Source organism: Mariniflexile jejuense, assembly GCF_042675665.1.
In the GTDB taxonomy this organism is placed as follows: Bacteria; Bacteroidota; Bacteroidia; order Flavobacteriales; family Flavobacteriaceae; genus Mariniflexile; species Mariniflexile jejuense.
In genome coordinates this window covers 530,399-991,771 of sequence record NZ_JBHTJI010000001.1, presented here as the reverse complement: position 1 = coordinate 991,771, position 461,373 = coordinate 530,399, and the positions used below count along the sequence as shown (strand labels likewise).

The window sequence follows — 461,373 nt, the reverse complement described above, 5'->3', positions numbered from 1 at the left end:
GAATTTCAAAAAAACAACTTTTGCAAAATCCTTGTCGGTAAATAGGCTTATCCAAACGGCAATTTAAACATTGGTATTTAACAAATTGAATTGTAATTGTTTTACCTAGTAACTGGTTCATATTTAAAAAATCGTTTTCAAACACCAAATAGTATTCAATAGGACTTGAAAATTCTGTTTCCATTTTTGTTAAAACACCTTGGTAGGTCATAAAAAAAAGTATTATTTTTAGAAAATTTAAATATAAAACAAATATGCCAATCCCTATAGTAAATTCCATTGCTTCTTGGTTTTTAAAAAAACGCTTTCACCAAATTGAATTGTTTTTAAAATACCCTAATGAAGTACAAAACGAATTACTATTAGAACTTTTAGACATTGCTAAAGACACACAAATTGGTAAAGAATACGATTTTGCTTCTATAAAAAACTACCGAACATTTGCAGAACGCATTCCCATAAAAAACTATGATGGTTGGCAAGATGTAATTGAACGCTCTATGAAAGGTGAAACCAATTTATTTTGGCCAACACCTATAAAATGGTTTGCAAAATCCAGTGGTACAACGCGTGCTAAAAGTAAATTTATTCCTGTAAGCATGGAATCGCTTGAAGATTGCCATTATGCTGCTGGCAAAGATTTACTTTGTATGTATTTTAACAACAATGAAAACTCCCAATTATTAGCTGGAAAAAGTTTACGCTTAGGCGGAAGTAAAGAGTTGTACCGAGAAAACGGAACTGTTTTTGGCGATTTGTCGGCTATTTTAATTGATAATATGCCTTTTTGGGCCGAATTTAGCAGTACGCCAAGTAACAAAGTATCGCTAATGAGCGATTGGGAACATAAAATGCAAGCCATAGTAAATGAAACTATGAATGAGAACGTTACAAGTCTTGCTGGCGTACCGTCGTGGATGCTTGTTTTACTAAATAATGTTTTAGAAACTACAGGAAAACAGAATTTACATGAAGTTTGGCCAAATCTGGAAGTTTATTTTCATGGCGGTGTAAGTTTCACACCTTACAAAGACCAATACAAAAAAATACTACCAAAAAAGGATTTCAAGTATTATGAAATTTACAATGCTTCGGAAGGTTTTTTTGCCATTCAAGACCAAAACAATTCCAACGAATTATTATTAATGCTCGATTATGGCATTTTTTATGAGTTTATCCCTATGGATATTTATGCCACAGAAGCTGAAAAAGCCATTCCGCTTAGCGAGGTAAAACTAAATCAAAACTACGCCGTTATTATTACAACCAATGCGGGTTTATGGCGTTATAAAATAGGTGATACTATTAAGTTTACATCGTTAAGTCCTTACAGAATTAAAGTTTCTGGAAGAACAAAGCATTTTATAAATGTGTTTGGTGAAGAGTTAATTATTGAAAACGCAGAAGAAGCACTAAAAAAAGTATGTAAAAAAACAAAAGCTGAAATTGTAGATTATACTGCAGCACCCATTTTTATGGAAGGTAAAGAAAAAGGTGCACACGAATGGCTAATTGAATTTAAAACACCACCTAAAGACATTAATTATTTTAATGAATTATTTGACAATGCCTTAAAAGCATTAAACTCTGATTATGAAGCAAAACGCTACAATAACATTACGCTAAACAAACCTAAAATACACATTGCCCGAAAAAATTTGTTTTACGATTGGCTAAAACAAAATAATAAATTAGGAGGGCAACACAAAGTACCACGACTTTCAAACACCCGTTTGTATTTAGACGATTTAATAAAGCTAAATACTTAAAACACTTCAAATTAGCACTTAACGATTAAAAATGTTTTTGGTCTAAGAAATTTTTTATTAGCATGAGTTCGGTAATATATTTAGAGTCTAATTAACCATTAATCCCTCTAAAATGAAACCAACCTTCTCAATTTTCATTTGCCTTATTTCGCATGCGTTATTTTGCCAAGGACCTTCAAACTTTATTGCATCTAATAATACTTCTTATAAAACCATCCTTTCTAAAGCAGAAGCAATTGGAGCAAACGGCTTTAACTTCGAACTGTTAGATGCCGGTGTAAATAGTCAATATTCCGAGTTTGGTTCTGGGTTTTTTAGAAACAAACTAATTATGGTATCTTCAAAAAAACTTGGTGCGTTTGCAAAAATAGACCCAAATACAACTGAAGCCTATAAAGATTTATTTTGTTTGGATATTTCTTCAAACGGTCAATTAAGCTTACCTCTATTATTTTCAAGAATTTTAAACACAAGTGATAGCGAAGATTTATTAGCTTTTACACCAGACCAAAAAACCGTTTATTATACAAGAAGCAGCAGTGATAATTCACTTGAATACAAGTTATACAAAGCGCATTTAGAGTCGGATTCTCACGGTAATTGGGTAAATGAAACATTGTTAGATATTAACAAAAATGGTGTATCAATTGAAACCCCATTTATTAATTCTAGTGGAGATAAATTATATTTTTCTTCAAACATGGAAGATTCAATTGGAGGCTTTGACCTTTATGTATCTGATATAAATGCTGATGGAAGTTTAAGCACACCTAAAAACTTAGGCAATACAATTAATACACCTTTAAATGAAAAATACCCATCGCTATCAAAAGATGGAAAATACCTGTATTTTTCTTCGCAAGGACATGAAAACATAGGTGGATACGATTTGTTTGTTAGCAAAATTCTATCTTCAAGTTATAAATTACCTAGAAATATGGGTAACACCATTAATTCATCATATGATGAAGTTGCTTACTTTTTAGCCAATAAAAAAGATGGTTATGTATCATCAAACAGACCAAATGGCAAAGGCGGTTTCGATATTTATACTGCAACTAACGAAGAAATTATTCAAACCATAAAAGGTAAAGTTTTAGATTTAGAAACTAAAATTAAACTACCAAATACCGTTGTTATTTTAAAAGACGAAGAAGGCAATGAAATTGCCAGAACACTTACCAAAGAAGATGCTACTTACCAATTTGACGTAACACCTTTTGAATCGTATAACATTACAACATTAAAAGACGGGTTTAAAGAAGGTGATTTTGAGTTTTTAGCTGATAGAAATTATAACACAGCTTACACGAAAGACCTAAACCTATTAACAACTGAACCTGTAATTGCAAAAGTTGACGAAGAGTTAAGAATTGTGATTGAAAACATTTATTTTGATTTTGCTAAATATAGTGTAAAAGAAGAATCTCATATTTCATTAAACAAAATTATTAAAGTACTTAAAGAAAACCCAGATATGAAGCTTGCTATAAATGCACATACTGATAATGTTGGTAAAGATTCATACAACTTAAATTTATCAAACAAACGTGCTGCATCGGCAGTTAAATATTTAATAAATAACGGCATAAGCAAAGACCGTTTAACATCTAAAGGCTTTGGAGAATCAAAACCACTGGTAGATTGTAAAAATAATTGTAGTGATGAAGATTTACAAGCAAACCGACGTGTAGAATTTGTAATTTTAGATTAAAGCTTTTTACTATTATCGACTAAAAACACATAGAAAAAGTAATTAAACGAGTATTTCGTCTTATCATCTAAAAGGCAACTAAAAAGCATTGTAAGGAATAAAAATAAATATACTTTTAACGAAGTTTTAAAAACAGAATGACAAAATCCTCGTAATGTCTTTTATTAATTAACATCCATAAAAAATAAAAAACCACGCTAATTAGCGTGGTTTTTTTATATCTATATAATTATGTTAACTATGAAACTGCTTTTAACTTTTTTAAAGTGGTTTTAATCAACTTATCTTCAACATAATTCTTAGTTACATTTAAATGCTTATCATTACTACTAGGTAATTCAAACATAGCATCTGTTAATATTTCCTCACAAAGTGAACGCAAGCCTCTTGCTCCTAATTTGTATTCAATAGCTTTATCTACTATATGATCTAGAGCACCATCAGTAATTGTAAACTCAATTTCATCCATTGAGAATAGTTTTTGGTATTGCTTTATTATAGCATTTTTAGGCTCAGTAAGTATAGCTCTTAATGTTTTCGCATCTAACGGATCCATATAAGTTAGTACTGGTAAACGCCCAATAATTTCTGGTATTAAGCCAAAATCTTTTAAATCTTTAGGTATGATGTATTGTAGCAAGTTGTCTTGGTCTACAACTTCATCAGATTTTGATGCGCTGTAACCAACTGCTTGCATATTTAAACGTTTTGAGATGTGACGCTCAATACCATCAAAAGCACCACCTGCAATAAATAAAATATTTTCGGTATTTACTTCTATGAATTTTTGGTCAGGATGCTTACGTCCACCTTTTGGTGGCACATTAACAATAGTGCCTTCTAAAAGCTTTAAAAGTGCCTGCTGAACACCTTCACCAGAAACATCTCTTGTTATAGATGGATTATCACTTTTACGTGCAATTTTATCAATTTCATCAATAAAAACGATGCCTTTTTCTGCCTTTTCTAAATTATAATCTGCAGCTTGTAATAAGCGTGTTAAAATACTTTCTACATCTTCACCTACATAACCAGCTTCTGTTAAAACAGTTGCATCAACAATAGCTAATGGTACATTTAACATTTTTGCAATGGTTTTTGCTACTAAGGTTTTACCTGTACCTGTTTGCCCAACCATGATGATATTACTTTTTTGAATTTCAATATCGTCTTTGGTTACGGGTTGTAATAAACGTTTATAATGATTATATACTGCAACAGACATCACTTTTTTGGTCATGCTTTGCCCTATAATATACTCATCAAGAAAATCCTTAATTTGTTGTGGTTTGCGCAGTTTTAATTCGGCAGATAAATCGCTACTATCGTTTTGTTTTGATTCTTCTAATACAATACCGTGTGCTTGCTCTATACATCTATCGCATATATGAGCATCTAATCCTGCTATTAATAAATTCGTTTCTGGCTTTTTACGACCGCAAAACGAACATTCCAGTTCTTCTTTTGCCATTAATCTTTATCTCTTTAGGGAATAAATTATTATAAATCACTCTATAACAATTCTTTAAAATTACGAATTTTTATTTAATTACGTGCTAAAATCTCATCAATCATACCGTATTCCTTAGCTTTATCAGCTTTCATCCAGTAATCTCTATCACTATCAGCATACACTTTATCGTAATCTTGTCCAGAATGCTTACTAATAATTTTATAAAGTTCTTCTTTTAAAATAAGAATTTCTCTTGCTGTAATTTCAATATCACTTGCTTGTCCTTGTGCGCCACCTAATGGTTGATGAATCATAACACGTGAATGCGTTAAACCACTACGCTTGCCTTTAGCGCCTGCGCATAATAATACTGCACCCATTGATGCCGCCATACCTGTACAAATGGTTGCTACATCTGGTTTTATAAATTGCATGGTATCATAAATACCCAACCCTGCATACACACTTCCACCCGGTGAATTGATATATATTTGAATATCTTTTGAAGCATCGGTACTTTCTAAAAACAATAGTTGTGCTTGAATAATATTAGCTACTTGGTCGTTTATGGCTGTTCCCATAAAAATGATGCGGTCCATCATTAAACGAGAAAACACATCAAAAATAGCAATATTCATTTGGCGTTCTTCAATAATATTTGGTGTTAAGCTAGTTGGATACATACTACTTATGATTTTGTTATAGTATGTACTGCTTATGCCTTGATCTTTTATAGCGAATTTTTCAAATTCTTTTGCGTAATCCATAATTGTTACTTGTTGTTGTTTTAAGTTAAATCCTTAATATTCAGTTGAGTGATTTCAAAAAATTATTTAAAAATTATTTTCTAATTTTTTGAAGCTAAATGTACTCAACAAATTAGGCGCTACAATTGTTAAATTATAGCGCCTAAATATAATGAATTATTCTTTAAAGGCACAGTATTATTTGTGTCCGTAAACTTCTTTAACAAAGTTTTCGTAGCTTAATTCTTTTACTTTGAAGTTTGCTTTTTCTTTGTAAAGTGATAATAATTTTTGACTTACTAATTGCTCTGAAATACGACGTGCTTCATCTTGATTTGATAAAATACGTGCAGCAATGTTATCCAATTCTTCGTCAGAAGGATTCATTTGCCCAAATTGTGCCATTTGCGCTTTTATCATCTCTCTTGAATGATTTTTAATATCATCCATCGTTATTTGAATATTATTATCTGTAATTAACTTACCTTCAATCAATTGGTAGCGTAAGCTTTTTTCAGATTTCTCATATTCTTCTTTTGCTTGTTCACTGTCTAGAGGTTGTTCGCCTGCTGTTTGCATCCATTTTTGTAAAAATGACGCTGGCAAATCAAACTTGGTGTTTTCAACTAAATATTCAGTAACATCATTTAAAAATTTCTGATCTGCTTGTTGAGCAAATTGCTTTTCAGCATCTTCTTTTATTTTATCTTTTAATTCTGTAACCGATGTAACAACATCTTTGCCAAATAATTTATCAAACAAATCTTGGTCTAAATCTGCTAACTCACGTGTATTGATTTCAGAAATTGTAAATGTTACTTCAATATCTAAACCATGAATATCATCATGACCTAATTTTAATGCGTGCATTAATTCATGCTCATCATCATACAATCCTTTTGTTTGTAATGTAATTACATCGCCCGTTTTTGCGCCAATAAATAATTTTTCAGTAGCTTTTCCTTTAAATTTATCTAAAGTTAAGGTTACTTTATTTTCAATTTCGCGTTCTTCATTTTTAAAAACACCAGTAATTTCACTTTCTTTTTCAACTACAGATTGCGAAATTAATTTACCATATTGTTTTTGAATACGCTCAACTTGTTCGTTAATCATTTTATCATCAGCAACAATATTGTATTGCGTAATGGCTTCTTTACCTTTCAAAGTCACTTCAAATTCTGGTGCTAAACCTAATTCAAATTCAAATGAAAGTGTATCAGCATCCCAATTTATTGTATCTTGTGGTTTTGGTAATGGTTGCCCTAAAACATCTAATTTTTCTTCTGTAAGATATTTATTTAATGCGTCTTGTAATAGTTTGTTAACTTCATCAACTAATACTGCCTTTCCGTATTGTTTTTTCACCATTCCCATTGGCACTTGCCCTTTTCTAAAACCAGGAATGTTTGCTGTTTTTCTGTAATCTGTTAAGATTTTCTCCACTTTAGCGCTATAATCTTCTTTAGCGATATCTACTTTTACTACAGCATTTAATGCATCAACGTTTTCTCTTGTAATATTCATTTTTAAATGATATGAGCCTTTTTACAGGCATTTAACGATATAAGTTTGTTTTAAAACTACGATTATTTGTAATTAAAATCGGGTTGCAAAAATATAACATTTTTGCAACCCGACAAAGTTTTTAACAGCTTGATTGTAAGCTATTTTTTGTCTTCTTTTAAAAGCGAATGTAGTAATGATTGAAGTATAGAAAGCAAAATGCTAAATAATACAGCTGTCCAAATACTATTTACAGTAAAGCCATCTATCAATTTATCGGCTAGCAAAATAATTAATGCGTTTATTATCAGTAAAAATAAGCCTAATGTAACTATGGTAATTGGTAGAGTTAAAATTATCAAAATAGGTTTTACCAACACATTTAGAACCGCCAAAACTACGGCTACAATAATAGCATTTACATATACATCGCCAGATAACGTTACTCCAGGTAAAAAATGTGCTAAAACAAATACCGCCAAAGCAGTTAAAAGCAGTTTAAGAATTGTAGTCATGATGATTTGTTTTTAATAAAAATACAAAATATTTAATTAAACAAACTGCATCACAGCATCAAAAAAGTCTTTTGGGTTTTCAGCATGCAGCCAATGACCAGCGTTTGCTATTGTAGCAATTTTTGCATTGGGAAAGTGATTTATTATAATACGTTCATCATCAATTCCTATGTATTCTGAACGATCGCCACGTAAAAACAAGGTGTCTTTTTTAAAAGTAGCTTGAGATGGTAGCGGTTCGCCAACTTCGGCAACTTCTTCTTTTAAAACTTCTAAATTCATACGTAAGCCCAATTTGCCTTTTTCAACCCAATACAGGTTTTTAAGTAAAAATTGACGCGTGCCATAATCGGAAATATAACTACTTAACACACTTTCTGCTTCGCCTCTACTTTTAATAACATCAAAATTTAAAGCACTCAATCCGTTTAAAATACCGTCGTGATGTACAGGGTAAAAACGTGGTGATATATCGGCAATTATTAATTTAGAAACTAATTCTGGGTATTTTGTAGCGAACAACATAGCTGTTTTTCCGCCCATGGAATGCCCAAGTAATATGATATTTTGAAGTTTATGTGAATCGCAATACACTTTTAAATCTTCAACCAGAACTTCATAACTAAACGCATCGCTATGAAAGCTTTGACCATGATTACGCTGATCTACCAAATGAACTTCATAATCTTGTTCACTAAATTGAACACCCAGTGTTTTCCAATTATCACTCATGCCTAAAAACCCATGAAGAATAACAAATGGCTTGCCTTTTCCTAATATATTTGAATGTAAAAGCATTTTTTGATTAATGAATTTTGATTATCGATTTATGATTTTTTTGAACTATTTAAGTTTATGAAGATACATTTGAATAACGTTTTCTATACCCAAATATAAACTTTCGGCTATTAAAGCATGCCCAATAGAAACTTCTAGTAAATTAGGAATGTTTTCTTTAAAAAATTGAATATTATCGAGTGATAAATCGTGTCCTGCATTAATGCCTAAACCCAATTTGTTAGCCAATTCAGCGCAAGCGGTATATGGTTTTATAGCACTTTTATTTCCTAAACTGTATTGGTGTGCAAAAGCTTCGGTGTATAATTCAATTCTATCGGTTCCAGTTGCTTTTGCGCCTTCAATTTGACTTAAAACTGGATCAACAAAAATAGAGGTTCTAATGCCGTTTTGTTGAAATTCTTTAATCACATCAACTAAAAAATCTTTGTGTTTAAGTGTATCCCAACCCGCATTACTTGTTATGGCATCTTCGGCATCGGGCACTAAGGTTACTTGTGTAGGTTTTACTTTTAAAACCAAGTTTAAAAACGAATCTACCGGATTTCCTTCAATATTATACTCTGTATAAACTACTGGTTTTAAATCGTGTGCATCTTGGTAGCGAATATGGCGTTCATCGGGTCTTGGGTGTATGGTTACGCCTTCAGCACCAAAGCGTTGCACATCTTTTGCAAACTGAACCACATTAGGCACATCGCCACCTCTTGAGTTTCTTAAAGTTGCTATTTTGTTAATATTTACACTTAACTTTGTCATGTATTACTGTTTTGAAAGGCAAAAATACAAAGTAGAACAGGCTTATATGCTTTTTTTTTGATTAATTTGCAATGATTTAAATAGGACAATGAAACTATCAGAATTTATTATAAACGATATAAAGCCATTAAATAGCACAAGCAAAATAAGCGATTTGCAACAACTATTTAATCAGTTAACCTATTCGCACATTCCTATTCAAGACAATAATAAAGTGTATTTAGGATGTTTTTCTGAAACGGATGCGCATTGTTTTGAAAGTGACAAAGCCGTTGAAGATTATAAATATGCTATTGAAGATTTTTTTGTGCGCGATACCACCATTTGGCTTGATGTTTTAGAGGCATTTGCAAAAAATTCAACCAATATCATGCCTGTTTTAAATAGCCAAAACACGTATTTGGGTTACTATGAATTAAAAGAAGTTATTAATTTATTTAGCGATTCGCCGTTTTTCTCTGAACAAGGTGGCATTTTAGTGGTTGAGAAAGGCATTAACGATTATTCTTTTAGTGAAATATGCCAAATTGTAGAATCCAACAATGGCAGATTGCTAGGTGCTTTTATATCTAAAATGAAACCAGACTTGGTTCAAATTACATTAAAAATAGGTAATACAGGGCTAAATGATATTATCCAAACGTTTAGACGCTACAGCTATAGTATAGTTTCTGGACATGAAGAAGATAGCTATATAGAAAGCTTGAAAGACCGTTCAGACTATTTAAATAAATATTTAAGCATATAAACACATGAAGGTTGCCGTATTTGGACGATTTTACAATGAAACTACAACAACATCGGTTGAACGGTTATTCGATTATTTATTAAAAAAACATGCCGATGCTTACATTGAAACCGAGTTTTTTAATTTAATAAAAAAAGAAGCACCAAATTTTGATGATTATAAATCGTTTAAAACCTTTGACACTTTAGATAAATCGTTCGATTTTCTAGTAAGTGTTGGAGGCGATGGTACTATTTTACGCGCCATTATTTTTGTAAAAGATATGGATATTCCTATCATTGGCATAAATACTGGCAGATTAGGTTTTTTAGCAACCATACAAGTAAATCAAATAGAAAAAGCCATTCAAAACATTATTGACGGCAAATATAAAATATCCGAACGCAGTTTACTTTCTGTTGAAACAACACCAAGTAACAATGAAATTTCATCGCTTAACTTCGCATTAAATGAAGTAGCTGTAAGCAGAAAAAACACCACATCCATGATTACCGTTGAAACCTATTTAAATGGCGAATACCTAACATCGTATTGGAGTGATGGTTTAATTGTTTCAACACCAACAGGCTCCACAGGCTATTCACTAAGTTGTGGCGGTCCAGTAATTACACCAGATACCAACAGTTTTGTTTTAGCACCTATTGCACCACATAATTTAAGCGCTAGACCTTTAATAATTCCCGATTCTACAGAAATTCAATTAAAAGTTGAAGGACGTGAAGAAAGCCATTTAATATCCCTAGACTCAAGAATTGCGACTCTAGAAAATGGTACCATAATCAAAATTAAAAAAGCCGATTTTAAAATTAAAATGATAGACCTTTTAGACGAAAGCTTTTTAGATACACTTCGAAAAAAACTACTTTGGGGTGAAGACAAGCGCAATTAAACAATAATTTAGCATAAATGCTGTTTTACACTAATACAATTTAGTTCAAATAGCTTTAGGCTAATCTTATTTATTATATTTGCAAACTTTTGAATATTTATGAGGCATTTAACCATATTGATATTAAGCATTTTAACCATACAACTAAGCCATGCTCAAATTAATGAATTAGGCATATTTGTAGGAGGTAGTAATTTTATTGGCGATGTTGGTGCTACCAATTACATTTCACCCAATCAACTAGCAATTGGTGGTATTTACAAATGGAATAGAAGTAAGCGCCATTCTTACAGAGCGTCTTTAATTTTTAGTGATTTGGAAGGTGTAGATACCAATTCAGACGATCCACGACGCATACAAAGAGGTTACCAATTTAATACCAAAATCACAGAAATTGCTTTAGGCATGGAATTTACTTTTATAGATTTCGATTTACATGCAGGCAGAAAAATAGGCACGCCATACTTATACTCAGGCATTAGTGCTGCACACCATGATAATTCTTATTTCTTAAATGGTTTACAAACCGATGAAAATAATTCTAGTTGGGCATTTGGAATTCCTATGGCAATAGGTTTTAAATCAAATTTTTTAGGAAATTTCATTTTAGGTGTTGAAGTTGGTGCACGATATACATTTTCAGACGCACTTGATGGTAGTTTACCAAAAAACACCAACCTGCAACAATATAGATTTGGAAATATAAATAACAACGATTGGTATGTGTTTTCGGGCATAACCCTAACCTATACATTTGGTGAAAACCCATGCTATTGTGTAAATTAAAATGAATTTAAAAGAAACAGTTTTAAGCAAAAACCTTCCAAAACACATTGCAATTATAATGGATGGCAATGGGCGTTGGGCAAAACAACAAGGCATGATGCGTGCTTTTGGGCACGAAAATGGCACAAAATCGGTTAGACAAACCGTTGAAGCTTGTGCAGAACTTGGTGTTGAAAACTTAACACTTTATGCTTTTTCAACCGAAAACTGGAATCGTCCTAAACTAGAAGTACAAACGCTTATGAAACTTTTGGTTTCATCATTAAAAAAAGAAATAAGCACACTTCAAAACAACAATATCAAATTAGCTGCCATAGGTAATTTAAACACCTTACCTAAAAAAGTTCATAAAGAACTACTAGAAGTTATTGAACAAACAAAAGGCAACACCAGAATGACTTTAACGTTAGCACTAAGCTACGGTTCTAGAGAAGAATTGCTAAATACTGTTAAAGAGATTAGTATTAAAGTTAAAAATAATATAATTTCGCTCGAAAAAATTGATGAATCAATTATTAATGAGCATCTTTACACGCATAATTTACCAGATGTAGATTTGCTTATTAGAACCAGTGGAGAGCAACGTATAAGCAACTTTTTACTTTGGCAAATTGCATATGCTGAACTGTATTTTACAAGCGTATTGTGGCCAGATTTTACAAAGCAGCATTTGTATGAAGCTATTATTGAATATCAAAAAAGAGAAAGACGATTTGGGAAAACAAGTGAACAACTTAGCTAATATTTTACCTTTGACAACATTTTTAAAAAACTGCACAGTACTATTCCTTTTTGCAATTAGTATTACCATTCAAGCACAAAACATACCAAGTAGCGGTAAAAAATACATATTAGGAGACGTAACAGTACAAGGTAATACATCTTTTAGTGAACAAACCATTATCACCTATTCTGGATTAAGCAAAGGAAAAGAAATAACCATTCCTGGTGAAGATATTGGTGATGCCATTAAAAAGCTTTGGAATTCAAAATTATTTAGCGACATAGAAGTTTATGTAACAAAAATTGAAGACAACGTTGCATACCTAGAAATTAGACTATCAGACCTTCCGCAGCTTAACGAATTAAAAATAAACGGTGTAAAAAAAGGTAAAACCGAAGGCATTATAAAAGACACTAAGTTAACTAAAGGTGTAAAAGTTACCGAAAACCTTATTACCACTACAAAAAACTTCCTAACCAAAAAATACAAAAAAGAAGGTTATTTAAACAGTAAAATACACATCAACACTATTGAAGTTAAAGATTCTACGCCAACTGCCCGCGTTAATATGGTACTTAATATTGATAAAGGTGAAAAAGTAAAAATAAAAGATATTGTATTTACAGGAAACGACGTTTTAAGTAACAAAATGCTTCGTAAAAGCATGAAGAGCACTAAAAAAATTAACCGTCTTAGAATTTTAAAACGTTCAAAATTTATTGACTCTGCTTATCAAGCCGATTTAGGTAAACTAATTGAAAAGTATAAAGAAAATGGCTATAGAGATGCTCGTATTGTATCAGACAGTATTATTAAAAATGATGACAATACCATTTCACTAAAAATTGGTGTTCTTGAAGGTGAACAATACACTTTTGGTAATATTACGTTTATTGGAAACACTGTATATTCAAACGAATATTTAAATAGAATTTTACGTATTAGAAAAGGCGACACTTACAATGGCGTTTTATTACAAAAACGTATTCAAGATGGTAGTAAACCCGATGCTTTTGATATAGCTAATGAATATCAAAACAATGGCTACTTATTCTCAAGTGTTAATCCTGTAGAAGTTGGTGCAGCCAACAACGTTATTGACATGGAAATTAGAATATCAGAAGGAAAACCTGCCTATTTTAATAATGTAACAGTAGTTGGAAATGATAAAACGAATGACCACGTTATCTATCGTGAAATAAGAACACGTCCAGGGCAACTTTACAGTAAAGCGAATGTGGTACGTACAGTAAGAGAGCTTGGTCAATTAGGATTTTTTGATGCACAAGAAATATCGCCAAACTTCAACAATCCAAATCCTAACGAAGGTACTATAGACATGGAATACTCGGTTAAAGAAACTGGGTCAAGTCAAATAGAACTTCAAGGTGGCTACGGTGGTGGTGGTTTTATTGGTACTTTAGGACTATCATTCAATAATTTTTCAATTAAAGATATTTTCAAAAAAGATGCTTATAAACCAATCCCTATGGGCGATGGTCAAAAACTAGCATTACGTTTACAAGCTAGCCGTTTTTATCAAACTTATAGTTTTTCATTTTCCGAGCCTTGGTTAGGGGGTAAACGCCCTGTACAATTTTCAACATCAATTTCACATACAAAGCAATTTCAATATAATTATCTAACAGGTAATGCTGATAAAAGTCAAAGTTTTAACATTACAGGAATTACCTTTGGCTTAGCTAAACGCTTACAAGTACCAGATGATTTCTTTGTGCTATCACAAGCTATTGGTTATCAGCGCTATGATTTAAATAATTATAATACAAACCTATTTACTTTTGGTAATGGTTTTTCTAACAACCTATCGTATACTGTTGGTTTAAGCAGAAACAACACCAGCGTAGATCCAATTTACCCAACTGGAGGTTCTAATTTTAATATAACTGCAAAAGTAACTTTACCTTATTCACTTTTTAATGGTGTTGATTACAAAGCTTTAAAAACAGAATATGATGCTTTAGACCTAACTAACACTACCGATTACGCCAGAGCTTCTGAAATTGACCAAGAGCGTTACAAATGGTTAGAATTCTACAAAGTAAAGTTTAAAGGCGATTGGTATACACAAATTACAAAAGACTTAGTATTACGCCCAAGTGTTGAATTCGGTTTTTTAGGAGCATATAATAACAATAGAGGTGCAATTCCTTTTGAACGTTTCTTCTTAGGTGGTGATGGTTTAGGAACCTATAGTTTAGATGGTAGAGAAGCTATCGCATTACGTGGTTATCCAAACCAATCGTTATCAGATAACGATGGTGGTACTATATATAATAAGTTTTCCTTAGAGCTTCGTTATCCAGTTACTTTAAAAGCATCAGCTAAAATTTACGCATTAAGCTTCTTAGAAGGTGGTGCATCATTTAATAGTTTTAGAGATTACAATCCATTCGATATTAAACGTTCTGCAGGTTTAGGTATTCGTATTTTCATGCCTGCGTTTGGCTTACTAGGTATCGATTTTGGTCATGGTTTCGATACCATACCAAGCGATACAGGTACTAGCCATGGATGGGAAACTCACTTCATAATTGGACAACAATTTTAATTTGGCACGATTTTTTCTAATAACAATTTGATGATTTAAACAAGAATTAAAATTTTTAAGATTATATTTCGTTAATTTTGAAGAGATAATTCCAAAAGTGGCAGAATTAACCATAAATCATCTGTCGGTTTTAAGAATTTATAAATAAATGAAAAAATTAAAAAAACAGACACACATGAAAAATAACGTTCTTTTTTTACTGACATTAGTTTTTATGATATCCTTTTCAGTTAATGCGCAACGTGGTGTAAGAATTGGTTATATAGACACAGAGTTTATTTTAGAAAATATTCCAGAATACCAAGAAGCCACATCACAATTAAATGATAAAGCTAATAAGTGGAAAATTGAAATTGACGAGAAATTAAGCACCATAGCACAAAAACGAAAAGATTTAAGCAACGAAAAAGCACTTTTAACAAAGGAATTAGTTGACGAACGCGAAGAAGATATTGCCTTTGAAGAAAAAGAAATATTAGACTATCAGCAAAAACGTTTTGGACCAAATGGCGATTTGTTTATTCAAAAAAAACAATTGATGCAGCCAATACAAGATCAAATTTTTGCAGCAGTTCAAGATATGGCAGCAACAAAACAGTATGATTTTATTTTTGATAAATCGTCGGATGCTGTTATGCTTTTTTCAGCAAAACAATTCGATTTAAGCGATCAAATAATACGAAGTATTACAAGAAGTGCAAAACGAACACAAGCCGAATCTAGAGCCGAGTTAAAAGCCGCCAAAGACGAAGAATTAGTTCCTGAAATTAATTATGAATTAGAAGCACGTCAAAAAGCATTAGAAGAGAAAAAAGCCGAACGCGAAAGCGCTATAGAAAAAGCTCGTCAAGAAAAATTAGACGCCCGTGCTGCAAAAGTTAAAGAAGCAGAAGATAGACGTCAAAAAATATTAGATGATCGCGAAAAAGCAAAACAAGAAAGATTAGATACAACAACTACACAACCCGAGGTTAAAGTAGAAGAAACAAATAAAGCTGTTGAAACAAAAGCGAAAGCCGAAACAAAAGCAGACCAAACAGCAAAACCTGTTGAAACAAAAATCGAACCTAAAGTTGAGGCCGAAACAAAAACACAGGCACAACTAATTGAAGAAAACAGACAGAAAAAATTAGCCGAACGTGAGGCAAGAAAAAAAGAATTAGAAGATAGAAAAAAGAAGATTTTAGAAGAGCGCCAAAAGGCAAAAGACAGTGTAAACAACAAATAACAATTTATAACACATTAATACTATTAAAAATGAAACAATTAAAAACCCTATTATTAGCAACTGCATTATGTATTGGAACTGTAAGTTTCTCTAACGCTCAAGGCAAAATTGCTCATATAAACACTCAAGATTTAATTACTGCGATGCCAGAAATGAAAACGGCACAAAAAGAATTAGAAACATTAAGTAAAAAATTCCAAACAGATATACAAGCTGCAGTAACAGAGTTTCAAACAACTTTAAAACAATACGAAGCAGAAGCAGCTACAAAAACTGAGGAAGAAAACGCAAAAAGAGGTCAAGAAATACAAGAAAAACAACAACGTATTCAACAATTTCAAGCAGACGCTCAAAAAGAATTACAAAAGAAAGAAGTTGATTTGCTACAACCAATTACCGAGAAAGCAAAAGCAGCTATTTTAAAAGTAGGTAGAGCACAAGGTTATGAATATGTTTTAGATGCATCACAAGGTGTTACTATTTTAGCCGATGGAAAAAACTTGCTAGACGACGTTAAAAAAGAATTAGGTATCTAGTTCAGATATAAATAAAATTTATAAAAAGCTGTCTTTTACAAGGCAGCTTTTTTATTTTTGTTATACTATGAACAAACAACCTATTGGCATTTTCGATTCTGGTGTTGGTGGCACATCTATTTGGAAAGAGATAAACCTACTTTTACCAAATGAAAACACCATCTATTTAGCAGATAGTGCCAATGCACCATATGGTTTAAAAAGCAAAGAAGCTATTATTAATTTAAGTATTAAAAATACCGAATACTTAATTAAAAAAGGCTGCAAAATTATAGTAGTAGCTTGTAACACAGCAACCACAAATGCTATTAATGAACTACGAGAAACTTACAAGATACCATTTATTGGTATTGAACCCGCTATAAAACCAGCAGCATTAAATACCCAAACGAAGGCTGTGGGTATTTTGGCAACCAAAGGAACACTTTCAAGCGAGTTGTTCCATAAAACTACCGATTTGTTTGCCAGCAATATAACTGTTATTGAACGCATAGGCGAAGGCATTGTAGAACTTATTGAAAGCGGACAATTATACTCGGAAGATATGAAAGTGTTGCTTAAATTATATTTACAACCTATGCTTAATGCCAATATTGATTATTTGGTGTTGGGCTGTACACATTACCCGTATTTAATGCCTTTATTGATAGAATTGCTTCCAAACCATGTTAAAATTATAGATTCTGGTGAAGCCGTTGCTAGACAAACCAAAGCCGTTTTAGATAAACACAATTTGCTAAACACACAAAGAAAAAAAGGTAACTATCAATTTTACACCAACAGAAATACAGATGTTATGGCTTCGCTTTTAGATAATGCGTTTGGTATTGATTATCTGGATTTTTGATTGAAGTTCTGCATTTGCGTTAGGGATAGAAGCGGAAATCCTTTTTGTGAGGCACGAACAAAAAGATTGTAGCGTATAGCCCGACCTGATTCCTGAACTTGTTTCAGGATAAAGGTAACGCCCAAATATTTAATAAGATTCCTTTTTTTCAAAGGAATTTACTCCTTAAACCAACTTGAATATTTTATATAGTTGTTTGCTATTCTATCTATTTGCCCAGAAATTAACTCTTGGCTTATATCCTTTATTTTTACAGCTGGCACACCGGCATAAATACTTCCTGATTCTATTCGTGTATTTTGGGTTACTACGGCACCTGCGGCTATAATGCTGTTACTTTCTACCACGCAATTATCCATAATAATGCTGCCCATACCTACCAAAACATTGTCGTGAATGGTGCAACCGTGTACTATAGCGTTGTGACCAATAGATACGTTGTTACCTATATTGGTTGGTGCTGTTAGGTATGTAGCATGTATAACGGCACCATCTTGCACATTTACTTTGTTGCCCATTTTTATGTAGTTTACATCACCACGAACTACGGCGTTAAACCAAATACTGCATTGAGTTCCTGCTACAACATCGCCTACAATGGTGGCATTTTCGGCTATGTAACAATCGTTTGGTAATTGTGGTGATTTTCCGTTTACTGATTTTATTATTGGCATTTTAATATTGATTATTGTCTATTTATTATTTGCTATTGAAAATACGATAAAAAATCTGCTTTTTTTGAAGCCGAAACCATAATTTCTTTTCCGTTACTTAACACTACGCTTCCGCCTTTACCTTTTACGTATTTCACAACTTCGGTAACGTTTACTAAATACGATTTGTGTACTCTTGCAAAGTTAGCACCGACCAATACATCTTCAAAATATTTTAATGTTTTACTTACTAGTTTTTTCTTGTTGTTGGTTAAATAAATTTCGGTGTAATTATCATCGGCTTTACAATATAGAATATCTGCTGTATTAATAACCTCAAAACCGTCCAATTGCGGAATGGTAATTTTACCGTTTGCATTATTGGTTTTTGGTACTAATACTTGGTTTTGCAAGGCGGTTTCTTTGGTTTTAATTTCGGTGATATAATCGACCGCTTTAATAAGCTCGTCTATAGAAATGGGTTTCATTAAATAATATGATGCATGGGCGTTTAAAGCATCAATAGCATAATGGTTGTAAGCTGTTACAAACACGGTTTCAAAATTAATGTTTCCAACTTTATCAAGTAGGTCGAATGCATTACCATAAGGCATTTCTACGTCAAGAAACACCACATCTAAATCGTTATTACGAATTAATAGCAAAGCTTCTTCTACGTTTGAAGCTTCGCCTAAAACACTTACGTTTGGGCAGTATTTTTTGAGATAATTTTTTAAAATGTCTCTGCTTGTTTCTTCGTCTTCTACTATGATGGCGTTTAGTTTCATGTTGTATTTTATTTTACCACTAATTCTTTTTTAAACAATTATTTATTGAAATTATAACAGCATATAATTAATCCTTTTTCAATGTTACAATCACTTTTGTTCCTGTATCTTCTGCATCTTGAAAATCATCAACATAAACATCTACTTTATCCTTATACATGGCATTTAAAATAGCAACACGTTTTTTAATGTTGCCCATACCTTTTGAAGTTTGCTTTTGCTGATTTTCAGTTTTTAATGCCTTCGATTTTTCTCTGCCTATACCATTATCTGTTATGGTTATTTTAATTTCTTCAGCATTTGTTTGCGCCATTGAAATTTCTAAAAATCCCTTCGTTTTTTTATACCTCAAACCATGCCAAACAGCATTTTCTATATAAGGTTGTAATAACATGGGTGGAATTACAAACTCACTAACATTGATGGTTTCGTCTATTAATATGTTGTAATCAAATTTATCTTGAAACCTAAAATGCTCTAGTTTTGTATACAGTTTTAGTAGTTCAATTTCTTTTTCAAGCTGAATAAAATCTTCTTCGCTATTTTCTAAAACTGCCCGCATTAATAGTGAAAAATCGGTTAAATATTTGTTTGCTGTACGTTCATCATTTGAAGCTATAAAACTGTTTACCGAATTGAGTGCATTAAAAATAAAATGCGGATTCATTTGACTTCTTAAACTTTTTAATGCCAACAAATTGTTTGCCAATCGCTGTTGTTTTATATACTTAAACATTAAAAATGCGGCTACCAAAAGCAAAAATAAACCACCTATTAGCGAGTAAATAATAAGCTTTTGGCGTTTAGCTTGCTCTATATTAAGCTCATATTTACTTTCAGATAATGCTCTATCACTTTCTAAACTTAAAATGCGGTTTTGTTTTGCAACAATATCTTTACTAAACCTTGCTGCTTGCGATATTTCTTGTTCTTTTATTGTATATAGTTTATCAACTAAATCTACATAACTTTGGTAAGCTACAAGTGCTTTATCAAACTCGCCAGCATCTCTGTAAACTTCCGATAATTTTCTGGTGGCATCTTTTTGAACTATAATATCTTCTCTATCATCAGCTTCTTCAATACTTTTTTTAAGGTACGGAATGGCATTAACATAATCCTTTTTTAAAGCAAAAGCACTACCTATTTTATAGTTTTGTTTTTGTAATGTTAGGTCGCTTTTGTTATCAATAATTGAATCGCGCTGAATGTCTTTAATGTATTTAATAGCTTCTTTTCTAAGTTCAATTTCACTAGAATAATTATTGATATTATTTTGAAAATCGGCTACTTTAATTTTTTCTTCAACGGCGCGTTTTTTGTTCTGATTGTTAGCTAGTTTTAAAGATTCATTAAAAAAACCTTCAGCTTTTTTATTTTCACCACTGGCATTATAAACCTGTGCTATTTTAGAATTTAAATCGGTTATTTTAGATGAAATTGCATGCTTTTGAGCAACTTTTAAACCTTCTTTAAAAGCATTTATAGAAGCTTCATAAGACATTGTTAAAAGATGTACATCACCAAGACCTTCGTACAACTGTACTAATTGCCAATTAGATAATTCCTTTTTATTGATGCGATTATAGGTTTGAAGACTTTCTTGATAGTTTTTATTGAATTTATATGCAGAAGCTAATTTTAGTTTTACCACATTAGCATCTTTATTCTGAAGGCTTATGCGATAGTTTGAAACTGCCAAATCGTACTGTTTCCAAAACACATAAATATCACCTAAAACTTCATAGGCTTCGCTATTTTCTTGTGCTGAATTGCTAGTTCCTAATGCTTTTTCAATAAATTGAATGCTTTTTTTTGCGTCTTTTTTTAAGTTAGTTTCAGCCGAATCTATTAGCGATTTAAATAAAATTGGGTTTGTTCTGGAATACTTGTTTTTTGAATATTGCAACTCGTCTGCACTCGGCTTCACTTCAATAGTAATACGCTCATTACTTTCAATAATGTAATAAACGGTTTCAAAATCTTTATGCTTAACGGTTAGCTCATCTCCTTTTTTTACTTCAATTCTAAAATTGCCGCTAAAATCGGTTGTGGTATATGAACCGCCATTTACTTCAATATTTACATTAGTAATTGGTTTTTTAGTATCGCTTTCAATTACTGAACCTCGAACCGTAAATGTTGTATTACTATTTTGCGTTTTGGAACTTACTTGCGCCAACACTTCTGTAGAAATAAACAATACAAAACAAAAAAAACATATATGTTTTAACAATAACCTCATCTACCTTTTTATAATAGATAAACTTACGCACTTTACTTGATAAAATAAAATGATGATTTTACAAAAAGGAGGTGATTTTGCACAAAAAAGAGGTGTTTACACAATTAAATAGCTAGTACACGTATTCAATTGGTTGGTTTACTCATTCTGGGTTTGAGAATAAAAAAGACGTCTTTAATTAACCGCAGGACAGTTACAAGAATACTTTTCACGTTTACAATTGAAATTATAGCCTAAAGTTAATTGATGAAAACCACCATTGGCAAACACCACAGAATTACTTTGGTACGTATAATTATATGCAAACATAAACTCGTTATAATTAACACCTAAAATTGGTGTAATTTGTTGCAAACGTTGGCTATTTATTGCGCCAGATTGTGTGTATTCGGCACCATCAAAACTATTTCTGTATGACAAACCACCCCAAACTTTACCAAATTCTACCTGTTTGTACACTTTCGCATTTACATCAATAGATGCTTCCTTGGTTTCATCTCTATATTGAAATAATACAGAAGGTTCATAACTCCATTCACTTCCGTATTTACTAAAAACATAACCTGTTGAAACCAAATAACGTCTTAAATTACTAGTTATATTCACATCTTTATTAACGCCAGAATTATTTAACACATTCTTTACAGTTGCATGAGCGTAAAAATCTAAAAAGTGATATGAAAAACCTAAATCGATATTGAAATTAGTTTCGTTTTGTACTACACCATCAATAATTGGGTCTGGACCATCAAACAAAAAAGAGGTTTCGTCTAATTTATATTGAATAAATCCTGCACTTAAACCAAAAGATAGCATGTTTAAATCGGCTTCACTTCTAGAAAACATAATATGATGCGCGTATGTTGCATAAGCACCCGTTTGCGAATGATACCCGTTTTTATCGGTATACAAAATACCACCAATGGCAGATTGCGATTCGCCTATTCTACCATTCATACTTAAGGTTAAAAGTTTAGGCGCATCATCATGTCCAAACCATTGTTGGCGTGCCGTAAGTCTTACTTTAGAACAATTAGCAGCACCAGCCATAGATGGATGAATTAAATAATAATTATCTGTAAGGTAATCAGTATATATAGGTAAGCCTTCTTGCGAATTAGCAATATAAGTGAATAAAACACCTATTACTACCATGAAAATATTTTTTAACTTCATAAAGTGTATTCCAACTGGTTCGATATTAATCAAACGTACTGATTATTAAAATATTACACAAAAAAAGCACTACTTTACCAATGCCTTTCTTACTCAAATGAATGAGACAACAAAACTCAAATATATGGATAACTAAAGTTTTCTTTTAGTATTTTTGTAAAAAATTAGCTAAAATGAATACTTTCAAGGTTTCCGTGCAAGAAACATCAAATAACGCCATCATTAAATTTGAAATTAACGCGTTTATAACCAAACATCAAAGTTTTGAATTTAATAATATAGACGATGCTAAACAATCACCTTTAGCACAACAACTATTCTATTTACCGTTTGTAAAAAAGGTATACATCTCTGGAAATTTTATTGCTGTAGAACGCTACAATATTGTAGAATGGCATGAAGTACAAGATGAAGTTGCCGAACAAATTGAAGCCTACCTAAACGATGGTGGCATAGTAATAGAAGAAACTGCGCAAGCAAAAAAAGTACCTGTAACGGTTTATGCTGAAAGTACGCCAAACCCGTCGGTAATGAAATTTGTTGCCAACAAAAAAATAGTAACTGCTCTATTTGAGTTCACATCAATTGATGATGCTAAATTATCGCCTTTAGCAACCGAGTTATTTCACTTTCCGTTTGTAAAAAGTGTTTTTATTGATGAAAATTACGTGTCAATTACAAAATACAACATGGCCGAATGGCAAGATATTACTATTGAATTGCGCGAGTTTATAAGAAGTTATATTGAAAATGGTAAAGATGTTGTATTACCTCATGCTGCTGAAACTTTAAAAAAATCGACTAAGCAATTAGATTCGCAATATGAATCTTTGGATGATACTTCAAAAGAAATTATTAATATTTTAGAAGAATATGTAAAACCCGCTGTAGCTAGTGATGGTGGAAATATTCAGTTTATATCTTATGATGCTGAAAGCAAAAATGTAAGCGTATTACTTCAAGGCGCATGCAGTGGCTGTCCGTCTTCAACATACACATTAAAAAGCGGTATAGAAAATATGTTGAAAGAAATGATGAAGGGTAAAGTTGAAACTGTTGAAGCAATAAACGGCTAATTGCATTAATTTTCTTAACTTTAGGTTTTAACTTAAAGTTTAAAAATTATGGCAGTATTAAAAGTAATTGAAATTTTATCTAATTCTGAAAAAAGTTGGGAAGAAGCAACTAGAAAAGCAGTTAAGCATGCTTCAAAAAGCGTTAAAAATATTCGCTCTGTGTATGTACAAGAACAAAGTGCAAGTGTTTTAGATGGTGAAGTAACCGAATTTAGAGTAAATCTTAAAATCACTTTTGAAGTGAATTAATTTTATAACAAAAAAAGCGTTCTTAAATTCTGAACGCTTTTTTTTGTAACCAAATTTCTTTAATTGCCCATAAAAATGACTCTATTAACAATCATCCTAGTAAGTTTTGTAGCCTTAGAACATGTTTACTTTTTAGTATTAGAAATGTTTTTATGGACAACGCCCAAGGGTATAAAAACCTTCGGTTTAAAATCTAAAACATTTGCTAACGATACCAAAGTACTAGCAGCAAACCAAGGCTTATATAATGGATTTTTAGCAGCAGGATTAGTGTTTTCACTAATTCAAAAAAACCCAATATTTACCGTTTTTTTTCTAATATGTGTGACAATTGCAGGTATTTATGGGTCTTACTCTACAAAGCAAATAAAACTATTTTACGTTCAAGCAGTTCCTGCTATTATAGCTTTAATTAGTTATTTTATGTAAACCTTAACTATTATTTTTCGTCTGTTTGCTTGTGAAATTTTTAATTTTAAACATTAAAACAAATTACAAATACAATTATGAATTTAGAAAACATTGACACCCAAAAGTGGATTGATTTAGCAACAGAATATGGCTTAAAAGTAATAGCCGCTATTATTTTATGGATTGTTGGTTCTTGGGTTATTAAAAAAATACTTAAAACTAGCCGCAAAATAATGACAAAAAGCAGCTATGATGAAAGTCTTCAAAAATTCCTATTAAATCTTTTAAATTGGGCTTTAAAAATACTTTTAATTATTACACTTTTAGGCACTTTAGGCGTTCCTACAACTTCTTTTGCTGCTATAATTGCCGCAGCTGGTTTAGCTGTTGGTTTAGCGTTACAAGGCTCGTTAGGAAACTTTGCTGGTGGCGTTTTAATTATGATTTTTAAACCTTTTAAAATTGGCGATTTAATTGAAGCGCAAGGAGAAGTGGGCGTAGTTAAACAAATAGAAATTTTCACAACCAAACTAACTGGACTTTCTAACAGAGAAATTATTATACCAAATGGTGCTTTATCTAATGGTAATATTATCAATTTTACTACAGAAGGAACACGTAGAGTAGATTTAGTTTTTGGTGTAAGTTATGATGCTGATATTAAAAAAACAAAAGAGGTATTAATGAATGTACTAACATCGCACCCAAAAGTGATTGACACGCCTGCGCCAACAGTAAATGTTTTAGAATTGGCCGATAGTTCTGTAAACTTTGCTGTAAGACCTTGGTGTAATGCTGAAGATTATTGGGCAGTTTACTTTGAAGTTACCGAAAACACTAAAATAGCTCTTGATGCTGCTGGTATTGAAATTCCATACCCACATCAAGTTGAAATTCAAAGAAAAGGATAATTTAATAAATTCTTCTAAATCTTTTATAAATCAAAAACACCTATCAGATTTTAAAATTTGATAGGTGTTTTTATTTTATTTTGAACTTTGCAAAGCCACAAAATCTTTTAAATAATAGGGTTCAAAATAAGCGACATCTTCAAAATCGCCTTTTTTGTATTTATTAAATGCCAATAAACTCATTTGGGTTGCTGAAGGCAATTTATTTTCAACAAAAATAGCGTTTGGGTGATTTATTAATGCTTTTGTTTTTTCAACACCATTACCTATAAAATAGACGTTGCCTTGGTTTAATTGTTCCGCGAAAGCGTTAGTATCTAAAACTTTAGCCTCGGTTTCTTTTATTTCATTATAATTTACATCTAAAATTGCAGTGTAAACTTCTAATCGGCGTGCATCTAACATAGGTACAATAACACCATCATTACACGCTATTTGATGCGCCAACGACTCTAGAGTAGAAACGGAAATTAACGGTTTACCTAATGCAAAACAAAGTCCTTTTGCTGCCGAAACACCTATACGCAACCCTGTATAAGAACCAGGACCTTTACTTATAGCTATGGCATCTAACTTATTGGGAGCAATGTTTGCTTCTTTTAAAACGGCATCAATAAACACATGTAAACTTTCGGCATGTGAATAGTTTTTGCTGTTATCTTCTTTTAAAACAATTGTTTTTCCTTCTTTTGAAAGTGATACTGAACAATTGGTTGTTGCGGTTTCTATACTTAGTATTAATGACACGTTAATTTGTTAAAGATTTACCCATGTAAAAGTCTAAAACTTTTGTCTTAAAAACAAAATCGTACTTAGCATTTATTAAAGAAGCTTCTGCATTTATTAATTGCACTCTGGCTTGCTCTAGTTCAAAAGTGTTCATTGCGCCAATATTATAGCGTTCTTGCGTATTACTAAATGCTAGTTCTTGAGCTGCTAACGATCTTTTTGCAGCTTCAAAAGCTTTTAGTGCAGCTTTAGCATCGGTAAAAGCACGTTGAATATTAGACTCCAAAGTTAGTTTTGCTTGGTCTAAGTTAAGTTTGCTATTTTCTTCTTGAATTTTAGATTTTGCTACGGCTGTTTTATTTTGAAATCTTGAAAAGATTGGAATAGAAACACTTAAATTAAAATTATGCCCTTTTAATAAATCTAATTCTCTAAAAAAAGCTTGTTTAGTGAAATCGTTTTTAGATTCACTCCAAACAGAACCAAAACCATAACCAAAATTTACTGATGGCAAATAGCCTGATTTTGATATTTCAGTATTTAATTCGGCATTTTCAATATTTTTTTCAGCCAATTTAATTTCACTTCTGTTTTGTAATGCGTAATTTAAAACTGGTTTAATGTTGTTATAAAGCAATTCTGAAGAAGGATTATCAATATCAATAGTTGCTACATCAAAACCATCATAACTAACTTGAAGTAATTGCGACAGATTAAGCAATGCCAAATCTACATTGTTTTGCGCTACAGTAACCTGTTGTTCATCTCTACTTAAAGTTGCTTCAGCATCAAAAATATTAGCTCTAGGTTGCACGCCAGCATCAACCAAACTTTTAACTTGTTTTAATTGTTTTTCAGTAAAACTGTATTGCGCCAAAGCTGTTTGCAAATTTTCTTTATTGAACAACACATTTAAATATGCATTTACAACATTTAGGGAAATATCGTCTTTAATACGTGCTAACTCTAAATTATTTATTTCTTGATTTAAGAACGATTGTTTATATAAATTCAAGGTTCTAAATCCGTTAAAAATATTTTGATTAACACTTAAATTGTAATTGAAGGAATGGGTTGTTTGATTATTTATACGTTGATTTGTAACTGGATCAAATCCTGAACCGATACTCATACGTTGTCCCATACTACCACTTACTGATGGAAGAAATTGTCCTCTAGCAGCAATAATATCCTGATCGTTAATCAATAAGGTATTTTGAGCTTGCTGAACAGTAATATTATTTTCAAGCGCATGGTTTACACAGGCTTCAAGCGTCCATTGTTTGTTTTGTGAAAATGAAGATATTCCTACTAAGAGCACTATTGTAGTAAGAACATACTTCATTTTAAGTGTATTATTTTTTCTCATCTTCATTGTCTTTTGATGCTTTGTTCCACACTTTTATTTTGTCACCTTTTTTAACGCCTTCGGTAATTTCTACGTTTATACCATCAGATAAACCTAATGTAACATCTTGTTTTTTGTATTTACCGTCGCTTTGTAATATTTCAACAAATGGTTTTTCGGTTATTCTGTTATATTGAAGTAATGCTTCTCTAATAGCCAAAATACTATCTTTAGCTTCAATATCAATTTCAGCATTAGCACTATAACCTGCTCTTATATTGGTTGTATTATCTAGTGTAACATTGGCTTTAACTGTAAATTGAACAGCGCCATTTTCCTCAACACCTCTAGGTGCTACAAAGGTTAGTTTTGCAGGAAACTGCTTTTCGTTAATAGCTCCTAAAATTATTTTTATTTCTTTGCCTTCTTTTAGTTTGCCTACTTCAGCTTCATCAACTTTACCTTCAAAAATCATGAAACTCATGTCGGCTATAATAGCGATAGTAGTACCTGCATTAAAGTTGTTACTTTGAATAACTTGGTCGCCTTCACGAACAGGAATTTCTAAAATTGTACCCGCTATTTGAGCTATGATATTTGTATTTGCCGAACTTCCACTTGCTATAGAACCACGTTTTATAATTTGATAATCGTTTTGAGCTTGTGATAAAGTTTCTTTTGCTTGTTTATATGACAACTCGCTGTTTTCAAAATCTTGTTTTGAAATAACGCCTTTATCAAAAAGTGTTTTGTTTCTATCGTATAGTATTTTTGCGTTATCAAATGCTAACTTACTTGAAGAAATTCTGCTACTAGCACTTACCAAACTTTGTTCGTTAGGCACAACTCTAATTTTTGCAATTAAGTCGCCTTTTTTAACAATATCACCTTCTTCAACAAGAATTTCATCAACAATACCAGAAATTTGAGGTTTTAATTCAATTTCTTCTTCTGGGTTTAATTTACCTGTTGCTACCGCTTTGGTGTTTATTGATGTGTAAAAAGGTTCTTCAACTTTAAAATCTTCTATGGCTTTTGAGTTGGAATCTTTAAAATATTTTAACACGAATACTAGTAGTATGATGACAACTAATATTAAACTAATTTTTACTGTTTTATTCATTTTATTTTGATTGTTTATTCTTCTCTTAATGCTTGAATTGGTTTTATACTTGTGGCTTTAAATGCTGGAATTAATCCTATTAAAGTTCCTAATACAACTAGTATGATAAGTGCAATAAAAACAACTGCAATTGATACAGATGCATTTACCATAGCGGCATCTGGACCTTGCCCAAAAGCGGCATCTAAGGCAATTAAAATCCAGCCACCAGTTATGATTCCAAAAATACCAGCTACAAGTGTTAAAAACACAGCTTCAAGTACTATTTGGCGTTTAATTTCAAAAGGTGTTGCACCTAATGCGCGACGAATACCTATTTCTTTTGTACGTTCTCTAACGGTAATGAGTAAAATATTGCCAATTGCAAAAACACCTGCAATAAGTGTTGCTATACCTACAAACCATGTTAAAAATTGCATACCTGTTAAAAAACCTGTGATTTTTGCAAACTCTTTACCTAAATTGAAACTTCCAAAAGCCTGAGAATCATCCGGATGAATATTATTCAAGTTTTTTAATAATAATTTTACGTCTTCTTCAATTTGTTTGATATCGTATTCTGGCTTTCCTGTAATCATCATCCAACCTATTCTATCACCACGATTATAAATTTGCTGAAAGGTTGTGAATGGAATATGAATGTCTGTTGATGGTCCCATATTCATGTTTCCTACTTCAAAAACACCTACAACAGTAAAATTAATGCCATTAACATCTATATACTTACCAATGGCATCTTCGCCTTTTTCAAAAAGTTGTTTGTATGCATCTTCTGAAATGACTGCTATTTTTTTCTTATCATCAATATCATTTTGATTGATGAATCGACCATGAATAAGTTTTTTCTTTTGTAATTTATCTAGTAATGGATAATCGCCAGCCATTTGAAAACTACCCGAAAGGAAATTTCTAGTTGCTGTAGTACCTTGTTGGCTTCTTGGAAGCACAAACTCAATACCTTCTACGTTTTCTTCAACTTTTTTAGCATCGGTTAACGATAATCTTACTTGTTTTCCTTCTTGAAAACCTTTAAATGGTTTGCTTGTACTTTGTCCCCAAACAAATACACTGTTAGTTGCAAAATCACCAAACAGTCTGTTAAATGAGTTTTCTAAGCCTCTTGCAGAACCTAATAAGCCAATTAATAATAAAATTCCCCACCAAACACCTACCATAGTAAGAATAGACCTTAGTTTGTTTTTACTGAAGCTATCAAAAACTTCTTGCCACGTATCTCTTTCAAATAAAAATTTAAACATGTTAGTCGTTTCTTAGTGCTACAATTGGTTTAATTCTTGATGCTTTTTTGGCTGGTAAATAGCCTGCTATAGCGCCTGCAGCTATTAAGGTTAAGGTTGCGCCAATAACCAAACTATTACTTACACCTGGATCTTTTATAAAATAATCTTTTAATACAGGAGCTGAAAGCTCAATAACACCAAAACCTATTAACAAGCCTACATAGCCTGCTATAGCGGTTATTATTATAGATTCGATTAGGATAATTGACACTATGGATTTTGGTGAAGCACCTAAGGCCTTTCTAATACCTATTTCTTTGGTACGTTCTTTTACAATAAAAATCATAATGTTACTAATACCTACAACGCCAGCTATTAAGGTTCCAAAACCAATAACTAAAATAATAACTGTTAAACCAAAAGTCATTTGACCTACTGCTTTAGTACCTTCGGCCATATTACGAACTCTAACTGCACGTTGGTCGCTACTGGCTACCGAGAAACGTTCTTTAAGTTTTGCTGTTAATAACGAGCTAAAAGCTAAAGCTTCATCATAATCCATTTTAGGATTATAGGTTAGATTTATTTGGTCAATATAATCGTTGTTACCATAAACTTGTTGCGACGTAGTTACTGGCATGTATATGGTACGCTCTTCATAATCATTACCATCATCTGTAAAAATACCAACTACTTTATACGGAATACCGCTTAGGTTTATGTATTTACCTAAAGCGGTTGTTTTTAAAAATAAATCTTCTTCAATTTTTCTACCTATAACCACGACTTTGGTTCGGTTATCTAAATCGTTTTTGTTTATATAACGTCCTTCTACTATATTCGTTTTTTCAATAAATTGATGGTCTGGATGTACACCACGCAAACCGTAACTACTCTTTTCACCTCTAAAAGACGCTTGCACATCTTTATAAATACGGGCTGTAATAAATTCTACTTTGTCGCCAAACTCATCTTTAACATAATCCAAATCATTATTTTTAAATTGAATTTGTCTTCCAGCCTGCATGCCTTTATTGGCTTTTGTAGTTCTACCAGAATTAATAAAGATTGAATTTGTAGCATCATCACCAAAAGCTTCGGTAAAGGTGTTCTGTAAACCGTTGGCTATACCAAAAAGTATGGTAAACAATAAAATGGCAAATGCTACTGTAAAACCAGAAAGCAAACTCCTGGTTCTGTTTTTATTGATACTTTGATATATTTCGCGCCACAAGTCTAAATCAAACATACTGTTCTGCTCTTACTTGGTTTACTTGTACATCTTCTAGTATTATGCCATCTCGTAAGCGTACAATACGCTTGCACATATTTGCAATGTCTTCTTCGTGGGTTACCATTAAAATGGTTTTACCTTCATCATTTAATTGCTGAATAAACGCCATAATTTCATGCGACGTCGAGGTATCTAAAGCACCGGTTGGTTCATCAGCCAATAATAATTTGGGATTTGCAGCTAATGCTCTAGCAATAGCAACACGTTGGTTTTGACCACCTGATAATTCTTTAGGTAAATGATGTGCCCAATTAGCCAACCCTACTTTTTCTAAATGAAACATCGCCAATTCTTGACGTTCTTTTCGCTTCATACCTTGATAGTATAATGGCAATGCAACGTTTTCAAGGGCATTTTTATAATTTATAAGATTGAATGATTGGAAAATAAACCCTAAAAACTTGTTTCTGTAAACAGCCGCTTTTTTTTCGGTAAGGTTTTTTATGGGTAAGCCATCTAGAATATAATCGCCCGAATCGGCTTCATCTAGCATCCCAATAATATTAAGTAATGTTGATTTTCCAGAACCCGAAGAACCCATAATGGCTACCATTTCGCCTTCTTTAACCGATAAATCGATACCTTTTAAAACGTGTAAACTGGAATCTCCTATGGGATAGGATTTGTGTAATTGGCGTATTTCTAACATGCTTTGATTGATTAAGCTTGAAGCTTTGTTATTAGACTAACAACGCAAAGAAATGTTACATAAATTGATTAAAAAAGTTTTTATTACTTTTTTAACGTCTTGTATTTCTTATAGATAAAGAAGCCAATGCCACCAATTAATATATATGGAATTGCCATTAAGTACACAATACCATCGTTAATACCCTCTGCGACTGTTTGTGTCTCTTCACTTTCTAAAACAGCTCTACACATAGCGCATTGAGCGTTTGTTTCTATGAAAAAGAAATATGATAAGAGAAAAAAGATGATTTTGTTTTTCATTTTAACATTATAAAGTTCTCGACTGCGCTCGAACAGACATTTTATACATAATATGGCGAAATCATGATATAAACTATAACACCAGTAACCGCAACATATAACCATAACGGAAAGGTTATTTTTGCTATTTTTTTATGCTTTTCTATATTATTTGTTATTGCACGTACATACGTTATTAGCACAAACGGAATGATAATGATGGATAGCAAAATATGCGTTAAAAGAATAAAATAGTAAACATATTTGATAAAGCCTTCACCACCAAACTTTGTAGAATCGCTTGTCATGTGGTATGCTACATACATTACTAAAAACACTACTGAGCAGAGAATAGCTGTGGTCATTAAATTTTCGTGTAGTACAATATTTTTGTTTTTAATAGCAATAACAGCAAGTATTAAAATAATTGCTGTTAAGCCATTTATGGTGGCGTAAATTGGTGGCAAAAACGATAAAGGTTCTACATTTGGTATTCTTACACCAAATAGTATTGCTACCACTACTGGAATTACTATAGATAATATTACAATAAGTTTATTGTATTTTTTGTCGTCTAAAATTTCTTTTCCGTTATTCATTTAATAGTTTTTTAATATCTTCTTTTAATGCACTAATTTCTTGTTTAATACCTTCTTCATCTGTTTTTTCAGATTCCGAAATCATTCCATTGTAAAATATAATTGGGTTTCCATTTACAATTCTAGAACGTAAAAACCCATTTTTATCTATTAAAGCAAAATTTCCAGAATGTTCAAAACCGCCTGCGGCACCTTCTTCTTCAGCAGTGTAAAGATTAAACCCTTCGTTTGCTAATTTATAAATAGCTTCTTTATTGCCCGTCATTAAATGCCAATTTGGGTTTGTTACACCATATTGATTGGCATAGTTTTTTAAAACCTCTTGTGTATCGTAATCTGGGTTTATAGTGAATGATGCTACACCAAAATTTTCAAAACCTTTAAAAGCGTTTTGAATTTGAATAAGATTTGCATTCATACGTGGGCAAATGGTTGGGCATGTTGTAAAGAAAAATTCAATAACATATACCTTACCTATATAATCTTTATTACTTATAGTTTTTCCATTTTGATCTATAAATGAAAAAGCAGGTACTTTTTTAGGTTCGTTATTAATTTCTATAAATGCTAAATTGGAAAGTTTTGTTTTTTTACCATTTGCAAAATTACTTCTACTTTCATCTCTAGAAACATCGCCATTAGAAATGCGTTCAATTATTTTTGGAATAAAAATAATACCAAAAACTAAGATTATAAATGCTATTCCTATGTATGAATAATTTGTTTTTTTGCTCATTGTTTCTTAAGATAAAAAAGGTTTTAGAATAGTTAACCGAAAAATCTCTATTTAATTTGATGTTTCTTTTAAATCGTTTGCTCTTCGAGTTGAAGAATCGAATTCTCCTTTTCGTATTTGCCTGTATTCTGTAAATAAGATACGCAAATCATCACTCATTTTATTTTTAATTTCGGCAACTTCAATACAATTGTATGCATATAATTTATATGCTGCTTTTTTGCTTGCTATTTCATTATCCGTTCTATCATCTAATCGCCCGCGTTGGTTCAAATTTTTATCTACTATAAACACTTGATTTGTTGCTAATTCGTTATTTAAATCTATATTACTTCCTAAGCTATTGTACACGGTTTTAATGGCTTCAGGTTCTCCAAAAACAAAATGCCAAAACCTTAAATCTTCATAGCTACTTATTTCTGCTTTAAGTTTCTCAACAGCGTCTTCTGTTCCGTTAGGCACTAAAATTACAACTTGAAACTTTTTAAACCCCTTAAATTTATCATAAACCAACTCTTTTAAATTGGATGCCGTTATGCTATTATCAATTGGATTTTCACCCAAAAAACCAAGTACTGTAATATGGTCTTTTAATATAATTTTTTCTTCAGAATTAGATTTAAATTGACTAATATCTAAAACTGATTGATTTACAATATCAAGCGGCGTATAGTTATGCGTAGCAGGATATAAAAACAGTAAAAAAGTAACTGGAAGAAAAAATAAGATTCCTAAAATTAAGTAACGACCTGCTTTTTTATAGTTCATTAAAACCTTTTTTAATTAATGTGCAAAAATAAAAAAAGGCGGTTTAAAAACCGCCTTAATATATCTATTTAACTAATAATTAGTTAAAAATCTCTTTTTATAAATCCATTATCATATACTCTAAAAACGTATCCACCTTCTTGTAATAAGATGAATATTAAATAAAGTATTAAAAAGATAGCTGTCCAAACTACCATACGTCTTAAACCTTTAGTTTCATCGCGCATGTGCATGAAATCCCAAGTAATATAGTAAGCTTTTACTAATGTTAAGATAATAAATATCCAGTTTAAGGCTTTCATGCCTAAAAAATGAGCCTTTAAAGCCTCTGGTTTGTATATACCCAATACAACTTCAACAGCTGTAACAAGTGTTAAGAATATTAAAACACCCCAAATTTTTTGAGTATTCGATTTAAACTTAACTAAACCTCTAAATATTTCTAATTTATGTGCGTGTGCCATTTTAAAATATATTTTTATTTATTAAACTAGGTAGAAGAATGTAAATACAAATACCCAAACTAAATCTACAAAGTGCCAGTATAATCCAACTTTTTCAACCATTTCGTAGCTTTTACGTCTTTCATAGGTTCCTAATACCACATTAAAGAAAATGATGATATTAATTACAACACCTGAAAATACGTGAAACCCGTGAAATCCTGTAATGAAGAAAAAGAAGTCGGCAAATAACGGCGAACCATATTCATTTACATGTAAATTAGCACCTTCAACAACACGTTTACCATTTGCTTTCAACTGTTTTAAAGATTCAGCTCTTGTAAGTACTGTTTTATGTCCGTGTTCATCAAGTATTTGATTTCTTACTAAAATATTTTCATGTTTTTCTAATCCAGCAATTACTTCTTCTACTGTGTATGTTGGCAATGTTCCTTCACTTACAAACCAAATACCATTTTTACGTTCATGTTGTACGCGTTCGCCTTCGCCAGCTACAACAAAATCGCGTAAGGCTACACGATGACCATTTGTATCAACAAATTGAAGAATATTTCCTCCTTTTGTTTGTACTGCACCAAAATCGCCTTTTATAAATGTTGCCCATTCCCATGCTTGAGAGCCAACGAATATTAAACCACCAATAATGGTTAAAAACATGTAAAGTGTCACTTTAGCTTTGTTTAAATGATGACCTGCATCAACCGCCAATACCATAGTTACAGACGACATGATAAGTACAAACGTCATAAACGCTACGTAAATCATTGGCAATTCTTGCCCGTGTAAAAACGGTACGTGTGTAAACACCTCATCGGCAATTGGCCATGCGTCAATAAATTTAAATCTAGAAAATCCGTAAGCAGCTAAAAATCCGGAAAAAGTTAAAGCATCAGAAACGATGAAAAACCACATCATCATTTTACCGTAACTCGCTTTTAACGGCTCGTTACCACCTCCCCAAGTTTTTTCGTGTGTATCAGCGTTTGCAACTGTAGTACTCATATGTGTTGGTTATTTTTTAAAAGTTGGACAAAAATAGTCAATTTATCTATTTAATGAAATATACACGACTAAATTTAATAGACAATAAAAACAAAAATAGTTTAAAATATGATATATATCATTTCAAACATAATATCTCTACCTTACAAAATATAGGAATAAAAATAGATACACCCATAGAATATCAATAAAATGCCAAAAGGTTGAAGCCAGTTCAAAACCAAGCATTTTAGTTGGATTATATTTCTGTTTAAAATGATTATAAATTACTACTAGCAGGCAAATTAACCCAACCACTACGTGCAATATGTGTACAACTGCTATTAAATAGATGTACGACATGGTAACATTACTAGTTGGACCTGTAAAATTATAACCTAAATCTATAATTTGTTGAAAGCCCGAAAACTGATAGAAAATAAAAACTACACCTAAAATAAGTGTTACTAAAAGCCAAAGCATTGTGGCATTATTATTTGCTACTTTCAGTGCTTTTTTTGCTAATAAAAATGATACACTACTTAATATAATGACAATAGTGCTTATTATAAAAGCATTTGGTAACTGAAAATCTTTTAACCAATCTGGTCTTGAGCTGCTTACTACAAAAGCACTCGTCCATCCTGCAAACGACATAATAAGTGAAATAATACCAAACCAAAGCATCATTTTTTTTGCTCTACTATTTTTTTCTTCTAAAGTACCTTGTGTTAAATCCATAATTATCTAATAAATTTATCTATAACATACACTATTTGTACTAACGATATATAAGATACGCTAACCAACATAAGTTGTTTCGCAGCCTTTTCAGTCATTAATTTAAATAAGCGAATGGCGTAATACAACATCCACAACCCTAATACAAAAACAATTATTGCCGAAACTATTGATAATTGCAAGCGTCCTGTAAACCCAAAAACCGGAATAATAGAAACTAACAAGGTCCAGATTGTATACATAATGGTTTGTACCGCAGTACCTTTATCTTGTTTACCTGTTGGCAACATAAAAAACCCGCCTTTTTTATAATCTTCAAACAAAAACCAACCAATAGCCCAAAAATGTGGAAACTGCCAAAAAAACTGTAAAGCAAATAAGGTTCCTGGTTCAATACCAAAATCATCAGTCGCCGCTACCCAACCCAACATAAACGGAATAGCACCTGGTATAGCACCAACAAAAACCGCTAAAGGTGTTTTGGTTTTTAAAGGCGTATAAACACAGGTATATAAAAATATGGATATAGCACCAAACATAGCCGTTTGCTTATTTATGGTGTACAAAATAATTATGCCTAAAAGTGTGAATATACAAGCAATTATAAAGGCAGTGGTAACAGACATTCTACCAGCAGGAATAGGTCTATTTTTTGTTCTATCCATTAAGGTGTCCAAATCTTTTTCAATAATTTGATTGAATGCGTTTGATGCGCCTACCATAAAATAGCCGCCAAATGCCAGTAAAATCAAAGTTTTAAAATCAACCGTTTCCACACCTAGCAAATAACCTGCAAGCGATGAAAACACCACGCTTAATGCCAATCGCATTTTAGTGATTTCTTTAAAATCTGAAATTGCCGAAGGTGTTGCTAATGACGTTTTTGGATTACTCAATGTTTTGTTACCTAATGCGTTTTGTAATGCGAGTGCAAAGATACTTTATAAAATAATTTGAACAATGTTTTTTATTGGTAATTTATTTGGGGAAATCTGTCGTTCATTTTTAATTATTGGCAACGTTTATCTTTACGAATATCATAACTTATAGTGTTTATGAAATTTTTCAAACAAAAATTACCGTTTGTCGGTAAATGGTTAAAATTTAAAAAGGGTTTTGTTCGAGTCATGTTTTACATTCCTTCGAGGATTCTTCGGTAAAATCCTTATGTTCAAGGATTCCTGAATAAACCTCGAACAAATATGGAATAAAACTGTAAAAAGAGGTGTTTTGTATGTGTTTTGTCGCTGTTTTGGGGTAAAAAATACTTGTTTACAAACAAGCAAGTTATTAGGCTTACTCTTCGCCGCTTTTTTTCTATTTTTAATTGTTATCGCTAAAATAAATACCTTTAGTTTCAATAGCTTCATTAGGTATTGATAATGCGCTTTTTTTAGTGCTTAAAACAAGGTTTTTAAAATGGATGTTTTTACCACCAAGTACGTCAATAATACTATCGGGTGTTTTAATAGTTGTGTTTTTTATGCTTAGGTTTTTGGCATCATTAATAAAAATAAGATTACTACAATTGGCATCTACATTGTCAATGGTTAAATTAGTGAGTGGCGACTCTGGTATGCCAATTACTTTTAAAAAGTGCGTGCCGTTTTCAATAATAATGTTTGAAATTTGTACGTTTCTGTAGTAAGGCGTTAAGCTGTTTATGGCTCTTGCAGGAAGCCTTTCGGCTAAATCGCCAACATAGGCAGGTGTACCTAACATATCCCATTTTATACAAGTAGCTTCAAGATTCATTCTTATGCGGTCGTAAAATAAATTTTCACCACCACCTCCTCGTGGGCGTCGGGTTTTAAAGCGTATGCCAACACCAGTGCCATCAAACACACAATCGTGTACATATAGGTTTTTTATACCGCCAGCAGTTTCGCTTCCGCAGGTAATGCCACCATGCCCTTTAAGTGCCAAACAATAGCGAACTACCACGTTTTCGGTTGCTTTGTTTACGTTTAGGCCATCTTCACCACGACCCGATTTCATCGTAAAGGCATCATCGCCAGTACTTAAGGTACAATATTCAATTAGGACGTTTTTTGACGATTCTATATCGATGCCATCACCACGAGGGATACCAACCGAATTTACTGAAACACCTCGAATAATCACATTATCACAGTACACAGGTACAATGTTCCAAAAAGCGGTGTTTTCTAATGAAACGCCTTCTATATATACCTTTTTGCAGTTAATAGGTGATATAAATTTAGGAGGAAAAATCCAATCTTCAACCGAGCCATCGTGTATTCTAGCTTCGGCAGGGTTGGTTAAATCTACCAAACTTTCAATAGGCGTCATGTACGAGCGTTCTTTAATTTCGCCAGCATAAGGGCCAATTAATTTACCGTTTCCTGTGATGGCTATATTTTCTTGATTGTTGGCGTATATACAGGCAGCAAGCGACATCAGTTCCATGCTTTCAACCCTTGTAAACACCGCAGGTTGGTAATCTTTTATATTGGTACTAAAGCGTATAATAGCACCATCTTCAAAATGCAAATTCACATTACTTTTTAAAGTAATGCGACCTGTTAGCCATTCGCCTTTGGGGATGATGACTTTACCACCGCCAAGGCTACTTAACTCATCAATAGCGTTTTGTATAATGGTGGTTACTAGCTCGCCTTCAGTAGCATTTTTATCAATAATGTTAATACTTCTGTTTGTGAATACGGGTTTTGTAAAATTAGGCATGCTAAACGGTGCAACAACAGGAGCAATGGTGTCGGGTAATACCAAATGCCCAACTTGTGCTTTGGTAGGTATGGTAGCTAGCTGGCTATAATCGACACCCGTTTTGGCTTGTTTGCAGTTATATACAATGATAAAAGAGATGAAGGCAAGAAACGTTCGCATGTGGTGGATGTTAATGTAGTTGTTAAGCCTACAAAAGTAACACATGCCTTATTAAAGGGCATGTTTTTTTGTTCGATGGTGTATTTGATAAAAACGGTTAGCGTTTTAATTTTGAAAATTAATCCCAAACCACTACACAACACCTTTTACTTTTACGAAAAAAATAAAAGGTGTTGTAAGGGTGTTTAATTTAGAAGTATTTGTTTTGTAATGTATTGATATTTAAATTACTTATTGAAAAATTTTATGGTTTTTATGCTACCAGATTCATGTTCGGTTAAAAAAATGTAAAAACTAGATTTAAGTTGTAAGTTTAGTTTAGAAATATCAAAGGTTTGGTTATTAACATCAATCAATGTTTTTTTTGCGTATATCCTGTTTCCTAAAGCATCTAATATTTTAATGTTATTGATGCCAAATAAGGTATTAGGGAATTTCACCATTGCTTTTTTATTAATTGGGTTGAAGTAAAGTTGAATGTTTTGTGACTCGAACGTGTTTTTTTCGGGCGATGATTTTACTTTTTTTGTTGTTTGTATTTGCGAACTAGAACTAATTACCAACGGGTATTCGTAAATGGCTATCTCATTAACAGCAGCAAATACATTATCATACATAGAAAATCTTAAGTACCTTGTTGTAATATCTATAGGGTGTTTTTTCCACGTATTGTAACTATTACACGGTTCTACAAACAACGTGTTCCAGTTAGAAGAATTGCCGTATTCAACGGTAAAATTACTCATATCGTTCATATCGTGTAGGTGTATTTCGGCTAGATGTCGTTCTTCTTTTAAATCGATAATAACATGATAAGGTGCTTTATTCATGTTCCAAAATGGTTTCCAAGAGTTGCTAGTTGGGTGTAAACCAGAAATGGGTGAAATGTTTTGTTCATCAAATAATAAAGAAGGTGATTGTAAGCTTCCGCCAGAAACCGAATCGATAACCATATCCGAAGTTATTGAAACTCTTATAGGGTCTGGAATTACATTAAAGTATTCTGGTCCTCCTGGAGCACCAAGGTTTAAATACTCGGTTGGGTTACTTTGAGATAATGAATAGTCGTTTTCATTTGGGTTATTAAAACTTATTGATGGTAATGAAGTGAGCGTATTATTGTTTACATAGTAATTATTAGAATTTCCTGATTGGTTAAGATAAAAAGGAATGTTTGTGTTGTAGGTGTTATGTTGAACGGACAGGTAATTAATCTCATTCATGTTTTTAATAACCTCACTTGATTGTGATGCTAAAAAATAATTGTTGTTTATGCTAATACTATCGTTTGCAACACTAAACAGTCGGTTATCGCTAAAAATACCAAGGGTAGCTTCAATATAGTTGTTGTAAAAATGGCAATTGCCTTTACCAAAATTAATGATACCATGACCAGGAGCACCAGAAAGAATGTTGTTATACACATTGGCTTCACTATTATCACCAATTTGAAGAATATTGGTTTGGTAAATCTCGCCATCTAATCCAGAATTTAAAAGGGTATTATTATAAACCTGTATATCTTCAACCATATTGGCTATTTGAATGGCTTCACGACCTGTATTTTTAACAATGTTGTTATATACTTTAACATGTTTAAATTCCATACCAGGGCTTTTGGTTTCGCCTAAATACATGCCTTCGGTGGCGTTTTCAATAAAACAGTCGTGTATAATTAAATTGTTAAATATAGGAATAGGGTTTGGAGGATTACCACCATAATCTTTTTTAGCATAAATACCAAAAAAACCATAATGACTTACTTTAATAAATTCGGCTTCGCAATCGGAGCTTAATTCGGCAAACGCTAATCCACACATATTGGCAGAAAGCAAAAAGCCATATTTAAAGTTAGGATGTCCAGCACCACTTATTTTGATGTATTTTGAGTTTTCAAATACAATGGCACCCCAGCTTTGAGAGTCGTCTATTTTTACTTGCCCATTTTTATTAATAATAACAATGGGATTTGTTACATTTCCTACTATCGATTGAAATCGTAACGGTTTTGTTCTATCCGAATTCACATAAATAGTGTCTCCGCCAATAGGGGTTTTGCCTAGTGTTTGGGCATTAACATAGTAAGGAAATGAATTATCTATAGTAAACTTTGTGTTTTGAGAGCTTACTATCGATACGATAAAAAAAGAGAGAGGGAAAAAAAAATGTTTAAATGAATAGCAAATACAATCTTCTACGGTTGTATTGTAATTTTTCATTGTTTAAATTGTTAATTATTTCACATAAAGGTTTAAAAATAAAGGTATTATTAGTAAAGTTAACTTATTTATTGTTGTGATAGGTTAAGAAAATGTAGTTTTTTTAAATGAAAAAGTAAATGTTTTAAAATACCCGCTTGGTTAAGGTTGATTAACTTATTTTTAAAAATTAAGCTTACTGAACAAATCCCATATAACAACACCTGTAGTAACCGAGATATTTAATGAATGTTTGGTTCCAAATTGAGGAATCTCTATCACATAATCGCTGTTAGATACTACGTTTTGTGCAACACCTTTAACTTCATTACCAAAAACTAAAGCGTATTTAGTGTTTGGTTCGGGTTTAAAATGGTTTAACATGATAGCGTTTTCGGCTTGCTCTAAAGATATAACTTTGATGCTTTCAGCTTTTAGTTTTTCAATTAAAGACAGCGTGTTTTCAATATATTCCCAAGCTACGGTTTCGGTGCTTCCTAAAGCGGTTTTATGTATGTCTTTATGAGGTGGTATTGCTGTAATGCCACATAAATAAATTTTTTCTATTAAAAAGGCATCACAGGTTCTAAAAACAGATCCAATATTGTTTAAACTCCTTATGTTATCTAGAATAACTATAAGAGGTGTTTTTTTAGCAAGCTTAAAATCGGTTACACTTAAGCGATCTAATTCATTATTTTTTAGTTTTCTCATAAAAGGTGTATTTAAAACCAGTAAAAAATCAGGTATCTAAGAATGTTTTACCGTTCGTCGGCACAAATCTACTAATTCATCGACACTTTTTAGGGGTTTTAAATAAAAATGTAAAAACTTACGCTCTAAAAAACGTATCTTTACTACGCTTTAATTGGCTTCAATAGCAATTGAAAATATAAGTTAAAGTTTTTTGTTAACATTAAAACCAACATGAAAACCCTACAATCTAAACTAATCCTTTCGATAATCCTTTTAAGCCTATTTACTTCATGCGAAATTAAGGATGATATAACTAATGAAGAAAAATTAAATTCGGGTGATGTATCGTTAAATGATATAAAGATACCTTCTGGGTTTAATTTTGTTACCGACCAGCAAGTGCAAGTGGTTATAAATGACAATACACCATACGTAAAGTACGATGTGTATGCGTACTCAAGCGAGCGTTATTTTGTTGGTATGGAAACTTATGAAAATGAAGAAGGAGTTGCCGTTACCGATTCGGTATTTAAATCGGATGTATTAAACCAATTTATATTTTCAGGAGTTCCGTTTAATGGTGTGCTTAGTCAAACTATTAAGTTGCCAAAATATTACACGCAGTTATACATAAGAAGAAAAGAAAACCTTCAATATTCGTCTTCAATTCAAAATATTAGTAACGGTAAGATTAACTACACAGGAAAGTCTAATACAAAAAAGTCTGTTGTTGGTAAAAAACTGGCTTCGGGTGTTACCGATATTTTATATTGTGTAAATGGAAGTGCAGAGTTGTTTCAGGTTGATCCGCTTACAGGTGTTTACACACCTATATCTAATATGCCAATGGGAAGTTATACATGTGCAATAGACCAATCGGCAAAAGCCTTATATTCCATAGGTAAAAGTAGCCCTTATCCATTAATGAAATATTCCATTGAAACTAACACATGGCAAACCATTAAAAATTTGGGTAAAGGTGGTCCTAGGCTGGATTATAATGCTAATGATGGATTACTTTATTTTTCTAATGGCGATATTTTGTATACCATCGATCCTGTTAATGGTAATTTTTTAAATACTTGGAAGATTACAGGATTGCACAACACCAATGGTGGAGATCTTGCATTTGCTGCCGATGACACCTTGTATTTGTGCACCTTTTCAGGGCTTTACAGGTTACAATTAACTCAAAACAATACGTATCAAAGCACTAGAATTAGTGCAGATAATTTGCCTTTTTCACCAACCTCTATGACTTTTGATTCAAATAATGAACTATGGCTATCTGAAAGTAGTAACAGTTCAGATTTGATTATTATGGATACACAAACAGGCGGATGGCGTTATAAGTATGGTAAAAATGCAGGTAATGGTACAGATTATGGTCGAACCATTAACGATTTAACAACCTTTAGAATTTATCCAACAACCCAAGTAAATACAGATACTGATGGCGATGGTATTATAGATTTAGATGATGTGTTTCCGCAAGACGCCAACAAAGCTTTTGAAGTTTTTACACCAAGTAAATATGGTTTAGGTACTTTAGCTTTTGAAGACTTATGGCCGTCAACAGGTGATTATGATTTTAATGATTTGGCTTTAAATTACAATGCAGTTGCTATATTAAACTCGCAAAACTTGGTAGTACAACTAGACTTTACATACAAAGTGAAATCTAATGGTGCTGGTTATACCAACGGATTTGGTATAGAACTTGAAAATATCTTACCTTCGCAAATACAAAGTGTAACAGGCATAAGTTTAAACCACAATTATATTACATTAAACGCCAATGGTACCGAAGCAGGCCAAAATAATGCGGTTGTTATTTTGTTTGATGATGCCGCTAAAATGTTAATGAATGAGTTAACATTATCCATTAAATTTACACAACCTTTAAGTACAAATGTTTTAGGAGTTGCGCCTTTTAATCCATTTTTAATTGTAAATAAAACTAGAAATAAAGAAGTGCATTTGCCTAATGGTCACACAACCAGCTTAGGTCAAAAAAACTATCAAATAGCAGGAGTAAATAAAGATCCAGATGGAAATTATCTTTCAAGTAACGGGCTTCCATGGGGTATAAGTATAATACACGATTTTAAAGTGCCTAAAGAGAAAGTGGCAATAAATCAAGCTTACAACTTCTTTACACAATGGGCAACCTCAGGAGGAACAAACTACCAAGATTGGTATAAAGATAATCCAGGAAATAGAAACGACGACTTGATTAATAGTAACCAATAAATTTAAATTGATTTAATAAAAAGCCTAGTTTTTTTAAAAAGCTAGGCTTTTTTAATTATGTAATGAATTGTATATAATATTATTTATTTTAGCAGTTCTATTAAAAAGTAAACAAATATTACATTGGCAAAAAAAGAAACCCCGTTAATGAAACAATATAATGCTATAAAAGCAAAATATCCTGATGCGTTATTGTTGTTTCGAGTGGGCGATTTTTATGAAACTTTTGGTGAAGATGCTGTTAAAGCAGCGGGTATTTTAGGTATTACCTTAACAAAACGCGGAGCAGGTAGCGATAGTGAAACACATTTAGCAGGTTTTCCACACCATTCTATAAATACCTATTTACCAAAATTAGTAAAGGCAGGGCATCGTGTTGCTATTTGTGATCAGCTTGAAGATCCAAAACAAACAAAAACTATTGTAAAACGTGGTGTTACCGAATTGGTAACGCCTGGGGTTGCGCTTAATGATGAGGTATTGGTATCTAAATCCAATAACTTTTTGTGTTCGGTATATTTTGATAAAAAATATATTGGTATTTCGTTTTTGGATATTTCTACAGGTGAGTTTTTAACTTCGCAAGGGAATGCGGAATACATTGATAAATTACTTCAAAATTTCAACCCGAGTGAGGTGTTGGTTTCTAAACAGAAACGTTCTCTTTTTAATGAAACCTTCGGAAAAGATTTCCATACCTTTTATATGGAAGATTGGGTATATCAAACCGATTATGCCTATGAAACCCTTATCAAACATTTCAACACCAAAACACTTAAGGGCTTTGGTATTGAAGATTTGTATGAAGGCATTATTGCATCAGGCTCCATTCTTCATTATTTAGGTGAAACACAGCATAATAAACTGCAACATATCACTTCCATTTCTAGAATTGCTGAAGATGCGTATGTGTGGATGGATAAATTCACCATTAGGAATTTAGAACTTTACAATTCTACCAACAACAATGCGGTAACGCTTTTAAATATTATTGACAGAACCATTTCGCCTATGGGTGGGCGTTTATTAAAACGTTGGTTGGCATTGCCTTTAAAGAAGCTAGATAAAATTAAACAACGCCATGAGGTGGTGAATTATTTGTCAAATGAAAACGGCACGCTTCAAAAAATACAAAATCACATTAAGCATATTGGCGATTTAGAACGCTTAATTTCGAAGGTGGCAACGGCAAAGGTGAATCCGCGCGAGGTTATTCAGCTTAAAAATTCATTGGAAGCTATTGTGCCCATAAAAGCATTGGCAACAAATTGTGATAATGAATCGTTGAAAATTATTGGCGATACGCTTCAAGGTTGCGATGTATTAAGGGCAAAAATAAAAGAAATGCTTAATGAAGATGCACCCGTTAATGTGTTAAAAGGGCATACCATTGCGCCAGGGTTTTCTTCAGAATTGGATGAATTGCGTGGCTTGTCTAAATCAGGCAAAGATTACCTCGATAAGATGCTACAACGCGAAACCGAGCGAACAGGCATCACATCCTTAAAAATAGATTCCAATAATGTGTTTGGGTATTATATAGAAGTACGCAACACGCATAAAGATAAAGTGCCAGAAAGCTGGATACGTAAACAAACCTTGGTAAGTGCCGAACGTTACATTACCGAAGAACTTAAAGAATACGAAGCAAAAATTTTAGGTGCTGAAGATAAAATAATGGCCATTGAACAGCAATTGTTTGCAGAGATGGTAGGTTGGATGAACCAATACATAAAACCTGTACAACAAAATGCCTTTTTAATTGGGCAATTAGATTGTTTGTGTGGGTTTGCGCAATTGGCAACCGATAATAACTATATATATCCTGCTATTGATGAATCGCACGATTTAGAAATAAAAGATGGCCGCCACCCCGTTATAGAAAAACAATTGCCTATTGGTGAAGCCTATATAGCGAATGATGTGTTTTTGGATAGAACAAATCAACAAATTATTATGATTACCGGACCTAATATGTCTGGTAAATCTGCCATTTTGCGTCAAACGGCTTTAATTGTGTTGTTGGCCCAAATAGGAAGTTTTGTGCCAGCAAAAGAAGCTAGAATTGGTTTGGTCGATAAGATTTTTACTAGGGTAGGTGCGAGCGATAATATTTCAATGGGCGAATCAACGTTTATGGTAGAGATGAATGAAACCGCTTCTATTTTGAACAATATTTCCGATAGAAGTTTGGTGCTGTTGGATGAAATTGGGCGTGGTACCAGTACCTATGATGGTATTTCGATAGCTTGGGCTATTAGTGAATATTTACACGAGCATCCAGCAAAACCAAAAACATTGTTTGCAACCCATTACCACGAACTGAATGAAATGACCGAAACTTTTGGGCGTATTAAAAACTACAATGTTTCGGTAAAGGAGTTAAAAGATAATGTGCTTTTTATAAGAAAACTGGTTGAAGGTGGAAGTGCGCATAGCTTTGGTATTCATGTGGCGAAAATGGCAGGTATGCCGCAACAGGTTTTGCATCGCGCTAACGCTATTTTGAAGAAATTGGAGGCTTCACATTCCAGTGAAGCGCTTACCGATAAGGTAAAAACATTGGCAGACGATATGCAATTAAGTTTTTTTAATTTAGACGACCCATTATTGGAAAACATAAAAGATGAAATATTACATATTGATATTGATACACTTACGCCAGTAGAAGCACTTATGAAATTAAATGAAATTAAGCGTATGTTGGTAAAGAAAAAGCGTGCGTAAAAATAATTTCATTTATTTTGTAAAAAGGCTTTGCAGTTCTTAGAAAAGTTTTAAATTTGCATCCGCAATAGCAATGTTGCACGTTCATTTAAAAACTGCGAAAGTAGCTCAGGGGTAGAGCATCACCTTGCCAAGGTGAGGGTCGCGGGTTCAAATCCCGTCTTTCGCTCTGAAACTTTCTTAAAAATATACCAAGACGCTGAGGTGGTGGAATTGGTAGACACGTTGGACTTAAAATCCAATGGCCATTAGGCTGTACGGGTTCAAGTCCCGTCCTCAGTACTAAAGCCTTATCATTTATTTGATAAGGCTTTTTTTATTTGTAACAAATCTCAACATTTTTATTTCTACCATTCATCTTCTTGTTCATTGCTGGTTATAAAATTAAATAAGCTTTTGTTTATGTTGTTTAATAAAGCTTCAATTTGAAACGGTACTTTTTCATAACCACTATCAACTTCACCATTTTTATCATGAAAACTACTTTTCTTAAATGTTATATCGCGTGCTTTTTCTTTTTTATTTTTTGATACAGTATAAGAAATTTCTATAGGTTCAAATCTGTATTCGCCATTTTTAAAGGTTATTTCAAATATGTAATTTAATGTTTCACACGTGTAATCTTTATCTAAACCAAAACAAATAGCACTGTTTGAAGTTGCTTCAATTCGTAATAGTTTATTCGCTTCTTTCTTTTTTATAACATTATTAGAACTATATTTTTCTTGAATCCATTCTAAGGATTTTTGATATAGAGTACTTTCATTAGTGTTTTTCACTTCAACAGATACAATGTTTGGGTTTAGACCAGCTGAGTTGTAAGTAAATGTTTTTTCGTTTGAATTTGTAGTTGGATCTTTTTTTGCATTAGCATTTGTTCCTGTTTGTGAAAAAGATAAAACAGAAGCTAGTAGAAGGATAAGTAGTATGCTTTTTTTCATAATATGGGGTTTAGTTTTCATAAATATAATCAATTATTAGAATATGATGCAAAAGTAGTGTTCAATGAAAAAATATGATTGAAATTCTTGTTGACTTAAAAAAAATAAGTATTTTTGTCAAACCAGAACAGAACAGAACGGTTTATGATTTTTGATATCAATTTTAATAGTGATATTCCTAAATACCAGCAATTAGTAAACGCTATTAACGATGCGCTTTCTAATAGTACATTGTCTAGTGGTGATGCGCTACCGTCTGTAAATTCTATTTGTAAAGATTATAGTTTGTCTAGAGATACGGTTTTTAAGGCTTATTCAATTTTAAAAGAAAACGGCGTTATAGAATCTGTTCCAAACAAAGGGTATTATGTAGCAAACGATACGCGAAAAGTGCTTTTGGTGCTAGATACGTTTAAAGCTTACAAAGAAGTTTTATACCATTCATTTGTAAATAATTTACCTAAAAATGTAATTGTAGATGTGCAATTTCATCATTACAACATTAATAATTTCAAAACTATTTTAAATAATAGTAAAGGTAAATATTATAAGTATGTGGTAATGACTTTTAATAATAAAGAAGTACTGGATGTGTTGTCAGATTTTGATAATGATAAATTATTACTAATCGATTGGAATGTCTATTCAACTGCATCAAACAACTATGTGTTTCAAGATTTTGGTAAGTCATTTTATGAAGCCTTAGAAACAGTCATTTCAGCATTTAAAAAATATAAAAAACTGGTATTTGTGTATCCAACATTCACTAAGCATCCAGTTGAATCTGTTACTTATTTTAAAAATTTCTGTGATACTTATAATTTTAAATATAAAATTGTAACCGAACCTGCCGAGTTTAAAATTGTAAAACACGAAGCATACATTAGCGTAAGCGATAGAATTTTAGGTATGTTTTTAGAACAATGCCGAACTAAAAATTTTGAACCAGGAACCGATGTAGGTTTTTTGTCATATAATGAAACACCTATGAAGCAATTCATTTACAAAGGTATTTCGGTAATATCAACCGACTTTCAAATGTTAGGTGCGCAAGCAGCAGCATTCATTACGCACGATAAACCATTACAAAGTTATATTCCAACTAAATTATTATTAAGAGAATCATTATAAATTATGTACTATTTAGGATTAGATATAGGTAGTTCTTCCATTAAAGCCGCATTGGTTGAAATAGCAACAGGAAAAAGTTTAGGCGTTGTGCAAGAGCCAGAGCAGGAAATGGGCATGCATGCTCAAAAAAACGGATGGGCAGAACAAAAACCTGAAGATTGGTGGCATCATGTATGCAATACCATACAGAAGTTAAAAAAACAGCACAATATTACAAGAACAGAAATAAAAGGCATCGGTATTTCATACCAAATGCACGGGTTGGTAATTGTTGATAAAGATGGTGTGCCATTAAGAAAAAGCATTATTTGGTGCGATAGTAGAGCAGTTGAAATAGGTAATAAAGCATTTGAAACCATAGGTGAAGATGTCTGTTCAGCAAATCTTTTAAACTCGCCAGCAAACTTTACAGCGTCAAAGTTAAAGTGGGTAAAAGACCACGAACCAGAAATTTATAAAAACATTTATAAGTTCATGCTTCCAGGAGATTATATTGCTTATAAGTTTTCAAACACAATAAATACAACTATTTCAGGGCTTTCAGAAGGTATTTTTTGGAATTTCAAAAAAGATGAAGTTGCCAATTTTCTTTTAGAACAGTATGGTATAGACAAAAATTTAGTACCAGATATTGTTGATACCTTCGGTTTACAATCTGTTGTAGATAAAAAAGGTGAAGCAGAAAGTGGTATCGCTACAGGAACACCTATATTTTATAGAGCAGGCGATCAGCCAAATAACGCGTTATCATTAAACGTATTCAATCCAGGTGAAGTCGCTGCAACTGGCGGAACATCGGGTGTTTTTTATGCTGTAACAAATAGTTTATCGGCAAAAGAAAGCGCACGTGTTAACAATTTTGCACACGTAAACTACAAAAAAGGTGCAGAAGCCAGAATAGGCAAGTTACTTTGTATAAATGGTGCAGGCATTCAATACCGTTGGTTGCTAAACAATTTAGCAGTAAGCTCGTATGAAGAAATGAATACGTTAGCATCAAGCATACCAGTAGGTTCCGATGGTGTATGTTTAATCCCGTTTGGCAATGGTGCAGAACGCATGCTAAATAACAAAGAAATAGGCACACGCATTGTAAACCTAAACCTAAACAATCACCATAAAGGGCATATATGTCGCGCCGCTTTAGAAGGTATTGCATTTTCATTCGTTTACGGTATGGAAATCTTAAAGTCCGATGGTATAAAACCAACGGTTATACGTGCAGGAAACGACAATTTATTCCGTTCCGAAATTTTTGCAAACACTGTAGCAACCTTGATAGAACAAGAAATTGAAATTTACAATACCACAGGCGCCATTGGAGCCGCAAGAGCAGCAGATTTACATAAAGGTAATTTTGAAAGCTTTGGAAAAGCTATTATCGATAACGACCATGTTATGACCTTCATGCCTTTTAAAGATAAAACAGCATACCAAGAAGCCTATAACAACTGGAAAACAGAATTAGAAATAATAATCAATAAAAAATAATAAAAAGAAAATAAACATTTGGGCGTTACCACAAGGGTCGGGCTTTTCGTTGCAATCTTTTGCTAAAAAAAGCAAAAGGATTTTCACTACAATCCCTAACGCAACTAGTAACTCCAAACAAACAGTTCAACAAATAAACATAAAATTATGGCATTAATAGGAAACAAAGAATACTACAAAGGTATTGGAGACATTAAGTTTGAAGGAAAAGAATCAGACAACCCATTAGCATTTAAATACTACAACCCAGACCAAGTGGTTGCTGGTAAAACCATGCGCGAACATTTTAAATTTTCAGTAGCTTACTGGCATACCTTCTGTGGGCAAGGTTCAGATCCCTTCGGTCCTGGAACACAAAGTTTTGAGTGGGATAAACCATCAGATGCTATTCAAGCAGCTAAAGATAAAGCAGATGCAGCATTCGAGTTCATCACAAAAATGGGATTCGGTTACTACTGTTTTCACGATTACGATTTAGTTCGTGAAGGTGCAACATTCGCAGAATCTGAAAGCAGATTAGCAACTATTACCGAGTATTTAAAACAAAAACAAGCAGCTTCGGGCGTAAAATTACTTTGGGGTACAGCAAACTGTTTCTCAAACCCACGTTACATGAATGGTGCTTCAACTAACCCAGATTTTAAGGTTGTTGCTAGAGCAGGCGGACAAGTAAAATTAGCTTTAGATGCAACCATCGCTTTAAACGGAGAAAACTATGTGTTTTGGGGAGGAAGAGAAGGTTATATGACTTTGCTAAATACCGATATGGGTCGTGAGTTAGACCACATGGCACAATTTTTAACCATGGCAAGAGACTATGCTCGAGCTCAAGGTTTTAAAGGTAATTTCTTTATAGAGCCAAAACCAATGGAACCATCTAAACACCAATACGATTTCGATTCGGCTACGGCTATCGGTTTCTTAAAAGAATATGGTTTAGATAAAGATTTCAAAATTAATATTGAAGTAAATCACGCAACCTTGGCACAACACACCTTCCAACACGAAATTGAAGTTGCTGCAAAAGCTGGTATGTTAGGAAGTTTAGATGCAAACCGTGGTGATTATCAAAATGGTTGGGATACAGACCAATTTCCAAATAACATTCAAGAAACTACCGAAGCGATGTTGGTATTCTTAAAAGCTGGTGGCTTACAAGGTGGCGGTGTTAATTTTGATGCAAAAATAAGAAGAAACTCAACCGATTTGGAAGATGTATTTTTAGCACACATTGGTGGTGCAGATACCTTTGCAAGAGCCTTATTGATTGCAGATAAAATCATTACATCATCTCCTTACGAAAAATTAAGAAAAGATCGTTACGCATCATTCGATTCTGGAAAAGGAAAAGATTTTGAAGCAGGTAAATTAAATCTACAAGATTTATATAAAATAGCTCAAGAAAACGGTGAATTGCCATTAATAAGTGGCAAGCAAGAGTTGTTTGAGAATATAATTAATCAATATATCTAATTAAATAAAAGGATATAAAAAGTAAAGGCAGCTAGTTTTAGCTGCCTTTTTATATTTAAAAATGGTTTGAAGATGTGTACATGGCTAAATAAGTACCTACAAAGCCTTTTGCAGTTTTTGTGCTTAAAATAGAGCCATCAATTTGGTTTGCTAACAATATCCAAGATGCTTTTTCAGAAGTTTTATAATATGCGCTATAAAAGCGTTTGTCACCTTTAATTTTTATAAACAAATCAGATGTTTCTATTTCTTTGTTTGCTATTATAGAAGGTTTACTATCGTTTGTGGTTGAATTGGTTAGCTCCACAAAAACTTCAATTTTTCCATGTTTGTTTAAGCGTTTCCCAATGAATATATAGTGACTTTCATTTTGAAAAGCTACTAATCCTGCAGCTTGAAAAGTATCGGTTGGGTTAAAAGTTAACTTAGTTGAAGCTTCAAATTGTAAATGTTGTTGGCGTCTTCCTATAAATGAATAATTGGTTTTTGTGTGAATAGATTCTTTTCTGGGTTGAATATGTAATTTTCCACCGTGCAATTCGTGCCACTTTTCTAAAGGTGTTCTAATAAAATTCCATTTTAAATCAAGTGTATTGCCATTAAAATCATCATGTGTAGTAAAATTACCAGTTGTATATTCATTTAATACTTTTGAAATAGGAAGTTGAGGTTTTTTATGTTCTAATGGTATTGGGTTATTACCACCAACAATAGTTGGCCAGCCATTTTCCCAAGCTACAGGCATTAAAAATGTTTCTCGTCCCGTATTGTATAAATCGTCCCCATAAGGTCTGCAACCTAAAAACACACTCCACCAATCGCCATTTGGTAGTTTTACAAAATCGGCATGACCAGTAGTTGTAACTTCGTTAGTTCTGTTTGATTGTAAATGACGCTGTGTTAAAATAGGGTTGTTTTTATAACTTTCATAAGGACCAAATACGTTTTTACTTCTAAAAACAACTTCAGAATGATTGTAGCCAGTACCACCTTCGGCACAAATTAAATAGTAAAAACCATCTTTTTTAATAATGTGAGGTGCTTCAATCCATACTGGTTTTTTAGCCATATCGGTGCCGCCATTAATTAATAGTTTAGAATCGCCAACTATGGTTTTATTTTCAATATCATATTCAAACATGTAAATAGCTCTATGACCATCATGTACTGTGATATTATTTGGTGGCGGACCATTGTGCGTTATATAAACTTTTCCATCATCATCAAAAAAGATATCTGGATCAATACCGTTTATGTTTGGAATCCAAGTTGGGTCAGACCACGGACCTGAGGGATTTGTAGCGGTTACAATAAAATTTCCACCAGCACTAATATTAGTACAAATTACATAAAATGTACCCTTATGGAATCGAATAGTTGGTGCAAACATGCCTTCAGAAACATTTAAACCACTAAAGTCGGCTTGTTCTTTTCTGTTAATAACATGTCCTAATTGTTTCCAATTCACCAAATCGGTACTTTCAAAAATTGGAATGCCAGGGAAATAGGAAAATGTAGAGGTTATTAAATAAAACTTGCCATTTGCAGCACAAATACTTGGGTCGGGGTAAAAACCAGAAAGGATAGGATTTATAAACGTACTATCTGTTTGAGAAACGGCGTTGAATTGTACATCCATACCTTTGTAGTTAAACCAGTCAAAAGTAGCGTTATTACTTAACGCAATCGGTTGCTTTGTGTTTGAAATTTTTTTACATGAAAATGACAGTAAAACAATTGAAAAACAAATTGAAATTTTAATAATATTGTAATTGAAAGAGAACATCTTAATTTTGGTTTAAATTGGTTTTTAAATATAAAAAATATTATTTGTTTAAAAACTGTATATTTGGTTTTAATTTTTTTATATAGAAGATGAAAGAGCACGTAGAAGTTACTATATATGATATAGCAGAAAAGTTAAATCTAGCAACTTCAACTATTTCTAGAGCTTTAAAAGATCATCATAGTATTAGCAAAAAAACCATTGAAAAAGTAAAAAAAACGGCTAAAGAAATGGGCTATCGTCCAAACAATTTAGCGGCAAGTTTACGAAGTAAAAAAACAAAGACAATAGGTGTTTTGTTACCTACAATTACGCAGCCATTCTTGTCTTCTTTAATTAGTGGTATTGAAATTGCTTCGCAAAAAGCGGGTTATAATGTTATTATTATGCAGTCGCATGACTCTTATGAAGAGGAAGTTAATTTAACACAATCTTTGTACAATAATAGAGTAAGTGGTGTAATATGTTCTTTAGCCATGCAAACTCAAAATACCGATCATTTTCAGGTGTTTATGGATAACAATACACCTTTAGTTTTTGTTGATAGGGTGCCAAAACATTTTAGCACATTTAGAGTGGTTATAGATAATTTTGCAGCAGGGTATAAAGCAACAAACCACTTAATTTCGCAAGGCTGTAAACGAATTGCTCACTTAACTGTTGGCTCTGAGTTTAGTATTTATCATGAGCGAAAAATGGGTTACTTAGCGGCGTTAAAAGATGCTGGACTTACTTTTGAAGATGAATTATTAGTACGACTAAAAGAAGTAACCTATGAAGAGGCTGAAAAAGCGGCAAACAAACTTTTAGATTTAAAAAACCCACCAGATGGCGTATTTACACCAGGTGATATTTTGGGTGTAAGTGTTATACAGTGTGCAAAAAAACGAGGTGTTAAAGTGCCAAATGCATTGGCTGTTATTGGTTTTAATAACGACCCTATTTCAAATATTATTGACCCAAATTTATCTACCATTACGCATCCTGCGGAAAAAATGGGAAAAGCATCAGCTGAAATTATTTTGAAAAGTTTAAAGTCTTCTAAAAAAGATGAGGTTAAAGAAATTACTTTTTTAAATACCGAAGTATTGGTTCGAGAATCTTCCTTGAGATAAATTATTTAACCTTGATAGTAAAATAAATTATTGTTTTTTATTCAATACTAAAGGGTGAAGCTGGCAAACCTTCTTTATTATATAAATTTGGATTATCAGGATTATCTGCCCAAGCATAACGCACATATTTTGGGTTCTCAATGGCTTCTCTCCAAACAATCACCTTGTCGCCTTCAATTTTTGCTTTTGCCCAAACAAAGTTTTTGTCTTCACCAGCAATAGCAAATTCACTTAAAAATTCGCCATCTATAGCAATTAAACCGCTACCAATATGTGAGAATGAAATTATTATTTTATTACCTTCAATTTTATGGTCTTTATATATTGGACCAGAGTAAACAATATCTTCATTATAAGCTAATTTAAGTGCGCCAAGTGCCATACGTTCGCCTACATCTTTTTTGTTTTCTGGATGAATATCATTCCATTCACCTAAATCAATAGTAACTGCCATGGCGGTATTTGGAATAGAAAGAGATTTTAATTGAGATTCTCTTAACTCTGCCCAATTACTTTCTGAAGGTACATAGGATACGTCCATAAAATTTGGAAGTTGTGCATATATAAATGGAGTTTCAGGGTTTTTAAAAACATCTCTCCAGCCTGTAATTAAAGCGTTCATATAATCTTTATACTTTTTTGGTTGCCAAGAATTACTTTCGCCTTGATACCAAATAATTCCTTTTTTAGGATATTGATTGTATGGTGCAACCATAGCATTATGCAAAGCACTTGGTTCGTTTTGTGCATTTATTCGTCGTGGTTTTTCATCTCCACTATTTTTTGTTGATGATGAAAATGGTATAAAAACCGTTCCTACTTTATAGTGCCAATAGCCTTTTAAATCTACAGTGTCTTTTTCGGTTGCTATGTAATATGGTTTATCTGAAACAAAACCGCCTTTTCCAGAGTTATTGGTTACTCTTATAACAAAAACATTTTTGCCTGCTTTTAATAGATTTTTAGGTAAAGGATATCTTCTTTGTGGGTATTGGTAAGTTGTGTTGCCTACTTTAACACCATTAATATAAAGCTCGTCTGCATCAACAATTCTTCCTAAAAAAACTTTGGCTTCTTTGTCAATCATAGATTGCGGAATATCAATTTCTTTTCGAAACCATACAACGCCATCTAAATTTTTAATTCCTTGGTCTTCCCAATACCCAGGAATATTAATTGTTCTCCAGTTTTTTGGGGTAAAATTTGGACTATACCAAGGTGTTTGACCTGATAATCCTTTATCTGAATCTTCATTTTGTGGGTTTAAGTTAACCTTAGCATAATAGTTTTCAGATTTTTTTACAAAAGCTGTGTCTTTGTTTTCTTCAATAGTTTTTAATATGTCTGGAAATTGTTTAAAACCTTCGTAAGGAATCCACGCTTCAATAGGTGTGCCACCAACACTGGCGTTAATTAACCCAATTGGAATATGCTGTTTTTCATATATTTTTTTTGCAAAGAAATATGAAACTACCGAAAAAGGAAGTACGTCATTGCCCACTGCTTTTAGCCATTCGCCACCTGCGATATCCATTTCTGGTCCTGAAAGACTAGTGGCTTTTTCAACTTTAAAATGGCGTATTTCTGGGTAATTGGCTTTTGCAATGTCTTCAGCATACATAATATCATGTCTATACATTTGATGCTCCATATTTGATTGTCCAGAGCAAAGCCAAACATCGCCAATTAAAACATCTTTTATTTCGATATTATTTTTTCCTGCAATTTTAATGCTGTAAGGTCCACCAGCTTTTGTTTTAGGAAGTTCAATGTTCCAATTACCTTCAGTAGAAGCAGTGGTTTTATATGTTTTTCCTTTGAAAGTTAGAGTGATTTTTTCATTAGCACTTGCCCAACCCCAAATAGGAAGCTTAACATCGCGTTGCAATACCATACCATCACTTATTAATTTAGGTAGTTTTATTTGTGCTATTAAGGAATGATACGATAGAAAACTTATGGCAAGAATAACAATTTTGAGTTTATTCATGTCAATAAAATTAATTTACTGTAATTATTAGTTCAGAAGGTTTTGAAGCACCAAGGTCTAAACTTCGTTGCATTGGTGTTGAACCGCCAATATAAATTTTAAATGTGCCCGATTCAATAGTTTTTGAACCGTTATTTAAAACTATTTCAAAGTCTTTTGGACTTAACTCAAATTCCACATTTTTAGATTCACCTGGTTTTAAATGTATTCTTTTGGTGTTTATAAGTTGATAAATAGGGACAATTACAGAAGCAACTTGGTCTGAAATATACATTTGTACAATTTCATCGGATGCTACTTTACCAGTATTCGTTACGGTAACGTTTAATTTTAATTTATCTTTTTTTGTTATGGTTGAAACTGGTGCTTGAATAACGCCATATTTGAAGCTTGTATAACTTAACCCGAAACCAAAAGGGTATAACGGTTCTTTGGTCATGTATTTATAGGTTCTTCCTATCATAGAATAGTTATCAAAAGCTGGTAATTGGTCTAAAGATTTTGGAAAAGTAATAGGTAATCTTCCTGAAGGAGACACATTTCCAAAAAGTATATCGGCAACCGCTGTTCCTCCTTCTTCACCTGGATACCACGCTAATAAAACCGCATCGGCTAGTTCATGAACTTCGGTTAAATTTACAGGACTGCCGCTTGTAATTACTGCTACTATTGGTTTTCTATCGTTAGGATTTTTATCGGCTCGTTCTCTTAAATCTCTTAAGTAATCAATTTGATTTTTCGGTAAATTATAATCAAGTCTATCGCCTGCTGTATCAGAATCTATGGAATCGCCTTCTTCACCTTCCAACTGACTTGAAATTCCTAGAACTACAATGGTAACATCGCTATTGCTAGCATTACCAGTAGCATAATTTATGGGGTTTATAGAAGGTTTATTTAGCATAGCGCCTAATCTGTACTGCAATTGGCTCGTGGGTTTAATAGCCTTACTAATACCTTCTAAAATGCTTACCATATTGGAGTTTACACCATAATAATTACCTAAAAGTATTTCTATGCTAGCAGCATTTGGACCCGTAACAAAGTATTTTGATAAATCGTTTTTTAAAGGTAAAACACCATTATTTTTTAACAATACCATGCTTTTTTGTGCCACTTCTTTTGAAAGTGCTCTGTGTGCTTCACTATTTATTACTTCTGGCGAAATAGTATCATACGGGTTACTTCCTTTTGGGTCAAACAATCCTAATTTAAATCGTGTTTTTAATAAGGTTGCCAATTGTTTATCAATTTCTTTTTCGGTTATCAATCCATTTTTAACAGCATCTATTAAGGCGTTAAATGTGCCACCACAGTTTAAACTTATACCACTTTTCACAGCTAAAGCAGCAGCTTCTTCGTCAGATTTTACTACGCCATGACCACCTTCATTTTGTTGTTTATAAAAATCAACTAAAGCACTACAATCGGTTAATACATGGCCTTTAAATTTCCATTGATTAATTAGAACATCCGAAATTAAATAATTACTTGCGCAACAAGCTTCGCCATTTGTTCTGTTGTAAGCACACATTACGGACTCAACATTAGCATCTACCAACGCTTTAAATGCTGGTAAGTAGGTTTCCCATAAATCTTTTTGGTTTACTTCAGCATTAAATTCATGCCTCACTTTTTCAGGACCGCTGTGTACTGCAAAATGTTTTGCACAAGCAGCTGTTTTTAAATAATTAGGATTGTCACCTTGTAATCCTTTTACAAAAGATACGCCTAAAATAGAAGTTAAATACGGGTCTTCACCGTAAGTTTCTTGTCCGCGTCCCCATCTAGGGTCTCTAAAAATATTAATATTTGGCGTCCAAAAAGTTAAACCATTGTACTGTATTTGATAACCTTTTTTTGCCGTTGCGTTATAAATTGCTCTAGCTTCATCTGAAATTGCTGAAGAAACCTTAAAAGCTAAATCGGCATCAAACGTAGCGCCTAAACCAATAGCTTGCGGAAAAATGGTGGCAGCACAAGAGCGTCCAACACCATGTAAAGCTTCATTCCAATAATCATAAGGAGGAATTTTTAATCGCTTAATACCTGAGGTAGAGTTCATCATTTGGTTCACTTTCTCTTCTAGTGTTAATCTAGAAATCAAATCTTCCACACGGTCATCAATTGAAAGTGATGTATTGTAAAAAGGAAAAGTATCAATTGGTTTGGTTGCTTCGGCTATTGTATTATCTATGTGTTCAGTTTTTTTAGTGTCACAATTAAATATTATTGAGGTTAAAAAAATGATTAACAATGTTTTTAATACTGTGTTTTTCATAATAATTGGTCTGTTGGTTAAGTCGGCTTTTTATGCGCTTATCGTAAAAGTACATAAAAGTTTTTATTTTCAAATGGATTGTATTAATTTTACGCAACCGATTGCAATTTAAAATATTTTTTTTATCTTCACAATAAATTAGGGTGTAGATTATGAAATATCTATTTATTTGATTGAAATTATTAATATATCTAAATTTAGATGAATTTATTAAAAGAATTATGTTGAAAAGAAAGAGTTTGTTGTTATTGTTAATAATTTTTGTTTGCATAAAAGGATTTGCAAATGATGGTTATAAATTATGGCTTCAATATAATTATATAAAGAATGAAACTTTAAGAAACACCTATAAATTACAAATTAAAAATTTAAACCCACTCGGAGATTCTGAAACCATTAAAGTTGCATTAAATGAACTTCAATTGGGTTTGAATGGTATGTTGGGTGAAGCATATGCAACTAATTCCATTACGACAAAAGAATATAATTTAATTTTTGGTTCAAAAACACATCTAGCACAAGATATTTCTATTCAATTAGCTAATGAATTCAATCAAATAAACGATGAAGGCTTTATTATAAAGTCAATATTCTTAAAAGGAAAAAAGCAAATAGTGATTACTGCTAAAACAGATATTGGTGTCTTATACGGGGTATATCATTTTTTAAAATTGCTTCAAACCAATACATCTATTGAAAAATTAACTATTGTTGAATCGCCAAAAATTAAAGTTAGAACCTTAAACCATTGGGATAATTTAGATAGAACCGTAGAAAGAGGTTATTCTGGAGCTTCTATTTGGGATTGGCATCGTTTGCCCGATTATATAGACCAACGTTATATTGATTATGCTAGAGCCAATGCTTCCATAGGAATTAATGGAACGGTTTTGAATAATGTGAATGCAAACGCACTTATTTTAACACCGCCGTACTTAGAAAAAGTAAAAGCTTTATCTGAGGTTTTTAGGCCTTACGGAATAAAAGTATATCTCACGGCTCGATTTTCTGCCCCTATTGAAATTGGTGGTTTAAAAACCGCCGACCCTTATGATGCTGATGTTATAAAATGGTGGCAAGATAAAGCAGCTGAAATTTACAACTTAATTCCAGATTTTGGTGGATTATTAGTTAAAGCCAACTCAGAAGGGCAACCTGGTCCTCAAAATTATGATAGAAACCATGTAGATGGTGCTAATATGTTGGCAAGTGCTTTAGAGTCTTTTGGTGGTATTGTTATGTGGCGTGCTTTTGTATATTCTGAACATGATACAACAGACAGAGCAAAACAAGCTTATTCTGAGTTTGTACCTTACGATGGTCAATTTAAAGACAATGTGCTTGTTCAAGTAAAAAATGGTGCTATCGATTTTCAACCTCGCGAACCTTTTCATCCTATGTTTGGCGCTATGCCTAAAACACCGTTGATGATGGAGTTTCAAATTACACAAGAATATTTGGGGTTTAGCACGCATTCCATATTTCTTCCAAAACTATACGAAGAAACACTAAAAACGGATACGTACAGAAAAGGAAAAGGTTCTATTGTAGCTAAAGATATTGATGGTTCGCTTAATGATAAAACCTTAACAGGAATGGCAGGTGTAAGTAATATTGGTAGCGATATAAACTGGACAGGTAATGTGATGTTGCAAGCCAATTGGTATGGCTTTGGTAGACTTGCTTGGAACCCTTATTTAAGTTCTGAAGACATTGCAGATGAATGGCTTAGAATGACTTTTTCTAATGAAGAAAATTTTGTAAAACCCATAAAGCAAATCATGCTAGCTTCTCGTGAAGCAGTTGTAAATTACATGACACCTTTTGGTTTGCATCATATCATGGATACAGGACATCATTACGGTCCTGGTCCATGGGTTTCAAACTTGTCTCGCCCCGAATGGAATCCTGTGTACTACCACAAAGCAGATAAACAAGGTATTGGTTTTAACAGAACAGCAACTGGAAGTCATGCTACCGAACAGTATGCGCCAGAGGTTGCTAACATGTTCAACAATATTGAAACTTGCCCAGAAAAAGATTTATTATGGTTTCACCATGTACCATGGGATTATAAATTAAAAGACGGAAATACCCTTTGGGATGGTATGGCATTAAAATATCAAGAAGGTGTTAACCAAGTTGAAACTATGGTAAAAACTTGGAATACTATGAAACCTTATGTTGATGCGCAACGATTTAGAGAGATACAAACGTTGTTAAATATTCAATATAAAGAAGCCACATGGTGGCGAGATGCTTGTTTACTATATTTTCAACAATTTTCAGAAAAACCACTACCAAAAGGGGTAGAAAAACCAACTAAAACATTAGAATATTTTCAATCATTAAAGTTTCCTTTTGCACCAGGAAATTAAAAAGCGATGTATTCAAATAATAAAACTAAATGACCGCATTGACTAAAAATAGATTAACTATTAGTATCGCTCTATTCTTATTTATAGGAGTACAAACTGTATATGGAACCATCCAAAAAAAGTACATTACCAATGAAGCATCAAATGAAAATTTTCCAATAGCATCAAAAGGACATGTAGCATCTATTTATGTGAGTGATTCAGATTTTAAAGGCGTGTTACACGTTGTAAATCATCTTCAAAACGACATTTTTAATGTCACATCATTAAAACCAAATGTTATTAATAATAATCCTAGTAGTGATGATTTTGTAATTATAATTGGCACTTTAGGTAAAAGTTCAATAATTAATAAGCTTGTTTTAGAAGGAAAAATTGACGCACTACAACTTCAAGGTAAATGGGAAAAGTTCATGACTCAAGTTATAGATAATCCCTTTGGTGGCACAAAAAAAGCGTTGGTTATTGCTGGTTCAGACAAGCGAGGAACCATTTATGGTATTTACGATTTATCAAAGCAAATGGGCGTATCTCCTTTGTATTTCTGGGCAGATGTTCCTATAAAAAAACAATCGGAATTACACGTATTACCTGGCATTCACACCTTAGGAGAACCAAAAGTAAAATACAGAGGTATTTTTATTAACGATGAAGCACCTGCACTTACCGGTTGGGTGTATGAAAAGTATGGCGATTTTAATGCCGATTTTTACGATAAAGTTTTTGAATTGATACTCAGACTTAAAGGCAATTATTTATGGCCAGCTATGTGGTCTCCAAGAAAATTTAATGTTGACGATCCTCAAAACGCCATTTTAGCAGACGAATACGGTATTATTATGGGTACATCGCACCATGAACCTTTGTCCCGTGCTCATGCCGAATGGAATTCCAAAGTCAATGGAAAATGGGATTTTAATAGCAATGCCGAAGGATTGAAAGAGTTTTGGAAAGGCGGTATAGAACGGATGGGAACTAAAGAAACTCTTGTAACTATTGGAATGCGTGGTGATGGTGATGAAGCCATGAGTGAAGAAACCGCTACAGATTTACTTGAAACAATAGTAAAAGAGCAACGTAAAATTATAGCAGAAGTAACAGGAAAACCTGCCGACCAAACACCCCAAATGTGGGCACTTTATAAAGAAGTACAAGATTATTATGATAAAGGCATGCAAGTACCTGATGATGTTACCTTGCTATTATGCGATGACAACTGGGGAAATATTAGAAAACTACCAAGTTTAGAAGCTAAACCGCGCAAAGGCGGCTATGGCATTTATTATCATTTTGATTATGTTGGTGGTCCAAGAAATTACAAATGGATTAACACCAATCAAATAGAACGCACTTGGGAGCAAATGCATTTAGCATACAAACATGGTGTAGATAGAATTTGGATTGTAAATGTAGGCGATATAAAACCTATGGAATTTCCTCTATCTTTCTTTTTAGACTATGCTTGGAATCCTGAACGATGGGATGCCGATAATTTGCAAAACTATTACACAGAATTTGCAGACTATACTTTTGATGGGCAATTTACCAATGAGATTGCTAACCTACTAAAGGGGTATACCAAATACAATGCAAATCGCACACCAGAGCTTTTAGATGAACACACCTATAATTTAATAAATTATAATGAGGCTGAAACTCATGCTCAAAAATATAATGAGTTAGCAAAACAAGCGGAAGATATTAGTAAAAAATTAAAATCAGAATACCGTGATGCTTTTTATCATTTGGTGATGCATCCTGTTACTGCAAGCGCAAACCTTAACGCGTTATACTTGAATGTCGCAAAGAACAAATTATATGCAGAACAAGGTAGAGCTTTAGCAAATAGTTATGCTGAAAAAGCAAAACAAAACTTTGAAAAGGATACTGAAATAACGAAATATTTTCATACAACCTTAGCTGGTGGCAAATGGAATCACATCATGTCTCAAGTTCATATTGGTTATAAAATTTGGCAAGAACCTAAACAGAATACCATGCCAGAAACCAAAACTATTTCATTAGCAAAAAATGCTGAAGTAGGTATTGCTGTTGAAGGTTCTAAAAATTGGTGGCCAAATGCTTCAGAAGAAGCGGTATTGCCAACCTTCACGTCGTATAATGATAATCAATCTTTTTTCGATATTTTCAATAGAGGTTCAGAACCATTCACTTTCAAAATAAAATCCAAAGCTAAGTGGATAATGTTCTCTAGAACCGAAGGAAGCATTAACCAAGAAGAGCGTATTTCTATAAAAATAGATTGGAAAAAAGCTTTTAAAGGATTTAACAAAACTATGTTTACGGTTGTTGCGAACAAGAAAAAAATTCCTGTTTATATTCAAATAAATAATTTTGATTTGAAAGATGAGAAAGGATTTATAGAAACGGATGGGTTTATTGCTATTGATGCTGTTAATTTTTCAAGCAAAACTGAACCTGAAAACTTCATATGGAGCGTAGTTGAAAATTTAGGTAAAACGGGCGATGCAGTTATTTCGCTTCCTATTGAAAAAGGTAGAATTGCTTTAACCAAAAATTCACCAAAACTATCTTATAACGTCAATTTCCAAACTAAAGGTAAAGTAAAAGTGCATCTTTATTTTGCGCCAACTATAAACTACGCTACCAGAGAAGGCATGTATTTTGGACTATCATTCAACAATGAAAACCCTGTACAAATTAATTATGATGCAGATCCCAATATTTTTAATTACAACGGAAAAGTACCAAGCAAGTGGCATGATAATGTATCAAACCATATAAAAATAATTACTACAGAATTGGATGTGAAAGAAACAGGTAACCACACCTTAAATTATTACAGAGTTGATGAAGGTTTAGTGCTTCAAAAAATAGTAATAGAAACAGAGAATAGTAATTTAAAGCAAGCTTATTTAGAACCAATACAAAGCTATAAAACTAATTAAAAACATGAAAAAAGTTATTGAATTTTTTAGCTTAGTATTACTTGTGTTTACTGTAGGTTGTAGTACATCAAGCGATGATGCCGTAAAAGAAGTGCCCAAACCAGAACCTACTCAAGCTTTAAAAGCAGCCGCTAGTTTTCCTATAGGAAACACGGTTTCTGTAAGCAGTTTAACCTCTAGTAGTTACAACTATTTTAGAACCTTACTAAACAAGGAGTTTAACAGTATTACGGCTGGTAATGACATGAAAATGTATAATTTTTTTGTTGCACCAGATACTTATGATTGGAGTAAGGGCGATGTAATTGTAGCTTATGCTAAAGAAAATAATTTGCGTGTACTTGGACATACACTAATTTGGCATCCTTCTTATGCGATTCCTGACTGGTTAGAAAATTTTGGAGGTACAGATATTGAGTTTGAAGCACAGGTAAAAGGATATATAAAAGCTACGGTTGCTCATTTTGCCAAAGCAACCTTTAGCGATGGAACACCTGTTGTGGCTAGTTGGGATGTGGTTAATGAAGCATTTACCACTGAAGCAGAAGCTGGTCTTTTTCGTACTAGAATGGGCGCAGATTATGTAGCCAAATGTTTTAAATGGGCTAGAGAAGCAGATGCTAAAGTTAAGCTATTTTATAACGATTATAATTTAGGCAGTCAAAATTCAAAAGCAACTCAAGTAGTTAACATGGTAAATGATTTTAAACTAAACTCAATACCAATTGATGGTATAGGTATGCAAATGCATATTGATTATCAATACCCAGATATGTCAACCTTAACATCAAATTTAAACTTAATTAAAAGTACAGGGTTGTTAATACATTTTTCTGAGGTAGATATGACGGTTAATAAAGATAAGTTACTAGCTTCTTTAACGGCAGAGCGTTCTAATGCTCAAAAAGTTAGGTATAAACAAATAGCTGCTTTGTATAAAACATTGCCAAGCAATCAACAATTTGGAATTACGTTTTGGGGCATGAGAGATAGTGATAGTTGGTTGTTAAGTTTTTACAATAACCCAAATGAGTGGCCATTACTTTTCGATTCAAATTACAACCATAAACAAGCTTTTATCGGATTTTTAGAAGGACTAACTAATTAAAATTAAATAATGAATAAAATAAAACAAATTATAACAATTACATGTCTAACAGTTTTTATAGTTAGTTGTAAAAACATTAAGGAAACAAAAGCTCAAGAAATTGTATCACTTAAAAACGCATTTAAAGAAAACTTTTATATAGGAACAGCTATTAATGAAGGTCAAATTAATGAAGCTGATACTATTGTTACAAATTTAATTTCGAAAGAGTTCAATAGCATTACGGCTGAAAACATTATGAAATCAATGTTTATTCATCCTTATAAAGATACTTTCGATTTTAAATTGACCGATAAATATATTGCCTTTGGTGAAAAATATAATATGTTCATTCATGGTCACACATTGGTATGGCATAGTCAATTAGCGCCTTGGTTTTCTGAAATTAAGGATAGTACTGAAATGGTTGTAGCACTGGAAAATCATATTAAAACTATTGTAGGTCGCTATAAAGGACGCATTGGCTCTTGGGATGTAGTTAACGAAGCTTTAAATGAAGATGGAACACTAAGAAAATCGGTGTTTCTTGATGCTATGGATGATCATTATTTGGCACTAGCATTTAAATTGGCTGCTGAAGCAGACCCAAATGTAGATTTATATTACAATGATTATAACATGACAAATCCCGATAAGCGTAACGGTGCCATCAAAATGATTAAGAAAATACAAGAACAAGGTATAAAGGTAGACGGTGTTGGTATGCAAGGGCATTGGGGTTTAGAAAAACCATCACTTGAAGATATTGAAAAAAGCATTTTAGATTATGCATCTTTAGGTGTAAAAGTAGCTATTACAGAACTAGATATTAACGTGTTACCAAACCCATTTGAATTGGTTGGTGCTGAGGTTAGTCAACGTTTTAAAAATAGCGAAAAAATGAATCCGTATCCAACAAGTTTGCCAGATTCTGTTCAAACAAAATTGGCTAAACGCTATGAATCTATTTTTGAATTATTTTTAAAACACCAAGATAAAATTAGTAGAGTAACATTTTGGGGTGTTTATGATGGTCAATCATGGTTAAACGATTGGCCAATTGCAGGACGTACTAATTACCCATTACTTTTTGATAAAAATTTACAACCTAAACCAGCCTACAAAAGTGTTTTAAGCTTAAAAACCAACCAACCAACTAAATAATTATATATGAATCCAACTTCACAAAAGCTATCCATAAAAGAAAAAATTGGATACAGTTTAGGAGATCTTGCAGCAAATTTAGTATTTCAAACATTACTTACATACCTAGCTTATTTTTATACCGATATTTACGGGTTGTCTCCTACACATTCATCTATAATTATGTTGGTAGTAGGATTAGTAGCTGCATTTATTTTTAATCCAATTATTGGTGCTTTGGCAGATAGAACCAATACCAAATGGGGTAAATTTAGACCTTGGATACTTTTTTCAGCTATTCCACTAGGCATTGTTGCTCTTTTGGCTTTTACCACACCAGATTTTGATTATAAGGGTAAAGTAATTTATGCCGTTATTACCTATACTTTGCTTTTGTTATTGTATGCTGGAAATAATTTGCCTTATTCCGCACTTAGTGGTGTTATAACAGGTGATATGGCAGAACGCAACAGTTTGTCTTCCTATCGGTTTGTAGCAGTTATGTTTGCACAGTTTTTTGTGCAGGTATTTATGTTGGGCATAATTAAAAGTGCTGGTGGTGGTGATAAAGCTGTTGGTATTGAAATAGTAATGACATGGTTAGCAGTTATAGGTACCATCATGCTATTAATCACTTTTTTTACAACGAAGGAGCGTATTATACCAAAGCCAGAACAAAAATCGAGTATAAAAGAAGATTTAGGTGATTTGTTTAAAAACAAACCATGGTTAATCATGTTGCTTCTTACTACGTTGGTTTTTATTACGTTGGCAATGAAAGGTAGTGCTTATGTATATTATTTTGAAAATTATGTAGATAAAAATCAGTTGGCAATAGTTATAAAGCCAATTTTAGATTTTTTAACCTCAATAGGTTTAAATCATTTTGGTGACGATCCAATTTCGGCAGGATTTGGATTATTTAATGCAGGCGGAATTATATTGATGATTGTTGGTATAACACTTTCAAAGAAATTTGCTGATAAATATGGAAAACGCGATGTGTTTGCTTTTTTCTTGTTTATTTCAACATTATTTATTTTAGCCTTTTATTTCTTTTCACCTTCATCGGTATCATTAATCTTTATTTCTCAAATATTCCATGGTTTTTTCTACGGAATAACCATTCCAATCCTTTGGGCTATGATAGCCGATGTAGCTGATTATTCTGAATGGAAAAATAACCGTAGGGCAACGGCCATTATATTTTCTGCAATGATGGTTGGTTTAAAAGCAGGATTGAGTATAGGAGGTTCGTTAACATCTATGTTTTTAGGTATTTTTAATTACATACCAAACTCTTTAATTCAACCAGATTCTGCTATAAATGGCATTAAATTATTAGTAAGTGTATTTCCATCAATACCGTTTTTAATAGGTGCTGGTATGTTATTCTTTTATGAAATAAACAAGAAAATGGAAGTTCAAATTGAAACTGAACTTAAAGAAAGACGATTAAATTTAGAAAAATAATACGTAACACAAATAAATTAAAATGGCTGATAACCAGATAACACAAAATAAACTTGACGATTTAATTGAAAAAGCCATTTCAAAACCGTTAGTTTCGCACATATATACTGCTGATCCATCTGCGCATGTTTTTAATGGGAAAATATATATTTACCCATCTCATGATATCGACGCTGGTATACCGTTTAATGATAATGGCGACCATTTTGGAATGGAAGATTACCATGTAATTTCAATGGAAACAATTACTAGTGAAGCTGTTGATAATGGTGTTGCATTACATGTGAAGGATGTTCCTTGGGCTGAAAAACAAATGTGGGCGCCAGATGCAACTTTTAAAAACGGAAAATACTATTTGGTTTTTCCAGCAAGAAATAAAGAAGGCATTTTTCAAATTGGTATAGCAATAAGTGATTCTCCAATTGGGCCATTTAAAGCCGAACCATTACCTATAAACGGAAGCTATAGTATAGATCCTGCCATTTTTGAAGATGAAGATGGTAGTTACTATACTTATTTTGGAGGAATTTGGGGCGGACAATTACAAAAATTTCGTAACAATAAGTATAATGAAATTAATGAATTGCCAAAACCAAATGAACCTGCTTTAGGACCTATTGTAGCCAAAATGACAGACGATTTGTTGCAATTTGCTGAAGAACCAAAAGAAATTAAAATAATAGACGAAAATGGCGAACTTCTTTTAGAAGGTGATAATGAACGACGCTTTTTCGAAGCTTCTTGGATGCATAAATATAACGGAAACTACTACTTTTCATATTCTACTGGCGATACTCATTTTATATGTTATGCTATTGGCGATAATCCTTATGGGCCATTTACTTATACAGGTAGAATTTTAAACCCTGTAATTGGTTGGACATCGCACCATTCCATTTGCGAAGTAGAAGGGAAGTGGTATTTGTTTTATCACGATTCAAGTTTGTCAAATGGCGTAACCCATTTAAGGTCTATTAAAGTAGCTGAAATTACTTATAATACAGATGGAACTATAAATACGATTAATCCATATACTTAATAATTTTCTATAAGATTAAATTTTAAAGTTTTAAAAAGCAGTCTAATATTATTTAAATAATATTAGACTGCTTTTTTATAAAAATAATACTGCCTATATTGTTTTAATTAAAACAATATAGGCAGTAAACAACTAAACAAACTAACTCAAAAATATTATTGGTAACCTGGGTTTTGGTAATTAGCAATATCTCCTTCCATTGCATCAAATTGACTTTGCGGAATTGGACGTAGATAAGCTGTTAAAGGAATAGTACGGTTAACAGTAACTGGGGTATGGTCACCTTTTGCTGTTCCACAAATAGTGTAAGAAGCAGCTCTTGTATGCCACGTTTGTGTACGCACTAAATCGTACCATCGTAAACCTTCACCATAATATTCTCTAGTACGTTCATCTAAAATATAATCTATAGTAATCACTCCAGGGGTTGCAGTCATCATTGCAGCACTATTATCTTGTACTTTTGCAGTTTTGCCATTATTGTCATAACGCCATTTTCCTGCACGTGCACGAATAACATTGATTAATGCTCTGGCACTTCCATCAGTACTACCAATAGAACTAATTGTAGCTCCTTTAACAGCTGCTTCAGCAGCAATAAAATAAAGTTCAGAGAATTTAGCAATTGGGAATGGTCGTGTATAAGTAACATTTGCTTGTCCCATTGTATTTCCATTATCTGTACGATATGGACCAAGTTTCCATAAACCTGGATACATTAGTCTACTAATACCAGTTGGATTTACAATCCAGTCAGCTCTTCCTGGTAAAACACCTGCTCCAACGCCACTACTGCCAGCACCATTTGGGTAAACTACAGAAGGATTATCAGTATCTAAAAATGATAATATAGGTTCTCCCATTTGAACAGGTAAGTTATTAGCGTTGTACAATGTGTTAGCTGTAATGTTATTTCTTTGCCAATTGCCTCTGTAAACAGTTGTAAATGTGCCATCGTAACGAGAGTCATTTGTTTTATCAGCAAACGTATTTTTAATTGTTGCATGTGTTGGTGCTATCCCTGTCCAAGGGCGTCCATGTGGTTGTACAGCCTCACGTCCAACAGAAGATGTGCTATATGAACCTCCAGAAGTTGCTGCACTTCTAATTTCAGTATAATTCCAGGTATGAAACCATCCTGCAAAGTTACCAGGAGAACTACCGGAACCCCATCCTGTTACAGGCGCACCATTATACAAGTCGCTGCCTTCAGTATGATCTGCATAAAGTAACATTTCTTTATTACGATCATTAGAACCTAAATTAACATCATAAAAATAATCAAGTAATCCAATTGAATTTGGTTTTAAATTTATACCATCAGCAGCTATTGTATATGCTTGTTGAAAATACCAACTTGCATTTTTTCCGTCTGGATCAATTCTATCACTAGCAGGATAAGTAGGTATGTTATTTGGGTTTTGTAACCACCATGCATAAGTTAAATAAGCTTTCGCTAAGTATAGTCGTGCTAATGTTTTATTAGCTGTTCCTTTTAAACGAGATTCATTAGGTAAATCGGCAACAGCTTTTATAAGGTCTGGAAAAATTGCTCTTGTATACACTTCAGGAACAGTATTTCTTACAGACGTTCTTGAAGTAGATGTATTAAATTTTAACTCACCAGCACCTAAATCTAAAGGAACACCACCAAAGTTTTGTACTAATAAAAAATAGTCGAATGCTCTAAAAAATCTAGCTTCAGCCACTAATGCATTAGAAATTGTACCAACAGCTGCAGCATTTTCAATGATACCACTAGCAGTATTGATGTTTGGAAATACTCCCCAGATACCGCCATATGGATTTTGTGTTGAAGAAAGATTTCCTACTCCAGAAAAATCGGCATTTTTTGCATCATTATTTACGTTTTGCCCCCAAGTGCTTTCATCTGTACCAGATTGTACACCAGCATAGTAATAGCCACTGCCATAAAAGTTACGAGTATGTGCATATAATGATGTTAAACCTCCTAAAACTCCTTTTTCTGTTTTAAAATATTCGGGAGTATATATACCACGTGGTTGTTCTTCAAGTATATCAGAGCAACCTAGCAAAATCAACACCATTAAGGTTGTTGATGCTAATAAAGCTTTAATTTGTATTTTTTTCATAATCATATTTTTTAGAATGAAATATTAAGACCAATAACATAGTTGGTAGTTGTTGGTGTATTAGTTCCTATAGTTAATAAGCGTCTTAAGTTGTAGTTGTATGTAACAGCAGAGTTTTCATTAGCAGCAGAGTTTGTTTCTGGATCCATTCCAGACGCCTTTTTGTATGGAGAAAAGAATACTAATGGGTTTTGTGCGGTAACATAGAGTCTTAATCTATCAATGCCACTATCCTTAATAAATTTACTTTTTTCAAAATTATAGCCTAGGGTAATAGTTCTTATTTTTAAATAGGAAGCATCAAAATATGAAAGGGAATTAAGGTATTTTGGTTGATCTCCACCTATACCACCTGGTTTTGGGTATTTTGCATCGGTATTATCTGCTGTCCAATAATCAACATCTATATTTCCTCTACGTCCTGTCAAAATGTTTAAGTAACCATTTGCACCATATGGAGTAGCAATAAGTAATCCACCGCTTTTAAATGTTCCAACAATACTGAAGTCTATACCTTTATAAGCTAAACGTGTGTTAAAACCACCTTGAAAATCTGGTTGCATGCTCATTATTTGTCTATCAGCTGGACCAATAGCTCTTACAGGAGAACCATCTGGATTATAATCGCCGGTATACTTGACTTTAATCATACCTACATTTCCACCTGGTTCTAAAATATTTAAATAAGGATCTCCTTGTTGCCAAATACCTTCAGCTTTATAATCATAAATAACATCTATTGGTTGTCCAACAAACCACCAGTTGCTTTCATCTCTTTCTGTTCCTGATGCTAGTTTAGTTAGTTTATTGTCATTCGTATAAACATTTATTCCTGCTTCCCAAGTAAAGCCGTTTGGATTATCTATTAATACGCCATTTAGAGCTACTTCAAATCCTTTGTTTTCAGATTCTCCAATATTTGCCATATAACTGCTAACTCCAGATGTTTGTGGTAAACCCACTCTAAATAAAAGATCTGTTGTTTTAGTTGCATAATAATCAACAGTACCAGATAAACGATTGTTTAGCAAGCCAAAGTCTAACCCGTAATTCATTGTCGTAGATTTTTCCCATCCTAAATTAGGGTTTGGTAATTCTGAAACATTTAAACCAGTAGTATAAGTATTTCCAAAATTATATTGTGTAGCACCTAAGCGACCTAGAGTAGAGTAAGGATCTATAGATTGGTTTGATGTTGTTCCATAACCAGCACGAACTTTTAATGAATTTATTAATTCAACATTATCCATAAATGATTCATTTTTAATATTCCAACCTACAGAAATAGCAGGGTAAGAAACCCATTTGTGACTATCTGCTAACCTTGAAGATCCATCGTAACGATAACTAGCAGAAAGCATATAACGGTCATCATACGAGTACATTATACGTCCCATCATGGACTGTAAACCTGATACTGAGTACAATTGATCATCTGGATTTATTATAGGTTGTTCATTAGCTCTACCTAAATTGTAAAACTGAAATGCATCAGCAGGAATATCTTTTGCAGTAATTCTAGATCTGTTAAATGAATTTTCTTCAGAAGAGTATAGCACTAAAGCATTAAAATTGTGCTTGTCTGCAAATGTACGATCGTAAGAAAGTATATTTTCAATAGTCCAACTAGTTGTATGAGAATTACTTATTGCTGCAGTTGAAACAGTAGTAGCATTTACATTAAATACACCTTCACCTACATAATTCCCTCCATTTGATTGACGATAATTTAAACCAAGATTTAAGCGATAACTTAAACCTTTAATACCTGGTATTTGAAGTACTCCATAAATTGAGTTATAAGAACCAAAACTTTTTGTTTGGTCTATGTAGCTATCACCTAAAGCTTCAATGCTACTTCTTGTGTAAACCCATTGATCATCTAATGGCATACTAATAACTCTTTTAAGCGACCCGTCTGCGTTATAAGGGTTTGCTATAGGAGTTGAATTAAGTGCTCCATAAATTCCTAAACTATTACCGTTACTAACAGAATAGCTATTATTTGTAGTAAAGCCAACTTTGATGTTTTCTCCTATTTCTTGATCAATAGATGCACGTAAAGAAATACGTTCATAGTCTTGACCTGGTAATACAGATTCATCTTTGTAATAGCCTAAACCAAAATTATAGTTACTTTTATCACCACCACCAGAAATACCAATATCATGGCTTGTTACAATAGCTGTGCCGTAAAGTAAATCTTGCCAGTCGGTATTAACATCATTTGATTCGTCTAAACCATTAGAAAAAATACCAGCATCGGACCGAAGTTTTATAAAATCTTCACTATTCATCATGGGGTATTTAGCAAAAACATTTTTTACACCAAAATAGCTAGTATAATTTATTTTTGCTTCTTGCCCTTTAGAACCTTTGTTTGTAGTAACTAAAATAACTCCATTTGCACCACGAGAACCATATATAGCCGTTGCCGATGCATCTTTTAAAATATCAACACTCTTAATATCGGTTGGATTAATATCTCCAATTGAACCCGCAAAAGGAATACCATCTAGTACTATTAAAGGATCATTACTAGCATTTAAAGATCGAGTACCACGAACACGTATTTGCATTGATGCACCTGGTTTTGATGAATTTTGAGCAAATTCAACACCAGACACTCTACCTTGTAATGACTGAGTAATGTTGGCAGATGGAACATCACGCATTTCCTCTCCTTTTATAGAGGCTACTGAACCTGTAACAGATTCTTTACGTTGTGTGCCATACCCAATAACTACCACTTCATCTAAGGCAGCTGTATCAAGGTCTAGAATTACATTTATTACTTTTTGGTTATTTATTGTTACTTCTTTGGTTTTGTAACCCAAAAAACTAACAACTAGTACACCATTGGCTGGCACGTTTTTAATAGTATACTCACCATCAAAATTAGTAGCAGCACCATTGCTAGTGCCTTTTAAAATTACATTGGCTCCAGGTATAGGTCCATCAGAGCCAGATACAGTTCCAGAAACTGTATTTTGAGCGTTCATTCCAGAACAAAACATAAATAGTAGGATAAAAAAACCTAACTGCTTTATGTATTGGCTTTTAAAAAATAAAAAGTTTGTCATAAAATTTGTCTTTAGTTTGTGATTAATTAGTATTCATAGTTTAGTGGTATTTAAAAAATATGCTATTTTATCTTAAATGTGTTATAGTTTAACCAAATGTATAAAATTATTTATCAAAACACAACCGATTGCGTAAAAATAAATTAACAACTATTTAAGAGATGAAGTTTTATGTCATAAAAATCTACTTTTAGTTAGTATTATGAATTTAGTTAGAATATGATAAAATAATATTCGATTTGTATTGAATATCGTAAAATGAGCTATTAATTTTTATTAATGTCTCACAAACATAAAAATTAATTTTTAATTACGCAACCGATTGTGTTTTAATTTTTTGTATTTTTCAGCTCAAATTTAATTTCAAAACTATTTAGTTGCTTGTAATAGCAAGTAATATTATAGTTTTTTATTTTGAGGCTTATTTGAGCTATAAATTAATAATTTAAATGAAGATACTTGGCATTTCTGCATACTATCATGATTCGGCAGTTGCAATTATAAATAACGGTGTTGTGTTATGTGCTGCGCAAGAAGAACGTTTTTCTAGAATAAAAAATGACGCTTCTTTTCCTGAACTTGCTATAAAGTATTGTTTGCATGAAACTGGATTTGAAATAGAGGATATTGATATCATAGCTTTTTATGATAAACCTTTTTTAAAGTTTGAAAGACTTTTAGAAACGTATTATGCTTTTGCGCCAAAAGGTTTGAAATCGTTTACTAAGGCGATGCCTTTATGGTTAAAAGAAAAACTTTTTATAAAGCAGTTTATTAATAAAAAGATAAAGAAATTAAGTGCTTCAAAATCACGAAACATACCAGTAACGTTTCCTGAACACCATTTGTCTCATGCTGCTAGCGCTTTTTATACTTCACCGTTTAAAAAATGCGCTTACATAACGGTTGATGGTGTTGGGGAATGGGCAACAACATCTTATGGTATAGCTTGTGGTGAAAAAGGAATTCAAGTTTTAGGTGAACTACATTTTCCTAATTCATTAGGTTTGCTATATTCTTCATTTACTTATTTTTTGGGGTTTAAAGTAAATTCAGGCGAATATAAAATGATGGGACTTGCACCTTATGGAAACCCAGATTCAAAAAACGTAAACCAATTTATTAGTATTATAAAACAACATTTGGTTGATATAAAACAAGATGGTTCTATTAAATTGAACATGAGTTATTTTGAATATCCTGTAGGTTTGCGTATGGTTAATCCTAAAACATGGGAAAAATTATTCGGTTTAAAAAAGAGGTTGCCAGAAGAAAAATTAGAACAAATACATGCCGATTTAGCATACGCCGCTCAAAAGGTTACAGAAGAAATACTTGTTAAGTTAATTCAGTTTGTAAAAATTGAAACTAATCAAGCCAATTTATGTTTTTCAGGAGGTGTTGCTCTTAATTGTGTTGCAAATTCTGTACTGTATAATCAAAAAATTTTTAACGATATTTATATTCAACCAGCAGCAGGAGATTCTGGTGGTGCTTTAGGAGCTGCATTAGCAACAGCTTATATTGGAAGTAGGCATTTATTTGAAGGTTTAAAAGAACCTTTTAATCCGTATTTAGGACCGAGTTATTCGAATATGGAAATTGAAAAGGTTTTACATAAACATAACTGTAAATATCAATATTTTGAATCTATTGATGAAGTAACTAAAACCACCGCTAAATATATTGCAGATAAAAAAGTTGTAGGTTGGTTTAGAGGAAAAACTGAATTTGGTCCAAGAGCTTTGGGTAATAGAAGTATATTGGCCGACCCAACAGATGCAGATATGCAATACACTCTAAATATGAAAATTAAATTTAGAGAAGGGTTTAGACCGTTTGCTCCTGTTGTTTGTGAGGAAGATTATAAAGATTATTTTGAAGAAAGTAAAAAATCTTTATACATGTTATTTACAAGCAAAGTAAAAAAATCGCTCCAAAAAGAATTACCTGAAAATTTTGAAGCCATGAGTTTAGAAGATAAACGTAAGGTAGTGAAGTCTGATTTACCTGCTATTACTCATATCGATTTTTCGGCAAGAGTGCAAGTGGTAACAAAAACAATGAATCCAGTACTTTGGCAATTAATACAGTGTTACAAAAAACATACGGGAATAGGTGTACTAATAAATACCAGTTTTAATGTAAAGGACGAACCTATAGTCAATTCACCAGAGGATGCTTATCGTTGTTTCATGAAATCTGGTATGGATATTTTAGTAATGGAAAATTATATAATTGAAAAATAGATGGAGTTTTTAAAAGATTTTTTCTTCTTTTTAAGAGAACGTAAAAAATGGTGGCTTATGCCTTTAATAATCATATTTGTGGTTTTTGGAGTCTTGATATTTTTAACTAGTGGTTCTGCTTTAGCACCTTTCATATATTCTTTATTTTGATGAACTGGGAAAAAGCACTTGAAACCATTATCGTTTTAGCTTTGGCAGCATTAGTAACTTCTTTGTTACTTAATGTAAATTGGCTAATATATGTGTCTATTACACTGCTAGTATTATCCATTATTTCTAAAAAAGTAACCATGATTATAAGTAATGTTTGGCTTTCTTTTTCGCATTATTTTGGAGTGTTTATGAATAGTGTTGTGATGTTCATTATTTTTTTTATGTTTTTAGTACCTATATCTTTTTTTCAACGGTTGTTTGGGAAAAATCAATTGTTAAAAAAGGGAACGACCAATTCTCATTTTATTATCAGAAATCATTGGTATACAAAAAAAGATGTTGAAAAACCTTGGTAGTGTTGCAGAATATTATTCTTTGTTTAGGTTCTCTAATGTTATTAATTCATCAAAACTCATAACATTTATACCATTGCTTTTAGATTCCAAAAGTGTTTTTTTTGCTAAATCCAGTTTGTTTAATTTAATATAAACGGAAGCAAGTTGTTGTGCAGATGTGCTACTTTTTTCAAGTTCATTATATTTAAAAAAGTAATAAGCTGCTTTATTAAAATCCATTAGTTTTAAGCACATATTTCCTGCTAAATTGTAAGGGTTTGCTTCTTCAGGATATTCAAAAATTAACGATTGGGCAACATGAAGTCCTTTTTTAAATGCACTATCATTTTTATATTTTATGTAGGATTGATGCATTACATCTCGCCATGGAACTTGATTTTTGTAAATTTCGATAGCTCTTCGTTCTTCATAATTTGGATTTTGAATAGCATAATATGAAGATATTGGAGTTGTTCTAGACATATTAAGGATATAAGGCCATGAATTTTTTAAGTCATCAATAATAAAATTCCCTTTAATAGAGTCGATGGCAGTAATAGGAATGTCTTTGGAAGCTTCATCAAATGAGATATTATGATTCCAATCTTTCAATAATTGCAGAGCCTTTATTTTATTGTAAAACGCATCTGCCATAATAAAATAACCATTAGAATTTGGATGAACGTGTTCTAATAGTAATGTATTGCCTAAAATAATTTCATTTGAATGTGATAAAAATGCAGCTTCCATATCTACTAATCCACAATTGTATTCTTTAGCCAATTTCAAAATAATATGATTTATTTCTTCCGGAGCTCGAAACCTAAGATAGTCTAATTCTTTAGCGAGATGCAAGTATTTTTTAGCACTATCTTGGTTTTTTTCTATATAAAACAGCCCTAAGTTATAGGCAGCATAAGCATTTGTTTTTGATATTTTTTTTGCATAATTACTTTTTTGTTCAATACTTTTTTTAAATTGAACTTCATTATTAATAGTATCACTAATAAAAGGTTTTATATCTTTTTCATTACTAACCAAAGTTGATATAATTACCGGAATGTTGTGCTTTTTATATTTGCGAAGAATTAATTGTAAGTTGCTTTCAAACTGCTTTAAACCAGCATGGTAAACTTTAGAATTTAAAGGAATACGAGGCTCTTTAACCATAACTTCCATTAAAGTGGTTTCACCTACTTTTGGTGATGTGCTTTTTTGTGAAATTAGTTTGGTGTAACTATTATCTAATAATTGAAAGAAGCGAAAATTTTTAAGAAAAAGATACGATCTAACTAGTGTTGGTCTACTCCCATAAGAGCTAGTCGAACCAACCCCTAATGCTCCATAATATTCGTTATGACCAGCATAAATTATAACTAAATCAGGGTTTTGGTCAATAATTTTGCCAGTTAAATCCCATAGTGTATACGAGTTTACTGCTGTAATTCCTGTGTTTATAATTTCAATATTTTTTTCTGGAAATGTTTGCGATAACCTATGCTTTAACATTCTAGGGAAAGAACCACCTTGATAGTATGGAAACCCAACAACTGTTGAAGCACCTTGAACAAAAATTCTGAAGGTATTACTTGTTTTTGTTTTAAGAAATAAATCCGATTGATTATCAGAATTAAAGCCGTTGTTTTTAAAATACTTTTTTGAAATATTTGAATTCATAATTAGGTATTCTGGCCTATTTTCAACTTTCACTTTATTAAAAAGTTGGTAGTTTTCGCCATAGCCACTTATTCGCAATACTATTTCTATTATAAAAATTAATAGAAAAGGCAGTAAAGCAGCAATAATTTTAAAAACAGTTTTTTTCTTCAAAAGGGAATTCTATTAAAAATCATTTAAAAGGTATAATAATTTTATCTAAAATTAAAAACAAACCTAATATTTAAGGTTGTTTTTTTAAATCTTTTACTTTGTTAATTATAAAATGTTGAATGGCATTTACTTCATCTATAGTTAATCTGTTCTCAAATTTAGGCATACCATTTGGTAGTAAAATACCATCTAAAACAACTATTTTAAAGGCATCTGTGCCAACCATTGGGCTATATCCCAAATCGGGTGCTACACCGCCACCTTCTCCTATCACATGGCAAGTACCACAAAATTTCCAAAACAATGTTTCACCTTCAGTTATTTTATTAGTTTCAACTTTCCAATCAGGATTTATAAGTTCACGGTTAAATGCAGGTAATGCTTCTGGTAATTCTGATTTTCCACCAATTTTAAAGGAATAAATTGTACCAGGTAGCACATAATTTGTATGCTTATTTTTCATGCCGTAACCACCGCCCCAACCAGTAATTACCGTTACATATTGTACGCCATCAACTAAATATGTGATTGGTGGTGCTAGAATGCCTGTTTGTAAATTGGCTTCCCAAATTAATTTACCATTTGTGCCGTTATAAGCTGTTAATTTACCATCTGCAGTGCCTTGAAAAACTAAGTTTGAATTGGTAGTTAGTAAACCACCATTCCAAATATTATTTTGTTTTACACTCCAAACTTCTTTTTGTTTTATTGGATCCCAAGCTATAAGTTTACCCTTATTAGTAGCTTTCTCATCTTTAATAGTTGGTGAAGACTCAACACTTCCAGTTGCTAAATTCCAGCCATTACCAGTACCAAATCCTGTTTTGTTATATTCCCAATCATTATCTTGTCCATAGTTAGAAAATGTTTCTCTTGCTGGAATATAAACTAAGTTTAAGTTGGAGTTATAAGCCATAGGTTGCCAATTATGCGCACCGTTATAATTTGGTGCAACATCTATATTTGCTTTGTCATATCTTGCCCATTTGCTTTCAATTGGCCTGCCTGTTTTTATGTTAATTCCTTCTGCCCAATTAACATAAGTAAATTTTTCTGCTGAAATAAGTTTGCCATTAGTTCTATCAAGTAAATAAAAGAATCCGTTTTTAGGAGCTTGCATAAGTACTTTACGTATTTTACCATTTATTTTTAAATCTGATAAAATGATATGTTGTGTTGCTGTAAAATCCCAAGAATCGCCAGGTGTGGTTTGATAATGCCAAATTAATTCGCCAGAATCTGGATTAATAGCTAAAATTGAAGATAAAAACAAGTTATCACCACCAAGTGGACTTCGTTTGTTTCTGTCCCAAGGAGAACCATTTCCTGTGCCAACGTAAAGTAAATTTAAATCTGGGTCAAATGCCATGGCATCCCAAACAGTGCCGCCGCCACCGTATTTCCACCATTCACCCGTCCAAGTTTTTGCTGCATCTTCCATAGCTTTATTTTCAAAAGGTACTGAAGGATTTCCCGGTACTGTGTAAAATCGCCATTTTTGTTTTCCTGTTTGAGCATCATAAGCGGTGAAATAACCTCTAACACCAAATTCAGCACCGCCATTTCCAATTATAACGTTACCTTTAATAACTCTAGGTGCTCCAGTAATTGTATAAGGTTTCGATTGATCGACTGTTAAAACTTCCCATATTTTTTTTCCATTTTTGCTATCTAAAGCAATTAATCGTCCATCAAAAGAACCTACATAAATTTTATTATCGTAAAGTGCTACACCTCTATTTACAACATCGCAACATCCTTTTTCACCTACACTTTTAGGAACTTCGGGGTCGTATTTCCAAATAATATCATGAGTTCTTAGATCTATCGCAAAAACAATACTCCATGGTCCTGTTATGTACATAATACCATCTTTTACAATAGGCGTTGCTTCTATGCCTCTCTTTAGACCTAAATTTAAACTCCAATCTAAACCTAACTCATTAATATTAGATGCCGTAATTTGATTTAGTGGACTAAATCTGGATTCTGAATAATTTAATCCATGAAGTAACCAATTACCATCTGAGCTATTGGTAATTTCAATATATGAATCTTTGGCTTTTTTACAGTATAAAAAAGTTGAGATGATTACTATAAATAATCCTGAAATTACAAGATATTTTTTCATTTAATAGTTGTTTTATGCTTGTTAATTAGTTGTAATTACACAAGAAGCTGATTTCAATTTATTAGATTTTACAGTTACTTTAATATCTCCTGTAGCACTTTTTTTTGAGCGAACAATTACTAAAGCGAATCCATTAAAAGCTTTGCGTTTGGTAGCGCTAAATGCAACTAAATCGGTTGGATCGCCATTATCAGTAGCAATGATGTCTCCCGGACCTTCAATAGTAAATTCAATTAAGTTATTGGCATCAGGAACTGTTAAGTGATTGTTGTCTTTTACTTGTATGGTTATAAAAGATAAATCTATGCCGTTCGCATTAATTGAGTTTCTATCAGCCGAAGCACTTAGTGATGTTGCTTCATTAGTAGTTTTTACTATATCTTGTGCCCAAAATTTTCCATTTTTGTAAGTAATAACTTTTAATTCACCAGGTTGATAGATAACATCATCCCAACGTAAGCGGTATTCAAAAGCTTCTTTTTTCTTTTTGCCTAACGATTTTCCGTTTAAGAATAGTTCGGCTTCATCACCAGATGTAAATACATGCACGGGTGTAATTTTTCCAATTCTATCAGGCCAATTCCAGTGTGGTAAAATATGAGCTATGGGAAGTTCTGGTCTCCAACGTGATTGGTATAAGTAATAGCGATCTTTTTTAAAACCAGCCAAATCTATAATTCCGAAGTAAGAGCTTCTAGCTGAATAATAGGGTGTTGGTTCGCCTAAATAATCCCAACCAGACCAAACAAATTCGCCTGCTACAAAAGGATGTGCATCTTGTGTTGCAAATACTTTATCTGCGGAAGAGCCAAAGTTTGCCGTATATAACTCATAGGCACTTACATATCCTTCTTTTTCAATGCCGCCAAAACCTTCTGAAATTGGAGAACTATTTCCTTGAGTTACTGGGAACAAATAAGTGCCTCTAGAACTTAATGCTGCTGCTGTTTCACTACTAATAATGACTTTTTTGGGAAATGCCGCTTTAAAGCTAGGGTATAAAGGAGGTGTATTTATACCTTTTAAATGAGCGTATTCTGGTGCGTTTCTGATGCCTTCACCTTGGTAATTTAAACTAATTACATCCATGCTTGCAGGGAAAGGCATGTTTGGTTTTGCGTAATTCATTGAAGCAGTTGTTAATCTTGTTGGGTCTTCATCTTTAATTATACCACTTAATGTTTTAGCTATCTTAGCACCTTCTTCATCTGTATATTGTTCACCTACTTCATTTCCAAAACTCCATAAAATAACAGATGGATGATTTTTATCTCTCCTAACAAACGAGCGTGCATCTGCTTCATGCCATTCTGGAAAAATTAAGTGAAAATCATGCGGAGTTTTTTTACGTTCCCAACTATCAAAAGCTTCATTAATTACTAAAATACCCATGCGGTCTGTAAGTTCTAACAATTCTGGTGCAGGGGGATTATGTGCTAAACGAATAGCGTTACATCCTAAGTTTTTCAGCATGTCTAGTTGGCGTTTTGCAGCTTGTGTATTAAACGCAGCACCTAAAGCACCCAAATCGTGATGATGATTTACGCCTTGAATTTTTATGTGTTCACCATTCACAACTAAACCTTTTTCGGGGTTAAATTCTATAGAGCGAATACCAAAAGTAGTTTCATAAGCGTCAACTATTTTACCATTAACAATAACATTTGTAATTGCTTTATATAGGTTAGGTGTTTGTGTTGGTGGTGGTCCCCAAAGTTTTGGATTGTTTATGAACGTTTGGCTTGTTACTGAGTTATTTTTACATGCTTTTATTTTAACAGATGTTTCAGGAATTGATGCTACACTGTTTTTTGATGTTTTTCCTAGTTCATTTATTGAAAATATATTGGTAACTACACGAGCTTCTATATCAGTATTAGAATCATTATCAATATTTGATGTAAAGTTTATAGTTGCTCGTTCATTTGTGATTTCAGGTGTTTTAATGAAAGTTCCCCATTGAGCTACATGAATTTTATTTGTTTTTGTTAACCATATATTTCTATAAATACCACCACCAGGATACCATCTAGAAGAATGGTTTGGGTTGTCAACTCTTATAGCTATTTGGTTTTCCCCATCAAAATTTAAGTAGGGTGTTAAGTTTAAACGCCAAGAATTATAACCGTAAGGCCAACCGCCAACTAATGTTCCGTTAAGCCATACCATAGCATAAGACATGGCTCCATCTACATCAAGAAAAATAGATTTGTTTTTATCAGTGTCTTTTATGCTTAGTTTTTTACGATACCACGCGACACCATGACTAGGTAAACGCCCCATGCCGCCGCCAACTTCCGCATCCCATCCTTCTAAAAAGGGTTCTTTTATAGCCCAGTCATGAGGTAAATTAATAGTTTCCCAATTAGTATCATCAAAGTTTTTTTGTACAAAAGGGAAATCGTTACCTGGATTTCCTTCAGGTCTTTTATGGTGTTTGGTTGCGTCTTTTATAAAAGCATTTGCCGTTGGTAAAATGTATGGTTTTAATATGTTTTGGGTTGAAGTTACATTTATAGCTTCAGTTGGTTTGCTGTCTGCTTCTTTTGTATCGTCTGTATTTTCTATTACAGGACGTACATCGTATATTAAATTATCGGCATCTTCAAAAGATTTGTATTTCATGAATTTCCATCCTTCATTAATAGAAATTTTTTCTCTAGTAATGGTATCTTCTTTTACTTGTGTTTTACAAGCTACCTGTGTAAATATTATTAAATAGCTAAAAAATTTAAAAGCAATTGTTTTATTCATAAGTTTTATTGATTAATAGCTGTTTTTACTTGTTTCATTTTAGGTTTTTTGAACAAGCACTAAATTAACCTTTGTTAAAGTACATAATTCTAAAAATAAAGCCTTGAAAAATAGCAATATGTTACAAACATATAAATAATCTTTTAAATACGCAATCGGTTGTGTAATCTGTTTTATTAAAATAATAGAGGAAATAAGTATTGAATAATTTCACAAACCTAAATAGGTTATAATTGTATTAACAGCGCCTTTGTTTTTTGAAATGTAGTCGGAATTATTTTTTCCTGAAAGTTGACGTTTTTCAGAATTTTCAATTAATTCATTTAGAATGGTATTAAATTCTGTTTGATTTGAAATAGAAAACATACCTTTATTATCAATCATTTGTTGTGCTTCAGGAAATTTTTCATGATGATTTCCAATAATAATTGGAACGCCAAAAACAGCAGGTTCTAAGGTGTTATGTAATCCAGTTGTGCCTAATGCGCCACCTACATAAGCAATATTAGCATAGCTATATATTTTTGAAAGTATGCCAATAGTGTCAACAATAAATACCTGTACTGCTTCAAGTTGTTTATGTTCTTTTTTTGAAAACAAAACACTTTCAACGTTTAACTTTTCTTGAATGTTTTTTATTTGTGAAGGTTTGATGTTATGCGGTGCAATAATAAATTTCACTTCTTTAGAAGCTTCATTATTAATAAAATTGATTAATAAATTTTCATCTTCTGGCCATGTACTTCCTGCAACAATACAAAGTTTTTGTTGTTTAAAAGTCTCAATAAAATTTAAAGTATTATCTATGTCTAGTTGGCTCGAAACCCTATCAAAACGTGTGTCGCCAGAAACAGTTACATTGTTATAATTTATAGATTCGAGCAGTTTTTTTGAGGTTTCGTTTTGGGTGAAAATATGTTCAAAAGCAAATAAAGCATCACGAACTTCGCTTCCGTAAAATTTAAAAAACGATTGATTTTTTCGAAATGATGCTGAAATTAAAATTGCTTTTAATTTTCTGCTTTTCAATTCATTTAAAAAATTTGGCCAAATTTCATATTTAACAAAAACGGTAAGTTCTGGGTTAACCAAATTTAAAAATTGTTGCGCATTGTTTTTTGTGTCTAAAGGAAGATAAACCACTACATCTGCAATAGGTGAATTTTTTCGAATTTCATAACCCGAAGGTGAAAAAAAACTCAAAACAATTTTATGGTTTTTGTAATGGTTTCGCAAAACTTTAAAAACCGGAAGTCCTTGTTCGTATTCGCCCAATGAAGCACAATGAAACCACAATGTTTTATTGGTAGGGTTTAGGTTTTTTTGTAAAATAGAAAATGTGTTTTTGCGCCCAACTACTCCTTTTTTTATTTTTTCATTAAAAAACGAAGTGGTTTTTAAACCAAAACCAGCAACTGCAATCCCTATGTTGTAAATAAAACCCAAGTCTTTTTGTATTTGATGCTAAAATACATTTCTTTAAAATAAATTCATTGGTTACCGTGTACTAATTTTGTAATTTCGTAACTTATTAAACCGTAATACAAACTTCGTATTAGTTATAATTTTAGATGAAGAAAATTCAAATGGTCGACCTTAAAGGTCAATACGACAACATTAAAGAGGTGGTAAACACATCTATTCAAGAAGTTTTAGAAACAACATCTTATATAAACGGACCTAAAGTTCATCAGTTTCAAAAGAATTTAGAACAGTATTTGGGCGTAAAACACGTTATTCCATGCGCTAATGGTACAGATGCTTTACAAATTGCCATGATGGGTTTGGGCTTAAAACCTGGTGATGAAGTTATTACTGCCGATTTTACTTTTGCAGCTACCGTAGAAGTTATTGCTTTATTACAATTAACACCTGTTTTGGTTGATGTAAATGAAGATGATTTTAATATAAATATTGAAGCCATAAAAAAAGCAATTACTCCAAAAACAAAAGCAATTGTGCCAGTACATTTGTTTGGGCAATGTGCTAATATGGAGGCTATTATGGAAATAGCTAAAGAATATGGTTTATATGTAATTGAAGATAACGCACAAGCAATTGGCGCAACTTATACATTTAAAAATGGCTCAAAAGCACAAGCAGGCACTATTGGGCATGTTGCTTCAACATCTTTTTTTCCATCAAAAAATTTAGGATGTTATGGTGATGGTGGTGCAATTTTCACGAATGATGATGCTTTGGCACATACCATAAGAGGTATTGTAAACCACGGTATGTACGAGCGTTACCACCATGATGTAGTTGGTGTAAATTCACGATTAGATAGTATTCAAGCAGCGGTTTTAGATGCTAAACTACCAAACTTAAATGACTACAATAAAGCAAGGCAAATCGCAGCTCAAAAGTATAACAAGGCTTTTGAAGGTGTAACTAAAATTGTAACGCCCAAAGTGTCAAATGGGTGTGAAACTATTTGTGATACTTGTGATTGTCACGTATTTCATCAATATACTTTACGCGTTTTAGGGGTTGATAGAGATGCACTTGTAAAACATTTAAATGAAAATGGCATTCCTTGTGGTGTGTATTATCCAATTCCACTTCACAAACAAAAAGCATATGCAGATTCTAGGTACAAAGAAGCAGATTTTGCAGTTACAAACCAATTGGTGAAAGATGTTATATCATTACCAATGCATACGGAATTGGATGATGAACAAATAGAATTTATTACTTCAACAATAAAAAACTTTATAAATGGATAAAATATTAGTTACTGGCGGATTAGGCTTTATTGGTTCGCACACTGTTGTAGAATTGCAAAATGAAGGCTATCAAGTTGTTATTATTGATGATTTGTCAAATTCCTCATTAGCTGTTTTAGATGGTATTACCTCCATTACTGGAATAAAACCTGTTTTTGAAAAGCTAGATTTGAAAGAAAAAACAAGTGTTGAAACTTTTTTTGCAAAACATAGTAATATAAAAGGTGTTATTCATTTTGCAGCTAGCAAGGCGGTAGGGGAAAGTGTGCAAAATCCGTTGTTATATTATGAAAATAATATAAATACGTTGGTTTATATTTTAAAGGAATTAAAAAAATTACCAGAGTCAAGCTTTATTTTCAGCTCGTCATGTACAGTTTATGGACAAGCAGATGAAATGCCAATTACCGAAAATGCTCCTGTAAAATTAGCCGAATCACCTTACGGTAATACCAAGCAAATAGGAGAAGAGATTATTAAAGACACTTGTAAAATATCACCAAAACTAAAAGCGATTGCATTGCGCTACTTTAACCCTGTTGGCTCTCATGAATCTGCTAAAATAGGAGAATTGCCAATTGGCGTGCCGCAAAATTTAGTACCATTTATTACGCAAACAGCTATTGGTATTCGTGAACAACTTTCTGTTTTTGGTGATGATTATCCAACGCCAGATGGAACGTGTATTCGCGATTATATCCATGTGGTCGATTTGGCTAAAGCACACGTAATTGCACTAAAGCGTCTTTTAAGTAGCAAAAATAAAACAAATTATGAAACATTTAATTTAGGTACAGGTACAGGAAGTTCAGTATTAGAGGTTATAAAATCTTTTGAAAAAGTTTCTGGTACAAAGCTTAATTATAAAATAGTGGGAAGAAGAGAAGGCGACGTTATTTCAGCATATGCTAATACATCTAAAGCAAATAATGAGTTAGGTTGGAAGTCTCAATTAACATTGGATGATGCTATGAGTTCTGCTTGGAAATGGGAGCAAAAAGTGAGAGCAAAATAATAATCTAAATATAGATATTTATAAAAAAAGGCAGCTAATTTATCTAGCTGCCTTTTTTTATTCTGGAATTTCTATAGTTTTCTTCTTTTTAAGACTCACAAACAACAAGATAATCATGCCTGTTGTAACCGATACATCTGCAATGTTAAAAATACCTGTTCTAAAAACACCTCCTAAATCGATAAAGAAAAAATCGGTAACAGAACCATATACAATACGGTCAAAAACATTGGCTAAACCACCACCAACAATACTTGCAAAGGCAAAAAGCGACCAGCTATCAATGGTTTTGTCTTTAAATATATGTCGTAAAACAAAACCTAATACTAGTATTGGAAGTATAAGTAATAAAATGATTCTTAATGTAGGATTCAAATCGCTGCCCATACCTAAAAAAGCACCCGAGTTTTCAATATTCATCATGATGAATTTGTCACCAATAAGCGAAATGCGTTCTCCAATAGTTGTTTCAGTGCGTGGTTGAATGTTTACTCTAACTAGAACTTTAGAAATTTGATCGACAGCAATTGTAATCACAATAACTAAAATAATGTATAAAGAGCGTTTTGTTAACTTCATTTGAAAGTTTAATTAAAGTGTTGCAGAAGCTGTTTGCGCTTCTCTATCAATTTTTTTAACCAAACCTTGTAATACGTTTCCAGGACCAACTTCGGTAAATAATGTAGCACCATCAGCAATCATTTGTTGTACCGATTGCGTCCAACGCACAGGCGCAGTAAGTTGAGATATTAAATTTGCTTTTATTACATTTTCATCAATTACAGCATTGGCAGTTACATTTTGATAAATTGGGCAATTTGGTTTGCTAAAAGTGGTGTTTTGAATAGCTGCCGCCAATTCTTCACGGGCAGGTTCCATTAAAGGTGAGTGGAATGCACCACCAACCGGTAATACCAAAGCACGTTTAGCACCTGCTACTTTCATAGCTTCGCAAGCTCTATTAATAGCGTCAACTTCACCAGAAATTACTAATTGACCAGGGCAGTTATAATTTGCAGCTACTACAATACCTTCGGTAGCAGCACATACTTTTTCTACAATGGCATCATCTAAACCTAAAACGGCAGCCATGGTGCTTGGTTGTAATTCGCAAGCTTTTTGCATAGCCAAAGCACGTTGCGATACCAATTTTAAACCAGCTTCAAAGTTTAATGCGCCATTGGCAACTAATGCTGAAAATTCTCCAAGTGAATGTCCTGCAACCATATCTGGTTTAAAGCTTTCGCCTAAAGTTTTTGCTAAAATTACGGAGTGTAAAAATATGGCGGGTTGTGTTACTTTTGTTTCCTTTAAGGCCTCAGGAGTGCCTTCAAACATAATATCTGTGATATTGAAACCAAGAATTTTGTTTGCTTGTTCAAATAATTCTTGAGCTAGTGGCGAGTTTTCATATAGGTCTAAACCCATTCCTGTAAATTGTGCTCCTTGTCCAGGGAAAATATATGCGTTCATATTTGTTAGTTTAATAAAGTGCTGCAAAAATAGGAATAATATTAATATTTATAAGCCTTTTATGGCTGCTTCGGCACAACGCTCGCCATCCATAGCAGCGGACACGATGCCACCTGCATAACCACCGCCTTCACCACATGGAAACAAACCTTCAATTTGTGGATGCTCTAAATGTTCATTTCTAGGAATGCAAACAGGTGATGAGGTTCTAGATTCTACACCAACAATATTAGCTTCGGAAGTATAGTAACCACGCATTTTTTGTCCGAATGCTTCGAAACCCTTTCGCAATCTGCTACCTATTAATTTGGGTAAAAGCGAATGTAAAGGTGCCGAATTTAATCCAGGTTGGTAGGAGGTTGGGTTTAAATCTGCCGATAAGCGTCCTTCAACAAAATCGGTTAAGCGTTGTGCTGGTGCTGTTTGACTACGTCCACCTGCTGTAAATGCCATTCGCTCTAAGTTTTTTTGGTATTCTAAGCCTTTAAGTGCGCCAAATTGCTCGTATTTTGGTAAATCTTTGTGTACATCAATTTCAACCACAATACCTGAATTGGCAAATAAGTTATTGCGTTTTGAAGGTGACATACCGTTTACCACCACTTCGCCATTGGCTGTTGCGGCAGGCACAATAAATCCACCAGGACACATACAAAATGAATACACACCACGTTCGTTTACTTGTTGCACCAAACTGTATGAAGCTGCAGGTAGTAATTCATGACGCTTTCCACTGCAATGGTATTGAATAGCATCTATAATATGTTGCGGATGCTCAACACGAACGCCCATGGCAAACGATTTGGCTTCTAAAGCAATTTGTTTGTTATGGAGTAAATAGAAAATATCTCTTGCCGAATGTCCTGTTGCTAAAATAACACGGTTGGCAGGCATTTCTTCACTATTGTTTAGTTGAATAGCTTGTATTTTGTTGTTTTTTATAATGAAATCGGTAACGCGCGTTTCAAAGTGAATTTCACCACCATATTTTAAAATGGTTTCCCGAATATTTTGCACCACTTTAGGGAGTTTATTGGTGCCTATATGTGGATGCGCATCTACCAAAATTTGGTCGGTAGCGCCATGAAATACGAGGTTTTCAAAAATACGTCTTACATCGCCACGTTTTAAACTTCGTGTATAAAGTTTACCATCAGAATAGGTTCCTGCACCACCTTCACCAAAACAATAATTAGAATCTTCATTTACAATATGGTCTTGGTTTATGGCTTTTAAATCTCTGCGACGATCTCTTACATTTTTACCACGTTCTAAAACAATGGGTTTAAAACCAAGCTCAATACAACGCAACGCAGCATACATGCCTGCAGGACCAAACCCTACAATATGTATGGCTTTTGCTTTTGAAACATCTTTATAATCAAATTGGTAGTCGGACGTTTTTGGTAACACCTCACGAATATAAACCGCAATTTTATAATTGAAAATTATTTTCGGTTTGCGTGCATCAATAGATTTACGAAGTACTTTTATACCCGTAATGTCTTCTTTATCAATATCTAAAATTTGCGATGCTTTTTGTACTAAAAAATCACTGCGTTCTTCTTCATTAAGTGAAATACGAAGCTGAAGTTCTTTTATCATGTTGCAAAATTAAACAAATAGGAGCGTAAGTTTAAAAGATTTATAGCAGAACGCTATTTTTTAATTACGAATAGTCAATTTTATATTATATTCTTGAATAACTAGAGTGTCCTTTTCACCTAAATTTGAAAATGATTTAGAAATAAATACGTTGTTAATTCTTCGTCTTGCATTATTGTATTGAGTATAGTTTTTATAGCCTATATGGTAAAAATCTAAAAAAGGCATGATAAGCGTGTTTTTATTTTTTTTGACATAATAACATTCTTGCAATTCAAATGCATTGCTATTTAGTGGGTAATTAAACCCTAAATCTTTATAATATAGTGGTTTGTATTTAAAATGATTTGAGTAATAATCATAAATACCAACAACACCCTTTCTAATGTTTTTATCTTCCCAATAGGTTATATTTGGGGTTTCATGTAAATTAAATAATGTTGGTAATGTATAATCTTCATTATAGATTTCTAAAGTTGTAGGTGATAAATATGTTGCAGAAAATTTATCTACTATATCATAATTTTCTAAGTCAGTTATGTAATTTTTAATTCGTTCAATTAATTTTAAGGTGATTTTTGAATCTTTTACTTCACCTTTTTTAGTGAAAACTCTAATTTTTTGTCCATAAACTTCAGAGGGATTGAATGTAGTTGGGTATTCTATGACATATTCTTCTTCCTTAGAACAAGAACTAAATATTAAAACACCAATTAAAAAACTTAAAAACTTTTTCATATAATATAATTAGTTACTGCAATTACCATCAATAAAATCTTGTTTGGTTGGATTATAAGCATTCTCCTCTATTAACATATCAAGATCAGGAAGGTTTTCAATTAGTGGTTTAACTCCACATAGGTTTGTTAAATTGAAATTCTTACTAACATAAAGAAGTTTAACTGAGGATAAGTTTTTTAGACCATTTAGATTAGTTATGCTGTAATTACCATAAATTTCTAAATATCCACCAACAGAATTTAAATTCGATAAGCCATCCAAATTCTTTAATTTTGGATTAAACCTAACAGTCAAACGAGCAGCAAATGGAGAATCATTATTTATATCACTAATGATTGAAATGTTTTTCAACCCCTCAATGCTTTCTAAAGATTCATTTTCCTCTATTTTTAAAAATTTTAGGTTACCATTTACATTTACTAAACCATCAATATTGGTTAATAACGTATTATCATAAATCCATAATGAGCCAATATGTGCAATTTTATTTAATGGGTTTATATTAGATATTGCGGTATTACCTATAATAGCTAATCCTTCATCAATATATTTTAGATTACTAAGTGGTGACAAATCAGATAATACTGTATTTCCTGAAATAGTTAATCCACCAACAGATGTTAGCGTATTTAAACCTTCTATGCTTTCTATTAAAGATGTTGGGTTTCCATTTTCATCACCAATTACGACATATCCAGTGACCTTAGTATAACCTTCCTTACCAAAATCATCAATTTGTTGTTGGGTGTTAAAAATAATATTACCTTCATAAATAACACTTGGTTCTTCAGTTTTTGAGCAGTTAAAAAAGAAAATAGAAAGCAAAAAAAATAATATACTTTTTTTCATTTTACAATTAGTTGTTTAATAACCAATATACGACAATTTCGTATGGAATGTATGCTTGTTAAATAATTAAAACATATTTTTTTAAGTGAATTTTAAAATATTAAAAAACTACAAGTATTTGTAAAACAACACAATACGTATTTATTTAAAATTAATCTAAATAAATATTGTGTAAACTATTTTTGTTGTTTAGATTTGCGTGTAATTTATAATCAATCTAAATAACAATGAAAAAATATATTCAAATTTTATTATTAACCATTTTTTTTGGCAATCAAGTAGTTGCCCAAAGTACACAAAGCATTAAAGGAACTGTTTTGTCTTCTTCAAAAAAACCAATTGAAGGAGTTACAGTAGTAATAGACAAATCGAATAACTACGATATAACCGATGAAAACGGAAACTTTTCAATTTTAAATATAGCTAATGGCGATTATAAACTAATTGTTTCGCACATAGGGTTTAACTCTAAAACCATTAAAATAACTGTTAATAATTCAGTATTAATCATTCCAACAATTTATTTGGATGAAGCTGAAAATGAATTAAACGAGGTTGTTGTTTCTGGAAGTATTTTAACCAAAACACCTAATGCAGCAAAATCGGGAATTAAACCTTTAGATTTACCTCAAAGTGCTGCTATTATTTCAAATCAAACACTTGAAGCGCAACAAGTAAATTCGTTAACCGATATTTTAAAAAATGCTAACGGTGTTTATATAAAAGGAACAACTGGTGGTTATCAAGAAGAAATAGCCTCTAGAGGTTATGATTTAGGAAGTAATAATACCTTTAAAAACGGTGTTCGTTATTTTAACGGCATGACAGTTGAAACAAGCGGTCTTGAAAGTGTTGAAATACTAAAAGGAAGTGCTGCCATTTTATTTGGAAATGTTGAAGCAGGTGGTATTTTAAACCTAATTACCAAAAAACCACGTTTTGATTTTGGTGGAAAAGTTGATGTTACTTTTGGAAGTTTCAATTTAATAAAACCAGCTTTTGATGTTTATGGCGCGGTAAACGACTCAAAAACAGTAGCCTTTCGATTAAATGGTTCTTATACAAGTGCCGATAGTTATAGAAAATACGTGTCTTCAGAAACATATTATTTCAACCCGTCGTTATTTTTTAAAATAAGTGATAAAACTAATTTATTGTTTGAAGTAGATTATACTAATGATAATAGAACGCCAGATTTTGGTGCAGGAATTATTAATTACCAAATTGTAGATTTACCAAGAGAGCAATTTGTAGGTGTAAAATGGGGTTATTATGATGCAGAACAGGTATCGGCAACAGCAACATTAAATCATCAAATTTCTAATAAGTGGAGCTTAACTTTTATTAACTCCTTCCGTAACTATAATACCGATTTATTTACAAATGGTAGACCAAATAGTGGTGGTGCTACCGTTCAACAAGATGGTACTTGGAGAAGAAATCTTCAAAGAAGAGCATATACAGATAACTATATTCTTAATCAATTAGATTTAAAAGGCTTGTTTAAAACAGGTGCTTTAAAACATCAGTTTTTAGTTGGTGCCGATGTAGAAAATTACAAAACAAAAGATACTAGATATGTAGCTTTAACGGCAGCAAATAATAATGGTCAAGCCTATTACGATGAAATTAATATTTTCAATCCAGATTACGATAATTTTAGAAACGATATTCCTAATCTAAATAAAGACAGATTAACAACAACACCAGTTTCTAGATTTGGAATTTATGTGCAAGATTTAATTGAAGTTAATAAGTATTTAAAGTTTTTAGCTGGTGTTCGCTATACTTATCAAGATACTAATAGCGATATTTTTACATATGCAAACCAAACAACTTCGGTTTCTAATTTATATGATGATGCCTTTACACCACGTTTTGGTATCATTATTCAACCAACCGAGCACAGTTCTATTTTTGGTAGCTATGCAAATTCGTTCGAAACTAATACAGGTTTAGATATAGATGGAAATGCCCTTGAACCTTCAATAATTGACCAGTTTGAAGTTGGTGTAAAAAATGAATTATTCAATAAAAAACTATTTATAAACATTACTGGTTATATAATTAGCAATAGTAATTTGGCACAAACTTCATTTACAAATGGAAATACCGATAGCAATATTAAAGAACTAGCAGGTTCTACAGAAAGCAAAGGAGTAGAAGTGGATTTTACTGCATACCCAACAGCAGGCTTGCGTTTAATGGCAGGATATAGTTTTAATGAAATGAAATATGTAAAATCTAACACCTATGTTGAAGGAAGCTTGTTGCGTTACAACCCAAAAAATACAGCTAACATTAGTGCAAATTATAGCTTTGAATCTGGTATGTTAAACGGATTAAACCTAGGTTTTATTAGCACGTATTTTGGTGAGCGTTTTGCAGGTCGTTCATTTGTGATTACATCTCCAAATAGTGGCAGACAGTTAATACCACTATCAGATTACTTTCAGTTAGATGCCACTTTAGGTTATAAAATCACTGAAAACTTAGGGGTAAGAGCTAAATTAGCTAACATTACAAATGTGTTAAATTATAATGTGCATGACGATAATAGTTTAAACCCAATTGCACCAAGAAATTATTCGGTAGCGGTAAGTTATAAATTCTAACTAAAAATTAAATTAAAATTGATTTTAAAACTCAGACTAATTTTGGTCTGAGTTTTTTTTATCTAAATTTTTGTAAATATCATACAATGTTGAAACATCAAAATCATTAGCATTGCCATTATGGATAATTAAGCGGTAACGCAATGTGGTTGGTTGTGTTTTAGATAAAAAAACTGCCTTTGCTCCAGGATACGGATACACTGCATTTTGCATACTGCGTTTAGAACGTAAAATCCATTGGTTAGATGGTTGTGGGTTGTTTGGATGGCATAATATGGTAATTCCGGATTGTTTATATTCTTTAGTAAACGAACCAGAAATATCTAGCCAACCATCTGCTTTTACGGGTAAGTTATTAGGTATTACAATTCCATCTGAACCTGTAAAAACAATATCGTTTGGTAATTTAATTCTAGGTGAAAATCCACCATAGCCTTTTTCGTCTTCAGATCCGCCTATACGCATATTATCTTCCAAAGCAAGTAGTGATATTTCAATGTCAATTAGTCTGTAATTTGTTTCTTTTGGGTAAACACGAATAGTTGTAGTTTCTTTAACTACAGGTTTTTCATTGCTATTAGCATCTAACCATTGGTTCGATTTCCAAAAAACGTTTGCTTGTATCGCTTTGGAATTATCAAGTTGTTTAAGTTCCTTAACTGAAGTTACATCCCAACTGAAATTTTCAATTTCCCAGCCATCACCTATACGTTTATCGCCAATATAAAGTTGATGCCATGCCCAGAAAATGCCTCTATGGTGTAAGTGGTCTTCAGGGAAATCTTCGGTTAAAACAGCACCATCTAATGTGTAAAGTGGGTGAATGTAATTTGCTCTTTTATAAGTGCCATTTAAAGATTTTTCAGCAATTTGATAATTTAAAATGGAGTCGTTGTTTTCAGTGAAATAAGCAACATTTTTTTTAATACTAACAGTAACTGTTGAAGGGTTTAAGTGTTTTTTAAAAAAAGAATAAAGTGTATTTAAAGCTTCAGAAGTTTGCGGTACAGCATGACCAGTTCCGTAGTTAATCAAAGTAGAATTAGTAACTTTTAGTCTATCTAATTTTGTTTTGAAATGTGTAATTTGGTCATGATAATACGGCGCATCATCTGTATTATAAAAAAATAAAACAGGTGCAGTTTTTGAAGATTCTACTAAATAGCTAGCACCCATAGTTTCCCATAAATTGTGATTATCTTCTAAACGTCCCCAAGCCCATGGACATCTGGTTTCTAGATTTTCATCACCATCATTTAATGAATTATAAATTTGAGTATAATCGAAAACTCCTGGGCCAAGAGCTGCTGCTTGCACATCATCAGAAACACCAGTATTAAAACCTGCATTTTCAAATTCAGGTACATTTTTGTCACCAATAGCCATAGAGCCAGCTGTAGAGCCACGTGAAAAACCGTAAATGCCAATGTTTCCTGAAAGTCTTAAATCGTTACTCATGCTTCGCAAGGTTCTAATAGCCGATTTTACTTTTTGCACAGCATCAGGATTTACCTGGTATGATTTATAAGTATCGTTTTTGCCATTAATGGGTTTTCCGCTACCCCAAGGGCAATACTTTGGGTGGTCGGCAATTGCCCAAGCCATATTGTGTGCTGGTAAACCTTCTAAAAAGGAATCGTTAAAACCAGCAAAAGTGTAAGGTAGAAATGTTCGTAAATCTTTATTTGCATTGGTTAATTTGCCAGTTTTACTATCAAAAGTTGCATAGCTGTTGCTGTAGGAAAACGATAAAACTATGGGAACAGTTTTAGTTGTATTGGCTGGATAAATGATATCCATGTATAGCATGTCGCCTTCGGTATATGCTTCAGGTGTGTTGTAAACATCAGGATTATCTTTAAAATAAGGAATGTTTTTAGCAATTCTATAACCTTCAAATAAAATATATGAATTGTTGGTGGAGCAGTTGTTTAATCCGCAGAAATTACTAGATGCTAATTGATTGTTAATAGCTATAATATCTTTGTTTATTGTTGTAGCTGAAGCGTTTTTGTTTTTTTTATAATCAAATTCAATTACACGATAACCTTGAGATAGTAACCAATTTACATCTTCTTTATTACTGTTTTGTCCAAGTTTATCAAAACCTAAATTTTCAAGGTATACTATAGTTGCGTAATTGCCTTTGTAGTCTTTAACAGGTTTTTTTGCTTCAGTTGTTTTGTAAGTGATGTTGTTGCCTGTAACTGTACTAGACCATTTATCTGTTGATGCACAAGAATTAGTAACTGCAAATGTCAATAACAAATAAACTAATTGTAAATGCCAAATTTTCATCATGCTACAAAGCTAATTAAAATTGTAGTTAAAAAGTTATTGATTAATCAACAAAGCGAATCCTATTTTTTCCAGAGAGAAGCATCAAATCTTTTAAATCATAATACTTAACAACCCCATACAATACATTGGTATAGATATCTTTTTGTATTGGGTTTTCTAGATAATTGTAAAAAGACTTTATGGACTTAGATACTTCGGTTTGGGTAATTCGATTATCTAAATACGTAGCATGAATGGCAGTTGGGCCATACAAACCATTTGCTATTAATTTGATTTCTTTACCATTTAAAGTTGGTATTTTATTAATAAAATCGAGAATTGTTATCACATCAATTACTCGTTGCCCCATAATAGGTTTGCCAATATGCATGCTTGCCATGGCATTTCGGTATTCCCAGTTCCAATATTTGGAGTCGTTAAGATTTGATGGGTCGGCAGTTTCACCAAACCCTCGTAAATCGGTTAGAATTAAAATTGAGCCTTGGTTTATATAATCATCAATAAGATTTTCATTAGAAAACACATCGTCTTTTCCACTTTCATTTAGGTATAAAACGATATTGCTTTTAGCACTTACATTTTCTGGTATTAAAACCAAGCAAGGTAAAGGCATTTGTCCGTTTCTATTTATTTGATATTTGTATAAATCAAATTTTCTTAAACTACTTGAACCTGTTTGTTGAATATCTATATCGCCTTTTGGAATTTCAATTCCTAGCAATTCTAAAACCTTACTTTTAATAACTGTTTCTTCATTTTTTAAAAATATGATTCTTTCTTTATTATAATTATTATACAACTGTTTTTGATATTCTGGGATAGACACATTATCATAAATAGCAGTTATAACCTGCCCTGTTGAGGTGCATTGTAAAGCATCTAAAGGTATTTGGATATGTTCGCTTTCAGTTACATGAGTATCATCATTGTAAAACCATTTTTTAAACCAAGTAGCCATTGCTTCTCGTTTAGGTTTTGGCATCCCATGACCACTTTCTGCAGAAAACATACTTATTTTTTCAGGACTTTCTAAAGTGGTATAAGCATTTTTAAGACCTTTAAATGCTTGTGTAGCACCCCAATAATCGACAAAATCATATTTGCCAGACATTATTAACAAAGGTTTTGGTGCCATCATAAGTGCAAAATCAGCGATTTCAAGTTGTTCTCTGCCTTCGTATGGTATATGCTGACAACCATCAGAAGCGCCATAAATTTCTAGAACTTTTTCACGTTGTGTAAAATAACTGCAAATGGTAGCTACTTTAATACGTTGGTCAAGACCAAGCATATAAGTTGCCTGCGTACCGCCACCTGAACTACCATAGACACCAATGCGATTTTTATCTATATCCGAACGGGTTTCTAGATAATCAATAGCACGGTGGTTATCCCAATATTCATAAGCAACTAAGCTTGTTCCAATTAAATTAGCACCCGTATTTAGTAAGGTATGTTCAGTTGTAGCGCCACGAGTTTGTGATTTACTTCCATTATCTACAAATTGAATTCGTTCGCCTTGACCAATAGGATCAACTACCAAAACAGCAATTTTGTTTAATGCTAGAAGTCTAGCAGCATTTGAAGATGGTATTTTTCCACCAAGTCCATGACCACACAATTCTAAAGTAACAGGAAAAGGACCATTGCCATTAGGTATATATAGATTTGCAGTTACATAGCGTTTGGGAATACTTTCAAAAATAACCTTTTCAATTCTAAAACCTTCAAATTGAGTAACACCTAAAACTTGGGCATTTAGTTTGCTTTTTTCGGGTAAGTCTCCAATAATACTTTTATAATTTTTAATGCTTTTATCTCTATATTTTAAGATGCCTTTTTTTGTTTTAAGAGCTTCATTAAAGCTTATTTCACGATTAGCATATTGTTCATGAACATCGCGTAACAAATAATTGTTGTAAGCTACATTCATTTGCCATGATAATGCATTTGAATTTCTTTGAGCTTGCGTTTCATTAATTAAAAAGTATAAAAATATTAGCAAAGAAGTTTTTAATAATTTCATATTTAAACGAATAAAAGTTTTTTAAAATTAATTAAAATATGAATAGCAATAAGTTTATATTCTGTTATTGCCTATGTTATAAACCAAAAAGGCTTCCAACATAGGAAGCCTTTTTGTGCTATTAATCAAAAAATTATTTTTTAATAATTATTTGTTTGTGTACAACTTCGTTAGTGTATACGTTTAGTAAGTAGCTACCAGTACTTAGGCTACTAATATCAACAGATTTTGAATCACTTTTAATGCTTTTTACTAAAGCGCCTACCATGCTGTAGATTTTTATTTCTTCAATTTTGGCTCGAGTTTCAATTTGAAACGTGCTTGCAACTGGGTTAGGATACAGTTTTAGTTTTAAAACTTCAGCATTTTTATCTAAGCCTAGTGTTGTGTAAACCGTTTTTATGTAAAAAAGATTCGCAGTATTATTTTTAGTAATTGAATGTACTCCTGCAGGAATATTTGGAATTGTAACAATACCAGCTGATGCCGTAAAATCAACATTATCAAGCTTTATTTTTCCTGTAAAATCTGCATCAAAAACTAGCGTTAAACTAGAAACAGCTGTAGTTGTATAAGTGATAGATGTAGCAGATTCAATTTTTAAACGTCTGGTTAAAGTTAATCCATCGTAATTTTGCGTTCCGTTAGTTGAGTTCATGTTTCCAGAAATAGTATAAAAAGTACTTGTTTTTTCTGAAATAGTAAAGTTGTGAATTAAATCTCCAGTTGAAGTAGTACCAACAGTTATGTTACCTGATTGTGATACTGGTGTTCCAGAACTCCCTGAAGTTGCTATGGTATAGCTAACATCGGCAGTAGGCGTTCCAGAAATGGTAACAGTTTTTGAAGGCATGTCTTTAATAAAGCTAATTCCAGAAGCGGGTATGCCTGTTACTGCAACATCGGTAGCGTCTCCGCCCCAAGTATATACAATGTTTGTTATGGCATTTCCTTCAGTTACGGTTTGCTCATTACTTCCAGAAGTAAGTACTAAGGTTTGACTGCTTGGTGGTTCGTTTATCCCTTGTACACATACTAGATTAGTACTGTAAGAAGTAAGTGCCGATTTTAGTGCTGCATTTACATCTGAAGCAGCATCATCAACAGCATTGTTGAATGTCCAGGAGAAATCGCCACCATTTTGTCTTCCGGAATATTGCATTACGTTTGTTTTAGCGTCTTCTGGAGTATCAACGGTGTAAGAGTACCAAAGTACACCATTGGTGTCAAAATTATTATAAGTGTTTCCTCCTGATTTAGACGTAATAATGTTTGGAACTGTTTCATTTTTAGTAGCAGTAACAACAGCGTCAAATTCTACTGTAGAGGTTGTAGGACCATCTGTTCCATAAGGATCGAAACGTGTAGCTCCAATAATGGTATTTCCAAAAGCTTTAATAGTGCCACCAGCTTCACCCGAAAAGGTTGGAAATCCATAGAAAATATCAGTACCTTGTAATGAGGTCAGCATCGGATATTTACAGTTTCTAAAATAGTTGTTTTCTACGAATACTGAAGATCCTAATGTTGAGCCAACACCATATTTTGAATTTCCATCGTAATAATTGTTGTATACGTGGGCAGTATAATAGCGCACACGCGGATGACGAGAATCGGAATGGTCATACCAGTTATGGTGGTAAGTAATTAACAAATCAGGATCACCTTGTGTTTCACTAAGTCCAAGAAGATTAGATTTTCCAGAATCCCAAAAGTGATTATATGAAAATGTTACATGAGTAGAACGTTTACAATCTAAAGCACCATCGCCTTTAGCTTGGTCTGAATCACTTCCTGCATCACCATAAAAGAAATCAACGTTGTGTACCCATATGTGATCGTTATCTTGTTGTAAACCAATATTATCGCCTTCACCACTATTACAGTTCATGGTGCCAATATTTCTTATTTCAATATTAGATGCATTTTTAATTCTTATACCCCAACCATCGGCTACAGCATCATCACCAACACCTTCAAATGTAATGTGGCTGTTTGCATTTTGTTTATTTTCAATTACAACATCACCATTAAGTAAATAAGAAGGGTCTGTAATTTGACCAATTAAACGAATTATTAAAGGGCGTGAGTCGTTACCTTTTTTGAAACCATCTAAAATAGTTTGAAGCCCAATACAAGGATTTGCATTAGCACCTGTAACATTTAGTTCTATTGTGTTTTTTGTGTCTTCAGTAATGTATAAAATAACGGCACCAGTCATTACTGTACCATCAAGGTTATACGCGCCAACTATTCTGTTATTTGAAAAAGCAAAACCAGCTCTATCATGTGGAATTACTGTGATAGAAGATGTTGTACTTGCATTTCCTTCAATACCACTAATTACAGGTACAACAGATAGGGTGTAAGCACCTGCTTTTAAACCTAATACGTCTGCTCTATAGATGTTGTTATTGTAGCATCTTATTAATTGTGTGTCAATTTTTTTATTAGTAATACCTTCACCTGTATAGTACACATTGTAGCTTTCGGCTTCTGCAATTGGTTGCCATTTTACGTAAGCAGATTCAAACCAACCGCCAGATTCATTAATTGTTACTGTTTGCGACCATACTTGAACTGAGGCAAGCAAGATAGTCATGTAAAGTAATAGTTTTTTCATTTTTTAATTTAAGTTTTAGTTTGTTGAGTAGGATTAATGTACTTTTTTACTAAAGTAATTTTACATTGTAATCGATTGCACTAAAGTAGATTTTTTTTTAATTCAAACTATTTTTTTAAAATAAAATCGTTAAAATGCAATCAGAAAAACGATAATAAGTGTTTCTTGAAATCTTTTACGTACAAATAAAAATCCCTAAAAATTATAGAAGCGAAAGGAAATAACATATAAAATACGTTATATTAAACTATAAAACCTTTTTTTATAATGGTTTTTAGTCATAGAATTATAATGTATTATATTGATTGTTAATTAGTTAAAATTGTTCTTTGCTAAAGCGAATTTTTATTTTCTTATGTAGGTTAAAAATGTAAAATCAAATTCGTTTTTCTCATCCTTTTTATGAAAAACAGTATTTGATTCTTTCCAAATAGAAGTGTCAATTTTTGGAAAAAAAGTATCGGCAGGAAATGATTCGTGTATGCGAGTTAACTCAATTTTATTTGCAACCAAAATGGCTTGTTTGTATATCTCACCACCACCAATAATATATGGTTGGTTATCACTTTTAGAAGCTTCAATAGCGGCATCTAAAGAATTTACTAAAATAACACCTTGAGGTACTTTGTAATCAGTTTGCCTGGTAATAACTACGTGTGTTCTGTTTGGTAATGGTTTTGGAAAACTTTCAAAAGTTTTGCGTCCCATAATAATATGATGACCACTAGTTAGGTTTTTAAAGCGTTTCAAATCATCACTTATGTGCCAAATTAATTTGTTGTGTTTACCAATAGCATCGTTTTCAGCTGCAGCAACAATTATAGTAAGGTTTGATGTATTAGGAATCGCTTTTTTTTTTAATAAGGTATCATCAGAAGGTAATGTTTGCTTTAGTTTTTCAATACGTTCGTTTTGTTTAGCAACCAATTTGTTTAATTGGTGTTGTTCCCAATCTTTCCCCATAAATTTATGTGTAATAAATACATTAAACGTATGGTATAAAAATAGAAATAGCCAAAATAAAATGGCAAATACAAACCAGTTTGTATCTAAAGGTTTAAAGCTTTCACCAAAACCTAAACCCAAATTAAAAAGTATTAAAAATACAGAACCAATTAAAAAAATAACAAAGTGAACGTACAAACGTTTTTTTTGCTTGATACGTTTTTGAGCATTTTTAATAAGCTCTAATTGGTCTTTATCTATTTGCGGGATATCTTTCTTTTTTCCGAACATATTACTTAAAAATAATGGTAAAGTTACTATTTTTTGATGATACTTAATAGATATTTAGAAACTTAGTAGTATATATATTTTACAATTAAAGTGCTTGAAAATCAATTAAAAGCATGAATTTTATATTAACAATATTATAATTAAAGCGCAACAACTATTATCAACTTTAAAGTTTTATGAATTGATATTATTAAATTGATAATTCTTTGTTGATTAATACATTAAAAGATTATGTCTGAGAAATTGTTTTATAAATTTGCTTGGTAAACAACACAAAAAATTAAAATTATGGCTATTACAAAACAATACTTAAAAAGCAAACCTGTTTGTAAAGTGACTTTTTCAATTGAAGCAGAAGATGCAAAAAAAGTTTCCGTTGTAGGAAGTTTTAATAAATGGAATGCAAAAGCAACACCGCTTAAAAAATTAAAGAGTGGTACTTTTAAAGGTACTGTAGATTTAGATAAAGACAACTCATACGAGTTTAAATATATAGTTGATGGTGAATTTATTAATGATAGTGCAGCCGATGCTTATGTATGGAATGATTTTGCTTCTGCTGATAATAGCGTGGTAAATGTTTAGTTAAATCCTAAAAATTAAACAAAAAAGTGCTTTCATATGAAGGCACTTTTTTTGCTTTTATTTTCGTGGTTTTGCTACTTTTTTAGGGTTTACAACATTAAATACAATGGGCAACGCATAAGGAACTGTAACTGGTTCGCCTCTTTGGTAACCAGGTTTATCCATTTTAGGCATTAATTTAATAACCCTAATAGCTTCTTCTTCCAATGCAGGATGAGGTGCTTTAGCTACTATGTCAATAATATTACCATCTCTATTTATTTTGAAAATCACATTAATTTTAACTCTACCGTCTGGAATGCCTAAGCCATTAGAGACATTTGTGTTAAAATTTTTAGCAATATGCTTAGAAATGGATATTGACATACAGTCCTTTAGTTCTTTATTACTCAAAGTATGATCGCAACCTTTGTAAACAGGAACATTTTCAATAACTTCAAAAGATGTAACTTTAGAGTTGTTATCATTATTTAAATCGTCAATTTCTTTTTCTTGCGAGAATGATATAGCACTCAGCATTAATGCCAATAGAACACTTGTTTTTTTCATAATTATTAAATAGCAACAACGCCTTTTATATGTGGATGCGGGTTGTAATCTATCAAGGTGAAATCTTCAAAAGTAAAATCGAAAATATCTTTTACCTCAGGGTTTAATATCATTTTTGGTAGTGGTCTAATATCTCTAGAAAGTTGTAATTCCAATTGTTCATAATGGTTGCTGTAAATATGCGCATCACCAAAAGTATGTATAAATTCTCCAGCTTGATAGCCACAAACTTGTGCAACCATCATAGTAAATAGGGCGTAAGATGCAATGTTGAAAGGTACACCTAGAAAGATATCGGCACTACGTTGGTATAGTTGGCACGATAGTTTTCCTTCGGCAACATAAAATTGAAAAAAAGCGTGACATGGTGGTAAAGCAGCTTTTCCATTAGCAACATTTACAGAAAATGATTTTGAAGTATCTGGTAAAACTGAAGGATTCCAAGCCGAAACCAGCATACGCCTGCTATTTGGGTTGTTTTTCAACGTGTCTATAACTTCTTTAATTTGGTCAATTTCGTCGCTATTCCAGTTTCGCCACTGGTGACCGTACACAGGTCCTAAATCGCCATGTTCATCAGCCCACTCATTCCAAATACGAACACCATTTTCCGTTAAATATTTAATATTGGTGTCGCCTTTTAAAAACCAAAGCAATTCATAAACTATCGATTTTAAATGTAGTTTTTTGGTGGTAACCATAGGAAACCCTTTACTTAAATCAAATCGCATTTGGTAACCAAAAACACTTTTTGTTCCTGTTCCTGTTCTATCTCCTTTTTCGTTTCCGTTCTCTAAAACGTGTTTTACTAGGTCGTGATATTGCTTCATAAATAATGCGCTACAATTGTGAGGAATATATATAAAAAAACAGATTTAATTCTGAATTTAAAAATAAAAAAAAGCGTTGACTTTGAAAGTAATGGACAATAAATTATATTAAAAGTTATTAACTAACTTCTTTTAATGAGTTATGGTTTCCTTTATTTCCTCAGGATTGTGTTTGTGTTTAAATAATATAGCAAATGCTATGGCTATTACCAAAGAGTAAATGGCAAACGTAAGCCAAATGTTATGCCAGTCTTTCCCTGTGGCTGTTGTAAAATAATGGTCAATCAAATAGCCGCTTACAACACTTCCGAAAATTGCTCCAAAACCATTGGTCATCATCATAAATAAGCCTTGCGCTGAAGAACGAATTTTAGAATCTGTTGATGTTTCAATAAATAGTGAGCCAGATATATTGAAAAAATCGAATGCCATGCCATATACAATACAAGATAAAATAATCATCCATAATCCTTCACTGGGATTACCATAGGCAAAAAAGCCAAACCGTAAAACCCAAGCTATCATACTAATAAGCATAACCTTTTTAATACCGAAGTGTTTTAAGAAAAATGGAATTGCTAAAATAAATACAGTCTCAGATATTTGAGAAATAGACATGATGATAGTTGAGTATTTAACTACAAAAGAATCTGAATATATGGGGTTTAGTTTAAAATCATCTAAAAATACATCACCATATGCATTTGTTAATTGCAATGCAGCACCTAAAAACATACTAAAAACAAAAAACAAAGCTAGTTTGTAATTGGCAAATAATTTAAAAGAACTTAAGCCCAATAATTTTATAAAAGATTTGTTCTCTGAAGTTTCACGCTGAGGCTCGCATTTTGGTAATGTAAAGGAATATATACCTAAAAACACTGCGGCAATGGCTGCAATATAAAATTGATTTTCAGACGCCTTACTTCCAGATAAATTGGTAATCCACATGGCGGCAATAAAGCCGATAGTTCCCCAAACACGAATTGGCGGAAAATCTTTTACAACATCGAGGTCGCTTTTTTTTAATGCATTATAGGCTACAGAATTTGATAGAGCAATAGTAGGCATGTAAAAAACCATTGCCACTAAAATTACCCAAAAAAAAGAAATAGGATTATTAACCATAGGCACAACTATTAAAGTAAGCCCTCCTAATATGTGAAGAATCCCATATAGTTTTTCTGCATTTAGCCATCTATCTGCAATAATACCGCATAGGGTTGGCATAAAAATAGAAGCAATCCCCATGGTTGAAAAAATGGCTCCAAATTGAGCACCATCCCATCCTTTTGTTCCAAACCAATAATTAGCAACGGTAATTAACCAAGCTCCCCAGACGAAAAACTGAAAAAAGTTCATTATTATTAATCGTACTTTTATGCTCATTTATGGAAAGATGTTAAATTGGATTATTCGTGTTTTGAAATTTCATCACGAATATGCGCTGCTTTTTCATAATCTTCATTTGCAACTGCTTCGTCTAATAGGTGTTGTAATTCCTCAAGTGTTTTTCCTTTGTAGTTTTCTCGAGGTGTTGTATTTGGTTCAAGTTCATTAGCAATTAAGTCGTCCATCAAAATACTATCTTGGGTATCGTCTTCCTCGTCTTCCTTTTTAGGATTCACTTTTAAGTAAATTCCAGCTTTATCAAGAATGTTTTTATAGGTGAAAATAGGTGCATCAAACCGAAGTGCTAAAGCAATAGCATCACTAGTTCTGGCATCAATAATTTCTTCAATTTTATCGCGTTCGCAAATTAAACTGGAATAAAAAACGCCATCAACTAATTTGTGTATGATTACTTGTTTTACAACAATGTCAAATCTATCGGCAAAATTTTTAAATAAATCGTGGGTTAATGGTCTTGGTGGACGAATTTCCTTCTCTAAAGCAATGGCAATAGACTGTGCTTCAAAAGCACCAATTACAATGGGTAATTTTCGGTCGCCATCTACTTCGTTTAAAATCAATGCGTAAGCGCCGTTTTGGGTTTGGCTATAGGATATTCCTTTTATATTTAATCTTACTAAACTCATAAATTTATTAAAACGCAAAGAACTGTTTAAATTAGGACTTTACCAACTGCTAGATGCAGATTTAAGAATATAATGCTAATTTAAGCAGTTCTAATAACGATACAATTTATAAAAAATAATTTATTGTTGCGCTTTAAAGGCTTTTAATTTTTCTATTAGTTCTGGAACTACGGTAAATGCATCTCCAACAACACCATAATCGGCAGCTTTAAAAAATGGCGCTTCAGGATCGGTGTTTATAACGACTTTAACTTTTGAGGCATTAATACCTGCTAAATGCTGAATAGCACCTGAAATACCAATAGCTATATATAAATTTGAAGCAACAGGTTTTCCTGTTTGCCCAACATGTTCACCGTGTGGTCTCCAACCTAAATCGGAAACTGGTTTGGAACAGGCTGTTGCAGCACCTAAAACAGATGCTAATTCTTCAATCATACCCCAATTTTCTGGTCCTTTTAAACCACGACCGCCAGATACTACAATGTCTGCATCAGCAATACTTACTGTATTTGAAGCTTTGTCAACCGATTCTACTTTTATACTTAATTCTGAAATTGAAGGCGAAAAATCTTCCGCTACAGCGTTACCATTTTTTTCAACCAAACCAAATGCATTGTTTGATACACCAACAATTTTAACATCGGTATTTATGGTTAACGTTTCAAACGCTTTATTTGTGAAAGCAGGACGTTTTACTGTAAAAGACGATGTGATTGAAGGTGCTTCAATAACGTTTGAAGCATAACCTGCATCTAAACCAACTGCTAAAAGTGGTGCTAAATATTTGCTATTTACGCTTGAACTTAATACAATTACTTTTGTACCTTCTTTTTCAGCAGCTTGTTTTATAGCTTCTGTGTAGGCTTTGGCATTAAAGTTTTCTAAAGATGCGTTTGTAACTTTTAAAACCTTGTCTACACCATAAGTTCCTAATTCTGAAACATCATTCGCATTTATTGTAATTGCTGTAACAGAAGTTCCTAATTTGTCGGCTACTGCTTTGGCATATGAAGCAACTTCTAAAGCGGCTTTTTTAAATTTTCCTTGGTCTGATTCTGTATATACTAAAACTGACATAATTTTTTATTTGTCATCCTGAACTTGTTTCAGGATTTTATTAATATTTTTTAAACTTTGATTAGATTCCGAATTAAGTTCGGAATTATTTAGTCTTCGCCTAAATAACTTTAGCTTCGTTATGAAGTAAACTTACTAATTCGTCTAAATTATCTGGCGACACTAATTTTATGGCGCCTTTTGGAGCTGGTTTTTCAAATTTAACTGAAGCTGTTTCGTTGGTAGCTTCAATAGGTTCTGCAACTGTTAAAGGTTTTTGGCGCGCCATCATAATACCACGCATGTTAGGTATGCGTAAATCACTTTCTTCAACCAAACCTTTTTGACCACCAATTACTAAAGGTAGTGATGTTGAAACGGTTTCTTTTCCACCATCAATTTCTCTTACAGCTTTTGCAGTTGTTCCATCAATTTCTAAACCAATGCAGTTGTTTACAAAGTTTACGTTTATTAAACCTGCAATCATACCAGGTACCATGCCACCATTGTAATCTATAGATTCACGACCAGCAATAACCAAATCATAACCACCATCTTTTACAACATTGGCTAATTGTTTTGCCACCGAAAAACCATCGGTAGCAACTGTATTTACTCTAATAGCAGCATCGGCACCAATAGCTAATGCTTTTCTTAAAGTTGGTTCGGTTTCTGCGCCGCCAACATTAACAACAGTTACATTTGCACCTTGTTTTTCTTTAAACCACATAGCACGTGTTAAACCAAATTCGTCATTAGGGTTAATTACAAATTGAACACCGTTGGCATCAAATTTTGTATCACCATCGGTAAAATTAATTTTAGATGTGGTGTCTGGAACATGACTAATGCACACTAATATTTTCATAATTATGTTGTATTAAATATGTATAAATTTATTGAGGTTACGAAGTTAATTATTTTATTCTGAATATTTACTATGCATGCATAGTAAATTTTAAATAATTCTTTTTAAATGGTATTTCATTTATTGTTATTTTTGCAACTCGAATTAAAATATATTTAATGAAGACAATTCAATTTAGAGAAGCTATTTGCGAAGCTATGAGTGAAGAAATGCGCAGAGATGAAAGCATTTACTTAATGGGCGAAGAAGTAGCAGAGTATAATGGTGCTTACAAAGCATCAAAAGGAATGTTAGACGAATTTGGTCCTAAACGTGTTATTGATACGCCAATTGCAGAACTTGGTTTTGCAGGTATAGCGGTAGGTTCAACCATGACAGGAAATAGACCGATAGTTGAGTATATGACTTTTAACTTTTCTCTGGTTGGAATTGACCAAATTATAAATAATGCTGCAAAAATTAGACAAATGTCTGGTGGGCAGTTTAAATGCCCAATTGTTTTCCGTGGCCCAACAGCTTCAGCAGGACAATTAGGAGCAACACACTCACAAGCATTTGAAAGCTGGTTTGCAAATACACCAGGCTTAAAAGTAGTAGTACCTTCAAACCCTTACGATGCAAAAGGATTACTAAAAGCTGCAATTCGTGATGACGATCCAGTTATTTTTATGGAAAGTGAACAAATGTATGGCGATAAAGGCGAAGTGCCAGAAGGCGAATATATTATTCCTTTAGGAATTGCAGATGTAAAGCGTGAAGGAACAGATGTTACTATTGTATCTTTCGGAAAAATCATCAAAGAAGCTTATATTGCTGCAGATGAACTTGCTAAAGAAGGTATTTCATGTGAAATTATCGATTTACGCACTGTTCGTCCTTTAGATAAAGAAACAGTTTTAAAATCTGTAAAGAAAACAAACAGATTAGTTGTTTTAGAAGAAGCTTGGCCATTTGGAAATGTTTCAACTGAAATTACATATATAGTTCAAGCTGAAGCGTTTGATTATTTAGATGCGCCAATAGTAAGAATAAATACAGCAGATACACCTGCGGCTTATTCACCAGTTTTAATGGAAGAATGGTTGCCTAATAGTGACGAGGTTGTTAAAGCTGTTAAAAAAGTATTGTATAAATAAATTAAACTTTTTTACGTTATATAAACTTCATTAGCATAATTGTTGATGAAGTTTTTTTGTATTATGAGCCCAAAACTACTAGTTACATTTTTCTTCTTCGGAATTATTTCGGTATTCGCACAAACCAAAGTTAGTGGTTATGTGTTTGATGAAAATAATCAGCCCATTTCATTTGCTAACATTATCTTTAAAGGGTCAACACAAGGCACAATTACCGATGAAAACGGGAAATTTTATTTAGAATCTATCGATACTTGGAGTGCTTTAACCGTATCATTTTTAGGTTATGAAACCTTAAATGTTCCTTTAACAAAAAAAGTTAATTACGATTTAAAATTTATTCTTAAAGAAGAAGCAGCACAATTAAATCAGGTATTTATTGTAGCAGGAAAACAATCTAAAAAAAATAATCCAGCTATAGATTTACTTAGAAAAATTTGGGAACACAGGCGTAAAAATGGTTTAAAACATTACAAGCAATACGAATATAGTAAATACGAAAAAGTAGAATTCGACATAAATACCATAGATAGTACGCTTATAAATAGCAAACTGTTTAAAGGTATGGAATTTGTTTTTAATCAGGTAGATACATCAAACGTTACCGGAAAAACCTATTTGCCAATATTTATTAACGAAGCAGTTTCCACGGTTTATGGCGATAATGTTGTCAATAAGAAAAAAGAAGTTTTAAACGGAAATAAAAATTCTGGTTTTAGTGATAATCAAATCATTATAGATTTTGTAGACGACTTGTATTCTGACTATGATATTTATGATAACTACCTAAAATTTTTCGATAAGAGTTTTGTAAGTCCGTTATCAAGAACCGGAATTGGCACTTATAATTATGTATTGAAAGACAGTGCATTTATTGATAAAAAATGGTGTTATAACATTATTTACTACCCACGCAGAAAAAATGAATTGACATTTAAAGGCGATTTTTGGGTAGCCGATTCAACCTATGCTATTAAAGAAATAAATCTTCAAGCATCAAAAAGTGCTAACATCAATTGGGTAAAAGATATTTATATTGAACAAGAATTTGAAGTAGTAAACGATTCAATTTTTCTTGTAAAACGCGATTATATGATGAGTGATTTTGCGTTCAACAAAAAAGAAAAGTCGAGAGGTGTTTATGGAAAACGAACAACATTATATGACAATTATAAGTTTGATATAGAAAAAAACAAGAAGTTTTACGAAGAAGAAGTTTATAACTATAATCAAGATGTATACGACAGAGACGATGATTTTTGGTCTCAAAATAGGCTTGAAGCATTAAATAAAGACGAAAAAGGTGTTTACAAAATGTTAGACACTTTAAAAACGGTTAAAAAATTTAAAAGACTTTACAACTTAGGAAGTATTTTGGCTTCAGGCTATATAGAATTTAATGAATTGCCACTTGATTATGGTCCTATTTTTTCAACGTTTGGTTTTAATGAAGTTGAAGGGTTGCGTTTGCGTGCTGGCGGACGTACTTATTTTGGTAAAAACGACCTTTGGCGTTTAGAAGGCTTTACAGCTTACGGTTTTAAAGATGATAAATTTAAATACGGCATCTCAGGAAAATGGTTGTTAGATAAAAAAAGCCGATTAATTATTTCTGGAGGAAACAGGCGTGATGTAGAACAAATAGGAGCAAGTTTAACAACAAGTACCGATGTTTTAGGCCGAAGTTTAGCATCATCAGCTGTAATAGGTACAGGAACAAATGATAAATTAACATCTATAAATTTAACCAGTGTAGCTATTGAAATGGAACCTTGGCGAAATTTTATTCTACGATTAGGTGGTAATTACAGAACATTATCATCAGCATCACCAACGTTTAGTTTAGATTATTATACAGATTCTGGTATTGAATCTGAAATTAAACAATATGAAACTGCACTATCTATTTCGTATTTTCCAAAACGAAAAATGACAGGCTTTGGCGTAGAGCGTTTAAATGCAAATGATGATTATGCTAGTGTTTTTGCACAAGTAAGTCGTGGTGATAAATCTGTGTTTAATAGCGACTTTAATTATACAAAAGTGCAATTTTCATATATACAGCCATGGCATGTAGGCGGTTTTGGTAGACTAACAACAACCGTTGAAGCTGGTAAAACTTTTGGTGAAGTGCCACTTGGGTTGCTTAGCGTTATTCCTGGAAATCAATCCTATTTCTCAATTTATAATACATTTTCACAGTTAGATTTTTATGAGTTTGTTTCCGATACATATACATCGTTGCAATTGGAACATAATTTTAACGGACGTTTCTTTTCTAGAATTCCATTTTTAAGAAAATTAAACCTGCGAGAAATTGTAGGTATACGTGGTGTTTGGGGCGAAGTATCGCAAGCTAATAAAGATTTAAATGCTTCAGGTTTAATTTATCAATCTCCAAACGATAAAATGTATTACGAATACAGTTTTGGAGTAGGAAATATTTTTAAAGTATTTAGAATAGACTTCAACTTTAGAGGTAATTATTTAGATGAGGTTCAAAACCCAAATGCAAGAAAATTTGGTATTACAGGTTCGTTTGGATTTCATTTTTAATTATTTTATTCAAAATGAATATTTTTTTTATTTTTCATTACTAAGTTTTAATAAACCATATCAAGATTGTTGTTTTGCAAAATTTAGATTTAAATTACAAATAGCAATTAATATGAAAACACAGGTTTCTTGTTTCAAAGAGTAAATCATATAAATATTTTATTGATACCCTAAGTTACCTTAAATTTACCATTTTAAGATACAATATAGTCAAGTAATGGTTAATTTAAAGTGCTTTGAATTATTATAAATTCAAACGTTGTAGTTTATATTTGTTACATAAAAAAGAATGATTTGTTGTTAAATCTTTAGGCGTTAAGTACATTTGTAACTAAAATAGACAGATAATATGAGTAAAGAAAATATAGTAACATTCGATGTTTTAATAGAGATACCAAAAGGAAGTAGAAATAAATACGAATACGATTTTACATTACACAAAATTCGTTTCGATCGTATGTTATTTTCTTCTATGATGTATCCAGGCGATTATGGTTTTATTCCTGAAACTTTAGCTTTAGATCAAGATCCACTTGATGTTTTAGTTTTAGGTCATCAACCAACATACCCTATGGTTGTTATGGAAGTAAGACCTATTGGTGTATTCCATATGACTGATGAAAAAGGACCAGATGAGAAAATTATTTGTGTGCCAGTTTCAGACCCAATTTGGAGCAAGAATAATGATATTAGTGATTTAAATCCACATAGATTAAAAGAAATAGAACACTTCTTTCAAGTTTATAAAGATTTAGAGAAGAAAAAAGTTGATACAGGTGGTTGGGGAGATGCTGAAGAAGCAATAAAAATTTACCATGAATGTGTTAAACGATATGATGAAAGTGAACACAAGAAAAAAAGAACATTTACTATCTAATTTATAGTATTCTCATTTTTTTTTAAAATAATTGAACCATCTTTAGTATAAGGTGGTTTTTTTTATCACTTATATTTTCCTATTTTTAGCGTCATTAATAATAATAATTTTAACCAACTAAATAATATGGAATTAATAGTGAATTTTTTGCCCCTTTTTGGTGTGCTAGCATTGGCATTTGTATTTATTAAAAGTGCTTGGGTATCAAAGCAAGATCAGGGTAATGAGCGAATGATAAAAATAGCCAAAAACATTGCCGATGGCGCCATGTCTTTCTTAAAAGCAGAATATAAAATTTTATCAATTTTTGTAATAGCTGTTGCTGTTTTATTGTATTTCAAAGGCAGTGCAGAAGCAGGTTCCAATGGTATGGTTGCTGTATCTTTTATAGTAGGTGCTATATGTTCTGCTTTAGCTGGCTTTATAGGTATGAAAGTAGCAACTAAAGCCAATGTAAGAACCACAAGTGCAGCTAGAACTTCTCTAGGAAAAGCTCTAGAAGTAGCATTTGCAGGTGGTGCAGTTATGGGATTAGGTGTTGTAGGATTAGGTGTTTTAGGTTTAAGCGGCTTATTTATGTTTTATAGTGCCCAAGGATGGGGAATTAATGAAGTGCTTAATGTACTTTCTGGGTTTTCATTAGGCGCATCATCTATAGCTTTATTTGCTCGTGTTGGTGGTGGTATTTATACAAAGGCAGCCGATGTTGGAGCCGATTTGGTAGGTAAAGTTGAAGCTGGTATTCCAGAAGATCATCCATTAAATCCTGCTACAATTGCAGATAATGTGGGTGATAACGTAGGTGATGTTGCAGGTATGGGTGCCGATTTATTTGAGTCGTACGTAGGTTCTATTATTGGTACAATGGTTTTAGGTGCAATTTTCACAACACTACCAGAATTTCAAACAGCTTTTGATGGACTTGGAGCTGTGTATCTACCTTTAGTATTAGCTGCTATTGGTATTGTTATGTCTATAATAGGAACATTTTTTGTGAAAGTGAAAGATGGTGGTAATCCGCAAACGGCATTAAATATTGGTGAATTTGGTTCAGCAGGTTTAATGGTTATTGCGTCATATTTTATAATAACCCATATGCTTCCTGCTTCTTGGAGTTTTGAAGGTATAGAATATTCTTCAATGGGTGTATTTTGGGCTACAATTGCAGGTTTAGTTGCAGGTTTAGCTGTAGGGAAAGTGACCGAATATTATACAGGAACAGGTAAAGCACCTGTTAATTCTATTGTTAGACAATCGGAAACAGGTGCTGCAACAAACATTATTGCAGGTCTAGGTATTGGTATGATGTCTACCATGATTCCAATTTTATTAATTGCAGCAGCTATTTTAGTATCGCATCATTTTGCTGGTTTATATGGTATAGCCATTGCAGCAGTTGGTATGTTGGCAAATACAGGTATTCAATTAGCAGTTGATGCTTATGGACCAATTTCTGATAATGCAGGTGGTATTGCTGAAATGGCAGAATTACCTAAAGAAGTTCGCGAGCGCACAGACAAATTAGATGCCGTTGGAAATACAACTGCCGCTATTGGTAAAGGATTTGCAATTGCTTCTGCAGCATTAACCGCTTTAGCATTATTTGCAGCATTTATGCATACAGCAAATGTAAAAGCTATTGATGTATCGCAGCCAGATATTATGGCAGGTTTACTAGTTGGTGGTATGTTGCCATTTGTTTTCTCAGCATTGTCAATGAATGCCGTAGGTCGTGCTGCTATGGCTATGATTGAAGAAGTACGTCGCCAATTTAGAGATATTCCACAGTTAAAAGCAGCTTTGGAAGTGATGCGTAAGTACGATTCTGATATGAGTAAAGCATCAAAAGAAGATCGCGCTATTTTTGATGCTGCCGATGGTTTTGCAGAATACGATAAATGTGTTGCTATTTCAACAAAGGCATCTATCAAAGAAATGGTTTTACCAGGTTTATTAGCCATTGCAGTACCAGTTGCTGTTGGTTTTATTGGTGGTGCAGAAATGTTAGGCGGTTTATTAGCTGGTGTAACTACATGTGGTGTGCTTATGGCAATTTTTCAATCGAACGCGGGTGGTGCTTGGGATAATGCCAAAAAAACTATTGAAGAACAAGGGAAAAAAGGAACCGATGCTCACAAAGCAGCAGTTGTTGGTGATACCGTTGGTGATCCATTTAAAGATACTTCTGGACCTTCATTAAATATTTTATTAAAATTAATGAGTGTTGTGGCGTTAGTTATTGCGCCTAGTATTGCTTTAAATTCTGAAGTGGTTACAGCGTATGTTTCTGATAATGCACAAGAACATGTTGAAATGATTACTAAAGAAGTAAAAGTTGATATGCATAAAAATGATGATGGTATCGTAAAAGCAGTTGTTACAACGGTGACAAATGAAAATGGAGATATAAAAACAAGTTATGAAACATTTGTTGGTTCTGAAGTTGAAGTTAAAGCTAATCTTGAAGTTTTAAAAACTTCTAAAAATAAAACAGTATTAAACCAAACCGAAACGATACAATAGTAATTAATAATAGTATTTTACTTTCATTTAAAAATAAACCACGCTACTGCGTGGTTTATTTTTTTAGTTACTTAACTTTTTTTGTGCATTACAAATAAAAGTTACTATATTTGAATTGGTTAACCAAATTGGTTTTCCAATTAAAATTAAGCTAAAAATGAGAAAAATTACTTTTATTCTATTAGTATTTGTTTGCAATGTTAATGCGCAATACGTTACAACAAATACTGAACTTTCAAATGCTATAAGTGCAGCTTCTGCTGGTACTACTATTATTTTGAAAAATCAAACATGGACTAATGTTCAAATAAGTATTAATAAAATAGGTACTTCAGCAAACCCAATTACTATCAAAGCAGAAACCCCTGGAAGTGTGTTTTTTGAAGGTGCTACCAATGTAAAATTAGGTGGAAGCTATATTTATTTTGAAGGTGTTGTGTTTCAAAATCCACCAGCTTCGGTAAGTACAGGAACTCCAATAATTGACTTTAGAACATCTAGTAGCTCTGAGTGTAATAATTGTAAGGTTACAAACATCAAGATAGATGCTTTTAATCAAGGTACTTCTCAACAAACAAGTGTTTTTAAATGGATTTTGTTACGTGGTTCTAATAATGAAATAAGCTACTCTTCATTTCTTGGAAAACATGGTGTAGGTAGTATTATTAATGATAATAGAGATTCATCTAATCCTAATTATCATAAAATACATCATAATTATTTTGCAAATAGAACACCTCAAGGTACTTCTGTAGTTAACGATGATAATGACCAAGATGCTATAAGAATTGGTAACAGTTCAACGTCCTTATCAAACTCCTTTACTGAAGTTTATGACAATTATTTTTACAATTTTGTTGGTGAGATTGAAGTGATTTCAAATAAAAGCGGTAGTAATAAATACTACAATAATACATTTGAAGATTATTCTGGCGCATTAACTTTAAGGCATGGTGATAATTGTGAAGTTTTCAACAATTTTTTCTTAGCAAATGGTAAATCATTTAGTGGTGGTATTAGAATAATGGGTGAAAATCATAAAATTTATAACAATTATATACAAGGTACTAGAGCTAAATACCCAAATAATTCTTCAACAAATGGTTTGGCGGGTATAAATATTCATAATGGAATATTGAATAGCCCTTTAAATGGATACTATCAAGTAAAAAATACGTTAATTGTAAATAACACCTTTATAGATTGCGATTTGGGAATTAGAGTTGGAGCTACATTTAGTTCTAGTACTCAAAATCAAGCGCCTCAAGATGTTGTTATTGGAAATAATTTAATGTTTGAAAACTACACAAGAGCTATACAGGTTACAACTCAATTGACAGGTACATCTTCTAAGTATGAAAATAATATAAAACAAAATGGTGTATTTGATTCGTTTGGATCTGTAACAGCAGCAGGAAATTTAAGTGTTAGTTCTGGTTTATTACAAGCGGTAGGAGTTTTGTATAAATTACCAGTTAATAGTCCGGCAATTGATTATGGATCGGGAATTTATACTTTTTTAACTAACGATGTTTTTGGTGGAATAAGAGAAGTGACTTTTGATGCTGGTGCTGAAGAATATGGAGCAACAGGAACAATTATGCCTTATACCCAAACAGATGTTGGCATTAAAGTTGGTTTTGGTGCATCTAATACATTATCAAATAATAAAGAAGTTATTAAAAAAGTAGGTTTTAAAGTATATCCAGTTCCAACTACCGATACATTAGTGGTGTTTTCTGAAACTACTACTATTAAATTTGTTAAAATATTTGATATTTCTGGAAAGTTATTATTTGAAACACAAGCAAACTTAAAAAAGATAGATATCGATATAAAACATTTTTCAAAAGGTGTTTATATTGTTGATGCCGATGGTTATAAAAGTAAATTTGTAGTAAAATGAAAAACAAAAATATATAAAAAACCACGTAACTAGCGTAGTTTTTTATATTTAATATTGTATTTAAAACAACCCATTTATTTCTGCATCAATGGTATTTATTACATAACCTAAATCTTCTGGCTTGTCAACAAAATCTAATTTATCAACATCAATAATTAAAAGTTTGCCTTTGTTGTAACCGTGTATCCAAGCTTCGTAACGTTCATTCAATCGACTTAAATAATCTATACTTATAGAATTTTCATAATCACGACCGCGTTTGTGAATTTGAGCTACTAAATTAGGGATGGTGCTTCGTAAATAAATTAACACGTCTGGTCCTTGCACTAGCGATTCCATTAAGTCGAAAAGCGATTTGTAGTTTTCATAATCTCTATTCGTCATTAAACCCATAGCATGCAAGTTTGGTGCAAAAATATGAGCATCTTCATAAATAGTTCTATCTTGAATAATGTCTTTTCCGCTTTCGCGAATTTGCAAAACTTGACGAAACCTACTATTTAAAAAATATACTTGTAAATTGAAACTCCAACGTTCCATTTGGTTGTAAAAATCGTCTAAATAAGGGTTGTCTACAACATCTTCAAGTTGTGGTTCCCATTTATAGTGTTTTGCTAGTAATTTTGTGAGTGTTGTTTTTCCAGCGCCAATATTTCCAGCTATTGCAATATGCATAATTTAATCGATTTTTAATTGGTATTTGTGTAGGGTTTCTGCGTTGTAAATATACAAGGTTTGGTTGGTTACAAAAAACTGATTTATTAACAAATTTGGTAGTGAAATAGGTATTGCCGCTTCAGAATCTTTCTTTAAGTAACTCAATGTATTGCCTTTTTTTAGCACAATATTTTCATTATCAATAGCCATAGTCTCAAAAGCATCTAAGGCTGTTTTCTGTGCTAAATTCCCAAAATAATCATACTTATATAAATGTGTTTTGGTTAGTACCCAACAAAAGTTGTAGTTACTCTTAATATCTAAAACAGGGTTTTTTATTGGTAATGTTTTTGCACGCGTTGTATTGGTTTTATAGTCAAAAAGCTCTAATTGAAGTGTATTTTCATTAAAAACCCAAAGTGTATTGTCTGCTCCAGTTGATATATGAGATATATTTTTATAATCAGAAAGCGTATTAAAATCAATTTTAAACATTTCGGCTAACCTATTATCTAAAACCAAAGCCGTATTAAAATCTTTATAAAACACATTAATTTTTAAAGGGTTGAAGGTGTTTACAGAAGTTATGTTACCCAACTGGAAATTATTGTAGCCAATATCAATTCCTTTAGTGTCTATACTGTTTTTAAATAACACGTTTTCTAAAACATAAAATGTAGTTTCAAAATTGTTCGAACTTATAAACGCATCAGCAACTAGTTCTTTTTTTTCTATTAAAGTAGCTTCAATAGATTTTTGAGTGCTATTTGGTAAGGTTAAAGCAAAAATTAAATATAAATAGTATTTCATAGTGAAGCGAAAAATACAAAATTTAATAAAATAAATTAGTCTTACTTTAAATTATAGCTTTCCGAATTTAATTTATGAATATTTTAACCTTTCTTCATTAAACTAATTGCAATTTTATCAGTCTAAATTATTTAAAATTATAATTTTAAATTCAAACTTAAAAAGCTGTTAGTTTATGAAACGCCATTCTTTTAAAATAAGTATTACCTGTTTTGTGTTTTTTATTTCTGTTTTTGCATTTGCACAAAAAGAATTTCAAGGAAAAGCCTACTACGAATCTAAAACCACTGTTGATATGAGCAATTTTGGAGGTGGCGAAATGAGTGAAGAACGCAAAAAACAAATTGCAGACCGAATGAAAAGCATGTTAGAGAAAACCTATGTTTTAACATTTAATCAATCGGAATCCATGTATAAAGAGGAAGAAAAGCTTGAAGCACCAGGTGGTGATGGTAACCGTTGGGGTGCAATGATGAGCAGTTTTACAGGTGGACCACAATATAAAAATGTAAAAAATAAAGAGTTATTACAAGAACAAGAATTTTTTGGAAAACAATTTTTAATTAAAGATTCATTACTAATGTTAAATTGGAAAATGGAAGGTGAAACCAAACAAATTGGGCAATATATGTGTTTTAAGGCAACAGCTACAAAAATAGTTGATGCTGTAGATTTTGCGAGTTTTAGAAGACCGCCTCAAAATCAAGATGAAACTGAAAAACCAACAACAAGAGAAATTCAAATAGTAGCTTGGTACACTATGCAAATTCCTGTAAACCAAGGGCCAGACGAATATTGGGGTTTGCCAGGTTTGATTTTAGAAGTTAATGCCGATAGAACTACCATTTTGTGTTCTAAAATAATAATAAACCCAGAAGTAAAAGATGTTATTAAAGTGCCTTCTAAAGGAAAGGAAGTTACAAAAGCAGATTATACAGATATTGTAAAAAAGAAAACCGAAGAAATGCGCCAAAACTTTAGAAATGGCGGCGGTAACCGTAGATAATATTTATAATTAATTGTCTTCATAAATTAATGAGAAAAACAATAATTGTGTTGCTATTTTTAGTAACAAGTTCGGTAACTTTTGCCCAAATAAAATTAGAAGGTGTTGTAAAAGATAGTATTGGAAACCCTTTAGAATTGGCTAATGTGGTTGCAATAAATCAAGAAACAAAAGTCTTAGATGCTTATGGCATAACAAACGATCAAGGTCGCTATAAACTAACTTTGAAAAAGAATACTACTTACAAACTTCAAACAAGTTATATAGGTATGAAAACTGGTGAATTGCTTATTGAAGTAAAAGAAGCAGATATTACCAAAAATATCACTTTGCAAAATGATAATACTTTAGATGAAGTAAACATTGTTTATGAAATGCCTGTTGTTATTAAAGGTGACACGCTAATTTATAATGCCGATTCTTTTAATAAAGGTACAGAGCGTAAGTTGGGCGATGTGCTTAAAAATTTACCAGGTGTTGAGATTAATGATGACGGGCAAATACAAGTTGAGGGTAAAACCGTATCTAAAATTATGGTTGATGGCAAAGAGTTTTTTGATGGCGATACCAAATTAGCAACCCAAAACATTCCTTCAAATGCGGTTGATAAAGTGCAAGTTCTAAAAAATTATGCCGAAGTTGGACAGTTAAGCGGCGTTACCAACAATCAAGATAACATTGCAATCAATATAAAACTTAAAGAAGGTAAAACTAATTTTTGGTTTGGAAATGTAACCGTTGGCGGCGGTACTTCAAACCAAAATGGACTGTATTTGTTTCAGCCTAAATTGTTTTATTATAGTCCAAAATACAGCATCAACACCATAACCGATTTAAATAATTTAGGTGAAATAGCTTTTTCACGTCGCGATTATTTCAACTTTACAGGTGGCTTTAGAAACCCAAGCAGAAGCAGCGGTACAAACATAAACTTAGGTAGCAATAACTTAGGGTTTTTAACAGCACAAAATAACCGCGCTAAAGATATTAATACCAAGTTTGGTGCAGCAAATTTTAGCTGGTCGCCAAATAAAGCGTTGGATTTAAGCGGATTCGCTATTTTTTCAAACAGTAAAACAGAGCTGCAAGAAAATAGAGATGTGCAATATACCAACCCCGATTTAGGCATTCCGGACGAAACTACAAATAGTAATACCACACAACGAAGCGATCTAGGAATGGTAAAACTATCGGCTAAATACAAACCTAATAGTAACAACCAATTAGATTATGATATTTTGGGTCGTGTATCAAAAGAATCGCAAAATCAAGATTTTTTCTCAAGTATTAATTTGAATATTGATGAAGTAGAAAGCTCAAGTCCATATAGTATTAACCAAAATTTAAACTATTATTACACGCTTGATGCCACAAATATTTTTGCTTTAGAAGTTCAGCATTTATTACAAGATGAAGATCCATTTTATAATGCTATTTTAGAAGATAAAGCAAACTATGATGGCACAGCCAATAATTTAGGGTTAGATGGTGCGCAAGTAGGCTATAATATTGCGCAAGATAAACGCGTAAAATCCAATCAAATGGATGCAAAATTAGATTATTGGAACATCCTTAATAATAAAAGTGATATCAATTTTACCTTCGGAACAATACTAAGTACACAACAATTTAACTCTGAAATTTTTCAGTTTTTAGACAATGGAGCTATCTTCAACCCAACACCAACTATAAATAGTGGTTTAGATGTAAATGATATTAAATACAATTTTAGTGATGTTTATTTAGCAGCGCATTACAGATTAAAATCGGGTAAATTTACATTTACACCAGGTGTTTCAGTGCACGCCTACGCTACAAACAATACGCAGTTTAACACAAAAACTACTGATAATTTTTTCAGACTTTTGCCAGATTTCACCACCTTAATTCAATTAAAAAAGAGTGAGCAAGTAACCTTTAATTATAAAATGCAAACACAGTTTACAGATGTATCTAAGTTTGCAAGTGGGTTAGTTTTAAATAGCTATAGCTCGCTGTATGCTGGTAGTCCAGATTTAGAAAATGCCCTATCGCACAATATAAACCTGTCGTATTTTAGTTTTAACATGTTTAACTATACCAATGTGTTTGCTAGTTTAAATTACAACAAAAGCATTGATAACATTAGAACGACGTCAATATTTGAACCAGGAAGTGTGGTGCGCGTTAGTTTGCCATTCAATTCTGGTTTAGCCGATGAAAGTGCTAGTGCAAATGGGCGTTTTCAGCGTACTTTCGGAAAACTTAGAGCTTCGGTAAATGGTAATTTTAATTATTCAAAATTCAATCAGTTTATTCAAAATGTACAATCGGTTAGCGAAAGTTTTTCACAAACCTATAGAACGGAATTAAGAACCAATTTTAAAACAGCACCAAATGTTGAGGTTGCCTACCGTTATACCATACAAGATAATAACCAAGGAAACAGTAACACTAAGTTTTATACAAAATCGCCATCTATCAATTTTGATGCTTTAATTTTTAAAACAATAACGTTTAATGCCGATTATTCATATAATAATTTTAGCGATGCTACAAAAACTTTAAATAGTTACGAGTTTTTAAACGCATCAATAAATTATCGAAAAAATAAAGATGCCAAGTTAGAATACGAAATAAAAGCGACTAACTTATTCAATACCAAGGCGCAGAATAATACAAGTACTAGTAATGTATCGGTTAGTGCAACCGAGTATTTCATACAACCTTTATTTGTATCGTTTAGATTGCGATACCAATTGTAAAATAGCGCACTTTTATTTTGCATAGTTGATAAACTATAATATATTTGCGCACGGTTTTGGGGAGATACTCAAGCGGCCAACGAGGGCAGACTGTAAATCTGCTGACTAAGTCTTCGCAGGTTCGAATCCTGCTCTCCCCACGGAATTTAAAAAGCAAGCTGAAAGGCTTGCTTTTTTGTTTTATTTTGTTTTTTGAGAAGGGTCGTTTAACGGTCTCGGCTATGAGTAGTTGCGTGAGTTAGCACTTAACTTTGCAAGTACACACCAAACTGAAAATCCGAGAGGATTTTCAGAAGTAGACGAGAACAAGCAATTACTTATAGCCATTGTTACCTGCCGTTTTTATATTTATTATATTACAAGAATTATCTCCATTATAAATTGGAAATCCAAATTCTGTTTGTATAGGTTTTTTGTCTCTTAATATAAAAGTTTTATAAAATTCAGTCTCCATTTTCTTGTTTCTTGAAGGTAGAAAACCGTAGAATTTACCGTGTATCTTTCTCATAAGTTTGTCAGAAACATTTAAAACAATTTCAGTATCTGGTTTATACTTATTCCTTATGGACTTTTTTATTATGAAAGAGTATTTATTCTTTTCCAACCGTTTTATTCTTGCCGAAACAATGTCGTCATCAGATTGTATTCGGTCATCTGATGTTTTGTCAATGAGGTTTCCATTTAAATCAAAACGATAATTAAAATATTCATATGTTTCAATTTTAAATGATTTTTCAGTTAAGAAGTCAAAGTCAAAACACCAAGTCATATGACTAACAGAATAAGAAACACTACACATATTGTCCAATAAATTCCCTAGAGTGAGTGTGTTTAATAATTTTTCTTTATTGTAAAAATGGACAACTTCAAAATTTGGAATCCCAAAGCCTCCACTATAATCATCAACAATTATTACATTTTCTCCGTTCTCTGATACTCGTGCAGTCTTTGTTTCAATTAATAGACTATCGTTTTTGATAGTATAGAGTTTTCTATTTGTCCTCAAATCATACAATCCCCAATAATATCTATCTGTATAAACTTTATTATCCGAAAAAATTGTGTCAGATGGTCTCAATTCGAAATAGCCATTTTTGCTTTTAAAAGAATATCTCAGTCTTGGTTCGTCAGCAAATACACTTTGAACCAATAATAAAGCTAAAAATGTTAAAAGTATTCTCATTGTTTTTCTCAAATGGCAGGTAACTTTTAAGATATGGATAGTTTTAATTATCTATATCAATAGATAAACGAAGGTAGTAGAAATTTTTTACAAAGTCAAGTTTGCAATAAACAAAAAAGACCGTCTAAAAAGACAGTCTTTTAAAAAAAAGTATTTCAAACTTACAAACCAAAAGCTGCTTTTACTTTATCAACGTAATCTAATTTTTCCCAAGTAAATAATTCAACATCTAAAGTTGTTGTTTCACCATTTGGTTGACTAAATGTTTTGGTAACGGTTTCGTTTTTGCGTCCCATGTGGCCGTAAGCAGCAGTTTCGCTGTAAATTGGCGCACGTAGTTTTAAACGTTCTTCAATGGCAAAAGGGCGCATATCAAATACGTTCGATACTATTTCGGCAATTTCGCCATCAGTCATATTAAAAGGGCAAGTACCATAGGTGTTAATAAAAATACCCATAGGTTCTACAACCCCAATCGCGTAACTTACTTGCACTAAAACTTCATCGGCAACACCTGCAGCTACTAAGTTTTTAGCAATGTGTCTGGTAGCGTAAGCAGCACTTCTATCTACTTTACTTGGGTCTTTTCCAGAAAATGCACCACCTCCATGAGCACCTTTTCCACCGTAAGTATCCACAATAATTTTACGTCCAGTTAACCCCGTATCGCCATGTGGACCACCAATTACAAACTTGCCCGTTGGGTTTATGTGGTATTTAATATCGCTATTGAACAAGTTTTGCAAGTTCTCTGGTAATTTAGCAACCACGCGCGGTATTAAAATGTCAACAATATCTTTTCTAATTTTTGCAAGCATGGTGTCGTCATCGGCAAAATCGTCGTGTTGCGTAGAAACTACTATGGCATCAATGCGTTGCGGAATGTTATCATCACTATATTCAATGGTTACCTGACTTTTAGAATCGGGTCTTAAATAGGTGATTTCTTTGTTTTCTCTGCGTAATTCAGCAAGCTCAATCAATATTCTATGCGATAAATCTAAAGCCAATGGCATAAAATTTTCGGTTTCGTTGGTTGCGTAACCAAACATCATACCTTGGTCGCCAGCACCTTGTTGCTCTTTGGTAGCACGGTCTACACCACGGTTTATGTCATCCGACTGTTCGTGTATGGCAGAAAGTACTCCACAAGAATTACCATCAAACATGTATTCGCCTTTGGTGTATCCAATTTTGTTAATGGTATCGCGTGCAATTTTTTGAACATCTAAATAGGTGTGTGATTTTACCTCGCCAGCAAGAATTACTTGTCCTGTGGTTACAAGGGTTTCGCATGCTACTTTCGAATCTTTATCAAAAGCTAAAAAATTGTCAATTAAAGCATCACTAATTTGATCTGCTACTTTGTCTGGGTGTCCTTCAGAAACACTTTCAGAAGTAAATAAATAGGCCATTTTCAATATATATTATACGGGAGATTTGACGATAACGTCGAAGGGAGTTTGCACTGCCTTTAGCATTTTTGCTTATACCAGAAATTTGGTGGTATAAAGAGGTTGCAATCAGTCAAATCTTTCCTCTATTATTTATAGCGCAAAAGTAAAAAAATAAAAGGAAAAGCAAATTGTTTTTTACTTTTTTAACTAATAAATTGGATGTTACATTTTTAATTTAAATATTTGTCTTTCATAAAATGAATAAACAAATATTAAATAGCGTTTCTGTAAATGTCGTTGTGATAATTTCACACCGATAGGAAGGCTTATTTATAAATTATAGTAAATATTAAAAGCCTTCCGTAATTGGAAGGTTTTTTTATTGAATATTTTGAGTGTTTTGAACATCATAAAAATATTTATTTAATTATCTGAAAAACAAATTGTTATATTATTTTTAAATACAATGAATTTAACCTTAAATAAGAAAAAACAGCCTCTGCAAAACCATAATAAATTAATTTCGAGCATTAATTCTATCGAAATTAAAGAGTTTTTAATGTAAATCATAAATTTATTTAAATATCAAATAGAATTAACAAAAAGCATAAATTATCAATACAAACAATGAATAAACTTAATAAACACAGTAGTAGATTAACACAAGATGTATCTCAACCAGCTTCACAAGCTATGTTATATGCCGTAGGTTTAACCGATGATGACATGCAAAAAGCCCAAGTTGGTATTGCAAGTACAGGTTATGATGGTAACCCGTGTAACATGCACTTAAACGGTTTAGCTGCCGAGGTTAAAATTGAATGTAAAATTGCTGGTTTAGTAGGTTTAGGGTTTAATACCATAGGTGTTAGTGATGGTATTTCTATGGGAACTTCAGGGATGAATTATTCTTTGGCTTCAAGAGATATTATTGCAGATTCTATAGAAACGGTTATGCAAGCCCAAAGTTATGATGCGCTTATCTCTGTTGTAGGCTGCGATAAAAATATGCCAGGTGCCGTCATTGCTATGTTGCGTTTAAACCGTCCGTCCATCATGATGTATGGTGGTACTATTGCATCAGGAAAATATAAAGGAAGAAAATTGAATATTGTATCAGCTTTTGAAGCTTTAGGGCAAAAAGTAGCTGGTGAAATTGGTGAAGAAGAGTATAGAGAAATTATAAAAAGTGCTATTCCAGGAGCAGGTGCTTGTGGTGGTATGTACACAGCAAATACCATGGCTTCGGCTATAGAATGTATGGGCTTTGCGTTACCTTATAACTCTTCCATTCCTGCAGAAAATCCAAATAAATTATCAGAAGCCGAAAGAACTGCGATTGCCATCAAAAATCTTTTGGAATTAGATTTAAAACCTTTGGATATTATTTCAAAAAAATCGATTGAAAACGCCATTGCATTGGTAAATGCTTTAGGTGGTTCAACTAACGCTGTATTGCACTTTTTGGCAATTGCACATGCTGCTGATATAGAATTTACATTAGAAGATTTTCAACGTGTAAGTGATAGAACGCCATTGATAGCCGACTTAAAACCAAGTGGAAAATATTTAATGGAAGATGTTCACGGTATTGGAGGAACACCTGCCGTAATGAAGTATTTACTGGATAATGGTTATTTACATGGCGATTGTATGACTGTTACCGGAAAAACATTAGCGGAAAACTTAAAAGATGTAGAACCACTTGTTTTTGAAAATGACCAAGACGTTATTTATCCAAAAGATAAAGCATTAAAATCTTCAGGAAACCTTCAAATTCTTTATGGTAACCTTGCAGAAGAAGGTGCTGTGGCAAAAATTTCAGGAAATGAAGGATTGCTTTTTGAAGGAAAAGCGGTGGTGTATGATGGGGAACAAGCAGCAAATACAGGTATTTCTAATGGTGAAGTCGCAAAAGGAGATGTTGTCGTCATCCGTTATGTGGGTCCTAAAGGCGGTCCGGGTATGCCAGAAATGTTAAAACCAACCTCTTTGATTATGGGCGCAGGTTTAGGAAAATCGGTTGCTTTAATTACAGACGGACGTTTTTCTGGAGGAACACACGGGTTCGTGGTAGGCCACATTACACCAGAAGCACAAGAAGGCGGTACTATTGGGTTGTTAAAAACAGGCGATATTATCCGAATTAGTGCTGAAGACAATACCATTAATGTATTGCTTTCTGATGAAGAATTAGCAGAAAGAAAATCTAAATGGGTACAACCAGAATTAAAACATAAAAAAGGAATTTTATATAAATATGCACGATCGGTAGCTTCAGCATCAAAAGGATGTGTTACCGATGCATTTTAAATAGTAATGTTTTGTCATTCCTGCGTATGCAGGAATCTCATCAATTAAAGTTGAGACTATGAATACACAAACAGCAAATAAAAAACAAGAAGTGGCAGAAGAAACCATGCGTATTACAGGAAGTGAAGCCATTATAAGATGCCTATTAGCCGAAGGAGTTGATATCCTTTATGGATATCCAGGAGGTGCTATTATGCCAGTTTATGATGAATTATATAAATTTAGAGACCAAATTCATCACGTATTAACACGTCATGAGCAAGGTGCTGCACATGCGGCGCAAGGTTATGCGCGTATTTCTGGTCGTGTTGGTGTTGCTATGGCAACATCGGGTCCAGGAGCAACAAATCTTATTACAGGAATTGCAGATGCACAAATAGATTCTACACCAATTGTGTGTATTACGGGTCAAGTGTTTTCACATCTTTTAGGAACTGATGCTTTTCAAGAAACCGATATTATAGGTATCTCTACACCTGTAACTAAGTGGAATCATCAAATTACAAAAGCATCTCAAATTCCAGAAGTATTAGCAAAGGCTTTTTATATTGCTAAAAGTGGTCGTCCAGGACCTGTATTGATAGATATCACTAAAGATGCGCAAGTAAGTGAATTGGATTTTAAATATGAAAAATGTACAGGCGTTAGAAGTTATACACCAGTGCCAAAAACCAGTTCTGAAGCGGTACAAGCTGCTGCTCAATTAATAAATGCAGCAAAAAAACCAATGATAGTTTGGGGGCAAGGCGTTATTTTAGGGCAAGCAGAAACAGAATTAAAAGCGGTTATTGAAAAGGCAGGAATTCCTGCTGCTTGGACTATTTTAGGTGCTTCAGCTATACCAACATCACATCCATTAAATGTAGGAATGGTAGGGATGCATGGTAATTATGCGCCAAATAAATTAACGAATGAATGCGATGTACTTATAGCAATAGGTATGCGTTTTGACGACCGTGTAACAGGCAGTTTAAATACCTATGCAAAACAAGCTAAAATTATTCATTTTGATATTGACCCAGCTGAAATTGATAAAAACGTAAAAACAGATGTGGCTGTTATTGGCGATTCAAAAGATAGTTTAGCAAAATTATTACCGTTATTAAACGAAAACAAACACGATTCATGGTTACAAGAGTTCAAAGATTTGTATGCTATCGAATTTGAAAAAGTAATAAAAGGTGATATTCACCCTACTAAGGAAGGATTAACCATGGGTGAAGTTTTAAAGCAAATAAACATTGAAACAAAAGGAAATGCTGCAATTGTTTCAGATGTTGGTCAACATCAAATGATAGCTTGTAGGTATTCTGAATTTAATGTAACTAAAAGTAACATTACTTCAGGTGGTTTAGGTACTATGGGTTTTGCGCTACCAGCAGCTATCGGTGCAAAAATGGCAGCACCAGATAGAGATGTAGTTGCTATTATTGGTGATGGTGGTTTTCAAATGAATATTCAAGAATTAGGCACCATTTTTCAACAAAAAACCCCAGTAAAAATTGTGGTTTTAAATAATGAATTCTTAGGAATGGTTCGCCAATGGCAACAGTTGTTTTTTGATAAGCGTTACGCTTCTACTGAAATGACAAATCCAGATTTCGTAACCATAGCAAAAGGTTATTATATTCAAGGAAAACGTATTTCTAAACGCGAAGAATTAGAAGATGCTGTTAAAGAAATGATAGCGTCTAAAGAATCGTATTTTCTTGAAGTATGTGTGGAAAAAGAAGATAATGTATTTCCAATGATTCCTTCAGGAGCATCGGTTTCAGATGTGCGTTTAAGTTAAATAGTTAGGAAAAATGAACGAAGATATAAAAACATTTACCATTTCAATATATACCGAAAATAACATCGGTTTATTAAATCGTATATCTGCTATTTTTCAGCGCAGACATATTAATATTGAAAGCTTAACAACCTCGCAATCAGAAATTGAAGGTGTAAACAGATTTGTAATTGTGGTAAATATTACAGAGTCTCAAGCGAAAAAAATAATAGGGCAATTTGAAAGACAAGTTGAAGTTATAAGAGCATATTACCATAAAGACGAAGAAACAATTTATACTGAGTCTTGTATGTTTAAAATAAAATCGGGGTTATTATTTGAAGAACCTCAAATTCAAAATATTATAAAAGAAAGTAATGCTAGAATTGTAACTGTAAACAAAGAATTTTTTGTTTTAGAAAAGTCTGGTAGAAGAAATGAAATTGAATCTTTACGTCGAGATTTAAACGTGTTTGGTATCATGCAATTTGTACGTGCCGGACGCATTGCAGTAACAAAAGACGAAATGAAAGTAACCGAAGCGCTTTTGGCCTTCAATAATCATAATAACTAAAATTAAAAATGGGAAATTATTTTAACACACTATCGTTAAGAGATAAATTAACACAACTATCTAAGTGTCGTTTTATGGATGCTTCAGAGTTTGAAGATGGTGTAAATGCTTTAAAAGGTAAAAAAATTGTTATCGTTGGGTGCGGTGCTCAAGGGTTAAACCAAGGGTTAAACATGAGAGATTCTGGTTTAGATATTTCTTATGCTTTGCGTGCAGAAGCTATTGCTGAAAAACGTAAATCGTTTGTAAACGCATCAGAAAACGGATTTAACGTTGGTACTTACGAAGAATTAATTCCAACAGCAGATTTAGTGTTAAACTTAACACCAGACAAGCAACATACAAGCGTTGTAAAAGCGGTAATGCCTTTAATGAAAAAAGGAGCAACATTATCATATTCTCATGGTTTCAATATTGTAGAAGAAGGAACTCAAATCCGCGAAGATTTAACAGTTATTATGGTGGCGCCAAAATGCCCAGGAACCGAGGTAAGAGAAGAATATAAAAGAGGTTTTGGTGTGCCAACATTAATTGCGGTACACGAAGAAAACGATCCAGAAGGAAAAGGATGGGCACAAGCAAAAGCCTATGCTGCTGCAACTGGTGGCGATAGAGCAGGTGTTTTAGCATCATCTTTTATTGCTGAGGTGAAGTCTGATTTAATGGGTGAGCAAACCATTCTTTGTGGTTTATTACAAACAGGTTCAATCCTTTGTTTCGATAAAATGATTGAAAAAGGTATTGATGCTGGATATGCTTCAAAATTAATTCAATACGGTTGGGAAACTATAACTGAAGGTCTTAAATATGGTGGAATTACCAACATGATGGATCGTTTGTCTAACCCAGCAAAAATTAAAGCTTTTGAACTTTCTGAAGAATTAAAAGATATCATGCGTCCATTATTCCAAAAACATATGGATGATATTATGGAAGGTCGTTTTTCTAGCGGTATGATGGAAGATTGGGCTAATGATGATAAAGATTTATTAGGATGGAGAGCAGCAACTGCTGAAACTGCTTTTGAAAAAACACCAGCTGGAAACGTTGAAATTTCAGAACAAGAATATTACGATAACGGGGTATTAATGGTAGCTATGGTAAGAGCAGGCGTGGAATTAGCGTTTGAAGCTATGACCGATTCTGGAATCATTGATGCATCTGCTTACTACGAATCGTTACACGAAACACCACTTATTGCAAACACTATTGCAAGACGTAAATTATACGAAATGAACTCGGTTATTTCTGATACAGCAGAGTACGGTTGTTATTTATTCGATCATGCTTGTAAACCTTTATTAGCAGATTTTATGAAGAAAATTGATACCGACGTAATTGGAAAAGCGTATGCTAAAGACAACGGTAAAGCGGTTGATAATGCTAAGTTAATTGCGGTAAACAAAGCCTTAAGAGAACATCCAGTTGAAAAAGTTGGGTCTTTTTTAAGAGCGTCTATGACAGCTATGAAGCCAATAGTTTAGTAATTAAAAATTTATTTAATGACCAAGGAAAATCAAACATATTTCCCTAGTCTTAAAGATATAAAAGTAGCTGCCGATACCATTAAAAAGGTATCGGCAGTTACGCCTTTAAGCCCTAGCCTCAGATATTCTAATCAGTTCAATGCCAATATTCTTCTAAAGCGTGAAGACCTTCAGCAAGTACGTTCGTATAAAATTAGAGGTGCTTATAATAAAATAAGTTCACTTTCTGTAGAAGAATCTAAAAATGGCGTTGTTTGTGCTAGTGCAGGTAACCATGCTCAAGGTGTGGCATTGTCATGTAAACTTTTAAAAATTAAAGGCACAATTTATATGCCATCACCAACACCAAATCAAAAGGTAGAACAGGTAAAAATGTTTGGTGAAGATTATATTGATATTAAATTAGTTGGCGATACTTATGATGATGCATATCACGCATCTATGCTAGAATGTGAGGCATTTCAAAAAACGTTCATTCATCCGTTTGATGATAAAAAGGTTATTGAAGGTCAAGCAACTATTGGTTTAGAAATTTTAGAGCAAGCTACACAACCCATCGATTACGTGTTTATTGCTGTTGGTGGTGGTGGTTTAGCGGCGGGTTTGTCAACCGTTTTTAAAGAATTATCACCCAATACAAAAATTATAGGCATTGAGCCAGAAGGCGCACCATCAATGTCAGTTTCAATAGAAAATAACCAAAATACGGAGTTAGAAACCATCGAAAAATTTGTTGATGGTGCTGCTGTAAAACGTGTGGGCGATTTAACATTCAATATTTGTAAAACGAATTTACATGCCATGGTTAGTGTTCCTGAAGGTAAGGTGTGTGAAACTATTTTAGAACTTTATAACAAAGATGCTATTGTGGTAGAACCTGCAGGAGCGTTAAGTATTGCAGCATTAGATTTTTATGCTGAAGAAATAAAAGGGAAAAACGTAGTATGTGTTGTAAGTGGTAGCAATAATGATATTACACGTACTGCCGAAATTAAGGAACGTGCTTTATTATACGCCAACTTAAAACACTATTTTATAGTGTTGTTTCCACAACGCGCAGGAGCATTAAAAGAATTTGTTGTTGATATTTTAGGTCCAAATGATGATATTACCCATTTTCAATATACCAAGAAAACCAATCGTGAAAATGGTTCGGCAGTAGTTGGTATTCAATTAAAATCTGCAACCGATTTAGAGCCTTTAATTGCTAAAATGAAGCAACGTAATTTTTATGGCGATTACCTAAACAACAAACCAGAGTTGTTTCAGTTTTTGGTTTAAAATTTAATTTTTTAGTTTTTTTGTTCTCGAAAACGTTTGAGTTTTATGCATTTTGTTAATATGTATTTAATACGTTAAGAATACGATATTTATTGACATCTGATTGTTTTTAAAGTCTTTATCTATTGAAAATATAGGTATCTTAGCTATAGTTTTTAACTAATATGTATTAAAAATGAACACAACATTTTCAGAAATTCCAAACGAATATAAAATCACAAGTCTTCTACATCAAAAAACCTATTTGGTTGATGGCGAATTAAAAACTTGGAACGGAAAAACTACTGAAGTTTATTCAACAATATCTTCAACAGAAAACTATAAACCAACAGTTTTAGGAACCATTCCAGAGTTGGGTGAGCAGGAAGCAATAGAAGCTTTAAATTCCGCTTTAAACGCTTATGATAATGGTCAAGGGTTATGGCCTACAATGAAAGTAGCTGACAGAATTGCTTGCATGGAAACCTTTGTAAAGCAAATGAAAACCAAGCGCGAAGATGTTGTAAAACTACTTATGTGGGAAATAGGTAAAAATCTGCCAGATTCACAAAAAGAATTTGATAGAACTGTTGATTATATTTACGACACTATTGAAGCTTACAAACAAATTGATCGCGATTCAGCAAAATTTGAAAAAAATGAAGGCGTTTATGCACACATTCGTCGTGGTCCTATAGGTACGGTATTGTGTTTAGGGCCATATAATTATCCGCTTAATGAAACATTTACATTACTAATTCCAGCTTTAATAATGGGTAATACTGTTATTTTCAAGCCAGCAAAAATTGGCGTTTTATTAATTTCACCGTTATTAGAAGCTTTTCAAAATAGTTTTCCAAAAGGCGCGGTTAATATTATTTATGGTCGTGGTCGTGTATTGGCATCACCCATTATGGGTTCGGGGAAAATAGACGTATTGGCTTTAATAGGTAATAGTAAATCTGCAAATGCTTTACAATCAGAACATCCAAAAGGAAATAGGTTGCGTATGGTATTAGGTTTAGAAGCTAAAAACCCAGCAATTGTTTTACCAGATGCCGATTTAGATTTGACAGTTGATGAATGTATTGCAGGTACTTTGTCTTTTAACGGACAACGTTGTACGGCTTTAAAACTGGTTTATGTTCATGAGTCCATTGTAGATGAATTTAACAAACGTTTTACTGCAAAAGTTGATGCTCTTAAATTTGGAAATCCATGGGAAGCAGGTGTTAAATTAACACCATTACCAGAAATTGAAAAGCCTGCTTATATTCAAGAATTAATTGATGATGCAAAAGCTAAAGGAGCAAGTATATTAAATGCCAAAGGAGGTGATACTACTAAGAATTTTATTTTTCCAGCAGTTTTGTATCCTGTAAATAAAACCATGCGTGTTTTTGAAGAAGAACAATTTGGTCCTGTAGTTCCAGTTATTCCATTTTCAAATATTGAAGAACCACTTGATGATATGGCACAATCTAATTACGGGCAACAAGTAAGTTTGTTTGGTGGCGATATAAAAACCTTAGCACCGTTAATAGATACATTGGTGAATTTAGTTTGCAGAGTTAATTTAAACAGTTCTTGCCAACGTGGTCCAGATGTATATCCATTTACTGGTAGAAAAGATTCAGCTTTTAGCACTTTAAGTGTGCATGATGCATTGCGCTCATTTTCAATAAGAACCTTCGTAGCCTCTAAAGATAATGCGTATAATAATGCTATATTAAAGGAATTATTAGATAAAAAATCATCTAATTTTATAAGTACAGATTATATCTTGTAAAAAGTGTAAAAAAACAACAAATTTCATTGTGTATTTAGGTTTAAAATATGCAATGAAATTTGTTTAATATGAGATATTTATAAATAAATGAACATAAATAAGTAGATATTGATAATTTTTGTAAAAAAGTAATTGCTTTTATTACTTTGTATTAAATAAAATTATAGTTTTACACTATGAATACATTAAAAAATAAAATACGTCCTTCATCACCCGGTTTCCGCGCGAGCATTACTCGTCGCAGCTTCTAGTCTTTCTGTGAGCAATAACCAAAACGTAATTTAATTTTTTTTATAGTGTATAATATGTCATCCATAAAGTTTCAAAGTTTTTTCAGTTTAGTAATCAACACATATTTCATGTGTCGCATTTACCCGCGTCGCCCTTAGGGGTGTGTCTTTATTTTTCGAGCTAGGTGTATCCAGTTCAACATAAAAAAATTAACTTTAACTTTTAATACATTTTTAAAATTATAATGGAAATTGTAATTGCCGATAAATCACATTCAAAATACGCAGAAATTATTTGCGATACTATTGCAGAATCAGCAGCTGTTAGAGGAACTGGTATTGCAAGACGAACCCCAGAATATATTACCAAAAAGCTAGAAAACGGTAACGCAGTTATTGCTTTAGATGGCGATAAATTTGCAGGGTTTTGTTATATAGAACTTTGGGGGCATGGTAAATATGTTGCCAATTCAGGTTTAATTGTGCATCCAGATTACCGTGGTGTTGGATTAGCAAAAAAAATAAAGCATAAAGTATTTAAACATTCTAGAACTAAGTTTCCAGACGCAAAAGTATTTAGTATCACAACAGGATTAGCGGTTATGAAAATGAATACAGATTTGGGTTATAAACCTGTGCCGTTTTCAGAATTGACAGACGATCCAACATTTTGGGATGGCTGTCAAACTTGTAAAAACTATGATGTTTTAACACGTACTAACCGTAAAATGTGCTTATGTACAGGCATGTTATACGACCCTAAGGCTAAAAAATCTGAACCAATAAAAATTAAAGAAAAGGTTTTTGATAGATTAAAACACATCAAAGAAACCATGTTTTTAAAAAAAGATAAAAATTAAAAAATGAAAAAATTAGTAATAGCATATAGTGGCGGATTAGATACATCATATTGCGCAGTTAGTTTATCAAAAAAGTTTGAAGTTCATGCCGTAAGTGTAAACACAGGTGGATTTACAAAAACAGAAATAGAACACATTGAATCAAACGCCTATAAAATGGGTGTTACAACTTATAAAAACATTGATGCTGTTGCCACTTTTTACCAAAAAGTAGTGAAGTATTTAATTTTTGGTAATGTATTGAAAAACAACACCTATCCATTGTCAGTAAGTGCAGAGCGTATCATTCAAGCTATTGAAATTGTGGAATACGCAAAAAGTATTGGTGCAGAATATATTGCACATGGTAGTACAGGAGCAGGAAACGACCAAGTGCGTTTCGATATGATTTTTCAAACATTGGCACCAGAAATTCAAATCATTACCCCAATTAGAGATGAAAAATTAACCAGACAACAAGAAATCGACTATTTAAAAGAAAATGGTATCGATATGTCTTGGGAAAAAGCAAAATACTCGGTTAACAAAGGACTTTGGGGAACCAGCGTTGGTGGTTCAGAAACCTTAACGTCTGATAAACCATTGCCAGACAACGCTTATCCATCGCAGTTAAAACATGCTGAAGATGAAAAAGTAAAATTAACTTTTGAAAAGGGCGAATTAGTTGCTGTAAACGGTATTGAAAACGATCCTGAAATTAATATAGAAACTTTAAACAATCTTGCAAAAACCTATGCTATTGGTCGCGATATTCACGTGGGAGATACCATAGTAGGTATAAAAGGACGTGTTGGTTTTGAAGCGCCAGCAGCTTTAATTACCATAAAAGCGCATCATTTATTAGAAAAACACACGCTTACCAAATGGCAATTGCAGCATAAAGAATATTTAGCGAGTTTCTATGGCATGCATTTACATGAAGGTCAGTATTTAGATCCAGTAATGCGAAACATTGAAGCCTTTTTACAAAGCAGTCAAGAGGTTGTAAGTGGTGACGTTACAGTAACTTTAAGACCATACCATTTCACTTTAGATGGTATTACTTCTGAACACGATTTAATGAGTGCGAAATTTGGAAGTTACGGTGAAGAAAACAAAGGTTGGACAGCCGATGAAGCCAAAGGATTTATTAAAATCTTCGGAAATCAAAATAAAATTTATCATCAAGTTAATTCTTAATTTGATTTGAAATCTTCAAGGTTTCAAAGTAAAAAGATTAAAATGAAAAATATCAAAGTAGGTATTATTGGAGGCGCAGGTTATACAGCGGGCGAGTTAATTAGATTGTTAATTAACCACCCTAACGCTGAGCTTGATTTTGTATACAGCACTTCCAATGCAGGCAATAAGATTAGCAACATCCACCAAGATTTAATGGGGGATTTAGATATGAAATTCACAGATACTGTCAACCCAAATGTTGATGTGTTATTTTTATGTTTAGGTCATGGAAATTCAGTGAAGTTTTTATCGGCTAATACGTTTTCAGCTACCACTAAAATTATCGATTTAGGAAACGATTTCCGACTTGAAAAAGACAAAGTTTTTAATGGGAAAACCTTTGTATATGGCTTGCCTGAATTACAAAGAGATGCTATTAAAAAAGCAGATTATATAGCAAATCCAGGTTGTTTTGCTACTGCTATTCAATTGGCTTTGTTGCCATTGGCGGAAAAAGGATTGCTTACAAACGATGTGCATATTAATGCGGTTACGGGCGCTACTGGTGCTGGAACCTCATTGTCTGAAACCTCACATTTTCCTTGGAGAGATAATAACTTTTCATATTACAAGCCGTTTACGCATCAGCATTTAGGTGAAATTAATCAGTCGGTTAAACAATTACAGAATGGTTTTACTTCTGAAATTTTGTTTATGCCAAACCGAGGTAATTTTTCCAGAGGTATTTTTGCAACAGTATATACCAATTTTGAAGGTACTTTAGAAGAAGCAAAAGCCATGTTTGAAGCGTTTTATAAAGATGCCAAATTCACATTTGTTTCTGATGAGGTGTTACATTTAAAACAAGTAGTAAACACCAATAAGTGTTTAATTCATTTACATAAACACAACAACAAATTATTAGTAACAAGTATTATTGATAATTTATTAAAAGGAGCTTCAGGTCAAGCCATACAGAATATGAATTTGATGTTTGGTTTGGAAGAAACAACAGGTTTGCAATTAAAAGCGACTTATTTTTAATCCAAGAACAAGCAACCAATAACAAATAACCAAAAATGAAAATAGCCATTATAGGAACTGGAAATTTAGGAAGTTCTATTGCGAAAGGACTTATCAATAATAAGTCGTTTACATCGTTGTATTTAGCTGATAAAAACACCGCGAATGTTGAAGTTTATAAAACCGAAGATTACGTGACCGTGACAAACGATAACGTATTGGCGGTAGAAAATAGCGACATGGTTATTTTTGCATTGCAACCAAAACATATTAATGCTGTTTTGGAAAGTGTAGTTTCCAAAATTACGGAAAAACATATTATTATTTCGGTGGCTGCTGGTGTTGAAATTCCTAGAATTGAAGGTATTATTGGGAAGGATAAAAATATTATTCGTGTAATGCCAAACACTGCGATTTCTATTGGGAAATCCATGACCTGTATTGCTGCTAATGAAAAAGCGCAAGATAAGGTTGGTTTAGCTCAAGAGGTGTTTAACCAATTAGGAACTACATTGGTTATTCCTGAAGATTTAATTCAAGCAGCAACAGTAATTTGTGCCAGTGGTATAGCGTTTTGGATGCGCCTTGTGCGTGCTACAACACAAGGAGCTATTCAGTTAGGTTTTGAAGCCCACGAAGCACATCAATTGGCTACACAAACGTGTTATGGTGCTGCGAGTTTATTGTTGGAATCTGGTAGACATCCAGAACAGGAAATAGACCGCGTAACAACACCAAGTGGTTGTACTATTGAAGGGTTAAATGCTATGGAACATCAAGGTTTAAGCTCTGCTTTGATACAAGGTATTGTGGCTTCTTTCGAGAAAATTAATCAAATTAAAAAGAATTAAAATGCCATTATTTGACGTTTATCCATTATATAATGTAACACCAGTTTCGGGTAAAGACATGCATGTCTACGACCAAAATTGTGTTGAATATTTAGACCTTTACGGAGGTCATGCCGTAATATCAATTGGGCATTCACACCCAAAATATGTTGAGGCTGTTAGTAAGCAAGTTTCAACTTTAGGGTTCTATTCGAACGCGATTCAAAATCCGTTGCAAGTTGAACTTGCCAATAAAATTGAAGTCCTTTCTAGTTGTAAAGGGTATGAATTATTTTTGTGTAATTCTGGAGCAGAAGCTAATGAGAATGCTTTAAAATTAGCGTCGTTTAAAACAGGAAAATCGCGTGTTATTGCGTTTAACAATGGGTTTCACGGGCGTACATCGGCGGCGGTAGCAGCAACCGATAATAAAAACATTGTCGCACCTATTAATGCACAGCAGCAGGTTACTTTTTTGGCTCTGAATGATATTGAAGGTGTTAAAAGAGAATTGGAAAAAGGCGATGTTTGTGCGGTGATTGTAGAATTTATTCAAGGCGTTGGTGGTTTGGATCAGGGAACAGCCGAATTTTTCGAGCAAGTTGATAAACTTTGTAAAGCAAACAATACCTATTTTATTGCTGACGAGGTACAATCGGGTTACGGACGTTCGGGTAAATTCTTTGCGTTTCAGTATTACAACGTAACACCTGAAGTTATTTCAATAGCCAAAGGTATGGGGAATGGTTTCCCAATTGGAGGGATTTTAATTCATCCGGATATTGAAGCAAAACATGGTATGCTAGGTACCACGTTTGGTGGTAATCATTTGGCTTGTGCTGCAGGTTTAGCGGTTTTAAATACGATTGAAGATGAAAACCTAATTGCCAATGTTAACGATATTTCAGGCTATTTTATTTCTGTAGCTAAAACCATTCCGCAGATTAAAAATATCAAAGGAAAAGGCTTGATGATTGGTTTAGAATTCGACTTTGAAGTTGGAGAACTAAGAAAAAAGCTTATTTACGAACATCGTATATTTACAGGTGGTGCTTCAAACAAAAAATTAATTAGAATTTTACCACCATTAACTATTAAAAAAGAACATGTGGATCAATTTTTTGAAGCTTTAAAAAAAGCTTTAAAATAAGCTTTAAAATAAGCATGTAGAGTAAAAACTCTGAAACTTAAAGGTCAGAAACTCTGAAAAAACTTTAAAGTTCAGAAACAAAAAACAAAAAATGAATACTTTATTAAACATAGAAACAAGAAACGCTGTATTACTTAAAATGGCTGAACTTTTGGAACAAGAAAGAGCTGCTATTATTAAGATTAATAAAGCCGATTTAGATGCTTATGATGGCGATGATATTTCTATGTACGATCGTTTAAAAGTAGACGATTCCAAAGTAGATGAAATGATTAAAGCAGCAAAACATTTGGCGTCGCAAGACGATCCTGTTGGTGTAGAACGTTTCAGCTTTAAACACGATAACGGGATGCAGGTTTATAATAAAACAGCATCATTTGGAACGATTTTGATTATTTATGAATCACGTCCAGATGTTACTGTGGAGGCTGCAGGAATTGCTTTTAAATCAGGAAATAAAATTTTATTAAAAGGCGGAAAAGAATCTTTAAAATCGAATTTAAAGATTGTTGAATTGTGGCATCAAGCTTTAAAAAGTCAAGGAGCTTCAACCGATTGGGTTGAATATTTACAATTCAACAGAACCGAAACCCAAGCGTTTTTAGAAAAACCAACACAAAAACTCGATTTAATTGTGCCTCGTGGTGGCGAACGTTTAATAGCCTTTGTAAAAGAACATGCATCTTGTCCAGTAATCATTAGTGGACGTGGTAATAATTTCGTGTATGTTCATAAGGAAGCCGATTTAGACCTTGCTTTAAAAGTCATCATCAATGCGAAAACAGCTAAAATTTCAGCATGTAACGCATTGGATAAAGTACTGATTGATAAAAACCTTCCTAATAAAGAAGCATTTATAAAAAACTTGATTTCAAAATTAAAGGAATTCAAAGTGCAGATTTTAGGAGATGAAGCCATTTCAAAATTTGAAGGTGTTGAAGCTATTCAGTCAGAGGATATTTGGTATCAGGAGTTTCTAGATTATAAAATTGCGATTGCTGAGATAGATTCAAATGAAGACACTATCGCTATGATCAATAAGTATTCTGGAGGTCATTCGTCATCTATCATTACAACAAATAATGAGATTGCTAAAGTGTTTATGGAAAACGTAGATACAGCAGCAGTTTATCACAACGCTTCTACGCGTTTTACCGATGGTAGTCAAATGGGATTAGGAGGCGAATTAGCTATAAGTACCGATAAATTACATCAACGCGGGCCAATTGGTTTGCAACATTTAGTGACTAATAAATGGTATGTTCATGGCAATGGACAAATAAGATAAGCCATAATGGGCATTTAAAAATAAGAGAACGCCTGTAGTAGCAATAAAGTACAATTAAGGAGCGAAGGTTTAAATAGATGAAGAAAAAACGCATATTACTAAAAGTTGGTTCTAACACACTTACCAAAGAAACCGATAATATTTCTTGGGGTAAAATTGAAGATTTGGCAAATCAAATGGCAAAACTTCAAGATACTTGCGAGTTTATTATTGTAAGTTCTGGTGCTATTGCGGCAGCAAAACAGTTTGTAAAACTAGAAAGTAAAGGCAAAGAAATTAGGGTAAAACAAGCTTTAGCTTCTATTGGTCAGCCACATCTAATTCGTGTTTATCAAGATATTTTTAGAGAATGTGGTTTGTTTACATCACAATGTTTGCTGTCTTATTCCGATTTTGAAAAAGAGCAAAGCAGAACAAATATTGTAAATACTATAAACGTTTTGGTTGAAAACAATTTCATTCCAATTATTAATGAAAATGACACCGTTGCAACAGATGAAATAAAGTTTGGTGATAATGATAAATTAGGAGCATTAACAGCGTCTCTTTTGAAAGCCGATTTATTCATTATTGCAACAAACACAAATGGTATTTACACCAAAGAATCAATGGAAAATGGCACGCCAAAAACCATTGATTTAGTAGAAGATTTTGAAGAATTAGCAAAACAGGTGGTTAATTCAAAATCATCACACGGTAGTGGCGGTATGCAATCTAAAATTGAAGCGGCTTCAGTAACTAAAAAAGCAAATATAGAAACATGGATTGTAAACGGATTGGAAGACAATTTCATATTGAACGCCTTTGAAAACAAAATTCCGTTTACCAAAATAAAATAAGTTTACCTGCAAGGTTTTAAAATTAAACAGAATGAAACATTACACTTCCATAAATGATATAGAAAATATCCAGTCTTGGATTCAGGAAGCCAAAGCATTAAAAAGAAATCCACTTAATTATAAAGACTTAGGGAAAAACAAAACCTTGGGTTTGTTGTTCTTTAACTCAAGTTTACGTACACGTTTAAGCACGCAAAAAGCTGCTTTAAATTTAGGAATGGATCCTATTGTAATGAATGTTTCTGGTGATGCTTGGGGTATTGAATTTGGCGATGGCACCATTATGAACGGTAATACGGCAGAACACATTAAAGAAGCTGCAGCTGTTGTGTCGCAGTATTGCGATATTATTGCAGTAAGAGCATTTCCAACTTTAACAGATAAAGAAAAAGACGAAAGCGAGCATGTGTTAAAGTCGTTTGTAAAATACGCATCAGTACCTATTGTAAACATGGAAAGTGCTACTGGACATCCGCTTCAAGCCTTAACCGATGCGATTACCATTTCAGAAAACGCTAAGAAAGAAAGACCCAAAGTAGTTTTAAGTTGGGCACCACATATTAAAGCATTGCCACATGCTGTTGCGAACAGTTTTGTACAGGCTATGCAAAAAATGGATGTAGATTTTGTAGTAACACATCCTGAAGGGTATAATTTAAACCCAGATATTATTGGTAATTCAACCGTTAATTACAATCAAGAAGAGGCGTTTAAAGATGCCGATTTTGTATATGTAAAGAACTGGAGCAATTATAACGATTATGGTAAAGTATTAAACACAGATCCCAATTGGATGATTACCAAAGAAAAATTAGGCAATGCCAAATTCATGCATTGTTTACCAGTAAGGCGTAATTTAATTGTTGAAGATGCCGTTTTGGATGGTGAAAATTCTTTGGTAATTGAACAAGCCAATAACAGAACTTACGCAGCACAATTGGTATTGAAAAAAATATTGGAAGATTTAAAATAATTAAGAGGTCATTGCGAGGAACGAAGCAATCTGTTTGTTTTTAGTTCGTTGTTTGATATTTAATAAAATATAAATGGAAAAACTATCCATAGTAAAAATAGGAGGAAATATCATTGAAGACGATGCGTCTTTAAGTGCATTTTTAAAGTTGTTTGCTAATTTAGAAGGAAAGAAAATTTTAGTTCACGGCGGCGGAAAACGTGCTACGGCAATTGCGGCAAAATTGGGCATTGAATCTAAAATGGTAAATGGCAGACGTATTACCGATGCAGAAACTTTAGAAGTGATTACTATGGTTTATGGTGGTTTAGTAAACAAAAACATCGTAGCGCAATTACAGTCACTAAACATAGATGCCATTGGTTTAACAGGCACCGATATCAATAGCATTTCATCAGAAAAAAGACCTGTAAAAGAGGTTGATTTTGGTTTTGTTGGCGATGTAAAAAAAGTGGCTCACAAGTCTATCGATAAATTAATTCAAGCCGATTTTACCCCAGTGTTTTGTGCTATTACCCACGATGGTAACGGACAATTATTAAACACCAATGCCGATACCATCACGTCTCAATTAGCAGTTGGTATGAGTAATTTATATGAAACATCTATTTATTATTGTTTTGAATTAGATGGTGTTTTAAAAGATATTAGAGATAAAAATTCGGTAATAAAACACATCGATTCTGGCTTGTATAAAGAATTACTGGCACAAGGCATCATTGCAGATGGCATGCTTCCTAAGTTGGAAAATTGTTTCGATGCTTTAAATAATGGTGTAAAAACCATTAATATGGGAAACACCAATATGTTAACCCAAGAAAATGATAATTTTACAAAAATAACGTTATAATATGGCAATACAAGAATTAACAAACGATGCAATTGCACTATTAAAACAATTAATAGAAACGCCATCTTTTTCATCGGAAGAAGACAAAACCGCATCGCATATTGAAGCTTGGTTTAAGCGATATGATATAGATTATAAACGAAACCAAAATAATGTTTGGGCGGTTAATAAATATTTCGATGCCAGCAAACCTAATATGTTATTAAATTCGCACCACGATACCGTAAAACCAAATTCAGCATATACCAAAGACCCATTTAAAGCCATATTAGAAGATGGAAAGCTTTATGGTTTGGGCAGTAACGATGCAGGAGGTTGTTTGGTGTCGCTAATAGCAACATTTACCCATTTTTACAATCATAAAGATTTAAAATATAATTTGATTTTAGTCGCTTCCGCGGAAGAAGAAAGCAGCGGTCCAAACGGGTTAAATAGCATGCTGAAAATCATTCCTAAGATAGATGTGGCTATAGTAGGCGAACCAACCCAAATGAATTTAGCCGTTGCCGAAAAAGGCTTGGTTGTTTTTGATGCGAAAGTAAAAGGAACGGCAAGTCATGCAGCACATCCAAACGATGACAATCCCATTTATAAATTAATTGAAACCTTACAATGGTTTAAAGATGTTAAGTTTGAAAAAACATCGGAAGCTTTGGGCGATGTGAAATTAACGGTCACACAAATAAATGCCGGTAAACAACATAACGTAGTGCCAGCAGATGTAGAATTGGTGATAGATGTGCGGGTAAACGATAAATATACAAACGCTGAAATAGCAGATTTTTTACAAAAAAACGCACCATGCGATAGTATTGTGCCTCGTAGTTTGCATTTAAATTCATCATCTATCCCATTAGAACACGATTTAATTAAAGCAGGAATTGCTATGGGAAGAACAACGTATGGTTCACCAACATTATCAGATCAAGCTTGGTTATCATGTAAATCCTTAAAATTAGGACCTGGTGATAGTCCGCGTTCACATTCAGCCGATGAATTTATTTATTTGCATGAAATTGAAGAAGGCATACAAATTTATGTTGAATTATTGAATCGGGTAATTGTATAAATGTTTGTTGTTGAGTTGTTTGTCGTTGAGTCGACGTAATAACTCAACAATTTAGGATAAAAGAAATAAAATTTTTGAATAATCTAATTATATAAACGTTTGTTGTTGAGTTGTTTGTCGGTCGTATGGTCGACTCAACAACTCAACAACAAACGACTAAACATCAAGAAATGAAACTCTGGGACAAAGGTATATCAATCGATAAAAAAATAGAACAATTTACTGTTGGAAACGACCGCGAAATTGATGTTCATATAGCAAAGTACGATGTTATTGCATCACGCGCACATGCTAAAATGCTTCAAAAAATAGGTATTCTTAACACCAATGAGTTAATTGAACTTTTAGGTGGTTTAAAAAAAATAGAGACTCAAATAGAAAACGGCACCTTTGTTATTGATGAACAATTTGAAGATGTACATTCTAAAATTGAGTTCGAATTAACAAAATCGTTGGGCGAAGTTGGTAAAAAAATCCATACGGCACGTTCTAGAAACGACCAAGTTTTAGTGGCATTACAATTATATTACAAAGAAAATCTAGGCATTGTAAAAGAAAAAACCAAAATACTATTTGAAACTCTTTTAGGCTTAGCAGAAATGCATAAAGATAAAGTATTACCGGGTTACACGCACTTGCAAGTGGCCATGCCATCATCATTCGGGTTATGGTTTTCGGCATATGCAGAGGTTTTGGTTGATGATGTATATTTACTAGATGCCGCTTTAAGAACCGTAGACCAAAATCCGTTAGGTTCTGCTGCAGGTTATGGCAGTTCGTTTCCTATTGACAGAGAAATGACTTCTAAAGAAATGAATTTTTCAACACTAAAATACAACGTGGTGGCGGCTCAAATGAGCAGAGGAAAAAGTGAACGCACCATTGCCGCTAGTTTAGGGAGTTTATGTAACACCATGAGTCGTTTTGCTATGGATGTGTGCTTGTATATGAGTCAGAATTTTGGTTTTATTTCCTTTCCAGATGAATTAACCACGGGAAGTAGCATCATGCCACATAAAAAAAATCCAGATGTTTTTGAGTTGATTCGTGGTAAATGTAATAAGATACAAGCACTTCAAACAGAAATGCTTTTAATCACCAATAACTTACCTAGTGGTTACCATCGTGATTTTCAGTTATTAAAAGAAAATATGATTGCTGCTTTTGAAGATGTAAAAGATATTTTAGATATTTTCAATTTCTCTATAAAACAAGCCATTGTTAAAGATGTTGATATACATAACGATTTGTATAAATACCTTTTTACAGTAGATAATATCAACACGCTTGTTGTTGAGGGACAAAGTTTTAGAGAAGCCTATCAAAAAATTGGTGGTCAAGTTCAAGACGGTACTTACAAACCTGATACTTCTAAAAAACACACGCACGTTGGCAGTATTCATAATTTGTGTTTGGATAAGATTCGTAACAAGTTTTATATGAAATAATTTGCTTAGATTTGTAAAATAAATCAACTTAAATAGTTTAATTGGAATAAAATAATAGCAAGAAAAATTGCACTTTTTACCCAAAAAACAGTTGGGTTATTTAATATTGCTCTTTTATAAATTTAATTTAAACAAATGAAAAAAATTTTATTCTTATGTTCTACTATGATAATGTTGAACAGTTGTGCATCAATTCTTAATGGGAAATTTCAAAAAAAAGTTAGTATACAAACTAAAAATGCTAATTCTGTAGTTTATGTAAATGATGTAAGACAAGGTGTTGGGAAAAATGTAAAATCTAAGTTAGCAAGAGATCGTAATGTAAAACAAATAAGGATAGAAACAGAAGGTTATAAAGATTTGTACCTAATACATTATCAAAATCAAAAGTCACCATTATACATATTATCATGGGTGCCTTTTGGGGTTTTATTTTATCCCCCATTTTTAGATTCTGGAGCTAAAAGTTTTGATTACAAAAAAGATGTCTCAGTTGACGAAAAACTAATCCCTATCTCAGTTAAAACTGAAGATCAAAAATATCTTTTTGTAAAAAATACTGAGTTTAATTTAGATGAAAATGCATTAAAAATTAGAAGGATTAGACATCGTTCTCTTAAAAAAGAAAACACAAAAAAATTTAAGGATATTGACTCCAATGTAGAAAAAATTGAATTTAACAACTCTATATTTACGTCGTCTTTGAATGATATTTTAGTAAAGTATAAATATACCGATTCTACTAAGACTATTTTTAAGAGCAAAACAAATTCAGCATATATAAGTGCTAAAATAAATGAATTGGATATTCAATTTGTTTATCAAAAAGCTTCAAAACGATACATGAGATTTTTACAAGCTGAAGTAAACGTTATATGGGATTTGCAAGATATATACGGACAGAGTATTTTTAATGAAGCTTCACGAAATACCTCTGGACAGTTTTCTATAGATTATAATAAAGAATCAACCTCACTTTTGGCGGTAGAAGACGCGATTACTTCCTCTTTTCTAAATTTTATCAACAATGAAAAAGTAAAAGAATATTTAGAAAAAGGGAATATGGATGAGCAAGAAAAATTACCTTACATTACACTTTCCAAAGGAAAATCAATTAATGATATTGACTCAGCATTAGATGGTACCGTTACAATAAAAGTAAGCAACGGTCATGGAAGCGGATTCAAGATAAGTGGAGATGGCTATATTGTAACTAATTTTCATGTTGTAGCTAATTCCAAAGAAGATATTTCTGTTATTACAAAAGATAATAAAGAATACAAGGCTAAATTAATAAGACAGAGTGAAAATTTAGATTTAGCATTGTTAAAAATAGATGCAACTTTTGAAAGTCATTTTACTTTGCCTACAACAAAAAAATATAAAACAGGAGAAGATATTTTTATTATAGGAACTCCGACAACAATTGAATTAGGGCAGACTTTAAGTAAGGGTATTATTTCTGGTGATAGAGAAAAAGATGGTGTTAAGTTAATTCAAACTGATGCAGGAATTAATGGAGGAAATAGTGGAGGACCGATGATTAGTAAACAAGGAGAACTATTAGGAGTTATAAACGCTAAATTATCCGGTATTGGTATAGAAGGATTAGGATTTGCTATTCCAGCTGAATTAATAAGCAGTGGTTTATTTGTTAATTAAAATTAATACATAAAATTTAAAAGATAAAATAATCTTAAACTTAAAGTTAAGGTTAATTTAAAAAAAAGAGCTCGATTAGTTTATCGAGTTTTTTTTTTAAGTTTAATTTTTTTGTCATGATATTAAATTATATATTATTTGTTAATATAGCTTGCAAGAAACTAAACCTAGTTTTTTTATAGGTTGGTAACGCCCAAATAAACTGCATTAAAAAAGCGCACTATAAATAATGCGCTTTTAAGGACGGTTCCAAAAATTTTAATTTTCGGTGACTAACTCAAATAATCAAATGATTGTGGATTGCCCTAGATGTATATTGGTAAAGTTTAAGTTGGTTTCATCTGGATTGTTTATAAAATCTTCAATGAAATCGCCAACTTTCGTGGTGGTAATGTTATCGTACTTAGTGTTTAAGTCGGGTGTTGTTATGTGTAACTTTAACGATTTATCTACACCTTCGCGTACTAATGCTGCTTCATCATCTAGCCCAAAATGTTCTAATAACATAGCGGCTGCTAAAATGGAAGCTATGGGGTTTGCAATGCCTTTGTTTGCTGCTTTTGAATAAGCACCGTGTATTGGCTCGAACATGCAATGATTATCGCCAATGGATGATGATGCTAGCAAACCTATAGAACCAACAATAACGCTGGCTTCTTCTGATAGGATATCACCAAACATGTTTTCTGTTAAAATTACATCAAACTGTCTTGGGTTTACTATCAATTCCATGGCAGCATTATCCATATACATGAAATTTAAATTCACGTTTGGATATTGTGGTGCCAATTCTTGAACTACTCTGCGCCATAACCTTGAACTTTCTAAAGCGTTGGCTTTATCAACCAACGTTAATTTACGTTTTCTTGATTGTGCTGCTTTAAACGCTAAATGCGCTATGCGTTCTATTTCAAAGCGTGTATATTCGCAAATATCTGATGCTGTGTTACCATCATCACTTAATTTTTTTTCACCAAAATAAATACCTCCAGTAAGTTCGCGGTAAATAAGAATATTAGTGTTTGCAATTTGTTTTTTCTTTAATGATGATTTGTTTAATAAATCATCATAAGCAATTACGGGTCTTATGTTTGTATATAAACCTAACGATTTACGTAAACGTAAAAGCCCTTGCTCTGGTCTTATTTTAGCATATGGGTCTAAATCGAAAGCAGCATTTCCAATGGCGCCAAAAAGAATAGCGTCTGCATTTTCGCAAATGTTTACAGTTTCTTCTGGTAGAGGATTGCCAGTTTTTTCAATAGCACTTGCGCCAACTAAGGCATTTTGAAATGTAAATACATGGTTAAACTCCATAGCTATAGCTTTCAATACCTTAACGGCTTGTGCTATAACTTCAGGACCTATGCCATCGCCTGGTAAAACGGCTATATTTAGCTTCATGTTATGCTGAAATAATTTCTTTGTATAATCTACTATTTTCTATGATGGTGTGAATGTCATCATCATTAACTTCTTTCTTTTTATCGGCAAAATCTAAGAAATTCACATAGATTTCATCTAATTGAAGCTTTGTTAGTGCATATCCTACATTTTTAGCTCTATAAGCTAAGGCTGCACGCCCGCTTCTTGCTGTTAAAACAATGGCAGATTCGGTTACACCAACATCTTTAGGGTCTATAATTTCGTATGTTTCACGATTTTTAATGACACCATCTTGATGAATACCCGAGCTATGCGCAAATGCATTCGCACCTACAATGGCTTTGTTTGGTTGTGTATAAATACCCATACTGTCTGATACTAATTGGCTTAAACCATAAAGCATTTCAGTTTTAATATTGGTATCTAAATTTAAATATGGGTGTTGTTTTAAAATCATTACCACTTCTTCCAAAGCGGTATTTCCAGCGCGTTCGCCTATACCGTTAATAGTACATTCAATTTGGCGTGCGCCATTAATAACACCTTCAATAGAATTTGCTGTTGCTAAACCTAAATCGTTGTGGCAGTGGCATGATAAAATTGCTTTTTCAATACCTTTTACGTTTTCTTTTAGGTATTTAATTTTTGCACCATATTCGTGTGGTAAGCAGTAGCCTGTAGTATCTGGAATGTTTAAAACAGTTGCTCCAGCTTTAATTACAGCTTCGCAAACGCGTGCTAAATATTCATTATCAGTTCTACCTGCATCTTCGGCGTAAAATTCTACATCTTCAACAAAAGATTTTGCGTAACTTACAGCGTGAAAAGCACGGTCAATAATGGCATCTCTATTGGAGTTGAATTTGAATTTTATATGAGAATCGGAAGTTCCAATTCCAGTATGAATTCGTGGTGTTTTTGCGTATTTTAATGCTTCGGCAGCTACTTTTATATCATTTTCAACAGAGCGTGTTAAACCACAAACTGTTGCATTTTTTACAATTTTAGAAATAGCTTCAACCGATTTGAAATCGCCAGGACTAGATACAGGAAAACCAGCTTCAATAATATCAACACCTAAAAAATCTAGCTGTTCAGCTATGATAATTTTTTGTTCGGTATTTAATTTGCAACCAGGTACCTGTTCGCCATCGCGAAGCGTTGTGTCAAAAATTTGTACGTTCGTATTAGACATTTAATAAAATAAATTTTTCTTTTGTATTACGAATTTATATTTTGGTTTGCTTAAATGATAATGCAACTCACTTTTTTTACGATGTTTAACTCGTATATAATTTAATTAAATAACTGAAAACTAGTAGATTAATACTGTTTTTGTAACTATGACAAAAGAGCAAAAAGATAATTTGTTTGTACTGGTGAAATCCCTTTCTAAGTCTGAAAAGCGCCAATTTAAACTTTATGTAGGTAGATTAGGGGTTAATGAAGATTCCAAATTTTTAACCTTATTTAATATTCTTGAAAAGCTATCGGTTTACGATGAAACCACTATTCTTAAAAAAGGTATTGTAAAAAAAGAGCAGCTATCAAATTTAAAGGCACATTTATACAAACAGATATTAATTAGTTTACGTTTAAACCCATCACATCAAAATATTAGAATTCAAATTCGAGAACAACTCGATTTTGCAACTATTTTATATCACAAGGGTTTGTATAAACAGAGTTTAAAAATTTTAGACAAAGCAAAAAATTTAGCTATTGCCAATGAAGAAAAAAATGTGGCTTATGAAATTGTTGAACTTGAAAAAATAATTGAATCGCAATATATAACTAGAAGTTTGGGCGATAGAGCCGATGAACTTTCCATTCAAGCAAAAGAGTTAAGTCAACAAAACGTATTGGCAAGTAAACTTTCTAATTTATCGCTTCAATTGTACGGGTTATTTTTAAAAACGGGTTACGTTAAAAACAGTAAAGAAAGTATTCGCGTTATAAAATATTTCAATGCCCGACTTCCAAAATATGATATTAACACCTTAGGTTTTCGTGAAAAATTATGGCTTTACAAAGCTTATTTATGGTATAGTTTTTTAACAGTAGATTTTTTATCGTGCTACAAATATGCCACTAAATGGGTTGATTTATTTTATGAAAACAAAGATCAAATTATTTTAAACCCTGTTTTCTTTTTAAGAGGAAATCATTATTTATTAGAAGCACTTTTCTATTTAAGACATTATGAAAAGTTTAAAGAATCGTTAGTGAGATTGGAAAAAGTAACCAAAGAAAAATGGTTTCCAATTGATGATAATATTGATGGATTAACATTTTTATACATCTACAATAATAAATTCAATTTACACTTTATAGAAGGAAGTTTTAAAGAAGGTTTACCTTTGATTGATGAAGTTTTAGAGCGATTAAAAGATTATAACGACCGAATAGATGAGCACCACATTATGGTATTTTATTATAAAATAGCCAGTATGTATTTTGGTGCAGGCGAAAATAAAAAGTGTATTCAATACCTAGAAAAAATTATAAATAACAAATCGTTACAAATGCGTGAAGATTTGTTGTGTTTTGCCAGAATTTTAAATTTGGTAGCACATTACGAAGCAGGAATGGATTACAATTTAGATATTTTAATTAGAAGCACTTATAAGTTTTTAATCAAAATGGAAGATCTATACGATGTACAAAAAGAGTTTATCAAATTTTTAAGAGGTTTGGGTGATATTTACCCTAATGAAGTAAGAAATGAATTCATCAAATTGCATAAAAAATTGAAGGAGTTTGAGCATGACCCTTACCAAAGTCGTGCCTTTTTATATTTGGATATTATTTCGTGGTTAGAATCTAAAATTCAAAACAGACCAATCGCTTTGGTTATTCAAAACAAGTTTTATGATATGCGATTTAATAAGTAGAAATACCTAAAAGATTTACAGTAAGCCAAATTTTTTATAAAATTCTTTATGAAAAATTTGGTTTTTAACTTTTTCTAACTGAATATTTGCACTCACAAAGTTCAAACACTTACTGAAATGTTATCAAGAAAGGTGGAGGGATTAGACCCATTGAAGCCTTAGCAACCTCCCGAACTTATCGGGGAAGGTGCTAAATTCTACTTAGTTTTCAATTCATTTATTGAAAATTGGATAGATAACCAAAACGAAATTACATAAGTAATTTTAACTATTCTTTTTAACATTTTTCTATTAAGTACATCAATTTTGATGCATTTGGCTTTTGTTTTAATCATTTATTAACTCAAAAAAAATTAGAAAAATGAGCACACTAAAATTAGCAACAAGCGCATTACACGCAGGGCACGACACCACTGCAACTGGAGGAACACGAGCAGTTCCAATTTACCAAACATCGTCGTATGTTTTTAATAATTCAGATCATGCAGCAAACCTGTTTTCATTAAAAGAACTGGGTTTTATTTACACCAGACTTAACAATCCAACCAACCAAATTTTACAAGAGCGTTTAGCAGCTGTAGAAGGTGGTATTGGCGCAGTGGTTTTTGCTTCGGGAACATCGGCAATTTCAACAGGATTATTAACTTTATTAAAAGCAGGCGACCATATTGTAGCATCAGCCAGTTTATACGGTGGTACTTATAATTTATTGAAAGTAACATTGCCTCGTTTGGGCATCACAACCACATTTGTAGATGCCGATAATCCAGATAATTTCGCTTCAGCCGTTAAAGAAAACACTCGTGCTTTCTTTGTGGAATCTTTAGGAAACCCTAAATTGGATGTTCTAGATTTAAAATCAATTTCTGTGCATGCTAAAGCAGCAGGCGTACCATTCATTGTAGATAATACTGTAGCAACACCAGCTTTATTAAACCCTATTGAGCATGGCGCAAACATCGTTATACATTCCTTAACAAAATATATAGGCGGACAAGGAACATCGTTAGGTGGAGCCATCATTGATGCTGGTACGTTCGATTGGGCTAACGGGAAATTCCCAGAATTCACCCAGCCTTCAGCAGGATACCACGGTTTGGTTTATCACGAAGCTTTAGGTGCAGCAGCTTATACATTTAAATTAATTTTAGAAGGATTAAGAGATTTTGGAGGTGCTTTAAGTCCGTTTAACGCCTTCCAAATCATTCAAGGTTTAGAAACTTTACCAGTAAGAATTAAGCAACACAGCCAAAATGCTTTAGAACTTGCAAACTGGTTAGAAGAGCAAGATGAAGTGGCTTGGGTAAACTATCCTGGTTTGGCCTCTAGTAAATATAAAGATTTAGCAGATACATATTTACCAAAAGGACAAAGCGGCATCATTACCTTTGGGGCAAAAGGTGGATTTGATGCAGCTAAAACCATAGCAGATAATTCTAAATTATTTTCATTGTTGGCAAATATTGGAGATACCAAATCGCTTATCATTCACCCAGCAAGTACCACGCACCAGCAATTAACAGATGCTGAACAAGACGCAGCAGGTGCGCCAAAAGATTTAATTCGTTTATCTGTTGGTTTGGAAGATATTGAAGATTTAAAAGCCGATTTAAAAGAAGCTTTTTCAAAAATTTAATAAATAAATAGCGACCTGCAAGGTTTCAAAACCTTGTAGGTCTTAAAAATAAAAAAATCGTTGAAAGTAAATTTACAACATATCATTATTAAAAACTTTACCACCGAAAGTAAAGTGCTTAACCCCGAAATAAAGTTAAGTTACCAACTATTTGGTAAGCCTTTAGGTACGGCACCTGTGGTATTGGTAAACCATGCCTTAACAGGGAACAGCAATGTAGCTGGTGAAGATGGTTGGTGGAGCGACTTGGTGGGCGATGATAAGGTAATCGATACAAAACTTTACACCATATTATCTTTCAATATTCCAGGAAACGGGTTTGATGGTTTTGTAATAGAAAACTATAAAGATTTCGTAGCACGCGATATTGCAAATATCTTTTTAATTGGGTTGAAGGAACTTAAAATTGAAAAACTGTTTGCACTCATTGGTGGGTCGTTAGGTGGTGGTATCGCTTGGGAAATGGCGGTGTTGAACCCAGATATTACAGATAATTTAATACCTGTGGCAACCGATTGGAAATCCACCGACTGGTTGATAGCCAATTGCCAAATTCAAGAGCAATTTTTATTGAATTCTAGAAATCCGGTGCACGATGCCAGAATGCACGCTATGTTGTGTTACCGCACACCAGAATCTTTCAACGAGCGTTTTCAGCGTTCTAAAAACGAGGAATTAGAGATTTTTAATGTAGAAAGTTGGTTGTTGCATCACGGTAATAAACTGCAAGAACGTTTTCAACTGTCCGCTTATAAATTAATGAATCAGTTGCTAAAAACCATTGATGTTACCAAAAACAGACCAACCGATTTCAATGTGTTGGAAAACATACATGGCAACATTCATATAATAGGAGTTGATTCCGATTTATTTTTTACCGCTGAAGAAAACAGGCAAACACACAAGCAATTGGCGGTGTCAAACCCGAATGTTACGTATAATGAAATACATTCGGTGCACGGGCACGATGCTTTTTTGATGGAATACGAGCAATTAGAAAAAATAGTAGAAGGCATTTTTGTGCCAAGTTCTAAAAAGAGAAGAATGAAAGTATTAAAGTTTGGAGGGAAATCGTTAGCAAATGGCGATGGTTTGAATACCGTTATTTCCATCATAGAAAATAAGGTGAAGGAAGGTGAAAAAATTACGGTAGTAGTTTCAGCGAGAAGTTCCGCTACCGATGATTTAGAAGACATTCTGAACAAAGCAGCTAAAGGGCATCCGTATAAAGAAATATTGCAAGTATTTAAAAATTATCAAACGGAACCATTAAAGGATGTTGATTTTTCAGCTGAATTTTCAGTTTTAGAAAAATTGTTCGAAGGGGTTAGTTTATTAGGCGATTACAGCAAAAAAACCAAGGATGAAATTTTAGCTCAAGGTGAATTGCTATCGGTGAAATTGATTGCTAGTTTGTTGAATAAGAAAAACATAGAAGCAACAGCAGTTGATTCCAGAACCTTAATAAAAACGAACGATGCTTTTGGGAATGCACAACCTATTTCGCAACTTTCAAAAGACAACGTTAAAAAATATTATAAAGAAGCAAGTAACGGTGTTGTAAATGTTGTTACAGGTTTTATTGGGTCTAATTCAAAAAATGAAACCACTACCTTAGGTAGAAATGGTAGCAATTATACAGCAGCACTTTTGGCAAATTATTTAGATGCTGAAGAGTTGCAAAATTACACCCATGTTAATGGTATATATACAGCAAACCCCGATTTGGTGGAAGATGCTAAAAAAATACGCGAATTATCGTTTAGTGAAGCCAATGAGTTGGCTAATTTCGGTACCACCGTTTTACATGCCAAAACCATCATTCCGTTAGTTGAAAAAAATATCAATCTTCGCATTTTAAATACGTTTAATCCTGAGGATGAAGGTACTTTAATTACGGCAAAACCAAATTCAAAAGAAGTAACCTCGTTATCGGTTTTAGATAATGTGGCACTTTTAAATTTAGAAGGTCGTGGTTTGTTAGGAAAAAGTGGTGTAGATGCTAGAATATTTGGTGCTTTAGCAAGTAAGGATATTAGTGTGAGCATCATTTCTCAAGGTTCTTCAGAACGGGGTATTGGTTTAATTATTAATGCAGACCAAGCAACCCAAGCGGTCATAGCTTTGGAACGTGAGTTTGAAAACGATTTCTATTCACAAGACGTTAATAAAATTGCGGTGGTTGATGATGTTTCGGTTATTTCCATTATTGGTATCGAATTGAGTTCATTCCACAAACCATTTAACGCGCTTATAAAAAACCAAATTACACCGTTGTTGTTCAACAATACGGTTACTGGTAAAAACGTGAGTTTGGTGGTTAAAAAAGACCAACTTCATAAAGCTATGAATGTAATTCATGGTGAAATTTTCGGAATTTCAAAGAAAATAAACATAGCCATTTTTGGTCATGGTGGTGTTGGTAGTGCTTTGATTAATCAGATTTTGAAATCGAAAGATGATATTGAAAAACGAAAAGGCATCAACCTAAATGTTTTTGCGATTGCCAATTCTAAAAAACTACTTCTGAATAAAAGAGGCGCAGATAAAAATTGGAAAGAAGCCATAAAAACATCAGAATTGGAGAGTTCTATTGAAGATGTGATTGCTTTTGCTAAAACGCATCATTTGGAAAATTTAATTGCGGTTGATAATACGGCGAGTCCTAAATTCCATAACAATTATGTGCCATTGGTTGAGGCTGGTTTCGATTTGGTGTCTTCTAACAAAATAGCCAATACCATTTCGCATCAGTTTTATACCGATTTACGGGCACAATTAAAAGAACACAACAAGCAATATTTATATGAAACCACGGTTGGCGCAGGTTTACCGTTGATAGATACTATTAAATTATTACACGAATCTGGTGAAAATATTACCAGAATCCGAGGTGTTTTCTCTGGAACGTTGAGCTATTTGTTCAATAACTTTTCGGTACAAGACAAACCATTTAGTACCATTGTTCAAGAAACGATTGATAAAGGTTTTACTGAACCAGACCCAAGAGAAGATTTTTCAGGAAACGATGTGGCTAGAAAATTATTAATTTTGGCACGTGAACTGGATTTACAAAATGAATTTGAAGATGTGTCGGTTCAAAATTTAATTCCAGAAGCTTATAGAGATATTTCCGTGGCTGAATTTTTAAGTCAGTTGAACGTATTGGATGCTGAGTTTCAAAAGATAAAAGAAGCACAAAAACCAGGATTTGTTTTAAGATATATTGGCGACTTATCGGGCGATTTATCTCAGGACAAAGGAAATTTAGAAGTAAAATTAGTATCCATTCCAGGAGACAGTACCTTAGGGCAAATTAAAGGAAGTGATGCTATTTTTGAAATATTTACCGAGAGTTATGGTGAGCAACCTATTGTGATTCAGGGTGCAGGCGCAGGATCGGAAGTAACAGCAAGAGGTGTTTTTGGTGATATTTTAAGGTTGTCTAAACATATAAATTAATACAATAAGGGTAGTTGAGACCTAAAAGAAGATAAAAATGAGTGAGGAAAGAAAAAAATTCGAAACTTTAGCCGTAAGAACGCAATCGGAAACAACCCAGTTTTCTGAGCATTCGGTACCGTTATATTTAACATCAGGATTTGTTTTTGACGATGCAGAAGAAATGAGAGCTTCCTTTGCAGAAGAAAAGCAGCGCGACTTGTACAGTCGTTATAGCAATCCTAACGTTAACGAGTTTGTTGATAAAGTATGCTTAATGGAAGGCGCAGAGGCTGGTTTTGCTTTTGCTAGTGGTATGGCGGCGGTTTTTTCAACGTTTGCAACATTACTGGATGCTGGCGATCATGTCGTGTCTTGCAGTTCGGTGTTTGGGGCTACCCATGGTTTGTTTACAAAATACTTTCCGAAATGGAATATAGCGTGTTCTTATTTTAATGTAAATGAAGTTGAAACCATTGAAAGTTTAATTAAACCGAATACTAAGTTTTTGTATGCAGAAACACCAACGAATCCTGGTGTTGATGTGTTGGATTTAGAATACCTAAGTGCCATTTGTAAAAAGCACAACATTCTGTTGGTGGTCGATAATTGTTTTGCAACACCTTATTTGCAACAACCTATAAAATTTGGTGCCGATTTGGTTATCCATTCCGCTACAAAATTAATTGACGGGCAAGGGCGTGTACTTGGTGGCGTTACAGTTGGAAAAAAAGAATTGATAAGAGAAATCTATCTATTTTCAAGACTTACAGGACCTTCAATGAGTCCTTTTAACGCGTGGGTATTGTCAAAATCATTAGAAACATTAGCAGTTAGAACCGAAAAACATTGTGAAAACGCGCTGAAATTGGCAACATTTTTAGAAGCCCACCCTAAAGTAACATGGGTGAAATATCCTTTTTTAAAATCGCATCCTAAACACGACATTGCTAAAAAGCAAATGTTGTTAGGCGGTAATATTATAGCGTTTGAGGTAAAAGGTGGTTTAGAAGGCGGAAGATCTTTTTTTGATGCTATAAAAATGTGTTCACTATCTGCCAATTTAGGTGATACGCGAACCATTGTAACCCATCCAGCAAGCACTACACATGCTAAGGTAGAACCTGAAGTAAAAGCCGCAGCAGGTATTACCGATGGTATGGTACGTGTTTCGGTAGGTTTAGAGCATATAGATGATATTATTTCCGACTTGAAACAGGCTTTAAATTAAAAACCGACTTGGTAAATGACTAAAATCTTGATTTTTATATTGTCTTTATCTTTTATGCAGTGTAAAAGTCAAGTGAATTTGAATACTGTAACTTCTGAAAGCATAAGAAAAAAACAAGATTCAATAATTAAAAAATATGTAACCAATTGCGCCGAACAATATAATTATAGAGTTTAAATGGCGGAATGGCGAAATTGTTTAGATGAAGGCTTAAAAGCAGATAGTACAATTGCATATTTATGGCAACAAAAAGCTATGCCATATTTTAAAGCCAGTAAGTATGAAATTGGAATGAACTATTTGGATAAGGCTGTTTTTTATGATTCAAGAAGATGGTTAAGTTATAGGGCATTCATTAAATGTATTTTTGCTAAAACCTACCACGATGCCATCATAGATTTTGAAAAATGCATTAAAAACGAAGGGAATTCATATGTTATGGATCATACCTATCAATTTCATATTGCACTTTGTAATTTACAGCTTAATCAATTTATGAAAGCTGAATCCATTTTTTTAAAAGATATAGAAGAACAAGAAAAAGAATTGTGAGAAGCACATTATTTAGACCTTTTTTACTACGGAATAAGTAAATATGAACAAGGAAAATGGCAAGAAGCTATTGTTCAATTTGATAAATCGTTAAAACAATATCCTAAATTCTCTGAAGTAAAATATTATAAATCCATTTGCTTGTTGAGGTTGAATGATTTAGAAAATTCAAAAATTCTTTATGAACAATCCAAAGAAGATGCTATCAATGGTTATTCAATAAATGAAGATAATAGCATCTATGAAACTTATCCTTATCAAGTAAGATGGTAAAATAATTATCTTATTTTTTTCTAAATTAATTACCTTAGCACCATGCTATCTAAAAAAACAAAATACGGATTAAAAGCACTCACTTTTATAGCTAGAAGTGGAAGCGAAGTGCCAGTACAAGTTGGAGAAATTGCCAGAGGCGAACAAATTCCGCAAAAATTTTTAGAAAGTATTTTACTTACTTTAAGAAAATCAGGCATTTTGGGTTCCAAAAAAGGAAAACATGGTGGTTATTATTTAAGAAAAGACCCTTCAGAAGTTTTAATGACCGAAGTTATGCGTGTTCTTGAAGGTCCAATAGCTATGGTGCCTTGTGTAAGCCTCAATTTTTATGAAAAGTGTGATGATTGTCCAGATGAACAAGCTTGTAGCGTTAATAAATTGATGATTCAAGTACGAGATAGTACATTGGAAGTTTTCAAGAATACCACTTTAAAAGACTTATCTGAAAGATAAATTAAAAAAAATAAAAATTTAGTTTGATAAGTAAAAAAAAGTTTTAAATTTGCAATTCCTATTAAATTGATAGGATTAATGTAATACTAAGTAAAATGATTGATCACGTGTTAATAAATTCAAATCAAGAAGAGAAAACTACTTTTAAGACAGATAGTGCTAAAGAAAAGCCACTTAGAAGTATTGTTAAGTCTATTAGCTGGAGAATTATAGGGACTTTAGATACCATTTTAATTTCATGGATAATTACAGGTCACTTAACTTTAGCATTCAAAATAGGTTCGGTAGAGTTGGTTACTAAAATGGTGTTATACTTTTTCCATGAACGTGTTTGGAATACTATTAAATGGGGAAAATAAGTTGATATAGATGATAACGCAAGAAAACATAAACGAATTAAATATACTTTTGAAAGACGCGAAGCCATCTGAAATTATTCAGAAGGCTTTTGAGCTTAATAAAGAAGCGGTAGTTACAACCAATTTTAGGCCATACGAAGCTGCTATTTTGCACGCTGTCGTTTCAGTAGAAACTGCTATTCCAGTAGTTTGGTGCGATACAGGTTACAACACGCCACAAACCTACAGACACGCTGAAAAAGTAATAAAAGATTTAAACTTAAACGTGTTTTTGTATGTGCCAAAACAAACATCGGCACATCGCGATGTTGTTATGGGAATTCCAAGTGTAGATGCTCCAGAGCACGCATTGTTTACTGAGCAAGTGAAATTGGAACCTTTTAGACGTGCTATGGAAGAACATAAACCAAAAGTTTGGTTTACAAATTTACGACAAGGACAAACAGCGTTTAGAGATAGCATTGGTATTTTTAGCCTTAGTAAAGATGGTGTTTTAAAAGTGAGTCCGTTTTATTATTGGTCTGACGCCGATTTAGATAAATACCTAGAAGAAAATAACTTACCAAACGAATTTAAATATTTCGATCCAACAAAAGCTTTAGAAAACAGAGAGTGTGGGTTGCATGCGTAAACAAGTTAAAAGTTAAAAAGTACAAAGTTAAAAGTTGTTATTGATTAGTTTCCGAAGCCAACAACCAATAACTATCAACTATAAAAGATTATGAAGAAAGATACATCAAAAATAAATTCACTAGAAAACGAAGCAATATACATTATTAGAGAAGTTGCTGCACAGTTTGAAAAACCTGTATTGTTATTTTCTGGAGGAAAAGATTCTATCACATTAGTAAGATTAGCAGTAAAAGCATTTTATCCTGCTAAAATTCCGTTTCCATTAATGCATATTGATACAGGACATAATTTTCCTGAAACTATTGAATTTAGAGATCGTTTAGTTAAAGAATTAGGTTTAGAATTAATTGTTAGAAATGTGCAAGATTCTATTGATGCTGGTAAAGTAAAAGAAGAATCTGGTAGATATGCAAGTAGAAACCAATTGCAAACTACAACACTTTTAGATGCTATTGAAGAATTTAAGTTTGATGCTTGTATTGGAGGTGCGCGTCGTGATGAAGAAAAAGCAAGAGCAAAAGAACGTATTTTTTCGGTACGTGATGATTTTGGTCAATGGGATGAAAAAAACCAACGTCCAGAGTTGTTTGATATGTTGAATGGTCAAATTAATTTAGGACAAAATGTGCGTGTATTTCCAATTTCAAACTGGACAGAATTAGACGTTTGGTCTTATATAGAACAAGAAAACATCGAAATTCCTTCAATCTATTTTGCTCACAAACGTAAAATATTCTTAAGAGACGGTATGATTTGGTCTGCAGAAGACGATGTTGTTTACAGAGATGAAAGTGAAGAAGTATTAGAAAAGATGGTGCGTTTTAGAACCGTAGGCGATATGAGTTGTACAGCAGCAGTATTATCAGAAGCATCAACAATTTCAAAAGTAGTTGAAGAAATTAGAGATAGTACAATTTCTGAACGTGGTGCGCGTATAGACGATAAACGCTCTGAAGCAGCCATGGAAAAACGTAAACAACAAGGGTACTTTTAGCCGTAAGCTATAGGCATAAGCCATAAGCAAATAAAAATTAAGATAAAGTCAGATTGCTTAAAGCGTAAAGCTTAAAGCATAAAGCAAAAAATAAAATGGAAGTATTAAAAATTGCAACAGCAGGAAGTGTAGATGATGGAAAAAGTACCTTAATTGGGCGTATACTTTACGATACAAAATCATTAACTACCGATAAGTTAGAGGCTATTGAAAAAACAAGTAAACAAAAAGGATATGATTACTTAGATTTTTCATTAGCAACAGATGGATTGGTTGCTGAAAGAGAACAAGGTATCACTATCGATGTGGCTCATATTTATTTTTCAACAGCGAAAAAAAGTTACATAATTGCAGATACACCCGGCCATGTAGAATATACACGTAACATGGTTACAGGTGCGTCAACATCGCAAGCATCCATCATTTTAATTGATGCTAGAAAAGGTGTTATAGAGCAAACCAATCGTCACTTCTTCATCAATAATTTATTAAGAATTAAAGATGTAGTTGTAGCTATTAATAAAATGGATTTAGTTGATTATTCTGAAGAGGTTTACAACAAAATTAAAGCAGATTTCTCTGAATTAATGAATAAGAGAGATTACCAAGATCAAAAAATAACCTTCATTCCTGTAAGTGCTTTAAAAGGTGATAATGTTGTAAACAAATCTGATAAAATGCCTTGGTATAAAGGCGAAGCTTTATTGGAGCATTTAGAACAATTAGATAAAAAAGATATTTATAATGTTGGTACGCCACGTTTTCCTGTGCAATATGTTATTCGTCCTAAAACTGAAGATTTTCACGATTTTAGAGGTTATGCAGGTAAAGTTTATGGTGGCGAATTAAGTGTTGGCGATACTATTTTAGTATTACCATCAAAAACAAGATCTAAGATTAAAGATATTTATTTCTATGATGAAAAGTATCAAACAGCTTCAAGACGTTCATCTGTAACTATCACTTTAGAAAACGATATTAATGTAAGTAGAGGTGATATGATTGTTAAAGAAGGTGATTTGCCAACCATCGATAAACAATTTACAGCTAATATTTGTTGGATGGATTCAACACCTTTAGAGGTTGGTTCAAAGTATGTATTACAACATGGCGTTAATAAAGTATTGGCAAGGGTAGAGTCTATCAACCACAAAATACATCCAGATTATTCTGGAATAGAAAAGAATGTTAAAGGATTGGGAGTGAATGATATTGCATCGGTTACTTTTAAATTTAATAAACCATTGTTTTTTGATCAGTTTAAAAATCACAGAACAAACGGGTCGTTTATATTAATCGATACACAAAATAATCATACCGTAGGAGCTGGATTTATTCAGTAGGAAGTAAAAAGTTAAAAAGGTTGAAACTTATAAAGTACGCTACTTTAAACGTTCAATTTTAAAACATTCAAACTAAAAAAGAAATGCAAACTTTTAGAACAGAATTAGAAAATAATATTGTTGAAAACGACATTATAGAATTGGCTAAAAAAATTGAGCTTTTTCAGAATGGCAAAATAGATGAAGAAAAATTTAGAAGTCTTCGTTTAGCACGCGGTATATACGGTCAGCGTCAAGAAGGCGTACAAATGATTCGTATCAAATTACCTTTCGGAAAAGTAAAAAGCAATCAGTTACGCCGAATTTCAGATGTGTCTGATGAATATTCACGTGGTCGTTTACACATTACTACGCGTCAAGATATTCAAATTCACTACGTTGATATCAATAGAACACCAGAACTTTGGTCTGAATTAGATAAAGATGATGTTACTATTAGAGAAGCTTGTGGTAACACAGTGCGTAACGTAACCGCTTCAGAATTGGCAGGAATTGATCCAAACGAACCGTTTGATGTATCGCCTTATGCTGATGGGTTGTTCCGTTTTTTCTTAAGAAACCCGATTAGTCAAGAAATGGGACGTAAGTTCAAAGTATCATTTTCGTCTTCTGATGAAGACACAGGACTTTCATACATGCACGATTTAGGCTTTATTGCTAAAATTGAAAATGGTGTTCGTGGTTTTAAAGTGATGATTGGTGGTGGTTTAGGCTCGCAACCACGTCATGCCGACGAGTTATATAGCTTCTTGCCTTCAGATAAAATCATTCCATTAATGGAAGGTGTGGTACGTATTTTTGATCGCCATGGCGAACGTAAAAGTCGTGCAAAAGCAAGAATGAAATTCTTAATAAAAGATATTGGTTTAGATGCTTTTAAAGAGCTAGTAGAAGCAGAACAAAATGCGATTGAGTTTAAAACGGTAGCTATTGATGCTGATGCTTTTCAGTATTCAAAACCAGTTTCTGTTGAAGCACCTCAAGTAGAAATTAAAGATCAAGCTGCATTTGATTTGTGGAAAACTACCAACCTTATTTCTCAAAAGCAAGCAGGTTATGTGGCTATTGGTATTAAAGTCCTTTTAGGTGATTTTTATACGGATAAAGCACGTTTATTAGCCGATTTAGTTGAAAAATATGCAGCAGGCGAAATTCGTTTGTCGTTGCGTCAAAATATAGTAATTCCTTTTGTAAAGGAAGATTTAGTGCCGTTTTTCTATACTGAATTAGAAAAATTAGGTTTTGTTGAAGCTGGTTATAACAAAGCGGTTGATATTACTGCATGTCCTGGAACGGATACTTGTAATTTAGGTATTGCAAGTAGTACGGGTATTGCAGATGAGTTGGAGCGCGTTATAAAAGCAGAATACCCACAGTATTTAAAAAATGACGATGTTGTTATTAAAATTAGTGGTTGTATGAATGCCTGTGGACAACACAATATGGCAAATATTGGTTTCCAAGGCATGTCGGTTCGTACTCCAGATAAATTGGTAGCACCTGCATTACAGGTATTATTAGGTGGTGGCAACTTAGGTAATGGAAACGGTTTGTTTGCCGATAAAGTAGTAAAAGTACCAAGTAGAAGAGGACCAGAAGCGCTACGTAGAATTTTAAATGATTATGAAGCGAATGCCGATGGAAAATCGTTTATAGAATATTATAAAGTAACTGGTGACAGATATTTTTATGACCTATTGAACGATCTTCAAGATGTTTCAAACTTAACCCAAGAAGATTTTATTGATTGGGGAACAGACGAAAAATACGAGAAAGAAATTGGTATTGGTGAATGTGCTGGTGTGGTTATCGATTTAATTTCAACATTATTTTTAGAAAGTGAAGAAAAAATTGAAAATGCACAAAAATCATTTAATAATAAAGTGTATTCAAGCGCTATTTATTTCGCGTACACATCTATGGTTAATTCTGCGAAAGCATTATTATTAGCAGAAAACAAAAGTACAAATACACATGCTGGTATTATCAGTCAGTTTGATGAGTTATTTGTTGAAGGCGGTCAAATTAATTTAGGAACTTCGTTTTCTGAATTAATTTATCAAATTAACAAGTTTGCTCCAACTGAAGATTTTGCTTCAAAATATATAAATGATGCTAATTTGTTTTTAGAAAAAGTAAGAGCATTTAGAGCGGAAGATACAAAGCTTGAAAAGAAAGCGGTTTAAAAATGAGTTTAAAAACACCTAAATTAACAGTTGTTGGCGCAGGACCAGGCGATGTAGAATTAATAACGCTTAAAGGAATTAAAGCTATTGAATCTGCTGATGTTGTTTTGTACGATGCGCTTATAAACGAAGATCTTCTTAAATATGCTTCCGCAAATGCTGAACTTATTTTTGTGGGTAAACGCAAAGGGTGTTATGCATTCCAGCAAGAACAAATTAATGAGCTTATCGTTTCAAAAGCTAAAGAAAAAGGACATGTTGTACGTTTAAAAGGTGGAGATCCATTTGTTTTTGGTCGTGGTGCTGAAGAGATTGATTATGTTAGGCAGTTTGGTTTAGAAACCTATGTAGTGCCGGGTATTTCATCATCTATTGCTGTACCAGCATATCAAGGAATTCCGTTAACAAAACGAGGTGCTTCAGAGAGTTTTTGGGTAATAACAGGAACTACAAAAGCGCACCAACTGTCTGATGATGTTGCTATTGCTGCAAAATCTACAGCTACGATTGTTATTTTAATGGGCATGAGTAAACTGGATGAAATTGTTCAAATTTTTTCAGCAGAAAATAAGCAAGATACACCAATTGCAATCATTCAAGAAGGAACAACAGAGAATGAAAAAGTAGGCTTTGGAACCATTGAAACCATTGTTAAAGTTGTTGAAGAAAAGCAATTAACAAATCCAGCAATTATTGTAATTGGCGATGTGGTTAAAAAACGCGTTCAACTAGCTTCAATTTATAAAGAAGTAAATAAATTATAACTGGCTAATAATGGAACGAAATAATTTATACCCAATATTTTTAAAACTAAATAGCCTTCATGTGCTAATTGTTGGTGGCGGAAATGTAGCTGAGGAAAAATTAACGTTCATTTTAAAGTCAAGTCCAGATGCTAAAGTGACTATGGTGTCGCCTATGTTTAGAGAAGGTACTATTGCATTAGCCAAAACAGGCGATGTTAAGTTGATTAGGCGTCGCTATAACAAACGTTATTTAAAAGGAAAGCATATTGTGGTAGCAACTACAGATGTGCCAAGCGTTAATATAAAAGTACACAAGCATTGTAGAAAGCGTAGCATTTTGGTAAATGTTGCCGATAACCCACCGTATTGCGATTTTTATATGGGTGGTATCGTAACAAAAGGTAATGTGAAAGTGGCAATTTCAACCAATGGAAAATCGCCAACTACTGCCAAACGTTTACGTCAGTTTTTTGAGGATGTTATTCCCGAAAATGTAGACGATTTGGTTAAAAATTTAAACGAATACAGAAAAACAATAAAAGGTGATTTTGAACAAAAAGTGGAAGCGCTTAACGAATTTACCAAAGGATTAATAGAGAAAAAAGAGTAAAAAGAGTCGTAAAATGATTAAAACAGATATACTTATAATAGGTGCTGGACCAACAGGATTATTCACAGTTTTTGAAGCAGGATTATTAAAATTAAAATGCCATTTAATTGATGCATTACCACAACCAGGAGGACAATGTTCAGAAATTTATCCTAAAAAGCCTATTTATGATATACCAGGATTTCCAGAAATTTTGGCAGGCGATTTAACTAAAAATTTGCTTGAACAAGGTAAACAATTCGAACCAGGTTTTACATTAGGTGAACGTGCTGAAACAATTGATAAATTAGAAGATGGCACTTTTATTGTAACAACCAATAAAGGCACCAAACACCATGCGCCAGTTGTGGCTATTGCTGGTGGTTTAGGTTCTTTTGAACCAAGAAAACCAGGTTTAGATAACTTAGAGATTTATGAAGATAATGGTTTGGAATACTTTATTAAAGATCCAGAAGTTTACAGAAACAAACGTGTAGTTATTTCTGGTGGAGGTGATTCTGCTTTAGATTGGAGTATCTTTTTAGCTGATGTGGCTTCAGAAGTAACATTAATACACAGAAGAAACGAATTTAGAGGTGCTTTAGATTCTGTTGAAAAAGTAGGTGAATTAAAAGAAGCAGGAAAAATTAATCTTATCACACCTGCTGAGGTTACAGAACTTCATGGTGATGGTAAAATTGAAGCCTTAACTGTAAATGTAGATGGTGAAGAAAGACGTATTGAAACCGATCACTTTATCCCATTATTTGGTTTATCTCCTAAATTAGGACCTATTGGAAATTGGGGCTTAGAAATAGAAAAAAACGCCATTAAAGTAGATAATTCATTAAACTATCAAACAAATATTCCAGGTGTTTTTGCTATTGGTGATGTTAATACCTATCCTGAAAAATTAAAACTAATTCTTTGTGGTTTCCACGAAGCTACTTTAATGTGTCAAGCAGCTTATAGAATTATCAATCCAGGTAAAAAGTATGTATTAAAATATACAACCGTTAGTGGTATTGATGGTTTTGATGGTACTCGTAAAGAAGCTCCTAAAGCAGTAGTACAATCCATTCAATAAAAAAGTTTTTTTTAAAAGTTGTTTATTGTTGTAAATTTCAATGTTGAAAAGCGACAACCATTAGACAATTAAAAGTATTAGATATGGATCCATGCCAAGAGTTAAATGATAAATTAATTCAAAAGAAATATAACGTTCGTTTAAAAGATGTTGTAAAAACATTTACAAAGCGTTTGTTTTATTATGTTTTTGATGAACATGAAAACGAGCTTCAATCTTTAAAAAAAACGTTTTTAGACATTGCCAATAATCTAGATATTAATGATGGTGAAACAATTTGGAATGAGTTTCAAGGCAAGTTTCAAACTATCAGGACTAAGTTGGATTTAGATGCTGTAGCAGTTGTAAATTTCGATCCCGCAACCAAAAGTTTGGAAGAAGTTTATTTAGCATGCCCAGGGTTTTATGCCATTTCAATTTACCGTTTAAGTCATGAGTTGTATGTGCAAAATGTACCCATTATTCCTAGAATGATGAGTGAGTATGTGCATGGTATTACAGGTATCGATATCCATCCGGGAGCAACCATTGGCGATTCGTTTTTCGTAGATCACGGAACAGGAATTGTTATTGGTGAAACATCTATCATAAAAAACAACGTAAAAATTTTCCAAGGTGTTACATTAGGTGGTATTCAAGTGAAGAAAAGCTTGGAATCTACAAAACGTCATCCAACTATTGAGGATAATGTAACCATTTACGCCAACGCAACTATTTTAGGTGGCGATATTGTAATTGGAGCAAACAGTACCATTGGTGCTAACGTTTGGATTACCGAATCGGTTCCAGAAAATTCATTAGTGACTTATCAAACAGAAATTAAAATCAGACCCAAAAAGAATGGCATCCGTTAAAGGTATTTTAGATAGAATAGGTAATACACCACTTGTTGAGGCAAGTCATTTAATTTCAAAAAAAGGCGTTAAACTATATTTGAAATTAGAAGGCGATAACCCAGGCGGAAGTGTAAAAGATCGTGCCGCTTTTAATATGATTAATGAAGCCTTAAAGCGAGGCGATATAAAAAAAGGAGACTATTTGGTGGAAGCAACCAGTGGTAACACTGGAATTGCTTTGGCATTCATTGCAAATTTATTGGGAGTACATATGGTATTAATTATGCCCGAAAACTCTACGGAAGAACGTGTTAAAACCATGCGTGCTTATGGTGCTGAGGTTATCTTAACACCTGCCGATACAGGAATTGAAGGCTCTAGAGATGTGGCATTTCAATTAAGGGATGAAAAAGGATACACGCTTTTAAATCAGTTTGAAAATGACGATAACTGGAAAGCGCATTATAAAACCACAGGACCTGAAATTTGGAGAGATACCGATGGAGAAATTACCCATTTCGTGTCGGCTATGGGAACCACAGGTACTATTATGGGAACATCAAGGTTTCTGAAAGAAAAAAACAATAACATTACAATTGTTGGTGCACAGCCAGAAGATGGTGCCAAAATACCTGGCATAAGAAAATGGTCGCCCGATTATGTTCCTAAGTTTTTCGACCGTTCTAGAGTTGACGTAGTTGTAGATGTTAGTGAACTAGATGCTAAAATAACAACACAACGTTTGGCTAAAGAAGAAGGTGTGTTTGCAGGAATGAGTAGTGGTGGCTCTGTGTTTTGTGCTTTAAAAATTGCAGAATCTATTAATGAAGGCGTTATTGTAGCCATTATTTGTGATAGAGGCGATCGTTATTTGTCTTCAACATTATTTGAATAAAATCAGCCGATTTTTGTCAATTTAGTGTGAATTTAAAAAAATGTGAGGTATTTTTGCCCACGAGTTCATAAACGTATTAATTGTGTTATCAAGAAAGGTAGAGGGAATAGACCCGTTGAAGCCTTGGCAACCTCCCGAATTTTCGGGAAAGGTGCTACGTTCTACTAGTATCTTTTAATACTAGAAAGATAACGAAAAGTGTATATTTTTACTTTTCTTGATGACATAACAGATATAAAAATATCAAAATGTCAAACATACAACAAGCTTTACAAGACCGTATTTTAGTGCTAGACGGTGCTATGGGAACCATGCTTCAACAGTATAAATTTACTGAAGAAGATTTTAGAGGCGAGCGTTTTAAAGATTACCCCACGCCATTGCAGGGTAATAACGATTTACTTTCTATTACCCAACCAGAAGCAATTAAAACCATTCATGGAAAATATTTTGAAGCTGGAGCCGATATTGTGGAAACCAATACGTTTTCGGGTACAACCATTGCTATGGCCGATTACCAAATGGAAGATTTGGTGTATGAACTAAACTTTCAATCTGCTAAAATAGCCAAAGAAGTAGCTGATGAATTTACAAAGCGCGAACCAAACAAACCACGTTTTGTAGCAGGTTCTATTGGGCCAACAAACCGTACCGCAAGTATGTCGCCCGATGTAAACGATCCTGGTTATAGAGCCGTAACGTTTGATGAATTATGTATCGCATACAAACAACAAGTTGAAGCGTTGATAGATGGTGGTGTTGATTTATTGTTGGTTGAAACCGTTTTTGATACCTTAAACGCTAAAGCTGCTTTATTCGCTATTGAAGAAGTTAAAGAAGAACGAAGCATTGATATTCCCATCATGTTAAGCGGAACCATCACTGATGCTTCAGGAAGAACATTGTCAGGGCAAACCGCTGAAGCATTTTTAATTTCAGTATCGCATATTCCGTTATTATCTATAGGTTTCAATTGTGCTTTAGGTGCTAATTTACTACAGCCCCATTTAGAAGCCATTGCCAATAAAACCGATTTTGCTATTTCCGCACACCCCAATGCAGGCTTGCCAAATGCTTTTGGTGAATATGATGAATCTCCAGAGGAAATGGGTGAACAAATTGAGGAATATTTAAAGAAAAATTTAATAAACATTATAGGCGGTTGTTGTGGTACCACACCAGAGCATATTAAAACCATTGCAGCCATAGCAGCAAAATATAAACCACGTCATGCTGTCATTCCTGCGTAGACAGGAATCTCATAAATTAAAAACATGAAAATTAAACAAACAAAATACATGCGTTTATCTGGGTTAGAACCTCTAATCTTAAACGAAAACAGCAATTTCATAAACGTTGGAGAACGTACAAATGTTGCTGGATCTCGCATGTTTTTACGATTGATAAAAGAAGAAAAATTTGATGAAGCACTAGCAGTTGCGCGTCATCAAGTAGATGGTGGTGCACAAATTATCGACATTAATATGGACGACGGACTTATTGATGGTAAAGAATCTATGGTGCGTTTTTTAAACTTAATTGCTGCCGAACCTGATATTTCTAGAGTACCAATCATGATTGATAGCTCTAAATGGGAAATCATTGAAGCGGGTTTAAAAGTCGTTCAAGGTAAATGTGTGGTTAACTCCATTTCACTTAAAGAAGGTGAAGAAAAATTTATTTGGGAAGCAAAACAAATAAAACGTTACGGTGCTGCAGTTGTTATCATGGCTTTTGATGAAGTTGGACAAGCCGATAATTATGAAAGACGTATTGAAATATGTAAACGTTCCTATGATATTTTAGTGAATAAAGTAGGCTTTCCTTCAGAAGATATTATTTTCGATTTAAACATATTTCCTGTGGCAACAGGTATGGAAGAACACCGCAGAAATGCTATCGATTTTATTGAAGCTACCCGTTGGGTGCGTCAAAATTTACCAAACGTAAGCGTAAGTGGTGGTGTAAGTAACGTATCGTTTTCGTTTAGAGGAAATGATGGCGTTCGCGAAGCAATGCACTCGGTGTTTTTATACTACGCCATTCAAGCAGGTATGAATATGGGAATTGTAAATCCGTCGCTTTTAGAAGTGTATGACGATATTCCAAAAGATTTATTAGAGCATGTTGAAGATGTTATTTTAGATAAACGCGACGATGCCACAGAACGTTTACTGGATTTTGCCGAAACCGTAAAAGGTTCAAAAGTTGAAAAAGGCGTTGATTTAAGTTGGCGAGAAAACCCCGTTCAAGAGCGCATTACCCATGCATTGGTAAAAGGTATCGATGCTTTTATTATTGAAGACGTTGAAGAAGCAAGATTGCAAGCCGAAAAACCTATTGATGTTATTGAAGGTCATTTAATGATTGGAATGAACGTGGTAGGCGATTTGTTTGGAGCAGGAAAAATGTTCTTACCGCAAGTAGTGAAGTCTGCACGCGTTATGAAGAAGGCAGTAGCCTATTTAAATCCGTTTATTGAAGCTGAAAAAGGTGATTTACAAGAACCTGTAGGTAAAGTATTGATGGCAACCGTAAAAGGTGATGTGCACGATATTGGTAAAAATATAGTGAGTGTGGTTTTGGCTTGTAATAATTATGCCATAGTAGATTTGGGTGTAATGGTTCCACCAGAAAAAATTATAGAAACTGCTAAGAATGAAAATGTTGACGCCATTGGTTTGTCTGGTTTAATTACACCATCACTTGATGAAATGGTGTATTTGGCTAAGGAAATGGAGCGTCAAAATTTTACAGTTCCGTTATTAATTGGTGGTGCAACAACTTCAAAAGCGCATACGGCTGTTAAAATTGATCCGCAATATAAAAACGCCGTGGTTCATGTAAATGATGCCTCAAGAGCAGTAACGGTTGTTGGTGATTTATTAAATAAGAAAACATCAAACGAATATGTTGCTAATTTAAAAAAAGAATATGATGAATTCAGAACCAAGTTTTTAAAACGAGGAAAAGAAAAATCATATATTTCACTTAAAGAAGCACGAGAAAGAAAGTTTAAAATTGATTGGAATACGTCTGAAATTGTAAAACCTAAAGAATTAGGTGTTCAGATGTTAAAACAATTAAGTTTAAAAGAATTAGTGCCTTATATTGATTGGAGTCCGTTTTTTAGAAGTTGGGATTTACACGGTAAATTTCCAGACATCTTAACGGATGAATTGGTTGGTGAACAAGCAACCATTATGTACAACGAAGCGCAAGTAATGATTGAAGAAATTATTGCTAACCAATCATTAAAACCAAGAGCTGTTTTTGGTTTGTTTGAAGCGAATTCAATTAATGATGATGATATTTTAATTCAAAAAAACGGAAAAGAAATCACTGTTTTTAGAACCTTGCGACAGCAATTAAGTAAGCGAGAAGGTATTCCAAATATTGCTTTAGCCGATTTTATTGCACCAAAAGACACAGGAAAAACCGATTATATGGGTGCATTTTGTGTCGCTATTTTTGGAGCGCAAGAATTAGCCGATAGCTACAGAGCAAAAGAAGATGATTACAATGGTATTATGGTGCAAGCCATTGCCGATCGTTTTGCAGAAGCGTTTGCAGAGTATTTACACAAACAAATACGAACCAAACATTGGGGTTATGATGCAGGTGAAACACTTGCCAATGACGATTTAATAAAAGAAAGTTATAAAGGTATTCGACCAGCACCGGGTTATCCTGCATGTCCAGACCATTTGGAAAAAGAAACGATTTGGGAGTTGTTGGAAGTTGAAAAAATAATAGGTGTGAAGTTAACCGAAAGTTTAGCTATGTGGCCAGCAGCGGCAGTATCGGGGTATTATTTTGCAAATCCTGAAGCGAAATACTTTGGTTTAGGAAAAATTACAGATGACCAAGTGACCGATTATGCAACTAGAAAAGGCATTACAAAAGAAAAAGCTAGAAAGTGGTTGCATCCAACAATTGCTGATGAATAACGTTTTTACGATGAGGTAAAACGAAATAAACTTTTAAAAAAAAGCAAACACATTGCTTTGGTGTACGTAGTCACGATTAAAAAATGAATTAAATGAAACCAGAATTTATAGAGTTAACATTGGGTAGTTATATTATATCACACGGTTATAATAGCAAAAACAAGGAAATGATGGAACCTATTCCTTCGGAAAATTTTTCGAAAAAAATCATTCCAGTTTCAAGAATTAAATCGATTAGTGAAAAATATATTTTAACCGATTATGTTGATGGACGCTGGATTTATTGGGAATATGAAGAAGACTATAATGCTGTTAAAAAGTTATTGCTTTAATTTGCATTTGCGTTAGCGATTGCAGTGGAAAGCCCACAGCGAGGTACGAGCGAGGACTTGAAACGTAAAGCGCGACCCTTGTGGTAACGCCCAAAAATATTAGAATTAAATTAAAATAAGATTCCTGCTTTCGCAGGAAATTTGGCATGAAAGTAACAGACCATATTAAAAAAGCAAACGGAAAAACATTGTTTTCTTTTGAGGTGATTCCACCACAAAAAGGGAAAAATATTCAGGATTTATATAATAATATTGATCCATTAATAGAATTTAACCCGCCGTTTATTGATGTAACAACTTCTAGAGAAGAGTATGTGTATCTTGATAAAGGTAACGGGCTTTTAGATAAACGTATTACCCGTATGCGTCCTGGTACGGTTGGTATTTGTGCGTCTATAATGCATAAATATAAAGTTGATGCCATTCCGCATTTGTTATGTGGTGGTTTTACTAAAGAGGAAACGGAGTATGTTTTGGTAGATTGCCATTATTTAGGTTTAGATAATGTGATGGCATTACGTGGCGATTCAATGAAAGATGAACCGTATTTTAAACCTGTAGAAGGTGGAAATGCATTTGCTAGTGAACTGGTAAAACAAATAGCTGAACTTAATAGAGGAAAGTATTTGCATGATGATGTGGTGGTAGAACATAATTCCAATTTTTGTATAGGTGTTGCAGGTTACCCAGAAAAGCACATGGAAGCACCATCGTTAGTAACCGATTTAAAACGTTTAAAAGAAAAGGTTGATGCTGGAGCAGATTATGTGGTAACACAAATGTTTTTTGATAATAATAAATATTTTGAATTTGTTGAAAAAGCTAAAGCAGTAGGAATTAATGTGCCAATTATTCCGGGTATAAAACCTATTGCAGTGAAACGCCATTTACAAATTTTACCACAGGTTTTTAAAATAGATTTACCACAAGATTTAATTGATGCTGTAGAAAGTTGTAAAGATAATAACGCAGTTAGGCAAGTAGGTATTGAGTTTGCTATTCAACAATCAAAAGAACTAAAAGCTGCTGGTGTTCCAGTATTGCATTATTATTCTATGGGTAAAAGTGATAATATTAAAGCAATAGCTTCGGCTTTATTTTAATAAATCAGTTACTTTTATGCAGTAGTAACTAGCTAATGAAGCCATATATAACCTACGTGTTTTTAATGTGTGTAGTGTTTGTTTTTTCACAAGAAAAACAGCATACATCGTACTTTGATGCTAATTACTTTAAAGGTAATATTGCGCTGCATAATAACGATATTCTCCATTTAATTCAAGGACATCCAGAAGGCGTTATTTTAAGTTGGAACAAAAAAACCTACGGATTTAATGACTGGGAACAACGTTATAATTATCCCGATTATGGTGTGTCATTCATTTATCAAAACTTAAAAAATGATGTTTTAGGTAATAATGCATCGGTTTACGCACATTATAATTTTTATTTTTTCAATAGAAATTTAATGTTTAGAATAGCTCAAGGTATTGCCTACACATCCAACCCTTATGATAAAGTAGAGAATTATAGAAATATAGCTTTTGGTACGCATATTTTAAGTAGTACTATGATGATGCTTAATTACAAAAAGGAACGTGTTTTAGATAAGTTTGGGTTGCAAGCAGGGGTTTCATTAATACATTATTCCAATGCCAATATAAAAGCACCAAATGCGAGTGTAAATTCTATTACATTAAATTTAGGTGTTACTTATAATTTAGAGGATAATGAACCAGAATATATTACAACATTAGCCGATGCTGAAAACAAAAAAATTACACAACCAATAAAATACAATCTTGTTTTTAGAAGTGGTTTTACTGAAAGTGATGTGGTAGGAAGTGGTACATATCCATTTTATATTGCATCTGCTTATGTAGATAAGCGTATTAACGCAAAAAGTGCCATTCAATTAGGAACCGATGTGTTTTTTTCGAACTTTTTAAAGGATTATATTCATTATAAAAGTGTATCATTTCCTGAAGAAAATATTTCTGGAGATGAAGATTATAAACGTGTTGGTGTTTTTGTGGGTCATGAGTTGTTTATTAACAAAACATCTTTGGAAACACAATTAGGCTATTATGTATATTATCCTTTTGATTTTGAAGGTAGAAGCTATATTAGAATTGGTTTAAAACGCTATATAAATGATAAATGGTTTGGTGCATTAACCTTGAAATCGCATCAAGCTAAAGCTGAAGCAGTTGAATTTGGTGTAGGGGTAAGGTTGTAAAAAATGAAAAAACTAATTTACATACTAGCGATAATAATCTTTTTTTCATGCAACAATGAAAATTCAAGTGATTGTTTTCAAACAACAGGATTAATTATTCAACAAGAAGTTACTGTTTCCAGTTTTAATAAAATTTTAGTTAATAGAGATATTGAACTTATAATAAAACAAGGAACAAATCAAAAGGTAACCATTGAAACAGGAAAGAACTTAATTAATGATGTAGAAGCAGTTGTTTTAGATGGAAAATTAATTTTAACCGATAATAATAGTTGTAACTATGTTAGGAGTTATGGTATTACAAAAGTGTATGTAACAGCTTCAAACATAACTGAAATACAAAGTTCTACACAATATGAAATACGTTCTGATGGTGTTTTAACTTATCCAGATTTAACTATTTTATCCGAGGATTTTAATGCTCCAAATTCTTTTACCAATGGCAATTTCAAATTGCAAATTGATAATAATAGCTTCAATTTGGTGTTCAACAATTTATCGAACTGCTATGTCTCTGGTGAAACCAATAACTTAAACATTTTATTTGCAGCAGGAACATCGCGTTTTGAAGGCGAAAATTTAGTAGCGCAACATGTTGTTATTTTGAACAGAAGTTCTAATGATATGATTGTAAACCCACAACTGTCTATAACTGGCAAAATATCAGGCACGGGCAATGTTATTGCTGTAACACATCCGCCGGTTGTTGATGTTCAAGAAGTTTATAAAGGCCGATTAATTTTTAATTAAGTTTACAGACTGTTTAGCAATTTCCAATTCTTCATTAGTAGGTATTACTAAAATTTTAGTTTTAGCGTTGTCTTTATTAATGGCTCGAACGGTTCTTAAATCAGCATTATTTTTGTCAATATCTAAATCAATTCCAAAAAAATCTAAGTCTTCACAAATAAGTTCACGCATGTATTTAGAGTTTTCGCCAATACCTGCAGTAAATACAATAGCATCCAAACCGTTTAACACGGCAGCATAAGCACCTATATACTTTTTAATGCGATATGCATTCATTTGTAAGGCTAAAATACAATCTTCATTACCTTTTGCAGCCATGGTTTGAATATCTCTTAAATCGTTATAACCAGTTAATCCTAACATGCCACTTTGTTTATTTAAAAGCGTGTTTATATCTTTTAAGTTATAACCCAACTTGTCTTTTAGGTGAAAAATGATGGATGGATCTATATCGCCAGAACGTGTTCCCATTATTAAGCCACCAACAGGCGAAAACCCTAAGGAATGATCAATACTTTTTCCGTTTTTTACAGCCGTCATACTGCAACCGTTACCTAAATGAATGGTTATTATTTTTGATTCTTTTTTTCCTAAAAATTCAATAGCTTTTTCGGAAACGTATTTATGACTTGTACCATGAAACCCATATAAACGAATATGATGTTTGGTTAAAAACTCATTAGGAATGGCATATTTGTAGGCTACTTCGGGTATAGATTGGTGAAAAGCTGTGTCGAATACTGCAACTTGTTTAGCTTTAGGAAAAATGGCTTCGGCTACCAAAATACCTTCTAAATTTGCAGGGTTGTGTAATGGTGCTAATGATGATAACTCTTTAATTTTTTCTTTAACATCTTTAGTAATTTCGGTAGTATCACTAAAATGAATGCCACCATGAACCACTCTATGACCAACAATAGCAATATCTTCAGGCAATTTTATTACACCAACTATTTCATCTAAAAGGTGTTGTGCTACCAGTTTTAAACCTGCTTTATGGTTTAAAATTTGAGATTCAGATTCAATAGTTGTTTTATCTGTTTTGTATTTAAAAATAGCATCGTTTGCACCAATGCGTTCTATTATGCCAGAACACAAAATGGTTTCTTCTGGCATTGAAAATAATTGAAATTTTAAGGAAGAACTTCCAGAGTTTAATATTAATACTTGCATGGTTTAAATTTCTTGTGCTTGAATAGCGGTTATAATTACGGTGCTATAAATATCATCTACAGTGCAACCTCTACTTAAATCATTAACAGGTTTATTTAATCCTTGTAAAACTGGTCCAATTGCCAACGCACCTGTTTCACGTTGTACAGCTTTATAAGTGTTATTTCCTGTGTTTAAATCTGGAAAAATAAGTACACTAGCGCGACCTGCTACTTCAGAATCGGGTAGTTTGCTTTTTCCTATACGCATATCAACAGCAGCATCATATTGTATTGGACCTTCAATTTTTATATCTGCGGCTTCGGTTTTTACAATTTCGGTTGCTTCTCTAACTTTATCAACTTCAGCACCTTTTCCAGATGAACCTGATGAGTATGATAACATTGCAACTTTAGGTTCAATACCAAATTCTTTAGCTGTTCTAGCTGATGAAATTGCAATTTCTGCCAATTCTTTAGCATTAGGGTTTGGGTTTATAGCACAATCGCCAAAAACAGATATTCTATCTTCTAAACACATGAAGAAAATGGAAGATACAATATTTACACCTGGTTTTGTTTTTATAAACTGCAATGCCGGAAGTAGTGTGTGTTGTGTAGTATTTACAGCACCAGATACCATACCATCGGCATGACCTTTGTAAATCATCATAGTACCAAAATACGATACATCAGACATTGCATCGCGCGCCATTTCTAAGTTTACATTTTTATGCTTTCTTAGTTCGTAGTAGGTGTTTACATAATCTTCAAAAAATGGCGATTTTGTTGGAGACACAACGTTTACACTATTTAAATCTAAAGAAATATCAAGTTTTTCAATTCGCTCTTTAATTTTGTCTATTTCACCAATAAGTGTTAAATCTACTACTTGGGCATTTATTAATCTGGCAGCAGCTTCTAAAACACGTTCGTCATAACCTTCTGGAAGTACAATGTGTTTTTTGTTTTTTAATGCACGTTGTAATAAGTTATATTGAAACATTCTTGGTGTAAATGTGTCTGATTTGAATGTTATTAAACGTTCTGCAAGTTTATCTGTATCAGCATGTTTTTCAAAAGTTGAAATAGATGTTGTTATTTTTTCTATGTTTTCGGCGTATATTCTAGATTTTATACTACCAATTTTATTGGTTACAGAATACGTGCCGTCATTCACACTAATAATTGGTACAATACCAGAAAGTCCTTCAATAAGTTTTAAAATAGGTTCTTCGGGTATTAAACTTCCTGATAAAATAATTCCTGAAATTTTAGGGTAGTTTTTTGATACGTTGGCTTGAAGTGCACCCAAGATAATATCGGCTCTATCACCTGGTGTAATTACTAAAGCATTATCTTTTAAGTGTGTAATGTAGTTTCGTAATTGCATGGCACCAACGCTAAAACTATCTATAGGGTTGTTTAGCATATCTTTGCCAAAAAGCACTTTACCATCTAATAATTTAACAACTTCTTTTACTGTAGGACTTGATAAACTATGAATTTTTGGAATAACGGTAATATCGGTATTGTTTACGCGCTCTTTTAGTGATTTTTTTAATGCTGAAATATCATTAGTATCTACTTTGTTTGTCATTATAGATAGCACATTCACATCGTTTCTAAAGGTATCATAAGCTAGCTGAACGCTGTCTGCAATTTCTTTTAGCTCTTTTTTATCGCCCTGCATAACAATGATTACAGGAAGTCCTAAATTTTTTGAAATTAAGATGTTTAAATCTAATTCAATACTTGAGTTTTCATGTGAAAAATCGGTGCCTTCAACTAGAACAAAATCAAATTGTTCTTCTAGGTATTTGTATTTTTTGATAATTTCATCTAAAACTTCGCCAGATTTTCCTTGGTTATATAGGTCAAGAACTTGGTTTCGTGTAAATGCGTATGTTTTTTTGTAGTTAATATCAATTTCGAAATGTGATAAAACGGTGCTAATATGGTTGTCCATTACACCAGTTTCTAAATCGTCAATAATAGGTCTAAAGTATCCTACTTTAGCAATTTTACCTAAAAGCATTTGCATTAAACCTAAAACGACAATCGATTTTCCGCTGTTTGGTTCAATTGTAGCTACATAAATTCCTTTACTCATAATTATAGTGTTGTTATTTTCAGTTACAAAATTAACGCCTACATGTTTTAGTAAAGATGATAATAGTCATACTTTCTACTTTAAATAGAAATTAATGGCTTTTGTAACTTGTATTATTTAGAAGTTAAATCTCGAAACAAACTTTCTAAACTCGCATTTTTTTGATTAAGCTGAAGTATTTTTAACTTATTATCATGCGCAAAATCAAATACATACGAACGCATATCTTCAAAGGTTGAAAATGTTATTTCATATACAAAACCGTGGGTATTAGCAACATTTTTTACTTTTGGTAATTTTAGTAAAAAAGCATCTTCAACGCGGTAATCAAACTCAACAATAACGGTTTGTTCTTTACTTTCTCGTAAATCATTCAGTTTTTTATCGGCAACAATTTCACCTTTATTAATAATAATAACACGGTCGCACATGGCCTCAACTTCTTGCATAATGTGTGTTGAAAGAAATACGGTTTTTGTTTTTCCAATAGACTTTATAAGGTTTCGTATTTCTACTAATTGGTTTGGGTCTAAACCTGTAGTAGGTTCATCAAGTATTAAAACATCGGGGTTGTGTAATAGTGCATTAGCTAGTCCAACACGCTGGCGATATCCTTTTGATAGTTGTCCAATTTTTTTATGAGCTTCAACAGTTAAACCTGTAAGTTCTATAACCTCGCTAATACGTTGTTTATCTACATTATAAATATTTGCATTAAAAGCTAAATATTCTTTTACATACATATCTAAGTATAACGGGTTGTGCTCTGGTAAATACCCAACACTTTGTTGTACATGTTGTTTGTTGTTAGTCACATCAAAGCCATTAACCTGTGCTACACCTTCATTCGCAACTAAATAGGTGGTTAAAATTTTCATCATAGTCGATTTTCCAGCGCCATTTGGTCCTAAAAACCCAACTATTTCTGGCTTATCAACCTTAAAAGAGATGTTGTTTAATGCTTTTTGGTTTCCGTATAGTTTTGAAACACCTTCAACTAGTATTGACATATTTAAAATTATTTGTTCAAAAATAATGATTATCTAACGTAATGTATGTTTTGCTGTAAAATATTTAAAACTTTTAGTAAATATGAAAAAAAGGTTTTATCCTATTTTTATTTCTTAAAATATTAATTACTTTAGCCACATAATTATGAAGACAACAGTAGGTTATACATATTTTAGCGGTTTTTATTTTTTCTTTAGCAGAAAAAACGAGACGTTGTATGTGTAATTTATAAACATAAATTTTAATACTAAGTCTCGATGAAAATCGGGACTTTTTTTTGTATATGATTAAAACAGTAGCCATACAAGGTGTAAAAGGGTCGTTTCATCATATTGTGTCGCAACAATATTTTGATAAACCTGTTGATGCTATTGAATGTTCCACATTCGATCAGGTAGTCGATTCTTTAATTACAAAAAAATGTGATGCCGCCATAATGGCTTTAGAAAACTCAATTGCGGGTTCAATCATTCCAAATTACGCATTAATAAACAAGTTTGGGTTGCATATTGTTGGCGAACATTATTTAGATATTCAACATAATTTAATGGTGTTGCCAAATCAGAATATCAAAGAAATTAAAGAAGTGTACTCGCACCCAATGGCGTTGTTGCAATGTATGGAGTTTTTTAAATTACATCCACATATTAAGTTGATTGAAGATAAAGATACGGCAGAAGTAGCGCAACGAATTCAAGAAAAACAACTAAAAGGTGTTGGTGCCATTGCAAGTGTATTGGCTGCCGATATTTTTGAATTAGATATAATAGCACATAGCATTCAAACGATAAAACATAACGAAACGCGATTTGTAATTGTAAAACGAGTAAACTCTGAAGTAGCTGAAAACGAAATTAACAAAGCATCAGTGCGTTTTGAAGCAGACCACAAACGTGGTAGTTTAGCGGCAATTTTAAATGTGATGAGCGATTGTAAATTGAATTTAACAAAAATACAATCGTTACCAATTGTTGAAACACCTTGGAAATATGCCTTTTTTGTTGATGTTACTTTTGAAACGTATGAAGAATTTAAAAAAGCAAAGTCCATTATAGATATTATGGCGCAAGGATTTAAAGTATTAGGCGAATATAAAAACGCAAAAAAATGATTGAGGCAGCAAACAGATTAAACACCGTTGAAGAATACTACTTCTCAAAAAAGTTGAGAGAAGTAAATCTGCTTTTAGCTAGTGGTAAGCCTATCATCAATTTAGGTATTGGTAGCCCAGATATGCAACCACCACAAAAAGTAATTGATGCTTTAAATGAAGGGTTTTCAAACCCAAATGCGCATAAATACCAAAGCTACCAAGGCTTGCCAGAATTAAGAGAAGCTATTGCAGGGTTTTATAAAGAACATTTCGCGGTAAGTTTAAGTCCAGCAACCGAGATTTTACCATTAATGGGAAGTAAGGAAGGAATTATGCACATTTCAATGGCATACCTTAATGAAGGCGATGAGGTGTTAATACCAAACCCGGGTTATCCAACCTATGAGTCGGTTACCAAATTAGTAGGAGCAAAAACGGTTTTTTACGAACTAGATGAAGCTAACGATTGGCAACCAGATTTTAAAGCTTTAGAAAAGTTAGATTTATCTAAAGTGAAAATCATGTGGGTAAACTATCCGCACATGCCAACAGGCGCACAACCAAGTAAATTTTTATTTGAAGCGTTGGTTGCTTTTGGAAAAAAACACAATATTTTAATAGTAAATGATAACCCGTATAGTTTCGTGTTAAACGAAAATCAACAAAGTATTTTAAGTGTAAAAGGCGCAAAAGATGTTTGTTTAGAGCTTAATTCACTTAGCAAAACCTTCAATATGGCAGGTTGGCGCGTTGGGATGGTTGTTGGTGATAGTACGCACATAAACAACGTTTTAAAAGTGAAAAGCAATATGGATTCTGGTATGTTTTACGGTATTCAAAAAGGTGCTATTGAAGCCTTAAAATGCTCAAAAATGTGGTTTGTAACATTGAATAATGTTTATAAACAGCGTAGAGATTTAGTATGGAAATTAGCTGAAGCCTTAAATTGTACTTACGATAAAAATGCTACAGGTTTATTTGTTTGGGCAAAATTGCCTCCATTTGTAAAATCAGAAGAATTTATAGATTTAGCATTAAAAAACAATCACTTATTCATTACACCAGGAACTATTTTTGGCAGTAAAGGAGAAGGATACATCAGGTTTTCATTATGTGCTTCAACAGAAGTATTAGAAGAAGCCATTGCAAGAGTAAAATGAAGAATATATACATCATAGGCGTTGGGTTAATTGGCGGAAGCTTAGCTATTGATATTAAAAAGAAATATCCAGATGTGGTAATTCATGGTATTAGTAGAAAAGAAGCAACACTTAACGAGGCTTTAGAACTTAATTTAATTGATAAAAAGGCAACATTAGATGATATTGTTAATGCCGATTTAGTCATTATTTCTATTCCTGTTGATGCTACGGTAAAATTATTACCATCTATTTTAGACAAAATACCAGATACAGGATTGGTGGTTGATGCAGGCTCGACAAAAGAAGCAATTTGTAAAGTGGTTGAAAACCACCCAAAACGCAGAAATTTTTTAGCAATGCATCCAATTGCAGGAACCGAACATTCAGGGCCAAGTGCTGCGATTCCTAACTTGTTTGTTGGCAAAACAAATATTATTTGCGAAGTTGAAAAAACAACATTCAAACTTCAAGAAAAAGCGTTGGAGTTGTTTAAATCAATCGGGATGCGTATACGATATATGAACCCAGAAGCGCATGACAAACATATTGCTTACGTATCGCATTTATCACATATTAGTTCGTTTATGCTAGGTAAAACGGTAATGGAGAAAGAAAAAAACGAACGCGATATATTTGATATGGCAGGAAGTGGATTTGCATCTACTGTACGATTGGCAAAAAGTTCACCTGAAATGTGGACACCTATTTTTAAGCAGAATAAAGAAAACGTAATTGAAACTTTAGAAGAATACATTAACAATTTAACGCAATTTAAAGAGCTAATGAAAGGTGATGATTTTGATGCGATTTTTAATGAAATGAAAGAAACAAACCATATAAAAGATATATTGAAAGGTCTTATTTGATGTAGTTTAAAACGAACATCAGTATATGGAAGTTGCTTTTTAGCGTACGTTTAGGAATTGAAATCTAAGAAAAAATAAAAGAGTAAATAAATTATAAAAAATTATTTCGAAACAATGTAAAGTTTCACTTGTAGTAGATTTAAAGTAAATTAAATAAAATGGAAAACAAAAAAGAAATGAGAACGTGGTTGGATGAATTAAATTTAAGTCATCCACTGGTAATTGCAGGACCTTGTAGTGCTGAAACAGAAGAGCAAGTATTAAAAATAGCACACGAGCTGAAAAATACTGATGTAAGTTATTTTAGAGCAGGTATTTGGAAACCAAGAACACGTCCAGGAATGTTTGAAGGTGTAGGTGCATTAGGCTTAAAATGGTTACAAAAAGTAAAAGCGGAAACTGGTATGAAAATTTGTACCGAAGTAGCAAACGCAGCCCATGTAAAATTAGCTTTAGAGCATGATGTAGATTTATTATGGATTGGTGCTCGTTCTACAGTTAGCCCATTTATTATGCAAGAAATTGCAGATGCTTTAGAAGGAACAGATAAACCAGTACTTATTAAAAATCCAGTAAACCCAGATTTAGCATTATGGTTAGGTGGTATTGAGCGTATTTACAAAGCAGGCGTTAAAAACATTGGTGCTATTCATAGAGGGTTTTCAACGTATGAAAAAACGAAATACAGAAATAATCCAGAATGGCAAATGGCTATTGAGTTTCAAAACAAATATCCAGATATTCCTTTAATTAACGATCCGTCGCATATTACTGGAAAGCGTGATATGATTTTTGATGTATCGCAAACGGCTTTAGATTTGAATTTTGATGGATTGATGATTGAAACACATTACGACCCGGATAATGCTTGGAGTGATGCATCGCAACAAGTTACACCAGCTACCTTGGTTCAAATTATGAAAGATTTGAAAATTAGAAAAGAAACAGATGCTGAAGCAGATTACAACAAAAAACTTGATAATTTAAGAGCGCAAATTGATGTAGTTGATAATCAAATTATTGATTTATTAGGAAAGCGTATGAAAGCTGCCGATGGCATTGGAGCACTTAAAAAATCTAAAAACGTAGCTGTTTTACAAAGCAAACGTTGGAACGAAATTTTAGGTAAAATGGTTATTGAAGGTGAAGCGCAAGGGTTGAGTGAAGAGTTTATTTTAAAAATGTTTAAAGCTATTCACCAAGAATCAATTAATCACCAAGAGAAAGTGATTAACGGTTAATATTGAAGTTATTATAAATAAAAAAGCCTCACAATTGTGAGGCTTTTTTATTTATAATATTATTTTTTGATACGTTTAAAAATATAACGAGTTATGAAGATGCCTTGTCCGTCGTCTTTACCACTATCACTTTCAACAGCACTGGTTACAAAGGCTAAATCCCAACCTTCTTCAACCATCGTATTTATTTTTGAAGTAATAACGGCATCGTTAGCAGCAATGTTTTGAAAGCGAATTCCAGCTATGTTGTAAAAATTTAATAGTTTGGTTTCATCAAAATCTTTAACACGTATATCGCTTCGGTCTGCTTTATTTCGACTGTTATCTTCTTCTGTTTGGGTTGATGTATATTCTTTATAGTTTTTATCTTCATTGGCACTAATAATTCTAGAACGCCCTAAACCGTTAGGAACTATAGATTCTACACTTGTAATAACTTTGTATTCAACTTGAGCATTTGTTTCAAAAAAAGAAAACAAAGAAATACTTAAAATGATTAATAATTTTTTCATGTTGTTAAGGTTTTAAAAATTTAGACAGCAATATAATCTTTTTCTTTAATTGAAAAGTTGTTAATTTGTGGTGTAATAGTTAATTAATGACAGGACTCGTTTATAAATCTACAGGAAGTTGGTACACCGTTAAAACCGAATTGGGTGAAACGTACGAATGCCGTATTAAAGGTAAATTCCGTTTAAAAGGCATCAAAAGTACCAATCCAATTGCCGTTGGCGATTATGTTGATTTTGAGTTAGAAACCGACAATAATCAAGTGTCTGGCGTTATTCATAATATACACGATAGAACTAATTATATTGTTCGAAAGTCGGTAAACCTATCAAAGCAAACACATATTATTGCATCTAATATCGATCAGGTTTTTTTAATGATTACCATTAATAATCCGCCAACCCTTACTAGTTTTATCGATCGGTTTTTAGTTACTTCCAATGCCTATTCTATTAAAACCATTTTACTTTTCAATAAAATTGATTCGTATGATGAAGAAACACTAAATGAAGTTAAATATTTAGCACATATTTATAGAACAATAGGGTATGAATGTATAGGGGTTTCGGCAAAAACAGGTAAAAATGTAGATAAAGTAAAAGCCTTAATGCACAATAAAGTTAGCATGTTTTCAGGACACTCGGGCGTTGGAAAATCTACACTTGTAAATACAATTGAAGAAGATTTAAATCTTAAAACAAAAGCAATATCTACGCTTCATAGCCAAGGGCAACATACTACAACCTTTGCAGAAATGTTCGATTTAAGTTTTGGCGGCAAAATTATAGACACGCCAGGTATTAAAGGTTTTGGCGTTGTTGATATGGATAAGGAAGAAGTAGGCGATTATTTTCCAGAAATATTTAAGCTAAAACAAGATTGCAAGTTTAATAATTGTTTACATATACAAGAACCAAATTGCGCCGTAAAAAATGCTTTAGATGCAGATGAAATTGCATTTTCGCGCTACCGTAGTTATTTGCAAATTGTTGAAGGTGAAGATGAGCATTATAGAACCGATAGTTGGGAAAAAGAATAAATAGTTTGTAATGAAAGTAGTTATTCAAAGAGTTTCAAAAGCAAGTGTTGTTATTGAAAATATAAAAGTTGCCGAAATTTCAAACGGACTTTTAGTGCTTTTAGGTATTGTTGATGATGATACGCAGAGTGATATTAATTGGTTGTCAAACAAAATAGTAAACCTCCGTATTTTTGGTGATGATGAAGGTGTAATGAATAAATCGCTTTTAGATAGCAATGGCAATGTAATAGTTGTAAGTCAATTTACACTGCATGCTGCAACTAAAAAAGGAAACAGACCAAGCTACATTAAAGCAGCTAAACCAGACGTTGCCATACCACTTTACAAAGCTTTTGTAAAACAGTTAGAGCTAGATTTAGGAAAACCTGTTCAAACTGGTCAATTTGGTGCAGATATGAAAGTAGAGCTTCTTAACGACGGACCAGTAACCATCATCATCGATTCCAAAAATAAAGAATAAATTAAATTGTAAGATTTTATCGTTTAAACTAAAAGATAGGTATTACGACGAAATATGATTTTTCTCATGTAAATTATTGCTTTAATATTTTATATTTAGGGTTTTAATAAACTTAAATGTGTTTTATGAATCTAAAAATTAAGGTGTTATATATTCTTCTTTTTATAACAATACAAGTTTCTTCACAAGAAAAATTTCATACAAGCTTTACACTTCCTAGCAATTTAAAGGAAAACGCCAATGCCGTTATTCGTTCTAATGAATTGATTATCACAATTAATAGCGTTAATGATATGACGGTTTATCAAAAGCGCATTATAACCGTGCTAAATAAAGAAGGCAATAAAAATATTGATGCTTATGTACATTATGATAATAATGTGAAAATAAAAACTTTAGAAGTTTTAATATTTAATCAACTAGGTGCAAATATTAAAAAAATCAAAAAAAATGATTTTAAAGATGTTAGCGCTGTTGATGGCGGTACTTTGTATTCAGATTCTAGAGTTATGTATTTAGAATATACGCCAATTACCTACCCATACACCATAGAATTTGTTTGTGAAATTAACACAAAAAATACAGCTTTTATAGAGCCGTTTATGCCTGTAAGTGATTATTTTGTGAGTGTTGAAAATAGTTCGTACACAATTAATTTCCCAACCGATTTAACAATTAGAACCAAAGAAAAGAATTTGGAAGGTTTAAAAATTACCAAAGAAACCTTACAAACAAAAATAAGTTATAACGTTAAAAATATGGAGGCAAAAAAACCAGAAGCATATAGTCCTTCACTGGTTGATATTGCTCCTAAAGTTTTAGTAACATCAAACAAATTTGCTTTGGAAGGTGTGCAAACTGAAGTAGAAGACTGGAGTGGTTTTGGGAAATGGATGTATCGAGATTTAATAAAAGAAACCCACGATTTGCCAGCAAGTACAGTAGCTATGATTCAAAATCTTGTAAAAGATGAAACAAACGATATTGATAAAGCTAAAAAAATATATCAATACGTTCAAGATAAAACACGCTATATAAGTGTACAAGTTGGTATAGGAGGATGGAAACCGTTTAATGCTTCCGCAGTTGATAAATTAGGTTATGGCGATTGTAAAGCACTAACAAACTATACCATGTCGCTTTTAAATGCTGCTGGAATTCAGTCAAATTATACGGTTGTATATGCTGGCGATTCACAAAGAAGCTTAGAACACGATTTTGCCGCCATGCAAGGCAATCACGTTATACTTAATATTCCACAAGATAATGGTGATGATATTTGGTTAGAATGTACAAGCCAGAAGTTGCCTTTTGGATTTATTGGCGATTTTACCGATGATAGAGATGTGCTAGTAATAACACCCGAAGGTGGAAAAATTAAACACACAAAAAAGTACCAAGCCCAAGAAAGCTCGCAACTAATAAAAGGAACTTATACCATAACAGAAAACGGACTTATTGAAGTTAGCGCAATCGTAAATTCCAAAGGTATTCAATATGATAATAAATATTGGTTGGAAACCGAAACCGAAAGAGATTTAGATACATACTATAAAAAACGCTGGAATTATATTAATGGTATAACTATAAATAGCATGCGCATAAATAACAATAAACTAGCTAATGAATTTGTTGAAGACGTTAGTTTTGTTGCGCCAAATTACGCAAAAACAGTTGGTGATAGAATGTTATTAACTCTTAATGCTTTAAACAGAAATACCGATATACCAGACCGCTACAGAGACAGAAAATTACCTTTAAAAATAAAAAGAGGTTTTGTTGATATAGATGAAGTTGAAATTAAATTACCTACTGGTTTTACCATAGAATCTTCGCCTGAAAAAGTAGCTTTAGATAATAAATTTGGTAGTTACAAAGCTGAAATTATTGTTAAAGATGAAAACACCATAGTTTATAAACGTGAATTTATAGTTAACGATGGCGAATTTCCAAAAGAAGATTACGAAGCTTACAGAGAGTTTTATAAAGAAGTAAACAAACAAGACAACGCCAAAATAGCTTTAATTAAAAACCAACCTTAAACCTAAATTAACAATGAGAACAACGGTTATTTTATTTTTTACTTTATTTAGTTTAGTAACATTTGCACAAAATTATGATTTTGGTAAAATTTCAAAAGAAGAACTAGAAGAAAAGTATAACCCGCAAGATTCTTCAGCTAATGCAACTTATTTATACAAAAACAGAAAGACTTTTTTCGAATATCAACAAGAAAAAGGTTTTGAGCTAATTACAGAAATTCATGAGCGTATAAAAATATATAAACAAGAAGGATTTAATTATGCTACTAAGGAAGTAAATCTTTATAAAAGTGGTAATGATGATGAGGAGTTTTCAAATTTAAAAGCATATACATATAATTTGGTCGAAGGGAAAATTGTTGATGAAAAACTTACAAAAGATGGGATTTTTGAATCTGAATTAAATAAATATTTAAACCAGATGAAATTTACAATGCCTAATATTAAACCGGGTTCTGTTGTTGAATTTAAGTATAGAATTAAATCACCTTTTATTTCTAATATTGATGAATTTGTTTTTCAACATGATATTCCAGTTGTGAAGTTAGAAGCTACATTTGAAGCGCCAGAGTATTTTAAATTTAAATTGAATACAAAGGGATTTTTATTTGTGTCTCCTAATGTTGAAGAAAAGCGAGATAGATTGACTTTTGTTTCAAAAACTATGGACAGAGGCTTTGGTCAAGTAGGTACTAAAACACATTCAGAAGAAATAGAATTTAAAAAAAAAATATCAAAATATAATTTAACAAATATTCCTGCTCTTAAAGAAGAGTCTTTTGTTAATAATATTAATAATTATCGTTCTTCAGTCAAGTACGAGTTGTCTTATACAGATTTTCCAAATTCACCTTTAAAATATTATTCTACTTCTTGGGAAGATGTAGTGAAAACTATATACCAAAATCCAAATTTTGGATCAGAATTGGATAAATCTGGATATTATGAAAAAGAAATTGACGCTATTGTAAGTACTGTTTCAGATCCAACCCAAAGAGTAGCTCTAATATTAGATTTTGTAAAATCTAAAGTCAATTGGAATGGTTATTACGGTTATTATACAAATGTGGGTGTTAGAAAGGCTTATAAAGACCAAGTAGGTAATGCAGCTGAAATAAATTTGATGTTAACGTCTATGTTGAGATATGCAGGATTAAGTGCATTTCCTGTTTTAGTAAGTACAAGGCAAAATGGTATTCCTTTATTTCCAACCAGGGAAGGTTATAATTATATAATAACTTATGTTAGGTTAGCAGAAACTATTATTTTATTAGATGCTACAAATAAATATAGTGCACCAAATGTATTGCCTTTTAGAACTTTGAATTGGCAAGGTAGGGTTATGGCAGAACACGGTGGTTCGCAATTAATAGATTTATATCCTAATGAAATATCAAAAAACAGTTTGTCTTTTATGGCTAATTTGGATGAAAACGGAAATCTGAATGGTAAATACAGAGCTGTAAAAACCAATCATGAAGCATTATTGTATCGAGAAGAAAATAATAATAAAAATAAAAAAGATTTTTTAGATCAGTTAGAGAATAAATTAGGTGGTATTGAAATTTCGGATTTCAAGGTTGAAAATGAGACCGATTTATATAAGCCAATCATAGAGTCATATAACTTTGTAAAAGAAAATCAAGTAGATGTTATTGGTGGAAAACTATATTTCTCACCTATGTTTTTTTTAAAAATTAATGAAAACCCATTTAAGTTAGAAAAAAGAGAATTTCCAGTAGATTTTGGATACCCAACAAACACATCCTATAAGATAGTTATTAAAATACCAGAAGGATATAAGGTTGAAAGTTTTCCTGAACCTCTAATGTTTATGATGCCAGATAATTTAGGCTCTTTTAAATACAATATTAGCCATCAAGAAAACTTAATTCAATTATCAGTTGAATCTCAAATCAACCAACCAATTATCTTATCTGTTTATTATGATGCATTAAAAGAGTATTTTAGCAAAATAGTAGAAAAAGAAGCAGAACAAATAGTTTTAACTAAAATATAATGAACATTAAAAACGCACAGCAAGACGTAGATAATTGGATTAAAAACCACGGCGTTCGTTATTTTAACGAACTTACCAATATGGCACAACTAACCGAAGAAGTAGGCGAAGTAGCCCGAATAATTGCACGCAGATATGGCGAACAAAGCGAAAAAGAAAGCGATAAAAATAAAGATTTAGGCGAAGAACTTGCCGATGTAGTTTTTGTAGTACTATGTTTGGCAAACCAAACAGGTATCGACCTTCAAGCAGCTTTTGATAAAAAAATGGATTTAAAAACCAATCGCGACCACGATAGGCATCATAATAACGAAAAACTAAAATAAATTATAAGTATATTTGAACGCTTCTTTTAAGAAGCGTTTTTTATGTTAGTTCAAGAGCAATCAAGAACTTTTTGTTAGTTTTTTAAATTATAAAATGAATATCACACTTCAAAAATCGCAAATAGCAAACCGTCAATCTAAAATTACAATTACAGGTTCAAAAAGCGAATCAAACAGATTGTTACTTTTAAAAGCATTATATCCAGAATTTTCACTTGAAAATGTATCAAATTCTGATGATAGTTGTTTAATGACCGATGCTTTAAAATCAGTTTCTAATATTGTAGATATTCATCATGCAGGCACTGCTATGCGTTTTTTAACAGCTTATTTTTCTATTCAAGAAGGGCGTGAAGTAACACTTACAGGTTCTAAACGCATGAAAGAACGTCCTATTCAAATTTTAGTTGAAGCTTTAAAAGAATTGGGCGCAGATATTAGCTATGTAGAAAATGAAGGTTTCCCACCAATAAAAATTACAGGAAAAAAATTAACAAAAAACAAAGTGTCATTAAAAGCAAATGTAAGCAGTCAGTACATTTCAGCTTTATTGTTAATTGCTTCAAAGTTAGAAAACGGTATAGAGTTAACTTTGGAAGGCGAAATTACTTCAGTCCCTTATATAAAAATGACGTTAAGTTTACTAGATGAAATAGGTGTAGAGTCATCATTTATTGGAAATGCCATTACCGTAAAACCCAACAACCAACAACCAGCAACCAACAACCAACAACCAACAATACTAACTGTAGAATCCGATTGGTCTTCAGCTTCCTATTATTTTAGTATTGTAGCCTTATGTGAGGTAGGAACAGAAATTACATTATCATCTTACAAAGAAAATTCATTACAAGGTGATTCCGTTTTAGTAGAAATATATAAGCATTTTGGTGTTCAAACTAGTTTTAAAAATAACACAGTAGTTTTAGAAAAAACGACTCAAAACCTAAAAGCGTTTAGTTACGATTTGGCAAACGCGCCAGACATAGCTCAAACCATTGCCGTAACCTGTTTTGCATTAGGAATACCATGCGATTTAACAGGACTTCATACCTTAAAAATTAAAGAAACCGATAGGTTAGTAGCTTTAAAAACCGAAATTGAAAAATTAGGAGGAAACGTAGAAATTACAGATAAATCGTTACACCTTAAAGCTTCAAATACCATAAACCAATTTGTGCCAATTGCTACCTACAACGACCATAGAATGGCTATGGCCTTTGCACCATTAGCACTTAAAACACCGTTAATAATTGAAGATGCAGAAGTGGTTTCAAAATCATATCCAACCTTTTGGAACGATTTAGAATCTATAGGTTTTAAAATAACTAAATAATAATCATCAATTTACTTGACAACCCCTATCTGCAGATTGTATATTTGCAACCTAATTTTTAAAAGCTAAAGCAAAAACTTTAAACTTTTAAAACTTTTAAACTTTTAAACTTATTTAAATGAAGTTATCAAACTTTGGTTTTAATCTACCAGAAGAATTATTAGCCGAATACCCAGCAGAAAACAGAGATGAATCTCGTTTAATGGTTTTAGACAGAAAAAAACAAACCATCGAGCATAAAATGTTCAAAGATATTATTGATTATTTTGATGAAGACGATGTTTTAATACTTAATAATACCAAAGTATTTCCTGCACGTTTGTATGGTAATAAAGAAAAAACAGGCGCAAGAATAGAAGTGTTTTTATTGCGCGAATTAAATGAAGAACAACGCCTTTGGGACGTTTTAGTTGATCCAGCTCGTAAAATACGTATAGGTAACAAACTATATTTTGGTGATGATGATACCTTGGTCGCCGAGGTTATTGATAATACAACATCTCGTGGGCGTACACTACGTTTTTTATACGATGGTTCTTATAAAGAATTCCGTAGAAAATTAAACGAACTTGGTGAAACACCTCTTCCAAAATACATAAAAAGAGAAGTGCAGCCAGAAGATGAAGAACGTTACCAAACCATTTACGCTAAAAATGAAGGCGCAGTAGCTGCACCAACAGCAGGACTTCACTTTTCAAGACATTTGTTAAAACGCTTAGAAATTAAAGGTGTAAATTTTGCAGAAGTTACCCTACACGTTGGTTTAGGAACCTTTAATCCAGTTGAAGTTGAAGATTTATCCAAACACAAAATGGATAGTGAAGAACTTAAAATTGACGAAAAAGCAGTGGCAATTGTTAATAAAGGTATTCAAAACAAAAAGCGTGTTTGCGCTGTAGGTACAACTGCAATGCGTGCTATTGAAAGTTCGGTATCATCAAACGGGCAGTTAAATGAGGTAGAAGGATGGACAAACAAATTCATTTTCCCTCCATACGATTTTAGTATTGCCAATTGCATGATTACCAATTTTCACACACCAAAATCTACCTTGTTAATGATGGTTTCAGCATTTGCAGGTCACGATTTTATTAAAAAAGCATACGAAGAAGCTGTAAAAGAAAAATACAAATTCTACAGTTATGGCGATGCCATGTTAATCATATAAATTCAAAAAAGCCTTGTTAATTCAAGGCTTTTTTATTCCTGCGAAAGCAGAAACCTTTTTAAAATAATTTTAAGTAAATTTATTTGGGCATTTCCCTATCGGGTCGCGTTTTCCATTGCAAGTCCTCGCTCGTACCTCGCTGTGGGCTTTTCATTGCAACCGCTAATGCAAATTACAACTTCCATTCATAAATTGTAAACCTTAATCAAATTCATCAATCCTTAATCGTTAATCATCAATCGTTTCCCTATTTTTGCAAAACTTATGGCAACAACAAAAAAAGACATACGCGCATTAACCAAAGAGCAGCTTCGAGAATTCTTCGAAAAACAAGGCGACAAAGCCTTTCGAGGTAATCAAGTTTACGAATGGTTATGGCAAAAATCGGCACATTCGTTTGATGATATGACCAACGTTTCGCTTGAAACACGTCAAATGCTAGAAGAAAACTTTGTTATCAACCACATAAAGGTCGATACCATGCAACGTAGTAACGATGGTACTGTTAAAAATGCCGTTCGGTTACATGATGGATTGATAGTAGAATCGGTATTAATACCAACCGCTACCAGAACAACTGCTTGTGTATCAAGTCAGGTTGGTTGCAGTTTAGATTGTAAATTTTGTGCCACAGCGCGTTTAAAACGCATGCGTAATTTAAACCCAGATGAGATTTATGATCAAGTAGTAGCCATTGATAATGAAAGTAAACTATATTTCAATCGTCCGTTAAGTAATATCGTTTTTATGGGCATGGGCGAACCACTTATGAATTATAACAACGTTATAAAAGCCATTGATAAAATTACCTCAGAAGAAGGTTTGGGTATGTCGCCAAAACGTATTACGGTTTCAACATCGGGCGTACCAAAAATGATTAAAAAAATGGCTGATGATGAAGTGAAGTTTAATTTAGCAGTGTCATTACACTCGGCTATAGATGAAGTTCGAACATCCATAATGCCGTTTAATGAAACCTTTCCTTTGGAAGATTTACGTGAAGCTTTAGAGTATTGGTATGCTAAAACCAAACGCAAAATTAGCTACGAATATGTGGTTTGGAATGGTATAAACGACTCTCAAAAAGATATTGACGCCTTTGTTAAGTTTTGTAAATATGTACCATGTAAGGTAAACATCATAGAATACAACCCAATTGATGATGGCGAGTTTCAACAAGCATCTAGTGAAGCCTTAGAAAATTACATTGCATCCTTAGAAAAAAACAGAATTGTAGTTAATGTACGCCGAAGTAGAGGTAAGGATATTGATGCCGCTTGCGGACAATTGGCAAATAAAAGTTAAAAAATAAACTTCTAAAACTTATATTTGAATTCTCTTAAAAAATAATATTGAAAATAGTAGAGCAAATAAAACAACCCATAGCCTTTGAAATGGACCTTTTCGAGCAAAAGTTCCTGCTTTCAATGTCTAGTAAAGTGGCTTTACTAAACCGTATTACCACCTATATTGTAAACCGAAAAGGGAAGCAAATGCGACCTATGTTTGTGTTTTTGGTTGCTAAAATGGTATCGAATGGCGAAGTGAGTGAACGTACCTATCGTGGTGCTTCCGTTATCGAATTAATCCATACTGCTACTTTAGTACATGATGATGTGGTTGATGATAGTAACCGCCGTCGCGGATTTTTCTCCATTAATGCACTTTGGAAAAATAAAATTGCGGTATTAATTGGCGATTATTTACTGTCAAAAGGTTTGCTTTTAAGTATTGATAATAACGATTTCGATTTGCTTAAAATCATTTCAATAGCAGTGCGTGAAATGAGTGAAGGCGAATTACTTCAAATTGAAAAAGCTAGAAAACTAGATATTACAGAAGCCGTTTATTATGAAATTATACGTCAAAAAACAGCAACACTTATAGCTGCTTGTTGTAGCTTGGGTGCAGCATCGGTAAAACCAGAATCGCAGCATGTAGAAGTAATGCGCAAATTTGGTGAACTTATAGGTATGGCATTTCAAATTAAAGATGATTTATTTGATTATACCGATGACCAAATTGGCAAACCTACAGGCATTGATATTAAAGAACAAAAAATGACCTTGCCTTTAATTTATGTGCTAAACAATGCTGAGAAGAAGGATAAAAACTGGTTAATTAATTCTATTAAAAACCATAATAAAGATGCCAAACGTGTTAAAGAAGTAGTCGCTTTTGTGAAAACTAATGGCGGTTTAGATTATGCTACAACCAAAATGAAACAATTTCAAGAAGAAGCATTGCAATTACTAAAAACCTATCCGGAATCAGAGTACAGAAATTCTCTAGAGTTGATGGTGAATTATGTGATTGATAGGAAGAAGTAGGTTTTGGTTTTTTGAAAGTTTCGTTTAACTGTCTCGGTTATGTGTAGTTGCGTGGTTTAGCGTTAAACTTAGAAAGCACACACAGAGTTGGAAATTCCGCAGGGATTTCCAAAGTAAGCGTGAACGAGCAATTACTTATCGCCATTGTTGGCTTTAGGCTATTCTTGTAAATAGTAAGTGAATGTCTTAGCAAAATCAATTGGTTGCTATCTTAATTTCTATAAGGGTCAAATTCCCAAACATTGTTCAATTTAGTGTTAAATTTTGTATAGATTGGAAGCACATATCCTTTATTATTAACACTAAAGCTTGTATAAACAGACATATTAATTGGTGAATTTTGAAGTTTAATCCATTCATCAGTAACATGTTTATATTTCCACAATGTATTAGAAACATAACCATCTCCCCATTCGAAATTTTGCCCTAATCCAACATAGGCTTCATCATTAATAATAAAACTTGCATATAGATTATATGCATTTGAAGGTATTGGTGTTCTTGATATCCATGTATCTTGTGTAGAATTATATTCCCATAACGTATTTATTCCGAATGCCGTTTGACTAATTCCTAAAAAACATTTTTGCCCTAGGGCAAACGTGTAGTTTCCCCAAACAGGATTGTTATTATCAAAATTTCCAATAAAATCAGCCTTTCTTTTCCATAAATCAGTAACGATGTCATATTCCCATAATTCATATGTTTTATAACAATTGCCTATATACAATTTACCATTTAAGCTAAAATTGAAATTATACCTTCTGTCAGTTTGTAATGAGCCTGTAAAGTTTTTCCGTTTTGTCCAAATATTTGTTAGAGTATTATATTCCCAAAAGCTTGTTTCTAAGAGTGCAAAAACCTTAGATCCTGAATTAAAAGCAAAAGGTTTTTTTCCTGAGTTTTCAGGTAGACTTAAATTATTCTCCCACGAATCGTAAATAGGATTATATTTTAGCATGTATAAACTATTTGATCCTATTACAAAACCGAATCCATCCATAACAAAAGATGCAGCATCAAATGTTTTAGAGCTTTGATTACTTTTTTGCAACCAAGGAAACCATATATCAAAAAAGTCGTTTGTAGCGTCTGTTGAATCCTCAATTGTAACAGTAATATTTAATTTTTGTGCCATATAAACGTATGGAACTTTAACAACTAATACGTTTTCTGTGGCTGATTCAATTTCAGCGGTAAAATCACCGAATTTTACGGTATTTTCTGAAATTGTTGTTGAAAAATGGTTTCCAGTAATTTCCACTCTTGTTCCTATTGGGCCAAATTTGGGATTAAAATTGATTATTTTTGGTGGATAAGCTTTTGTGTTAAATTCAAATTCATTACCATAAAATACAACTGTACCTATTTTTATGTAGGCACGAACATAATATTGGGTATTGCCCTCTAGTCCAGCAATACTACTTTGATATTCACCTATTGAATTTGGTGTCCCTAATTCTGTTTTAGAATTATTAATGGTTGGCATAGCCGTTGTAGACCAACAGTGACCGTATTCAACTATTCCTGGATACCCCGAGCCTAAAGAAGTAATATTACCTTTTACATTAACAGAAGTTTGTGTTACATTTAATATAGATCCGGTATACACTACAGGGGCAGCTATTTTAATAATTTCGAAATCCTTAACTAGATTATCTTCTCCCCGAATAGTAATATTCTTAAGTATTGGAACATAACCAGCTTTTGATATTTTAATTTGATAAGTCTTTGCTTTAATATTGTTAAAACTATAATACCCTTGAGAATCACTTGTGGTCTGGTCTGTAGCACCTAGTATTATTGAAACACCATATACTTTTATACCATTTGATAAAATGACACCATGGACACTTCCCACAGATTCAGATTCATCCTTTTCACAAGTGAAGATTGTAATTCCTAATAAGATAATTATTAAGATTTGGAGTTTTTTTTTGACATAGTTAATTTGCATAATCAATACTTATTGAAAATAATTTTCATGGTTTATACTCATAAAAATCATAGCCATTTGAACCACCAGAATCGTAAATACCACCACCACCAACATAGGCTTTACCGTTTAGTGAAAACGAAAAATGTCCTCCTCTTTCAATATGACCAATATCATCAATTTTAGTCCAAATATTAGACAAAGGATTATATTTCCAACAATCTTTAGTATTACTGCCACCTGTTGGATTGCCTCCAGTAACATATCCAAAACCGTTAAGTTCAAACGATGCCGTATTTTTTCTAGAATCTTTAAAATTTACTATTCTAATCCACTCATTTGTATTAGGATGATAAGACCAATAATCTACCATTCCAGTATTTGTTGCCCCATTACCTACATAGGCAATATTATTGATTGTAAAAGTTGACGTTTCTGTACGTAAAAAATAATTTTGATATGTAAAATCAGCAATTTGTGTCCAAGTATTTGTATCGGGCGAATATTTGTAAAAATCGCCATATGTGATTCTTGTATAAGGTTCAAAGTCAGCGCCCATTCCTAGGTATATTTCTTTGTTTATTGAAAAATGCGTAGCGTAATCTCTTCTAGCCCCAGGATATTTTGGAAGCTGTTTCCATTGTTGGGTTACTGGGTTATATTCCCAAAAACTATTATTGCTATCAGCGGTATAAACAAATAATTTATCCATGTTTGCCTCTGCTACACCGCTCCACTTTATTGAAAAAGGAATTGTAGATTTTTCCCAACTAAAATTATTAGGGTTAAATTTCCATAAATAATAGTTGTCATCAAATAAATCTTTTGAAGGAGCTATAACATAAGCGGTGTTATTTGCAACTACCGCATTATTAATACCTCTATAAAAACGAAAAGGGAGGTTGTTAGATATCATTATCCATTTGTCTTGAATATTCAATTCAACCTCGTATTCAACTATTAAGTCTAACAACTGAATTTTTACAATGGCTTTTCTTCTAGGGAAGGCACCAAAAGGAACTTTTGTATTAAGGTTTTGTGTATCGCCAAATGAGATGTTTGCCTTAGCTTCTTCAAAGTAGATAAAATTTTTGTCTTTTAAGGGGTGGAAATTAGCTCCTTGAATTACGACGCTCTGATTTGCAAATACATTTTTTTCAACAAAGTTTATTTTTGGGGCTATAAGCTTAAAATTATTGCTAAATGAATTTTCTTGTAATTGAGCTGAAACTTTAATTTGTTCAGAACTACTTTCCAAATCATCAGGAACTAAAACTTTTAAGGTATTTCTATCGGCATAAGTAATTGTAGCTTCTGCATTTCCAAAATAAACTTTGTTTCTTGATTTTTCAAAATCAAAATGGCCCCCATTAATAATCAATTCATCCCTAAACGTGCCACTTAAAGATGAAATTGAAGATATTTCTGGATTGAATAAAGAAAAACCATTAAAGGTTACCTTCTTCTCATATATTTTAACTTCTATTGTTGGGTTAAAGCTTTTTAAAGTTACAGGAACAATACATTTTATAATACTATCGTTTGAATAAATTATTCTACTTGATTCTCCTCCTAATGATACTTTAATATAATTCGTTTTTGTTGTGAAATAATTACCAGAAATTGAAATCGTATCTAATATATGTGCTTGCTGTGGTACTTCTTTGATTATTGGGATGATAGATCCTAAAGATATAAATGATTGCTCATCACTATAATAAATTTCGGTATCTGCAACTTTTATATATGCTCTCACAAAATATTCTCCATTATAGACTAAATCTGTGTTAATTGTATTTTCTAATTGATTGCCTGTTATTTTACTTTGTATAATGATTGAGTTATTTAAAGTTGGCACGGGCTGGTTTGATAATAAAAAGCCCGATTCTAAAATATTATTTAAATCCAAACCAGTATAAGTAGCTTTTAAATTAACTCCACCTGTTTGAGGAACATAAACAGATAAGGTTAAATTAATTGCTTCAGGTGTTGGAGTTGGGTCATCTTTTTGACAGCTTAGGGTTAAGAATAACAATATGAAAGTATAATAAAAGTTTTTTAACATAATGCTAGAAATTATAAAGTTCAGTTCTTAAAATGATATGATCGTGATTAGAAAAAAGTGTATTTGATGGGGGATATCCATTTTGATAACCAATTAAATAAACGTAGTTATTATGGATAAACATGTACTCAGGTCCAAAATTATAACCTTCTGCCTTTAAGTCATTTCTTTCAAACCATTGATTGCTTCCAATATCATATTCCCAAAAGTTTTTAAGATAATTATTATAATAAAACCCGCGGTCATCAACTTGAACATTGATAGCACGTTGAACAGGTTTTGTTATGTCACTTTTTCTAACCCAAGTATTATCAGGTGTGAATTCCCAAAAATTAGTTGTGCGTTCTTCTCCGTTTCCAATATAAAACTTGCCATTGCTTTTAAAAACGCTAGGAGCATTTCTTAAATCATAATTATTTACCAATGGAATTTCAGTTATCTGTTCCCAAGAATTACTGTTTTCTCGGTATTTCCATATTTTTCTATTTTGATATAACGATGTTGAACCTGTATAGCCCAAGCCAAAATATAACTCGCCATTATGTACAAATCCTGTAGGCTGTTGAATAAGTTCATTATTTATAAAGTCTTGGAGTTGAGTTACCGTATTTGTTTGGAAATTGTATTTGTAAAAGTTATTAGTTTTTCGTTTTATATACAAGTAGGTGTGTACTCCATTATTTAATGGAAAAAAATAAAAAAGATGTCCAAATATGCCTTCTGTGGATATAGGAATTATAGATTCTTCCCATTTATTATTTTCTGGCGTGTATTTGAATATAGCATTGTTTTCTGTTCCACTGCTATTTTTAAAAACATTAATATATGCCATATTATTATCATAAAAACTCGATAATGTTAGATTACCTACACTAGCTAGTCCACCAGTAAGCTCATAGTCTCTTTTATATGACCATAAGTACCATTTAGAGATAAGGTTTAAATCTATCTTATTTTCAATATCAGTATTAAGCAATTTAATTTTTAGGCTTCCAATATCTCTACTTTTATATGGGCCTAAAGGAATCTTAACCAGCAGAGAATCCCTATATCTTTCAGTGATTTCTACTTTATTATCTGCTAAATAAAAGTCATTCAGACCTGTAATATCTGGAAAGAAATTAGATAAATAAATCATAATGTCATCTCCAACTTTTACTTTGTTTTTTGATAAACCAGTAATAGTTGGTTTAGGAATTTTTACTCCTTTTAAAATTTTAAGTTCTTGAAGTTGAGCCTTTATTAATATGTCGTGATCAAAACTTTGTAGATTATAAGGAAGTTTAAAAGAAATTGAATCTTTACTATGGCTAGTGACAGTAATTTTCTCGTTGTTTAAGGATATGATATCTGTTTTCTTTGATGGTGAATTTGTTAAATGTTTACCATAAACAACAACTTCTTTCCCATACTTAAAATTAACTGGAATTGAATCAACAATAGGTGTAAATAATTGAAAAGGAGATACTAAAACTTCCATTTTGTCAACGCCTTCACCATTGTCAATTTTGATTTTGAAATCAAATGGATTGAATCCGTCATATGGAACTTTAAATTTAACCAAAGAATCATTATTAAAAACAATATCCAATTTTGTCTCATCAAGATATAAAATCACACTTCTTTTAAAATTCCTTCCAACTATGGAAAGTGTATCTCCTAAATCAGCTTTATTAGGTAATACATTATCAATTTTCAATACAGGATCGTTTATTGCTTCTTCTTCATTAATAGAATCACTGCTTTTGTCACAAGAATATATAAATACTAAATATGTAACTGAAATTAATTTTAGGCTAAAAAAAACAAAGTTTAAAAAAAATGATTTTTCCTTTAAGTATTTCAAGTAAAACATTAGTTTTTGGTAAAAAGATTGATTTGTTTTTGTCATTATTTCAAGTACTATTATTTAAATATTATGATATTGCTGAAAGTTAGATAATATAATATTTGAACCTGCTTAAAGCCAATGCAAAGATAAAGTTCCGTTTAAATGAACTTTATCGGTTGTTAAACGAAGTTAGTTAAAATTTCGCACAAAGTCAACTCTAAAAAAAGTGTTTTTAGTATTTAAAATAAACAGATAAAAAAACTACTGCTGTTGCTGTTGCTGTTGTTGAATGCGTTCTAAATTGCGTTGGTAGCTATTATTGGTTTTAGAAGCTGCAAAAGTGTTTTCGGGTATTACGGTTTCTTCTTGGTTTTTTGTAGTGCTAATTTCAACTTTCACAAACAAATCAGATTCCACTTTGCGTTTAAAAACACCTTTTACTGGCGAGCAATCGGCGTAACTTCTACCAACAGCTAAACGCACATGGTTTTCATTGGCTATTGTATTGTTTGTGGGGTCAATACCAAACCAGCCATAAAATGGTATGTAAGCCTCTATCCAAGCATGTGTAGCACCTTCTCCGCGTTTGGCATCATCTGTAGGGCAAATATAACCGCTTACGTAGCGTGCAGGTATACCACAAAGCCTAACCATTTGAAGCATGATGTTTGTGAAATCTTGACAAACGCCTGCTTTTAAACTCCAAACATCATCTAAAGTAGAGTCTACATTGGTTATGCCTTTTATGTATTTAAAGTTATTATAAACGTAATCGCAAAGTTCTAAAACAGTTTTATAAGGTGTTTTTTCGGTTAGTTTTCTTTCTTCTATTAAACTTAAAACGTCATTAGTGCCGCTAAAGGCAGTTGGTTTTAAAAAATCTATTACGTCTGAATCGTATTTGTGTTGTTTTAATTCATTCCATTGTGTTTTCACATCAGCTGTGTCTTCAGGAAATAGTTTGTTGGATGTTATTACTTCAACTTCCGAAGTTATTGATAATTCATCATGCGGTTCGGTAATTAAAAAAGTACCAATGCGGTTGTTGTAAAAATCGTTATAAGTTTCTATAAACGGATTATTTGTAACCGATATAAAATGCGATACCACTTTTTGATATTGGTCATTAATAGGATGTAAGCGAATTAAATTTGCGCCATCAATTACTGGGTTGTTGTAGCTGTACTTTGTAATATGTTTGATGAAAAATGTTGGCATAATATTTAAAAATTAATTTGCATTAGATAAGTATACCGAATTTATATTTGAAGAGATGTTTCTAATATCATCTTTAATAGCTTCAATGTAATTATGTAAGCCTTGGGCGTTTATACTTTCAATGGTTGTGTATTTTATGGTGCTTTCTAACTTTCCTAATAAAAATTCTAAATTATTGCGCTCAAGTTCATTGGCTTCAATAAGTTGGTTTATGTGTCTGTTTAATTTGTTTACACAGTAATATACCGACCTTGGAAATAATTTATCTTGAAAAACCATTCGTATAATGTGTTCTTCATTAAAAGTAGATTTATGTGTTTTTAAGTATAACTGATAACCACCTATAGAAAGCAATAAGTTTTTCCAGTAAAAGCTTTTTTCTAAGCTATCGGAAGTGTTGCCTATTTCCATAAGTTTGAAAGCTGTAAAATCTGATATTTGAATAACCCGTTCTAAAAATTTTCCAACATTCATAAAATAATAAGAAGAACCGCGTTCTTGTGTGATATCAGACGTTCCGTAGTATATTAAATGGTGTTTACGTAAATCTTCTAAAAACTGAATTGGATCTTCTTCACGAAGTCTTCTAGGTAAATCTTTATTTGTAAGATACAAATAATAGTTGTTTATACATAACCAAAGTTCTCTAGAAATATGTTCTTGTACACTTCTGGCATTTTCTCTAGCTTTTGTAACTATATTTAGAATGGAGTTTGAGTTACTTATGTTAAATACCATAAAATTGATACATTCTATAGCGTCTTCAGTATAAAATTCATTCTCTGAGGTTGTGAAATTTTTAATAATTGGTGTCCACGAAAATAGTTCGGGAGAGTCTTGATTGGCATAAAAATTTACTTTTAGTAAACTTAAAATACCGTTTCCTCGTTCCATATATCTATCTAACCAAATTAGGTTATTTGCTACTCTACTTAACATATTAAAATGTGTTTTTAATTATTGTAATACCCATGTGTCTTTACTACCACCACCTTGCGAACTGTTTACCACCAGCGAGCCTTTTTTAAGTGCTACCCGGGTTAAACCTCCTGGGCAAATATCAATACCATCTTTACCAGAAAGAGCAAACGGACGTAAATCGATACAACGTGGTGATAGCTGCCCATTAATATAACAAGGCGCAGTTGATAGTCTTAAAATAGGTTGTGCAATAAAATTTTCGGGTTTCTTTTTTACGTTATCTAGGTAGTCTTTTATTTCATCGTCTGTAGCTTCATGACCCATAAGCATACCATAACCACCACTACCGTCGGTTTTTTTAATAACCATTTCCTTTATGTGTTTGGTAACGTATTCCAATTCGTCTGGTCTGCCTAATTGGTAGGTTTCAATATTTTTTAAAATGGGTTCTTCATCTAAATAATATTTAATCATATCGGGTACGTAAATATATATGGCTTTATCATCGGCAATTCCAGTTCCAGGTGCATTTACAATGTTAACATTGCCTTTTCGGTAAGCAGCCATAATGCCAGCAACACCTAAAACGCTATTGGCATTAAATTCTAATGGATCTAAAAAATCATCATCAACACGTCTGTAAATTACATCAACTTGTTTTAAACCATTGGTGGTTTTCATGTAAACAAAATGATTTTTTACTACCAAATCTGTGCCTTCAACCAGTTCAATACCCATTAATCTGGCTAGTGTTGTGTGTTCGTAATATGCCGAATTATAAATGCCTGGTGTTAAAAGTACAATGTTAGGGTTGGCTATGTTTGAAAGTTCTTTTAGCTTTTTATATAGCATGTTTGGGTAGTTTGAAACCGAACGTACTTGGCTTTTTGGCAAAATACCAGGGAATAAACGTTTTGATATTTCTCGGTTTTCAAGCATGTAGCTAACACCAGATGGTGTTCTTAAGTTATCTTCAAGAACATAAAATTCACCATCGTTATTGCGAATTAAATCTACACCCGAAATATGAACATATACATCATACGGTACTTTTACACCTTTCATTTCGCGTAGAAAGTTTGGGCATGAATAAATTAAATCTGCAGGAATTAAACCGTCTTTAATAATAAACTGTTCATTATAAATATCTTTAATAAACAAGTTTAAAGCTTTAAGGCGTTGTTTAATGCCTTTTTCAATTTTATCCCATTCTTTAGCTGTTATAATTCTGGGAACAATATCAAACGGAAATATTTTTTCTATACCTTCATTATCATTATAAACCGTAAACGTAACGCCTTGGCTCATAAATAACTGTTTAGAAAGGTCTTCTTTCTTAGTCAGTTTTTCAGGTGATGTTTTTTTTAAATACTCGATAAATCCTGCATATTGAGCTCTAAATTCTTCATTTTCAGAGTACATTTCATCCCAAGTGCTTGGAAGTTTTTCGTAAGACGAGAAAAGATTGTTATTATTCATATATATAAGCTATTAAACCAAATATAATAAATTATTGAAAGAAATTTAATAATTCGGCTTTTTAAGTAAATATAAATCAAGCTTTATTTTAATTTGTTAAAAATAATTCGAAATTTTAATAAGTAATGTGTTTTTTGAAGTTTAAATTGTGTTCTGAATAATTTATATAATGAAAGCATGTGTTTAATTTACTAAATTTTATTTACGAAAACCTTAACTTAAAATTATATTTTAAAAAAAAATATTTTACTCAGGCAACCATTACTATAAAAATGGCGTCTTTAATAATAGAAGGCTAAATGAAATCATTTTTGAAAGTTATACAACTCCATAAAAACGAATCGGCACTTATAAAAAGTGCTATAAAAAACAATCGTGAAGCGCAACACGTTTTGTATGAGTTGCATGCCCCAAAAATGTTAAGCGTTTGCAGGTATTATATTAAAGATTTGCAACATGCAGAAGAAGCAATGCTTAACGGATTTTTTAAAGTGTTTTCTAATTTAAGCAATTTTAGAAATGAAGGTAGCTTTGAAGGTTGGATTCGACGTATTATGGTTAGAGAATCGATTTCATTTTTACGGCAGCAAAAAAATATTGAGTTTTCGGTTGAAGATGTAGATTTTAAAAACGATTTTACCAATAATATAGAAACAACTATTGAAGTTGAGCAATTACAATACATAATTGATGCGCTTCCTGAAGGTTATAAAATGGTGTTTATAATGTATGCTATAGAAGGTTACAAACACCACGAAATTGCGAACCTATTACAAATTACCGAAGGTACTTCAAAATCGCAATTATTTAAAGCACGAAAAATGCTTCAAGAAAAATTACAAGAATTAAACGCAACAAGTTATGGAACAAAATAAATTTGATCAACAAATAAAAGAAACCTTAGAAGGTAGAAGCTTGCAACCATCAAACAATGCTTGGGAAAAACTATCTAACCGTTTAGATGAAACTAGCCAAAATAAAACTAAAACCTATTGGTATATAGGTGTAGCAGCTAGTGTTGTTGGTATTTTATTTATTGCAGTTCAGTTTTACAACACAAAACCTATAGAACCTGTAATTGTAAATACACCAACTGTAAAACAAGCTGAAAATACACAAGTTGCGATTGAAAAACCAGAAACTACAAACACCGTTTTAGAAACCATACAACCTGTTGAAAATGTTGAAAGTTTCAAAGAAAATTCAATTGTAAAAGTTACAGAAACCAATGTTGTTTTAGATAAAAAACAAAGTATTTTAAAAGAAACCAATGCTATTGTAAACACTAAAGCAAATCAAGAAGCTTTAACATTTGAAGAACAAAAAATTAAAGACCTAGTAGCTAAAGTTGAAGAATTAAAAGCTCAAAATAAAGAAGTAACAAATGCAGATATTGACGCCTTGTTGCTTGAAGCTCAAAAAGAAATTAGATTTAAAAAAGCAACAAATAAAAATACAGGTTTAGTTGATGCCAATCTTCTATTGGAAGAAGTAGAAACCGATTTAGACCAATCATTTAGAAGTAAAGTGTTTGATGCTATAAAGGCAAGTTTTGGTACCGTAAAAACAGTAGTAGCTCAGCGAAATAATTAAACGTCATTACGAGGAGGAACGACGAAGTAATCTGTTAATTTTGAACTACAATTATAAGATGGCTTCGTACCTCGCCATGACGAAAACAGAAATTTTCATCAATAAAAAATTTAATCATTAATCAAAAAACGAACAGTTATGCAAACAATTACAAAGTATTTAGCGGTAATCGCGCTAATTTTAAGTGTGCAGTTAATCAATGCACAAGACACAATTCAAAAAGTAAATAACAAAGACAAAATTGAAAACTTAAAAAAGATTAAGGAACTTATTCAAAATGAGGAACGCGATTTCTTAAAAGCAGAAGTAGAAGCTATTAACATAAGGTTAGATAAAGGCGATATTTCAAATGTTGAGGCTGAAATTTTGAAAAAAGAAGCTGCTAAAAAACGAGCACTTAATATTGAAAATCGATTAGCAATTGTTGATAATAAAATAGTATTACTAGAACGAAACGAAGAAGGCTATCGTATTAATAATGAAGAAGATTTATCAAGAATAGGTATTAGTATAGGTGGTAATGATGAGAGTTTTGCAGGTGTGAAAATTAATTATAAAAATAAGCCTAAAAAATACGATTTGCGTACATCAAGCGATTTTGTATTTGCCTTTGGTTTAAACAATGCCATTGTTGAAGGCGAAAAACTAGATAACTCGCCATATAAATTTGGCGGTTCTAGGTTTGCAGAGTTAGGTTGGGCATGGAAAACACGTGTATTTAAAGAATCTAATTTTATGCGTTTTAAATACGGATATTCCTTTCAGTTTAATGGGTTAAAACCAACTGATAATAATTATTTTGTACAACAAGGCAACCAAACAGTTTTGGAAGAATTTCCTGAAGAACTTAAAAAATCAAAATTAACTATTACCAATTTAGTATTTCCAGTGCATTTTGAATTTGGACCTTCTAAAAAAACTGAAAAAGACACCTATTTTAGATATTCAACCGCAAATCAATTCAAAATAGGTATTGGTGGTTATGGTGGTTTTAATATTGGTGCGCGACAAAAATTAAAATATGAAATTGATGGCGATCGAAAAAAGGACAAACAAAAACAAAGTTTTAATACCAGTAGTTTGGTGTATGGTTTAAGCGGTTATGTAGCTTTTGATGATGTTGCATTATACGTTAAATACGATTTGTCACCCATTTTTAAAGACCAAGCCATTAAGCAAAATAATATATCTATAGGGTTACGATTTGATATGGATTAGTAACTATGTAAGTAAATAAAAAGCTTCTGATTTTCAGAAGCTTTTTTGTTTATACACCTTGTTGTTTTTCTGCTTTTTTGAATAATATGATATTTATAATTGCAAGACCAAAAAACATACCTGGAATGAAAGGTGGCTTTATTTTAAGTGGTAAAACTTCATTTGGAACGTTTGGTTGAATGTGAACATAAGTGGCAATTATCATGATAAATATCACTATAAAATTACTGAATAAGAATAACTTTTTTTGGACTTTCACTTCACCTTTATTGTTCTTTTTTAAAAGATATAAGATTATAATGCCAACTATAATTTCACTTAATTGTCCACTCCAATACAAAAATTCCTGAAATGGTAATTGGCTGGTTTTAATTTGCGTAGCGTACCATGATTTAAATGGATTTAAAAATTTTAAAACTCCAAATGTAAACATAGAAAGTCCTAACAAACTGCTAATGATTTTATTGTTTTTTGTCATGTTTTTTTATGCAAAGATTATTCTTAAATGTATGTATCTAAAGGATAAATAGTTTAAATCCTTGTACTTTTGGGTCAAAGCACAGATAAACGGTATTGACTTGGAGTAAGGTTGGTTTTGTTTTTAAATAAGCGTGAAAAATAAGCAGGATCATTAAAACCTAAATCAAATGCAATTTCAGAAATATTAAGTGTTGGGTTTTGCAAAAGTTTTGTAGCTTTCTGTATCTTTTGGTTTAAGATATAATTGTTAGGGGTGTCATTATAAATGTTTTTAAAGGCTCTTTTAAACGATGACAAACTTAATCCAGAAAGTTTTGCAAGTTCAGTTATGGAGATGTTTGAGTATAAATGAGTTTCAACAATTTTTTTTATTGAAATGGTATTGACTGTAAATAATTCTGAAAATAAAAGTTGAATTGTATCGGTGTTTTTAGATTGTGTTAATAAAATAATTAACTCTTTTATTTTTAGTTCTAATAAGTCATCATTAACTAAAAACGAATTATTAAAGTAAAAATTGAGGTTTTCTATAAAATTTTCAATAGCGGTATTAAGTGAAATTTTTTTTATTTGTTGGTTGTTTTTCGGATTATTGATTGAAGTAGGAACTTCTTTTTGGTATAAATGATGTAAAATATTTGGGTATAGGTGAAACGCGTAAACCTCTATTTTTTTATTTTCAAATTGCTTTATCCAATCCACAAAATAAGTTCCACATTTTAATAAAACAGCTTCCTTGGGTGTTGTTGTAATTGTTTCATTAGCAGAAATAATTTTTGTGTTGCTCTTAATGTAAAGAAAGCAGCCTTCATCTTGAAAAATAGCTTCGTACCTAAAAGGAGGTTCTATAATCACTTTTTCAATTAGTGGCTTATTAAAAAATTCAAATATTTGTCTGGAGATTATCATGTGTAAAATCAAGCTTGATTGTTATGCTTTTTTAATTACTAAAATAACTATTTGTTGTTCTAAATTTCGCGACAGCATTAATTTTAAAAATAAATAGTTTATATTACTTTTACGTTTCATTTTTAACAATAAAAAATAACAGTTGATATCGCCAGCATCCATAGATTTAGTTTTTGAAACCGCCCGAGTAGAGGAGGTTATTGGCGATTTTGTGCAACTTAAAAAATCGGGTAGCAACTTTAAAGGTTTAAGCCCTTTTAGTGAAGAGCGTTCACCAAGTTTTATGGTATCGCCAGTTAAGCAAATTTGGAAAGATTTTTCAACAGGCAAAGGCGGTACTGCGGTATCATTTTTGATGGAGCATGAGCACTTTACATATCCAGAAGCGATAAGGTATCTTGCCAAAAAATACAATATTGAAATAGAAGAAACCGAGCAAAGCAACGAGCAAAAAGACCAGGCCAACGAACGTGAAAGTTTGTATTTGGTAAGTGAATTTGCAAACACCTACTTTCAAAAAATATTGCACAAAACCGACCAAGGAAAATCTATAGGCTTAAGCTATTTTAAAGAACGTGGTTTTACCGAAGAATCCATAAGGAAATTTGATTTAGGTTATTCGCTAGATGAGTGGCAAGCCTTTACTGATGAGGCACTAAAACAAGGTTACAAACTAGAATTTTTAGAAAAAACAGGACTAACCATTGTAAAAGACGATAAACGTTTTGATAGGTTTAAAGGGCGCGTTATGTTCCCTATAAAAAGCATGAGTGGTCGTGTATTAGGTTTTGGTGGGCGTATTTTAACTAGCGATAAAAAAGCAGCAAAATATGTAAATTCTCCCGAAAGTGATATTTACCATAAAAGCAATGTGCTTTACGGTATTTTTCATGCAAAACAAACTATAGCAAAAGAAGATAATTGTTATATAGTTGAAGGTTATACCGATGTTATTCAGTTTCATCAAACAGGTATTACAAATGTAGTGTCTTCTTCAGGAACCGCATTAACTTCAGAACAAATACGATTAATAAATAGGCTTACTAAAAATATTACGGTACTTTTTGATGGCGATGCAGCTGGTATGCGAGCATCATTAAGAGGTATCGATTTAATTTTAGAACAAGGTATGAACGTTAAGGTTTGCACTTTTCCTGAAGGTGAAGATCCAGATAGCTTTGCGAAACAAAATACACTTGAAGAGCTTGCTTCTTATTTACAACAAAATGCCAAAGATTTTATTCAGTTTAAAGCATCAATTTTATTTGAAGAATCTAAAAACGACCCTATAAAAAAGGCAGATACCGTTCGCGATATTGTAAACAGTATTTCTAAAATTCCAGACCGCATTAAAAAGGAAATTTATATTCAAGAATGTGCTAGAATTATGGATATTAGTGAAGACGTACTGTTTAGCACCTTGGCTCAAATTAATAAAAAAGAATTTCAAGAAGAAAACAAACAATTTAAAAGTGAACAAAAAGCGTTTGAAGTAATTAGGCATCAACAACCTGTTGAAAAGGTAGATGTTCAATATATTTTAGAACGAAAAATTATAGAAGTATTGTTGCTTTATGGAAACCGAACTGAAGATTTTGAAGATTTGGTTTTAAAAGAAAATGAAAAAGGCGAGTTGGTTTTAGAACCCGTAATACATCAGGCAAAAGTATTTGAAAAAGTATTTTTAGACCTTCAAGATGATGAAATGCAATTTACCAACCCACAATTTAAGGCGTTATATTATACCATTATAGATACCTTAAATCAAAACCCTAATTTTGAATTAAATAACTTTATAAATTCTGTAGATGCTGAATTGGGTAACGAAATTACCCATATTTTAATGGAAGATGAACGCTACACTTTAGATAATTGGCAACGTATGAATATCTTCCCAAAGGAAAAAACTCATAGCGTTGCGCAATTAGTAAGTGAAACCATATTAAGCTTACGTTGCTTTTTAATTGACCAAAAAGTTAAAGACTTTCAACAAGAAGCATTGGCAAATCTTGCCGATGTAAATAAAGATATTCTTGAAGAAGTTAAAGACTATTCTGGTTTAAAAATGCTACTCTCTCGAAAATTGAATAGGGTTTTATAAGTTTTCGTTCAGTTTAGCTTGACTAACTAAATCAACTAAATTAGTAACTTTCAATTTACGCATTAAACGTGCTTTGTAAGTACTAACGGTTTTTTCGTTAATTGCTAATTCTTTAGAAATTTCTTTGTTTTTCTTTCCAATAGTAAGCAGTTTTAAAACTTCAGCTTCTCTAGTAGAAAGTTTTTTGTAATAATTTCCGCCTTTATTAACTCTGTTGCCAAACGCTAATTGTTGCGTTAATTCATTACTTAAATAAATACCACCATCACTAACTTTTAAAATGGCTTCATTAATAGTAATCACGTTAACAGATTTGTGAATATACCCGTAAGCACCAGCTTTAATGGCGTTTACAGCATACACTTCCTCTGGTTGTGCACTAAAAATGATGGTTTTAATGTTAGGATAGTCATTTTTTAAATAACGTAAAACTGTTAAGCCGTTTAACTTAGGGAGGTCGGCTTCAGTTAAAATAATGTCTACAGGATTATTTTTAATGTACTCCATAATGGCATCGCCATTATCAACACTTGCAACAATTTTAATGTTAGAAGATGCTGAGAAAAGTACTTCAAGCCCTTTCCTTGTAATAGGGTGGTTGTCTGCTATTAATAATTTTATCATAATTGTAAAAGCTTTTTTTTATTATAATTAAGTTAGAGAGGTATTATAATTGAGAGAATAAGCTTGCTGCAAATGTAGAAAATATTTAAATAATTTGCAACATTTATAACAAATTATTAGGAATTTCGCAAATGGGTATAGAAATCATCTTATGTTTGTTGGATGTGTTAAAGCGTTTGTATATATTAAACACTGTTTTTTCTCTACCAGTAAAGTCTTCAGCGGTTTTGCCAGCATCATCCATTTTCATGGCCCATTCTAGTTCTGGGTACGATGCGCCAATTTGGTCTTCATCACTTCTTGCATCACCAAATAAGCCGTCGCTTGGTTGTGCTTTCATAATAGATTCTGGCACGTTTAAGTAGCTACCTAATTCATAAACTTCAGATTTTACTAAATCGGCAATAGGACTTAAATCTACGCCGCCATCGCCATATTTTGTATAAAAGCCTACGCCAAAATCTTCTACTTTGTTGCCAGTGCCAGCTACTAATAATTTGTATAGTCCTGCATAATAGTATAAGGTAGTCATTCTTAAACGAGCTCTTGTATTTGCTAAAGCCATGTCAACAGTTGCTTGGTCACCATCAAAAAAAACTTCATTTTTAAAACTTTCAAAAACAGGTGTTAAATCGGTTCTTGTATCGCTTACATTGTTAAATAGTGCTTTTAAATGGCTAATATGTTCTTGCGCACGGGTTACATGGCTAGCAGCTTGGTGTATTGGCATTTCTATACATAACACATTTAAGCCTGTTTTTGCACATAGTGTAGAAGTTACAGCCGAATCTATACCGCCAGAAATTCCAATAACAAAACCATTTACACCTGCTTTGGTTGCGTAATCTTTTAACCAATTAACTATATAATTTACAACTTTTTCTGTATGCATTTTAAATGAATTTAAATCCAAGAATTGTACCTTTGCAAACAAAAATAAAGGAAACACTTAATTAATAAAAATTTATAGCCACTAAGTTTTGTATGAAGTACAGATTAATTTTTTTGATTATTGCGGTTGTGATGGTTTCTTGTAAAAAAGAAAGCAATTTAGAAACTGAAATTTCTAAAATAAATTTAGATGCTCATGTTGAAAGATTTGACTTGTTATTTGCAAAAGTAACTGCCCAAAGCTTACCAAATTTAAAGCAAGCTTACCCTTTTATGTTTTCGGAAAAGTATTTAGATTCTTTTTGGATTGAAAAAGCCTCCGATTCGCTTCAAAAAGTATTATACAAAGAAGTTGAAAATACATTTTCAGATATTGAAACTACCGAGCTTGAAATAGAATCATTATTCAATCATTTAAAATACTATTTTCCAGAGTTTCATACACCACGAATTATTACTACAACCAACGATGTAGATTATAGAAATCGTGTAATTGTAACCGATACCATTGTTGTTGTAGCTTTAGATAGCTATTTAGGTAGTAACCATGAGTTTTACCAAAACATACCAAAATATTTAAGAGAAGATTTAAAAAAGGAACAAATTGTTGTTGATTTAGCTGGTGAATATGCTAAAAAATATAGTTTCCAACCATCAAATAAAACATTTTTAGATCAAATGATTTATTTTGGAAAACAACTTTATTTTAAAGATGTTGTTATTCCATTTAAAACTGAAGCAGAAAGAATAGGATACACAAAAGAACAGCTAGATTGGGCTATAGCTAATGAAAGTTATATTTGGCGCTATTTTGTAGAGCGTGAATTGCTGTTTAGTACAGATGCAAAACTTGCAGGAAGGTTTTTAACACCTGCGCCATTTTCAAAGTTTTATTTAGAAGATATTGATGCAGAATCGCCCGGTAGGTTAGGGCAGTATATAGGTTGGCAAATTGTTAAAGCTTATATGCAGCAAAATGATGTAACTTTAAAGGAAATGCTTATTGCAAGCTCAGAAGAAATTTTTAATAACTCTAAGTTTAAACCACGTAAATAATGTCGGAATCAATTACCTCAAAAATAGAATTACAAGTGGAATTAGATGCTAATCGTGTGCCTGAAAAACTTTATTGGACAGCGGCAGATGGTGGTATAACTAATGAAGAAGCCAAAGCCATGATGCTAGCGGTTTGGGATTCTAAAACCCAAGAAACCTTGCGTATAGATTTGTGGACTAAAGATATGCCTGTTGATGAAATGAAAGTGTTTTTTCATCAAACACTTGTAGCTATGAGCGATACCTTTAACAGAGCAACGCAAGATGAAAAAATGACCGCAACTATGAAAGATTTTTGTGATTATTTTGCTGAAAAATTGGAGATTAAGAAGTAATTAGTTTTTCTTTTTAGCATCTACAACCTCTTTCTTCAAGTGGTCTAAATATAAAATACCGTTTAAATGGTCTATTTCATGCTGAAAAATAATTGAAGTAAACCCTTCAACAGTTTCGGTTTTATGCTCAGCTTTCATAGTATCGTATTCAATAGTTATAGAAAACGCTCTGGTATTTAAGGTTTCGCTTCTATTCGGAATGGATAAACAGCCTTCTTTTCGGGTTTGTTTTTCTTCTGAATATTTGGTGATAATTGGGTTTAAATACACATCAAACGGAAAATTTTCTTTATCAAAACGTTGAACCCAAATTATGTTTTTTAAAATGCCTACTTGTGGTGCTGCAATGCCAACACCTAAAGACATACTATCTGTAACCGTTGCATATAATCGGTTTACAAATTGTTTTAAAACAGGATCGTTTGGGTTGGCTTTAATGTATTCGCTTTTAGTACGAAGCAACAACGAATCTTGCTTATTGGTTATTTTAAAAACACGCATGGGTGTTAATGAATCTGCATTTACAATCATTTCTAATTGTTCTTTTGAAAATGATTGTTGTAAAACACTTTTTGAACTATGGCAAGAAGCTAGTATTATAGCAATAGCTGCTAGTAGAAAATAGCTTTTCTTCATAAGTAATAGGGTAAATGGTTTGTTTTTAAATTACCATTGGTTAATTCTATCTGAATCTAACTTAATAAAGATAAACAATAAAATGGTAAAACCCCAAAGTCCTGAACCACCATAGCTAAACATAGGTAAAGGAATACCAATGGTTGGAATAATACCCATAACCATGCCTATATTTATAAAAAAGTGCATAAAAAATATGGAAGCTACACCATAGCCATACATGCGGCTAAACTGCGAACGTTGCAATTCTGCAAGGTGAAGAATACGTAGCAAAAGCAAAACAAAAACAATAATAACTGCTGCACTGCCTGTAAAACCCCATTCTTCGCCTACGGTACTAAAAATATAATCGGTATGTTGTTCGGGTACAAACTTACCTGTTGTGCGCGTGCCTTGTAAAAAGCCTTTGCCTGTTAAACCGCCAGAACTAATTGCTTTTTCAGATTCGTTTAAATTATAAGCTATGGTTTTTTTCATGCGCTCTAATTTTACAGGATCTTTTTCCAAACTAAGCCATATAGTAATTCTATCTTTTTGGTGAAAAGGTAATAGTTCATCATAAAAATATCTTACGCCAAATGCCATGGCAGCACTTATTACAATTATTGAAATAGGTTGAATAAGTAGCGGTTTGCGTTTTCTGAAGAAATGGTGTGCTAAAATAACAACAGCTATTACAATTGAAGTTATTAAACCACCAAATTTTAAAGCCGATAAAGAAATTACAACTAGCATAGCTGCTAATACTAAAAAGATGGGTGATAACCCTTCTCTGTAAAGCACAAATATAAAACTACCATATACCAATGTGCTTCCTGCATCTTTTTGAAGCAATACTAATATTGCAGGAATAGCTATAATACCAAAAACATAAATTTGATCTTTAACTCTTTTTAGGTCGGTGTTTAAATCGCTTACATATTTTGCAACCGCCAATGCTGTAGCGGCTTTTGCAAACTCGCTTGGTTGTAGTGTCATGCCGCCAATGCCATACCACGATGTTGCGCCATTTACGTTTTTACCAAACACAAAAAGTCCTGCTAGAGACAGCATGGATATAATGAAAATAACACTTGAAAAACGTTCGTAAAATTTAGATTCTACAGCTAAAATAAGTATGATTAAACCAACGGTTAAGAAAATAAACATGAGTTGTTTTCCGTAGGGCTGCGAAAAATCAAGATAATTTATAGTGTCTCCAGAATGTGATGCAGATACAATATTTAGCCATCCAAAACCAACAAGCAATAGGAATAGGATAATAGTTATCCAATCAAATTTATAATATCTACTTGCTTCTACCATTGTTTTTATTCAACTGGTTTTAAAATTGGTTAATTTTAGTTATAAATTGGCGCCTTGGTTTTTCTTAATAACCTCTGGATCTCTAGATTTACTATTTAATTGATTTAGTAATTCTTTAAGTTCTAAATATTCGGGTTCTGAAACAACTTCAAGAGTTGTGTTTTTATTTATACCAAAAGGCTGTCCTGAATATGGTTTTGCATACTCGTGCTCTAAGGTATGTTTTAAAAGCCAATCTTCCATATCTGTTCTGGTAATGGTGTCGTTAATGTATTTTTCAATCATTAAACTTGCAATTTTACCAGCAAATCTTGCACCCCAATATCCGTTTTCTACAAATACTGCCAGTGCTATTTTAGGGTTATCTTTAGGTGCGAACGCTATAAATATGGAATGGTCTGTTAATTGCATGCGTTGGCCATTCACTTTTACAAAGTTTTCTGCTGTTCCTGTTTTTCCACAAATTTCAATACCTTTTACTTGTACACCTGCAGCTGTACCATGGTTGTAAACATCAAACATACCTTGTATGATAGGTTCAAAATGCTCTTTGTTTATAGTAGTGTGATTTGGTGTTGTGTATTTTTTGTCAATTTCATGACCTTCAATATGTTTTATAATGTGAGGTGTGTAGTAATAGCCTCTGTTAGCAATAGCTGCTGTCATGTTTGCTAATTGAATTGGTGTTGTTAAAACTTCACCTTGTCCTATAGCGTTTGATAAATTAAAAGTACTTCCCCATCTGTTTTTACCATATAGTTGATCGTAAGTTTTGCTACTTGGTATTTTTCCGGGTTGACCAACTGATAAATCATTATTTAAATAATTACCTAAACCAAAACTTTTTACATGATCACTCCAGATATCCATACCAACAGCTGGCGATTTTGTTTTGTCTATAATGCGTCTGTAAACATTTGCAAAATAAGCATTACATGAGTTGTATATACCACCATTCATGGCTAATGGACTTGCATGCCCGTGGCAACCCATTTTTCTCCCACCATAACTATAACCATGGTTGCAGTAAAAACGGTCTTCGGTAGTAACAACACCTTCCTGTAAGCCAATAAGTGCGTTTAAAATTTTAAAAGGTGAACCAGGTGGATACATAGCTTGTAAACCACGATCATATAAAGGCTTATTGATGCTGTCGTTATATAATTTTGAAAAATTAGCGGAACGTTGACGTCCAACTAATAAGTTAGGGTTGTAGGTAGGTGTAGAAACCATTGCTAAAATTTCGCCACTACTTGGTTGAATAGCTATAATACCACCATGTTTATTTTGCATAAGTAATTCGCCATAGGCTTGTAATTTTGCATCAATGGTAATGGTAATGTCACTTCCTGGTTTTGGTAATGTATCATAAATACCGTCTTTGTAAGGGCCTAAATCTCTATTAAAACGGTCTTTTTGAATAAATTTAATTCCCTTTACACCACGTAATGTTTTTTCATAAGATGTTTCAATACCTTGTTTTCCAATAAGATCGCCCATTTTGTAATAAGGATCTCTAGCTATAATAGCATCATTAACTTCTCCAATATCACCTAAAACGTTGGCGCCAATTGAAGTTTCGTAATGCCGTAAGGAACGTTTTTGGATATAGAAACCCTCAAACTTTCGCATTTTCTCTTGTAAACTGGCGTAATCTTCTTTTGATAAATGCGGAATAAATACAGAAGGTAACCATGGGGAATAATGGTATGCTTTTTCAAAAATAGTTTCAAAGGTTGCTTTGTCAATTTTTAATAGCTTGCAAAACTCTAAGGTGTCTAAGGGTTTTACTTCACGCGGAATAAACATAACATCGTATGATGGCTGATTGGAAACTAAAAGTTCACCGTTCCTATCAAAAACAAAACCGCGTTTTGGGTAGTCGTAAACTTTTCTAATAGCATTGTCTTCGTACAAATTTTGTACACCACCTTCATAAATTTGCAAATAAAAAAGTCTAGAAAGAAATATAATACCAGCAGACGCTATTGCGATAACAAGTAAGAATCGTCTCATTTGGTTCTTTTACTAAAAATAACGGTTATTATTAATATCAATAAAATAGTAAAAATACTTGAGAATACTGTTTTTTGAAGGACTAAAATTATTTTGGAAGCACTAAAAAGTTCTAAATAAAATAATACAAAGTGATGGATAAAAGTTAGTAAGGTTAAATAAGTGAGTTTTTCACCAAATTCTACGGTGTTAAATTTTATGGTTTGGTGTTCATATATTACCCCAAAAGAAAATTTAAGTAATACTGGTCTTATATATGCTATAAATACACAAGCTGCGGCGTGAATACCGCCAGTATCTGAGAATAAATCAATAGATAATCCTAAAAAAAAGCTTAAAAAAATTATAAATAGGCGGTTATTTTTTACAGGAAATAATGCAATAAACATTATGTAAATGTACGGATTGATGTAGCCTAAAAAGTTAATATTGTTAAACACCAATGTTTGTATAAAAACAAGTGAAATAAAACGAACAGCATGTAGTACAGAATTATTCATTCACTTTTGGGTTTAGTAAATTATTAATTTCTTCGGCATCAATGTTTTCAATGGTATACACATGCTCAAGGTTAGTCATGTCATTAAAAAGCTTGATGTTTACTTCGTAATAGTTTTCGGCTGCATCTAGTTTAAAATCGTGAATAGTACCTATTGGTATTCCTTTTGGAAATATTGATGAACGCCCAGAAGTAATGATAGTGTCACCTTTTTTAACTGGTGCAATTTTAGGTATATCAGTTAGTTGAATAAAATAGGGCGATTTCGCATTCCAATACAGGGTACCAAAATGATTTGTTTTTTTAAGTTGTGCGCTAATTTTATTTACAGTATTTAAAACTGAAATTACCGTAGCATAACGCTTGCTTGTACCATCAACAATACCAACAATTCCTTTTGAGCTTATTACACCTAAATCTTGTTTCAAGCCATCGGTTTTTCCTTTATTTAAAAGAAGTACGTTGTTGGCACCAGAATAGGTGTTGCGTATTACGTTTGCTATGGTGAATTTATATGTGCCACCATAGGAAACGGTATCTATGTACGTTGAGTCTTTTTTGTTTTCAGAATTAAACAAAAGCATTTTTAAGCGACTGTTTTCTTCTGCTAACACCTGATTTTGAGATTTTAAACTTAAATAGCCTGTAAAGTTATTTATAGAATTATAAATACCACCTGTTAAAAAATTTGCTGAATTAAAAAACCTGCTTTTATGATAAGAGTGTGTTTGTATAGTGAGAACTAAGGATATAGAAAACAGCAACAAGGATAACAAAAAGTTTTTGTTTCTTATTACAAAGTTAATAATCTGTTGCATGTTTTATAAGCCTATTTAATCAAAACACTTTTGTATTTAGCTAAATTTTTAAGTGTGATACCTGTACCTCTAACAACGGCTCTTAAAGGATCTTCGGCAATATACACAGGAAGGTCGGTTTTTTGCGATAAACGTTTGTCTAAACCACGTAACATCGAACCACCACCAGCTAAATAGATACCAGTATTGTAAATATCGGCAGCTAGTTCAGGTGGTGTTTGCGATAATGTTTCCATTACAGCATCCTCTATACGTAAAATAGATTTATCTAACGCTTTTGCAATTTCTCTAAACGATATAGAAACTTGTTTTGGTTTACCTGTAAGCAAATCGCGCCCTTGAACGCTCATGTCTTCTGGAGGTAAATCTAAATCTTCGGTAGCTGCACCAATTTGAATTTTTATTTTTTCAGCAGTACGCTCACCAACATATAAGTTGTGTTGTGTACGCATGTAGTAAACAATATCATTAGTAAAAACGTCACCAGCAATTTTAACCGATTTATCACACACAATACCACCTAACGCAATTACAGCAATTTCAGTAGTACCACCACCTATATCTACAACCATATTTCCTTTTGGTTGCATAATATCAACACCAATACCAATAGCAGCAGCCATAGGTTCGTGTATTAAATATACTTCTTTACCATTTACACGTTCGGCACTTTCTTTAACTGCACGCATTTCTACCTCTGTAATGCCCGAAGGAATACAAACCACCATACGAAGTGCAGGTGTGAAAAACTTCTTTTTTAATGCCGGTATGTTTTTAATAAACATACTTATCATTTGTTCTGACGCATCAAAATCGGCAATTACACCATCTTTTAATGGACGAATGGTTTTAATGTTTTCATGGGTTTTCCCTTGCATTAAACTGGCTTCTTGACCGACGGCAATAATTTTACCAGAAATTCTATCGCGAGCGACTATAGAAGGCGCATCAACAACAACTTTGTCATTATGTATTATAAGAGTATTTGCAGTACCTAAATCTATTGCAATTTCTTCGGTTAAGAAGTCAAAAAAGCCCATGTGCTATTAGTGATTTTAGAGGTTTAATATACGAATTCCGTAAATGTAATAAAAGTTAATAATATTTGCTGTTTAATTAGTGTTTAAAATGACGTGTACCTGTCATTACCATAGCTAGATTATTTTCATTGCAATAATCAATGCTTAGTTGGTCTTTTATGGAACCACCTGGTTGAATAACTGCACTTACACCTGCGTTTTTAGCAATCTCCACACAATCTGGAAACGGAAAAAAAGCATCACTAGCCATAACTGCACCATTTAAATCGAAATTAAAAGTTTTTGCCTTATGAATGGCTTGCTCAAGCGCATCAACACGACTGGTTTGCCCTGTTCCGCTAGCTAATAATTTTTTGTTTTTAACTAAAACAATGGTGTTTGATTTGGTGTGCTTGCAAATTTTTGAAGCAAATATTAAATCTTCTAACTCGTTTTTTGTTGGTTTATTGTTTGTAACATATGTTAAACCTTCAATTGAGTCGGTTATATTGTTTCTATCTTGAACTAAAATACCGTTTAAACAACTTCTTACGTTTGTTTGTGGTAATTCAACATCATTTAAAATTAAAATGATTCTGTTTTTCTTTCCTTTTAAAATTTCTAAAGCTTCTGCATTGTAAGAAGGCGCAATAATAACTTCACAAAATAAACTACTAATTTCATCAGCAGTAGCTTTGTCAATTTCTTGGTTACTTATTAAAACACCACCAAAAGCAGAAACTGGATCGCCAGCCAACGCATCTAAGTAAGCTTGATGAATGGTGTTGCTTTGTGCAAAACCACAAGCATTATTGTGTTTTAAAATAGCAAATGTTGGTGCTTCGTTTTTAAACTCATTTATTAAGTTTACAGCTGCATCAACATCTAAAAGGTTATTGTAGCTTAATTCTTTACCGTTTAGTTTTGTAAACATGGCATCAAAATCGCCAAAGAAAAAACCTTTTTGGTGCGGGTTTTCGCCGTAACGCAACACGTTTCCTTTGGTTTCGCTAATTTTTAAAACAGTTTCTTCTTGGTTTTTGTTGAAATAGTTAAAAATAGCCGTGTCGTAATGCGATGAAACATTAAATGCTTTTGCAGCAAAACGTTTTCTGTTTTCTTCTGAAATGTTTCCGTTGTTTTCAGAAATTAAACTTAAAAATTCAGCATAATCATCAACAGATGCAACACAAATAACATCGGCAAAGTTTTTTGCAGCAGCACGAATTAATGAAATACCACCTATGTCAATTTTCTCAATAATATCTTGTGCGCTTGCGCCAGAAGCTACTGTTTTTTCGAACGGATATAAATCTACAATAACCACATCTATTTGAGGAATTTCAAATTCTTCAAGTTCTTTGATGTCGCCTTCGTGGTTTTGACGGTTTAAAATGCCACCAAATACTTTTGGGTGTAATGTTTTTACACGACCACCAAGAATAGATGGATACGACGTAACTTCTTCTACAGGAACTACATCAATGCCTAAATCGTTAATAAATGTTTGTGTGCCACCAGTTGAATATATGGTTACACCTTGCTCGTTTAGTTTTTTAACGATTGGTTCTAATCCGTCTTTGCTAAACACGGAAATTAATGCAGATTTTACTGTTTTGTTGTTGCTCATTTTTTAAATCTAATTTGAAGTTGCAAAAGTAGTTATTTCAACTAAAAAACAAGTGTTTATAAACTAAAAAACAAGCCGATTTTTTAACTAAATAGCATATTTATTAACATGAAATGAAATTTCAAAAAAAGCAAACAAAAAATTCTAATAGAAAATCCAATTTTTGTTGGAATTTGATGCTTAATAAAATGAGTTTTTAAGAAAGTATTTCAGAAACTTTCTCGCATACAAATTCTAAAAAACGTTCGTCGGCTTCGGTAAATGGGTCTGGTGTGTTGGAATCGATGTCTATTTGTCCAATGTTTTCGCCATTTACAAAAATGGGTATTACAATTTCAGCTTTTACCGTTATGCTGCAGGCAATATAATTATCTTGAGCTGTTACATCGGGCACCACAAAATTTTGGTTGCTAACAGCCACTTGACCGCAAATGCCTTTTCCAAAAGGGATGATGGTATGATCAGTTGGTGCACCAACATATGGACCTAGTTTTAACTCTTCTTTATCGCCATTTCTAAAATAAAAACCAACCCAATTGTAATGAGATATATGTTTTTCAAGTAGTTCGCAAATGCTTAAAAGGCGTTCGTTAACTGTTTTTTTAGTGTTAAAAACAATGGTTTCTACTTGCGGTTTTAGTTGTTCAAAAGTCATAAAATTCAAATATTTCTGTAAAAGTATTTAAAAAGGCATGAATTATAAGGTTGCTTTGCATAATTTTAACCTTGTAAAAACCGATAGATTTTTTTGAAAGCACTTTTAGTAAAATATAAATTAGTTATTAAGTTTATTGCCACATTTTTGTTGGTGTACATTACCCTTTCGGTAGCGTATAAATTTTATTTGCAATTTTCAGATGGCAGTAAGTTTTATCCTGATTTTATGACGCATTTAGTAGGCATACAAAGTAAAACCTTGTTAGATGCTTTTGGGTACAATGCGCAAATGGTACCACATCCTAACGAGCCTTCATTAAAGGTTATTATAAATGGTAATTATGTAGCGCGTGTTATTGAAGGTTGTAATTCTGTTAGTGTAATTATATTGTTTGTGTCGTTTATTATGGCATTTGCTGCGCAAACTAAAACTACTTTTTTTTATATGTTATCTGGCAGTGTTTTAATTTATACTGTAAACTTATTGCGTATCGTGTTGTTAAGCATGTTGTTATACCATTACCCAAAACAGAAAGCTATTTTGCACAGTGTTGTGTTTCCTGCAATTATTTATGGTATGGTGTTTTTGTTATGGATTTTTTGGGTAAATCGATTTTCTAAAATAAAAAAAACCGATGCACAAACTAACTAAATACATATTGCTCAGTGTTTTAGTTGGATTATTAATTTTAATCCGATTGTTTGAAAGTAACTTGTTTTACGACCCTTATTTAACATTTTTTCAAAACGACTATTTGTATATTGATAGCCCCAGACGCGAAATTTTTAAAGTAACATTGTTTACTACGTTACGCTATATTTTAAATTCTGTTATTTCTTTAGGAATACTATTTGTGGTTTTTAAAGATAGAAGCATCATTAAATTTTCAGCAGTTATATACGTATTGGCGTTTGTTATTTTAATAAGTGTTTATCTGTATTTCGTTATAAACCCAAGGCAAGAAGATTATTATTTGTTTTTTAATTTACGCCGATTTTTAATTCAACCTGTTATTTTAATTCTTTTATTACCAGCATTTTACTACCATAAGCTTAAAAACTAAAATGTTAATCATTTTGTAAATCAAGACTACTGTTTTTGTTTTTTTTGTACTTTTGTATTGTGATAAAACAGTTTTTACATAAAAGTTTTTCAGTGCTATTAGCATTGCTTGTTTTGTTTTCAACGGTATCTTTTACTATTGAAAAGCATTATTGTGGTGATGTTTTAGTAGATATTTCGGTGTTTACTGAAGCTAAAAAATGTGATATGGGCATTTCTGAAATGACAAAAGAAACCATCACAAATAAAACATGTTGTAAAGATGAGGTTAAACTTGTTAAAGGTCAAGATGAATTAAAAGTATCCACTTTTGATGATTTAAATTTCCAACAACAACTTTTTATTGCAACATTTACATATTCGTTTATCAATCTTTTTGAAGGCTTAGAAACCCAAATTATACCTCATAAAGATTATTCTCCACCCAATTTGGTTGCCGATATTCAGGTACTAGACCAAGTATTTATAATTTGATTTTAATTCCCTTGCAGAAGGGAATTTCATGTTATTTTCCGTTGATTTGGAAATGATAAAGAATCTTTAAATCAAATTAAAATTAAAATGAAACATACATATACAGTTACAGGCATGACCTGTAATGGTTGCAAAACACAAGTTGAAGAAAAACTCAACAAACTTGAAGGTGTTATAAACGCAACCGTAAATTTAGAGAAAAGTGAAGCTGTTGTAGAGATGGTAAAACACCTTTCAATAGACACTTTACAAAATGCTATTTCTGGTAAATATACTATTTCAGAAAAAAATATTTTTCAAACAACACCTCATTTAGTTGAAGCAGAAAAAAGCGAGTTGCAACAACTTTTTCCGTTGTTTTTAATATTTGGTTACATAACTATAGCCGCAATTTTACTAAACTATAACCCTTGGAATGGAAGCAGTTTTATGCTCGATTTTATGGGTTTGTTTTATGTGGTTTTTAGCTTTTTTAAACTATTAGATTTAAAAGGCTTTCCAGAATCTTTTAGAATGTACGACCCATTGGCAAAAGTTGTGCCTGTTTATGGTTGGGTATATCCATTTATTGAAGCAGCATTGGGCGTTATGTTTTTAATGCGTATTGAAATTCCAGTAGCTCTAATTTTAACCTTAGTTATTTTAGGAATAACTACTATTGGGGTTACAAAAACATTGCTTGATAAAAAATTAATTCAATGTGCGTGTTTAGGAACTGCTTTAAAATTACCAATGACGAAAGCTACGTTTATTGAAAATAGCGTTATGATTGTTATGGCAATAATCATGTTACTTAACTTCTAAAAAATAGCCACTAATACAAGAATATTATCTGAAAATCAATTAGTGAATTCGTGGCGAATTTTGAAAAAAATGAAAAACATACTATATATAATACTCATGCTTCCGTTCTTTATGTCTTCCCAAGAAAAAATAAATGGAATGATAATGGAAGCGAATGACAGAAATGAGCATATAGGTTTGCTAGGTGCTAACGTATATTGGCTTAATACAACTATCGGAACGGTGACTGATATTGATGGAAAGTTTACAATTCCGTACAAAAAGGAAAATACCAAATTGGTAATAAGTTACGTGGGTTTTAAAACCGATACCTTAACCATTACTCAGCCCAAAATGGTGCATCATTGGTTACAACCAACCGATAATTTGAATGCGGTAACGGTAACAACTAGAAAACAGGCAACGGCAAAATTGTATTTACAAGCAGCAAATACATTTACGGTAAATAGCAATGAATTACTAAAAGCTGCGTGTTGTAATTTGTCTGAAAGTTTTGAAACCAATCCATCCATCGATGTTAATTTTGCCGATGCTATAACGGGTACAAAACAAATAAAAATGTTGGGTTTAACGAGTCCATATATTTTAATAGCTACAGAAAATATCCCTTCTATTCGTGGTGCATCGCAAGCTTTTGGGTTGAGTTTTATACCTGGAACTTGGGTAGAAAGTATTCAAATAACAAAAGGCGCAGGCAGTGTGGTGAATGGTTATGAAAGTATTGCAGGTCAAATAAATGCGGAGTTGGTTAAACCATCAACCGATGACAAATTGTTTGTAAATCTGTATGCAGGTAGTAATGAACGCCTAGAATTAAATACCCATTTTAACACCAAAGTAACCGATAAATGGCATACAGGCGTTTATTTACACGGAAGTACTTTAAATGAAGCGCATGATGTTAACAACGATGGGTTTTTAGATATGCCAAAATACAAGCAAATAAATGTGATGAACCGTTGGCAATACACAAACCCCGAAAAAGGTTTTGTAAGTTTTATTAATTTGAAGTTTTTAAATGATGAAAAGCAAACAGGGCAATTAGATTTTAATCCTAAAACCGATAAACTTACAACAAACGCTTGGGGAAGTGAAATTGATACCAAACGTTACGAGGTTTCGGCTAAACTAGGGTATGTTAATCCTGAAATTCCTTGGCAAAGTGTTGGTGTTCAAACGGCATTTAGTAGCCATAAACAAGCATCGTATTTTGGGCTAAAACAGTACGATATTTTACATAATAGTTTGTATTCTAACGTTATTTATAATTCAATTATAAGCGATTCGCGTCATAAAATAAAAACAGGTGTTAGTTACACTTACGACCATTATGATGAAATGCTTGATACGCCAAATCTTGCTCCAGATTATGAACGAACCGAACGTTCTGTTGGTGCTTTTTTTGAATACAATTACGATAATTTAGATAAATTGAATGTAACCGTAGGTATTCGGGTTGATAACCATAATTTATTGGGCACTTTTGTAACGCCGCGTATTCATGCGCGTTATACACCTTGGGAAAAATCGGCAATAAGAGCATCCATTGGGCGTGGTAAACGTAGTGCTAATATTTTTGCAGAAAACCAAAGTATGTTTGCTACTTCAAGAGCTATAAATATTTTGAATACAACGGGTAAGGTTTATGGTTTAAACCCCGAAATTGCTTGGAATTATGGCATTTCATACTTGCAAGGTTTTAATCTTTTTGGAAGAAAAGCCGATGTAACGTTTGACTATTATAAAACCGATTTTACAAACCAAGTAGTGGTAGATTATGAAAATCCGCAAGAAGTAAATTTTTATAACCTTGATGGGAAAAGTTATGCCAATAGCTTTCAAACTGAAGTAAATTATAATGTATTTGAACATTTCGATTTGCGATTAGCTTATAAATTATACGATGTAAAAACCCAATATCAATCAGGGAAACTAGAAAAACCCTTAACACCAAAACATCGTTTTTTTGCCAATGCATCTTATGAAACACCTGTACATGAAAATAAAACAGGACATTGGAGGTTTGATGCTACTTTTAATTGGTTGGGTGCACAGCGTTTTTCTTCAACCGAAAGTAATCCTGTACAATATCAACTTTCAGAATACACACCAACTGTAGGAACGTTAAATGCACAAATAACCAAAGTGTTTTCTCCAAAATTTGAAGTATATTTAGGTGGTGAAAACATAACCAATGTGCGTCAAGATAATCCTGTTTTAGGTGCTAACGATCCTTTTGGTACTAATTTTGATACCACTTTTGTATATGGGCCAATTTTTGGAAGTATGTATTATGCAGGGTTGCGATTCAAAATAAAATAATGGTTAGCCACAAATACACGAATAGTTTGCTTTTAAATATTCGTGTATTCGTGGCTAAATAAAAGTAAATGTTTAATTTAAAAAAAGGTTTCAACTTAACAAAAACGAATAAAATGAAAAAAGTAATAATTGTATTAACAGTATTAATATCAACAATCACATTTGCTCAAGATAAAAATGCAAAAGCATCTTTAGAAGTTGATGGCGTTTGTTTAATGTGTAAATCTAGAATTGAAAAAGCGTGCTTTAATACCAAAGGTGTTAAAAGTGCTGTTTGGGATGTAAAAACCCATGAGTTGAAACTAATTTATGATGCAAGAAAAACCAATGTAAAAACCATTCAAAAAAATGTAGCGGCTGTTGGGCACGATACCAAAGGCTTAAAAGCAACTAATGAAGCGTATAATTCGGTGCATCCATGTTGCAAGTATCGTGATAAAGACGTTAAAGACGACCATAAAAGTTAATAAAATTTAGTAAAATATAAAAGTCCAAAACCATTGTTTTGGGCTTTTTTGTTTTTAAAATAGTTTGGTGTCTTAATATTCTGTTAAACGCTAAAAGAATCGCAATAAAATTGAATCAAAATAAGTAATATTGAAAAATATTCAATAAAACACAATTTCATGTACATTATTAATTTTAATAGTAGACTAAAATTATTAGTCATTTTAGCTTTAATTGTTCTAGTTTCGTTTCAAGGGTTTTCTCAAAGAGGCGGTATAAAATGGTCTAACGATGGAAATTCATATTACCGTATAGAAAGCAATAGTATTGTTCAATATACGTTGCCCAATAATACGTCTAAAACCTTAATTTCAAAGGAACAATTAACACCATCAAATAGTGACAAACCACTTTCGGTAAGTTATTTTACAATTTCAGAAGATGAAAAAAACGTGTTGCTATTTACCAATACCAAACGTGTATGGCGATTAAACACCAAAGGCGATTATTGGGTTTTAAATTTTGCAACAGGTACTTTGCAACAACTTGGTAAAAGCTTACCAGCATCATCGCTTATGTTTGCAAAAATTTCTCCTGATGGAACACAAGCAGCTTACGTAAGTGAAAATAATATATATGTTGAAGATTTAAAAACTTCAAAAATTAAAGCTTTAACCACTAATGGAACAGAAACCTTAATTAACGGTACGTTTGATTGGGTTTATGAAGAAGAATTTGCGTGTCGCGATGGGTTTCGTTGGAGTCCAGATAGTAAATCGATAGCTTATTGGCAAATTGATGCTAGCGATACAAAGAAGTTTTACATGATAAATAACACCGATGCAATTTATTCTGAAATTGTGCCTTTAGAATATCCAAAAGTGGGCGAAACACCTTCAGCTTGTAAAGTTGGCGTGGTAACAATTGATGATGCTAAAACCACATGGATAGATATAGCAGGCAATCCGCGTCAAAATTATTTAGTACGCATGGAGTTTATTCCTTCTACCGAAAAACTGTTGATTCAGCAATTAAATAGAAAGCAAAATCAAAGTAAATTGTTTATAGCCGAACCAAAATTAGGAACTTCAAAAGTAATATATGAAGAAACCGATGCCGCTTGGGTTGATATTTACCAAGCAGGAAACCGCTATAATATCGATTTTACAAACGATTTTATTTGGTATAACAACGGAAAAAACATTCTGTGGGCTTCAGAAAAAGATGGTTGGAGACATTTATTTAACGTATCGTTAGAAGGTAAAAAGGAAACGCTAATTACAAAAGGCAACTACGATTTTATAGATTTATCAAATATTGATGCAAAAAACGGTTATGTGTATTTTATGGCATCACCAAATAATGCAACACAAAGTTATTTATATAAAACCAAGTTAAATGGAAAAGGCGCTTTGGAATTGGTTAGCCCAAAGACGTTACAAGGCACACACGATTATAATGTTTCGCCAACTGGCGCGTATGCCATTCATTCGTTTTCAAATCATTTTACAAAACCAGCATCGGAATTTATTTCATATAAAAATCACAAACCGTTAGATGTTGCATCAAGTATTGAAGCCAATTTATCAAAACTACAAGAAACACCAAAAGCAGAATTTTTTAAAGTTACAACCGCCGATGGTGTTACTATGGATGGTTGGATGGTAAAACCAACAAATTTTGATCCTACCAAAAAGTATCCTGTAGTGTTTTATGTTTATACAGAACCAGCAAGCACAACAGTGAATGATAGTTATGGTGCAGGACAAAACAGAAATTATTTAGGCAGTATGGCAGATGATGGTTATATATACATATCGTTAGATAACCGCGGTACGCCAGCACCAAAAGGACGTGAATGGCGTAAAAGTATTTACAGAAATATTGGTCAAATTAATATAAAAGACCAAGCTATGGCAGCCAAAGAAATACTAAAATGGAATTTTGTAGACCCAGAACGAATAGCTGTTTGGGGACATAGTGGCGGTGGAGCAGCAACCTTAAATTTAATGTTTCAATACCCAGAAATTTATAAAACAGGTATTGCGTTGGCGGCTATTACAAACCAATTAACTTATGATAATATTTACCAAGAACGTTATATGGGTTTGCCACAAGAAAATTTAGAAGATTTTGTAAAAGGTTCGCCAGTTACTTATGCTAAAAACCTAAAAGGAAACTTGCTATACATTCATGGTACAGGCGATGATAATGTGCATTACCAAAACGCTGAAATTTTAGTAAATGAATTGGTAAAGTATAACAAACAATTTCAGTTTATGCCTTACCCAAACCGTACACATGGTATTCGTGAAGGTGAAGGTACTACAACGCATTTAAGAACCTTATTTACTAATTATTTAAAAGCATATTGCCCACCAGGAGGTAGGTAAAATTTTATATTAAATCTTAGCAAAAATAAATTCTAATTTATTTTTGCTAAGATGTTTTTTGTATTGTAAAAATAAATATTTTTGTGGCAAAATTTTTAGAGCATTTGTGAAGAATTTTAAGGTTACATTCAAAACTTTCTTTTTTACTTTTCTTTTTGTTAGTAACGTTTTGTTTCTTTTTTGTTCAAAAAAAGCAACAAATGATTTTAAACAAAAAGAAAGTATTGTTTTTGTAACTTATATTTCTTCAGATGACTTTAAGAATTACGTTTTATTAGAAGAGTCTTCAGGAGAAATAATTTCTTCAAGAAATAAAGAATTAGAGTCTGAATTTGAAATAGAGCCATTTACTATTAATAAAAGTAAATGGGTTTCTTCTTCAAAATTAAATGATAATCAATTATCTGCTTATATTACGAACAAGCTAAGTGCAAAGCAATCAAGACCTTTGTATGATTTGTTCTGCAATTGGAAATTTCATCTTTCCTAATACATAGTATTTTTATTTATTTATGATGCGCTCATAAATACTATTTATGTATTAATCTTATTTCATTACAAAATGAATACAAATCAAATTGGTTTTGAAGAACACCATGTTCTTCATGACCTAAAACACTATTTGCCTGCGCAAAATCCACTAAAAGATTTCGTGCACCATAACACTTTACATGCTTTTCAACAAAAACACTTTTTTGAAGCATTACACGAAGCTTCAGAAATATTTGGATATAAAACCTATTTGTCATTAAGCGATTTTAGAAATCGGTTTTTAAAAAATGAAATCTCAGAATCTGTTTTAGATTATGTAATCAATAAAAGAAAAAAAGGAAATGAATTTCAACTATGGAAAACAAATTTGCTCAAAAAAGAATATGATGAACAATTAACATGTAGAATAGGTTATTTGCGTTCTTTTTGGAAAAATGAATATGCTATAAATTTAGATAAGTCTACTCACGGAATTTTATTTAGAGTATTGTGTAGTTATTTAGATCAAGGTATATCTATTTGGTCATTTCCAGTTCATGATGAAGGTTTTTTAAACTCATTAAAAAAATTAAACACAACAAGTTTTAATGGGATTTTTTCTACTAAAAGAGCTAAAGAATTATTAGATAAAGGAACTACAATTACTGAGCTTTTGTCTATTATAGTGGGAAATGAAGCTTATTTTGAAACATATTTATTTGATCAGCAATTTTCACATCCTGGTTGGAGTGGTATGGTTGTTACAATAGAGAATAATCCAAATTCTTTACTAGATAAAAGAAAAATTACTTTTGAAGAGTTAATTATATTTGAATTATTACTTGAGTTAGATGCTTTAGATAAGAAATTTGGTGAAAATTGGGCGCCAATTACACATCGATTTAAAATTGACTCAGTAAATCTATTTAAACCTGTTTTTTATAGCGAGTATTATGAGGTATTATCGTTATGGCAAGAAGCTTTTGAATGGAGTTTTTACGATCAAGTACTATCTGGAATTAAAAATGTTGAACCTCTTAACTCCGTTTATCAAACAAGTTTTCAAGCTATGTTTTGTATGGATGATAGAGAATGTTCATTTAGAAGATATGTTGAGAGTTTAGACAAGAATTCAAAAACTTTTGGAACAGCAGCATTTTTTAACTTTGAATTTTTTTATAAACCAGTTAACGGAAAATTTTACACCAAACTTTGTCCTGCTCCTTTAACCCCAAAATACTTGATTAAAGAAGTTGATAGAAAGAAAAAACAAGCTAAAGATTTTCATTATAATAAGAAATCACATTCTTTGTTTTTTGGTTGGATAATAAGTCAAACTTTAGGTTTTTCAGCAGCATTTAAATTATTTGTAAATATTTTTAAACCAACGATGACACCGGCTACAAGTGCTTCTTTCAAGCATTTGAACAAAAAATCGAAGTTAGTAATAGAGAATAGTAATAGCAACGAAAAAGAAAACGATTTACAAGTTGGTTTTACTATTGAAGAAATGGCTAATAGAGCAGAAGGTCTACTTAAAAGCATAGGTCTAGTTAAAGATTTTGCACCTATAGTTTATATTATAGGTCATGGAGCTACAAGTGTAAATAATACACATTATGCAGGTTATGACTGCGGAGCTTGTTCAGGAAGACCAAGTTCTGTAAATGCTAAAGTGGCTTGTTTTGCTATAAACCATCCAAAAGTAAGAGTTGTTTTAAAAGAAAGAGGTATTATAATACCAGAAAGCACTCAGTTTTCACCTGCCTTGCATGATACTACTCGAGATGAAATAGCTTTTTATGATGAAGACATGCTGTCTCAAGAAAACAAAACCTTACACCAGCAAAACGCAATAACTTTCACGAAAGCTTTAGATTTAAATGCCAAAGAAAGATCTCGTCGTTTTGATACTGTAAAAACCAATCAAACTTTAGAAAAAGTTCATGAAAAAATAAAAAGACGTTCAGTTTCTCTATTTGAACCAAGACCTGAACTTAACCATGCTACAAATGCAATGTGCATTGTGGGTCGTAGAAGTTTGTCCAAACAATTGTTTTTAGATAGACGTTCTTTTATGAACTCTTATGATTACACTGTTGATCCTACTGGAGATTATTTGGTGGGTATTTTAGGGGCTGTAGCACCTGTGGGTGGTGGAATTAATTTAGAATATTATTTTTCAAGAGTTGATAATCATAAATTAGGAGCAGGAAGTAAATTACCACATAACGTAATGGGGCTTATAGGTGTTGCCAATGGAATAGATGGCGATTTAAGACCAGGATTACCAAGTCAAATGATTGAAGTTCACGATCCAATTAGGTTATTAGTAATAGTTGAACATTATCCGGAAATTGTGAAATATGCCATTACCAAAAACCCAGCAACTTACGAATGGTTTATAAATGAATGGGTAAAACTTGTTGTAGTAAACCCAGAAACAGGAGATTTATTTCATTTTGAAAAAGGAGATTTTAAATCCTATATACCAATTCAAAAAGATGCTAATTATGTTAAAGATGTACAAAAATTAGCAGAAGAATCTCAAGAAAATTTACAAGTAGGAATTTTAAATTAAGGAATGATGAATGAAATTTTGCAATTTTTTATAGCACTTCCTTTTTTAGGATTTGTTTTCAGTTTATTTATACCAGAAAAGAAAGAAGCCGTTATTTCTTGGGTGGCTTTTGGAACCGTTTTTACTCAATTAATAAGCATCATCATTTTTATTGCTTTTTGGATAGTAGACGGAGCTTCAGATTTGAATCTAAAAGAATTTACATTAATAAAAACGTCACATTATGAGTTTTTTATTGATTTTTATTTTGATAAAATTACAGCCGTTTATCTTTTTGTAGGTGCACTATTAACGTCAATGATAACAACCTATAGTCGTTATTATTTGCATAGAGAAAAAGGATATAAACGTTTTTTTAATACAGTTTTATTTTTCTTTTTTGGATATAACTTAGCTATTTTGTCAGGTAATTTTGAAACTTTATTTATAGGTTGGGAAATCATAGGAATATCATCATTCTTATTAATTGCTTTTTATAGAGAAAGATATTTGCCAGTAAAAAATGCTTTTAAAGTTTTCTCAATTTATAGAATTGGAGACGTAGGTTTTATTTTAGCCATGTGGTCTAGCCACCATTTATTCCATGATAATATCACATTTATGGAGTTAAATAACCATAATTTGGTTAATGAACATTTGCAAAACCATACTGTTATGGGTGTTTTTGTAGCATTATGTTTGGCATGTGCCGCAGCAGTAAAATCAGGTCAAATTCCATTTTCATCATGGTTGCCTAGAGCTATGGAAGGTCCAACACCTTCAAGTGCCATTTTTTACGGTTCTTTATCAGTTCATTTGGGTGTTTTTCTAATGCTAAGAACATTTCCATTTTGGGAACATCAAACATCCATTAGAATTGCTATAGGGCTTATGGGGTTAACTACAAGTATAGTTGCTTCATTAATGGCAAGAGTACAATCTTCAGTTAAAAGCCAGATTGCTTATAGTTCAATATCTCAAATAGGGCTGATTTTTATTGAAATAGCATTAGGCTTAGAAAGTTTAGCCTTATTTCATTTTGTTGGTAATGCATTTCTAAGAACTTATCAGTTACTAGTTTCACCTTCGGTTGTTAGCTATTTAATAAGAGAACAATTTTATAACTATCAATCAAAAGAAAATTCTATAGAGGATTCGTTGCCAAAGCGCATTGAGTATTCATTATATATTTTAAGTTTAAAAGAATTTAAATTAGAAGATTTTATTAGTACAATGCTTTGGAGACCTTTAAAAGTAATAGGTAAATCTATTGATTTTTTTAATTTAAAATCATTGCTTATATTCTTTATACCGCTTTATATTCTAGGGGTTGGGTGCTACGAATATAAAAATATACTTCCGATTGAGATTATAACCAATCTGCCTGAAATTTGTGCTTTTATAGGATTGGTTTTTGTGTTTAAATCTTTCTCAGAAAGAAAAAATCCTTTCATGGCATGGGTACTAATAGTTATGAATCATTTCTGGATATCGCTTGCTATTCTTTTTAATGATAAGGTTGATTATTACGAAGTATCAATATACTTGTCTGGTGTTATAGTAGCTGGTGTTGTAGGATATATAGCTTTGCTTAAATTGAAAAAAATGGAATATAATATTTCAATGAATCAGTATTTAGGGCATGTGTATGAACATCCAAAATTTGCTTTTTTCTTCTTAATTGCTGTTTTAGGTGTAACAGGTTTTCCAATAACAACCACATTTATAGGCGAGGATTTATTATTTACACATATAGAAAGTAACCAAATTGTATTAGCCTTTTTTGTGTCATCAAGTTTTATTGTATCAGGAATTGCAGGTATACGAATTTATGCAAGGTTATTTCTAGGACCACACATTAAAACGTATCATGAATTACCTTATAAATCATCATAGATACTTTAAAAAATAAAGAACATTATAATTAAAATTAATTAAAAAAATGAATATAAAAGATAAAAAATATATACCTGCTGATGGTTTAGCAGGATTAAAAGAAAATTTCAAAACAGATGCAATTTCTGGATTTATTGTTTTTTTGTTGGCTTTGCCATTAAGTTTAGGTATTGCTAAAGCGTCAGATTTTCCGCCAATTATGGGGTTAATAACTGCAATAATAGGTGGAATTGTAGTTAGTTTGTTTATGGGATCTCGATTAACTATAAAAGGTCCAGCTGCTGGTTTGATAGTTATAGTTGCTGGTGCAGTTAGTGAATTTGGTGCTGGAAATCCAGAATTAGGATGGCATTTAGCTTTAGGTGCCATGGTTGTAGCTGGTATTGTTCAAATCCTTTTTGGAGTATTTAAATTAGGTAAATTAGCAGATTTTTTTCCTCTTTCTGCGATTCATGGTATGTTAGCGGCTATTGGAATAATCATTATTGCAAAGCAGATACCAATTTTACTTAATGATAATCCTACTCTAGCAAAAGGTAAAGGACCTTTACAATTACTTGCAAATATTCCAAATTTTATAATGAATTTAGATCCTAAAGCTACTTTTATTGGTATAGTAAGTTTGGCAATAATGCTTGGATGGCCAAAAATTAAGAATACAACAATCAAAATGATTCCTGCGCCATTAGTAGTCTTATTATTTGCTATACCATGTGAGTTGTTCATGCATTTTAAAGAAACTGAACCAGCTTATGCCTTAGTTAAAATAGGTAGTTTAACAGATAATTTAAATATAAATGCAAGTTTTGATGGTTTAGCAAATACAGGGTTATTTATTAAATATGTAATTATGTTTGCATTAGTAGGATCATTAGAATCTTTGTTAACTGTTAAAGCAATTGATTTAATGGATCCTTTTAAAAGAAAATCTAATATGAATAAAGATTTAATTGCTGTAGGAGTAGGTAATACCTTAGCAGCTTTTTTAGGAGGTTTGCCTATGATTTCTGAAGTAGCGCGTTCTTCTTCAAATGTAAATAATGGAGCAAAAACACGTTGGGCAAATTTCTTCCATGGGTTATTTATATTTTTATTTGTTTTACTTGCAGCTCCTATTTTAGAGTTAATTCCAAATGCAGCTTTAGCAGCAATGTTAATTACTGTAGGTATTAAATTAGCTCATCCAAAAGAATTTATACATACATTTAAAATTGGTAAAGAACAATTAGCTATATTTTTAGTTACAATTTTCTTTACATTATTTGAAGATTTGTTAGTTGGAATTGCTGCAGGTATGATTTTAAAAATTATTATTCATGCAATTAATGGTACACCTTTATCATCATTTTTTAAAGCACCTACATTGGTTTCTTTTGAAGGGAATAATTATTTAATTGAAATTGATAAAGCAGCAGTTTTTACAAATTATTTAGGAGTAAAGCGTAAACTAGAGTCAATTCCGCCAGGGTTTAATGTTACAATTGACTTAAAAAAAACAAAATTAGTAGACCATTCTGTAATGGAAAATTTAGAGCATTTTAAACATGATTATGAGTCTAATGATAATAGTAGAGTAACGATTATAGGTTTAGAAAATCATAAACCATTATCTGATCATCCACTTTCAGGAAGAAAAAATAAGCAAGTCGTTTTAAGTTAATATTATAGATGCTATGAAAAATAGTTTAATGAGAGTTGTAATAAAAATAGGATTTTTTCTGTGTACGTCCTTTTTTTACGGACAAGTAGAAACGCAAAATAATAACATTTGGCTGCATTATGTAGGCAAAAATAAAATTGCAAACAAAACCTTTTTCACTTTAGAAGCTACCATGCGTTATACTGATTGGTTAGGAGAAAAACAACAATGGTTTATAAGACCGTCTTTTGATTATCAAATAACTCCTAAGTTATTAGGGAGTGTTGGTTATACACATTATAATACTTATAGTTATGGTGATATTCCTATAAACAAAAGGTCTATTCCTGAAGATCATATTTGGATTCAAGGAACATTTACTCATCATGCAAAAGATTTTAAATTTATTCATCGACTTAGAGATGAAAATAGATTTGTAAGTGTAGCGGTTAAAAATGCAATTACAAATGAATATGATATTGATAGTTATGCATACAGAAATAGGGTGCGTTACATGTTCTTAATGAATTATACTTTGACCCAAAAAGACGATAAGGCGAAACTATTTGCTGTTTTAGGAGATGAAGTTTTTGTGAATTTAGGTACAAACGCAGGAAAAACATTTTTTAATCAAAATAGAATTATAGCAGGTTTTGGATATAATATTAATTCTCAAAATCAAATACAATTGAATTATATTCAACAGCATATTTGGAATTTTCCTAACACCATTCAAGAAGATAACTCTACTATTAGATTGTCATACATTACTAATTTAGACTTTACAAAGCATAAATAGTAGTATAAAAATAATTTACATAAAAACCGACAAGAATTTCTTGACGGTTTTTTTTGTTTACATTTAATTTTGTAAATATTTTCGATCAAATTTATTTGTAAAACATTAAAACAATTTCATATTCGCTAGATAAATACAAACTGAACGAAATATTGTACAAGCTACTATGCTTGTTTATATAATATGATAATCGTGAAAATTGATTTTTAGAACCTTTGAATTTTACAGTTTGTTTAAAACTATTAAGTCCATACTTATCCAAAAACTGACTAATAGAAGTGTTCAAAAAAGATGATGACATTGACAAATCTGAGTCAACATATAAAATCAAAGAATCTTTATTTGAATAACCCAGCTCTGCAAAGTCTCCTGACTTAGCGGAATACTGATTAGTAAAGTAAGATTAAACTGTTAAACTAAAAAAGAAAACAAATTACAACAATAAACAATTAATATAGAAACTCAAAGTCGGGTGACTTTGTGGAGCAGCAGTAATTTTGAGCTATTTACAAAAAAAAACGCTCCAATTTTTACATTAGAGCGTTTTTTTTAAGTCCCCTTTGGGGATTTAGGGGCTGAACTACATCATTCCTGGCATACCGCCACCCATACCACCTGGCATAGCTGGAGCATCTTCTTTAATATCAATTAAAGCACACTCGGTAGTTAAAATCATGCCTGCTACTGAAGCTGCATTTTCTAAAGCAATACGCGTTACTTTTTTAGGATCGATAATACCAGCTTTCAACATATCTACATAAGTTTCAGTTTTGGCATCATATCCAAAAGCACCTTTGCCTTCCATCACTTTGCTTACTACTACGCTACCTTCACCACCTGCATTTTCAACAATGGTACGTAATGGTGCTTCAATAGCACGTGCTACAATTTGAATACCTGTTGTTTCATCAAGGTTTTCAGTAGTAATTTTATCTAAAACCGATTTTGCTCTAACTAAAGCAACACCACCACCAGCAACAATACCTTCTTCAACGGCAGCTCTTGTGGCGTGTAATGCATCATCAACACGGTCTTTTTTCTCTTTCATTTCAACTTCAGAAGCTGCACCAACGTAAAGAACAGCAACACCGCCAGCTAATTTAGCTAAACGCTCTTGTAGTTTTTCTTTATCGTAATCGCTTGTGGTTGTTTCAATTTGTGCTTTAATTTGGTTTACACGAGCTTTAATGTCTTTAGCATCACCAGAACCGTTTACAATGGTTGTATTGTCTTTATCAACGGTTACAGTTTCAGCAGTACCTAACATGCTTAAATCGGCATTCTCTAAAGTGAAGCCTCTTTCTTCAGAAATAACGGTTCCGCCAGTTAAAATAGCGATGTCTTCAAGCATAGCTTTACGTCTATCTCCAAAACCTGGAGCTTTCACAGCAGCAATTTTTAATCCGCCACGTAATTTGTTTACAACTAAAGTCGCTAAGGCTTGACCATCAACATCTTCAGCAACAATTAATAATGGACGACCAGATTGTGCTACTGGTTCTAGTATTGGAAGGATTTCTTGTAAGTTTGAAATCTTTTTGTCGAATAATAAAATGTAAGGATTGTCTAAATCTACAATCATTTTATCGGTATCCGTTACGAAGTAAGGCGATAAATAACCTCTATCGAATTGCATACCTTCAACAACATCTACATAGGTATCCATACCTTTAGCTTCTTCAACGGTAATAACACCTTCTTTTCCAACTTTACTGAACGCTTTAGCAATTAAATCGCCAATAGTTTCGTCGTTATTAGCCGAAATAGAAGCAACTTGTTTTATCATTTCAGAAGAACTACCTACTTTTTTTGATTGTTTTTCAAGGTCTTTGGTAATGGCTTCAACAGCTTTATCAATACCACGTTTTAAATCCATTGGGTTTGCACCTGCAGCTACGTTTTTTAAACCTTCTTTTACAATTGCTTGTGCTAAAACGGTAGCAGTAGTAGTACCATCACCCGCTAAATCGTTGGTTTTTGAAGCAACTTCTTTTACCATTTGTGCGCCCATATTTTCTAGAGCGTCTTTTAATTCAATTTCTTTCGCTACTGAAACACCATCTTTAGTTACTTGTGGTGCGCCGAAAGATTTACCAATAATAACATTACGCCCTTTAGGACCTAAAGTTACTTTTACTGCATTTGCTAATGCATCAACACCACGTTTTAAACCGTCGCGTGCTTCAATATCAAATTTTATATCTTTTGCCATTTTTAATTTGCTTTATGCCATAAGCTAAATGCTTTAGGCGTTATTTAATTTTTGTTTTAATTGATGTGTTTTACTTTTAATGATGTTTACTTTTTCAATAAGAGCATTAGCTTGGTTATCTTCTATATAACCTAAATCTTTTGCTAACATGATTAAGTATTCAGTTTCACTAGCCGACCCTAATGCTATAGTTAGAAATCTATTGAATTCTAAATCTGAATCTCTGCCACAGCCTTCTGAAATATTTGTAGGTATTGAGACTGAAGATCTTCTTATTTGAGACGTTAAACCGTAAATTTCGTCTTTCGGAAATGAATTAGTCATAGCGTAAATTTCTAAGGTTAATTCATGACTCAAATGCCAAATATGATACTTTTTAAAGTCTCTCATGTTTATAGCTTAAAGCCTATTGCGTATAGCTTTTAGATAATTGCTAATATGTCGCTTTCGCGCATTATTAAATAATCTTTACCTTCTAATTTAAGTTCGGTGCCAGCATATTTACCATATAAAACAGTGTCGCCAATTTTAACGGTAATAGGCTCGTCTTTGGTGCCTTTACCAGCAGCAACAACAGTTCCTTTTTGCGGTTTTTCTTTAGCGTTATCTGGAATAATGATTCCGGATGCTGTTTTAGTTTCAGCGGGAGCAGGTTCAATAAGAACGCGGTCTGCTAATGGTTTAATGTTTAATGACATATGAAATATTTTTAAGTTAAAAATTTATGTTTACGGGATTATAACAGTCTAAAAGTGTGCCAATGGTTATTAACTGACAAACTTACAGCAACAAAAAATGCCAACTTGAAAAGTTGGCATTTTTATATGATTATTCTATAAATTATTTTGCTGGCGTTGGTAACGGAGCATCATTTGTTGTTTTTGCTGGTGTAGGTAATGGTTGGCTTGTAGTAGCATCCAAATCTAAAGCTTTAGATTCTGAACTTCCACCACCTCTGTTTATTGCTACGTTAGATAATAAAATTAGGGCTAAAAGTAATGTTGCTAAAGTCCAAGTGCTTTTGTCTAAAAAGTCGGTAGTCTTTTTTACACCGCCTAATTGTTGTGTGCCACCACCACCAAAGGATGATGATAACCCGCCGCCTTTAGGGTTTTGAACCATAATTACTACTATTAGTAAAAAGGCTACTATAACTATTAAGGCTAAAAATATTGTAAACGTACTCATTATTTCTTATTATTTTGTTCTTGTAATTGTTCTAATGCTCTTATTTGGTTTGCAAATAAACTACTTTTTTCTGGATATTTCAAACTTAAAATTTTATAAGATTGAATTGCCTTTTTGTAGTTTTTTTGTTCCATGTAAATTCTTGCCAACGTCTCGGTCATTAACGCTTCTGGTTGTATCATTTGCGCTTCGGCTAAATTTATTTTTGAAGCAGCTAATGAAGATGGGTTAATTTTAGGACTTTCAGAAATGAATTTTTCTATAAGTTCAAACTTTTTTCGTTTTTCTATGTTTGTAGACGTTTCTGTAAAAGTTGTTTCAGTTGAAGGTGTTTCTGCTGTGATAATTGGTTTTTCGCTAGTAGGTTCTGTGCGTTCAATAGGTGTAAAGCTTGCTAATTTTAACCATTCGTTAAATGAGTGGGTTTCTCGTTTATTAAACTCTAGTGGTTTTCCTAGTTCTAAAATAGCTGGTGTTGAAGATTCTTCGGTATGTAATGCTTCAGTTTCAGGTTGTATGCTTTCCGAAGTATCTAAAACAGATGAGGTTTCTTCTTTGGGTTTGAATAATGAAGGGTCTAAAACACCCGAAGTTTCGGTTATTTGTTGTTTTAAATATTCATCAATTAATACGCGTTTATTTACTGAAATGTCTTCAAATTCTATTTCAATATCTTTTAAATGTGCTGTATTTTGTTTGATGAATTCTGAAATTTCATTTTGAATAAATACGTCTGACGTTATAAAATCGAATAAAATACTTCTATCAGTTGTGTAAGCTGCGGTGGTTTTTAATTCTTGATTATATTTAAAGCTGTTATTGTTTTTTAAGCCTTTAAGGTAGATGGCGCGTGCCGATTGAAAATACGGAAACTCATCAACAATAGATTTTACTGCATCTGTATGGCGATGTGTAATATGTTGTGGGTTTTGAAGTATGTATGTAAAATCTGTTTGATTCATTGTTGGCTTTTAATCAATTAACAATTAACAATTAATAATTAACAATTACAAGTTGTCAATTTTCAACTGTAAATTGAAAATTACCATTTTGCTAATGTGGCATTAAAAATATCTTGTGTTAAGCGTTCAAAAATTTCTTCATGCGCTGTTGTTTTTGTACTTCCTATTAATTGTGCACTTCCTGCATAGTCGTAAAAAAATGAGAAGGTTTGTTCTAAGTCGTCATCTTCTTTTTTTCTATTAAAAAACCTAACTTTCACACTTATAGTTAGCCTGTTTTGAGCAGCAGTATTTTCAGAAGTTGCTGTTGTTGGCGATACACGGTAATCGGTAATTTCGCCTTCATACACTAAATCGCCGTTTGAAGTAACCAGATTTAAGTTGGTTTGATTTTGTATCAAATCTTCCAAAGCTATTTTAAAATCGCGTTCTAAACCGGGTTCAACTAAAAGCGCGTTGTTTTCAAAACGATTTACTTGGTAGGTTTTTACATTTGCAGGAACAGAAGCTCCTGTAAAAGAGTAATGCCCACAACCTATTAGTAAAAAGTTGAAAGTAAAAAGTAAAAAGTAAATTAAAGTTTTTTTCATATTATTAAAACACTTTGATAAGCTTTGTGTGATAGTCGTTTTTAAATTTATAAAACGTTTGTTTTCTTGATTTGTTGCAGTTTTTTAACTGTTTACTGTAACTACTACAGCTAACTTTTTATAAATCGTATTGTTTTATTTTTCTATACAAGGTGCGTTCACTAATACCCAATTCTGAAGCTGCTAATTTACGTTTTCCTTGGTGGCGTTCAAGCGATTTTTTAATTAATTCTAATTCTTTGTCTTGTAATGATAGCGTTTCTTCTTCCTCAATTTCTTCAGCAAAATGATACTTATCTAAAACGGTATCATTTTTTTCATGGTTTGAAATGTGTTCTGGTATTGAAATAACATCGTTATTTTCTATTGGATCTTCTTCATAGTCTGCATCATCTTCATCAGCATTACCATAAATTTTCTGAATTAAACTTTCGTTGTTTTTTTCAACATCTTTAGTGTTGCCGTTTTTCATTAACTCTAAAGTGAGTTTTTTCAAATCATTCAAATCACTTTTCATGTCGAAAAGTACTTTGTATAAAATTTCACGTTCGCTACTAAAATCGCTTTCAGACTTTGCTGTTTTTATTACAGCAGGTAAATTTGTGCCTGATGTTGGTAAGTAGCTTTTTAAAGTTTCGGCAGAAATGGTTCTATTTTGTTCTAAAACCGATAACTGTTCGGCAATGTTTCGTAATTGACGAATGTTTCCGCTCCAACGGTGTTTTTCAAGTAATTGTACTGCAACATCAGTTAATTTGATGGTTGGCATTTTGTATTTTAAAGCAAAATCGCTAGCAAACTTTCTGAATAATAAATGGATATCTTCTTGACGGTCGCGTAGTGGTGGCAAATGAATATCAACAGTACTTAACCTATAATATAAATCTTCACGAAATTTTTCTTTTTCAATGGCTTCAAACATGTTTACGTTTGTAGCTGCTACAATACGCACATTGGTTTTTTGCACTTTACTTGAGCCTACTTTTAAAAATTCGCCATTTTCTAAAACACGAAGCAAACGTACTTGGGTTGTAAGCGGTAATTCGCCAACTTCATCTAAAAAAATTGTGCCGCCATCAGCCACTTCAAAATAACCTTCACGGGTTTGGGTTGCGCCTGTAAACGAACCTTTTTCGTGCCCAAAAAGTTCACTATCAATTGTGCCTTCGGGTATGGCACCACAGTTTACAGCAATGTATTTATTGTGTTTTCTGTGCGAAAGTTGATGTATTATTTTTGGAATACTTTCTTTACCAACACCACTTTCACCAGTTACCAACACCGAAATATCGGTAGGTGCTACTTGAATGGCTTTTTCTATGGCACGATTTAGCGATGGCGTATTGCCTATAATACCAAAACGTTGTTTTATAGCTTGAACTGATTCCATGTTAAGTAAAAAGTTGAAAGTTAAAAGGTTGAAAAGTGTTGCACTTATTCATTTTTAATTTTTCATTATTAATTGTTAATTGAATACCCAATAGCTTCACCAATTAGCGTTGCGCTGGTACAATCGTTAACTTGTACGTTTACAAAATCGCCTATTTTATAATTGCCTTTTGGGAACACTGTTACTAAATTTTGAGGCGTTCTTCCAGACCAATGTTCGCTAGATTTTTTTGATTCTTTTTCAACAAGCACTTCCACAACGGTATTTAAATTTTGACGGGTTCTAAAACCACTGTGTTCTTGTTGTAGGTCTACCATTTCTGCTAGTCTACGTTTTTTTGTTTCTTCAGGAACATCATCATCCATTTTACGTTCTGCCAAAGTGCCTGGGCGTTCTGAGTAGGTGAACATATAGCCAAAATCGTATTTAACGTATTCCATTAATGATATGGTATCTTGAAAATCTTCTTCAGTTTCTGTTGGAAAACCTACAATCATATCTTGACTAATGGCACAATTTGGGATAATTTGCTTGATATTATCAATCAAAGTCATGTATTCTTCACGTGTATGTAACCTGTTCATTTCTTTTAAAATACGGTTGCTGCCACTTTGTACAGGTAAATGTATGTGGTTACAAATATTTTGGTGTTTAGCCATAGTTTCAACCACATCCATTGTTAAATCTTGAGGGTTTGACGTTGAAAAACGAATGCGCATTTTTGGTTGTGCTTTAGCGCAAAGGTCTAGTAAATTTGAAAAGTTTACAGATGTTGCTTTTTGTATATCAGTAGCTTTGTCAAAATCTTTTTTCAAACCGCCACCATACCAAAGGTAGCTATCAACATTTTGACCCAAAAGTGTTACTTCCTTAAAGCCTCTGTTCCATAAGTCGTTAATTTCTTCAAGAATACTTTGTGGTTCTCTACTGCGTTCTCTACCACGAGTAAAAGGTACAACGCAAAATGTACACATATTATCGCAACCACGAGTTATAGATACAAAAGCTGTTACGCCGTTTGTGTTTAAACGTACTGGTGAAATATCGCCGTAAGTTTCATCTTTTGAAAGGATTACGTTTATAGCGTCTCTACCTTCATCAACTTCAGCTAGTAAATTTGGTAAATCTTTATAGGCATCTGGACCAACCACTAAATCTACAATTTTTTCTTCTTCAAGAAATTTTGTTTTTAATCGTTCAGCCATACAACCTAAAACACCAACTTTCATTTTTGGGTTATGGTCGCGTTTTACAGCGTTATATTTTTCTAATCGTTTGCGTACGGTTTGTTCGGCTTTATCGCGTATAGAGCAGGTGTTTACCAAAACCAAATCGGCATCTTCAAGGTTTTGGGTTGTGTTAAAGCCTTGGTTTGCTAAAATTGAAGCTACAATTTCACTGTCGCTAAAATTCATAGCACAACCGTAACTTTCTATAAAAAGTTTACGTTTGTTACCTTCTTTTTGTTCTAAAACTAAGCTTTCGCCTTGTTTGTTTTCGTCAATTATTTTTTCCATAGTCTGATAGAAACTCACATCTTTCAATAAGCATGCAAAGATATAACTAATTTATGGTTTATGACAAAGTGTCATATTTAAAAATTTATTAAATTTTGAAAATAAATAGGAAAGTATTTACTTTGGAGTCAAACAAACCTAATACCTAAAATATGAATACAATAACTAGTTTATTAAATAAAATAGACAATGCCAAAGCTTTAGATTTTGGAACTATTTTTAGTCAATCAGTAGAATTATTTAAAAAAGTGTGGGTGCAAGGTTTGGTGATGTTGCTGTTAACCATGCTTTTGATGGTGCCATTTTATGTAATTATGTATTTGTCAATGTTAGGAATGGGGTTAATTGATTTTGAGTCATTACAAAGCATGGAAAACATGCAGGATTTTACGCCGTTACTAATGGTTCCTTTTTTTATTTTTATATTTTTAGTTTCATTTATAGCTATGGTTGTTGGGTTTGGTATGAAAGCCTCTTTTTATAGAATTTGTAAGTTGAAAGATTTAGAAGAAATGGGTGCTGATGATTATTTCTACTATTTAAAGAAACCATATTTAGGTAAAGTTATCAAATTATCTTTAGCCACTTTTGGAATTACAATAGCTGCTACCTTATTATGTGTGCTTCCTGTTTTTTACGTTATGGTTCCTGTTGCATTAATGAATGTAATATTTGCGTTTAATCCAGATTTATCAACGTCTGAAATTATAAAAGCAGGGTTTAGATTAGGAAATAAAAAATGGTTATTAACCTTTGGATTAATAATTGTTTCTGGCTTTTTGGCTGGTATAGTTGGTTTACTAATGTGTTGTGTTGGTATTTATGTTACATCTTCATTTTCGTATTTACCAGCATACTTTATATATAAAGATTCGGTTGGTTTTAATAAAGAATCAGACAACAATGAAAGTAAAGAAAGCTATGGCATGTCTTACGAGTAAAATATGAAATTCTTTAAAAAGCCTGTTTTTCAGAATTGAAAAACAGGCTTTTTTATTTAAATAGAATACAGATAATCCCTAAAATTAGGCAGATAAACTTTTTTTCATATACATTTGTACCTTCAAAAATCCAAATATGGCGAAGAATTTAGTAATTGTAGAGTCACCTGCTAAGGCAAAAACTATCGAAAAATTTTTAGGGAAAGATTTTAAAGTAGAATCTAGCTTTGGGCATATTGCCGATCTTCCTTCAAAGGAATTAGGAGTAAATGTTGAAGGTGATTTTAAACCAAAATATGAAGTTTCAAAAGATAAAAAGGCGGTTGTAAAAAAACTAAAAGACTTAGCTAAAGGTGCCGATATGGTTTGGTTAGCAAGTGATGAGGATCGTGAAGGTGAAGCCATAGCATGGCATTTAGCTGAAACTTTAAAATTGGATAAAAACAAAACGAAACGTATTGTTTTTCATGAAATTACAAAAACGGCCATTCAAAAAGCCATTGAAAACCCACGAGGTATTGATTATGATTTGGTAGATGCACAACAAGCACGTCGTGTATTAGATAGAATTGTAGGTTATGAATTATCGCCGGTTTTATGGCGAAAAGTAAAAGGTGGTTTATCGGCAGGTCGTGTACAATCGGTTTCTGTGCGTTTAATTGTTGAGCGCGAACGCGAAATACAAGAGTTTACTGCAGAAGCTTCTTATAGAATAGATGCAGAATTTTCAAATGAAGACGGGCAAACCTTCAAAGCAAAGTTGCCAAAAACCTTTTCAACTAAAGAAGAAGCGCAAAAATTCTTAGAAAAAAATGCGTCGGCTACTTTTAAAGTTTCAGATTTAGAGAAAAAACCAGCTAAAAAATCGCCTGCTGCACCATTTACTACATCTACATTACAACAAGAAGCATCACGCAAACTATATTTTTCAGTAAGTAAAACCATGACAATGGCACAACGCCTTTATGAAGCAGGTTTGATTACATATATGAGAACAGATAGTGTGAATTTATCTGACGAAGCTAGAAAAGGTGCACAAGCAGAAATTGAAAGTGCTTATGGTTCTAAATATAGCAAACCAAGAAATTACACAAGTAAAGCCAAAGGCGCACAAGAAGCGCATGAGGCAATACGTCCTACAGATTTTGCTACACATTCTGTAGATATTGATAGAGATCAAGCGCGTTTATACGATTTAATTTGGAAACGTGCCATAGCATCGCAAATGAGCGAAGCAGAATTAGAGCGTACAAACGTTAAAATTAGTGCTTCAACACACAATGAAACTTTTACAGCAAACGGTGAAGTTATTACGTTTGATGGTTTTTTAAAAGTGTATTTAGAAAGTACAGATGATGAAGATGTTGAGCAAGAAGGCATGCTACCTGCTATGAAAACCAACGAAGTATTACTTAATAATTACATTACAGCTACCGAGCGTTATACCAGAGCACCATACAGATATACCGAAGCATCATTGGTGAAGCAATTAGAGGAGTTAGGTATTGGTCGTCCGTCAACTTATGCGCCAACTATTTCAACCATTCAACAAAGAAATTATGTTGAAAAAGGTGCTGTTGAAGGTGTAGAACGTAATTACACACAACTTACCTTAAAAAAAGGTGTAGTAAAAGATAAGTTACTTACAGAAAAAGTAGGTTCAGACAAAGGAAAGTTAGTGCCTACTGATATAGGTATGATTGTTACAGACTTTTTGGTGAATCATTTTGAACATATTTTAGATTATAACTTCACAGCTAAAGTTGAAGAAGACTTCGATAATATAGCTGAAGGAAAAGAAGATTGGACTAAAGTGATGAAAGCGTTTTATAAAGATTTTCATCCACAAGTAGAAGATGTTCAAGAGAATGCCGATAGAGAATCTGGCGAACGTATTTTAGGAACCGATCCAGTAACAGGTAAACAAGTACTTGTGCGTTTGGGTAAATTTGGACCAATAGTACAAATTGGCTCGCCTGATGATGATGAGAAACCACAATTTGCAAGTTTAAGTCCAGACCAACAACTAACCACTATTACCTATGAAGAGGCAATGGATTTATTTCAGCTTCCTAAAAATTTAGGCACTTATAAAGGTGAAGAAGTTGAAGTGAATAATGGGCGTTTTGGACCTTACGTTAAGTTTGGAGATGCATTTGTGTCACTTCCCAAAGGTGTAGATCCATTAAGTGTAGAACTTGATGATGCTATTGTTTTAATAAAAGAAAAACAAGAAGCAGATGCGCCAATATATACCTATAAAAAATTACCAGTACAAAAAGGAAAAGGGCGTTTTGGGCCATTTATAAAGTGGAACAACATGTTTATAAACGTGAATAGTAAGTATGATTGGGATAATTTATCAGACAATGATATTGTTGAATTAATAGAAACAAAAATTCAAAAAGACATTGATAAAGTTATCCATAATTGGGAAACAGAAGGCATTCGTGTTGAAAAGGCTCGTTGGGGAAGACACAATGTCCTTAAAGGAAAAATAAAAGTAGAGTTGGATAAATCGGTTGATGTTTCAAAAATGACACTTGATGAAGCAAAAGCTTTAATAGAAGCTAAAGCTCCAAAAAAGAAAGCAACCAAGAAAAAAACAACCACCAAGAAAAAATAATTTTTAAGTTCGCTTATATAAAAGCCAAATATCTGCACATGAAATTAAGTAATTATTAATTTTTGCAGATTATTTTTATGTTAACCGCAGGTAAAAAGTCATTTATTCTTTTGATATTTGTGAATACCCTCAATAAAAATTAATAAAAAAGAAAAACCAGATTTCAATACATGAATTTTAATTTTCTCTCTCCTGTTTCAGATGCAGTTTTGGCTCATAACGAGCTACTTTCTATGCAAGCATTAGGGCGAAAAATAAAAATTCACTCTTCAAAAAAAGGCGTTCCAGATTTAGAAGGTGTTCAAATAGCAATTATAGGCGTTCTAGAAAATAGAAACGACATCAATTATATAGGTGAAGAATTTCAATTAAACGAAATAAGAAAAACGTTTTATAGCCTTTTTCCTGGAAGCTGGAATACTAATATCGCAGATATAGGAGACATTAATAAAGGCGAAAGTGTTGAAGATACCTATTTTGCCCTAAAAACAACAATTGCTATTTTAATTAAAAAAAGCATTATACCTATTATAATAGGAGGTACACAAGATTTAACCTATCCAAATTACAGGGCTTATGATACCATTATGCCTATGGTTAATATTGTAAATGTAGATTGTAAGTTCGATTTAGGCGATTCAACAAAACCAATAAAAAACGATAGTTTTGTAGGTAAAATAATTTTAGACCAGCCTTATAATCTATTTAATTACGCAACCGTTGGGTATCAAACCTATTTTAATTCGCAAGAAGAAAAAGATTTGATGGATAGTTTGTACTTCGAGTCATATCGTTTAGGTGAAATTTCAAAAGACATTACAATTGTAGAACCTGTAATGCGTGATGCCAATATTGTAAGTATCGATTTAAGTTCTTTAAAAGGATCTGAAGTAAGTTTAAATCAAAAATTGTCGCCTAACGGATTAAATGGAAAAGAAATTTGCGCAATAGCACGTTATGCCGGTATTAGTAATAAAGTAAGTTCTTTTGGTATTTATGAATATAAACCATCAAAAGATGATGATATGACGTCTATGTTAATCTCTCAAATGCTATGGTATTTTATTGAAGGCGTAAATTATAGAGTAAAAGATGATAATTTTACAAACGATGCTAACTATCAAAAGTTTATAACACTAGTTGAAGATCAAGAATTAGTCTTTTATAAAAGTAATAAAACAGGAAGATGGTGGATAGAAATACCTTTTTTAACAGAAATTAATAATAAATTAAAGAGGCATACGTTATTACCTTGCATGCACCAAGATTATCTAGATGCATGTAATAATATAGTACCAGAACGTTGGTATAAAGCATTTCAAAAGAACTGTATTTAACATTACAAACTGCCTAAATGCTCTTTTCATCGGTAAAACGTTATTTTTTTACGATGAAATGTAATTTTTTTAATTAAAAAGTTGTTTTTTAAAAAATATATAAATATGTTTACGCTCTCAAAAATGAAGCTTATAAAATTAACCTCGAGTTTTCTATGGATATGAAGAAGTTTATAATATTAACCGCAGTATTAACATTACTTATTAGTTGTGGCTCAAATGATAAGGGTGAACTAGTTGGTGTAAAAGGGAAAAAATGGCACCCAGAAAAACCTTATGGAATGGAACTTATTCCAGGTGGTGCATTTATAATGGGTAAAGCAGACGACGATTTAGCAGGCATTCAAGATGCACCAGCTAAAACCGCAACTGTTAGAGCTTTTTACATGGATGCAACAGAAATTACAAATAGCGAGTACCGTGAATTTGTTAATTGGGTTAGAGATTCTATCGTAAGATACAAATTAGCTGTTTTAGCTGATGAAGTTGGAAAAGTACCAGGTGATGGAGGTATTGGTGAATATGCATTTAAAGATGCAGATACAGCTAATATGTCTGTTTACGAAAAGTATATGTTTGAAAACTATACAGGTTTAGGTCCAACAGGTTATGAAGGAAGAAAAATTAATCGAAAAATTGAATTAATTTTTGATACGTCTAAATATCCAGATGAATACTACACCGAAGTAATGGATACTATGTATTTGCCATTAGAAGATTCTTATAATGGGCAACGTACTTGGGATGTTAAAAAATTCAAGTTTCAGTATAGTCATATGGACATACAAGAAGCAGCAAGAAACAGAGGTGTAAAACGTAGTGACGTAATATTAAAAGAAGAAGTTGAAGTGTATCCAGACACAGCAGTATGGATTAGAGATTTTGCTTATTCTTATAATGAGCCAATGCACAACGATTATTTTTGGCACGATGCATATAGCGAGTATCCTGTAGTAGGTGTAACTTGGAAACAAGCAAAAGCATTTTGCGAGTGGAGAACCATTAAGAAAAACACTTACCAAAAATCAAGAAAAGGTGCGGCAATGGTAAATACATTTAGATTACCATCGGAAGCAGAATGGGAGTATGCAGCCAGAGGCGGTTTGCAAGCAGCAACATATCCTTGGGGTGGACCATATACTAAAAGTGACAGAGGTTGCTTTATGGCTAACTTTAAACCCGTAAGAGGTGATTATGCTGCAGACCAAGCACTGTATACAGTTGAAGCAAAATCTTATGAGCCAAATGATTATAACTTATATAATATGGCTGGTAACGTTGCAGAATGGGTAAATGCATCATACGATCCATCGTCTTATGAATTTACATCAACCATAAATCCAAGCGTAAATGATGAGAATAATCAACGTAAAATTGTACGTGGTGGTTCTTGGAAAGATGTAGCATATTTTTTACAAGTAAGTTCAAGAGATTACGAATATGCAGATTCTGCAAGAAGCTATATTGGTTTTAGAACAGTTCAAGATTACATGGGGACACAAGTAACTGGAAAGAAAAAATAAAACGAATACATATTAATCAAATCAAATCAATAATAAATTTAACCTATTAATTAACCTACTTAAGTATTTACTTAAATTAAAAATCGAAAATTATGGCACAGTCAAAAGCACAAAAAAAGTTCATGAATATGGCTTACGGATTAGGAGCGGCAATTGTAATTATTGGAGCGCTTTTCAAAATTACTCATATGGAATTTGGACCAATAACAGGTAATGCCATGTTAACCTTAGGTCTTGTAACCGAAGCAATTATTTTTGCACTATCAGCATTCGAACCAGTAGACAATGAATTAGATTGGTCTTTGGTTTACCCAGAATTAGCAGGAGGAGAAGCTAATAAAAAAGAAAAAAATGAAAACCCTCAAGGTTTATTATCTAAAAAACTAGACGATTTATTAAAAGACGCTAAAATTGATGGCGAACTTATGGCTAGTTTAGGTGAAAGTATTAAAAACTTTGAAGGAGCAGCAAAAAATATGTCATCTAGTGCAAATTCTATAGAAGCTTCTAAAAAATACAGTGAAGAATTATCTTTAGCAGCAGCTCAAATGGAATCTTTAAATAGCTTATACAAAGTACAATTAGAAAGCGCTAGCAAACAAGCATCAATTAATGAAGAGTCTGTAGAAAATGCAGCAAAATTAAAAGAGCAAATGAAATCATTAGCTTCAAATTTATCTTCATTAAATGGCGTATATGGTGGTATGTTATCTGCAATGAACAAAAACTAATTAGGAGGTAATCCCAAATTTTAATAATTAACCAAAAACCCTAATTAGACATGGCAGGAGGAAATTTATCACCCAGACAGAAAATGATTAATCTGATGTATTTAATATTTATAGCAATGCTTGCATTAAATATGTCTAAAGAAGTGCTTTCAGCATTCGGATTAATGAACGAAAAGCTTACCGAGTCTAATCAAGCTACAGGCGAAAGAAATACAGCTTTCATGGCAAGTTTAGAACAAAAAGCTGCAGATCAACCAGAGAAGTATGTGTCTTTAAAAGCTAAAGCAGATCAAATTGGTGCACTAGCAGCAAAATTTGATAGCTATTTAGAAACTTTGAAAGGTAATATGGTTGCAAAACTAGACGACCCAACAGATTATGAAGTTATGGATAAAGGTGATTACCTTGACGAAAACTTCTTCAAAGGCGCTAAATTAAAACCAGAAGGTGAAGAGTTTTTAGCACAAATGGCCGCTTACAGAGATGGTGTTGCTAAAATTTTAGCAGGCGAAAAAGGTATGCAAAACGTTATTAATGATGTTAAAGAGAAATTTAATACAGATGATGTTACCAATAGAGATGGTATCAAACAAAGCTGGTTAGATTACCACTATAAAGGATTTCCTTTAGTAGCATCATTAACAAAAATGACACAATTACAAGCAGATATTAAAACTACGCAAGCAGAAGTACTATCAACTATGTTAGCTGGTACACAGGCAATACAATTGTCTATGACCAATTATACAACCTTGATGGAAACATCTAAATCGGCTTATTTTAATGGTGAAGAATTTGATGGTCAAATAGTATTAGGCCGTAAAGATGCTTCAACAAAACCAAGCAGAGTTGAATTAACTTTAGATGGAAGAGCTTTAGCTGCTAGTCAATATTCAATTGAAGATGGTAAAGTGAAGTTGAAAATTGGTACAGGTGGTGTTGGCGAACACAAAATTGAAGGTAGCCTAATCTTCTTAGAAGATGGTAAAGAAACGAAAGTTCCTGTAAAATCTTCATTCGCAACCGTAGCTAAACCAAACTCAGCAACTATTTCAGCTGATAAAATGAACGTAGTATATCGTGGTGTTCAAAACCCAATGACTATTTCATTTGCTGGTATTCCAGATAACAATGTTACAGCTTCTGCACAAGGTTTAACCAGAATAAATGGCAGTAAATATGTTATGGACGCAACAAGAGTACAAGGTAGAGAAGTAACTATTAACGTTACAGGAAAATTACCTGATGGAAAACCTGTTAGCGATAGAGCAACATTCAGAATTAAAGATTTACCTAAACCAACAGGTACTTTAAGAGGTGAAGATGGTTCTTTAAGTATGCAAAGAAATGCACTTGAAATTTCAACCGTAGGTGCTAAATTTGAAGATTTCGATTTCGAATTACCATTACGTGTTACAGGTTTCAAATTTAAAGTTCCAGGACAACCTACTATTGAGGTTAATGGTAACAAGTTAGATAGTAGAGCAAAAGCATCATTGCTTAAAGCTAAGCGTGGTGAAGGCGTTCAAATATTTGATATTGAAGCTAAAGCTGAAGGTGTGAGTGTAATACTTAAAAAAGTATCTCCAGTATTTATTGAGCTTACAAACTAAAATATTAGGATAACAATTAGTTAAATTCCTAGTGATTAATATAATAATAAGATGAAAATAAAAAGTTTTTTATTAACCGTTACAACTGTTTTAACAGTATCAAGTGTGTTTGCGCAAGCTAATATACTAAATGCTAAAAGCCCAGAAGAAATTGGGGTAAGAACAGCTGCGCAAAAGGCAATCGACAATGATAAACCATTAGAATATGGCTATGTTGATGATAGAGATATTCTGTTTTCTAAAATGACTTGGGAAAAAGTTATTTTAGATGAGCGTGCCAATTTTCCGTTGTACTATCCTATTGATACCAATAACATTGGTAGTGATAGACGCTGTTTGTACGATGTGCTTATGAAAAGCATTAAAGACGGAAAAATAAAAAACATTTATGATGATTCTTATTTTAAATCAAAACGTACTTTAAAAGATATTGAAGCATCGTTAGTTAAAATTGACACAACCGAGTTAGGTATTGAACAATTAAACGCTAATGAAGAGCTTTCAGCAGAATATATTAACAGACGTGATATTACGGCCGCTGATATAACTGAATATCACATTAAAGGACTATGGTATTTCGATAAGCGTCAAGCTGAAATGAAATACAGATTGTTAGGAATAGCACCAGTTGCACCAGATGTTAACTTTATAGATACTGATAACCCAGATTTAGTAGAATTATTTTGGGTATTTTACCCAGATGCTAGAGGTGTATTGCACGAAGCAAAATCATTTAATAACAAAAACAGTTCTATGCCGTTTTCTTTTGACCATGTGTTGAATTCAAGACGTTTTCAAGGATATATTTATAAAGAAGAAAATGTACAAGGCGATAGAGCAGTAACTGAATATATATCTGAAAATGCATTGATGCAGTTATTAGAATCTGAAAGAATTAAAGAAAAAATTAGAGATTTTGAATTAGATATGTGGACATATTAATTTTGCACTTTAAAATAAAAAAAACGCCCGCAATTATTGTGGGCGTTTTTTTTTGCTATTCCTTCGCAGTCAGGAATCAACATTCTAATTATCTTCGCAGCATGAAGCAAGTAGATTACATTGTAGTAGGCATTGGGTTGGCAGGTACTAGTTTTTGTGAACAACTAAAAGCAAATAATAAAACCTTTGTGGTGTTTGATAATGCATCTCAGCAATCATCAACAGTTGCCGGTGGTTTGTATAATCCTGTAGTTTTAAAGCGCTTTACACCTGTTTGGATGTGTAAAGAACAACTAGACTTGGCATTACATATGTACGCCAATTTAGAGGCTTTGTTAAACGTAAAATTAGATTATAAAATTCCTGTTTACAGAAAATTTGCATCACTTGAAGAACAAAATGATTGGTTTACAGCTTCCGATAAGCCAATACTTTCAGAATATTTATCTCCTAAAATAGTAAAAAACAATAACAATGCTATTGATGCACCTTTTGGTTTTGGTGAAGTTTTAAAAACAGGTAGAATAGATGTAAAAGCCTTAATAGATGCTTATAAAGCCTACTTGTTGAATAAAGAATTGCTTTATGAAACCGTTTTTAATTATGGTGATTTAAAACTTGAAGCCGACTTGGTTCAATATAAAGACATAAAAGCAAAATATATTGTATTTGCAGAAGGTTTTGGTATTAGTAAAAACCCGTATTTTAAAAACTTGCCATTAGTGCCAGCAAAAGGCGAATTGCTTACCATACATGCGCCAAATTTAAAAATAGACTATGTTTTAAAAGCAGGTGTTTTTTTAATTCCATTGGGTAACGATTTATATATAGTTGGCGCAACATACGAATGGAAAGATTTAAGTGCAGAAGTTACAGATGCAGCAAAAGAAGAACTTTTAGGAAAGCTTATAAAACTTATTAACTGCGAGTTTAAAGTAGTAAATCAAGTAGCAGGTATTCGGCCTACGGTTAAAGATAGACGTCCGTTAGTTGGCGTGCATTCAACTTATAAAAATATGTTTGTATTAAATGGACTTGGTACGCGTGGTGTTATGATTGGGCCTTATGTAGCACAACAATTATATCATTTTATTGAAAATGAGCAGCCTTTAGATAAAGAAATTGATATTGCTCGTTTTGTTAATTAGATTTTTTCTTAGCTAATACTTTATCATAATGCATAAAAAAGTTAATCCAGATATTTCTTGAAAGACGCATAATTATTGGCATAAAAACTATTAGCGTACCAATAATAGCTATAAAAATCATATTAATACCAGCATTAAAAACCACATACGAAATTACAAAAGCTGCAACTGCAAATGCAATGCCTACCGCATAACTAACATACATAGCGCCATAAAAAAACGACGGCTCTATTTTATATTTTGTACCACAATTACTGCAAGTTTCATTCATACTTAACGCTTCAGAAAGAATGTATGGATTTTTGTTTTTAAACATCGATTCTTCGTGGCATTTCGGGCAAGAACCAGTAAAAATACTATATAATTTTGAGCCTTTTTTAAACATATTATTTAATGTACTTTTGCGTTTTCAATTACAGAACAAAAATAGTGTTTAATTAAGTAAGGTTCTGTAGCAAAAGTTACATTTCTATGATGAATATTCATAATTTATCGATTTCATTTCAAGGCGAATATCTGTTTGAGGATATTACGTTCAAACTTAGTAATGGCGATCGTGTTGGGTTAATTGGTAAAAACGGTGCTGGTAAATCGACCATGCTTAAAATTTTATCAAAAGAAATGGAACCAGATACGGGGCAAATAGCTGCCGATAAAGAACTTAAAATTGGTTTTTTAAAGCAAGATATAGATTTTGTTTTAGGTAGAACGGTACTTGAAGAGGCTTATGAAGCCTTTACAGAAATTAAACAATTAGAAGCTAAAATGGATGCCATAAACACACAAATGGCAGAACGTACCGATTATGAAAGTGATGGTTACCACCAATTAATGGTTGATATTAACGATTTACAACACCAATACGAAATTTTAGGTGGTTACAATTACCAGGGTGATACCGAAAAAATTCTTCAAGGTTTAGGTTTTAAACGACAAGATTTTAATAAACTAACCGATACTTTTTCAGGCGGTTGGCGTATGCGTATTGAGTTGGCTAAACTATTGCTGCAAAATAATGATATTTTATTACTGGATGAGCCAACAAACCACCTAGATATTGAATCTATCATTTGGTTAGAAGGCTTTTTAAAAAACTATGCAGGTGCTGTAGCTATTGTATCGCATGATAAAATGTTTTTAGATAACGTTACGAATAGAACTATTGAAATTTCATTGGGTAGAATTTACGATTATCCAAAACCATATTCAAAGTATTTGGTGCTTCGTGAAGAGTTGCGAACACAGCAATTAGCGTCACAAAAAAACCAACAAAAGCAAATAGAACAAACGGAAAAACTTATTGAGAAGTTTCGTGCCAAAGCGTCAAAAGCTACCATGGCACAATCGCTTATTAAAAAACTTGATAAAATTGATAGGATTGAAGTTGATGAAGATGATAATAGTGTGATGACGCTTAATTTTCCTGTATCAATTACACCAGGAAAAGTAGTGGTTGAAATTGAAAAAGTATCGAAACATTACGGACATAATCAGGTTTTAAAAAACGTTAGCTTACTGGTTGAACGCGATAGTAAAACGGCATTTGTTGGTCAAAACGGACAAGGAAAATCAACACTAGCTAAAATTATTGTTGGCGATATTAAATATGAAGGACATTTAAAATTAGGGCATAATGTGCAGATTGGTTATTTTGCCCAAAATCAAGCCGAATATTTAGATGGAAATAAAACCGTTTTAGATACCATGATTGATGCAGCGAATGAAACTAATAGAAGTAAAGTGCGCGATATTTTAGGTTCATTTTTATTTAGAGGTGATGAAGCCGAAAAGTATGTTCGAGTACTTTCAGGAGGTGAACGAAACCGTTTGGCATTGGCAAAATTAATGTTGCAACCATTTAATGTTTTGGTAATGGATGAGCCAACAAACCATTTGGATATCAAATCTAAAAATGTGCTTAAAGATGCATTAAAACGGTTTGAAGGCACGTTAATTTTGGTATCACATGATCGTGATTTTCTTCAAGGGTTAACCAATAACGTGTATGAGTTTAAAGACCATAAACTAAAAGAGTATTTAGGTGATATTGATTATTATTTAGAACAACGTAATGTTGAAAGTTTACGTGAAGTTGAAAAACGAACCGTAGTTAAAGAAACACCTAAAGAAAAAAAACAACAATCTTATGATGACCAAAAAAAGCTAAAGTCTTTAAACAATAGGTTAAGTAATGTTGAAGCTGAAATAAATGGTTTAGAACGCGATATAAAAAAGATTGATGCTGAGCTAGAAGCAAACTACGAAGCAGTATCATCCAAACCCAATTTTTTTGATAAATACCAAAAGTTAAAATTCGATTTGCAAGAAGCAATGGATAAATGGGAAGAGATTCAGCTAGAGATTGAGCAGTTCGTCGATTAGTGTTTGTTAAAATTTAATGTATTTCATCGAATAAAATAGCTTTTAGTCTACTTCTTGGTTACTTTCGTAGTAGAATTAATCCCAAATTTATTCGAACATGAAAACCTTAAAAATTTCAATACTTACTTTACTGGTATCAGCATTCTCATTTGCTAGTGTTTCCTCAAACGAAAAAGATGCATTAATTGCACTTTACAATGCAACAAATGGTAGTCAATGGAATTCAACTTGGAACTTGGATGCGCCAATTAGTTCTTGGTATGGTATTAAAGTTGAAAACGATAAAATTGTTGAAATTAATTTACAGTTTAACAACCTGCAAGGTGTTTTACCTCAAGAAATAGGGAACTTAATTTATTTAAAGAAAATTAACTTAGGTTTTAATAAATTATCAGGTACAGTTCCATCATCAATACAAAATTTACAAGATTTAACATCGTTAGATTTGTTTATGAATAGCTTAGAAGGTTCAATTCCTACTGAAATTGGAAGCTTAAAAAAGCTAGAATCTTTAAAACTTTATAGTAATAAATTTGAAGGTAATATTCCACAAGAATTAATGGGATTAACGAACTTAAAAGAACTTTTATTAGGTAGTAATTTTTTAACAGGTACAATTCCAGTAGAAATACAAGCTTTGAATAAATTAGAAAAATTAAGCTTGATGGATAACAAACTAGAAGGAGAAATCCCTGTAGAATTAGCACAATTAACAAACTTAGAAGAGTTAATATTATCTACAAACAAGCTAACTGGCGATTTGCCTTTAGCCCTAATAAACTTAAAAAACTTAAATACAATTATGGTTAGTGATAATCAATTGAATGAAGAATACATAAGTATTTCAGGGAAAAATCCGCCAAGTATTTTACAAATGCAAATGGATAATTCAACTGCTATTTTAGATATTGAAAAAGATTAATTATACTAAAATCAAATAAACATTAAAGCCAGCAATTTGTTGGCTTTAATGTTTTAATATTAATGCATGTTAGAGCATTACTTTGTTTGTCTGTATTATTGGTAGATAATATCAGTACTTCTGGACACGTCAGCATCTAATCTGGTTTATGTTGAAGATTGTGAAGTATGTTGTAACCCAATTACAGTTTTTGGTTAAGTTTAATGATTCAGAATTGATACAGTTTCAGGCAGATAGCTTAGAGTAATAATATTTTCTAATTTTATACTTGCAGAAACCAAAAAGCATTGTATATTTGCAATCCAAAACAGTACAGTCGGCATTATGAACCGAAAGTTAAAAGCTAAGTGTGTTGTTAAGGAATCATATCGCGGGATAGAGCAGTAGGTAGCTCGTCGGGCTCATAACCCGAAGGTCACTGGTTCGAGTCCAGTTCCCGCTACTAGAAAAGACAAGGCTTCACAGAAATGTGAAGCCTTTTGTTATAATGGGCAAAATAAGCCTAAGCTTAATTTATTCTAAAATTCATTGATTCTATGGTAGCATCTTTACTTGCCGTATTATTAGCAATCCATAACTCTACATAATCATTGGTATTTAATTGGACGGTACACGTTACAGCAATTGCTCCAATATCAGCTCCATTGCTAATTTTTCTTTGAATTCTTGATGAATTTATAATTGTACCATTTTTAGCAATATACATAGATAATACTTGACCGCTATTTGGAGATGTTATCGAAGCAGATATAACTACAGAAAAAATTCTGGTTTTTATACCTGTATATCTTAATCTATTATTTATTCCACCGTTGGTGTCAAAGCGAAATAAATTTTCTGTTGCAGTAATGCCCATTGCTTTTACAGCAATATCGGCATTTGGAATGGAAGTTAGTACAGGGGTACTAATATAAATAGTGCCAGTAGCTACATCATCTTTTTCAGTTTTTAATCCTGGTGTATCAACTTCCCATTTGTTTGAAAATGAACCAACTAACCTAGTGGCAGTTCCTGTGAATGAAACTCCATTGATGTGTGCACTTTGTATAATACTGGTAATTCCAGTTATATTCATAATAGCTGTTCCAGTATTGTTGTGATAAACACCTCCTGAAATCCCAACAATATCAAAAGTGCCCGTCATAGTGCAAAAAGTTCCACTATTTGTGCTAAACCAAACATTGTTTAATAAAAATAAATTTTTATTGTTAGTATAAGTAACCCCGTTGCTATTACTTGCTAAACTTATTAAATCCAACAACACTAAATTATAGCCAGTAATTGTTCCTACGGAAGAAAAACCTACTACATTAGAACCTCTTAAAAATAAGTTTAATGTTTGTGTAGCGTCATTCATACTAAACAATGAATTAGTGCCGTTTCCAATTAAAGTTAGATTTTTAATAATTCCACCTTTAGTACCAGTAAATAAGGCACCTGTTCCTGTAAAAATTAGTTTATCATTATTTGAATCTGCACCTGCAACTTCGCAACCATTTAACTGAATTTTATTGCTTAATGTTATAGATCCATTAATTTCGTACATCGTGCCTGGTATTAATGTTATAACACCAGCACTGGGCGCAGGCAAATCTGCTGCAGATTTAACTAATACGTAATTATCTCTTTCAATATTTGCAGCTATAGTTATCCAAGTCGATCCATTGTAATAGCTAAATTTCCCTAAATTGGTGTCATACACTATAAGCCCATTAGAAGGAGAAGTAATAGCGTTTTTTTGTACCGTTGTCATACGAGGAGCTAACAGACCTTTTGTAGTAGTATTAATATCCAACATTGCTGAGGCATCAGGAGTTATAGTCCCAATGCCAACTTGAGCAATGCCAGCGCTATTAATCACTATAAATAAGATCGTTACAAGAATTTGAATATTCAAATAAGATGTTTTCATGTTTTTTAGTTTTTTATTTTATATGTTTTTTTACCTTGGGTTGAATCTATATTTACTAAATACATGCCTTTTTGATAAGAAAATGGAAGTATTATTTGCTCTTTGTTTAATTCGTTTTTTTCTACATTAACGATTTTTTGTCCTAGAGTGTTAAAAATTACTATGCTATTTAATTCGATTAGTTTTTTATTACTAATAATTAGGTTGTTATTAGAGGTATAAACTGTAATTGTATTAAGAAAGGATTCATTGATGCTTAGTGCTCCAGCTGGCTTAAAAACCATTTTAAATCTATCCAAATATTCACCAGGAGGTAAGTTTAAATTTATACTCGTTTCACTTAAATTATAGGTTATGTTTAGAGTAGTATCCTTAATAAATATTGTGTCTGTGAAATTCTCAACATCATCAAGCATGATTGTGTGATTTCCAGGTTGTTTAATGATTAAGCCTAAAGGAAACTCATTTAAATTGCTGTATAAATCAGTTCCTTGTATCACATATTTTTTTGTTATGTCATTTTCAATTATATAAAACAGCTCATCTTCTCTTGGTTCTGGCATAAAGGCATCGTAGCCTAGATTAAAGTTCTTGTTGACATATAGGTCCGATAAAAACCCAAGTAATAATTGTCTGTGAAACATTTCGGGATTCTCATATCCTATCCTTATATACCTGTTTGTTACATCATTATTAAGAGAATTATTATCATTTTTATTGTCAAGTTTATAGAAGTTTGAATCAATGCCATTTTTAGTTTTAAAGGATCGTTGAGTATTATTAAAAGTAATGTTTCCAGTGCTAATTGCATCTACAAAGAAACCTTGTCCAACGGCCATGTACCTTTTGGGAATAACACCTGCTGAAGTACCAACACCCATAATAGATGAAATAATCGATGGCGCAACGCCTCCTGTTAAATTATATACAGAATAGCCTCCTAAATAATCAGATAAATAATGAGATGACGAGCCGCCGTCTACCCAAAATTGTACTTTATCTAAAACAGATATGTTATCACTAATAAATTTGTCAATATCAATAGAGCTAGCGTAGGGGTTTCCTAGTAAAACACTTTGCCCAATGTTAATAGAGAAAATATAATCACCATCGTTTGGAATGCCTTTAAACACATAATTTTGAGAAGCGATACCTGTGTTTTTCATAGAAAAGCCTAACCCAGGATTTATCAAAGTGTTTTGATCTATTTTAGTCCAACCAGAATAGCCAGTTGTGCTTTGTGGATAGGTATATAACCAACGGTCATTGATTTTTAAGGATGTAATTACATTACCACTGCCATCTAATATGGCTGGTGCACCATTGTATGGAGATCCAGTGTTAAATAAAATTTGTTGAGGTGTAAAAGAATTTAATGCGGAATCTGAACCATCAAACATACCACCATTTAACGAAAACTTATTGGTATTGTTAGTAACAGGTGAAGAATAATAATTATAAGCAAAAACAGATGAAGCTCCTTGTTGGTCTTTTAATAATTTACCTGTACTAGCTATATTAATATTTGCACCAGTATGGGTCTGTATTAATTGTGCTTCACCCACTAATCGTAAATCACCACTATTTAAGTTAACTGAATTTTTAACTATTAAGCCAAAGTTATTAGCAACAGAAACACCTTTTAATATATTATTTATTTCTAAATTATAGAAATTTGCAATATTGCTTGTTCCTGAAATTGTTTGAATAGTGTTAACTGTACTATTAAAATAGGTTGTTCCACTAGTAGTAACAGAAGTAATTCCATTATTAATAAAGTTACTATTTAAGTATAATTGCCCTTCATTATTATGTGTTCCAGTAGATTTATTAGAATATTCATTTTGAAACGAAACAATTGTTGAAGGTGAAATTTTTAAAATACCGACATTACTTATTTGTGACACAACTTTTGTAGTACTAATCAATAATAATATTAAAGTAAACCATTTCATAATTATATTGTTTTTAGAATATTTATTGTATGTTATTTGCTATTTTAAATCTGGTTGGTTTGTTTTTGCAGAATTATTATTAAGTGAACAATACTTGTTTTGAATATTTGTATTTATTGCGTTAATTAGTTTATCCTTAGTTAAAGGCTTTACAATATATCCAGAACACGATTTAATGTTTAAGGCGTCATTAATATCTTTTTTTATGTTCGATGAGGATAGAAAATATACTTGAATTGCTTTTTTTATAAAGAGCGGTGTTTTTTCAAGTTTTTTTAATAATTCAAAGCCGTTCATTTCAGGCATATTAATATCTATTAGCAATAAATCAATATTACTAGTAGATATCATTTCATGTTTATCTAAAGAGTTTTTAAAATAATCTAAAGCCATTACACTACTACTAAATGTTTTTATGGTTGCTTTTTCAAAAAGAAGCGAACTTATTTTTTGATTAATAAAACAATCCATTTTATTATCATCAATAATAATTATTTGGCTAATACTTTTCATTGTTTTTAAGAATTGGGTATGTTAATATCAAATTGCGTCATTTCATTCAAAATACTTTTTACCCGTATGGTGCCATTTAATTTTTGAACAATATTTTTAGTTATGTATAGACCCAAACCTGTGCCTTCTATAGTATTATGGCTTCTATAATAGAGATTGAAGATTTTGTCTAGTTCTTTTGCATTAATGCCTAAACCATTATCCTTAAAGTTAATTTCAAAACCAGAAGCTGTTTTAAAAGCGTTAATTATTATAAAAGGAGTATGAATTGTACTAATAGGTCTTTGGTACTTTATTGCGTTTTGTATTATGTTTTGTAATAATGAACTAATCATTTGTAAATTAGAGTTGATTATTAAATTTTCGGGGATGTTAATATTGAAACTGATGGTATTAAAGCCTTCAATTTGTGAAAGGTTTTTAATAACTTTATTTACTAATTTGTTTAGGTTAATTTCGTCATTTGTTATAGAGGAATTTATCATTAGTGAAGCTGTTGATAAATTATCAATTAGTATTTTGCCATCATTTAAAACAGTTTCTATCATTTCTAAAATTTCAAAAGAACTTTCATTAAGTTTTTCTATTTTTAATAAGTTAACAAGTCCTTCCAATGTTGTAAAAGGAGTTCTTAAATCATGGCCAGAACGGTATAATAATAATTCAAGATCATTTTTCTTTTCCTGTAATTCTTTAAGTATTTTTTTGCGAATTGATATGTTTTGAATAATAATTAAAACAATTGTTTCTCCTTCAAAATTAATATGATGAGGTAAAATTTCAACATCAATATTATCTCCCTTTTTTGTTTTAATTAGGAATTCGATTTTATGAGATTTTGCAGATTGAATTTTTAGTACTTTAGATAAATAGCTATAATCTGTTTTACTTAAAAGATTTAAATTACTTATTTTTTTATTGATAAGTTCATTTCTGGAATAACCAGATAAAGTTTCGGTTGTGGCGTTGCAATCTAGAATTTTACCGTTTGAATTTGTTACCAAAAACGAATAGGGTGCTCTATCAAAAAAAAGTTTAAATTTATTTTGTACCCGTATTACTTGGTCTTTACTTTCTTTTAACTTACTTATATCGAAAAGGATGGCTACATATTTTTCAATATCACCAAAACTGTTTAAAAAAGGAACTATTGTGGCTTTTACCCAATAAAAAGTGCCGTCTTTTTTCTTATTGCATATTTCACCTTGCCATATATTTTTGTTAATTATTGTATTCCATAATTCTATAAATATACTGTCTGATTGTATTCCTGATTTTAAAATATTATGGCTTTTTCCTAGTAATTCTAGTTCTGTGTAACCTGAAATTTGGCAAAAAGCTTCATTTGCAGATATAATTAAACCTTTAGGGTCTGTAATGGATACCAAAGCGGAATTATTTATTGCATCAACTAATTGTTCTTCTTGATTATTATTCCATACTCTTTTTGTAATACATTTCATTTAATTATATTTTTAGCATTTGTTATAATGTTAAATGATAATACAACATGTAATGTTTGTATTATTATTTGTTTTGTATGTAATTTTTTTGAAAATTGGCTTTAAACTAAAGGTGTTTAGTATTAAGCATGTTTTTAAAACAGTTGCAATAATTAAAATATTAATCAAACTTAATACGATTGATATATAGTTATAGATAGTAAATTTAGATTTTGGATACAGAAACTTATTTAAAGTATAAACAGATAATATGTTATAAATGTGAATGTGTTTTAAATAAAATTTTTTCGTCTCGTTTGTCTTGTAGTTACTAGGCATTTTACTGTTTTATAAAATGTAGAGCAAAACAGATGCCTTTTAGTGAGAAATAAAAATATATATATATAAAATTCTGTAATTTAGATAATTACGTTTTTTGGTTTTTTTAAAGCAATAAAATTATTTAACGGTATTTCGTTAATAAATTTTGTTATTTTGTTTTTTCGCGAAATACCGTTATTTTTTAGTTTGCTTGTTAAGTAAATAGCAGGATGTTATTTTTGTGATTTAATTCCTAATTTTGTCATTCTGTCTCTTAAAGTACTTACTTTTAAACCTAATAATGCGGCGGCACCATCTTTACCACTAATTTTCCAATTTGTTATATTTAGAATTTTAATAATGTGATTGCTTTGTACCTCATCAAGTGATATGTTATAATTATTTGATTTATCTGGGTTAGATTGTATATAGTAATCAAAATCAGGCAATACGGTTTTGCTAGTGTCAACTGTAATTACTGCTCTTTCTATAACATTTTCAAGTTCTCTTACGTTACCTGGCCAATGGTAAGATTTCATGTGTTGTAAAGCTAATTTTGAAATAGAATTAATGTTTTTTTGATATTTAGTACAAAATTTATTTAAAAAATAATCAACTAAAACAGGTATGTCTTCAATTCTATCACGAAGAGGAGGTATTGTTATAGGAAAAACATTTAACCTAAAAAACAAATCTTGTCTAAAACGGTTTGCCTTAACTTCTTTATCCAATTCTCTGTTGGTTGCAGCAATTATTCTTAAGTTGAGTTTAATAAGTTTTGAGCTGCCTATAGGTTCAATTTCTCCTTCTTGAATAGCTCTTAGCAATTTGGGTTGCAATTCTAAAGGCATTTCACCAATTTCATCTAAAAAAAGCGTGCCACCATCAGCTAATTGAAATTTACCAATTCTATCTTTTACAGCTCCTGTAAATGAGCCTTTTACATGTCCAAATAATTCACTTTCTAAAAGCTCTGTAGGAATAGATGCGCAGTTTACTCTAATTAAAGGTCCGTTTTTTCGTTTACTTATATTGTGTATGGCTTTAGCTATAAGTTCTTTACCTGTTCCTGTTTCACCTAGTATTAATACGGTTGCATTTGTAATTGCTACTTGTTCGACCTGTGTTAAAACATCGCTAATTTCTGTACTTGCATAAACTAAATTTTCATAATTGAATGATAAAGAGATTTCTTCTTTTAAGAAAACATTTTCAGTTTCTAATTGTTTTTTTAGGTGTTCAATTTCATTATAAGAATTCTTTAATTCTAGTTCGGCATTTTTTTCTTTTGTAATATCTTGAAATGTGCCTACAAAAAAAGCAGGTTCACCTTTTCCGTAAATGACTTCGCCACATCCATGAATCCATTTTAATTGTTTAGTACGATTTGTTATTATTCTGAAGATTAAATCATACTTTTTTCCTAAGTTAATGCAATCTTTTAGAATTTTAATATTGTTTTGTTTGTCATCGGGATGAACTGCTGTATTGCAGTTTTCAATGGTTAATTCTTCGTCAAAATTAACTTCAATTATTTCGTAAAAATTAGGGGAAACACTATTGGCTAGTGTTTTCAAATCTACTTTAAAACTAGCTATTTTTGCAATTCTTTGAGCTTCTATTAAATTTTTCTGACTTTCTTTTAAAATTAATGCTTTTTTTTTCAGATCTGTAATGTCTTCTTTTACGGCTAAAAAATTTATAATAGTTCCATCTGTATCTTTAATAGGTGTTATTGTTGCCTGTTCCCAGTATAAATCACCATTTTTTGATTTATTTCTAAATTCACCACTCCATGTTTTTCCACAGGTAATGGTGTTCCATAAGGTTGTATAAAATTCTTCTGAATGGAAATCAGATTTTAATATTTTAGCAGGTTTGCCTATCACTTCGGTTGCAGTATAGCCTGAGACTGAAGTAAATTTTGTGTTAGTAAATTCTATACAACCATAAATATCTGTAATTACTATGCTATTTGAACTTTGCTCTACAGCGGTAAGAAGTTTTAAAAGTTTGTTTTTTTGTATTTCGTTTGTGTCTTTTTCTTTTTTTAATTTAAGAGCGTTTTCAATGGCTGGTCCAAGTCTTAATAGGTTGGTTTTTAGAACGTAATCCCAAGCACCTCTTTTAATTGAGTCTGCTGCTAATTCTTCTGAAAGATGTCCGGTTACAAGTATGAAAGGAATGTTTAAGGCAATTTTTTTTGCAATTTCTAAGGCTTCAATACCTGTGAATTGAGGTAAATTATAATCTGTAAGAATAACATCAGGTTTAAAGTCTTTTAAGGCTGAAGTGAAATCGGATTTTGTGAATACATTTTTTGCAAAAAAATCAAATCCATTGGAGCTTAGTTCTAGCTTAATGAGTTCTAAATCTAAATCATTATCTTCTAATATTAGTATTTTAAGTGCAGCCATTTATTCTTGTTTTTCTGGGGTTTCGTTTAAAATCGCCCAAAAAGCACCTACTTCTTTAATGGTTTTTATAAATTCTTCAAAATGTACTGGTTTTATTATAAATGCGTTTGCGCCAAGGTTGTAACTTGTTAAAAGGTCTTTTTCCATTTTTGAAGATGTTAATATTACTACTGGTATTGTTTTAAGGTTTTTGTTTTCTTTTATTTGTTCAAGTACTTCCATTCCATCAACTTTTGGCATTTTTAAATCTAGCATTACCACTAGTGGATTTCCTGTGGTTCTATTTTTATAAGATTTGCGTGTAAAAAGATAATCAAGTGCTTCTTCTCCATTATTTACAACATCAACTTTATTCATTAAATTTATTTCTTCAAGAGCTGCAAGTGTTAAGTCAATATCTCTTTGGTCATCTTCAGCTAAAAGTATTCTACCTAGTTCTTTCATTTTATTGACTTTTTTTATTTAAATTTAAATTTACTATTTTTTTTTTTAAAAACAAAGCTATTTATTTGATTATGATAAGCTTATAAATATTGTGGCGCCTTTGTTTTCTATACCTTCAGCCCAAATTTTACCATTGTGTTTTTTTATAATAAGTTTGGTGGTTGCTAGTCCTATGCCTGTGCCAGGAAATTCATTAATACTGTGTAAGCGTTGAAATATTCCAAAAGCTTTTTCTACATATTTTTGATTGAAACCTACTCCATTATCTTTTATGAAGAAAATTGTTTTTCCTGTAGCATCTTGTTTGAAACCAATATGTATTTTTGGTTTTTTATTTTTACTACTAAATTTAATGGCGTTTGAAATAAGATTTTCCCATGCTTGTGTTATTAAAAATTCATCTATAAAAGCATTTGGTAAATTATCTACTAAAACAGAGATGTTTTTGTTTTTGATTTCGAAAACAAAATTTTCTAGCACATTTTTCACTAAATTTTTCATACTGCAGTTTGTTTTTTTTAGTGCTGCTCGACCCATTCTAGAATAGGTTAGTAAACCATCTATTAAATCGTTCATTTGAGATGAGGATCTAATTATATTATTAAAATAGTTTGCTTCCTTTTCGTTAATTTTACCTTTTAAGCTTTTGTTTAATAGTGATGTAAACCCATCTATATGCCTTAATGGAGAACGAAGGTCATGAGATACGGAATAGCTAAATGCTTCAAGATCTTTGTTTGCTATTTCTAATTGAATTGTGCGTTCTTTTACTTTTTGTTCTAAAGTTTCGTTTAATTTTTTAATTTCTGTTTCAATTTGTTTTTTTTCTGTAATATCAATCATGGTTGTGATATGGCAAGCTTCTCCCATAACTGTAATAGGTTTTGAAGAAAAAAGAAAGTTAACAGTTTTGCCTAATTTGGATTGCGAAGTAAATTCATGGTTGCTTAATCCGCCAGTTTCTATCTGCATTTTAATTATTTTTTCACGGTTTTCAGGGCTTATTATATTTAGTTCAATTGATGTTCGTCCAATTACTTCTTCTCGGTTAAATTCAAACATTTTGAGAAAGGAATCATTAACATCTATAAATTTTCCGTCAGATATTCTTGTAATTGATAAACCAGTTGGCCCTTCATGAAATGAGGAAGAAAATTTTTCTTCTGATAAAACTAATTTTTCTATAGCTTGTTTGTGTTCTGTAATGTTTTCGATGTGTGTAAAGAAATAAATGGGTTTTTCGTATTCATCTTTTAATACAGACGACTCAACTTTTGCATGGAAAATAGTGCCGCTTTTGTTAAGATATCTTTTTTCAAAAGCAACACGCTGTTTTTCGCCACTAACCAAGGTCTTTACTGCTTTTATACCTATATCTAGATCATCAGGATGTGTAACATCTAAATATGTTTTTGTTTTTAGTTCTTCCTCTGTGTAACCAAACATTTCACAAAGACTTTTATTAACCATACTGAAGTATCCGTCTGCTTTTACCAAACACATGCCTGTTGGTCCATTATCAATGGCGTTACTTAATAGTTCTTTGGCTTTTCTTAAATTTTCTTCAGCTTGTACGCGTTCGGTTATATCTAAAACAGTGCCTGTTATTACATCTTTTCCATCCAAAAATATATGAGTGCCATGTATTTCAATCCAAATAAGGCTTTTGTTTTTTCGAATACCTCGGGCAGTATATCTAACATCGTCAACTTCTCCTTCTAGTCGTTTTCTTATATTTTCATTGGCTCTAGGTTTGTCTTCCACAATTACAACGTCAGTGGGCTTTAAGTTATTTAATATTTCTTCTTCGCTATATCCAAAAATTTCAGCAAACCGTTTGTTTACGTAAAGAAATTTGTTTGCATCAAAAATATAAATACCTGTAAGGGATTGTTCAACTAGTGCGCGGAATTTATTTTCAGAACTTATAAGGGCTTTTTCTGCTTGTTTGCGGTCTGTAATGTCAACTATTATCCCCACAAAGTATAGGAACTCATTATTTGAGTCATAAATTGGAGATACTGTAATTTGCGCCCAAAACATTTCTCCATTCTTTTTTAAATATCTTTTTTCAGTTCTATAAACATTAACTTCGCCAACCATCATTTTTTTTACTTGTTCCATATCTTTTGCTTTGTCATCGATATGGGTAATATCTTCAAATGTGAGTTGTTGAAGTTCTTGTTCTTGATAACCTGTCATTTCACAAAATGTTTGGTTTGCGATAATAAATTTAAAATCTTTACCAGCCATTACCATTCCATTAGCTCCGTCTTCGTATAATTTCCGGAAACGATTTTCACTTTCTCTTAGGTTTTCTTCTATTTGTTTACGGTCGGTAATATCTATCAAAGTGGTTATATGGCAGGCTTCATCTTTGATTGTAATTTGTTTAGAGGAGAAAAGTAAATTTACTGTTTTCCCTGATTTTGATTTTGATACAAGTTCGCAGTTATGCAAGCCTCCCGTTTCTAACTGCATTTTAATTATTTTTGCTCTTGATTCTTTGTCAAGCATGTTTATCTCTATAGATGTATGGCCAATAACCTCTTCACGTTTAAACTCGAACATTTTTAGGAAGGAATTATTAACATCTATAAACTTTCCGTCGGATATTCTGGTAATGGTTAAACCTGCAGGTCCTGAATGGAAGGCATTTGAGAACGTTTCTTTACTTTGTTTCAATAAAATTTCCGTTTGTTTTCTGTCTGTTATGTCAATTAAAAATCCTCTAACCAATTGTCCTACTCCATCTTTGTTTCGTTTTATAACTTCACCAATTACATTTAACCAATGTATTGAGCCATTGGGGTAAATTACTCTAAAATCAAATTTATAATGATCTGGTCCGCCAATTGCAACCGACTTTTGTATGATGGTATTGCTTGCTTCTCTGTCTTCTGGATGTGTGGCATTGGTAAAGGTTTCAAATTCCCATTTTTCTTGGGGTTCAAGACCATATAATTTGTCATGATTTAGAGATCTTGACATTAAATTGGTTTCTAAATTAAATTCCCATGCTGCTACATTTGCTAATTCAGATGAAAGACGTAGGAGTTGTTCGCTTTCTTTCAAAGCTTTTTCTGTTTGCTTTCGTTTAGTAATTTCTTTAATAATACTTAGAAGTACTTTTTCGTCTGTTAATTCAATAATCGTAGCCGATAATAAAAAGTCGCCAATTTCACCTGATTTTTTACGATACTTAACTTCCATATCGCGCAAAATACCATCCTTTTTTAACTTATCAATAGAGGCCAGCCGCTCTTCTGGATTTACCCAAATTGGCAAATTTGTTGTATTATTGCCTAAAAATTCTTCCTTTGTATATCCAAAGGTTTCGAATATCATATCGTTAACCTCAAGCACCAATCCATCCATAGATGTTAGTGATACCAAATAAGGACTTAAGCGAAACGATTCTTTAAATTTTTCTTCTGATAGTTTGAGTGCTTTTTCATAATCTTTTTGTTTCGAAACGTCAAAAATTGTTCCTACAAGAAATGTATTTCCAAATGCATCTACATAGCGTTTTTTTTCTGTTATTATGGTATGTTTAGAGCCTTTTATGGTTAAATTTTCTTCTCTAATATCTGTAATACCAGTGTCGAGTACATTTCTATCAACTTTTAAAAAATGTTCTCTTTCATTTTGAGGAACGTTTTCAGCAAGGGTTTTTCCTATTACATTCTTTTTTTTAAGACCAAACATGTCAAAAAAAGATTGATTAGCAGAAACAATTCTATGGTCATTATCTTTTAAAAATATTGGGTATCCAACTAAGTTAAGAATTATATTGGTTCGTTCCTTCTCGTATTGTATGAGTGCTTCGGTTTTTTTTCGCTCGGTTATATCTTCAAAAATCACAGCACATCGTTTGGATGTTGATTTGTATGCGGTTACAGAGTAATGGTGACCAAGAAGTTCTGATATTTGCTCAAATTGACAACTTTTGCCTACTAAAGCAACTTTGCTAAAAACTCCAATCCAATCTGCTTTATCGTTCTCTATACCAGGTAAAACATGTGTTAAGTGTTTGCCAACAACATCTTTAAGTTTTAATCCAGTAGTAATTGAGAATTGTTCATTTGCATCAATAATAATTAAGTCTATTGGAACACCTTTGTTATTTTGAACTATTTCAAAAAGCACAAAACCAGAAGGCATATTATTGAATAAATCTTGATACCTAGTTTCAGATTCCTTAATTTTATTTAAAACCTGTTTAGGAAGTTTTGTGGTATTTTTATCTGGGTTTTTTACTTTATTTTCAGAACTAAGTTTATTGTTTGTATAAATTATTTTTTCATTATCATTAGTTTTTGACATTTTTAAAGATTTATACTTCTCTTGCAGATTCTCTAGTTCATTTAAAAGTTCTTTTCTGCTTTTGGCTTGATTTTTCATTATTCTATTGGTTGTAAAATATCAAAGTAGCATTACCTAGTTTATCAAAAATAAGTTAAAAATTTAATAATTTCATCAAATAATAAACTATATATGAAATGATTACGGGTGTTTATTGCGGTTGGTGTTTTCTGTGGTGCAAAATTTCTGGATATTTGTTTAAAAATCTTTAATTAGTGGAATTTTCCAATGCTCTGCGTGGTGTGTAGCATAAAGATGGTTATTTTTGAAAATATGACTGAGCGTATTTTTAAAAGCCATAATAAAATTTGTTGTTGTATCTTTTGGTTTTTCAATTAGATATTCAAGAGTGGTTCTGATGGGCTATTTTTTAATATGGAAGCAAACCATGAAAGTATTAAATTCATTCAAAAATATTTAATAGATTCAAAAACAATTGCAAAAAATATATTTGGGCCGCTTGGTACGTTCAATAATTTTGAATTTCAAAAACCAGTAACCCGTCGCATTGATTTTATATTTATAAGTGATGATATAACCATAAACAAATATGCCGTTTTAAGCGATTCAATAGATTGTCGTTATCCGTCCAATCATTTTCCTGTATATTTGAAATTAACTTTTAATAACTAAACCAAACGCATTATGCAAATTTTATCATTTTTAGGCTTTACTATATTGGTAGCTGTAATTTCATATTTAAAAACTAGGAAAACAGATGAAACGTCTTCCGATGGTTATTTTCTAGGTGGAAGAAGCTTAACAGGTGTTGTTATAGCAGGTTCATTATTACTTACAAATTTATCTACCGAGCAAATTGTGGGCTTAAACGGTTCAGCATTTAAAGAAGGTATTTTAGTAATGGCATGGGAAACTTTGGCAGCAATTGCTATGGTTGTAACGGCTGTTTTTTTATTGCCAAGATATTTAAAAGGTGGTATAACTACAGTGCCTCAATTTTTAGAAAAGCGTTACGATAAAATGACCAAAACCATTACATCTGCATTGTTTTTAAGTGGTTATGTTATTGTTTTATTGCCAATTGTTCTTTATTCGGGTGCTTTGGCAATTAACTCTATGTTTAATGTGCCAGAATTATTAGGTGTTTCAAAAACTGCAGCTTTATGGATAACGGTTTGGGGTATTGGTATTATTGGTTCTATTTATGCTATTTTTGGTGGGTTAAAAGCTGTAGCAGTTTCAGATACTATTAATGCTATTGGTTTATTAATTGGTGGATTAATGATTCCTGTTTTTGGACTATTATTAGTTGGCGATGGTAGTATATTTCATGGTGTTTCTACTTTAATTGAAAGTAATCCAGATAAATTTAAAGCCTTAGGTGGTTCACAATCATCTATACCTTTCGGAACTATTTTTACAGGAATGATGTTAGTACAACTTTTTTATTGGGGTACTAATCAAGCTATCATTCAACGTGCTTTAGGTGCTAAAGATTTAAAAGAAGGTCAAAAAGGCTTGTTATTAGCTTCATTTATAAAAATATTAGGACCACTAATTGTAGTACTTCCTGGTATTATTGCTTTTCACTTATTTGGAAACACACTAGATAATCCAGATGAAGCTTACCCTATGTTAGTAACTAAAGTACTACCTGCTACGTTAGTTGGTTTTTTTGCTGCGGTATTGTTTGGTGCTATTTTAAGTTCTTTTAACTCGGCTTTAAATAGTTCGGTAACGTTATTCGGAATTGATATTTATAAATCTCATTTTAAAAAGGAAGCTACAGAACAAGAAACTGTAAAAGCTGGAAAAATTTTCGGAACGTTTTTAGCCATATTATCCATGTGCATTGCGCCACTTATAGCTAATGCACCAGATGGTTTGTTTGGATATTTACAAGAGGTAAATGGCTGTTATAGTATTCCAATTTTAACTATTATAGTTGTTGGGTATTTAACTAAATATGTGCCAGCAATAGCCGCTAAAATTGCAATTATTAGTGGTGTTGTTTTGTATAGTATAAGTCAGTTTATATTAAAGCCTTTTGTTGTAGGTAGCGACAATTATCCGCACTTTTTACATGTTATGGCCATTTTATTTGTGCTTAATATTTTAATTATGCTTTTAATAGGCAAATTTAAACCACGTAAAGATGCTTTTGAGCTAGAATACACTAATCAAGTAAACATCACACCGTGGAAACATTTAAACGCTGTGGGTATTGGTATTTGTGTTACAGTAATAGCCATTTACATATATTTTGCATAAAATTCATCGAAGATTATTTTTATTAGTTAAAAATCATGTAATACTACTTTATTCTGAATTTTAATTTGTTATTTTTGGCGTCTAATAAAAATTAAACATAAAATAAGAAAATGAAAATAATTAAATTTTTAGGAGTTGTTTTAGCAGCTTCAGTATTATCTTCTTGCGGAGGAAAAGTTTCTAAAAGAGAATTAAAAACAGAATTAGATTCAGTTAGTTACGCCATTGGTATGGATGTAGCTAGAAATGTGAAAACAAATGTTTCAGAAATTGATAGTGAATTATTCATTCAAGGTTATATGAATGTTTTAGATTCTACAAATATCTTAATAAAAGAAGAAAACTGTCAGCAAATATTAAGCGCATATTTTCAAAAGAAACAACAAGAAAATATGAAAAAACAGCAAGAAGAAGCTGAAAAAGGTAAAGTTTTAGGTGAAAAATTCTTAGAAGAAAACAAATCTAAAGAAGGTGTAAAAGTAACTGCAAGCGGTTTACAATATAAAGTTTTAAAAGAAGGTACAGGTGCTAAACCAACACCAGAATCAACTGTAAAAGTTCATTATCACGGTACTTTAATTGATGGAACTGTATTTGATAGTTCTGTTGAAAGAGGCGAACCAACAACATTTGGTGTAGGTCAAGTTATTCCAGGTTGGACAGAAGGTTTACAATTAATGTCTGTAGGCTCAAAATACAAATTCTTCATACCACAAGAATTAGGTTACGGTGCTAGACAAGCAGGTGAAAAAATTAAACCATTCTCAGCTTTAATTTTTGAAGTTGAATTATTAGAAATAGTAGAGAACAAATAATAAATTAAGTTTTTTTACAAAAAAAGCAGAAAGGAAACTTTCTGCTTTTTTGTTTATATACAATTATAGTTGAATAAATAAAACAAGGTTGTAAATTTGCAACATCTTAAAAAGTAAACGTTATGAACCACAAAGCAGGTTTTGTAAATATTATTGGAAACCCAAATGTGGGTAAATCAACCTTAATGAATGCCTTTGTAGGTGAAAAATTGTCAATCATCACATCAAAAGCACAAACAACGCGTCATCGCATTTTGGGTATCGTTAATGGTGATGATTTTCAGGTAGTTTTATCAGATACACCAGGTATTATAAAACCAGCATACGAACTGCAAGAAAGTATGATGGGGTTTGTAAAGTCTGCTTTTGAAGATGCCGATGTGTTAATATACATGGTTGAAATTGGCGAACAAGAATTAAAAGACGAAACGTTTTTCAATAAAATAACAAGTTCTCAAATTCCTGTATTGTTGCTTTTAAATAAAATTGATAAATCAAATCAAGAGCAATTAGAAACGCAAGTACAAGTTTGGGCAGAAAAAGTGCCGAATGCCGAAATTTTTCCAATTTCAGCTCTAGAAGGGTTTAACGTAAAGGAAGTATTTAATAGAATTATCGATTTACTTCCAGAATCACCAGCATTTTATCCAAAAGACCAATTAACCGATAAACCAGAACGTTTCTTTATAAATGAAACCATTCGCGAAAAAATCCTTCTTCATTATAAAAAAGAAATTCCCTATGCTGTTGAAATTGAGACCGAAGAGTTTTTTGAAGAGGAAGAAATTATTAGAATCCGCGCAGTAATTATGGTAGAGCGCGAAACCCAAAAAGGGATTATTATTGGTCATAAAGGAAGTGCTTTAAAACGCGTTGGTGTTGAAGCTCGAAAAGATTTAGAAGCCTTTTTTGGTAAACAAATTCATTTAGAAACCTATGTAAAAGTGAATAAAAACTGGCGAAGCAATCAAAATCAATTAAAGCGTTTTGGGTATAATAATTAATCAAGAATTTTATTCATAAACGCTCTAAGTTCTAACATTTCGTTTTTGCTTGATGCCTTACCAATGCTTCCAGCAAAATAAAGTGCAAACCAAATAACTACCATAAGTAGCATAAGGCTTATTTGAATAGCAAAATCAGATTTTAAAGTCCAATTTGTATAAGCCCAAACGCCAAAAGCAATAAATAATCCTGCTACCAAAAAATGCAAAAACATAAAAAAAGTCCAAACAGTTGGGTTTGGTCCAAAAAGGCCATGTAAAACGCAAGTTTCTTCATCAACCGCATTAATTTCTAAGTGTAACTGTGGCGACCAAAAATGTTGTTTATGCTTTGGAAATTTTATAAACACATGGTCGTCAATGGAACTAACAATAAAATCAAATTGTGTTTTTTTACAATTCCGAAATTTTTGTAAAACAGATTCATTAGGTTTTGGTAGTTCAATCTTAAATCTGGGTCGTAAGATAACGGCGTTGGTAGTTGGCATTTGGTTGGTGTTTTAAATCATTAAAATACTATTTTTTTAGCTTAAAAATCTAAAAATTTAATAGTTAGCAAAAAAAGGTGGTGTAAAGCGTATATTTCCTATTTTTGCAAAATATTTCAACAAACATAAATTAAATCAGTTAAGGCTGTTTTCAAAATAAATCATGAGTAATATTGTAGCAATAGTAGGTCGTCCAAACGTAGGTAAATCAACGTTTTTTAATCGTTTAATTCAGCGTAGAGAAGCTATTGTTGATGCTGTAAGTGGCGTTACTAGAGATCGTCATTATGGTAAAGCAGACTGGAATGGTAAGGAGTTTTCGTTAATAGATACAGGTGGTTATGTGTTAGGAAGTGACGATATTTTTGAAGCTGAAATTGATAAACAAGTAGAATTAGCTATTGATGAAGCCGATGCTATTATTTTTATGGTTGATGTTGAAAGTGGCGTAACAGGTATGGATGAGGATGTTGCAAAACTACTTCGTAAAATAACAAAACCTGTGTTTTTAGTGGTTAATAAAGTTGATAATGCAAAGCGTGCTGAAGATGCTGTAGAGTTTTATTCTTTAGGTTTAGGTGAATATTACACCGTTGCAAGTATCAATGGAAGTGGAACGGGCGATTTATTGGATGCTTTAGTTGAAGCCTTACCAGAAAAAGAAACTGTAATTGATGAGGAGTTACCTCGTTTTGCAGTAGTTGGTCGTCCAAACGCAGGAAAATCATCATTCATCAATGCATTGATTGGTGAAGATAGATACATAGTTACCGATATTGCTGGAACTACCAGAGATTCTATAGACACTAAATACAACCGTTTTGGTTTTGAGTTTAATTTGGTTGATACAGCAGGTATTCGTAGAAAATCAAAAGTTAAAGAAGATTTAGAGTTTTACTCCGTTATGCGAAGCGTGCGTGCTATAGAACATAGTGATGTGTGTTTGTTGGTTTTAGATGCAACGCGTGGTTTTGATGGACAAGACCAAAATATATTCTGGTTAGCAGAACGCAACCGTAAAGGCGTGGTTATTTTAGTTAATAAATGGGATTTAGTAGAAAAAGACCATAAGACTACTCTCGAATATGAAAAAGCCATCAGAAAAGAGATGGAGCCATTTACAGATGTGCCAATTATTTTTATTTCAACATTAACCAAACAGCGTATATATAAAGCTATAGAAACTGCTGTTGAGGTTTATAACAACCGTACAAAAAAGATTAAAACAAGTGTACTTAATGAGGTAATGTTGCCAATTATAGAAAATTATCCACCGCCTGCAAATAAAGCAAAATTTGTGAAAATTAAATACGTAATGCAGCTGCCTACACCACAACCACAGTTTGCTTTTTTCTGTAATTTACCACAATACGTTAAAGAACCATACAAACGCTTTTTAGAAAATAAACTTCGCGAAAAATTCAATTTTAATGGCGTTCCCGTAAGTGTTTATATGCGTAAAAAGTAAATTTTATAAAAACTTTAGGTTTATTTTAAGAAAATTAATACTATAATTAGTCTATTTTCGTTTGCTGTTTTGGGAGTTAATTCTCTCGTTTACAATCAATCAATCAAAAAACAGTTAATGCGCAAATTCACATTAGTTATAGGTTTATTGTGTTGCTTCTTATCGTTTACGCAATCTAAAAATTTTAAAATTTCAGGAAAAATAATTTCAGAAGAAGAAGAAAACCCTCTCGAAGCAGCAACAGTTTACCTCGAAAAAATTAAAGATAGCACATTAGTAACCTATACAATTACTAATAAAGATGGCGGATTTCTGTTAGAAGATAGCACACCTGAAATCAATTTAAACCTATTAGTTTCTTACGTAGGGTATCAAACTTACAAACAGAAAATAACTTTAAATACACCCAATTTAAGTTTAGGAAATATAAAATTAAAAGTTAGTAATGCTTTAGATGAAGTTTTAATTAAAGCTTCGGCACCAATAACCATAAAAAAAGACACTTTAGAATTTAATGTAGCTTCTTTTAAAACTAAAAAAGATGCTACCGTAGAAGATCTTTTAAAGGAATTACCTGGTGTAGAAATTGATGATGAAGGCAAGATTAAAGTTAACGGCAAAGAGGTTAATAAAATATTAGTTAATGGAAAACCGTTTTTTGGAAACGATCCGTCAATCACAATAAAAAACCTTACTAAAGATATTATTGAGAAAATTCAAGTTGTAGATACTAAAACAAAAAGTGAAGCCTTTACAGGTGAAGAAGGCGATAAAGAAAATAAAACCATAAATCTTACCATAAAAGAAGAAAATAATAAAGGTGTTTTTGGTAGGGTAGCAGCAGGTGTTGGTACCAATAAACGCCATGAGTTTGCAGGAATGTTTAACCGTTTTGATAACGACCAACGTATTAGTGTTTTAGTTGGTGGAAACAATATAAATTCGCCTGGATTTAGTTTTGGTGAAATTGAAAAAATGTTTGGCGGCGGAAATGCTTGGTTTAGTGATAATGGTTCTTTTAGTGTCAATGGAAGGCAATTTGGTGGTGGGCAAGGTATTACAACATCCAATTTGGTTGGTGCTAATTTTGCAAATAGTTATGGTAAAAAAGTAGAGGCTTCTGCCGATTATTTTTATTCAAACAGTAATTCGGAAAATCAAACAACATCCAAAAGAGAAACCATTTTGTCCGATTCTAGGTATTTTTCAAATTCACGTTCAAACTCAAATAATGATACAAAAAGCCATAGTGTAAATTCAGAATTTGAGATTAAAATCGATTCAACATTTATGGTAAACGTAAAACCTTCGTTTTCATTTTCAAAAACAACAACAAATTATGTAAGTGATGATGAAACCTTAAATGAAGATTTGGTGTTAACAAATCAATCATCATTAAATTCAATTGTTGAAAATGATGCTAAGAATTTTTCAAATGAAATAAGCGCAACAAAAAAGTTTGGTGCAAAAGGTGCTTTTTTAAAATTTGGTTTGAATAATAGTTTTAAAAATGGCAATAGTGATGATTATATAAATTCTAACACCGAAGTATTTGGTACTAACCCAGAAACTATTGTTAGAAATCAATTTACCGATGGAGAAACTAATGGTACCAATTTACGCGCAGATGTAACGTATAGATTGCCAATTAAAGCCAAAGAATTCTTTATGAATTTTGGTTATAAATTTGAACGAAATAAAGATGAAAACATTAAAAACACCTTCGATTTTAATGATGTTTCAAATGATTTTGATACGTTCAATACAGCGTTAAGTACAGATTTTGAATATAAAGACATTAAAAGTACACCAGGTATTTCGTTGTCTTATAGAAAAGAAAAATGGTCGGCAGGTTTTGGTGCAGATTATGTGTTTCGTACTCTAAAAAACAATGATGGTTTAAGACCGCAGTTTAATGTTGAAAGAGGTTTTGAAGCTATACAATTGAATTCAAATTTTTATTATAAATTAAGTAAAATTGCAACAGTATATGCAAATTATAGTTTATCCAACATACCACCTTCAGTAAGGCAATTGCAAGCTTTTGAAGATGTTTCAAACCCTCTAAATACGGTAATTGGTAACCCTAATTTAGAGCCAACAAATGAACATAGGTTGTACTTTGGTTTCAATACCTTTAATTGGCAAGAAAGAACGGGTTTTTATATGTATGCAAGCATTGCGAGTAGAAATAATGCTGTAGTTTCAAGAACAACTATTGATGCTGAAACACTAAAGCGTGTTACAACTTATGATAATGTAAACGGAAATAACAATGGTTATTTTGGAATGGAATACAGTAAAAAGTTTAAAATAGATTCGTTGCAATCTGTAAAATTTAGAATAGCAAATTGGTCAAATTTCTCAAAAAATATTAATTACAACAATAATGTACAATATGCTAGCAATGTTATGGTGTTTAACCCGAATATAGGCGTAGATTATATTTATACAGATGTTTTTGAGTTTAAACCACGCTACCGTATTTCGTTCACCAATAACAAATACGATATAAGTGCTTTTGAAGATAGAAACTTTACATCGCATAATTTAGACTTAAATGCAGCATTTTTCTTGCCAAAAGGTTTTGAATTTAGAAACGATATAACATACAATTATAACCCCAACATTGCCGATGGTTTTCAAAAAGATGCATGGTTTTGGAATGCAAGTGTAGCCTATTCAATACTAAAAGATAAAGGACTAATTACTTTAAAAGTATACGATTTATTAAAGCAAAATACCAATGCAAGACGTACAGCTACGCAAGATTATATTCAAGACACACAAAGTACCGTATTGCGCCAATACTTTATGCTTAATTTTAGTTGGAAATTTAATAGTTTAGGTGCAAAAGGCGAAATAAGAGGTAATCATTTTTATGAAGATTAAATTGGAAAAGTTTAAAGGTTTAAAAGTTTTAAGTTTTCTTTGCCTAAAGCCTAAAGCCTAAAGCCTAAAGCCTAAAGCCTAAAGCCTAAAGCCAAACTTACCACCCTCCAGAAGCGCCGCCGCCACCAAAACCGCCGCCGCCAAAGCCACCACCAAAGCCGCCACCGCCTCCAAAGCCGCCGCCAGAGCTACCGCCAAAACCACCACCAGATGAACCACGATAGTTTCCACGTCCCATGTTGCTTAAAATAATGGCTTCAAAAATATCCATTGCGTCCGATTTGTTACCTCGGTTTCCACCTGAACCACCACGATTATTTTTTGAAATGGAAATGATGATGATTATAAATATGAAAATCAGTATAACAATAACGCCAACAGGAAACCCGTTATTAGATTCTTTTCTTGTGCCTTGATATTCGCCTGTTAAAACTTCCAAAATAGCATCAGCACCTCTATTTAAGCCGCCATAATAATCTTCTTGTTTAAAATAAGGAATAATATCTTGATTAATAATGCGTTTGGACATGGCATCGGTAAGCAAATGCTCTACGCCATAACCGGTTTTTATAGATATTTTTCTATCGCCTTTGGCTAGTAAAATAAAAACACCGTTATCTTCTTTTGCTTGTCCAATACCCCAAGCATGTGCCCATTTTGTGCCTAAATAATCTATGTTTTCTCCTTCGGTGGAATTGATGGTTGCAATTACTATTTGTGTTGAAGTAGTGTCAGAATACTTTATTAATTTTTCTTCTAAAGCTGTTTTTTCAGAAGCGGACAATAAACCAATATAGTCATAAACACTCGTTTGGAAGTCTGGTTTTTCAGGAATTTTAAATTGAGCATAGCTAAAACTAATAGAAAAAAGAGCAATTAATAAGATGAAAATTAATTTGCTATTTCTCTGAGATTGCGCCTGAAAACTGAATACTAAATTTTTCACCCTTTAGAAATTTCGTTAGGTAATTCGTTAGTATCTGAATCTAAATATGGGAAAAAGGTTTTAAGCTGTTCGCCAGATTTTAAAATGCCATCAACCAAGCCTTGTTTAAAATTGCCAGCTTTAAAGTGCGATTGCATTACATTTTTTGTGCTATCCCAAAAGTTTTTAACAACCACTTCATTTATGCCTTTATCACCATAAATAACAAATGTTTTTTCGTCAACTGCAACGTAAATTAATACGGCGTTTTGCAATTTGGTGTTATCCATTTTTAACATATAAAAAACCTCTAAAGCACGATTTGTAGCATCACCATTAGAGGTTTTTTCTATGTGCACTCGTATTTCGCCAGATGTATTTAATTCTGCTAATCGTATAGCTTCAATAACCTCTTGTTCTTCACTTTGGGTTAAAAAATCTTCTACATGGTTTGGCATCATAATAAGTGTTGGGTAGTTTTATTTGAAATTAAAATCTACATCAGGTGCTTTTTCACTTCCAGCATCAGCTTTGTAGTAATTCATTTGGTCAAAATTAAACAAACCAGCTAATAATGAATTTGGGAATATTTTAATGTGTTTATTATATGGTTCTACAGCTTCGTTAAAACGATCTCTAGCAACATTAATTCGGTTTTCTGTACCTTCTAATTGCGATTGTAATTCTAAAAAGTTCTGATTTGCTTTCAAATCAGGATAACGTTCAACAACTAATAATAGTTTTGATAAAGCGCCAGTTAAACCTTGTTGTGCTTGTTGAAATTGAGCCATATTCTCAGGCGTTAAATTATTAGCATCAATGGTTGTTTTTGTAGCTTCACTTCTAGCTTTTATAACAGCTTCTAAAGTGCTTTTTTCAAAATCGGCAGCACCTTGAACCGTTTTTACTAAGTTTCCTATTAGGTCGTTTCTGCGTTGGTAACTACTTTCAACATCGCCCCAAGTTTTGGTTGCTGTTTCTTTTAAGTTTACTGCTGTATTATTGAAATTTTTTCCCCAAGAATAAAGTCCGAATACAATAACAGCAATTATTATAACAGGAATAAGCCATTTTTTCATTCTATTTAATTTTATTGATTAGTTAATTGTTTACTATTAGTAGCAAGTTTTATAAAAGTGTTACAAAGCTTCTTTAACTTTTATAAGTTCGGCTTTAATAGCTTCTAGTTTATTTATAATATCAAAATTGGTTAAAGTTTTCTTTTTCTCTTCTTTTAAATGAATTTTAGCACCTTCAAGTGTAAACCCACGTTCTTTAACTAAATGATAAATTAGTTTTAGGTTTTTAATATCTTCAGGTGTGAATTTTCGGTTGCCTTTAGCATTTTTTTTAGGTTTTAAGGCATCAAATTCTTTTTCCCAAAACCGAATTAGCGACGTGTTTACATCAAAAGCTTTAGCAACTTCGCCAATAGCATAATATCTTTTTTCGGGTAGTTCTATATACATTAATCGAACGATTGGTTTTCTAATGAAGCGTGCTCCAATAATTTGTTAAATTCTTCAGTAGATAAACTTCCGTAATAGAAGTTTATTGGGTTAATTTTTTCACCATCTTTAATAATTTCATAGTGTAAATGTGGTGCTTCCGAGCGTCCGGTACTTCCAACAAAACCAATTAAATCACCACGTTTTACTTTTTGGTTTTTTCTAACATTATATTTAAATAAATGGGCGTACAAACTTACGTAGCCATAACCATGATTTATTCTTATATGGTTTCCGTACCCAGAAGCTAAATTGTCTGCGCGCTCTACAATACCATCGCCCGAAGCATAAATTGGAGTGCCTCGTGGTGATGTAAAATCCATGCCCCAATGCATTTTTCTAACTTTAGTAAATGGGTCTGAACGAAAACCAAAACCAGATGCCATACGTGTTAAGTCTTTATTGCTAACAGGTTGAATTGCAGGAATTGCAGCTAGTAGTTTTTCTTTATCTTCGGCAAGTTTTGCAATTTCATCTAAAGATTTTGATTGTACTACAAGTTGTTTTTGAAGTATGTCTAAACGCTTATTACTTTCCTTTATTAGTTTGGAATTATCAAAACCTTCAAACTCTTTATAGCGGTTTATACCACCAAAACCTGCTTTTCGTTGTTCTTCGGGTATGGGGTTTGCTTCAAAATAAACACGATAAATATTGTTGTCTCGTTCTGCTATGTTAGCTAAAACAGTTTCGGCTTCTTTCATTTTTTTATTCAACAATTCAAACTGCAATTGCGCGTTTTGTAACTCACGTTTTAAAGCACGTTCTTTAGGCGATTCTATGTATTGACTTGCAATAAAAACAAATAGAAAACCAAACAACGCAGAGCCTAAAAGAAACACAGATGCGTACTTTACAGTATTGCGTTTTTTGCGCCGTATTTTTTTATATGATAACGATTCTGCATCGTAATAATATTTTACCTTACTCATTTCCTAATTTATTCTATTTTTGCACTTTATTAAATGCAAAGCATATTGAATTTTAATAAACGATACAACCAACAAAAAAGTATTATAAGCCTTTAAGTTGAAAAAAAGTTGTTCTTAAATTAAGTTCAAAAATATTTTGAAAAAAGTAAAGATAAAAATTGTTTTGCAATTAATACCAATTTTAAAAACAGAGTAACCATATTATAAATGAAGTCACAAGATATTCGTTCTAAATTTTTAAGTTTTTTTGAAGATAAAAAACACAGCATAGTTCCATCTGCACCTATGGTTTTAAAAGATGACCCAACCCTAATGTTTGTAAATTCGGGTATGGCACCTTTTAAAGAATACTTTTTAGGTAATGCTGTGCCAAAAAACAATCGTATTACAGATACACAAAAGTGTTTACGTGTTTCAGGTAAACATAATGATTTAGAGGAGGTTGGTTATGATACGTATCATCACACATTGTTTGAAATGTTAGGCAATTGGAGTTTTGGTGATTATTTTAAGAAAGAAGCCATTGCTTGGGCATGGGAATTATTGGTTGATGTATATGGTATTGATAAAGATATTTTATACGTTACCGTTTTTGAAGGCAGTGAAGATGATAACCTTCCTATGGATACCGAAGCTTTTGATTTGTGGAAACAATTCATTTCTGAAGACCGTATTTTAAAAGGAAATAAAAAGGATAATTTCTGGGAAATGGGCGATCAAGGTCCTTGTGGACCATGTAGCGAAATACATGTTGACATACGTTCTGCTGAAGAAAAAGCTAAAATTTCAGGTAAAGATTTGGTAAATAAAGACCATCCGCAAGTGGTTGAAATATGGAATTTAGTATTCATGCAATACAACCGAAAAGCCAATGGCAGCTTAGAAAGTTTACCAGATAAACATATTGATACTGGTATGGGCTTCGAGCGTTTGTGTATGGTGTTGCAAGGTGTTCAGTCGAATTACGATACCGATGTGTTTACCCCAATTATTAGAGAAATTGAAACGGTTACTGATAAAAAATATGGTAAAGATGAAAAGGTAGATGTCGCTATTCGAGTAATATCAGACCATGTGCGTGCAGTAGCATTTTCCATAGCCGATGGGCAATTGCCAAGTAATACAGGTGCTGGTTATGTAATTAGAAGAATTTTACGTCGTGCAGTACGTTATGGCTTCACATTTTTAGATAAAAAAGAACCTTTTATATACAGGTTGGTTGATGTATTGAGTGAAAAAATGGGAACAGCGTTTCCAGAAATGAAAGCTCAAAAACAACTTGTAGAAAATGTTATTAAAGAAGAAGAACAATCGTTTTTAAGAACTTTAGATCAAGGTTTGGTTTTACTAAATCGTATTGTGGAAGAAACAAAAGGCGATACTGTTTCAGGTGAAAAAGCTTTTGAATTATACGATACTTACGGTTTTCCAATAGATTTAACAGCCTTAATTCTTTCAGAAAAAGGCTTAAAATTAGATGAAAAAGGCTTTAACGAACAACTTCAAAAACAAAAAAATCGTTCGCGTGCAGCAAGCGAAATGAGTACAGACGATTGGACAATTTTAGTTGATGATGCTGAAGAAGAATTTGTTGGATACGATACCTTAGAGGCTAGTGTAAAACTAACCAGATACCGAAAAGTAGTTTCTAAAAAAGATGGTGAAATGTATCAGTTAGTATTTAATATTACGCCATTTTATGCTGAAGGTGGCGGACAAGTAGGCGATAAAGGTTATTTGGAAGATACACACGGTGATGTGGTTTATATTTTAGATACTAAAAAGGAAAACAACGTTATTATTCATTTTGCTAAAAACCTACCTACACATATTAACGAAACATTTAAAGCCGTTGTAGATGAAAAACAACGCTACAGAACCGAATGTAACCATACAGCAACCCATTTATTACACCAAGCATTGCGCGAAATTCTAGGTACGCATGTTGAACAAAAGGGAAGTGCAGTACATTCAAAAAGTTTGCGTTTCGATTTTTCGCATTTTTCTAAATTAACTACGGAAGAATTACAAGACGTTGAAAATTTTGTAAATGCACGAATTGCAGGTAAATTACCTTTAGTTGAAAAACGTAATGTGCCAAAAGAAGAAGCAATTGCAGATGGTGCTATGAGTTTGTTTGGTGAAAAGTATGGCGATACCGTTCGTGCTATTCGTTTTGGAAAATCTATAGAGCTTTGTGGTGGTACACATGTTAAAAATACGGGTGATATTTGGTATTTTAAAATAATATCTGAAGGTGCTGTTGCAGCAGGAATTCGTCGTATAGAAGCTATTACCAACGATGCTGTTAAAAACTTTTATTCTGAAAATAACAAGGTTTATTTTGAAATGAAAGAATTGCTAAACAATGCGCAAGAGCCAGTGAAAGCATTACAGAATTTACAAGATGAAAATGCGAACTTAAAAAAACAGGTTGAGGCCTTGTTAAAAGAAAAAGCTAAAAACATAAAAGGCGATCTTAAAAACGAATTACAAACTATTAATGGGGTTCAATTTTTGGCTAAGAAATTAGATTTAGATGCTTCAGGTATTAAAGATGTGTCTTTTGAACTAGGACAAAACAGCGATAATTTATTTTTATTATTTGCTACTGAAAGTGAAGGGAAAGCGTTGTTATCCTGCTACATTTCAAAAGAATTGGTGGCAAGTAAAGGCTTAAATGCCGGACAAGTAGTTCGTGAACTTGGTAAATACATCCAAGGCGGTGGTGGTGGACAACCATTTTTTGCAACAGCAGGTGGTAAAATGCCTAGTGGTATTCCTGATGCTTTAGAAGCTGCAAAAAAATACGTAGAATAGTAGTAGCAAAGTTGCAAAATGCAAAGAAGCTAAGTTTTTTAAGAATTGCTTTGCAACTTTGAAACAAAAAACACATGAACCTTCAAACGAAAATACCATTAGAAAAGCAGTCTAACAACCTAATAGACTACAATTCTAATGTTTTATTATTGGGGTCTTGTTTTGTTGAAAATATAGGCGCAAAGCTTTCATATTTTAAGTTTAAAAGCCTTCAAAATCCGTTTGGTATTTTGTTTCAACCAAAAGCTATTGAAACGTTAATTTCAAAAGCAATAAATCAAAAAGAATATACTGAAGAAGATATCTTTTTTTATAATGAACAGTGGCATTGTTATGAAGCACATTCTAAAATAAGTAATACTTCAAAAGTGGAATTACTTAAAGAACTTAACCACCAGCTTAACTTAACAGCGTTACAACTTAATAATTCTACGCATATAATAATTACGTTAGGAACCGCTTGGGTGTATCGGTTTTTAGAATCCAATAAACTTGTAGCTAATTGCCATAAAGTGCCGCAGAAACAATTTAAAAAGGAATTATTGTCGGTTGATGCCATTTTAGAATCTTTACAAAATAGTATTGCTTTAATACGAAGTGTAAATTCAAAAGCTTCAATAATTTTCACAGTTTCACCAGTACGTCATGTAAAAGATGGTTTTATTGAAAACACACAAAGCAAAGCGCATTTAATATCAGCTATTCATAAAATTAGCAATCATCAATTAATTTATTTCCCTTCGTACGAAATTATGATGGATGAACTTCGCGATTATCGTTTTTATGCTGAAGATATGCTACATCCAAACCAAACAGCTATTAATTATATTTGGGAGAAGTTTCAAGATGTATGGATTTCTAATGAAACTTTTAAAATAATGGATGCTGTTGATACTGTTCAAAAAGGACTTCAACACAAAGCTTTCAATCCAAATTCTGAAGCTCACAAAAAATTTCTTCAAAATGTAGAAGAAAAGAAAAAGCAATTACAAGCGCAATTTCAACACATAGCTTTTTAAATATACGATACCTTTCGTATGTTTTTAATTGTAATAATTATGTTTATTTACAGCGTTAAAATGATAATATGTTAGCTTCAGTTTTTATTCCAAACCGTTATAATTCCTATGTATGGGTTAATGTTTTAGGGTTAATTTTACTGCTTTATTTTGGTAAAGTTGAACCGTATACAGTGCTATTTGGCTATTTTTTAGAAACCATTATTATTGGTATGTTTAATATTGTGAAAATGCTAATGGCATCAAAGCACGATGGTAGTGGTAAATCTATATGGTTTTTAGTGCCATTTTTTATATTTCATTATGGTATGTTTGTGGCGGTTCAATCTATTTTTGCATTTGTAATTATTGGTATTTCAAGAACTAGTTTTATAAGTGAACCATTTAATCTTATTGAAAATTATACCACTATTCTAGCCTTAGAAGGTATGGAGTATGTATTACCACTTTTAATTGGTACGCAGGTTTTAAAACTAATTTTTGATTATATACTTCCTGAAAAGTATTTAGAATTTACAGCTTCTGAAATTATGACGATGCCTTATGTGCGTATTTTTATTCAGCAGTTTACAGTTATATTGGCTATGTTTTTTATAATATTTTCAAATGCTAGTGTAATTGCAGCTATATTACTAATATTTTTTAGAGCTGTTGTCGATTTTTTCATGGTAGCCATTAGAGATAATGAACAACTTTTAAGCAAAATAGTAGATAAACTTTACGACGGAAAAACCACAAAGGAAAAACTAAGAAAACAATTGCTACTCTTTTCGGAGTAATTTTAATTTGAAAAATTAAGATTTTTGGTTTTTAAATAATCTTGCGGAGAATAACCAGTTACTTTTTTAAAAGCACTAAAAAACGGATTGTAGGAAGCAAAACCTGTTTTAAACGCTAAAGATTCTAAGGTATTGGTTTTTAAATAACCAGCTTCAATTAAATTAATGCTATCTTGAATTCTACAATTCATTCTATATTCAGAAAACGGAATTGTAGAATGGTACTTAAACAAATACACAATATGGCTTGTTGGTACACCTAATGCATTTGCTAGATCATTTGCTGATGCTTTTGGGTTTCTAAAAATAAAATGTTCATTACTTATTTTGTCAATTTCTTCGGTATAACTAATAATGTTAGCTGTAATTTTTTCTTGTAGTTTAGTGTCTTGTTCGTTTTTGGCGCTAATTGTTTCTAAAATCCAATTATTACTTTTAGATGCTAAATTGGTTTCAGGTTCTTTAGTAGGTAAACCAAACTTTAATATTTTCATATTAAGAATAGGAAGTCCATATAAAATTTCGGGCGTAGCTAAAATTTTGAAATAAATAAATAACCAAAAGAGTAATGAAAAGGTAGCTAACGATTTTCCTGAAAGATATACATCTTTATTTATTTCAGTGTAAACCGAAACAATTATAATTATAACAGCAAGTACATTAATTGAAAACAAATAAATGGTCCAGTTTTTAACTAATTTAAAATGTTTATTATTTATAAGAAGGTCTTTTTTAAACCAAATATTTCTTCTTAATAAATTGAAAATTAGTGTTATGTAAAAAAATAAAAAGGTAATTATTAGAATGAAGTTTGTTATTTTTCCATAGTTAATCATGTAGTTTTGTTTTATAAAACTATTCACGTTAATTATGAAAAGACAAATAATGAATATAAGATGCTTTAAATCTTTAGGATTATAAGCTTTGCATTGAAGTGAAAGATTTTTGTGATACAAATAAAAACAGGGAGCTATAACTAGATAAAAAACAGAATGAGGTCCTTTGTCTGCCTTAAAAATAGTTTGCATGCCTAATTCATAACTACCATGAGTTAAAAATCGAAATGAAATAATAGAAATGATTAATAATAGATAAATATTATAAAAGGGGTTAGTTCTATAGGATGTAATCATCAATGCTATAGTAACTGCGCCAATTATGCCAGTGAATAAAAATAAAAATGATTCTATCAATTAAAACTAGGGGTTTATCTTTTCAAAAATAATAAAATTGCAACTTGTTTTCTTCATTAAAAGTATTTAAATAACGAATTGTTTTTAGTTTAAGTAAAGTGCCTTTTGTTTTAGTTTTTTGGAATTAACTTTAATAAAATCAAATATATTTTGTAACTTAATGATGGAATTTAAAATATTGAGGGTTTTAGTTTTAAGAAGAAATTCTAAAATATTGTTGAAAGGGTTGTTTTAATTTTAAAATAACCCTTTCTTTTTTTTGAATTTTAAATGTTAAATGGAATAGATAAGTATAGCTTTATCTCAATTTAAAAACTTACTAATATGCTTAAATACTTATTGATTTGTTAAAAAAACTACGGGTTAAATAAGTCATAGTGTAATACTTGAACTTTTATCAATATGTTTACATAGCTATAATTGTAAAAGTTATGATTGGCTTAATCTATTTTTAATAGAAACCATCTACATTGTATTAGAATTTAAAATATTGAGGGCTATAATTTTTTAAAAAAGAAGTGATTCTAATGCGTCATTAAAAGGTTGTTTTAAGTTAGAAACAACCTTTTGTTTTTTATACACATTTCAAAATATACGTAATTCATCGTATTGATTTCATTTTGTTAAAGTTGCAGATTTGTGATGTTATTAATCATAAACAAAATCAACAATGAGAAAATTAAACCAATTTGTATTACTGTTAGTAGGGATTCTAATGGTAAACGTAACGTTAGCTCAAAAAGCAGAAGCACCAGAACATACGTATGATTTAGGCGCAAATATTAACGAAATGACACTTACCGTAGGCGGTATTTTAATAGCGGCCACAAACGACGGTTTGGTAGGTATAGATCCAAAGCAAAGTGCGCCAATTTTTACATTTAATAACTTCGGAAAACTTAGTCCAGAGGAAACAGATTTTATTCCAGCTTCACCTTATATTGTAGTATCTCAAGGAGCAAATTCTAAATTTGCAGGAATAGCAAAAACTAAAAGAGCGGTTATTAATTACATAACTGGAAAAGTTATTTTTAATTCTGAAACTGATAACTGGAACCAAATTTACACATGCAATGTTGTATTACCACAAAATAAACTAATTGTAAGTGGCATTCAAAAAGAAGGTGACAAGTTTGAGAAAATGACACCAAAAGTAGCAGTGTATGATTTAGGTTCACAAAAACTAGATTACAGTTTCTTTTTAGATAAACCAGGTAGAGTAGGTATTGCTAAAGATTTTAGTGTAACAGGTGTGCCATTATTGTTAAAAAGCATGTTAATTATACCAACCGCTCAAGGTTTATTAGCCAAATCTCATAAGGGAGATGATTTATGGGAATGTAAAATTAAAGGCATTAATTGGATGGTTTCAGATGTCACTGAGAAAGAAATTTACGGTTTTGAAACTACTACCAACGGAAAAAATACACGTATCCATAAAATAGGAAGTAACGGTGCAGAACTTTGGAAAGATGACAGAAAAGTGCAAGGAAACGTATCGAATTTTCAAATATTACCACAAGGTTTAGCTGTAGTAAGCGATAAAAGCTCTGGTGGCAGTAATAGTGTTTTTGCTCCAAGTGATGAATCGGAAATTGCTTTTTTAAGCGCATCATCTGGTGAAGATTTGTGGGAAAAAGCACCAAAAACCAAAGGTTGGGTACAACATTTTTATGTAATGGATGATGGTATTTTATTTGGTATTCAACAAGGTGGTATTAATAAAATTTCATTTGACGGAAAAACATTATTTAAAAAGCCTTTAAAAACAGGCGAAAATATAATGGTTATGGCGCAATCGCCAAATGGTTTAATCTACATAACTAGTGAAGATGCTAATATAGTTGATCTAAAAACTGGCGATCAAGTTTGGAGCAAACCTTTGAAATATAAAAATTCTGCCGCTGTAGCTTCAACTTACGATAGCGCAAAAAACAGATACTTAATTGCTGCTGATGGCGATATTTTTGCTATCGACGCCAATTCAGGTGATGTAAAAGAATTAGCAAAAGTAAAGTTTGATGAAAAAGAAGTTGCCAATACTATGCAAATGCGTAAAGGCAATATATTTTTAAGTTCTTCTCAAAATTTAGCTTTATTGGGTAGCGATGGCAGTAGTATTTACCAAGAGTATTATAAGTCGCCATCACAAAGTGGTTTTGTAAAAGTACTTTCGGGTGTTGTAGCTGTTGCAGCAACAGGTTTAGCTATGGCACACGCAGCTAAAGCTGGAGCAAATAGAACTAATAGCTACGGCAGTGCAAACGATTTAAGTAATTATAACGACTACGGAAAAGAAAATAAAATGGCTGCAGATATGTTTGCATCTATTGGTGATGCCGCTTTTGATGTTATGTCTAAACGTTTTAAAGCAACCGCAGCAACCGAAAACGCTCAGTTTATATTAACTAAACTTGATGATGGTGTTGGTTTAGTAAAAGTTAACAAAGACACTGGTAAAGTTGATAAAGAAATTTTATTAAAAGATAAAAAACCAGAATACCAAGTTGATGAAATTGCAGGTGTTTTATATTACAAGGCAAACGACAAAACTATATATTCTTATAACCTTCAAAAATAAATCTTGTTGTTGAGATTTGTTCGATTAGGCGTAATAAATAATATTATTGCGCTTAATCTTTTTTAATCACAGTTTATCGAAAAATTAGTTAAGGTTCAGCTATTTAAGTTAAATTTATTATGCTATTAATCAGTTCATATCAAAAACATCAACACGTAAAATCATTAAAAGGGGTTTGCGGTTGGTGTTTTTTTATGCACTTAATTTTAAATTAATATTAGTTTATTTTTTACAAATATGATGTTTGATAAGTTATTTATATGGATAATTTTTACTTTGATTTTTATATTAACATTTTTAGTTGTTAAAACAGTATTACAAACCATAAATTTAAAAAAAACAGCAAATAGTAATTGTTTAATAATTCAAGAAAATCTAACTAAAGAAAGTATTAAACATAATAACATCAAAGAAAAATTATTAATGCTTGAAGATTTCAATAAAATACTTTTTAGCCGTTTTTTTGAAATAACAAGAGAAATAGTTTTGTTACAAAAGTTTATATTTGATAATTACATTGGTTAAATTTTGTATTAATTCTATTAATTAATTTTTTTATGAAAAAAGAACTTGTTGTTTTTATTTTTTTTTGTTTGTGTTTACTTGTTAATTCGCAAACTACAACAAATAAAGAAATTGATAGTTTAAAAATTATAATTGCAAATCAAACTAAAAAACAACAATTCAGTACTCTTATAGCTATATCTAACGTATACGCCAGAATCAATTTAGATAGTTCTAAACACTACGCGCAAAAAGCTTTTTTACTTTCAGAAAAAATTGGTATTGACTCATTAAAAATTAAAGCTCAAATGTTTTTGGGTCATACAAGTTGGGAGCGAGGAAATTACGATGAAGCCATACAGCATTTTAAAAAATCTTTAGCCATAGGTACTCGTATTAAAAACAAAGAAGCTATTGCAGATGCTTATAATGGATTAGGAATTGTATATAGTAAATTAGGAAAATTAAATACATCCATAGACTATTATTTTAAAACCTTAAGCATGTATGAAAAGCTTAAAGATAGCTTAGGTATGGGTGCTGCATACTTAAATATAGCTTGGGATTACAGAAAATTAACTGAATATCAAAAATCTATTGATTATAACAATAAATCATTACAAATTTATTCAAAATTAAAAGACTCTTTGCATGTAGCTATGGTAAACAATAATATAGCAGGTAGTTTGAATGAATTGGGTAAATATAAAGAAGCTTTAAGATTCTCAAAAAAATCTAGATTTTATTTTTTGAAACTTAATTATGAACGTTATACGGCTTATCCAATAACAAATATTGCCATTTCTAACGATAGTTTGCATAACTATGATGAAGCAAAAATCAATTACTTAAAAGCCATCGAGCTACATACTTTAAATAAAGAATCTTATGAATTGGCATTTTTAAACAATGCATTGGCCAATTTAAATTACAACCTTAAAGATTATAAAAATGCATCACAAAAAGGAAAAGAAGCTATTCGTTATGCAGAAGAAGTTGGTGCTATTGAGTTTATGGCATCCTCTTCAAAAACATTAGCAAAAACCTTTGAAAAACTTAATCAATTAAGTGAATCAAATAAATATCTAAAGCTTTATATTAAATATAATGATAGTATTATAAGTACAGAAAAACTAAAGTCTATTGCCGAAATTGAAACCAAATATCAAACCGAAAAAAAAGAAAAAGAAATACTTTCACAGCGTGCTAATATTGCCGAAAAAGAACTTCGTTTAAATCAAAAAAATACACAAATTATTGGTTTGGGTATTTTAGCAATTGTGTTGGCAGTACTAGGGTATTTGTTATTCAACCAACAAAAACTAAAAAACAAACAACTTCAAAAGGAAAGTGAACTTAAAGAAGCATTAATTAAAATTGAAAATCAAAATAAATTACAAGAACAACGCCTAACAATTTCAAGAGATTTACACGATAATATTGGCGCACAATTAACCTTTATTATTTCGTCTATTGATAATTTACAGTATGGATTTAATATAACAAATGATAAGCTAACTAGTAAGTTATCAGGTATTAGCGAGTTTACCAGAGAAACTATTTACGAACTGCGCGATACCATTTGGGCTATGAATAAAAGTGAAATTTCTATGGAAGATTTACAAGTGCGTATTTCAAATTTTATTGATAAAGGCAAAGTAGCTTCTACAGGAATTAATTTTAATTTTAATGTAGATGAAACCCTTTCTGAAGCACTTAAATTTACGTCGGTAAACGGCATGAACATTTACAGAATTGTGCAAGAAGCTATTAATAATGCTATTAAATATGCCGAAGCTAAAACAATAACCGTAAACTTTTATAAGCTTGAAAACGATTTGAAAATTAATATTATTGATGACGGAAAAGGGTTTGATATTAATACAGTAGCTTTAGGAAACGGACTTAACAACATGAAAAAACGCGCTCACGAAATTGGTTCTTCATTAAAAATAGAATCAAAAGTAAATGAAGGAACGTGTATTGAATTTATAATTTAAAACAACATGATAAAAATAGCCATAGCAGACGATAACACATTTTTAATAAATGCGGTAAAAGAAAAATTGTCTTTTTTTGATGATTTAAGCGTGAAATTTTGGGCTATTAATGGTGCCGATTTGTTAGAACAATTAGAAATCAATCGAAACATAGATATTATATTGATGGATATTGAAATGCCAGTTTTAGATGGTATAGAAACTACCCAAATTGTAAAACAAAAATATCCGCATATTAAAATAATTATGCTAACGGTTTTTGATAATGATGAAAATATTTTCAATGCTATTAAAGCTGGTGCCGATGGTTATTTACTAAAAGAAATTAACGCGAAAGATTTGCACGAAGGCATTATAGAAACCCTAAATGGTGGTGCAGCAATGAACCCGTCAATAGCCTTAAAAACATTAAAACTTTTGCGAAATCCAATCGATTTTAGCTGTAAAGAAAGTGAAGAAGATATAAAATTAACCGAAAGAGAAATTCAAGTATTAGAGCAATTAAGTAAAGGTTTAAGTTATAATGTTATTGCAGAAAACTTAATTTTATCAACTGGCACAATTAGAAAACATATAGAAAATATCTATAAAAAACTTCAAGTACATAATAAATTGGAAGCGGTTGAAAAAGCTAAAAAAAATAATTTGATTTAAAAGTTTAAAAGATGAATGTTATTAAAATACGCAACTTTGCGTATTTTTTTTTGAAGTATAGGTAATACTTTTAAGTAAAATAATAATTATGAATTGGCTTCTTTATACAATACTAATTATGTTTATACTTGTATTAATAATTGTAGTTATTTCTCAAATAATTCAACAAGTTAATCATAAAAAAAAGATTAATGAATTGCAAAATAGTTTTCTAAATTTACAGAAAAAGCAAAAGTTACTAAGCAAGAAAGTAGTTTTAATTAGCAATTTTAAAAAGTATTATAATAATAGCGTAGAAGAATTATTTGATGAAATTATCAATCTTCAAAAAATATTTTTAAAAATTATTACTTCAAAAAAAACTGATTAGTTGTGTTTTAAAAATCTATATGAAAAAAACATACATTTTAACATTATTATTTTTAACGGTATTTTTAAATTTTTTTGGTCAAAACCTTAAAAAAGATAACAATTATAACCAAACTAAAGCATTACATAATGTTTTAGTTTCAATTAAAGAAAAAGTTTATGAAAATGAGTTGCAAGCATCTAAAACCTTAGATTCATTAAAACCAATATTAGAAGAAAAAGCAAACGATTCATTACTGGGTTTGTTTTACAGATTAAAATACAATTTATCTTCAAATCAATTAAAAAAAGAATTAGCCCTACAGTCTATTAACAAATCTATTTTTCATTACAATAAGGCCAATAATTATAAAGGTATTGTATTATCTACAATGAATAAAGGTAATATTTATCTGTTTAAAGGGGATAATATAAAAGCCATTGAAAATTATCTTACAGCACTTAAAATAGCTGAAAATAATGATTTAAAAAACGAAATAGGTTTATTAAATAAAAACATTGGCGTTGTTTTTTCAAATCAAGAAAAGCACGATGAAGCATTAAAATATGCCAATAAAGCCTTGAATATTTTTAAAAGTTTAAATAATGAAAAGGAAATATCGAGTAGTTATATAAACATAGGTAATTGTTATTTCAATACATACGATGCTAATAATGCACTTTTTAATTACGAAAAGGCTGTATCTATTTCAGAAAAACTGAAAGACAGTTTAAATTTAAGTTTGTTGTATAATAATATAGGAACAGTTTATTTAGAAGATAAGAAAGATACATTAAATGGAATTAAATATTTACAGCGTTCTTTAGCTGTAAAAGAAAATTTAAATGATAAAAACAATTTACTATTTCAGTACACAAATATATCTAGTTTATTGGCAAATCTTAAAAGGTTTCAAGAAGCTAATATGTATTTAGATAAAGCGTTTAAAATGGCTAAACAAAGTGAAAATAAACTTGAGTTAGCCGAAATATATGAAGTTTATTCAAAAATTTATGAAGGTAAAAAAGATTATGCTGAGTCATTAAAATATTACAAACTGCATAAAAAAATTAATGACACACTTTTAGGTATAGGAAATAAAAAAGCTGTAGAAGAAATTAAAACAAAATATGAAACAGCTAAAAAAGAAAAACAAATTATAGAGAAAGAATTAAAATTAAAAAAGCAAGAAAATTTAATTATTAGTCTTTCGGTTTTCGGAGTATTAATTAGTCTTATTGGATTTTTAATTTATCGTCAACAAAAACTTAAAAACAAGCAACAGGAAAAAGAATTTCAGTTGCAATCTGCTATCGAAAAAATTGAAACACAAAACCAATTGTTCGATCAGCGATTAGCAATTTCGCGCGATTTACATGATAATATTGGAGCGCAATTAACCTTCATAATATCATCTGTAGATAATTTAAAATTTGGTTTTAAAATTACTGACCAAAAAATAAGTAATCAGCTTAATAAAATAAATTCTTTCGCAAAAACCACTATTACAGAACTTCGTGATACTATTTGGGCAATGAATGCTGAGTCTTTTACTTTTGAAGATTTACAAGTTAGGATGCTTAATTTTAAAGAACAAGCAGAACAATCCAATCAAAATTTAAAAATTGATTTTACGGTACAACCTATTTTAAAAACTGTAAAAATATCATCGTTAGAAGGTGTAAATATATACAGAGTTATGCAAGAGGCTTTAAATAATGCTGTTAAATATGCAGCTGCAACACATATAAATATTCATGCTAAAGAAGAAAAAAAATGTATTAAAATCTTAATAAGCGATAACGGAAAAGGGTTTAATATTGATGAAGTTGATTTAGGAAACGGTATTCAAAATATGCAAAAAAGAATAGGCGATATTAATGGTGAATTTGAGCTAACTTCATCAAAAAATGGCACAAAAATATTATTAAGCATACCTTTTAAACCATAGTTTATGATAAAATTAGCAATTGCCGAAGACAATTCGTTTCTATTAAAAACGGTTATAGATAAATTGGCTTTTTTTGATGATTTAGTGGTGAAATTTAAAGCAAATAATGGTTTAGATTTACTCGAAAAAATTTCAAAAAATCATAATATTGATATTGTTTTAATGGATATTGAAATGCCTAAAATGGATGGGATTGAGACTACATTATTAATTAAAAACAAATACCCACATATAAAAGTAATTATGCTTACTGTTTTTGATAATGATGAAAATATTTTTAACGCCATAAAAAACGGTGCAGATGGTTATTTATTAAAAGAAGTGACTCAGCAAGATTTATACACTGCTATTACAGAAACTTTAAATGGTGGTGCTATAATGACACCTTCAATAGCATTAAAAACCCTTAGATTGTTTAGAAATCCTATCGATTTTAATAAGTATAAAAACAAAGAACAAATTAAATTAACCCAGCAGGAAATTAAAGTATTAGAGCAATTAAGTAGTGGTTTAAAATACGATGCTATTGCTCACAATCTTATCGTTTCTAATGGTACTATTAGAAAACATGTTGAACATATTTACAGAAAATTACAAGTTAATAGCAGACTTGAAGCTATTGAAAAAGCTAGGTTTAATAACCTGATTTAGACGTGTTATAGTCAACTTATTCAAGATTTTTCAATAAAATCTATATGTCATAAATACGCAACTATGCGTATTTTTTTATGACTGTGCTTGAGCAAACTTTGTGTGAATCTTTAACAACAATATTATGAAAAAAATTATCACTTCAATTTTATTTTTATTTTTTCTAACCACAAATGCACAAATTGGTAATGGTTGGGATTGGGCTTTTAACACAGGAACATTGGGTGGAGCAAACATGAAACACATGAAATATACCGCTGATGGTTCTGAAATATTATTTGGAGGAACAGGTTTGGCAGCTGCTTATTTTGGTTCAACAACATTAACAGCACCACCACAATCAAGTTATCCGGGAAATATAAAGTTTTTTGGAAAAATAAATGCTAGTACAGGAGTGCCAACGGTAATTCGTTCTTTTAGCAATTTACCCATCAATTTTGATTGTATCACCACAGACGCTGCTGGTAATTTTTATATTGGCGGAGCCATAAGTGATGTAAATCCAGTAGATTTGGGAAATGGAGTTTCAGTTTCGGGTGTTAATAAATCTGTTATAGCCAAGTTTGATGCTTCGGGCAATACGTTATGGGCTAATACCTTCGCTATGGGAACTACTGGATATTCGCAGACCAATATTCTAAAATTAGCTGTTGCTCCAAGTGGTAATGTTTTCTTTTGGGGGTTTAATCCCAATTCTGATGCAAACAGTAAGCGAAATTCACCCTTGTATAAATTAGATTCCAACGGAAACACGATTTGGTATAGAGACGCATTAAATAGTGGTTATACCCTCAGTAATGTAAATTCTGAGTTTTATTTGGCTGATAAATTTATTGATAACAACGAGAATGTGTATTTATTCGTGTACACGACTGGTACAGCAGGTTATTCTTTTGATGGTGTAGCGCACCCGGGAGGAAGTAGTACTTATGGAGGGTCAACTTTTATTACTTTGAATGCAGCAGGAACGGTGACTAAAACGGAAACTTTTGATGGTTCTGTCAAAAATTTTCAAGTAAATCCTAGCACGGGTAATCTTGTTTTTAGATGGAATCAAGGTAATGTCAATGGAGCACCTTTTGCCAATTTACCAAATCCAAAAGCAATTATAAACGCTTATTATGCAAACACCTTTAGCGGAATGGTAGCAACCGACAAGGATTTAAACTTCATTAAAGCCAAAGATTATTCCACCATATCCGATAATCCTTTTCAAATCAATGAAAACGAACAAACCGTTTTGGCATTACCAAACGGGAAACTCATTTTTGCAAATCAGTTTTATAAAAATGCACTTCCATACAGTGCAGGTGTAGATTATTTGTATCCTACGGATGCTACCAAAAGTGCTAGCGGAATTGTAGAAACCGATACCAATTGGAATATTGCTAAATTTATTTCTGGTGGTAAAGCACCATCTATTAGTCAAAATTTTTTGGCAGCCTACAATGATACTTATCTCTTGGCAGCCACTTTTTATGCAGAAGATGTTGCTAACCCAACATCAAATCCACCATTACCAACTACGTCTTACGGAACAGTTAATTTAACTGGCTTTAATGCTTCGCCAGATATAACAACTGCCTATGGAACCTATTCTACATCTTCAGGACTTAGAAAAGATGTTGCCTTTGTTCAAACAAAATCATCAAATTTCCCAATGATAGCTTCAACAACTTGGTTGGGCAATTCAACAAATTGGAACGATGTTTCTAACTGGTCTAATGGTATTCCAACAAATAACATGAAGGCAGTTTTTAATCAACCTACTTCAAATTACCCAACAGTTTCAACATTGCCAACAGCAGCTTCAATTCAGGTTAATTCTGGGATTTCATTAAGTTTACCTTCAACCTTAGCTTTAACTGGTAGCATCAAAAATGAAGGGGCAATTACAGTGAATAACGCAGGCTTTTTTCAAGGATTTGGTGCTAAAGAATGGAAAGGGTCTGGTAGTGTTAATTTTACAGGAACACAAGCATCATTATTTTTTCCTGGATTATTTGAAAATTCACTAGTATTAAACACCAACTTAACAACTTTTTACGATTTAAAAGTGCCAACAATCACATTTAATTCTGGTAAAATAAATTTGAACAATAAAAAAACAACTATTACAAATCCAAATACAAACGCTATCACAGGAGCTAATTCAACAAATTATTTTTACGGTGGTAAGTTAGAACGTTATATAAACCCAACAGGTGTTTATGAATTTCCTTTGGGAGATAATTCAAAAACGCAGTCTGTTGTTATTTCTGCAAATAATATGTTGGGTGTAAACAGTCTTACAGCTACTTATACTAACGGCAGTATTACAGGTACAACCCCAAATACAGTGTATAATGGCACGCCAATAACTAGTGCTTTAAATGGAGGATGGTTTTCGGTAACTCCTAACCAACAACCTACAGGTGGAAGTTATGATGTTACGCTAAATATTCAAAATTCAAGCAATATAAGTACATCGCTTGCCGAATATATTGTTATTAAAAGAACTGATAATACTGCTGTTTGGGAAGTACAAGGAGGTTATAATTTAGCTACGTTAAATGCGAGTATAGTGTCTATTAAAAATACTAATTTAACATCATTCTCAGATTTTGCAATAGGAAAAGGAATTTCTGATATTACATTGAAAACGGAAGATTTTATTTCCAGATCTATAGTTTTATTTCCAAATCCGACTTCTAATAGTGTAACTGTAACTTCAAATGAAAAAATCAAATCTATTGATGTTTATAATTTTTTAGGGAAACAAATTTTTAAACAAAGTGTAGGTTCAACAAACCTAATTATTAATTTATCTAATTATCCTAGCGGTATTTATTTTTTCAAAATACAGTCTGAAAATGGCAAAATAGTCACCAATAAAGTAATTAAAAACTAAATAAAGTATTACCATAAAGCTGTTTATTTATAAATGGCTTTATGGTTTTTTAAAAAGCTAACATATTTATAACATTAAAATAATATACGATTAAGTAGTATTTGTTATTTTTGAACCTGTTTAGAATTAGTTAAATTTACATTAGTTAGGGCTTTTTTGTCGAAGCAAACTAATGTTTTTTTATTTACATTAGCACCATGCGAAAAATTATAATAGGTGTTATTGCAGCAGTGGTATTGCTGTTCACATTTAAGTACTGCGATTCTAAAAAAGATGATAAAATTGTGCTTCAAGAAAGCTCAGACCTTATCCAAGAACAAATAAAAAATGTTGGTAAATTAGTTGTTACCGAAGGACATTTTAGTGAAGTTTTCAATTATAAAAACTCCAAAGAAATTTTAGGTAGTTTTTTTACTTCCGATAAAAAAGCGTTGGTTGTGGTAAATGCCGATGTTACAGTGGCGTACGATTTAAGTAAAATTGAATTTGAAATAGACCAAACCAACAAAACACTTACCATTGTTAGTATTCCTAAGGAAGAAATAAAAATAAGCCCAGATTTAAAATATTATGATATTCAAGCAGATTATTTTAATCCATTTGAGGCAGACGATTATAATAATATTAAAGAAACTATCAAAAAATCGTTAACCAAAAAGCTAGAAAAATCGGATATAAAAGCTAATGCCAAAAACCGATTGATAAGCGAACTTTCTAAGTTTTATATTTTAACTAATTCACTTGGTTGGACACTTAAATATAATGATAACACCATAAAAAGTACCAACCAATTAGAAACACTTAAATTATAATTTAGTTTGTAAACTCATCCAGCCGCCGCCATTAACAGCTTCTATACCATTACTTTTTAAAATACTGGCAGCACTACCAGAACGCATACCGCTAGCACAACAGGTTATAACGGGTTTGTTAAGTTTTTTAATATCATTAATTTTTGAAGAAATAGTTTGCAAAGGCATATTTTTAGAACCTTTAATAGCACCTTGTTGGTATTCGCTAGCAGTTCTTACATCTATTATTATAGCACCTCTTTTTTGAAACTCTTTAATAGTGTTTTGCTTATTCCCAAATAATAAATCTAATAATCCCATAATTTTAATTTTTTTACAAATTACTTCAAATTAATTTATAATAATGGTAACATAAGTTACTTAAGTAGTCATCAAAAATTTATGTATATTCAGCCTTTAAAAAAACACGTCAAATTTTTATAAAATGACCGAGCCTTACGTAACATTACGCATAAAAAATAACGTTGGATATATTGAATTTTTTCATCCGAACAGAAATTCAATGCCAAGTGATATTTTAACAAAGTTAAAAGCAACTATTGAAGAAGCAGGAAGCAACAATGCAATAAACGTGATTGTTTTGCAAAGTGGTGGTGATAGAACATTTTGTGCCGGTGCAAGTTTTAATGAAGTTATGGCTGTTAATAATGCCGAAGAAGGCAAAGTGTTTTTTGCAGGTTTTGCAAATGTAATAAACGCTATGCGAACATGCCCAAAACTTATAATTGGTCGTGTGCAAGGAAAAACTGTTGGAGGTGGTGTAGGTTTAGCTGCAGCCACCGATTATTGTTTAGCAAACAAATATGCATCCATTAGGCTAAGTGAATTAAGCATTGGCATTGGTCCATTTGTAATTGAACCTGCTGTAACTAGAAAAATAGGATTATCTGCTATGTCTCAAATGACAATTGATGCTGAAACATTTTTTTCTGCAGAATGGGCAAAAACCAAAGGTTTGTATTCAGAGTTGTTTGAAACTACTGAAGAATTAGATGAAGCAATAATAGCTTTAGCTGAAAAATTAAGCAGCTATAACCCTGAAGCTTTAACACAAATGAAATCTGTTTTTTGGAAAGGTACAGACCATTGGAACACACTTTTATCTGAACGTGCCGAAATTAGTGGTGCATTAGTGTTAAGTGAATTTACCAAAAATACCTTGAAACGATTTAGGTAAGGTTGTTATAAAGTTATACAACATTTGAGAACATCCGAATGGAATTAGGAGAAATAGTATTTTACATATGCATAGCTTTAATTGTGCTTTATCAGATTAATAAATTATTTTCTTGTGAAACTGATGAACAAAAAGAATATAATCGGAAACTAAAAGAAAGTTTGTCGGATGAATATATTATTGACCCCGAAACAGGAACTAAACTGACCTTGGAACAAGCAGAATCTGGACATTGGGTTGCAAATGATAATGAATTTATGACAATTTCTGAATCTGAACTTGAGAAACTACCGAGTGCTGATGAAAAACAAGCTGAAATTGCATTAAATTATTTGAGAGAAAGTCAAGAATACCAAAGAACAAAACTAACAGATGAACAGCTAAAAATGTTTGAAAAAACTAAAATTTTGAATAGTTATGACGATTGGAATTATTCAAATCCTTTTAAGTTTGAAAATGGAATTGTGTTTTTACCAGCACCAGAATTACACGGAATGACATATTACCAAGATGACTATTGTGAATCGCATCTAATGTTTTGGATCAAAATAAAAAACACAAATGGTCATTATTTTTTAAGAGAAAAGTCTTCTTCGGAAAAACTTCTTGACTTATTAAGAAATGATGATGAATTGAAAATTAGTGATTACGAGTGTTTTACTTTCAAAAAAAGCCGAAATGTTATTCTAATAAAAGATATCTTAAACAGTTTTGAAAACGAAAAAAAATTAGAAATTGAAATTTACAATGACAATCTATTTATAAAAACAACAAAGCTTGTGAATTTAGATGACATTATTAGAATAGAAAAAATTATAAAAAACGTTTGCTAAGCCGTATAAAAAAATGCTAGTTTTAGCTAAGCCAAAGTTAGTAGCCTGTTTGCTAGCTTCCGATTTTATTTTGGAAAATCCTCGTGCACAAACACGAAATTTCCCTGATAAATAAACGTTGTTCAATTAGTTTCATAATTCAAACCAATGTTGTTTTTCTTTCCAATAATAGCCAACCCATCATCAATCAAACGTCCAACTTCTGGTTTGTTTCGTTTTATAGTTTCTAGGTGGTTTAAAATTGTTTCACATAGTTTTACTTCATTACTGTTATAAGCTAATTCATAAAGTTCAATGGGTAGCAACCAATCGTTAGGAAATTCATCCATCAACTGTTCTAAAACTTTTGTTCTTGATATGGTTTTATTTTTACCATCTCTATAATCTCTAACTTGTTGGTAAAGCGTTTCGAGTTTTAATAGTTTACTGTTTTTTTTAATATGAATGGTTTTTGATGATATAGTATGTGTTATTAAATCGAAACTTTCAAAATCTGCAGGACCTGAAAATGCTGACACAATTGCTTTTCCAACAGCCATATCATAAACACCCCATTCTGGTTTAAACAAAATAGTGTCATGATGCTTAACTGTACAATGTTTAAAACTGATAAGGATTATTTTTCCTTGAAGATTTCGTTTACCTGTTATAATTTCACCCGAAACACTAATGCCGCCATCAAACTCTAATGTAACCGTTTTTTCTTCGTAAATATTATATGCGCTTAAATCGCGCGGACTCATATCTTCAATTGCTAAATTGATGCCTTTTAGTTTCCCGATAGGCGAACCAAAACCTTTGGAGTGTGTTTTTGTGCCATGACCAACTAATTCTTTTTCTCTATAAGATAATGCGGTTTTACCAGTAGTTTGAATGTAAATTGGGTTGCCGTTATCTTCAATAACTTCAGAAAATAGTCCAGAAATTTGAAGTCCCGTACTTAACTCAATGGTGCCTAAAGCTTTTGATGCGATTAATTTTTCAATACCAGAAAGTCCACCTTTTCGAAGTGCCATGGTGTTTGCAAATTCTTCTAAAATTAAGCTTAAATGAGCGAAATTGGGTGTTACAAATAGTTGCGGTTGTGGTTTTGTTATATCGAAATTTTTAAAAGCAGCTTCAATAGTGTAGGGTAGTTTTTTAACGGCATTCGTCATGCACCAAGCACTTTCTCCAATAGATGAAAGTAAACCAGCACCGTAAATTTTTGGGTTTTCCAAAGCGCCAATTAACCCATATTCAACGGTCCACCAATGTAGGTTTCTAATGAGAGCCATTTCACTTGGTTTACCCATGTTATTTTGTAAGTCTTCAACTTTATTTTCTGCAGAAGTGATAGCTGCTTCACTAGAATTTGGAGCTTCTTTAATAATTGATAAATGTCTAACAGCTTCATACAATTCGTAATCTTTAGCAGATGAAATGGCTTTACAACCAATTTCTCCAAACCTGCGCAAATATTCGGCATATTCTGGGTTTGCAATTATAGGAGCATGTCCTGCGCCTTCGTGTATAATATCGGGCGCTGGTGTGTATTCAATATGTTCTAATTGTCTAATATCGCTAGCTATTACCAAAACGTTGTAGGCTTGAAACTCCATAAACGCATTAGGTGGAATAAATCCATCAACTGCCACAGCTGCCCAACCAATATCTTTTAAAATACGGTTCATACCGTACATATTCGGGATGCTATCTACAGAAATACCCGTTTGTTTTAACCCGTCTACATACGATTTATGGGCAACAGTTTTTAAAAAATCAACATTTTTACGCATCACATAACGCCAAACAGCTTGGTCTATAGCCGAATAAGTATCATAATTTTGAGGCTTTATAAACTGAAGCAAATGCTTAGGTAAGCGATTTAAAATAGGATTAGTTTCTATAGAATTAAGCATAAAATGATACGTAATATGTGTTTTAGTAAAAATACAAATTCTATAAGTAAGCTTTTATAAAGTGATGTTAAATAAAAAAGCAACTCTTTCAAGTTGCTTTTTTAAAACTATTTTATTTTGTCATTCCGGGAGGATATTTTTCCATTATTTTAGAAACAAATTCTTGTATACGAGCATCTTTTTTATCCATATTTTGGGTTAAGTAACCAGTGCCCATACCTTGCCAGATTAAATCTTTTTTACTGGCATCAATTAAGTCTATGAATAAAACACCTTCGGTTCTGGTTGAAACATTTGGTTGGTTCCAACCCCAACCCCAACCAGGACCAAAGCCACCACCCCACGGGCCAAAACCACCCCAGCCCCAAGCACCCATGCCCCAAGAGTTGTTATAAACATCTACGCGTTGGTTCGATTTGGTAAAAAGACTTATAAGTATATCAGGATTTTCAGATTTTGTAAAGCCTTTTGCAAGCATTTCAGCTTCAATGGCTCTTAAAATTCGGCGTTTATCTAAATCGCTAATTTCAGCTTTATCAATGCCAGTTTTAAAAAACGCAAAGGTTTTGTAGGTGCTAAAACTGGCATTCTTATCATAATCGGCAGCAACTCTAACAGAGCTGCAAGATGTTACCACAATTAGTAAAGCTAAAAATGGTATGGTTTTTAGTAATGTTTTCATAGCAGAAAAAATTTTAGTTTATATTATCTTTTTTTGTTTATTAGCATCAATAATCATACCAAGCAACTTTTAAGTTAGTTGTAATTAATTAGTGTTTTTTACGCTATTCGTTTTATTATCAAATCCATACGGACAATGCCTACAACCACTTTCACAGCAATAACCTCTTTTTAGGTGGTATTGTTCGGTAAAACAGCGGTAACCTTCTGGGGTTAAGTAGTAATCGCCTTCTTCAACAGGAATTATTTTTTTCATGTATAACAAAGATAATGTATTTTGGATTGAATTTTGAGTTGTATAAAACATGATTTTTGTTTCAAAATATTTAGTACCTAAAGGGTATTTGGGTTTAGCCTTTTATCCGTTTGTGTTTTTAAAATCAAAAGTTTTAAAAGAAGATACGGTTTTAATAAATCATGAAAGCATTCATTTAAAGCAACAGGTAGAGTTACTTATTGTGCCGTTTTATTTGTGGTATTGTATCGAGTTTTTTATTCGGTTACTTCAATTTAAAAAATGGCAATTAGCTTATAGAAATATTTCGTTTGAACGTGAAGCCTATGCTAACGAAAGGAATTTAGATTATTTAAAACACCGCAAACTTTGGAGTTTTTTAAAGTATCTTCGCAACAATGAATTTTAACCTTGAAAACAGCATAAATCAGCAAATTATATTACCTGAAAGTACAGGTGTACAGTTATTTGTAAAACGGGAAGATGCAATTCATCAATTTGTTTCTGGCAATAAATACAGAAAGCTAAAGTATAATTTAATTGAAGCTAAAACCTTAGGATTTAAAACATTGCTTACTTTTGGCGGTGCATTTTCCAATCACATTGCAGCGGTGGCTTCTGCGGGTCAATTATTCGATTTTAAAACAATTGGTATTATTAGAGGTGATGAGTTGAATAGTGTTAAAAATAATAATGAAACACTTCAATTTGCCAAAAAATGCGGTATGCAATTTAAATTTATTTCTAGAGAAGCTTATAGAGAAAAAACAACTCCAGATTTTATTGAAAAGTTAAATATTGAGTTTGGCGACTTTTACCTAATTCCTGAAGGCGGAACAAATACACTAGCTATAAAAGGTTGTGAAGAAATTTTAAATGAAACTGATGGAGATTTTGATTATATATGTTGTGCTGTTGGTACAGGCGGAACAATTTCCGGATTGATAAATTGTTCAAAACCTAGTCAACAAGTTTTAGGATTTCCTGCCTTAAAAGGTGACTTTTTACAACAAGATATTAGTAAATTTGCAATGAAAACCAATTGGGAATTAAAAACCGACTATCATTTTGGTGGTTATGCAAAAATAAACGCTGAATTAGTAACGTTTATCAATCAGTTTAAAAAAGAACATAATTTGCCTTTAGATCCTGTTTATACAGGAAAAATGATGTTTGGCATTATGGATTTAATTAAAAAAGGCTATTTCCCAAAAGGTTCAAAAATACTAGTAATTCATACAGGTGGTTTACAAGGAATTACAGGAATGAATGCTTTTTTGAAAAAGAAAAATTTACCAATTATAGCGTAATTTAAATGATAAGAATACTATTTTTTTGCTTACTAGCAGGTATGATGCTAAGTTGTGGTTCTAAAAAAGCTGTAACTAAAAAGAAAACGTCTAGCAATACAAAAACAGAACGGGTTGTAATAAAAAAAGACCATAGAACAACACCAACCAGTGATGAAAATGCTAAAGAGGTTGTAAATGGCGTTGAGGTTAAAATTGGTACTACAGAAGAATACATCATGCTTTTCAAAACCATTGCTCAAGAAGAAATGCAACTATACGGTATTCCGGCAAGTATTACATTGGCGCAAGGTATTTTAGAATCTAGTTCAGGAAAAGCAAGATTAGCAGTAGAAGCCAATAACCATTTTGGTATAAAATGCCATGAATGGACTGGAGAAAAAATTTATCATGATGACGATGCTGCACAAGAATGCTTCAGAAAATATAGCGATTCAAAATATTCGTTCAGAGATCATTCGCTGTTTTTATCACAACGTTCGCGTTATGAGGCACTTTTTAAACTTAAAAAAGAAGATTACAAAGGTTGGGCAAAAGAACTTAGAAAAGCAGGTTACGCCACAGATCCTAAGTACCCAGATAAGTTAATAGGTTTAATTGAGCGCTACAATTTAAATAAATACGACGAAGAAGTTTTAGGTGATAAATACGTAAAGTATGAAGAAGAAATAGGTGATTTTTCAATGTATTATGTTGAAAAAGGCGAAACAATGTATTCCATTTCTAAAAAGTTTAATATTTCAGTTAAAGAACTTCAAGACATTAATGGCTTGTCTGGAACACAACTAAGTGTTGGTCAAAAATTAAAAATAAAAAAAGGTTCAAATTCTTCTGTTGTAAATTCAGTTCAAGAATCGCCAGTTAAAGTGGTAACCAAAAAAGCATCTCATATAGTTGAAAAAGGTGAAACACTTTATTCTATTTCTAAAAAATATAATATGACGGTTGTAGAACTTCAACAATTAAACGGCTTAACAGATAATGCGTTGAATATTGGACAAACACTTCGAGTAAACCTGAATTAAAGCATAAAAAATGAATTATAAAAGAAGTAGTGCCTTATTTGCACAAGCCGAAAAGGTGATTCCTGGTGGTGTTAATTCACCCGTTAGAGCATTTAAAGGCGTGGGTGGAACACCTATTTTTGTAAAAGAAGCTAAAGGCGCATATTTATATGATGAAGATGGTAACCGTTTGATAGATTATATAAATTCTTGGGGACCAATGATTTTGGGTCATGCGTACAAACCCGTAGTTGATGCCGTAGTAGAAAAAGCCAAAAAAGGAACTTCCTTTGGAGTGCCAACCCAGATAGAAACTCAAATTGCAGAATTAGCAGTTTCAATGGTGCCAAATATTGATAAAATTAGGTTTGTAAACTCTGGTACAGAAGCTTGTATGAGTGCGGTTCGTTTGGCAAGAGGCTTCACTAAAAAAGATAAAATTATCAAATTTGCTGGTTGTTATCATGGGCATAGCGATTCGTTTTTAATCCAAGCGGGTAGTGGTGCAAGTACATTTGGCACGCCTAACAGTCCTGGTGTAACACAAGGAACAGCAAAAGATACCTTGTTAGCACGTTATAATGATATTGAAAATGTTAAGCAATTAATTGAAGCTAATAAAAATGAGATTGCTTGTGTTATTATAGAACCAGTAGCAGGTAATATGGGTTGTGTGCCACCACAAGATAATTTTTTAGATAAATTAAGAACACTTTGTACTGAAAATAATATTTTGTTGATTTTTGATGAAGTGATGACGGGTTTCCGATTAGCTAAAGGTGGCGCGCAAGAACTTTACAATATTAAAGCAGATATTGTTTGTTTTGGTAAAGTAATTGGTGGTGGTTTACCCGTTGGCGCATTTGCAGCTCGTAATGAAATTATGAACCAGTTAGCACCTTTAGGACCAGTATATCAAGCTGGAACGTTAAGTGGTAATCCGCTAGCAATGGCTGCTGGTTTAGCTATGTTAACTGAATTGAATACAGATGCTGAAGTTTTTAATAGGCTAGCTGAAAAAACGGCTTATTTACACAACGGCATAGCGAAAGTTTTAAGTGAAAATAATATTACTCATACCATAAATAGAGTAGGTTCTATGATTTCTGTTCATTTTGATGAAGCACCAGTTATTGATTTTGAAACAGCAGCCAAAGGAAATAACGAAACCTTTAAAAAATTCTTCCATGGCTTGCTAAATGAAGGCGTTTATATTGCACCAAGTGCTTTTGAAACATGGTTTATTACTGATGCATTATCTTATGAAGATTTAGATTTTACTATCGAAGCTATTAAAAAAGTATCAAAAACATTATAAAAAAAAGAAAGCGCATGTAAGCCAAAACATGCGCTTCAAAAAACAAATAAACTAACTAAACTAAATTTAATTATTTCTTTTGGTTATCACCTTTTCTTTTTCCTTCTTGTTTTTTCATACCAACTGCACGTTGATGCATTTTTTCTTGTGCTTTTTCCCATTTTTCAAATTGTTCTTTGCTTAAAATGGTTTTCATTTTTGTTTTTGTAGCAATTTGGTGGTCTAACTTAGCATTCATCATTTTTAAACGTTCTTCTTTTGAAGGTTTTTCCATAGAACCACTTTCTTTTTTAGCTTTCATAGCCGCCATCATATCGTTTCTAGTAATAGCATTTTCAAGATTTAACTTATAAATTTGTTTTTGTTGTGACTCATTCAAATCTAAATGTAAAACCATTTTTTTTGTTTGAAGAGTTGCAGCTTCTTCAGGTGTTAGGTCGCTCATTCTGTGCGTTCTTTGTTCGCGGTTTGGACCTTCTTTTCGTTCTTGAGCAATGCCTTGAATAGAGATTAAAGCTATTGCAATTATTAATAATCTTTTCATAATGTTATTTTTATGTTTAACACTATTAGGACTTTAGCAAATTGAAAAGGTTTAAAAGTTATAGTTTTTTTAACTAAAACTTAACAGCTGCTTACTTCAAATATGATGTTTTTTAAGCTGAATTTTATTTGAAAACGGGAAGTTTTAAACTAACACCTGTTTGGAAATCTGGTGCGTTATTTACCTTGAAATCTTCTTTGAAATATACAGACAAGGTTAAATTTGGACGTCCGTAAGTATACATAAACGTCCAAAAGGATAATGATTTGTAAAGTGTTTCAAAACCATGTTGCCAACCGCCGTTTATTTCTTGCCATTTACCAATCATGCGGTAATAGTTGGCTTCTTTTTGTTTGTTGTAACTGGTTTGTATTTGGTAGTTTACACTAAAGGCATTGTAGTTTTTTTTCTTAGTGTATTTTGTAATTTGGGCATCGGTTTCAGCAGTTGCTAAATATGGGTTGTTTCCTAAATCAATAACGTCTTTAAAATTAATAAGGTTTTTACGCAATACATTCATACCCAAACCAACATTAAGTTCGTAATTATTTTTTAAAGCTACTTTTTTAACGGCATTTGCAGAAACACCAAAATCTAACGATGCATTGTATTTTGAAGTGTTTATTCCTAAATGACTTCCAAAATTTACATATATATTTTTGGTTTCATTTATTAAAAATGATGGATAGTAGTAATGATTAAGTTCAATACCTCCTATGAAAAAGTCGTTATTATTTAACTCAAGTGTGTTTCCGTTTCTATCTTGATACTTGAAATTTACCTGATTTAAACCATAATAGCGTCTTCCATAAGGATCTTCACCACCTGCAATATTGCTATGAAACCATTCAATACTTTCATCGCTTGTGAATAAGGAAAATGGATATTTTCCTTTTGTTATTAGATTGGAACGAAGCGTAACATCTAACTCATGTTTTTTTGATAGTGGTATATTAATGTCTAATCTGAATTCTTTAATTACGGCATCAATAACAATATTCATATAATCGGCAGGTGTGGTTTCTTGATTTACAAAATGAAAATTTCTATGATACCATATTAATTTACTTTGTTCTTTTTGTACTTCAGGATCTTTTGGAATATAGATTTCTACAAATGGATGAAAGTTATTGCCACTTGTAGATGTAAATGCTATTGTAGTTTTTTTTGGAACAGAAAACTTAAAGTTTGTGTTTATTCTAGAACTAAAAATACCAAAATGATGTGTTGTTAGTATGCTTGGTTTTTCAATACCATTTTTAAAAGAAATACTATCTTGCTCTTGAGCTATTAAAGTGAAAGTAAAACATAAAGAAATTAGAAATAAAATATTTTTTAGCATGCTGTAAAAATATAGAAAGTTTTAAAACTTGTGAAGTTATTTTTTTTTGAACTGTATTGGGTTTAAATTTAGGTTATCTAATGCGCATTTTTCTTAAAAATTTAACTTTTAAAGCATTTTCTCTTAAATTAAATTTAAAATTTTAATGTTGTGTGTTAAACATTTCTAAATAGTTTTAGTAGGTGCTGTTAATTGCGTCTATTTGTATGGTTATTTATTTGAGACATATAATAATTACATAGTAATTTATTAGTTTAATAATAAATTAAGTTTAATTGGTTAGTTTGTAAAAGCCCAGTAATTAAAATTACTGGGCTTTTTATTTTAATTATTAAAATGAAATTGTAAAAGCTTGTGTAAATGTTCTTTTTTAAAAGGTTTTGTTAGATAATTATTCATGCCATTTTCAATGGCTTTGTTTATCGCTTCGGTTGTTACGTTTGCTGATAGTCCAAAAATAATTACATTTTTATCAGTTTGCCTTATAATTCTTGTTGCTTCCCAACCGTCAATTTCGGGCATATGAATATCCATGAAAATAAGTTGATAATTTTTTTTTCTAACTTTTTCTAAAGCTATTTTTCCGTTTTCTGCCGTATCTGATTTTATGCCTATGTCTAAAAGAAATTTTCTTAATACAATAATATTGAGGTTGTTATCGTCAACAATTAAAACATTTATATCATCAATGTTAAGGTTTTTCTTGTTTTCATTGGTTTTGTTTTTTTCTTTAGTAATTTCAAATAAAAATGACACCGTGAATTTGGATCCTTTTTGATATTCACTTTCAACAGATATTTTGCCACCCATTATAGATACTAAGTTTTCGCAAATAGCTAAACCTAGACCGCTGCCTTCATGTTCTTTTTTTATGCTGTTTTCAATCTGGGTAAATCTATTAAAAATTGAATCTAGTTTGTCTTTAGGAATACCAATTCCGGTATCTTCAATATTTACAATTAGCTTTAATTGATTATCTATTATGGTTTCTGAGCAGGTAATTGTAACGCCACCTTTTTTTGTGAATTTTAGTGCATTTTTTATAATATTGCCTATAACCTGAAGTAGCTTGTTTACATCGCCAATAACTGTAAATCCAAGTACATTTTCGAAATTAGTTTTTAAGTAAAGGTTCTTTTTTGCAAACAAGAATTGATTAACTTCGGTAAGTTCTTTAATTTTTTTAATTGGGCTAAAAATATGTTTATCTAATTCTGTTTTTCCAGATTCTATTTTATCAATCTCTAAAATATCGTTAACAAGGTTTAATAAATTGCTTGAAGATTTATCCATTAAATCTACATATTCCTTTTGTGTCGCGTTTAATTTTTCATCTTTTAAAAGTTCAATAAAACCAATTACAGCATGCAAAGGCGTTCTAATTTCATGACTCATGTTCGATAAAAAATCTGTTTTAGCTTGCGATGCTTTGTTGGCTCTGTCTTTTTCTATATTTAATTGCTCGTTTAATTTTGTTAACGACGCATTGGCTTCTATAGCTTGTTTAGTTCCTTTTTTTGCTCTTAAATAAAAGTATATAAGCAATGATACGATGAAGGCTAAAAAAATACCAACTATAAATGCAATATTGATAATGATTTTATTTTCTGCTATTAATAATTTTTTTGAAGGATAAATTTTTAATTGCCAAGTTTGTTTTTCAGAATCATCAATACTTATAGTGTGTGTGTAGTTTATATTTCTGCTGGTTTTAAGTTTAATGTCATTGTTTACTTGGTAAAATAGTGTGCCTTTGTCGTCTTTAATCTCAATTGTATATTGATCTTCAAAATAGTTAATAAGTCGGTTAAAATTGCTGTTAAAGTTCATGCCAGCAGTTATTGTTCCTTGAAATTTATTGTTGAAATATACAGGAACATCAACAAGAAAGGCATTGCCAGATTGTGTTAATTTTAACCATGATGTAATGTTAGTTTTTCCGTTTTTAGAATGATTTATCCATTCACTTTTTCGGTACTTAAGTTTAGAAATATCTAAATTTAAAGCTTGTTCATTGCCTTTTAATGGATTAATTTTTCTGATAACCATAGTGCTATCAATCCATTCTATAAAATTAAAAGAGGTGTTTTGTTTTAAGATAAGGTTGGCATCATGCTCCCAATTTTTAAAGTAATTGCCATTGGTAAATTCTAATCTGCTTTTTAAATTTTCGAGTTTAGAAATATCGGTGTTAAGGATGTTATTAAATTCTTTAGAAATTAATATTCCTGTATGCGATAAGTCTTCTTCTATAACGTCGTAGAGTTTGTTAAGAGACGTTAAGTAGATGAATATGATGAGAGATGTTAGGGCAAAAAAAGTGGTAATAGCAATTATTAAGTCTAATTGTATTTTTTTAACCATATACCATTACCATTTTCTATTTGTTTTTGCATAAAAGTTAAAGTTTTTGAGTATTTTAATTTAAAGTTACGAAATTATTTCAACAAACAAATCGTTATCTGTTTTTAAAACTTTTGCTAATTTATGTTTTGTTAAACCTTTAATACCTTTATCCCAAGCTTTATTGCTTAAGCCAGATTGCGATTTTAAATTATTTAAAGAAATGCTTTTTTGAACTTTTAAAATTTCAAAAATAGCTTTTTCAGCATCACTTAATTCTACTGCTTTTTTCTCTGGTCGCATTTGCGGAAAGAACAATACTTCTTGAATACTTTGATTATTTGTTAAGAACATAATCAATCTATCCATACCAATACCCATGCCTGATGTTGGTGGCATACCGTATTCTAAAGCACGTAAAAAATCGTAGTCGATAGTTCCAGTAGCTTCATCATCACCTTTTTTTGCTAATTCCATTTGGTGTTCAAAACGTTCGCGTTGGTCAATTGGGTCGTTTAGCTCTGAATAGGCGTTTGCAATTTCTTTACCACAAACCATTAATTCAAAACGTTCGGTTAATTCTGGATTTTCTCTATGTTCTTTGCATAACGGACTCATTTCTTTCGGGTAGTCGGTAATGTAAGTTGGTTGTATGTAGTTGCCTTCACACTTTTCACCAAAAATTTCATCAATCAATTTACCTTTCCCCATGGTATCATCAACTTCAATACCCATGCCTTTTGCCGCAGCTCTAATTTCATCTTCAGTTTTTCCAGTAATGTCAAAACCTGTAAACTGCTTAATAGAATTTGCCATGGTTACTCTAGCATAAGGTGCTTTAAAGTCTATTTCGTGTTTGCCAAAAGTTGCTTTTGTAGTACCATTTACGGCAATAGCACAATGCTCTAGCAAACGCTCGCAAAAATCCATCATCCAGTTGTAGTCTTTGTAAGCTACGTAAATTTCCATGGCAGTAAACTCTGGGTTATGGGTTCGGTCCATACCTTCGTTTCTAAAGTTTTTAGAAAACTCATAAACACCATCAAAACCACCAACAATTAAGCGTTTTAAATAAAGCTCGTTAGCAATTCGCATGTACAAAGGAATGTCTAAAGCATTGTGGTGTGTTATAAATGGTCGTGCTGCTGCACCACCAGGAATGGGTTGTAAAACAGGTGTTTCTACTTCAAAATATCCAGCATCATTAAAAAACTGACGCATGGCATTAAATAATTTTGTGCGCTTTACAAATACGTTTTTTACCTGTGGGTTTACAACTAAATCGGCGTAACGTTGTCTGTAACGTTGTTCAGGATCGGTAAACGCATCAAACACAACGCCGTCTTTTTCTTTTGGTAAAGGAAGCGGTTTTAAGGCCTTACTTAATAAGGTGAAATCTTTTACACGCACACTCTTTTCACCAACTTGAGTGGTAAAAAGTTCGCCTTCAATACCTACAAAATCACCAAAATCCAACAATTTTTTAAAAACTTCGTTGTATTTTTCTTTATCGTCGCCTGGGCAAATTTCATCACGGTTAAAATATACTTGTATTTTTCCATCGGCATCTTGCAAATCGGCAAAACTTGCTTTTCCTTGTACCTTAATCATCATTAATCTACCTGCAATAACAACTTTTTTGCCAACTTCAAATTGGTCTTTAATTTGTTTAGATGTTTGGTTTACAGGGTATAAATCTGCTGGATACGGGTTAATACCTAATTCGCGTAATTTTGCTAATTTTTCTCTACGTACAAGCTCTTGCTCTGATAATTGCGACATATTCTAAATTTCTGAGTATTTTTTTAAAGGCACAAAGATAAACATTTGATTTACGATTTACGATTTTGATTTACTAATTTTAAAGCTCAAGACGTTTCACTTCAATGTAACAAAATGCCCATTTGGACGTCAAACACATATCATCAATTAAAATTAAAAAATCAACATGAGTATTTGGAGAGTTATATTATCAATTATTTGTCCGCCACTAGCCGTTATAGATAAGGGTTGTGGGTCTATTATTATTGTCTTTATTTTATCAGTTTGCGGTTGGGTTCCAGGTGTTATTGCGGCACTGGTTATTATTAATAATCCCAAAAATTAAGTATATATTTGTAGTATAATTTTTAAAATTTAAAATATGAATAAGCTTTTTGCTATAGTAGTTTTGGTTATGTCTATTGTATTAACCAGTTGCCAGTTTTCTGAAAACATTTATATAAATGAAGATGGTTCTGGTAAAATGGAGTTTACGTTTGATGGTACACAACTTATGCAAATGGCAGGTGATAAAATGAGTAAAACTCAAGAAAAAGCCATCGATTCTACGTTTAGTTTTAAAGAATTATTTAGTGCCATGGGCGATAGTATTGCTCAACTATCTGAAGAAGAACAGCAGAAAATAAAAAGTTTAGAACCTTTTAGTATGCACATGGTCATGAATCCTGAAACATCTCAAATGAAGTTTGATATGTTTACAAACTTCAAATCAGTAAACGAACTTCAAGATATGTTTAAAGCCATGAAAAGTTTTGGCGATTTACAAGGAAAGGAAAAAGCTAAAGATTTAAACAACCCATTTTCTTCTTTTGGAGCTAATGAAAGTACCGATTTAGATTATAAATACGACGGAAAAACATTTAAACGTACAGCTAAAATAGTTGATAAAGAAGCTTATAAACAAGTAACAGATAGTTTGGGGCAAATGGCTATTATGTTTGGCTCATCAACCTATAAATTAAACTATCATTTTCCAAAACGTATAAAATCGGTTTCTAATGAAAAAGCGTTGTTTAGTGCCGATAGAAAAAGTGTAACTATTGAATATGGTTTTATGGATTATTTATCGAACCCAGAAGCCTTAAATTTAGAAGTAGTTTTAGAAGATTAGTACATTGAACAAAACCATACATATACAAGATTTAGGCTTAAAAGATTATAAAGAAACTTGGGAATACCAAGAACAACTTTTTAAAAGTATAGTTGATGCCAAAATTAATAACAGGCGCAATAATACGAACTTTGAAACCCAAAATCACTTTTTATTTGTTGAGCATCCACACGTTTATACCTTAGGTAAAAGTGGCGATATGGCTAATTTATTGGTTGATGAAGCACAACTAAAAGCTAAAAATGCCTCGTTTTATAAAGTTAATAGAGGTGGCGATATTACCTACCATGGTCCTGGACAAATTGTGGGTTATCCTATTTTAGATTTAGATAATTTTTTTACCGACATTCATAAATACCTACGCTTTTTAGAAGAAGTAATTATTCTTACCCTTGCAGAATACGGTTTGAAAGCCGAACGAAGCCAAGGCGAAACAGGCGTTTGGTTAGATGTAGGAACGCCGTTTGCTAGAAAAATTTGTGCTATGGGTGTGCGAGCAAGTCGTTGGGTTACCATGCACGGTTTTGCATTGAATGTTAACGCCAATTTAGGTTATTTCGATTTAATGATTCCTTGCGGAATTAGAGGAAAAGCCGTAACATCTTTAAACGTAGAATTGGCAAAAAAAACAGTAGATGAAAACGAGGTTAAAGAAAAGCTGTTGAAACATTTTGCAACTCTTTTTGAAGCGGAGTTTGTTTAACGGTTTTGTATAAGGTGTTTGTGAGCGAGGATTTTTCGAAGGAAAATCAAAAGCAAGCAAACGAGCAACTAACTGTGTTTTAGCTAAAACTAGCAATTTTTTTATTCTGTGTTTTGTGCGGTTTTTATAATCCGTTCAGAATCATCCATTCAGATAATTCTTTCGGGTGCTCGTTGTCATTTGGATAGTGTTCTTTAACAAAGTCGAACTGTTTTTTTGTCAGAAGAACTATCATTCCATCATTTGCACAATTAATTGGATAAAAGCTGTTATCTGTATTTTGGTGCTTAAGTTGGTCGTTAACCATAATTAAGAAATTCGAATATGAAATTCCACAATCATTATCTGAAAAACTACCATCAAAGGCATTGTAAATAACTCCATTGATGTTTATAGTGTGTTTCCAATAATTTTCGGTTTGATAACTTTCCTCATTTCTATAAACGAAATTTAATTCCAATTTATCAAAAACACTTTTAACCTTTTTTAAATAAACTTCCAAACCACCAGCTTCAAATAATTCTTCACAATCTATTGTCATAAACCTATTGTCAGTAAAATCTGTGGTTTCTCCACGCATTTTTCCAGAAAAAAAGTTCCATTTGTCTTTAGATTCAGCAAATTCTTGCTTAACAGTTTCTAATTCTGATTTGTCAGTTAGGTTAAAAAAATCAAGTTTATCCAATTCAGTTACGATTTCTTTCCCCGATAATTTTGCTACAATTTCGGATTCAGTATTTTTAGGAAGAACATTGTCTTTTAGTTCCTTCTTTTGAGAATTACAACTCAATAATCCGATAAAAAGTAGAAATATTAATTTTTGCATAATGTTTTTCCCAAATTGGATACAACTAAATGATATGAAATCGTTTTAATGTTTTTATATCAGAAGTTAAACGAATTTAGTCTTTTTCTTTCAAAAAATCAAGTGGCTAATATTTATGTTTTTACTTAATACTATAGCTTAAAAACATCATTCAAAATTAAAAAAACACCGTACGAATAATCAAACTGATTCTTTTTGTTGCTTAATAAGTAGTTAATTGTTCCGCTGTTGTTTAGTTGGTAATAACCTTCAATTTGTAACCCTAGTTTTATATTGTTTGCAATTTCATTTTGATAAAACACTTTTGTAAACAGTAAGCTTCTATTAGGTTCTTCCAAACCTACATACCTGTTATCTAACTCACCATTCCAATAGTTAATATTGCTTTTAAGCGAATACGATTGAAACATTTCGTTGCCTTTTGCAGTTGTAAATTTATCTGCATTATAGTATGCTAGCAAAAATTGTAAATGGTTTATTTTGTAAGTTAAGGTTACATAATGCGCTCTACCTGTTTTAAAAGGGTATTCAATTTCGGTATTTGTAATATGGTATAAATAGTTATAGCCAAAAGTAAAACCTTTGTTTAAGTTAGGATGTGTAGCGTACTCTAAACCCATAGCTAGGTTATGAAAGTTCATAGTATTATCTAGGTTGTTTTCGCTACGGTATTTTTTGTTTATTTGTCCACCTCTATGGTAATAAACGTATTGAATTGGTATAGAAAGATGTTTTAAAACAGATAGTTTTGATGTCATACCCATTGTAAAAACTTCTCGTACTTCACTGTATTTTCGTATGTAATTTTCCCAATTTAACCATGCATCAAAATTTATTTTGTTGGAATCATATTTGTATTCAATACCTGTTTCAATTACGTCATTGCTCAAAATTTTTTCACTAGCCATTAAAGGTTCAATGAGGTTGTGGTTGTTTTTTGTAAATAAATTACCTATTGTTAATTGGCTGTTGTTTTTTATGTAGTTAAAACTAAAGGTTGGTATGGCAAAATCAATGTTGTTTTCGCCAAAGTTTTTTATTAAAAAAATACCTGCTTTAAATTGGGTTTTGTTATTGCTATTATAAATAAACTCTGGGTGTAAGTGTGTGCCTAGTAAGGTTAAACCATCGGCAATGTTGTTAAAATACTCATCGTTTTTTATAAAATTTGCATTGTAAACCGAAACACCAAATTTATCTACCTCAAAGGTTTTGTTGTTTTCATTTGAAAAAAAAACAGATTCTTGTGCTGATGCGTTAAACTGATAAAATAAGGTAATTATGCAAAGTAATTTTTTCATAATAAATGGGATTTTTTTACAACTTAATAATTAAATTTTAGAGAATCAAGTTGAAATTTTAAGATTCTACATTAAAAAACACTTTATAATAATGCATTTTCTTTTCATCATCATAACCGCGTTCTAAATATTCGGCAGAAGCATCGGGCGCATCAATATCTAGTTTAATTTGTATGTTGGTATCTAGTTTAATATCGGTTTTAATTTTCTTTTTTTCTTTATTTACAACACTTTCGGCAACATCAAATTGGTTTCTAATTACTATGTTGTTTTCGTCTTCAAATGTTTTTTTGTAATCGTCAAATAGGTTTTTATGTTTGTCTTCTTCAAAAAGTTCGTCTTTAAAACGCTCAATATTTACTACTTCATTCTCTTTAAAAAAGTCGATTGTTTTAGCTAAAAAGGTGTTTTGTTCTTGCGCACCATAGGTTGTTTTTAAAATTTCGGTCGAGAAATCTTTACAAAGTTCAATGTATTGTTGTGTGTGGTTGTTGGCATCATCAGCATATTTAATGTTTAAAAACTGGTTTAACCAATATTGTGCATCGTAACTGTTATTATCTACACTTAAAATAATGTTGCCTTCGGTATCGGTTTGGTTTAAAATGATGCAGCCTTTATCTACTTTTTTAGATGAGATTCCTTTTTGAACCAATACATCATAACTATTGTTTTCTAAATAGGTTTGAAAAAAGTTGACTTTGTTTTCAATTTTAAAAATCCCTAAAGCGTTTGTAGTAATTTCATTAAACTCAATACCTTCAAACATAACCACTAAAACATCGCCCGTTTTTATTTGTGCTGAAGTTGATTGTTCGAACAAATGTGTAACAATGTGTTTTGACACATCTATAAAAGCTTCTTCATCATTAAAAATTTGAGTGCTATAGCTATTTATTTCGTTTAAAGAAATGTTTGCATGATGGTTGAAACGATAGCTTTGAACAACGCTTCCGAAAGGTCTTAATAGAAACGGTAGCATGAGGTCGTAACTTGGTTCATCAAAATCGACTAACTTTTCTGAAAATGCATTTTTAGTATCGTTAAATTTATTACCAACTTTATGAATTATAAATTTTGAAATTGAGGCGTTTTTTCTTGAAATCATGGGTTTTTTATTAAGAGTACAATAGTAATAATTTCAAAAGAGAAACCCATAAAAAAAGAACGCCAAAGATAAACTTTGACGCTCTCAGATTTGGGGGCTTTATTTTTTTACTATAAATGCATTCTTAAATGAAGTATTGAACTTAAATAAAAACAGGTTTTGCTAGTTTTTATAATTTTTAGAGAAAGGATGAAATTAATAGCTGGCCTAAAGATAAAAATTACTTTATCAACTGCAAATAATTATACGAAAATACTTTATTATATAAACTTGTAAATGAAATAGTTAATTAGTTTATACGGTAAATAAGTAATGAATTACTATCGCCTTTGGTAATAAACTCCAAACTTTGGTCTTTATCAATATTATCTAATGATATTTCTGAGGTTCCATACAAAGGAAAATTAGGAATTAAATTGCCTAAGCTATCATACAGATATACTTTTTGAGTTTGCAAATCGGTAATAGCAACATAAATTTTGTCTTTAATATAAAACAGTTCAGGCTTTGTGTAGGTGCCAAATTCCATCTCTACAACATTCGTTTTGATGGTTAATTTGTTATCACTAAGCGTTACTAAAGTTTTACTCGATGCTTCTAAATTGTGTTTTTCTGAAAGATTTAAATTTTGAGTTGAAACACCACCTTTTGTATCAATAGAAATTAATTGTCCGTTTGAAGTTGTTGTAATAAACTTATTATTATATAAATAGATAGGTTGGTTAGAGTAAGTACCAGATGTTTTTGGTGTCATTCTGTTGTTGCCTGTTCTATCAATAACATGCATAGTGTTTTCAGTTTTAAACAGAATATAGTCTTTACCGCTTATTCTAAAATGTTTTGGTTGGCTAATGATAGCCTCTTTAGCCGATTTAAAATTAAACCCACTTACCAGTTTTAAATTTACATCGTACACCAAAATGTTTTTGCCTTGGGTTACAAACAGGCGATAATCTTTATTTTTGTCATAATCAAAAACCGAAAGCGGTTGTGTAATATCGTCGTTAAATTTACCAGGAAAAGGTGTAACATCTTTACCATCTCTATCAATAACGTAAACACGGTTTGGTGTTGCAAAAGCCAATTGTAAGCGTCCATTTTTAAAAATATCTATTTGTTCAATAGTTCCTAAAACGGCACCTTCAAGTTGTTTTTTCCAAAGAATTTTACCTTTATTTGAAATTAAATACAGATTGTTTTTAACGTCTTGTACAACAATTTCCTTTTCTTTTGTTAAATGGTTGGTTACAAATTGTGGCTTTGTTAGTATATCTGAAGCTAGTTTTATGTTTAATTCTTCAGAAACTGAACTTTGTACAACTACATTTTTACTCTTTTTTATTATAGCATTAAAGTGAGCAAAATTTGTGTCGTATATAAATTGTAAAGCTGAAGTATTGTAACTGCTAAAACTATCGTCTAAATTTTCTTCAAAATGACGGTTTAAAATGTTTTTTAGCGATTCATTATTTACTACCAATAATAAAGAAGATGCATTACTAAGTTGTTCTTTAATTTTTATAAATGTACTTAATTCGCTGTATGTGGTTTTGTTTTGATAATTAGAAATTATGTTTTGAAGCATTGCCACATTATCTGAAAACACAAAAAAGGTATCTAAAATACAATATTTACTAATGTTGTTTTGTTTGATTAATGGCGAAAACGTATTGGAGAATAAACTAGGTTTGCTAAAGTTGTAAATTTCTACACCTCTGTAAGCATCAACAATGGTTTGCTCGCTAATAAGTGCATCTTCAGTAGCAATAACATCAATAGAATTTAAAGCAATCGCTCTATTTTTGCCTTCATAAATAACACCAACTTCAGTAATGTTTTCAAAAATTGGAGAACTTTCAGAAAGTGAATCTTTTTTGTGAAATGCGTTTAAATTACTATTAATGGTTTTGAAGTTTTTAAAGGTGAAACTCATAAAACCATCACTAGTATTAGGTGTTACGTTTTGCGTTTGGTTTTCCTGCGGAATTGTGTTTTTAAAGATGTTGTTTAAAATTTTTGTGGTATCGGTAGCTTTAGTGATACCGTTTATGTAAATAGCATTTTGGTTTACATCAACATCAATAGCCATATAGCTTGTTAAGGCTTTTAAGCTTAAAGCTTCATCAATAAAAAACGATTTTATAAAAGGTGAATTGGCATTTATAATGATTGAAAATGTTTTATCATCACTGGTAGAATTGTAAATTTTAATCAATTCTTCATTCATGTGCGGGTTTGCAAAAACACCATCAATTATGCTTTTTGATGATGAAGCAAAAAATGTACTGTCAATTACAGTGCTGTAAAACGTGTTATTATTAAAGGTAGATTTTGTAAGCGTTTCGTTCTCGTATTTTAAAGTTTCTTCAATATAATTTTTTATAGAATCTCTTTTGAATAATTGAGGTGTGTATTTCGTTATTATGGAATATTGTAAACTATCATTAGCATCATTTGAAAAACAAATAAGCATTTCGCCATTTGGTTTAAAAAGTTTTAAGTTTTCAAGTTTTGACTCTAAATTTTGGTAAGCAGTTGTTTTTGAAAACTTACTTAAAAAATCACTATTCTTAATACTACTTTTTAACTCTTCAAGATTAGATGTTTTTATAATAATAGTTGCATTTTCTGGAACAAAATCAATAAGATTGGTGCGTTTTGCAACCGTGGTAGAACAACTAAAAATAATAAAAGCTAAAAGAGTTAAATATAGAAATTTCATCTGTTTAAATTAATTTATACAAACCTACATATTTTTCAAATTATAGATTGAAAAAACAATGTAATCTATTTTACTTTTTTTAATATTTCACCTAACACATATTAAATATCTAGCTTCAATTGTTCTGGCAGTAACCTGAATGATTTTCTGTGATATTTAGTAACGCCATATTTCCTTATAGCTTCGCGATGTTCTTTGGTTGGATAGCCTTTATTTTGTTTCCAATTGTACATAGGGAATTCTTCATGAATGGTTTCCATATAAGCATCTCTATAGGTTTTAGCAAGTATTGAAGCTGCTGCAATACTTAAATATTTGCCATCACCTTTTACAATAGTTTCAAAAGGAATGTTTTTATAAGGTTTAAACTTATTGCCATCAATAATAATGAACTCTGGCGTTGGTGTTAATTGATTGATGGATTGATGCATGGCTAAAATAGATGCATTCAATATATTAATTTGGTCTATTTCTTCTTGAAACACATGAGAAACACCAAATGTTAAGGCTTCCAATTCTATTATTGGTTTTAAGTGAATTCTTTTAGTTTCACTTAATTGCTTAGAATCGTTTAAAAGTGAATTTTTAAATTTATCTGAAAGTATAACTGCAGCTGCAGTAACAGGACCAGCCAAACAACCACGTCCTGCCTCGTCTGTGCCACATTCTAAGGTGTAATTTGAATAATTTTTTAATAACATAATACTAATAATATTGTCAAATCTATAATTTTAAACCCATATAAATAAGTGTCTTCTAAAATTTAGAAAGGTTTTTTACGAATTTGGTTTTGAATGTTAATAAAAATGCAAATTTGATTGCGATAATTTGTTATTGTGATAATTTTTGTACGATTATTTTCATAATAATGAAACCAAAAACAGTTTTATAGATGCTTTTTTGAATTTTTTTAATTCATTTTTTTGCGTATTAAATATAATATTTAGATGTTTGCAATCGACTAACTCAAAATAAATATTCTCGTTCATCCTTAAAACAGATGATTAATATTTAAAACAAAGCCAACAAATTTTTGTTGGCTTTGTTTATTTAAAATAATTACGCTCACTTAACGTTCAAATAATTACTTTTGCTTCGAAAATTTATATTTTATTACGAGTATAACCTTAAAAGCGTTATTTACTTAAATTTAAGTATGCTAATGATATCTAATACAAAAACAATAAATAAAAAGAACAACTTTATAAAATTGCTATCTGCATTTCTTTTAATATTTATATGTAATCCGCTTTTTGCTCAAGATAAACCAGCTAGATCAAACCGATTAGGTAGAGAGTTGGGTATAGTGCAAGCAAAAGATTCTTCAGCAAAACCACTTCCAAAAGTTTCTGAATATTTAATTATTTCTTCAGAAAACGATACAACATACGTAGATACCACGCTTTCAATAAAAAAAGATTATAAGTTCAACTATTTAAGAAAGGACGATTTTGGGTTAATGCCATTTTCCAATATGGGGCAAACGTATAATAGTTTAACCCATAATTTTCAAAACACGAGTTTAATGCCAAGTTTTGGTGCACAGGCAAAACATTTTTTCTATCAAGATGCCAAAGATATTAGTTATTATCGCGTACCAACACCGTTTACAGAGTTGTTTTTTAAAACAGCATTTGAGCAAGGACAAGCAACCGATGCTTTTTTTACAGTAAATACATCACCTCAATTTAACTTTTCAATAGCCTATAAAGGGTTGCGTTCGTTAGGTAAATACCAACATATATTAGCAAGTAGTGGTAATTTTAGGTTTACAGGCAATTACCAATCAAAAAACAAACGCTATTTTGCTAAAGGTCATATAGTGACGCAAGACTTATTAAATCAAGAAAACGGTGGTATACGTGATGATAATGTTCAGTATTTTGAAACTGGAGATCCTGAGTTTTTAGATCGTTCCATTTTTGATGTTAATTTTGAAAACGCTGAAAACTTATTAAAAGGAAAGCGTTTCTATCTGGATCATACATATTATTTAATAAGAAAACGAGATTCACTTTCAAAAAACAAATTAAGTATTGGTCATATCATTTCTTTTGAAGATAAGTTTTATCAGTTCGATCAAACAACGGCAAATAGTTATTTTGGTGATGCGTTTAAAACATCAACATTAAAAGATAAAGCTACTTTAGAATATTTCTACAATCAATTTCAATTAAACTATAGCAATAATATTATTGGCGATTTACAATTTAATGTAGGCAACACAACCTATAATTATGGTTACGATAAGTTGGTAGTATTAAATGGAAACACTATTACTAACAGATTAAAAGGCGATGTGTTTTCAGCAGGTGGAAAATACCGTAAACAATATAAAGGTTTTATGTTAGATGGTGAATTAGGTATTAATGTAACAGGAAATCTAAACGGAAATTACCTAAAAGCCACAGCAAGTTTCAAATTAAATGATGACATAGCAGCATCAGCAACTTTAAATCATAGTTCAAAATCACCAAATTTTAATACTTTACTTTATCAAAGTGATTATGTAAACTACAATTGGCAAAACAATTTCAATAATATAGAAACTCAGCAATTAGCATTTCAATTAAAATATAAAAGTTTAGCAAACATAACTGCCGATTTAAATACCATAACTAATTACGTTTATTTCAGAAAAGACGAAACCACACTGCAAGTAAAACCGTTTCAAACCAATAACACTATTACTTATTTAAGAGTAAAACTAGAAAACGAATTAAAACTAGGTAAGTTTGCGCTAAACAACACCATCTTGTACCAAAACATGCAAGACAATAATAATGTGTTAAATGCGCCAGAACTAACAACACGCAACACACTATATTATTCAAGTCATGTATTTAAAAAAGCCATGTATTTACAAACAGGTGTAACCTTAAACTATTTTACAGCATATTACATGGATGCTTACAACCCATTATTGGCAGAATTTTATGTGCAAACTAAAAAAGAATACGGCGCATTTCCAAGATTAGACTTATTTGTAAATGCCAAAATACGTCAAACCAGAATTTATTTTAAGGCAGAACATTTAAATTCGGCATTCTCAGGTTATAATTATTACTCAGCACCAAACAATCCATATCGCGATTTTATTATCCGTTTCGGTCTCGTTTGGAATTTCTTTTTATAAAATAGTTTAACCTTTTTCTTGAAAGAAAGGTGTTTTTGTTTTGATGTAAATCTCTGTTTGTACTTTTCTAAGTGTTTTTTTATTGAGATTTCTAATTTGTTTTTTATATATCCACTCAATCTTTAAAGAGCGATTATATTTAATTTAAACTAAAATAAAGTTTTTTAACTACTTTTTATATCATAAAAAGGATGAAATCAATTTGTTTTTGAGTTGTCAAATCATTCAAAATTCATTTCAAACACTATTATTGGGGCATAAGTTGCTGTTACTCCAAAAAAAATTTGTTTGTAACACCTTGAAAACCATTTAATAAAAAAAAAGATAAAAAAAAGGCAAAAAAAGTCATTGTTAGAAAGGAAAAGGGTAGTATGTTTGCACCCGCTAAAAACAGCATAGTATGTTTTAGGCTAACGTTCATAAACAGGTATAGATATTTATATTATTAGGAGTATAAAAGCTTCAAAAAAATAAATCAAAAAAATATCAAAAAACTATTGTGAGATAAAAAAAAGCATCGTAGGTTTGCAGCCGCTAAAAAGGGCAGTAGTCAACGAAGCGAAGTTCATAAATAGGTTGTAGGTATTAAGATTTAGGTTTTGAAAAAAACTTTTAAAAAAAAATATTTAAAACTATTGTGAGATAAAAAAAAGGGTTTTATATTTGCACCCGCTTAGCAAGGAAACGAGTTAAGATAAGAAGAAACAAGTTCATAAACATATTGAATTGACAGCGTAAGATTTAGTTGGAAACGACAATAATCGACAAAGAGAATAAACCATTTTGAGTACTAGAAATTCCGATTAGTTGTTAAAAAAAAGCATATTGCAAAAAGCGTAAAGCATAAAGCATGAAGCTTAGAAAAATTAACGATGAAGAGTTTGATCCTGGCTCAGGATGAACGCTAGCGGCAGGCCTAACACATGCAAGTCGAGGGGTAGAGATTGCTTGCAATCTTGAGACCGGCGCACGGGTGCGTAACGCGTATACAATCTGCCTCTTACTGCGGGATAGCCCAGAGAAATTTGGATTAATACCGCATAGTATAATTATTTGGCATCAAATTATTATTAAAGGTTACGGTAAGAGATGAGTATGCGTTCTATTAGCTAGATGGAGTGGTAACGGCACACCATGGCAACGATAGATAGGGGCCCTGAGAGGGGGATCCCCCACACTGGTACTGAGACACGGACCAGACTCCTACGGGAGGCAGCAGTGAGGAATATTGGACAATGGAGGCAACTCTGATCCAGCCATGCCGCGTGCAGGAAGACGGCCCTATGGGTTGTAAACTGCTTTTGTACAGGAAGAAACACCCCGACGTGTCGGGACTTGACGGTACTGTAAGAATAAGGATCGGCTAACTCCGTGCCAGCAGCCGCGGTAATACGGAGGATCCAAGCGTTATCCGGAATCATTGGGTTTAAAGGGTCCGTAGGTGGATAATTAAGTCAGAGGTGAAATCCTGCAGCTCAACTGTAGAATTGCCTTTGATACTGGTTATCTTGAATCATTATGAAGTAGTTAGAATATGTAGTGTAGCGGTGAAATGCATAGATATTACATAGAATACCAATTGCGAAGGCAGATTACTAATAATGTATTGACACTGATGGACGAAAGCGTGGGGAGCGAACAGGATTAGATACCCTGGTAGTCCACGCCGTAAACGATGGATACTAGCTGTTCGGATTTATCTGAGTGGCTAAGCGAAAGTGATAAGTATCCCACCTGGGGAGTACGTTCGCAAGAATGAAACTCAAAGGAATTGACGGGGGCCCGCACAAGCGGTGGAGCATGTGGTTTAATTCGATGATACGCGAGGAACCTTACCAGGGCTTAAATGTAGATTGCATTAGGTGGAGACACTTATTTCTTCGGACTATCTACAAGGTGCTGCATGGTTGTCGTCAGCTCGTGCCGTGAGGTGTCAGGTTAAGTCCTATAACGAGCGCAACCCCTGTTGTTAGTTGCCAGCGAGTCATGTCGGGAACTCTAGCAAGACTGCCAGTGCAAACTGTGAGGAAGGTGGGGATGACGTCAAATCATCACGGCCCTTACGTCCTGGGCTACACACGTGCTACAATGGTAGGGACAGAGAGCAGCCACTTCGCGAGAAGGAGCGAATCTATAAACCCTATCACAGTTCGGATCGGAGTCTGCAACTCGACTCCGTGAAGCTGGAATCGCTAGTAATCGCATATCAGCCATGATGCGGTGAATACGTTCCCGGGCCTTGTACACACCGCCCGTCAAGCCATGGAAGCTGGGAGTGCCTGAAGTCCGTCACCGCAAGGAGCGGCCTAGGGTAAAATCGGTAACTAGGGCTAAGTCGTAACAAGGTAGCCGTACCGGAAGGTGCGGCTGGAACACCTCCTTTCTAGAGAAAGACGATTAAAAGGAAAATAAGAACTAAGAAAAAAGTAGTTTATTCTCATTGCTGTTAATTTAACATATAAAGTCACCAGTCAACGGTGGATCAGTAATAATAAAATATTATTGAAAACTGAAAACTAACGACTATAAACAGTCTCATAGCTCAGCTGGTTAGAGCGCTACACTGATAATGTAGAGGTCGGCAGTTCGAGTCTGCCTGAGACTACAACCTAGAGGTTGATTTTATTATTAAATAATTTAATGTTTAATATATTATTGACTTCAAACGTTCATAGAAATAAAAAAAGGAAATTTTAGAAGTTGAGAATTCAAAGTTCGTAATTCTGAATTCATAATTCTGAATTCTGATACGGGGGATTAGCTCAGCTGGCTAGAGCGCCTGCCTTGCACGCAGGAGGTCATCGGTTCGACTCCGATATTCTCCACAACGGCTTAATGTTGTCTACTGATATTTTATCAGTGGCAATTCGCCACACGTTCATTGACATATTGAAAAAAGATACATGAAAATATAAATAGATTTTTCTATTATATAATAATTTAGATTAATTAGAATCACCACGAGCGATATCTGATTAATCCATTGTTAATTGACAATTTATAATTGTTAATTGATAGTAACTCATTAAAAAAGCAAAAAGTACAATAAGCTAAATAAGGGCGTATGGGGAATGCCTAGGCTCTCAGAGGCGAAGAAGGACGTGATAAGCTGCGAAAAGCTGCGGGGATCAGCACACATGATTTGATCCGCAGATATCCGAATGGGGCAACCCACTATATTGAAGATATAGTATCCGCAAGGAGGCAAACCCGGGGAACTGAAACATCTAAGTACCCGGAGGAGAAGAAAACAAAAGTGATTCCGTTAGTAGTGGCGAGCGAACGCGGATTAGCCCAAACCAGGTTTGTTACGGCAAGTCTGGGGTTGTAGGACCACAATATTTGAAACACAATGAATTAGAATCCTTTGGAAAAAGGGGCCATAGACGGTGATAGCCCGGTATAGGTAAAGCGTGCGTAGATAGTGGTATCCTGAGTAGTGCGGGGCACGTGAAACCCTGTATGAAACAGTCGGGACCATCCGATAAGGCTAAATACTCCTGAGAGACCGATAGTGAACTAGTACCGTGAGGGAAAGGTGAAAAGAACCCTGAATAAGGGAGTGAAATAGAACCTGAAACCATACGCTTACAAGCGGTCGGAGCCCTTTGGGGTGACGGCGTGCCTTTTGCATAATGAGCCTACGAGTTACCGTTGCTAGCAAGGTTAAGTGATTAAGTCACGGATCCGTAGCGAAAGCGAGTCTGAATAGGGCGCTTTAGTTAGTAGTGGTAGACGCGAAACCGTGTGATCTACCCATGGGCAGGTTGAAGCTGTAGTAACATACAGTGGAGGACCGAACCGGTTGACGTTGAAAAGTCTTCGGATGACCTGTGGGTAGGGGTGAAAGGCCAATCAAACTCGGAAATAGCTCGTACTCCCCGAAATGCATTTAGGTGCAGCGTTGATTTATAGTTCTGTAGAGGTAGAGCTACTGATTGGATGCGGGGGCTTCACCGCCTACCAATTCCTGACAAACTCCGAATGCTACAGAATGTTTATCAGCAGTGAGGGCATGGGTGCTAAGGTCCATGTCCGAGAGGGAAAGAACCCAGACCATCAGCTAAGGTCCCCAAATGTATGTTAAGTTGAAATAACGAGGTTGAACTGCTTAGACAGCTAGGATGTTGGCTTGGAAGCAGCCATTCATTTAAAGAGTGCGTAACAGCTCACTAGTCGAGCGGTTCGGCATGGATAATAATCGGGCATAAACATACTACCGAAGCTATGGACTTCGTAAGAAGTGGTAGGGGAGCATTGTAGTGTCGTCGAAGGTGTGATGTGAGTCATGCTGGAGAAGCTACAAAAGAAAATGTAGGCATAAGTAACGATAATGCGGGCGAGAAACCCGCACACCGAAAGACTAAGGTTTCCTCAGCTATGCTAATCAGCTGAGGGTTAGTCGGGACCTAACGCGAACCCGAAAGGGGTAGTGGATGGACAACAGGTTAATATTCCTGTACCTGCTCACGATAAAAGTGACGGAGGCGTAAATTTGGTGCGAACTGACGGAATAGTTCGTTGAAGCCAGTGGTAACACGGCGATAGTACACTGAGACTTCGGTCAAGGTGATAATCCAGAGTAGCGACTTCCAAGAAAAGCGAGTGAAGCAGCCCGTACCCTAAACCGACACAGGTAGTTGGGATGAGAATTCTAAGGTGCTCGAGAGATTCATGGCTAAGGAATTAGGCAAAATAGACTCGTAACTTCGGGAGAAGAGTCGCCACCCTTCGGGGTGGCCGCAGTGAAAAGGTCCAGGCGACTGTTTATCAAAAACACAGGGCTATGCTAAATCGAAAGATGATGTATATGGCCTGACACCTGCCCGGTGCTGGAAGGTTAAGTGGAGGGCTTAGCGTAAGCGAAGGTCTTAAATGAAGCCCCAGTAAACGGCGGCCGTAACTATAACGGTCCTAAGGTAGCGAAATTCCTTGTCGGGTAAGTTCCGACCTGCACGAATGGTGCAACGATCTGGACACTGTCTCAGCCATGAGCTCGGTGAAATTGTAGTATCGGTGAAGATGCCGATTACCCGCTGTGGGACGAAAAGACCCCGTGCACCTTTACTATAGCTTAGTATTGGTTTTGGATAAGTAATGTGTAGGATAGGTGGGAGACTTTGAAGCGGCGTCGCTAGGCGTTGTGGAGTCATTGTTGAAATACCACCCTTTGCTTATCTAGAGTCTAACCCTTGAACAAAGGGGACAGTGCTTGGTGGGTAGTTTGACTGGGGTGGTCGCCTCCAAAAGAGTAACGGAGGCTTCTAAAGGTACCCTCAGCACGCTTGGTAACCGTGCGTAGAGTGCAATGGCATAAGGGTGCTTGACTGAGAGACCTACAAGTCGATCAGGTTGGAAACAAGAGCATAGTGATCCGGTGGTTCCGCATGGAAGGGCCATCGCTCAAAGGATAAAAGGTACGCCGGGGATAACAGGCTGATCTCCCCCAAGAGCTCATATCGACGGGGGGGTTTGGCACCTCGATGTCGGCTCGTCACATCCTGGGGCTGGAGAAGGTCCCAAGGGTTGGGCTGTTCGCCCATTAAAGTGGCACGCGAGCTGGGTTCAGAACGTCGTGAGACAGTTCGGTCTCTATCTACAGTGGGCGTTAGAAATTTGAGTGGATCTGACTCTAGTACGAGAGGACCGAGTTGGACGAACCTCTGGTGTATCAGTTGTTCCGCCAGGAGCATTGCTGAGTAGCTACGTTCGGAAGGGATAAGCGCTGAAAGCATATAAGCGCGAAACCCACCACAAGATGAGATTTCTTTAAAGGGTCGTGGAAGATGACCACGTTGATAGGCTATAGGTGTAAGGGCAGTAATGTCGTAGCCGAGTAGTACTAATAACCCATAGGCTTATTGTACGCCTGTTTTTTTATAAGAGTGCAACAAAATTATACAACATCATGTTTCTATTTTCAATATGTTAAGATATTTGGCAGTCCACACTGCCAGTTTGAAAGTAGCAAGATAAAGTTTAAAATTATATTTTAAACTTTATGAACTTGAAACTTTTAAACTTAAAATTTAAGGTGGTTATAGCGACGGGGCTCACCTCTTACCATTCCGAACAGAGAAGTTAAGCCCGTTAGCGCCGATGGTACTGCATTGTGGGAGAGTAGGTCGTTGCCTTTTTTGGAAACCCCTTCATTGAAAAATGAAGGGGTTTTTTGTTTTTGTATATTTTGTACTGACATCTTTAATAAATCTCGTTTTGCTTTTTTTTGTGAAAGTTTGTTACCCAAATAGGGCTAAATTTGTATATTAAAGATCTATTTATATTTACTTAATGGACATTAATAAAGAACTGAAATTAGCTTGGGATTTTGTAAATAATACAAATCGGTCTATTTTTTTAACGGGAAAAGCGGGTACTGGTAAAACGACTTTTTTACATCGATTGAAAAAGGATAGTTTAAAACGCTTGGTTGTTGTTGCACCAACAGGAGTTGCGGCCATAAATGCGAAAGGCGTTACTATTCATTCTTTTTTTCAAATGCCTTTTGGACCTATTTTGCCCGATACCGATTTAAATAATACTACAAGTTTCAATAGAAAATTCAGCAAAACAAAAATCAATATTATTAAATCTATGGATTTATTAGTGATTGATGAAATTAGTATGGTGCGTGCCGATTTACTTGACGGTATTGATAGAACATTACGGCGTTTTAGAAATAGAAATAAGGTTTTTGGTGGCGTACAAGTGCTTATGATTGGTGATTTACAACAATTGTCACCTGTTATTAGAGATAACGAGTGGGATTTGTTAAAACATGTATATAGTAATGGATTCTTTTTTAGTAGTCAAGCGTTTCAAGAGTGTCATGCCATAACAATTGAATTAAAGCATATTTATAGACAAGAAAACCCGAAGTTTATCGAAATTTTGAATGAAATTAGAAATAATGTACTTAGTGTGGCTGCAGCTGAAGAACTTAATAAACGCTTCATTCCAAATTTTACACCAGTACCTGATGCGGGTTATATTTCATTAACTACGCATAATAATAAAGCTGAAGCCACAAATAAAGCTGAATTGGATAAACTTACAACAAAAGAATTTACATATACTGCAAAAGTAGAAGGTAAATTTCCTGAGTTTTCGTATCCTAATAGTGAATCTTTAAAGCTAAAAGTGGGTGCACAGGTTATGTTTATTAAAAATGATACTAGTGCTGATAAACGTTATTTTAATGGTAAAATTGGTAAGGTTATTCATTTAGAAAAGGATGAAGTGGTTGTTCATTGTCCTGATGATGATTTTAACATTAATACAACACCTGAAGTTTGGGAAAATATCAATTATACTGTTGATGCCGAAACAAATGCCATAACAGAAGATAAAATAGGAGCTTTTACACAAATACCCTTACGATTGGCTTGGTCTATCACTATTCATAAAAGTCAAGGTTTAACATTTGAACGAGCTATTATTGATGCCGAAGGTGCTTTTGCTCATGGACAAACGTATGTGGCATTGAGTAGATGTAAATCTTTAGAAGGCTTAGTTTTGAAAAGTAAAATTGATTCCAGCCAAATTATTAGTGATAGAAACGTAACGTTGTTTAATAAAAATGCTGAAGAAAATGAGCCTGATATAGCTGTTTTGGAAGATTCTCAAAAATTATATCAATTGGATTTAATTTTTGAAGTGTTTGATTTTTACGATTTTATATATCCATTAAACCGTATTTTAGATACATTTTACAAGAACAGAACAAGTATTGAAGGTAACATTGAAGCACCAATACAATCAATTAAAAAAACGATTACCAGTTTTTTAAAAGTTAGTAATAGCTTTAATGCTCAATTAAAAGATTTGGCAACAAACGAAGGTTTACCAGAGTTTAGTACAGTTATTCAAGAACGTTTTAAAAAGGCAATTTCATATTTTAAAACAGAAACCGAAACCAATATATTAACTCCGTTAAAAGCTTTTGGCTTCACTACAGATAATAAAGCTGTAGGTAGCGATCTTACTAAAAATATAGATTTGTTTGAAGAACTTTTGGAGGTTAAATTGTTGTGTTTAAATAGTTTAAATGATGGCTTTTCAGTTAAAAATCTTTTTGAATTACGTGTAAAATCAGTTTTCGATATTAAAGAAAAACCTAAAAAAACCAGAAAAGCTGTAATTGATAGTACTATAAATGTGGAGTTGTTTGAATTACTACGAGTGCTTAGAAATGATATTGCCCAAGAAAACGATTTAATACATTATCAAATATTCACTCAAAAAGCGTTATTTGAAATTTGTGAAATATTACCAACTTCTAAAAAAGAACTATTGCAAATTAATGGTATGGGTAAAACTAGAGTTGAGAAATATGGTGAAGCTATTTTAGAAGTTATTAAAGCATACTGTGATGAGAATAACATTGTAACTACTCATGAAGAACCAATTGTTTTTGAAGAAATAAAACAAAAAAAAGAAAAGGTTGATACTAAAAAAGTATCTTTAGAATTGTTTAAATCGGGTAAATCAATTGAAGAAATTGCAGATGAACGTGAGTTTAATACAAATACTATTTTTGGGCATTTAGCAACGTATATTCCATCTGGAGAAATAAAAATTTCAGATCTAATAACTGTAGAGCATTATGAAGAATTAAAAAAAATTATCCCGACTAAAACCTTTGAAAATTTATCAGATTTAAAAAATCAACTAGATGATAAATACAGTTATGGTGAATTGCGTTTAGTACTTGAACATTTAAAAACAGTTTAAACAAAAAAAAACTAGTATATTTTTTCATTTCTGTAAGGTTATCAAAGCTGAAAGACTAATAGCTTCAAATCAAATTATTTAGTTACTTTAGTAAGCCTATGCAAATCATTATAAATTCTACACTTAAAACACTAGAAAAATCTAAATATTTATTAGATAATTTAAACGACTCTTCATTGAGTGACACATCTGTTTCGCCTTACTATTCTAGCATTGGCACACATATAAGACATATTTTAGATTTTTATGAATGTATTTTCAATATAAATTCAAACAACCAGATTGATTTAACTTCAAGAAGTAGAAATAAGCAAGTAGAATCTGAGTGCAAAAGTTCTAAGCAGTATTTAAATACAATTATTCAAAAGTTGAAAAATTTTGATAAAAATATGGATGAAACTGTTTCTGTTTTTGATGATTTAGGTTTAGGGCAAGTAGAAATACCTTACACTTATGGCGCTTTGTTTTCTCAAGCAAATAGCCATACAATACATCATTATGCCATTATAAACTATATTTTAAATGGCTTGAATTTAGCTATTAAAGACTGTAATTTTGGTTACAATCCAACAACGCTTAAACAACAAGTTTAAATTTGTTATTTCTTTTTAAACATGCTAGCCATAATGGTTTTTATACCTTTAAAAATTAAAAATACAGCCATGGCGCATATTAAACAAGCTACAATTAATAATGGAATGTAAAGTGAATTTTCTTTATCAGAAAGTGCTAACGTCATTAAAATTGGTCCCATAAAAAGACTTAAAAGTGCAAATGCCAATAGTTTAATTCCTTTTACCAATACCGTTTTATCTGTTCTACTAGTTTCCATTATTATAATTTTTTATTGCAGTACGCACGTTTTTATGTGCTATTAATAAGTTTTTTGCTTCTTCTTCTGATATGTTAAGCTCTTGCATTATCATTTTAGTTCCTCTATCAACAAGTTTATTATTACTTAATTGCATGTCCACCATCTTGTTGCCTTTTATGTGCCCAAGTTGAATCATGGTTGTAGTGGTAATCATATTAAGTACTAATTTTTGAGCAGTTCCAGCTTTCATTCTAGAACTTCCAGTAACAAATTCTGGACCTACAATGACTTCAATAGGAAATTGGGCTGTTTGTGATAGCGGACTATTTTTATTGCAAGTAATGCAACCTGTAACAATTTTGTTTTCATTGCATTTTTCTAAGGCCGAAATAACATACGGTGTTGTGCCAGAAGCAGCAATACCAATAACAACATCTTTACTTGAAATTTCATATGATTTTAAATCTTCCCAACCTTGTGTGGTAGAATCTTCAGCAAATTCAACAGCTTTTCGAATGGCAGAATCGCCACCAGCTATTAAACCAATAACTAAATTGTGCGAAACACCAAATGTTGGTGGACATTCAGAAGCATCCAAAATACCCAAACGACCACTTGTGCCAGCACCCATGTAAAATAAACGACCGCCTTCTTTTAGTTTTGAAACAACCATAGTTACTAATTGTTCAATTTGTGGTAAGGCTTTTTCAACAGCTTGTGGGACTAGTTTATCTTCATTATTAATATTACTTAATAATTCTGATATACGCATTGTTTCTAGATGATTGTAGTTTGAATCTTGCTCGGTTGTTTTTGTAAAGCTCATGGTTCAAAAATAAGCAATTTTTATTCTATTATGTAATTGAAAATAGAAACTTCTGAAGCTCTAAAATAACCAAACGGATAATTTTCTGGATTGGTTTCATTTATACAATTTCCTCTTAGCGTTGCTGGTTGTACTTCAAAAGGATCGCCAGATTCATCATTACTTTGCTGCAATAAAATAACCATGTATTCATAAAATCGTTGGGAAACACCATGATTTTGAATAATTAATTCATCGCCTTTTTTTATGTTTTCATTTGAATAAAAAGCAAAAATTTGATTGCCATCTATAAATTTATCATCGTAAACATCAAGACTTAATTTATTTGATTCTCTGTTTATAAATTCAAAAAAGTAATAATTTTTAAAATCTTTTGGGTCGGTATAATATGCTTTTATTTCTGTTTCTTCGCCAGAAAAACCACCATTGTTTTTTTGTTCTACTTTATCTATAGGCACTACAGGTATTAATGTTTCAGTTGCTGTATAAACTTCATTTTTATAAATGATTTTAAGTTTATAAACACCATTAATTTCTGGAATAAATGATTGATTTCTATAGATGCCTGAATTGTTTTCTTCAATAAAATTATAAGTATTATTACGTGTATCAGTTATGCTTACCGTGGCTCCGGTTGCAGGTGGTACATTGGTACTGTAATAAGGTGCGGTAAGTGTTAATTTTATTAATTGATTATTGCCTGATGTTTCTTTAAACCATGTTATTGAAGCATCAATAACCAATCTTGGTGTTGCTGTTTTTAAGTCTAATTCAATTACGTCTTCACAAGTGAAAAGTAGTAGGCAACATGCTATAAATATTATTTTTTTCATGGCTTTAAAACTTAAAATTGTATGATATGGAAGGTACAACGCCAAAAATAGACAGTCTGTAAGCTTCATTTAATTTGGTGTCTTCATTTTGTCCGAATGAGATTGAAGCTGCATTTTTACGATTATAAACATTGTAAATACCAAAAACCCATTGTGTTTGCCAACCTTTAGTTTTTTCAGGTTTAGGAGTGTAAGTTAGTGATACATCTAAACGATTGTACGAAGGTAACTTATCGGAATTTCTAGCATTGTAGGTTGGAATTGTTACATTGTTATAAACATATTGTCCGTTTGGGAAAGTGGTTGGTTGTCCTGTTTGAAATAAAAAATTAGCGTTAAGTTTTAGTTTTTTATTTAAATCGTAATTACTAGTTACAGAAATGTCGTGTCTTTTATCATAAGGAGTTTTGTACCAATTACCGTTATTAATACCTGTTTCGGTAGGTGTTCTTCCTTTGGTTCGCTGTTCAGATTTTGATAGGGTATATGCCAACCAACCTTTAAATTTGCCTTCGTTTTTTCTTAAAAGGAATTCTAAACCATATGCTTTAGCTTCACCATTTAATATAATTTGTTCAATAGCGTTGTTGGCAATTAAATCGGCACCATCAATATAATCAATTCTGTTTTTTACAGTTTTATAAAAACTTTCCAATTCTAAGGAATAGTTGTTATTGTTGAAATTTTTGAAGTAACCAATTGCAAATTGATCGAGTAATTGTGGTTTTACATATTTACCACTTGGTGTCCAAATATCTAAAGGCGTAGGCGAACTTGTATTTGATAGCAAATGTAAATATTGACTCATTCTATTATAACTCGCTTTTAATGAGTTGTTTGAGTTTAGTTGATACGATACTGATAAACGTGGTTCAAGGTTAAAAAAATAGGCAATAATATCACTACGTTTATAAGTTTCAGTACCAATAGGTTCTGCTTTTTCGTATATCTTAAAATCTTCATTAAAAATAACGGCTTGGTTATTTTCATAATTATTTAATTCATCTTGACCTAACCTTAAAAATGAACTAAAACGCAATCCGTAAGAAATAGCTAGCTTGTCAGTTAAGTTTTGTTCAGCATCAATGTAAATAGCGTTTTCAAAAGCAAATTTATCAATTAGTTTAAAAGGGTTAATTCCAGAAGTTTCAGTTGTTGGATTAATTTCACCTGGATTAAACTTGTAGTAAATACTATTTAAACCATATTGTAATTTAAATTTGTTAGAAATATAATGTTTGAAATCGTATTTTAAGTTGAAGTTTTTAATGCCAGAAACCCAATCAAACTCAACAAAGTCTAGTTTTAAACCATAATAATAATCAGAATAAATAAGCGATACATTTGAAAATAATTTATCAGAAAGTAAATGATTCCATCTAAAATTTAAAACAGTATTTCCATAGGTATTATTAAAGGTTTCGTTTATTCTAAATACATCGCGACCAAAATATCCTGAAAGGTATAGGCTATTTCTATCATTTAATTTATAGCTTAATTTGGTGTTTAAATCGTAGAAATAAGCAATATTATCAATATCAAAAAGCGGTAAAAAAAGGTGTGCATAACTAGACCTACCACCAAAAAGGAAAGAACCTTCATCTTTTTTTAATGGACCTTCTAAAAGCAATCTGCTAGAAATCAAACCAATACCGCCATTAGCATGAAATTCTTTACTATTACCATCTTTTTGATAAATATCTAAAACTGATGACACACGACCGCCATACCTTGCAGGAATACCACCTTTGTATAGTTTTAAATCTTTTATAGCATCAGGATTAAAAACCGAGAAAAATCCAAATAAATGTGATGAATTATAAATAGTAGCTTCATCTAAAAGGATTAAATTTTGATCTGCAGCTCCACCTCTTACATTAAATCCAGATGAACCTTCACCCGCATTTGTAACTCCAGGAAGTAAGGTTATTGCCTTAATTATGTCGGCTTCACCAAACACCACAGGAATTTCCTTTATGGTTGAAGATGTTAAACGCGCCACACTCATTTGAGGCGTTTTAATGTTTAGTTTCTCAACATTTTCAGTAATAACAACTTCATCTAAAGCTTCTACTGAATCTGTTAAACTGAAATTTTTTGTGCTATTTTCAGTAAGAACTAAGGTTTCTACTATTGTAGTAAAACCAATGTAGCTGATAATTACTTTGTAAGTTCCTTTTGGTACAGTAATGGAATAAAAACCATATTCGTTTGTTGTTGTTCCTGTATTTAATTCAGGAAAAATAATGCTAACACCAATAAGAGTTTCGTTGTTTTTTTCTTCGGAAACAATACCTTTTAAAGTAATTTTTTCTTGTGCGAATGAAGCTGTAATACTAAAACTAAATAAGAATAGAAAGCATAAAAATAGGTACTTCATCAAAAAGCTTTTTTTTATAAAAGTAAAAAAAAAAGCTCCTTTAAAGGAGCTTTTAGTATAGTATTAATGTTTATTTAACTTAATATACTGTTAAATGTATTACTTGGTCGCATAGCTTGGTTTACTAAAGCTTCATTTGGTTCGTAATAACCACCAATATTTACAGGATTACCTTGAATTTTGTTTAGCTCATCAACAATAGTTGCTTCATTATAGCTTAATTGTTTAGCTATAGGCGTAAATTCTGCTTTTAAATCGGCATCTTTTGTTTGAGCAGCTAAAGCTTCTGCCCAATAAAGCGCCAAGTAAAAGTGGCTTCCTCTGTTATCTAATTCGCCAGCTTTACGCGATGGCGACTTATCATTTTCTAATAATTTTCCTGTAGCTTCATCTAAAGTGTCAGCTAAAACTTGTGCTTTTGTATTGTTGTTTACAGTTGCTAAATGCTCTAAAGAAACAGCTAATGCTAAAAATTCACCTAAAGAATCCCAACGTAAATGGTTTTCAGTAGTGAATTGTTCAACGTGTTTAGGTGCTGAACCACCAGCACCAGTTTCAAATAAACCACCACCATTCATTAAAGGAACGATTGATAACATTTTTGCACTTGTACCAACTTCTAAAATTGGGAACAAATCGGTTAAATAATCACGTAATACGTTTCCAGAAACCGAAATTGTATCTAATCCTTTTATAAGTCTTTCACATGTAAATAGGGTAGCATCTATTGGAGATAATATTCTTAAATATAATCCAGTGGTGTCGTAATTTTTTAAGTATGTGTTTACTTTTTTAATTAATTCAGCATCATGCGCTCTGTTTTCGTCTAACCAAAAAACAGCAGGCGTTTCAGAAGCTTTTGCACGTGTAACAGCTAATTTTACCCAATCTTGAATAGGTGCATCTTTTGTTTGGCACATTCTCCAAATATCACCAGTTTCAACAGTATGTTGTAATAAAGTGTTTCCTGAAGCATCAATAACACTTACAGAACCGTTTGAAGCAATTTCAAAAGTTTTGTCGTGTGATCCATATTCTTCAGCAGCTTGCGCCATTAAACCAACGTTAGGTACTGTACCCATGGTTGTTGGGTTGAAGGCGCCGTGTTTTTTACAAAAATCAATAGTTGCAGCATATATACCTGCATAACTACTATCTGGAATTACAGCTTTTGTATCTTGAAGTTTTCCTGCTGCATTCCACATTTGTCCAGATGTACGAATCATTGCCGGCATAGATGCATCAATAATTACATCACTTGGTACATGTAGGTTAGTAATGCCTTTATCACTATTTACCATCGCTACCGCAGGACCATTTTTAAAAGCAGCGTCAATATCTGCTTGAATTTCGTTGCGTTTTGCATCAGGTAATGTTTGAATTTTTTCAACTAAATTTCCAAAACCATTATTTACATTAACACCAATTGCTTCTAAAGTTTCAGCATGTTTTGCAAATACATTTTTGAAAAATACTTTTACAGCATGACCAAAAATAATAGGATCGCTCACTTTCATCATCGTGCCTTTCATATGTAATGAAAACAACACGTCATTAGCTTTAGCATCTTCAATTTGAGCTTCTAAAAAGCTAACCAACGCTGTTTTACTTAATACGGTAGCATCAATTATTTCGCCTTTTTGTAATTTAAAACTATCTTTTAAAACAGAGGTAGTTCCGTTATTATCTGTATGAACAATTTTTATAGTTGTAGCTTCAGGAATGGTTACAGATTTTTCGTTGTGAGCAAAATCACCAGAACTCATCGTTGCTACATGTGTTTTAGAATTGCTAGACCAAGCACCCATAGAATGTGGGTTCTTTTTAGCATAATTTTTAACTGCTTTAGGTGCGCGTCTATCAGAATTACCTTCACGTAAAACAGGGTTTACAGCACTACCTTTAATTTTGTCATAACGCGATTTAATATCTTTTTCAGCATCGTTTGAAGCCTCATCAGGATAATTAGGAATTGCAAAACCTTGTGTTTGTAATTCTTTTATAGCTGCTTTTAACTGCGGAATTGAAGCACTAATATTTGGTAATTTAATAATGTTAGCTTCTGGGCTTTTTGCTAGTTCACCAAGTATTGCTAAATCATCAGAAACACGTTGATTATCATTTAAAAAATCTGGAAAAACGGCTAAAATTCTTGCTGCTAAAGAAATGTCTTTAGTTTCAATATTTATACCAGACGACTTTACAAAAGCTTTAACTATTGGTAAAAAAGAACGTGTGGCAAGCGCAGGAGCTTCATCGGTTTTTGTATAGATAATTTCAGACATTAATGTGACGTTTTTTATATTATTATTTAACTATAAATTGGTTTTACGAAGTACGATAACGTTTTCGCGGTGCGAATATACAAAAATTGCGTTTTATTACTGTTTAAAAGCTAATTGAAAAGCCGTTAAAATGTTAAGATTTAAGAGAAATTCAAAAAAAGTTTGAACCAATACGAATTTATTAATAAACTATTGAAGAAGTTGTAAAAAACAAAAGCCATATCACTGCAGAAATTTATCTACTTTGACATGGCTTTCTTTGAAATAACATAACTTAATCTAATTAGTATTTCTACTAAATCAATTTAACCCTTAAGTTTAAATTTTTTCAATTTAAGTGCTATTATTTCAACGAAACATTCTTGTAATTTTCAAAATGTATTGACTTATTACCTAAATGTTTCAGATAATTGTTTTTCTTGATGCCATTAATCTTTCTTTTTCGCTATTAACGATAAATGAGTTTAACGCATTGCTTTAATTGTAACAACATACTTTTCAGATTTGTTGTTTTTTCAAGCTTTCAATTACACTAGTTGCCAATTACTTTCATACTTGGTACTTTTTATAATATCTTGGTTTTTTTACTTCCACATACTTACATATGCTGTAATTAAACCTCAAAAAACAATTTTTAATAAAGAACGTTACCTTACCAAGAAACTAATTCAAATTCATTTTTTACATGAAACCAGTTTTACCTGTATTTGTTTCTTGTTACTAAGATAAGATATTAAATCCAATAAATGAAAATATTTAACATTTTAGTTTTCAACCACTTGTGAACCATAGTTATTAACTTTTGTTAATAAAAAAAGCCTTGAAATTTTCAAGGCTTTTTAGTTGCTTTCGCAATACGCTGTTATTAATGTCTACGCTCTTTAATTCTTGCTTTTTTACCAGTAAGACCTCTAAAGTAGTAAATTCTAGCTCTACGTACTTTACCACGTTTATTAATTTCAATTTTTTGTAATGCAGGTAAATTAACTGGGAAGATACGTTCTACACCAATAGTACCAGACATTTTTCTGATTGTAAAAGTTTCTGATGAACCAGATCCTCTTTTTTGAATTACAACACCTCTAAAAAACTGAGTACGAACTTTTTCGCCCTCTCTAATTTCATAGTAAACTGTAATTGTATCTCCAGCTCCAAACTCTGGAAAATCCTTTTTCGCTACAAATTCGTTTTGTACAAACTTTATTAAAGATTCCATATCTTTATGTTTATTTAATATTAATTCGAAACAACATTCACGATTCTCGCCAGAGGTTAACCCGAAATTGGCTGCAAATATAGTTAAAAAGTAAAAAGTAAAAAGTAAAAAGTAAAAAGTTTTTTAAAATTTTCTATTTAGTCTTCCAACAAATCTGGTCTGCGTTCTTTTGTACGTTGGTAAGCTTGTTCTTCGCGCCATTTTTCAATTTTTGGGAAGTTGCCACTAAACAAGAGTTCTGGCACTTGCCAACCTTTATACTCGCGTGGTTTTGTGTAAATGGGTGGTGCTAGTAAATTATCTTGAAACGAATCGGTTAGGGCAGAGGTTTCATTGCCTAAAACACCGGGTATTAACCTAATGATGGCATCACATAGTACGGCAGCTCCTAACTCGCCACCAGATAGTACATAATCGCCAATTGATATTTCGCGGGTTATAAAATGATCGCGCACGCGTTGGTCTACACCTTTATAATGGCCACATAAAATGATGATGTTTTCTTTTAGTGACAGTTGGTTGGCAATACCTTGTTTTAGAGTTTCGCCATCGGGTGTCATGTAAATTACTTCATCGTATTGTCGTTTTTCTTTTAAAGCAGAAATGCATTTATCAATAGGTTCTACCATCATTACCATGCCTGCGCCACCACCAAATTGGGTATCATCAACAGATTTGTGTTTGTCTGAAGTATAATCGCGTAAATTATGAAAATGTACTTCTACCAAATTAGCTTCGATAGCGCGTTTTAAAATGGAGGCTTCAAAAGGGCTTTTAAGTAATTCTGGTAAAACGGTAATAATATCTATGCGCATGGTTCTGTTTTAAGAAATGCAAAGATAATTGAATTAATCAATTTTTCTTTTTACAAACCAAATACCTTCTAAACTTAAGTTTAGTGATACTAAATGATAATTTTCTTTTATTAAACCGTTGGTTATTTGTCCTTTGTTACCATAGGTATATCCAACATTTATCATAGAGCTTGTGCCATTATTTAGCGGTATGCCAAATCCTAAATTAAACCCTGAATTTTGTATACGTTGTTGGTTTACTACTAAATTACCATTGTTAAAACTATAACCTAAACGGTATTCTAAATTATTGAAGAATTTAGACATTTTTTTTTCAGCAGCATATTGAATACCAATTCCAAAAGCATCTTGGTCTACATACGTGCCTAGTTGATCTGTTTGGGTTGTGTTGCTCCAATAGCTTTTTTTATAATCTACATTAATATTAAAATATTTTTTAAATGATGTTTGTAACCCAAAACCAAGTTCTAAAGGAAGTTTGAAAGCATCAATTGTGGTTTCGGTGTTTTCGGTTAAATCGGTTGTCGACTCTAAGGTATATAGTGTAATGGTGCTCGATTTATTTCCATTAAGGCTTGTTGGTAAATTAATTGTAGCACCAACCGATGTGTTTTTTAAAACATCATATTGAAAACCAGTGCCTACACGAAAGCCAGAATAGTTATTTACATCTTCAATTACAAAGGAATTGTTGGGTAAATAATTTGTTTCGGTTTCTGTTATTTGACCAAATAAAACTGAAGCTGTAATGCCTAACCTAAATTTATTTGTGAATGCATAACCGTAGTTTAACTTTAAATCGTTTATGCCACCTTTTCCATTTATATTGGTAATAAAAATACCGTTACTGCTACCTTCAATATTTGTTTCAATACCAGAAATACTGTAACCAACATTGGTTAACGGTAAAAGTGTAATACCAAAAGCAGATTGCTTGGTTACAGGAAAAGCCAGTGCTATGTTTGAAAAATTAGCTATAATATTAGAATTTCTATTACTTCTTTCTGAAATTAAATTGGTTTGTGTTTTTAAACCGAAATCAAAAAAGAAGGAGTTTTGAAGCATGCTACCAAATGATGCTGGGTTAGAATTATTAATAAAGGTTTTTGATGGCATTGCAATACCAAAACCACCCAAACCATTTAAAGTTCCTGTTGTTGTTTCATTACTTAACCCCAAACCATAAAGTGAATAAGGCGAACTAGAAAGCTGATTAGTTTGTGCGATTGCTTGTATTGAAACCATTACCAATACAAAACAGGGTATTATATACTTAGTTATCATAAATAGCATAGGTTAATTCGAGTTTAGATTTTACTGTAGTTGAAGCTGCTTCACCATTAAAAATGTAGCGGTTTACAGATTGATTAAAATCTTTTGGAAAAATTGCCAAATACAAATTGTCGCCATTTAAACTTGTAAGCTTCATGTTTAAAAAGTATTTAACAGGAATGGTGTAGGTTGTAATATTAAATTCATCATCTTCATTTTCAATTAATGCTAAAACGGTTTCGCCTTGTGTATCTGTTAAAGTGCCTACAATAGTTGCCTTTTTATCAATAATATAAACGTTTAAAGAATCGTTAGTATGAAGCTTTTTTGTAGCAGAATTTTGCTTTAGCGTTAGCTTTATGTTAGCATCTATAATAATACCTGTTCCAGGTATATCATAAAGTGTTTTTAGGTTTGGTATATCAATTCTAGTTGCCATTCCTGTACCTGCTTGCATAAATGTTGTATTGCTTGTAGCGGTGCTTGATAAATAATTTTTCTGATTTGTAAGCGATTCAAAAACAGTATTTTGAGTGATACTTGATATGTTGTGAAAACTATTTGTAGCATCAAAAGGCAAATCTAATGTGAGTGATGCGTTTGAAAGTTCATCTTTATCGGAATAATAAATTCTAACAAAACTGCTTTTTAAAAAGCCTAATATGGCTGTGTTATTTGCATCAGGTTCAATAAGTAATCCTTTGTATGCTTTTAAAAATTCATCTGAGTTGTTTATTTTATTATCTCTTATTTTTTCAAATAATGTTTTACCAAACGAGTTACTTAATGTAACATGAAGCGAATCGTCTTTTTTAGGTTTTGCAATAAAACTTTTAGAACCTATTGTTGTGCTATTTGTGGTAATATTGGTCGTGTTGTAATAGCTTGTAGCATCATCATTTGGTTCAATATCATCTAAAACTTGATAAATATTTATTTTTTGAACAGGTATGGTATCGTTATAAAAATAGTTATCGTAGTTTAGAATAAGTGCAATAGAATCGAAAGCTGTTGTATTATCTAAATCGTAAGTATAGTTTGTAAGTTGCGCATAAGTTTTACTTTTTGTGAAACCAAAAACAGGATCGGTATAAGCACCAATTAGTAACCTGCTTGTGCTTGAAACTGCAATGGAATCAAACTTAAAGGTTGCGTTTTTTACCGATAATGTATCAATAAAATACACCTTTGTATCTAAATCAACCCAATCTTCACCTACAGGATAATCTTCATTGTCTTTTTCACAAGATGTAAATAATGCACACAAGACAATAATAAAAACAGGTATTGTAATGGCTTGTTTTAAGGTCATAATTTTTTTTTGAGCGAACTTAATTAAACACCTTTCATCCCTAAAATTAGTTATACCAAGTCTGTATTTTAATATGCCAAATGGCTAATTGTTACTACCAATTTTGGTTTTTAGTGTTTGTCTTAAAAAAATAAGTGTTTGTATAGACTATTCCTTAGAACAGCTATTATCTTTTTATTTATTACATGTTAAAAATAGATTTGACAAAATTTTTATTTGATACATGAAGAAAATTATCATGGTAGCTTTTATCATTTCGGTTGGAAACAAAACATATGCGCAGTTAAGTGAAAACTTAGCATCGTTTAATTATGGCTTAGCACCAATTGGACATGATGATATTGATTTTTATAAAACAGATTTTAAATTTAATATACCAACTACGTTAAAAAAAGGTGTATTAACAAATAGTTTAGGTTTTAATAATTATCGTTTTAATTACACAACAGATTTTAGTTTTTCAACCGAGGCTATTTCAAATCTTTATGATATAAGTTATGGGTTAAAATACCAGCTTCCAATTACCAAAACATGGTTATTAACTACCAGTGCCAAAGCAGCTATAGTATCTAATTTAACAAACGCAGCTACCAAAAACGATTTACTTTTTACAGGCGATGTATTTGTAGCAAAAACCTTAGGAAACGAAGAAAACCCCGAAACATTAACCCTAGGTTTAAGTTACACAACTATTACAGGAAAACCTAGTTTACTACCAACTGTAAGTTACACAAAACAGGTAACTAATAAATTTTCATTCGGAGTTGGCTTTCCAAAAACCTTTGCCAATTATACAATTAACGCTATAAATGCCATTCAATTGGTGTTTTTGGTTGATGGTTTTTATGCTAATTTAAATGATAAAATAAGGGTAAATCAAACTACAAATGCTGATAAAATTTCCTTTTCATCAACGTCTTTAGCTTTAGCTTATAATTATGAAATGGATGATTATTGGGGTATTTCCTTCAAAGGCGGTTATGCATTTTCTAATAAGTATAAGTTGCTTAACAGTGATGATGCTCTAGTATTTAATTTCAATACCACATCAAAACCTTTTTTCTCAGCAGGAATAACATTCAATTTAAAAAAATAAAAAAAAATAAATTATGAAAAACAATAAAACAAGCTTTATAGCCATATTAATTATTTCAATTAATACAATCACTTTTTTAAGCTGCTCATCTGATGATTCAAGTGAAGATAGAGGAAACTGGCAAGAACGTTCAGTATTTGATGGAACACCAAGAAGTAATGCTATAAGTTTTACAATTGGCGATTTTGGCTATATGGGAACTGGTTATAATGGTGATGATTACCTAAATGATTTTTGGCAGTATAATATAGAAGGTAATTATTGGGTGCAAAAAGCCGATTTCCCTGGTGTTGGTAGAAGTTCTGCTTCTGGGTTTGCTATAGATGATAAAGGTTATGTAGGTGTAGGTTATGACGGTGATGACGAATTGGGCGATTTTTGGGAATACAATCCAAACACAAACATTTGGACACAAAAAGCCAATTTTGGTGGCGGTGTTAGGCGTGCTGCAGTAGAATTTGGTGTAAATGGAATGGGTTACATTGGTACAGGAAATGATGGTGATAATGATAAAAAAGATTTCTGGAAATACAATCCACAAACCGATGTTTGGTCTGAACTTGTTGGTTTTGGCGGAGAAAAAAGAATTGATGCTACAACATTTGTTATTAATAATAAAGTGTATTTAGGAACAGGTGTAAGCAATGGTTTGTATAAAGTTGATTTTTGGGAATTTGACCCAACAACCGAGGTTTGGACACGAAAAAAAGATTTAGATGAAGAGGATGATTATATAATAACCCGATCTAACGCCGTAGGATTTAGCATCAACGGTTTAGGATACATAAGTACAGGTTATTATGGTGGCGCTATAGGCACAACTTGGGAATACAATCCATTATTAGATACATGGGAAGAAATAACAGCTCTAGAAGCAACCGTTCGTCAAGATGCTGTAGCTTTTTCTAACGGCAGTAGAGGATATGTGTTGATGGGCAGAACTGGAAGTTTGTATTTAGATGATATTTATGAGCTATATCCTCAAGATGATTATGATGATGAAGATTAACAATTAAAAAATTTGTTTGATTAGTAGTTTTTTTGGAGAAATCCAAAGCACATGCTCTTCTTTAAAACATAAAATGAGTGCTTTGGGTTTCTTTTTTTAATTTTAAGTTGATGAATAATAAAGTAAAATATAGTATTGCCTTTTTACTAATTTTAAGTGTTGTTTTAGTTTTTTTTATTGTGAAAAACACAAGGTTTTCTAGTAAAGCAGAAATTTTTAAAACAGCTGTATATCAAACCAATGCAGGTTTTGGTTATAGTATAAGTTATAATGATAAGCTATTAATAAAGCAAGACTATATTCCAACTATTCAAAGCAATCAGTCTTTTTGCACCTATCAAGATGCCGAAAAAGTAGCCAATTTAGTCAAGAAAAAATTGAACAATAATATAAATCCAAAAATTACACTTTTAGAGTTAAAACAACTCGGTATTCAATTAAACTGTATAAATTAGTATTATGGAAAGTGTAGATGTTCAAGACAATCGAAAACGGAGGCAAATACTGTTGCATATTTCAATATGGGCGGTATTTATTTGCTTTAGTTTAATGCAACCAAGAAATCAATCTGAAGATATGTTTAGTAGGATTGTGCTTATTTTAATAGGAAACATAGCACTTTTTTATATTAATTATTCTTATTTAGTTACCCAATTTTTACTTCAAAAAAAAACGCGATTGTATATTTTTTTGGTGTTAACACTGGTTATGCTTTCAACCTTATTATTTAGTAAGTTTGCGCCCGATTTTAAACCTAATATTGGTTTTCAACAAAACCCTAACTTCACCCCGTTTCCTAAAAGCAGAACCGAACCTTTTTTTAAAATAAAGCTTATTGGTCCATTTATTTTTAACGTGCTTTTGGTTGCCACAGGAACAGCACTACGAGTTTATACTGAATGGAATAGAAATGAACGCAAAAAAGCTGAAATTGAAGTTCAAAAATCAGCAACAGAACTTCACTTTTTAAAGCATCAATTAAGTCCACATTTTTTATTCAATTCATTAAATAGTATTTATTCACTCACTACAAAAAAATCGAATGATGCGCCCGAAGCTGTCATTACGTTATCAGAATTAATGCGTTACATGTTGTATGAAACCTATAACGAGTTTGTAACTTTAACAAAAGAGTTGGAGTATATTCAAAATTACTTGAAGTTACAACGTTTACGAATTGCTAATAATACAGATGTAACTTTAAATATACATGGCACAATAACCAATCAAAAAATAAGACCATTGCTATTTATTTCATTTATTGAAAATGCGTTTAAATATGGAACAGATTTTAAAGGCCATACAGAAGTTAAGATAGAAATTAATGTAAACGAAGCAGATTTATACTTTAAATGCATAAACATTATAGGTAGTAGAAAAACCGATAAAGACAGTTCGGGTATTGGTTTACAAAACACAAAAGAACGTTTAGAACTTTTATACCCAAACAAACATGAGCTTGAGGTTACCGAAAAAGATAACAGGTTTGTTGTAAACTTAATGCTAAAGTTAAGCTAAAAGCAGTTTATTACACCTACAACCAACTTATATTAGCCCATAAAATAATTAACAAATGAAATGCGTAATTATAGATGATGAGCCTTTAGCAATAGATGTTATAGAGTCTTACATTAAACAAATTGGCGGACTTGAAATAGTTGTAAAATGCACAAACCCTTTAGAAGCCATAACGCTATTAAACAAGCACAAAGTAGATTTAATTTTTTTAGATATTGAAATGCCAAACCTAACAGGAATAGATTTGGTAAAGGCGTTAGATAATATGCCACAGTTTATTTTCACAACAGCGTATCCGCAATATGCTTTAGATGGTTTTAACCTAAACGCCACCGATTATTTGGTAAAACCGATACCGTTTCATAGGTTTATAAAAGCAGTTACACGTGCTAAAGAAAAGTATGAATTAGAAACTAAAAGCATTTCAATACCAGAACCAATTTTAGAAATAAGGCAAAGCACAACCCAAGACAATTTTATTTTTGTAAAATCGGAATACGAAAACATAAAAATAAATGTCGATACCATAAAGTACATTCAAGGTTTAAAAGACTATATAAAAATTTATACTTCAGAAACTGATAAAGCTATTTTAACTTTATCAAGTTTTAAAGATATTTTAGATAAACTACCATCAGTACGTTTTATAAGAGTGCATAGGTCTTATGTTGTGAATATCGATTTTATAAAAGCCTTGCAGAAAACAAAAATTATTGTTGATGGTATTCAAATACCTATTGGCGATACTTATAAAGATGAAGTTTTAAAACGTTTTGGAGTTTAGGCAGGGAAATGGAGGTTGTTTTGTTTAACGTATTTGTATATCTTGAAAAGTTGCACTTTTGAGTATTAAGGTTTTCCGAAGGAAAATCAGAAGTTAACAAATGAACAGCTAACTCTAGTTTAGCGAAAACTAGTAATTTTTTTATACAGAGTTGACACTAGTTATTTTTATTTTCAAATCACTAATCAGTCCCAAAACAATAATAAATAATGAAGCTATTGGACCTGAAAGCAAGCAAGCTAAAATTGTCTGTCCATCTCCATGGCATGCTAAATCTGTTCCCAGAATTAAAATAAGTCCAGCTGTATTAATTAGTGTGTAAATCAGTAAACTCAATAGTCCGAAATTTATTTTTTCTTTTTTTTTAGTTTTCACGGTCTTTTTATCTAATCTCAAAAGAAATAATGCTGTAATAACAATTGTTAAAATTATTGAACTCCATAAAACTATGAAGTAACTGGTCTCACAACTATTTACAGTATTTTCAATTGCCATTGCAGTTATAACTCCTGGAAATAATGTCAAAGTCGGGAATATTGGAATTAACGATAAAAGAGCATTTATCAGTCCATACTTAGTATATTTCAAATTCAATCGGTTTGTTTTTTTATTAAAGCCAATGCAAAGATAAAGTTCAGGTTCAATAAACTTTATCAACTTTTAAACGAATTTAGCTGATTTTTTCACAAAGTTAAGGTTGTAATTAAAAAAAATCTGTAACATGAATTACAGATTTTTTAAAGTTATTTTTAAAATATTAAAACCTACTTTTTAGGTTTAATTGTTTTTTGTTTGTTTATTTCGTCTTGCAATTGGCGTCGTACTTTTTGTTCGCGTTCAACGGCTGTTTTGCGGTGTTCTTCAAACTCATCTTCAAGTTCAGAAAGTGCGCGTTTCGCATCTTTAGTTATTACATTGCTGTTTTTAAACTTATATATAAAGAAGAGCAATAAAAGTAATAATAGTGCTATTATACACCACATAATAGCGCTATAACTACTTTTTCCTACTTGAGCACCAAATAAAGACATGTTGTCTTTTTCACCTTTAGCATTGGTTAAGGTTTCTTTTGTGGTTGCTAAACTGGTTTTTAAATCGGTAATTTCTTGTGCTTGCGCTTTTAGAGTAATATTAGTAGCTATTAAATCTTTACGAAGGGCTTGTATAGAATCGAGTGTGTGTGCTTTTAAATCGGTTAACCAACTCGCTTTTATAACTCTATAAGGTTGTCCTTCATTATTCCAACTGCCCGATTTTGTTATAACATATTCAAATTGATTATCAAGTGTGCCACTGTTTAGTGATAATTTATCGGGTTCGGTTTCTTGCGTTTGTGCGTAGCTTATGAAGGATACTAATAGGATTAATAAAGATATAGGTTTTGTAAAATTCATTTTAAGATGGGTTTTCGGTTTATTTAGGCTTACAAGTTAAAAAATATTGTTCATAAATAGTTTAAAATTAATAAAAAAGCCTCGTGAAATGAGGCTAATTTATATGCGCTATAAAACAGAAAATAGATTTTTTATTTAGTAATAAGTAAATCGTCTTACTTTGGCAATGTATTTGGCTAGTCTTATTACTTGGTGGCTGTAGCCATATTCGTTATCATACCAAATATATAGTATTGCATTTTTGCCATCAGGCCTAACTATGGTTGCTTTACTATCGTAAATGGCAGGTGCTGAACAGCCTATAATATCGGTTGATACTAATTCGTCACTTAATTCATATTTAATTTGTTCAACCAAATCACCTTCTAAAGCATAGGTTTTCATAATAGTATTTATGCCATGTATAGACGTTTTATTTTTTAACTCTAAATTCAAAATTGCTAAAGAACCATTAGGTACAGGTACACGAATTGCGTTTGATGTTAGTTTTCCAGCCAAATTAGGTAATGCTTTTGCAACTGCACTTCCTGCGCCAGTTTCTGTAATTACCATATTTAAACCTGCAGCTCGACCACGACGGTACTTATTATGAAAATTATCAACTAAATTTTGGTCGTTGGTATATGCATGAATGGTTTCAATATGTCCTGTTTTTATTCCGAAAGAATCTTCAACTACCTTTAAAATTGGTGTTATTGCATTGGTTGTGCATGATGCTGCCGAAAAAATATCAATTGTATCTGGATTGTTTTCTAAGTGATTAACACCATACACAATATTAGGTACTTCTTTACCAGGTGCGGTAAGCAATACTTTATCAATGCCTTTCGATTTTAAATGTCTGCTCAAAGCCGTTTTATCTCTAAATGCACCTGTATTATCAATTACTAAAGCGTTGTTAATACCGTACTGTGTATAGTCAATGTCTTCTGGGTTGTTGGCAGAAATAACATTTACGGTTGTGCCATTAATTATTAATGCATTTTTTTTAGCATCAACAGCTACCGAACCCGAAAAATCGCCATGAACCGAATCATTTCTTAGTAAAGCAGCACGTTTTTCAAGTATTTCAGCATCAATAGCACCACGAGTAACTATGGCTCTTAAACGTAATTGACTTCCTTTGCCTGTGCGCGCCATAAGTTCGCGTGCTACCAATCTGCCAATTCTACCAAAACCATACAGCACAACGTCTTTAGGTTTAAAATTTTCAGCTTTACTAGCGTTTTTTAATTTGTTGGTTATAAAACCTCTTGGAGTTAAATTGTTATTATCTTCTAATTGATATTCGTAGGTTAGTTTTCCAATGTCTAATTTGGCAGGTGGCATATCAATAGCTTTAATGGCTTGTGCTATTTCAACAGAATCGAAAATAGAAATGGGTTTTTGAACAAATTTACCGGCATATTCATGTAGGTTTAAAATTTGGCTCACATTTCTGTCTATTAATTGATTTCTGAAAATAACAAGTTCAATAGATTTATCGTACCATAAGTCGCTAACTATTTTTATAAATTCTACTGTGGCTTTTCTACGATCTGCTTGAAAGGCTAATTCCTTTTCATAATTTTTATTGAAAGGCATTCTTAAAATGGTTTAGTTGTTTATGTAAATTTCGGCAAAAATACCGTAACTCAAACGTTTTCGTAAACTATTTTAACAAAAAAATAACCTCTTAAAAATTCCATTTTAAGAGGTTATTAGGTTAAAAGTTTTTTAGAATATTATCTAAAATTATAACGTTCTTTTTCGCCGTTAGAATTTATAAGCTCAATACGTAAAGGTTCGTAAGCCGATTTGTTTTTGATTGCTTCTTGGGCATCATCAACCGAATTAATTTTAGTATCGTTAATTGATGTGATAATAGCTCCTTCTTTTACACCATTCTTTTTCCAATACTCGGCATATTGTTTATCTAACTCAATTATTTTAATGCCATTTGAAGCTTTTAGTTTTTTCAAATCGTCTTGTTTGGTATTTTTTACACGCCCAACAAGTGGCAAAGTTAGAGTTTCGTTTCTAGTTAAGGTTACATCAATTGTTTTTAGAGAACCATCTCTAGAAATTTTTAATGAAACTTTGTCACCAACACGTTTTGCACCAATATGTCCTGTTAAATCGGCAAACTTTGATACTTTAATTCGGTCAATTTCCTTAATAATATCGCCTTTTTTAATACCGGCTTTTTCAGCACCAGAATCTTCAACAACACTATCAACATAAATACCTTCTGTATCGTTAACGCCAATTTTATCAGCAAATTCGCTGTTTAAAGAACCACCGCTAATACCAAGTATGCCATTTTGCACATTGCCAAACTCCATAATATCTTCAATAACACGACGTGCAATATTACTAGGAACAGCAAAAGAATAGCCAATATACGAACCTGTTTGCGAAGAAATTGCTGTATTAATACCAATAAGTTCACCTCTGGCATTTACAAGTGCGCCACCAGAATTTCCAGGGTTTACAGCTGCATCGGTTTGAATAAATGATTGTGAACTTGTGCCCGATAAATCTCTAGCCTTGGCACTAATAATACCTGCTGTTACTGTTGAAGTTAAGTTGAATGGATTACCAACTGCCAATACCCATTCGCCAATTTTAGCTTGGTCGGAATCGGCAAAAGTTACAAATGGTAAATCTTCATCAGCTTTAATTTTTAAAAGTGCTATATCCGTTTTTGGATCTGAACCTACAATTTCAGCTTTGTAGGTTTTGTTGTTATTTAAAGTGACCGATAATTCATCAGCATTATTAATTACATGATTGTTAGTAATAATATACCCATCTGCATTAATAATAACACCTGAACCTGTACCCATTTGAGCACGTGGTGTACTGTTTCCAGAAAATAAGTCTTGTAATGATAGTTGCCCACTGCTAATAGATACATTTTTAACATGCACAACCGCATTTATAGCATTTTCTGCGGCTATTGTAAAATCGGGAGCTTCTCCAGAATTTAATAAATTGGCAACATTGCTTGTTTGTAATATTGATGGATTTGAGCTTGCGCTTGTAACAAATAACTTGTTTTCAGGCTCTAAAAAAAGTTTATAAGCACCAAGTGTTAAAGCGCCACCCAATGCAGAAACGAGTACTAATGATAAAATCTTCTTCATATTTATTTCTATTTATGTTTTATTAAAAGAACGATTAAAATTAATTTTTTATTGAATTAAAAAAACGGTTTTAACTTTTTTTAACGTCAACTTTAACGCCTGTTTAACAAACGTAATTCAGGCAATAATTGGAGCGTTACCCCGAAAAGGGGTCGGGCTTTTCGCTACAAGTCCTCGCTCGTACCTCGCTGTGGGCTTTCCACTGCAATCCCTAACGCAAAACAATTAACAGTTGATAATTAATAATTAAAAAAACGACAGTTACAGTCTCAAAGTGTAAAATTCAATATCTAAGCAAAAGTTAGGTTTCGTTCAGCTTTGCGTCTTTAAGAAAAAAATAAATAGTTTTCAATCACAACATTATTCGTTACTCGTTATTCCTTAATCGTAAATCGTTACTCATAACTCGTTGCTCAATATTTGTTACTCATAAATCGTTAATCAAAAATCGTAAATCATGAAAAGACTTCTTTATATTTGTGCTTTATTATGCAACAGACTTTTTACAAATATCAAGGAACGGGAAATGATTTTGTGATGATTGATAATCGTCAACAAACATTCAATAAACAAGATACCAATCGTATCGCATTTTTGTGCGACAGACGTTTTGGTGTAGGTGCTGATGGTTTGATTTTACTAGAAAATCATCCCAATTTAGATTTTAAAATGGTTTACTACAATGCCGATGGAAATGAAAGTACCATGTGTGGAAATGGTGGACGTTGCTTAGTAGCGTTTGCAAAACAATTAGGTGTAATTACAGATACCGCTGTTTTTGAAGCTATTGATGGGTTGCATCACGCAAGCATTAAAGATGGTATTGTAAAACTTCAAATGTTGGACGTTGATACCGTTGAAAAACACGAAAACCATGTGTTTTTAAATACAGGTTCGCCACATCATGTGCAGTTTGAAGAGCAAATTGAAGATTTTGATATAAAAACAAAAGGCGCAACTATTAGATATGGCGCACCATATAATGAAGCAGGTAGTAATGTAAACTTCGTAAAGAAAATAAGCGATCAAATTTTTGCCGTTAGAACCTACGAGCGTGGTGTTGAAGATGAAACGTTATCTTGCGGTACAGGTGTTACAGCGGTAGCCATAGCAATGCATTCATTAAAACAAACCGATAAAAACCTAATCACTTTAAAAGTGCAAGGTGGCAAATTGCAAGTTACGTTTGATGTAGAAAATGGCGTTTATAAAAACGTATGGCTAATTGGACCAGCAACTTATGTATTTAGCGGAAATTTATGATTACCCTTAAAGGAGAACATATTTATTTACGTGCTTTAGAACCCGAGGATTTAGAGTTTATTCATACTATTGAAAATGATGAATCTGTTTGGGAAATAAGCAATACCATAACACCATATTCTAAGTTTTTAATTAAGCAGTATTTAGAGCAATCACATAAAGATATTTTTGAAGTAAAACAATTAAGGCTGGTTATTTCTAGTTATAATGAAGAAGCTTTAGGAATGATAGATTTGTTCGATTTCGATTTTAAAAATAGTAGAGCAGGTGTTGGCATTTTGGTGAAAGATGTTAAAAATAGAGCAAAAGGGGTTGGCAGTGAAGCTTTAAAATTATTGGTAAACTATAGTTTCTCTCATTTGGGTTTGCATCAGTTATACTGTAACGTTTCAGAAGAAAACGATATTAGTATAAAGCTTTTTACTAAACAAGGATTTCAAAATATTGGATTAAAAAAGGATTGGAATTTGGTAAACGGTTCTTATAAAAACGAGTATATATTTCAGCTTATAAATAATTAAATGTATATAAAAAAGATACTTCTAGCTATTGTATTTATTGGGTTAGCCATTGCAGCTTATTTTGCCTACTATATTTATGGTGTTATGATGAATTCAAACACCGCTTTTAATAATGATACAGCTTATGTTTTTGTATCAACAAATGCAACTTATGAAGATGTAAGGGAACAATTAGCACCATTATTGAAAGATATAAACACATTTGACGCACTTGCAAAACAAAAAAAATATATTACCAATATAAAAGCAGGTCGTTATGCCATCAAAAAAGGCATGAATAATAACGATATTATTAATTCTATTAGAAGTAATAATTTACCTGTGAAGTTATCTTTTAATAATCAAGAAACTTTAGAAAAATTAGCAGGTCGCGTTAGTACTCAAATTGAAGCAGATAGTGTATCATTAATTAATGCATTTACTGATGCTGATTTTTTAGCTAAAAACGGTTTTAAAAATGCGACAGCTTTGGGTATGTATTTACCAAATAGTTATGAATTTTTCTGGAACACGTCTGCAACTCAATTTAGAGAACGCATGCTTAAAGAATACAACCGTTTTTGGACCGATGCTAGAAAAGCAAAAGCAGTTTCTTTAGGTTTATCACGCGATGAGGTTATTACGCTAGCATCAATAGTATATGAAGAATCTAAACAAGCTTCCGAGCAACCACGAATTGCAGGTGTTTATTTAAATCGTATTAAAATAGGTATGCCATTACAAGCAGATCCAACATTAAAATTTGCAGCATATCAATTGCCAGAATATAAAAATGTGGTAATAAAACGCATATTAAATATTCATAAAGACATTGTTTCACCTTACAATACCTATAAAAATTTAGGATTACCACCAGGGCTTATTGCCATGCCAGATATATCGGCAATTGATGCAGTTTTAAATTTTGAAAAGCATCAATACTTATATTTCTGTGCAGATGCTAAACGATTAGGTTTTCACAAATTTGCTAAAACCTTATCCCAGCATAATGCAAATGCCATAGAATATCAACGCTATTTATCGTCTCAAGGTATTAATAAATAGTGAATGGTTTAGCACTAAAATATCTGATATTAGTTGTTTTAGTACCAACGGCATTATGGTCTCAATCTAAATACGATGCGTTTTTAACACCATCTGATACACTTAATAAACCAAGAAGAAATGCTATTGTTATTACAGAAGCTTCACTTGCTAGCATCTCATTAATTGGTTTAAATCAACTTTGGTATGCAGATTATGAACGTTCTAAGTTTCATACGATTGATGATAATACCGAATGGCTTCAAATGGATAAAATTGGGCATGTGTTTACATCTTATCAATTAGGTAAACATGGTGCGCAGCTTTTAAATTGGAGCGGTGTAAGCAAAAAAAACCAATTAATTTACGGTTCAACATTAGGCTTTACATTTTTAACAACTGTTGAAATTTTAGATGGTTTTTCTGAAGAATGGGGATTTTCTTGGGGAGATATTTTAGCAAATGCATCAGGTACAGGCTTGTATGTTGGTCAAGAATTACTTTGGAATGAACAACGTATTGCTTTAAAGTTCTCTTTTCATCAAACTAAGTATGCTTTACAACGTCCAGATAAACTTGGTGAAGGCTTTTTGGAGCAGGTTTTGAAGGACTATAACGGGCAAACCTATTGGTTAAGTGCAAATGTGCATTCATTTTTCAAAGAAAAAAACATTCCGAAATGGTTGAACATTGCAGTAGGATATGGGGCTGACGGCATGTTGACAGGTGTAGAAGATATTGACAATCAGTTGTTAACAAATTTAGGAAGGCAACGTCAATTCTATTTAAGTTTAGATGTAAATTTATCAAACATTAAAACGAATTCAAAAGTGTTAAGGTCAATTTTTGATGTTGTTAACATGATAAAAGCACCTTTTCCAACTCTAGAATTCAATAAAAATGGGTGTGTATTTCATCTATTCTACTATTAAAAAAAGTAGTTAAACGATTAATTTTGATATAATTAAAAAAATATCTAATTTTGCACGCTCAAATTTTCAGGCATTTTTACCATGTATTAATGTTGAAGAAATTTATAAACTATGAGAAAAAGTATTGCAAGTTACTTAATGCTAACTGTAACAATATGTATTCTATTGTTCGTGTCGTTTTCATCAAATGAAAAGATAGATTTAAGTAAGTACTCAACAAGTGGTTTAGAGTTAAATTATACTGTAAGTCAAGACCATAGCATTAAAGATAATGCTGTAGCGTCAATCGATTTAAATAAACCCATTTCGCCTATTTTAGGGAAATCGTTTGTAGGGTTTAAAGAAGCCTTAGCTTTTAAAGAATCAAGAGGTGATTATTTCACAGTTAATGCCTTAGGATATTTGGGCAAATACCAATTCGGGTCTGAAACTTTAAAATTAATAGGTGTTCACAATCCATCATTATTTTTAAAAAACCCAGAACTTCAAGAAAAAGCCTTTGTAGCTAATACGTCGCGTAACAAATGGATTTTACGCAGAGACATCAAAAACTTTGTTGGTAAAAAACTAAACGGTATTCTTATTACTGAATCTGGTATTTTGGCTGCTGCACATTTAGCTGGTGCAGGAAGTGTAAAAAACTACTTAAGAAGCTACGGTATTGATAATTTTGAAGATAGTTTCGGTACTACTATTGAGTATTATATGAAACGATTTTCTGGTTATGATACCTCGTTAATCAAAGCAAACAAAAAAGCAAAAGCTATATAAATTTAGCTTTTATGAATAATAAATATCGTAGGTCTTTTATGTAGGTCTACGGTATTTTTTTTCCACTGGTTTGCAGATTGTGTTTTTATAAATTCTGTTTGAAGTGTAATGTCACATGCTACACATATTTGCGTATTTTGATCTAAAATTGCACTTAAATCTTCAAGCATTTTATTGTTTCGGTAAGGTGTTTCAATAAAAATTTGCGATTGATTATGTTCAAATGAAAGGCGTTCTAAACGTTTCATCTCACTTTTTCGTTCGCCTTTATCAATGGGTAAATAGCCATTAAACGCAAAACGTTGTCCGTTCATGCCAGAACTCATCAATGCCATTAAAATAGATGATGGTCCAACTAAAGGCACAACTTTAATGTTTTTTTGATGCGCTATTTTTACAATATCAGCACCCGGATCTGCAACACCTGGGCAACCAGCTTCCGATAGTAAACCAACATTAACACCGTTTAAGCAAGGTTCCAAAAAACTAGGTAAATCAGCTGCTTCTGTAAATTTGTTTAAATGAAACATTTTTAAAGAAGGTTGCGATTTTTCGGGTGAAATACGCTTTATGAAATGACGTGCTGTTTTATCATTTTCAACAATAAACGTGTTTGTTTCTTCAATAATTTTTTTTACTGTTATAGGAAGTACTTCTAAAGGTTCATTGTCGCCTAAAGTTGTTGGTATAAGGAATAGTTTTCCTAACGGATTTGCCATTAATTTTTTATAAGTTTTTTAATTTCTTTATTACCGATAACATCAACTAATTCAATAAAATACATGCCATTTGCCAACGCGTTTAAAGCTATAGTAGTTAATGTATTGTCTATGGTAGTAGCTATCATAATTTGCTTACCGTGAATATCGTAAATTTTTATAGAATTTAAAGGGTTTTTTAGCAACGATGTATTAAAATGTATGATATTTTTTGTTGGATTTGGATACATGTTAATACGTAATTGGTTAGCATCTTCAATACTTAAACTGGTGTCAATAATTTTAAAAACTTCACCAGATTCTATACCAGCAATGTAGAGTTCGCCATTTATATCTTCACCAAATGTTGTCCAACCTTTGTTGCTATACTGTTTAGGAAAGGTCATAGTCCAATTAGTACCGTTTGGTGTTAAAATACCAATTTCATCACTACAATAATCAGCAAAAAAATACAGTCCGTTTAAATTTGGATATTGTGAACCTCTGTAACGATAGCCACCTGTAATAGAGCATTTAAAAGCACCATTACCACTATGTGAATATTCAGCTACAGGTCGAGTTGTGGTACTTTCTGGCGGACATCCACTAGTGTTGTATGGATGATTAGCACCTTCATAACAACGCCAACCGTAATTTAATCCAGAAGTTGTTGAAGGCGCCATATTTATTTCTTCATAAACACCTTGTCCAACATCGGCTATCCATAAATCGCCAGTAGTTTTATCAAAAGAAAATTTCCAAGGATTTCTTAAACCATATGCCCAAATTTCGGGTAAGGTATTTGCATTTCCATCATTTAAAAAGGGGTTTGAAGCAGGAATTGCGTAATTATTTCCATTACTTGCGTTATCAACATCAATTCTTAGTAGTTTACCTAAAAGCGTATTTAAGTTTTGAGCGTAATTATTTGGATCGCCCGAACCACCACCATCGCCACTTGAAATATATAGATAGCCGTCTGGACCAAAACTCATATCGCCACCATTATGGTTTGATGCAGGTTGATTTATGGTTAGTAAAATAACTTCGGAAGTGTTATTTGCTATTGTTTCTGTTGCTCTGGTATATCTAGCAACAACAGTGTTTCCAGAATTATTTATGTAATTCACATAAAAAAATCCGTTTGTGGTATAATTAGGGTGAAATGCTAAACCTAACAAACCGCGTTCACCACCGCCATCAATTACTTTGGTGTTTATATCTAAAAAGGCAGTACTATTTACAGAGCCATTAGCATTTAAAATTTTAATAACACCCTTTTGCTCTACTACAAATAGTTTGTTATCAAAGCCATGTTTTATGCTTACAGGTCGGTCAAATCCATTGGCTGCTAAAGCTATGTCTATAGTTTGGGGATATATGTATGAAGACAGCAAACAGATTAGTAAAAAAGATACTATTTTTTTCATTTTACTAATATTTAAGGAGTTACAAATACTAATGTACGAAAAAAGGACGAATGAATTTGATTAGGAATTTATTTAAGAAGTTTTTTAGCAATTACTGAACAAGCTTCATCTAGCATTTTGTAAACGTTTTCAAAACCTTCATGACCGCCATAGTAAGGGTCGGGTACATTTTCATCTAAACCTGGTGTGATTTCGTTTAGTATAAAATTCACTTTTAATTTATCGTTTTCATTTCGTGCTAGCGATATAACATTTCTGTAATTTGATTCATCCATGACATAAATAATATCAAACGTATCAAAATCAGATACTTCAAATTGTCTTCCTTTTAAATTTGAAATATCAAGACCATGTTTTTTTGCAATAGCTATAGAGCGTGTATCTGGATTTTTACCAATATGATAATTGCCAGTACCAGCTGAATCAATAAAAAACGAATCGTTGGGTAGTTTTGACTTTAAGATGCCTTCAGCTAATGGCGAACGACAAATATTGCCCAAACATACCATTAGAATTTTAGTCATTTTTAACTGAGTTTAGACTGAAAGTTTTTTGCTAATATCATCAACATACTTTCTAAATTGTTTGTCTGTTGAAGTTAAGTTGTCAACTGTTTTACATGCATGTAACACAGTAGCGTGGTCACGTTTTCCTATTTGAGAACCTATACTAGCTAACGATGCTTTTGTGAATTTTTTTGCAAAAAACATTGCTAATTGTCTGGCTTGTACTATATGGCGTTTTCTAGTTTTTGATTGTAGTGTATCTACATCCATTTGGAAATAATCGGATACTACTTTTTGTATATAATCAATAGAAACTTCTCGTTTTGTATTCTTAACAAATTTTTCTACAATAACCCTTGCTAAATCTATAGTTATTTCTTTTTTGTTGAATGAAGATTGCGCAATTAATGAAATAATAGCACCTTCCAGCTCACGCACATTCGTTTTAATGTTTTTAGCAACGTATTCAATAATATCGTCGGGCATATCAACACCATCACGATATAATTTGTTTTTTAGAATTGAAACACGTGTTTCAAAATCTGGTGTTTGTAATTCAGCTGATAATCCCCATTTAAAGCGAGATAGTAAACGTTGTTCAATATCTTGCATGTCAACAGGTGCTTTATCACTTGTTAATATTACTTGCTTACCATTTTGATGTAAATGGTTGAATATATGGAAAAATACATCTTGTGTGCCTGTTTTTCCAGATAAGAATTGCACATCGTCAATAATCAATACATCAATTATTTGATAGAAATGTATAAAATCGTTTCTGTTGTTTTTCTTAACAGAATCTATATATTGTTGTGTAAATTTTTCAGCAGAAATATATAAAACCGTTTTTTCTGGGTATTTGTCTTTAATATCAACACCAATAGCATGTGCTAAATGGGTTTTTCCTAAACCAACACCGCCAAAAATTAATAACGGATTAAAAGATGTACCACCAGGTTTTGATGCTACAGCTAAACCAGCACTTCTAGCCAATCGATTTGAATCGCCTTCTAAAAAGTTTTCAAAACTATAATTTGGATTAAGTTGCGATTCAATTTTTACATTTCTAATACCTGGAATAACAAACGGATTTCGTAATTCTGGGTTTTTATTGTTTAAAGGAACATCAACTTCTTGAGATTTCATAGTAGTTCTGTTCGAACTTGGAATTTTCTCAGTAAATGGTTGTTTGTTGCCATAGGTGTTTTCCATTTTAATAATGTAAACAAGTTTGGCTTTTTCACCTAATTCTTTGGTTAATGATACTTTTAATATTTTCACATAGTGCTCTTCAAGCCATTCGTAAAAGAATTTACTAGGTACTTGAATACTCAAAGCATTGTCTGTAAGTTTAACTGCTTGTATTGGTTCGAACCAAGTTTTGTAAGCTTGCGGTTGAATATTGTCCTTTATGAACACTAGACAATTATTCCATACCGATTGCGCAGTTACACTCATTGTTTAATATTAGGTTTTCTGTTTGTTAGTCTGTGTAAGAAAAATAAAATACTCTTACCTTTTTGGTTTGGCAAATATGTGAACAAAATTCTAAAAAAAAAAATGAAATTTTATTGAATTTTAAGAAATTTTTCCCCATGTTTATCCCTCTGCCGAAACTACAAAAAAATATTTAATAAACCTTATGAAAATCGACGAAATACAAATAAGAGTGAGATACGGTGAAACCGACCAAATGGGTGTTGTTTATCATGGTAATTATGCGCAATATCTTGAAATTGGGCGTATTGAATGGTTGAGGAAGCTAGGTATTTCTTATAAAAACATGGAAGAAAACGGCGTTATGCTACCGGTTGTTTCATTAAACATAAATTATAAAAAATCAGCGGTTTATGATGATGTAATTAATGTAAAAACTAAACTAAAAAGCACACCTACTGCAAAGATTGAATTTGAGTACGAAATTACCAATCAAAACGGAGAAATTTTAACATTGGCAACTACTACGTTGGTGTTTATTGATATGAAAACAAATAGACCTATGAAAGCACCACAATATGTTTTAGATGCCATTAATAATTAGTATAAAATTTCTTTAATGTCTATTTCAAAAAGATGATTAAAGGTTTCAAAAATAGATGCTGCTTCTTTTTTTCTTACCGAAATAAAAATGTTACAATTAAGTTCTAATTTTTGATTTATAACATCTAGGTTTTTTTCTTTGATGATGCGCATTACCGTATTCATATTTTTATAATCGAAAGTAATGCGGTAATTAACATTAATTGTTTTTTCAATAATGTTAGAAGCTTCCAATGTTAATTGCGCTGTAGTTCTGTAAGCGCTTATTAAACCACCAACGCCTAATTTAATGCCACCAAAGTAGCGTACAACTATAATTAAAATGTTAGTAACCTCAAACGATTGTATTTGACCGTAAATTGGCATACCAGCAGAATTACTTGGTTCGCCATCATCATTTACTCTATATGTTATGTTTTCTGTTCCAAGTTGGTATGCGTAACACCAATGGCGTGCTGTATGATGTGTTTTCTTTAGATTTTCTAAATGCTGCTTTACTTCATCTTCACCTAAAACAGGATACGCATATCCAAAAAATTTACTGTTTTTTTCTTTAAACAGTATTGCTTCAGTTGGCGTTTCAATGGTTTTATATGTATCTGTTTCGGTCAAAACTAAAACAAGTTGCTTTTGGTTTTAAATAAAGTTGTTACGTCTTCATTTTCTGGGTTTAAGAGCCAACTAGTAATGCCTAATAATGTGGCTGCTTTACAATTTTCTTCATTATCATCTATAAATAAGCAGTCGTCTGTTTTTAAATTATTTTGGTTTAAAACAAATTGAAATATGTTACTATTAGGCTTTCTTAAATTAATTTCGTGTGATAAGTAAAATGCATCAAAACAGTTTTTAAAATCTTCATAAAACGACACGTTATTTTTTATCCAATCTATATGAAGTTCATTAGTGTTACTTAACAAAATAAGTTTGTATTCTGAATTGTTTTTTAACTGTTGAAGAAATTCTAAGCGGTGTTTTGGAAAATCTTTCAATATGAAATTCCATATAGAAATTAATTCATCTTCAGTAATATTAGGAAAGTTTTCAGTGTAAAATTCAATAAATTCTTCGGTTGAAATTAAACCTTGTTCGTATAAACTGTTGAAGGCTAATAGTTCATCTGAAAACGAATCAATTTTGAATTTTTCAAACGCATGTTGTATGGCACCATCAATATCAAGGTTTATAAATATGTTGCCAAAGTCGAATATAATGGCTTTAATCATTGTTGTAAATTTTAAGAATATCGTTTAATATGGTTTCTTCAAAAATTAAGTTGCCCGAAAAATTTGGTGCTTTAATGCCAGTTTTAAACGCACTACTTCCTGTAAAAATTCTTGCTTCATCCCAAAGGTTTTCATTAATAAATGTTTGAAGCGTTTTTGCACCACCTTCTATGATAATTGAATTAATATTGTTTTTATAAAGAATATCAGATATTTGTTTGGCTATAGCTGTTTTTAAATTCCAATCTATAAATTCCAAATGCCAATTTTGTGTTTTTGGTATTGGGTTTTTGGTTTTTGAATTTATTAGGATGGTTTTAGCTTCATTATCAAAAACAGCATAGTTTTTGGAAAGTTTGTCGTTTTGGTCCAAAACAATTCTAATTGGGTTTTGTCCCGTCCAATCTCTAACTGTTAAACTTGGGTTGTCTTGTAAAACGGTATTTGTTCCTACTAATATGGCTTGTTCTTCGGCGCGCCATTTGTGTACTAATTGTCTAGAAAATTCATTGGTAATCCAAACTGGCTTTTGTTCGTTTTTGGTTTTTGGTGCTATAAAACCATCAGTAGTTTCAGCCCATTTTAATATAATATAAGGACGTTTTTTGTTGTGAAAGGTAAAAAAGCGTTTGTGGTGGTTTTTGCATTCGGTTTCTAAAATACCAACAACTACGCTGCAACCGGCTTGTTTTAGTTTTTCAACACCTTTTCCTGCAACCAAACTGTTATCATCAATACAACCAATTATTACATTTGGTATTTCATGCTTAATAATTAGGTCACTACAAGGTGGTGTTTTTCCAAAATGAGAACAAGGTTCTAAAGTAACATAAATGGTAGATTTCTTTAAAAGCGATTTGTCTTTAACTGAATTTATAGCATTCACTTCGGCATGATTGCCACCATAAGGGCTTGTAAAACCTTCGCCTATAATTTGATTTTTATAAACAATAACACTACCAACCATAGGATTTGGTCTGGTAGTACCTAACCCGTTTTTTGCAATGTCTATGCAGCGTTTTATGTATGTTTCGTGATTATTCAAAAGTGATTTTCAATCAGTTTTTAGGTTTATGTATTTTAATTTTTTTAAGGCACCAAACAAAATCTTACTTATTTAGTTGAAAAAAGTAAGTTGTATTGTTGATAAGATTATAAGCCGTTTCATGGTTGCTTTTTTATAATTCATGTATCTTCACTTGCTAAAAAAAATAGCATTTAAAAGTGAGTAAAGATACTATACTTATTCGAAAAATAGCACCAAATGACAATGCACAATTGGAGCAAGTTATAAGAGCGTGTTTTCATGAATTTAAAATTCCTTTAGAAGGCACAGCGTATTCTGATGAAGAAACGCCTAAAATGTATGAATCTTATCAAAATGATAACGATGTCTATTTTGTAATTGAAGCCAATGGCGAAATTTTAGGTGGTGGCGGTGTTAAACCTTTAAAGAATTTTGAGGCAGATGTTTGCGAAATTCAAAAAATGTACTTTTCACCTAAAGTACGTGGAAAAGGTTATGGTAAAAAACTTTTTGAAAAATGCGTAGAAGCGGCAAAAAAATTGGGTTATAAACAGTGCTATTTAGAATCGGCACCACAACTTAAAGCGGCAATTCATATTTATGAAAGTTATGGATTTAAGCATTTAAACGGTGCGTTAGGTAATACAGGGCATTACTCTTGCGGTGTTTGGATGCTAAAAGATTTGTAATTTAAGTTGCATTAGGTTTAAACGTATAACAAAACTTAAATAATTTAACTATTATTTTGAATTTAAAAGAAGTACAACATACATTTCATAAAGAATTAGATGCGATATATAAAAAAGAGGAAATAGATAGTTTCTTTTTTATTTTAACGGAATCGTATTATAAGGTTACCAGACTTAAATTAGCTATGGAGCCAAATTATGTTGTTGAAAATAACGAACCAATTTTAAAAGCCTTAAAATTATTAAAGCAAGAAAAACCCATTCAATATATTTTAGGTGAAACCGAATTTTTTGGAATGCCTTTTAAAGTAAACGAACACACATTAATACCAAGACCAGAAACAGAAGAATTGGTAGATTGGATTTTAAAGCAAAAACTAACAACTAGCAACCAACAACAAATAAGAATTTTAGATATAGGAACGGGTAGTGGTTGCATAGCCATTTCATTAGCTAAACAATTACCAAGTGCAAAAGTTTTTGCGTTGGATGTAAGTATAGAAGCATTAAAAATAGCAAGACAAAATGCTGAATTAAACTGTGTAGAAGTTCAATTTATTGAAGCAGATATTTTGAATACAGAAGACCGAATACAGAAGACTAAAGATTTGAAATTTGATATTATCGTTTCAAATCCACCATACGTTCGAGAGTTAGAAAAACAACTTATGAAACCTAACGTTTTAAATAACGAACCACATTTGGCGTTATTTGTTGAAGACACTAATCCGCTAGTGTTTTATAAGGAAATAGCACAATTTGCTAACAATAAATTAACCAAAAATGGCATGTTATTTTTTGAAATCAATGAGTATCTTGGTGGTGAAATGATGCAATTATTGGAGGTAAATCAATTTAAAAACATTGAATTAAAAAAAGATATTTTTAAAAAAAATAGAATGATTAAAGGCATTAAAAATTAATATTTTTTGAAGTTTTTAATAGTGAGAATAGCAAAGTAAAATGAATTAGCATTTAAATATGACAATACAGGAACAAATACAAAGCTTACGAGACGAATTAAATCAACACAATTATAACTATTATGTGTTGGATAATGCTACTATTTCAGATTTTGAGTTTGATAAAAAACTAAAAGAGCTTCAAGAATTAGAGGCAAAACATCCTGAGTTTTTTGATGCTAACTCACCAACACAACGCGTAGGAGGTGAAATCACCAAAAATTTTGAAACTATTCCGCACGAGTATCGAATGTATTCACTTGAAAATTCGTATTCTAAAGAAGATTTACAAGACTGGGAAACACGCATTAAAAAAATAATTGATGCAGACGTACAATACACTTGCGAATTAAAATACGATGGCGCATCAATTAGTTTAACCTATGAGGCTGGAAAACTTGTAAAAGCAGTTACTAGAGGTGATGGTTTTCAAGGTGATAATGTAACTGCAAATATTAAAACTATCAAATCGGTGCCTTTACAACTAAAAGGTGATTATCCTGAGAAATTTGATATTCGTGGTGAAATTGTTTTGCCTTTTGATGGTTTTAATAAAATGAACGAAGAACGCATTGAAATTGGCGAAGAACCATACAGAAACCCAAGAAACACAGCGTCAGGCAGTTTAAAATTACAAGATAGCGCTGAAGTTGCAAAACGCCCATTAGAGTGTTTGCTATATAATGTAACAGGCTCAAATTTGGGCATTAATTCGCAATTTGAAAGCTTAGAAAAAGCTAGAGAATGGGGTTTTAAAGTGCCAAGTGCTGCAAAATTAACTAATACTATTGAAGAAGTTTTAGAGTTTATTGATTATTGGAACATTCATCGTCACGATTTACCTTATGAAACCGATGGTGTGGTGATTAAAGTAAACAATTTGCAACAACAAGAAGAATTGGGTTATACCGCCAAAGCACCGCGTTGGGCAATGGCATATAAGTTTAAAGCAGAACAAGTTTCAACCAAATTAAATAGTATTACCTATCAAGTTGGTCGTACTGGTGCAATAACGCCCGTAGCCAATTTAGAACCTGTTGAATTGGCAGGAACTACCGTAAAACGTGCATCATTACACAATGCAGACCAAATTGAAAAACTCGATATTCGGGTAGGTGATGAAGTGTATGTAGAAAAAGGCGGTGAAATTATTCCAAAAATTTTGGGAGTCGATTTAAGTAAACGTCCATCAAATTCCCAACCAACGCAGTATATCACACATTGTCCAGAATGTGAAATAAAATTGGTTAGGCAAGAAGGTGAAGCACAACATTATTGCCCAAATTATAATGGCTGCAAACCGCAAATTATAGGGCGAATTCAACATTTTATATCCAGAAAAGCTATGGATATTGAAGGTTTGGGTGGCGAAACTGTAGCGCTTTTGGTTAATGAAGATTTGATTTCTAATTATTCTGATTTATATGAATTAACAAAAGAGCAAGTTATTCCTTTAGAACGTATGGCTGAAAAAAGTGCCGACAATTTAATTCAAGGTATAGAACTTTCAAAAAACATTCCTTTTGAGCGGGTTTTATTTGCTTTAGGCATTCGATATGTAGGTGAAACGGTAGCAAAAAAATTAGCTAAGCATTATAAAACCATTGATGCCATTGCTCAAGCTTCAGAAGAAGAACTAGTTAATGTTGATGAAATTGGCATTAAAATAGCAGAAAGTGTTAAAGCTTTTTTTTCTTCAGAAGAAAATATTGCTATAATTAACAGATTGAAAGGTTTTGGTGTTCAACTTGAAATTTCAGCAGAACAACTTGTTGGGCAAACCGATTTATTAAAAGGGCAAAGTATAGTTGTTTCTGGTGTTTTTGAATCGCTTTCTCGAGATGAGTTAAAAAAGCTTATTGAAGATAATGGCGGGAAGGTTAGTAGTTCTATTTCATCAAAAACGAGCTTTATAGTAGCTGGAGATGCTATGGGACCAAGCAAGAAACAAAAAGCTGAAGCATTAAATATAAGCATCATAAGTGAATATGAATTCTTACAAAAAATACATTAATTTGTGTTTTTTATCGATTAAATGTATTTTTTAACGATTAATTGCAATTTTTGTTTATATTTGTAATTCAATCATAAATTGTTATTATGAACAAGTCGAAAGTCTTGGTGTATATAACATTGTTATTATACCTTTTATCTGTTGCATTTCAGTTTAATGGACAAAATGTAGTTGCAAACTGTTTGAAATCTGCTATTTTACCAACGGTTACATTGCTATATTTTTTAACAAAAAAAAGAAAAGCATTATTTTTTACGCTTTTTTTAGTGTTGTTTTCTATATCTGAATTGCTTGTTCTTATTGAAAATTATTTGCCACATGTTATTAATTACTATATAGGCAATTCATTATATATTTTAGCTTACACTTCATTGATAATTGAAATTATAAAATCAATTTCTTTTTTACATATTATAAAGCATCATAAAATACATCTTATAATTTTAACCTGTTTGAATATATATATTGTTTATGTTTTACAAGTAATTGTAAATCCTTACGTAGAAAAAACGAATGAATATTATGTTGAGTTAATATACAATATTATAATGCTATCACTACTTTCTGTAGCATTGTTAAACTATTTTCATAAAGATAATCTAAAGTCTTTGTATTTGTTTTTAGCTGCATTATGTATTGTTTTTGGAGAAGTAATGTGGGTTGCCTACACTTATATTTCGGCAAGAGATTTGCTTAATGTAATATCTACAACATTGTATGTAGTTTCGTTTTATTTTTTCTTTAAACAATCTAAGTTAAAGCACGAAATTAAGCAAGACGAAGTATCAATGCTTATTGGTTAGCATTAAAACTTCAAACTAACCTTTTTTTGTAAACATAAAGTATAATTGCAGCTAAAACGAATGTTAAAATTGCTGTATAAAATAAAACACCGCCATCATTGTTTATTTCAATACCTAATTTTGTTAGATGCATAAGTATTGCACCAAACATAATTCCTAAAGTTAGCATAGCGCCAATCCATACTGTTTTTGGTATAAGTATTAAAATACCAGCTATAAGTTCTAAAATACCTATGCCTATTCTACCATAAGGTTCTAATCCTACTTTTTCAAAAATATAAATACTATCTGGATGCGCAGTAAACTTAAAGCGAAGTGTTTGTATTAAAATAATAGCAACTGTAATTCGTAAAATAATTAAAACCTTTTTTTTCATGTCTTTAAAATTGAAAGTTATACGGTTAGACGTTAATAAATTAATTACTTGTCAGTATTTTTTTATTTCATCCGATAAAACGCACGATATTTTAATTAAAATCGATAAAAAGTATTAATTTATCGTTGAAATTATATTTTATATGTATATTTGATTCAACCTACTTATGTTAAAATTGTGAATAACTGGCTAAATTTTACATTTAAGAAAATATTTTTATTTGCTTTAATATTATTAATTGCGATTAATAGTGTTGGTGTGGCGAGTGAAGACGCATTGATAATGAAAACCGCAATGCCATTATTTATTCCTGTATTTTTAATATTCTTTTTAGTAAAATACAATAAGTTAGGTGTTGCATTTATTTTATTTTTACTATTTTCTTTTCTAGGCGATATTGCATCCATGTTTTTTTCTGAAGAAATTTTATTGGAAGCAACAAGTATACTTTATATAATTAGCTATTTGTATTTGTTAATTATGGTGTTGCCTAAGTTTAAGTTTTTAGAGGTTAATGCTATAGTTGGAACGTATTTATTGTTAGTATTTTCTATTACCATATATTTTTTGTACTTAATATACAGTGTTTTACAAACCATAATTCCAAATCATACAGAAGTGTTGCTATTTGGTTTAAAAAGCGCTGTTTTAATTGTTTTAGGTTTTATTTCTTTTGCGGTTTATTTAAATACCCAAACAAAACAATCGGTTTTATTTTTAACAGCTATCATTTTTTTCGGCTTATCGGTTATAATGAATTACATAAACCTGTATTATTTGTATAATTGGAGTTTTGAATTATTACAAAGAGTACTTTATGCATTAGCACTTTATGTAATGTTTATATACATTATGAATTCAAATTTTATTAAGAAACCGAAACAAATTAAGATTAAAGAAAGTGAGCATTATGCTTCAGATACTGTTTTATCTTAAACAACAATAGATGTGCCGTTTGCCAATTTATTTTTATCAGCATCAAAATAAAAATCAATTTTCCCCAAATTTATTCCGTAACATCCTACTTGATTTACAAGCATATTTTTGCCTTCACTGTTTTTAACTATGGTTGGTTTTGGTAAAAATGTATGTGTGTGTCCGCCAATAATTAAATCTATGTCTTTTGTTAATGCGGCTAGTTTTAAGTCGCTAATTTTATCTGGATCGGTTTTGTAACTATATCCTAAGTGCGATAAACAAATTATTAAATCGCATTTTTCTTTAGTTTTTAAAATGCGCGTCATTTCTTGACTTATTTCAACAGGATCTAAATATTTGGTTTCTTTATACATAGCAGGATCAACCAAACCATTTAATTCAATTCCTAAGCCAAAAACACCAATTTTAATACCGTCTTTTTTGTATATGTTGTATGGCTTTACATGTGTATTCATCAAAGTATTTGAAAAATCATAATTAGAACATATAAACTGAAATTGCGCATGTGGTAGTTGTGCGTACAAACCATCAATACCATTATCAAAATCATGATTACCAATGGTTGCAGCATCATATTTTAACTTGCTCATAAGTTTAAATTCCAATTCGCCACCATAATAGTTAAAGTATGGTGTTCCTTGAAAAATATCGCCAGCATCTAATAATAATGTATTTGGATTTTCATTTCTAATACTTTCAATAAGAGTTGCTCTTCTGGCAACACCACCCATATTAGCATTTCTACCATCTTCTGGCCCAAAAGCATCAATGTGGCTATGTACATCGTTTGTGTGCAGAATGGTAATTTTTGTTGTTTTTGGTATAGAAGTAAACGATTGAAGTCCAAAACCACCAATGGTTACCAATGCAGCTGTTGCTGAAGTTTGTTGAATAAAATCTCTGCGCTTCATGTTTCTATTTTATTTGAATAAATCTGTCGTCTCTTACAGGGTTTATGGTGTCTACTTTTTTAAAGTTGTCAATCAAGGCGTTTCTTATTTTATAATCTAAAACAGTAAAGCCTTCGTTTGTTTTAAAAAAAGTCATATCATCACCACCATTAAATAAATAATCGTTAGTGGCTACGTAATAAGTTTGGTTTTTATCAATCTTTTTACCATTTATGGTGGCTTCAACTACATTAAAATTTTTATCAATTGCAAGTTTAAGTTTTGAAATAGGATGTGCTTTGTGTGCTTTACTTAAATATGTAGTTAAACTATCAATTTGCGAACCTTTAAGAGCAACTACAATTAAACTGTTTTCAAAGGGCATCAATTCAAAAGCTGTTCTAGTTGTAATATTCCCTTTTGAAATTATTGAACGAATACCACCATGATTTAAAAGAACCATATCAATATTTTTACCTGTTCTTTGTTTAAAAATAGGGTTAGCTTCATCAAAAACAGCATCTGCCATAAAATTTCCAATAGCAGTATTAAAATTCCCATCAGTTTTTGAATAGGTATTTGGAGCGTATGCTAAAACACTATCCAAATCTTTCTTAATATGTGTTCTGTAGGGTTTTATAAAAGCTTCAATTTCAGAATCAATTGCAATAGAATCAATTACCTGTATTTGTTTGCCTTCAATTTTGCTTAAATAAGCTTTAGGTTGCTTACAATTAAAAAGCAGTAATATATATAACAAATAAATTAAATATGTAAACCTCATATTTTTAATAGATTTTTTGAATGTAGTTTTGTTACCTTTGCGCAAAGGATAAAGATAAATGATTTTAAAAGGTTTTAAAGAAAAATCTATTAAAAAGCAGATGAATAAATTGTTATCTGAAAAACAGGTTAATGTTACGGATACAAAACTTGAAAGCTTAGGTATTGTTTTTAATTTAGATGAAATAGAAGATTTTGAACAATTTAGAACCTTAGCAGAACATTTAAAAGTACTGCCAAACAAACTAAAAATTATTGCATTTTCTAAGAAACCAAAGGATATGCTTAAATCATGGGATCTGTGTTACAGTATGGTTGATTTTGGTTGGAAAGGCGTTATAAAAAATAGCGAATTACAAACGTTTTTAGATACTAAATTTGATGCTTTAATTAGTTTTTATGAAGCAGATGTAATTGAATTAAAGTTAATTACAGCAGCATCAAAAGCGAAATTTAAAATAGGTATTTTGCAAAATGATGAACGCTTAAACGACTTAATAATAAAAACCAACATAAATGAATTTGATGTATTTAAAGCTGAAATTTTTAAATACCTAACTATATTAAATAAGATTAAGAATGAATAGTAAGTTTCTAGGAACTGGAGTTGCTTTAGTTACACCATTTAAAGCAGATTTAAGTATAGATCATGATGCCTTAACAACCATTGTAAATTTCAATATTGAAAATGGCGTAGAATATCTTGTAGTTTGCGGTACTACAGGCGAAAGCGTAACAATTACCAAGCAAGAAAAAAAGCAAGTTATAGCAACCATAGCTAAAGCAAATAATGGTCGTGTGCCAATGGTTTTAGGTATTGGAGGTAATAATACTGCCGAAGTTATAGAAGAAATAAAAACAACCGATTTAAGTGATATAGATGCCATTTTATCGGTATCACCATATTATAGTAAACCAACACAAGAAGGTATTTATCAGCATTTTAAAGCAATAGCTGAAGTGTCGCCAATTGATGTTATTTTGTATAATGTACCTGGTCGTACTTCTAGAAATATTGAACCAGAAACAACCTTGCGTTTAGCAAACGATTTTAAAAATGTAATTGCTGTAAAAGAAGCAGGTAATAATGTTGCTCAATATTACAGTTTGATTAAAAACAAGCCAGAAGATTTCTTAATCATTTCCGGTGATGACGATTTAGCTTTAGGCATCGTTTTAGCAGGTGGTGCAGGCGTTATTTCTGTAATTGGTCAAGCATTTCCTAAGGAATTTTCAGAAATGATTCGTTTAGGATTAAAAGGTGATGCTAAAGAAGCGTACAAATTACATTACAGATTAATGGACGTTATTGGTTATATTTTTGAAGAAAATAATCCAGCAGGCATTAAAGCTGTTTTTGAAGCCTTAGGTTTATGTAAAGACAGTGTGCGTTTGCCATTAGTACCAGCATCAACCTCATTAAAAGCAAAAATTAAAGCATTTGTAACTAAGTTTTAGTACTGTTAAATATTACTTAAACCTTGTAATTGCTGTGTTTAAGCAATTATTTTAGCGGTAAAATAATATTTTTAAAATCCATATTAATAACTTAATTTTGCAACTTGTTTTAAAACTATGAACAAATTTCTTTACATATTACTAGCATTCACAATTTTAAGCTCTTGTAGCGAATATCAAAAAGCTTTAAAGAACGAAGATATTGCTACCAAGTTTAAAATGGGAGAAGACTATTATAATGAAGGTAAATTTGCAAAAGCAAATAAGTTGTTTGCGCAAATAGTACCAAATTATAGAGGAAAACCACAAGCTGAAAAGTTAATGTTTTTATATTCAAATTCATTTTTTCAAATGAAAGATTACTACACAGCAGGGTATCAGTTTGAACGTTTTGCGTCTAGTTATCCTAAAAGTGAAAAGCTTGAAGAAGCATCGTTTTTAGGCTCAAAAAGCTACTATATGTTATCGCCAATTTATAGTAAAGATCAAAAAGAAACGAAAGAAGCCATTGAGAAATTACAAAATTTCATCAATTTGTTTCCTCAATCTGAATATCTTTCTGAAGCTAACAAATTAGTTAAAGAATTAGATTATAAGTTAGAAAAAAAGGCTTTTGAAACTGCCAAACAATACAACACAATTTCAGATTTTCCTGCATCTGTAAAATCGTTTGATAATTTCATGTTCAATTTCCCAGGTTCAACATTACGTGAAGAAGCGTTGTATTACAGATTAGATTCAGCTTACAAACTAGCTGTAAATAGTGTAGAATATAAAAATACCATAAACGGTGTTGTTCACCTTAAAAAAGAACGATTAGAACAAGCTAAAGAATTTTCAACTGCATTTAAAAAAGCATTTGCAAACTCGAAGCACTTAGAAGAAGTAAACAAAATGGCTTCGACAATTGACGAAGAATTACAAAAATATAGCACTAAAAGTTAATATCAATGACAATGGATTTAAAGAAAACCAATGCACCTGTTAATACCATCACGTACGACAGAAACCAAATTGACGAACCAACAGAGAACATCTACGAGTCAATTTCAATCATCGCAAGACGTGCTGAACAGATTAATACAGAGATTAAAAAAGAACTTATTGATAAGTTAGAAGAATTTGCTACTTACAACGATAGTTTAGAAGAAATCTTTGAGAACAAAGAGCAAATAGAGGTTTCTAAATTTTACGAAAAATTACCAAAACCACACGCTTTAGCTGTTCAAGAATGGTTAACAGACAAAATATATTTTAGAAATACTGAGGAAGATAATCAGTAATTTTTTAAAATTAACACACATTAATTAAACTCCAAATTGATATAAATATATCGTTTTGGAGTTTAATTGCTTTTATTAATATAAAATTCTGAAAGCTATTTTATGAGTATTTTAAACGGCAAAAACATACTATTAGGAATTAGTGGTGGTATTGCTGCTTACAAAACAGCTTCATTAGTAAGGTTATTTGTAAAATTGGGAGCGAACGTAAAAGTAGTTATGACGCCAGCTTCAAAAGATTTTATTACACCTTTAACCTTATCAACACTTTCAAAAAATCCTGTTTATTCATCGTTTACCAATGAAGAAGATGATAATGCTGTATGGACAAATCATGTCGATTTAGGCTTGTGGGCAGATTTATTTGTGGTAGCGCCAGCAACCGCTAACACATTATCAAAAATGGCAAATGGTGTTTGCGATAATTTATTGTTAGCAGTGTATTTATCAGCTAAATGCCCAGTTTATTTTGCACCAGCAATGGATTTGGATATGTATAAACATCAAACCACATTACGCTCATTCAAGGTTTTAAAAAGTTATGGCAATGTGATGATTCCTGCAACAAGTGGCGAATTAGCCAGTGGTTTAGTAGGTGAAGGCAGAATGGCAGAACCTGAAGATATTGTTACATTTATTGAAAACGATATTTTAGAGAAACTTCCTTTGAAAGGCAAAAAGGTGCTTATTACCGCAGGTCCAACGTATGAAGCTATTGATCCTGTTCGTTTTATAGGCAACCACTCTAGTGGAAAAATGGGATTTGAAATTGCAAAAGCATCGGCAAATTTGGGTGCTGAGGTTATTTTAATTTCTGGACCAACACACCAAAAGGTTTCTCATAATCTTATAAACCTTATTCCTGTTGTTAGTGCTAATGATATGTATAATGAAGTTCATAAACATTTTCAAAATGTTGATATTGCCATACTTTCAGCAGCTGTTGCCGATTTTACACCTAAAGAAGTTGCTTCACAAAAAATAAAAAAGAAAGAAGCAACGTTACTATTAGAGTTAGTTAAAACAAAAGATATTTTAGCATCTTTAGGAGCTATTAAAACCAATCAGTTTTTAGTTGGCTTTGCTTTAGAAACAGATAATGAACTTGAAAACGCAAAAGGAAAACTAAAAAAGAAGAATTTAAATTTAATTGTTTTAAATTCGTTAAACGATACAGGTGCTGGTTTTAAAAGTGATACTAATAAGGTAACTTTTATTGATGCAGATGAAACTGTAACCGAATACCAACTAAAATCGAAGGCCGAAGTAGCAACCGATTTATTAAATAAAATTTTAGAACAAATTAATGCGTAATTTACTTATAGTTTTAATATTCAGTTTTAGTATTGCAGGTTTTTCTCAAGAGTTAAACTGCAATGTGGTTGTAAATGCACAACAAACTGGTAATGAAAATTTGCAAATTTTTAAAACCTTAGAAAAACAATTAAAGGAGTTTGTTAACAATACAAAATGGACCAACAAAACCTTTGCACCTCAAGAACGGATAGATTGTAGTATGATTGTAAATATTGTAAACTACAGTGGCGAAGCGTTTCAAGCATCGTTACAAATACAATCATCACGACCAGTTTTTGGGTCATCTTTCACAACACCTATTTATAATTTTAACGATAAAGATTTTAATTTTCAGTATTTAGAATTTCAAAATTTAATCTTCAATCCAACACAATACAACTCTAATTTAGTATCGGTTTTAGCGTTTCATGTATATATGGTTTTAGGTTTAGATGCCGAATCGTTTTCTCAAGGTGGTGGCGATGTTTATTTTAAGCAAGCACAAACCATTGTAAATTATTCACAACAAGATAACTTTAAAGGTTGGAAACTTGCCGATGGTTTGCAAAGTAAATTTGCATTGATAGACAATATATTATCACCAACATTTAAAGAATACAGAGACGTTATTTACACATACCACCGCAAAGGTTTGGATGTTATGAGTAGTAATGCCAAAGAAGGAAAAGAGCAAATTGCAACAGCGTTAAAACAATTTCAAGCAATGAATAGTCGTCGCCCAAATTCCTTTTTACTGCGTACATTTTTTGATGCTAAAGCAGATGAAATTGAACAAATTTTTAGCGATGGACCAAACGTAAATATTGCGAGTGTTAAAGAAACGCTTCAAAAAGTAGCACCAATGCACAACAGTAAATGGCAAAATATTAAGTTTTAAGTAAACCAACTTTCAACTTTTAACTTTACAACTTTTAACTTCAATGTTAACATCACTTTCCATAAAAAATTACGCTTTAATTGATAATCTTCAAGTAGATTTTAATAATGGTTTTTCAATAATTACAGGTGAAACTGGTGCAGGAAAATCTATTTTATTAGGTGGTTTATCATTAATTCTTGGAAAACGTGCCGATTTAAGCAGTTTAAAAAACACAGAAGAAAAGTGCGTAATTGAAGCTGTTTTTAATATTTCAAATTATAAATTAAAAGCACTTTTTAAAGCTGAAGATTTAGATTATGAAGATGAAACCATCATACGTAGAGAAATATTACCTTCCGGAAAATCACGTGCTTTTGTAAACGATTCACCAGTAAATCTAAATAGTTTGCAGGTGTTAAGTGAACGTTTAATAGATATTCATTCGCAACACGAAACTTTACAGCTTACAAGTAACGAATTTCAGTTTCAAATTATTGATGCTTTAGCAAATAATGAAGCAGAACTACAAACGTATAAAGTAGAATTAAAAGCTTATAAAACCTTAAAAAAGGAACTTCAAGAACTTTTAAATTTTCAAACGGAAGCCATAAAAGAACACGATTATAACACGTTTTTATTGAATGAATTGGTTGAAGCTAAGTTGGTTGAAGGTGAATTTGAATTGCTTGAAGAAGAGTACGAAACCTTGAATAATATTGAAGGTATCAAAGAAAAACTTTCAGAAGCCTATCAATTATTAAATGAAGAAAGTGTTGGTGTTTTATCTACATTAAAATCATTAAAAAACACACTTCAAAAGTTATCAACGTTTTCATCAAAATACGAAGATTTATTCAACAGAGTGAATAGTTCTTTGATTGAAATGGATGATGTGTATGCTGAAGTTGATGTACTTCAAGAAAATTTAGAAGCAGATCCAAACAGGTTAGCAGTTGTTGATGCTAAATTACGATTGCTTCATAATTTGATGCAGAAACATGTGGTAACAACTATTTCAGAATTGATAGAAATTAAAAATCAATTAGAAGAAAAAGTAGCCGTTACTGAAAATTTAGATGAAACAATTCAGAATAAACGATTAGAAATTGAAGCTAAAACGGAAGTTTTAAATGGCATTTCAACCGAAATTCATAATAAACGCTCAAAAATAATTCCTGAGCTAAAAGCCCAATTAGAAACTATTTTGGCTAGTTTAGGCATGCCAAATGCACAATTTAATATTGAAATAGTTCAGGTTGATGACTTTTTGCCAAACGGAAAAGACGATTTATCTTTCTTGTTTTCAGCCAATAAAGGCGGGAATTTTAACGAGCTTAAAAAAGCAGCTTCAGGTGGTGAATTATCGCGTATTATGCTTGCTATAAAATCGGTTTTAGCAAAATACATTCAATTACCAACCATTATGTTTGATGAAATTGATACAGGTGTATCAGGTGAAATTTCAAATAAAATGGGCGATATTATGCTGGAAATGAGCAAAACCATGCAAGTATTTTCCATTACACATTTACCGCAAATTGCAGCTAAAGGGCATTCGCATTTTAAAGTTTTTAAAGAAGATGTTAACGATGTTACACAAACCAATTTAGTAAAACTAAACCATGATGAGCGTATTGTTGAAATAGCTCAAATGTTAGGCGGTTTAGAAATGTCGTCTTCAGCTATTGCTCATGCAAAAGAATTATTGAACTGAAAAGTTTTTAAAGTTTCAAGTTTAAAAGTTTAAAGTTTATTACTTTTGTCCATTAATAAGTCAAGTCGGTTGTCGTGGAGTTGTTAAGTCGAATTATATTTAAACCAAGCAACTAAACAACAAACAACTAACAACTAACAAAAATAAATATGTCATATAATTTACTAAAAGGAAAAAAAGGAATCATTTTTGGAGCATTAGACTCAAATTCAATTGCTTGGAAAACAGCAGAACGTGTTCATGAAGAAGGTGGTACATTTGTTTTAACCAATGCGCCAGTTGCCATGAGAATGGGACAAATTAATGAGTTAGCTGAAAAAACAGGTTCACAAATTATTCCTGCCGATGCTACATCAATGGAAGATTTAGAAAATTTAGTAAAACAATCTGTTGAAATTTTAGGAGGTAAAATTGATTTCGTTTTACATTCTATTGGTATGTCAATCAATGTTAGAAAAGGCAAACACTATACAGATCAAAATTACGAATGGACAGCAAAAGGAACCGATGTTTCTGCCATGTCGTTCCATAAAGTTATGCAAACACTTTACAAGCAAGATGCAATGAACGAGTGGGGAAGTATTGTGGCATTAAGCTATATGGCAGCACAACGTGTTTTTCCAGATTATAATGATATGGCTGATAATAAAGCGTATTTAGAAAGCATTGCGCGTAGTTTTGGGTATTTCTTTGGTCGTGATAAAAAAGTGCGTGTAAACACAATTTCACAATCGCCAACACCAACAACTGCTGGTAGTGGTGTAAAAGGTTTTGACGGGTTTATTGCTTATGCCGATAAAATGTCGCCACTTGGTAATGCAACCGCTTTAGATTGTGCAAACTATACGGTTACACTTTTTAGCGATTTAACAAAGCGTGTAACTTTACAAAACCTATACAATGATGGTGGTTTTAGCAACATGGGTGTTAGTGATATGGTTATGAGTACCTTTGTAGGCGAATAAAATAGTTTTAAATTAGATAGATATAAGCCACTTTTTAAAGGTGGCTTTTTTGTTTGGATTGGTTACATTTGTGATATGCAATTACAATTTTCATTCATTATTCCAGTTTATAATCGTCCAGACGAAACGCAAGAGCTTTTGCAAAGTTTTGTTGGGTTGAAAACACAAACAGATTTTGAAATTGTAATTGTTGAAGATGGCTCTACAACACCTTCAAAAGACATTGTAGAAATGTTTAAATCAAAACTGAATATTTCCTATTTTTTTAAGGAAAATTCAGGACCAGGCGATTCTAGAAATTTTGGTATGCAACATGCTAAAGGCAACTATTTCATCATTTTAGATTCCGATTGTATTTTGCCTGAAAACTATTTATTAGAAGTTGAAAAAGCCCTAAATTCAAATTACGTTGATTGTTTTGGTGGTCCAGATGCAGCACATCAATCGTTTACCAATTTACAAAAAGCTATTAATTTTTCAATGACGTCGTTTATTACAACTGGAGGTATACGAGGTAATAAAAATAGCGTTGATACGTTTCAACCACGAAGTTTTAATATGGGAATTTCAAAAGAAGCTTTTTTAGCTTCAGGAGGTTTTGGAAACATTCATCCAGGTGAAGATCCAGATTTATCCATTCGACTTTGGAATTTAGGTTATAAAACAACCTTAATTCCAGAAGCATTTGTGTATCATAAACGACGAATTTCATGGCGTAAATTTTACAATCAAGTACATAAATTTGGGTTGGTTCGTCCAATTCTTAATTTATGGCATCCTGCAACAAAAAAAATAACTTATTGGTTTCCTACGCTGTTTTGTTTAGGGGTTATTGCTTCAATGCTATTGTTCTTTTTAAATATAACATGGTTTTTAATGCTTTATGCAGTTTACTTTATAGTTGCATTTTTAATAGCTTTAATTTCAACTAAAAGTATTTTGGTGGCATTATTATCATTAGTAGCCATAAGCATTCAGTTTTTAGGTTATGGTTATGGGTTTTTAAAATCTACGGTAGCAATAAGTGTTTTCAAAAAGAATCCTGAAACATATTTTCCTAATTTATTTTTTAAATAGCCATGTTAAGAAAATTAAAATTGGACATAATAACGTCAATTAAAAACAAAAAGATAAATGTGTTTTTTTTGTTTTTAATATTGGCATTCATCATTTTAATATTTACAAAACTTTCAAAAGAATATACCAATACCATCGTTTTTAGTATTGAAAAGGTTAATGTACCACAAGAAGATGTTATTTTGAACGATTCGGTTGCGTTAAACATCACAATTAAAACACATGGATATAAATGGCTGAAGTATTATTTTTCGAAGCCAAAAATTACTATCGATTTTAAAAAAGATGTGATTAAAAAAGATTCCGTTTTTGTTTGGAAAAAATCGAAAACCTATTTAGAGAATACACAGTTTGGAAAACAGGTTGCTTTGTTAAACATATCTCCAGAAGTTTTAACCTTTAGGTATGGAATAAATATGGTTAAAAAAGTGCCAGTAATACTGCATTCAGATATATCGTTTAATCCAGGATTTGATATTTCTAAGCACTACATTTTAAAACCAGATTCTGTTGTAGTAGTTGGTCCAAAAGCGGTAGTTTTAAATATTAATGCAATACAAACAAAACGTCTTGTAATGAAAGATGTTAGAAAAAATATATTAGAAACCGTAAAGTTAAAGCTACCAGAAAAAAACAATAACTTAACATTTTCTAATAATGAAATACAAGTAAAAGCTTCAGTAGAAAAATTTACAGAAGGTACTTTAAAAGTTCCTGTAAAAATTATTAATGTGCCAGAAGGTATTAGTTTAAAGTATTTTCCAAAGGAAGTAAGTGTAGCATATTATGTTAGTTTAAGTAACTATAATACTATTTCAGTTAAAGATTTTGAAGTGGTTTGCGATTATAATAAAGCAATAAATAACCAGTCGTTGTTAGTACCAGAATTAGAGGTGTTTCCAAAGGTGGTTAAAAATGTAAAAATAAATCAACAACGTATAGAGTTTATAATTTTAAAATGACAATAGTAGGTTTAACAGGTGGTATAGGAAGTGGAAAAACAACTGTGGCTAAGCAATTTGCTAGCTTAGGAATTCCTGTTTATATTGCTGATGAGGAAGCAAAAAAATTAATGAATACCTCTAAAGTTATAAAACGAAAACTTATTCAGTTATTTGGTGAAGAAGCCTATATTAACAATCAATTAAATAAGCCATTTATAGCAAATATCATTTTTAATGATAAAAATTATTTGCAAAAAATGAATGGAATTGTTCACCCAAAAGTAGCATCACATTTTAAAAAATGGCTACAAAAACAGCATGCGCCATATATTATAAAAGAAGTAGCTATTCTATTTGAAAATGGTACTTACAAACAATGCGATTATACCATAACAGTAATTGCGCCAAAAAAACTAAGAATAGCGCGCTTGCTAAAACGAGATGCAACCACTGAAGCTAAAATTGAAGCCATTATGAAAAACCAATGGACAGACGACGAAAAAGTAAAGCTTTCAAACTTTGTAATTAACAACACAACGCTAGAAGATACTAAAAATCAAGTTGTTAAAATTCACACAAAAATTCTTAAATTTATAAATTAATCTTAAATTTTAACATTTTTGTTAATGTAAGGTTAAAAGGCGTGAGCACTAAATGTTAAAATGTTAATTTTGAATGATGAGCAAAAAAATATTCATCCTATTAATCCTATTAATGAGCTTGTCTCTTATAGGCATCATTTTTGTTCAAGCATATTATATTGAAGGTTCTGTAAAAAATGAAAAGGAACGTTTTAAGTTCAATGTAGATAAGGTACTTAATTACGTTTCAAATACTTTAGAAGAAAGGGAGAAAACAGAATATGTTTATAAACTCCAAAATTTAATTTCTCAAGGTGTTGAAGTTGATACAGCTGCCATTAGAAATTTATATATAATAAAGGAAGATTTAGACTCTAAAGAAACCGTAGTTTATAGAAGTGGTACTTTAGAAGAAAACTATAAGTTTAATTCATCGATCTTTGACATAGGTTTAGATACCATTAACGTAAAACGCGTTTTAAGTAATAGAGAAACCAAAGTATACCAAAACGAAGGTTCTGGTTTAGATGTAGATTTAAGTACCAATGATAAGTTGTTGCTTTTAGATAAAATGTCTAGCACAGATAAAATTATTTTTGATGATGTATATAAAGATTTGGCTTCAAGATTGCCAATACACAAACGTGTAACAAAAGAAGAAATTCAGAAGTTATTATCAGAAAATTTAAAAGAAAACGGTATAACAATCGATTTTGAATTTGCCATTTACAGTAATGGTTTAGCAACAAGAATTCGAAGTGATAATTTTGAAAATTACGATGCAGCACCCTTTGGCGTATTTATGTTTTACAATGAAAACAACCAAAGTACCTATAAGCTATTAGTAAGTTTTCCTGATGATAAAAAGTTTATATTATCCTCATTAATGGGAATGATTTTACTATCAGTAATTTTCACATCTATTATTATTTTAGCTTACGGAAGTGCTTTGTATCAATTAGTTAAGCAGCGTAAAATATCTGAAATAAAAACAGATTTTATAAATAACATGACGCACGAGTTTAAAACACCTATAGCTACAATAAACTTAGCTTTAGATGCCATAAAAAACCCGAAAATTATTGATGATAAAGAAAAAGTAGTACGTTACTTAGCAATGATAAAGGAAGAAAACAAGCGTATGCATGCACAAGTTGAAAACGTATTAAGAATATCTAAACTAGAAAAAAATGAATTAGACATAAGTAAGGACAGGTTAGATTTGCACGACTTAGTTGAAGATGCCATTACGCATGTAGAACTAATAGTTGAAGACAGGCAAGGTTACATTAAAACATATTTTGATGCACCAGAATCAACTGTTTTAGCAAACGACACACACTTTACAAATGTAATAGTAAACATTCTGGATAATGCCATAAAGTATTCACCAGAAGCACCAAAAATAGAAGTTTATACAGAAAATGTTGGTAACAACATTCTGTTAAAAATAAAAGATCATGGTAGTGGCATGAGTAAAGCAGCTGCCAAACGTGTGTTCGAAAAATTTTATAGAGAACACACAGGTAATATTCATAACGTAAAAGGTCATGGTTTGGGCTTAGCTTACGTTAAACGTATTGTAGAAGACCATCAAGGTCATGTATCAGTTGAAAGTGAAAAAGACAAAGGAAGTGTATTTACAATTAAGCTTCCAATAATATCATAACTATGGAAGAGCAAAAAAAGAAAATTTTATTAGTAGAAGACGATCCTAATTTTGGAATTGTTCTTAAAGATTATTTGATGATGAACGATTATGATGTTGTTCACGCAAAAAACGGCATGGAAGGATTCGAAAAATTTAAAAAAGACGATTTCGATTTATGCATTTTAGATGTTATGATGCCATATAAAGATGGTTTTACATTAGCTAAAGAAATTCGCGAAAAAAATACCGATGTGCCAATTGTATTTTTAACTGCAAAAACCATGAAAGAAGATGTGTTGAAAGGTTACAAAGTAGGTGCAGATGACTATTTGAATAAGCCTTTTGATAGCGAAGTTTTGTTAATGAAAATAAAAGCTATTATACAACGTAAAGCAACAGAAACCATTTCAGATAGTAAGCAATTTGAATTTAAAATTGGTAATTTCGACCTTAACTCTAAGTTGCGTTTTTTACGTTTTAAAGGAGGTGAACCAGTAAAATTATCACCAAAAGAAAACGAATTATTACGTTTATTAGCATTACATGAAAATGATTTAATGCCTCGTGAATTAGCACTTACCAAAATTTGGCGAGATGATAATTATTTTACATCGCGTAGTATGGATGTGTATATTGCTAAATTACGTAAGTATTTAAAACTTGATGAAAAAGTAGAAATATTAAATATACATGGTGAAGGTTTTAGGTTGGTGGTAAACTAATTTAATACATATATTTTCAAATAAAAAAATCCAGCAATTTGTATTGCTGGATTTTTTTATTGAGTATAAAACCAATATTTTTCACATACATATTTGAACTAATCAACTGTCTTTTTTTTCTTGAAAGGACTTATTATTCTTCCAATCATATTATAAACAAACGTATTTGTTTTAGCATAATGAAATGACACCAAACAAGTAACTATCACAAAAAAGAAAGCGCCTACAATAGCTTCGGTAGGATCTAAAGATTTATTAAAAAAACGTTTTAAACCAAAGCCTGTAAAACTTCCGTAAAGTATTATAAAGTGAATAACGTACATAGAAAGTGTTTTTTCACCAATTCTAGAAATTATAGATTGTTTTAAATAACGTTCAAATGTATAGAATAGACCAAAAATAACTAAAACATTGCCCATTCGTATAAATAGGTAATTAAAATCGGCACATCTATAAAATAAATCAAAATTTGTTAAGCTATGTAGTAAATAAAGAAAATCAGTTGATGCAAAAATTAGTAACAACCCAACCACAAAAAATGTAGCTATAGTAAATTGCTTAAATCTACTTCGGTGAGAATGTCTAAAAAACACTGTAGATAAAAATGCGCCAAATGCCGAATATCCAAACCAAGGCAGGATAGTAAATACAGAACCATTTGCTTTGGTCATATAGTTGGCAAAAATTAAAGGAACATTGGTAATTTCTAAATCTCTGTATAAAGGTTCGGATAAAAATATAACACACCCAATACAAAATAACACTATTGAGAAAATATAGCTATGGTTTTTAAATAATGAGTATAGGCAAACTAAAAGAATAAGCGATAAACCAATGCATTGTAAAACATCAATAACCAAAAAATAGGTTCCAAAATACCCTGTAAACCAGCTTACTAAATTAACACGCAAACTATAGCCAATACCTAAAAGCAATAAACCTCTAAATATGCCTTTTTTCATTCGCTTTTTATCGTCTCCTTTGGCGTTGGCGCGTAATAATAAATAAGTAAAAACCAAACCAGAAATAGTGAAAAAAGTTGGTGCAGTAATACCTCTAAAATACGACCAAACATTGTAAGCTGTATATGCTGTATTTCTATAAAAAGGGTCTAAAAGAGTGTCAATAAAATGACCTTGCAGCATCATTAAAATGGCAAAGGCTCTAACAGCATCAATAAAATAAAGACGATTTGTCTGCAATACTTTTTGCTTTGGTTAGTGTAAAGATACTTCTATAATTTAAATTGCAACAGGCACATTAAAAATTATTATGCAATATTAATAAAGATATTTTTAAAGAAAATATTAATGCTTTGAAAATTTCATATTAAATAACTATTTTTTTTGATAATCAACATATTTTACTTTTTGTAAACCATATAAAAACATGAATATAATTGTGCTTTACATTCTAAGTATTATATTAGCGGTATGTCAATTTTTTAATGGACAATTAAAGGAATACATTCTTTTTATATGGAATAACCAGCCATTTTCTTAAAAATTTTGATATTTATATTTATTGAACTAAAATCAACCAACTAAATTTAAATTATGACAAAAAACAATGCGCAAGCCTATTGGAAAGAAAACATTAAATACCTATTTATACTTTTAACCATTTGGTTTTTAGTGTCGTATGGTGCTGGAATTTTATTTAAAGACGCCTTAAATCAAATAAAGATGGGAGGTTTTAAATTAGGGTTTTGGTTTGCACAACAAGGTTCAATTTACGTGTTTGTTATTCTAATATTTGTATATGTTCGGCTTATGAATAAACTTGATAAAAAATACGGTTACGATGAATAGTCTGTTTTTAGTATCAGGTTTAGGGGTTCAAAACTGGACCTATATTATAGTAGGTTTAACATTTGCTTTATATATTGGTATTGCTATTTGGACAAGAGCAGGTTCAACCAAAGAGTTTTATGTGGCTGGTGGCGGCGTTTCGCCTTTAGCAAATGGTATGGCAACAGCTGCCGATTGGATGAGTGCAGCTTCTTTCATATCAATGGCTGGAATAATTTCATTTGCAGGGTACGATGGTGCGGTTTATTTAATGGGCTGGACAGGTGGTTATGTGCTTTTGGCATTACTACTAGCACCTTATTTACGTAAATTTGGAAAATTTACTGTACCCGATTTTATTGGAGACAGGTATTATTCAAATACAGCCCGTTTTGTAGGTGTTATTTGTGCACTTTTAGTATCGTTTACGTATGTAGCGGGTCAAATGCGAGGCGTTGGTTTAGTGTTTTCTCGCTTCTTGGAAGTCGATATTAATACAGGTGTTATTATAGGTATGATAATCGTGTTATTTTATGCTGTTCTTGGCGGTATGAAAGGCATCACATATACACAAGTAGCACAATATTGTGTGCTTATTTTTGCATTTATGGTGCCTGCAATTTTTATTTCTATTCAAATGACGGGAAATCCAATTCCGCAATTGGGATTTGGTAGTACATTAGCCGATGGTTCAGGAACCTATTTATTAGATAAATTAGATGGTTTAAGTACCGATTTAGGCTTTGCCGAATACACAGAAGGTTCAAAATCAATGATAGATGTATTTGCTATTACGCTAGCATTAATGGTAGGAACAGCAGGTTTGCCTCATGTTATTGTGCGTTTCTTCACTGTAAAACGTGTAAAAGATGCTCGTAAATCGGCCGGTTTAGCATTATTGTTAATTGCTATTTTATATACTACAGCACCAGCAGTTTCTGTTTTTGCAAGAACCAATTTAATTGAAACGGTGTCTAATAAACCATATAATGAAGTACCAGAATGGTTTAAGAAGTGGGAAACAACAGGTTTGATAGTTTTTGATGATAAAAATAAAGATGGTCACATTCAATATGTAGCTGATGCCACAAAAAACGAATTGGTTGTAGATAACGATATCATGGTACTTGCCAACCCAGAAATAGCACAACTACCAGACTGGGTCATTGCATTAGTAGCAGCTGGTGCTTTGGCAGCAGCATTATCAACAGCAGCAGGCTTATTATTGGTTATTTCGTCATCGGTTTCGCATGATTTCATCAAAAAAATGATAAATCCAAACATTTCAGAAAAAGGCGAATTAATAGCAGCGCGTTTATCTGCAGTTGCAGCGGTTTGTATTGCCGGTTATTTCGGAATTAATCCACCAGGGTTTGTCGCGGCAACAGTTGCTTTGGCTTTTGGTCTTGCTGCAGCTTCGTTTTTTCCTGCTATTATTTTAGGGATTTTTTATAAACGAATGAATAAAGAAGGTGCGATAGCTGGTATGGTAGTAGGAATTGCTTCTATGATATTTTACATGCTTAAATTTAAATTTGGCTGGTTTGGTGGCGGTGAAAAAGCCGATTGGTGGTTTGGTATTTCACCCGAAGGTTTTGGAACAGTTTCTATGATTTTAAATTTTATAGTTTCAATTATTATTATGAAATTTACACCAGAACCACCGCAAAATGTACAAGAAATTGTTGAAACTATCCGCATTCCAAGTGGTGCAGGCGAAGCAACAGAACATTAAAATCAATTGATAATTGACAACTAATAATTAAAAAGGTTAAGTCGGGTATTGTGTGTTTGTTCAGTTAATTCAACTAAAAAAGCAAACAACTTAACGACAAACAACTCAATAACAATATAAAAATGAGTAATTATCACATAAAGCATTTAGAAGAATACTATCAAGTTTACAGAAAATCTATTAGAGAACCAGAAAGTTTTTGGGAAGAAGTAGCCGAAGAACATTTTATATGGCGTAAAAAATGGGATAATGTTTTAAGTTGGGATTTTAAAAAACCAGAAGTAAAATGGTTTGAAGGTGCTAAATTGAATATAACCGAAAATTGTATTGACAGACATTTAGCAACCCGAGGTGATAAAACTGCTATTTTATTCGAACCTAATAATCCAGATGAACCTTCAGAACATATCACCTACAAGCAATTATATGATAGAGTAAATCAATTTGCTAATGTATTAAAAGCGCAAGGTGTAGGTAAAGGTGATCGTGTATGTATATATGTACCTATGATACCAGAATTAGCAATAGCTGTATTAGCTTGTGCTCGCATAGGTGCTATTCACTCAGTGGTGTTTGCAGGATTTTCAGCAACAGCATTAGCAACTCGAATTAATGATAGTGATTGTAAATTAGTTGTAACTGCCGATGGCTCATACAGAGGTGCTAAATCAATAGATTTAAAGGGTATTGTAGACGACGCTTTAGAAAAATGTCCATGTGTAAAAAACGTATTAGTAGTAAAACGTGTTAATACAGAAATTTCAATGAAAGCAGGTCGCGACCAATGGTTGCAACCCCTTTTAGATGAAGCTTCAACCAATTGTAGCCCTGAAATAATGGATGCAGAAGCCCCATTGTTTATCCTTTATACATCAGGTTCAACAGGGCAACCAAAAGGCATGGTGCATACAACCGCAGGTTATATGGTTTACACAGCATACACATTTAAAAATGCCTTTCAATATCGTGAAAATGATGTGTATTGGTGTACTGCAGATATTGGTTGGATAACAGGACATAGCTATATTGTTTATGGCCCATTAGCTAATGGTGCAACAACCGTGTTGTTTGAAGGTGTACCTAGTTATCCTGATTTCGGACGTTTTTGGCAAATTGTTCAAAAACATAAAATTACACAGTTTTATACAGCACCAACAGCTATTCGTGCTTTGGCAAAACAAGGTGTTGAAGTTGTTGAAAAATACGATTTATCATCCTTGAAAGTTTTGGGAAGTGTTGGCGAACCAATAAACGAAGAAGCATGGCACTGGTATAATGATGTTATAGGTAAAGGTAAAAGTCCAATTATAGATTCATGGTGGCAAACCGAAACTGGTGGTATTATGATAACTCCTATACCGTATGTAACACCAACCAAGCCAACCTATGCAACCTTGCCATTTATAGGTATTCAACCAGCATTAATGGATGAGCAAGGTAACGAGCTTAAAGGCAATCAGGTAGAAGGACGATTATGTATAAAATTCCCATGGCCAAGTATTGCTCGTACTATTTGGGGAAACCACGAGCGCTATAGAGAAACTTATTTTTCGGCATATGAAAACAACTATTTCACAGGTGATGGCGCATTGCGTGACGAAGTAGGGTATTACCGTATTACAGGTCGTGTTGATGATGTCATTATAGTATCTGGTCATAATTTAGGAACAGCGCCAATTGAAGATGCAATAAACGAACATCCAGCAGTTGCAGAATCTGCAATTGTAGGTTTTCCACATGATATAAAAGGAAGTGCTTTATATGGCTATGTAACCTTAAAAGAAACAGGTGAAAGTAGGGTTCATGATAATTTACGCAAAGAAATAAACCAGTTAATTTCCGATAAAATTGGACCTATTGCAAAACTTGATAAAATACAATTTACACAAGGCTTACCAAAAACACGTTCAGGTAAAATTATGCGTCGTATTTTACGTAAAATAGCAAGTAAAGACACTAGTAATTTAGGAGATACAAGTACATTATTAAATCCGGAAGTAGTACAGGATATTATTGATAATGCACTTTAAAAGAAATTGATAATTGACAATTATCAATTGGTAATTGTCAATTATCTTTCCAATAAATACCCCCAATTTAAGTGCTTTCGTTTGTCTAAACGTCCTAATATTTTAAGGAATACTAATGCTGTAATTAATGCGTCGCCTGTAGCGGTATGTCTGTCTACCGTTGGAACATTTAATTCTTTTGCTAACTCATCAAGCGTATAAACTTTTTCTTTTTGTCTGTAAATAATGTGTATTGATTTTTTATACAAAACACCTGTGTCAATAAACTTGTTTTTCAGTTTTCCTAAACCATGCCTTAACAACATTTCATTAACCATAGTTTTATCAAAATGAGCATGGTGCGCTATTAAAACATCATTTTTTATATAAGCTAAAAATGCTTTTATAGCTTCAAGTTCAGTTATTTTTTCTAATGAACTAGATTTCATTAGTCCGTGAATTTCAACAGTTTCAGGTTTGAAAATGCTTTGTTCTAAATAAAGTTCTAAACTATCATTCACATTTATTTTTTTTCCTGTAAATGAAACAGCACCTATTGATAAAATGCGGTCTTCTTTTTTATTAAAGCCCGTGGTTTCTGTATCAAAAGCTATAAAACGAGTGTTTGTTATAGTGTTATCTTTTGGTTTTTTTTTATTGAAAGTAGCAAGGTAGTCGTTCCAAAAATCTGGAAATGTTTGTTTTTTTTTAAATAACCAATCAAAAATCATTTACTTGTAGCTTTTAAGATTTACATGAAGTTTTTTAAGTCGAACCTCATTTTTAAAGTTTCTTGAATTTCTTGAATGGGTTTAAAACAACGTCTTAACTTTAATTTTTCTTCTTTGGTAAGCGTTTCTAGTTCTATAAATTTCCCTGAATTATTGTGTAGTAAGCCTTGTTTGGTTTTGAATTTTAAAAGCGCTTTAAAAGCATACGAACACGATTGGTAAAGCTCTTTGTTATTAGGCTCAATTTCTGCCATTTTTTCAAAACGTTCAGAGGTATTATTAATGCCTTTTATGTTGTTGCTTAAAATAAGTAATCTGGCAGCATCAATTAAAGGCATTAAGGCTCTACTCTTTATATTGAAAAGGTCTTTTTGGTCGCCATTTTCTTCAACTAAAAATTGTTTAAAAAAACCTAGAGGCGGCGGATTTTTGAGTGCGTCTCTTCCTAAAAATTTAAAAAATAAAGCTGTTCTTTCTAATGATTTATAAATAGAATCAGATAATTCATCAACCAAATTGCTATCGCCATATACACTACTATAATCAAAGAAAATGGATGATAGCAAAATTGCTTTTTCATCGGGGTTAGAAATCCAGTTTTCAAATTGCAATTTCCATTCGGTTATAGATTTGCACCATTCTATATTACTAGCCATCATATTGGCTTCACAATATTCAAAACCTATTTTGTTTAATGATTTAGTAACTAGTTTCGCTAATTCTAAAAAGTAAGCTTGTGTTTCTTCATACTTGTTTTCAGCTACATCTTCAAAAACAATAGCATTGTCTTGGTCTGTAAAAAGCATTTGTTCTTTTCTACCTTGACTACCAATAGACATCCAAGAAAAAGCTACCGGAGGTGGTGAAGGCATTTTTTTTAATGCTATTTCTATAGCTCGAACTGTAACGGCATCATTAATTTGGGAAATAATTTTTACAATATGCGAAATAGGGATATTCTGTTCTAAATAACTTTTTAAAAGCGTATTAGCTTTAAGTCTGGCAGTTCGTAATTTTTTTGTGCGTTTGGCGCGTTTTATTTCTTTTAAAATAACCGAAGGATTGTTTCCTAATGTAACCAATACATCATGGTGTGTTAAAACGCCTATTAATTTAGAATTTACAGTGCCATCTTTGGTAATACACAAATGCCCAATATTGTATTTTATCATTTGTAATTGCCCATCGGCTACCGTCAAATCTTTTTTGTTGGTAATAACGGGCGAACTCATAATATTTGTAACAGGTGTTTCTATAGGATATAACCCTGTAGCAATTTTGTTTTTTATATCGCTATTTGTAATTATGCCAACAGGATGTATGTTATCATCAACAACAACAATACAGCCAATTTTATACTTACTCATTTTAATAGCGGCATCTTTTAATGACGATTTAAAGTCGCAAGTAATTGGGTTTTTAGAGTAATTAGCTGTTTGAAAACTAACAATATCTTGCGATGTGCTGGGTAAATAATCTGCAAATATTTTACCTGTTTCTTCTGCGGTATAGGGGTCGTAAGCATTGGTAGCAAATGCGGTAATTAAAAATTTATAAACACTCGCATTATCCTGAGTTACTGCTTGAAAAGTATCAATTGGTATGGCATATACAATAGATTCTTCATTGGCGGTAGCGGTAAGTTTATAATCTTCTTTAGCAATAAGCGGGCGAACGCCAAAAATGTCACCAGCATCACTTATGTTTACTATTTCTTGAACATTATTGTTGTTAGTATGAAACGAGGTTATAGCACCATTTCTAACCATATAGAAATGCTCGTTAAAAGCATCGCCTTTTTTAAAAAGTGTATCACCCTTTTCTAAATAAACGATAGATACTTGTCCTGAAATTTCTAACAAAGCATCCGCCTTTAAAATATTAAAAGGCGGATAGTTTTTTAAAAAATCGTAAACACGTTCTGCTATAGAATTTTTCATCTGTTATATTAGAACCATCATTAAAAAACTAAATCATTTTAAAATCTAACAATAATTCACCTTCTATGAAGCATTGTAAATGGTCGCCTTTATGTATATCGCCTGTGCCATGAGCAGGTGTTCCGGTAAAAATTAAATCGCCAGGTTCTAAAGTCATATATTTTGAAGTGAATGCAATAATATCGCTAAAATTGTAAATCATTAATGATGTGTTTCCAACTTGTTTTTGTTCACCATTAATTACTAAATGAAAATTAATATCATCTAATTTTGGGAAATTTGAAACAGGTTTAAAGGTTGATATTGGCGCAGCACCATCAAAACCTTTACCCAAATCCCATGGCCCTTTTGTTTCTCTGCAAGCATTAAAAACATCTTTAGCAGTATAATCAATACCAACACCAATTTCAGATATGTACGAAGCAGCATCTTCTAAAGCTATGTCTTTTCCTTTTTTGCCAATTTTTATTACTAGCTCAATTTCATAAACAATTTGGTTCGTAAAACTCGGGTAAACAACGTCTTTGTTATCTCTAACAAGGCTCGACTCAGGTTTTGAAAATATAATTTGAGTTCCTGTTTTGTTAGCACTAATTTCTTCTTGGTTATTTACGTAGTTTTTCCCGATAGCTAGAATTTTCATAATATTTAATTTAGTTAATGTTAAGGTTGTAAATTTAGTGAATATGATGCTTAAAATTAAACTATATTTAACTTCTTTCTAAGAAAAATTGCTGTTGTTTTTTGTATCTTCATGGGCAATAAACCAATCTGAATATTATGAGAACAGTTAACGCATACGCAGCAAAAGAGGCAGGTGCTTCATTAGAAAAATTTCAATATGAATTACCAAATATTGGCAATGAAGAAATTGATATTAAAGTGCATTATTGTGGCATTTGTCATTCCGATTTAAGTATGATTAATAATGATTGGGGTATGAGCCAATTTCCGTTAGTGCCTGGGCATGAAATTGTTGGTGAAGTAGCTGCTTTAGGAAAAGATGTGAAAGGGTTAAAGCTTGGCGATAAAGTAGGCATGGGCTGGAGTTCTGGTGCATGTATGCATTGCAATCAATGTTTAGATGGTAAACAACATTTATGCGGAAGTTCTGAGGCTACTATTGTTGGTCGTCATGGTGGTTTTGCAGATGTTGTTAGAGGACATTGGTCTTGGGTTATTCCTTTACCAAAAGGCTTGGATATGGCAAAAGCAGGTCCATTATTTTGTGGCGGTATAACCGTTTTTAATCCAATTGTATTGTCTGGTGTAAAACCAACCGATAAAGTTGGCGTCATAGGTGTTGGCGGACTTGGGCATATGGCTATTAAGTTTTTAAAAGCTTGGGGATGCGAGGTTACAGCATTTAGTTCAAACCCAAATAAAAAAGATGAGATTTTAAAAATGGGTGTGCATCATGTAGTCGATTCTACAAAACCTGAAGCATTACAAAGCATAGTGGGATCATTAGATTTTATTTTGAACACAACAAATGTAACGCTTGATTGGAATTCTTTTTTAACTACATTAGCACCACAAGGAAAATTACATACTGTTGGCGCAGTTTTAGAACCCATGGCTATTCCTGCATTTAGTTTAATTATGGGCGAAAAATCGGTTGGAGGAAGCCCAATAGGCAGTATTGCATTAACCAAAAAAATGTTGGAATTTTGTGTAAGACACAATATTTATCCAACGGTTGAAGAATTTAAAATGACCGATGTAAATAAGGCTATGAAGCATCTTGAAGATGGTAAAGCACGATTTAGAATTGTATTAAAAGCTTAAATAAATAATTAATTAAAATTTATTAAAAATGGCAAAATCACACGACGCTAAAAAAAATGTAAAAAAGGAAGCTGTTTTAACCCCAAAAGAAAAAAAAGCAGCAAAACTTGCTAAAAAAGCAAAACGCGATTAAAAGCTAATACCGTTTAAAACATTTAAAACCACTTTTTATAAAGTGGTTTTTTTTATTTAATACAATTTGTAGAATACACCATTTAGAATGGCTATTTTTACCGTTCATTTTTTTTACAAGAATTCTTAAAATGCAACACCTAAAAAAACCCTCAAAAAACACCGATAAATCAAAACCAAAAGTAACCATGGCTCAAGCCTTTAAAACCATCATTTGGCCAAGGCGCAATCTGGTTTTTATTGGTTTATTACTAATAGTTATAAAAAGTTTATCAGGTTTAATATTTCCATGGCAGAGTAAAGTATTGCTGGATGAAGTTATACCAAACAAAGATTATTCTCATCTATATAGCTTAATAGCCATTGTTTTAGGAGCTATTTTTGTACAAGCGGTTACGTCTTTTTTACTAACTCGCATTTTAAGTGTACAAGCACAATATTTAATTAGCGAATTGCGAGCGCAAGTTCAAAAAAAGGTATTGTCATTACCCATTAGTTTTTTTGATAATACAAAATCTGGCGCCTTAGTATCACGTATTATGAGTGATGTTGAAGGTGTTAGAAACTTAATTGGTACAGGTTTGGTACAATTGGTAGGTGGTAGTTTTACAGCTATTGTTTCGCTAATTATTTTAATAAAATTAAACCCGTGGATGACGCTTTTTGTATTCGTTCCACTTTCTATTTTTGGGTATATCGCATTAAGAGCTTTTAAATACATACGTCCTATTTTTAGAACCAGAGGAAAAATAAATGCAGAAGTTACAGGTCGTTTAACAGAAACCTTAGCTGGTGTTCGAGTAATAAAAGCCTTTAACGCTGAAGAACAAGAGCAAACAGTATTTGAAAAAGGCGTTGACAAACTTTACCAAAACGTAAAGAAAAGTTTAACCGCCACGGCATTCATGACGAGTGCTTCTACGTTTTTAATAGGTGTTGCCACTACGGGTATTATGGGCATTGGTGGTTATTACATGATTCAAGGCGAAATGACTACGGGGGATTTTCTTTTCTTTACCTTAATTCTTGGTTTTATGATAGCGCCAATTGTACAAATGAGTAATATTGGTAGTCAACTTACAGAAGCATTGGCAGGTTTAGATAGAACTGAAGAACTTATGAATTTGACTGCTGAAGAAGATAACGTACAGCGTACCATTCACCTTAAAGATTTAAAAGGAGATATTGCATTTAAAAACGTGTCATTTTCGTATGATGAAGGTAAAGAAGTCTTGCATAACATTAATTTTACTGCACCAGCAGGTTCAGTTACCGCGTTGGTTGGTAGTTCAGGTTCTGGAAAATCAACCATGGCAGGGTTATCGGCTACGTTTTTAACACCAAAATCGGGCATGGTAACCATTGATAATCAAGATTTATCGAAAGTAAAACTTAGTACCTATCGAAAATATTTAGGCGTCGTTTTACAAGATGAATTTTTATTTGAAGGTACTATTCGTGAAAACATTCTATTTCCAAGACCAAACGCCACAGAAACAGAGTTGCAAAATGCCGTTAAAGCAGCTTACGTAAACGAGTTTACCGATAGGTTTGATGATGGTTTAGACACCTTAATTGGAGAACGTGGTGTAAAATTATCTGGTGGTCAACGCCAACGTTTAGCTATTGCACGTGCTATTTTAGCAAACCCAAAAATTATTATTTTAGATGAAGCAACCTCTAGTTTAGATACTGAAAGTGAAGCATTAATTCAGAAAAGTTTAGCTGAATTAATAAAAGATAGAACTACCATTGTTATTGCACATCGCTTAAGTACCATTAAAAAAGCAGATCAAATTTTAGTAATTGAAGCAGGAAATATTGTAGAACGCGGTAACCATGATGAATTGATTGCTTTACAAGGTAGATATTACGACTTATACACCTACCAAGCAAAAATTTAAAACAGGTTATTATGAAAATTACAGATGTAAAACCCGCAGACTATAATGTGTTTTATAGCACTTATATAAATAAAGCACCAAAAGAAACTGATTTAATTGATGCGTTTGAAAAAGCTGAAAGCGTTGTTTTGCAATTTTTTAAAAGTATTCCAGAACATAAATGGGATTACAAATATGCTACAGGTAAATGGAGCATTAAAGAAGTGTTTCAGCATATAATTGATACCGAGCGTATTTTTATTTACCGCTGTTTTCGTATAGCAAGACACGATAAAACCCCATTAGCAGGATTTGAACAGGATGATTACATTTTGCCTTCAAATGCTCAAAATAAATCTGTTAAAAATTTATTGGAAGAATATAAAGTAGTTAGGCAAAATTCTATAGTACTACTAAAAAGTTTAAGCGATGAAGACTTTAAATTTATTGGAATATCAAACGGAGCAAATTTATCAGCCTTGGCAGCCGCTTTTATGATTCTTGGGCATGAAACACATCATATTGAGGTTTTAAAAGCCTTGTATTTGTGTTGATTATAATAAGAGATTTACCTTGGTGAGTTTTTGTTCGTTTAACGGTTTACAGCTACCCGAAGGTGGCGATTTCGAAGCGATTCACTGCCAACCAAGCACAAACTTTGATAGATGCACTGCACTTGATTTAACCACTAAACTGCCACTTTTGGGTAGGTGCTGTTATGGTTCGTTTTTCTTGTCATTTCGTCACTATTTTAGCTGTCTCGGGTGCAATTCCAATGGTCGCAATCGAACCGCTGTTAAACTTCAAAAAGTCAGTTTCTATTCCGTCACTAAATATTACTCCACTTGTCGGCATTAGTGATTCGATTGTCAAGTGATTTTGGTTTTTTATAATTCCTGCGGTTATTCCTGTGTGTGTTCTGATACTCTGAAATGGTTCCCTAACTGCAAAAAGCAATTCGTTGTCTTTTAATTTTGGTCTTTTAGGTTTTAGATTTTTTTCGAACATACTTGTTACTCCGTAAGCCATATTAAAAATTGAGCTTAGCCAACCTGTTGAACCTGCTGGTGTTGAAATAATAAGTCCGCTTGAAGAATGTTCTTCTGTGTTTTGATTAAATGAGATTTTATAACGTGCAGAAATATGAGAAGAAGCACCAATAAAAAGGTCGTTGAAAGCCAATAGTCTTTGTCCGTCATTGAGTTTTGCTTCTGCAAATCTCATTGTTTTTGAATTATATTGATTGCTTAAAACATTCTCAACACCAAATACAAAATCAGTTGTATCAAAAGGTAATAAAACACCATCGTATCTTTCTTTGTCGGGGTTTACTGCTATTATTGGGCAACCTTTTGAGTATTTAGCTGTATTTGCCACAAGTCCATCTTGTCCGATTACAACAATTAAGTTCTTTTCAGAAAAAATGAATGATGGTAAATATACTCTCTCTACAGTTTTGTTTTTAACAACTCGTGAAAGTTGTGTTTGTAAAGAGTTTAAAGAGTTATGAAAAATTTCGTGTTCTAACTCATAATCGTCAAAATTCCCACCAAGACTTTCAATGTAAAATTTAGCTTGAGCCTTTGTATTGAAGCGTTCAATCAAAGATTCAAGTCTTGTTTTATTCTTTACAATTATGGCATATTCAAAACTCATTTTTTATTTTCTCTCTTGTCGTTAAGCAATGTATCTAACAATTCAGGACTAATATTAAGATTGCCAATTTTGCCTGCATTTTCGGCAAGTTCTCTAAATGCAAGTGAGATATTAAATTTTGGGTCAGGGTTGTTGTTCAAAGCTGTTAAAGTCTTCCATTCAATGTCCTTGTATGGCTTCATAGTTGTTTCTATAACGTAGCCTTGGGTTTCAGCTTCTTTTTTGTCGTTTGCAGTTTTTTGTTCTATTAATAGTTTTCTTTGATTCTCAACAGCTATATCTGCTGCCAATTTCATTTCACGCAGTTTGCGGTCGTTGTCAGATTTTTGAATTTCGGATTCCATTTTCTTTTCAGCGATTTGCTTTTGTTTTTCTTCTACCGCAATTTCTGTGTTAAGTTCTGTTTCTTTTATTTTTCTCTCTTGTTCTACTGCAAAATTTCTACGTTCATAAATTGCTTGGTCGGCTTCTTGTTGCAGTTTTTCTCTTGTTTCAGTTTCCAAAGCTCTTGACATTTCAGGAGTTGCTTGAATACCCAAAATATTTGCTCCTAAAATATCTATTCCAAGCATTGCAATGGCTTGAGATGATTTTAGACCTTCTAAAATTCTTTCTTCGATTGACTTTGCTGAACGAATTGCATCTTTCAATTTTATTTCGTGAATAAATGAAGAAGTTGCTGTTTGTGCTTCATTTATGATTCGTTGATTTAACTTTTCAATGTCGTTTTTTTTGTACTGTCCATTGTCGTTTACTGTGAAGTCTAAAACGTCTGCAAGGGTTTTGGGATTACTGATTTTGTAGCTTATCTGTCCTTGAATATTAATCGTTTGATAATCGTTTGTCGATTCGTTAAATATAAAAGGCAAGTCATTACTTCCCATTGGAATTGCAGCAATTGAGCTGTTTGGGGCAAAGTAAAAAAATGAAAGTCCACGTCCTTCTCTTTTAATGTTTCCGTTCGTAAAATGCAGAACGTATGTCATTGAGTCAAATTTGATGTGTTTTATACCGAACATAATATTTTGATTTTTTGTTTGTCTTTTTTAGCGGTGTAGTCTTTAAAATGAGCCATAACTCTAATGATATGAAATCGTTTTAGTGTGTTTTATATCAGAAGTTAAACGAAATTAGTTGATTTTTTCTACAAAATCAAAAATAAATATATTTAAATTGTAGAGTCTTTAGATTAAGCAACCTGTAACCTCGTTTTTCGTTTCAAAAGAATAAAAACTAGTAACGATAAAACGCCAAAAACCGAAAAACCAATAAACAATGGCAATACCGATGTTTTAACAAAACTACCTATATAATTTGCAATAGGCACCGCAAATACGGTAGAAATAAATCCGTTTAAGGCTGCACCAATACCAGCAATATGTCCTAGCGGTTGCATAGCCAAGGCTCTTAAATTTCCAAATAGAAAACCAACAGCAAAAAATTGTAAGGCAAAAAAACCAATTAAAACGTAAATGCTTGGGTTATTTCCAGACCAAAACATAAACACATATAATAACGATACTGCGCAATAGCCAATAGTAGCTATATACCCAAGGCGCAACATACCAAATTTAACAACCAACATACTGTTTAAATAAGTTGCTAAACCAATAGATATTGCCAAACTTGCAAATATGTATGGAAACATATCGGCTAAATTATATTGTGTTTCAAAAATTTGTTGCGAAGTACTTAAATACACCATGAATGAACCCGTTATAAAACCAGATACTAAAGTATATGCAATGGCTTCAGGAAATTTGAAGAATTCTTTAACACCATTAGCAAATAAGTTTGGTGTAAACTTAATACGTTTTTCTTTTGGTAGTGTTTCTGGTTGTCGCTGCCAAAACCAAAACATGATAAATACACCAAAAACCAAATTGAAATAAAAAATAGACTTCCAAGTAAAAAAGTAAAGCAAAAACGTGCCTAATGTTGGTGCAATTACGGGTACAAGTATAAAAAACATTACCACAATAGAGGTTATTTTAGCCATATAATTACCACTATACGAATCGCGAATCATGGAAATAGTTAAACTTCGTGGAGCAGCTAATCCAATACCTTGAAGTACGCGCCCAATAACCATAACTTCAAAACTGGTTGTATTTACACAAACAATACTTGCTAAAATAAATACGATAAATCCAAAAAACACCACAGGTTTTCGTCCTAAACTGTCTGATATTGGTCCAAATATCAACTGTCCAAAACCAATACCTAAAAAAATCATGGTGATAAGTAATTGGTTATCGCTTGGGTTTGTAATGTGTAATGTAGTACCAATATCTGGTAATGCTGGCAATAACGCATCAATAGATAGCGCTACTATAGACATTAACGAAGCCATTAAAGCTACAAATTCAAATTTAAACGTTTGGGTTTTTTGCATGCGGCAAAAATAACGTTAATAAAAAGGTTAAATGTTAATTTAGATTAATAAACCAATCTTATATTGTTAAATTTGTACTAAAAGCAATTTGTAGATGACTATAGAACCACTTTTAAAATATATAAGCAATTATATTGATTTATCGGAAAGCGATGTTGCCTTTCTACAAGCAAAACTTACCGTTAGAAAATATTTAAAAGGGCAATACATTGTGCAACAAGGCGATATTTGTAAATATGAATGTTTTGTGCTATCAGGTTGTACTAAAACGTTTTATGTTGATGCAGAAGGGCAGGAGCATATTTTAATGTTTTCAATTGAAGATTGGTGGACGTCTGATATGGGTAGCTTCATAACCCAAACACCAGCCGATTTTAATGTGCAGTGTTTAGAAAACTCAGAATTAGTTATGTTTTCTTATGATGTTATTGAAGATTTATATAGCGAAATTCCAAAACTAGAACGCTTCTTTCGTCAAATTATAGAAAAAGCGTTTGTAGCATCACAAAAACGTATCGTTAGAAATTTTAGTCTTTCAGCCAAAGAACAATACTTATATTTTAGAGAACAATATCCATTAATCGAGCAACGCATTCCGCAGTACATGATAGCGTCTTACCTTGGTATTACTAAAGAATTTCTTAGTAAAATTAAAAGTCAATTAATTTTGGAACAATAAATGTTAATCTAGTTTAACATCATTTAATAAACTAGGTCATTTTGTAGTTTGTTTATATTCCACATCTTTGTAATGTCAAATTGAATGTACAAAACGTGAACACATTAATTGAAAAAATAAGCGCAGTAAACGATTTAATTCTTCAAGGCAAAGCTTTAGAAGCTTTTGAAGATTATTATCATGATGATGTGGTTATGCAAGAAAATGACAATCCTGCTTGCGTAGGTAAAGCGTTAAATAGACAACGTGAAGAAGCTTTTTATGCTTCTATAACAGAGTTTAGATGTGCAAAACCTTTAAAGGTTACAGTTGGTGAAAAAACAACTATGGTTGAATGGCAGTTTGATTACACACATAAAGATATGGGTTGTAAAAAATTTACCCAAGTAGCCGTTCAAGAATGGCAAGATGGAAAAATTATAAAAGAAAAATTTTATTACGGATATTAACTTAAATTAAAAAACAAAAATTAAAAACAATGAAAAGAGCAATTAAAAGTTTAGCAATCATCGCTTTAGTAGCGTTTACAACATTCTCATTCACTTCAAAAGCAGGCGAGAAAAAAGAGATTAAATTAGATAAAAGCAAAGTAGTTTGGAAAGGTTACAAAGTAACAGGTTCTCATGAAGGTACTATAGCTATTAAATCGGGTTCTTTAACCTTTGATAACGGTAAATTAACTGGCGGTGAGTTTGTAATTGACATGACTACTATTAATTCAACCGATTTACAAGGTGGTGGTAAAGAAAAACTTGATGGACACTTAAAATCGGACGATTTTTTTGGTGTTGAAAAGTTTCCAACAGCTAAATTAGTATTTAAAAAAGTAACAGCTTCTGGTAAAAACGCATACAATGTAACTGGCGATTTAACTATTAAAGGAAAAACAAACCCAATTACGTTTACTATTTCTATATACGGAAATAAAGCAACAGCATCTTTAAAAGTTGATAGAACTAAATATGATGTACGTTACGGTTCTACAAGCTTTTTTGATGATTTGAAAGATAAAGCTATCTATGATGAATTTGATTTAGTGTCTGACTTAGAATTCTAAGTTTACAGAGTGACTAATAGCTAGAAAAGAGCGTTCTACACAGAACGCTCTTTTTGATTTTAATAGGGTTTTAAAAACACTATCTTTGTAGCTCTTAAAACAAATTATGTCTTTTAAAAAAATAATCGAGCCACTTAAAGAAAATTTAAAACGCAATGGTATTACCGAGCCTAATGCACTGCAAACAGAAATTCTTTCAAAAATTAAAGGAGGAAAAAGTATGTTTGTTATTGCACCTAAAAATGCAGGTAAAACTACAAGTATTGTGATAAGCGTTATAAACAAATTAAAAGATGAGTTTGAAGATGCGCCTCGTGCTTTGATATTTGTAAAAGATAAAGAAGCATGCTTAAAACTAGCCGAAATATTCAATACGTATAAAAGAGGAACTAATTTGCGTGTGTATTGTGCGTATGAAGAACATAATATGGAATTACAGCGCGAAGAATTATACTTAGGAACCGATATTGTTATTGCAACACCAAAGCGCTTAAATAAAATATTTTACCTTAACGGTATTAACTTAAACAAGTTACAAATGTGCATTGTTGAAGATGCCGAATTTTTATTTAGAAACAACAATTTAGCTGAAGTTACCAGAACACCCGAAAGTATAGGTAGATGCCAATATTTGGTGTTTTCTGATAAATATGATGACCGTTTTGATCGTTGGCAAGATAGCTTCATGCACCTTGCAGACGTAATTGAGTTTGAATGATTAAAGCAAATAATTATAACTTATTAGGAGTTATTTATAAATTTTTTTCACATATTAAAATAAAACGGACTTAATTTCATAAAATCGTAAATACGTACATCAATAATATGTATTTCATCGACTTTTGTACATAATTATTTGTTATTTTTGTAGGTAATTGTAAAAATTACAAACCATCAAACGCATACTTTTGTTAAAGTCTCTCAACAACAATATCAAAACAAAAGCGCTATTTTTTGTAGGCTTCTTTATATTAACCATAACTAGCTATTCTCAAATAGTAACGAATAGTGATTACACAAGGTTTGTAGATTCGGCTAAAATTCATTCTGAAAAGTGTTCAAATAAAACACAATTGTTTTTAGATTCTATTCCAGAACCACTAGATGAAACCATTGCAGGGCGTTTAGCCGATTATTATGCTGTTAAAGCATTATTACACGACGAAAAAAGTGAATATGCCCGCACTTATCAAAACTACATATTGGCAATTAAATATGCCGATAAAGAAAAAAATTATAAAGTAGCTGGTAATTGTAGCTTAGAATTGTTTGCTATGTTACATTATGCTAAAAAAGATTCTTTGGCGTTTCGTTTTTTAAATAGAGCCAATAATTATTTTAAAATTAATAACGATAAAAATGGGCTTATAGAAGTTCAGCAAATGCATGCCTACATAGAGTTTTCAAATAGAAACTATGTAAAGTGTAATAAATTGTTACTAAAAAATTTAAATACCTATAAAAGCATTAAAGATGATGGCTATTTTTATTTGTTTGCAACTTATATGCTAAGTAGCAATTACATTAAACTAAATAAACTAGATAAAGCTTATAAATATCTAAAGGCATTTCACAGTAAAAAAAACGATACTACTATTGCAATCTATAATTACGCATCGTTTAGTGCTGGTATCAATTTAAGTTTAGCAGAACACTATTTAAAAGTAAAACAGCTCGATTCCACAAAACATTATTTGTCTAAATCTGAAAAGCTAAGAAGCTATATGAATAATGATTTGGTAAGAAGGTATTTAAATCTTCATGCCGATGTTTATAAATCAATAGGAAATATTGATGGAGCAAAAAGCTATCTTGATTCAATAACACATTTTGAAAACAAGTTGTACAATACAAATCTTGAAGCAAGTTTTCAAATAAACAATGTATTAGAAAATGCAGAAACAGAATTGGAAACAGAAAGTAATAAGAAGTTTTGGAATGGTGTTTTAGCACTTTTACTTTTTGCTATTCTATCGTTTTTAGGTATTTTCTTTTTAATTTACCACAAGAAGAACAAAAATAGGCTAACCACTACAGAGAAAGAAATAAGTAATCTATCGTATTTAAAAACAAGTAATGAAAAGCTTACAGGAAAAGTGCTTGGACTTGAAGAATATATTATTAATTTAAAAAAAGAAGTAAAAGGCATTTCTAAAATTCATAATGAACCAGAGCAACGCGAAAAGATTAAGGAGTTGTATAAAAACTTACACCACAATTCGTCTATACTTTTAGACAAAGGCGAAAACCATTTAGAATTAGTAAATCAATTAAATGTTGAGTTTTTTAATAAAATACAATCTACTTACCCACAATTAAACGACTCTGAAGTGATAACTTGTTACTATTTGTTTATGGGTTTTAAAAACAAAGAAATTGCCTTGTTTCTAAACATATCGGTTCGAGCTTTAGAAAGTAAACGGTATCGTATTTCAAAAAAAATAAATCTAAATACTAAAAAAACAGCACTACTAGATCATATAAAAGAAACATTTAATCAAACAGTATAAAAAACAAGAATGCACTGTTTTTAAGGGTTTAAATACATAAAATAGTTAATTTTAATAAATTGCGTAGTGAATGCGTAGTAAAATATATTAACCCTTAAATAAATGTTAATGATATTTGTAACGCTATTAATCAATAACTGATTTTATCAGTAACCAAATGTACTTTTGTTTTCTAAGTGGTTGGAATTGGGTTTAAAAAAACAACAGATTTCTGTTAGTTATTTAACCTTAAACAAAAGTTGTTATTGACAAGAAAAGTTGGTTTTAGGGATATTAAAGGAGTCTTTCTCAAGACTCCTTTTTTGTTATGTTTTATGTGACTTACATAATGAACCTGTGTCTCAAATAAAAAGTAAATAATAAACTAGCGATAGCTATCTTTTGAAAATTCAAAATCATCATAACAATATGCCAGATGAAGATCTGGTAAAAGCCATTGTAAATACCAATGACACGTTGCTTTTTGAGGTTTTATATGATAGGTATTCTAGGTTAGTATTTAACAAATGCTACGGGTTTGCAAAAGATGAAGAGGAAGCCAAAGACCTAACCCAAGATGTTTTTTTAAAGCTATTTGTTAAACTGGCAAGCTTTAAAGGTACTGCAAAGTTTTCAACATGGTTATATGCCTTTACCTATAATCATTGTGTAAATTATGTAACTAGAAATACAGCAAAAAAAATTGAGAAGCAATCGGTAGATTATACTAATATAGAAAACCTTTCAGATGTAGAAGATGAAAGCAGTTTTTTAACCATGAAAGTAGATAAATTACAAGCAGCACTAGAATTAATTTCTCCAGAAGAGAAAATGATTCTTTTACTAAAATACCAAGACTTCCTGTCTATAAAAGAGATAGAAAGTGTTTTGAGTATTGGTGAAAGTGCAGTTAAAATGAGGATTAAGCGTGCCAAGGATAAGCTTATAACTGTATATAATGATAATTTTAGCTAATGGACAATCCGTTTAAACATATAAACCAGCCACTTAAAGATGTTCCGCCAGAACTAAAGGCTAAGGTAATGAACGATGTTGCCATGGCTAAACTACTTATGGATTTAGCAACCCTATTCTCTTACAATATTGGAAATGTAATTGAAACCGTAATTAGTAAGCGAAAGGATAATAAGTAAAAAAACTAACAATAAATTAAATGGAAAAAGCAGCTAAATGGAAAGACATAGCCATGGAATCTTTAACTAAAGTATGGTTCGAAATATCAAGTATATTTCCAAACATTATAGGCACTTTGGTGGTTCTAATTTTAGGATGGTTTTTTACAAAGTTGGCTATTAGAATTATAAAAAAAGTACTCATACTAGCTAAGGTACAAAAGCTTGATGATGCTATAAACGATATTGAAATAGTTGAAGGCAAAAAACTCAATTTTAATACCGTTAAAATAGTTTCCATTTTTGTTAAATGGCTTATTTATATCATGCTGCTTATTATGGCTTCCGATATTTTAGGTCTTAAAATTATATCGCAAGAAATAAGCAATTTTTTAGGCTATTTACCTAAGTTATTTGGTTCATTAGTCATATTTACAGTTGGCTTGCTACTGGCCAATATGATTAAAAAAGGACTAAAATCATTTTTCGAATCGATGGAATTATCAGGTTCTAAAATTATTAGTCAAATTGTGTTTTTTATTCTTTTAATTTTTATGTCAATAACTGCTTTAAACCAAGCTGGAGTTGATACACAAATAATTACAAACAACATCACCATGATTCTTGGGGCATTTTTACTAGCCTTTGCTTTAGCTTTTGGTTTTGGCGCACAAAAAGTAGTAGGCGATTTGTTAAGAACATTCTACACACGCAAAACTTACGAAATTGGACAAGTAATTGAGTTTAACAACATAAAAGGTGAAGTCGTTTCTATTGATGGTATTACCGTAACCTTAAAAACAGAACAAGGCAAATACATTATTCCTATTAAAGATATTGTAGAGAGTCAAGTACGTGTACAGGATTAACTTAAAGTTAGGGTTAAATTTGGTTGGTTAATACCCCGTATTCCGAAAAACTCTCTACATTATTCCATCCCTTTTCATACCGCTGAAAAGGGATTTTTTTTGTATTTTTTTTATAGAAGCTATTAAAAAACTAACTTAGCTGTTAGCTAACTAATTAAATACCATTAAAACCATGAAAAAGGGCTTCCTTATTTTTCTTTTAGCATTATGTACAGCTTGTTTTAAAGACCCAAAAGCTGAAAAACCGCAAACATTACCAGAAGCTTCTGCAAGTAGCGAAGGCATGCTAGAAGCTAGGTTAAATCGTATAGATACCATGCTATTACAAGCTGTAAAAAGCAATAAAATTCCTGGTGCAGTAGCGTTGGTAGCACGTCATGGTAAAATAGTTTATCACAAAGCATTTGGTATGGCCAATAATGCTACTAATGAAACTATGCAGCTAGACCACATTTTTAGAATAGCTTCTCAAACTAAAGCCATTACTTCAACAGCAGTTATGATGCTTTGGGAAGAAGGCAAGTTTCAGTTAGACGATCCTATTTCTAAATACATTCCAGAATTTGCTAATGCCCAATTGTTAGATACCTTCAATCCACAAGATTCAACATACACTACAAAACCTGCTACAAATCAAATAACCATTAGGCATTTATTAACACACACATCGGGTATTGGTTACGGTGTAATTGATGGTGATGAACAGTTTAGAAAACTATATGCCAAAGCAGGTATTATCGATTTATTTACCACCAAAAATGTTACTATTGCCAATAATATTAAAAAATTAGCCAAATTACCATTACACCACAACCCAGGCGAAAAGTTTACTTATAGTGAAGGTTTAGATGTTTTGGGCTACTTTGTTGAGGTTGTATCTAAAATGCCTTTTGATGCCTTTTTAAGAACCCGTATTTTTCAACCTTTGGGCATGCACGATACACAGTTTTATCTTCCAGAATCTAAATACAATAGGCTGGTAACCGTACAAACCAAAGAAAACAATGTATGGATAAACTATCCCGTTACGTTTTACGATACCAATTACCCAAAAACAGGTGCAAAACGGTTTTTTTCTGGTGGTGCAGGACTTACCAGTACCGCTAAAGATTATGCAACCTTTTTACAAATGTATTTAAATGGTGGCGAATTAAATGGTGTTAGGTTACTAAGCAGAACAACGGTAGAAACTATTTTAACCAACCAAATACCTTATATTTCTAAAGAAATACCTGCAGTACATGGTTTAGCTTTTGGACTTGTAGATGCTAAAAAGCACGATTTAGGCGGTAGTGGTAGTAAGGGTACATTTGAATGGGGTGGTTATTTTAATACCCAATATTATGCCGATCCAGATGAAGAACTAATAGCTGTACTTTTAAAACAAACTCAAAAAGTAAGTGATGATGATACTGCTTGGAAGTTTCGCGTTTTAGTTAATGCTGCTATTGCCGATTAATGTATTTATAAGCGATTTTTTTTATTAGAGTAGTTATATTTGTCAAAATAAAAATACAATACAGCATCTAATAGCATGAAATTAATTCAGGTTAGCTTGCTTTTTACTTATAAATATCACCTTAAAAGCATAAACTGTTCAAATTGATTCTGTACCAAAAGCAAAAACCACAACATTTAAACCCAAAGCTTTAATAATACCAACGGTTTTAATAGGATACGGTATTGTAGGTTTAGAAAGTCATACTTTAAAATTGGTAAATGCCGAAATTAGTGAAGAAGTAAAAGAGCATATTGACGATAAATTCACAATAGACGATATTTCGCAATACACACCTTTTGTAAGTGTGTATGCCTTAAATGCGTTAGGTGTAAAAGGCAAGCACAATTTTAAAGACCGAACCATCATATTAGGAACCGCTTACCTAATTATGGGTGCAACCGTAAATATTTTAAAACATACAGGCAATGTAGAACGGCCCGATGGTACATCAAAAAACTCATTTCCTTCGGGGCATACCGCTACCGCCTTTATGGGTGCCGAATTTTTAATGCAAGAATACAAAGACGTATCGGTTTGGTATGGTATCACAGGCTATGTAATAGCATCGGGCACAGGTTTTTTTAGAATGTATAATAACAGGCATTGGCTTACCGATGTTGCCGCAGGTGCAGGCATAGGCATATTAAGTACCAAAATAGCCTATTGGACACATTCATTTATTAAAAAGCATATTTTTAAAGACAAAGAAACGCTTAACGGTATGATATTGCCTTTTTACAATGGTAAAGAAAGCGGTTTGGGCTTGGTGCTTACGTTTTAATTCCCATGCCTGCAATAGCAGGAATCCTTATAAAAAAAGTAATAACTGTAATGTTATTAAATAATTCAAACAAGTTTTAATACTACGTTAAGGCAATGCAACTGCATTAAGCATAAACAAAAATAAAGTCATCTGTTTTTAGTATTGTAAGCATTTTAAACCTGTGTTTTGAATAGAAATGGCATGTATTACCAAAATTACCAAGCCCAAGCTAAACTACCAAAACCATGAAACAAATTGAAACACATTGAAACATATTGAAACATATTGAAACAACCACCCAAAAAAGGAGGGGTTTTGTTCGAGTTTTGTTCGGGTTTTGTTCGGCTACGGTTTTGGTGTATTTGGTTTAGGTACGAGCTTACCCGAACAACACCCAAACCATACTAAACTTAAAGTGCTATTTTTTTAAAAGTAATACAGTTGTTGTAGGTAAAATTTTATTATATTCGTAAATACTTAAAGCGGGTATAGTTATTGATTATATCCAATTGTTGGCAGTAATTAAAACCAAACTCTAAACATTGAATACTGAAAATGGAAAAAACAAAATCATATGATAGCTCATACTTTTCAGCTGATATAATAAAAAAAGTATTTAATGAGAATGTTAAAGAAAGTAATAGAACTTCTTTTAGGTTAAGAAAAGAAGATGAAAGTTGGGAATTTGATACTGAAAATGAATTTTTTGCTGAATATAGAAAACCTCATTTATCTTCTACCATAAGAAAATCAAACAAAGATGTGAGTATTAGTTTAACATATAATTTAAATTCAGATACAGAAGTTATTGTGCAAGCAAATTCAAGAGATGAAATCGAATCTGTATTTGAAATTTTTGAATCCAACTTTGAATCTTCCAAATATGAAAAGGAAAAAGAAAATAAAGGACCAATTGTTTTTATTGGTCACGGAAGAAATCCTCAATGGAGAGATTTAAAAGACCATTTAAGCGACCAACACGGATTTAAAATCGAAGCTTATGAAACTGGAGCTAGAGCAGGTCATAATATTAGAGATATTTTAGACGAAATGGCTACCAAAAGCTCATTTGCGGTATTAGTTATGACAGGAGAAGATGAAGATAAAGATGGAAATAAAAAAGCAAGACCAAATGTAATTCACGAAATCGGACTATTCCAAGGTAGATTAGGATTTAGTAAAGCAATAGTACTTTTAGAAGAAGGAACTGAAGAGTTTTCTAATTTAAATGGAGTACAACAATTAAGGTTTTCTAAAGGTAGAATAAAAGAAACTTTTGGAGATGTTTTAGCAACAATCAAAAGAGAATTTAATTAAAAAAATATGAAAGCAGACGTACAATATAATGATTTTGTTGGAACAGCAGCAGCAGATATATCAGACTTTTTAGGTTCCAAATATGGAGATGCTTTAGAAAGCTTTGCTAAGTTTTTTAAAGTTGATAGTAATAGATTTAAAATAATTGGAATTTCAATTTACGGTACTGAAAATTTTTACATTTCATTACTGTGTGTAGATAAAAAAAGGAGTAGTGAACAAAAAGAACATATCGTTTCTATGTCAATTGAGGTTGAAAACGAGAAGGAAGTTCTGAACTTCCTATTTAAAAGACTTCACATTGTTTTACATTCAAGATTTGATAAAAAATACCCGAATTTGGAATATGACGAAGAAGTTCGGTACGAAGATTTTCATGAATAATAAATAACTGCTGCAAACAATGTATAAAAATAATAAGGGTTAAGTGCCAAACCCTAAGTTGGTACATATTAACAAAGTCCGCCAAATTTACAATTTGACGGTTAAAAGAAAAATAACGGTAAAATTGTAAATTTGGCTAAGTGCTAAATCGAAAAGTAAGTGTGTTTTAATCCCTTACTATTCTTATACTGAGCCGTTATATGCCATTTTAGGACGACAAAAGACACAACACAGTTAAATATGAAAGTAACGACAAACAAAGCATACGATTTCACAGCCAGTTTTGACAGGTTGCAAGACATTTTAGATTCAGTGGAAACTTTTGAACCAATTGACACTGTGCCAAATAGTGATACGCTTTCATATTCAAATGGATACTATTTCAAATGCTATGCTATTTTTATTGACATTCGTGATTCTTCAACATTGCCAGGTAAATATCAAAAAAGAACTTTAGCCAAAATTTATAGAGCATATATATCAGAAATAGTTGCTTTATTTCAAAGTTCTCCAAATTGCAAAGAACTAAATATAGTTGGCGACAGCGTTTGGGCAGTGTACAATGCTAAAGTAAAGGATGATGTTTCTGAAGTATTTCACGCTGCTTATGCTGCTTGTTCAATTATTAATACATTGAATTACAAGCTTTGTAAAAAAAGTATTGATCCAATAAGAGTTGGAATTGGAATTGACAAAGGTGATGCATTAATGATTCTTGCAGGATTTAAAGGGAGTGGAATAAATGATGTAATTTATATGGGCGGTGTAGTCAACAACGCTAGTAAATTATGTTCAAAAGGAAGTAAAAATGAAAATGGAACAATAGTCATTTCAGATGATGTCTATAGTGACCTTCAAGGAAAAGGGAACGGCACTCATGAATATCAATCATACTTTACTCGTAATCACTTAGAAAACAATTACCACGCAACAATGGTAAGAATTGATATGAATAATTGGTTAAATGAACAACAAACTAAATATCCTTGTAATCGATGACAACAGACGACAAATACAAAAACTTAGACAGAGTTAATTTTTGGGTGATAAATTGCGACAATAAAATTTCGTACTTACTGACACTTCAAGGAATTATTTTAACAATAATATTCACAAGCAGTTATGCAGAACGCTTGGTCGTTACGTTATCATATAAGCTTACTTTTGTGGATTTCGGATGGCAATCATTTTTCAGATTTACTGAAGGAATAAGCCTATATACATTCCTAATTTTTATAATAATCTCATTATATAATGCTTACTCCTCTCTGAGAGCAAGACTTGACTCGAAAATTTATCAAGAAAACGGTCTTGTAACAAATTCCGTTTTATTCTTTGAGACAATTGCGAACAGAAGTTTTTCTGATTTTCAGACTGACCAACAAACAACGACAAGCTTAAATTCAAACACTCTTGATAATGACATTGATTCTCAAGTTTTCATTAATTCTAAAATTTGTCAATTAAAGTTCAAACACTACAATTTGACACTCAAGTATTGTAAATTGGCATTAATTGTAGGAATAATTTATTTGATAATGATGATAAAAAACGGCATATAAAATGGTATATAAAAAATAGTTGAATCAGTAGTTAATTCAAGGCTTTTTGCTCTAATCAAAGTAAGTACTTTACCGAAAGTTTAGTCCTTCGAAATCGCCAACTCTTCGAAGTTTGTAACTTCGAAATAACAGATAAAGAAACGGTAAAGAAAGGAAAACAAGTTTCATTCTAACAGTTGTTAATAGAATGCAAAGTTTCAAACTTCGCATAATATAAACTTCAACATTTTAATAATCTAAAATAAACACAAATATCAATAGTATATAAACTGCAAACTGCCACTGTATACTAGAATCTACTTCTTCTTATTCCGTCTATTATAATTCTTATCACCTCGGGTTTTAGGCTTTTTATATTTAGCTGCTATTTTAAACTTATACGAACCACCTAAGTTTTCTTTTTGGTTCTTTTCAGCTTTCTCATGAAATGCTGCGCCAATGTTCTCATCGCGTTTTGCAGGGTTGTTGCGCTCTTTTATTTGTGGGCGTTCTTCTTCAATAAGTTCGGTAGAGATTTCAACAGTTTCGGGTAATTCTAGTACTGTTATTTGCATTTGCATTAAACCTTCAATGCTTTCAACATGTTCAAGTTCGTTTTCCGTAGAAAATAAAATTGCATCACCTTTGCGTTCCGCTCTACCTGTTCTACCTATACGGTGCATATAGTTTTCTGGGTAGTTGGGTGTATCAAAATTAATAACATGCGAAATATTATCAATATCTAAACCACGCGCCATCACATCGGTAGCTACCAAAATACGGTTGTCGCCATTTCTAAACTGCTCAATACTACGCAAACGGTAGTTTTGGGTTTTGTTGGAGTGAATAACGCACAACTCATCATGAAAACGACTGTCTAAGTTTTCAAACAAGCGGTCTGCCATTTTTTTGTTAGATACGAATACCAATACTTTGTTAAAGGTATCAACATCGCTTAAAAGATGTTTTAATAAGTTGGCTTTGGTATAAAAATTAGGTACGTTGTAGTGTGTTTGTGTAATGTTTTCTAGTGGCGTACCAGAAACTGCAATAGAGACACGCTCTGGCGCTTTAAAGAAATCGTTAATTAAATCGTCTACATCATCCGTCATGGTTGCCGAAAACATGATGTTTTGGCGTTTTTCGGGCAGTAAATCGAAAATATTAATAAGTTGGTGTCTAAACCCTAAATCGAGCATTACATCAACTTCATCAATTACCAATTTTTGTATGTGTTTTAGCTGTAATACGCGGGTTAAAGCTAAATCGTACAACCTACCTGGTGTTGCTACTAGTATGTCTACACCATCTGCAATAGCTTGTTTTTGGGTGTTTATATTGGTGCCGCCATACACACCTAATACACGGGTATTTATATATTTAGTGAGTTTTTCAATTTCTTCAACAACTTGCACTACCAGTTCGCGCGTAGGCACAAGTATCAATATACGTGGTGTTTCTTGCGTAGAAAACTTAAGATTTTTTAAAATAGGCAACATATAGGCAAAGGTTTTACCTGTACCTGTTTGTGCAATACCTATAATATCGGTACCAGAGCTTACAACGTTAAAAGCTTCCGCTTGTATGGGTGTAGGTGTGGTAAAGCCTAAATCGTGTAAGGCATTGTATAAAGGCGTGTTTAAATTTAAGTCTTGAAAAGTCACAGTAATTGTTTAAGCTTGCAAAGTTACACTTATTATTCTATTTAGCTTATAGCTTATGTATTTCAATAGTATAGCTAGCCTTAAAGGTATTACCAGCAGCAAGTTTTAAAATACCTTCTTTGGTAGTAAAGTCTTGGTTTGTATTTTCATTATCAGCAATACCCAACCACGGTTCAATACATACATAGTTGCCTGTTGGTTTTGCCCAAATGCCTAAATATGAGAAATCGTGGTAACTAACGGTTAAAATATCGCCATATGTTTTACTGTTTAGTATTACTTTTTTAGACTGTAAGTCTTTAAAAATAAGCGCATCGTCATTAAACATAGCATGTGTTAATGGCAATACATTGGTATTATTAAAAATGGGTTTGGTTTCAGAAGAAATAAGACCGTTTGTCATATTGATGAGGTGTGTTTTTGAGGTTTCGGCATGTTCAAACACTAAAGCATAATCATCATAGGCTTCATCTTCAAACACTGGACATTTAAACGCTGGATGCCCACCAACGGAAAAGTACATGGTTTTATCATCTAAGTTTTTAACCGTATGAAGTACTTCAATGCTGTTATTTATAAGTTTATAGGTAATGAAAAGGGCAAATTTAAAAGGATAAACTTTTAAAGTATCGGTATTATACAGAAGCTGAAAGGTTAAACTGTTTGCAGTTTTTTCGTGCAACACTACCGCTTTATTATTACGTACCATGCCGTGTTTTGGTAAATTGTATGGTTTGCCTTCAAACACATACGTATCGTTTTTTAAAGCACCAATAATAGGGAATAGGTTAGGAGCAAAACTGCCCCAAACATCGGGGTTGGCATCCCATATAAACGCTGTGTTGTTTTTTATGGAGGTAATTTTACATAATTCGGCTCCAATGGTGTTTACCGCTATTTTAAGTTGGTTGTTTTGTAGTGTGTGCATAAAACCTAATTTTAAACTAAAGTACAAAACTTGCAAATTTTTAAGGAATCTAACTAACTTTACACTTTAAATTTTAGAATTGAGAGCAACTTTTTATCATACTACCACCAACATTAAATTGTTCAAGGAACAGTTATTACAATGGTCACAACAGTTTGACGATGTGGTTTGGTTAGATTCTAACAACTACGAACAAAACTACTCTAATTACGATGCGGTATTGGCAGTTGATGCCTTTACAAGCATTAAAACCGATTATACCCAAGCTTTTGAGCATTTAAAAGAATACCAAGCCATTACAAACGATTGGATTTTTGGGTATTTGACCTACGATTTAAAAAATGCTGTTGAAAACCTAATATCTCAGAATTTTGATGGTTTAGAGTTTCCTGACATGTATTTCTTTCAACCTAAAAAATTGTTCTTTTTTAAAGGAAACACTATTGAAATGCAGTATTTGAAGCTGGTTGATGATGAGTTTGAAGAAGATTTAAAAGCTATACAGCATTACCAACAGGTACAACGAAATAATGTACCGAATGAAATAAAAATAAAACTCCGCATACACAAAGACGCTTATTTTGAAAAAGTAAACAACATGTTGGCGCACATACACCGAGGCGATTTGTATGAAGCAAACTTTTGCCAAGAGTTTTATGCTGAAAATACTAGCATTAACCCTTTGGAAACGTATTTAAAACTCAACTGCATATCAAACCCGCCATTTGCTACGTTTTTAAAGTGCCATGATAACTATTTGCTTTCGGCTTCACCAGAACGCTATTTAAAAAAGCAAGAAACCACCATTATTTCGCAACCCATAAAGGGTACAGCAAAGCGTTCTTCAAACAAAAAAGAAGATGAGCAATTAAAACACGACTTGCTTACTAACACTAAAGAACGTAGCGAGAATATTATGATTGTTGATTTGGTGCGTAATGATTTATCTAAAACCGCCATAAAAGGCACCGTTGTAGTTGAAGAATTGTGCAAAATCTATACGTTTGATCAAGTACATCAAATGATATCAACTGTAACCTCGCAAGTTGAAACCACTACACATCCTGTTGATATTATAAAAAGCACCTTCCCAATGGGAAGCATGACAGGTGCGCCAAAAATATCGGCAATGAAAATTATTGAAGCTTTGGAAGAAACCAAACGCGGTCTTTACTCTGGTGCGGTTGGGTATTTTTCGCCATCGGGCAACTTTGATTTTAACGTAGTAATACGAAGTATTTTGTACAACAAAACCAAAAAATATGTGTCTTATTCCGTTGGTAGCGCAATTACAGCTAAAAGCGATCCACTAACAGAATACGAAGAATGCTTGGTAAAAGCTAAAGCAATGCGCCAAGTTTTGGAAGACTAATCGATATGATTGTTAAAGTTCTTCTTAATCTCATCAAAAATTAAAACAATACGCTTGGTTTCAATACCTTTTACTTTTGATATGTCTTCAAAACTAAGTTTACCAAATACAAACAAATCCACAATATTCGATACGTTTAAAGGCAGCCAACTGTATAAATTACCCAAAGCTTTGTTATGATTAGTAGCAGAAACAACATCTGCATCAAGCGCATTTAAAACCGAGTTACTATCATCATCATACAAGAATAACTGCTTTTGCTGTCCGTTTTGTTGGTATGAAATATCGTCTAAATCTTCATGCATTACATAGTCAAAACCATCGTCAATAGTATAGTGTTCTTCTAAAGCATCTAATTCTTCTTCTAAAATGGCATTGGTACTTATGGTATTTTTATGAAAGGCTTCTTTTTTAAATAAAGCGTCCAATTCGGCATCAACATATTTAAAAAGTTTCAATTTTAATGCGTTAGCATCAATATCAATATTATAGCCGTTTTCATAAAACTTAGCAATACTTTCGTCAATAATACCACTAGACGAATACATTTTTTTAGGAATAACACCCGTAGATTCTGCAATATATAGGCGGTGTTTAACGTATGGATGTAATTGATGCGAAGTTGCCACCACTTTTTTGTTAAACGCAGTTTGAGTGGCTTTGTTGTTTAATTTTTCTATAGTACTCATAATGCCAGTATTTAATATGTCTTTCTAAATTTACGAAATTCTGCATTAATTATACTGACCAAAATCAGTTTTCGGTAATTGTAATTATTTATAACGAAGCTTTGCAACATTAAAATAAACCTTAACTTTGAGATATGATAAAAAACTTTCAAAGGCATATAAATTCGAAGCTTTCATTTTTAAAAGATAGTAAGCTTTTAATTGCTGTTTCTGGTGGTGTTGATAGTGTAGTGTTGGTGCTTTTATGCCATAAAATGGGTTTGAATATAGCATTGGCACATTGTAATTTTAATTTACGAAGCAACGAAAGTGATGCCGATGAAGACTTTGTATTACAACTGGCAGAAGATTTAGATTTGGAAGTTTTTATAGAAAGTTTTGAAACGGAAGTTTTTGCTAAAGAGAATAAGCTATCCATTCAAATGGCAGCACGCAAATTAAGGTACGATTGGTTTGAAGAACTAGCGAAACAATTAAACTTCAATTACATATTAACAGCACACCATGCAGATGATAATCTAGAAACGTTTTTAATTAATTTTACTAGAGGTACAGGTTTAGAAGGCTTAATAGGTATTCCAGAAGTTAATGATGCGTTTGTTCGTCCACTTTTGCCTTTTTCTAGAGAAACTATTGAAAATTACGCAAAAGAAAATCATGTAAAATGGCGCGATGATAGTAGTAATGCATCTACTAAATATCTACGTAATAAATTAAGGCACGATGTAATTCCAATATTAAAAGAAATTAATCCTAGTTTGTTGCAAAGTTTTCAGAATACAATTAGCAATTTACAAGATTCTAGAGATATAGTAAATGATAAAATTTCCGATTTAATTAAACAAGGTATTATTAACTTAACAGATACAGGATTTCAATTAAATATTGAGTTAATAAAAAAACATAATAATACAAAAGCCTATTTATTTGCGTTTTTAAATGAATACGGATTTACAGAATGGCAAGATGTTGTTGGTTTATTAGAGGCACAATCAGGGAAACAAGTATTTTCAGAGAAATGGCGATTAATTAAAGACCGGGATTATTTATTGCTTAGTGAACTGGTTGATGAAGAACAACAAGCAATAACTATTTTAAAAACAAATACACACGTTCAAACCCCTTTTGGTGTATTATTTTTTGATGAAGTTGATGCTATTTTAGAAACTTCAAAAAACACTATTTATGTTGATGAAGACGCGTTAAAGTATCCGTTACAACTAAGAAAATGGGAAAAAGGCGATGAATTTCATCCTTTAGGAATGCAAGGAAAAAAGAAATTAAGCAAGTATTTTAAAGATGAAAAATATTCACTGTTGGATAAAGAACACGCATGGTTATTGTGTTCAGGAAACACCATAGTTTGGGTAATAGGCAAACGTGCTGATAACCGATTTAAAGTAACCAAAAACACAAAACAGATTATAAAAATTGAACTAAAATAGTTAGTCATTTCTGCGAAGGTAGGAATTCACTTTGAACAAAATATATAAATTGATTTTACAAGGAAACATAGTAGATATACAAAACAAACGCATTTTTAAAGGTGAAATAACTTTTAAAGATGGTAAGGTAAGTGCAATTATTGAAAAAGCGCACGAGTTTGAAACTTATATCCTTCCGGGTTTTGTAGATGCTCATATTCATATAGAAAGTTCCATGTTAGTACCAAGTGAATTTGCACGTTTAGCCGTAACACATGGTACAGTGGCAACGGTTTCAGACCCACACGAAATAGCCAATGTGTTAGGCGTAAAAGGTGTGGAATTTATGATTGAAAATGGTAAAAAAGTACCATTTAAGTTCAATTTTGGCGCGCCATCATGTGTGCCAGCAACCACGTTTGAATCGACTGGTGCAGTTATAGATTCAGACGGGATAAAATCACTTTTAGAAAACGCAGATATTAAATATTTAGCAGAAATGATGAATTATCCTGGCGTCTTATTTGACGACGCTGAGGTAATGAAAAAAATAGCTTTAGCAAAGCATTACAACAAACCGGTTGATGGGCATGCACCAGGACTACAAGGCGATGCTATTTCAAAATACATAAATGCAGGTATTACTACAGACCATGAATGTTTTACCCATAATGAAGCTTTAGAAAAGCTTCAAAAAGGCATGAAAATATTAATTCGTGAAGGTAGTGCAGCCAAAAATTTTGAAGCATTAATTGGTTTAGCTTCAGAATATTTTGAAAATATGATGTTTTGCAGTGATGATAAACACCCAGACGATTTAATAATAAGTCATATAAATAGCCTTTGTGCTCGTGCGGTTACAAAAGGTATTGATGTTTTTAAAGTGTTGCAAATGGCATGTATCAATCCAGTTAAGCACTATAATTTGGATGTAGGATTATTACAAATTGGTGATGCTGCCGATTGTATTGTGGTAAACGATTTAATTAACTTTAAAACACTTCAAACCTATGTTGATGGCGAGTTAGTGTTTGATAACGGACAATCATTAATCAAGCCTGTTTCTTTTGAAAACCTGAATAATTTCAATTGTGATAAAAAAGAAATTTTAGATTTCAAAGTTGCATCTTCAGCAAAAAAAATAAGAGTTATTGAAGCGCTAGAAGGACAATTAGTTACTAATGAATTAATTGAAAATGCTTTAATAGTTGATGGAAATATCGTTTCAAACACAGCAAAAGATATTTTAAAAATGACAGTTGTAAACCGTTATAAAAACGAAAAACCAGCTATAGCATTTATTAAAAATTTTGGATTAAAGGAAGGTGCAATAGCATCATCCGTCGGTCATGATTCGCACAACATTATTGCTGTTGGTGTAAGTGATGAAGCCATTAGTAAAGCGGTTAATTTAATTATTGAAAATAAAGGAGGCATTTGTGCTATTTCCAATACCGAAGAAAAAATAGTACCATTGTCAGTAGCAGGCATTATGAGTGATCAATGTGGTGAAACTATAGGAAAGCAATATGCAGAATTAGATAAAATTGCAAAGCAATTAGGAAGTAAGTTGCATGCACCGTACATGACCTTGTCTTTTATGGCTTTGTTAGTTATTCCATCATTAAAACTAAGCGATAAAGGCTTATTTAATGGCACAGATTTTAAATTTACTGCTTTAACCATTGACAATTAATTATTTTGCACCAAACCCTAAAACCCACACAATGCCCATATTAGATTCAACTTATAAACCACCATTTTTCTTTAAAAATGGCTTTGTAGCAACTGTATATTCTGGGTTAGCACGTAAGGTTACATTAAAGCAAGAACGCGAACGTATTACTTTAAGCGATGGCGATTTTTTGGATTTAGATTGGAGTTTTTCAAAAGAAAAAAGCAACAAACTCATTATTTTACTTCATGGCTTGGAAGGTCATGCTCAACGACCATACGTAACTGGTGCTGCCAAATTGTTTAATGAAAATAATATAGATGCCGTTTGTGTAAATTTTAGAGGGTGTAGTGGTGAAGATAATTTACTGTACAGAAGTTACCATTCTGGAGCTACTGAAGATTTGGAAGCGGTTGTAAACCATGCTATTGAGCAAAAAGGATATAGTGAAATCTTTCTAAAAGGCATCAGTTTAGGTGCGAATATGATTCTAAAATATTTAGGCGAACGGGAAACGGTTCCAATGCAAATAAAAGCAGCAATTGCGGTTTCATCACCTTGTTATTTATCGGGTTCAGCCAAAGAATTACATACCTTTAAAAATATATTATTTCATGATAGGTTTAAAAAACATTTAGTTAACAGATTGAAAATAAAACAAATACATTTTGATAAAGATTTAAGTGTCGAAGCTATTAAATCTATAAAAACCTTGTATGATTTTGATAATGTTTACACCGCTAAAGCACATGGTTTTGCAGATGCTGAAGATTATTATGAAAAGAGTAGTAGTTTGCAATTTCTCCCAAACATAAAAACACCAACTCTTATTATTAACGCTCTTAACGATTCGTTTTTGTCGCCTGAGTGTTTTCCTGTAAAAGAAGCAAAACAAAACCCTAACTTATATTTAGAAATGCCAAAATTTGGTGGTCATGTGGGTTTTATTGATAAAAAGAATGTGTATTATAATGAAAAACGAGCCTTAGAGTTTATAAAAACTGCCAATTAGCCATATCTTTAATAGATAATTTTTGAAATACAATATGAGTTCATCACCAGAAGATAAAGCCAAAACACCAGAGAAGTTTCAGAATTTAAAAACAACACTTCCACCTAAAAACAGTGTTGGGTTTACTTCTATAAAAGTGGTGTTAGGTCAAGTTTCAAAGTACATGAAGCCTAGTGATGTGCTTAAAATTTCAGCAAAAATCAATCAAAAAGGAGGATTTGATTGCCCAGGTTGTGCATGGCCAGATCCAGATGATGAGCGTTCATCTTTAGGTGAATTTTGTGAAAACGGCATGAAAGCTATGGCAGAAGAAGCGCAAAATAAAACCATTGGTGAAACGTTTTTTCAAAAGCATTCGGTAGATGAACTTGCAAGTTGGTCAGATTTTGAAATTGGTAAATCTGGGCGGTTATCAGAACCTATGTTTTTAGCAGAAGGTGCTTCACATTACCAACCCATTTCTTGGAAAGCGGCGTTTAATAAAGTAGCAACACATTTAAATAAATTGAATAATCCTGATGAAGCTGTTTTTTATACATCGGGAAGAACCACGAATGAAGCGGCTTTTTTATATCAATTATTTGTACGTGAGTTTGGTACATCTAATTTACCCGATTGCTCAAATATGTGTCATGAAGCGAGTGGAAGTGCATTATCTGAAACTTTGGGCATAGGAAAAGGCTCGGTAACTTTGGACGATTTGTATAAAGCTGAAGTTGTTATGGTTATTGGTCAAAATCCAGCAACAAACCACCCAAGAATGCTAACAGCTTTAGAAAAATGTAAATCGAATGGCGGTAAAATAATTGCCATAAATCCGTTACCAGAAGCAGGATTAATAAAATTCACTAATCCACAAAACCCACTTAAATTACTAACAGGCGGCACTAAAATTGCTGATATTTTTGTGCCAATAACCATCAATGGTGATGTGGCTTTTATAAAAGCATTGCTTATTAAATTACTTGAAAAAGAAGAGCTTTCGGGTGGTGTTTTTGATAAAGATTTTATTAACGATTTCACCTTTGGTTATCAAAACTTTATTTCAGATTTAAAAACCTATAATTTTGAAGATTGCTTAAAAGCTTCAGGTGTTTCAAAAGCTATTTTTGATGATGTTTTCAATCTTATATTGAACAACAACAAAATTATTATTTGTTGGGCAATGGGTTTAACCCAACACCAAAATGCAGTTGACAATATTCGCGAATTGGTGAATTTATTGTTATTAAAAGGAAGTATTGGTAAAGAAGGTGCTGGTACGTGTCCTGTTCGTGGACATTCTAACGTGCAAGGCGATAGAACCGTTGGTATCTGGGAATCTGCACCACAAGCTTTTTTAGATAAAATTGAAGCTAAATATGGCTTTAAACCAAGTACAAAACACGGCTATTCGGTAATAGATTCTATAAAAGCAATGTATGAAGAGAGAGCTAATGTATTTTTCGGTATGGGTGGTAATTTTATTTCCGCAGTGCCTGATACCGCTTATGCAGCACAAGCAATATCAAATTGTAATTTAACAGTTCATGTAAGTACCAAATTAAACCGTTCACATTTAGTTACGGGTAAAGAAGCATTGATTTTACCGTGTTTGGGTCGTTCTGAAAAGGATTATCAAAAAACAGGTATTCAAGTACAAAGTGTTGAAAATTCTATGGGAATAGTGTCTTCAACTAAAGGTGTTTTAGAACCGTGTTCCGATAAATTAATTAGTGAAGTAGCCGTAGTTTGTGGTGTAGCCAATGCGACTTTACAAGGAAAAACTAAAATTAATTGGCTTCAATACAAAGACGACTATAATTTAGTACGTAATGATATTCAGGAAGTTGTTGATGGTTTTGAAAATTATAACACCAAATTAAAAGAATCTTCAGGATTTTATTTACCAAATGGCGCACGTGTTAGGCAATTCAAAACCAAAACTGGAAAAGCCAATTTCACCATTAATAAATTGCCAGAATGGAAGCTTAAAGATGATGAATTAATAATGATGACCATTCGTAGTCACGATCAATTCAACACAACCATTTACGGATTAAACGACCGCTACCGAGGTATTTATAATGAACGTCGTATCATTTTCATGAATCGTGAAGATATGGAAACTAGAGGGTTGAAAGAACAGCAAATTGTTAATTTGAAATCGGAATTTAATGGTGTTATTAGAAAAGCTAATAATTTTAAAGTAGTTGGTTATGATATTCCTAAAAATTGTTGTGCTACGTATTTTCCAGAAACAAATGTGTTAGTTCCATTAGATAGTTTTGCTCACACGGCTAAAACGCCAGCTTCAAAAAGTGTGATAATAACTATTGAAATAATATAAGATTCTTATTCTTTCATATTTATAACATTATTATTTTGATTAATACTTAGAAAAACTTTACACTATTTGTGAAATTGCTAATAGTTGTTTAAAATTGAACTTTTCTTATTCAAAATTAAGTATTATTACGTAGTTTTTATTTATGTTTGCATTATAAATACGTAATTATGAAAAAAATTATAGTTGTCGGTAACGGAATGGTAGGGTATAAATTTTGTGAAAAGTTTGTAGCTTTAGCAAAAGGCAAAAAGTTTCAGTTAACTGTTTTTGGTGAAGAACCCAGACCAGCATACGATCGTGTTCATTTAAGTGAGTTTTTTCAAAATAAAGATGCAAAAGCTTTAGAAATGGCTCCAAGATCTTGGTACGAAGAACATGGTATTGAATTAGTTACCAATGAACGTATTACAGCAATTCATCGTGTTTCTAAAAAAGTAACAACGTCTAAAGATTTAAATTATAAGTACGACTACTTAGTTTTAGCAACAGGTTCTGCGCCTTTTGTACCAAATATTCCTGGTGTAGAGAAACAAGGAGTTTTTGTTTATAGAACTATTGAAGATTTGGAAGACATGCTTTCTTATGCTGCTAAATTGAAGAAAGGTAGAAAAAGTGATACAATTAAAGCAGCAGTTCTTGGTGGTGGTTTATTAGGTTTGGAAGCTGCTAAAGCGGTTATGGATATGGGCTTTGAACCGCATGTTGTTGAATTTGCAAATAAGTTAATGCCACGTCAGTTAGACACCAGAGCTAGTAAAGTTTTACAAGAAAAATTAGAATCTTTAGGCATTAATATACACCTTTCAAAAGCTACTAATAAAATATTGGGTGATAAAAGTATCACAGGAATGGAGTTTGGTGAATACGATAAAATTGATGTTGAAATGTTGGTTATTTCAGCAGGAATACGTCCGCGTGACGAACTAGCAAAAACCTGTTTTTTAGAAATGGGAACACGAGGTGGTATTGTTGTTAATGATAAAATGCAAACTTCAGATCCTGAAATTTATGCTATTGGTGAAGTTGCTTTGTATAACCAAATGATCTACGGTTTGGTAGCACCTGGTTATGATATGGCTGGTGTTGCAGTAAACCAAATTTTAGGAAATGTAGAGGTTTTAATGCAAAGCGATATCGATATGTCTACCAAATTGAAATTGATAGGCGTAGATGTAGCGAGTTATGGTGAACCTTTTATGCCTGTTGAAAAGGGTTATTCTATTATTTACGAAAACAAAACGAAGAATTTATACAAACGTATTAACATTAGCCATGATGGGAAAAACCTTTTAGGAGGAATTTTAGTTGGAGATGCGTCTGATTATAATATGTTTCACCAAATATATTTAAACGGATTGCCAATTCCAGAAGATGCCGAAGAGTTGATTTTAGGAAGTAGAGGTGAAGGAGGCTCATCGTTTGGAAGTGTGATGGATATTCCAGATGCGGCACAAGTTTGTTCTTGTGAGAGTGTTACAAAAGGTGCTATTTGTTGTTCAATTACTGAAGGCGATTGTCAAAATTTAGGTGATGTGATAGCAAAAACCAAAGCAACTACAGGTTGTGGTGGTTGTAAACCTATGGTGGTCGATTTGGTTAACGAAACCCTTAAATCGTTAGGAAAAGAAGTTAAAGAAACGCTTTGCGAGCACTTTAGCTTTAACCGTCAAGAGTTATACGATTTAGTAAAAGTAAATAGAGTTGCAGATTACGACGAAGCACTGAACCTGTTTGGTGAAGGCGATGGTTGTGAGGTTTGTAAACCAGCATTGGCATCTATTTTCGCGACTATAACTATGGAAACGCCAAACAAGCAAGTGGCTATTCAAGATACCAACGACCGTTTTTTAGCAAACATTCAACGTAATGGAACTTATTCGGTAGTGCCAAGAATTGCAGGTGGTGAAATTACACCAGATAAGTTAATTGTTATTGGTGAAGTTGCTAAAAAATACGATTTATATACGAAAATAACGGGCGGACAGCGTATCGATTTATTCGGCGCACAATTACACGAATTACCACTTATTTGGAAAGAATTAATTGATGCTGGTTTTGAAAGCGGACATGCCTACGGGAAGTCGTTACGTACCGTAAAAAGTTGTGTAGGTTCTACATGGTGTCGCTACGGTATGCACGAAAGTGTAACATTCGCGATTGAAATTGAAAATCGTTATAAAGGTTTACGTTCGCCACATAAATTAAAAGGAGGTGTTTCGGGTTGTATTAGAGAATGTGCCGAAGCTAGAGGGAAAGATTTTGGATTGATTGCAGTTGATGGTGGATGGAACTTATATGTATGTGGAAACGGTGGCGCAACACCAAAACACGCCATTCTTTTTGCAGAACAATTGGACGATGCCACAGCTATAAAATACTTAGATAGATTCTTAATGTTCTACATACGTACTGCTGGACCTTTAGTTAGAACCGCACCTTGGTTAGAAAAATTAGATGGAGGTATAGACTATTTGAAGAAAGTAGTTATTGAAGATTCCTTAGGAATTGCTGAAGAATTAGAACAAGAAATGCAAGGGCTTGTAAACAAATACGAATGTGAATGGAAACAAGCTATTGAAGACCCAAATATGGCAAAACGTTTCAAGCATTTTGTGAATTCGGATGATACTGATGATAACTTGGTGTTTGTACCAATGCGCGACCAGAAAATGCCTAAAGCGTGGTAAAATATAAAGAGTTGTAAAGTTGTATGTCGTGGAATTGTATTGCAACTTAACAACATGCAGCATAACAACCAACAACTTAATAACAAACAAATATAAAAATGCAGAATATACTAGAACAATATAAATCGGTTGCTGAGGCAGAAGTAAAAACTTGGTTTGAGGTTGGTACGGTAAGCGATTTTCCAGAGAATACCGGCGCTTGTATTAAGTACAAAACCAAGCAAATAGCAGTGTATAATTTCGCAAGAAAAGATAAATGGTATGCCTGCCAAAACTTATGTCCGCATAAAATGGAAATGGTATTGTCTTTAGGAATGATAGGCGATAAAGATGGGGTTGCTAAAGTGGCTTGCCCAATGCATAAAAAGAATTTTTCGTTGGAAGACGGTAGTAATTTAGGTGGCGATGATTTAAAAATTGCCGTATATCCTGTTAAAATTGAAGGTGAAAATGTGTATATTGGCTTTGTAGATTAAACCAAAAATACATACACATCATGAAACCAATACGTTTTGAAACAGCCATAGCCTTAATAGATAGAAAAAATTCTGAAGATCCGAATGTTTACCACGCTTGTGGGTTAGATTTTCCTAAAGAATTATTGTATTCGCAACGCATGTCGCAAAAGTTATTGCAGTTTAAACCAGACGCATCTAGAGCGCTTCAAATTGCTGCTAGAGCACAACACATTTGCCGTTGGAAAATTGCTAGAGATGAGTATGCAATGGACCGCGTTGGTTATTTAAAATGGCGTGAAACCTTAAAAAAAATGCATGCAGACATAACTGCTGAAATTTTAAAAGAAGTTGGTTATGAAGATGAGTTTATTGAGCGCGTTTCATTTTTAATCAACAAAAAACTGATTAAAAAGAATGAAGAAACCCAAACATTGGAAGATGTGATTTGTTTGGTGTTTTTAGATTATTATTTTGAAGAATTTACAGAAAAGCATGATGATGCAAAGTTGATTGATATTCTTCAAAAAACATGGGTAAAAATGTCGGAAGAAGGACATGTAGAAGCCTTAAAAATTAAGTATTCAGAAAAAAGTTTAACATTAATAAAACAAGCTATTTCTTAAAATAGCAGCAACCAATGGCAAAGAACGGTAATTCATTAGATCAACGCACTTTTGATAGATTAAGCCGTTTGTACATTATAGCATTAAGTACCATTGCGCTTTCTGTAATTGTAAGTCAAATTTTAGTACGCAAACATTTAAACGACCAACAAAGTGATTCTTCGGTAATAAATGTGGCTGGTAGGCAGCGTATGTTAAGTCAAAAATTAACCAAAGAAATTGTATCGCTTTCTACTGAAGATAGTTTAGCAGAACGTATTCTTCTTAAAGACAAAGTAAAGCAAACACTAAAACTTTGGACTATATCGCATCAAGCACTTCAAAATGGAAATGATAGTTTAGACTTGCCAGGGAAAAACAGTGCTATCATTAAAGAAAAATTCAAAATTTTAAATCCAACGTTTGATAGTATCAGTAATGCCTCAAAAGCAATTATTGAAAAAATTGAGAATATTCCGCCATTACCGCGCTCCGTTTTTACTAACGAAGTAGAAATTGTAAAACAAAACGAAGGTCATTTTCTTCAAGTAATGGACCAAATAGTAAACCAATACGATTTGGAAGCCGATGCTAAAGTAAGTTGGTTACGTAAGCTGGAGTTGCTACTAATGGCGCTTACCATACTTATATTACTAGTAGAATTTTTATTTATTTTTTGGCCAGCGGCGAAGTCGGTTAAATCAACACTTGCCGAATTATTGGAAGCCGAGAAAAAGGCTAAAAAAATGGCGTTTGATGCTGATGAGTTAAGTGTTTCAAAAGAAAAGTCTATAAAAGAATTGCGTGCGTTAAGTCATGCCATGGATGAAACCTTATTATTTGCTCGTATTACTCCAAACGGTGCTTTGGTTCATATTGGAAAGAAATTTTCGCGCCTATTTAAGTTTACAAAGTATAATATGACAACCAATTTTTCAGAAATACTTTCCATAAACGAAATAGAACAATCTGTTATTGAAAACTTAATTATTAAGTACAAAAAAACAGGTTGGCAAGGAGAAGTAAAAGGTACAACTAAAGATAATCATGATGTATGGTTAGAAATGGCAATTATTCCATTTAGCCCAACAGATGATAAATCGGAATTACTAATCATTGCTTCAGAAATAACAGCGCGTAAGGCAGCACAACTAGAAATAGCACGCTTAACAAAGGAAAGTTTTGAGGAAAAAATGAGTCAGCAAAAGGTTATTTCAAGTAAAATTATTGAAAACCAAGAAAAAGAACAAAACCGCATAGCTAAAGATGTACATGATGGTATTGGCCAAATGCTTACAGGTTTAAAATACAATTTAGAAAGTATTGATATTAAAGATATTGATAAAACAGCTTCTAAAATTGAACACCTTAAAGAATTGACATCCAATATAATAAAAGGTGTTAGAACAGCAACATTTAATTTAACACCACCCGAACTTTCAGACCATGGTATTGTACCTGCACTTTCTAAATTAACACTCGAATTAGGAAAACTTACAGGGAAAAACATTGTCTTATTCAATAAAACAGAGTTTAACCAGCGCTTAGATTCGTTGGTAGAGATAAATATATATCGTATTGTACAAGAGGCAATCAATAATGCAATTAAATATGCCGATTCTACACACATTTTAGTTTCCTTATCACATAGCGAAAATATACTAAGTATTGTGGTTGATGATAATGGTAAAGGTTTTGACCCAACAAAGGTGAAAAATGTTAAAAATGGTGATGGTGGTATGGGTATGACCTTTATGCGAGAACGTATTAAATATATAGATGGACGCTTTTTTCTTAATTCTGAACTAGGTAAAGGAACACGCGTTACTTTAAATATACCAATAAGTAATTAAGTACTATTACGTAAAATTTATTAGTTTTGTACTTATAATAGATTAAATTATGAACGTTATAAATGTAGTTTTAGCAGACGACCACGTATTGGTAAGAGATGGTATTAAAGCACTTTTAGAAGACCAAGAAGGTATTAAAGTAATTGATGAAGCATCAAACGGCGTAGAAGCACTTGAGGTAATAAAAAAACACAAACCTCATTTATTAATTGTAGATATTCGTATGCCAGAAATGAATGGTATCGAGGTTGTTAGAGAAATTAATAAAACTTATACCGATGTTAGAACCTTGGTACTTTCAATGCACGACTCTGAAGAATACGTAGTAAAAGCAATTCAAGCTGGTGCAGATGGTTACTTACTTAAAGGAGCGAGTAAAGAAGAATTTTTAAAAGCATTACACAAAGTAGCTTCAGGAGGAAAATATTTTACAGGTGATGTTTCTGCTATTATTATGAATAATTTTGTGAATGGAACAGTTTCTAACACAACTACAATAGAAGAAAAACAAATAGAAGATCCATTCAATCTTACCAAACGCGAAAAGCAAATTTTAAATCTCGTTTTGCAGTTAAAAAATAACAAAGACATTGCTGAAGAACTTCAAATTAGCAAACGTACCGCCGAAGTACATCGTTTTAATTTAATGAAAAAATTAGATGTTAAAAATCTTATGGAACTTAGTAATAAGGCTAGTGAGTTTGAGTTGATTTAAGGTAGTTTTTATACACTTTAAATGGAATTTTTTATAGGAATTTATGGATTAATATTTACAGGTGTAACTTATAGAGATTATTTAATTCTTTTGAAAGATTCGTATGAAAAGCATTTGTGAAAAAAAATTTTCAAAATTAGCTCCAATAAAATTTAATCATGCTAATATTCAATCTAAGATAAATAGTATTGAACAACAGTTTTCGGAACTACATAAAATTTAATTAAATCAACTCAAGTAAGTACTCCTTGCTAATAATTTTATACTAATTACATTAAATTCTTATATAATTTATTTCTTTTTTTACCAAATTCCCAAAAACAGATTCTGATAATTGTCAAATACGTATTTATTAAGCAATACGTAATTTATATTTTTATTATTAAGTATTTATACTTAGTTTTGTACGTATAAATATACTTATTATGAATACTTCAGAATCTCTTAAGGCAACAAAATTAAATTTATTCAATTTTAAATCGATTCCAACTCGTACGTTTTGGATAACGTCTATATCATTCTTTATGTGTTTTTTCGCATGGTTTGGTATTGTACCGTTTATGCCAGATGTTACAAAAGATTTAGGCTTAACACCAGACCAAAAATGGAACTCTATTATTTTGGCTGTAACAGGAACGGTATTTGCCAGATTATTAATAGGTAAATTATGTGATAAATACGGACCAAGATTATGTTATACTTGGTTGTTGGTTTTAGGAGCTATTCCTGTAATTGCTTGTGGTTTGGTAGAAACGCCTCTTCAGTTTTTAATTTGTAGATTATTTATTGGTTTTATAGGTGCATCTTTTGTAATTACCCAAGTACATACTTCATTAATGTTTGCTCCAAATATTGTTGGTACAGCCAATGCAACATCGGCAGGATGGGGTAATTTAGGTGGTGGCGCTAACCGTTTAGGTATGCCATTAATAGCAGCGGCAGTAGTTAGTTTTGGAGTAGCTGATGCGCAAGCTTGGAGATATTCTATGGTTGTGGCTGGTACAGTATGTTTTTTAATGGGTTTAGTGTATTATTTTTTCACACAAGATACACCAGAAGGAAATTTTAAAGATTTAAGAGCTGCAGGTGAGGAAATTACCACTAAAAAAGACAAAGTAGGTTTTTCAACCGTAATTAAAGATTACAGGACTTGGATATTATTTTTAGTATATGCTGCTTGTTTTGGTATTGAATTAACAGTTTATGGTACAATGGATGATTATTTGCAAAATACATTTCAGTTAGAGCGCGTAACAGCAGGTAACATTGTTCTATCTTTTGCATTAATGAATATTTTTGCACGTACACTTGGTGGTTATTTTGGCGATATGTTTGGAAGATTAAAAGGGTTGCGAGGTCGTGTGTTGTTTTTAGCTTTTATTTTATCACTTGAAGGCATTATGCTTGTAACATTCTCTACAACTACTAGTTTTATTGTTGGTGTTTTACTTTTAATATTATTCAGTTTAACAGTTCAAATGGCTGAAGGCGCAACGTTTTCTGTAGTGCCGTTTATAAATAAAAAGGCGATAGGTTCTGTATCAGGAATTGTTGGTGCAGGTGGAAATGTTGGCGCATTTTTAGCAGCGTTGTTACTTAAATCTAAATCGGCAGTTGCCGAAAAAGCAGCAATTGTTTCTAGTCAAGGTTTAGATGATAGTTTAGCTCGTGCTGCTCAAGCATCAGCTGCTTCAGAAGCTGTTTCAAGTGGTTATTTTATTATAGGTTTTATTGTAGTGTTAACTGGCTTGTTAGCTTTAGCTATTCGTTTTTCAACTAATGAAGAAAGTATTAAAGTAACTAATGATACTAATTTTGAACCAGAATTAATTCCTATAAAAGCTGATTAAAGTTTAAAATTTTAAAGATTTAAAAAATAAGTTGTACCTTTTTTAAGGTATTATGAATAATTGGTAGAGCACTTGCTAGCCATAAAAAAATTGGCTTAATTTCGTAATAAAACCTTTGGAATAAATGATAAAAAATGAAGTAAAAACAACGTGTTCGTATTGCGGTGTTGGATGCGGCATTATTGTTAAAAGAGATAGTAATGATAAGGTTTTTGTTGAAGGTGATAAAGACCATCCAGTAAACAAAGGCATGCTTTGTTCAAAAGGCATGAACCTGCACTACGTAGTTAATGATACTTCTGATAGAATATTATATCCAGAAATGCGTTGGAGTCGTTCACACCCACGTGAACGTGTTAGTTGGGATGATGCTTTAGATCGTGCAGCAAGTGTTTTTAAAACCATTATAAAAAAACATGGACCTGATAGTGTCGCTTTCTACGTATCTGGTCAAAGTTTAACCGAAGAATATTACATTGCCAACAAACTAACAAAAGGCTTTCTAGGGACTAATAACATTGATACCAATTCGCGCTTATGTATGAGTTCTGCGGTAGTTGGTTACAAAAAAACATTTGGTGAAGATAGTGTTCCAGTATCATATGCCGATATTGAACTTGCCGATTGTTTCCTAATTACAGGTGCAAACCCAGCTTGGTGTCATCCAATACTTTTTAGACGACTAGAACAACACAAAGAGAAAAACCCAGATGTAAAAATTATTGTAGTCGATCCGCGTAAAACCGATTCTGCAAATTTTGCCGATTTACATCTTCAAATACTTCCAGGTACAGATGTAGTGCTTTACAATGCTATTGCACGTTGCTTATTCAAACGTGGTCTAATTGATGATGATTTTATAAAGAATCATACTGAAGGATTTTCAGATTATAAAGAACAAATATTCGCAACATCTATAAAAGAAGCCTCCAGAATATGTAACGTATCAGAAAAAGATATTAGAGATGCTGCCGATATTATTGGGCTTTCAAAAGGCTTTATTAGTATGTGGGCTATGGGGCTTAACCAAAGTGTGGTAGGTACCGATAAAAACACTGCTTTATTAAATTTATCACTTATTACAGGGCAAGTTGGAAAACCAGGTTCTGGTCCGTTTTCATTAACAGGACAACCTAATGCTATGGGCGGTCGTGAAGTAGGCGGTATGGCAAATTTATTGGCGGTTCATAAAGATTTAATGAATGAAGAACACCGCAGGGAAGTAGCACAGTTTTGGGGTGTAGATACCATTTCACCAAAACCAGGATTAACAGCTACCGAAATGTTTGATGCACTTGAAAGCGGAAAACTAAAAGCTATTTGGATAGCGTGTACAAATCCGTTAGTTAGCTTACCAAATACACATCGTATTGAGCGTGCTATGAAGAATGCTAAATTCGTTGTAGTTCAGGATATTTCATTCAAATCAGATACAGTAGCCTATGCCGATTTAGTGTTGCCTGCCGCTGGTTGGTTGGAAAAAGAAGGTACCATGACAAATTCTGAACGTAGAATTTCCTATTTACCAAAAGAAATAAATGCTCCAGGTGAAGCAAGACCAGATGTTGAAATTTTTTGTGATTTTGCACAGCGTATGGGTTTCCGAGGCTTTAATTTCAATAGTGCTGAAGAAATTTATGATGAATATGCATCAATGACAAAAGGAACAAAAATTGATGTTTCTTTTTTAAATTATGATAGATTAAAAAACGAAGGAACGTTCCAATGGCCAGTTAATGAATATAGACACGCCGGAACACCTCGACTTTTTCAAGATAAAAAGTTTTATACACCATCACAAAAGGCAATTTTTAATGTTGTAAAAAGCATACACAATACCTCTGTACCGCCAAATGAAATGTATCCGTTAATTTTAACCACGGGTAGAGTTCGCGATCAATGGCATACCATGACCAAAACTGGTAAAGTATCGCGTTTAAAAACGCATTATCCAACACCAGTTTTAGAAATTAATCCAGTTGATGCGTATTTGTATAAAGTTAAAGATGGTGATATTACACAAATTAAAGGCGAAAATGGCTGCGTTCGTGTACGTGCAAAAGTAACCGAAAACATAGCTAAAGGCGTGGTGTTTTTACCAATGCATTGGGGTAAACAGTTGCAAAGCGATTTAAACAGAGCTAATAATTTAACCAACACGCATGTCGATCCATTTTCAAAAGAACCTGACTTCAAGTTTACACGTGTTTCGGTTTCAAAATATAAAAAACCTGTTGAAAAAATAATTATAGTTGGAGCAGGAGCAGCGGCTTTTAGGTTTATTCAAAATTATCGTGAAAATAATGAACAAGACGAGATTCATGTGTTTTCAAAAGAACCTAATCTGTTTTATAATCGTGTTTTGCTTCCTGAATATGTTACCGAAGAGCTAACTTGGGAACAACTTCTAAAAATCAAACAAAAAGAATTAAGTAAGTTAAACATTAAAGTATATCCTGAAACGTCTATCAAAACAATAGATTCAGAAACTAAAATAGTAACAGACACCAATAACGAGCAACATACGTTTGATAAATTAATTTTAGCTACAGGCAGTCGTGCATTTATACCAAAAGATGTTCAAATAGATTTACCAGGGCGTTTTACCATGCGTAATAAAAATGACGCCGATAGATTTAAAGCCTATTTAGATGCTACAGGTTTACCACCTGAAGAACAGCATGTAGTTATTGTTGGTGGTGGTTTACTAGGTTTGGAGTTGGCTGCTGCTATGAAGCATAAAAACGTAAAAATTACTATTATACAACGTGCTTCTCGTTTAATGGAACGTCAATTAGATAAGGTTTCAAGTAAACTTTTGGCTTTAGATGTGCAAGAACGTGGTATTCAAATATACTTTGATAATGAAGTAAGTACGGTTTTTGATGATGAAGATACAGGTGAACTAAACATTACCCTAAAAAGTGGAAAGTTTATAACAGCCAATGCTATTGTGTATGCCATTGGTACCATTCCAAATATTGAAATTGCCAGAGAAAATGGAATAGTTTGTAGCAGAGGTGTAAAGGTAAATCAGCATTTACAATCATCACATCCTGATATTTTTGCCATTGGTGAAATTGCCGAATTCAATAATAAGTTATTCGGAATTACATCGGCAGCCGAAGAACAAGCAGCCATTTTAGCAAACTTTATTGCGGGCGATATTAGTTGTGCGTATAACGGTTCGGTGTTGATGAATATTTTAAAATTTAACGATTTAAATTTATGTAGTATTGGTGATATTGATGTTCCTGAAAATGACGATTCTTACGAAGAAGTTATTTTTACAGATATTTCAAAACGCTACTATAAAAAGTGTATTGTAAAAGACGATTTGCTAATTGGAGCGGTTTTAATGGGTGATAAAAATGAATTTGCCGAATTCAAAACCATGATTGAAAGCAAAATTGAAATGTCTGAAAAACGAAATACCTTATTGCGAGGTGCTTCAAACGATGTGCCCGTTATTGGTAAATTAGTATGTTCATGCAGTCAAGTAGGTGCAGGAAATATAGAAGAAGCCATTAAAGGCGGATGTACAAATTTCACCGAATTATGCAATAAAACAGGTGCAGGTTTGGGCTGTGGCAGTTGTAAAACGGAGGTTAGAGAAATACTTAATAATACAAAAGTACTTGCGTAATGGAATCATATAGATTAATAGTTAATGGTGGTGTACTTTCTCCTGGTGAATTAAAATACATTTGTGAAGCAGCCGAAAGTTTGGGTTTAGATACAATTTCGTTTGGCTCTAGACAAGATATTATTTTTCCAGAACCAATAGATATTGAAAAATTAGAAGCTTTTGATAAGCTTCAAATAGTAAAACCTAATCAAGATCGTACTGAAAATATTGTATCATCTTATGTGTCATCTGATATTTTTCCGCATACATCGTGGTTAACAAGTGACCGATATTTATATATTTTAGAACAATTTAAGCACGAACTTAAATTACGTGTGAATATTACCGACCCAAAGCAACGTTTAGTGCCTTTATTTACAGGACACATCAATTTTATAGCTTCAGAGCATGAAGATTATTGGTATTTATACATTCGTCTTCCAGAATGGAAAAAAACTTTTATGTATCCAGCCTTGATATATAGTTGGGATTTAGATAAAGTAGAAATAGCTATCGAAAATATGCTTCAGGAAGAACCAGAAAATGTTGAAACCATTTTCGAATTGGTAAGTGATGCTATTGATACTAATAATAGAACAGTAGATAACCCTTTGGAAGTGCCATTTTATCCCTTTCCGTACTACGAAGGCATGAACAGAATTGGCGATAAATATTGGTTAGGATTATACTGGAGAAATAACCGATACGACCTTACATTTTTAAAAGCCATGTGCGAGTTGTGTGCCGAAAATAAAATAGGTAAAATATCCATAACACCTTGGAAATCGTTCATTGTAAAAGGAATTCCATTACAATCAAAACTACAATGGGAAAAGTTTTTGGGTAAATTTGGTATTAATGTACGCCATTCTATGTTGGAGTTAAATTGGCATTTACCAGTTAACGATAAAGATGCTTTAAGTTTAAAAAAATACTTGGTAACCAATTTCGACCAAAACGATATTAGTACTTATGGTTTAACTTTTGGACTAACAAATTACGCTAGTAACGCCTATTATTTTACTTCGGTAGTTATTGAAAAAAACAAAAAACCAGAGGCTTTAAACGATTTTGTAATTCGTGATACCTATAACTTATTATATGCAAAAAATTTCGACCCAAATACACGCGATTACATAATGCATGTTCAAGATGTTGATAAAGTTGAATTACCAGGTTTGTTAATGGAATTAAGTCAGTTGTATTTTGAACAATTAGGAACCGAACGTGAAGAATCAGCAATAAAAGATATTAAGAAAGAAAGCATTGAAGAAACCGTATACCAATGTAAAGATTGCTTAACAGTTTACAACGAAATTTATGGTGATGAAACGCAAAACATTTCACCAAATACTACTTTTGAAAGCTTGCCAGAAACCTACGAATGTTCACTTTGTGAAGCCCCAAAAAGTAGTTTTGAGAAAAAGGTTTTAGTTAAATAACAAAAAAAAACCATTGGTCGATACAAATCTACCATTCATCTTCTCTTTTAGTCTTATCACCGAAAAATGAGATTAGAAGTATAAATATTTAATTACTTTTATTAAGTTAAACCTATCGTTATGATAAAAGTACTTAATATATTACTCATAGAGGATGATATGATTGAAATCATGAAACTAAACCGAGCAGTTTCAACATTAAAGCTCAATCATAAAATCATTGAAGCTAATAATGGTGAGGAAGCTTTAAAAGTTTTAGAAAAAAAAGAAGACTTACCTGATATTATTTTGTTAGACTTAAATATGCCTAAAATTAATGGTATAGAGTTTTTAACAATATTGAAAAATGATGATGTTTTAAAATATATACCTACCATAATATTAACAACTTCTAGCAATCAAAGAGATTTGTTGGAATGTTTTAAAATTGGTATAGCGGGTTATATTTTAAAGCCATTAAAATATGAAGACTACGTTGTAAAAATTGAAAAACTTTTAAATTATTGGAGTATTAGCGAATTAAAAAAAGGATAATGAAGGGTATTGTTTTTACAGAGTTTTTAGAACTAGTTGAAACTAAATTTGGTTTAGAAATGGTTGATAAAATTATAAATCAATCAAAGCTAGAATCGCAAGGTGCTTACACGGCTGTAGGTACTTACCAATTTTCAGAAATGCTTCAATTACTTCAAAATTTAAGTAAAAATACAAACATATCAACAGATGATTTGTTATTGGTTTATGCCGAACATTTTTTTGAGGTTTTAAAAACCAATTATTCGCAACTATTTATATATTACAACAATCCAATAGATTTACTTTCTTCAATAGAAAATCACATTCATGTTGAAGTTTTAAAAATTTATCCTGATGCCGAATTACCTACTTTTGAAGTTTTAAAAAAAACCAAAAAAAAATTAATACTTTTATACACATCAAGCAGAGCAATGCATCATTTTGGTTTAGGTTTAATGAATAAAACTTTCGAACACTTTAATACAACAGCAACAATAGTGCTTGAAAAGTTGAATGACGAAGGAACCGAGGTTAAGTTCATAATATCACAAAACTAAATATGAGTCAAGATACAATTGACATGCTTAAGCGTGCCTTATTAAGAGAAAAGGAGGCTAGAAAAGTAGCCGAATCTATTCTAGAAAAGAAGGCAGCCGAATTATACGAAGCTAATAGAAGGCTAGAAAAATCATATACAGAACTTGAGTTGTTATTAACCCAAAAAGACTCTCAATTACAAGGTGTTTTTGAAAACATTGTCGATGCCTATTTAATAATGGATCTAGAAGGCAATATTTTAAAAATGAATGATGCAGCCTTAACTCTTTTAGGTTTTGAAGACGATAAAATAGATTTTAACCTTATGAGCATGGTTAGTCCTACAGATTTAGAACATGTTTCTAAATCCTTCAAAATGTTGTTAACAAAAGGTAGCATAACCAACTTTGAGCTAAAAATTACCACCAATGCCAATATAGAAAAACTAATACACGTAAATGCTAGTGTTATTTACGATAATAATATTCCTGTTGCATCTCAAGGTATTATACGAGATATTACCAAAGAAAAAGAAGATGAAGAAAAACTAATTGAGTCTGAAAACAGATTATCAACCCTTATACTTAATTTAGATAAAGCCGTAATATTAGAAGATGAAAACAGAAAAATAATAGTTACAAATAAAAAATTTACACAACTATTTAACATAAAAGTAAAACCCGATGAGCTTATAGGTAAAGACTGTAAAACATTAATAGAAAATAACAGCATGTTGTTTGAAGATTCGAAAAAATTTTTGAACAGAACCCACGATATAATTCAAGAAAAAAAAGTAGTTTTAGCTGAAGAGCTAGAAATGGTTGATGGTAAAATATTAGAAAGAAGCTACATGCCTATAATAATAGGCGAAAAAACAAAAGGATATTTCTGGACCTTTAAAGATGTAACACTAAGTAGAACATATAGTAAACGCCTAGAAGTACAAAAACAAAAATATTACAATATAATATCTAATATGAACCTAGGGTTAGTTGAAGTAGATCTTGAAGATCGTATTTTAATGGTGAACCATAGTTTTGAAGAAATGACAGGGTATAGCTTCAACGAACTTATAGGTATAAAAGGTAAAGATATACTGCCTGTTGCTGAAGATAAAGTGTTGATGGATGAAAAAGTTATTGAACGCAAACAAGGAAGAACAGATTTATACGAATTAAAAATTAAAAAAAAAGACGGTGAAATTAGATATTGGTTAGTAAGTGGTGCACCAAATTACGGTATTGATGGTAAAGTAATAGGTTCAATAGGCATAAATTTCGATATAACCAACATTAAAAATTTAGAGAAACAAAAAGAAAGTTTATTAAACGAATTGGCTAAAAGTAATAATGAATTACAGGAATATGCTCATATTGTTTCGCACGATTTAAAGTCGCCATTACGTAGTATAAATGCACTTGTAAGCTGGATTAAGGAAGATAACAATGGTAAACTAGACCATGCCACTAATCAAAACCTAAATTTAATAGAAAGCACACTAGAAAAAATGGAGCTACTAATTACCGATATTTTAGATTACTCCAGTATTGGTTCGGATGAAGTTGAAAAAACCGAAGTTAATACCAATGATTTAGTTATAGATTTAAAACAAATGCTTTTTATACCAAATCATATAACTATAAACATACTAAATACATTGCCCGTTGTTTTAGGTCACAAAACAAAACTGCAACAAGTATTTCAAAACTTAATAAGTAATGCCATAAAATTTATAGAAAAAGACAATGGCATTATAAATATTAACGTTACAGAGCAAACAAACTACTATCAATTTTCTGTGCAAGACAATGGTATAGGCATAGAAAAACAATATCACGATAAAATATTTAAAGTATTTTTATCCCTAAACAAACGCAAAGATTCTTCAGGAATTGGCTTATCAATAGTTCAAAAAATTGTAGAATTACACAATGGTACAATTTGGCTAGAAAGCCAACCAAGTATAGGTACAACCTTCTTTTTTACTATAAAAAAATAAAAATTAATGAAAATTGTACAGTTAGTAAAACATAAAAATAAAAATTGGCAGTATTTAACGCCAAACCTAAAATTAAAAAAACCTTTAGTTCTAGTATTTGGCAATAGATTTCAATTAGAAGAACCAACGGTTTACAATAATATAAAAACTATTTTTCCAGATGGACATATTGTTTTTGCATCAACAAGTGGTAATATAACCTCGCAAACTATTGAAGCAGAATGTATAACCATAACAGCTATCGAGTTAGAAAAAAGTAGCTTTAAAGTAAAAACAATAAACCTATCGCAAACCAACTTAAATAGTTTTGATGCTGGCGTAAAATTAGTTAACCAATTAAAAGGAGAACACCTAAAATACATTTTAGTAATATCCGACGGCAGTTTTGTAAACGGAAGTGAATTAACCAAAGGAATGAATTGGGTTTCTGATAATAATGTACTAATAACAGGAGGTTTGTGTGGCGATGATGCTCGTTTTGAAAGAACTTTGGTGGCGTACAATGAAAATCCAAAAGATGGTGAAATTGTAGCAATAGGATTTTATGGAGCCACTTTTGAAGCTTCATCATCTGTGTATGGTGGTTGGCAACCTTTTGGTCCAGAGCGTATTGTAACCAAAGCCAAAGGCAATATTCTTTACGAACTAGATCATCAACCAGCTTTAAATTTGTACAAAAGATATTTAGGAGAAAAATCCGCTCAATTGCCTTTATCGGCATTATATTATCCCTTAAAAGTAACGCCTAAAAATGAAGACCATTCGTATGTTCGAACCATTTTAAATATAAGCGAAGAGCATAATGCTATGATTTTTGCGGGAGATATACCAGTAGACGCTAAAGTACAGTTAATGATGACAAATGTTGAGAGTCTAGCAAAAGCATCAGAAGAAGCAACAAAACAAGCATTAGTAAACAAATCTCAAAAGCCAGATTTGGCTATATTAGTTAGCTGTATTGGAAGAAAACTAGTTTTAGACCAACGTGCTATTGAAGAAGTAGAAGAATCTAGAATGGTATTAAACAACGCTATACCAATGTGCGGATTTTATTCTTATGGTGAAATAGCACCTTTTAATGAAGAAAACATGTGCCAATTACATAACCAATCTATGGCAATAACCTTGATAAGCGAATAATGAATCCGTTATTAAAACATCAAATAAATAAGTTTTTAACTGCTAAAAATGTTTCAAGTGAAGATTTAAAAAACTTTATTGATGCTGTAAATAATTCATACAATAATTTTGACGACCAAAATGGCATGTTACAACGTGCGTTAATGATTAGTTCTGAAGAGTTATCAGAAACAAATAAAAAACTGCAACAAGAAACCCAAGTACAACGTAATTTAATAGATAAACTTAATACTTTAATTAAAAATTTAAAGCTAGACGAAATTGCTGGAGTTAAAAAAAGCGAAACTATAAATTTAGATGGTGAAAAGTTAACCGAGTTTATAGAAAAGCAAACCCAGGAACTTATTAGCATGAATGCCCAAAGAGAAAAGTTATTAACAGAATTAGAAAGTCAAAACCAAGAATTAAGCGATTATGCCTATTTGGTATCCCATGATTTAAAATCACCGCTTCGAAGTATTGATGCATTGGCAGCTTGGTTAAACCCAGAACAAGAAGGTAATTCGCAAATAAATACGGTCGAAAACCTAAACCTAATAAGAGCTAATGTTGAAAGAATGGATAATTTAATTACAGGAATTTTAAATTATTCAACAATAAACAAAAATCAAACAATTATTGGTGCTATCAGTATTATCGAAATTGTGGTAGATCTGTTAAAAACTATAGTAAAACCTAGTCATGTTACTATAAAAGTTCATGATAATTTACCAATAATTCAAGGAGATAAATTTAGAATAAAACAATTATTTCATCACCTGTTAGATAATGCAATTAAATATGCTGATAAAGAAAATGGGTTGGTAGAGTTAGGTTTTATTGATGAGCCCAACCATTGGAAATTTTATGTAAAAGACAATGGTATAGGCATAGAAAAAGATTATCATGACAAAATATTTAAACCATTTCAAAAGTTAGAAAACAATCCAAGTGCTACAGGTATTGGGTTATCAATTGCTAAAAAAATAGTGTTAGCATATGGCGGCAAAATTTGGTTAGAATCTAAAACAGGTAAAGGTACAACATTTTATTTTACACTAAAAAAATGACAGAACAACCCAATTTAGAGTATTTAAAACAGTTTTCTGGTGGTGACCAAGCATTTGAAAAAAAGTTATTTACAGTATTAAAAAAAGAATTTCCAGTAGAAAAGGAAACATACTTTCAAAACTTAAAACTTAATAATTTTAAACTTGCTTCAGAAAATGTTCACAAAATTAAACATAAAATTAGTATTTTAGGGCTTGAAAAAAGTTATCAGCTTGCAACAGAACACGAAAACAATTTAAGAGAAAGTAATGCGTCGCTTAAAGATGAATTTCAAACTGTTTTGAATGTAATCACAGATTTCTTAGAAACTCTAAACTATTAATGAATTGTATAATTATTGATGATGAAGCAACTGCAAGAACCATAATAGCAGAGTATATTACTTATGCCAAAGGTTTTACGGTTATTGCAGAATTTTCAAATGCTATTGAGGCTATTAAATATCTAAATCAAAATGAGGTAGACCTTATTTTTTTAGACATTCACATGCCCGATTTTACCGGTTTTGATTTTATTCAAACTATAGCAAATCCTCCTTATATAATTCTTACAACTTCCGACCCAAATTTGGCATTTAAAGCATTTGAATATTCATGTATTGTTGATTATTTAGTAAAACCAATAATGTTAGATCGGTTTAAAAAATCAATAGAAAGAACACAACAACTAATAAGTCAAGCATTAGAAACAAAACCCAAAGGTAATGATACCGAAATTTTTAATAATGAGCTTTACGTAAATATCGATAGAAGATTAATAAAAATTGATATATCTAGTATTTACACAGTTGTGGCAAAAGGAGATTACATACATATTAAAACAAAATCTACAAATTATATAGTACATTCGTCGTTAAAGAAGATACAAGATAAATTGCCTTCAGATATTTTTTTAAAAGTACATCGGTCATACATAATTAATATAAAAAATATTGTAGATATAAAGGATAATAGTGTATTAATACATAATGAAGTTATTCCTGTAAGTCGCTCTTCTAGACCCGAACTTTTAAAACGATTAAACCTTTTATAAATAAATTATTTTTATTTGTAGGTTAAAACCTTCCAAAATTTATTAAATTTTAAAAAAAAATGCATTTAGACGTATTTATTTTGCATTACATCGATATTTATAATTTATTTTTATTACATTTGAACAATTAAAACTGTATATTAATTGTAAAATTTAGTTTCTCTCGTTTACTTTATAAATTAATATTTATTTAAATTTTCAGATAAAATAACCTTAAATCTAAAAATAATGAAAATAGTAATTGTAGGAAGTGGCTATGTAGGACTAGTAACTGGTGCCTGTTTTTCAGAAGTAGGCATAGATGTAACATGTGTTGATATAGACCAAAAGAAAATTGAAAACCTTAACAATGGTATCATTCCTATTTATGAGCCAGGTTTAGAAGATATGATCGTCAGAAACATGAAAAAAGGACGATTAAATTTTACAACCAAAATACAAGAAGCTTTAGAAGGTGCCGAGGTGCTGTTTATCTCTGTAGGAACACCTCCAGATGAAGATGGAAGTGCCGATTTAAAATATGTAGTAGCAGTAGCTAGAGATTGTGGTAAGTATATGAATGATTATATGCTTATTGTTACTAAAAGTACCGTACCTGTAGGAACCTCAAAAAAGGTAAGACAGGCAGTTAAAGAAGAGCTTGATAAACGCAATGCTTCAATTGAATTTGATGTGGCATCAAACCCAGAGTTTTTAAAAGAAGGAGCTGCAATAAACGATTTCTTAAAACCAGATAGAATTGTTGTAGGGCTAGACACTCCAAGAGCCGAAGATTTAATGAAGAGTTTGTATAAACCTTTCACATTAAATGGGCATCCAATTATTTTTATGGATATTGTATCTGCAGAAATGACTAAATATGCTGCAAATTCAATGCTTGCAACTAAAATTAGTTTTATTAACGATATTGCCAATTTATGCGAAATTGTAGGAGCAGATATTAATAAAGTACGTAAGGGTATAGGATCTGATTCTAGAATTGGTACTAAATTTATTTATCCAGGTATTGGTTATGGAGGTTCTTGTTTTCCTAAAGATGTGCAAGCATTAATTCGTACAGCAAGCGAACATAATTACGATTTAAAAGTGTTACAAGCGGTAGAAGCGGTAAACAAAAATCAAAAATTAGTACTTTTCAATAAAATCTATAACTATTTTGATGGTGATTTAAAAGGGAAAACAATTGGTATTTGGGGTCTTTCTTTTAAACCTCAAACCGATGATATGCGTGAAGCTCCTTCATTAAGTATCATAAATAATTTATTAGAACATGGTGCTATTGTTAAGACCTACGATCCTGTAGCAATGCAAGAAGCTAAGCATCATTTTGGAGATTCTATTACTTATTTTGAAGATCAATATGAAGCTTTAATTGATGCCGATTGTTTAGCAATTTTAACCGAATGGCCAGAATTTAAGTTTCCAAACTTTAAAATAATGCAAAAACTATTAAATAAATCAGCGGTTTTTGATGGTAGAAATATTTATGACAAAGAAGAAATGAAAAAAGATGGTTTTGAGTACTACTGTATAGGAGTAAATACATCCGAAAATAAAAATGTTCTTGTAAAAAATTAAAGATATAATGGCACGAAAAAAAATATTAGTTACTGGTGGTGCAGGCTTTGTAGGTTCTCATTTGTGTGAGCGTTTATTAAACGATGGCAACGAAGTTTATTGTTTAGATAATTATTTTACAGGACAAAAAGAAAATGTAGTACATCTATTAAAAAATCCTTATTTCGAGTTAATTCGTCATGATGTAACATCTTCTATTTTCTTAGAAACCGACGAAATATACAACTTAGCATGTCCTGCATCGCCAGTGCATTATCAATACAACCCAATAAAAACCATGAAAACTTCGGTTATGGGAGCAATAAATATGTTGGGATTAGCAAAGCGCGTTAATGCAAAAATATTACAAGCGTCAACCAGCGAAGTTTATGGTGATCCGTTAGTACATCCGCAGCCAGAATCTTATTGGGGTCATGTAAATCCAATAGGTGAACGTGCTTGTTATGATGAAGGTAAACGATCGGCAGAAACGTTGTTTTTAAACTATCATAAGCAGAATAATGTAAACATTAAAATTATTAGAATTTTTAATACTTACGGTCCAAAAATGCATCCAAACGATGGTCGTGTGGTATCCAATTTTATTGTTCAGGCTTTACAAAACCAAGATATAACAGTATATGGTGAAGGAAACCAAACACGTAGTTTTCAATATGTTGATGACTTGGTAGAAGGCATGATACGTCTTATGAATTCTAGAGATGGATTTATTGGGCCAGTTAACATAGGTAACCCAGGAGAGTTTACCATTTTAGAGTTAGCCAAAAAAGTTATAGAGCTTACAGGATCTAAATCTAAAATTGTTTATAAACCATTACCGTCCGATGATCCAATGCAAAGGCAGCCAGATATTTCGCTAGCTAAAAAAGAACTAGATTGGGAACCAAAGGTAAATTTAGAAGAAGGATTATTAAAAACAATAGCATTCTTTAAAACCGTAATTTAAAACATAATAAGCTGCCATAATTTTTATAGGCATTAAGTAGTAAATGTAAATTGCTTATTTGTAATTAATTCTGTTTCTCTCACTTTTTTCAGAATTATACTTAGGTGTGTGCTTATATTAAAACAAACCTTTGTGTTTTTTGTATAATTTAATAATATAAAAAATGAAGAAAAAAATATTAGTTGTAGATGATGAATTAAGCATTTGTCTTTTGCTTGAAAATTTTCTTTCAAAAGATTATGAAGTAATTTCAATTCACGATGCCGTAGAAGCTTTAAAATGGCTAGACGATAATATACCAGATTTGATAATAAGCGATATCCAAATGTCTAACATGGATGGGTTTCAGTTTTTAACATTAGTTCGTCAACGAGGGTTTACAAAACACACACCAATTATCATGCTATCAGGCCGTTCAGAAAGTAAAGAACGAATTAAATGTTACCGATTAGGAGCTCAAGATTATCTTACTAAACCGTTTAACCCAGAGGAATTAGACGAGATTGTAAAGAAAAATCTGTATCCAATTCATTATGCCATCGAATGGTAAAATTAAACAATCAGTTAAATTAATGTTAACATGACCCCAAAGCTAAACATCCTATATATTGGTACAAACAATACGTTTTTTAAGATAGATGAAGACACTAAAAATTGGTCTATTTTACAAATTGATAACAGTATTAAAGCAACTAATCATTTAAAATCTAACCCTAAACCCGATGCTATAATTTGTGATTATAATTTAGCAGGTAATGATGGTATCTTTTTTTTCGATTGGTTACAAACTCAAAATCAATTACAAACCATACCGTTTATTTTATTAGCCAAAGAGTTTAATGTTGAAGCTTACAAAGAGGCATTTAATAAACGTATTGATGATTATTATATTGCTTCTTCAGCAAAACTTGAAGACATTATAAGTAGAATAAGTTTTTTATGTGAACATAAAAAGCCAGTTAGCCAAAGGCAACTTATATCAACCACACAAGAAGTTTATAAAATGCCAATATCAAAACGTGTTTTTGATATAACTGTGGCAACTTTAGTACTTTTAATAGCATCACCCTTTTTATTACTTATTATATTAGCAATTAGATTAGAGTCTAAAGGAAAAGTATATTACATTTCAAAACGTGTTGGCAGAAAAACATTTGATTTTTATAAATTGAGATCTATGCGAACAGGATCAGATGAACTTCTTAAAAAATTGGCATTAGAAAAAAATCAGTACAAAAAAGAAGAAACCAAAACTAAAGATAATCCTCTTAACACTCCTTGTCCAAAATGTACAGAACTACCCGAAGGAGAGACATGTTCACCATTAATGTATATAGATACACACCAAATATGCGATTATTGGTTTAATGTTCAAAAAAGAGAAGCTGCAAAAAATAATTCAACATTTGTAAAAATTGTTGATGACCCGCGTGTAACAAAAGTTGGAAAATTTATTAGAAACACCAGTATTGATGAATTACCACAATTAATAAATGTAATTAAAGGTGACATGTCTATAGTAGGTAATAGACCCTTACCAGTTTATGAGGCAGAAATGCTTACAGCCGATGCTTTATCAAAACGTTTTTTGGCACCACCAGGAATTACAGGTTTATGGCAAGTTGAGTTAAGAGGCAAAGGTGGAAAAATGTCTGAAGAAGAAAGAATGCGTCTTGATAACGAATATGCAGATCATTTTAAAGGTGATAATTTTTCATTTTGGTATGATATTAAGTTAATTTTAAAAACAATACCCGCACTTCTTCAAAAAGGGTCTGTTTAAATTTTAAGTTTATAATTCAAGTAAAAAATGATAAAACTTTACAAAATAGTTTCAATTATTAGTTTAACTGTTGCTTTATTTAATAATATTCAAGCGCAAACTAAAGAGATAGAATATAGTTCTTTAAATGGTAGTGAAGTTACCTTTCCACCACTTAAAACTGTTATCGATTCTGTTTTGAAACGTAGTGGCATGCTTAATTTTAGAAAGCACCATATTGGAGTAAAGGAAGCAACCTTAGCCTCGGAACGCATATATTGGACTAGAAATTTTGGATTACAAGCAGAAACAAAATATGGTAACCTTAACAGTTTTTCAACAGATTCTGATGGGCAAATAAGTTCAGCAGCTTTGGTAACAACAGAGCAAGTTAATTACAGTGTAGGATTCTATTTTAAGTTTCCCATTTTTGACGCCATAAATAGAAAAAAGCAGGTTAAACTAGCCAAATTAGAAATTGAAGAAGCCAAAAGTATGGCAGAATTTCAAGAAGAAGAAATAAGGCAAGCCGTAATAAAATTATATCAAGAATTGATATTAAAACAAAAGCTACTTCACATAAAATCCAAAAGTTTTGGCGCTGGTAAAGTGAGTATGGAAATGGTTGAAAAAGAATTTAGAAATGGCGTTGTACCTACAGCTGAATACGTACGAATTAGCGGCATTACTTCAAATTTAGAAGCAGATTATGAAATTGCAAAGTCAGAATTTTTAACCATTAAACAACTTCTAGAAGATTTAGCTGGTTTTTCATTTGACTCTCAAGAACTAAACTAAATACATGAAAATAATTGATTTCATTAGGTTAATATTAAGGCATTTGGCACTTTTAATACTTGTGCCATTTACGCTTGCAACTTTAGTTTTATTACTTACCTTAAATCCAAGTTTTGAATATTCATCAAGCACGATGTTATATACAGGTCTTGCCACGGGTTCTTCCATAGAAATGGATAAAACATTTAATTATTTTGCTACTAACATAGCTTTTGATAATTTAATTAACATTATCAATTCCAGAGAAACTCAAGAAGAAGTGGCTGTTAGGTTATTGGCACTTCATTTAATGTTGCCAGAAGCGAACCCTAAGTATATTTCAAAAGAATTGTATGATGAGTTACGGCTAAAAATTCCAAATGATATTTACAATTACATAGAAAAAGGAACAAATAATAATCACATTATTAACAGTGCCGAAGTTGTTTATAATCCACTTCCACCAGAAATAAATAGAAACAATTACGAAAAAACAGTTCAAAATTTATTGAAGTTAATGCGTAGTAGTAGTGATAATTTTATTTATGAGATAATAAATTATGAAGATGATAAGCACTATTCCATTAAAGCATTATCAAGCATAACCGCACAAAGGATTAATAGTAGCGACTTAATAAAAATGAGTTATACTGTTAACGATCCAGGAATTTGCCAACAAACACTTGCTATATATAATGAGATTTGTATAAAAAATTATAAAAATATTAAAGAAAACAGATCGGATGCTGTAGTTAAATACTTTGAAGACCAATTAGCACAAGCCAATAACAGTTTAAAGGAAGCAGAAGATAAATTGTTAGAATTTAATAAAACTCATAAAATTATAAATTATTATGAGCAAAGTAAAGCAGTTGCAGTTGTTAAAGAGGATATGGGTGTTGATTATAACAACAAAAAGGCACAATTGGCTGGTACAGAAGCTTCAACCAAAAGAATAGAAGAAAAGTTAAATATTCAAGAATTCATTCAGAAAGAAACTGGTGAAATTCTTAATAAAAAGAAAATTCTTGGTGAAATTAATTATGAAATTGCATTTAACGAAGCCAGACAAGATTCAAAAACTAATGAATTGGTTATTTCTAGAATAGACCAATTAAATCAGAAAAAAAATAATTTAACTAACGAAATAAAACAAAGTGTTGATAAAATATATAGTTATCAAAATTCCATAGACGGTGTTCCATTATCTAAACTACTTCCAGATTGGATGAATAATGTTGTTGAATCTGAAAATTTGAAAGCAAAAATAGAGGTGATGGACGAGCAAAATAAAAAATTTGAAGACCAATATGCTACCTATGCGCCCGCAGGTTCAACAATTAAAAGGATAGAGCGTGAAATTTCAGTTTCTGAACAAGGGTATTTAGAATTACTTCATGGTTTAAATTTGGCTAAACTTAAATTGCAAGACAACGAACTTTCGGCAAACCTAAAAACCATTGATCCGCCTTTTTATCCATTATCGCCAAACCCTACCAAAAGGTCAATTCTTATAATTGCAGCTGCTTTTATAGGCGGTATTTTAACATTAGGAATTATTTTGGTTATGGAGTATTTTGATGATACCCTTAAAAATTCTATAAAAGCAAGTAAAAAAACAGGTTTTGAAGCTTTAGGAATGATACCTAAAGTGATTTTAGATTCGGGAAACATTGATTTGCGTTTTATTCAAAAAAGATTAATTGAAATTGTAACCCAAAATATTTTACAATTTGTTGGTATCACTAATACTGAGAAAATACCTAAAACCATTATATTTTTTAGCACTCAAAAAATGGAAGGTAAAACCGTTTTAGCAGGTAATATTGCAAAAACCTTAAAAGAAGAAGGTAAAAAAGTAGTACTACTTAATTATGATGAAAAACAAAAAGAATTAAAACAGCAACGAAAATTCCCATTTATAAATAAAATTTTAGGGTATCCAGATCCACGAATTGATATTGATAACTCGTTCTTGAAAGATGTTTCAAGTTATTTGGATGAATTGGAATATTTTTCATACACCACGAATAGTAAATTTTTTGATGCTAAAAACTATACCGACATTTTAGAGCAAAATAATATAACCTTGGATTTTAAACCAGATTTTGTTCTAATAGAAATGCCTGCTATTATTTTTAATAATTATCCTGCCGAATTATTTGTAAATGCAGATTTGAATATTCTTGTTAGTCGTTCTAACCGAGTGTGGTCTGATGCCGACGAAACGGCCATTAGTAATTTAAGAAAAACATGTGGTTCCAAAATAAACATTTTAGTTAATGGTGTTAATATAAATGAGGTTGAATTTGTTTTGGGAGATTTACCTAAAAAAAGAAGCAAGCTTAGAAAAAAAATAAAAGAGATGTTTAAGTTTCAATTTTTCTCTAAAAACCAAATTTAAAAAAAGAATAAATGAAAATGCTCAAAAAAATAGCTCGGGAAGATAACTTCCTGTCATTAACAGGAAACCTAGTTATTGCTATATTGGGCATTGGTGGCTTTGCATTATTGGCAAGAACCCTATCAATACAGGTGTTTGGCGAATGGGTTTTATTTGTTGCCGCTGGATCGTTTGTTGAAATGTTTCGTTTTGGCATTACAAATACAGGATTAATTAGATATTTATCGGGTGCCGATACGGTTTCAAGGGTAAAACTTATAGGTTCAAATGCATTAATAAGTTTAGGTGCTACCATTTTTGTTGCTGTTATTCTTATTGCTTGTAAAATGTTATTTCCAGATGCCATTAGAAATTCAGGTTATAATATTTTCTTTACTTGGTATCCATTACTAGCTTTTTTAAATCTACCTTGGAATATAGCATTAGTTGTATTGCAAGCCGATAGAAAATACGCTCAAATTTTAGCACTAAAATCCATAAATAGTGGTTTCTTTTTTTTAGTGATTCTTATAAATTTTATAATGTTAGATTTAACACTAACACAACTAGTTATTGCCTTACTTATTATTAATGCAATTACATCTTTAATGAGTTTTGTATTGGGGTGGGATGGTATTCTCCTTATACGAAAAGCTAGCAGTGAAACTAACAAAACATTATTACATTTTGGTAAATATACCACATTCACACTAATTGGAACTAACTTATTAAGAAGTGTTGATACATTAATTATAAGTTTAAGCCCATTAGGAAGTGCTGCAGTAGCACTTTACAGCATTCCTTTGAAACTTACCGAATTACAGCAAATACCACTACGTAGTTTTGCTGCAACTGCATTTCCAAAAATGTCAAAGGCCAGTGTTCAAAATAAGATAGAAGAAGTTAAAGACTTGTTTTATAGTTATTCGGGTGCTTTAACCTATCTATTTATTGGTATTAGCATATTCACATTTGTTTTTGCTGAATTTTTTGTGCTACTAATAAGCGGTAGCCAATACCTTGTAACCGATCCCATAACAGGTTTTAACGTGGTTGATATTGTACGTGTTTTTTCAATTTACGGATTATTATTGCCTATTGATAGAATGACAGGTATTGCACTTGATAGTATTAATAAACCAAAAATAAATGCTTTAAAAGTATTTGTTATGGTTATTGCTAATGTAATTGGCGATTTGGTAGCTATTTTTATATTTAAATCCTTAATTCTTGTTGCTATAGCATCCATTTTATTTACCATTTTAGGTATTTGGATGGGCATGTATTTCTTCAATAAAGAAGTGTTAATTTCCTATAAAGAAATATTCAAATCTGGTTTAAAATTTTACTTATCACTTTTCAATAAAATAACTCATAAGCGCTACGAGCGGTTTGTGAAGTTTGAAAACAATATTTAATTATGGGTGAAAGTAATAACATAAACCCTTTTGAAAATTACTCAGGTTCCTTGAATATTTCAAGACCTATTGGTTTAGTGTTGCTTTTAGGTTTAGTTTTTATTGTGGCCGTAATAGTTGCAAAATTACAAATAATTGGTGTTGGTTTAATATTAGCCCTTGTTTTTGGAGGCGTTTACATATATTATCTATTTTGTTTTCCAATTATTGGTTTTTATACAGCCATTGCCTTAAATTTTATACTACTAGGCGTTGGCAGGTATGTAAAAGGTTTACCATTAGGTTTTGGTATTGATGGCATACTTGTGCTTACTTATTTGGCCTTATTTATGAATAAGTTTAGAACACGAATAGATTGGACACCTACCAAAAAAGATATTACTTTATTGGTAATTATATGGTTTGGATATTCGATTTTCCAGTTAGCCAATCCAGAAGCAAGAAGCGTAGCAGCATGGGTTTCAGGTAGAGGTATTGCCTTTTATCCATTCTTATTTGTGCCACTTACCCTCATGTTTATTAACACTCAAAAGAGGTTAGATTATTTCTTTTATGTTTGGGCTTTTTTTTCAATTCTAGGCACGTTAAAAGGCATTATGCAAATGACGATGGGTGTGGATTTTGCAGAACAGGAATGGTTAAATGAAGGTAGTTACAAAACTCATATTTTATTTGGAAAACTAAGAGTGTTTTCATTCTATAGTGATGCCGGACAATTTGGGGCCAACCAAGGATATACAGGAGTTGTATTTTTAATTTACGCCATGTCCCATACAAAATATGCCTCTAAATTATTTTTCATTTTTGTGGGGCTTTTAGGAATTTATGGGATGGTTATTTCTGGAACCCGAGGCGCTTTAAGTGTTCCTATTGCAGGGTTTATGACCTATTTTGTTTTAAGTAAAAACATAAAAGTACTTAGCGTTGGTATTGCATTTTTAGTAATCGTTTTTATTTTTTTTAAATTCACTTCTATAGGGCAAGGAAATGCACAAATTCGAAGAATGCGTACTGCTTTTGACCCTAATGATGCTTCTTTGCAAGTTAGACTTGATAATCAAAAAATCCTTAAAAATTATTTAGCGTCTAGACCATTTGGCGGAGGTATTGGACATGGTGGTACAAAAGCACAAAAATATTTACCTCATGCGTTTTTATCAAATGTAGCAACAGATAGTTGGTATGTTTTAATATGGGTAGAACAAGGAATTATTGGCTTGTTACTGCATTTGGGCATCCTTTTTTATGTGATGGCTAAGGCTAGCCTTATAGTAATGTTTAAAATTAAAGATACCTTTTTAAAATATAAAATTTCAGCTTTAATAGGCGGTATGGCGGGAATTATGGTTGCTTCCTATGGAAATGCTGTTTTAGGGCAAATGCCAACTGCTTTATTAATTTACGCTACCATGGCCATTGTTTTAAATACTGAAGTATTTGAAAAGGAAATTAAAGACAAAGAACTGGAATTAGTCAAATTATAAAATATTAGTTATTAACCAAATCACCAAAACTTAAAAGCCTACATTATGTATTACAGAAATATTAAAGACTTAAACAATATTATACTGCAAAGATTAAGTATAATTCCTCGCGATTTTGATCTTATTGTTGGGGTGCCTCGTAGTGGAATGTTACCCGCAAACTTATTGTCGCTGTATTTAAATAGACCGTATACGGATATAGATTCCTTTTTAAACGGTCATATTTATAAGGCAGGTGCTAGAAGTCAGTTTTTCGATTCAGGTGAGCACAAAAAAGTGTTGGTAGTTGATGATAGTATCGCATCTGGTTCAGCAATGGTTGAATGCAAAGAAAAACTAAAACACTTAGAAGAAAAATTTAATCTTAAGTATTGCGCTATTTTTGTAATTCCTGGAAAAGAGAAAATGGTCGATTATTTTTTCGAAATAGTGCCATTGCCTCGTTATTTCCAATGGAATATATTAAACCATACAACCTTAGAAAAAGCATGTTTTGATATTGACGGCGTATTATGTGCAGACCCTTTACCAGAACAAAATGATGATGGTGAAAAGTACATCGATTTTATACTAAACGCCCCACCTTTATTTATTCCTGGAAGCAAAATAGGTACCATTGTTACATCGCGTTTAGAAAAGTACCGCAAAGAAACCGAAACTTGGTTAGCAGCCAATAATATTAAGTATAACGATTTGGTTATGCTCGACTTACCAGACATGGCTGCCAGACAAAAAGCAAATAATCATGGTGGCCATAAGGCAAAAGCATACATGTCAAAACCCTATGTATTATTTGTTGAGAGTGAATTAAACCAAGCTTTAGAAATTAATAGGCTATCAAAAAAACCAGTGTTGTGTACTGCCAATTTTGAAATGATTTTTGAATCGGAGTCTTTTATGTATAATCTTAAAAGCGGAAAGCACCTTCCTTTGTTAAGAAAAGTTGCTCTAAAAGTAAGAGATAAACTGAAAAAACTTAAGTAATATTTTTTCAATCTGAAAAGAAAATTAATTATAAATAAGTATTATGCAGCTAGTTAATATCATCCAAATCATTTTACTAATTCTTTTAGGGTTAGCAACGCTCTATATTTTTATTTTTTCAATAGCGAGTCTTTTTTACAAACAAAAAAAGTATGTTGATAACGGAAATTTTAAAAAAATTGCAGTACTAATTCCTGGTTACAAAGAAGATGAAGTTATTATAGAAGTCGCAGATCAAGCATTAAAGCAAGACTATCCTTCAAATTTATATGATGTTGTAATTATTGCCGATTCTTTTAAGCAAGAAACATTAAATACGTTAAAAACGTTACCAATAAAACTAATTGAAGTAAGTTTTGAAAAAAGCACCAAATCAAAAGCATTAAATAAAGCTATGGCAGCTCTTGATGGACCCTATGATATTGCAGTAGTTTTAGATGCTGATAACGTAATGGCTGCCGATTTTTTAAAGAAAATAAATGCAGTTTTTGAATATGATTTTATCGCGGTTCAAGGCCATAGAACTGCAAAAAATACCAATAATTCATGG

At 32.0% G+C, this 461,373-nt stretch carries 378 protein-coding genes, 6 tRNA genes, 3 rRNA genes, 3 pseudogenes and 2 riboswitches (2 of these 392 only partly in view); of the genes and pseudogenes, 239 read left to right on the top strand and 151 right to left on the bottom strand.

Annotated elements, in window-relative coordinates:
* A protein-coding gene (locus ACFQ1R_RS04280) for a DUF2797 domain-containing protein (RefSeq protein ID WP_379924870.1) crosses the window boundary here: on the bottom strand, window positions 1-211 show its 5' portion. It extends 584 nt beyond the left edge of the window; 211 of the gene's 795 nt are visible here — the first part of the coding sequence; it begins with the start codon at window positions 209-211; the stop codon falls past the left edge of the window.
* A 43-nt stretch (window positions 212-254) separates the two neighbouring features.
* On the opposite strand from ACFQ1R_RS04280, the gene ACFQ1R_RS04275 reads away from it, so the two are divergent.
* Together ACFQ1R_RS04275 and ACFQ1R_RS04270 are read left to right on the top strand one after the other, a co-directional pair.
* Complete coding sequence (locus ACFQ1R_RS04275; protein WP_379924869.1) at window positions 255-1,769, top strand: GH3 auxin-responsive promoter family protein; 1,515 nt, start codon at window positions 255-257, stop codon at window positions 1,767-1,769.
* Window positions 1,770-1,881: 112 nt separating this feature from the next.
* Window positions 1,882-3,483: an OmpA family protein gene (locus ACFQ1R_RS04270; RefSeq protein WP_379924868.1), complete on the top strand. Its 1,602-nt coding sequence runs from the start codon at window positions 1,882-1,884 to the stop codon at window positions 3,481-3,483.
* A gap of 238 nt (window positions 3,484-3,721) precedes the next feature.
* Here the strand turns inward: ACFQ1R_RS04270 and clpX are convergent, their stop codons facing one another.
* From clpX to ACFQ1R_RS04240, 6 genes are all read right to left on the bottom strand, one after another.
* Complete coding sequence (gene clpX / locus ACFQ1R_RS04265; RefSeq protein ID WP_379924867.1) at window positions 3,722-4,954, bottom strand: ATP-dependent Clp protease ATP-binding subunit ClpX; 1,233 nt, start codon at window positions 4,952-4,954, stop codon at window positions 3,722-3,724.
* 74 nt (window positions 4,955-5,028) lie between these two features.
* The gene (gene clpP, locus ACFQ1R_RS04260) at window positions 5,029-5,703 is read right to left on the bottom strand and encodes an ATP-dependent Clp endopeptidase proteolytic subunit ClpP (protein ID WP_379924866.1); all 675 of its coding nucleotides are present in this window, start codon (window positions 5,701-5,703) and stop codon (window positions 5,029-5,031) included.
* Window positions 5,704-5,880: 177 nt separating this feature from the next.
* Window positions 5,881-7,209, bottom strand: a complete 1,329-nt coding sequence (gene tig, locus ACFQ1R_RS04255; RefSeq protein ID WP_379924865.1) for a trigger factor — start codon at window positions 7,207-7,209, stop codon at window positions 5,881-5,883.
* Between the two features lie 140 nt (window positions 7,210-7,349).
* Window positions 7,350-7,703 carry a phage holin family protein gene (locus ACFQ1R_RS04250; protein WP_379924864.1) on the bottom strand — a complete coding sequence of 118 codons (354 nt, stop codon included), beginning with the start codon at window positions 7,701-7,703 and terminating at the stop codon, window positions 7,350-7,352.
* Window positions 7,704-7,739: 36 nt separating this feature from the next.
* Window positions 7,740-8,501, bottom strand: a complete 762-nt coding sequence (locus ACFQ1R_RS04245) for an alpha/beta fold hydrolase (RefSeq protein ID WP_379924863.1) — start codon at window positions 8,499-8,501, stop codon at window positions 7,740-7,742.
* Window positions 8,502-8,546: 45 nt separating this feature from the next.
* Window positions 8,547-9,260, bottom strand: coding sequence for a pyridoxine 5'-phosphate synthase (locus ACFQ1R_RS04240; protein ID WP_379924862.1), 714 nt, complete (start codon window positions 9,258-9,260; stop codon window positions 8,547-8,549).
* 88 nt (window positions 9,261-9,348) lie between these two features.
* On the opposite strand from ACFQ1R_RS04240, the gene ACFQ1R_RS04235 reads away from it, so the two are divergent.
* The 8 genes from ACFQ1R_RS04235 (at window position 9,349) to murI (ending at window position 17,590) form a co-directional block, all read left to right on the top strand.
* A complete protein-coding gene (locus tag ACFQ1R_RS04235; protein ID WP_379924861.1) occupies window positions 9,349-10,008 on the top strand; it encodes a CBS domain-containing protein in 660 nt (219 codons plus the stop codon).
* A 4-nt stretch (window positions 10,009-10,012) separates the two neighbouring features.
* Window positions 10,013-10,897: an NAD kinase gene (locus ACFQ1R_RS04230; protein ID WP_379924860.1), complete on the top strand. Its 885-nt coding sequence runs from the start codon at window positions 10,013-10,015 to the stop codon at window positions 10,895-10,897.
* Window positions 10,898-10,996: 99 nt separating this feature from the next.
* On the top strand, window positions 10,997-11,683 hold the full coding sequence (gene porG, locus ACFQ1R_RS04225) for a type IX secretion system protein PorG (RefSeq protein ID WP_379924859.1): 687 nt from the start codon (window positions 10,997-10,999) through the stop codon (window positions 11,681-11,683).
* A 1-nt stretch (window position 11,684) separates the two neighbouring features.
* Window positions 11,685-12,425 carry an isoprenyl transferase gene (locus ACFQ1R_RS04220; RefSeq protein ID WP_379924858.1) on the top strand — a complete coding sequence of 247 codons (741 nt, stop codon included), beginning with the start codon at window positions 11,685-11,687 and terminating at the stop codon, window positions 12,423-12,425.
* A complete protein-coding gene (gene bamA / locus ACFQ1R_RS04215; RefSeq protein ID WP_379924857.1) occupies window positions 12,358-14,979 on the top strand; it encodes an outer membrane protein assembly factor BamA in 2,622 nt (873 codons plus the stop codon). The genes ACFQ1R_RS04220 and bamA overlap by 68 nt, the downstream gene beginning before the upstream one ends.
* A gap of 214 nt (window positions 14,980-15,193) precedes the next feature.
* Window positions 15,194-16,207, top strand: a complete 1,014-nt coding sequence (locus ACFQ1R_RS04210) for an OmpH family outer membrane protein (RefSeq protein WP_379924856.1) — start codon at window positions 15,194-15,196, stop codon at window positions 16,205-16,207.
* Between the two features lie 29 nt (window positions 16,208-16,236).
* Window positions 16,237-16,743, top strand: coding sequence for an OmpH family outer membrane protein (locus ACFQ1R_RS04205; RefSeq protein ID WP_379924855.1), 507 nt, complete (start codon window positions 16,237-16,239; stop codon window positions 16,741-16,743).
* Window positions 16,744-16,810: 67 nt separating this feature from the next.
* Window positions 16,811-17,590, top strand: coding sequence for a glutamate racemase (gene murI, locus ACFQ1R_RS04200; RefSeq protein WP_379924854.1), 780 nt, complete (start codon window positions 16,811-16,813; stop codon window positions 17,588-17,590).
* Window positions 17,591-17,748: 158 nt separating this feature from the next.
* On the opposite strand, the gene ACFQ1R_RS04195 is transcribed toward murI, so the two are convergent.
* From ACFQ1R_RS04195 to ACFQ1R_RS04180, 4 genes are all read right to left on the bottom strand, one after another.
* Entirely contained in the window at window positions 17,749-18,264 is a 516-nt protein-coding gene (locus tag ACFQ1R_RS04195; protein ID WP_379924853.1) for a gamma carbonic anhydrase family protein, read from the bottom strand.
* Between the two features lie 32 nt (window positions 18,265-18,296).
* Window positions 18,297-19,031, bottom strand: a complete 735-nt coding sequence (locus ACFQ1R_RS04190) for a LytR/AlgR family response regulator transcription factor (RefSeq protein WP_379924852.1) — start codon at window positions 19,029-19,031, stop codon at window positions 18,297-18,299.
* Window positions 19,032-19,098: 67 nt separating this feature from the next.
* The gene (locus tag ACFQ1R_RS04185) at window positions 19,099-21,276 is read right to left on the bottom strand and encodes a tetratricopeptide repeat-containing sensor histidine kinase (protein ID WP_379924851.1); all 2,178 of its coding nucleotides are present in this window, start codon (window positions 21,274-21,276) and stop codon (window positions 19,099-19,101) included.
* 174 nt (window positions 21,277-21,450) lie between these two features.
* The gene (locus ACFQ1R_RS04180) at window positions 21,451-22,452 is read right to left on the bottom strand and encodes a PorP/SprF family type IX secretion system membrane protein (protein ID WP_379924850.1); all 1,002 of its coding nucleotides are present in this window, start codon (window positions 22,450-22,452) and stop codon (window positions 21,451-21,453) included.
* A gap of 173 nt (window positions 22,453-22,625) precedes the next feature.
* Here ACFQ1R_RS04180 and ACFQ1R_RS04175 point away from each other — a divergent pair, with 173 nt between their 5' ends.
* The 4 genes from ACFQ1R_RS04175 (at window position 22,626) to ACFQ1R_RS04160 (ending at window position 25,099) form a co-directional block, all read left to right on the top strand.
* On the top strand, window positions 22,626-23,528 hold the full coding sequence (locus tag ACFQ1R_RS04175) for a NifU family protein (protein WP_379924849.1): 903 nt from the start codon (window positions 22,626-22,628) through the stop codon (window positions 23,526-23,528).
* Between the two features lie 48 nt (window positions 23,529-23,576).
* Complete coding sequence (locus ACFQ1R_RS04170; protein ID WP_379924848.1) at window positions 23,577-23,777, top strand: dodecin family protein; 201 nt, start codon at window positions 23,577-23,579, stop codon at window positions 23,775-23,777.
* 75 nt (window positions 23,778-23,852) lie between these two features.
* Complete coding sequence (locus tag ACFQ1R_RS04165; protein ID WP_379924847.1) at window positions 23,853-24,206, top strand: DUF1304 domain-containing protein; 354 nt, start codon at window positions 23,853-23,855, stop codon at window positions 24,204-24,206.
* Between the two features lie 77 nt (window positions 24,207-24,283).
* Window positions 24,284-25,099 (top strand): mechanosensitive ion channel family protein, encoded by an 816-nt coding sequence (locus tag ACFQ1R_RS04160; protein WP_379924846.1) that lies wholly within the window; start codon window positions 24,284-24,286, stop codon window positions 25,097-25,099.
* 75 nt (window positions 25,100-25,174) lie between these two features.
* On the opposite strand, the gene tsaB is transcribed toward ACFQ1R_RS04160, so the two are convergent.
* From tsaB to ACFQ1R_RS04075, 17 genes are all read right to left on the bottom strand, one after another.
* Window positions 25,175-25,846: a tRNA (adenosine(37)-N6)-threonylcarbamoyltransferase complex dimerization subunit type 1 TsaB gene (tsaB, locus tag ACFQ1R_RS04155; RefSeq protein ID WP_379924845.1), complete on the bottom strand. Its 672-nt coding sequence runs from the start codon at window positions 25,844-25,846 to the stop codon at window positions 25,175-25,177.
* A 1-nt stretch (window position 25,847) separates the two neighbouring features.
* Window positions 25,848-27,173 (bottom strand): TolC family protein, encoded by a 1,326-nt coding sequence (locus ACFQ1R_RS04150; RefSeq protein WP_379924844.1) that lies wholly within the window; start codon window positions 27,171-27,173, stop codon window positions 25,848-25,850.
* A gap of 10 nt (window positions 27,174-27,183) precedes the next feature.
* On the bottom strand, window positions 27,184-28,299 hold the full coding sequence (locus ACFQ1R_RS04145) for an efflux RND transporter periplasmic adaptor subunit (RefSeq protein WP_379924843.1): 1,116 nt from the start codon (window positions 28,297-28,299) through the stop codon (window positions 27,184-27,186).
* 14 nt (window positions 28,300-28,313) lie between these two features.
* A complete protein-coding gene (locus tag ACFQ1R_RS04140) occupies window positions 28,314-29,558 on the bottom strand; it encodes an ABC transporter permease (RefSeq protein ID WP_379924842.1) in 1,245 nt (414 codons plus the stop codon).
* 1 nt (window position 29,559) lies between these two features.
* Window positions 29,560-30,789, bottom strand: a complete 1,230-nt coding sequence (locus ACFQ1R_RS04135; RefSeq protein ID WP_379924841.1) for an ABC transporter permease — start codon at window positions 30,787-30,789, stop codon at window positions 29,560-29,562.
* The gene (locus tag ACFQ1R_RS04130) at window positions 30,782-31,483 is read right to left on the bottom strand and encodes an ABC transporter ATP-binding protein (protein ID WP_379924840.1); all 702 of its coding nucleotides are present in this window, start codon (window positions 31,481-31,483) and stop codon (window positions 30,782-30,784) included. The genes ACFQ1R_RS04135 and ACFQ1R_RS04130 overlap by 8 nt, the downstream gene beginning before the upstream one ends.
* 83 nt (window positions 31,484-31,566) lie before the next feature.
* Window positions 31,567-31,785: a hypothetical protein gene (locus ACFQ1R_RS04125; protein ID WP_379924839.1), complete on the bottom strand. Its 219-nt coding sequence runs from the start codon at window positions 31,783-31,785 to the stop codon at window positions 31,567-31,569.
* A gap of 41 nt (window positions 31,786-31,826) precedes the next feature.
* Complete coding sequence (locus ACFQ1R_RS04120) at window positions 31,827-32,363, bottom strand: DUF420 domain-containing protein (protein ID WP_379924838.1); 537 nt, start codon at window positions 32,361-32,363, stop codon at window positions 31,827-31,829.
* Window positions 32,356-33,099: an SCO family protein gene (locus ACFQ1R_RS04115; protein ID WP_379924837.1), complete on the bottom strand. Its 744-nt coding sequence runs from the start codon at window positions 33,097-33,099 to the stop codon at window positions 32,356-32,358. Before ACFQ1R_RS04115 ends, ACFQ1R_RS04120 begins: the two co-directional genes overlap by 8 nt.
* A 51-nt stretch (window positions 33,100-33,150) precedes the next feature.
* Window positions 33,151-33,867, bottom strand: coding sequence for a hypothetical protein (locus ACFQ1R_RS04110; protein ID WP_379924836.1), 717 nt, complete (start codon window positions 33,865-33,867; stop codon window positions 33,151-33,153).
* Window positions 33,868-33,950: 83 nt separating this feature from the next.
* On the bottom strand, window positions 33,951-34,331 hold the full coding sequence (locus ACFQ1R_RS04105) for a cytochrome C oxidase subunit IV family protein (RefSeq protein ID WP_379924835.1): 381 nt from the start codon (window positions 34,329-34,331) through the stop codon (window positions 33,951-33,953).
* A 21-nt stretch (window positions 34,332-34,352) separates the two neighbouring features.
* Complete coding sequence (locus ACFQ1R_RS04100; RefSeq protein WP_379924834.1) at window positions 34,353-35,333, bottom strand: cytochrome c oxidase subunit 3; 981 nt, start codon at window positions 35,331-35,333, stop codon at window positions 34,353-34,355.
* Window positions 35,334-35,471: 138 nt separating this feature from the next.
* Window positions 35,472-36,053: a cytochrome c oxidase subunit 3 gene (locus ACFQ1R_RS04095; protein ID WP_379924833.1), complete on the bottom strand. Its 582-nt coding sequence runs from the start codon at window positions 36,051-36,053 to the stop codon at window positions 35,472-35,474.
* Between the two features lie 2 nt (window positions 36,054-36,055).
* Complete coding sequence (gene cyoE / locus ACFQ1R_RS04090; RefSeq protein ID WP_379924832.1) at window positions 36,056-36,949, bottom strand: heme o synthase; 894 nt, start codon at window positions 36,947-36,949, stop codon at window positions 36,056-36,058.
* A gap of 427 nt (window positions 36,950-37,376) precedes the next feature.
* The gene (locus ACFQ1R_RS04085; protein WP_379924831.1) at window positions 37,377-38,924 is read right to left on the bottom strand and encodes a glycoside hydrolase family 28 protein; all 1,548 of its coding nucleotides are present in this window, start codon (window positions 38,922-38,924) and stop codon (window positions 37,377-37,379) included.
* A gap of 227 nt (window positions 38,925-39,151) precedes the next feature.
* Window positions 39,152-41,143: a hypothetical protein gene (locus tag ACFQ1R_RS04080; protein WP_379924830.1), complete on the bottom strand. Its 1,992-nt coding sequence runs from the start codon at window positions 41,141-41,143 to the stop codon at window positions 39,152-39,154.
* 162 nt (window positions 41,144-41,305) lie between these two features.
* Window positions 41,306-41,836, bottom strand: a complete 531-nt coding sequence (locus tag ACFQ1R_RS04075; protein ID WP_379924829.1) for an RNA methyltransferase — start codon at window positions 41,834-41,836, stop codon at window positions 41,306-41,308.
* A 213-nt stretch (window positions 41,837-42,049) separates the two neighbouring features.
* Between ACFQ1R_RS04075 and ACFQ1R_RS04070 the strand changes: the two genes are divergently transcribed.
* The 4 genes from ACFQ1R_RS04070 (at window position 42,050) to ACFQ1R_RS04055 (ending at window position 47,080) form a co-directional block, all read left to right on the top strand.
* Window positions 42,050-44,071, top strand: coding sequence for an LruC domain-containing protein (locus tag ACFQ1R_RS04070; RefSeq protein ID WP_379924828.1), 2,022 nt, complete (start codon window positions 42,050-42,052; stop codon window positions 44,069-44,071).
* A 147-nt stretch (window positions 44,072-44,218) separates the two neighbouring features.
* A complete protein-coding gene (gene mutS / locus ACFQ1R_RS04065; protein ID WP_379924827.1) occupies window positions 44,219-46,798 on the top strand; it encodes a DNA mismatch repair protein MutS in 2,580 nt (859 codons plus the stop codon).
* A gap of 97 nt (window positions 46,799-46,895) precedes the next feature.
* A tRNA-Gly gene (locus tag ACFQ1R_RS04060) sits at window positions 46,896-46,967 on the top strand.
* A gap of 29 nt (window positions 46,968-46,996) precedes the next feature.
* Window positions 46,997-47,080 (top strand) — tRNA-Leu (locus tag ACFQ1R_RS04055).
* A 65-nt stretch (window positions 47,081-47,145) separates the two neighbouring features.
* On the opposite strand, the gene ACFQ1R_RS04050 is transcribed toward ACFQ1R_RS04055, so the two are convergent.
* Window positions 47,146-47,739: a hypothetical protein gene (locus tag ACFQ1R_RS04050; protein WP_379924826.1), complete on the bottom strand. Its 594-nt coding sequence runs from the start codon at window positions 47,737-47,739 to the stop codon at window positions 47,146-47,148.
* 114 nt (window positions 47,740-47,853) lie between these two features.
* Here ACFQ1R_RS04050 and ACFQ1R_RS04045 point away from each other — a divergent pair, with 114 nt between their 5' ends.
* The 3 genes from ACFQ1R_RS04045 to xylA all read left to right on the top strand — a co-directional run bounded on the left by ACFQ1R_RS04045 (window position 47,854) and on the right by xylA (window position 51,834).
* Entirely contained in the window at window positions 47,854-48,870 is a 1,017-nt protein-coding gene (locus ACFQ1R_RS04045; protein WP_379924825.1) for a GntR family transcriptional regulator, read from the top strand.
* Window positions 48,871-48,873: 3 nt separating this feature from the next.
* Window positions 48,874-50,361, top strand: a complete 1,488-nt coding sequence (locus ACFQ1R_RS04040; protein WP_379924824.1) for a xylulokinase — start codon at window positions 48,874-48,876, stop codon at window positions 50,359-50,361.
* Between the two features lie 147 nt (window positions 50,362-50,508).
* Window positions 50,509-51,834, top strand: a complete 1,326-nt coding sequence (xylA, locus tag ACFQ1R_RS04035; RefSeq protein ID WP_379924823.1) for a xylose isomerase — start codon at window positions 50,509-50,511, stop codon at window positions 51,832-51,834.
* Between the two features lie 55 nt (window positions 51,835-51,889).
* Here xylA and ACFQ1R_RS04030 read toward each other — a convergent pair whose 3' ends face one another.
* Window positions 51,890-53,473, bottom strand: coding sequence for a glycoside hydrolase family 43 protein (locus ACFQ1R_RS04030; RefSeq protein ID WP_379924822.1), 1,584 nt, complete (start codon window positions 53,471-53,473; stop codon window positions 51,890-51,892).
* A gap of 236 nt (window positions 53,474-53,709) precedes the next feature.
* Between ACFQ1R_RS04030 and ACFQ1R_RS04025 the strand changes: the two genes are divergently transcribed.
* Window positions 53,710-54,735, top strand: coding sequence for a LacI family DNA-binding transcriptional regulator (locus ACFQ1R_RS04025; RefSeq protein ID WP_379924821.1), 1,026 nt, complete (start codon window positions 53,710-53,712; stop codon window positions 54,733-54,735).
* A 37-nt stretch (window positions 54,736-54,772) separates the two neighbouring features.
* Here the strand turns inward: ACFQ1R_RS04025 and ACFQ1R_RS04020 are convergent, their stop codons facing one another.
* Complete coding sequence (locus ACFQ1R_RS04020) at window positions 54,773-56,725, bottom strand: sialate O-acetylesterase (protein WP_379924820.1); 1,953 nt, start codon at window positions 56,723-56,725, stop codon at window positions 54,773-54,775.
* Window positions 56,726-56,735: 10 nt separating this feature from the next.
* Window positions 56,736-59,006 carry a glycoside hydrolase family 3 C-terminal domain-containing protein gene (locus tag ACFQ1R_RS04015; protein WP_379924819.1) on the bottom strand — a complete coding sequence of 757 codons (2,271 nt, stop codon included), beginning with the start codon at window positions 59,004-59,006 and terminating at the stop codon, window positions 56,736-56,738.
* Window positions 59,007-59,227: 221 nt separating this feature from the next.
* Here ACFQ1R_RS04015 and ACFQ1R_RS04010 point away from each other — a divergent pair, with 221 nt between their 5' ends.
* Genes ACFQ1R_RS04010 through ACFQ1R_RS03985 form a run of 6 tightly spaced genes read left to right on the top strand, consistent with a single transcriptional unit; the run spans window position 59,228 to window position 69,056 of the window.
* On the top strand, window positions 59,228-61,384 hold the full coding sequence (locus ACFQ1R_RS04010; RefSeq protein WP_379924818.1) for an alpha-glucuronidase family glycosyl hydrolase: 2,157 nt from the start codon (window positions 59,228-59,230) through the stop codon (window positions 61,382-61,384).
* A gap of 29 nt (window positions 61,385-61,413) precedes the next feature.
* The gene (locus ACFQ1R_RS04005; protein ID WP_379924817.1) at window positions 61,414-64,314 is read left to right on the top strand and encodes a glycosyl hydrolase 115 family protein; all 2,901 of its coding nucleotides are present in this window, start codon (window positions 61,414-61,416) and stop codon (window positions 64,312-64,314) included.
* A 4-nt stretch (window positions 64,315-64,318) separates the two neighbouring features.
* The gene (locus ACFQ1R_RS04000) at window positions 64,319-65,422 is read left to right on the top strand and encodes an endo-1,4-beta-xylanase (RefSeq protein WP_379924816.1); all 1,104 of its coding nucleotides are present in this window, start codon (window positions 64,319-64,321) and stop codon (window positions 65,420-65,422) included.
* 9 nt (window positions 65,423-65,431) lie between these two features.
* Entirely contained in the window at window positions 65,432-66,565 is a 1,134-nt protein-coding gene (locus tag ACFQ1R_RS03995; protein WP_379924815.1) for an endo-1,4-beta-xylanase, read from the top strand.
* A gap of 6 nt (window positions 66,566-66,571) precedes the next feature.
* Window positions 66,572-68,017, top strand: a complete 1,446-nt coding sequence (locus tag ACFQ1R_RS03990) for an MFS transporter (RefSeq protein WP_379924814.1) — start codon at window positions 66,572-66,574, stop codon at window positions 68,015-68,017.
* A gap of 22 nt (window positions 68,018-68,039) precedes the next feature.
* On the top strand, window positions 68,040-69,056 hold the full coding sequence (locus ACFQ1R_RS03985; protein WP_379924813.1) for a glycoside hydrolase family 43 protein: 1,017 nt from the start codon (window positions 68,040-68,042) through the stop codon (window positions 69,054-69,056).
* Window positions 69,057-69,211: 155 nt separating this feature from the next.
* On the opposite strand, the gene ACFQ1R_RS03980 is transcribed toward ACFQ1R_RS03985, so the two are convergent.
* Window positions 69,212-71,170, bottom strand: coding sequence for a RagB/SusD family nutrient uptake outer membrane protein (locus ACFQ1R_RS03980; RefSeq protein WP_379924812.1), 1,959 nt, complete (start codon window positions 71,168-71,170; stop codon window positions 69,212-69,214).
* An 11-nt stretch (window positions 71,171-71,181) separates the two neighbouring features.
* Window positions 71,182-74,253 (bottom strand): SusC/RagA family TonB-linked outer membrane protein, encoded by a 3,072-nt coding sequence (locus tag ACFQ1R_RS03975; RefSeq protein WP_379924811.1) that lies wholly within the window; start codon window positions 74,251-74,253, stop codon window positions 71,182-71,184.
* 449 nt (window positions 74,254-74,702) lie between these two features.
* On the opposite strand from ACFQ1R_RS03975, the gene ACFQ1R_RS03970 reads away from it, so the two are divergent.
* From ACFQ1R_RS03970 to ACFQ1R_RS03960, 3 genes are read left to right on the top strand one after another with little or no spacing between them, the layout of a single operon-like run.
* The gene (locus ACFQ1R_RS03970; RefSeq protein WP_379924810.1) at window positions 74,703-76,502 is read left to right on the top strand and encodes a carbamoyltransferase family protein; all 1,800 of its coding nucleotides are present in this window, start codon (window positions 74,703-74,705) and stop codon (window positions 76,500-76,502) included.
* Window positions 76,503-76,652 (top strand): DUF5989 family protein, encoded by a 150-nt coding sequence (locus ACFQ1R_RS03965; RefSeq protein ID WP_379924809.1) that lies wholly within the window; start codon window positions 76,503-76,505, stop codon window positions 76,650-76,652. It begins immediately after the preceding gene.
* Entirely contained in the window at window positions 76,652-77,011 is a 360-nt protein-coding gene (locus tag ACFQ1R_RS03960; protein WP_379924808.1) for an SxtJ family membrane protein, read from the top strand. The genes ACFQ1R_RS03965 and ACFQ1R_RS03960 overlap by 1 nt, the downstream gene beginning before the upstream one ends.
* 12 nt (window positions 77,012-77,023) lie before the next feature.
* Here the strand turns inward: ACFQ1R_RS03960 and ACFQ1R_RS03955 are convergent, their stop codons facing one another.
* From ACFQ1R_RS03955 to ACFQ1R_RS03940, 4 genes are all read right to left on the bottom strand, one after another.
* The gene (locus tag ACFQ1R_RS03955) at window positions 77,024-78,820 is read right to left on the bottom strand and encodes an SGNH/GDSL hydrolase family protein (protein WP_379924807.1); all 1,797 of its coding nucleotides are present in this window, start codon (window positions 78,818-78,820) and stop codon (window positions 77,024-77,026) included.
* Window positions 78,821-78,890: 70 nt separating this feature from the next.
* Window positions 78,891-80,951 (bottom strand): PQQ-dependent dehydrogenase, methanol/ethanol family, encoded by a 2,061-nt coding sequence (locus tag ACFQ1R_RS03950; protein WP_379924806.1) that lies wholly within the window; start codon window positions 80,949-80,951, stop codon window positions 78,891-78,893.
* A gap of 21 nt (window positions 80,952-80,972) precedes the next feature.
* Window positions 80,973-83,705, bottom strand: a complete 2,733-nt coding sequence (galB, locus tag ACFQ1R_RS03945; protein ID WP_379924805.1) for a beta-galactosidase GalB — start codon at window positions 83,703-83,705, stop codon at window positions 80,973-80,975.
* Between the two features lie 210 nt (window positions 83,706-83,915).
* Window positions 83,916-85,151, bottom strand: coding sequence for a 3-deoxy-D-manno-octulosonic acid transferase (locus ACFQ1R_RS03940; RefSeq protein WP_379924804.1), 1,236 nt, complete (start codon window positions 85,149-85,151; stop codon window positions 83,916-83,918).
* Window positions 85,152-85,276: 125 nt separating this feature from the next.
* On the opposite strand from ACFQ1R_RS03940, the gene ACFQ1R_RS03935 reads away from it, so the two are divergent.
* Both ACFQ1R_RS03935 and galE read left to right on the top strand, forming a co-directional pair.
* Complete coding sequence (locus ACFQ1R_RS03935; RefSeq protein ID WP_379924803.1) at window positions 85,277-86,431, top strand: DegT/DnrJ/EryC1/StrS family aminotransferase; 1,155 nt, start codon at window positions 85,277-85,279, stop codon at window positions 86,429-86,431.
* Window positions 86,424-87,446 carry a UDP-glucose 4-epimerase GalE gene (gene galE / locus ACFQ1R_RS03930; RefSeq protein ID WP_379924802.1) on the top strand — a complete coding sequence of 341 codons (1,023 nt, stop codon included), beginning with the start codon at window positions 86,424-86,426 and terminating at the stop codon, window positions 87,444-87,446. The genes ACFQ1R_RS03935 and galE overlap by 8 nt, the downstream gene beginning before the upstream one ends.
* Window positions 87,447-87,503: 57 nt before the next feature.
* Here the strand turns inward: galE and lspA are convergent, their stop codons facing one another.
* Genes lspA through ACFQ1R_RS03905 form a run of 5 tightly spaced genes read right to left on the bottom strand, consistent with a single transcriptional unit; the run spans window position 87,504 to window position 92,114 of the window.
* Window positions 87,504-88,025, bottom strand: coding sequence for a signal peptidase II (lspA, locus tag ACFQ1R_RS03925; protein ID WP_379924801.1), 522 nt, complete (start codon window positions 88,023-88,025; stop codon window positions 87,504-87,506).
* A 12-nt stretch (window positions 88,026-88,037) separates the two neighbouring features.
* Window positions 88,038-88,919 (bottom strand): ACP S-malonyltransferase, encoded by an 882-nt coding sequence (fabD, locus tag ACFQ1R_RS03920; RefSeq protein ID WP_379924800.1) that lies wholly within the window; start codon window positions 88,917-88,919, stop codon window positions 88,038-88,040.
* 48 nt (window positions 88,920-88,967) lie between these two features.
* Window positions 88,968-90,524, bottom strand: a complete 1,557-nt coding sequence (locus ACFQ1R_RS03915) for an NAD(P)/FAD-dependent oxidoreductase (RefSeq protein ID WP_379924799.1) — start codon at window positions 90,522-90,524, stop codon at window positions 88,968-88,970.
* A gap of 60 nt (window positions 90,525-90,584) precedes the next feature.
* Window positions 90,585-91,262: a hypothetical protein gene (locus tag ACFQ1R_RS03910; RefSeq protein WP_379924798.1), complete on the bottom strand. Its 678-nt coding sequence runs from the start codon at window positions 91,260-91,262 to the stop codon at window positions 90,585-90,587.
* A 9-nt stretch (window positions 91,263-91,271) separates the two neighbouring features.
* Window positions 91,272-92,114: a hypothetical protein gene (locus ACFQ1R_RS03905; protein ID WP_379924797.1), complete on the bottom strand. Its 843-nt coding sequence runs from the start codon at window positions 92,112-92,114 to the stop codon at window positions 91,272-91,274.
* Window positions 92,115-92,341: 227 nt separating this feature from the next.
* Between ACFQ1R_RS03905 and ACFQ1R_RS03900 the strand changes: the two genes are divergently transcribed.
* Window positions 92,342-94,729 carry a TonB-dependent siderophore receptor gene (locus tag ACFQ1R_RS03900; RefSeq protein ID WP_379924796.1) on the top strand — a complete coding sequence of 796 codons (2,388 nt, stop codon included), beginning with the start codon at window positions 92,342-92,344 and terminating at the stop codon, window positions 94,727-94,729.
* A gap of 36 nt (window positions 94,730-94,765) precedes the next feature.
* Here ACFQ1R_RS03900 and ACFQ1R_RS03895 read toward each other — a convergent pair whose 3' ends face one another.
* From ACFQ1R_RS03895 to ACFQ1R_RS03880, 4 genes are all read right to left on the bottom strand, one after another.
* The gene (locus tag ACFQ1R_RS03895) at window positions 94,766-97,030 is read right to left on the bottom strand and encodes a DUF6807 family protein (protein WP_379924795.1); all 2,265 of its coding nucleotides are present in this window, start codon (window positions 97,028-97,030) and stop codon (window positions 94,766-94,768) included.
* A 40-nt stretch (window positions 97,031-97,070) separates the two neighbouring features.
* Window positions 97,071-99,056, bottom strand: coding sequence for an alpha/beta hydrolase (locus ACFQ1R_RS03890; RefSeq protein ID WP_379924794.1), 1,986 nt, complete (start codon window positions 99,054-99,056; stop codon window positions 97,071-97,073).
* 133 nt (window positions 99,057-99,189) lie between these two features.
* Window positions 99,190-101,679 carry a pectate lyase family protein gene (locus ACFQ1R_RS03885; protein ID WP_379924793.1) on the bottom strand — a complete coding sequence of 830 codons (2,490 nt, stop codon included), beginning with the start codon at window positions 101,677-101,679 and terminating at the stop codon, window positions 99,190-99,192.
* 345 nt (window positions 101,680-102,024) lie between these two features.
* Window positions 102,025-102,915: a dihydrofolate reductase gene (locus ACFQ1R_RS03880; protein ID WP_379924792.1), complete on the bottom strand. Its 891-nt coding sequence runs from the start codon at window positions 102,913-102,915 to the stop codon at window positions 102,025-102,027.
* 288 nt (window positions 102,916-103,203) lie between these two features.
* On the opposite strand from ACFQ1R_RS03880, the gene ACFQ1R_RS03875 reads away from it, so the two are divergent.
* Window positions 103,204-103,500, top strand: coding sequence for an isoamylase early set domain-containing protein (locus ACFQ1R_RS03875; RefSeq protein WP_379924791.1), 297 nt, complete (start codon window positions 103,204-103,206; stop codon window positions 103,498-103,500).
* Window positions 103,501-103,557: 57 nt separating this feature from the next.
* Here the strand turns inward: ACFQ1R_RS03875 and ACFQ1R_RS03870 are convergent, their stop codons facing one another.
* From ACFQ1R_RS03870 to ACFQ1R_RS03845, 6 genes are all read right to left on the bottom strand, one after another.
* Window positions 103,558-104,049, bottom strand: a complete 492-nt coding sequence (locus ACFQ1R_RS03870) for an energy transducer TonB (protein WP_379924790.1) — start codon at window positions 104,047-104,049, stop codon at window positions 103,558-103,560.
* Between the two features lie 5 nt (window positions 104,050-104,054).
* Entirely contained in the window at window positions 104,055-104,879 is an 825-nt protein-coding gene (locus ACFQ1R_RS03865) for a thymidylate synthase (protein WP_379924789.1), read from the bottom strand.
* 132 nt (window positions 104,880-105,011) lie between these two features.
* Window positions 105,012-106,268, bottom strand: a complete 1,257-nt coding sequence (locus ACFQ1R_RS03860) for a nucleoside permease (RefSeq protein ID WP_379924788.1) — start codon at window positions 106,266-106,268, stop codon at window positions 105,012-105,014.
* A gap of 23 nt (window positions 106,269-106,291) precedes the next feature.
* Entirely contained in the window at window positions 106,292-106,918 is a 627-nt protein-coding gene (locus ACFQ1R_RS03855) for a bifunctional nuclease family protein (protein WP_379924787.1), read from the bottom strand.
* Window positions 106,919-107,038: 120 nt separating this feature from the next.
* Complete coding sequence (locus tag ACFQ1R_RS03850) at window positions 107,039-107,998, bottom strand: electron transfer flavoprotein subunit alpha/FixB family protein (RefSeq protein WP_379924786.1); 960 nt, start codon at window positions 107,996-107,998, stop codon at window positions 107,039-107,041.
* Window positions 107,999-108,098: 100 nt separating this feature from the next.
* Window positions 108,099-108,845, bottom strand: coding sequence for an electron transfer flavoprotein subunit beta/FixA family protein (locus ACFQ1R_RS03845; protein ID WP_379924785.1), 747 nt, complete (start codon window positions 108,843-108,845; stop codon window positions 108,099-108,101).
* A gap of 158 nt (window positions 108,846-109,003) precedes the next feature.
* On the opposite strand from ACFQ1R_RS03845, the gene ACFQ1R_RS03840 reads away from it, so the two are divergent.
* The 5 genes from ACFQ1R_RS03840 (at window position 109,004) to ACFQ1R_RS03820 (ending at window position 117,843) form a co-directional block, all read left to right on the top strand.
* On the top strand, window positions 109,004-109,981 hold the full coding sequence (locus ACFQ1R_RS03840) for a pyruvate dehydrogenase complex E1 component subunit beta (RefSeq protein ID WP_379924784.1): 978 nt from the start codon (window positions 109,004-109,006) through the stop codon (window positions 109,979-109,981).
* A 63-nt stretch (window positions 109,982-110,044) separates the two neighbouring features.
* Window positions 110,045-112,537 (top strand): DUF5686 and carboxypeptidase-like regulatory domain-containing protein, encoded by a 2,493-nt coding sequence (locus ACFQ1R_RS03835; protein WP_379924783.1) that lies wholly within the window; start codon window positions 110,045-110,047, stop codon window positions 112,535-112,537.
* Window positions 112,538-112,886: 349 nt separating this feature from the next.
* A complete protein-coding gene (locus tag ACFQ1R_RS03830; protein WP_379924782.1) occupies window positions 112,887-113,414 on the top strand; it encodes an inorganic diphosphatase in 528 nt (175 codons plus the stop codon).
* 126 nt (window positions 113,415-113,540) lie between these two features.
* A complete protein-coding gene (locus ACFQ1R_RS03825) occupies window positions 113,541-115,937 on the top strand; it encodes a sodium-translocating pyrophosphatase (RefSeq protein ID WP_379924781.1) in 2,397 nt (798 codons plus the stop codon).
* Window positions 115,938-116,094: 157 nt separating this feature from the next.
* Window positions 116,095-117,843, top strand: a complete 1,749-nt coding sequence (locus tag ACFQ1R_RS03820; protein WP_379924780.1) for a chondroitinase-B domain-containing protein — start codon at window positions 116,095-116,097, stop codon at window positions 117,841-117,843.
* A 60-nt stretch (window positions 117,844-117,903) separates the two neighbouring features.
* Here ACFQ1R_RS03820 and ACFQ1R_RS03815 read toward each other — a convergent pair whose 3' ends face one another.
* Both ACFQ1R_RS03815 and ACFQ1R_RS03810 read right to left on the bottom strand, forming a co-directional pair.
* A complete protein-coding gene (locus tag ACFQ1R_RS03815) occupies window positions 117,904-118,518 on the bottom strand; it encodes a deoxynucleoside kinase (RefSeq protein WP_379924779.1) in 615 nt (204 codons plus the stop codon).
* 3 nt (window positions 118,519-118,521) lie between these two features.
* Window positions 118,522-119,310 carry a hypothetical protein gene (locus ACFQ1R_RS03810; protein WP_379924778.1) on the bottom strand — a complete coding sequence of 263 codons (789 nt, stop codon included), beginning with the start codon at window positions 119,308-119,310 and terminating at the stop codon, window positions 118,522-118,524.
* Between the two features lie 175 nt (window positions 119,311-119,485).
* On the opposite strand from ACFQ1R_RS03810, the gene ACFQ1R_RS03805 reads away from it, so the two are divergent.
* The 3 genes from ACFQ1R_RS03805 (at window position 119,486) to ACFQ1R_RS03795 (ending at window position 123,200) form a co-directional block, all read left to right on the top strand.
* Window positions 119,486-120,316 (top strand): GLPGLI family protein, encoded by an 831-nt coding sequence (locus tag ACFQ1R_RS03805; RefSeq protein WP_379924777.1) that lies wholly within the window; start codon window positions 119,486-119,488, stop codon window positions 120,314-120,316.
* A 29-nt stretch (window positions 120,317-120,345) separates the two neighbouring features.
* The gene (locus ACFQ1R_RS03800; RefSeq protein WP_379924776.1) at window positions 120,346-123,060 is read left to right on the top strand and encodes a carboxypeptidase regulatory-like domain-containing protein; all 2,715 of its coding nucleotides are present in this window, start codon (window positions 120,346-120,348) and stop codon (window positions 123,058-123,060) included.
* A gap of 58 nt (window positions 123,061-123,118) precedes the next feature.
* Window positions 123,119-123,200: transfer RNA gene (locus ACFQ1R_RS03795), tRNA-Tyr, on the top strand.
* A gap of 173 nt (window positions 123,201-123,373) precedes the next feature.
* On the opposite strand, the gene ACFQ1R_RS03790 is transcribed toward ACFQ1R_RS03795, so the two are convergent.
* Together ACFQ1R_RS03790 and metK are read right to left on the bottom strand one after the other, a co-directional pair.
* The gene (locus tag ACFQ1R_RS03790) at window positions 123,374-124,243 is read right to left on the bottom strand and encodes a hypothetical protein (protein WP_379924775.1); all 870 of its coding nucleotides are present in this window, start codon (window positions 124,241-124,243) and stop codon (window positions 123,374-123,376) included.
* Window positions 124,244-124,404: 161 nt separating this feature from the next.
* Window positions 124,405-125,658 carry a methionine adenosyltransferase gene (metK, locus tag ACFQ1R_RS03785; protein ID WP_379924774.1) on the bottom strand — a complete coding sequence of 418 codons (1,254 nt, stop codon included), beginning with the start codon at window positions 125,656-125,658 and terminating at the stop codon, window positions 124,405-124,407.
* 609 nt (window positions 125,659-126,267) lie between these two features.
* On the opposite strand from metK, the gene ilvD reads away from it, so the two are divergent.
* The 18 genes and pseudogenes from ilvD (at window position 126,268) to ACFQ1R_RS03695 (ending at window position 148,217) form a co-directional block, all read left to right on the top strand.
* Window positions 126,268-127,953, top strand: a complete 1,686-nt coding sequence (gene ilvD / locus ACFQ1R_RS03780) for a dihydroxy-acid dehydratase (RefSeq protein WP_379924773.1) — start codon at window positions 126,268-126,270, stop codon at window positions 127,951-127,953.
* 58 nt (window positions 127,954-128,011) lie between these two features.
* Entirely contained in the window at window positions 128,012-129,745 is a 1,734-nt protein-coding gene (gene ilvB / locus ACFQ1R_RS03775) for a biosynthetic-type acetolactate synthase large subunit (RefSeq protein WP_379924772.1), read from the top strand.
* Between the two features lie 13 nt (window positions 129,746-129,758).
* Window positions 129,759-130,298 (top strand): acetolactate synthase small subunit, encoded by a 540-nt coding sequence (gene ilvN, locus ACFQ1R_RS03770; protein ID WP_379924771.1) that lies wholly within the window; start codon window positions 129,759-129,761, stop codon window positions 130,296-130,298.
* A gap of 8 nt (window positions 130,299-130,306) precedes the next feature.
* Complete coding sequence (gene ilvC / locus ACFQ1R_RS03765; protein ID WP_379924770.1) at window positions 130,307-131,782, top strand: ketol-acid reductoisomerase; 1,476 nt, start codon at window positions 130,307-130,309, stop codon at window positions 131,780-131,782.
* Window positions 131,783-131,800: 18 nt separating this feature from the next.
* The gene (gene ilvA, locus ACFQ1R_RS03760; RefSeq protein WP_379924769.1) at window positions 131,801-133,066 is read left to right on the top strand and encodes a threonine ammonia-lyase IlvA; all 1,266 of its coding nucleotides are present in this window, start codon (window positions 131,801-131,803) and stop codon (window positions 133,064-133,066) included.
* A 175-nt stretch (window positions 133,067-133,241) separates the two neighbouring features.
* Window positions 133,242-134,834, top strand: a complete 1,593-nt coding sequence (locus ACFQ1R_RS03755) for an NADP-dependent glyceraldehyde-3-phosphate dehydrogenase (protein WP_379924768.1) — start codon at window positions 133,242-133,244, stop codon at window positions 134,832-134,834.
* A 475-nt stretch (window positions 134,835-135,309) separates the two neighbouring features.
* Window positions 135,310-135,924, top strand: coding sequence for a GNAT family N-acetyltransferase (locus tag ACFQ1R_RS03750; RefSeq protein WP_379924767.1), 615 nt, complete (start codon window positions 135,310-135,312; stop codon window positions 135,922-135,924).
* A gap of 3 nt (window positions 135,925-135,927) precedes the next feature.
* A complete protein-coding gene (locus tag ACFQ1R_RS03745) occupies window positions 135,928-137,103 on the top strand; it encodes an argininosuccinate synthase (protein WP_379924766.1) in 1,176 nt (391 codons plus the stop codon).
* A 42-nt stretch (window positions 137,104-137,145) separates the two neighbouring features.
* Window positions 137,146-138,129, top strand: a complete 984-nt coding sequence (argC, locus tag ACFQ1R_RS03740) for an N-acetyl-gamma-glutamyl-phosphate reductase (RefSeq protein ID WP_379924765.1) — start codon at window positions 137,146-137,148, stop codon at window positions 138,127-138,129.
* Window positions 138,130-138,164: 35 nt separating this feature from the next.
* Window positions 138,165-138,959 (top strand): pyrroline-5-carboxylate reductase, encoded by a 795-nt coding sequence (proC, locus tag ACFQ1R_RS03735; RefSeq protein WP_379924764.1) that lies wholly within the window; start codon window positions 138,165-138,167, stop codon window positions 138,957-138,959.
* A 1-nt stretch (window position 138,960) separates the two neighbouring features.
* Window positions 138,961-140,088: an aspartate aminotransferase family protein gene (locus tag ACFQ1R_RS03730; RefSeq protein ID WP_379924763.1), complete on the top strand. Its 1,128-nt coding sequence runs from the start codon at window positions 138,961-138,963 to the stop codon at window positions 140,086-140,088.
* Between the two features lie 79 nt (window positions 140,089-140,167).
* Window positions 140,168-141,376 (top strand): annotated as a pseudogene (locus tag ACFQ1R_RS03725) (glutamate-5-semialdehyde dehydrogenase); the annotation flags it as partial.
* Window positions 141,377-141,453: 77 nt separating this feature from the next.
* Window positions 141,454-142,215: a glutamate 5-kinase gene (gene proB / locus ACFQ1R_RS03720; RefSeq protein ID WP_379924762.1), complete on the top strand. Its 762-nt coding sequence runs from the start codon at window positions 141,454-141,456 to the stop codon at window positions 142,213-142,215.
* A gap of 31 nt (window positions 142,216-142,246) precedes the next feature.
* Window positions 142,247-143,188 (top strand): N-acetylornithine carbamoyltransferase, encoded by a 942-nt coding sequence (locus ACFQ1R_RS03715; protein WP_379924761.1) that lies wholly within the window; start codon window positions 142,247-142,249, stop codon window positions 143,186-143,188.
* Between the two features lie 73 nt (window positions 143,189-143,261).
* The gene (gene argB / locus ACFQ1R_RS03710) at window positions 143,262-144,038 is read left to right on the top strand and encodes an acetylglutamate kinase (protein WP_379924760.1); all 777 of its coding nucleotides are present in this window, start codon (window positions 143,262-143,264) and stop codon (window positions 144,036-144,038) included.
* Window position 144,039: 1 nt separating this feature from the next.
* The gene (locus ACFQ1R_RS03705) at window positions 144,040-145,107 is read left to right on the top strand and encodes a M20 family metallo-hydrolase (RefSeq protein WP_379924759.1); all 1,068 of its coding nucleotides are present in this window, start codon (window positions 144,040-144,042) and stop codon (window positions 145,105-145,107) included.
* Window positions 145,108-145,277: 170 nt separating this feature from the next.
* Window positions 145,278-146,555, top strand: coding sequence for an argininosuccinate lyase (gene argH, locus ACFQ1R_RS03700; protein ID WP_379924758.1), 1,278 nt, complete (start codon window positions 145,278-145,280; stop codon window positions 146,553-146,555).
* A gap of 135 nt (window positions 146,556-146,690) precedes the next feature.
* Window positions 146,691-148,217 (top strand): S1C family serine protease, encoded by a 1,527-nt coding sequence (locus ACFQ1R_RS03695; protein ID WP_379924757.1) that lies wholly within the window; start codon window positions 146,691-146,693, stop codon window positions 148,215-148,217.
* 285 nt (window positions 148,218-148,502) lie between these two features.
* Here the strand turns inward: ACFQ1R_RS03695 and leuB are convergent, their stop codons facing one another.
* Window positions 148,503-149,621 carry a 3-isopropylmalate dehydrogenase gene (leuB, locus tag ACFQ1R_RS03690; protein WP_379924756.1) on the bottom strand — a complete coding sequence of 373 codons (1,119 nt, stop codon included), beginning with the start codon at window positions 149,619-149,621 and terminating at the stop codon, window positions 148,503-148,505.
* A gap of 1 nt (window position 149,622) precedes the next feature.
* Window positions 149,623-150,798 carry a 2-isopropylmalate synthase gene (locus ACFQ1R_RS03685; protein WP_379924755.1) on the bottom strand — a complete coding sequence of 392 codons (1,176 nt, stop codon included), beginning with the start codon at window positions 150,796-150,798 and terminating at the stop codon, window positions 149,623-149,625.
* Window positions 150,799-150,946: 148 nt separating this feature from the next.
* Between ACFQ1R_RS03685 and ACFQ1R_RS03680 the strand changes: the two genes are divergently transcribed.
* The 23 genes and pseudogenes from ACFQ1R_RS03680 to ACFQ1R_RS03570 all read left to right on the top strand — a co-directional run bounded on the left by ACFQ1R_RS03680 (window position 150,947) and on the right by ACFQ1R_RS03570 (window position 177,025).
* The gene (locus ACFQ1R_RS03680) at window positions 150,947-152,497 is read left to right on the top strand and encodes a hypothetical protein (protein WP_379924754.1); all 1,551 of its coding nucleotides are present in this window, start codon (window positions 150,947-150,949) and stop codon (window positions 152,495-152,497) included.
* Between the two features lie 117 nt (window positions 152,498-152,614).
* A riboswitch (SAM riboswitch) is annotated at window positions 152,615-152,739 on the top strand.
* Between the two features lie 119 nt (window positions 152,740-152,858).
* Window positions 152,859-154,133, top strand: a complete 1,275-nt coding sequence (locus ACFQ1R_RS03675) for an O-acetylhomoserine aminocarboxypropyltransferase/cysteine synthase family protein (RefSeq protein WP_379924753.1) — start codon at window positions 152,859-152,861, stop codon at window positions 154,131-154,133.
* Between the two features lie 60 nt (window positions 154,134-154,193).
* Window positions 154,194-157,595, top strand: coding sequence for a bifunctional aspartate kinase/homoserine dehydrogenase I (gene thrA, locus ACFQ1R_RS03670; RefSeq protein ID WP_379924752.1), 3,402 nt, complete (start codon window positions 154,194-154,196; stop codon window positions 157,593-157,595).
* Window positions 157,596-157,632: 37 nt separating this feature from the next.
* Entirely contained in the window at window positions 157,633-158,805 is a 1,173-nt protein-coding gene (locus tag ACFQ1R_RS03665) for a trans-sulfuration enzyme family protein (protein ID WP_379924751.1), read from the top strand.
* A 177-nt stretch (window positions 158,806-158,982) separates the two neighbouring features.
* Window positions 158,983-159,357, top strand: a complete 375-nt coding sequence (locus ACFQ1R_RS03660) for a hypothetical protein (protein ID WP_379924750.1) — start codon at window positions 158,983-158,985, stop codon at window positions 159,355-159,357.
* Between the two features lie 30 nt (window positions 159,358-159,387).
* Window positions 159,388-159,630, top strand: a pseudogene (locus tag ACFQ1R_RS03655) (tetratricopeptide repeat protein); the annotation flags it as partial.
* Window positions 159,631-159,672: 42 nt separating this feature from the next.
* A complete protein-coding gene (locus ACFQ1R_RS03650) occupies window positions 159,673-160,086 on the top strand; it encodes an RrF2 family transcriptional regulator (protein ID WP_379924749.1) in 414 nt (137 codons plus the stop codon).
* A 95-nt stretch (window positions 160,087-160,181) separates the two neighbouring features.
* A complete protein-coding gene (locus tag ACFQ1R_RS03645) occupies window positions 160,182-160,445 on the top strand; it encodes a DUF2061 domain-containing protein (RefSeq protein WP_379924748.1) in 264 nt (87 codons plus the stop codon).
* 10 nt (window positions 160,446-160,455) lie between these two features.
* Entirely contained in the window at window positions 160,456-161,076 is a 621-nt protein-coding gene (locus ACFQ1R_RS03640) for a phosphoadenosine phosphosulfate reductase domain-containing protein (protein WP_379924747.1), read from the top strand.
* Between the two features lie 90 nt (window positions 161,077-161,166).
* Window positions 161,167-162,072, top strand: a complete 906-nt coding sequence (gene cysD / locus ACFQ1R_RS03635; protein WP_379924746.1) for a sulfate adenylyltransferase subunit CysD — start codon at window positions 161,167-161,169, stop codon at window positions 162,070-162,072.
* A 95-nt stretch (window positions 162,073-162,167) separates the two neighbouring features.
* On the top strand, window positions 162,168-163,415 hold the full coding sequence (locus tag ACFQ1R_RS03630) for a sulfate adenylyltransferase subunit 1 (protein WP_379924745.1): 1,248 nt from the start codon (window positions 162,168-162,170) through the stop codon (window positions 163,413-163,415).
* A gap of 83 nt (window positions 163,416-163,498) precedes the next feature.
* Window positions 163,499-165,601, top strand: coding sequence for a HEPN domain-containing protein (locus ACFQ1R_RS03625; RefSeq protein ID WP_379924744.1), 2,103 nt, complete (start codon window positions 163,499-163,501; stop codon window positions 165,599-165,601).
* A gap of 2 nt (window positions 165,602-165,603) precedes the next feature.
* Window positions 165,604-166,365, top strand: coding sequence for a uroporphyrinogen-III C-methyltransferase (gene cobA, locus ACFQ1R_RS03620; RefSeq protein WP_379924743.1), 762 nt, complete (start codon window positions 165,604-165,606; stop codon window positions 166,363-166,365).
* 10 nt (window positions 166,366-166,375) lie between these two features.
* A complete protein-coding gene (locus ACFQ1R_RS03615) occupies window positions 166,376-166,957 on the top strand; it encodes a precorrin-2 dehydrogenase/sirohydrochlorin ferrochelatase family protein (protein ID WP_379924742.1) in 582 nt (193 codons plus the stop codon).
* Window positions 166,958-166,970: 13 nt separating this feature from the next.
* Window positions 166,971-168,023 (top strand): NAD(P)/FAD-dependent oxidoreductase, encoded by a 1,053-nt coding sequence (locus tag ACFQ1R_RS03610; protein ID WP_379924741.1) that lies wholly within the window; start codon window positions 166,971-166,973, stop codon window positions 168,021-168,023.
* Between the two features lie 83 nt (window positions 168,024-168,106).
* Window positions 168,107-168,877, top strand: a complete 771-nt coding sequence (gene epsC, locus ACFQ1R_RS03605) for a serine O-acetyltransferase EpsC (protein WP_379924740.1) — start codon at window positions 168,107-168,109, stop codon at window positions 168,875-168,877.
* Window positions 168,864-169,754 carry a cysteine synthase CysM gene (gene cysM / locus ACFQ1R_RS03600; RefSeq protein ID WP_379924739.1) on the top strand — a complete coding sequence of 297 codons (891 nt, stop codon included), beginning with the start codon at window positions 168,864-168,866 and terminating at the stop codon, window positions 169,752-169,754. Before epsC ends, cysM begins: the two co-directional genes overlap by 14 nt.
* Window positions 169,755-169,836: 82 nt before the next feature.
* Window positions 169,837-169,949: riboswitch (SAM riboswitch) on the top strand.
* Window positions 169,950-170,002: 53 nt separating this feature from the next.
* Window positions 170,003-171,004 (top strand): homocysteine S-methyltransferase family protein, encoded by a 1,002-nt coding sequence (locus ACFQ1R_RS03595; protein WP_379924738.1) that lies wholly within the window; start codon window positions 170,003-170,005, stop codon window positions 171,002-171,004.
* A 24-nt stretch (window positions 171,005-171,028) separates the two neighbouring features.
* Window positions 171,029-173,704 carry a methionine synthase gene (metH, locus tag ACFQ1R_RS03590; protein ID WP_379924737.1) on the top strand — a complete coding sequence of 892 codons (2,676 nt, stop codon included), beginning with the start codon at window positions 171,029-171,031 and terminating at the stop codon, window positions 173,702-173,704.
* Window positions 173,705-173,796: 92 nt separating this feature from the next.
* Complete coding sequence (locus ACFQ1R_RS03585; RefSeq protein WP_379924736.1) at window positions 173,797-174,036, top strand: hypothetical protein; 240 nt, start codon at window positions 173,797-173,799, stop codon at window positions 174,034-174,036.
* A 146-nt stretch (window positions 174,037-174,182) separates the two neighbouring features.
* The gene (gene metF / locus ACFQ1R_RS03580) at window positions 174,183-175,139 is read left to right on the top strand and encodes a methylenetetrahydrofolate reductase [NAD(P)H] (RefSeq protein WP_379924735.1); all 957 of its coding nucleotides are present in this window, start codon (window positions 174,183-174,185) and stop codon (window positions 175,137-175,139) included.
* 35 nt (window positions 175,140-175,174) lie between these two features.
* Window positions 175,175-176,275, top strand: a complete 1,101-nt coding sequence (locus ACFQ1R_RS03575; RefSeq protein WP_379924734.1) for an acyloxyacyl hydrolase — start codon at window positions 175,175-175,177, stop codon at window positions 176,273-176,275.
* Between the two features lie 3 nt (window positions 176,276-176,278).
* Window positions 176,279-177,025: a head GIN domain-containing protein gene (locus tag ACFQ1R_RS03570; protein ID WP_379924733.1), complete on the top strand. Its 747-nt coding sequence runs from the start codon at window positions 176,279-176,281 to the stop codon at window positions 177,023-177,025.
* On the opposite strand, the gene ACFQ1R_RS03565 is transcribed toward ACFQ1R_RS03570, so the two are convergent.
* From ACFQ1R_RS03565 to gldA, 3 genes are all read right to left on the bottom strand, one after another.
* Window positions 177,011-178,198, bottom strand: coding sequence for an acetate/propionate family kinase (locus tag ACFQ1R_RS03565; protein WP_379924732.1), 1,188 nt, complete (start codon window positions 178,196-178,198; stop codon window positions 177,011-177,013). The genes ACFQ1R_RS03570 and ACFQ1R_RS03565 overlap by 15 nt on opposite strands.
* 3 nt (window positions 178,199-178,201) lie before the next feature.
* The gene (gene pta / locus ACFQ1R_RS03560) at window positions 178,202-180,289 is read right to left on the bottom strand and encodes a phosphate acetyltransferase (RefSeq protein WP_379924731.1); all 2,088 of its coding nucleotides are present in this window, start codon (window positions 180,287-180,289) and stop codon (window positions 178,202-178,204) included.
* Between the two features lie 113 nt (window positions 180,290-180,402).
* The gene (gene gldA, locus ACFQ1R_RS03555; protein WP_379924730.1) at window positions 180,403-181,299 is read right to left on the bottom strand and encodes a gliding motility-associated ABC transporter ATP-binding subunit GldA; all 897 of its coding nucleotides are present in this window, start codon (window positions 181,297-181,299) and stop codon (window positions 180,403-180,405) included.
* Between the two features lie 284 nt (window positions 181,300-181,583).
* On the opposite strand from gldA, the gene ACFQ1R_RS03550 reads away from it, so the two are divergent.
* From ACFQ1R_RS03550 to ACFQ1R_RS03535, 4 genes are all read left to right on the top strand, one after another.
* The gene (locus ACFQ1R_RS03550; RefSeq protein WP_379924729.1) at window positions 181,584-182,411 is read left to right on the top strand and encodes a prephenate dehydratase; all 828 of its coding nucleotides are present in this window, start codon (window positions 181,584-181,586) and stop codon (window positions 182,409-182,411) included.
* The gene (locus tag ACFQ1R_RS03545) at window positions 182,408-183,553 is read left to right on the top strand and encodes a pyridoxal phosphate-dependent aminotransferase (RefSeq protein WP_379924728.1); all 1,146 of its coding nucleotides are present in this window, start codon (window positions 182,408-182,410) and stop codon (window positions 183,551-183,553) included. Before ACFQ1R_RS03550 ends, ACFQ1R_RS03545 begins: the two co-directional genes overlap by 4 nt.
* Window positions 183,550-184,401 carry a prephenate dehydrogenase gene (locus ACFQ1R_RS03540; RefSeq protein ID WP_379924727.1) on the top strand — a complete coding sequence of 284 codons (852 nt, stop codon included), beginning with the start codon at window positions 183,550-183,552 and terminating at the stop codon, window positions 184,399-184,401. The genes ACFQ1R_RS03545 and ACFQ1R_RS03540 overlap by 4 nt, the downstream gene beginning before the upstream one ends.
* A gap of 158 nt (window positions 184,402-184,559) precedes the next feature.
* The gene (locus tag ACFQ1R_RS03535) at window positions 184,560-185,642 is read left to right on the top strand and encodes a chorismate mutase (RefSeq protein WP_379924726.1); all 1,083 of its coding nucleotides are present in this window, start codon (window positions 184,560-184,562) and stop codon (window positions 185,640-185,642) included.
* A 59-nt stretch (window positions 185,643-185,701) separates the two neighbouring features.
* Here the strand turns inward: ACFQ1R_RS03535 and ACFQ1R_RS03530 are convergent, their stop codons facing one another.
* Window positions 185,702-186,154: a hypothetical protein gene (locus ACFQ1R_RS03530; protein ID WP_379924725.1), complete on the bottom strand. Its 453-nt coding sequence runs from the start codon at window positions 186,152-186,154 to the stop codon at window positions 185,702-185,704.
* A gap of 86 nt (window positions 186,155-186,240) precedes the next feature.
* On the opposite strand from ACFQ1R_RS03530, the gene rsgA reads away from it, so the two are divergent.
* From rsgA to ACFQ1R_RS03485, 9 genes are all read left to right on the top strand, one after another.
* Entirely contained in the window at window positions 186,241-187,191 is a 951-nt protein-coding gene (gene rsgA, locus ACFQ1R_RS03525) for a ribosome small subunit-dependent GTPase A (protein ID WP_379924724.1), read from the top strand.
* 10 nt (window positions 187,192-187,201) lie between these two features.
* Window positions 187,202-187,654, top strand: coding sequence for a D-aminoacyl-tRNA deacylase (gene dtd, locus ACFQ1R_RS03520; RefSeq protein WP_379924723.1), 453 nt, complete (start codon window positions 187,202-187,204; stop codon window positions 187,652-187,654).
* A 125-nt stretch (window positions 187,655-187,779) separates the two neighbouring features.
* Window positions 187,780-189,696, top strand: coding sequence for a DUF3857 domain-containing transglutaminase family protein (locus tag ACFQ1R_RS03515; RefSeq protein WP_379924722.1), 1,917 nt, complete (start codon window positions 187,780-187,782; stop codon window positions 189,694-189,696).
* A gap of 13 nt (window positions 189,697-189,709) precedes the next feature.
* Window positions 189,710-191,716 (top strand): DUF3857 domain-containing protein, encoded by a 2,007-nt coding sequence (locus ACFQ1R_RS03510; protein WP_379924721.1) that lies wholly within the window; start codon window positions 189,710-189,712, stop codon window positions 191,714-191,716.
* Complete coding sequence (locus tag ACFQ1R_RS03505; RefSeq protein WP_379924720.1) at window positions 191,716-192,042, top strand: nucleotide pyrophosphohydrolase; 327 nt, start codon at window positions 191,716-191,718, stop codon at window positions 192,040-192,042. The genes ACFQ1R_RS03510 and ACFQ1R_RS03505 overlap by 1 nt, the downstream gene beginning before the upstream one ends.
* 94 nt (window positions 192,043-192,136) lie before the next feature.
* Window positions 192,137-193,378, top strand: a complete 1,242-nt coding sequence (locus ACFQ1R_RS03500) for a 3-phosphoshikimate 1-carboxyvinyltransferase (protein ID WP_379924719.1) — start codon at window positions 192,137-192,139, stop codon at window positions 193,376-193,378.
* Window positions 193,379-193,496: 118 nt separating this feature from the next.
* Window positions 193,497-194,546 (top strand): tRNA preQ1(34) S-adenosylmethionine ribosyltransferase-isomerase QueA, encoded by a 1,050-nt coding sequence (gene queA / locus ACFQ1R_RS03495; protein WP_379924718.1) that lies wholly within the window; start codon window positions 193,497-193,499, stop codon window positions 194,544-194,546.
* 264 nt (window positions 194,547-194,810) lie between these two features.
* Window positions 194,811-195,851, top strand: a complete 1,041-nt coding sequence (gene rlmN, locus ACFQ1R_RS03490; protein ID WP_379924717.1) for a 23S rRNA (adenine(2503)-C(2))-methyltransferase RlmN — start codon at window positions 194,811-194,813, stop codon at window positions 195,849-195,851.
* 47 nt (window positions 195,852-195,898) lie between these two features.
* Window positions 195,899-196,876, top strand: coding sequence for a polyprenyl synthetase family protein (locus ACFQ1R_RS03485; RefSeq protein ID WP_379924716.1), 978 nt, complete (start codon window positions 195,899-195,901; stop codon window positions 196,874-196,876).
* Between the two features lie 211 nt (window positions 196,877-197,087).
* Here ACFQ1R_RS03485 and ACFQ1R_RS03480 read toward each other — a convergent pair whose 3' ends face one another.
* The 6 genes from ACFQ1R_RS03480 to ACFQ1R_RS03455 all read right to left on the bottom strand — a co-directional run bounded on the left by ACFQ1R_RS03480 (window position 197,088) and on the right by ACFQ1R_RS03455 (window position 206,326).
* Window positions 197,088-198,737: an IPT/TIG domain-containing protein gene (locus ACFQ1R_RS03480; RefSeq protein ID WP_379924715.1), complete on the bottom strand. Its 1,650-nt coding sequence runs from the start codon at window positions 198,735-198,737 to the stop codon at window positions 197,088-197,090.
* 121 nt (window positions 198,738-198,858) lie between these two features.
* A complete protein-coding gene (locus ACFQ1R_RS03475) occupies window positions 198,859-200,877 on the bottom strand; it encodes an IPT/TIG domain-containing protein (protein WP_379924714.1) in 2,019 nt (672 codons plus the stop codon).
* A 4-nt stretch (window positions 200,878-200,881) separates the two neighbouring features.
* A complete protein-coding gene (locus ACFQ1R_RS03470) occupies window positions 200,882-202,768 on the bottom strand; it encodes an IPT/TIG domain-containing protein (protein WP_379924713.1) in 1,887 nt (628 codons plus the stop codon).
* Window positions 202,769-202,969: 201 nt separating this feature from the next.
* On the bottom strand, window positions 202,970-203,926 hold the full coding sequence (locus ACFQ1R_RS03465; protein ID WP_379924712.1) for a transglutaminase family protein: 957 nt from the start codon (window positions 203,924-203,926) through the stop codon (window positions 202,970-202,972).
* 12 nt (window positions 203,927-203,938) lie between these two features.
* Window positions 203,939-204,865: an alpha-E domain-containing protein gene (locus ACFQ1R_RS03460; RefSeq protein WP_379924711.1), complete on the bottom strand. Its 927-nt coding sequence runs from the start codon at window positions 204,863-204,865 to the stop codon at window positions 203,939-203,941.
* 18 nt (window positions 204,866-204,883) lie between these two features.
* Window positions 204,884-206,326: a circularly permuted type 2 ATP-grasp protein gene (locus tag ACFQ1R_RS03455; RefSeq protein ID WP_379924710.1), complete on the bottom strand. Its 1,443-nt coding sequence runs from the start codon at window positions 206,324-206,326 to the stop codon at window positions 204,884-204,886.
* Window positions 206,327-206,625: 299 nt separating this feature from the next.
* Between ACFQ1R_RS03455 and ACFQ1R_RS03450 the strand changes: the two genes are divergently transcribed.
* The 3 genes from ACFQ1R_RS03450 to ACFQ1R_RS03440 all read left to right on the top strand — a co-directional run bounded on the left by ACFQ1R_RS03450 (window position 206,626) and on the right by ACFQ1R_RS03440 (window position 209,137).
* Complete coding sequence (locus tag ACFQ1R_RS03450; RefSeq protein ID WP_379924709.1) at window positions 206,626-207,201, top strand: RNA polymerase sigma factor; 576 nt, start codon at window positions 206,626-206,628, stop codon at window positions 207,199-207,201.
* Window positions 207,188-207,919: a hypothetical protein gene (locus ACFQ1R_RS03445; protein WP_379924708.1), complete on the top strand. Its 732-nt coding sequence runs from the start codon at window positions 207,188-207,190 to the stop codon at window positions 207,917-207,919. Before ACFQ1R_RS03450 ends, ACFQ1R_RS03445 begins: the two co-directional genes overlap by 14 nt.
* A 138-nt stretch (window positions 207,920-208,057) precedes the next feature.
* Window positions 208,058-209,137, top strand: coding sequence for a hypothetical protein (locus ACFQ1R_RS03440; protein ID WP_379924707.1), 1,080 nt, complete (start codon window positions 208,058-208,060; stop codon window positions 209,135-209,137).
* A 49-nt stretch (window positions 209,138-209,186) separates the two neighbouring features.
* On the opposite strand, the gene ACFQ1R_RS03435 is transcribed toward ACFQ1R_RS03440, so the two are convergent.
* Together ACFQ1R_RS03435 and ACFQ1R_RS03430 are read right to left on the bottom strand one after the other, a co-directional pair.
* Window positions 209,187-209,615, bottom strand: a complete 429-nt coding sequence (locus ACFQ1R_RS03435; RefSeq protein ID WP_379924706.1) for a hypothetical protein — start codon at window positions 209,613-209,615, stop codon at window positions 209,187-209,189.
* 74 nt (window positions 209,616-209,689) lie between these two features.
* Window positions 209,690-210,526 carry a helix-turn-helix domain-containing protein gene (locus tag ACFQ1R_RS03430; protein ID WP_379924705.1) on the bottom strand — a complete coding sequence of 279 codons (837 nt, stop codon included), beginning with the start codon at window positions 210,524-210,526 and terminating at the stop codon, window positions 209,690-209,692.
* A gap of 142 nt (window positions 210,527-210,668) precedes the next feature.
* On the opposite strand from ACFQ1R_RS03430, the gene dnaG reads away from it, so the two are divergent.
* The gene (dnaG, locus tag ACFQ1R_RS03425) at window positions 210,669-212,627 is read left to right on the top strand and encodes a DNA primase (RefSeq protein ID WP_379924704.1); all 1,959 of its coding nucleotides are present in this window, start codon (window positions 210,669-210,671) and stop codon (window positions 212,625-212,627) included.
* On the opposite strand, the gene ACFQ1R_RS03420 is transcribed toward dnaG, so the two are convergent.
* Both ACFQ1R_RS03420 and nadE read right to left on the bottom strand, forming a co-directional pair.
* Window positions 212,622-213,251, bottom strand: coding sequence for a response regulator (locus ACFQ1R_RS03420; protein WP_379924703.1), 630 nt, complete (start codon window positions 213,249-213,251; stop codon window positions 212,622-212,624). The genes dnaG and ACFQ1R_RS03420 overlap by 6 nt on opposite strands.
* Window positions 213,252-213,354: 103 nt before the next feature.
* Entirely contained in the window at window positions 213,355-214,143 is a 789-nt protein-coding gene (gene nadE, locus ACFQ1R_RS03415) for an NAD(+) synthase (protein WP_379924702.1), read from the bottom strand.
* A gap of 92 nt (window positions 214,144-214,235) precedes the next feature.
* On the opposite strand from nadE, the gene gldB reads away from it, so the two are divergent.
* Entirely contained in the window at window positions 214,236-215,198 is a 963-nt protein-coding gene (gldB, locus tag ACFQ1R_RS03410) for a gliding motility lipoprotein GldB (RefSeq protein ID WP_379924701.1), read from the top strand.
* Window positions 215,198-215,533, top strand: coding sequence for a gliding motility protein GldC (gene gldC / locus ACFQ1R_RS03405; protein WP_379924700.1), 336 nt, complete (start codon window positions 215,198-215,200; stop codon window positions 215,531-215,533). The genes gldB and gldC overlap by 1 nt, the downstream gene beginning before the upstream one ends.
* Here gldC and def read toward each other — a convergent pair whose 3' ends face one another.
* The 8 genes from def to ACFQ1R_RS03365 all read right to left on the bottom strand — a co-directional run bounded on the left by def (window position 215,534) and on the right by ACFQ1R_RS03365 (window position 224,111).
* Window positions 215,534-216,169, bottom strand: coding sequence for a peptide deformylase (def, locus tag ACFQ1R_RS03400; protein WP_379924699.1), 636 nt, complete (start codon window positions 216,167-216,169; stop codon window positions 215,534-215,536).
* Between the two features lie 30 nt (window positions 216,170-216,199).
* Complete coding sequence (gene rodA / locus ACFQ1R_RS03395; RefSeq protein WP_379924698.1) at window positions 216,200-217,474, bottom strand: rod shape-determining protein RodA; 1,275 nt, start codon at window positions 217,472-217,474, stop codon at window positions 216,200-216,202.
* Between the two features lie 39 nt (window positions 217,475-217,513).
* Entirely contained in the window at window positions 217,514-219,490 is a 1,977-nt protein-coding gene (mrdA, locus tag ACFQ1R_RS03390; protein ID WP_379924697.1) for a penicillin-binding protein 2, read from the bottom strand.
* Window positions 219,487-219,990, bottom strand: coding sequence for a rod shape-determining protein MreD (locus ACFQ1R_RS03385; RefSeq protein WP_379924696.1), 504 nt, complete (start codon window positions 219,988-219,990; stop codon window positions 219,487-219,489). Before ACFQ1R_RS03385 ends, mrdA begins: the two co-directional genes overlap by 4 nt.
* A complete protein-coding gene (gene mreC, locus ACFQ1R_RS03380; RefSeq protein WP_379924695.1) occupies window positions 219,983-220,807 on the bottom strand; it encodes a rod shape-determining protein MreC in 825 nt (274 codons plus the stop codon). Before mreC ends, ACFQ1R_RS03385 begins: the two co-directional genes overlap by 8 nt.
* Before the next feature lie 11 nt (window positions 220,808-220,818).
* Window positions 220,819-221,847 carry a rod shape-determining protein gene (locus ACFQ1R_RS03375; RefSeq protein WP_132217861.1) on the bottom strand — a complete coding sequence of 343 codons (1,029 nt, stop codon included), beginning with the start codon at window positions 221,845-221,847 and terminating at the stop codon, window positions 220,819-220,821.
* 76 nt (window positions 221,848-221,923) lie between these two features.
* A complete protein-coding gene (purH, locus tag ACFQ1R_RS03370) occupies window positions 221,924-223,456 on the bottom strand; it encodes a bifunctional phosphoribosylaminoimidazolecarboxamide formyltransferase/IMP cyclohydrolase (RefSeq protein ID WP_379924694.1) in 1,533 nt (510 codons plus the stop codon).
* A gap of 196 nt (window positions 223,457-223,652) precedes the next feature.
* Window positions 223,653-224,111 carry a GAF domain-containing protein gene (locus ACFQ1R_RS03365; protein ID WP_379924693.1) on the bottom strand — a complete coding sequence of 153 codons (459 nt, stop codon included), beginning with the start codon at window positions 224,109-224,111 and terminating at the stop codon, window positions 223,653-223,655.
* A 93-nt stretch (window positions 224,112-224,204) separates the two neighbouring features.
* Here ACFQ1R_RS03365 and xrtF point away from each other — a divergent pair, with 93 nt between their 5' ends.
* From xrtF to ACFQ1R_RS03305, 12 genes are all read left to right on the top strand, one after another.
* On the top strand, window positions 224,205-224,765 hold the full coding sequence (xrtF, locus tag ACFQ1R_RS03360; protein WP_379924692.1) for an exosortase family protein XrtF: 561 nt from the start codon (window positions 224,205-224,207) through the stop codon (window positions 224,763-224,765).
* The gene (locus tag ACFQ1R_RS03355) at window positions 224,749-225,177 is read left to right on the top strand and encodes an exosortase F system-associated membrane protein (protein WP_379924691.1); all 429 of its coding nucleotides are present in this window, start codon (window positions 224,749-224,751) and stop codon (window positions 225,175-225,177) included. The genes xrtF and ACFQ1R_RS03355 overlap by 17 nt, the downstream gene beginning before the upstream one ends.
* 59 nt (window positions 225,178-225,236) lie before the next feature.
* Window positions 225,237-225,650 carry an HYC_CC_PP family protein gene (locus ACFQ1R_RS03350; RefSeq protein WP_449288658.1) on the top strand — a complete coding sequence of 138 codons (414 nt, stop codon included), beginning with the start codon at window positions 225,237-225,239 and terminating at the stop codon, window positions 225,648-225,650.
* Between the two features lie 87 nt (window positions 225,651-225,737).
* A complete protein-coding gene (locus ACFQ1R_RS03345) occupies window positions 225,738-226,454 on the top strand; it encodes a heavy metal translocating P-type ATPase (RefSeq protein WP_379924689.1) in 717 nt (238 codons plus the stop codon).
* Window positions 226,455-226,523: 69 nt separating this feature from the next.
* On the top strand, window positions 226,524-228,776 hold the full coding sequence (locus ACFQ1R_RS03340; protein WP_379924688.1) for a TonB-dependent receptor: 2,253 nt from the start codon (window positions 226,524-226,526) through the stop codon (window positions 228,774-228,776).
* Between the two features lie 113 nt (window positions 228,777-228,889).
* Entirely contained in the window at window positions 228,890-229,243 is a 354-nt protein-coding gene (locus tag ACFQ1R_RS03335; protein WP_379924687.1) for a heavy-metal-associated domain-containing protein, read from the top strand.
* Window positions 229,244-229,402: 159 nt separating this feature from the next.
* Window positions 229,403-231,616: a S9 family peptidase gene (locus tag ACFQ1R_RS03330; protein ID WP_379924686.1), complete on the top strand. Its 2,214-nt coding sequence runs from the start codon at window positions 229,403-229,405 to the stop codon at window positions 231,614-231,616.
* A gap of 106 nt (window positions 231,617-231,722) precedes the next feature.
* Window positions 231,723-232,106: a hypothetical protein gene (locus tag ACFQ1R_RS03325; RefSeq protein ID WP_379924685.1), complete on the top strand. Its 384-nt coding sequence runs from the start codon at window positions 231,723-231,725 to the stop codon at window positions 232,104-232,106.
* Between the two features lie 72 nt (window positions 232,107-232,178).
* Window positions 232,179-234,668, top strand: a complete 2,490-nt coding sequence (locus ACFQ1R_RS03320; RefSeq protein ID WP_379924684.1) for a YbcC family protein — start codon at window positions 232,179-232,181, stop codon at window positions 234,666-234,668.
* A gap of 3 nt (window positions 234,669-234,671) precedes the next feature.
* Entirely contained in the window at window positions 234,672-236,543 is a 1,872-nt protein-coding gene (locus ACFQ1R_RS03315; protein WP_379924683.1) for a proton-conducting transporter transmembrane domain-containing protein, read from the top strand.
* A gap of 46 nt (window positions 236,544-236,589) precedes the next feature.
* Window positions 236,590-238,203: a SulP family inorganic anion transporter gene (locus tag ACFQ1R_RS03310; RefSeq protein WP_379924682.1), complete on the top strand. Its 1,614-nt coding sequence runs from the start codon at window positions 236,590-236,592 to the stop codon at window positions 238,201-238,203.
* A 28-nt stretch (window positions 238,204-238,231) separates the two neighbouring features.
* Window positions 238,232-238,981 (top strand): DUF2490 domain-containing protein, encoded by a 750-nt coding sequence (locus ACFQ1R_RS03305; RefSeq protein ID WP_379924681.1) that lies wholly within the window; start codon window positions 238,232-238,234, stop codon window positions 238,979-238,981.
* A 91-nt stretch (window positions 238,982-239,072) separates the two neighbouring features.
* On the opposite strand, the gene ACFQ1R_RS03300 is transcribed toward ACFQ1R_RS03305, so the two are convergent.
* From ACFQ1R_RS03300 to miaB, 9 genes are all read right to left on the bottom strand, one after another.
* Complete coding sequence (locus ACFQ1R_RS03300) at window positions 239,073-239,282, bottom strand: STAS-like domain-containing protein (RefSeq protein ID WP_379924680.1); 210 nt, start codon at window positions 239,280-239,282, stop codon at window positions 239,073-239,075.
* Window positions 239,283-239,561: 279 nt separating this feature from the next.
* Window positions 239,562-241,193: a chaperonin GroEL gene (groL, locus tag ACFQ1R_RS03295; protein ID WP_379924679.1), complete on the bottom strand. Its 1,632-nt coding sequence runs from the start codon at window positions 241,191-241,193 to the stop codon at window positions 239,562-239,564.
* Window positions 241,194-241,226: 33 nt separating this feature from the next.
* Window positions 241,227-241,583, bottom strand: a complete 357-nt coding sequence (locus tag ACFQ1R_RS03290) for a four helix bundle protein (RefSeq protein ID WP_379924678.1) — start codon at window positions 241,581-241,583, stop codon at window positions 241,227-241,229.
* 32 nt (window positions 241,584-241,615) lie between these two features.
* Window positions 241,616-241,891: a co-chaperone GroES gene (locus ACFQ1R_RS03285; protein WP_379924677.1), complete on the bottom strand. Its 276-nt coding sequence runs from the start codon at window positions 241,889-241,891 to the stop codon at window positions 241,616-241,618.
* Window positions 241,892-242,033: 142 nt separating this feature from the next.
* Window positions 242,034-242,381 (bottom strand): preprotein translocase subunit SecG, encoded by a 348-nt coding sequence (gene secG / locus ACFQ1R_RS03280; protein WP_379924676.1) that lies wholly within the window; start codon window positions 242,379-242,381, stop codon window positions 242,034-242,036.
* Window positions 242,381-243,343 (bottom strand): hypothetical protein, encoded by a 963-nt coding sequence (locus tag ACFQ1R_RS03275; protein ID WP_379924675.1) that lies wholly within the window; start codon window positions 243,341-243,343, stop codon window positions 242,381-242,383. The genes secG and ACFQ1R_RS03275 overlap by 1 nt, the downstream gene beginning before the upstream one ends.
* An 80-nt stretch (window positions 243,344-243,423) precedes the next feature.
* Window positions 243,424-243,933, bottom strand: coding sequence for an LptE family protein (locus ACFQ1R_RS03270; RefSeq protein ID WP_379924674.1), 510 nt, complete (start codon window positions 243,931-243,933; stop codon window positions 243,424-243,426).
* A 118-nt stretch (window positions 243,934-244,051) separates the two neighbouring features.
* Window positions 244,052-245,323, bottom strand: a complete 1,272-nt coding sequence (locus ACFQ1R_RS03265) for a sigma 54-interacting transcriptional regulator (protein WP_379924673.1) — start codon at window positions 245,321-245,323, stop codon at window positions 244,052-244,054.
* Between the two features lie 68 nt (window positions 245,324-245,391).
* On the bottom strand, window positions 245,392-246,840 hold the full coding sequence (miaB, locus tag ACFQ1R_RS03260) for a tRNA (N6-isopentenyl adenosine(37)-C2)-methylthiotransferase MiaB (protein ID WP_379924672.1): 1,449 nt from the start codon (window positions 246,838-246,840) through the stop codon (window positions 245,392-245,394).
* 152 nt (window positions 246,841-246,992) lie between these two features.
* On the opposite strand from miaB, the gene ACFQ1R_RS03255 reads away from it, so the two are divergent.
* From ACFQ1R_RS03255 to ACFQ1R_RS03220, 8 genes are all read left to right on the top strand, one after another.
* Entirely contained in the window at window positions 246,993-247,781 is a 789-nt protein-coding gene (locus ACFQ1R_RS03255; protein ID WP_379924671.1) for a hypothetical protein, read from the top strand.
* A 136-nt stretch (window positions 247,782-247,917) separates the two neighbouring features.
* Entirely contained in the window at window positions 247,918-250,407 is a 2,490-nt protein-coding gene (gene topA / locus ACFQ1R_RS03250) for a type I DNA topoisomerase (protein WP_379924670.1), read from the top strand.
* A gap of 170 nt (window positions 250,408-250,577) precedes the next feature.
* Entirely contained in the window at window positions 250,578-251,744 is a 1,167-nt protein-coding gene (locus tag ACFQ1R_RS03245) for a formimidoylglutamase (protein ID WP_379924669.1), read from the top strand.
* A 161-nt stretch (window positions 251,745-251,905) separates the two neighbouring features.
* The gene (gene porK / locus ACFQ1R_RS03240; RefSeq protein ID WP_449288663.1) at window positions 251,906-253,267 is read left to right on the top strand and encodes a type IX secretion system lipoprotein PorK/GldK; all 1,362 of its coding nucleotides are present in this window, start codon (window positions 251,906-251,908) and stop codon (window positions 253,265-253,267) included.
* A 92-nt stretch (window positions 253,268-253,359) separates the two neighbouring features.
* On the top strand, window positions 253,360-253,998 hold the full coding sequence (gene porL, locus ACFQ1R_RS03235) for a type IX secretion system motor protein PorL/GldL (protein ID WP_379924667.1): 639 nt from the start codon (window positions 253,360-253,362) through the stop codon (window positions 253,996-253,998).
* A 50-nt stretch (window positions 253,999-254,048) separates the two neighbouring features.
* On the top strand, window positions 254,049-255,611 hold the full coding sequence (gene porM, locus ACFQ1R_RS03230) for a type IX secretion system motor protein PorM/GldM (RefSeq protein WP_379924666.1): 1,563 nt from the start codon (window positions 254,049-254,051) through the stop codon (window positions 255,609-255,611).
* 51 nt (window positions 255,612-255,662) lie between these two features.
* The gene (porN, locus tag ACFQ1R_RS03225; RefSeq protein WP_379924665.1) at window positions 255,663-256,553 is read left to right on the top strand and encodes a type IX secretion system ring subunit PorN/GldN; all 891 of its coding nucleotides are present in this window, start codon (window positions 255,663-255,665) and stop codon (window positions 256,551-256,553) included.
* Window positions 256,554-256,654: 101 nt separating this feature from the next.
* Window positions 256,655-257,701: an NAD(P)/FAD-dependent oxidoreductase gene (locus tag ACFQ1R_RS03220; RefSeq protein ID WP_379924664.1), complete on the top strand. Its 1,047-nt coding sequence runs from the start codon at window positions 256,655-256,657 to the stop codon at window positions 257,699-257,701.
* On the opposite strand, the gene ACFQ1R_RS03215 is transcribed toward ACFQ1R_RS03220, so the two are convergent.
* Window positions 257,694-258,086: a DUF983 domain-containing protein gene (locus tag ACFQ1R_RS03215; protein WP_379924663.1), complete on the bottom strand. Its 393-nt coding sequence runs from the start codon at window positions 258,084-258,086 to the stop codon at window positions 257,694-257,696. The genes ACFQ1R_RS03220 and ACFQ1R_RS03215 overlap by 8 nt on opposite strands.
* An 86-nt stretch (window positions 258,087-258,172) precedes the next feature.
* On the opposite strand from ACFQ1R_RS03215, the gene ACFQ1R_RS03210 reads away from it, so the two are divergent.
* From ACFQ1R_RS03210 to ACFQ1R_RS03195, 4 genes are all read left to right on the top strand, one after another.
* Window positions 258,173-260,083, top strand: a complete 1,911-nt coding sequence (locus ACFQ1R_RS03210) for an ABC-F family ATP-binding cassette domain-containing protein (protein WP_379924662.1) — start codon at window positions 258,173-258,175, stop codon at window positions 260,081-260,083.
* A 97-nt stretch (window positions 260,084-260,180) separates the two neighbouring features.
* A complete protein-coding gene (locus ACFQ1R_RS03205) occupies window positions 260,181-261,005 on the top strand; it encodes a leucine-rich repeat domain-containing protein (RefSeq protein WP_379924661.1) in 825 nt (274 codons plus the stop codon).
* 105 nt (window positions 261,006-261,110) lie between these two features.
* Entirely contained in the window at window positions 261,111-261,203 is a 93-nt protein-coding gene (locus tag ACFQ1R_RS03200; protein WP_379926301.1) for a CPXCG motif-containing cysteine-rich protein, read from the top strand.
* 171 nt (window positions 261,204-261,374) lie between these two features.
* Window positions 261,375-261,447: transfer RNA gene (locus ACFQ1R_RS03195), tRNA-Met, on the top strand.
* Between the two features lie 66 nt (window positions 261,448-261,513).
* On the opposite strand, the gene ACFQ1R_RS03190 is transcribed toward ACFQ1R_RS03195, so the two are convergent.
* From ACFQ1R_RS03190 to ACFQ1R_RS03160, 7 genes are all read right to left on the bottom strand, one after another.
* Window positions 261,514-262,917: a hypothetical protein gene (locus ACFQ1R_RS03190; RefSeq protein WP_379924660.1), complete on the bottom strand. Its 1,404-nt coding sequence runs from the start codon at window positions 262,915-262,917 to the stop codon at window positions 261,514-261,516.
* Window positions 262,918-262,922: 5 nt separating this feature from the next.
* Window positions 262,923-264,872, bottom strand: coding sequence for a T9SS type A sorting domain-containing protein (locus tag ACFQ1R_RS03185; RefSeq protein ID WP_379924659.1), 1,950 nt, complete (start codon window positions 264,870-264,872; stop codon window positions 262,923-262,925).
* Window positions 264,873-264,911: 39 nt separating this feature from the next.
* Window positions 264,912-265,385: a response regulator gene (locus ACFQ1R_RS03180; protein ID WP_379924658.1), complete on the bottom strand. Its 474-nt coding sequence runs from the start codon at window positions 265,383-265,385 to the stop codon at window positions 264,912-264,914.
* Between the two features lie 5 nt (window positions 265,386-265,390).
* Complete coding sequence (locus ACFQ1R_RS03175; RefSeq protein ID WP_379924657.1) at window positions 265,391-266,848, bottom strand: PAS domain-containing sensor histidine kinase; 1,458 nt, start codon at window positions 266,846-266,848, stop codon at window positions 265,391-265,393.
* Between the two features lie 533 nt (window positions 266,849-267,381).
* Window positions 267,382-269,565, bottom strand: a complete 2,184-nt coding sequence (locus ACFQ1R_RS03170; RefSeq protein WP_379924656.1) for a sigma 54-interacting transcriptional regulator — start codon at window positions 269,563-269,565, stop codon at window positions 267,382-267,384.
* Complete coding sequence (locus tag ACFQ1R_RS03165; RefSeq protein WP_379924655.1) at window positions 269,566-270,009, bottom strand: response regulator; 444 nt, start codon at window positions 270,007-270,009, stop codon at window positions 269,566-269,568. It lies immediately after the preceding gene.
* Window positions 270,010-270,078: 69 nt separating this feature from the next.
* Window positions 270,079-274,413 carry a PAS domain S-box protein gene (locus ACFQ1R_RS03160; RefSeq protein WP_379924654.1) on the bottom strand — a complete coding sequence of 1,445 codons (4,335 nt, stop codon included), beginning with the start codon at window positions 274,411-274,413 and terminating at the stop codon, window positions 270,079-270,081.
* A 336-nt stretch (window positions 274,414-274,749) separates the two neighbouring features.
* Here ACFQ1R_RS03160 and ACFQ1R_RS03155 point away from each other — a divergent pair, with 336 nt between their 5' ends.
* The 4 genes from ACFQ1R_RS03155 (at window position 274,750) to era (ending at window position 278,425) form a co-directional block, all read left to right on the top strand.
* Window positions 274,750-275,007 carry a hypothetical protein gene (locus ACFQ1R_RS03155; protein ID WP_379924653.1) on the top strand — a complete coding sequence of 86 codons (258 nt, stop codon included), beginning with the start codon at window positions 274,750-274,752 and terminating at the stop codon, window positions 275,005-275,007.
* A 12-nt stretch (window positions 275,008-275,019) separates the two neighbouring features.
* Complete coding sequence (locus tag ACFQ1R_RS03150) at window positions 275,020-276,606, top strand: solute:sodium symporter family transporter (RefSeq protein WP_379924652.1); 1,587 nt, start codon at window positions 275,020-275,022, stop codon at window positions 276,604-276,606.
* A 110-nt stretch (window positions 276,607-276,716) separates the two neighbouring features.
* Window positions 276,717-277,421 carry an FKBP-type peptidyl-prolyl cis-trans isomerase gene (locus tag ACFQ1R_RS03145; RefSeq protein WP_379924651.1) on the top strand — a complete coding sequence of 235 codons (705 nt, stop codon included), beginning with the start codon at window positions 276,717-276,719 and terminating at the stop codon, window positions 277,419-277,421.
* Window positions 277,422-277,543: 122 nt separating this feature from the next.
* A complete protein-coding gene (era, locus tag ACFQ1R_RS03140; protein WP_379924650.1) occupies window positions 277,544-278,425 on the top strand; it encodes a GTPase Era in 882 nt (293 codons plus the stop codon).
* On the opposite strand, the gene ACFQ1R_RS03135 is transcribed toward era, so the two are convergent.
* The gene (locus ACFQ1R_RS03135) at window positions 278,422-278,913 is read right to left on the bottom strand and encodes a GTP-binding protein (protein WP_379924649.1); all 492 of its coding nucleotides are present in this window, start codon (window positions 278,911-278,913) and stop codon (window positions 278,422-278,424) included. The genes era and ACFQ1R_RS03135 overlap by 4 nt on opposite strands.
* A 163-nt stretch (window positions 278,914-279,076) precedes the next feature.
* Here ACFQ1R_RS03135 and der point away from each other — a divergent pair, with 163 nt between their 5' ends.
* Window positions 279,077-280,381 (top strand): ribosome biogenesis GTPase Der, encoded by a 1,305-nt coding sequence (gene der, locus ACFQ1R_RS03130; protein ID WP_379924648.1) that lies wholly within the window; start codon window positions 279,077-279,079, stop codon window positions 280,379-280,381.
* A 117-nt stretch (window positions 280,382-280,498) separates the two neighbouring features.
* Window positions 280,499-283,273, top strand: coding sequence for an outer membrane beta-barrel protein (locus ACFQ1R_RS03125; RefSeq protein ID WP_379924647.1), 2,775 nt, complete (start codon window positions 280,499-280,501; stop codon window positions 283,271-283,273).
* 97 nt (window positions 283,274-283,370) lie between these two features.
* On the opposite strand, the gene ACFQ1R_RS03120 is transcribed toward ACFQ1R_RS03125, so the two are convergent.
* Genes ACFQ1R_RS03120 through ACFQ1R_RS03100 form a run of 5 tightly spaced genes read right to left on the bottom strand, consistent with a single transcriptional unit; the run spans window position 283,371 to window position 286,638 of the window.
* Entirely contained in the window at window positions 283,371-284,165 is a 795-nt protein-coding gene (locus ACFQ1R_RS03120) for a TPM domain-containing protein (RefSeq protein ID WP_379926300.1), read from the bottom strand.
* Window positions 284,166-284,215: 50 nt separating this feature from the next.
* On the bottom strand, window positions 284,216-284,656 hold the full coding sequence (locus tag ACFQ1R_RS03115; protein WP_379926299.1) for a TPM domain-containing protein: 441 nt from the start codon (window positions 284,654-284,656) through the stop codon (window positions 284,216-284,218).
* Between the two features lie 21 nt (window positions 284,657-284,677).
* Window positions 284,678-285,277 carry a LemA family protein gene (locus ACFQ1R_RS03110; protein ID WP_379924646.1) on the bottom strand — a complete coding sequence of 200 codons (600 nt, stop codon included), beginning with the start codon at window positions 285,275-285,277 and terminating at the stop codon, window positions 284,678-284,680.
* A 60-nt stretch (window positions 285,278-285,337) separates the two neighbouring features.
* Window positions 285,338-285,667: a MerR family transcriptional regulator gene (locus tag ACFQ1R_RS03105; RefSeq protein ID WP_379924645.1), complete on the bottom strand. Its 330-nt coding sequence runs from the start codon at window positions 285,665-285,667 to the stop codon at window positions 285,338-285,340.
* Window positions 285,667-286,638 (bottom strand): M23 family metallopeptidase, encoded by a 972-nt coding sequence (locus tag ACFQ1R_RS03100; protein WP_379924644.1) that lies wholly within the window; start codon window positions 286,636-286,638, stop codon window positions 285,667-285,669. Before ACFQ1R_RS03100 ends, ACFQ1R_RS03105 begins: the two co-directional genes overlap by 1 nt.
* Window positions 286,639-286,845: 207 nt before the next feature.
* On the opposite strand from ACFQ1R_RS03100, the gene alaS reads away from it, so the two are divergent.
* The 3 genes from alaS (at window position 286,846) to ACFQ1R_RS03085 (ending at window position 291,256) form a co-directional block, all read left to right on the top strand.
* Entirely contained in the window at window positions 286,846-289,458 is a 2,613-nt protein-coding gene (gene alaS / locus ACFQ1R_RS03095) for an alanine--tRNA ligase (protein WP_379924643.1), read from the top strand.
* 74 nt (window positions 289,459-289,532) lie between these two features.
* Entirely contained in the window at window positions 289,533-290,477 is a 945-nt protein-coding gene (locus ACFQ1R_RS03090; RefSeq protein ID WP_379924642.1) for a GSCFA domain-containing protein, read from the top strand.
* A 68-nt stretch (window positions 290,478-290,545) separates the two neighbouring features.
* Window positions 290,546-291,256, top strand: coding sequence for a DUF6498-containing protein (locus ACFQ1R_RS03085; protein WP_379924641.1), 711 nt, complete (start codon window positions 290,546-290,548; stop codon window positions 291,254-291,256).
* A 2-nt stretch (window positions 291,257-291,258) separates the two neighbouring features.
* On the opposite strand, the gene ACFQ1R_RS03080 is transcribed toward ACFQ1R_RS03085, so the two are convergent.
* Window positions 291,259-292,092 (bottom strand): helix-turn-helix domain-containing protein, encoded by an 834-nt coding sequence (locus ACFQ1R_RS03080; protein ID WP_379924640.1) that lies wholly within the window; start codon window positions 292,090-292,092, stop codon window positions 291,259-291,261.
* A gap of 1,027 nt (window positions 292,093-293,119) precedes the next feature.
* Here ACFQ1R_RS03080 and ACFQ1R_RS03075 point away from each other — a divergent pair.
* The 8 genes from ACFQ1R_RS03075 to ACFQ1R_RS03040 all read left to right on the top strand — a co-directional run bounded on the left by ACFQ1R_RS03075 (window position 293,120) and on the right by ACFQ1R_RS03040 (window position 304,841).
* Window positions 293,120-295,030: a hypothetical protein gene (locus tag ACFQ1R_RS03075; RefSeq protein ID WP_379924639.1), complete on the top strand. Its 1,911-nt coding sequence runs from the start codon at window positions 293,120-293,122 to the stop codon at window positions 295,028-295,030.
* 557 nt (window positions 295,031-295,587) lie between these two features.
* Window positions 295,588-297,534, top strand: coding sequence for a tetratricopeptide repeat-containing sensor histidine kinase (locus ACFQ1R_RS03070; protein WP_379924638.1), 1,947 nt, complete (start codon window positions 295,588-295,590; stop codon window positions 297,532-297,534).
* A 6-nt stretch (window positions 297,535-297,540) separates the two neighbouring features.
* Complete coding sequence (locus ACFQ1R_RS03065; RefSeq protein ID WP_379924637.1) at window positions 297,541-298,188, top strand: response regulator; 648 nt, start codon at window positions 297,541-297,543, stop codon at window positions 298,186-298,188.
* Between the two features lie 88 nt (window positions 298,189-298,276).
* Window positions 298,277-298,558 carry a hypothetical protein gene (locus ACFQ1R_RS03060; RefSeq protein ID WP_379924636.1) on the top strand — a complete coding sequence of 94 codons (282 nt, stop codon included), beginning with the start codon at window positions 298,277-298,279 and terminating at the stop codon, window positions 298,556-298,558.
* 19 nt (window positions 298,559-298,577) lie between these two features.
* Entirely contained in the window at window positions 298,578-300,488 is a 1,911-nt protein-coding gene (locus ACFQ1R_RS03055; RefSeq protein ID WP_379924635.1) for a tetratricopeptide repeat-containing sensor histidine kinase, read from the top strand.
* 3 nt (window positions 300,489-300,491) lie between these two features.
* A complete protein-coding gene (locus tag ACFQ1R_RS03050) occupies window positions 300,492-301,139 on the top strand; it encodes a response regulator (protein ID WP_379924634.1) in 648 nt (215 codons plus the stop codon).
* A gap of 124 nt (window positions 301,140-301,263) precedes the next feature.
* On the top strand, window positions 301,264-304,029 hold the full coding sequence (locus ACFQ1R_RS03045) for a T9SS type A sorting domain-containing protein (RefSeq protein ID WP_379924633.1): 2,766 nt from the start codon (window positions 301,264-301,266) through the stop codon (window positions 304,027-304,029).
* A gap of 197 nt (window positions 304,030-304,226) precedes the next feature.
* Window positions 304,227-304,841 (top strand): DUF4230 domain-containing protein, encoded by a 615-nt coding sequence (locus ACFQ1R_RS03040; protein WP_379924632.1) that lies wholly within the window; start codon window positions 304,227-304,229, stop codon window positions 304,839-304,841.
* Here the strand turns inward: ACFQ1R_RS03040 and ACFQ1R_RS03035 are convergent.
* Window positions 304,836-305,141, bottom strand: coding sequence for a rhodanese-like domain-containing protein (locus tag ACFQ1R_RS03035; protein ID WP_379924631.1), 306 nt, complete (start codon window positions 305,139-305,141; stop codon window positions 304,836-304,838). The two genes, ACFQ1R_RS03040 and ACFQ1R_RS03035, sit on opposite strands and share 6 nt — an antisense overlap.
* Before the next feature lie 124 nt (window positions 305,142-305,265).
* Here ACFQ1R_RS03035 and ACFQ1R_RS03030 point away from each other — a divergent pair, with 124 nt between their 5' ends.
* Together ACFQ1R_RS03030 and ACFQ1R_RS03025 are read left to right on the top strand one after the other, a co-directional pair.
* Window positions 305,266-306,018: an enoyl-CoA hydratase/isomerase family protein gene (locus tag ACFQ1R_RS03030; protein WP_379924630.1), complete on the top strand. Its 753-nt coding sequence runs from the start codon at window positions 305,266-305,268 to the stop codon at window positions 306,016-306,018.
* Between the two features lie 38 nt (window positions 306,019-306,056).
* Entirely contained in the window at window positions 306,057-306,851 is a 795-nt protein-coding gene (locus tag ACFQ1R_RS03025) for a hypothetical protein (RefSeq protein WP_379924629.1), read from the top strand.
* A 122-nt stretch (window positions 306,852-306,973) separates the two neighbouring features.
* Here ACFQ1R_RS03025 and ACFQ1R_RS03020 read toward each other — a convergent pair whose 3' ends face one another.
* The 3 genes from ACFQ1R_RS03020 to ACFQ1R_RS03010 form a co-directional block, all read right to left on the bottom strand.
* A complete protein-coding gene (locus tag ACFQ1R_RS03020; protein WP_379924628.1) occupies window positions 306,974-308,752 on the bottom strand; it encodes an aromatic amino acid hydroxylase in 1,779 nt (592 codons plus the stop codon).
* 112 nt (window positions 308,753-308,864) lie between these two features.
* Window positions 308,865-309,434, bottom strand: coding sequence for a DUF4136 domain-containing protein (locus ACFQ1R_RS03015; RefSeq protein ID WP_379924627.1), 570 nt, complete (start codon window positions 309,432-309,434; stop codon window positions 308,865-308,867).
* Window positions 309,435-309,518: 84 nt separating this feature from the next.
* Window positions 309,519-309,689: a DUF5522 domain-containing protein gene (locus ACFQ1R_RS03010; RefSeq protein WP_379924626.1), complete on the bottom strand. Its 171-nt coding sequence runs from the start codon at window positions 309,687-309,689 to the stop codon at window positions 309,519-309,521.
* Window positions 309,690-309,738: 49 nt separating this feature from the next.
* Between ACFQ1R_RS03010 and ACFQ1R_RS03005 the strand changes: the two genes are divergently transcribed.
* The 4 genes and pseudogenes from ACFQ1R_RS03005 to hemL all read left to right on the top strand — a co-directional run bounded on the left by ACFQ1R_RS03005 (window position 309,739) and on the right by hemL (window position 313,300).
* Entirely contained in the window at window positions 309,739-310,077 is a 339-nt protein-coding gene (locus ACFQ1R_RS03005) for a hypothetical protein (protein ID WP_379924625.1), read from the top strand.
* The gene (locus tag ACFQ1R_RS03000; protein WP_379924624.1) at window positions 310,067-310,978 is read left to right on the top strand and encodes a 1-aminocyclopropane-1-carboxylate deaminase/D-cysteine desulfhydrase; all 912 of its coding nucleotides are present in this window, start codon (window positions 310,067-310,069) and stop codon (window positions 310,976-310,978) included. The genes ACFQ1R_RS03005 and ACFQ1R_RS03000 overlap by 11 nt, the downstream gene beginning before the upstream one ends.
* A 5-nt stretch (window positions 310,979-310,983) precedes the next feature.
* A pseudogene (locus tag ACFQ1R_RS02995) lies at window positions 310,984-311,616 on the top strand (glycoside hydrolase family 73 protein); the annotation flags it as partial.
* Window positions 311,617-312,013: 397 nt separating this feature from the next.
* Window positions 312,014-313,300 (top strand): glutamate-1-semialdehyde 2,1-aminomutase, encoded by a 1,287-nt coding sequence (gene hemL / locus ACFQ1R_RS02985; protein ID WP_379924623.1) that lies wholly within the window; start codon window positions 312,014-312,016, stop codon window positions 313,298-313,300.
* A 70-nt stretch (window positions 313,301-313,370) separates the two neighbouring features.
* On the opposite strand, the gene ACFQ1R_RS02980 is transcribed toward hemL, so the two are convergent.
* From ACFQ1R_RS02980 to lysS, 4 genes are all read right to left on the bottom strand, one after another.
* Window positions 313,371-313,844 (bottom strand): hypothetical protein, encoded by a 474-nt coding sequence (locus ACFQ1R_RS02980; protein ID WP_379924622.1) that lies wholly within the window; start codon window positions 313,842-313,844, stop codon window positions 313,371-313,373.
* A 124-nt stretch (window positions 313,845-313,968) separates the two neighbouring features.
* Entirely contained in the window at window positions 313,969-315,186 is a 1,218-nt protein-coding gene (locus ACFQ1R_RS02975; protein ID WP_379924621.1) for a hypothetical protein, read from the bottom strand.
* Window positions 315,187-315,510: 324 nt separating this feature from the next.
* A complete protein-coding gene (locus tag ACFQ1R_RS02970) occupies window positions 315,511-317,550 on the bottom strand; it encodes an ATP-binding protein (RefSeq protein WP_379924620.1) in 2,040 nt (679 codons plus the stop codon).
* A 66-nt stretch (window positions 317,551-317,616) separates the two neighbouring features.
* Window positions 317,617-319,311, bottom strand: coding sequence for a lysine--tRNA ligase (lysS, locus tag ACFQ1R_RS02965; RefSeq protein ID WP_379924619.1), 1,695 nt, complete (start codon window positions 319,309-319,311; stop codon window positions 317,617-317,619).
* A 166-nt stretch (window positions 319,312-319,477) separates the two neighbouring features.
* Between lysS and ACFQ1R_RS02960 the strand changes: the two genes are divergently transcribed.
* Genes ACFQ1R_RS02960 through lipB form a run of 3 tightly spaced genes read left to right on the top strand, consistent with a single transcriptional unit; the run spans window position 319,478 to window position 321,125 of the window.
* Complete coding sequence (locus tag ACFQ1R_RS02960; protein WP_379924618.1) at window positions 319,478-319,636, top strand: YqaE/Pmp3 family membrane protein; 159 nt, start codon at window positions 319,478-319,480, stop codon at window positions 319,634-319,636.
* 36 nt (window positions 319,637-319,672) lie between these two features.
* Window positions 319,673-320,422, top strand: coding sequence for a hypothetical protein (locus ACFQ1R_RS02955; RefSeq protein WP_379924617.1), 750 nt, complete (start codon window positions 319,673-319,675; stop codon window positions 320,420-320,422).
* Window positions 320,423-320,426: 4 nt separating this feature from the next.
* On the top strand, window positions 320,427-321,125 hold the full coding sequence (gene lipB, locus ACFQ1R_RS02950) for a lipoyl(octanoyl) transferase LipB (RefSeq protein ID WP_379924616.1): 699 nt from the start codon (window positions 320,427-320,429) through the stop codon (window positions 321,123-321,125).
* A 124-nt stretch (window positions 321,126-321,249) separates the two neighbouring features.
* Here lipB and ACFQ1R_RS02945 read toward each other — a convergent pair whose 3' ends face one another.
* From ACFQ1R_RS02945 to ACFQ1R_RS02925, 5 genes are all read right to left on the bottom strand, one after another.
* Window positions 321,250-321,951: a hypothetical protein gene (locus ACFQ1R_RS02945; RefSeq protein WP_379924615.1), complete on the bottom strand. Its 702-nt coding sequence runs from the start codon at window positions 321,949-321,951 to the stop codon at window positions 321,250-321,252.
* Window positions 321,952-322,082: 131 nt separating this feature from the next.
* A complete protein-coding gene (locus ACFQ1R_RS02940; protein ID WP_379924614.1) occupies window positions 322,083-323,252 on the bottom strand; it encodes a hypothetical protein in 1,170 nt (389 codons plus the stop codon).
* Window positions 323,253-323,310: 58 nt separating this feature from the next.
* Window positions 323,311-324,360, bottom strand: coding sequence for a nucleoid-associated protein (locus ACFQ1R_RS02935; RefSeq protein WP_379924613.1), 1,050 nt, complete (start codon window positions 324,358-324,360; stop codon window positions 323,311-323,313).
* Window positions 324,361-324,649: 289 nt separating this feature from the next.
* A complete protein-coding gene (locus ACFQ1R_RS02930; RefSeq protein WP_379924612.1) occupies window positions 324,650-327,082 on the bottom strand; it encodes a ribonuclease HII in 2,433 nt (810 codons plus the stop codon).
* A 101-nt stretch (window positions 327,083-327,183) separates the two neighbouring features.
* The gene (locus ACFQ1R_RS02925; protein ID WP_379924611.1) at window positions 327,184-327,783 is read right to left on the bottom strand and encodes a ribonuclease HII; all 600 of its coding nucleotides are present in this window, start codon (window positions 327,781-327,783) and stop codon (window positions 327,184-327,186) included.
* Between the two features lie 461 nt (window positions 327,784-328,244).
* Between ACFQ1R_RS02925 and ACFQ1R_RS02920 the strand changes: the two genes are divergently transcribed.
* The 8 genes from ACFQ1R_RS02920 (at window position 328,245) to ACFQ1R_RS02885 (ending at window position 339,544) form a co-directional block, all read left to right on the top strand.
* Complete coding sequence (locus tag ACFQ1R_RS02920) at window positions 328,245-330,218, top strand: putative porin (protein WP_379924610.1); 1,974 nt, start codon at window positions 328,245-328,247, stop codon at window positions 330,216-330,218.
* A gap of 869 nt (window positions 330,219-331,087) precedes the next feature.
* Window positions 331,088-332,601, top strand: a 16S ribosomal RNA gene (locus ACFQ1R_RS02915).
* A 148-nt stretch (window positions 332,602-332,749) separates the two neighbouring features.
* Window positions 332,750-332,823: transfer RNA gene (locus ACFQ1R_RS02910), tRNA-Ile, on the top strand.
* A gap of 146 nt (window positions 332,824-332,969) precedes the next feature.
* Window positions 332,970-333,043: transfer RNA gene (locus tag ACFQ1R_RS02905), tRNA-Ala, on the top strand.
* Between the two features lie 218 nt (window positions 333,044-333,261).
* A 23S ribosomal RNA gene (locus ACFQ1R_RS02900) occupies window positions 333,262-336,084 on the top strand.
* A gap of 164 nt (window positions 336,085-336,248) precedes the next feature.
* A 5S ribosomal RNA gene (gene rrf / locus ACFQ1R_RS02895) occupies window positions 336,249-336,355 on the top strand.
* The 16S, 23S and 5S rRNA genes sit together here with 2 tRNA genes alongside, the layout of an rRNA operon.
* A gap of 154 nt (window positions 336,356-336,509) precedes the next feature.
* Window positions 336,510-338,951 carry a helix-turn-helix domain-containing protein gene (locus ACFQ1R_RS02890; RefSeq protein WP_379924609.1) on the top strand — a complete coding sequence of 814 codons (2,442 nt, stop codon included), beginning with the start codon at window positions 336,510-336,512 and terminating at the stop codon, window positions 338,949-338,951.
* A 98-nt stretch (window positions 338,952-339,049) separates the two neighbouring features.
* Complete coding sequence (locus ACFQ1R_RS02885; RefSeq protein ID WP_379924608.1) at window positions 339,050-339,544, top strand: hypothetical protein; 495 nt, start codon at window positions 339,050-339,052, stop codon at window positions 339,542-339,544.
* A 5-nt stretch (window positions 339,545-339,549) separates the two neighbouring features.
* Here ACFQ1R_RS02885 and ACFQ1R_RS02880 read toward each other — a convergent pair whose 3' ends face one another.
* The 9 genes from ACFQ1R_RS02880 to ACFQ1R_RS02840 form a co-directional block, all read right to left on the bottom strand.
* On the bottom strand, window positions 339,550-339,783 hold the full coding sequence (locus ACFQ1R_RS02880; protein WP_379924607.1) for a DUF6095 family protein: 234 nt from the start codon (window positions 339,781-339,783) through the stop codon (window positions 339,550-339,552).
* Window positions 339,773-340,591, bottom strand: a complete 819-nt coding sequence (gene murQ / locus ACFQ1R_RS02875) for an N-acetylmuramic acid 6-phosphate etherase (protein ID WP_379924606.1) — start codon at window positions 340,589-340,591, stop codon at window positions 339,773-339,775. Before murQ ends, ACFQ1R_RS02880 begins: the two co-directional genes overlap by 11 nt.
* A gap of 20 nt (window positions 340,592-340,611) precedes the next feature.
* A complete protein-coding gene (locus tag ACFQ1R_RS02870; RefSeq protein WP_379924605.1) occupies window positions 340,612-341,424 on the bottom strand; it encodes a DUF4249 domain-containing protein in 813 nt (270 codons plus the stop codon).
* Window positions 341,425-341,428: 4 nt separating this feature from the next.
* Window positions 341,429-343,804 (bottom strand): TonB-dependent receptor, encoded by a 2,376-nt coding sequence (locus ACFQ1R_RS02865; RefSeq protein WP_379924604.1) that lies wholly within the window; start codon window positions 343,802-343,804, stop codon window positions 341,429-341,431.
* 74 nt (window positions 343,805-343,878) lie between these two features.
* On the bottom strand, window positions 343,879-346,089 hold the full coding sequence (locus ACFQ1R_RS02860) for an NADP-dependent isocitrate dehydrogenase (RefSeq protein ID WP_379924603.1): 2,211 nt from the start codon (window positions 346,087-346,089) through the stop codon (window positions 343,879-343,881).
* Between the two features lie 865 nt (window positions 346,090-346,954).
* On the bottom strand, window positions 346,955-347,305 hold the full coding sequence (gene rplS / locus ACFQ1R_RS02855; protein ID WP_379924602.1) for a 50S ribosomal protein L19: 351 nt from the start codon (window positions 347,303-347,305) through the stop codon (window positions 346,955-346,957).
* Window positions 347,306-347,442: 137 nt separating this feature from the next.
* On the bottom strand, window positions 347,443-348,120 hold the full coding sequence (trmD, locus tag ACFQ1R_RS02850; RefSeq protein WP_379924601.1) for a tRNA (guanosine(37)-N1)-methyltransferase TrmD: 678 nt from the start codon (window positions 348,118-348,120) through the stop codon (window positions 347,443-347,445).
* 33 nt (window positions 348,121-348,153) lie between these two features.
* Window positions 348,154-349,404, bottom strand: a complete 1,251-nt coding sequence (locus tag ACFQ1R_RS02845; protein ID WP_379924600.1) for a hypothetical protein — start codon at window positions 349,402-349,404, stop codon at window positions 348,154-348,156.
* Window positions 349,394-350,704, bottom strand: a complete 1,311-nt coding sequence (locus ACFQ1R_RS02840; protein WP_379924599.1) for a DUF4270 family protein — start codon at window positions 350,702-350,704, stop codon at window positions 349,394-349,396. The genes ACFQ1R_RS02845 and ACFQ1R_RS02840 overlap by 11 nt, the downstream gene beginning before the upstream one ends.
* Window positions 350,705-350,927: 223 nt before the next feature.
* On the opposite strand from ACFQ1R_RS02840, the gene ACFQ1R_RS02835 reads away from it, so the two are divergent.
* The 5 genes from ACFQ1R_RS02835 to ACFQ1R_RS02815 all read left to right on the top strand — a co-directional run bounded on the left by ACFQ1R_RS02835 (window position 350,928) and on the right by ACFQ1R_RS02815 (window position 355,111).
* Window positions 350,928-351,800 (top strand): DUF6268 family outer membrane beta-barrel protein, encoded by an 873-nt coding sequence (locus tag ACFQ1R_RS02835; RefSeq protein ID WP_379924598.1) that lies wholly within the window; start codon window positions 350,928-350,930, stop codon window positions 351,798-351,800.
* Window positions 351,801-351,813: 13 nt separating this feature from the next.
* A complete protein-coding gene (locus ACFQ1R_RS02830) occupies window positions 351,814-352,809 on the top strand; it encodes a Kelch repeat-containing protein (RefSeq protein ID WP_379924597.1) in 996 nt (331 codons plus the stop codon).
* Window positions 352,810-352,919: 110 nt separating this feature from the next.
* Entirely contained in the window at window positions 352,920-353,264 is a 345-nt protein-coding gene (locus ACFQ1R_RS02825; protein WP_379924596.1) for a DUF4907 domain-containing protein, read from the top strand.
* Window positions 353,265-353,268: 4 nt separating this feature from the next.
* Complete coding sequence (locus ACFQ1R_RS02820) at window positions 353,269-354,327, top strand: sensor histidine kinase (RefSeq protein ID WP_379924595.1); 1,059 nt, start codon at window positions 353,269-353,271, stop codon at window positions 354,325-354,327.
* Window positions 354,328-354,382: 55 nt separating this feature from the next.
* A complete protein-coding gene (locus tag ACFQ1R_RS02815; protein ID WP_379924594.1) occupies window positions 354,383-355,111 on the top strand; it encodes a LytR/AlgR family response regulator transcription factor in 729 nt (242 codons plus the stop codon).
* A 141-nt stretch (window positions 355,112-355,252) separates the two neighbouring features.
* On the opposite strand, the gene ACFQ1R_RS02810 is transcribed toward ACFQ1R_RS02815, so the two are convergent.
* The 4 genes from ACFQ1R_RS02810 to ACFQ1R_RS02795 form a co-directional block, all read right to left on the bottom strand.
* Complete coding sequence (locus ACFQ1R_RS02810) at window positions 355,253-355,699, bottom strand: hypothetical protein (protein WP_379924593.1); 447 nt, start codon at window positions 355,697-355,699, stop codon at window positions 355,253-355,255.
* 176 nt (window positions 355,700-355,875) lie between these two features.
* A complete protein-coding gene (locus ACFQ1R_RS02805) occupies window positions 355,876-356,505 on the bottom strand; it encodes a tRNA (guanine-N1)-methyltransferase (RefSeq protein ID WP_379924592.1) in 630 nt (209 codons plus the stop codon).
* 135 nt (window positions 356,506-356,640) lie between these two features.
* Window positions 356,641-358,089, bottom strand: coding sequence for a glyceraldehyde-3-phosphate dehydrogenase (locus ACFQ1R_RS02800; protein ID WP_379924591.1), 1,449 nt, complete (start codon window positions 358,087-358,089; stop codon window positions 356,641-356,643).
* Between the two features lie 140 nt (window positions 358,090-358,229).
* The gene (locus tag ACFQ1R_RS02795; protein WP_379924590.1) at window positions 358,230-359,633 is read right to left on the bottom strand and encodes a trypsin-like peptidase domain-containing protein; all 1,404 of its coding nucleotides are present in this window, start codon (window positions 359,631-359,633) and stop codon (window positions 358,230-358,232) included.
* A 489-nt stretch (window positions 359,634-360,122) separates the two neighbouring features.
* Between ACFQ1R_RS02795 and dapF the strand changes: the two genes are divergently transcribed.
* The 5 genes from dapF (at window position 360,123) to ACFQ1R_RS02770 (ending at window position 364,143) form a co-directional block, all read left to right on the top strand.
* Complete coding sequence (dapF, locus tag ACFQ1R_RS02790; protein ID WP_379924589.1) at window positions 360,123-360,896, top strand: diaminopimelate epimerase; 774 nt, start codon at window positions 360,123-360,125, stop codon at window positions 360,894-360,896.
* Entirely contained in the window at window positions 360,893-361,417 is a 525-nt protein-coding gene (locus tag ACFQ1R_RS02785) for a GNAT family N-acetyltransferase (RefSeq protein ID WP_379924588.1), read from the top strand. Before dapF ends, ACFQ1R_RS02785 begins: the two co-directional genes overlap by 4 nt.
* Window positions 361,418-362,461, top strand: coding sequence for an endolytic transglycosylase MltG (gene mltG, locus ACFQ1R_RS02780; protein WP_379924587.1), 1,044 nt, complete (start codon window positions 361,418-361,420; stop codon window positions 362,459-362,461). It begins immediately after the preceding gene.
* Entirely contained in the window at window positions 362,461-363,372 is a 912-nt protein-coding gene (locus ACFQ1R_RS02775) for a DUF2279 domain-containing protein (RefSeq protein ID WP_379924586.1), read from the top strand. The genes mltG and ACFQ1R_RS02775 overlap by 1 nt, the downstream gene beginning before the upstream one ends.
* Before the next feature lie 111 nt (window positions 363,373-363,483).
* Window positions 363,484-364,143 (top strand): peptidoglycan-binding protein LysM, encoded by a 660-nt coding sequence (locus ACFQ1R_RS02770; RefSeq protein ID WP_379924585.1) that lies wholly within the window; start codon window positions 363,484-363,486, stop codon window positions 364,141-364,143.
* A 2-nt stretch (window positions 364,144-364,145) separates the two neighbouring features.
* On the opposite strand, the gene ACFQ1R_RS02765 is transcribed toward ACFQ1R_RS02770, so the two are convergent.
* The 4 genes from ACFQ1R_RS02765 to dnaA form a co-directional block, all read right to left on the bottom strand.
* Window positions 364,146-364,862: an SAM-dependent methyltransferase gene (locus ACFQ1R_RS02765; RefSeq protein WP_379924584.1), complete on the bottom strand. Its 717-nt coding sequence runs from the start codon at window positions 364,860-364,862 to the stop codon at window positions 364,146-364,148.
* Window positions 364,862-366,271 (bottom strand): PQQ-dependent sugar dehydrogenase, encoded by a 1,410-nt coding sequence (locus tag ACFQ1R_RS02760; RefSeq protein ID WP_379924583.1) that lies wholly within the window; start codon window positions 366,269-366,271, stop codon window positions 364,862-364,864. The genes ACFQ1R_RS02765 and ACFQ1R_RS02760 overlap by 1 nt, the downstream gene beginning before the upstream one ends.
* Window positions 366,272-366,339: 68 nt before the next feature.
* Entirely contained in the window at window positions 366,340-366,795 is a 456-nt protein-coding gene (locus ACFQ1R_RS02755; RefSeq protein ID WP_379924582.1) for a low molecular weight protein-tyrosine-phosphatase, read from the bottom strand.
* Window positions 366,796-366,807: 12 nt separating this feature from the next.
* A complete protein-coding gene (gene dnaA / locus ACFQ1R_RS02750) occupies window positions 366,808-368,235 on the bottom strand; it encodes a chromosomal replication initiator protein DnaA (RefSeq protein ID WP_379924581.1) in 1,428 nt (475 codons plus the stop codon).
* Between the two features lie 184 nt (window positions 368,236-368,419).
* On the opposite strand from dnaA, the gene ACFQ1R_RS02745 reads away from it, so the two are divergent.
* Complete coding sequence (locus ACFQ1R_RS02745) at window positions 368,420-368,818, top strand: acyl-CoA thioesterase (RefSeq protein WP_379924580.1); 399 nt, start codon at window positions 368,420-368,422, stop codon at window positions 368,816-368,818.
* Here the strand turns inward: ACFQ1R_RS02745 and ACFQ1R_RS02740 are convergent.
* From ACFQ1R_RS02740 to ribD, 3 genes are read right to left on the bottom strand one after another with little or no spacing between them, the layout of a single operon-like run.
* The gene (locus tag ACFQ1R_RS02740; RefSeq protein ID WP_379924579.1) at window positions 368,815-369,429 is read right to left on the bottom strand and encodes an IMPACT family protein; all 615 of its coding nucleotides are present in this window, start codon (window positions 369,427-369,429) and stop codon (window positions 368,815-368,817) included. The two genes, ACFQ1R_RS02745 and ACFQ1R_RS02740, sit on opposite strands and share 4 nt — an antisense overlap.
* 2 nt (window positions 369,430-369,431) lie before the next feature.
* Entirely contained in the window at window positions 369,432-370,043 is a 612-nt protein-coding gene (locus tag ACFQ1R_RS02735; RefSeq protein ID WP_379924578.1) for an HAD family hydrolase, read from the bottom strand.
* Entirely contained in the window at window positions 370,036-371,088 is a 1,053-nt protein-coding gene (gene ribD, locus ACFQ1R_RS02730; protein ID WP_379924577.1) for a bifunctional diaminohydroxyphosphoribosylaminopyrimidine deaminase/5-amino-6-(5-phosphoribosylamino)uracil reductase RibD, read from the bottom strand. The genes ACFQ1R_RS02735 and ribD overlap by 8 nt, the downstream gene beginning before the upstream one ends.
* Window positions 371,089-371,267: 179 nt before the next feature.
* Between ribD and ACFQ1R_RS02725 the strand changes: the two genes are divergently transcribed.
* The 4 genes from ACFQ1R_RS02725 to ACFQ1R_RS02710 all read left to right on the top strand — a co-directional run bounded on the left by ACFQ1R_RS02725 (window position 371,268) and on the right by ACFQ1R_RS02710 (window position 375,538).
* Window positions 371,268-371,759 carry a GNAT family N-acetyltransferase gene (locus ACFQ1R_RS02725; protein ID WP_379924576.1) on the top strand — a complete coding sequence of 164 codons (492 nt, stop codon included), beginning with the start codon at window positions 371,268-371,270 and terminating at the stop codon, window positions 371,757-371,759.
* Between the two features lie 56 nt (window positions 371,760-371,815).
* The gene (prmC, locus tag ACFQ1R_RS02720) at window positions 371,816-372,682 is read left to right on the top strand and encodes a peptide chain release factor N(5)-glutamine methyltransferase (RefSeq protein ID WP_379924575.1); all 867 of its coding nucleotides are present in this window, start codon (window positions 371,816-371,818) and stop codon (window positions 372,680-372,682) included.
* A 58-nt stretch (window positions 372,683-372,740) separates the two neighbouring features.
* On the top strand, window positions 372,741-374,735 hold the full coding sequence (gene ligA / locus ACFQ1R_RS02715; RefSeq protein WP_379924574.1) for an NAD-dependent DNA ligase LigA: 1,995 nt from the start codon (window positions 372,741-372,743) through the stop codon (window positions 374,733-374,735).
* An 86-nt stretch (window positions 374,736-374,821) separates the two neighbouring features.
* Complete coding sequence (locus tag ACFQ1R_RS02710) at window positions 374,822-375,538, top strand: hypothetical protein (protein WP_379924573.1); 717 nt, start codon at window positions 374,822-374,824, stop codon at window positions 375,536-375,538.
* A gap of 10 nt (window positions 375,539-375,548) precedes the next feature.
* Here the strand turns inward: ACFQ1R_RS02710 and ACFQ1R_RS02705 are convergent, their stop codons facing one another.
* Entirely contained in the window at window positions 375,549-375,914 is a 366-nt protein-coding gene (locus ACFQ1R_RS02705; protein ID WP_379924572.1) for a DoxX family membrane protein, read from the bottom strand.
* A 177-nt stretch (window positions 375,915-376,091) separates the two neighbouring features.
* On the opposite strand from ACFQ1R_RS02705, the gene ACFQ1R_RS02700 reads away from it, so the two are divergent.
* Window positions 376,092-376,850 carry a hypothetical protein gene (locus tag ACFQ1R_RS02700; protein ID WP_379924571.1) on the top strand — a complete coding sequence of 253 codons (759 nt, stop codon included), beginning with the start codon at window positions 376,092-376,094 and terminating at the stop codon, window positions 376,848-376,850.
* Here ACFQ1R_RS02700 and ACFQ1R_RS02695 read toward each other — a convergent pair.
* Window positions 376,847-377,764, bottom strand: a complete 918-nt coding sequence (locus ACFQ1R_RS02695; protein WP_379924570.1) for a bifunctional metallophosphatase/5'-nucleotidase — start codon at window positions 377,762-377,764, stop codon at window positions 376,847-376,849. The genes ACFQ1R_RS02700 and ACFQ1R_RS02695 overlap by 4 nt on opposite strands.
* A 4-nt stretch (window positions 377,765-377,768) precedes the next feature.
* Entirely contained in the window at window positions 377,769-378,527 is a 759-nt protein-coding gene (locus ACFQ1R_RS02690; protein WP_379924569.1) for a 5'-nucleotidase C-terminal domain-containing protein, read from the bottom strand.
* 58 nt (window positions 378,528-378,585) lie between these two features.
* On the opposite strand from ACFQ1R_RS02690, the gene ACFQ1R_RS02685 reads away from it, so the two are divergent.
* The 13 genes from ACFQ1R_RS02685 (at window position 378,586) to ACFQ1R_RS02625 (ending at window position 391,097) form a co-directional block, all read left to right on the top strand.
* Complete coding sequence (locus tag ACFQ1R_RS02685; protein WP_379924568.1) at window positions 378,586-379,113, top strand: DUF6913 domain-containing protein; 528 nt, start codon at window positions 378,586-378,588, stop codon at window positions 379,111-379,113.
* Window positions 379,106-379,984: a 4-hydroxy-tetrahydrodipicolinate synthase gene (dapA, locus tag ACFQ1R_RS02680; RefSeq protein ID WP_379924567.1), complete on the top strand. Its 879-nt coding sequence runs from the start codon at window positions 379,106-379,108 to the stop codon at window positions 379,982-379,984. The genes ACFQ1R_RS02685 and dapA overlap by 8 nt, the downstream gene beginning before the upstream one ends.
* A gap of 117 nt (window positions 379,985-380,101) precedes the next feature.
* The gene (locus tag ACFQ1R_RS02675) at window positions 380,102-380,929 is read left to right on the top strand and encodes an outer membrane protein assembly factor BamD (protein ID WP_379924566.1); all 828 of its coding nucleotides are present in this window, start codon (window positions 380,102-380,104) and stop codon (window positions 380,927-380,929) included.
* An 11-nt stretch (window positions 380,930-380,940) separates the two neighbouring features.
* Complete coding sequence (locus tag ACFQ1R_RS02670) at window positions 380,941-381,267, top strand: DNA-directed RNA polymerase subunit omega (RefSeq protein WP_132218790.1); 327 nt, start codon at window positions 380,941-380,943, stop codon at window positions 381,265-381,267.
* 102 nt (window positions 381,268-381,369) lie between these two features.
* On the top strand, window positions 381,370-382,581 hold the full coding sequence (gene coaBC, locus ACFQ1R_RS02665; protein ID WP_379924565.1) for a bifunctional phosphopantothenoylcysteine decarboxylase/phosphopantothenate--cysteine ligase CoaBC: 1,212 nt from the start codon (window positions 381,370-381,372) through the stop codon (window positions 382,579-382,581).
* On the top strand, window positions 382,574-383,461 hold the full coding sequence (porD, locus tag ACFQ1R_RS02660; RefSeq protein WP_379924564.1) for a type IX secretion system protein PorD: 888 nt from the start codon (window positions 382,574-382,576) through the stop codon (window positions 383,459-383,461). Before coaBC ends, porD begins: the two co-directional genes overlap by 8 nt.
* A gap of 43 nt (window positions 383,462-383,504) precedes the next feature.
* Complete coding sequence (gene recN, locus ACFQ1R_RS02655) at window positions 383,505-385,157, top strand: DNA repair protein RecN (protein ID WP_379924563.1); 1,653 nt, start codon at window positions 383,505-383,507, stop codon at window positions 385,155-385,157.
* A 149-nt stretch (window positions 385,158-385,306) separates the two neighbouring features.
* On the top strand, window positions 385,307-386,122 hold the full coding sequence (locus tag ACFQ1R_RS02650) for an enoyl-ACP reductase FabI (RefSeq protein WP_379924562.1): 816 nt from the start codon (window positions 385,307-385,309) through the stop codon (window positions 386,120-386,122).
* A gap of 75 nt (window positions 386,123-386,197) precedes the next feature.
* Entirely contained in the window at window positions 386,198-387,199 is a 1,002-nt protein-coding gene (locus ACFQ1R_RS02645) for a glycosyltransferase (RefSeq protein WP_379924561.1), read from the top strand.
* A 20-nt stretch (window positions 387,200-387,219) separates the two neighbouring features.
* Complete coding sequence (locus tag ACFQ1R_RS02640; RefSeq protein WP_379924560.1) at window positions 387,220-388,161, top strand: CdaR family protein; 942 nt, start codon at window positions 387,220-387,222, stop codon at window positions 388,159-388,161.
* A complete protein-coding gene (coaE, locus tag ACFQ1R_RS02635; protein ID WP_379924559.1) occupies window positions 388,158-388,745 on the top strand; it encodes a dephospho-CoA kinase in 588 nt (195 codons plus the stop codon). The genes ACFQ1R_RS02640 and coaE overlap by 4 nt, the downstream gene beginning before the upstream one ends.
* A gap of 76 nt (window positions 388,746-388,821) precedes the next feature.
* On the top strand, window positions 388,822-390,393 hold the full coding sequence (locus ACFQ1R_RS02630) for a sensor histidine kinase (protein WP_379926297.1): 1,572 nt from the start codon (window positions 388,822-388,824) through the stop codon (window positions 390,391-390,393).
* A gap of 2 nt (window positions 390,394-390,395) precedes the next feature.
* Window positions 390,396-391,097: a response regulator transcription factor gene (locus tag ACFQ1R_RS02625; protein WP_379924558.1), complete on the top strand. Its 702-nt coding sequence runs from the start codon at window positions 390,396-390,398 to the stop codon at window positions 391,095-391,097.
* A gap of 98 nt (window positions 391,098-391,195) precedes the next feature.
* Here ACFQ1R_RS02625 and ACFQ1R_RS02620 read toward each other — a convergent pair whose 3' ends face one another.
* Window positions 391,196-392,299: a heparan-alpha-glucosaminide N-acetyltransferase domain-containing protein gene (locus ACFQ1R_RS02620; protein ID WP_379924557.1), complete on the bottom strand. Its 1,104-nt coding sequence runs from the start codon at window positions 392,297-392,299 to the stop codon at window positions 391,196-391,198.
* A gap of 354 nt (window positions 392,300-392,653) precedes the next feature.
* Here ACFQ1R_RS02620 and ACFQ1R_RS02615 point away from each other — a divergent pair, with 354 nt between their 5' ends.
* The 3 genes from ACFQ1R_RS02615 to acs all read left to right on the top strand — a co-directional run bounded on the left by ACFQ1R_RS02615 (window position 392,654) and on the right by acs (window position 396,652).
* Entirely contained in the window at window positions 392,654-392,908 is a 255-nt protein-coding gene (locus ACFQ1R_RS02615) for a DUF4212 domain-containing protein (RefSeq protein WP_379924556.1), read from the top strand.
* Complete coding sequence (locus ACFQ1R_RS02610; protein WP_379924555.1) at window positions 392,901-394,622, top strand: sodium:solute symporter family protein; 1,722 nt, start codon at window positions 392,901-392,903, stop codon at window positions 394,620-394,622. Before ACFQ1R_RS02615 ends, ACFQ1R_RS02610 begins: the two co-directional genes overlap by 8 nt.
* A gap of 116 nt (window positions 394,623-394,738) precedes the next feature.
* Window positions 394,739-396,652 carry an acetate--CoA ligase gene (gene acs / locus ACFQ1R_RS02605; protein ID WP_379926296.1) on the top strand — a complete coding sequence of 638 codons (1,914 nt, stop codon included), beginning with the start codon at window positions 394,739-394,741 and terminating at the stop codon, window positions 396,650-396,652.
* 41 nt (window positions 396,653-396,693) lie between these two features.
* Here the strand turns inward: acs and ACFQ1R_RS02600 are convergent, their stop codons facing one another.
* Genes ACFQ1R_RS02600 through ACFQ1R_RS02590 form a run of 3 tightly spaced genes read right to left on the bottom strand, consistent with a single transcriptional unit; the run spans window position 396,694 to window position 399,945 of the window.
* Window positions 396,694-397,362 carry a 3'-5' exonuclease gene (locus ACFQ1R_RS02600; RefSeq protein ID WP_379924554.1) on the bottom strand — a complete coding sequence of 223 codons (669 nt, stop codon included), beginning with the start codon at window positions 397,360-397,362 and terminating at the stop codon, window positions 396,694-396,696.
* A gap of 20 nt (window positions 397,363-397,382) precedes the next feature.
* Window positions 397,383-399,302 carry a DUF294 nucleotidyltransferase-like domain-containing protein gene (locus ACFQ1R_RS02595; protein ID WP_379924553.1) on the bottom strand — a complete coding sequence of 640 codons (1,920 nt, stop codon included), beginning with the start codon at window positions 399,300-399,302 and terminating at the stop codon, window positions 397,383-397,385.
* A gap of 28 nt (window positions 399,303-399,330) precedes the next feature.
* On the bottom strand, window positions 399,331-399,945 hold the full coding sequence (locus ACFQ1R_RS02590; RefSeq protein ID WP_379924552.1) for a fumarylacetoacetate hydrolase family protein: 615 nt from the start codon (window positions 399,943-399,945) through the stop codon (window positions 399,331-399,333).
* Window positions 399,946-400,082: 137 nt separating this feature from the next.
* Between ACFQ1R_RS02590 and ahr the strand changes: the two genes are divergently transcribed.
* The 3 genes from ahr to ACFQ1R_RS02575 all read left to right on the top strand — a co-directional run bounded on the left by ahr (window position 400,083) and on the right by ACFQ1R_RS02575 (window position 403,659).
* Window positions 400,083-401,090 carry an NADPH-dependent aldehyde reductase Ahr gene (ahr, locus tag ACFQ1R_RS02585; RefSeq protein ID WP_379924551.1) on the top strand — a complete coding sequence of 336 codons (1,008 nt, stop codon included), beginning with the start codon at window positions 400,083-400,085 and terminating at the stop codon, window positions 401,088-401,090.
* 263 nt (window positions 401,091-401,353) lie between these two features.
* Window positions 401,354-403,126 carry an ABC transporter ATP-binding protein gene (locus tag ACFQ1R_RS02580; RefSeq protein ID WP_379924550.1) on the top strand — a complete coding sequence of 591 codons (1,773 nt, stop codon included), beginning with the start codon at window positions 401,354-401,356 and terminating at the stop codon, window positions 403,124-403,126.
* An 11-nt stretch (window positions 403,127-403,137) separates the two neighbouring features.
* Window positions 403,138-403,659, top strand: a complete 522-nt coding sequence (locus tag ACFQ1R_RS02575; RefSeq protein ID WP_379924549.1) for a DinB family protein — start codon at window positions 403,138-403,140, stop codon at window positions 403,657-403,659.
* A 181-nt stretch (window positions 403,660-403,840) separates the two neighbouring features.
* Here ACFQ1R_RS02575 and ACFQ1R_RS02570 read toward each other — a convergent pair whose 3' ends face one another.
* The 3 genes from ACFQ1R_RS02570 to ACFQ1R_RS02560 all read right to left on the bottom strand — a co-directional run bounded on the left by ACFQ1R_RS02570 (window position 403,841) and on the right by ACFQ1R_RS02560 (window position 407,156).
* Window positions 403,841-404,761 carry a sugar kinase gene (locus ACFQ1R_RS02570; RefSeq protein WP_379924548.1) on the bottom strand — a complete coding sequence of 307 codons (921 nt, stop codon included), beginning with the start codon at window positions 404,759-404,761 and terminating at the stop codon, window positions 403,841-403,843.
* Complete coding sequence (locus tag ACFQ1R_RS02565; protein WP_379924547.1) at window positions 404,758-405,747, bottom strand: SPFH domain-containing protein; 990 nt, start codon at window positions 405,745-405,747, stop codon at window positions 404,758-404,760. The genes ACFQ1R_RS02570 and ACFQ1R_RS02565 overlap by 4 nt, the downstream gene beginning before the upstream one ends.
* Window positions 405,748-405,950: 203 nt before the next feature.
* Window positions 405,951-407,156: a multidrug effflux MFS transporter gene (locus ACFQ1R_RS02560; protein ID WP_379924546.1), complete on the bottom strand. Its 1,206-nt coding sequence runs from the start codon at window positions 407,154-407,156 to the stop codon at window positions 405,951-405,953.
* Between the two features lie 94 nt (window positions 407,157-407,250).
* On the opposite strand from ACFQ1R_RS02560, the gene ACFQ1R_RS02555 reads away from it, so the two are divergent.
* From ACFQ1R_RS02555 to ACFQ1R_RS02495, 13 genes are all read left to right on the top strand, one after another.
* Window positions 407,251-407,835: a Crp/Fnr family transcriptional regulator gene (locus ACFQ1R_RS02555; RefSeq protein ID WP_379924545.1), complete on the top strand. Its 585-nt coding sequence runs from the start codon at window positions 407,251-407,253 to the stop codon at window positions 407,833-407,835.
* A 95-nt stretch (window positions 407,836-407,930) separates the two neighbouring features.
* Window positions 407,931-408,284, top strand: coding sequence for a nuclear transport factor 2 family protein (locus tag ACFQ1R_RS02550; RefSeq protein ID WP_379924544.1), 354 nt, complete (start codon window positions 407,931-407,933; stop codon window positions 408,282-408,284).
* 29 nt (window positions 408,285-408,313) lie between these two features.
* A complete protein-coding gene (locus ACFQ1R_RS02545) occupies window positions 408,314-408,892 on the top strand; it encodes a YceI family protein (RefSeq protein ID WP_379924543.1) in 579 nt (192 codons plus the stop codon).
* A 106-nt stretch (window positions 408,893-408,998) separates the two neighbouring features.
* Entirely contained in the window at window positions 408,999-409,610 is a 612-nt protein-coding gene (locus ACFQ1R_RS02540; RefSeq protein ID WP_379924542.1) for a DEAD/DEAH box helicase, read from the top strand.
* Window positions 409,611-409,800: 190 nt separating this feature from the next.
* Entirely contained in the window at window positions 409,801-411,402 is a 1,602-nt protein-coding gene (locus ACFQ1R_RS02535) for a helix-turn-helix transcriptional regulator (protein ID WP_379924541.1), read from the top strand.
* A gap of 408 nt (window positions 411,403-411,810) precedes the next feature.
* Window positions 411,811-412,356: an RNA polymerase sigma factor gene (locus tag ACFQ1R_RS02530; RefSeq protein WP_379924540.1), complete on the top strand. Its 546-nt coding sequence runs from the start codon at window positions 411,811-411,813 to the stop codon at window positions 412,354-412,356.
* Window positions 412,356-412,535 (top strand): hypothetical protein, encoded by a 180-nt coding sequence (locus tag ACFQ1R_RS02525; protein WP_379924539.1) that lies wholly within the window; start codon window positions 412,356-412,358, stop codon window positions 412,533-412,535. Before ACFQ1R_RS02530 ends, ACFQ1R_RS02525 begins: the two co-directional genes overlap by 1 nt.
* 20 nt (window positions 412,536-412,555) lie before the next feature.
* Window positions 412,556-413,383, top strand: a complete 828-nt coding sequence (locus ACFQ1R_RS02520) for a mechanosensitive ion channel family protein (protein WP_379924538.1) — start codon at window positions 412,556-412,558, stop codon at window positions 413,381-413,383.
* A 172-nt stretch (window positions 413,384-413,555) separates the two neighbouring features.
* Entirely contained in the window at window positions 413,556-414,842 is a 1,287-nt protein-coding gene (locus ACFQ1R_RS02515; RefSeq protein WP_379924537.1) for a serine hydrolase domain-containing protein, read from the top strand.
* Window positions 414,843-415,095: 253 nt separating this feature from the next.
* Complete coding sequence (locus ACFQ1R_RS02510) at window positions 415,096-415,665, top strand: phosphatase PAP2 family protein (RefSeq protein ID WP_379924536.1); 570 nt, start codon at window positions 415,096-415,098, stop codon at window positions 415,663-415,665.
* Between the two features lie 537 nt (window positions 415,666-416,202).
* The gene (locus tag ACFQ1R_RS02505) at window positions 416,203-416,964 is read left to right on the top strand and encodes a TIR domain-containing protein (protein WP_379924535.1); all 762 of its coding nucleotides are present in this window, start codon (window positions 416,203-416,205) and stop codon (window positions 416,962-416,964) included.
* 6 nt (window positions 416,965-416,970) lie between these two features.
* Entirely contained in the window at window positions 416,971-417,348 is a 378-nt protein-coding gene (locus ACFQ1R_RS02500; protein ID WP_379924534.1) for a hypothetical protein, read from the top strand.
* A 240-nt stretch (window positions 417,349-417,588) separates the two neighbouring features.
* Window positions 417,589-418,347: an adenylate/guanylate cyclase domain-containing protein gene (locus tag ACFQ1R_RS02495; protein WP_379924533.1), complete on the top strand. Its 759-nt coding sequence runs from the start codon at window positions 417,589-417,591 to the stop codon at window positions 418,345-418,347.
* A gap of 859 nt (window positions 418,348-419,206) precedes the next feature.
* On the opposite strand, the gene ACFQ1R_RS02490 is transcribed toward ACFQ1R_RS02495, so the two are convergent.
* Both ACFQ1R_RS02490 and ACFQ1R_RS02485 read right to left on the bottom strand, forming a co-directional pair.
* Entirely contained in the window at window positions 419,207-420,553 is a 1,347-nt protein-coding gene (locus ACFQ1R_RS02490) for a DEAD/DEAH box helicase (protein WP_379924532.1), read from the bottom strand.
* A 46-nt stretch (window positions 420,554-420,599) separates the two neighbouring features.
* A complete protein-coding gene (locus ACFQ1R_RS02485; RefSeq protein WP_379924531.1) occupies window positions 420,600-421,481 on the bottom strand; it encodes an aldose 1-epimerase family protein in 882 nt (293 codons plus the stop codon).
* Between the two features lie 79 nt (window positions 421,482-421,560).
* Here ACFQ1R_RS02485 and ACFQ1R_RS02480 point away from each other — a divergent pair, with 79 nt between their 5' ends.
* Window positions 421,561-422,853 (top strand): anthranilate synthase component I family protein, encoded by a 1,293-nt coding sequence (locus ACFQ1R_RS02480; protein ID WP_379924530.1) that lies wholly within the window; start codon window positions 421,561-421,563, stop codon window positions 422,851-422,853.
* On the opposite strand, the gene ACFQ1R_RS02475 is transcribed toward ACFQ1R_RS02480, so the two are convergent.
* Entirely contained in the window at window positions 422,850-423,542 is a 693-nt protein-coding gene (locus ACFQ1R_RS02475; protein ID WP_379924529.1) for a hypothetical protein, read from the bottom strand. The two genes, ACFQ1R_RS02480 and ACFQ1R_RS02475, sit on opposite strands and share 4 nt — an antisense overlap.
* 134 nt (window positions 423,543-423,676) lie before the next feature.
* Between ACFQ1R_RS02475 and tilS the strand changes: the two genes are divergently transcribed.
* The 29 genes from tilS to ACFQ1R_RS02330 form a co-directional block, all read left to right on the top strand.
* Window positions 423,677-424,987 carry a tRNA lysidine(34) synthetase TilS gene (tilS, locus tag ACFQ1R_RS02470; protein ID WP_379924528.1) on the top strand — a complete coding sequence of 437 codons (1,311 nt, stop codon included), beginning with the start codon at window positions 423,677-423,679 and terminating at the stop codon, window positions 424,985-424,987.
* Between the two features lie 49 nt (window positions 424,988-425,036).
* Window positions 425,037-426,662, top strand: coding sequence for an adenine deaminase (ade, locus tag ACFQ1R_RS02465; RefSeq protein WP_379924527.1), 1,626 nt, complete (start codon window positions 425,037-425,039; stop codon window positions 426,660-426,662).
* 31 nt (window positions 426,663-426,693) lie between these two features.
* On the top strand, window positions 426,694-427,653 hold the full coding sequence (locus ACFQ1R_RS02460; RefSeq protein WP_379924526.1) for a YheT family hydrolase: 960 nt from the start codon (window positions 426,694-426,696) through the stop codon (window positions 427,651-427,653).
* A gap of 34 nt (window positions 427,654-427,687) precedes the next feature.
* Window positions 427,688-429,982: an FdhF/YdeP family oxidoreductase gene (locus ACFQ1R_RS02455; protein ID WP_379924525.1), complete on the top strand. Its 2,295-nt coding sequence runs from the start codon at window positions 427,688-427,690 to the stop codon at window positions 429,980-429,982.
* Between the two features lie 167 nt (window positions 429,983-430,149).
* Complete coding sequence (nirB, locus tag ACFQ1R_RS02450; protein ID WP_379924524.1) at window positions 430,150-432,669, top strand: nitrite reductase large subunit NirB; 2,520 nt, start codon at window positions 430,150-430,152, stop codon at window positions 432,667-432,669.
* 98 nt (window positions 432,670-432,767) lie between these two features.
* Entirely contained in the window at window positions 432,768-433,145 is a 378-nt protein-coding gene (gene nirD, locus ACFQ1R_RS02445) for a nitrite reductase small subunit NirD (RefSeq protein WP_379924523.1), read from the top strand.
* 20 nt (window positions 433,146-433,165) lie between these two features.
* Window positions 433,166-433,750 carry a DUF4202 domain-containing protein gene (locus ACFQ1R_RS02440; protein WP_379924522.1) on the top strand — a complete coding sequence of 195 codons (585 nt, stop codon included), beginning with the start codon at window positions 433,166-433,168 and terminating at the stop codon, window positions 433,748-433,750.
* A 14-nt stretch (window positions 433,751-433,764) separates the two neighbouring features.
* On the top strand, window positions 433,765-435,582 hold the full coding sequence (locus ACFQ1R_RS02435; RefSeq protein ID WP_379924521.1) for a sensor histidine kinase: 1,818 nt from the start codon (window positions 433,765-433,767) through the stop codon (window positions 435,580-435,582).
* Window positions 435,583-435,631: 49 nt separating this feature from the next.
* Complete coding sequence (locus tag ACFQ1R_RS02430) at window positions 435,632-436,297, top strand: response regulator (protein WP_379924520.1); 666 nt, start codon at window positions 435,632-435,634, stop codon at window positions 436,295-436,297.
* A gap of 425 nt (window positions 436,298-436,722) precedes the next feature.
* Window positions 436,723-438,147, top strand: coding sequence for an MFS transporter (locus ACFQ1R_RS02425; protein WP_379924519.1), 1,425 nt, complete (start codon window positions 436,723-436,725; stop codon window positions 438,145-438,147).
* 124 nt (window positions 438,148-438,271) lie between these two features.
* Window positions 438,272-441,793: a molybdopterin-dependent oxidoreductase gene (locus ACFQ1R_RS02420; RefSeq protein ID WP_379924518.1), complete on the top strand. Its 3,522-nt coding sequence runs from the start codon at window positions 438,272-438,274 to the stop codon at window positions 441,791-441,793.
* Window positions 441,793-443,217 carry a rubredoxin gene (locus tag ACFQ1R_RS02415; RefSeq protein ID WP_379924517.1) on the top strand — a complete coding sequence of 475 codons (1,425 nt, stop codon included), beginning with the start codon at window positions 441,793-441,795 and terminating at the stop codon, window positions 443,215-443,217. Before ACFQ1R_RS02420 ends, ACFQ1R_RS02415 begins: the two co-directional genes overlap by 1 nt.
* 120 nt (window positions 443,218-443,337) lie before the next feature.
* The gene (locus ACFQ1R_RS02410; RefSeq protein WP_379924516.1) at window positions 443,338-443,751 is read left to right on the top strand and encodes a response regulator; all 414 of its coding nucleotides are present in this window, start codon (window positions 443,338-443,340) and stop codon (window positions 443,749-443,751) included.
* Entirely contained in the window at window positions 443,751-444,290 is a 540-nt protein-coding gene (locus ACFQ1R_RS02405) for a heme NO-binding domain-containing protein (protein ID WP_379924515.1), read from the top strand. The genes ACFQ1R_RS02410 and ACFQ1R_RS02405 overlap by 1 nt, the downstream gene beginning before the upstream one ends.
* A gap of 2 nt (window positions 444,291-444,292) precedes the next feature.
* On the top strand, window positions 444,293-446,269 hold the full coding sequence (locus ACFQ1R_RS02400) for a PAS domain-containing sensor histidine kinase (RefSeq protein ID WP_379924514.1): 1,977 nt from the start codon (window positions 444,293-444,295) through the stop codon (window positions 446,267-446,269).
* Window positions 446,270-446,275: 6 nt separating this feature from the next.
* Window positions 446,276-447,409, top strand: a complete 1,134-nt coding sequence (locus tag ACFQ1R_RS02395) for an FIST signal transduction protein (RefSeq protein ID WP_379924513.1) — start codon at window positions 446,276-446,278, stop codon at window positions 447,407-447,409.
* Window positions 447,409-448,458 carry a sensor histidine kinase gene (locus tag ACFQ1R_RS02390; protein WP_379924512.1) on the top strand — a complete coding sequence of 350 codons (1,050 nt, stop codon included), beginning with the start codon at window positions 447,409-447,411 and terminating at the stop codon, window positions 448,456-448,458. The genes ACFQ1R_RS02395 and ACFQ1R_RS02390 overlap by 1 nt, the downstream gene beginning before the upstream one ends.
* Window positions 448,455-448,781, top strand: a complete 327-nt coding sequence (locus tag ACFQ1R_RS02385) for an Hpt domain-containing protein (RefSeq protein WP_379924511.1) — start codon at window positions 448,455-448,457, stop codon at window positions 448,779-448,781. Before ACFQ1R_RS02390 ends, ACFQ1R_RS02385 begins: the two co-directional genes overlap by 4 nt.
* Window positions 448,781-449,491: a LytR/AlgR family response regulator transcription factor gene (locus tag ACFQ1R_RS02380; protein WP_379924510.1), complete on the top strand. Its 711-nt coding sequence runs from the start codon at window positions 448,781-448,783 to the stop codon at window positions 449,489-449,491. The genes ACFQ1R_RS02385 and ACFQ1R_RS02380 overlap by 1 nt, the downstream gene beginning before the upstream one ends.
* Window positions 449,492-449,719: 228 nt before the next feature.
* Window positions 449,720-451,069, top strand: a complete 1,350-nt coding sequence (locus ACFQ1R_RS02375) for a UDP-glucose dehydrogenase family protein (protein WP_379924509.1) — start codon at window positions 449,720-449,722, stop codon at window positions 451,067-451,069.
* Between the two features lie 7 nt (window positions 451,070-451,076).
* Window positions 451,077-452,015, top strand: a complete 939-nt coding sequence (locus ACFQ1R_RS02370; protein ID WP_379924508.1) for a UDP-glucuronic acid decarboxylase family protein — start codon at window positions 451,077-451,079, stop codon at window positions 452,013-452,015.
* Window positions 452,016-452,178: 163 nt separating this feature from the next.
* A complete protein-coding gene (locus ACFQ1R_RS02365) occupies window positions 452,179-452,565 on the top strand; it encodes a response regulator (protein WP_379924507.1) in 387 nt (128 codons plus the stop codon).
* A 30-nt stretch (window positions 452,566-452,595) separates the two neighbouring features.
* A complete protein-coding gene (locus ACFQ1R_RS02360; RefSeq protein ID WP_379924506.1) occupies window positions 452,596-453,798 on the top strand; it encodes a sugar transferase in 1,203 nt (400 codons plus the stop codon).
* Between the two features lie 27 nt (window positions 453,799-453,825).
* Window positions 453,826-454,575, top strand: coding sequence for a TolC family protein (locus ACFQ1R_RS02355; protein WP_379924505.1), 750 nt, complete (start codon window positions 453,826-453,828; stop codon window positions 454,573-454,575).
* Between the two features lie 4 nt (window positions 454,576-454,579).
* Window positions 454,580-456,958, top strand: coding sequence for an exopolysaccharide transport family protein (locus ACFQ1R_RS02350; RefSeq protein ID WP_379924504.1), 2,379 nt, complete (start codon window positions 454,580-454,582; stop codon window positions 456,956-456,958).
* 11 nt (window positions 456,959-456,969) lie between these two features.
* Window positions 456,970-458,355 (top strand): lipopolysaccharide biosynthesis protein, encoded by a 1,386-nt coding sequence (locus ACFQ1R_RS02345; RefSeq protein WP_379924503.1) that lies wholly within the window; start codon window positions 456,970-456,972, stop codon window positions 458,353-458,355.
* 2 nt (window positions 458,356-458,357) lie between these two features.
* Window positions 458,358-459,839, top strand: a complete 1,482-nt coding sequence (locus ACFQ1R_RS02340; protein ID WP_379924502.1) for an O-antigen ligase family protein — start codon at window positions 458,358-458,360, stop codon at window positions 459,837-459,839.
* Window positions 459,840-459,884: 45 nt separating this feature from the next.
* The gene (locus ACFQ1R_RS02335; RefSeq protein ID WP_379924501.1) at window positions 459,885-460,823 is read left to right on the top strand and encodes a phosphoribosyltransferase family protein; all 939 of its coding nucleotides are present in this window, start codon (window positions 459,885-459,887) and stop codon (window positions 460,821-460,823) included.
* Window positions 460,824-460,866: 43 nt separating this feature from the next.
* On the top strand, window positions 460,867-461,373 hold the beginning of the coding sequence (locus tag ACFQ1R_RS02330) for a glycosyltransferase (protein ID WP_379924500.1). It continues 693 nt past the right edge of the window; only the first 507 of its 1,200 coding nucleotides appear in the window; it begins with the start codon at window positions 460,867-460,869; its stop codon lies beyond the right edge, outside the window.

Bases quoted from the DNA above. Each gene is read 5' to 3' on its own strand.
- ACFQ1R_RS04275 (WP_379924869.1), top strand. From the start codon at position 255: ATGCCAATCCCTATAGTAAATTCCATTGCTTCTTGGTTTTTAAAAAAA.
- ACFQ1R_RS04270 (WP_379924868.1), top strand. From the start codon at position 1,882: ATGAAACCAACCTTCTCAATTTTCATTTGCCTTATTTCGCATGCGTTA.
- clpX (WP_379924867.1), bottom strand. From the start codon at position 4,954: ATGGCAAAAGAAGAACTGGAATGTTCGTTTTGCGGTCGTAAAAAGCCA.
- clpP (WP_379924866.1), bottom strand. From the start codon at position 5,703: ATGGATTACGCAAAAGAATTTGAAAAATTCGCTATAAAAGATCAAGGC.
- tig (WP_379924865.1), bottom strand. From the start codon at position 7,209: ATGAATATTACAAGAGAAAACGTTGATGCATTAAATGCTGTAGTAAAA.
- ACFQ1R_RS04250 (WP_379924864.1), bottom strand. From the start codon at position 7,703: ATGACTACAATTCTTAAACTGCTTTTAACTGCTTTGGCGGTATTTGTT.
- ACFQ1R_RS04245 (WP_379924863.1), bottom strand. From the start codon at position 8,501: ATGCTTTTACATTCAAATATATTAGGAAAAGGCAAGCCATTTGTTATT.
- ACFQ1R_RS04240 (WP_379924862.1), bottom strand. From the start codon at position 9,260: ATGACAAAGTTAAGTGTAAATATTAACAAAATAGCAACTTTAAGAAAC.
- ACFQ1R_RS04235 (WP_379924861.1), top strand. From the start codon at position 9,349: ATGAAACTATCAGAATTTATTATAAACGATATAAAGCCATTAAATAGC.
- ACFQ1R_RS04230 (WP_379924860.1), top strand. From the start codon at position 10,013: ATGAAGGTTGCCGTATTTGGACGATTTTACAATGAAACTACAACAACA.
- porG (WP_379924859.1), top strand. From the start codon at position 10,997: ATGAGGCATTTAACCATATTGATATTAAGCATTTTAACCATACAACTA.
- ACFQ1R_RS04220 (WP_379924858.1), top strand. From the start codon at position 11,685: ATGAATTTAAAAGAAACAGTTTTAAGCAAAAACCTTCCAAAACACATT.
- bamA (WP_379924857.1), top strand. From the start codon at position 12,358: ATGAAGCTATTATTGAATATCAAAAAAGAGAAAGACGATTTGGGAAAA.
- ACFQ1R_RS04210 (WP_379924856.1), top strand. From the start codon at position 15,194: ATGATATCCTTTTCAGTTAATGCGCAACGTGGTGTAAGAATTGGTTAT.
- ACFQ1R_RS04205 (WP_379924855.1), top strand. From the start codon at position 16,237: ATGAAACAATTAAAAACCCTATTATTAGCAACTGCATTATGTATTGGA.
- murI (WP_379924854.1), top strand. From the start codon at position 16,811: ATGAACAAACAACCTATTGGCATTTTCGATTCTGGTGTTGGTGGCACA.
- ACFQ1R_RS04195 (WP_379924853.1), bottom strand. From the start codon at position 18,264: ATGCCAATAATAAAATCAGTAAACGGAAAATCACCACAATTACCAAAC.
- ACFQ1R_RS04190 (WP_379924852.1), bottom strand. From the start codon at position 19,031: ATGAAACTAAACGCCATCATAGTAGAAGACGAAGAAACAAGCAGAGAC.
- ACFQ1R_RS04185 (WP_379924851.1), bottom strand. From the start codon at position 21,276: ATGAGGTTATTGTTAAAACATATATGTTTTTTTTGTTTTGTATTGTTT.
- ACFQ1R_RS04180 (WP_379924850.1), bottom strand. From the start codon at position 22,452: ATGAAGTTAAAAAATATTTTCATGGTAGTAATAGGTGTTTTATTCACT.
- ACFQ1R_RS04175 (WP_379924849.1), top strand. From the start codon at position 22,626: ATGAATACTTTCAAGGTTTCCGTGCAAGAAACATCAAATAACGCCATC.
- ACFQ1R_RS04170 (WP_379924848.1), top strand. From the start codon at position 23,577: ATGGCAGTATTAAAAGTAATTGAAATTTTATCTAATTCTGAAAAAAGT.
- ACFQ1R_RS04165 (WP_379924847.1), top strand. From the start codon at position 23,853: ATGACTCTATTAACAATCATCCTAGTAAGTTTTGTAGCCTTAGAACAT.
- ACFQ1R_RS04160 (WP_379924846.1), top strand. From the start codon at position 24,284: ATGAATTTAGAAAACATTGACACCCAAAAGTGGATTGATTTAGCAACA.
- ACFQ1R_RS04150 (WP_379924844.1), bottom strand. From the start codon at position 27,173: ATGAAGTATGTTCTTACTACAATAGTGCTCTTAGTAGGAATATCTTCA.
- ACFQ1R_RS04145 (WP_379924843.1), bottom strand. From the start codon at position 28,299: ATGAATAAAACAGTAAAAATTAGTTTAATATTAGTTGTCATCATACTA.
- ACFQ1R_RS04140 (WP_379924842.1), bottom strand. From the start codon at position 29,558: ATGTTTAAATTTTTATTTGAAAGAGATACGTGGCAAGAAGTTTTTGAT.
- ACFQ1R_RS04135 (WP_379924841.1), bottom strand. From the start codon at position 30,789: ATGTTTGATTTAGACTTGTGGCGCGAAATATATCAAAGTATCAATAAA.
- ACFQ1R_RS04130 (WP_379924840.1), bottom strand. From the start codon at position 31,483: ATGTTAGAAATACGCCAATTACACAAATCCTATCCCATAGGAGATTCC.
- ACFQ1R_RS04125 (WP_379924839.1), bottom strand. From the start codon at position 31,785: ATGAAAAACAAAATCATCTTTTTTCTCTTATCATATTTCTTTTTCATA.
- ACFQ1R_RS04120 (WP_379924838.1), bottom strand. From the start codon at position 32,363: ATGAATAACGGAAAAGAAATTTTAGACGACAAAAAATACAATAAACTT.
- ACFQ1R_RS04115 (WP_379924837.1), bottom strand. From the start codon at position 33,099: ATGAGCAAAAAAACAAATTATTCATACATAGGAATAGCATTTATAATC.
- ACFQ1R_RS04110 (WP_379924836.1), bottom strand. From the start codon at position 33,867: ATGAACTATAAAAAAGCAGGTCGTTACTTAATTTTAGGAATCTTATTT.
- ACFQ1R_RS04105 (WP_379924835.1), bottom strand. From the start codon at position 34,331: ATGGCACACGCACATAAATTAGAAATATTTAGAGGTTTAGTTAAGTTT.
- ACFQ1R_RS04100 (WP_379924834.1), bottom strand. From the start codon at position 35,333: ATGAGTACTACAGTTGCAAACGCTGATACACACGAAAAAACTTGGGGA.
- ACFQ1R_RS04095 (WP_379924833.1), bottom strand. From the start codon at position 36,053: ATGGATTTAACACAAGGTACTTTAGAAGAAAAAAATAGTAGAGCAAAA.
- ACFQ1R_RS04085 (WP_379924831.1), bottom strand. From the start codon at position 38,924: ATGCGAACGTTTCTTGCCTTCATCTCTTTTATCATTGTATATAACTGC.
- ACFQ1R_RS04080 (WP_379924830.1), bottom strand. From the start codon at position 41,143: ATGAAAAATTACAATACAACCGTAGAAGATTGTATTTGCTATTCATTT.
- ACFQ1R_RS04075 (WP_379924829.1), bottom strand. From the start codon at position 41,836: ATGAGAAAACTAAAAAATAATGAATTAGATCGCTTAAGTGTAACCGAT.
- ACFQ1R_RS04070 (WP_379924828.1), top strand. From the start codon at position 42,050: ATGAAAACCCTACAATCTAAACTAATCCTTTCGATAATCCTTTTAAGC.
- mutS (WP_379924827.1), top strand. From the start codon at position 44,219: ATGAAACAATATAATGCTATAAAAGCAAAATATCCTGATGCGTTATTG.
- ACFQ1R_RS04050 (WP_379924826.1), bottom strand. From the start codon at position 47,739: ATGAAAAAAAGCATACTACTTATCCTTCTACTAGCTTCTGTTTTATCT.
- ACFQ1R_RS04040 (WP_379924824.1), top strand. From the start codon at position 48,874: ATGTACTATTTAGGATTAGATATAGGTAGTTCTTCCATTAAAGCCGCA.
- xylA (WP_379924823.1), top strand. From the start codon at position 50,509: ATGGCATTAATAGGAAACAAAGAATACTACAAAGGTATTGGAGACATT.
- ACFQ1R_RS04030 (WP_379924822.1), bottom strand. From the start codon at position 53,473: ATGGATGTACAATTCAACGCCGTTTCTCAAACAGATAGTACGTTTATA.
- ACFQ1R_RS04025 (WP_379924821.1), top strand. From the start codon at position 53,710: ATGAAAGAGCACGTAGAAGTTACTATATATGATATAGCAGAAAAGTTA.
- ACFQ1R_RS04020 (WP_379924820.1), bottom strand. From the start codon at position 56,725: ATGAATAAACTCAAAATTGTTATTCTTGCCATAAGTTTTCTATCGTAT.
- ACFQ1R_RS04015 (WP_379924819.1), bottom strand. From the start codon at position 59,006: ATGAAAAACACAGTATTAAAAACATTGTTAATCATTTTTTTAACCTCA.
- ACFQ1R_RS04010 (WP_379924818.1), top strand. From the start codon at position 59,228: ATGTTGAAAAGAAAGAGTTTGTTGTTATTGTTAATAATTTTTGTTTGC.
- ACFQ1R_RS04005 (WP_379924817.1), top strand. From the start codon at position 61,414: ATGACCGCATTGACTAAAAATAGATTAACTATTAGTATCGCTCTATTC.
- ACFQ1R_RS04000 (WP_379924816.1), top strand. From the start codon at position 64,319: ATGAAAAAAGTTATTGAATTTTTTAGCTTAGTATTACTTGTGTTTACT.
- ACFQ1R_RS03995 (WP_379924815.1), top strand. From the start codon at position 65,432: ATGAATAAAATAAAACAAATTATAACAATTACATGTCTAACAGTTTTT.
- ACFQ1R_RS03990 (WP_379924814.1), top strand. From the start codon at position 66,572: ATGAATCCAACTTCACAAAAGCTATCCATAAAAGAAAAAATTGGATAC.
- ACFQ1R_RS03985 (WP_379924813.1), top strand. From the start codon at position 68,040: ATGGCTGATAACCAGATAACACAAAATAAACTTGACGATTTAATTGAA.
- ACFQ1R_RS03980 (WP_379924812.1), bottom strand. From the start codon at position 71,170: ATGAAAAAAATACAAATTAAAGCTTTATTAGCATCAACAACCTTAATG.
- ACFQ1R_RS03975 (WP_379924811.1), bottom strand. From the start codon at position 74,253: ATGACAAACTTTTTATTTTTTAAAAGCCAATACATAAAGCAGTTAGGT.
- ACFQ1R_RS03970 (WP_379924810.1), top strand. From the start codon at position 74,703: ATGAAGATACTTGGCATTTCTGCATACTATCATGATTCGGCAGTTGCA.
- ACFQ1R_RS03965 (WP_379924809.1), top strand. From the start codon at position 76,503: ATGGAGTTTTTAAAAGATTTTTTCTTCTTTTTAAGAGAACGTAAAAAA.
- ACFQ1R_RS03960 (WP_379924808.1), top strand. From the start codon at position 76,652: ATGAACTGGGAAAAAGCACTTGAAACCATTATCGTTTTAGCTTTGGCA.
- ACFQ1R_RS03950 (WP_379924806.1), bottom strand. From the start codon at position 80,951: ATGAAAAAATATCTTGTAATTTCAGGATTATTTATAGTAATCATCTCA.
- galB (WP_379924805.1), bottom strand. From the start codon at position 83,705: ATGAATAAAACAATTGCTTTTAAATTTTTTAGCTATTTAATAATATTT.
- ACFQ1R_RS03935 (WP_379924803.1), top strand. From the start codon at position 85,277: ATGAAGAAAATTCAAATGGTCGACCTTAAAGGTCAATACGACAACATT.
- galE (WP_379924802.1), top strand. From the start codon at position 86,424: ATGGATAAAATATTAGTTACTGGCGGATTAGGCTTTATTGGTTCGCAC.
- lspA (WP_379924801.1), bottom strand. From the start codon at position 88,025: ATGAAGTTAACAAAACGCTCTTTATACATTATTTTAGTTATTGTGATT.
- fabD (WP_379924800.1), bottom strand. From the start codon at position 88,919: ATGAACGCATATATTTTCCCTGGACAAGGAGCACAATTTACAGGAATG.
- ACFQ1R_RS03915 (WP_379924799.1), bottom strand. From the start codon at position 90,524: ATGATAAAAGAACTTCAGCTTCGTATTTCACTTAATGAAGAAGAACGC.
- ACFQ1R_RS03910 (WP_379924798.1), bottom strand. From the start codon at position 91,262: ATGAAAAAGTTTTTAAGTTTTTTAATTGGTGTTTTAATATTTAGTTCT.
- ACFQ1R_RS03905 (WP_379924797.1), bottom strand. From the start codon at position 92,114: ATGAAAAAAAGTATATTATTTTTTTTGCTTTCTATTTTCTTTTTTAAC.
- ACFQ1R_RS03900 (WP_379924796.1), top strand. From the start codon at position 92,342: ATGAAAAAATATATTCAAATTTTATTATTAACCATTTTTTTTGGCAAT.
- ACFQ1R_RS03895 (WP_379924795.1), bottom strand. From the start codon at position 97,030: ATGATGAAAATTTGGCATTTACAATTAGTTTATTTGTTATTGACATTT.
- ACFQ1R_RS03890 (WP_379924794.1), bottom strand. From the start codon at position 99,056: ATGAAATTATTAAAAACTTCTTTGCTAATATTTTTATACTTTTTAATT.
- ACFQ1R_RS03885 (WP_379924793.1), bottom strand. From the start codon at position 101,679: ATGAAAAAACTATTACTTTACATGACTATCTTGCTTGCCTCAGTTCAA.
- ACFQ1R_RS03880 (WP_379924792.1), bottom strand. From the start codon at position 102,915: ATGTTCGGAAAAAAGAAAGATATCCCGCAAATAGATAAAGACCAATTA.
- ACFQ1R_RS03875 (WP_379924791.1), top strand. From the start codon at position 103,204: ATGGCTATTACAAAACAATACTTAAAAAGCAAACCTGTTTGTAAAGTG.
- ACFQ1R_RS03870 (WP_379924790.1), bottom strand. From the start codon at position 104,049: ATGAAAAAAACAAGTGTTCTATTGGCATTAATGCTGAGTGCTATATCA.
- ACFQ1R_RS03865 (WP_379924789.1), bottom strand. From the start codon at position 104,879: ATGAAGCAATATCACGACCTAGTAAAACACGTTTTAGAGAACGGAAAC.
- ACFQ1R_RS03860 (WP_379924788.1), bottom strand. From the start codon at position 106,268: ATGAGCATAAAAGTACGATTAATAATAATGAACTTTTTTCAGTTTTTC.
- ACFQ1R_RS03855 (WP_379924787.1), bottom strand. From the start codon at position 106,918: ATGAGTTTAGTAAGATTAAATATAAAAGGAATATCCTATAGCCAAACC.
- ACFQ1R_RS03850 (WP_379924786.1), bottom strand. From the start codon at position 107,998: ATGTCAGTTTTAGTATATACAGAATCAGACCAAGGAAAATTTAAAAAA.
- ACFQ1R_RS03845 (WP_379924785.1), bottom strand. From the start codon at position 108,845: ATGAAAATATTAGTGTGCATTAGTCATGTTCCAGACACCACATCTAAA.
- ACFQ1R_RS03840 (WP_379924784.1), top strand. From the start codon at position 109,004: ATGAAGACAATTCAATTTAGAGAAGCTATTTGCGAAGCTATGAGTGAA.
- ACFQ1R_RS03835 (WP_379924783.1), top strand. From the start codon at position 110,045: ATGAGCCCAAAACTACTAGTTACATTTTTCTTCTTCGGAATTATTTCG.
- ACFQ1R_RS03830 (WP_379924782.1), top strand. From the start codon at position 112,887: ATGAGTAAAGAAAATATAGTAACATTCGATGTTTTAATAGAGATACCA.
- ACFQ1R_RS03825 (WP_379924781.1), top strand. From the start codon at position 113,541: ATGGAATTAATAGTGAATTTTTTGCCCCTTTTTGGTGTGCTAGCATTG.
- ACFQ1R_RS03820 (WP_379924780.1), top strand. From the start codon at position 116,095: ATGAGAAAAATTACTTTTATTCTATTAGTATTTGTTTGCAATGTTAAT.
- ACFQ1R_RS03815 (WP_379924779.1), bottom strand. From the start codon at position 118,518: ATGCATATTGCAATAGCTGGAAATATTGGCGCTGGAAAAACAACACTC.
- ACFQ1R_RS03810 (WP_379924778.1), bottom strand. From the start codon at position 119,310: ATGAAATACTATTTATATTTAATTTTTGCTTTAACCTTACCAAATAGC.
- ACFQ1R_RS03805 (WP_379924777.1), top strand. From the start codon at position 119,486: ATGAAACGCCATTCTTTTAAAATAAGTATTACCTGTTTTGTGTTTTTT.
- ACFQ1R_RS03800 (WP_379924776.1), top strand. From the start codon at position 120,346: ATGAGAAAAACAATAATTGTGTTGCTATTTTTAGTAACAAGTTCGGTA.
- ACFQ1R_RS03790 (WP_379924775.1), bottom strand. From the start codon at position 124,243: ATGAGAATACTTTTAACATTTTTAGCTTTATTATTGGTTCAAAGTGTA.
- metK (WP_379924774.1), bottom strand. From the start codon at position 125,658: ATGGCCTATTTATTTACTTCTGAAAGTGTTTCTGAAGGACACCCAGAC.
- ilvD (WP_379924773.1), top strand. From the start codon at position 126,268: ATGAATAAACTTAATAAACACAGTAGTAGATTAACACAAGATGTATCT.
- ilvB (WP_379924772.1), top strand. From the start codon at position 128,012: ATGAATACACAAACAGCAAATAAAAAACAAGAAGTGGCAGAAGAAACC.
- ilvN (WP_379924771.1), top strand. From the start codon at position 129,759: ATGAACGAAGATATAAAAACATTTACCATTTCAATATATACCGAAAAT.
- ilvC (WP_379924770.1), top strand. From the start codon at position 130,307: ATGGGAAATTATTTTAACACACTATCGTTAAGAGATAAATTAACACAA.
- ilvA (WP_379924769.1), top strand. From the start codon at position 131,801: ATGACCAAGGAAAATCAAACATATTTCCCTAGTCTTAAAGATATAAAA.
- ACFQ1R_RS03755 (WP_379924768.1), top strand. From the start codon at position 133,242: ATGAACACAACATTTTCAGAAATTCCAAACGAATATAAAATCACAAGT.
- ACFQ1R_RS03750 (WP_379924767.1), top strand. From the start codon at position 135,310: ATGGAAATTGTAATTGCCGATAAATCACATTCAAAATACGCAGAAATT.
- ACFQ1R_RS03745 (WP_379924766.1), top strand. From the start codon at position 135,928: ATGAAAAAATTAGTAATAGCATATAGTGGCGGATTAGATACATCATAT.
- argC (WP_379924765.1), top strand. From the start codon at position 137,146: ATGAAAAATATCAAAGTAGGTATTATTGGAGGCGCAGGTTATACAGCG.
- proC (WP_379924764.1), top strand. From the start codon at position 138,165: ATGAAAATAGCCATTATAGGAACTGGAAATTTAGGAAGTTCTATTGCG.
- ACFQ1R_RS03730 (WP_379924763.1), top strand. From the start codon at position 138,961: ATGCCATTATTTGACGTTTATCCATTATATAATGTAACACCAGTTTCG.
- proB (WP_379924762.1), top strand. From the start codon at position 141,454: ATGAAGAAAAAACGCATATTACTAAAAGTTGGTTCTAACACACTTACC.
- ACFQ1R_RS03715 (WP_379924761.1), top strand. From the start codon at position 142,247: ATGAAACATTACACTTCCATAAATGATATAGAAAATATCCAGTCTTGG.
- argB (WP_379924760.1), top strand. From the start codon at position 143,262: ATGGAAAAACTATCCATAGTAAAAATAGGAGGAAATATCATTGAAGAC.
- ACFQ1R_RS03705 (WP_379924759.1), top strand. From the start codon at position 144,040: ATGGCAATACAAGAATTAACAAACGATGCAATTGCACTATTAAAACAA.
- argH (WP_379924758.1), top strand. From the start codon at position 145,278: ATGAAACTCTGGGACAAAGGTATATCAATCGATAAAAAAATAGAACAA.
- ACFQ1R_RS03695 (WP_379924757.1), top strand. From the start codon at position 146,691: ATGAAAAAAATTTTATTCTTATGTTCTACTATGATAATGTTGAACAGT.
- leuB (WP_379924756.1), bottom strand. From the start codon at position 149,621: ATGAAGCTAAATATAGCCGTTTTACCAGGCGATGGCATAGGTCCTGAA.
- ACFQ1R_RS03685 (WP_379924755.1), bottom strand. From the start codon at position 150,798: ATGTCTAATACGAACGTACAAATTTTTGACACAACGCTTCGCGATGGC.
- ACFQ1R_RS03680 (WP_379924754.1), top strand. From the start codon at position 150,947: ATGACAAAAGAGCAAAAAGATAATTTGTTTGTACTGGTGAAATCCCTT.
- ACFQ1R_RS03675 (WP_379924753.1), top strand. From the start codon at position 152,859: ATGAGCACACTAAAATTAGCAACAAGCGCATTACACGCAGGGCACGAC.
- ACFQ1R_RS03665 (WP_379924751.1), top strand. From the start codon at position 157,633: ATGAGTGAGGAAAGAAAAAAATTCGAAACTTTAGCCGTAAGAACGCAA.
- ACFQ1R_RS03660 (WP_379924750.1), top strand. From the start codon at position 158,983: ATGGCGGAATGGCGAAATTGTTTAGATGAAGGCTTAAAAGCAGATAGT.
- ACFQ1R_RS03650 (WP_379924749.1), top strand. From the start codon at position 159,673: ATGCTATCTAAAAAAACAAAATACGGATTAAAAGCACTCACTTTTATA.
- ACFQ1R_RS03645 (WP_379924748.1), top strand. From the start codon at position 160,182: ATGATTGATCACGTGTTAATAAATTCAAATCAAGAAGAGAAAACTACT.
- ACFQ1R_RS03640 (WP_379924747.1), top strand. From the start codon at position 160,456: ATGATAACGCAAGAAAACATAAACGAATTAAATATACTTTTGAAAGAC.
- cysD (WP_379924746.1), top strand. From the start codon at position 161,167: ATGAAGAAAGATACATCAAAAATAAATTCACTAGAAAACGAAGCAATA.
- ACFQ1R_RS03630 (WP_379924745.1), top strand. From the start codon at position 162,168: ATGGAAGTATTAAAAATTGCAACAGCAGGAAGTGTAGATGATGGAAAA.
- ACFQ1R_RS03625 (WP_379924744.1), top strand. From the start codon at position 163,499: ATGCAAACTTTTAGAACAGAATTAGAAAATAATATTGTTGAAAACGAC.
- cobA (WP_379924743.1), top strand. From the start codon at position 165,604: ATGAGTTTAAAAACACCTAAATTAACAGTTGTTGGCGCAGGACCAGGC.
- ACFQ1R_RS03615 (WP_379924742.1), top strand. From the start codon at position 166,376: ATGGAACGAAATAATTTATACCCAATATTTTTAAAACTAAATAGCCTT.
- ACFQ1R_RS03610 (WP_379924741.1), top strand. From the start codon at position 166,971: ATGATTAAAACAGATATACTTATAATAGGTGCTGGACCAACAGGATTA.
- epsC (WP_379924740.1), top strand. From the start codon at position 168,107: ATGGATCCATGCCAAGAGTTAAATGATAAATTAATTCAAAAGAAATAT.
- cysM (WP_379924739.1), top strand. From the start codon at position 168,864: ATGGCATCCGTTAAAGGTATTTTAGATAGAATAGGTAATACACCACTT.
- ACFQ1R_RS03595 (WP_379924738.1), top strand. From the start codon at position 170,003: ATGTCAAACATACAACAAGCTTTACAAGACCGTATTTTAGTGCTAGAC.
- metH (WP_379924737.1), top strand. From the start codon at position 171,029: ATGAAAATTAAACAAACAAAATACATGCGTTTATCTGGGTTAGAACCT.
- ACFQ1R_RS03585 (WP_379924736.1), top strand. From the start codon at position 173,797: ATGAAACCAGAATTTATAGAGTTAACATTGGGTAGTTATATTATATCA.
- metF (WP_379924735.1), top strand. From the start codon at position 174,183: ATGAAAGTAACAGACCATATTAAAAAAGCAAACGGAAAAACATTGTTT.
- ACFQ1R_RS03575 (WP_379924734.1), top strand. From the start codon at position 175,175: ATGAAGCCATATATAACCTACGTGTTTTTAATGTGTGTAGTGTTTGTT.
- ACFQ1R_RS03570 (WP_379924733.1), top strand. From the start codon at position 176,279: ATGAAAAAACTAATTTACATACTAGCGATAATAATCTTTTTTTCATGC.
- ACFQ1R_RS03565 (WP_379924732.1), bottom strand. From the start codon at position 178,198: ATGCAAGTATTAATATTAAACTCTGGAAGTTCTTCCTTAAAATTTCAA.
- pta (WP_379924731.1), bottom strand. From the start codon at position 180,289: ATGAGTAAAGGAATTTATGTAGCTACAATTGAACCAAACAGCGGAAAA.
- gldA (WP_379924730.1), bottom strand. From the start codon at position 181,299: ATGTCAATACTAGTTGAAGGTGTTTCAAAACTATACGGAAACCAAAAA.
- ACFQ1R_RS03550 (WP_379924729.1), top strand. From the start codon at position 181,584: ATGATTAAAACAGTAGCCATACAAGGTGTAAAAGGGTCGTTTCATCAT.
- ACFQ1R_RS03545 (WP_379924728.1), top strand. From the start codon at position 182,408: ATGATTGAGGCAGCAAACAGATTAAACACCGTTGAAGAATACTACTTC.
- ACFQ1R_RS03540 (WP_379924727.1), top strand. From the start codon at position 183,550: ATGAAGAATATATACATCATAGGCGTTGGGTTAATTGGCGGAAGCTTA.
- ACFQ1R_RS03535 (WP_379924726.1), top strand. From the start codon at position 184,560: ATGGAAAACAAAAAAGAAATGAGAACGTGGTTGGATGAATTAAATTTA.
- ACFQ1R_RS03530 (WP_379924725.1), bottom strand. From the start codon at position 186,154: ATGAAAAAATTATTAATCATTTTAAGTATTTCTTTGTTTTCTTTTTTT.
- rsgA (WP_379924724.1), top strand. From the start codon at position 186,241: ATGACAGGACTCGTTTATAAATCTACAGGAAGTTGGTACACCGTTAAA.
- dtd (WP_379924723.1), top strand. From the start codon at position 187,202: ATGAAAGTAGTTATTCAAAGAGTTTCAAAAGCAAGTGTTGTTATTGAA.
- ACFQ1R_RS03515 (WP_379924722.1), top strand. From the start codon at position 187,780: ATGAATCTAAAAATTAAGGTGTTATATATTCTTCTTTTTATAACAATA.
- ACFQ1R_RS03510 (WP_379924721.1), top strand. From the start codon at position 189,710: ATGAGAACAACGGTTATTTTATTTTTTACTTTATTTAGTTTAGTAACA.
- ACFQ1R_RS03505 (WP_379924720.1), top strand. From the start codon at position 191,716: ATGAACATTAAAAACGCACAGCAAGACGTAGATAATTGGATTAAAAAC.
- ACFQ1R_RS03500 (WP_379924719.1), top strand. From the start codon at position 192,137: ATGAATATCACACTTCAAAAATCGCAAATAGCAAACCGTCAATCTAAA.
- queA (WP_379924718.1), top strand. From the start codon at position 193,497: ATGAAGTTATCAAACTTTGGTTTTAATCTACCAGAAGAATTATTAGCC.
- rlmN (WP_379924717.1), top strand. From the start codon at position 194,811: ATGGCAACAACAAAAAAAGACATACGCGCATTAACCAAAGAGCAGCTT.
- ACFQ1R_RS03475 (WP_379924714.1), bottom strand. From the start codon at position 200,877: ATGTTAAAAAACTTTTATTATACTTTCATATTGTTATTCTTAACCCTA.
- ACFQ1R_RS03470 (WP_379924713.1), bottom strand. From the start codon at position 202,768: ATGACAAAAACAAATCAATCTTTTTACCAAAAACTAATGTTTTACTTG.
- ACFQ1R_RS03465 (WP_379924712.1), bottom strand. From the start codon at position 203,926: ATGCCAACATTTTTCATCAAACATATTACAAAGTACAGCTACAACAAC.
- ACFQ1R_RS03460 (WP_379924711.1), bottom strand. From the start codon at position 204,865: ATGTTAAGTAGAGTAGCAAATAACCTAATTTGGTTAGATAGATATATG.
- ACFQ1R_RS03455 (WP_379924710.1), bottom strand. From the start codon at position 206,326: ATGAATAATAACAATCTTTTCTCGTCTTACGAAAAACTTCCAAGCACT.
- ACFQ1R_RS03450 (WP_379924709.1), top strand. From the start codon at position 206,626: ATGAAATCATTTTTGAAAGTTATACAACTCCATAAAAACGAATCGGCA.
- ACFQ1R_RS03445 (WP_379924708.1), top strand. From the start codon at position 207,188: ATGGAACAAAATAAATTTGATCAACAAATAAAAGAAACCTTAGAAGGT.
- ACFQ1R_RS03440 (WP_379924707.1), top strand. From the start codon at position 208,058: ATGCAAACAATTACAAAGTATTTAGCGGTAATCGCGCTAATTTTAAGT.
- ACFQ1R_RS03435 (WP_379924706.1), bottom strand. From the start codon at position 209,615: ATGACAAAAAACAATAAAATCATTAGCAGTTTGTTAGGACTTTCTATG.
- ACFQ1R_RS03430 (WP_379924705.1), bottom strand. From the start codon at position 210,526: ATGATAATCTCCAGACAAATATTTGAATTTTTTAATAAGCCACTAATT.
- ACFQ1R_RS03420 (WP_379924703.1), bottom strand. From the start codon at position 213,251: ATGATAAAATTATTAATAGCAGACAACCACCCTATTACAAGGAAAGGG.
- nadE (WP_379924702.1), bottom strand. From the start codon at position 214,143: ATGCATACAGAAAAAGTTGTAAATTATATAGTTAATTGGTTAAAAGAT.
- gldB (WP_379924701.1), top strand. From the start codon at position 214,236: ATGAAGTACAGATTAATTTTTTTGATTATTGCGGTTGTGATGGTTTCT.
- gldC (WP_379924700.1), top strand. From the start codon at position 215,198: ATGTCGGAATCAATTACCTCAAAAATAGAATTACAAGTGGAATTAGAT.
- def (WP_379924699.1), bottom strand. From the start codon at position 216,169: ATGAAGAAAAGCTATTTTCTACTAGCAGCTATTGCTATAATACTAGCT.
- rodA (WP_379924698.1), bottom strand. From the start codon at position 217,474: ATGGTAGAAGCAAGTAGATATTATAAATTTGATTGGATAACTATTATC.
- mrdA (WP_379924697.1), bottom strand. From the start codon at position 219,490: ATGAGACGATTCTTACTTGTTATCGCAATAGCGTCTGCTGGTATTATA.
- ACFQ1R_RS03385 (WP_379924696.1), bottom strand. From the start codon at position 219,990: ATGAATAATTCTGTACTACATGCTGTTCGTTTTATTTCACTTGTTTTT.
- mreC (WP_379924695.1), bottom strand. From the start codon at position 220,807: ATGCAACAGATTATTAACTTTGTAATAAGAAACAAAAACTTTTTGTTA.
- ACFQ1R_RS03375 (WP_132217861.1), bottom strand. From the start codon at position 221,847: ATGGGCTTTTTTGACTTCTTAACCGAAGAAATTGCAATAGATTTAGGT.
- purH (WP_379924694.1), bottom strand. From the start codon at position 223,456: ATGAGCAACAACAAAACAGTAAAATCTGCATTAATTTCCGTGTTTAGC.
- ACFQ1R_RS03365 (WP_379924693.1), bottom strand. From the start codon at position 224,111: ATGACTTTTGAACAACTAAAACCGCAAGTAGAAACCATTGTTTTTAAC.
- ACFQ1R_RS03355 (WP_379924691.1), top strand. From the start codon at position 224,749: ATGCACAAACTAACTAAATACATATTGCTCAGTGTTTTAGTTGGATTA.
- ACFQ1R_RS03345 (WP_379924689.1), top strand. From the start codon at position 225,738: ATGAAACATACATATACAGTTACAGGCATGACCTGTAATGGTTGCAAA.
- ACFQ1R_RS03340 (WP_379924688.1), top strand. From the start codon at position 226,524: ATGAAAAACATACTATATATAATACTCATGCTTCCGTTCTTTATGTCT.
- ACFQ1R_RS03335 (WP_379924687.1), top strand. From the start codon at position 228,890: ATGAAAAAAGTAATAATTGTATTAACAGTATTAATATCAACAATCACA.
- ACFQ1R_RS03330 (WP_379924686.1), top strand. From the start codon at position 229,403: ATGTACATTATTAATTTTAATAGTAGACTAAAATTATTAGTCATTTTA.
- ACFQ1R_RS03320 (WP_379924684.1), top strand. From the start codon at position 232,179: ATGAATACAAATCAAATTGGTTTTGAAGAACACCATGTTCTTCATGAC.
- ACFQ1R_RS03315 (WP_379924683.1), top strand. From the start codon at position 234,672: ATGATGAATGAAATTTTGCAATTTTTTATAGCACTTCCTTTTTTAGGA.
- ACFQ1R_RS03310 (WP_379924682.1), top strand. From the start codon at position 236,590: ATGAATATAAAAGATAAAAAATATATACCTGCTGATGGTTTAGCAGGA.
- ACFQ1R_RS03305 (WP_379924681.1), top strand. From the start codon at position 238,232: ATGAGAGTTGTAATAAAAATAGGATTTTTTCTGTGTACGTCCTTTTTT.
- ACFQ1R_RS03300 (WP_379924680.1), bottom strand. From the start codon at position 239,282: ATGTCATCATCTTTTTTGAACACTTCTATTAGTCAGTTTTTGGATAAG.
- groL (WP_379924679.1), bottom strand. From the start codon at position 241,193: ATGGCAAAAGATATAAAATTTGATATTGAAGCACGCGACGGTTTAAAA.
- ACFQ1R_RS03290 (WP_379924678.1), bottom strand. From the start codon at position 241,583: ATGAGAGACTTTAAAAAGTATCATATTTGGCATTTGAGTCATGAATTA.
- ACFQ1R_RS03285 (WP_379924677.1), bottom strand. From the start codon at position 241,891: ATGTCATTAAACATTAAACCATTAGCAGACCGCGTTCTTATTGAACCT.
- secG (WP_379924676.1), bottom strand. From the start codon at position 242,381: ATGAGTACGTTTACAATATTTTTAGCCTTAATAGTTATAGTAGCCTTT.
- ACFQ1R_RS03275 (WP_379924675.1), bottom strand. From the start codon at position 243,343: ATGAATCAAACAGATTTTACATACATACTTCAAAACCCACAACATATT.
- ACFQ1R_RS03270 (WP_379924674.1), bottom strand. From the start codon at position 243,933: ATGAAAAAAACTTTAATTTACTTTTTACTTTTTACTTTCAACTTTTTA.
- ACFQ1R_RS03265 (WP_379924673.1), bottom strand. From the start codon at position 245,323: ATGGAATCAGTTCAAGCTATAAAACAACGTTTTGGTATTATAGGCAAT.
- miaB (WP_379924672.1), bottom strand. From the start codon at position 246,840: ATGGAAAAAATAATTGACGAAAACAAACAAGGCGAAAGCTTAGTTTTA.
- ACFQ1R_RS03255 (WP_379924671.1), top strand. From the start codon at position 246,993: ATGAATACAATAACTAGTTTATTAAATAAAATAGACAATGCCAAAGCT.
- topA (WP_379924670.1), top strand. From the start codon at position 247,918: ATGGCGAAGAATTTAGTAATTGTAGAGTCACCTGCTAAGGCAAAAACT.
- ACFQ1R_RS03245 (WP_379924669.1), top strand. From the start codon at position 250,578: ATGAATTTTAATTTTCTCTCTCCTGTTTCAGATGCAGTTTTGGCTCAT.
- porK (WP_449288663.1), top strand. From the start codon at position 251,906: ATGAAGAAGTTTATAATATTAACCGCAGTATTAACATTACTTATTAGT.
- porL (WP_379924667.1), top strand. From the start codon at position 253,360: ATGGCACAGTCAAAAGCACAAAAAAAGTTCATGAATATGGCTTACGGA.
- porM (WP_379924666.1), top strand. From the start codon at position 254,049: ATGGCAGGAGGAAATTTATCACCCAGACAGAAAATGATTAATCTGATG.
- porN (WP_379924665.1), top strand. From the start codon at position 255,663: ATGAAAATAAAAAGTTTTTTATTAACCGTTACAACTGTTTTAACAGTA.
- ACFQ1R_RS03220 (WP_379924664.1), top strand. From the start codon at position 256,655: ATGAAGCAAGTAGATTACATTGTAGTAGGCATTGGGTTGGCAGGTACT.
- ACFQ1R_RS03215 (WP_379924663.1), bottom strand. From the start codon at position 258,086: ATGTTTAAAAAAGGCTCAAAATTATATAGTATTTTTACTGGTTCTTGC.
- ACFQ1R_RS03210 (WP_379924662.1), top strand. From the start codon at position 258,173: ATGATGAATATTCATAATTTATCGATTTCATTTCAAGGCGAATATCTG.
- ACFQ1R_RS03205 (WP_379924661.1), top strand. From the start codon at position 260,181: ATGAAAACCTTAAAAATTTCAATACTTACTTTACTGGTATCAGCATTC.
- ACFQ1R_RS03190 (WP_379924660.1), bottom strand. From the start codon at position 262,917: ATGAAAACATCTTATTTGAATATTCAAATTCTTGTAACGATCTTATTT.
- ACFQ1R_RS03185 (WP_379924659.1), bottom strand. From the start codon at position 264,872: ATGAAATGGTTTACTTTAATATTATTATTGATTAGTACTACAAAAGTT.
- ACFQ1R_RS03180 (WP_379924658.1), bottom strand. From the start codon at position 265,385: ATGAAAAGTATTAGCCAAATAATTATTATTGATGATAATAAAATGGAT.
- ACFQ1R_RS03175 (WP_379924657.1), bottom strand. From the start codon at position 266,848: ATGAAATGTATTACAAAAAGAGTATGGAATAATAATCAAGAAGAACAA.
- ACFQ1R_RS03170 (WP_379924656.1), bottom strand. From the start codon at position 269,565: ATGGCTGCACTTAAAATACTAATATTAGAAGATAATGATTTAGATTTA.
- ACFQ1R_RS03165 (WP_379924655.1), bottom strand. From the start codon at position 270,009: ATGAAAGAACTAGGTAGAATACTTTTAGCTGAAGATGACCAAAGAGAT.
- ACFQ1R_RS03160 (WP_379924654.1), bottom strand. From the start codon at position 274,413: ATGAAAAATCAAGCCAAAAGCAGAAAAGAACTTTTAAATGAACTAGAG.
- ACFQ1R_RS03155 (WP_379924653.1), top strand. From the start codon at position 274,750: ATGGAAGCAAACCATGAAAGTATTAAATTCATTCAAAAATATTTAATA.
- ACFQ1R_RS03150 (WP_379924652.1), top strand. From the start codon at position 275,020: ATGCAAATTTTATCATTTTTAGGCTTTACTATATTGGTAGCTGTAATT.
- ACFQ1R_RS03145 (WP_379924651.1), top strand. From the start codon at position 276,717: ATGAAAATAATTAAATTTTTAGGAGTTGTTTTAGCAGCTTCAGTATTA.
- era (WP_379924650.1), top strand. From the start codon at position 277,544: ATGAACCACAAAGCAGGTTTTGTAAATATTATTGGAAACCCAAATGTG.
- ACFQ1R_RS03135 (WP_379924649.1), bottom strand. From the start codon at position 278,913: ATGCCAACTACCAACGCCGTTATCTTACGACCCAGATTTAAGATTGAA.
- der (WP_379924648.1), top strand. From the start codon at position 279,077: ATGAGTAATATTGTAGCAATAGTAGGTCGTCCAAACGTAGGTAAATCA.
- ACFQ1R_RS03125 (WP_379924647.1), top strand. From the start codon at position 280,499: ATGCGCAAATTCACATTAGTTATAGGTTTATTGTGTTGCTTCTTATCG.
- ACFQ1R_RS03115 (WP_379926299.1), bottom strand. From the start codon at position 284,656: ATGCCAAACCATGTAGAAGATTTTTTAACCCAAAGTGAAGAACAAGAG.
- ACFQ1R_RS03110 (WP_379924646.1), bottom strand. From the start codon at position 285,277: ATGAAAAAATGGCTTATTCCTGTTATAATAATTGCTGTTATTGTATTC.
- ACFQ1R_RS03105 (WP_379924645.1), bottom strand. From the start codon at position 285,667: ATGTATATAGAACTACCCGAAAAAAGATATTATGCTATTGGCGAAGTT.
- ACFQ1R_RS03100 (WP_379924644.1), bottom strand. From the start codon at position 286,638: ATGAGTAAGGTAAAATATTATTACGATGCAGAATCGTTATCATATAAA.
- alaS (WP_379924643.1), top strand. From the start codon at position 286,846: ATGAAGTCACAAGATATTCGTTCTAAATTTTTAAGTTTTTTTGAAGAT.
- ACFQ1R_RS03090 (WP_379924642.1), top strand. From the start codon at position 289,533: ATGAACCTTCAAACGAAAATACCATTAGAAAAGCAGTCTAACAACCTA.
- ACFQ1R_RS03085 (WP_379924641.1), top strand. From the start codon at position 290,546: ATGTTAGCTTCAGTTTTTATTCCAAACCGTTATAATTCCTATGTATGG.
- ACFQ1R_RS03080 (WP_379924640.1), bottom strand. From the start codon at position 292,092: ATGATTAACTATGGAAAAATAACAAACTTCATTCTAATAATTACCTTT.
- ACFQ1R_RS03075 (WP_379924639.1), top strand. From the start codon at position 293,120: ATGAGAAAATTAAACCAATTTGTATTACTGTTAGTAGGGATTCTAATG.
- ACFQ1R_RS03070 (WP_379924638.1), top strand. From the start codon at position 295,588: ATGAAAAAAGAACTTGTTGTTTTTATTTTTTTTTGTTTGTGTTTACTT.
- ACFQ1R_RS03065 (WP_379924637.1), top strand. From the start codon at position 297,541: ATGATAAAAATAGCCATAGCAGACGATAACACATTTTTAATAAATGCG.
- ACFQ1R_RS03060 (WP_379924636.1), top strand. From the start codon at position 298,277: ATGAATTGGCTTCTTTATACAATACTAATTATGTTTATACTTGTATTA.
- ACFQ1R_RS03055 (WP_379924635.1), top strand. From the start codon at position 298,578: ATGAAAAAAACATACATTTTAACATTATTATTTTTAACGGTATTTTTA.
- ACFQ1R_RS03050 (WP_379924634.1), top strand. From the start codon at position 300,492: ATGATAAAATTAGCAATTGCCGAAGACAATTCGTTTCTATTAAAAACG.
- ACFQ1R_RS03045 (WP_379924633.1), top strand. From the start codon at position 301,264: ATGAAAAAAATTATCACTTCAATTTTATTTTTATTTTTTCTAACCACA.
- ACFQ1R_RS03040 (WP_379924632.1), top strand. From the start codon at position 304,227: ATGCGAAAAATTATAATAGGTGTTATTGCAGCAGTGGTATTGCTGTTC.
- ACFQ1R_RS03035 (WP_379924631.1), bottom strand. From the start codon at position 305,141: ATGGGATTATTAGATTTATTATTTGGGAATAAGCAAAACACTATTAAA.
- ACFQ1R_RS03030 (WP_379924630.1), top strand. From the start codon at position 305,266: ATGACCGAGCCTTACGTAACATTACGCATAAAAAATAACGTTGGATAT.
- ACFQ1R_RS03025 (WP_379924629.1), top strand. From the start codon at position 306,057: ATGGAATTAGGAGAAATAGTATTTTACATATGCATAGCTTTAATTGTG.
- ACFQ1R_RS03020 (WP_379924628.1), bottom strand. From the start codon at position 308,752: ATGCTTAATTCTATAGAAACTAATCCTATTTTAAATCGCTTACCTAAG.
- ACFQ1R_RS03015 (WP_379924627.1), bottom strand. From the start codon at position 309,434: ATGAAAACATTACTAAAAACCATACCATTTTTAGCTTTACTAATTGTG.
- ACFQ1R_RS03010 (WP_379924626.1), bottom strand. From the start codon at position 309,689: ATGAAAAAAATAATTCCTGTTGAAGAAGGCGATTACTACTTAACCCCA.
- ACFQ1R_RS03005 (WP_379924625.1), top strand. From the start codon at position 309,739: ATGATTTTTGTTTCAAAATATTTAGTACCTAAAGGGTATTTGGGTTTA.
- ACFQ1R_RS03000 (WP_379924624.1), top strand. From the start codon at position 310,067: ATGAATTTTAACCTTGAAAACAGCATAAATCAGCAAATTATATTACCT.
- hemL (WP_379924623.1), top strand. From the start codon at position 312,014: ATGAATTATAAAAGAAGTAGTGCCTTATTTGCACAAGCCGAAAAGGTG.
- ACFQ1R_RS02980 (WP_379924622.1), bottom strand. From the start codon at position 313,844: ATGAAAAGATTATTAATAATTGCAATAGCTTTAATCTCTATTCAAGGC.
- ACFQ1R_RS02975 (WP_379924621.1), bottom strand. From the start codon at position 315,186: ATGCTAAAAAATATTTTATTTCTAATTTCTTTATGTTTTACTTTCACT.
- ACFQ1R_RS02970 (WP_379924620.1), bottom strand. From the start codon at position 317,550: ATGGTTAAAAAAATACAATTAGACTTAATAATTGCTATTACCACTTTT.
- lysS (WP_379924619.1), bottom strand. From the start codon at position 319,311: ATGTCGCAATTATCAGAGCAAGAGCTTGTACGTAGAGAAAAATTAGCA.
- ACFQ1R_RS02960 (WP_379924618.1), top strand. From the start codon at position 319,478: ATGAGTATTTGGAGAGTTATATTATCAATTATTTGTCCGCCACTAGCC.
- ACFQ1R_RS02955 (WP_379924617.1), top strand. From the start codon at position 319,673: ATGAATAAGCTTTTTGCTATAGTAGTTTTGGTTATGTCTATTGTATTA.
- ACFQ1R_RS02945 (WP_379924615.1), bottom strand. From the start codon at position 321,951: ATGCAAAAATTAATATTTCTACTTTTTATCGGATTATTGAGTTGTAAT.
- ACFQ1R_RS02940 (WP_379924614.1), bottom strand. From the start codon at position 323,252: ATGAAAAAATTACTTTGCATAATTACCTTATTTTATCAGTTTAACGCA.
- ACFQ1R_RS02935 (WP_379924613.1), bottom strand. From the start codon at position 324,360: ATGATTTCAAGAAAAAACGCCTCAATTTCAAAATTTATAATTCATAAA.
- ACFQ1R_RS02930 (WP_379924612.1), bottom strand. From the start codon at position 327,082: ATGAAATTTCTATATTTAACTCTTTTAGCTTTTATTATTTTTAGTTGT.
- ACFQ1R_RS02925 (WP_379924611.1), bottom strand. From the start codon at position 327,783: ATGTTATTAAAAAATTATTCAAATTACACCTTAGAATGTGGCACAGAC.
- ACFQ1R_RS02920 (WP_379924610.1), top strand. From the start codon at position 328,245: ATGATATCTAATACAAAAACAATAAATAAAAAGAACAACTTTATAAAA.
- ACFQ1R_RS02890 (WP_379924609.1), top strand. From the start codon at position 336,510: ATGGACATTAATAAAGAACTGAAATTAGCTTGGGATTTTGTAAATAAT.
- ACFQ1R_RS02885 (WP_379924608.1), top strand. From the start codon at position 339,050: ATGCAAATCATTATAAATTCTACACTTAAAACACTAGAAAAATCTAAA.
- ACFQ1R_RS02880 (WP_379924607.1), bottom strand. From the start codon at position 339,783: ATGGAAACTAGTAGAACAGATAAAACGGTATTGGTAAAAGGAATTAAA.
- murQ (WP_379924606.1), bottom strand. From the start codon at position 340,591: ATGAGCTTTACAAAAACAACCGAGCAAGATTCAAACTACAATCATCTA.
- ACFQ1R_RS02870 (WP_379924605.1), bottom strand. From the start codon at position 341,424: ATGAAAAAAATAATATTTATAGCATGTTGCCTACTACTTTTCACTTGT.
- ACFQ1R_RS02865 (WP_379924604.1), bottom strand. From the start codon at position 343,804: ATGAAGTACCTATTTTTATGCTTTCTATTCTTATTTAGTTTTAGTATT.
- ACFQ1R_RS02860 (WP_379924603.1), bottom strand. From the start codon at position 346,089: ATGTCTGAAATTATCTATACAAAAACCGATGAAGCTCCTGCGCTTGCC.
- rplS (WP_379924602.1), bottom strand. From the start codon at position 347,305: ATGGAATCTTTAATAAAGTTTGTACAAAACGAATTTGTAGCGAAAAAG.
- trmD (WP_379924601.1), bottom strand. From the start codon at position 348,120: ATGCGCATAGATATTATTACCGTTTTACCAGAATTACTTAAAAGCCCT.
- ACFQ1R_RS02845 (WP_379924600.1), bottom strand. From the start codon at position 349,404: ATGATAACTAAGTATATAATACCCTGTTTTGTATTGGTAATGGTTTCA.
- ACFQ1R_RS02840 (WP_379924599.1), bottom strand. From the start codon at position 350,704: ATGACCTTAAAACAAGCCATTACAATACCTGTTTTTATTATTGTCTTG.
- ACFQ1R_RS02835 (WP_379924598.1), top strand. From the start codon at position 350,928: ATGAAGAAAATTATCATGGTAGCTTTTATCATTTCGGTTGGAAACAAA.
- ACFQ1R_RS02830 (WP_379924597.1), top strand. From the start codon at position 351,814: ATGAAAAACAATAAAACAAGCTTTATAGCCATATTAATTATTTCAATT.
- ACFQ1R_RS02825 (WP_379924596.1), top strand. From the start codon at position 352,920: ATGAATAATAAAGTAAAATATAGTATTGCCTTTTTACTAATTTTAAGT.
- ACFQ1R_RS02820 (WP_379924595.1), top strand. From the start codon at position 353,269: ATGGAAAGTGTAGATGTTCAAGACAATCGAAAACGGAGGCAAATACTG.
- ACFQ1R_RS02815 (WP_379924594.1), top strand. From the start codon at position 354,383: ATGAAATGCGTAATTATAGATGATGAGCCTTTAGCAATAGATGTTATA.
- ACFQ1R_RS02805 (WP_379924592.1), bottom strand. From the start codon at position 356,505: ATGAATTTTACAAAACCTATATCTTTATTAATCCTATTAGTATCCTTC.
- ACFQ1R_RS02800 (WP_379924591.1), bottom strand. From the start codon at position 358,089: ATGCCTTTCAATAAAAATTATGAAAAGGAATTAGCCTTTCAAGCAGAT.
- ACFQ1R_RS02795 (WP_379924590.1), bottom strand. From the start codon at position 359,633: ATGAAGAAGATTTTATCATTAGTACTCGTTTCTGCATTGGGTGGCGCT.
- dapF (WP_379924589.1), top strand. From the start codon at position 360,123: ATGCAACAGACTTTTTACAAATATCAAGGAACGGGAAATGATTTTGTG.
- ACFQ1R_RS02785 (WP_379924588.1), top strand. From the start codon at position 360,893: ATGATTACCCTTAAAGGAGAACATATTTATTTACGTGCTTTAGAACCC.
- mltG (WP_379924587.1), top strand. From the start codon at position 361,418: ATGTATATAAAAAAGATACTTCTAGCTATTGTATTTATTGGGTTAGCC.
- ACFQ1R_RS02770 (WP_379924585.1), top strand. From the start codon at position 363,484: ATGAGAAAAAGTATTGCAAGTTACTTAATGCTAACTGTAACAATATGT.
- ACFQ1R_RS02765 (WP_379924584.1), bottom strand. From the start codon at position 364,862: ATGGCAAATCCGTTAGGAAAACTATTCCTTATACCAACAACTTTAGGC.
- ACFQ1R_RS02760 (WP_379924583.1), bottom strand. From the start codon at position 366,271: ATGAAAAAAATAGTATCTTTTTTACTAATCTGTTTGCTGTCTTCATAC.
- ACFQ1R_RS02755 (WP_379924582.1), bottom strand. From the start codon at position 366,795: ATGACTAAAATTCTAATGGTATGTTTGGGCAATATTTGTCGTTCGCCA.
- dnaA (WP_379924581.1), bottom strand. From the start codon at position 368,235: ATGAGTGTAACTGCGCAATCGGTATGGAATAATTGTCTAGTGTTCATA.
- ACFQ1R_RS02745 (WP_379924580.1), top strand. From the start codon at position 368,420: ATGAAAATCGACGAAATACAAATAAGAGTGAGATACGGTGAAACCGAC.
- ACFQ1R_RS02735 (WP_379924578.1), bottom strand. From the start codon at position 370,043: ATGATTAAAGCCATTATATTCGACTTTGGCAACATATTTATAAACCTT.
- ligA (WP_379924574.1), top strand. From the start codon at position 372,741: ATGACAATACAGGAACAAATACAAAGCTTACGAGACGAATTAAATCAA.
- ACFQ1R_RS02710 (WP_379924573.1), top strand. From the start codon at position 374,822: ATGAACAAGTCGAAAGTCTTGGTGTATATAACATTGTTATTATACCTT.
- ACFQ1R_RS02705 (WP_379924572.1), bottom strand. From the start codon at position 375,914: ATGAAAAAAAAGGTTTTAATTATTTTACGAATTACAGTTGCTATTATT.
- ACFQ1R_RS02695 (WP_379924570.1), bottom strand. From the start codon at position 377,764: ATGAAGCGCAGAGATTTTATTCAACAAACTTCAGCAACAGCTGCATTG.
- ACFQ1R_RS02690 (WP_379924569.1), bottom strand. From the start codon at position 378,527: ATGAGGTTTACATATTTAATTTATTTGTTATATATATTACTGCTTTTT.
- ACFQ1R_RS02685 (WP_379924568.1), top strand. From the start codon at position 378,586: ATGATTTTAAAAGGTTTTAAAGAAAAATCTATTAAAAAGCAGATGAAT.
- dapA (WP_379924567.1), top strand. From the start codon at position 379,106: ATGAATAGTAAGTTTCTAGGAACTGGAGTTGCTTTAGTTACACCATTT.
- ACFQ1R_RS02675 (WP_379924566.1), top strand. From the start codon at position 380,102: ATGAACAAATTTCTTTACATATTACTAGCATTCACAATTTTAAGCTCT.
- ACFQ1R_RS02670 (WP_132218790.1), top strand. From the start codon at position 380,941: ATGGATTTAAAGAAAACCAATGCACCTGTTAATACCATCACGTACGAC.
- coaBC (WP_379924565.1), top strand. From the start codon at position 381,370: ATGAGTATTTTAAACGGCAAAAACATACTATTAGGAATTAGTGGTGGT.
- porD (WP_379924564.1), top strand. From the start codon at position 382,574: ATGCGTAATTTACTTATAGTTTTAATATTCAGTTTTAGTATTGCAGGT.
- recN (WP_379924563.1), top strand. From the start codon at position 383,505: ATGTTAACATCACTTTCCATAAAAAATTACGCTTTAATTGATAATCTT.
- ACFQ1R_RS02650 (WP_379924562.1), top strand. From the start codon at position 385,307: ATGTCATATAATTTACTAAAAGGAAAAAAAGGAATCATTTTTGGAGCA.
- ACFQ1R_RS02645 (WP_379924561.1), top strand. From the start codon at position 386,198: ATGCAATTACAATTTTCATTCATTATTCCAGTTTATAATCGTCCAGAC.
- coaE (WP_379924559.1), top strand. From the start codon at position 388,158: ATGACAATAGTAGGTTTAACAGGTGGTATAGGAAGTGGAAAAACAACT.
- ACFQ1R_RS02630 (WP_379926297.1), top strand. From the start codon at position 388,822: ATGAGCAAAAAAATATTCATCCTATTAATCCTATTAATGAGCTTGTCT.
- ACFQ1R_RS02625 (WP_379924558.1), top strand. From the start codon at position 390,396: ATGGAAGAGCAAAAAAAGAAAATTTTATTAGTAGAAGACGATCCTAAT.
- ACFQ1R_RS02615 (WP_379924556.1), top strand. From the start codon at position 392,654: ATGACAAAAAACAATGCGCAAGCCTATTGGAAAGAAAACATTAAATAC.
- ACFQ1R_RS02610 (WP_379924555.1), top strand. From the start codon at position 392,901: ATGAATAGTCTGTTTTTAGTATCAGGTTTAGGGGTTCAAAACTGGACC.
- ACFQ1R_RS02600 (WP_379924554.1), bottom strand. From the start codon at position 397,362: ATGATTTTTGATTGGTTATTTAAAAAAAAACAAACATTTCCAGATTTT.
- ACFQ1R_RS02595 (WP_379924553.1), bottom strand. From the start codon at position 399,302: ATGAAAAATTCTATAGCAGAACGTGTTTACGATTTTTTAAAAAACTAT.
- ACFQ1R_RS02590 (WP_379924552.1), bottom strand. From the start codon at position 399,945: ATGAAAATTCTAGCTATCGGGAAAAACTACGTAAATAACCAAGAAGAA.
- ahr (WP_379924551.1), top strand. From the start codon at position 400,083: ATGAGAACAGTTAACGCATACGCAGCAAAAGAGGCAGGTGCTTCATTA.
- ACFQ1R_RS02580 (WP_379924550.1), top strand. From the start codon at position 401,354: ATGCAACACCTAAAAAAACCCTCAAAAAACACCGATAAATCAAAACCA.
- ACFQ1R_RS02575 (WP_379924549.1), top strand. From the start codon at position 403,138: ATGAAAATTACAGATGTAAAACCCGCAGACTATAATGTGTTTTATAGC.
- ACFQ1R_RS02570 (WP_379924548.1), bottom strand. From the start codon at position 404,761: ATGAGTTTTGAATATGCCATAATTGTAAAGAATAAAACAAGACTTGAA.
- ACFQ1R_RS02565 (WP_379924547.1), bottom strand. From the start codon at position 405,747: ATGACATACGTTCTGCATTTTACGAACGGAAACATTAAAAGAGAAGGA.
- ACFQ1R_RS02560 (WP_379924546.1), bottom strand. From the start codon at position 407,156: ATGCAAAAAACCCAAACGTTTAAATTTGAATTTGTAGCTTTAATGGCT.
- ACFQ1R_RS02555 (WP_379924545.1), top strand. From the start codon at position 407,251: ATGACTATAGAACCACTTTTAAAATATATAAGCAATTATATTGATTTA.
- ACFQ1R_RS02545 (WP_379924543.1), top strand. From the start codon at position 408,314: ATGAAAAGAGCAATTAAAAGTTTAGCAATCATCGCTTTAGTAGCGTTT.
- ACFQ1R_RS02540 (WP_379924542.1), top strand. From the start codon at position 408,999: ATGTCTTTTAAAAAAATAATCGAGCCACTTAAAGAAAATTTAAAACGC.
- ACFQ1R_RS02530 (WP_379924540.1), top strand. From the start codon at position 411,811: ATGCCAGATGAAGATCTGGTAAAAGCCATTGTAAATACCAATGACACG.
- ACFQ1R_RS02525 (WP_379924539.1), top strand. From the start codon at position 412,356: ATGGACAATCCGTTTAAACATATAAACCAGCCACTTAAAGATGTTCCG.
- ACFQ1R_RS02520 (WP_379924538.1), top strand. From the start codon at position 412,556: ATGGAAAAAGCAGCTAAATGGAAAGACATAGCCATGGAATCTTTAACT.
- ACFQ1R_RS02515 (WP_379924537.1), top strand. From the start codon at position 413,556: ATGAAAAAGGGCTTCCTTATTTTTCTTTTAGCATTATGTACAGCTTGT.
- ACFQ1R_RS02505 (WP_379924535.1), top strand. From the start codon at position 416,203: ATGGAAAAAACAAAATCATATGATAGCTCATACTTTTCAGCTGATATA.
- ACFQ1R_RS02500 (WP_379924534.1), top strand. From the start codon at position 416,971: ATGAAAGCAGACGTACAATATAATGATTTTGTTGGAACAGCAGCAGCA.
- ACFQ1R_RS02495 (WP_379924533.1), top strand. From the start codon at position 417,589: ATGAAAGTAACGACAAACAAAGCATACGATTTCACAGCCAGTTTTGAC.
- ACFQ1R_RS02485 (WP_379924531.1), bottom strand. From the start codon at position 421,481: ATGCACACACTACAAAACAACCAACTTAAAATAGCGGTAAACACCATT.
- ACFQ1R_RS02475 (WP_379924529.1), bottom strand. From the start codon at position 423,542: ATGAGTACTATAGAAAAATTAAACAACAAAGCCACTCAAACTGCGTTT.
- tilS (WP_379924528.1), top strand. From the start codon at position 423,677: ATGATAAAAAACTTTCAAAGGCATATAAATTCGAAGCTTTCATTTTTA.
- ACFQ1R_RS02460 (WP_379924526.1), top strand. From the start codon at position 426,694: ATGCCCATATTAGATTCAACTTATAAACCACCATTTTTCTTTAAAAAT.
- ACFQ1R_RS02455 (WP_379924525.1), top strand. From the start codon at position 427,688: ATGAGTTCATCACCAGAAGATAAAGCCAAAACACCAGAGAAGTTTCAG.
- nirB (WP_379924524.1), top strand. From the start codon at position 430,150: ATGAAAAAAATTATAGTTGTCGGTAACGGAATGGTAGGGTATAAATTT.
- nirD (WP_379924523.1), top strand. From the start codon at position 432,768: ATGCAGAATATACTAGAACAATATAAATCGGTTGCTGAGGCAGAAGTA.
- ACFQ1R_RS02440 (WP_379924522.1), top strand. From the start codon at position 433,166: ATGAAACCAATACGTTTTGAAACAGCCATAGCCTTAATAGATAGAAAA.
- ACFQ1R_RS02435 (WP_379924521.1), top strand. From the start codon at position 433,765: ATGGCAAAGAACGGTAATTCATTAGATCAACGCACTTTTGATAGATTA.
- ACFQ1R_RS02430 (WP_379924520.1), top strand. From the start codon at position 435,632: ATGAACGTTATAAATGTAGTTTTAGCAGACGACCACGTATTGGTAAGA.
- ACFQ1R_RS02425 (WP_379924519.1), top strand. From the start codon at position 436,723: ATGAATACTTCAGAATCTCTTAAGGCAACAAAATTAAATTTATTCAAT.
- ACFQ1R_RS02420 (WP_379924518.1), top strand. From the start codon at position 438,272: ATGATAAAAAATGAAGTAAAAACAACGTGTTCGTATTGCGGTGTTGGA.
- ACFQ1R_RS02415 (WP_379924517.1), top strand. From the start codon at position 441,793: ATGGAATCATATAGATTAATAGTTAATGGTGGTGTACTTTCTCCTGGT.
- ACFQ1R_RS02410 (WP_379924516.1), top strand. From the start codon at position 443,338: ATGATAAAAGTACTTAATATATTACTCATAGAGGATGATATGATTGAA.
- ACFQ1R_RS02405 (WP_379924515.1), top strand. From the start codon at position 443,751: ATGAAGGGTATTGTTTTTACAGAGTTTTTAGAACTAGTTGAAACTAAA.
- ACFQ1R_RS02400 (WP_379924514.1), top strand. From the start codon at position 444,293: ATGAGTCAAGATACAATTGACATGCTTAAGCGTGCCTTATTAAGAGAA.
- ACFQ1R_RS02395 (WP_379924513.1), top strand. From the start codon at position 446,276: ATGAAAATTGTACAGTTAGTAAAACATAAAAATAAAAATTGGCAGTAT.
- ACFQ1R_RS02390 (WP_379924512.1), top strand. From the start codon at position 447,409: ATGAATCCGTTATTAAAACATCAAATAAATAAGTTTTTAACTGCTAAA.
- ACFQ1R_RS02385 (WP_379924511.1), top strand. From the start codon at position 448,455: ATGACAGAACAACCCAATTTAGAGTATTTAAAACAGTTTTCTGGTGGT.
- ACFQ1R_RS02380 (WP_379924510.1), top strand. From the start codon at position 448,781: ATGAATTGTATAATTATTGATGATGAAGCAACTGCAAGAACCATAATA.
- ACFQ1R_RS02375 (WP_379924509.1), top strand. From the start codon at position 449,720: ATGAAAATAGTAATTGTAGGAAGTGGCTATGTAGGACTAGTAACTGGT.
- ACFQ1R_RS02370 (WP_379924508.1), top strand. From the start codon at position 451,077: ATGGCACGAAAAAAAATATTAGTTACTGGTGGTGCAGGCTTTGTAGGT.
- ACFQ1R_RS02365 (WP_379924507.1), top strand. From the start codon at position 452,179: ATGAAGAAAAAAATATTAGTTGTAGATGATGAATTAAGCATTTGTCTT.
- ACFQ1R_RS02360 (WP_379924506.1), top strand. From the start codon at position 452,596: ATGACCCCAAAGCTAAACATCCTATATATTGGTACAAACAATACGTTT.
- ACFQ1R_RS02355 (WP_379924505.1), top strand. From the start codon at position 453,826: ATGATAAAACTTTACAAAATAGTTTCAATTATTAGTTTAACTGTTGCT.
- ACFQ1R_RS02350 (WP_379924504.1), top strand. From the start codon at position 454,580: ATGAAAATAATTGATTTCATTAGGTTAATATTAAGGCATTTGGCACTT.
- ACFQ1R_RS02345 (WP_379924503.1), top strand. From the start codon at position 456,970: ATGAAAATGCTCAAAAAAATAGCTCGGGAAGATAACTTCCTGTCATTA.
- ACFQ1R_RS02340 (WP_379924502.1), top strand. From the start codon at position 458,358: ATGGGTGAAAGTAATAACATAAACCCTTTTGAAAATTACTCAGGTTCC.
- ACFQ1R_RS02335 (WP_379924501.1), top strand. From the start codon at position 459,885: ATGTATTACAGAAATATTAAAGACTTAAACAATATTATACTGCAAAGA.